Below are 448,466 nucleotides of genomic sequence, written 5' to 3'. Positions count from 1 at the left end.
GCCTGGGACCTCGCTACCGGAACCTACGCCGCCTTCGCCCTGCTGGCCGCCGAACGCAATCGCCGCATGACCGGCAAGGGCGAGGAAGTCCGGGTGCCGTTGGGCGATGTCGCCGCGACGTCGCTCGGCCATCTCGGTCAGGTTGCGGAGGTCTTCGTCTCCGGCGAGGATCGCCCGCGCATGGGCAACGACCTGTTCGGCGCGCTGGGCCGCGACTTTCGCACCAGGGACAACCGCCGCGTGATGATCGTGGCGCTGACGAAGCGGCACTGGAGCGACCTGGTCAAGGCGCTCGGCCTGCGCGAGGAAATCACGGCGATCGAGGCGGAACTCGGCGTCGATCTCGCCTCCGACGAGGGGCTGCGCTTCGAGCATCGCGACAGGCTGAACCCGCTCCTGATAGCTGCCATCGAAGCCCGCACATTGGCCGAACTCGAACGCGCGTTCGAAGGAACAGGCGTCTGCTGGGGTCCGTACAACACATTGAAGGAAGCCATCGCGGCCGGCGAGCCCTTCGGAACCGATGGCCGGCTGTTCGACATGGTCGAGCATCCGAGCCGCAACCGCTATCCGACGCCCGGCGCCGCTGCCACGCTGCCGTCGCAGACACGGCTGCCGCCCGTGCCGAGCGGCGGCCTCGGCGCCAATACGGACGAAGTGCTGGCCGTTGTGCTGGGCCTGTCCGCAGCCGAGATCGGCAAATTGCATGACGCTGGAATCGTCGCCGGTCCCGCACCGGCCGGCGCCTGATGGGAATTGAGAACACCATGACCGCACCGCTCAAGAAGACCGTTTCGCCGGAAGAGGATCTGGTCACCTCGGCCCGGCGCGCCGCCGCGGCGAGCGAAGCCTATCTGCTGGCGGTGCGCCGCGCGGTCGAGCCGCTGGTTATGAAGAATGGTAAATTCGACGGCGACCTGGGTGACGTATACCAGCGCGCCGTGCATGGCCTCGCCTGGACGGCGACGACGGTGAAGGCAATCGTCGCCACCGCCGCCTGGGCGGCGCGGCTGCAGGAGCGCGGACGCTTCAGGCGCGGCGAGCAGCTGATCGTGCAGATCGGCTTCGCGGAATATCTGGGGCAATTGATCGGCGGCGTGCCGATGAGCCAGAACGAATATATCCGGCCCTCCGAAATCGGCGTCGGCAAGGCGGCTGAGACCATGCGGCAGGCGGTTTCGGAATTCGTCGATCACACCGACCTCGCCGGCCTGCGCCGCGAACTGATCGAATATGTCCGCGCCGGCGGCGAGATCGACGAGACCTTGGAAGACGATACGCTCGACCTGATCCGCGACCAGTTCCGGCGCTTCGCCAATACGCATATCGCGCCGCACGCCCATCGCTGGCACCTCGCCGACAGCCTGATCCCGATCGAAGTGGTGGACAAGCTGGCCGAACTCGGCGTGTTCGGCATCTGCATCGATCCCGAACATGGCGGTCTCGGCATGGGCAAGCTGGCCATGTGCGTCACCACCGAGGAGTTAAGCCGGGGCTGGATTGCGGCTGGATCGCTTGGCACGCGCTCGGAGATCGCCGGCGAGCTTGTCTCCATCGGCGGAACGCAGGCGCAGAAGAAGCACTGGCTGCCGCGCATCGCGTCGGGCGAAGTGATGCCGACCGCCGTCTTCACCGAACCCGACACAGGCTCCGACCTCGGCAGCCTGCGGACGCGCGCCGACAAGGCGCCGGACGGTTCCTGGCGCATCAACGGCAACAAGACCTGGATCACCCATGGCGGCCGCTCCGACCTGATGACCGTGCTCGCCCGCACCGATGCGACCTCGCCCGGGTACAGCGGCCTCAGCCTTTTCCTCGCGCCGAAAATCCGCGGCTCGGAAGCCGATCCGTTCCCCTCTCCGGGCATGAGCGGTTCCGACATCGAAGTGCTCGGCTATCGCGGCATGCGCGAATACGAGATAGCCTTCCAGGACTTCGAGGTCCCGGCCGATGGGTTGCTCGGCGGCGTCGAAGGCCAAGGCTTCAAGCACCTCATGCAGACCTTCGAAGGCGCCCGCATCCAGACCGCCGCGCGCTCCATCGGCGTTGCCCGCAACGCCTATGAGCTCGGCCTGCGCTATGCCGAGGACCGCAAGCAGTTCGGCCGCAAGCTGGCGGAATTTCCGCGCGTTTCCGACAAGCTGGCGATGATGCTGGTCGAAATCGTCATGGCGCGCGAGCTGACCTATTTCGCGGCGCGCGAAAAGGACAAGGGCCGGCGCTGCGACATCGAAGCCGGCATGGCCAAGCTGCTTGCCGCGCGCGTCGCCTGGTCCAATGCCGATACGAGCCTGCAGATCCACGGCGGCATCGGCTATGCTCTGGAGACGGAAATCAGCCGCGTATTGTGCGACGCCCGCATCCTCAACATCTTCGAGGGCGCCGCCGAAATCCAGGCGCAGGTCATCGGCCGCGGCCTGCTCTCGCGGCAGAACTGACATGGGCGCGGGTCTCGGCAAGGAACTGGACGGCTTCACCGTCATCTCGATCGAGCAGGCGGTGGCCGCGCCCTATTGCGGCCTGCTTCTGGCCGACGCCGGCGCGCGCGTCATCAAGATCGAGCGCGCCGAGGGTGATTTCGCCCGCTCCTACGACCATGCCGCCAATGGCGAGAGCGCCTATTTCATCTGGCTCAACGCCGGCAAGGAATCGATCTGCCTCGACATTGACCAGGAGGAGGACGCGGCGCTGCTGCGGCGCATGCTGGCGAACGCCGATGTGTTCCTGCACAACCTCGCCCCCGGTTCGCTGGAAAAACGGGGCTTCGGCGGCGATACGCTGCGGCGGGAAAACCCCGGCCTCGTCACCTGCGAGATCACCGGCTATGGCCGGACAGGACCTTATTCCGACATGAAGGCCTACGACCTGCTGGTGCAGGCGGAAAGCGGACTATGCTCGATCACCGGCGACGCTTCAGCTCCGGCGCGCGTCGGCTTCTCGGTCTGCGATATCGCCACCGGCCTTACCGCATTCTCAGCGATTTTGCGGGCGCTGCTGCTGCGCTCCCGCACCGGCAAGGGCATCGACCTGTCCATCGCCATGTTCGACGTGCTGGCGGACTGGATGAACGTTCCCCTCGCCTTCCAGCGCTATCTCGGCAAGACGCCGGCGCGTATCGGCGTCGCCCATGCGACGCTGGCGCCCTACGGGGCTTATCGCGCAGCGAATGACGACCTTCTCCTGATCGCGGTGCAATCCAACCGCGAATTCGCGGTGCTGTGCGACAAGATTCTCGGCCAGCCGGAACTGGCGGGCGATCCGCGCTTCGCCACCAATATGGCGCGGGTGAACAACCGGCCCGAACTCGATGCGATCATTGGCGAAATCTTTGCACGCCATGCCCGACCCGAGCTGATCGAAAAGCTCAAGAAGGCGCGCATCGCCTGCTCGAACCTGAACTCGGTCGAAGACCTTTCGGCGCATCCGCATCTGCGCGACCGGCTGGTCGAGATGGCAGGGACCGAAGTGCGCCTCGCCGATCTGCCAGTGCCTGGGGCGGCGCATCGCAAGGTTCCGAAGCTGGACGAGGATGGGCCGGCGCTGCGCGTGGAATTCGCGTCGCCCGCCACGAGACTTGGAGAAAATGCATGAAGAGCTACGGGCTTTACATTGACGGCGGCTATGTCGAGGCGGAGGGCGGCCGCACATTCGAGACCACCAATCCTTATGACGGCCAGGTGTGGGCGCGGATCGCCCATGCCAGCGCCGACGATGTCGACCGCGCCGTAGGCGCGGCGAAGGCCGCGCGCCGGGCCAGTTGGGGCACTATGACAGCCTCGGCGCGCGGCCGCCTGATGGTGCGGCTTGCCGACCTGATCGAAGAAAACGCCGCCACGCTTGCCGAAACGGAAGTACGCGACAACGGCAAGCTCTATGCCGAGATGGCGTCGCAAACGAGATACCTCGCCGAATGGTACCGCTACTATGGCGGGCTGGCCGACAAGATCGAAGGCACGGTCATCCCGACCGACAAGAAGGCCATCTTCAATTTCACCCGGCTCGAACCGCTGGGCGTGATCGCCATGATCACTCCCTGGAATTCGCCGCTGCTGCTGCTCGCCTGGAAACTTGCGCCGGCGCTCGCCGCCGGCAACACGGTCGTCATCAAGCCGTCGGAATTCACGTCCGCCTCGACGCTGGAATTCATGGACCTGTTCAACAAGGCCGGCTTTCCCAAGGGCGTGGTCAACACCGTCACCGGCTTCGGCGCCGATGTGGGCGCGGCCCTTGTCGCGCACAAGGACATCACCAAGATCGCCTTCACCGGCTCTGACCTTTCCGGCCAGAAGATCTACGAGGCGGCGGCGCGCGACCTGAAGCACGTCTCGCTGGAACTCGGCGGCAAATCGCCGAACATCGTGTTTGAGGACGCCGATCTCGAAGCCGCCGTCATGGGCGCGATCTCCGGCATCTTCGCCGCATCCGGCCAGACCTGCATCGCCGGCTCGCGGCTTCTCTTGCAGCGCTCCATTCACGATCGTTTCATGGAACGGCTGGTCGAGGTCGCGGGGGCCGCCCGCATCGGCGACCCGATGTCGCCGGAGACGAATGTCGGGCCAGTGACGACGCCGCCGCAATACAAGAAGGTGCTCGACTACATCGACATCGCCAGGAATGAAGGGGCGACCTGCGTGCTGGGCGGCAAGCCCTACGCCGGCCCCGGCGCCAAGGGCACGCAATTCGTCGAGCCGACGATCTTCACCAATGTGTCGAATTCCATGCGCATCGCGCAGGAGGAGGTGTTCGGGCCGGTGCTCGCCGTCATCCCCTTCGAGGACGAGGAAGAAGCCTTGCAGATCGCCAACGACGTCGATTTCGGGCTCGCCGCGGGCGTGTGGACGAAGGATATCGGCCGCTGCATCCGCATGTCTGAAGCGCTCGAAGTCGGAACCGTCTGGGTCAACACCTACCGCGCCGTCAGCTACACCTCGCCTTTCGGCGGTTACAAGCGCAGCGGCATCGGCCGCGAAAGCGGCATCGACGCCGTGCGCGAATATCTCCAGCTCAAGTCGGTCTGGATCGCCACCGAGACCAGCGCCTCCAACCCCTTCGTGATCCGCTGATGCGCGCGCCTGTCTCTCCCCTCTTCGTGCCGGGCAACCGGCCCGAGCGTTTCGAAAAGGCGGCTGCCACCGGGTCAGACGCGATCATCATCGATCTTGAAGATGCCGTTGACGCCTCGCAGAAGAATGAGGCGCGCGGCAATCTCGCGAACCATGGCGTGACCGCAAAGCCGGTTTTTGTGCGCATCAACGGCGCAGGAACCGACTGGTGGGACCGCGACCTGGCCGCGCTTGGCTCGGCAGGCCTTGCCGGGATCATGGTGCCGAAGGCCGAAACCGCCAACGACCTGGCCGCTGTGGCCAAAGCTTCCAGTGGAAATGTGCCGATCATCCCGCTGATCGAAACGGTTGTCGGGCTGGAAAATCTTGGCGAGATTCTGCGCGCGCCGCAGGTTCTGTGCGTCGGTTTCGGCTCACTCGATTTCGCGCTCGACCTCGGCTGCCAGCCGACATGGGAAGCGCTGCTGTTCACGCGCTCGCGGCTGGTGCTGGAATCGCGGGGCGCCGGCAGGCTGCCGCCAATCGACGGCGTAACGCCGACGCTCGACGATGCCGAGTTGATCGGCGGCGATGCGGCCCGCGCCCGCGCCATGGGGTTCGGCGGCAAGCTCGCCATTCATCCGAAACAGGTGGCGCCGATCCTTGCCGCCTTCCGCCCGACGGAAAAGGAAATCGCCTGGGCCGGCCGCGTGCTGGCCGCGGCAACGTCCGACAGCGCCGTCAAGGTCGATGGCCAGATGGTCGACAAGCCTTTGGTGGAGCGCGCCCGGCGCATCCAGGAGGCGGCTAGCTGAGACGAATTCATCGCAAGGGTGGGCGCTGGATAGCTGCTATGCCGCCGCCCGCCCTTGAGAATGCCTGTGGGCTGCGGCCCATAATGAACCGAACATCCGCGCTACCGCGCTTCGATATTTCACTTCAGGAGGATATTCCATGGACAAGGCAACCTACGAAAAGGGTCTGGCGATCCGCAGCGCGGTGCTCGGCAAGGACTATGTCGACAACGCCATCAAGTCCGCCGACGATTTCAACCGTCCGCTGCAGGAGTTGGTGACCGAATATTGCTGGGGCGCCGTCTGGGGCCGCGACGGCCTCGACCGCAAGACGCGTTCGTTCCTGAACCTCGCCATGCTGTCGGCGCTCAATCGTCCGCACGAGATCGAAGTTCACGTCAAGGGCGCGCTGAACAACGGCCTGAGCCGCGAGGAAATCTGCGAAGTCTTCCTGCAGGTGGCGATCTATTGCGGCGTGCCGGCAGCGGTCGATTCCTTCCGCATCGCGCGGCGCGTGTTCGCCGAGATCGACGGCAAGAAATAAGCGGCTGTTGGCCGGCAACGGGTTGAGGAGAAGCTGACATGAGCAGCGAGATTGGATTTATCGGCCTCGGCAATATGGGTGCGCCCATGGCCGGCCGGCTGGTCGAGGCCGGTTACAGGCTGGTGGTGAGTGACGTCAACGACGCGGCGCTCAAACAGTTCGAGGCGCTGGGCGCCCGCGCGGTGAAGACGCCGAAAGACGTGGCGGATGCCTGCGAGACCGTATTCGCCAGCCTGCCGACGCCGGTCATCGTCGACAAGGTGGCGACCGGCGAAAACGGCGTGTCTTCCGGCAAGACGGTCAAGCGGTTCATCGACCTGTCGACCACCGGCGCAACCTCCTCGGTGCGCATCGCGGCCAAGCTGGCGGAAAAGAACATCGTCCATCTCGACGCGCCGGTTTCCGGCGGCAAGGCCGGCGCCAAGGCCGGCACGCTTGCTGTCATGATCTCCGGCCCGCGCGCCCACTACGAGATTGCAGAACCGATGCTCAAGCACATCGGCAAGCTGTTCTATGTCGGCGAGAAATCCGGTCTCGGGCAGACGATGAAACTGGTCAACAACCTCCTTTCCGCCACCGCGCTCGCGGCGACGGCCGAGGCTGTGGTCATGGCGGTCAAGGCCGGTCTGGACCCAGCCATCGTCATCGATGTCATCAACGCCGGCTCCGGCCGCAACAGCGCATCGCAGGACAAGTTCCCCAAGGCGATCCTGCCGCGCACTTTCGACTTCGGCTTCACCACCGGCCTCATGTACAAGGATTTGAAGCTGTGCATGGAAGAGGCCGAGGCGCTGGGCACGCAGATGTGGGTCGGCAATGCGGTCAAGCAACTCTGGCAACTCGTCCATTCGCAGCTCGGCCCGGACTCCGATTTCACGCAGGTCGTGCAGATTCCGGAACAATGGGCCGGCGTCGAGGTCGGCGCCAAGAAGGGTTGAGGCAAGCGGCATGAGCGACGACCGCTATGAAATCCGGATGATCCGCTACGGCCGGTCCGACCGCAACCGGCCGGCCAATTTCCATGGCGGCGATCCGCACGACACGCCCATGCCGATCGACTATTTCTTCTGGGTGATCTCCAACGACAAGCGCAGTTTCGTCGTCGATACCGGCTTCGATGCCGAGACCGCCAAGCGCCGGCAGCGCGAACTGCTGAAGCCGGTCGGGATGGGGCTGAAGGCGGTCGGCTTCGAGCCCGACCAGGTGCGTGACGTCATTGTCACCCACATGCACTACGACCATGCCGGCAATGTCGACCTGCTGCCGAACGCCCGCTACCACATCCAGGATTGCGAGATGGCCTATGTGACAGGCCGCTGCATGTGCCACCACCTTCTCAACCATCCCTTCGAGGAGGAGAACGTGGTGTCGATGGTGCGCAAGGTCTTCGCCGGGCGGGTCGATTTCTATGACGGCGAGGCGGAGATCGCTCCCGGCATCAGCGTCCACAAGGTCGGCGGCCATTCGCGCGGCCTGCAGATCGTGCGCGTCAACACCGAACGCGGCCCGGTGGTCCTGGCGTCCGATGCCTCGCATTATTACGAGCATATCGAGAACGACCGCGCCTTCGCGGTGTTCGACGATCTGGCCGAGCTTCTGGAAGGCTACAGGACCATTAGACGGCTTGCGCCGTCGATGCGCCATGTCGTGCCGGGGCACGACCCCAAAGTGTTCGAGCGCTACCCGGCTATCCCCGGCATGGAAGGCTGGGCCGTCCGCGTCGATCTCGAGCCGACACAGTAGCGAACCGCCCTCGCCTGCCGGGTGCTTGTTCGCGCCTAATGCGCCATGGTGGCCGAGCCGGTCCAACGCGCGAAGATGGCGTGCCAATCCAGCGCCATCAACTGTTCGCTGCCTTCAAAGATCATGGTGCCAGCGACATAGACGATGATTGCCAGGCCGATCCAACCTATCCAGCGGTACTTGCCCAGCAATTTGGCAACCAAGGTCGAGGCGACCGCCATCAGGACGACCGACAGCACCAGCCCGAAGATCAGGGCGTTCATGTCCTCGCTGGCTGCGCCCGCCACGGCCAGGACGTTGTCCAGCGACATCGATACGTCGGCGACGATGATCTGCATGATGGCCTGGCGAAGCTGCTTGGGCTTCGCCCCGGTCAGGACGCCTTCGCCCGCCATATCCGATTGAATATCCCCGTGCCCTTCGGCGCTCCACATTTCCTGAAACATGTTCCAGCACACCCAAAGCAGCAGCAATCCGCCCAGGAGCATGATGCCGGTGATGGCCAGAAGCTTGACCGCCACCACGGCAAACAGGATGCGGATCACAGCCGCCGCGGCGATGCCGGCGAGAATTGCCTTCTGACGAAGCTCGGAAGCCAATCCCGCCGCCGCCATGCCGATGACGATGACGTTGTCGCCGGAAAGAACCAGGTTGATGGTGATGACTTCGATATAGGCGGCAATCGTGGACTGGTCGATCTCGAAGGGCATTCGGCAGGGCTCCGGCACTCTGTTGAGCGATCGTTCCTCGAATTGCCGGAGCAGCCGGAAGTCACGCAGCACAAACTTGCGACAGGAAGTCGCGCCCGGTTAACTAGGGCCTGCAGAAAATCCTGTCAAAGCCTTAAAGTAAGTGTCCATTGGTCTAATCGTTTTGACTTGATTTGAATTGTCAAAAACCGCTGTCGAAACTCATCTCCGCACTGTCATTCAATGTAGATGGGTTTGCGGATGCACTCTGGTTGCTGAACGGAGACGGTCTTGCAAGTGCCCTTGAAGGAAACACTCGCGCCCATCGAATCGATCACTTGCGCGGACGAAGCGGCTGTTCTGGTGCTCAATAACGAGAACGTCGCCGACCTTTCCTGGCTGGATTCACCTGGGCTCTCCCATCTGCTGGCGCAGGCAGTCCTTGCGAGGCGGATCGGCGCCTTGGAGGCGTTTCTGATCGCACTCGATCAGGACGCCGACTATGACAGCCCGAACTTCCACTGGTTCAAGCAACGGTATCCGCGCTTCGCCTACGTTGACCGGATCGTTGTGGCTGGCGCCGCGCGCGGCCACGGCCACGCACGGCGGCTCTATGAAGATCTCTTCGACTTCGCGCGGAAAGCCGGCCACTCCCTGGTGACGAGCGAGGTCAACGTGAACCCGCCCAATCCGGCCTCCGATGCATTTCATGCCGCCCTTGGCTTCAGCGAAGTTGGTAGTGCGGTCATCCACGGCGGCGAGAAGACCGTACGCTACTATGTGCGGACAGTGGCCGGCTGAAGCTACGCAAGGCCAGATCGGGCGTGGACTGGAAGCCCACGCCCGATCGATTTTCCTACTGGAAGAGTTGCAGCGCGTTGAGCAGCGTCTGAAACACTCCCCAGATCAGCGGGATGCCGACAAATCCCCAGGCCAACAGAAGCTGGAGCGGGGTGGTCGGGTTCTGGTTGACTTCGTTCATCTTGTCCTCCCTACGCTCTTGCCGACCGCGCCGCCGTGGCAAGCGCCGTATCGGCTTCGGTTTCCTTTTTCATGTGGTAGCGCTTGTCCACCGCCTTGACGAAGAAATTGCAGATGAAGCCGATCACCAGCAGCCCCGCCATGATGTACATGGTGGTGTTGTAGGCCTCCGCCTTCGGCACGCCGTGATTGACGTTGTACTCACGGATGTAGTTGACGAGCACGGGGCCGAAAATGCCGGCCGCTGACCATGCGGTGAGCAGCAGGCCATGAATGGCGCCGACATAACGTGTGCCGAACATGTCGCGCAGATAGGCAGGCACCGTCGCGAAGCCGCCGCCATACATCGAGATGATGATGCAGAAGCAGAGCACGAAGCCGGCAATGCTGCCAACCGCACCCGTGTACGGCACCAGGCAATAGAGAATGAAGCCCAGCACCATGAACACGAAATAGGTGTTCTTGCGGCCGATAAAGTCGGAGGTCGACGCCCAGGCGAAGCGGCCACCCATGTTGAACAGGCTCATCAGCCCGACCAGTCCGGCAGCGGCCACCGGCGTGATCAGGCCAGGGAACATCTCCTGGCTCATGGCAGATGCCTGGCCGAGCACGCCAATGCCGGCGGTGACATTCAGACACAGCACCCACCAGATCAGCCAGAACTGCGGCGTCTTCAGCGCGTCGTAGACGAACACGTCGTTGCGGGTGATGAGCTTGGTCGACTGGACAGGCTCGACGTATCCCTCCGGCTTCCAGCCTGGCGCCGGCACCCTGACGATGATCGAGCCGACGACCATGAAGGCGAAGTATACGACGCCGAGAATGACGAAGGTTTCCATCACGCCGATATGGGTTTCGGTGGTGAATTTCTTCATCAGCCACACCGACAGCGGCGAAGCGATGAAGGCGCCGCCGCCGAAGCCCATGATGGCCATGCCGGTTGCCATGCCCGGGCGGTCAGGAAACCATTTTATCAGCGTCGAGACCGGCGAGATGTAGCCGATGCCGAGCGCGATGCCGCCAAGCACGCCATAGCCGAGATAGATCACCCAAAGGTTGTGGATATAGACGCCGAACGCCGAGATCAGGAAGCCGCCGGCCCAGCAAAGCGCCGCCGTGAACATGGCCTTGCGCGGGCCACCCTCCTCCACCCAACGGCCGAATACCGCCGAGGAGACGCCAAGGAAGAAAATGGCGAGCGAGAAAATCCAGCCGAGTTCAGTGAGTTTCCAGTCGTCCGGCGCAGATTCGGTAATGCCGATGAGTTTCGTCATCGGCAGGTTGAATACGCTGTATGCGTAAGCCTGGCCGATGCACAGATGCACGCACAATGCGGCCGGCGGCACCATCCAGCGGCTATAGCCGGGCCTCGCCACGGTGCGCGAGCGGCTGAACCAGCTGCCGCCTCCTCCTGTTTCTGTCTCCATAGTCTTCCTCCCCTGTCGTCCAAGATGGACAAGGGCAGGTTAATATCGTGATGCGATATGGCAATTCTTAATTGGCGGTATACGACGATAGTTCAACGTTTCCGGCGCTGGCAAAAGAAAACGGCCGGTGAAACCGGCCGTTGGGAAGGTTTTCGATACGTGTTTCGGGTTTAGCGGCTCGCAGCGGCAACCGCGCGCTTGGCCATGACCACGATCAGATGCGCACGGTAATCCGCCGAAGCATGAATATCGCTCATCAGGTTGTCCGCGGGCAATTTGAGTCCCTCCAGCGAGGCCGGGCTGAACCCCTTGGCAAGTGCTGATTCGATCTGCCTTGACCGGAAAACCCCGTCGTCGCCAGCTCCCGTGACAGCGACGCGAGCACCGTCCTTGCCCGATGCCACGAAGACGCCGACGATTGCGTAGCGCGACGCCGGATTGCGAAACTTCTCGTAACCGGCCTTTTCGGGAGCGGTAAACGTCACCGCCGTGACAATCTCGCCATCCTTCAGCGCTGTTTCGAACAGCCCTTTGAAGAATTTGTCGGCCGCGAGCTGGCGCTTGTTGGTGATGATGGTCGCGCCCAGAGCCAGAAGGGCCGCGGGATAGTCGGCGGCCGGGTCGTTGTTGGCGATTGAGCCGCCGATCGTACCCTTGTGGCGTACGGCCGGATCACCGATCAGAGAGGCCAGATGCGTGAGCGCCGGACAGACTTTTTTCAGTTTCTCGTCCCGCGAGACCTCAAAATGCGTCGTCGCCGCGCCGATGGTGACTGTCTTGCCCGAAACCGCGATGCCTTTCAGCTCGGGGATGCGCGCGATATCGACCAGATCGGACGGCGCGGCAAGCCGCGTCTTCATGGCGGGAATGAGCGTCATGCCGCCTGAAAGAAGTTTTGCATCGCCCGTCTTCACCAGCTTGGCGGCATCGGCGACGGAGCTCGCACGGTGATAATTGACCGAGTACATTATGTTCTCCTCAGTGCTTGGCCGAGTGGATCGCGGCCCAGACACGGGACGGCGATGCGGGCATGGTGAGTTCGTTGGTGCCGAGGGCGTCGGTCATGGCATTCATGACCGCTGGAGGCGAGCCGATGGCGCCAGCCTCGCCGCAACCCTTGATGCCGAGCGGATTGCCCGGGCATGGCGTGTTCGAGGTCGATACCTTGAACGACGGCAGGTCGCTGGCGCGCGGCATGGTGTAGTCCATGTAGCTCGCGGTCAGCAACTGGCCCGTCTGGTCGTAGTAGGCGCCTTCCAGCAGCGCCTGGCCGACGCCCTGGGCGATGCCGCCATGCACCTGGCCTTCGACGATCATCGGATTGATGATGTTGCCGAAATCGTCGGCGGCCACGAACTGGACGATTTCCGTCACGCCGGTTTCCGGGTCGATCTCGACTTCGCAGATGTAGCAACCGGCCGGGAAGGTAAAGTTCGAGGGATCGTAGAACGCCGTTTCCTTCAGGCCGGGCTCCATGCCGGACGGCAGATTGTGTGCCGTATAAGCCGCGAGCGCCATCTGGAACCACGGCACGCTCTTGTCGGTGCCGGCGACCTTGAGGGTGCCGTCCTCGATGACAATGTCGCTTTCGTCGGCCTCCAGCATGTGCGCAGCGATCTTCTTGGCTTTCGCCTCGACCTTGTCCAGCGCCTTGGCAACCGCCGACATGCCGACCGCGCCGGAGCGCGAGCCGTAGGTTCCCATGCCCATCTGCACCTTGTCGGTGTCACCATGAATGATCGATACCTGATCGATGGGCATGCCGAAGCGCTGGTTGACCAACTGCGCGAAGGTGGTTTCGTGGCCCTGACCATGGCTGTGCGAACCGGTCAGCACCTCGATGGTGCCCACGGCGTTGACGCGCACTTCGGCGGATTCCCACAGGCCGACGCCGGCTCCAAGCGAGCCGACGGCTGCCGAAGGCGCGATACCACAGGCCTCGATGTAGTTCGACATGCCGATGCCGCGCAGCTTGCCCTTCTTGGCGGCGGCGGCCTTGCGCCTGGCGAAGCCGGCATAGTCAGCCGCCTTCATCGCCGCATCCATGGAAGCGCCGTAGTCGCCGGCATCGTAGCACATGATGACCGGCGTCTGGTGCGGGAACTCGGTGATGAAGTTCTTGCGGCGCAGTTCGGCGGGCGACACCCCCAACTCCCGCGCGGCGGTCTCCATGGTGCGTTCCAGCAGATAAGTCGCTTCGGGACGCCCCGCCCCGCGATAGGCATCGACCGGCGCGGTGTTGGTGTAGACCGTGCGGACGTTCGCATGAATGGCGGGAATGTTGTACTGGCCCGACAGCAGCGTTGCGTAGAGATAGGTCGGCACGCAGGACGAGAACAGCGACATGTAGGCGCCGAGATTGGCGATGGTATCGACCTTGAGGCCGGTGACCCGGTTGTCCTTGTCGAACGCCATCTCGACCATGGAGACGTGGTCGCGGCCATGGGCGTCAGTCAGGAAGCTTTCGGTGCGGTCGGCGACCCATTTGACCGGCACGCCGGTCTTCTTGGAGGCCCACAGGCAGACGATTTCCTCGGGATAGATATAGATCTTCGAGCCGAAGCCGCCGCCGACATCCGGCGCGATGACGCGCAGCTTGTTTTCGGGCGCGACATTGTAGAATGCGCTCATCACCAATCGGGCGACATGCGGATTCTGCGAAGTGGTCCAGCAGGTGTAGTGGTCTTCCGCCTTGTCGTACTGGCCGAGGGCCGCGCGCGGCTCCATGGCGTTCGGCACCAGCCGGTTGTTGACGATCTTGATGCGCGTCACATGGGCGGCGGCCTTGATCGCGGCGTCGGTTGCCGCTGAATCGCCGATCTCCCAGTCGAAGATCAGATTCCCGTCCGCCTCGGGATGGATTTGCGGCGCGCCGGGCTTCAGGGCATCGACGGCTTCGGTCACCGCCTTCAATTCCTTGTAGCTGATCTCAACCGCCTCGGCGGCGTCGCGGGCCTGGCCCTTGGTGTCAGCGACCACGATGACCACGGCGTCACCGACGTAACGGACCTTGTCGACCGCCAGCGGGGACCAGGCGCCCATCTTCATCGGCGTGCCGTCCTTGGAGTGGATCATCCAGCCGCAGATCAGATTGCCGATGCCGTCGGCCTTGAGTTCCTTGCCGGTCAGGACGCCGATGACGCCCGGCATCGCCTTGGCGGCCTTGACGTCGATCTTCTTGATCTGCGCGTGCGCATACGGGCTGCGCACGAACGCGGCGTGCTTCATGCCGGGAACCACCATGTCGTCGACATAGCGTCCGGCTCCTGTAATGAACCGCTTGTCTTCCTTGCGCGCGACGCGGGCGCCGATGCCTTCAATTCCCATGAAAAATTCCTCCCTTTGGGAGCGGCAGTCGGCAATTGGCAGTCGGCAGTCGTTTGTACGACGCGGAATGCCTGTGCCGAAGCGCCTCCCTCAATCCGTTTGCCTACCGCCGACTGCCGTTCAAGCAGCCACTTTCGCCTTGCCCTTGCCGGCCTTCGCCATCGTCTTCGATGCGGCAAGGATAGCCTTGACGATGTTGTGATAGCCGGTGCAGCGGCAGATGTTGCCTTCCAGTTCGGCCCGCACCGTTGCCTCATCCAGCCCCTCGGGGTGACGGGCGATCATGTCGGTGGCCGTCATGATCATGCCGGGCGTGCAGAAACCGCACTGCAGGCCGTGATGTTCCTTGAAGGCCGCCTGAACGGGGTGCAGATCGGCTCCGTCGGCCAGGCCCTCGATCGTGAGTACTGTCGAGCCCGAGGCCTGTACGGCCAGCATGGTGCAGGACTTCACCGCCTTGCCGTCGACATGGACGACGCAGGCGCCGCATTGCGAGGTGTCGCAGCCGACATGGGTGCCGGTCAGTCCCTCATGTTCGCGCAGGAAATGAACCAGCAGCGTGCGGTCCTCCACCGAACCGCTGACCTTGCGTCCATTGATCGTCAATGAAACGTCTGACATGAAACCTCCCTGGGTGACTACCTTGGTATGCCGCGCCGGATTGCAGGCCGCGCCCGCTCCTCCACCGTTATCCCGCATAACCCCGCCAAAAGACAATCCCGCGAAACCGATGTGGCGAGAGAATGCTATCGGCCCGGGCGGGCGTACATAGTACTTTTGGTCATAGGCGATTTGCACTGGCCATTGCCAAAGCGCCGCGGAAAGAGAAAATGGCAGCCGCACCGCGCCCCGGACAGAAATGAACATTCAAAAACATCCCGAAGGAGAGCCGCTGGTCTGTTCGCGCACGGCCTATGCATGCGGCTTGTCGGCGCTATCCAGCGACAACGCCGACGCCGACGCCTTTGCGCACGCAGTGGCGCTGGAGGCGAAAGCCATCGGCGCGGACTTCGCGCTGCTGTTCTTTTCCCAGAGCCTGATGCAAGCGAACGACCTGACGGCTGCGCTGCAGCGTCACGCGCCGGGTCTTCGCTATGCGGGCTGTTCGACCGCGGGAGAGATTACACCGCAGGGCATGGAGGATGGGCATGTGCTAGCGATGCTGATGCCGGCAGGATCCTTCACCGCAGTCATGACGATGGTCGAGAACTTGTCCTCCTCAGGCATGGACGGGATCACCGGCGAGGTCGAGGCCCTGCGACGAAGCCTGCAGTCCAGGCTCGGCGCCGAGCGAAGCGGCAATTTATTCGCGCTGTGCTTCATCGATGGGCTTTCCTATGCCGAGGAAGCGGTAACCTCCGCCATCCATTGGGGGCTTGACGACATCCCGCTGATCGGCGGCTCGGCCGGCGACGACCTCAAATTCGAGACGACGCGGCTGATCGCCGACGGACGCTGCGCCTCCGACAGCGCCATCATCGTCCTGATCGCCACGGAAATCCCGTTTCATGTCTTCAAGACCGATAATTTCGTGCCCACGGATGAAAAGCTGGTCGTCACTGGCTCCGAACCCGACCGGCGCATCGTGCATGAATTCAACGCGGCCAGGGCCGCCGACGAATACGCTTCCGCCGTTGGCATCGTGCCGAACAGCCTGACCCCGCTTTCCTTCGCATCGCATCCGGTGGTGGTGAAAGTCGGCGGCGAATATTACTGCCGCTCGATCCGCAAGATGAATCCGGACGGCTCGCTGTCGTTCTTCTGCGCCATAGATGACGGCATCGTCTTGTCGGTCGCCCAGCCCAAGAGCATGGTCGAGGCGACGGAAGCCGCCTTTACGGAAGCCGGGCGCAAGCTTGGCGGCATCGACATGGTCCTCGGTTTCGACTGCGTCCTGCGAAGGCTGGATGCCGAAAACCGGCAGATCAGCCGCGAGATGTCCGAAGTCTACCGCTCGCACAATGTGGTCGGCTTCGGCACTTACGGCGAGCAGTACCGGTCCATGCATCTCAACCAGACATTTACCGGCATTGCTTTCGGCCATCGCCGGGCGGCAGAATAGAACCGCCATGCCGCTGAGCCAGATCGACGACGTCGAACGCCTGAAGAAAATCAACGCCGCGCTCATTTCCCGCGTCGAGCGCTCGATGGACCAGCAGGGCAACGCCTTCTCGCTGTTCCAGACCGCCATCGCGCTGGAAAACCGGGTGCGCCGGCGCACCGACGAACTGCATGCGACGCTGCGCCGGCTGGAACATTCAAACATCGAATTGAGCCAGGCAAAGGAAAACGCCGAGCAGGCGAACGTTTCCAAGACACGGTTTCTGGCAGCCGCCAGTCATGACGTGCTGCAGCCGCTGAACGCCGCTCACCTTTCGGTGTCGGCCCTGTCGGAAATCCAGACCAGCGAGGAAGGCCGCAAGCTGGTGCGCCAGGTGGAGCGCTCGCTGGAAACCATGGAAGACCTGCTGCGGACCCTGCTCGACATTTCAAAGCTCGATGCCGGCGTGGTGCAGCCCGAAATAGGCGATGTCAGCCTCGAAGCGCTTTTCTCCTCCCTGCGTTCGGATTTCCAGCCGCAGGCGGAAATGAAAGGGCTGAAGCTGAAGTTCCGGACGGTCGACGCCACAGTTCGTTCCGACCGCACGCTGCTACGGCGCATTCTCCAGAACATCATTTCCAACGCCATGCGCTACACGCGCTCGGGCGGCGTGCTGATCGGCACGCGTCATCGCGGCGGCATGGTCCGCATCGATGTCGCCGACACCGGCAGCGGCATTCCCGACGACCAGCGGGAATCGATCTTCGAGGAATTCCACCGCGGCACCTCCGCGGCGGAAGCGGAATCGACCGGCGGAGGTCTTGGACTGGGATTGGCAATCGTGCAGCGTATCGCCGGCGCCCTCGATCATCCTGTCACTTTCACCTCGCGCGTCGGGCGCGGCACGATCTTCCATGTCGACGTACCGGCAGCGGCGGGCATAACGACTGGTAACAGGATAGCGGAGCCGGAACGGCCGCGCGGGTACGGTCTTTTCGGCACCAAGGTGCTGCTCATTGAGAACGACCCTGATGTGCTGAAAGCCATGGCTTCGCTGCTCGGTCACTGGCAATGCGCCGTACGCGAAGCGGCCTCGACGCGTGAAGCTCTCGATGCGTTGGGCGATACGGAATGGGTGCCGGACATCATCATCGCCGACCAGCATCTCGACCATGGCGATCTTGGCACCAGCACGGTGCAGGAAATCCGCGACTATCTGGGCCGGCCGGTGCCGGCGCTGATCGCGACGGCGGATGGCTCGGGCCCGGTCGCCGAAGCCGCCCGCGCCGCCGGGATGGAATTGATGCAGAAGCCGCTCAAACCGGCGCAGTTGCGGGCGCTGCTGGCACATCTTCTGGCCTGAAAGCAGCGGAACTCGGGAAATTTTGAGCTAGAAACCGCCAGAATCGCGGAAAAGCTCGGCGTTGTCGAGCTTCGAAACTTCGATCACAGCCTGCGTGCGGCTGTAGACATTGAGCTTGCGCAGGATTTCCGACACATGTGCCTTGACCGTGGTTTCCCCCACCTGAAGCTCATAGGCGATCTGCTTGTTGAGCTTACCTTGCCTAAGCATCTGCAGGACACGCAACTGCTGCGGCGTCAGCTTGGAGAGCCTTTGCACCATGTCGGCGCGGTCGATGCTGTCGGCATCCGCCGGGCTGGCCTGGTAGTTTTCGGGGATATAGATTGCCCCTTCCATTACAGAGCGGATGGCGCCGGCCAGATCGCTCTTGCGTGCCGACTTCGGTATGAAGCCCGCCGCGCCATATGACAGCGCCTCGGAAACGATCTTCGAGTCCTCGTGACCGGACACGATGACGACCGGCAGTCGCGGATGATGCGTCCTGAGTTGCAACAGTCCGTCGAAGCCATGGACGTCCGGCATCGACAGGTCGAGCAGCGCGAGGTCGAACTGATCGTTTGCGGACAGAAGTTGCAACGCCTCCGTCATGGAACGTGCTTCCACTGTTTCGATGTCGGGATAGGCCATCTGCAAGGCGCTGTGCAGCGCCTCGCGAAACAAGGGGTGATCGTCGATGATCAGGAACCGGGTTAGCGCTTTCGGTGGGGACATGGCTGGATCAGCTTTCGGCCGGGCGCGGCGTCAAATGGCTGCCTGCCGCGTTTCAGCAATCAGTATAAGGCCTGGCCTGCCGCAACCGAAAGCACAAATAGCGGTTTTGGCTGGATAAATCGTCTTGCCGCGCGGCGCGAATGAAGCGAATGTGCCGGCCGCAACAGCACCAGACATTCAAGCAGGACTACCATGACCGCCTATGCCTTCGACCCCTCGCCCGCGCCGTCCGTCGCCATCACCGGATCGGACGACCGATTTCCCGTGCGCCGGATCTTCTGCGTCGGACGCAACTACGCTGCGCACGCCCGCGAATTCGGGAATGACGACCGCGATCCGCCCTTCTTCTTCGGCAAGCCGGCCGACACAGTGGTCGATTCCGGGTCCACTGTGCCCTACCCCTCGTTGACAAAGAACCTGCATTTCGAGATCGAACTCGTCGCAGCCATCGGCACCGGTGGCTTCCGCATCCCGCGCGATGCCGCGCTGTCGCATGTGTGGGGCTACGGCGTCGGCGTCGATCTGACGCGGCGCGATCTCCAGGACGAGGCGAAGAAGACCGCGCGTCCCTGGGACTGGTCGAAGGGCTTCGATGATTCCGCGCCATGCGGACCATTGGTACGCGCCGACAAAACCGGGCATCCTGAAAGCGGCCGCATCTGGCTCGCGGTCAACGGAACGGTCAAACAGGATGCCGACCTGACCGAACTGATCTGGCCGATCGCCGATATCGTTTCGATCTGCAGCGAGGGGGTCCGCCTCCAGCCCGGCGACCTGATCTTCACCGGCACGCCGGCCGGCGTCGGCGCCATCGTCCCCGGCGACAAGGTCACCGGCGGCGTAGACGGCATTGGCGAGATCGAATTCGTCGTCGGCCCGGTGGCATAGCCGGTCACGCCTACGGCTGATCCTCACCGAGACAGGAGGAGGCGGACACGGCATCCGACCTCTTCTTGCGGCGCTCGTAGAACATTGCCAGCGTCTCGGCCGTCAGCGCCGGCTTTTCCTCGCCCTCGATCTCGATCGTGTTGGCGAACTTCATGAGGTACTGGCCAGGACCCCGGTCCTCCATCGAAACCAGTCTCGCCCGCAATCTCACCCGGACACCGACCCTCACCGGCGCGACGAAACGCACCTTGTCCAGCCCGTAGTTGAAGGCGGCGCGCGTGTTTTCAGGGAAAACGTTCATTTCCTGGCTGAGGCCACCAATGAGGGAAAGCGTCAGATATCCGTGAGCGATCGTGGTTCTGAACGGGCTTTCGCGCTTCGCCCGTTCGGCATCGACATGAATCCACTGGCGATCTTCGGTGCAGTCGGCGAACTGATCGATGCGCGACTGGTCCACAACAACCCAGTCCGATACACCAAGCTCCTCTCCTATCATCTCACGGAGCTGATCGAAGGTCGGCGCTACTTTCTTCATTCCTTATCCTGGCCCTTTCGATGACCTTCCCGAAAACAGCAAGGCAGGTTTTCGATCGTGAGGCCGCCTCCTGCGGCGCGATTCCCACTATTGTCCACGCTAGGCGAAGCCAATGCAAACGCTGGGAGACAACAGTTGTTCCCCAAGATTCCCCAGCATGGGTCTCCGGTCAATTGCCGAGAAACAGAACTTCCATCGCATAAAGGACAATGCCTGCCAGGCCGCCGACGATCATGCCGTTGAAGCGGATATACTGGAGGTCCCGACCGATGTTCGTCTCGATCAGGCGGGTCAACTGCGCCAGATCCCAACGCTTGACCTGGTCGGCGATGAATTTCGAGACACCGCTCTTCTGGCTTTCCACGAACGAGGCCAGCGCCACCACGAAACCTTGATTCATGTCCGCCCTGATGCGCTCGTCACCAGCCAGATGCTTGCCGACTTCGACAAACATGCCGGTGAGATGTTGGCGGATCATGGAGTTTGGCGCGGCCGCATCCTGTTCGATAAAGGCGCGCATGCTTTCCCACACGTCGTGCGCTAGATCGCGGATTTCGGTACGGGCAAGAAAATCCCTCTTCAGTTTCTCGGCGCGGCGCGCATAGTCCTTCGAGCTTTTCAGGCGTTCTATGAAGGTCTCGACGAAGCGATCGAACTCCTCGCGCATCGGGTGGTCCGGATCGTTCCTGATCTCTTCGAGCAGAGCCCCGGAAGACGCCACGATCTTCTTCAGCAGATAGGCATCGGCCCGAAACAGGTTGAAAAGCGAAGGAAGTTCCTCGCGGATTTTCTCGCGCATGGCAGCCAGCGCCTGCTCGTCGCTCAGGAATCGGCCGACGACCCGCGTGAATTCGTCGAACAGTTTCTGGTGCCGGCGGTCCTGCGTGAATGCCGACAGCAGCTCGGCGGCCAGGGGTGCAAGCCGCACCTTGTCGACCTGCTCCAGCATCCGGTTGGCGACGAAGCCGCGCAGTTCCGATTTCTCGATCGCGGTCAGCGTCTGCGGGACCAATCGCGCGACGAAACGGGACAGGCCCGCGGCGCGTTCATGGTCCGACAGCCAATCGGCGACAAGGGCGGCGAAATCCACCTCCCTGAGTTTTTCGCGCACCGGCCCGGGCGCGAGGAAATTGGCCTCGATGAAGCTGCCGAGATTGTCGGCGATGCGGTTCTGGTTCGCCGGGATGATCGCGGTGTGGGGAATGGGCAACCCAAGCGGCCGGCGAAACAGCGCCACCACCGCATACCAGTCGGCCAACCCGCCGATCGTGGCCGCCTCGGCGAAAGCGGCGACGAAACCCAGCCAGGGGTGGCTGCTCTCCAGTGATTTCGCCACCGCGAACACGATCACGCACAGCGCCAGCGCCGCGGCGGCGAGCAGCTTGGTGCGCCGCAGGGCCGCGAGCTTGCCCTGCATGGCGCCGGAAGTGTCACCTGTGGCCGCGCCCAGTTCAGGTTGCGTCATCGTCGATCCGTCCGTTCCGTCGCGGAATACCCTAACATCGTGCAACTGGTTGCGGCGAACGCGCAAATCAATGGAAAGGCTTTTCGATTTTCGACCCGAACGCGCATCCGGAATGTTCGACTGCCGGCCGTCACGCCCCCATCATGCGCGCTTCATAAGTTCAAGTCTGGCATGTTCCGTGCCGGTTCTGTAGTTGTTTCAGCCCGTCAACAGCAGTGAGGATTCGTGATGGCGAACACGAACATCGACCACGCCTTTACCGCGCGCGGCAAGACAGGCGCTTCTTTCGAGCCGACCTATGCCGGCGCGCTTTCCTTCATGCGCCGCCGCTACACGAAGGACGTCAAGGGCGCGGACGCTGTCGTTTGGGGTATTCCGTTCGATGCCGCCGTCACCAATCGTCCGGGCGCCCGCTTCGGGCCGCAGGCCATTCGTCGCGCCTCGGCGATCCTCGACAACGATCCGCAATACCCGTTCGCGCAGGACCTGTTCGAGACGCTCGCGGTCGTCGATTACGGCGACTGCCTGCTCGACAACGGCAACCACCAGAAAACGCCCTCGACCATCGAGCGCGAAGCGGCGAAACTGCTGAAATCAGGCGCTTTCCTGCTTTCGCTCGGTGGCGACCATTTCGTTACCTATCCTATCCTCAAGGCGCACGCCGCGATCCATGGACCGCTGGCGCTGGTGCAGTTCGACGCTCATCAGGACACATGGCCGGATGACGGCAAGCGGATCGACCACGGCTCCTTCGTCGGCCGCGCCGTCAAGGAAGGCCTGATCGATCCCGACCGCTCGATCCAGATTGGCATCAGAACGCACGCGCCCGAGACCTTCGGCATCAAGATCCTCTACGGCCACGAGATCGAAGAGATGCGCGCCTCCGACATCGCCTATGCAATCGTGGACCGCACGGGTGGCAAGAAGACCTATGTCACCTTCGACATCGATTGCCTCGACCCGGCCTTCGCGCCCGGAACGGGAACGCCGGTTGCCGGCGGGCCGTCCTCGGCGAAAATCCTGTCGACGTTGCGCCAGCTCAACCAGATCGACATCGTTGGCGCCGACGTGGTGGAGGTTGCGCCGCCCTACGACCATGCCGATATTACCGCAATCGCAGGATCGACCGTGGCGATGCACTATCTCGGACTTCTGGCTGAGCGCAAAGCGAGGGCGGAAGAGATGAACCATGGACTGCATGAAGGGCATGGCATATAGGCCGCAGCCGGCAGGCAAGGCCATTCAGGAACGACAGACATGAAACCGAAAATCTTCATCGACGGCGAACACGGAACCACGGGGCTGCAGATCCGAGCTCTTCTGGCCGAGCGCGGCGATCTCGAGATCATTTCGGTGCCGGTGGAACGCCGCAAGGAGCTCGCCGCGCGGGCGGAGTTCCTCAATGCCGCCGATGTCGCCATCCTCTGCCTGCCGGACGATGCAGCGAAGGAGAGCGTCTCGCTGATCGAGAACGGAACAACGCGGGTCATCGACGCCTCGACCGCGCATCGCGTGGCGAACGGCTGGGCCTACGGTTTCGCCGAGATGGACAAGGATCAGGCGAAGGCCATTGCCAGCGCCAAGCGCGTCGCCAACCCCGGCTGCTGGCCACAAGGCCCGATCGCAACGCTGCGGCCGCTGGTTGCGGCGGGTATCCTGCCTGCGGATTATCCCGTCACCGTCAACGGCATCACCGGCTATTCGGGCGGCGGCCGTCCGATGATCGAGGATTACGTCGCCAAGGGCGAGGACGCGCCGGAATTCTTCCCCTACGGCCTAAACCTGCAGCACAAGCATGTGCCGGAAATAAAGGCCTATGCAAAGCTCTCGCACGATCCGATCATGCAGCCGGCGATCGGCAACTTCGCACAGGGCATGATCACCGTCGTGCCGCTGCAACTCGGCGGATTGGACAAGGTGCCAAGCGGTTCCGAACTCCACGCAGCCATCGCCGATCATTTCGCCGGCATCAAGGGCGGCGTGGTCGAAGTCGCACCCTATGAAGCTGTCGAGCGAGTGCCGGAAATCCAGCCGGAAGAATACAACGGCACCAACCGGATGAAGGTCTACGTTTTCGCCAACGACAAGCGGGCGCAGGCGCTGCTGGTGGCCGTCTACGACAATCTCGGCAAGGGCGCTTCGGGCGCCGCGGTGCAGAACATGGACATCATGCTCGGCCTTCACGGGTGAGCCTGATGCCATCCTTCCCGCGCCGCTGGAATGTGAGCGGCGCGGAATTGATTGCCGAAACGTTTTCAAGCCGCATCTGGAAAGTTGTCCGCGACGACGGCACGACGGCCATCATCAAGGATCTCAAGCCATTCGACGACGTCGAGGACGAATTGCGCGGCAAGCATCTGCTGCGCTGGCTGGATGGCCGTGGCGCGGTGCGCCTGCTCGGAACCGACGGCAACCGGATGCTCCTCGAATATGCCGGCGAACGGCACCTGACCGAAGTTCTCGACAAGGCAGGAGACACGGCGGCCACGGAGATCGCCGCCGATGTGATGGCGCGGCTGCATGCCCCTTCCGACCGCCCTGCCCCAACCGGTTTGCAACAGCTGCGGCAGCGTTTCGTCGCGCTGTTCCGTGTAGCCGAGGCGGAGCGTAAAGCCGGCTCTTCTGGCCTCTATGCGCAAGCCGCCGCCGTGGCGCAGGAATTGCTCGACGACGCACGCGACATCCGCCCTCTGCATGGCGATTTGCACCATGAAAACATCATCGAGAGCCGTCGCGGCTGGCTCGCCATCGACCCCAAGGGCGTCCTTGGCGACCCATGTTTCGATGCCGCCAACATGTTCTTCAATCCCCTTGACCGCGATGCGCTTTGCAAGGACCTCGAGCGCATCGCCGGGATGGCGGCGATCTTCCACAATGTGCTGATGCTCGATCCGCGCCGCGTGCTCGACCACGCCTTTGCCTATGGCTGCCTGTCGGCGGCCTGGCACGCGGAAGACGGGAACGACGCGGATGAGGAACGCGAACTGTCGGTCACAGCGGCGGTCCGGGCAGTTCGGCTCAGCTTCTGACGGCGATGTCGTTCGGCAGCGGGTAAGCCCCCTTGGTGCCGCGCCAATGCGCGGCGGCGAAGCCAAGCAGGACCAGGGCAAAGCCCTGATGCGTCAACGCCAGATGCAGGGGCGCCTGCATCAGCAGCGTCGAAATACCGATGGCCGCCTGCGCCAATACAAGAAGGAACATCAGCGTGGCGCGCCGCGCATGGGTGGTGCCCGGCAGGCGCCTGTGCGTAGCGATCATATGCCAGGCCGCGACGACAAAGACGGTGTAGGCGCCGATGCGATGCACGAACTGCACGGTCTTGGGGTTCTCGAAGAAATTGCGCCAGGCGGGATCGAGGATGAGCAGGTCGCCCGGAATGATTCGGCCATCCATCAGCGGCCAGGTGTTGTAGCTGAGGCCGGCATCCAGTCCGGCCACAAGTCCGCCGAGATAAATCTGCACCAGCGCCAGAAGCACCAACACTCCGGCCATTCGTTGCGTCGCATCGTCGGCCGGCGGTTCGGAATAGCGCGCCAGTCCGCGGGCGACGACCATGGTGGCGGTGAAGATCAGAGCCGCGATGGTGAGGTGGGTCGCCAGCCGGTACTGGCTGACATCCACCCTATCGACAAGACCGGAAGCCACCATCCACCAGCCGACCGCGCCCTGTAGCCCGCCCAGCGCCAATATCCCCACTAGCTTGGGGGTCAGACCGCGTTCGATGCGCCGTGTCGCCCAGAAGAACAGCAGCGGCAGCGCAAAGACGAAGCCAACGCCGCGCGCCAGTATGCGGTGCGCCCATTCCCACCAGAAGATCGACTTGAAGGCATGGACATCCATGCCCTTGTTGATCTCCGAATATTGCGGAATCTGCTGATAGCGGGCGAACTCCTCCTGCCATTCCGCATCGTTGAGCGGCGGAATGACGCCATGGATGGGTTTCCATTCGGTGATCGACAGGCCGGAGTTGGTCAGCCTTGTCGCGCCGCCGACCAACACCAGTGCGAACAGCACCAGAAGCACCAGATAGAGCCAGCCGCGAACCAGCGCGCGGTTGTGCAGGTCGCGGTGGCGGGCAACCAGCGGCTCTGCTGTCGAGGAAATGCTGCTCATATCCATGATCCGTTCGGTCAAGGTGGCGGATAGGTGAACCATGACACAGACGCTGGCAAGGCCGGACGGCGCGGCACGCGGTCGCGCCGTCCGTGACGGGTTGCGCCGAAAGCGCGGCGGGCCTAAGCGATATTTCCAAAAGAGAGCGTGACATGCCCATCCGCCTGAAGAAACTGATCGGAACCGTGCTGCTCGTGCTGCTGGTGATCGTCTATGCCATCGTGGCGACGATCGTGGCGGTGGCGCAGCTTTCGCAATCCGGGCCGCTGGCGCATCTGCTTTTCTTCCTGCTGAGCGGCCTTGTGTGGGTGCTGCCCGCGATGGGCATCATCAAATGGCTGATCCTCGAACCCGGCCCAAAACCCTGACGATCCGGCGATCAGGCGGCATCTTCCCGATCGTGTCGATCATTCATTCATCTTTTACGCCTAGTTTTGCCTCGCCAATGTGCCCATGCAAGCACGGGCGCACCGCGCCAAGGACGGAAAGATGATCGACGCGACAGCGTCATTCGACGGAAACGGCTCCACGGCCGCGATGGCGATGCAACGCGCCTCGTCGGGCCCTGCGGTCAGCGTCACCGTCTCCGCTGCATCCTCCGAAACCCTCGCCGCCTACGAACAATTCTGTCGCTCCGCCGTGTTCGCGCCCGCGCAAAGCGGAAGATGGGTGCGGCACTGGGTTGGAGAAGTCCATCCAGACTCGCTGATGGCCATGTTGAATGTCGATGGCCGCCCTGTTTTGGCGCTGGCGCTGGAAGTCGTTCGGTCCGGTCCTTTCCGGGTTGCCCGCTTCATGGGCGACCGTCATGCCAATGGCAATTTCGCCGCCGCCGATCCGGAATGGCTGGGTCGGGTGAGCTGTCAGGCTGTGCGCTCGCTGTTCGACGAGATTGCCCGCCTGCGGCCGGATATCGACGTGCTGGCGCTGCAGCGGCTGCTGCCGGAACTCGATGGCCGGGCAAACCCGCTCTCCGCCCTGCCGAATTTTCCGAGCCCCAACCTGTCGCTTGCCGTCGATCTTGACGGAGGTTTTGACGGATTGCTTGATCGGGCCAGCGGCAAGCGGAAGCGCAAGAAGCATCGCTCGCAGACGCGCAAATTCGAGACGGCCGGCAGCTTCCGTCGGCTGCGGGCGACGACACCGACAGAGGTCCATTCGCTGCTCGACGCATTCTTCGGGATGAAGGAATTCCGCTTTCGCCGCATGGGCATCCCCAATGCCTTCGGCAGCGCCGATGTCAGGGTGTTCTTTCATGCGCTGTTTACCGATGCGCTGCGGGAACAAGAACCTTCTTTCGTCCTGCACGGTCTGGAGGTCGGCGGCAAACTGCGCGCGGTAACCGGCTCAAGCCTCTCGGGAAAGCGGCTGATCTGCGAGTTCGGGGCCATCGCAGAAGATGAGCTCGCCTATGCCAGCCCGGGCGATTTCCTGTTCTTCGAAAACATCAAGGAAGCCTGCCAACAGGGCTTTGCCGTTTATGATTTCTCCGTCGGTGACGAGCCCTACAAGCGACTTTGGTGTGATCTGGAAACCCAGCATGTCGACGTACTGGTTCCGCTGACCGCGAAAGGCCGGGCCCTTTCCTTCGTCCTTCACCAGAACGCCCGCGCGAAGGCGTTCGTCAAGAACAGCCCGACAATATGGAAGCTGACCAAGATGCTGCGCCGCAAGGCGGCGGGCAAACAGACGCCGTCCGAGGACGATAGCTAACGAGCACTTTGTGAAAGTCTTCAGGCTGCCGAGCGGCGTCCCGGCAGCGGCGGCGGTTCGTAGCCGACCGGCGTCACCAGCGTCAAATCAGGATAGCCGCTTTCGATCAATTTTACCGCCGCGTCTGCCACGGCGTCGTCGGGCTCCAGCATCGAAACGAACACTTCTGTCGCGTCGCCGACAAGGCGGCGGATGCCTTGGGCATCGGCTGGCCCACACTCGACGACCACGAGGTCATAGGCAGTCGTCAGTGACTGCATGATGATCGGCAACCGGTCGGCCGCGCGCATGGCGCGCACCGGATCGGCGGTTCCCACCGGGATGACATGGCAATCCGAATAATGGTCGGCGTGAATGACGTCGCTGAACTGCGACTGCGAGGAAAGCAGATTGGTAATCCCCTGAAACAGGCCGCTGTCCAGCATGGGCAGCGAGGCGGCGCCCGAAGCCGTAAGATCGAGCAGCAGGACACGCAGGCCGGAATCCGCAACCTCGCGCGCTACCAAGATCGAGCTGGCAGCGGCCTCGTCCCCTTCTGGAGACACGAAGATGGCGCGGGCAGCCCCGCCAGCGATCAGTTTTTCAGCCGCCTTTTCGATGTCGATCTCGCCCAGCCGCGAAACCGTGCGCTCTAGCTTGCGTGGCGCCGGCGCGGCAGGCTCAAAACGAACCTCCCTCTCGCTCTCCCATTCGCGGGCAACAGCCTCGGGCGACAGGGATGGCTCGGGCGGCAAAGGCTCATCGCGTCGAGGACGCGCCGGTAGCACTGGCGGCAGATCTTCGCGCGCCGCATCAGGTTGGGCGACCGGCATGGCGACCTCCTCCACAGGCTCCAGACGGCGGCCTGGGGCGGGGCGCATGGCGCGGCCGGAGAAAAGCTCCTGCAGCAACGTCACGATGGCCATGATCAGCAGCGAGCCGACAAAGGCCGCCGCGACGATCGGGATCGTCTTGGGGAAATAGGCTTCGGTGGGAGCGACTGCGGGCGAGAAGACGCGTGCATCGACCGGCAGGTAATTGCGGTCGGTGCGTGAGGCGGCCTCGCGGTAGCGCGTCATGTAGGATTCGAGCAGTTGGCGCTGGGTGTTGGCCTCACGCTCCAGCGCATTGAGCTCTACCTGCTCCTCGCCAGCGCGCGCCGATTCGGCCTTCAACTTGTTCAAATCGGCGATAAGCTGATTTTCCCGCGCCTGGGCGGTCTGCGCCTCGGTGACGAGGCCCTTGAGCACTTTCTGGGCTTCGTTGCGGATCTGCTGGTCGAGATCGACAAGCTGCGAGCGCAGCGCGCGAATGCGCGGGTGATTGTCGAGCAGCGAGGTCGAGAGATCGGCGATGTCGGACTTGAGCTGGACCTGCCGTTCGCGCAGCCTCTGGATCAGTGTCGAGGACAAGACTTCCGGCAATGCGTCTAGCGAACCGCCGCCATCGAGCGCCTTGCGCACACCGGCGGCAGTCGCCTCCGCCGAAGCGCGGCTGGCGCGGACGCGCGACAGTTCGGAAGACATTTCCGAAAGCTGCTGCGTGGCGAGAATGGAATTGTTCTGGCCGATCAGAAGATCGGACTGCGCGCGGTAGGCGGCGACCTTGCCCTCGGCGTCCTTGACGCGCTTGGAAAGATCGGCGATTTCCGGCGCCAGCCAGTCCGTCGCGGCCGAATTGGATTCCTGCTTGGCGTTGCCCTGGAAGGCGATATAGGCGTTGGCGATCGCATTCGGGATTTCCGCCGCCAGTTTCGGGTCCTGTGACGAAAACTCGATGACGATGACGCGCGACGTCTCGACGCGATAGACATTGAGCTTCTCACGCATGCTTTTCAGCACGCGCTCCTCGGCCGGGATTTCACCCGGATCGCTTTTCAGTCCGGCGATGATCAGAAGGCGATCGACGGCCGATGTGTGGGCGGTGGGATCGAATTCCGGCAGACGGGCAAGATCAAGCTTCTGCGCGACTCGCTTCAGGATGTCGGAGGACGCGATGACCTCGACCTGGCTGGTGACCCCCTCCTCATCCAGGATCGGCCGGTCCGCCTCGGAGTTCCCATCGGGGCGGGTGAAAACCGATTCGCGCGTTTCGATCAGAAGGCGGGTTTCCGCCTTGTATTGCGGCGTCGCGAGCCAGGCCAGAACGAAAGCCAGCGTGGCGACCGCAACGGCGACAATGGCGATCCGCAGCCAGTTTCTGGCAAGACTGCCAAAGAGCCGCCTGAGGTCGACATCGATATCTGCGGCCGTGGATTGTACGCCTGACATGCATCCTGCTCCCATACCGGGTTGGGCTGCAGCGTAAACAACTATGGTAACTCAGCGGTTAAGAGACGAAGTCACGGCATCTGGCGATGCGATCGTCAGGATCAGAGAAATCACCGCGCGCGCGACCGCGAGGGCGCGGCAATTCCGAGACTTCTTTTACCGACCATTAACCCTAACAGGAGGATAACGGCATCGATCCTCAGAGTCGCCGCAACGTTTCCGGCGACCAGACGAAAGTGTGTTGCACGGTGATGAAAAGCCCCGCCCCGCTGTTTCGAGCACTTCTTGCCGTCTCGCTGCTCGCCGGCTGCTCCAGTTACCGCCCGGCGCCTGCCGCCTTCCATGATGTCCTCAACCAACCCTATCGCCTTGGCGCCGGCGACCGTGTCCGCATCACCGTGTTCGAACAGGAAGGGCTGACGAACACCTACAGCGTCGATCAATCGGGCTATTTGTCGCTTCCGCTGGTCGGCCTGGTTCCGGCGCGCGGACACTCGGCCCAGCAGCTTGAGGGCGAAATCGCCGCCAAATTGCGCCAGGGCTATTTGCGCGATCCGGACGTATCGGTCGAGATAGACCGCTATCGGCCGATCTTCGTCATGGGCGAAGTCGGCGCCGCCGGCCAGTACTCCTATGTTCCCGGCCTGACCGTCCAGAAGGCGGTGGCGATCGCCGGCGGTTACAGCGCCCGAGCCAATCAGGGCAGCGTCGACATTACCCGCGACATCAACGGCAAGGTGATCACCGGAACGGTCAGAACATCCGACCCGCTGTTGCCCGGCGACACCGTTTACGTCCGCGAACGGCTGTTCTGACGCCGTGGCAGGCAGGTTGAGGATCGTTCACTGCTTTCGGTCGCCTGTCGGAGGCATATTCCGGCACGTGCGCGACCTGACGGATGCGCAGATCGCGCAAGGCCATCAGGTCGGCATCGTGTGCGATTCCACCACCGGTGGCGAGTTCGAGGAACGCCTCTTCGACGACATGAAGGAAAAACTGGCGCTGGGCGTACATCGCACGCCGATGCAGCGTCATATCGGGCCCGGCGACATCGCCTCGGCCTGGAGGACATACAGGATCATCAAGGAATTGCAGCCGGACGTGCTTCATGGGCACGGCGCCAAGGGTGGAACCTATGCGCGTCTGTTCGGCTCGCTGTTGCGGGTATCAAGGTCTCGCGTAGCCCGCCTTTATTCGCCGCATGGCGGCAGCCTGCATTATGACGAGAAGACATTCGTCGGCAGGATTTTTTTCTCCATCGAGCGGCTGATGGCCCGCTTTACCGACTATCTGCTGTTCGTTTCGGACTATGAATATCAAGCCTACAGGCGCAAGGTCGGCGAACCGCCGGTGCCGAACGGCCTGGTTTACAACGGCCTGCGCGCCGAAGAATTCGAACCCGTCGTCTCGGCTCCGGGTGCGGCTGACCTGCTCTACATCGGCATGATGCGCGATCTCAAAGGACCGGATATCTTCATCGATGCGCTGGCGCAGGCCGAACTTCGACTCGGACGCGACATCAGCGCCGTCATGGTGGGCGATGGTGACGACCTTCCGCGCTACCGCGACCAGGTCAAGCGGCTCGGGCTCGACGAGCGGGTGCGCTTCATGCCGCCAATGCCGGCGCGCAAGGCGTTCGCGCTGGCCCGTCTGGTCATCGTCCCGTCGCGAGCCGAGGCGATGCCCTACATCGTCCTCGAAACGCTGGCCGCGGGCAAACCCATGATCGCCAGCGCCGTCGGCGGCATTCCGGAGATTTTCGGCGCCGGCTCCGCGGCGCTGGTGAAGCCGGATGCGGCCGAACTGGCCGACAAGATCGCCGACGCCCTTGGCGACCTCGACGCATACAGCCGCCTGATGCCCGACATTTCCGACCTGAAGAAGCGGTTCGGCGCAGACGTTATGGCGGCCGACATCGAGAAGGCTTATTTTTCCGCCCTCAGGCGCTGATCCTGAAACCAGGCCATTCCAAAGCTAAACGTTGTTTCAAGGCTTTCTTAGCTCTCTCTTGCTAGTCTGTTGGCAGAGTAGCCGAGCAATCCCATGAACGAAATCGACCCCGCGCACCGTTTCTCGATGGACGCGGTGCGCAAATTCGAGACCCCAGATTCCGCCCCGTCATCGACGGGAATTAATGACGTGGCGCGACAGGTGGCTTCGCAATACAGGCGGGACACCATGTCTCCGGTCATGGTCAGCGGCGTCCTGCGGTTGGTCGAATTTTCGCTGCTGCTCCTCTCAGGCATTGCGGTCTACTGCTATTTCGTCGGGTTCTTCACCCATCTGGCCTGGCAATACCCGCTTGTCATCGCCGCAACCTCATTGCTGGCCATCGTCCTGCTCGACGTGACCGATTTTTATCAGGTCTCCACATTGATGCGGCCCGTCACGAATTTCGGGCGTCTGCTGCTTATCTGGTCGGGAACCTTCGCGCTGATGGCGTTGACGGCCTTCTTCATGAAGATGTCGGCGGACTATTCGCGCCTTCTCTTCGGCACCTGGTTCGTGGCCGGTTTCGTGCTCCTGTTCAGCCTCAGGCTCGTCATGTCGGTCCTGCTGCGGCGCTGGGCCCGCGACGGCCGCATGGAACGGCGCGCTGTGATCGTCGGCGGCGGCAAGGCGGCCGAGGGGCTGATCCGCTCGGTCGAGAAGCAGCCTTACAACGATATCCGTATCTGCGGCATCTTCGACGACCGCGACGACCGGCGTTCGCCGCCCATCGTCGCCGGCTATCCGAAGCTCGGCAATGTTTCGGAGTTGATCGAGTTCGCGCGGATCGCGCGCATCGACATGCTGATCGTGTCGCTGCCGATCACGGCGGAAACCCGCGTGCTCCAGCTTTTGAAGAAGCTCTGGGTGCTGCCGGTCGATATCCGGCTTTCCGCCCACTCCAACGCGCTGCAGTTCCGGCCTCGCGCCTATTCCTATATCGGCGCGGTGCCGATGCTCGATATCTTCGACCGGCCGATCAACGACTGGGATTCGGTCGCCAAGCGTGCCTTCGATATTTTCTTCTCGATTATCGGCATCGTTCTTTTCTCGCCTGTCATGCTGGCCACCGCCATCGCCATCAAGCTGGACAGCCCCGGCCCGGTCCTCTTCAAGCAGAAGCGCCATGGCTTCAACAATGAGGAGATCGAGGTCTACAAGTTCCGGTCCATGTATACGAACCAGTCAGACCCGACCGCCAAGAAGACCGTGACCAAGAACGATCCTCGCGTGACGCGGGTCGGGCGCTTCATCCGCAAGACGTCGGTCGATGAGCTGCCGCAGTTCTTCAATGCACTGTTCGGCTCACTCTCATTGGTCGGACCCCGCCCCCATGCGGTGGCGGCGCAATCGCACAATTTGCTCTACAACGAAGTGGTGGACGGCTATTTCGCCCGCCACAAGGTGAAGCCCGGCGTGACCGGCTGGGCGCAGATCAACGGCTGGCGCGGCGAGATGGACACCAACGAGAAGATCCGGATGCGCACCGAGTTCGATCTCTACTACATCGAGAACTGGTCGTTGATGTTCGACCTCAAGATCCTGCTTTTGACGCCAGCGCGCCTGCTCAACACGGAAAACGCCTATTGAGCGCGGCCTCGCACGCACTGCCGCAAGAGGCCGTCAACGCCAAGCTGATCGCCCTGATCGCTTCCGGTGCGATCTTTCTCGGCGTGTTCCTGTCCGGCTTCGTCATCAACGAGCCGGCGCCCTACGACCTCTACATGACCGGCCTGCTTGTCGTCTGGGCGCTGTTCGGGCTTAGAATATCGCGAGCGATCTCGCCGCTGGTGGTGCTGATCATCCTGTTCAACATCGGCGGCTTCGTCTCGATGACGCAGATGGCCGATCTGATGGATACGCCGCTGTATCTGGCGGTGTCACTGTTCCTGGCCTTCACCGCCATCTTCTTTGCCGCCGTGACCGAGGCGCGACCCGAGACCTACCGGTTGATCTATTTCGCCTATGTCGTTGCCGCCCTGCTGACGTCGCTTGCCGGCATCATTGGCTATTTCGGACTCCTTCCGGGCACCGAGATGTTCACCAAATACGGACGCGCGGCCGGCGTCTTCCAGGATCCGAACGTTTTCGGCCCGTTCCTCGTCCTGCCCGGCATCTACCTGCTCTACCGTCTGATTACCGGGCCGGTCTCTCGCATGCCGCTTCTGGCAATTCCGCTGCTGATCATCATGGCCGGTCTTTTCCTGTCATTCTCACGTGGCGCCTGGGGTCTTTTCGGCGCTTCGGCGATCCTTTTGACGGGCATCCTGTTCCTGCAGAGCCGCAGCGGCGTTTTCAAGCTGCGCATCGTCGTCATGACCATTGTTGCTATCGCGCTGCTGGCGGTGGCGATGATCGTCATCCTGCAGATACCGGGTGTCGCCGACATGCTCTCCGAACGCGCCAAGCTGGCGCAGAACTACGATTCGGCGCGCCTCGGGCGCTTCGCCCGCTATACGATCGGCTTCCAGATGGCGTTGGAGCACCCGCTCGGCATCGGTCCGCTGGTGTTCGGGCAAATCCTTGGCGAGGACACGCACAATATCTGGCTCAAGTCGCTGATGGACTATGGCTGGCTCGGCTTCGTCTCGTATTTGACGCTGACACTATGGACGGTGGCGGCGGGCTTCCGCCTGCTGCTGCGCGACCGGCCGTGGCAGCCCTATGTGTTGTGCGCCTATGTCGTCTATATCGGCCACATCGCCCTCGGCACCTTCATCGACACCGACCACTGGCGGCATTTCTACCTGCTGCTCGGCCTGATCTGGGGCGGCATAGGGCTGGAATACCGTCACCAGTGGCAACTGCGGCACGCGTGGGCGACAGCTGGAAGCCGGCCCGTGCCTGGTCCAACCTCTTAACGCTGCACGTTCCGTCGTATGGACCGCGCGTCCAGCCGGTTGTTATAGATTTTGGTCAGGATTTCGCAGGCCGTCCTGGCGCGCATTTCGGACCGTCCTCCGATGATGCATCCGCCCAGCGTCGCGGGCCGACCCGTCTCATTGTCCCAGACCATCCAGGTGCCGGAACTTTCAGGCATGCACTGAAATCTCGGCAGGCCATTTTCCATGGCATTCCGTTCCTCCACAGGAAGGAACGGCCAAACTGTGCATTCGTTGCTGGCATGTCCGGTTATGGTAAACGAGACGTAACAGAATTTCGAGCGGGGATTTTTCGAAATGGTCGGAGTGGCGGGATTCGAACCCACGACCCCTTGACCCCCAGTCAAGTGCGCTACCGGGCTGCGCTACACTCCGGACCGTGGAAAGCCCTACATTCTCAGTGATTGCGACGCAAGGGGCCAATCGGATGAAATCCACGGCGACGGTTTCCGCGTTGTGCGAAGACCTTGCCTTACCGATCCTTTCAACGCCCCGGCCGCGCCCTTCCGATTTTTCCTAGCTGTTCCATGAACCTTTCCTTGCTTGGCCGCACCCACTGGCCATGGACGCCGCGACGGCGATCCTCCAACAAAGGAAACGTGCAAATGAATACTCTCTCGAATTTCAGGCGCCTGTCCCTCGCTGGGGCGCTGGCGCTGTCCGCGCTCGGCTCGGTTGCCGGCACGGCTTCGGCCGATGTACTTCCAGACGGCAATGGCGGCGCGCTTTGCAAGGGTTCAGGCTCCTGCGTCCTGCTGCAGGCCGAGTGCAAGGGCAAATACACGGACGGCACCCAGACCGACGGAACTGTCTATGGCAAGTGCAGCCAGACCATGAAGGTCGTGCCCGGCGTCAAGCTGAAGACTCGCACGAACTGACCCTATCCCGCATACGAAAAGGCGGTCATGGGAAGACGACCGCCTTTTCTCCGCAGTGCCGTTTTGACTGGAGGTCAGCGGCGGCGGCTGTAGATAACGGTAGCGACAAGGCCGAGCACCACCAGGCCCACCGTAGCGGCGGTCGCCGGGTGATCCCGTGCGGTGGTCTCGAGTGCCCTGGCACGCTTGCGAATCGACGGCAATGCGTCGCTGAAGCGATCGGCGACGTCTGAATACAAATCCCAGGCTGCTTCCCGCCCGCCATCGTAGTAGGCGCTGCCACGCTTCGAGACCGCACGCTTGAGCGCGGAAAGCTCACGCGAAAGCGTCTGGACCTCCTTTTCGAGGTCGATATCGTTCAAATGCGAAAAGAGTGCCATGGGGCGTTTCCCTCGTTGTCAGAGGATTGGAAACGGCCACTCGGCGGGATGGTTCCTGCATGAGACCGAAATGCCGCACCATGCTCCCGCCGTGGCATCCGGCGATAGGCTTTGCGCAATGGCCGAGCGGTGGCTTAGCGGACCTGGTCGAGCAGGCGCTTGCATTCCAGCAAGTCGAACAGCGCCTCCTGAAGCAGCGCGCGGTTGTCGCGCGACAGCTTGCCGGAGTCCGGCTGCACCGGACCATCGTCATCCGCCTTGCCAAGGCCGAAGAAACGCCGGCTGGGCTTCACCTTGGGCTGGCCGACCAGCATTTCCTCGTCGCCCGAACGCGGCTGCGCGCCGGAGGTGAGCGGTACGCTGTCGGCCTGCTTGCGCTGTGCGATGGCTTCCACCGCGGCCATATCGCCATTGCCGATGGCGACAAGGAAATGATTGCCGTTCTCGCGCAGCAGCTTCTGCACGCCCTTGATCGTGTAGCCCTGGTCGTAGAGCATATGGCGTATGCCCTTGATCAGTTCCACATCCTGTGGCCGGTAGTAACGGCGACCGCCGCCGCGCTTCATCGGCTTTATCTGGTTGAACCGCGTTTCCCAGAAACGCAGAACATGCTGCGGAAGATCGAGGTCCTCCGCCACTTCGCTGATGGTTCGGAATGCATCCGGGCTCTTGTCCATGGGGCAATTCCTCACGCTGGACGATGACACGGCATCATACGCCGAATCGAACCGTATTTCAGCGGTTTGCATGCCAACATTCAAGCCGGGCGACAGGTTATCAACCGCACAAGAATAGAAGGCTCTACCAGGAAGCGGGTGGCGGAAGCCGGGAAACTACTTGCCGCTCTTGGACTTGCTGTTCTGATGTGAGCGCAGGATGCGGCTCTTCAGGACATTGGAGGCCTTGAAGGTCATCACGCGCCTCGGCAGGATCGGCACTTCCTCGCCGGTCTTGGGATTGCGGCCGATGCGCTCGTTCTTGGAGCGGACGTGGAACGTGGCGAACGAGGACAGCTTCACCGTTTCGCCGCGCACGATCGCTTCACAAATCTCGTCCAGAACCGCTTCCACGAGTTCGGCAGACTCAGTACGCGACAGGCCGACCTTACGGTAAACGGCTTCGGCAAGATCGGCACGCGTAAGTGTCTTTCCCCCCATGCAACCGTCCCATCAAATCAAAAACATAAATCGTTACAAGCAACTGCCGAGCGTAAGTAATTGACCCGGCAAGGTCAAGGACCGAACCGTCCGGTTCGGCCTCACCATCGAATAAGCACCGCACCCCAGGTAAAGCCGCCACCCATGGCCTCGAGCAGGACGAGATCGCCCTTCTTGATGCGGCCGTCGCCGACCGCGACCGAAAGGGCCAACGGCACCGACGCCGCCGACGTATTACCGTGCAAATCGACCGTCACCACCACCTTTTGCTCGGCTATCCCGAGCTTCTTGGCGGAAGCGTCAATAATTCGTTTATTGGCCTGATGCGGCACGAACCAGTCGAGGTCATCGGCGGTTATGCCGGCCTGCGAAAAGGTTTCCTCGATGACGTCGGTGATCATACCGACCGCATGCTTGAAGACTTCGCGGCCTTCCATGCGGAGGTGGCCGACCGTGCCGGTGGTCGATGGACCGCCATCGACATAGAGCTTTTCCTTGTGCGAACCGTCTGAGCGCAGGCTCTGGGCCAACACGCCGCGATCCGCGACCGTGCCCTCGCCTTCCGCGGCTTCCAGAACCACCGCTCCGGCGCCGTCGCCGAACAGCACGCAAGTGGAACGGTCCTTCCAGTCAAGAATGCGCGAAAAGGTTTCGGAGCCGATGACGAGGACACGTTTGGCCAGTCCGCCCCGTATGTAGAGATCCGCGGTCGTGACCGCATAGACGAAACCGGAGCAGACGGCCTGCATGTCGAAGGCAAAACCGTGCCGCATCCCGAGGCGTTCCTGAATCTCGACGGCGGTGGCAGGGAATGTGTTGTTCGGCGTCGAGGTCGCCAGGACGATCAGGTCGATGTCATCGGCGGTCAGCCCGGCGCTTGCCAATGCGGCGCGCGCGGCCGCCTCTCCCAGCGATGCGGTCGTCTCGTCGTCGGCGGCGATATAGCGCTGGCGGATGCCGGTGCGCTGGATGATCCACTCGTCCGAGGTTTCGACGACGCCTTCCAGATCGGTATTCTTCATGACGCGACGGGGCAACGAAGACCCGACGCCGAGCACAACTGACCTGATCAACTATTCTTACCCTTCTTCGTCGGCTTCAGCGGCAGCTCTGCCTGCCTTCGTAGCCAGCGGATTGCGTGTGTGAAACAGATCGAGATCGGCTTCGATCCGGTCGAGGAGCCGGTTGCGGACCATGTCGTAGGCCAATTCGACCGCAGCGGCAAAGCCTTCCGAATCGGCGCCGCCATGGCTTTTGACGACGATGCCGTTCAAACCCAGAAACACGCCGCCATTCGCGCGGCTGACATCCATTTTTTCACGCAGCGTGTCAAACGCGCTCTTGGCGAGCAGATAGCCGATGCGCGCCATCAGCGTCCGGCTCATCGCCGCGCGCAGATAGCCGGCGATCTGGCGGACGGTGCCTTCGGCGGTTTTCAGCGCGATATTGCCGGAAAAACCTTCCGTCACGACCACGTCCACGGCCCCCTTGCCGATGTCGTCGCCTTCGACGAAGCCATGATAACTCATCGACGCCATGTCGGCCTCGCGCAGCAGGCGGCCGGCGTCCTTGACCTCTTCCTGACCCTTGATCTCCTCGACACCGACATTCAGCAGGCCGACCGAGGGTCGGTTCATGCCGAAGACGGAGCGGGCCATGCCGGTGCCCAATATGGCGAAGTCGACCAGCTGGTGCGAATCGGCGCCGATGGTCGCGCCGACATCCAGAACGATACTTTCGCCGCGCAGGGTCGGCCAGATCGCCGCGATGGCCGGGCGGTCGATGTTGGCCATCGTGCGCAGGCAGAATTTCGACATCGCCATCAGCGCGCCGGTGTTGCCGGCGGAAACGCAGGCTTCGGCGGTACCGCTCTTGACCGCCTCGATCGCCTTCCACATGGACGACTTCCAGCGGCCATGGCGCAGCGCCTGGCTCGGCTTGTCGTCCATCTTCACCGCGATGTCGCAGTGAATGAATTCACTCTTTGCGGCCAGTTGCGGAAATTTCGCCAGTTCTGGGCGCACCGCTTCTTCGCGGCCATAAATGATGAAGCTGATGTCGGGGCGGCGGGTCGCGACCAGCATGAGCGCGGGAATGATCACGCCAGGCCCGTGATCGCCGCCCATGGCATCAATCGAAATTTTGATCACGCGCTGCTCTTCTCACATGTTCGGGCAGGCCGCCCGCGACGTTCGGCGAAAATAGCGGTTTTGGCCGACCGCACAACCGGGTTTTCGTCATTTGCCACGGTTTCAGGATTTTCCGAGCAAGGACCTGAGCTTTTGCTGGAATTCGGTTTCGGGCTGCTCGCCTTCTCCGTCCAGCTCCAGCGAGGCGCCCTGTTTTCTCGGATAGGGATCGATGGCCAGGCCAAAGAACTGCTCCGCCAATGCGCCGACATCCACCGTATCGCCCGAGAACGTCTCCGGACTGTCCGGGCCCTCGGCATCGAGTTGTATTTCGCCGCCGCCCTCGAAGCCAAGCCGTCCAAGCTTGGAGTCCTCAGGCAGGAAAAGACCTTCCACCGCCTCCTCTATATGCGCGGTGATGGGCTCCAGCGTCACGATGCAGGCCTGGGTGATATCGGCTTCCACACGGCCCGATACCTTCACCCCATGGCGTTTCCATGGCGTGACCAGCAGTTCGGCGCGGTAGTTTTCCACTGAAAGCAGATCATGGTCGGCCGCCAGGGCCTGCCTCTGTTTCTCGTCGGCCTCTTGGGCAACGGGCAGCCCCTTCTGCGGCAGCCGCGCGACATGCGCCTCGAAGGAGACCGGGCTTCGGGTTTCGGCATTTCTCATCGTGATATCCTCATGCCGCTGCGTCGGGGAACCGCAATTCGCCGGCGCAGATGGCATCCGAAGGCTGGGCCGCCAGTTCGTGGCTGCATTGCATCGCATAGGACGCGAGTTGCGAAGCCTCCGGCCACTCCTGCACATCCGGACGTACATTGCGGCGGAGCGCGGCGGCCAGCGCCTCCGCATCGTCATTCTCCAGCGCTTCCGCGTAGGCAGCGGTGCGGCCATAGTACATCTTGGCGAGATTCTTCATGCGTTTGGGCACGCCGACATCGCTGATGCCGAGCTCACGCAGCGAATGCTCGACATCGAGGAAGAACTCGTCGATCAGCACCTGGGCGACCTCTGCCACAACGCCCTTCTCGCCGTGAAGGCGATGCTGCAGCATGAACATATGCAGCGACAGCAACTCGAACCGTCCAAGCGGCGTATCGGGCACATTCCAGTCGGAATAAAACACCGTCTGCCGCGCCGCCGCCACGATTCGTGCGTAGAGCGCCTCGGTAATCGCGCGGTTGGCGCGCCGTTCACGGCCAAACAGGCGCTGGAACATTGAGCGGTCTCCCTGGACCTGTTAGTTGGTGCGGCCTGGTTGCATCGGCTCGTAAGCTGGTTTACCGCTTTTGCCGCCTCGCGCAAGCGTGGTTGATAGGAATGGAGTTGTTGGTGGGCGCGCTCAAAATCAAGTCGGCCCTGTCGCCGAGACAGACCGCAATCGTGTCGCTGCTGGCCCTGGCCGCAGGCGTTTCCGGTTGCAACTCTTCCAAGGTGATCGGCGACCTGAACCCCGGAGAGACCCTCAACCAGGGCTACATCATCGACCAGCAGGCTCTCGACCAGGTTCCGGTCGGATCGAGCCGCGAACAGGTGCTGCTGGCGCTCGGCAGTCCCTCCACCACGGCCACCTTCGACAACGAGGTATTCTACTACATTTCCCAGACACGGAAGCGTTCGGTCGCCTTCGAAAAGCCGAAGCTGATCGACCAGCGCGTCCTCGCCGTCTATTTCGGTGAAGACGGTCGTGTCACCAACATCGCCAACTATGGCCTGAAGGACGGCAAGGTCTTCGATTTCATCACCCGCACGACGCCGACCGGCGGCAAGGACCAGAACTTCCTGCAGCAGGTCATCCGCGGCGCCGGCAAGCTTTCGCCGGGCGCTGCCGGAAGCATGATGGGCGGCGGCAACGGCTGACGTTCTTCCCAATTGATTGGCTTGAGCAGCCAACCGCCAAAACAAAAACCCGCGGAATCACTTCCGCGGGTTTTTTCATGTCAGGCCTTACCCGGCGCGACGGCCGGGCGGAACCTGTTTTCGCTTAGCTGTGCGCCAGGACGGCGAGCAGCAGCAGCGCGACGATGTTGGTGATCTTGATGGCCGGGTTAACGGCCGGACCGGCGGTATCCTTGTAGGGATCGCCAACCGTGTCGCCGGTCACCGAAGCCTTGTGCGCTTCGGAGCCCTTCAGGTGCTTGACGCCGTCCTTGTCGACGAAACCATCCTCGAAAGACTTCTTGGCGTTGTCCCACGCGCCGCCACCCGAGGTCATCGAGATGGCGACGAACAGGCCGTTGACGATGACGCCGAGCAGCGATGCACCGAGTGCGGCGAAAGCCGAGGCCTTGGAGCCCGAGATCAGCAGCACGCCGAAATAGACGACGAGCGGCGCCAACACCGGCAGCAGCGACGGGATGATCATCTCCTTGATGGCCGCACGGGTCAGGATATCGACCGCGCGGGCATAGTTTGGCTTCGACGTTCCCTGCATGATGCCCGGATCCTCGCGGAACTGCTTGCGCACTTCCTCGACGATGGAGCCTGCGGCGCGGCCGACGGCCGTCATGGCGATGCCGCCGAACAGGTAGGGGATCAGGCCGCCGAAGATCAGGCCGGCAACGACATAGGGGTTCGACAGGTCGAAGGACACGGTGCCAAGATCCGCGAAGTAGGGATATTTTGCACCGTTGGCGGCGAAGAACTGCAAGTCGTTGGAGTAGGCCGCGAACAGCACCAGCGCGCCGAGACCGGCGGAACCGATGGCGTAGCCCTTGGTGACGGCCTTGGTGGTGTTGCCGACCGCATCGAGGGCGTCGGTCGAATGACGGACCTCGCTCGGGAGGCCTGCCATTTCGGCGATGCCGCCGGCGTTGTCGGTCACCGGACCGAAGGCGTCCAGCGCCACGATCATGCCGGCAAGGCCGAGCATGGTCGTCACCGCGATGGCGGTTCCGAACAGGCCGGCCAGCTGGTAGGTGCCGATGATGCCGCCGACGATGACGATGGCGGGCAGCGCCGTCGATTCCAGCGAGACCGCGAGGCCCTGGATGACGTTGGTGCCGTGACCGGTCACCGACGCCTGGGCGATCGAGACGACAGGGCGCTTGCCGGTGCCGGTATAGTATTCGGTGATGACGACGATCAGCGCCGTCACCAGCAGGCCGACCAGGCCGCAGATGAACAGGTTGGCGCCGGTTATGGTCATACCGTTGGCGGTGCCCACGTCTCCCCAGCCGATCGTCATGGAGTTCGCGACGGCCAGGCCGCCCACCGACAGGACGCCGGTGACAATGAGGCCCTTGTAGAGAGCGCCCATGATCGAGCCGTTGGAGCCGAGCTTGACGAAGAAGGTCCCGACGATCGACGTCAGGATACAGGCGCCGCAGATCGCGAGCGGGTAAATCATGATGTCCGCCAGATTGGCGGCAGAGCCGAAGAAGATGGCGGCGAGAACCATGGTGGCGACGACCGTCACCGCATAGGTCTCGAACAGGTCGGCTGCCATGCCGGCGCAGTCGCCGACGTTGTCGCCGACATTGTCGGCGATGGTGGCCGGGTTGCGCGGATCATCCTCGGGGATGCCTGCCTCGACCTTGCCGACCAGATCGCCGCCGACGTCGGCGCCCTTGGTGAAGATGCCGCCGCCGAGACGGGCGAAGATCGAGATCAGCGAAGCGCCGAAGCCGAGCGCGACGAGCGAGTCGATGACCTCACGGTCGGCCGGGCCATGGCCGAGCGGTCCGGTGAGGACCCAGTAGTAGACGGAGACGCCCAGCAGCGCCAAGCCAGCCACAAGCATGCCGGTGATGGCGCCGGACTTGAAGGCGATGTCGAGGCCGGCGGCCAGGCTGTTGGAGGCAGCCTGCGCCGTGCGCACATTGGCGCGAACCGAAACGTGCATGCCGATGAAGCCGGCCGCGCCCGAAAGCACCGCGCCGATCAGGAAGCCGAAGGCGGCCGTGCCGGACAGCAGCCACCAGGCGAGTACGAAAACGACCACGCCAACGATGGCGATGGTGGTGTACTGCCGGGTAAGATAAGCCTGCGCGCCTTCACGTATGGCCGCGGAGATTTCCTGCATGCGCGCGTTGCCCTGGTCCGACGCAAGCACCGACTGCGTCGCCCAGATGGCATAAACAATTGAAAGCACGCCGCAGAGAATGACGACATAAAGCATGGTCATTTGCGGATTTTCCTCGCTTGATGATCCGGCGAACCCCTCCCCGGACCGTTGGAACGGAGGCAGGATTCGCCATGGCGAAATCCTGCCTATCGCAGCGGCTTATGCGAAACAGGTGTTTGAACGTCAAGTAATTGTTCGGTTTTTGCCCGGTTTTCGCCCAAAAGTAGGGTGCGATGCCACGTCCCTGTCGCCGCTCCCGATCAAGCGGACCGTAACGGCGCTCAACCCTTGCGCAAATCGCCGTCCGGCTGGATGACGAAGATCAGCACCGCAAGCATCGTCATGTAGAATTTGAACGCCGCTTCCTGGCCGTTCCAGGTCTGCGACTGCCACATGGCGAACCATTCTCCACCAACGACCATGAAACCGAAATACCAGACCAGGAACCCCATGGTGGTGGCGATGACGGCGGACTTCTTGGCCTCGTTGAATGCCTGTCCGCTGCCACCTCGCGCCTGCCAGAGATTCCAGGCCGCGATGAGAAAGAGGACGCAGGTCAGCGCCTCGCCGAGAATGATGAGCCAGTAACCGGCAGTCCACAATGACGGGTTGGTGATCGAGCGGTACATCAGCGCATTGCCCGGAAAGGTCGTGTCCATGGACAGCACATGCTGGACAAAGGCGAAATTTGAGCCGTAATCGGTGATGTTGCCGAAGGCGACGAGAAAGGCGAACACCGCCAGACACAGACACATGATGATCTTGGAAAGACGCAATGTCATGGCCAGAACTCCCGCTGAAAATTCCAGTAAACGGGCAAATGAATCGCTGAGTCTCGGCACGGACGCAACCGACCGTCCGGTGCGGATCGTTCTGACGGCGAGCGCGGAACGCCATGCCGGCAAGGAGGGGCTTGGCGCGCGGCTTGCGGCGCTTCTGCTCGACCCGGCCGTCCAGGTCGGCGATGTGGTTTCAATCCTATCCGACAGCAAACGCCATGATTTCTCGGTGCTGCGCCGCCGCTGGGTGATTGAAAGCGAGCGGACCGAGCTGGAAATGACGCTGGACCACCCTGCCCGCCCGGTTGGGCGATAGATCAGGTTGCCAGCCTGCCCATGCGCCGCGCTGCAACGCGTTCCAACGCCGACAGCGCGTCATAGATCAGCACGGCGAGCGCCGCGACGATCAGGCCGCCTTGCAGGACGAAAGCCAGATTGTTCGACAGCAAGCCGGCAATGATGACTTCGCCCAATGTCTTTGCAGCGACGGTCGAGCCGATCGTCGCAGTGGCGAGGCTGATGACGACTGAAAGGCGGATGCCTGCGAGGATCACCGGCACGGAAAGCGGCAGTTCGACCTTGACGAGCCGCTGCCAGCCGGTCATGCCGGCGCCGCGCGCCGCCTCCAGCACATTGCCGGGCAATGTGGTGAGGCCAGTCAGCGCATTCTCGAAGATCGGCAGCAGGCCGTAGAGGAACAGGGCGATGAGCGTCGGCTTTTCGCCGAAGCCGACGGCCGGCACGGCCAGTGCCAGAACCGCGACCGGCGGAAAGGTCTGGCCGATGTTGACCAGGCTGCGCGACAGCGGCAGGAACTCGGCGCCGATCGGCCGCGTCACCAGAATCGCCAGCCCGACCGCGACGATGGTGGCGGCCACGGTTGCGATCAGCACGGTGCGCAGATGCAGCAGCGTTAGCGACAGCAGGCTGCCTTGGTTGTAGATGGCCGGCGCGTTGTTTTCCGTGAGCGGCTTCAGCAACGGCTCGAACCATGCCGGATGGACGATGAAGGCCACCAGCACGATCAGCAATACAAGCCGCAGCAGGGTCGGCAACCATTTCATGCAGCGGGCCTCGCGGCGCGCTTGACCAGTCCGTCTACGGTCACCTTGCCGAGCAGCGCGCCATCCGGTCCCTTGACCGGCAGCGCCGGCCGGCCCGACCACAGCAACTCGGCAAGGGCATCGCGCTGCGTGGCCTCGGCGGGTATCGCCTCACCTTCCGCCGCACCCTTCTCGACCGCGTCGCGCACCGGCCCAAGCGATAGCAACCGGAAGGGCCGCTCGCTGGGCCCGACAAGGGTCTCGACAAAATTACTGGCGGGGTTGGCGAGGATTTCCGCCGGGGTGGCGTACTGGATGAGCTTGCCGCCATCCATGACGGCGATCTTGCGGCCGAGATGGACCGCCTCCTCCATGTCGTGGGTGACGAGGATGATGGTGGTGCCGATCTGCTTCTGGATAGCCAGCAAATCGTCCTGCGCCTTGGCGCGGATAATCGGATCGAGCGCGCCGAACGGCTCGTCCATCAGCAGCACGTTCGGCTTGGCGGCGAGCGCGCGTGCGACGCCGACGCGCTGCTGCTGGCCGCCGGAAAGCTCATGCGGATAGCGCGGACCGAACGATTGCGGATCGAGCTGGAACAATGTCAGCAGTTCATGCACCCGCTCGTCGATGCGTTGCTGATCCCAACCAAGCAGGGCCGGGACCGTTCCGATGTTCTGAGCGACTGTGCGGTGCGGGAACAGGCCGTGGCCCTGGATTGCATAGCCGATGGAACGGCGAAGCTGATAGTCCGGCACAGACTTGTTATCGACGCCATCCAGCTTGATGGCGCCCGATGTCGGTTCGACAAGCCGGTTGATCATGCGCAGCAATGTCGTCTTGCCCGAGCCGGAGGTGCCGACGATCACCGTCATGGTGCGGGGCTCGATCACCATGGAAACGTCATCGACGACCGTTGTCTGGTCATAGCGCTTGGTGATGTGCTCGATCTCGATCATGCGGCGGATTCCCTGCGTCTGACCGTTGAAGAGAGTTCGATGATGGCGTCCAGGATGATGGCGGCGGCGAAGGCCAGCGCCACGGTCGGAACGGCGCCGAGCAGCACCAGATCCATCGCGGTCTGGCCCACGCCCTGGAAGACAAACACGCCGAAGCCGCCGCCGCCGATCAGCGCGGCGATGGTGGCGAGGCCGATATTCTGCACCAGCACGATGCGTATGCCGGTGAGGATGACGGGAAAGGCGAGCGGGAACTCGACGCCGAAAAGACGCTGCCGGTCGGTCATCCCCATGCCGCGCGCCGCATCGTTGGCCGCGCGCGGCACGCCGGCCAGGCCGACCACCGTGTTGGCCACCACCGGCAGCAGCGAATAGAGGAAAAGCGCGATGAAAGCCGGCGCCGTGCCGATGCCTCGAATGCCGAGTGCGGCGGCTCCCGGCACATTCGCCGCCACCCAGCCGAGCGGCGCGATGAGGATGCCGAACAGTGCGATGGAAGGGATGGTCTGGATGATGTTGAGGGTGTTCAACACCCCTGCCCGCAACCGGTCGACACGATGGCAGAGGATGCCCAGCGGCACCCCGACCACCACCGCAGCCACCAGCGAGCCGAGCGCCAGCACGACGTGCTTGTATCCCTCGGCCCAGAAGCTGTCGGCGCGGTTGGCATATTCCTTGAGGATCGAAAGGCTGTTCCAGCTTCCCGACACGAGAATGAGCCCGATCGTCACCGCTGCGGCCAACAGAACCGCCACCCGCGCCACGGGCGAAAGGCTGAGCCGGGCCAGCACGTCCGACAAGAGCAGGAGAAAGGCGAACAGCAGCAGCCAGAAGCCGGAGGCCGGCGAGATTCGCGCGAAGGTGTTGCCTTCCGGAGTCAGGAAAGAACCGGCAACGCCGATCAGCAGAGCCAGAGCCGCCAGGACCGTTACGCTGGCGACAAGCCGCCACATGAGCGGCGTCCTGAACAAAGCGACGAGCGCGGAGATAATGACGACGGCAAGCAGCAGGTAGCCTGCCGTCGGCGGTAACGCTGCGATTATAAGATGCCCCTCGCCCGGCACGATGCGGTTGGCGCGAAAGGTGGCGAATGGCGCGAGGAATGCCGCATAGGTGGCAATCGCTGCGATCACGATGCCAAGCTTGTCGAAGCGGAGGCTCATGAGGAAGCCCGCCGAGGCAAGGCAAACGCCCATGCGTGTCTGCGCGTCACCAGCTTAAAGCCGAACCGCCTACTTCAAGAACCCGTTCTTCTTCAAAAAGTCTTCCGCGACGCCCTTCGCCGGCTCGCCACCAACCTGGACACGGCCGTTCAGCTCCTGCAGCGTGACCAGATCCAGCTTCTCGAACACCGGCTTCAGCAGCGTCTCGATTTCGGGATGCTCCTTCAGCACGGCCTCGCGGATGATGGGCGCCGGTTGGTAGACCGGCTGCACGCCCTTGTCGTCATCGAGCACAACCAGACCGGACGGCGCGATGCCGCCGTCAGTGCCATAGACCATGGCGGCGTTGGCGCCGTTGGTCTGGTTGGCGGCAGCAGCGATGGTGGCAGCGGTGTCGCCGCCCGACAGTGTGATGAGCTGTTCCGGCTTCAGCGTAAAGCCGTAGGTCGTCTGGAAGGCAGGCAGCGCCGCTTCCGAATTGACGAATTCGGCGGATGCCGCCAGGACGACATTGCCGCCGCCGGCGACGTATTTGCCGAAGTCGCTCAACGTCACCAGCTTGTTGGCGTCGGTGACATCCTTGCGCAGCGCGATGGCCCAGGTGTTGTTGGCCGGCGAAGGCGACAACCAGACGATCTTGTTGGCGTCGTAGTCGAGCTTCTTCGCCTGCTCATAGCCCTTCGCCGCGTCCTTCCAGAGTGGATCGTTGGCCTTTTCGAAGAAGAAGGCGGCATTGCCGGTGTATTCGGGGTAAATGTCGATTTCGCCGGCGATGATCGCTTTGCGCACGACCGGCGTGCCGCCGAGCTGGACGCGGTCTGCTGTCTCGATCTTGTTGGCGTTCAGCACGGCCAGGATGATGTTGCCGAGCACCCCGCCTTCCGTGTCGATCTTGGAGGACACCACCACCGGCGCGGCGTGAGCCGAAGCGGTTGCAACGACAAGAGCCAGCGCGGCGCCGGCAATAAGCCTCTTGGACAGCATTTTTGAAATTCCTCTGTAAACCTGAGTCGCCGATATGAGCATGGCTGGAACGCCCCGTCGCGGCATACGGTTTCATAGGATGAGGGAACAGCGCAATAATTTTATGCGCGGAGGCTGAAAAGACAGCCGGCGCTACCGACACCGTCTTGTCAGGTGGCGCGGCGCACGCCTGTCAGCCTGAGACCGACGAGAGCGACCAGGCACAGCGCGACCACCGGGAATATGACCCAGTTCAGCATGTCCCAGCCCCACGCATTGTAGACCGCGCCGGACATCAGCGAAGAAAAGGCGACGGAGCCGAACAGGACGAAGTCGTGGAAGCCCTGCACCTTGCTCTTTTCCGACGGGCGGTAGCTTTCGGCAACGATGGCGGTGGCGCCGATAAAGCCGAAATTCCAGCCGAGGCCGAGCAGGATGAGCGCGGTCCAGAACTGCCAGAGCTGCAGCCCCGAAAGAGCGACCACGGCGCAGCCGACGAGCAGCGCCAGGCCAATCGCGACGATCCGCTCCGCCCCGAAGCGGTGGATGAGCCGGCCAGTGAAGAAGCTCGGCCCGAACATCGCCATGACATGCCAGGAGATGCCCAGCGTCGCATCGTCGGTAGACAGCCCGCAGCCGACCATGGCCAGAGGCGCGCCGGTCATGACGAAGCTCATCAGCGTATAACTGCCGACGCCGCACAGCATCGCCACGATAAAACGCGGTCGGCTGATGATTTCGGTGAGCGGCCGCGCATCGTCGGCCGTCACCGCGATTTTCCCGCCGGCGATGGCCGGAGCGCGGAGGAACGACAGAAGGATTGCGCCGACGGCGGCGAGGCCGAGAATCGCCGCGAAGGAACCGGCGAACATCACCGGCGCCAGCAGTTCGCGGGTGAAGATAACGATCTGCGGACCGAGGATCGCGGTGATGACACCGCCCGCGAGCACGAAGGAAATGGCGCGCGCCTTGAACGCCGGCGGCGCATTGTCCGCGGCGGCAAAGCGGAACTGCTGCACGAACGAACTGCCAAGGCCAACCACCAGCAGGCCCGCGGCGAACAGCCAGAAGCTGCTTCCGAACAGAGCCAGCGTCGCCACCACCCCGCCAAGGGCGGTGAACAGCGTTCCGGTCATGAAGCCTTTTCGCTGGCCGAGCGCCCGGATGATGGCGGCAGCCGGCAAGGCGCCCAACGCCACGCCGATGTTGAAACCGGTGATCGGCACCGTCGCCAGCGACTTGTCAGGCCCGAGGAGGTAATGCCCGACGAGCCCGCCAAGGGAAATGGCTATGGGGGCCGCGGAACCGACAATCGCTTGCGCCCCCGCGAGGATCAGCGCCGTGCGCCGCGCTTCCCTTGCCGGTTCGATGGCGATGGCAGTCATGCGAATCTCCGGGTCCCAGGCCCGAAGCTAGAAGCCGAGGAGGCCTGGAGCATCATGACACCGTGAACGACCGGCTGGCACAGCGGCGGTATGCTCAGGCGTCCCTGCCCCGGCCTTCGCCGCGAACCCGGCGCGATACGCGGTCCAGCACGGCGTTGACCAGCTTCGGCTCGTCCTCCACATAGAACGCCTTGGCGATGTCGACATATTCCGAGACGATGACGGCGACAGGCACGTCGGGTCGTTTCATCAACTCATAGACGCCGGCGCGAAGGATGGCGCGCAGGGTGGAATCCAGCCGCGAAAGCGGCCAGTCCTCAGTCAGCGCCTGGCGGATTACCGGGTCGACAGACTTCTGGTTTTCCACCACACCGGCGAGAATGGCGCGGAACCATTGCGCGTCGGCTTCACGATAGAGTGCGCCGTCGACCTCCTTGCCGAGGCGGAAGGCTTCGTATTCCGCCGTGATCTCCAGCAGGCCGCTTCCCGCCACATCCATCTGGTAGAGCGCCTGGACCGCCGCAAGCCTTGCCGCGCCGCGCTTGTTGGCCTGGCGGCCGGTGTGCTCCGGAGAAGCCGGCTCGCTCACGGCTTGCCTCCCAGCCGTTCCTTCAGCGCGATCATGGTCAGGGCGGCGCGCGCGGCGAAGCCGCCCTTGTCGCCTTCGCTCTTTTTTGCACGCGCCCAGGCCTGTTCATCATTCTCGGTGGTGAGAATGCCGTTGCCGATGGCGATCGATTCCTGAATGGAAAGGTCCATCAGAGCACGGCTCGATTCATTGGCGACGATGTCGAAATGATAGGTGTCACCCCGCACGACGGTGCCGAGCGCGACGAAACCGTCATAGTCCGTTCCGCCTTCTGCCGCGCCGTCGAGCGCGAAGGTGATGACTGCGGGGATCTCAAGCGAACCGGGAACCGTCACGATGTCGTAGGTCGCACCCGCGTCCCTCAGCGCGCTGGTGGCGCCATCGAGCAGCGCATCGGCGAGATCGTCGTGGAAACGCGCCTCGACGATCAGAAGATGCGCCTTCTTCTGCGGGCGAATGAACGCCTTGCCGTGTTCGGATATGCCAGCCATCAAGGTCTCCGGAATTGCCGCTGGACTTAGGCCGAAGCGGCGCGGACCGCAAGCGCTGTCGAGAAGCGGGCCCGTGAAATCGCCTCCAGAGGCTCAAAGCCCCTGCTTCGCCGCCTCGACCAGCCTTGCCGCATAGCGGGCCATTGTATCGATCTCGAGGTTGACGCGGTCGCCGGCCCGGCGCTCGCCCCAGGTCGTCACCTGCAACGAATGATGGATCAAAAGCACGTCGAAACGGGTCCCCTCCACCCTGTTGACTGTCAGCGAGGTGCCGTCCAGCGCCACCGATCCCTTGGGCGCGATGAATTTTGCCAGTTCACGCGGCGTTTCCAGTGTAAAGCGCACGGCATCGCCCTCATCCTTGCGCTCGACGATCTCCGCCGTCCCATCGACATGCCCGGAAACGATGTGACCGCCGAGTTCGTCGCCGATCTTGAGCGCGCGTTCCAGGTTGACGCGCGTTCCGGAGCGCCATCCGGCAGCCGTCGTCAGCCGCAAGGCCTCTTCCCAGGCCTCGACCTCGAACCAGCGGGCGTTCGATCCAGCTTCCGGCAGCGCCGTGACCGTCAGGCAGACGCCACCGCAGGAGATGGACGCGCCGATGTCGATGGTCGCCGGGTCGTAGGCGGTATCGATGCGCAGCCCTACCCCCTCCTTCAGCGGCTTGACCGCTGCAACCGTGCCGACATCAGTGACAATACCGGTGAACATCAGATGTCCCTCGCCCATTCGGCGCAAACATCGTCGCCAAAGCTCATCTCGCGCAATTTGACGAAACCGGCGGGAATGCTGTTTTCGTCGAGCGGTGAAGCGATGCCGCCCTTGCCGATCTCATTGGGTCCCCGGAACAGGACGATGCGGTCGACAAGTCCGTCGTCGAGGAACCCCTTGGCCACCTTGGCCCCGCCTTCGATCAGGACACTGGCCATGCCCAGCGCAGCCAAATCTTCCAGCAGTTCGGGCAGAGCCACTTGCCCGTTATGCGTCTCGGTGCCGATGAATCGCACGCCCAGCCGCTCCAGCGTGGCGCGCCGAAGCGCATCGGCTTCCGCGCAGGCGGCGACATAGACCGGCACTCGGTCAATGCCGGCGATCAGCCTGGAGTTTTCGGGCAGCCTTATCTGGCGGTCGAGGACGATGCGGGCGGGCGAACGATTCTCAAGGCCCGGCAGGCGCACCGTCAATGCCGGATTATCTTCGATGACGGTGCCGATGCCGACAAGGACCGCGTCCGCCTCGGCGCGGAGAAGATGGACCTCGCGACGGGCGATCTCACCGGTGATGGAAACCTGCCCGGCGCCTCGTTCGCCGATCATGCCATCGCTCGAAAGCGCAAGCTTCAGAATCACTTCCGGCCGTTTCCTGAGAGATCGACTCATGTAGCCGGCCATCTGGCCGGCTGCTTCCGACACCAGCACCTTCTCGACGACCTCGATGCCGGCGGCGCGCAGGATGGCGTAGCCTTTGCCGGAAACACGAGGGTCGGGATCGCTGGCCGCGCCGACGACGCGGATGATGCCTGCCTTGACGAGCGCATTCGCGCAGGGCGGCGTACTGCCGTGGTGGGCGCACGGCTCCAGCGTCACGTAAGCGGTCGCGCCGCGCGCCAGATCGCCGGCTTCGGCCAGCGCCTCGGTCTCGGCGTGCGGCCTCCCGCCGACCGCGGTGACGCCCGTGCCGACGATCATCGGGCCTGCGCCGTCGTCGCGCACGATGATCGTGCCGACGGACGGATTGGTGGAGGTGCGGCCGGCGTTGCGGCGCGACAGGCGAAGCGCCGCCGCCATGTAGCGGCGGTCAAGCGTCTCCAGCCCTGCACGATCCTTCGCGGTCACTCCGCCGTTTCCTCGTCGCCTTTCAGTTCGCCCAGCACGTCATGGAAGTCCTTCGCCTCGCGGAAATTGCGGTACACGGAGGCAAAGCGGACATAGGCGACGTCATCGAGCGATTTCAACGCGTCCATCACCAGCCGGCCGACCTCCGCCGACGGAATTTCGGTCTCTCCGGAGCTTTCGAGCTGGCGCACGATGCCGGTGACGGCGCGGTCTATGCGCTCGGGATCGACATTGCGCTTGCGCACCGCCGTCTCGACCGAACGCAGCAGCTTGTCACGGTCGAAGGGTACCTTGCGGCCGGATTTCTTGACGACGACCAGATCGCGCAGCTGCACGCGCTCGAAGGTGGTGAAACGGCCGCCGCAATCGGGGCAGACGCGTCGGCGGCGGATGGCCGCGCCGTCCTCCGCCGGGCGCGAATCCTTCACCTGCGTGTCTTCGGACTGGCAATAGGGACAGCGCATGGGCGGCCTGGCGTTGGGACTCGGTCGGTTGAAGGCTTAGAGGCTTTTGCGGGCGGAATCAAAGTCCACAATACTCGATGGAGATGTGATGGCGGCCGTCCGGGAAATCAACTGCCCCGGAGTGGCTAGCTTTCGGCATGTTCGCGTCTGGCCGCGGTGAAAACCTCGCGAGCCGCGTCCGCGTTCAGCACGGCGATGGCAAGGCCAACGACAATATCCGGCCACGCCGATTTCCAGACGAATGCCGTAACCAAACCCGCTGCGATGATCGCGGCATTGGCCAGAACATCGTTGCGCGCGGACAGAAACGCTGCATTGGCAAGGCTGCCGCCGGCATGACGAAAACGAGCCAGCATGAGCGCGCAGGAAAAATTGACGACAATGGCGCCCAAAGCTGTGACCGCCAGTGGAACGGGCGCTGGCGGAACCGGTACGTTGAATTTCTCCCAGGCCGTCCAAAGGGTCGCCAGGGCCGGAATCAACAGTATTCCCGCCAACGCCATTCCAAGCCGCGCCCTATTCCGGATCGACCAACCCAGCGCTGCCAGGATCAGGAAATTGACGGAGGCATCTTCGAGAAAATCGATGCTGTCGGCGAAAAGCGATACCGATCCGATCCAGATGGCCGCGGCAAATTCAATCCCGAAATAGCCGAGGTTCAGGATCGCGACCAGCCGTACGGTCTTGCCAAAGGTGTCGGTCATTCTTCGATCGATCAATTGCCTATGTCTGAGCCTTTGATGGCCGGACCGACGGCCCCGAAGCGCTGGCCGCCGATCATCGACATTGACGTCCGCGCCGCTGGCGAGCGACGCGGACGCAGCGTCAACCCAGATAGGGGTAAAGCGGGAAACGATCGGTCAGCGCCACGATCTTCTGCTTCACGGCAGCTTCCACCGCGGCGTTGCCCTCGTCGGAATTGGCGACTTTAAGCCCATCCAGCACCTCGGCGATCAGCATGCCGATCTCGGTGAATTCCGCCTTGCCGAAACCGCGCGTGGTGCCGGCAGGCGTACCCAGGCGGACGCCCGACGTCACGAACGGCTTTTCAGGATCGAACGGTATGCCGTTCTTGTTGCAGGTGATGTTGGCGCGGCCGAGCGCCGCCTCGGCCCGCTTACCCGTGGCGTTTTTCGGACGGAGATCGACCAGCATCAGATGGTTGTCGGTGCCGCCGGAAACGATATCGAGACCGGTTTCCTGCAAAGTGGAGGCCAGCGTCCTGGCGTTCGCGGCGACGTTCTCCGCATAGGTCTTGAAGCTTGGCTGCAACGCCTCGCCGAAGGCGACGGCCTTGGCGGCGATGACATGCATCAGCGGGCCGCCCTGAAGGCCGGGGAACACCGCCGAATTCATCTTCTTGGCGATGTCCTCGTCATTGGTCAGGATCATGCCGCCACGCGGGCCACGCAGGCTCTTGTGCGTCGTCGTCGTCACCACATGGGCGTGCGGCAGCGGCGACGGATGCACGCCGCCGGCGACCAGTCCGGCGATATGCGCCATGTCCACCATCAGCCAGGCGCCCACGGCATCGGCGATCTCGCGGAAGCGCTTCCAGTCCCAGATGCGCGAATAAGCGGTGCCGCCGGCCAGGATCAGTTTCGGCTTCGTCTCATGCGCCTGCTTTTCGATCTCATCCATGTCGAGCAGGTGATCGTCCTTGCGCACGCCGTAGGACACGACCTTGAACCACTTGCCGCTCATGTTCACGGGCGAACCATGGGTCAGGTGGCCGCCGGAGTTGAGATCCAGGCCCATGAATGTGTCGCCAGGCTGCAGCAGGGCCAGGAACACCGCCTGGTTCATCTGGCTGCCGGAGTTCGGCTGCACGTTGGCAAACTTGCAATCGAAGAGCTTCTTTGCCCGCTCGATGGCGATTTCCTCGGCGACATCGACGAATTGGCAGCCGCCATAATAGCGCTTGCCCGGATACCCTTCCGCATATTTGTTGGTCATGATCGAGCCCTGCGCTTCCAATACGGCGCGGGAGACGATGTTCTCGGAAGCGATCAGTTCGATCTCGTGGCGCTGGCGACCGAGTTCGTTGCGAATGGCGCCAAAAATGTCGGGATCGATTTCCTCCAGTGGCGCCGAAAAGAATGATTCGGTCGAATTTCCAGCCATTGCGTGCACCTTTCAGCCAGAGCCTAGAATCTGGCAGCGCCTTAGCATGAGCCATTGGACAGTGTCATCGGCCACGCGCGAAATTAACCTGTTCGTTTGCACCACGTTCACTTTGTTGGGCCGATTTGGATTGCGGCCTCGTCCAAATCATGTCTTTTTCGTGTCGGGGATGAATCGAATGGGATGGAGAACTGCCGCACAACCGGAGGGATCATGCCGCTTCGAATCTCGCTACATCGCACCCTGCTCTGTTCGACTTCTCTCGGGGCCCTCTCGTTCTCGGCGCTTCTCCACACCGCACCGGCCCTTGCCGCATGCACGTTCGCGCCCACGGCCGGCAACGACACTTACATTTGTGACAGTGGCACCGCCCTCGGTCTGAACGATCCGGGCGGCGACAACGCCTTGCAAATGCCCACAGGAGGGACAGGCACCATCGACGGAACCGTCGTGTTCGGCGCTGGCGCAGATGCCATCGTCATCGGCGGCGGCACCATCACCGGCAACGTCCAGCAGGGCAGCGGCACCGACGATTTCGTCATGACCGGCGGCGTGGTCCAGTCGCTCAACCAGGGCGACAATCTCGATACCTTCCGCATGGAAGGCGGGCGGATCGTCGATTTCTTCGATGACGGCGACTACGCCGTGATGACCGGCGGCCGGATTGGCCGGGTCAACATGAAGCTCGACGACAACACATTCGACATGTCTGGCGGCACCATCGACAAGAACCTCGTCGCCGGCTTCGGCAACGACACGATCATCATCTCCAACGGCACGATCGGCGGCAATGTCAGCGTCAGCGGCGGCACCGACACCTTCACCATGACCGGCGGCTCGGTCGGCGGCAATGTGCTGATGAGTTTCGGCACCGATACGGTGGACTGGTCCGGCGGCGGCATCGTCTACGGCACGATCGATATGGGCGCCGGCAACGATATCGCCAATCTCACCAACCTGACCAATGCCAATCTCGGCGAGACCGACGCGATCAATGGCGGGCTGGACAACGATCGGCTGACGCTTTCCAACGTGACGCTGGACGACATTGCCCGCCTGCAGAACTGGGAAACCGTCGCGGCGACCAACGACACCGAGTTGACCCTCGACGGGCCGCTGGTGCTGGGCGACACAGGCACAGGCACCGGCGAACTGACGGTCGATTCAACCAGCACCGTGTTCGCCGGCGGCATGAATGCGACGATTTCGCCATTCATCGCGGGACAATTGGCGTCTGTCGTGAACGCCGGTCGCATCGACCTAACCAATGGCGGCCCCAGCACCTCCGATATCCTGACGATCAACGGCAACTACACCGGCAATGGCGGCGTGCTGCTGCTCGATACGGTGCTTGGAGACGATACGTCCGCCAGCGACAAGCTCGTCATCTCCGAGGGCGCAGCCACTGGAACGACCTCGATCGTCGTCCGTAATGCCGGCGGCGCGGGCGGCGCAACCGTGCTGGACGGCATTCTGGTGGTCGAGGCGATCAACGGCGCGACGACCCAGGACGGCGCTTTCGGACTTGGCGACCGGGTAGCCGCAGGCGCATACGAATATTATCTGTTCCGCGGCGGCGTCAGCGGCGGCACCGAACAGAACTACTATCTGCGTTCGACCATCGTGAACGTGCCGGCCCCGCCAACGCCGGCGCCGGCCTCCTCGCCGGTCGATCCGGTGCCGGAAGTGACGCCGGAACAGCCCGAGGCGCCGTTGCCGCCACCACCACCGGCGACCGAGCCACCACCGCCACCGCCAACCGAGGGCGACGCAACGACGCCCCCTGTCGATCCGACGCCCCCAGTGAATGAAACAGACCCCGCGCCAACGACGCCTCCGGCGCCGCCCGAGGCCGAGGCACCCGAGCCGCCACCCCCACCGCCAACCTTCCCCGTGGACCCCGCTCCGGTTCCCGGACCTGGCGCGACGCCGCCGACCGACGGTGCGACCGCGGTGGAAGGCGCCGTCGTCCCGCTCTACCGGGTCGAAGTGCCGGTCTATTCTGTGCTGCCTGCCATTTCGCAAGAGCTGGCGATGGCGACGCTCGGCACGTTCCACGAGCGGCGCGGCGAACAGAGCCTGCTGCCAGGCACAGATCCCCTGTCGGCCGGCTGGGCACGCGTGTTCGGCCAATCGGTCAAGGCATCGTGGGATGGAACGGTCGCGCCTTCATTCGACGGCAGCATCTACGGCTTCCAGGCCGGGACGGACATCTTCGGCTGGGACAATGCCGGTGGCGGACGCAACCGGGCCGGATTGTTCCTTGGGTATGCCAACGCCTCCGGCGATATCCGCGGCCAGGCCATCGGCTGGAACAATCTGCAAGTCGGCAGCCTGGACATGTCGGCGACCAGTTTTGGCGGTTATTACACCCATGTCGGCCCATCTGGCTGGTATGTCGACGCGGTGTTGATGGGCAGCTGGTTCGGCGGCAACGCCAAATCGGACGCCGGCGAAGGCATCGACATCGATGGCGCCGGTGTGACGGCGTCGCTCGAAGGCGGGTATCCGATCGTGATCGCCAATGGGTGGATGCTGGAGCCGCAGGCCCAGCTCGTCTGGCGCCATATGTCGCTGGACGACACGCATGATCGCTTCTCCGCAGTGAGCTTCGATATCGACAATGGCGTCACCGGTCGTCTAGGCGCCCGGCTGCAAGGCACCTACGATCTCGGCGGAACCGAGCTCCAGCCTTATTTGAAGGTCAATCTCTGGCACGAATTCGACGGCTCGGACACGGTGCGGTTCGATGCCGATCCGATCGTTACCGAACGCGGCGGGACGTCGCTGGAGTTCGGCGGCGGCATCGTCGCCAAGATGAACGAAAGCGTAAGCCTGTTCGCCACCGCCGACTACACGACCGAGGTCAGCGGGCCAAATCGCGAGGTGTTCGAAGGCAATCTCGGCTTGAACGTCAGATGGTAGGCATATCTTCCCGACCAGAAATGAAAAGGCCGCCCGGAGGCGGCCTTTTCATTAGAGATATCTAAGGCTTACAGCGCAGAGGTGATCTGCAGCTCGTCAACGCCGTCGCGACCGTAGATGTCGTCGCGGAACTGCACCACACCCGCACCGGTCGACCAGGCGGAGATGTAGGTGAAATAGACCGGCACCGGGTTGGTGACCTGAACCGGCGTGCTCTCGCCGGTCTTGATCGCCGCTTCGAAATGCTGACGATCCCAGCCGGGCGTGTCGCGCAGGATCCAGGTGACGAGGTCGCGCACGTTCTGCACGCGCACGCAGCCCGATGAATCGAAGCGCATCAGCTTGCCGAACAGGCTCTGCTGCGGGGTGTCGTGCATGTAGACGCCATCCGGGCTCGGGAAGTTGATCTTCACCGAAGCCATGGCGTTGTTGGCGCCAGGATCCTGACGGAAGCGATACTTGGCCGCTTCCTCCGTCGACCAGTCGATGGTCACCGGATCGACCTCGCTGCCATCGGGCGCGAGCAGGCGGATATGGCTGTCCTTGAGATAATTCGGATTCTTCCGCATCAGCGGAATGATGTCCTTGCGCACGATCGAGACCGGCGCATTCCAGTACGGATTGACGATGATCTCGTTGATCTTGGAGTTCACGATCGGCGTCTGACGGTCGATCTTGCCGACGATGGCGGCATGACGCAGCACGACGCGGCCATTTTCCACCGCCTCGACCTGCTGCGCCGCAATGTTGACCAGCACATAGCGGTCGCCGAGGAAACCGCCCATCGAGCGGAGACGGACGAGATTGGTTTCAAGCTGGCCCAGGCGAACCTGCGCCGAAACGTTCATGGCGGCATAGCTGTACTGGCCAAGCACGCCATCCGAAGGCAGGCCATGGCGCAACTGGAAGCGCTTGACCGCCGAATCCACATAGGAGTCGAAAGCATCGGAAAGGCCGGCGTTCTGCGGCAGGTCGCCCGAGACCATCAGGCGCTTGCGCAGCGGCACGACGTCTGGATCGACGACGCCGAGTTTCAGCTTCTTGGTAGCAGGGACCGGGCTCCAGCCACCCTGCGAAACGATGCCCTGATAAAGGCCGATCGCCTGTTCGGTGAAGGAGGTCGTCTGCGGGCTGAAGATCGGAAGGGTCGAAGCCACCCGGCCATTGTCGCTGACGCGGGCGTCGAACGTATCGTCCCAATTGCCCGAGGATTTCAGGATATCACCAATAACATCCTGCGCCCTGGCGCCGCCTGCAACCATGGTTGCGGCGAGTGCGCTGGCACCGGAAAGGAAAAAACGGCGGCTGGTCTTCATGGACGTTCCAGACATTCCTCGAAAAACGGACATTGTTGTCCTCACTCTAGGGCGGCCAGTCTTAACAATTAGCCAACCATACCGCGCATCACGTCGGCGTGAAACGCGCAATCATGAAACGGGTTCCGGCCGAGTTGCACATGCGACAAAGCCTACAGCACCCTCGGTTTCATTGGAATATGGCGGCAACGTGGCGTCGCCATCGGCGCGGCCCCTGTCACGCCAAAAGAAAGACGGGCCCGTGCTTTTCCCGCACTGGCCCGTGACTGAGAGATTGCGCCGCCCGCGCTGCTTCGGCGCGGTGCCGCGATGATGCCCGCATCGACTACATGCGATAGGCGATGGTGTCGTTCCAGAAGCGGTCGAGGCGCTGCAGGGCGCGGTTCATCTGCTTGAACTCGTCAGTATTGATGCCGCCGACCTGCTCGATGGAGCCGACATGGCGCTCGTAGAGCCCGGCCACCACCTCGGCAACTTCCTGGCCCTTCGGCGTCAGGCTGACACGGACCGAGCGGCGGTCGATGCGCGAACGCTGGTGGTTGATGAAGCCAAGGTCGACCAGCTTCTTGAGATTGTAGGACACGTTGGAACCGAGATAGTAGCCCCGCGAGCGCAGCTCGCCGGCGGTCAGCTCCGAATTGCCGATATTGAAGAGCAGCAGCGCCTGGATCGCGTTGATGTCGGAACGGGCGTTGCGGTCGAATTCGTCCTTGATCACGTCAAGCAGACGGCGGTGCAATCTTTCGACCAGCTGCAGCGATTCCATGTACAGCGAACGGATTGCTTCACGGCGGTCGTCGGATACGTTGGCGGTCTTTGCCACAGGGCGGGAGTTGATCATTGTCTTTGCCTCTTGTTTGTCGCCTTGGTGATTTTTTGTTTTTCTCACCTTGATCGCGACACTATCGAATACTCATAAAATTCGACTTAAACGCCAAGGCTAACAAGAGCTTACCGGTAACGGGTTTCGAAAGACGCTTAACGAAGCGTCACGCGAGGGCAAAGAATTAAGGTAAATGTTTAGCAGCCGGATTCAGAGTTCGCGCGCGCGGCGGCCCTGAAGGTGAAGCACAATCCGGAAGACTATGTAGAGCAACGCCACCAGCGCATGGGAAAGCACGATCGACGGGCGTTCGCCGAAAAGCCGCGGCAGCCCGGCATACATGACGACCTCGGTCGCAGCGCAAATGAACCATATGACCGGCCCCCACGAGGCGAGCATCCACAGGCCGGCCGCGGCAAAGGGGAAAAGCACCGCCAGCACGACAGAGGTGACCTGCCAGTGCACCGGCATCAGGTCGAAGCGCCAGAGCGTTCCCGGATAAAAGCCGATGAGGCGCACCCAATACAGCAGGCCGAACAGCAGGCAGTAAGCAGCGACGATGCGCTGGAACCAGGCGAAGATGATCTCGACCGTCGAGGGTTCGAAAAGAATGCGCCTCGACGTCGTCTCGCTCACAGTTGCAATTCCCTGTCTCCGAGCGATGCGAAATAGGCATCGATATCGGCGGCGCTGACGGCATCGAGCGTGGCCGGACGCCATTTCGGCTGCCGGTCCTTGTCGACAAGCGCCGCCCTGATGCCTTCATAGAAATCATGACCGTGGAGCATCCGGTTCAGGATGCGGAATTCCATGCGCATGCAATCGTCCATGGAAAGGCCCTGCCCGGCCGTGATCTGCCGCCAGGCGACGCGAACGCTGGTCGGAGAACGGTCCAGCATCACGGCCAGGGTTTTGGCCGCGAATGCATCGTTCGCACCCGCGTTCTCGAGGCTGGTAAGGATGTCCTCCAGCGAGGGCTGCGAGAAATGCCTGGTGATGCCTTCCAGTACGGAAGCGGCGGTTTCACGTTCCACGGAAACGGAAAGAGGAGCCAGGGCGTTTTCCGGTTCGCCCGATTGCGCCAGCCGTTCGATGAACGCGGACTGGTCCGATGCCTTGATCGCATGAGTAGCGAGGCCCGACCCCAGTGCATCGCCATAAGCAATACGGTTGCCGGTCAGCGCGAGATACATGCCAAAGCCGCCGCTCAGCCGAGGCAGGATATGGCTGCCGCCGACATCGGGGAAGAAGCCGATGCCGACCTCAGGCATGGCGAATTGCGCGTTTTCCGTCATCACGCGGTGCGATCCGTGGCAGGAAACGCCCACCCCGCCACCCATGACAATGCCGTCGATGAGCGAAACATAGGGTTTCCTGAACCGGGCGATCTGCGCGTTCAGCCGGTACTCGTCCGCGAAGAAGTCGACCGGTGGGCTGCCGGCGCGGCCGGCGTGGTAGACCTGCATGATGTCGCCGCCGGCGCAGAATGCCCTGCCTTCGGCCTTGACCAGCAGGACGGCGACGGAGGGATCCTGCTCCCACGCCGTCAGGGCGCGGGCCAGCGCCTTGACCATGCGATGCGTCAGCGCATTCAGAGCCTGGGGACGTGTCAGCGTGACGATGCCGGCCTTGCCGGTTCGCTCAAAGCGGATTTCGTCGCCGCCGTCAAAATCCATCGTCCGCGATTCCTCCAACCCAAGGGTGATTGAAGTGCTAAGCGGCAGGGACAGCGGCGTCAATTGTCGCGGCCTTTTGACAGGCCCATGCACACAGGGTGTGCGCGTTCGCGACAACCGGTTGCATCATCGTGGCGCATTGGTCTTGCGGGCGGCATCATGATAAAACCCGCGCATCTGGAGTTGAGCGATGAACAAATTTTCCCATACCAAGGCCGCCGGCTCGCGCAGCGTCGATGAGATCACCGGCTCGCGCCGCCTGCGGCGCATGCGCAAGGCCGACTGGTCGAGACGGCTGGTGCAGGAAAACCGCCTTACGGTAGACGATCTGATCTGGCCGATCTTCGTCGTTGACGGCAAGAATGTACGCGAGCCGATCGAAGCCATGCCGGGCGTCTTCCGCCTGTCCATCGATCTCGCGGTCAAGGAGGCGAAGCATGCGGCGAGCCTCGGCATCCCGGCGCTGGCGACGTTCCCGAATGTCGACATGGCGCTGAGGGACCAGACCGGCTCGCACATTCTCGACCCGGACAATGTCATCAACCGCGCGACCCGCGCCATCAAGGACGCGGTTCCGGAAATCGGCATCATCACCGACGCGGCGCTCGACCCGTTCACCAGCCACGGCCATGACGGCATCCTGCGCGACGGGCTGATCGTCAATGACGAGACGGTCGAGCAGGTCACCGCCGCCGCCGTCATCCAGGCGGCCAGCGGCGCCGACATCATCGCCCCTTCCGACATGATGGACGGCCGCATCGGCGCGATCCGCGACGCGCTCGACGCCAATGGCTTCCAGGACGTGGCGATCATGTCCTACGCGACGAAATTCCATTCCGCCTTCTACGGCCCCTACCGCGAGGCTGTCGGCACGGCGGGCCTGCTCCAGGGCGACAAGAAGACCTATTACATCGACCACGCCAATTCCGACGAAGCCGTGCGCGAGGCAGAGCAGGATCTCGCCGAAGGGGCGGACATGCTCATGGTCAAGCCGGGCCTGCCCTATCTCGACATCATCCGCCGGCTGAAGGACGAATTCGCCGTGCCGACCTTCGCCTATCAGGTGTCGGGCGAGTATTCGATGATCAAGGCGGCAAGCGCCAATGGCTGGATCGACGGCGAGAAGGCGATGCTGGAATCGCTTCTTGCCTTCAAGCGCGCCGGCTGCGATGGCATATTGACCTACTTCGCGCCGACGGTGGCGGAGATGCTAAACGGCTAGCGGAGTGTCGAATGAAGGAACTGACCGATTCGATTTATGAAGCGGCCTTCGTTCCTGATCTTTGGCCCAACGTCCTCGAACAGCTTTCCGTGGAAACCGGTTCGCACGGTTCGACCATCCTGTGCATCAGCGAAAACCAGCCGCCGCGGTTCGCCGCCTCCAAAGGCACCTACGAGCTTGTGAAGAATTTCGTCGATGACGGAACCTGGCGGGACAATCGCCGGCCGGCCCGGTTTGCCGAGGCGCAAGGGAAGTTCCTGCGCGAGGTCGACATGATGTCGCCGGAGGAAATCAGCACCGATCCCATGCGAGCCTATCTGGAGCGGTTCGGGCTGGGCTGGCAGGCCGGCACGCTGGTCCCGATGCCGACGGGGGAGGTTGTCGTCTATTCGCTCGATCGCCTGCTCCAGGACGGTGCGCACGACCGTGCCAAACTCGACCGCGTCAATGTGCTGTGCCCGCATCTATCGCGCTCCGGCCTGATTGCTGCGCGGCTGGGGCTCGAACGCGCGAGATCGACGGTATCGGCCCTGGAGATACTTGGCCTGCCTGCCGCGGTGCTCTCCAAATCCGGGAGGGTGACGGCCACCAATCCCTTGTTCGATATGCTGGCCGGGGTTTTCACGCCGACTGCCTTCGACGGCGTGGCACTCACCGATGCGGCGGCGGATAGTCTTTTCCGGCGCGCGCTGGACGCGGAAAATGCCGGAGCCGAGCCAGAGGTTCGCTCGATCGCCATTCAGCAGACGCCGCACCGCCCGCCGACCGTGCTGCATGTGCTGCCCCTGCGGCGATCCGCCTACGACATTTTTTCCGGCGCCGACATGCTGCTGGTCGCCACCATGGTGAATGCCAGCAAGCTGGTGCCGGCGCCAACGATGCTGACCGGGCTGTTCGACCTGTCGCCCACGGAGGCCCGGCTGGCAGCGGCGCTGGCGGGCGGCCAGTCGCTGAAGGAAGCCACGACGGCGGCGAAAATCACCCTGAAGACCGGCAGGACCTATCTCGAGCGCATTTTCATGAAAACCTCGACGCATAGCCAAAGCCAGCTGGTGGCGCTGCTGAAGACGATCGACGTGCCGGGTCGCGCAGCGTCCTGAATTCTGCCAGATGGGCCAGTCCGGCCGGAAACATTCCCATAGGGCGAATGCGCCTTGACCTTCATCGGCGAAGCGCATCTCTACGTCGCTGACAAAGTCACCGACGTAATCGCCTGAAAAGACATGCCTGCCCAACCCGACACAAGCGCCGAAAGCGGCTATAACGTCCACTGGCGCCGTAATCTCGTCGTCTGCCTGCTCGGCTCGTTCACGACGCTCGTGGCGATGACGCTGCTGCTGCCGTTCCTGCCGCTCTATGTCGAGGAGCTCGGGGCAAAGAGCCATGCCGAGATCGTGCAATGGTCCGGCATCGCCTATGGCGCCACCTTCTTCGCCGCAGCGCTGGTCGCGCCCCTGTGGGGCAGGCTCGGCGACCGCTACGGCCGCAAGCTGATGCTGGTGCGCGCCTCGCTCGGCATGGCCGTCTGCATGTCGCTCACCGGCATGGTGGAGACGGTCTGGCAACTGGTGCTGCTGCGCCTGCTGATCGGCTTTGCAGGGGGCTATTCCTCCGGATCGATGATTCTTGTCGCCATGCAGACGCCCAAGGACCGCTCCGGCTGGGCGCTCGGCACGCTGTCGGCCGGCATCATGGCCGGAAACCTCGTCGGACCGCTGATCGGCGGCGCGCTGCCGCCGCTGATCGGCATCCGCACCACCTTCCTGCTGGCCGGAGGTGTCATCTTCCTGTCCTTCCTCGCCACCACCTTTCTCATCAAGGAAGACACGCTCCCTGCTGCCAAAGCCGACAAGCAGGCCGGGCAAAAGCGCAAGGGCGGCTGGTCGCAGATCCCCGACAAGCGTCCGGTCGTGGCCATGCTGGTCACGGGCACGCTGCTGATGTTCGCGACAATGTCGATCGAGCCGATCATCACCGTCTATGTGGCGCAGCTGGTGGAAGACCAGAGCCGGGTCACGCTGGTGTCCGGCATTGTCATGTCGGTCGCCGCGCTGGGCAGCATCCTGTCGGCGTCACGGCTTGGCAAACTGGCGGACCGCGTCGGCCACTGGAACGTCATCATCGGCGCGCTGGTCGTGTCGTCGCTGCTGTTGATCCCACAGGCTTTCGTCACCGCCAGCTGGCAACTCATCGGCCTGCGCTTCCTGATGGGGCTGGCGCTCGGCGGCCTGCTGCCTTCCGTCACCAGCGTCATCCGCCACAACGTGCCGGACGGCGTCGGCGGCAATGTGCTCGGCCTGTCGATCTCTGCGCAATATGTCGGCCAGGTGCTGGGACCTGTTCTGGGCGGTTTTGTCGGCGGACATTTCGGCATGCGCTCGGTGTTTCTGGGCACATGCCTGCTGATGGCGGCCGGCGCCGCCTATAACTGGCTGATCCATGCGCGGCACCAGCGCAGGCTTGCCGAGGCAGCCCGGACGTGATCTCGGCATGGATGGTCAAACATTGATGCGATATGCGGAAAGGCCCGAACGATGGACATGCAAGCTGAATATCGGGAAAGCCCGCCGAGGAAATCGAGCTGCGCCCTCGTCTTCGCCGGCGGCCTCTGTGGCGCCGCTGGCGTCGGGCTTTCGGCCGCGGCCACGCATCTTGGCGGCGCCTTCACCGGCACGGTCGCCTCGTTTCTGCTGGCGCACGCGCCGGTGTTGGTCGCCGTCGGTCTGACTGGCGCTAACCGGATCGCAAAGATCGCCTGCCTCGTGCTGGCGGTCGGGCTGGTGCTGTTCTGCGGCGATCTTCTGATGCGCGACTTCGGCGGAACGCGCCTCATGGCGATGGCGGCCCCCACCGGCGGCACGCTGCTCATCGCCGGATGGCTGGTGCTTGCGGCATCAGCTTTCGCGAAGTCGAAATCCCGCTAGATTGTTCTGAAAGCCAAACTGCCGAAACGAGCCGAACGCCCGCACGCGTTTGCCGCGCGGTCTACTGGTCGCTGCCCTTGGTCAGGATGTCGTCGGCCAGGGAAATCGCCGTGCGGCGGTCTGCTTCCGGCGCCAACGCGAAAGCCTCTTCCTGCATGGAGCGTATCCACGGCTGATCCACGGGCGCGGCGCGTTCGAGCGCCGCCGTCATCATCGCCAGACCGCGCACGACACGGCCGCTCTGGAACAAGAGATTGCCGAGTGTTGCTTGCGCACCCGCATGGCCCTTTTCGGCGGCAAGCTGCAACCAGCGCCCGGCCTGCTTCACGCTGGCCTTAACGCCACCCTCGCCGTGGAGGAATATCTTGCCCATTTCATACTGGGCGTTCGGATTGCGGTAGTTGGCGGCGGCGCGCATGTAATATTCCTGCGCCTGCACTTCATTCGCTTCGACCGGGCTGCCGGGAATACCGACTTTCGAGTAATTGCCGAGCGCGACGAGCGCGTCGGACACGTAGCTTTCTTCCGGCGAGCCGGGCTCCACATCCTGATCGGCGATCTCGCTGTAGAATTTATAGGCCTCGTAGTCGTTGCGGGCGACGCCATCGCCTTCCGCATACATGCGGGCAAGCTTCCAGGTCGCACCGATCTGACCGTTCTCTGCCGCGTACTTGTAGGCTTCGACCGCCTGGTCCTTATGGCCGTTCTTGTAGGCGGAGAAGCCGAATTGGAACACGGCCCAAGGGCTGGATTCCGGTTTGACTCCGGTCTTGTCGTCAAAAATCTTTTCGTCGAAGGCCATAGCCTGGCCGGCTGCCCCCAGGGTAGCGACCGCGACAAGCGCAGATATCGCCATGGCCCTGACGCGGCTGCGCGCTGGAACGACCCACCGGCTTCGGCCCCGAAATACGGAGGAACTGGGTGCGGCGGTGGCTGGAATCGTTTCCTCAGCGGTCTGGCTGTGCCCCTTGGCAACACCGACGCTCGGAAATCCAGCCTTGGAAAAGACCCTGCCGTGCATACTCGTCCTCGCCGCGATCATGCGGCCTGCCCTTCGCTATGCCTTCATGGCACGTATCCCGGGCACCCTCTCGAAGTGCTCCGGGTTTATGGCGGGAAGTGGGCGATGTCTTCGCCGGAGTCGGCGCAAAGCGGCGAACTAAGGGAACCGTTGCAGAAATGTCACGATTTTGTGAGCGCTTGGTTACCCGGATATTGCGCTGATGGCAGCGTTTTGTGGACTGACGGACGACTCGCCCTGAACGGCAAGAAGAAACAAAAAAGCCGGGCAATGCGCCCGGCTTTTTTAAAGTTATTTCAGTTGCTTACCACTTGACGGCGTAACCCACGCTGCCAGCGATGGCGTAGCCGGAGTCAACCGACGTTCCTGCATCGGACCCTTTCGTAATGTCAGCCGAGGTTAGATAGCTGACGCCGACACCTGCCCGCAATTCGCCGCCCATGGCGTCCTTGAACGAACCACCGACCGCCAGCGTGTAGGTGTCGCTGGACAAATCATAGCCGGTCAGGACACCTTGGTCCCACGTCAAGCTGACAAGGCCTGAAACCTTGTCGTTGAACGCATGACCGACGCCTCCGGTGACGGTCCAGCCGTCTTTCCAGTTGTAGACGTCCTGGCTGCCGATGCCGGGGATGCTGGTCGTAACCAGCAGTTCCTTCTGCACACTCCAATCGGACCATTTGACCGAACCGAAAGCCAGCCAGCCCGGCGCGATGCCGCTCTGGAGTTTCAATTCGACGGTCTGCGGAAGATTGCCCGTGCCGATAGCAGGCAACGCGACGCTTGCCGCTGGTGACCCGATGAGGGCACCAGGAACCGTCAGTGAGCCGCTGGCGCCATAGGATGTGCCGGAGCGATACATCAACTGGGCGCGCAAGGCGATTTCCGGAATGGCGTAGGCAATACCCGCGCGGTAGCCGAACTCCTCGCCGTCGAGCGTCAGGCGGGCGAAGGCGCCCGGTATCGGAAGCGCGTTGAGACGATCGTAGTCAAAATTCTCCATGTAGCCGCCACCGAGCAGCCAAAGCTGGCCCTGCCCGACATTGAACTTCACGCCGCAAGTCAGCGCCTTTTCGTTGGTGGTGAATTCTTCTTCAAGCTTTCCGCTCAGCTTCGGGTAAGCGTAGGTGGCCGAGCCGCCATTGTTGTCGACCATGGTCGCGGCGCAGCGGATGTTATCTGTAAGGTTGAGCTTTATCGCCGCCGACGGGATGACGTAGTCATCGGTGTAGGACGTTCCAACGAGCGCCGGGTTCGGATTCTTGGTGAACTCGCGTTTCGGCGACACGTAGGTCACACCGGCGCGCATGTTGAAGTTGCCATCCTCGAACAGGATGTCCGTGTCGGCATTGCCGCGCGAAAAACCGCCAGCATGGGCGACGCTTGCCAGCGCCAGCGAAAAACACCCTGCCCCCAGCAGTGCTTTCATACGCAAATTGCTCATTAATCCTCTCCCCAGGAAATCAAGTTGCCTATGCTAGAACCAATTCAAGTTAAGCACGCAATAACGAATTTCCGGGCGTACAAGTACGGCAACAGGAGATATGGCAAACCGGCGGCCAGTCACCCTCGGGCAGACCTCGAAAACACAGAGATTTGGACGGCAACCATAGTGAAACGAGCTGAAAAGCCTCGCTCAAGCCGCCAAAACACTGCATTTTCGAGTGGCAGCGGCCCAATTGTTACATTACGGCAACATTGGGGCGAAAACATTCCGTTTACGTCAATGTGACGTTGCGGAATGCCTGTCTCGCAAGCAGGTACTCTTCGGTTTTGGCTGTTCCCGACGCCTTAACCGGCGTCGCGGACTCGCTTGAGGGCCGTGGCAAGACTCGACTGCGATTCGACATATTCAGCCAGCTTCTCACGTTCCGCGGCGACGACGTCCTCCGGCGCATTGGCGACGAATTTTTCGTTCGACAGCTTCTTGTGCAGGCGGGCGATTTCCTCGGTAACCTTGGCCAGTTCCTTCTGCAGGCGGGCAGCCTCGGCGGCAAGGTCGATCAGCGCGCCGAGCGGCAGGCAGACAGTTGCCTCGTTGAGGACGATCTGCGCGGCGCCCTTGGGGGTCGCCTTGGCATGGGAAATATCGCCGACGCGCGCCAGCCGCTTGATCGCGCCGTCATGCCGGGCAAGGCGCTCGCGCGTCGTGTCGTTGGCGTCGATGACGACCAGCGGCGCGATCGCCGCCGGCGGCACGTTCATCTCCGAGCGCACCGAACGAATGCCGGAAACCAGATCGATCAGCCAGTTCGTCTCGTCGGCGGCCGCCACATCCTCGAATTCCGGCGAGGGCCAGGCGGCATGGCACAGAAGCGACTCGCGCTGCTTGCCCTCGCCCGCGGTGGCGGCCCACAATTCCTCGGTCATGAACGGCATCATCGGATGCAGCAGCTTGTAGATCTCGTCTAGCACGAAGGCGACGCAGGCGCGGCTTTCAGCCTTGGCTGCCTCGTCGGTTCCCATGAACACCGGCTTCAGCAGTTCCAGATACCAGTCGCAGAACTGGTTCCATACGAAGCGGTAGGCGGCGCTTGCCGCATCGTTGAAGCGATAGGCAACGATGCTGTCAGTCACTTCGCGCGAAACACGTGTCAGTTCGGTCAGGATCCAGCGGTTCACCGTCAGCTTGGCGTCGTTCAGCCAGAAACCGTCGTCGCGCGCCACGTCGTTCATCTCGGCGAAGCGCGTGGCGTTCCACAGCTTGGTGCCGAAGTTGCGGTAGCCGGCGATGCGGGCCGGGTCGAGTTTCACGTCGCGGCCCTGCGCGGCCATGATGGCGAGCGTGAAGCGCAGCGCGTCGGCGCCGTATTCGTCGATCAATTCGAGCGGATCGACGACGTTGCCTTTCGACTTCGACATCTTCTGCCCGTTCTTGTCGCGCACCAGCGCATGCATGTAGACCGTGTGGAACGGCTCCTCGTCCATGAAATGCAGGCCCATCATCATCATGCGGGCGACCCAGAAGAAGATGAGATCGAAGCCGGTCACCAGCACGTCGGTCTGGTAGTAGGTTTTCAGCTCCGGCGTGTTGTCCGGCCAGCCAAGCGTCGAGAACGGCCACAGCGCCGAAGAGAACCAGGTATCGAGCACATCCTCGTCGCGGGTCAGGATGGCGCCGGGCTCGAAGTTCTCCAGCCTGTCCTCGACCCAGGCCTTCCACGGGCCTTCATGGGCGATGTAATGCTGGATGGCCGCCTCCAGCGCCGCTTCCTCGTCCTTCTCGACGAAGATTGCGCCGTCCGGCCCGTACCAGGCCGGGATCTGGTGGCCCCACCAGAGCTGGCGCGAGACGCACCAGGGCTGGATGTTCTCCATCCACTGGAAATAGGTCTTTTCCCAGCTGCTCGGGATGATCTTGGTGCGGCCCTCGCGCACGGACGCAATGGCGGGCTTCGCCAGTTCGGCGGCGTTGACATACCACTGGTCGGTCAGGAACGGTTCGACGGGCGTGCCGCCACGCTGGCTGTGCGGCACGGCATGATGGTGCGGATCGACCTTGGCGAGGTACCCGCCTTCCTCCATGAGTTCGACGATCCGCTTGCGCGCCTCGAAACGGTCGAGGCCGTGCAGGCTGTTCCAGATAGCCTGCCGCTCCGGGTTTGAATCAACACCTGCGAGGAAGTCTTCGTTTTCGTTGATGTTTACGGCTGCGTCGACGGTCAGGATATTGATCGCCGGCAGCTTGTGGCGCTTGCCGACTTCGAAGTCGTTGAAATCGTGCGCCGGGGTGATCTTGACCGCGCCGGTGCCCTTCTCGGGATCGGAATACTCGTCCGCGACAATCGGAATTTTGCGTCCGACGATCGGCAGGACGACGTTCTTGCCGAGGAGCTTGCGGTAGCGCTCATCTTCCGGATGAACGGCGACGCCGGTGTCTCCAAGCATGGTTTCGGGGCGCGTGGTGGCCACGGTGATGAATGTTTCCGGGTTTTCGGGGTCGAATGTCTTGCCTTCGACGGGATAGCGTAAGTGCCAGAGGTTGCCGTTCAGCTCGACCTGCTCGACCTCGAGGTCGGAGATGGCAGTGAGCAGCTTCGGGTCCCAGTTGACGAGGCGCTTGTCCTTGTAGATCAGCCCCTGCTTGTAGAGCGTGACAAAAACCTCGAGCACGGCCTTCGACAGGCCCTCGTCCATGGTGAACCGCTCGCGCGACCAGTCGCACGATGCGCCGAGGCGCTTGAGCTGGTTGAAGATGATGCCGCCGGATTCGGCCTTCCACTCCCATATCTTATCGACGAATTCGGCTCGCGTCAGGTCGCGGCGATGGATCTGCTTTTCCATCAGCTGCCGCTCGACCACCATCTGGGTGGCGATGCCGGCATGGTCCATGCCCGGCTGCCACAGCACATTCTTGCCGCGCATTCGTTCGAAACGCACCAGAATGTCCTGCAGCGTGTTGTTCAGCGCATGGCCCATGTGGAGCGAGCCGGTGACGTTGGGCGGCGGGATGACGATCGTGAAGGGCTCGGCGCCCTCTTCAGCCCCGGCGCCCGCGCGGAAGGCATCCGCCTCTTCCCAGATTTTGGCGATCTTCGGCTCGACCGCCTTGGCGTCGTAGGTCTTCTCAAGCATGGGAAAAAGCGTCCGCTTTTCGGGGAGTTGTCAGTGACGGTGTAAACCGAAAGGTTTTAGGCAAGTCAACCACGGCTATCCCGCCGAATGGCCGCTGCATGAACAGATAGGCGGCATATTTGCCCTGGACAATGCTGCACTATGCCTGTTGGCGCTCAGGAAAACGGCGTTGCGATCAACTCTTTGAGCACTGGAACCAGCGCCAGCGGCAAATCCTCCGCAATGAGGCCCGGTCCGAAGCGAATGCCGGCTTCGGCATGAAGCCAGACGGCGGCGCAGGCGGCGTCGAAGGGCGGCATCCCTTGCGCCAGCAGCCCGGCGATCACACCCGCCAGGACGTCTCCCGACCCCGCCGTGGCAAGCCAGGGTGCGCCATTGCCGTTGATGGCGGCCATGGCGTCGGGAGCGGCGATCACCGTGTCCGGCCCCTTATAGACAATGACGGCGCAGGAACGTTCCGCGGCGGCGCGGGCCTTCGCCAGCTTGGACAGGCTGGTATCGGCGGCGATATCCGGGAACAGACGCGCGAACTCGCCTTCATGGGGAGTCAGCACTAGGGCGGGCGCTTTGTCAGCGTGCGCTGCCTCGAACAAGGCATTCGGCTGCTCGCGAAAAGCGGTGATGCCGTCGGCGTCCAGCACCAGCCCCTTGACCGGTTCGCCCTTGCCTTCCTCCTTCGTCCGGTTCGCCAGAACCGCCTCCACAAACGTGCGCGCCTTTTCACCAACGCCGAAGCCCGGCCCCAGCACGAAGGCTGACGGCGCGCGTTCGGCGATAAATCCGGCCAGATCCCGGCCGTCATCGACCTTGCGCAGCATGATCGAGGTCAGGTGCATGGCGTTCACCTGCATGGCACTGGCCGGAGACAGCACCGTCACCGCCCCTGCCCCGCTGCGGGCAGCGGCCAGCGCGGACAGGCGGGCGGCGCCGGTGGATCCCGGACCGCCGGAGAAAACGCCGACATGGCCGCGCTTGTATTTATGGGCGTCGACCGCCGGTGTCGGAAACGTATCGCGCCACAGATGCGGCGTGTTCTCGAAGGTCCGCATCGCCAGCGAACGGATGATCGGATCGGCAATGCCGATCTCGGCAAGCACAAGCTCACCGCAATGGTCCCTGCCCGGCTGCAGCAGATGGCCGGGCTTCCTGCGGGCGAAGGTGACGGTCACCTCGGCGCGAAAGGCGCTGCCGAGCAGCTTGCCGCTTTCGCCGGAGACGCCGGAGGGCAGGTCGATTGCGACGACCGTCAGACCCAGCTTCGTCGCCGTCTCCACTGCGCGGGCCGCATCGCCCTCAAGCGGCTTGGACAGACCGGCACCGTAGATTGCATCGATCACGATGTCGCTTGGCGCGGCGTCGAAATCCGCGAGAGGACGGGGCGTCAAGGGACATTCGGACGCGGCGATTTCTGCATCGCTTCCCGGCTTCGGAGCAGCCGACACCCACAGCGAGATGCTGACGCCGCTTTCAGCCAGCATCCGGGCGACGACATAGCCGTCGCCGCCATTGTTGCCGGGTCCGCACAGGACATGAACGCGGGACGCCATCGGGTAGCGGGCAAGAACCAGCGACGCGACGGCGCGGCCGGCATTCCGCATCAAATCCATGCCATCGAGCGGCCCTTCTGCGATGGCCTGCCGATCGACCTCGGCCATTTCCGCCGGTGTTATAAGTTCTGTGCCGATGAGAGTGCGCATGGCGTGAACATGGCCGCTTTTCACACCGAAGCAAAGCGGCTCGCCGCCGCGATTCATCGTTCAACGTCAGGCTGCCAATCCCGCCAGTATGGGTGCCGGCTACGCGATGTAGGAGACCATCGTTCGAGACCAGGACACTGCTTGCCACTCTGCCTCCAAATTAGGCTTCATGCCCAAATCACATGCAGACCGGGTTTTCCTCAGCATGAGTGCCGGACAGTAGCTTGCCTAAAAGACCGCGACAAACGGTTGGAATTTGCAGTCCGGGCGGCTTCGCCGGTGAAATCGCGCCACCTCGCTCAACTCTATCCAACTGGCACAGTTCGTGCTTCATGTTGCCCAAGCGGAGCCGCAACCCGTTACCTGGCAGTGGAGGCCACCAATCTTATGAAAAAGATCGAAGCGATCATCAAGCCGTTCAAGCTCGACGAAGTAAAGGAAGCGCTTCAGGAGGCGGGACTGCAAGGCATCACCGTTACCGAGGCCAAGGGTTTCGGCAGGCAGAAGGGCCACACGGAGCTCTATCGCGGCGCCGAATATGTCGTCGACTTTCTGCCCAAGGTGAAGATCGAGGTCGTTCTCGGAGACGAGGCCGTCGACGCCGCCATCGAAGCGATCCGCAAGGCGGCGCAGACCGGCCGTATCGGCGACGGCAAGATCTTCGTCTCCAACATCGAGGAAGTCGTTCGCATCCGCACCGGCGAGACCGGCATCGACGCGATCTGACGGCGACGGCCGAAATTCAATTCAACGATATTCCAGGGAAACATGACATGACGACAGCCAAAGACATCATGAAGCAGATCAAGGACAACGACGTGAAATTCGTCGACCTGCGCTTCACCGACCCGAAGGGCAAGCTTCAGCACGTGACGATGGATATCGCGGAAGTCGAGGAGGACATGTTCGCCGACGGCGTCATGTTCGACGGCTCGTCGATCGCCGGATGGAAGGCCATCAACGAGTCCGACATGGTGCTGATGCCGGATGCCGACACCGTCCACATGGACCCGTTCTTCGCGCAGTCGACCATGGTCATCCTGTGCGACATCCTCGATCCGGTCTCTGGCGAGGCCTACAACCGCGATCCGCGCGGAACCGCCAAGAAGGCCGAAGCCTACATGAAGGCGGAAGGCATTGGCGACACCATCTATGTCGGTCCGGAAGCCGAGTTCTTCGTGTTCGACGACGTCAAGTACAAGGCCGATCCGTACAACACAGGCTTCAAGCTCGATTCGACGGAACTGCCGTCGAACGACGACACCGATTACGAGACCGGCAATCTCGGCCACCGGCCGCGCGTCAAGGGCGGCTATTTCCCGGTGCCGCCGATCGATTCCTGCCAGGACATGCGCTCTGAAATGCTCACCGTGCTGACCGAGATGGGCGTGCGCGTCGAGAAGCATCACCATGAGGTGGCGGCGGCCCAGCATGAGCTCGGCATCAAGTTCGACGCGCTGGTGCGCAACGCCGACAAGATGCTGATCTACAAATACGTCGTGCACCAGGTCGCCAACGCCTATGGCAAGACGGCGACCTTCATGCCGAAGCCGATCTTCGGCGACAACGGCTCGGGCATGCATGTCCACATGTCGATCTGGAAGGGCGGCAAGCCGACCTTCGCAGGCAACGAATATGCCGGCCTGTCGGAGAACTGCCTGTTCTTCATCGGCGGCGTCATCAAGCACGCCAAGGCGGTCAACGCCTTCACCAATCCGCTGACCAATTCCTACAAGCGTCTGGTGCCGGGCTATGAAGCGCCGGTTCTGCTCGCCTATTCGGCGCGCAACCGTTCCGCCTCCTGCCGCATCCCCTTCGGCTCGTCGCCGAAGTCGAAGCGCGTCGAGGTCCGCTTCCCCGATCCGGGCGCGAACCCCTACCTCGCTTTCTCGGCGCTGCTGATGGCCGGCCTGGACGGCATCAAGAACAAGATCCATCCCGGCCAGCCGATGGACAAGGACCTGTACGACCTGCCGCCGAAGGAACTGAAGAAGATCCCGACCGTGTGCGGTTCGCTGCGCGAAGCGCTGCAGAGCCTCGACAAGGACCGCGGCTTCCTCAAGGCCGGCGGCGTGTTCGACGACGACCAGATCGACTCCTATATCGAACTGAAGATGGCCGAGGTGATGCGCTTCGAGATGACGCCGCATCCTGTCGAGTACGACATGTATTATTCGGTCTAGATCGGCAGTTTCCCGAAATCAAAAACCCCGGCAGCAATGCCGGGGTTTTTTTCATTTGGCAGCATCGGCAGTCACTTCCGCGCCTTCTTGAGCTCCTTCTCGAAGGAAGCCTTTGCCTGCTCAACCATGCGGGACAATAGGGCGGTGTCGACGAAGGCCTCCTTGTCGCCGGCATCGCGTCGTTCCTTGCGCTCAAAGACATCGCCGAACTCGGGATGCGCCGGCAAAACGACATCGGCTTCCATCGCGCCCAGCCGGTCAAAGCTTTTGCGGAAGTCCTCGACGAGCCCGGGGTAGCCCTTGTTGCCGACCAGTATGTTGCCGGCGACGGTTATGCTGCAGGGGAACACGACGCGCCGCGCCATCCCATTGTTTGTGGCGGTGGTTGTCCAGGTGGTGCAGCCCTTGGTGTGTCCTGGTGTCAGAAGCGCCGTCATCTTCACGTCGCCGAGCGTGACCACGTCGCCATCGCGCAACGACCGGTCCACCTTCACCGCCGGAAAACGGGCGCCGCCGTAATTGGTGTCGCCTTCCTGCCTGCCATGTTCGAGCGCGGACCTGTCCTGCTCCATGGCCATGACCTGCGCGCCGGTGTCCCGCTTCAGCCCGGCTATGCCGGCGGCATGGTCGAAATGGGCGTGGCTGTTCAGGATGATCTTCACATCCTCGAGTTTGAAACCGAGCGCGCGGATGTTGTTCTCGATCGGCCCGACGTTCTCGGCCAACGTTCCATCGAGCAGGATCGCCTTGCCATCGGAGACGATCAGGTAGGCGGCCAAGCCCTTGGTGCCGACATAATAGATGTTGTCGAGAATCTTGAACGGCTTGGTCGGCTCGCTCCAGGCCGCGGGCTGCCCGAGTAGAGCGAACGCCGAAGTGGTCAACGCAAAGACCGTCCCGATTGCGCATGCCCATATTTTTCTCATGTCGAAACCTTCTTTCTGGATAAAGCCCGCCTGAACGCCCGGCATCGACACGTATTCGCCATGAGCTGCGGTGACAAACGATGATATCTCGCTACCGGCATTAGAAAAATTTGGACTTTCAATGGATCGACCTCGCCTCCCGCTCAACGCGCTGCGCGCCTTCGAAGCCTCGGCTCGGCATCTCAGCTTCACCCGCGCCGCGATTGAGCTGTGCGTGACGCAAGCCGCCGTCAGCCATCAGGTGCGGCATCTGGAAGAGATGCTCGGTCTGTCGCTTTTCCGGCGCCTGCCGCGTGGGCTGATGGTGACGGAGGAAGGCCAGGCGCTGCTGCCGGTGGTCCGCGATTCCTTCGACCGGATGGGTGAGGCGCTCGACCGCTTCGAGAACGGGCATATCCGTGAGGTGCTGAATGTCGGCGCGGTCGGAACCTTCGCGGTCGGCTGGCTGCTGCCGCGCCTGGCTGCTTTCAAGTCTCATGCTCCCTTCGTCGATCTCAGGCTGTCGACCAACAACAACCGGGTCGATATGGCGGCGGAAGGCCTGGATTATTCGATCCGGTTCGGGTCCGGCGCCTGGCACGGGCTGGACGCGGTCGAGTTGTTCGAGGCGCCGCTCTCCGTTCTGTGCAGTCCCTCTATGGCCGCGGAGCTTTCCGGCCCACAGGATATCACGCGCCATACCATGCTCAGATCCTACCGGAACGACGAATGGCCGCGCTGGCTGTCGGCGGCGGGGCTGGGAAACCCGCTATCGCCGGTTCGCGGCATGGTGTTCGATTCGTCTCTCGCCATGATCGAGGCCGCCGCACAGGGAGCCGGCGTCGCGCTCGCCCCGCCATTGATGTTCGAGCGGCAGCTTGCGACGGGCGAAATCGTCCAGCCCTTCGCCGTCTCGATTTCGACGGGCAGCTACTGGCTGACGAAGCTGCAAAGCAGGAGCCCGTCGCGGGCCATGGATGTTTTCAAAGGCTGGCTGCTGCGGCAGGCCGGTCTACCAGCCTGAGTGCAATCCGGCATGACTGGAAAGTCAGTCCCGCTTGCGGATGACGGCGTAGACGATGTTGCGGTTCTCGCCGAAGAACACGCTGGCGTCGACGGTGTTGCGGTCGACGCTGGCGTTGACGATGGACCACATGTCCGCCTCGGAGCGCAGCAGCAGCGTCCAGTCCATGAAGGTTTCCATGTAACCGTCGTCGGTCAGTTCCGGCGAGAAATTGGCAAACAGGAGCGTGCCGCCCGGCTTCAGCATCTTCATGCAGCGCTTGGTGAGGCGAATGGCGACGGCGTCGGTCAAATAGTCGTAGAGCCCGGCCGAATAGACGAAATCGAACGTGCCAAGCTTGTAGGCATCCGTCAGCAGGCCGCGAACCGAACCGTCGATGGCTTCGACTCGGCTGCCGGAAAAATCGCGCGCGACCGAGCCCACGCTCATCGGATCCTGATCGAGCGCCACCCAGCGCGATATCCGGCCATCCTTGAGAGCCACCGAATTGTCGGCCTCGCGCAGATGGCCGGCGGCTATGGTCAGCACCTCGGTGCCCTGCCCCCGCTCATCGGCGATCTCGTCGACCTGCCGCGTCAGCAGATCGCGGCGCTCCCGAACCGCCACGCATGACGGATAATACTTGCTGTAGGCGTAGAGCGATTGCCCGACCGGCAAGGCGTCGGCAACGTCCCCCTGCACGCTTTCATGCTGATAGATGAAGTCCAGCAACCGGGCGTCGCCGGAATAGCCGCGCGGCTTGCGGAACGACCAGCGCGTGAAGGGATCGCGGTGGAAATATTCGGCAACGGGATGCTCCTGCGCCAGCGGTATCAGCGCCCGCCAGACTCTCGGATTGACCTTGCGCCGGGTCTTGTGCAGCGCCTCGACGGTCCAGCGCATCGTCTGGACCGGATCGCGGCCGCTTTCGAACCCCTGCCGGGCCGTATGGAGCACAAGGCCGAGCTCCGCAGTCGCAATCGCGAGTTGATCACCATCGTGAGACGGATGGAGTGCGGCGATGTCGGCTTCGACGGCAGCCGGGGTGATGAGGCTTTCGCCATCCAGCACAGGTTGCAACTCATTCATAAAATTGTCCGCCTGCCGTTCACGAATTGTTAACCCTATGATAGCCGCGAGGCACCCCAACTCAAGCCTTTCATAGGCATTTGGTTAATATTGGAATTGTTTTTTTGAGAATTTGCTAACGCTCACCCTGGAATGGCTGTGCGTTTAACGGAAACTTTCATTCCTGGGGCGAGAATTTCCCGCAGTCTGAAGGCGTCCACATTATGGGTGGTTTCGAGACAGCGAAGGCGTTGTTCAACAGGCAATCCAGCCGGCCGACGTTGAGTCATCGCATTTCGACGGAACACGCATGACGCAAACGATGGCCGATTCGATCGACAGCGATCTGCATGAACGGATGGAACGTCCGTCCCCCGCGCATTTGCAGGCGCTCTACCGCAGCGATGTCGATGAAATCCGGCGCGTGGCGATCCGCCAGGGCCTGTGGGCCGCGGTGCTGGTCTATCTTGTCTTCTCGGTCACGGATGTTCTGCTTATTCCCGACGCCGCCGCGCTGACGATCGCGGCGCGCTTTGCCGTCGGCCTCGGCACGTTGATCATGGTGGAATGGCAATTTCGCCATAACGTGTCGGCGAGCCGGATGGACCTCACCTGCGCGGTGGCGCTGGTTCTCGCCTATGGCGGCTGGCTGTTCGCGGCCATAACCACCCAATACACCGAAACGATTTCGTATTATCTCGTGTTCGGCGCCATATTCATGATGAGCGCCAACCTGTTTTTCACCTTCAGGTTTCACTTCTCCCTGCTTGTTTCAGGGGTCATGCTGCTGGCGTCGCTGTTCGTTCTTTTCTATCTTTTTCCCAACAATCACATCTATCAGCTCTCTTTCGGCGTGTTCCACGTCTCCTGCTTCATCTTCACCTCCTACGTGAACTGGCGGCTGAACAAGGAGCGGTACAGTGTTTTCCTGAACGCGCTGGAAGCGAAAATACAGCATGCCGAGGCAACGGAACGCGGCAGGGCCCTGCTCCGGCTTTCCCGGACCGATCCGCTCACCGGGCTCGAGAACCGCCGGGCGATCGATGACCGGCTGCACGATTTGTGGGCGCTGTGGCAGCAGCAGGGCGAGAATTTCGCGGCGCTGTTGATCGACGTCGATTTCTTCAAACGCTTCAACGACTGCTATGGCCACCAGGACGGCGACCAATGCCTGATCCTCGTTGCCGAGGGTCTGCGCAACATGATGAGGCCGGGCGTTTCGATCGGCCGGTACGGCGGCGAGGAATTCATCGTCCTGGCGTCGGTGCAAGACCGTGGCGAGGTGATGGAACTCGCCGAAGAACTTCGCCAGGCGGTTGAGGACTTGACGATCCGGCATCAGCAGCGCCGGGACGGCATCCAGATCGTCACGGTCAGCATCGGCGCCGCCGTCACGCGGCAGCAGAGCGGGGCGAAACTCGAAAAGATCATCCATGAAGCGGACCGCGCTTTGTATCTCGCCAAGGCCAGCGGCCGCAATTGCGTCAAGCTGTTCGATCCGGAAGACCCGCAAAGCAGCGACGAGAGCGAGAACATCGCCGCGCTGCTTCGCATCGCCATCGAAAAGCAGCTCGTCTCGCTCGTCTATCAGCCGATTCACGACGTCAATTCGCACCGTCTCGAAGCGCTCGAGGCCTTGATGCGCCTGAGGATGCCGGATGGCACATCGGTGCCGCCCAGCCTTTTCATTCCCGTGGCCGAGCGCACCGGTGCGATACAGGAACTCGGCCGCTGGGCGGTGCGCACGGCCTGCACCGATGTCCTGGCGACCAACCTCGCCCCGGTGGCAAGCATCAACGTGTCGCCGATTCAGCTCAAGACGCCCGGCTTCGCGGCCTCGGTCGCCACGATACTCGGCGAGACGGGCGTCACCGGAAACCGTCTGGCGTTCGAGATCACCGAAGGGCTGGAGATGGAGATGCACTCCGACGTCCTGCGCTGCATCTCCGATCTCAAGCTGCTCGGCATAAAAATCTGGCTCGACGATTTCGGCACCGGCTTTGCCGGCCTGTCATGGCTGCGGCTGATCGAGTTCGACACGGTGAAGGTGGACCGCTCCTTCCTGCATGATTGCACGACGCCGCGCGGCATCGACATGTTCCAGGATATCGTCCGGCTGATCCGCAACCGAGGACCGAAAATCCTTGTCGAAGGCGTCGAAAGCGCCGAGCAGATGACCTTGCTCAAGCATCTCGGCATCGATCAGATCCAGGGGTTCTATATCGGCCGCCCTGCGCACATAGACAGCTTCATGAAGGATCTGCCCCGCGGGCAGCGGCGGACAGCGAAGCGCCAGCCGGCATAATCGCTCACCAAGCCCGGCGGCAATCTCGGATGCGCACGCAATCTGCGGAAGCCTCGCGCAGCAGTTGACAACGCTTGCGAAACCGACCCGATCCGATCCACCAACAAAAAGCCCGGCCACGCATGGTGACCGGGCTTTGAAGGTTTGGGCCGGCGATGCTTACGCGGCGGCCTTGGCGGCTGCACTGGTCGGCACTTCCGCGATCGTCTTCAGCACCTGCGAGGCGATCTGGTAGGGGCAGCCCTGCGAGTTCGGCCGGCGGTCTTCCAGATAACCCTTGTAGTCGTTCCTGACGAAGGAATGCGGGACGCGGATCGAGGCGCCGCGATCAGCGATGCCGTAGCTGAACTTGTTCCACGGCGCGGTCTCGTGCTTGCCGGTCAGGCGCTTGTCATTGTCAGGGCCGTAGACGGCGATGTGGTCCATCAGGTTCTTGTCGAAGGCAGCCATCAGCGCCTCGAAATAGGCCTTGCCGCCGACTTCGCGCATGTAGGCGGTCGAGAAGTTGCAGTGCATGCCCGAGCCGTTCCAGTCGGTGTCGCCGAGCGGCTTGCAGTGGAACTCGATGTCGATGCCGTACTTCTCGGTCAGGCGCAGCAGCAAATAGCGCGCGATCCACATCTGGTCGGCGGCGCTCCTCGAGCCCTTGCCGAAAATCTGGAATTCCCACTGGCCCTTGGCCACTTCGGCGTTGATGCCTTCGTGGTTGATGCCGGCGGCCAGGCACTGGTCGAGATGCTCCTCGGTCAACTGGCGGGCGATATCGCCGACATTCTTGTAGCCGACGCCGGTGTAGTACGGGCCCTGCGGCGCCGGATAGCCGCTTTCCGGGAAGCCGAGCGGGCGGCCGTCCTTGTAGAAGAAATACTCCTGCTCGAAGCCGAACCAGGCGCCGTCATCGTCAAGGATGGTGGCGCGGCTGTTCGAGGCATGCGGGGTGACGCCGTCGGGCATCATGACTTCGCACATGACCAGCACGCCGTTGGTGCGGGCCGGATCCGGATAAAGGGCCACCGGCTTCAGCACGCAATCGGACGAATGACCTTCGGCCTGCATGGTGGACGAGCCGTCGAAGCCCCACAGCGGAAGCTGGTCCAGCGTCGGAAACGCTTCGAATTCCTTGACCTGCGTCTTGCCGCGCAGACCGGGAACCGGGGTGTAGCCGTCGAGCCAAATGTACTCCAGCTTGTACTTCGTCATGTTTGACCTCTCGTCGATAGTGGGCGGAACCGCAAAGGCCCCCATGCGTTCGGTCCCAACGACCGACCTGCTGGCGCCTGCGATGCAACGAGCGTGCCAATTTCAAACCCTGCTTTGGCCGACAAAGTCCATTTTCCAGACGACCTCTAGCCACAGCGGTAAAAGCTGCATCGCGATGGCTCAAAACCGGCTATCTGCACAATTAATGTGCATTTACTGTTATTTTTCTAGGCATATTGCCTAAACAGATCGCAACCATTACGTTCAGGTCAACCCAATGAACGGTTCCGGCAGAAGCAAAAGGAGACCGGCCCATGGAAGCGACTCCTCATCGTCAGTCGGCGAAAATTCTGACCTTTCCCCTCGCATCGCGCGGTCATGCCAAAATTTTGAGCAGCTCGGCCAAGTTTGAGGCAGAGCTTGCTTCGTTGCGCGGTGAGCTGACGGATTTCGGCAGCGCCTGGTATCACGACGAAGCCATCCGGGACGCCCAGCGCAAGCGGCCCGTCTGAGAGGCTCTGGCTCGGCCAGTTGTCCGCCTGAACGTCTCTGAAGGCACAAAAAAGCCCGGCGCATGCGCCGGGCTTTTCATTCAGTGGATGCGAAGCTCTACTACTGCTTGGTTTCCAGATTGGTTCCCAATGTGTCCCGCACGAAGATCGTACCGATGATCAGCGACATCGCGGCGATCACCACCGGATACCAGAGACCGTAGTAGATATCGCCCCTGGCGGCGCTCAGCGCGAACACCGTTGCCGGGAGAAGGCCGCCGAACCAGCCATTGCCGATGTGATAGGGCAACGACATGCCGGTGTAGCGGATACGGGTCGGGAACATTTCGACCAGGATGGCTGCGATCGGGCCGTAGACCATGGTGACGTAGAGCACCAGGATGAACAGGATGCCGATAGTGAGCGGCCAGTTGATCTTGGCCGGGTCAGCCTTCATCGCGTAGGCACCGCCGCCGGCAATGCTGTAGGTGGTGATCTCGGTCGCGCCTGCCGCCTCTTCGGCGGTTACCAGCTTGTCCTTGATCGCCTGCGCAACCGGAACCGTCTTCTTTTCACCGCCACGGATCGCGGCTGCGTCCAAAGTGAGTTCCGGATTGCTTGTCACGAAGGCGTCGAGCTTCTGGTCGGCAACCGTGGCCACGCCGCGATTCAGCGGATAGCCGCCATCATGCAGCGCAAGGAACGTCGCCTTGCTGAAAGCTGCCGCCTTGGCTGCCGCGTCCGCCGCGGTGCCGTCATAGGATTCGATGTTCTTGTCGCCCACCTTCACCGAAGCCGGCGTGCCGGCGGCTCCAGTCTGCACAACGTCGTAGGGAACCGAGTTCGAGGCCAGGAAGTTGGTCGCGATATCGCAGGACGACGTGTACTTTTCGGTGCCCGTCAGCTTGAACTGGAAGCTGCAATCCCCGGGGGCCGCGGTCACGGTGGCACGGACGTTCTCGCGAGCCGCCGCCAGGTCCGGATTGGCAGCCCATGTCAGGGCCTTGAACAGGGGGAAGGTCGTGAGGATCGCCAGTGCAAGGCCGGCCATGATGATCGGCTTGCGGCCTACCTTGTCGGAAAGCCAGCCGAAGACCACGAAGAAGATCGAGCCGAGTGCGAGCGCGATCGCGATCATGATGTTGACGGTGACCGGATTGACCTTGAGCACGTTGGACAGGAAGAACAGGGCGTAGAACTGGCCATTGTACCAGACCACGGCCTGACCGGCGGTGAGGCCGAACAGCGCCAGCAGCGCGATCTTGGCATTCTTCCACTGGCCGAATGCTTCCGACAACGGCGCCTTGGAGCCCTTGCCCTCTTCCTTCATGCGCTGGAAGGTCGGCGATTCACTCAGCGTCAGACGAATCCAGACCGAAATGGCGAGCAGAACGACCGAGACGATGAACGGTATGCGCCAGCCCCAGGCCAGGAAGTCCGCCGCGCTCATCGAGTTCTGAACGATCAGGATGACGACGAGAGACAGGAACAGGCCGAGCGTCGCCGTCGTCTGGATCCATGACGTGTAGAAGCCGCGGCGTCCATCCGGCGCGTGTTCGGCAACGTAGGTCGCCGCACCGCCATATTCACCGCCGAGCGCAAGGCCCTGCAGCATGCGCAGTCCGATCAGGATGATAGGCGCGGCGATGCCCCAGCTTGCCGATCCTGGCAGGATACCGACCAGGAAGGTCGACATGCCCATGATCATGATGGTGACGAGGAAGGTGTATTTGCGGCCGACGAGGTCGCCGATACGGCCGAACACGAGCGCGCCGAACGGCCGCACGAGGAAGCCGGCTGCGAACACCAGCAGCGTGAAGATGTTGCGCGTGGCTTCCGGATACGAATTGAAGAATGTCGCGCCGATGGCTGCAGCCAACGCGCCGTAAAGATAGAAATCATACCACTCGAAAACCGTGCCGAGCGAGGATGCGAAGATGACCTTCTTCTCCTCGCGCGTCATGCTGCGGGTCGCCCCGCCAGCGGTGGATGCCATTGCCATAGGTTGTCCTCCCATAATGTCCATCTGCCCTGATGCCGGGGTATCGGCCCAAGTCCTCCGAACGGGACCCGGCTCGGGCATTGGGCGGAGATTACAGAAAGCTTGGCCCAACGGCAGAGCGCCTTTGGGATTATGACTTTGGTCTAAGAAAATGACGCCGGGTGACAGATTCCGGTCTGCCGGCGTCGCGGAACGGTGACTTCAAAGCCCGGAATATCCGCTACAGGCTGTCAGCTTCGCAATGCTTCGAGCAGACGGATCGACGCGAGGAAATCGCGCTTTCGGTGGGCGCGGCGGGCGACGGCCTCGGCGTCCTGGCCCCAATGATCGATCTGCCAGTCCTCGTCGACATGGGCTGCCAGCCAGGCGGCCTCGCCGTCCAGTTCGCCAAAATCGACGGCCAGCGCCAGCAGGGCCGATCCGGTCAGCGAAGTCATGACGTGAAGAGCCGCCAGGCGCAGCGGTTCGGCACGCTGGGCAAGGTGAGCGCCAAGGACGGCAATCGTCTCGCGCGGCTGGTCGACATGGATGACGCCTTCGGCCAGGTTGAAGCGAGCGCCAAGGCCGGCGCGCGCCCAATCGATCACCGGGTCCCAATGCTGGTTCTGGCGGTCGACGAGGCCTTGCGGGCCATCGGCGCGGTAGCAGAGCAGATCGGACGAGGCAAAGCGCAGAATGTCTTCCAGCACCGCCTGCGGATCGCTGGCGACGCCATCAATGGCGGTGTTGGCCAGCCGCAGCACCGGCATGGTCACGGGATCGATGATTTCCTGCTGTGCTTCGAACTCCGCTGCGACGAGCGCGGCAGCCTGTCCGTTCGGCATGGCGAGCAAGGCCCTGCCCGGCGTGCGGACGGGCTTGCCATCAAGATGGACGGCAAAGCCGCCCTCGACCGGAGCAACGGAAGCGACTTTGTAGAAGCGCTTCGGCTGCGGTGTCTTCATCTGGATCTGGGCGCGGCGCACCGGGTCCGGATCGGACAGATACTTGCCGGCCTCGAGGTCGTTCAGGATGTCGCGCATGGTTCTTCCAAGATAGGGAGCCGGGGCGGCGGCTGCCAGTCGGCGTCAATTGTCTTCGGCGTTCCGCTCGTCGAAGCCGAGCAGGTTCCAGCTCTGGCGCATGTGCTGCGGCATCGGCGCGCTAACATCGATGACGCCCTTGTCAGGGTGCGGGATGCGAATGCGTCGTGCGTGGAGATGCAGCCGGTTCTGCATGCCGCCGGGAAAATCCCAGTTGGTGTCGGCTTCAAAGTATTTCGGATCGCCAATGATTGGGCAGCCGATATGGGCAGCATGGACGCGAAGCTGATGCGTGCGGCCGGTGTATGGCTCCATCTCCAGCCACGACAACGTCTGCGCCGCCTGTTCCACCACGCGGTAGTAGGAGACGGAATGGTCCGCCCCCTTCTCGCCATGCTTGGCGACGCGAACGCGGTCGCCGTCCGGCGTCGGCTCCTTGACCAGCCAGGTCGAAATCTTGTCCTCGCGCTTCGGCGGCACGCCCTTGACCAGCGCCCAATAGGTCTTCTTGGTCTCGCGGGCACGAAACGCTTCGGACAGCTTCATTGCCGCGAGCCGGGTCCGGGCGATGACGAGCACCCCGGACGTGTCGCGGTCGAGGCGATGAACCAGGCGCGGCTTCTCGCCCTTCTTGCTGCGCCATGCCTCCAGCATGTCGTCGACATTGCGGGTGACGCCCGAGCCGCCCTGCACCGCAAGCCCGGCCGGCTTGTTGAAGACAAAAACCTTATCGTCCTCGTGCAAGAGCATCTTGGCCAGAACATCCGCATCGTCCTGATTGCGGATCGAGTGGCCGGTGAGATTGCCCTCGCCCTTCCTGTCGGCGTCCAGCGGCGGGATGCGGATCATCTGACCTGGCTCGACGCGCGTGTCCGTCTTGGCGCGGCCCCCGTCGACGCGCACCTGCCCCGACCGCAGCAGCTTCTGCAACTGGACGAAGCCGAGCCCCGGATAGTGGGTCTTGAACCAGCGGTCGAGCCGCATGCCCGCCTCGCCCGCCTCAACCGCGATCTGTTCTACACCTGCCATCTTGCCTTCAGCCATCCTTCGAGGGGCGGCAATAGCACTACAGAACGCTTCTGACGAGCCAAAGTCCGAGAAACAGGGCAAAGATCGCGCCGATGACGCTGGCGAGCGCATAGCCGAGGGCAGGCAGCGCGTCACCACGCTCCCACAGCACGGCGAAATCGAGCGAGAAGGCGGAAAAGGTGGTGAAGCCGCCCAGTATGCCGGTGGCGACGAACAGCTTGAGCGCGCTCGATCCACCGTAGCGGCGCGCCAATATCTCGACGAAAACGCCCATGAGAAAGGAGCCTGCGATGTTGATCGCCATGGTTCCCCACGGATAATTCGGCCCCACAAGGCGCAGGGCGCCCAGATTGGCAAGATGGCGGATGCTGGCGCCGATGGCGCCGCCGAGGGCGACGAGGAGCACATTGATCATAGGATTGATGTGACTCAGCTTGCGCAGCGGGTCAACCGCACTTCCGACGCCCCCTGCCCTCAATGAACCGGAGCCAACCCCAGTTCGTCCCAGCGTGCGCGCGGGACCGGATCGCCGACGAGAAAGGCGAAACCGGTTACGGCTTCGCCACCCGCGGCGAAATCGCATTTGAACTTCAGGCCATACCAATTGCCCTTGCTGCGAAAAGCTGCGCCATCGGCCTGGACGTGCGGGCCTGAAATCCTTTCGCGCGCGGTGGCGTAAGGCACGACCCGATCGGGCGCAAGGTCCCTCCGCCAATGACGTATCTGGTCCATCGCCTCGACCGCGCATAGCTGTAGCTGCCGCTCGTTGCCAGCCATGCTGGCCAGATCGGCGCGGACATTGCGGCTGCGCGTATCGGCCAGCGTCTTTGCCGAAAGCATTTGCGTGGCCTGGATCATGCCGGGCTGCGGTGCGGGAGCCGCCTTCTGCGGGTTGGCCCCGTCCTGCCGGTCTTCAGGTTCGACTTCTGGCGCCTGAAGCACCGGCGGGATAGGTTTCGGCATCGCCATGGCTTCAAACTGCTGCGGCGAAATCATATCGACCGAAATGCTATCCTCCCGTGGCGGCAATTGCGTGCGAGCCGAAGGCGACAGAGCGAGGAAAGCCAGCACAACACTGTGCAGCGTCAGCGAGGCGCAAACGCTCCATCGCCGCAACTGCGGCGTTGCGAAATGTCCAAATGAAAGCTGCCTTTGAGCCTTTCGTGCCGCCATGAAAGGCTCAGGCGTTCAATTGGCCGCGCGCGCCTGCCGCACCATGCGAATGCCGCAATAGATGATCAGCGCGTTGATCGCGATGCCGAGGACAAAGCGCACCGGCGCGAGCTGGAAGCTCATCGGCGCGTCGGGATTGTAGCCGAGGCTGGCCAGGCCGCTCATGTCGTTGGTGACCACGCCGGACAGCAGATACCATGCCCCAATGACGATAAATATCCAGCCAAGCACCTTGTTCTTCTGCATTTCACCCTCCCCCCTGAAGAAACGCCAGGCTAACCCTGCCGCTCTTTTCGCAGCTTAGCCCAATATTCCAGCCTTTTGCGAATATCGCGTTCGAAGCCACGTTCGGGCGGATCGTAGAATGTCTGCCGACCCATTTTCTCCGGGAAATAGTCCTGACCGGAAAATCCCTCAGCCTCGTCATGGTCGTAGCGGTAGCCAGCGCCGTAACTCTCTTCCTTCATCAGCTTGGTTGGCGCGTTGAGGATGTGCTTTGGCGGCAGCAGCGAGCCATGCTCCCTGGCAGCCCGCTTGGCGGCGCTGAAGGCCATATAGACGGCGTTGGATTTCGGCGCGGTCGCCAGATAGACGCAGGCCTCGGCAAACGCCAGTTCGCCTTCGGGCGAACCGAGAAAGTCGTAGGCGTCCTTGGCGGCGTTGGCGACGACAAGCGCCTGCGGGTCGGCAAGGCCGATGTCCTCGACCGCCATGCGCACCAGCCGCCGGCCGAGATAGAGCGGGTCCTCGCCGGCGTCGAACATGCGGGCCAGATAGTAGAGCGCCGCGTCGGGGTCCGAGCCGCGCACCGATTTGTGCAGCGCCGAAATCAGATTGTAGTGCCCGTCCTGGCCCTTGTCGTAGATCGGCGCACGACGCTGGACGATGCGCTGCAGCCCTTCCCCGTCAAACACTTCGCCCGGCTTCGCCGCCCGCCAGACTTCCTCGGCGAGGGTCAGTGAAGCACGTCCATCGCCATCGGCCATGCGCACCAGCATCGCCCTCGCATCGGCATCCAGCGGCAGCGGACCGCCCTGCATCTCTTCCGCCCGCGACAGCAGATTTTCTATGCTCTCCTCGGCCAGCGACTGAAAGACCAGCACGCGGGCGCGGGAAAGCAGAGCGGCGTTCAGTTCGAATGACGGGTTCTCGGTCGTCGCGCCGACCAGCACGACGGTGCCGTCCTCCATGACCGGCAGGAAGGAATCCTGCTGGGCGCGATTGAAGCGATGGATCTCATCGACGAACAGCAGCGTCTGGCGGCCGTTGGCGCGGCGCAGGCGCGCCGCCTCGAACACCTTTTTCAGATCGGCAACGCCGGAGAAGACGGCGGAAATCTGCTCGAAGGCAAGGCTGGTCTCGCCGGCCAGCAGGCGCGCCACCGTGGTCTTGCCGGTCCCGGGCGGACCCCAGAAAATCATCGAGCCGAGTGAGCCGGAGGCAATCAGCCGCGTCAGCGCGCCGTCCGCGCCGGTGAGATGATCCTGTCCCACCACTTCCGCGAGCGACTTCGGCCGCAGCCGATCCGCCAGCGGTTGGCCGGGCGGGGCTTTGCGGGGTGGTTCATCGACGCTGAAAAGATCGGCCATTATCTTGTCTTCGGGACACAACAAACACCAAAAATGGCACCTTATGCATCATCCTGATGCCATTCCGACTGATCTTCCACCGGTCGCGGTAGGCGCCCTTCAAGCACTTCTGCGACGGTATCCGGTGTCATGGCATCAAGAGGACATTCGATGACCCAACTCAAAAACGCTTTGGGACCACCATTTGCATGGGGTGGCGGTGAGACCGGCATGAATGCCGTTGGTAGTTTATCTTGAATAGATAGGTAATTCAGAACGAAACCCAATTCTTGGACAACGTTCCAAGCGAGTGGGTGACCAATATCGATAGAAAATTTGACCCACCAGATAGATGGCGCATACCCCATACCGAAGCCTCGCTGCGGACTGGAGTTCGTCTGGATTGACGGTACCCGCGAAAGGTAGTCAATCAACTTTGCAAAGTGCTTTTTATCGGCGTCCATCACACTAGGCTACGCGCGCCAACCGAGGTCGTCTATCCTGACGCTACCTGTTAATACCGCAGAACCTGCCGCATCATCTGCCCGTTGCGCTCGACGGTAAACCGCCACCAGCGGGTGCTTTGCTGCGAAGCCTGCCCCAGCTTGTCGGCGGTATCTATGGTTTGGCCGTTGACTTCGCGCACGATGTCGCCCGGCTGGAAACCGAAATCGGCGGCGGGGGAATCGCGGGTGACATCGACCACGGTTACGCCCTTGATGTCTGTGCGCAGGCCCAGCCGCTGCGCCAGCCGCGGCGAAAGTTCCGCCACCTTGGCGCCGGAGAACGGGCTGCGCCCGCGAAGCGTCACCTGCGAGGTTCGGACACCTTCCGGCGCGCGCTCCAGCGCCACTTCGATGGTTTCCTTCTGGCCCTTGCTCAGCACGCCGAACGTCGCCTTGCTGCCGATGGACAGCGTCGCCATGCGGTAGTCCAGCGCCTCGATACCTTCGAGCGCGGTGCCATTCAGTGTCAGCACCGCGTCGCCCGGCTTCAACCCCGCCTTACCAGCGGGACCGTTCGGCTCAACCGACGAGACAAGCGCGCCGGCGGGCGCTTCCATGCCGAGGGATTCGGCGATCTGCGGCGTCACCGGCTCGAACTCGGCGCCGACATAGGGCCGCTCGAAAAAGTCGCTGCCGGCCTTGGCCGCGTCGGCAAAGGCGCGCACCATGTTAGACGGAATGGCGAAGCCGATGCCGATGGAGCCGCCGCTGCGGCTGTAGATGGCGGTGTTGATGCCGACGAGCTGGCCGGCCATGTTGATGAGCGCGCCGCCCGAATTGCCGGGGTTGATCGCGGCGTCGGTCTGGATGAAGAAGCCGGAGTCCGACACGCCGATATGGCTGCGCGCCAGCGCCGAGACGATGCCGCTTGTGGTGGTCTGGCCAACGCCGAACGGATTGCCGATGGCGAGAACCAGATCACCGACCTGCAGGGCGTCGGAATCGCCGATGACGACGACAGGGAACGGCTTGTCAGATTCGATCTTCAGCACGGCGAGGTCGAGCGTCTCGTCCTTGAGCAGGATCTTGCTGGCGAACTCACGGCCGTCGGAGGTCGCCACCTTCACCTCGTCGGCATCCTTGATGACGTGGAAATTGGTGACGACGATGCCGGTCGGGTCGACCAGCACGCCGGAACCGAGCGAGGACTGCGCGCGCGGCTGCGCCCTGCCGAAGAACTCCTCGAAGAACGGATCGCCGTCGAAGGGCGAACGGACCTTGGCCGTTTGCGAGGCGTAAACATTCACCACTGCCGGCGCGGTCTGCCTGACCAGCGGCGCGAAGGAAAGCTGCATCTCCTCGCGTCCGAACGGAACCCGCTGATCGGGACCCGCTGTGGCGGCGTCGCCTTCGGCGCCGTGCAGGAGATCGGTCAGGACGTCCGACAGGCCGGGGCTTTCGGGGGCAGGCTTCTCCTGCGCGGCAGCCATCCCCGCGCCGAACGCCAGGGACGCCGCGACAAAGACAGAGACCAGGGCATTGGACAGCCGGTTGGCGAACATTCCGAATCCTCCGAAACGAGATCGGCGCCATTGTCGTGAGGATTGTGCAAAATGAAAGGCGAAATCAGCGATTTAAGGCTCCGGCCGCAGGCAAAAAAGAAAATCCCGGCACGACGGCCGGGATTTCCGAAAGCGAGTCGGTTGGCAGGCGAAGGCGATCAGACGGCGATCTTGCCGCCGCCCTGCTTGGTGATGGCGATGACGGACGGGCGAACCGGCATGTCCGGCTTGAAGTCGGGCCAGCGGGTCGACAGGTCTTCGTAGTAGGACGGGCGGCCAAAGCCTTCCCATTCTTCGCCGCCGTCGCCCGGATGCTGCACGGCCACGAATGCCGTCTGGTCGTCCGGCGCGAACAGCGGGCCGCACATTTCGGCGCCGACCGGCACCCGGAAGAACAGCTTGGACGTCGCACGCGCCTCGCCTTCGGTATCGACCGCCCACAGGCCGTCCGTGCGGCCGGTTTCCTTGACGTTGTTGCCGTCGGTGGAAACCCAGAGACGGCCGGCGGAATCGACCGCGCAGTTGTCAGGCATGCCGAACCAGCCATTGGCCGTCGTCGCGGTGGAGAAGGACGAGCCGACCTCGGCCACCGAAGGATCGCCGCACTTCAGCAGCACTTCCCATTTGCCCTTGGCGGCGGCGAAATCGCCGCCGTCCTCGGTGATCTCGATGATATGGCCGAAGGCGTTCGCGGCGCGCGGGTTGGCCGCGTCGACCTGGTCGTCCTTGCGCTTGGTGTTGTTCGTCAGCATGACATACACCTTGCCGTTGGTGGCGTTCGGCTGGATGTCCTCCGGACGGTCCATCTTGGTGGCGCCGAGCAGGTCGGCGGCGCGCCGCGTCTCGATCAGCACATCGGCCTGCGAGGTGAAGCCGTTTTCCGCCGTCAGCGGGCCCTGGCCGAACACCAGCGGCATCCACTCTACGGTACCATCCTCGCCGAACTTCGCCGTATGCAGCGTGCCCTCGTCGAGCAGGTTCATGTTGGCGGCGCGATCGTTCGGATTGAACGTGCCGGCGGTGACGAATTTGTAGACATAGTCGAAGCGCTCGTCGTCGCCGAGATAGAAGACGACCTTGCCGTCCTTGGCGACGATGGACTCCGCGCCTTCATGCTTGAAACGGCCGAGAGCGGTGCGCTTCTTAGGCTTCGAGGCCGGGTCCTGCACGTCCACTTCGACGATCCAGCCGAAACGGTTGGGTTCGTTCGGCTCCTTGGCGAGGTCGAAGCGGTCGTAGTGAGCGGCCCATTCATAGGCGCCTTCCGGAATGCCGAGGCGCTTGTAGTTCGCTGCTTCCTTGTGATCCGCCGGCAGTTCGCCGGAGAAGTAGCCGTGGATGTTCTCCTCGGCCATCACATAGGTGCCCCATGGCGTGACGCCGCCGGCGCAGTTGTTGACCGTGCCGAACACCTTGGTTCCAGTCGCATCGGCGTTGGTCTTGAGGCGGTCGCTGCCGGCGGCCGGGCCGGTCAGTTCCATCTCGGTCATGGAGGTGATGCGGCGGTTCAGCTTGCCGTCGCGCACCACCTGCCATTTGCCGTCCTGCTTGCGGATTTCGACGATGGTGCCGCCATGCGCGGCCATCTCGACGTCGACCTGCTCCTTGCTGAGCGGCGCGACATCGAGCTTCTTCTTGCCGTCCTTTTCCACCACCTTCACAATTCCCGGGAACATCAGGTGCGGGTTGGTGTATTCGTGGTTGACGACGAGCAGGCCATGCTCGGCCGAACCGTCGATCGGGATGTAGCCGACATAGTCGTTGTTGTAGCCGAACTGCTTCGCCTGCGCCTCCGCCGACTGCCTGGTCGGGTCGAAATCGGGCGAATCGGCGAACAGCGGATCGCCCCAGCGCAGAAGCACATCGGCGTCATAGCCGGCAGCGACGTGATGCTTGTCATCGACGCCCGCTTCGATCTCGTCGAACGAGAAGGCCGAACCGCCGGCGGCGCGCGCCTTGTCGGCGGTGAACAGCGCCACCTGGCCGACGGTGGCGGCAATAGCGGTGACGGCCAACGAACCCTTCAGCAGCCCGCGGCGCGAGAAACGCGTGGCGATGATCTCGCCCATGGTGCGGTTGTCGGTTGGATTCGTGCCGGGACCGGCATTCTCCTCGAGCATGCTGGTGCGGAATTGGGCGGTCTCGTGGTCTGACATGGCTGCCTCTGGCTTCGGGGTGGCTGGATCGCTTGCTCCCCGACGCCGTAAAGCGGGCCGATAACAGTTTGATGACGAGTCAGGGGAAATGCAGTCCGCTGCCGATTGCCTTCGGCAAGGACTACTTTTTAGGCCCTGCCTCTATCCGCTGCGCCATGGCGCGAAAACCTCTGTCGCGGGCGTGATCGAGCGGCGTCTTTCCATCGCGGTCAGGTGTGTTTTTTGCCCCGGCATCGACCAGCAGCCCGACGATTTCCTGATGCACCGGCCCGCCATCGCCAAGGATCACCGCCTCCAGCAGCGCCGTCCAGCCGAGATCGTTGACATGGTCGACGTCAATGTCGGTGCCGAGAAGAATGCGGACTGTGCTCGGATGACCGTGGTGGGCCGCCGGGATCAGCGCCGTTCCGCCATAGCGGTTGGTGTCGCGCAGGTTGGCGCGGCCCGTGGCGAGGATCGCCTCGAGTATCTCGTCGCGGCCCTCGGCCCCTGCGTACAGGAACGGCGTGTCGTTGATGGAATCCTTGGCGTTGACATCGGCGCCGGCGGCAATCAGCAGCTTCGCGGCCTCGACCGCGTTGGCCCGGGCCGCAAGCAGCAGCGCGGTCCGCCCCTGCCCGTCGCGGGTTTCGAGATCGGCACCGGAAGACACCAATCTTCCCACCTGCTCAACGTCCGCGGCCTTGACCGCACTTATGATCCCCATCTGCGTTTCCTTGATTTGACCGTCAGCCAACAGCGGACTCGCCACTGACAGAAGAAACGCCAGTGCCGTTATGAAAATCGGTTTCGCCATCACCACCATTCCGCTTTACTCGCGTGCTCCTGCATCGACATATAGGCAGCGCAAACGAAAAGTACTCCGCAGGGGCCTTTCGAACAGTTTCAAGAAAATCGAACAACGTTCGCGTCGAGCATGTGATGGAAAAGAAACTCCTTTCATTTCGCGATTTTCTGAAAACAGGCACTTTGGGACCGATCCAGCCGGGATTGAGGATGATCGACGTCGCCAGGATTCTGGGTACGCCGGATAGCTGGATCACCGAACACGTAGAGACTATTCCGGTATATTGGATATATGGACCGCTCGAGGTTTCGTTCGGCAACGATCCACCCCACGATCTTCATTGGTTTCAGATAGAACACCCGAACAGCATCCGAAAGACGACCGAGCGCGTAAACGATCAATTCGCGCTGGCAATGGAAGAGCTGGGTGGAAGCGCCAAGCTCTCGGATTTCTTGCAAGCGGCGCTGTGGAACCTGCAAGACGTGAGAATCCACTACGCCAATTTTGGCAACCACCAGTTCATGCTCGATCTTTGCGTCGGCACGGTCCAGATGTTCTTCGAAGTCGATACAAGCCTCATCGAAAACGAGGACATAGATCGATTTCTGGCACATACGCCCATTGCAAAGTTGATCTGTGAGATCGACCAGCGAACGGAAGTCAACAGCGTTTACTCTTATGCCTATCCGGCAGAAGAAGCACCCAGGATAGAGCTCCGCTGGCAGACGATCACGGGCTCGGCCTATCTTTCCTGCCTTCAGGAAAAAGAAAAAGGGGCCGCGCAGGCCCCTTGAACTGTTTCGAGAAAAGCCGACGCAGTTGCGCCTCTTCGTTCTTCATCCGTCAGCCCTTCACCCGAACGATCAGTCCGACCGAGCCTTCATAGTAGGTGCCGCGTTTGTGGTCGCCGCTGCTCTGGCGCACTTCCACTGCGAAAGCCGAGCCTCCGCCAACGCCTTCGGGAACCTTGCCGGCGAGCTTCACCTGGCGGGATTCGCGTGGACCAAGCTTCACTTGGTGCAAGTCGAGCGTGGTCCATTTCATCTTTGCAGCCAGCTTTTCAGCCGACGCACGGGGCAGCCGGCGCAGCGGTTTCCCGCCGGTCGCGAGATACAGCGACAGGCTTTCCGTTCGCCTGCCTACATCCACGAGTTTGAGCTGAAGCGTTTCGCCCAATGTCCGTAAGGCTTTTGTGTCGAGGGGTTCGGCCCTGACATCGAAGGCCATGGCGTGATCGAACGGATTAACCAGCCTGATCTTGTATTCAAAGCCGCCATCGCTGTCGCTCGTCGCCTCGACCAGATTGTGCTGGGCCCAATGCCGTTCGATGCCGGGCAGGATCGCGCCTCCCGTTGGAACATCAAAGGGGCTCGATACGCGCGCCACCAGGCAGACGTGCTGTGGTGCGCTCTGTGGTACTATGCCGGTGATGATCGGCGAGGTAAAAACCTGTCCGCCCGTCGGAACGGCAACGACCGTTTGCCCGAATAATGTCGGATCGGTGAAACCGGTGGACGGGTCGACCCACCACACAGATACCTGAACCGGAGCGGCGCCGGTTCCCGCGCCCCAGTTGGCAACGGCGACGGTCACCTCCGTGGGCTCGCCGCGCTTGAATACGCCGCCCGCCTGCCCGTTGACGACGATCGAGGGGCAAAGCCAGGAAATGGCGCCGGCGGGCAACGGCCGCTCGCTGCCCGGCCTACCCCGGTCTCCTGGAAAATAAGGGATGACGATAAAGGTGCTTACCGGTTCGGGCTTGTCAGGTTCGCCTTCCTTGCCGCCCCTCTCATTCAACGGCAAATTTCGTTTGGAGGTCTTGCCGAGCGCTTTGATCATCAATTTTCCTCTGACCTAAAGGGCGTTTTCGGGCAGTATCTTCACGGATAGGATCGGGTCGTTGATGGACGTCCCGTCGGCGATATCCCAACACTCGTGCATGAAGCCCCGGTCGGCATCGAGGTCGCGGTTGCGCCTGTCAGGCTTTCCTTTGACCAGATCGCGAAGAAATATGTAGGCGAACTGGCTGCCACTCAATTTCGAGGCGACATTGTTGTACAGCATCGTCTGACCGGAATCGACGAAAGCATCGGGTGCAAGCTCGGGCGGGAAAGGCTGGCTATGCACGCCAACCGCGGGGTTCTCGACCGCTGTCAGCGGATCGCGGTGATAGGTCTGCTCGGCCTGCGGATCGAGCCTGAGCGGCCATTCCGGACGGCCTGGCGTGCGCAGAAATTGCTGGTAGAGCGGCGACGACATCAAGAGATCGTCGGGATAGATCAATCCGGTGACGGCGAGATAGGCCAAGGCCGAATCCAGCCCCTGCCACATCACCATGCGCATATTGAATATTTCCTGGAGGAAATGCGCGGCGTTATCGGGATTCTGGAGCGCGGTCAGCGCTGCCGAGGCTTCAGGCGCCGGCGTGGTGGGATCGCGCGGATCGGGTGGATCGGGCGCGAGGAAGTCGAACACCGTGCATTTGCCCTTGTCGATAGCCTGGACGATGCAGACGACCAGCATGATCAGGAAAGCGAAGATCAACAGGATGCCCAATATGCATCCGGCGCCGGAACTCGATTTGGAATCCGACGTGTTCGGCGTCGTTGGATCGGAGTCCGGCGCCGACGAGATACTCAAATCGCTGTCTATGCCGGATGCTGCTAATATGTCACCGACATCGGTCGGCGGCACGTTCTGGACGAAACCATTGGCTGGCGGCATCGGCAGGTCGACGCGTTTGAAGCGTTCCAGCAGTTGCAGGTGCCGGATCAGCTTGCCGTAGCCGGCGTCGAAATCGGGAACAGAACGGCCGGGATAAGCGACAGCAAAAGCGGATTGTAGAAACGCGGCTATGTCGGCCGGCAGCGGCGCGCCGGGCGCTGCACCGAACAGGCCCGCGCCGGAAAGCTTCGGCGTGGCTTTGGTCTTGTGAAGATGGGCGCCGACAGCGTTGCGGGCGATGCGATCGCGGAACCGGTGAAGCCGCCGCGGGCCGGCAACGACCGTGCCAAGATAGGCCGAACCGCACAGGTTTCCGGCATAGCTGCTGATCAGGCCGGCGCAAACCGCGCGTTCACGCTTGCTGTTCGCCTTGCTGAAAGCCTCGTTGAGGAAGGAAACGGTGCGCCTGCCGAGAAAGCGGTTGCCATTGTCCCACGACGGTTCCTTGACGTCTTGCTGGCGTGGGTGTGGGCGAATGTGGGGAAGCGGTTCGATCGATGCCTTCAGCGCCTCGATGTCCGCCTGAGAGGCAAGAGCGGAATCGCGGGCCGCGACCAGCTTCTGCAGCGCCTGCGCCACAAGGTCGGCCGCATTGGCCGGAGGCGGCGAACCAAGGGCCTGCTCGATGCCGCTTTGGGCCTCGCCAAGTTGCCCGTAGATCGCAACGGCGTTCGACCAAATGCCTGCGGCCTTTTCCAGAAGATCTAATTCAAATCCATCAGAATCGGCATGGATGACCAGATGATCGATCCAGGCGCCGATAAAGGCAGCATCAGGATCGTCCTTTCCCGCCTGTAGGACAGAATTTTCTTCCGGTGTACCCCCCGTTATCTTGAGAAACTCCTGCAGGACGGCCAGATGCGAATGATAATCAATCATTTCGTCGATCACCCCTGAAAGAAAAACACGGAAGAACCTGAGATATACTACCAATTCGTGACGCTTCCGCAACGGAAGATGTGGAGGGAAGCACAAACGAAAAAAGACCGGCAGGCTTGCGCCTGCCGGTCTTTAAAACCAAATCCTCAGCAGCGATCAGATCACGCGGCTTCGGCTTCTCCGTTGCCGCCTTCGGCCTCGACGCGGGCACGGTCGCCGGCACCCTTTGCCGACGTATCGCGGTCGACGAATTCGATGACGGCCATAGCGGCGTTGTCGCCGTGGCGGAAGCCCGCCTTCATGATGCGCAGATAGCCGCCGTTGCGGGTGGCGTAGCGCGGCGCGATGGTTTCGAACAGACGCTTGACGACGCCTTCATTGCCGATCTGGGCGATGACCTGGCGGCGGGCGTGCAGGTCGCCGCGCTTGCCGAGCGTCACCAGCTTCTCGACGATCGGACGCAGGTCCTTCGCCTTCGGCAGGGTGGTGACGATCTGCTCATGCTCGAGCAACGACACCGCCAGATTGGCGAGCATCGACTTGCGGTGGCTAACACTGCGGGCGAAGCGGCGGCCTTTAAAACCGTGGCGCATGGCTCTTTTCCTTCTTCAGTTGTTCAAGAGGCCACGGCCTCTGATGGTTTTCCGCATGACCGTCGGGCCAAACGGCTCGCGCCGCCTGCCCTTGGAATTCATGCTCAATATTGGTCTTCGTAACGCTTGGCGAGGTCTTCGATGTTCTCCGGCGGCCAGTCCGGCACTTCCATGCCGAGATGCAGGCCCATCGCCGCGAGCACTTCCTTGATCTCGTTCAGCGACTTGCGGCCGAAGTTCGGGGTGCGGAGCATCTCCGCCTCGGTCTTCTGGATCAGGTCGCCGATATAGACGATATTGTCGTTCTTCAGGCAGTTGGCCGAACGGACCGAAAGCTCCAGTTCGTCGACCTTCTTGAGCAGCGCCGGATTGAAGGCGAGCTCGGTGACGGTCTCTTCGGCCACCGCCTTCTGGGGCTCGTCGAAATTGACGAACAGGCCGAGCTGGTCCTGCAGGATGCGGGCGGCGAAAGCCACCGCGTCTTCGCCCGAGATCGAACCGTCGGTCTCGATGGCCATGGTCAGCTTGTCGTAATCGAGAACCTGGCCCTCGCGGGTGTTCTCGACCTTGTAGGAGACCTTCTTGACCGGCGAGTACAGCGAGTCGACCGGGATAAGGCCGATCGGCGCATCCTCGGCGCGATTGCGGTCAGCCGGCACATAACCCTTGCCGGTATCGACGGTGAACTCCATGCGGATCTCGGCGCCCTCGTCGAGGGTGCAGATGACATGGTCGGGGTTCAGGATCTCAACGTCGCCAACCGTCTGGATGTCGCCAGCCAGCACGGCGCCCGGTCCCTGCTTGCGCACAACCATGCGCTTGGGGCCGTCGCCTTCCATCTTGATGGCGATTTCCTTGATGTTGAGCACGATGTCGGTCACGTCCTCGCGCACACCGGCGATGGACGAGAATTCATGCAGAACGCCGTCGATCTGCACGGCGGTGACGGCGGCGCCACGCAGCGAAGACAAAAGCACGCGACGCAACGCATTGCCGAGGGTGAGGCCGAACCCGCGCTCCAGCGGCTCGGCGACGAGCGTCGTCAGGGTCTTCTTCTTCGACGAGAACTCGATCTTGTTCGGCTTGATCAGTTCCTGCCAGTTTTTCTGGATCATTTTGTCTTCCTTCCGTTTCCCCACCACCATCCAATCGTAGCGGGCGACCTGGAAAACCGCGAAAGCGCCTGCATTATGCAGACGCTCCAGCGGGGTTCAGTATTCTTTAGACGCGGCGCTTCTTGCGCGGGCGGCAGCCATTGTGCGGGATTGGCGTCACGTCACGGATCGAGGTGATGGTGAAGCCGGCTGCCTGCAGGGCGCGCAGCGCCGATTCACGACCGGAGCCGGGTCCGCAGACCTCGACTTCGAGCATGCGCATGCCGTGTTCCTGCGCCTTCTTGGCGACGTCCTCGGCTGCCATCTGGGCTGCGAACGGGGTCGACTTGCGCGAACCCTTGAAGCCCTGGGCGCCCGCCGACGACCAGGCAATCGTATTGCCCTGTGCGTCGGTGACGGTGATCATCGTGTTGTTGAAGGTCGAATTGACGTGGGCGACGCCCGTCGAGATGTTCTTGCGTTCGCGACGGCGAACACGACCGGCTTCCTTGGCCATGATAGTCCTTTCAGTTGATCTCTACACCGCCGTAATACCAGCGGCTCCACCTGAGGAGGCAGTCGGGCTTCGGCAGTCGACAGTCGAATATACGACCGCCCATTGCCGATTGCCGATTGCCGCCAAATTACTTCTTCTTGCCCTGGATCGCCTTGGCCGGGCCCTTGCGGGTGCGGGCATTGGTATGCGTGCGCTGGCCACGGACCGGAAGCGAGCGGCGATGACGCAGGCCGCGATAGCAGCCGAGGTCCATCAGGCGCTTGATGTTCATCGAAACTTCGCGGCGCAGGTCGCCCTCGACCTGATAGTCGCGGTCGATCGCCTCGCGGATCGCCAGAACCTCGGCGTCGGTCAGCTGGTTGACGCGACGCTCGGCCGGGATGCCGACCTTGTCGACGATCTCCTGCGCGAACTTCTTGCCAATGCCGTGAATGTACTGAAGCGCAATGACGACGCGCTTGTTGGTCGGAATGTTGACGCCGGCTATACGAGCCATTCTTCTCTTCTCCATGTGGGTCGGGATACCTTGAAAAACAAGGCGCATCCGACGCGTTTCAAATGCCCGCGTCCGGTGGAGGCCGGCCCTTGCGGGAGTTCCTTATTCAACACGACCGCCTTGTCCTTGCGGACAAGCAAGCCTCATGCCGATAGGGAGACGGGCCGCCCTACTCCTGCAGCGCGTATCCGTCAAGGCCGATACGTTACTTTTTGCTTATCGCGCCGAGGACCCGGTCGATCTTCTGCGTCACTTCATCGATGGAAGCCATGCCGTCCAGGCTCGTCAGCATGCCCTTGGCATAGTAGTAGCCGACGAGCGGCGCGGTCTTCTTGTAGTATTCGCGCAGGCGCTCCGGAACGACCGCCGGATCGTCATCCTTGCGCACCGGCTGGCCGGCGGCGCGGGTTTCCTCGGCGCGCTTGGCGATGCGTTCGATCAGCGCCTTGTCGTCGACGACCAGCTCGATCACGGCGTCGAGCTTCTGGCCGCGCTGCTCCAGCATGGCCTGCACGGCATCGGCCTGCGCCAGCGTGCGCGGATAGCCGTCCAGAATAAAGCCCTTGGCGCAGTCCGGCGCGTCGATCCGTTCGGCGACGATGGCGTTGACGATGGCGTCGGAGACGAGTTCGCCCGCATCCATGACCGCCTTGGCGCGTTTGCCGACCTCGGTGCCGTTCTTCACCGCCGCACGCAGCATGTCTCCTGTGGAGAGCTGCGGTATGCCATGTTTCTCGACCAGTCGCTGCGCTTGCGTCCCCTTGCCCGCTCCCGGCGGGCCAAGCAATATCAACCTCATCTGCCCCTCTTGCCCCCGCGCAGCTTCGACTTCTTGATCAGACCCTCATACTGGTGCGCAATCAGGTGCCCCTGGATCTGCGCAACCGTGTCGAGCGTTACACTGACCACGATCAGAAGCGAAGTGCCACCAAGGTAGAAGGGTACGCCAGTCGCCGAAATCAGGAACTCAGGCAGCAGGCAGACGGCGACCAGATAGATAGCGCCGATTACCGTGATGCGCGTCAGCACATAATCGATGTAGTCGGCTGTGCGCTCACCCGGACGATATCCGGGAATGAAGCCGGAGTGCTTCTTGAGCTGGTCGGCGGTGTCCTTCGGATTGAAGACAATCGCGGTGTAAAAGAAAGCGAAGAACACGATCATCCCCGCATAGAAAGCCATATAGAGCGGCTGGCCATGGCCGAGCGAAGCGAGGATCGTGCTGGCCCAGGCCGGCATGTTGGTCGTGTTCGAGAAGCCCGCGACGGTCGCCGGCAGCAGAAGCAGCGACGACGCGAAGATCGGCGGAATGACGCCCGACGTGTTGAGCTTCAGCGGCAGGTGCGAGGTATCGCCCTGGAACATGCGGTTGCCGACCTGACGCTTCGGATACTGGATCAGCAGCCGGCGCTGGGCGCGCTCGAAGAAGACGATCAGCGCGATGACGACGATTGCCAGAACGATGATGGCGAGGATCAGCCCGGTCGATAGCGCGCCGGTGCGGCCCAGTTCCAGCGTGCCGGAAATGGCCGTCGGCAGGCCGGCGACAATGCCGGCGAAGATGATGAGCGAAATGCCGTTGCCGATGCCGCGGGCGGTGATCTGCTCCCCCAGCCACATCAGGAACATGGTGCCGCCGACCAGCGTGATGACGGTCGATACCTGGAAGAACACACCCGGATTGGTGACAATGCCATTGCCGCCTTCCAGCCCGACGGAAATGCCGTAAGCCTGCACCAGAGCCAGGAACACGGTGCCGTAGCGCGTGTACTGGTTGATGATCTTGCGGCCCTGCTCGCCTTCCTTCTTCAGCGCTTCCAGCGACGGAATGACCGACGTCATGAGCTGCATGATGATGGAGGCCGAGATGTAGGGCATGATGCCCAGCGCGAAGATCGCCATGCGCTGCACGGCGCCGCCGGCGAACATGTTGAACATGCCCAGCACGCCCTTCGACTGGGAATTGAAGGCCTGGGCGAACGCTTCGGGATTGATGCCCGGAAGCGGAATATAGGTGCCAAGCCGATAGACCAGCAGCGCGCCGATGGTGAACCAGATGCGCTTCTTCAGATCCTCGGCCTTGGCGAAGGCCGCGAAATTGAGATTGGAGGCTAGTTGTTCAGCAGCCGAAGCCATGCCTGAATTCTCCGCTTGGTCGCGCCTGGAGCATGATGGGTCCCGGCTGTCGGGCGGCGCGTGTCACCGAGATAGTCCCGGCCCCCCAAAGATGCAAGCGGCCGCAATGACGCGGCCGCTCGTTTGACTGGAAAAGATGCGGGGTACTGTGCCCGCACTTCTCGATGCTTACTCGGCAGCGGCCTTTTCGGGCAGCTTGATCGAACCGCCGGCCTTCTCGATCTTCTCGATGGCGGCCTTGGAGGCGCCAGCGACGTCGAACGAGACCTTGGCCTTGAGCTCGCCATCCGAAAGGATGCGAACGCCGTCCTTGACGCGACGAATCACGCCAGCCTTGGCAAGCAGTTCCGCCGTCACGGTTTCCTTGGCGTCGAGCTTCTTGGCGTCGATGGCGGTCTGGATACGGCCCAGCGACACGGTGACGAAGCTCTTGGCGAAGATGTTGTTGAAGCCGCGCTTGGGCAGACGGCGATAGAGCGGCATCTGGCCACCCTCGAAACCGTTGATCGCCACGCCCGAGCGGGAGCTCTGGCCCTTGACGCCGCGGCCGCCGGTCTTGCCGGTGCCGGAACCGATGCCCCGGCCGACGCGCTTGCGGGAGTGCGTCGCGCCTTCGTTGTCACGCAGATCGTTGAGTTTCATGGTTGTTCTCCAGCGTGCGTCTTATTTCTCGTCGACGACGCGGACGAGATGGGAGACGGCGGCGATCATGCCGCGCACGGAAGGAGTGTCCTCCAGGGTGCGCTGCTTGTGCATCTTGTTGAGGCCGAGACCGACCAGCGTTGCGCGCTGTTCCTTCGGCCGACGGATCGGCGAACCGATCTGCTCAACGGTGACTGTCTTGGTAGCTTTCTTGGCCATTGTCGTGGTCCTTCGGCTATCGACTATTCTTCAGCCGCTACGGCGGTGCCGCGGCGGGCCTGAAGGGTCGAGTACTTGATGCCGCGCGCCGCAGCCACATCCTTGGGATGCATCTGGCTCTTCAGCGCATCGAAGGTGGCGCGAACCATGTTGTAGGGGTTCGACGACCCCATCGACTTGGCGACGACGTCATGCATGCCGAGCGTCTCGAAGACGGCGCGCATCGGGCCGCCGGCGATGATGCCGGTACCCTGCTTGGCGGCGCGAAGGAGAACGCGGCCAGCACCCCAGCGTCCTTCGACGTCGTGGTGGAGCGTGCGGCCCGAGCGGAGCGGCACGAAGATCATCTCGCGCTTGGCGGATTCAGTCGCCTTGCGGATCGCCTCCGGCACTTCACGTGCCTTGCCGTGACCGAAGCCGACGCGGCCCTTCTGGTCGCCGACGACGACGAGAGCGGCGAAGCCGAAGCGACGGCCACCCTTGACCACCTTGGCGACGCGGTTGATGTGTACGAGCTTGTCGACGATGCCGTCGTCCCGCTCTTCGCGATCGCGGCCGCGGCCGCCATCCCTACGTTCCTGTGCCATATCCTGTTCCTTATTCTTTTCCGGAAGCACGGGTTGCTGAAATGCCGGCGCCTCGTTTCGAGGTCGCCGGCGGCGAAATCTGCGTCTCCTGTAGCGATCCTGGCGGAAATGTCAGCAACTTTCTGCCGACGTCTCCGCCCAGGGACGCCTTAGAAGCTCAAGCCGCCCTCGCGGGCCGCTTCGGCCAGCGCCTTGACGCGGCCGTGGTAGATGTAGGCGCCGCGGTCGAAAACGACCTCCTTGACACCGGCCTTGATGGCGCGCTCGGCGATCAGCTTGCCGACCGCCGTGGCAGCAGCCGCGTCGGCGCCGGTCTTCTTCGATCCCTTGAAATCCTTCTCCAGCGTCGAAGCAGCGGCGATCGTGTGGCCCTTCGCGTCGTCGATCACCTGCACATAGATGTTCTTCGACGTACGGTGGACCGAAAGCCGCGGGCGGCCGTTCGAAACTGCCTTGATCTGACGGCGGATGCGCGACGAGCGGCGCTGTGTGGCTTCTTTGCTTGCCATAGTCTGGTTCCTGCCTTGAAAAACGGGGTTTGCCATGTGCGGTAGGCCGGGCCTCCCGCGGCAACGCCCCGTGGCGTTGCACATTCTCCAAGCGTTGCCCTGGAAAGCCAGAGGCTTTCCGAGACGCCGCTTTACTTCTTCTTGCCTTCCTTGCGGACGATCTTCTCGCCGGCGTAGCGCACGCCCTTGCCCTTGTAGGGCTCGGGGCCGCGATACTCGCGAATTTCAGCCGCAACCTGGCCGACCTGCTGCTTGTCGATGCCCGACACCGAGATTTCGGTGGGCTTCGGCACGGTGATGGTGATGCCCTGCGGCGTCTCATAAACGACGTCGTGGCTGAAGCCGAGAGCAAGCTGCAGGTTCTTGCCCTGCAAGGCGGCGCGATAGCCGACGCCGGTGATCTCGAGCTTCTTCTCGAAGCCGTCCTTCACACCCTGCAGGATGTTCAGGATCTGCGTGCGCGACATGCCCCATTTGGAGCGGGCGTTCTTGGACTGGTCCTTTGGCTGAACAGCGATCTCGCCATTCTCCATCTTGACCAGAACCTCGTCGTTGACGACGAAATGCAGTTCGCCCTTGGGACCCTTCGCCGTCACGGTCTGGCCGTTGACCGTAGCGGTCACGCCCTGCGGCACCGAGACTGGTTTCTTTCCGATACGAGACATTTTGTTGTCCTCGTTACTTCTCTTGTTTCAAGTGGGCCCGATTAGAATATCTGGCAGAGAACTTCGCCGCCGACATTCTGTTCGCGCGCTTCGTGGTCCGCCATGACACCCTTCGGAGTCGAAAGGATGGCGATGCCGAGGCCGTTGGCGACGTGCGGTATCGAACGAGCCGAAACGTAGACGCGGCGGCCAGGCTTCGACACGCGCGAGATTTCGCGCACGACCGGGTTGCCGTCGAAATACTTCAGCTCGATCTCGATTTCGGACTTGCCGTTGTCGAAGTCGGTCTGGCTGTAGTCGCGGATGTAGCCTTCCGACTTCAGCACGTCGAGAACGCGGGCGCGCAGGCGCGAGGCCGGCGTCGAGACGCTCGACTTCTTGCGGCCGTAGGCGTTGCGGATGCGGGTCAGCATATCGCCGAGAGGATCGCTCAATGACATATCGTGTCCTCCTTACCAGCTCGACTTGACCAGGCCCGGGATCTGGCCGTTGTTGCCGAGATCACGAAGCGCGATACGCGATACTTTGAGCTTGCGATAGTAGGCGCGCGGACGCCCGGTGACTTCGCAGCGGTTGCGGATGCGGATCTTCGCCGAGTTGCGCGGCAGCGCCGCTAGCTTCAACTGGGCGCGAAAACGCTCTTCCATCGGCTTGGACTGATCCATGACGATGTCCTTGAGGGCCTTACGCTTGGCAGCATACTGGTCCACGAGCTTGCGGCGCCGGTTGTTCTTCTCGACTGAGCTGGTCTTTGCCATTCAGATTTTTCCTTTGCTCGCTGCCGTTACTGGCGGAAGGGGAAGTTGAAAGCCTTGAGCAGCGCCCTGGCTTCGTCGTCCGTCTTCGCAGTCGTACAAACGATGATGTCCATGCCCCAGATCTGATCGACCTTGTCGTAGTTGATCTCCGGGAACACGATGTGTTCCTTGATGCCCATGGCGTAGTTGCCACGGCCATCGAAGCTCTTCGGGTTCAGGCCGCGGAAGTCGCGAACGCGCGGTAGCGCGATGTTCACGAGGCGGTCGAGGAACTCGTACATTTTCTCCTTGCGAAGCGTAACCTTCGCGCCGATCGGCATATTCTCGCGAACCTTGAAGCCGGCGATCGACTTGCGCGCGCGGGTCACGACCGGCTTCTGGCCGGCGATGAGCGCGAGGTCCTCGGCGGCGACCGTGGGCTTCTTGGAGTCGGCCGTGGCTTCGCCAACGCCCATGTTCAGCACGATCTTGTCGAGACGCGGAACCTGCATCTCGTTGTCGTACTTGAACTGCTCCAGCAGCGCCTTCTTGATGGTCTCCTGATAGACCTTCTTCAGGCGTGGCGTGTTCTTGGCCTCTGCTTGGGCCGTAGCTGCCTTAGCCATTGATGGTTACTCCCGAGCGCTTGGCAAAACGCACCTTCTTGCCATCCTTCTCGAACTTGAAACCGACACGGGTCGGCTTGCCGTCCTTTGGGTCGGCCAGCGCAATGTTCGAAAGGTGGATCGGCGCTTCCTTGGTGATGATCCCGCCCTCTTGGGACTGGGATTGCTTCTGGTGACGACGGATCATGTTGACGCCGCGCACCAGCGCGGTGTCTTCCTTCGGCTGCACGGACACGACCTCGCCGGAGCGGCCCTTGTCCTTGCCGGAAAGCACGACGACCTTGTCGCCCTTACGGATCTTCTGCATGGGTCCTGCTCCTTACAGCACTTCAGGCGCGAGCGAGATGATCTTCATGTGGTTCTTGGCGCGAAGCTCGCGCGGAACCGGGCCGAAGATACGCGTGCCCACAGGCTCTTTCTTGTTGTCGACGAGAACGGCTGCGTTCTTGTCGAAACGGATCACGCTGCCGTCCGGGCGGCGGATGTCCTTGGCCGTGCGAACCACGACCGCCTTCATCACATCGCCCTTCTTCACGCGGCCGCGCGGAATGGCTTCCTTGATCGACACCACGATGATGTCGCCCACGGAAGCGTATTTCCGCTTCGAGCCGCCCAGCACCTTGATGCACATGACACGACGGGCGCCGGAATTATCCGCGACGTCGAGGTTTGTTTGCATCTGAATCATGACTGGCCGCCTTCTTCTCTTCTAGCGGGACGGGCTTTCAAGGCCCCTCCCCGGTCTGTCCAAAATTCGGTTCCTTAAAGCGCTTTGCGCTTTAACTTTCTTCCACGCATGTCTTTGTCCCGAAACAGTTCCCACTTTCGGGAGACATGCCTTTAGGCCTGTTCGGCCTGCGCCTCGGTGACGACGATCCAGCGCTTGTCCTTGGAAATCGGCTTCGATTCCTGGATGAACACGGTATCGCCGACCTTGTGGGCGTTGTTCTCGTCGTGGGCCTTGTACTTCTTCGACAAGCGCACGGTCTTCTTCATCACCGGATGGGTGAAGCGACGCTCGACCTTGACGACGACCGTCTTCTCGTTCTTGTCGCTGACGACGGTGCCCTGCAAAATGCGCTTTGGCATGGTTTTGTCCTTAAGCCTTCTTGCCAGCGGTTTTTGCCGCCGCGATGGTCTTGATGCGCGCAATGTCCCGACGGACCTGCTTGACGCGCGCAGTCTTCTCAAGCTGTCCGGTCGCCTTCTGGAAGCGCAGATTGAACTGCTCCTTCTTCAAGGCGGCGAGATCGTCAGCGAGCTGGTCCTGCGTCTTGGTGCGGATGTCTTCGGCTTTCATCTCGGCTCTTCCTTATTCTGCAATGCGCTGAACGAAGCGCGTGCGGACCGAAAGCTTGGCCGCGCCCAGGCGCAGCGCCTCGCGGGCGGTCTCTTCCGAAACGCCGTCGATCTCGAACATGACGCGGCCCGGCTTGACCCGACACGCCCAGTAATCCACCGCGCCCTTGCCCTTGCCCATGCGGACTTCGGTCGGCTTCGAGGTCACCGGAACATCCGGGAACACACGGATCCAGACACGACCGGCGCGCTTCATTTCGCGTGTGATCGCGCGGCGGGCCGCCTCGATCTCACGCGCGGTGACGCGGTTCGGTTCCAGCGCCTTCAGTCCGAAGCCACCGAAATCCAGGTTGGTGCCGCCCTTGGCAGTACCGTGGATGCGGCCCTTGAACTGCTTGCGGAACTTAGTGCGCTTTGGCTGCAGCATCTTACTTGCTCCAAATTCTCATTTTCTCAGCGTGACCCAATTTCAGGATCACGCACATTGTCTCAGGCGTTCTCGCGGCGGCGGGCGCCGGAACGCTCACCCTGCGCATCGCCTTCGGTGGCGCGGCGTTCAGACGCCATCGGATCGTGTTCGAGGATTTCGCCCTTGAACACCCAAACCTTGACGCCGCAGATGCCGTAAGCGGTATGCGCCTCGGCTGTGCCGTAATCGACGTCGGCGCGCAGGGTGTGCAGCGGCACGCGACCTTCGCGGTACCACTCCATACGAGCGATTTCAGCGCCGCCGAGACGGCCCGAGCAGTTGATGCGGATGCCTTCGGCGCCGAGGCGCATTGCCGACTGGACCGCGCGCTTCATGGCGCGGCGGAAGGCGATGCGGCGCTCAAGCTGCTGGGCAATCGACTGGGCGACCAGCGTCGCGTCGATTTCCGGCTTGCGGACTTCGACAATGTTCAGGTGCGTCTCGGACTTGGTCATCTCCATCAGCTTCTTGCGAAGCTTTTCGATGTCGGCGCCCTTCTTGCCGATGATCAGGCCCGGGCGCGCGGCATGGATGGTGACGCGGCACTTCTTGTGGGGACGCTCGATCACGACCTTCGAGATCGCGGCCTGCTTGAGTTCCTTTTCAAGGTACTCGCGGATCTTGATGTCCTCGTGCAGCAGCTTGCCGTACTCGCCGGTGTTTGCGTACCAGCGCGAGTCCCAGGTGCGGTTAATGCCGAGGCGGAAACCGATCGGATTGATTTTCTGGCCCATTATGCGGCCTCCCCTTTTTCCTCGACTTCACGAACAACGATCGTGAGGTGCGAAAACGGCTTCTCGACGCGGCTGGCGCGACCGCGGCCACGAGCGTGGAAACGCTTCATGACGATCGACTTGCCGACATAGGCTTCGGCCACGATCAGCGCATCGACATCCAGGTCGTGGTTGTTTTCCGCGTTGGCGATCGCCGATTCCAGCGTCTTCTTCACGGTCTCGGAAATCCGCTTGCGCGAGAATTCGAGATCGTTCAGCGCAGCGGCGACCTTCTTGCCGCGGATCAGCGCAGCAACGAGGTTCAGCTTCTGCGGGCTGATACGGATCGTGCGCAGGACTGCGCGCGCCTCATTATCAGCAAGCCTGCGCGGAGCTTTGGCCTTGCCCATGATTATTTCCTCTTCGCCTTCTTATCCGCGCCGTGACCGTAATAGGTCCGGGTCGGAGCGAACTCACCGAACTTGTGGCCGACCATGTCCTCGTTCACCGAGACCGGAACATGCTTCTGACCGTTGTAGACACCGAAGGTGAGGCCGACGAACTGCGGCAGGACGGTGGAGCGGCGGCTCCACATCTTGATCACCTCATTACGACCACCTTCACGAACCTTGTCTGCCTTCTGGAGAAGGTAGCCGTCGATGAAAGGGCCTTTCCAAACCGAACGAGTCACTTGGCGTTACCTCTTCTTAGCTCTTGCGCTGATGGCGCGAGCGCACGATGAACTTATCGGTCGCCTTGTTGGACCGCGTCTTCTTGCCCTTGGTCGGCTTGCCCCACGGGGTGACCGGGTGACGGCCGCCGGAAGTGCGTCCTTCACCACCGCCATGCGGGTGGTCGACCGGGTTCATGGTCACGCCGCGGTTGTGCGGGCGCTTGCCGCGCCAGACCGTGCGGCCTGCCTTGCCGTCGTTGATGTTGCCGTGGTCGGGGTTCGATACGGCGCCGACAGTGGCGAAGCATGAACCGTGGACGATGCGCTGCTCACCCGAATTGAGGCGCAGGATCGCCATGCCCTGATCGCGGCCGACCAGCTGGGCGTAAGCGCCGGCCGAACGGGCAACCTGGCCGCCCTTGCCGGGCTTCAGTTCGATGTTGTGGACAATGGTGCCAACCGGCATGGCCGACAGCGGCATCGCGTTGCCCGGCTTCACGTCGACCGATTCACCAGCCACGACCTTGTCGCCGGCAGCCAGACGCTGCGGAGCGATGATGTAGTTCAGCTCGCCGTCATCATACTTGATCAGCGCGATGAAGGCGGTGCGGTTCGGATCGTACTCGAGCCGTTCGACCGTGCCGACCACGTCGAACTTGCGACGCTTGAAGTCGATGATGCGGTACGAACGCTTGTGACCGCCGCCGATGAAGCGGGCGGTGATGCGGCCATAGTTGTTGCGGCCGCCCGACTTGGTCAGACCTTCGGTCAGGCCCTTGACGGGCTTGCCCTTGTAGAGGCCCGAACGGTCGACGATGACCAGCTGGCGGGTGCTCGGCGTTATCGGGTTGTATTTTTTCAATGCCATTGTCGTTGTCCTCGCGGCCTAGCTCAGAGACCCGTCGCGACGTCGATGGACTGGCCGTCGGCCAGCGTCACGATCGCCCTTTTGACGTCACTCTGGCGGCCGATGGTGCCGCGGAAGCGCTTTACCTTGCCCTTGCGGACGAGCGTGTTGACAGCCGTGACCTTGACGCCGAACAGCGCCTCGACTGCGGCCTTGATCTCCGGCTTCGACGCCTTCTTGGCGACGTTGAAGACCACCTGGTTCTGCTCGGAAGCCATGGTCGACTTCTCGGTGATCGCCGGCGAGACGATCACGTCATAATGACGAAGGTCGGTCATTTAAAGCGCTCCTCGAGAGCCTCGACGGCGGCCTTGGAAAGGACCAGCGTGCCGCGGCGCAGAATGTCGTAGACGTTGATGCCCTGGATGGGCAGCACGTCGATGTTCGGAATGTTGGCCGCGGCCTTCTTGAAGCCCTGGTCGAGTTCGGCGCCGCCGATGAACAGCGCGTTGGTCAGGCCGAGCGCGGCGAAGTTCGCCACCAGCGCCTTGGTCTTGGCTTCGGCCATCTTCAACTCGTCGACGACGATGATGGAAGCGGACTTGGCCTTGGCCGAGAGCGCATGCTTCAGGCCGAGCGCACGGACCTTCTTCGGCAGATCGTGCTCATGGCTGCGAGCGACCGGGCCGTGGGCCTTGCCGCCGCCGCGGAACTGCGGAGCGCGAGCCGAATGGTGACGGGCGCGGCCCGTTCCCTTCTGCTTGTACATCTTGGCGCCGGTGCGCGCGATGTCGGCGCGGCCCTTGGCCTGATGCGTGCCCTGCTGCTTCTTGGCGAGCTGCCAGCGCACGACGCGCTGCAGGATGTCCTCGCGCGGATCAAGTCCGAAGATCTCCTCGGAGAGCTTCAGCTTGCCGGCGTCCTTGCCTGCGAGCGTTGTGATCTTGAGGTCCATTATTCAGCTCCCTCTGTGGCCGGGGCCTCGTTCTGCACGGCAGCCTTCTCGGCGCCCTTCTGGGCAGCGCGGATGGCGGCAGGCTTCGGCGCATTGGCCGGCAGCGCAATCTTGGCGGCGTCGCGAACCAGGATCCAGGCGCCCTTGGTACCCGGAACCGCGCCGCGGATCAGGATCAGGCCGCGGTCGGTGTCGGTGGAAACCACCTCGACATTCTGCGTGGTCACGCGGGTATCGCCCATGTGGCCGGCCATCTTCTTGCCCTTGAACACCTTGCCGGGGTCCTGGCGTTGGCCGGTCGAGCCGTGGGTACGGTGCGAGACCGAGTTACCGTGAGTGGCACGGCCACCACGGAAATTGTGGCGCTTCATGACGCCCTGGAAACCCTTGCCGGTCGAAGTGCCCGTCACGTCGACCTTCTGGCCGGCGACGAAGTGCTCGACAGTGATCTCGGCGCCGACGTCGAGCATGTTGTCGGCGGAGACGCGGAACTCGGCGAGCTTCGTCTTCGGCTCGACGGAGGCAGCGGCGAAATGGCCGCGCATCGCCTTCGACGTGTTCTTCACCTTGGCCAGACCGACGCCGAGCTGAACGGCGGTGTAGCCATTCTTTTCCTGCGTACGCTGGGCCACGACCTGGCAGTTCTCCATGCGGAGAACGGTGACGGGAACATGTTCGCCGGCATCGTTATAGATGCGGGTCATTCCCACCTTCTGTGCAATTACACCTGAACGCATCGGTTCATCTTCCTTCAGAGGAGCCATCGGGAAACCCTCCGGCTCATGTCTTTGCTCTTCCTCGAGTGCCTGTCGGGGCCTCTCGTCAGAGCTTGATTTCGACGTCCACGCCTGCGGCGAGATCGAGCTTCATCAGCGCATCGACCGTCTGCGGGGTCGGGTCGACGATGTCGAGAAGACGCTTGTGGGTGCGCATCTCGAACTGCTCGCGGCTCTTCTTGTCGACGTGCGGCGAGCGGTTAACCGTGAACTTCTCGATCCGCGTCGGCAGCGGAATGGGCCCGCGGACATTGGCGCCGGTGCGCTTGGCCGTGGACACGATTTCCCGCGTCGAAGCATCGAGCACCCGGTGATCGAACGCTTTCAGGCGGATGCGGATATTCTGACCGTTCATCTCGTCATTCCTTGTTCTGGCGCGGCGCGGGCGTTACCCCGCCCGCGACAGATCGTTTCTTCTTGTTACTCGACGATGCTTGCGACGATGCCGGCGCCGACGGTGCGGCCACCTTCACGGATGGCGAAGCGCAGCTTCTCCTCCATGGCGATCGGCACGATCAGCTCGACATCGACGGTGATGTTGTCGCCGGGCATCACCATCTCGGTGCCCGAAGGCAGCGTCACGATGCCCGTCACGTCCGTCGTGCGGAAGTAGAACTGCGGACGGTAATTGGTGAAGAACGGCGTGTGACGGCCACCCTCCTCCTTCGTCAGGATGTAGGCTTCCGCCTTGAACTTCTTGTGCGGCTTGACCGAACCCGGCTTGGCCAGAACCTGGCCGCGCTCGACGCCTTCACGGTCGACGCCGCGAACCAGCGCGCCGATGTTGTCGCCCGCCTGGCCCTGGTCGAGCAGCTTGCGGAACATCTCGACGCCGGTCACCGTCGTCTTCGAGGTCGGGCGGATGCCGACGATCTCGACTTCCTCGCCAACCTTGACGATGCCGCGCTCGACGCGGCCGGTCACGACCGTGCCGCGGCCCGAGATCGAGAACACGTCCTCGATCGGCATCAGGAACGGACGGTCGATCGGACGCTCGGGCGTCGGGATGTAGGCGTCAACCGCCGCCATCAGCTCGCGCACCGCGTCCTCGCCGATCGTCTTGTCCTTGTCCTGCAAGGCGGCAACCGCCGAACCCTTGATCATCGGGATGTCGTCGCCCGGATATTCGTACTTCGACAGAAGCTCGCGAACCTCAAGCTCTACCAGCTCCAGCAGCTCGGCGTCGTCAACCAAGTCGACCTTGTTCAGGAACACCACCAGCGCCGGAACGCCGACCTGGCGGGCCAGAAGAATGTGCTCGCGCGTCTGCGGCATCGGGCCGTCGGCGGCCGAGACAACCAGGATCGCGCCGTCCATCTGCGCGGCACCGGTGATCATGTTTTTCACATAGTCGGCGTGGCCGGGGCAATCGACGTGGGCGTAGTGACGGTTCGGCGTCTCGTATTCCACATGCGCCGTCGAGATCGTGATGCCGCGCGCCTTCTCCTCAGGCGCCGCGTCGATCTGGTCGTACGGCTTGTACTCGCCAAAATACTTCGTGATCGCAGCCGTCAACGACGTCTTGCCGTGGTCAACGTGACCAATCGTGCCAATGTTCACATGAGGCTTATTACGCTCGAATTTACCTTTTGCCATGTGAGGCCTCCATTCTTGCTAGCCCGTTCGGGCGTTGATTCACTTTATCGATGTAACCCGTTGGGATTACGCGTATTTCTTCTGAACTTCCTGAGCGACGGCAGTCGGCACAGGCTCGTAATGGTCGAACTGCATCGTGTACTGGGCGCGGCCCTGCGACATCGAACGCAGATTGTCGACGTACTTGAACATGTTGGCCAGCGGCACCATGGCATTGACGACGACGGCCACGCCGCGCGTCTCCTGGCCCTGGATCTGGCCGCGGCGGCTGTTCAGGTCGCCGATGACGTTGCCGACGTAGTCTTCCGGCGTCACCACCTCGACCTTCATGATCGGCTCCAGCAGCTGGACGCCGAGCTTCGGAGCAGCTTCGCGGAAGGCCGCGCGCGAGGCGATTTCGAATGCCAGCACCGAGGAGTCAACATCATGGAACGCACCGTCGATCAGCGTCGCCTTGACGCCGATCATCGGGAAGCCCGCGAACGGACCCGACGACATGATGCTGCCGATGCCCTTCTCGACGCCTGGGATGTATTCCTTCGGCACCGCACCGCCGACGATCTTGGACTCGAATACGTAGTCCTCGCCCTCTGCGTTCGGCTCGAAGATCAGCTTGACGCGGGCGAACTGGCCCGTACCGCCGGTCTGCTTCTTGTGGGTGTAGTCCTGCTCGAAGGTGCGCGTGATCGTCTCGCGATAGGCCACCTGCGGCGCGCCGACATTGGCCTCGACCTTGAACTCGCGGCGCATGCGGTCGACGATGATGTCGAGGTGAAGTTCGCCCATGCCGGCGATGATGGTCTGACCCGATTCCTCGTCGGTCTTGACGCGGAAGGACGGATCCTCGGCAGCCAGACGATGCAGCGCCAGGCCCATCTTTTCCTGGTCGCCCTTGGTCTTCGGCTCGATCGCGATCTGGATGACCGGCTCGGGGAATTCCATGCGCTCGAGGATAACAGGCTTCAGCGGATCGCAGAGCGTGTCACCGGTGGTGGTTTCCTTGAGGCCAGCCAGGGCGACGATGTCGCCAGCGAAGGCTTCTTCGATGTCGGCGCGCGAATTGGCGTGCATCTGCAGCATGCGGCCGATGCGCTCCTTCTTGCCCTTGACGGTGTTGTCGAGCGAAGCGCCCTTGACCAGCTTGCCCGAATAGATGCGAGCGAAGGTGAGCGAACCGACGAACGGATCGTTCATGATCTTGAAGGCAAGCATCGACAGCGGCTCGTTGTCATCGGCGTGACGCTCGATCTCGGCGTCGGTCTTGGCGTCCACACCCTTGATGGCCGGAACTTCGGCCGGGGACGGCAGATAATCGACAACGGCGTCGAGCAGCGGCTGAACGCCCTTGTTCTTGAAGGCCGAGCCGCAGAACATCGGGAAGAACTTGACCGCGATGGTGCCCTTGCGGATCAGCGCGCGCAGTTCGTCATTGGACGGGAATTTGCCTTCGAGATAATTCTCAAGCGCGGTCTCGTCCATTTCGACGGCGGCTTCGATCATCTTCTCGCGGAATTCTTCGGCTTTCGCCTTGAGGTCAGCCGGGATCTCGACAACGTCCCAGGCAGCGCCCAGCGTCTCGTCGCGCCAGACCAGCGCGTTCATCTCGACCAGATCGACGACGCCCTTGAATTCGGTCTCCGCGCCGATCGGCAGCTGCATGACGACAGCCTGCGCGCCAAGGCGCGAGCCGATCATCTCGACCGAGCGATAGAAATCGGCGCCGATCTTGTCCATCTTGTTACAGAAGATCATGCGCGGCACGTGATACTTGTCGGCCTGGCGCCAGACCGTCTCGGTCTGCGGCTCCACGCCGGCGTTGGCGTCGAGCAGAGCGATAGCCCCGTCGAGCACGCGCAGCGAACGCTCGACTTCAATGGTGAAGTCGACGTGGCCGGGGGTGTCGATGATGTTGAAACGGCGCTTCTTGCCGTCGCGGCCTTCCCAGAAGGTGGTGGTCGCAGCCGACGTAATGGTGATGCCGCGTTCCTGCTCCTGCTCCATCCAGTCCATGGTGGCAGCGCCGTCGTGCACTTCGCCGATCTTGTGCGACTTGCCCGTGTAATAGAGGACGCGCTCGGTCGTCGTCGTCTTGCCGGCGTCGATATGCGCCATGATGCCGAAGTTGCGGTAGTCTTCGATTTTAAATTCGCGGGCCATGCTTACTGCCTCTTTATCCTACGTTCCGCGCTTACCAGCGGTAATGCGCGAAAGCGCGGTTGGCTTCCGCCATCTTGTGGGTGTCTTCACGCTTCTTCACGGCGGTGCCGCGGTTGTTGGCCGCGTCCATCAGCTCGCCGGAGAGGCGGTCGACCATGGTGGTCTCGTTACGGTTGCGGGCGGCGGTGATCAGCCAGCGGATCGCCAGAGCCTGACGGCGCTCGGGACGCACATCGACCGGAACCTGATAGGTGGCGCCGCCGACGCGGCGCGACCGCACTTCCACATGCGGCGCGACATTGTCGAGCGCCTGATGGAAGACCGTGACCGGCTCCTGCTTGGTCTTGGCCTGCACCTGGTCGAGCGCGCCATAGACGATGGTCTCGGCGACCGACTTCTTGCCGTCATACATGACGGCGTTCATGAACTTGGTAACGATCAGATCGCCGAACTTCGGGTCCGGGTTGATCTCACGCTTTTCTGCACTGTGACGACGGGACATGGCTCTTGTCTCTCAATCTCGCTAGCCCGGCGCACAAAAAAAGCGCCGAAGCCGGAAAACCCTTACTTCGGACGCTTGGCACCGTATTTCGAACGGCGCTGCTTGCGGTTTTTAACGCCTTGCGTGTCCAGCACACCTCGGATGATGTGATAGCGCACGCCCGGAAGGTCCTTCACGCGGCCGCCGCGGATCATGACCACGGAGTGTTCCTGAAGGTTGTGGCCTTCGCCGGGAATGTAACCGATCACTTCAAAGCCGTTGGTCAGACGAATCTTCGCAACCTTGCGCAGAGCCGAGTTCGGCTTCTTCGGCGTCGTCGTATAGACGCGCGTGCAGACGCCCCGCTTCTGCGGGTTCTGCTGCATGGCCGGGACCTTGTTGCGCGTCGCCGGCGCAATGCGCGGCTTGCGGATCAGCTGGTTGACGGTAGGCATTAAACCCTCTTGTCTCTCAATTCCGTGTCTCAAGCCCGTTCCGGGCAGCTTCAAGCGTCATCACCGTATGCCATCAGCTCATACGCAAATTCGGGCCGCAAACCGCGTCTTGCGGTTCTGCCCGAACAAACAGCAGAGGAAGCGGAACCCGCTTCGTGCACGCCGGCAATGTCTTTTCGCTCGTAAAACGAACCCTGTTTGAGGCAAACTCCAAGGCGCGACGCCTTGAAAAGAAAAGCCTCACATCGGCTCAGACTGGGCGGCTTCTACTCGTAACACCGCCGACCGTCAACCCCGCGCCCGCCAAATATTGCGCCATAACGGTCCTTGGCCAGCGCTTGGCAGCCATGCGGGAAACGCATGTAATTTTCTTTCTTTCCCTTGCAAGGGCGAGGAAGAAAGTGTCCCAGATTTTATCTGTCGCCTCCCGCAGCTTCATGCGAAAAGGGCGGCAACAGCAATTTTCGGCTTCGGCCGGCAGGAATCAGCCATGAAAGAGCCTGTCAACGACAATGAAGACCGCCCGGTCACCATCATCACCGGAAGGGTGTGGCGGCGCAAGGGCGGCGCGTCGGAAGGCGTCCATGTGATGCTGGTGGCGCCCGACGACGATTCGGCGGTCCGCCGCGCGCTGGAATCACTCGCCGCGGAAGGCTACGCCGAGGCCGAACTCGACCAGATTGGCGACCTGCAAGGCGAACCGGATGAAGAGCCGCACATGTCGGCCTATCAGGGCGCACTCGAAGGCGAAGTCTCCATCGTCACCTTCGACGAGCCGATTTGAGCGGCAACCCGGCATGAGCGCACATGACAGCCAGGAATGCACCGAATCGCGCGGCTGGGTCGACCGGGCCATCGCCGCAATCGAATCGGACCAGCGGCGGTCGGCCGATACGCATCTGTGGAAGCTGGACCTGCCCGCCTATCCCGGCATCGACATCTATCTGAAGGATGAGTCGACACATCCCACCGGCAGCCTGAAGCATCGGCTGGCGCGTTCGCTGTTTCTCTACGCGCTGTGCAACGGCCACATCCGCGAGGGAACGCCGGTGATCGAGGCATCGTCGGGCTCGACCGCCGTGTCGGAGGCGTATTTCGCCCGCATGATCGGCGTGCCGTTCTATGCGGTGATGCCGCGCACCACCTCGGCGGAAAAGGTCGCGGCAATCGAACATTATGGCGGCAAGCGCCACTTCATCGATGAGGGCCATCGCATCTACGAGGATTCGGCGGCGCTGGCGGCGCGGCTTGGCGGCCACTTCATGGACCAGTTCACCTATGCCGAGCGGGCGACCGACTGGCGCGGCAACAACAACATAGCCGAATCGATCTTCGAGCAGCTGCGGGGCGAACGATTCCCCTGCCCTTCCTGGGTGGTGATGAGCGCAGGCACGGGCGGCACGACGGCAACCATCGGCCGCTATATCCGCTACAAGCGCCACTCGACCCGCCTGTCGGTCGCCGATGTCGAGCGCTCCGCCTTCTTCGAAGGCTATGCCACTGGAAACCGTGATTGCCGCTGCGGACAGCCCTCACGCATCGAGGGCATTGGCAGACCGCGCGTCGAGCCGTCCTTCGTGGCGGGCGTCATCGACCATATGGTCCGGGTGCCGGATGCCGTCTCGCTCGCCGCGATGCGGGTTCTGTCGCGCAAGCTCGGCCGCCGCGTCGGCGGATCGACCGGCACCAACTTCGTGGCGGCCTGCTTCCATGCTGCGCGCATGGCGGCCGCTGGCGAAGCCGGCTCCATCGTGACGCTGATCTGCGATTCCGGCGAACGCTACGCCAACACCTACTATTCGGACGAATGGCTGCGAGCAGCGGGGCTGGACCCCTCGCCTTTCGAACCGCGGATGGAAGCGTTCCTGGCGGGTGGCGCGCTCGACATCGCTATCGAAGAGAGCAGCGGCCCGACAAGCTGAGCACCGCACGGCCCGTCCGCGACGGCCGCTTGCCGGCCCGCCGCATTCTGCTAAGACCGCTCGCAATGCAAATCCGAGGGAGCATTCCTTGCAAGGCACATCCGGCCCCATCCGCATCGGCATCGTCGGCGTCGGCAAGATCGTGCGCGACCAGCATCTGCCCGCTCTCGCCAAGGACAACGGGTTCGACCTGATCGCCGCAGCCAGCCGCCACGGCAAGGTCGACGGCATTCCAAATTTTTCCACCATCGAGGCGATGCTGGATGCCGTGCCTGAGCTCGAAGCCGTCTCGCTGTGCATGCCGCCGCAGTTCCGCTACGACGCGGCGCGCACCGCGCTGGAAGCGGGCAAGCATGTCTTCCTCGAGAAGCCGCCCGGCGCCACGGTCAGCGAGGTGGAGCATCTGAAGGCGCTGGCCGCGAAAAATGGCGTATCTCTGTTTGCCAGCTGGCATTCGCGCTATGCGCCGGCGGTTGAAGCGGCAAGAGCGTTCCTCGCATCGGCAAAGCTGCAATCGGCGGCGATCATCTGGAAAGAGGATGTGCGTCGCTGGCATCCGAACCAGGACTGGATCTGGCAGCCCGGCGGCTTCGGCGTGTTCGATCCCGGCATCAACGCCCTTTCCATCGCCACCCATATCCTGCCGCCGATGTTCATCGCCGAGGCACGGCTGGACTTTCCGCAAAACCGCGACGCGCCGATTGCAGCGCAAGTGGCTTTCCGCACATCGACCGGCCTCCCCGTGACGATGGACCTCGACTGGTTGCAGACCGGCCCGCAGAGCTGGGACATCGTCGCCGAGACTGATCGGGGACAGATGGTGCTTTCCAGCGGCGGCGCGAAACTCGCCATCGCAGGAAAAGCGATTCAGGATCAACCGGAAGCGGAATATCCGATGCTCTACGGGCGCTTTGCCGAGATCGTCCGCACAGGAACGTCCGATGTTGATCTGGCGCCGCTGCAACATGTGGCCGACGCCTTCATGCTGGGCAAGCGCAACGTCGTCGAGGCATTCGAGGACTGATCCTCAGCGGCGCGCGTGACGCTGTTCGTGATCGAGCAGCCAGCGCTTGCGTTCGATGCCGCCGCCATAGTTTGTCAGCGACCCATCGGCACCGACGAGACGATGGCAGGGAACGACGATCGACAGCGGATTGGCGCCGTTGGCATGGCCCACAGCGCGCGCCGATCGCGGTTTGCCGAGCTTTTCCGCGAAAGCGCCATAGCTGAACGTCTGGCCGGGTTCTATGCGTCGCAGTTCGGTCCATGCCCTGTTCTGGAAAGGCGTACCGTCAAGCCCGATACGGATCGTATCGAGCGTCGAGAGATCGCCAGCGAAATAGGCGGCAAATGCCATCTCGATTTCGGCAGATGCGGGCAAGACGACACGCTTTTCTCCTTGGATGCCGCGTTTTCGCAGCCAGCGCTCCATCCGATGTTCGCAGTCGGAGAATTCGGCCATGCACAGAGCGCCATCTGCATCGACAGCCAACGTCAGGCCGCCGAGCGGCGTGGCGATCGAAGCGAAAGTAAGCGGCCTTAGGGCTGAACTATCGAGCGTCATGGAAGATAATCCCTACCGTATGGCGAAGGCCGCCGCGGATACGGCTCACGCCATGGCGCAGATTGACGCGATAGTCGCCTTTCGTCCCCCGCACCGGGCGGTTATGAACCGCAAAAGCGACGGCATCGCCCTGTCTCAGCGGCACGACTTCGACACGGCTCTGCATCCGCGGGCGCTGTTCGGTCAGCACGAATTCACCGCCCGTGAAATCGCGCCCGGGCTGCGACAGCAGGATCGCCACCTGGATCGGAAAGGCGAGATCGCCGTAGAGATCCTGATGCAGGCAGTTGAAGTCGCCTTCCCTGTACCGCAGCAGCAAGGGCGTCGGCCGTGTCTGCCCGGCACGGTGGCACAGATCGAGATAGTCCTGGTGCTCAGACGGATAGGATTGGCCGAAACCCATGCGCGCATTCCAGCCGTTGGCGACTTTGGCGAGACGCGGATAAAGCGCCGAACGCAAGCTGTCCAGAAGGTTTGGCAAGGGGTAGCTGAAATAGCGGTATTCGCCCTTGCCGAAGCCGTGGCGCGCCATGACGACATGGCTGCGGAAGTGTTCTTCCTGCTCGTACAGAGCGGCCAGTTCGGCGCATTCCTCAGCGGTGAGCAGATTCGGAATGACGGCGCAGCCATGACCGTCCAGTTCGGATGCGAGCGCCGGCCAGTCATAGCCGGCGACGCGCTTCGCCCCGGATTCGGCTGCCTGCTCGACCGGGGCGATTTCGGCGATCTGGTTCATGACGTGCTCCTGTCGTGAAGCACCGACAATTCGCGCGGGCGAGACGGTGCATGTAACCGTCAGCTAAACTCTGAAGACGGGAACCGCATTCCGTTTCTTGCAAAGGTGGCGGCGCCCGGTGATACGCCGCCAAAGAAAAAGGGGCCCGTGCGGGCCCCTTTCCAGTTCGATAATCGAAACCGCTTACTGCGCCGCGGTCGTCATGTCGGTCAGCATCGGCTCGGCGACTTCCGCGCCCGAGGCCTTGCGGCGCTCGTCGAGGATGAGTTCGTCGCGCGCGGTGGCGATGCGCCGTATCGCGCTCATCTGTCCGCCGGTGCCGGCCGGGATCAGGCGGCCGACGATGACGTTTTCCTTCAAGCCCTGCAGCATGTCGGTCTTGCCGGCAACCGCGGCCTCGGTCAGCACCCTGGTCGTCTCCTGGAAGGAGGCGGCCGAGATGAAGGACGGCGTCTGCAGCGATGCCTTGGTGATGCCGAGCAGAACCGGCAGGCCTTCGGCCGGCTTCTTGCCGTCCTCGACCAACCGCTCGTTGATCTCGTCCAGCTCGATCACGTCGACATGGTCGCCCGGGATGTAGGTCGAGTCGCCCTGCACGGTGATTTCCACCTTCTGCAGCATCTGACGCACGATCACCTCGATATGCTTGTCGTTGATCGACACGCCCTGGAGACGATAGACTTCCTGGATCTCGTTGACGAGGTAGGAAGCCAAAGCCTCCACGCCCTTGATCGCCAGGATGTCGTGCGGCGCCGGGTTGCCGTCGAGGATGTAGTCGCCCTTCTCGATGACGTCGCCGTCCTGAAGATGGAACGGCTTGCCCTTCGGGATCAGGTATTCGACCGGCTCAAGCGTCGAGTCATGCGGCTCGATGATGATGCGGCGCTTGTTCTTGTAGTCGCGGCCGAAGCGGATCGTGCCATCGATCTCGGCGATGATGGCGTGATCCTTCGGACGACGAGCCTCGAACAGTTCGGCAACGCGCGGCAGACCGCCGGTGATGTCCTTGGTCTTGGCGCTTTCCATCGGGATACGCGCAAGCACGTCGCCTGGACGGACCATTGCACCCGGCTCGACCGAAAGAATGGCCTCGACCGAGAGCAGGAAGCGGGCGTCTCCACCCTTCGACAGCTTGCCCACCTTGCCCTTGGCGTCCTGCACGACCATAGCCGGCTTGAGATCGTTGCCGCGCGGCGTGGACCGCCAGTCGATGACCTCGCGCTTGGTGATGCCGGTGGATTCGTCGGCGGTTTCCTGTACGGAAATGCCGTCGACCAGATCCTCGAACTGCACCCTGCCCTCGATTTCGGTGAGGATCGGACGCGTGTAGGGATCCCACTCGGCGATACGCTGGCCGCGCTTCACCTTGTCGCCATCGTCCACGAAGATGCGCGAACCATAGGTGACGCGGTGCGTGGCGCGTTCCTTGCCGGCCTCGTCGAGGATCAGCACCGCCATGTTGCGGCCCATCACCACGAGGTTGCCGTCGGAATTGCGAACCACGTTGCGGTTGCGGATTTCGACCTTGCCCTCATAGGAGGCTTCAAGGAACGAGCTATCCACCACCTGCGCGGTGCCGCCCATGTGGAAGGTACGCATGGTGAGCTGGGTGCCCGGCTCGCCGATCGACTGCGCGGCGATAACGCCGACAGCCTCGCCCTGGTTGACCGGAGTACCACGGGCCAGATCGCGGCCGTAGCAGACCGCGCACACGCCGGTCCTGATCTCGCAGGTCAGCGCCGAGCGGATACGGACCGACTGCACGCCGGCCTTTTCGATCTGCTCGATATCGCGCTCGTCCATGAGCGTGCCCGCCTTGACCAGCACTTCGCCCGAAACCGGGTGCGTGATGTCGTCAAGCGAGGTACGGCCGAGAACGCGCTGGCCAACGGAAGCAACGACCTGACCGGCATCGACGATCGGCTGCATGGTGAGGCCCTTATCGGTGCCGCAATCGACCGAATTGACGATGCAGTCCTGCGCCACGTCGACAAGACGGCGGGTCAGGTAGCCTGAGTTCGCCGTCTTCAAGGCGGTATCGGCCAGACCCTTGCGGGCGCCGTGGGTCGAGTTGAAGTACTCGAGCACGGTGAGGCCTTCCTTGAAGTTCGAGATGATCGGGGTCTCGATGATCTCGCCGCTCGGCTTGGCCATCAGGCCGCGCATACCGGCAAGCTGGCGCATCTGCGTGGGCGAACCGCGCGCGCCGGAGTGCGACATCATGTAGATCGAGTTCATCGGCTTCTGGCGGCCATTATCGTCGAACTCGACCGCCTTGATGCGGCCCATCATCTCGTCGGCGACCTTTTCCGAGCATTTGGCCCAGGCGTCGACGACCTTGTTGTACTTTTCGCCCTGCGTGATCAGGCCGTCATTGTACTGCTGCTCGTATTCCTTGGCCAAAGCCTCGGTATCGGCGACCAGCTTTTCCTTGGCGGCCGGGATAAGCATGTCGTCCTTGCCGAACGAGATACCGGCGCGGCAGGCATGGCCGAAGCCGAGCGCCATGATGCGATCGCAGAAAATGACCGTCTCCTTCTGACCGCAATGGCGGTAGACGGTGTCGATCATCTTGGAGATGTTCTTCTTGGTCATCTCCTGGTTGGCGGTGTCGAACGGCACGTTGACGTTCTTCGGCAGCAGTTCGCCGATGATCATGCGGCCGGGGGTCGTGTCGTGAATCTTCGACACTTCGTTGCCCTCGGCATCAACCGTGCGGAAACGTCCCTTGATCTTGGCGTGCAGCGTGACGGCCTTGGTCTCGAGCGCGTGCTGGAGCTCGCCCATATCGGCAAACGCCATGCCCTCGCCCGGCTCGTTCTGATTGACGATCGAGAGGTAGTAGAGACCGAGAACCATGTCCTGCGACGGCACGATGATCGGCGCACCGGAAGCCGGGTGCAGGATGTTGTTGGTCGACATCATCAGCACGCGGGCTTCGAGCTGCGCTTCCAGCGACAGCGGCACGTGGACCGCCATCTGGTCGCCGTCGAAGTCGGCGTTGAAGGCCGTGCAGACCAGCGGGTGAAGCTGGATCGCCTTGCCTTCGATCAGGATCGGCTCGAACGCCTGGATGCCGAGACGGTGCAGCGTCGGCGCACGGTTCAGCAGAACCGGGTGCTCGCGGATCACCTCGTCCAGGATATCCCAGACTTCCGGACGCTCCTTTTCGACCAGCTTCTTGGCCTGCTTGACGGTCGAGGAATAACCCTTGGCGTCGAGACGGGCGTAGATGAAGGGCTTGAACAGCTCCAGCGCCATCTTCTTCGGCAGGCCGCACTGGTGGAGCTTCAGCTCCGGACCGGTGACGATGACCGAGCGGCCGGAATAGTCGACGCGCTTGCCGAGCAGGTTCTGGCGGAAACGGCCCTGCTTGCCCTTGAGCATGTCGGACAGCGACTTCAGCGGACGCTTGTTGGCGCCGGTGATGACGCGGCCACGGCGGCCGTTGTCGAACAGCGCGTCGACCGCTTCCTGCAGCATGCGCTTTTCGTTGCGCACGATGATGCCAGGCGCGCGAAGCTCGATCAGGCGCTTCAGGCGGTTGTTGCGGTTGATGACGCGGCGATAGAGGTCGTTCAGGTCGGACGTCGCGAAGCGGCCGCCATCCAGCGGAACCAGCGGACGCAGGTCCGGCGGGATGACCGGGACGACCTTCATGATCATCCATTCCGGGCGATTGCCGGATTCCATGAAGTTCTCGACGACCTTGAGCCGCTTGAGGAACTTCTTCTGCTTCAATTCCGACGTGGTGGTGGCCAGGTCCGAACGCAGGTCGCCCGCGATCTTCTCCAGGTCCATGCCGGCCAGCAGATCGTGGATCGCTTCGGCGCCGATCATCGCGGTGAAGCTGTCCTCGCCATATTCATCGACGGCCAGCATGTACTCTTCTTCCGAGAGCAGCTGGTTTTCCTTCAGCGCGGTCAGGCCGGGTTCGGTGACGATGTAGTTCTCGAAATACAGGACGCGTTCGATGTCCTTCAGCGTCATGTCGAGCAGCGTGCCGATGCGGCTCGGCAACGACTTCAGGAACCAGATATGGGCGACGGGCGCAGCCAGCTCAATGTGGCCCATGCGCTCACGGCGCACGCGCGACAGCGTGACTTCGACGCCGCACTTCTCGCAGATGACGCCCTTGTACTTCATGCGCTTGTACTTGCCGCACAGGCATTCGTAATCCTTGATCGGACCGAAAATGCGCGCGCAGAACAGGCCGTCACGCTCGGGCTTGAACGTGCGGTAGTTGATCGTCTCCGGCTTCTTGATCTCACCGAACGACCAGGACAGAATCTTCTCAGGGCTGGCGAGCGAAATCCGGATGGAATCGAACACCTGCGCCGGCGCCTGCGGGTTGAAGAGATTCATGACCTCTTGGTTCATGCCATTCTCCTTTGCGGGGTCCTCGAAACCCCTTTGCATTTAACTGCGGACGCGAGATCCGCTTGAATCGGCCTGAGGCCGGAATTGGGCGACCGCGGAACGCTCCGCGGTCGTAAATGCCTGCCGTTATTCGGCGGCGTCGGGCAGCCGTTGCGCCGTATCGTCGATCTTGGTGTTTTCCAGTTCGACGTTGAGGCCCAGCGAACGCATTTCCTTGACGAGAACGTTGAAGCTCTCCGGGATGCCCGCCTCGAAAGTGTCGTCGCCACGGACGATGGCTTCGTAGACCTTGGTGCGGCCGGCCACGTCGTCCGACTTCACTGTCAGCATCTCCTGCAGCGTGTAGGCGGCGCCGTAAGCCTCGAGCGCCCAGACCTCCATTTCGCCGAAGCGCTGGCCACCGAACTGCGCCTTGCCGCCCAGCGGCTGCTGGGTGACGAGCGAGTACGGACCGATCGAACGCGCGTGGATCTTGTCGTCCACGAGGTGGTGAAGCTTGAGCATGTAGATGTAGCCCATCGTCACCTTGCGATCGAAAGGCTCGCCGGTACGCCCGTCATAGAGCTGCGACTGTCCGGACGTATGAAGGCCGGCCTGTTCCAGCATCTCGTTGATGTCGGCTTCATGCGCGCCATCGAACACCGGGGTGGCGATGGAAACGCCGCGCCGCATCTGGTCGCCGAGGCGAACGATGGACTCGTCGTCATAGTCGCGAACCGGCTCGTTGCGGTCGTTGGCAGGGATGATGTCCTCGATGGTCTTGCGCAGCGGCTTGACGTCGCCGCCAGCCTTGTAGGCATCGACCAGCTCGCCGATCTTCCTGCCCATGCCGGCGCAAGCCCAGCCCAGATGCGTTTCCAGGATCTGGCCGACATTCATGCGCGACGGCACGCCCAAAGGATTGAGCACGATATCGGCATGGGTGCCGTCCTCGAGGAACGGCATGTCCTCGACCGGAACGATGCGCGACACGACACCCTTGTTGCCGTGACGGCCGGCCATCTTGTCGCCGGGCTGCATCTTGCGCTTCACCGCGACGAAGACCTTGACCATCTTCATGACGCCGGGAGGCATTTCGTCGCCGCGCTGCACCTTCTCGACCTTGTCCATGAAGCGCTGCTCGAGCGCCTTCTTGGAATCGTCGTACTGGCCGCGCAGCGCTTCCAGTTCGCCCTGGAGCTTTTCGTTGTCGAGCGCGAACTGCCACCACTGCGAACGCGGATATTCGTCAAGGATTTCCTTGGACAGCTTGGTGCCCTTCTTGAAGCCCTTCGGCCCCGCGATGGCTTCCTTGCCGGCCAGCATGTCGTTCAGGCGCGAATAGACGTTGCGGTCCAGAATGGCCTGCTCGTCATCACGGTCCTTGGCGAGACGCTCGATTTCCTCGCGCTCGATGGCCATGGCGCGCTCGTCCTTCTCAACGCCGTGGCGATTGAAGACGCGCACTTCCACAACCGTGCCGAAGGTGCCCGGAGGCATCCGCATGGAGGTGTCACGGACATCGGAGGCCTTTTCGCCGAAGATGGCGCGCAGAAGCTTCTCTTCCGGCGTCATCGGGCTCTCGCCCTTCGGCGTGATCTTGCCGACCAGGATATCGCCCGGCTGCACTTCCGCGCCGATATAGACGATGCCGGCTTCGTCGAGGTTCTTCAGCGCTTCTTCCGAAACGTTCGGAATGTCGCGCGTGATTTCCTCCGGACCCAGCTTGGTGTCGCGGGCCATGACCTCGAACTCCTCGATGTGGATCGAGGTGAAGACGTCGTCGGCGACGATGCGCTCGGAAAGAAGGATCGAATCCTCGTAGTTGTAGCCGTTCCACGGCATGAACGCGACGAGCACGTTGCGGCCGAGCGCCAGATCGCCAAGCTCGGTCGATGGACCGTCGGCGATGATGTCGCCCTTGTTGACCCGGTCACCCATGCGAACCAGCGGGCGCTGGTTGATGCAGGTGTTCTGGTTCGAACGCTGGAACTTCATCAGCCGGTAGATATCGACGCCGGACTTGCCGGGATCGAGGTCTTCCGTGGCGCGGATGACGATACGGGTGGCGTCCACCTGATCGACGATGCCACCGCGGCGGGCGCCGATGGCGGCACCGGAGTCACGGGCGACGATCGGCTCCATGCCGGTGCCGACGAACGGAGCCTCGGCGCGCACCAGCGGCACGGCCTGACGCTGCATGTTCGAGCCCATCAGGGCGCGGTTGGCGTCGTCGTTCTCGAGGAACGGGATCAGCGCGGCTGCGACCGACACCATCTGCTTGGGCGAAACGTCCATCAGATCGACGTTTTCGCGCGGCGCCATCATCACCTCGCCGGCGTTACGGCAGATGACGAATTCGTCGACGAAGCCGCCATTCTTGTCGAGCTCGGCGTTGGCCTGGGCGACGTGGTGCTTGGCCTCTTCCATGGCGGAGAGGTAGACAACCTCGTCGGTCAGCTTGCCATCGACGATCTTGCGGTACGGGCTCTCGATGAAACCGTACTTGTTGACGCGCGCGAAGGTCGCCAGCGAGTTGATCAGGCCGATATTCGGGCCTTCCGGCGTCTCGATCGGGCAGATGCGGCCGTAGTGGGTGGGATGCACGTCGCGCACTTCGAAGCCGGCGCGCTCGCGGGTCAGACCGCCCGGTCCAAGCGCCGACAGGCGGCGCTTGTGGGTGATCTCCGACAGCGGGTTGGTCTGGTCCATGAACTGCGACAGCTGCGAGGAACCGAAGAACTCGCGCACGGCGGCCGCCGCCGGCTTGGCGTTGATCAGATCCTGCGGCATGACGGTGTCGATCTCGATCGACGACATACGCTCCTTGATGGCGCGCTCCATGCGCAGCAGGCCAACGCGATACTGGTTCTCCATCAGCTCGCCGACCGACCGCACGCGGCGGTTGCCGAGATTGTCGATGTCGTCGATCTCGCCCTTGCCGTCGCGCAGTTCGACCAGCGTCTTGACCACGGCAAGGATGTCTTCCTTGCGCAGCACGCGGACCGTGTCCTCGGCCTTGAGTTCCAGACGCATGTTCATCTTGACGCGGCCGACAGCCGACAGGTCATAGCGCTCACTGTCGAAGAACAGCGACTTGAACATGGCTTCCGCCGTTTCCAGCGTCGGCGGCTCACCCGGGCGCATGACGCGGTAGATGTCGAACAGCGCGTCCTGACGGCTTTCGTTCTTGTCCACGGCAAGCGTGTTGCGGATATAGGCGCCGACATTGACGTGGTCGATGTCGAGGATCTGGATTTCCTTGTCGCCCGCTGCAAGCAGCACCTTCAGCGTCTTTTCGTCGATTTCGTCGCCGGCCTCGAGGAAAATCTCGCCGGTGGCGAAGTTGACGATGTCTTCGGCGAGATAATTGCCGAGCAGATCCTCGTCGGTTGCCTTGATCGCCTTCAGACCCTTTTCGCCGAGCTGCTTGGCCTGGCGGGCGGTGATCTTCTTGCCTGCCTCGACAACAACTTCGCCGGTATCGGCGTCGACCAGGTCGCCAACGGCCTTCAGGCCGCGGAAACGATCGACGTTGAAGGGAATGCGCCAATGATCGCCGGCGCGCTTGTAGGTGATCTTGTTGTAGAAGGTCGAGAGGATTTCCTCGCCGTCCATGCCCAGCGCCATCAGCAGCGACGTCGCCGGAATCTTGCGGCGACGGTCGATGCGGGCGTGCACGACGTCCTTGGAATCGAACTCGATGTCGAGCCACGAACCACGATAGGGAATGACGCGCGCGGCAAACAGAAGCTTGCCGGAAGAGTGCGACTTGCCCTTGTCGTGGTCGAAGAAGACGCCCGGCGAACGGTGCATCTGCGAGACGATGACGCGCTCGGTGCCGTTGACGATGAAGGTGCCGTTCAGCGTCATGAGCGGCATATCGCCCATGTATACGTCCTGCTCCTTGATGTCCTTGATGGACTTGGCGCCGGTATCCTCATCGATATCGAACACGATCAGGCGCAGCGTCACCTTGAGCGGCGCGGCATAGGTCAGGTCGCGCTGACGGCATTCGTCAACGTCAAACTTCGGCGCCTCGAACTCATACTTGACGAACTCCAGCATCGAAGAGCCGGAAAAATCCTGGATCGGGAAGACCGACTTGAAAACGGCCTGCAGTCCTTCGTCCGGACGCCCGCCCTTGGGCTCGTCCACCATCAGGAACTGGTCATAAGACGCCTTCTGAACCTCGATGAGGTTCGGCATCTCCGCAACTTCAGGAATCTTTCCGAAGAACTTGCGTACGCGTCTGCGGCCATTGAAAGTCTGGGTCTGGGCCATCGTCGCTCCTTCACTGCCTCTCGGGCATTGCCCTCTGGGGGCTCGTTCACGTGACGGACCTCGCCGCGGTCCGCCTCTGTCTGCCGGCCGCATCACTGCAGCCCCTGTCCAATGCCCGCAGCGGTGACGGCGGGCAAAAACGGTAAAAACCCGTTTCCTGAAAGCCGTATCCGGCCCTCAGGAAAGAGGTTCTCCCAACTTCCCCTCAACGCGGGGACCGGCGGACGGACGAACCGTCCGCCGGAAACCACACCGCTTACTTCAGGTCGACCTTGGCGCCGGCTGCTTCCAGCTGGGCCTTGATCTTGTCGGCGTCGGCCTTGGAAACAGCTTCCTTGACCGGCTTCGGAGCGGCCTCGACCAGGTCCTTGGCTTCCTTGAGGCCCAGGCCGGTGATGGCGCGCACTTCCTTGATGACGTTGATCTTCTGTGCGCCGGCGTCGGTGAGAATGACGTCGAATTCCGTCTTCTCCTCAGCCGGAGCGGCGGCAGCGCCACCGCCAGCAGCGGCGGCAGCCGCCACCGGAGCAGCAGCGGAAACGCCCCACTTTTCTTCCAGAAGCTTCGACAGCTCAGCCGCCTCGAGGACGGTCAGGCTGGAAAGGTCGTCAACGATCTTTGCGAGATCAGCCATTTTAATTTTCCTTTAGTTGGTTCGAACGTGTTGTTTGATAGTGAGGAACGGCCTACGCCGCCTCGTCCTTCCGGGCATAAGCGCCGATGACGCGCGCGACCGAAGACGCAGGCGCATTGACGATCTGGGCGATCCGGGTTGCCGGCGTGACGATCATGCCAACCAGCTTGGCGCGCAGCTCATCGAGCGACGGCAGCGAGGCGAGCGCCTTCACACCGTCGGCGTTGAGCGAGGTGGTGCCCATCGCGCCGCCGAGAATGACAAGCTTGTCATTTCCCTTGGCGAAATCGGACGCAACCTTCGGCGCCGCAATCGGATCCTCCGAATAGGCGATCAGCGTCTGTCCCTTGAACAGGTCGATGATGCTTTCGGATTCCGTACCCTGAAGAGCGATTTTGGCGAGACGGTTCTTCGCGACTTTGACGGTGCCGCCGGCTGAGCGCATCTTCGTACGAAGATCGTTCATCTGCGCGACGGTGATACCGGCGTAGTGGGCCACGACCACTGATCCGGCGCCCTTGAAGGCGTCGTTCAGGCCCGTGACGAGTTCGCGTTTTTCCGCTCTGTCCACTGCCTATCTCCAGTTGACCCCTGCCCCATGCATTCGGGACAGGCGTCGGTTGCCTTTTGCCGGGCGGGCTCTTCCATTTCTGGATCACCCGAACGGCGGTTCAGAGGATCCTGCCCCCTTTCCCGACGGTCCGGTCACCCGGAGCCGCGCAAAAAGGCAAACACGGTTCGAACCTTTCATCGGAGCATCCGCTCCTTTGTCCGGTCGTCACCCGTCTCATGCAGGCCATGCGATTAAGGCCGTGGCTGAAAAGCTTCGGGCCGCCTGCAATCTCGGACAGGATTTGCCGGACATCTTTCGACTTCCGGCATCCGGGCCCGATATTCTGGGCCCGGAATTCTACAACAGATCAGCCTCTTACGGGGCGATCCAAATCAAACGAATCAGGACGCTGCGAGCGTCGAGACGTCCAGCTTCAGGCCCGGGCCCATCGTCGAGGTGACCGACACCTTCTTGACGTAAACGCCCTTGGCGCCAGCCGGCTTGGCCTTGTTCACAGCGTCGGTGAAAGCGCGGATGTTTTCCTCCAGCGCCTTGACCTCGAACGACACCTTGCCGATGCCGGCCTGAACGATGCCGGCCTTCTCGACGCGAAACTCGACTGCGCCGCCCTTGGAAGCCTTGACGGCCGCGGCGACGTCCGGGGTCACGGTGCCGACCTTCGGGTTCGGCATCATGCCGCGCGGGCCGAGAACCTTGCCCAGACGGCCAACCAGCGGCATCATGTCCGGCGTGGCGATGCAGCGATCGAAATCGATCGTGCCCTTCATGACGATGTCGACGAGCTCTTCAGCGCCGACGATGTCGGCGCCCGCAGCCTTTGCCTCATCAGCCTTGTCGCCACGGGCGAACACGGCGACGCGCACGGTGCGGCCGGTGCCGTTCGGCAGATTGACGACGCCGCGGACCATCTGGTCGGCGTGGCGCGGATCAACGCCGAGATTCATGGCGATCTCGACGGTTTCGTCGAACTTCACCTTCGAACGGTCCTTCAACAGGGTCAGGGCCTCGCCGAGCGCGTAGGCCTTGTTGGGATCGACGCCCTCGCGGGACTGGGCAATACGCTTTGCAATCTTGGTCATGATCTCAGCCCACCACTTCCAGGCCCATCGAACGGGCGGAACCCTCGACCATACGCATGGCCGCTTCGATGTCGTTGGCGTTCAGGTCCTTCATCTTCTGCTCGGCGATAGCGCGAACCTTGTCGCGGCTGATCTTGCCGGCGCCGACCTTGCCCGGCTCCTTGGAACCCGACTTGAGGTTGGCGGCCTTCTTCAGGAAGTAGCTCACCGGCGGCGTCTTCATGACGAAGGTGAACGACTTATCCTGGTAATAGGTGATCACGACGGGGATGGGCGAACCCTTCTCCATCTCCTGGCTCTGCGCGTTGAACGCCTTGCAGAACTCCATGATGTTGATGCCACGCTGACCAAGCGCCGGGCCGATCGGGGGCGACGGCGTCGCCGATCCCGCGGAAACCTGGAGCTTGAGCTGGCCTGCAATTTTCTTAGCCATCTCTAATTCCTGCCTTCTTTCATGCCGGCTCCCTCTTTGAGGACAATGCCGGCGGTTGCAGTCCGGTGGTGCGGTCCGGGCAACCGGCTAAGCCGCCCTCGCCTCCCACCTGTTTTTCCAAGCGCCAGACCTTCGAACCCGCTTGGGCTTGCGTCCAGACACTTGCACGGCGCCCGAAGACGCCACCATCCATCCGCCTTGCGGCGAACGGAACCAGTCAGCCCTTTTCGACCTGACCGAACTCCAGATCGACGGGCACCGCACGCCCGAAGATCGAAACTTCCACCTTGAGGCGGGCGCGCTCCTCGTCCACTTCCTGGACGAAGCCGTTGAACGAGGCGAACGGACCGTCTGACACGCGAACGGACTCGCCGATCTCGAACGTGACCGAAGGCTTCGGCCGCTCCACGCCTTCCTGCACCTGATGCAGGATGCGCTCAGCCTCCTTGTCGGTGATGTGCATCGGCTTGGCCGTATGCTTGTCCTCACCCAGGAAACCCGTCACGCGCGGGGTATTCTTCACCAGGCTGATAACCGCGTCGGTGAGCTCGGCCTTCAACAGCACGTAACCCGGAAAGAACTTGCGCTCCGCATCGACCTTCTTGCCGCGGCGTACTTCCACCACCTTCTCGGTGGGCACGACGATCTGTTCGATCTTGTCGCTCAGGCCCTTCTGCTTGGCCTTGTTTTCAATGTCTTCGGCGACCTTCTTCTCGAAGTTCGAATAGGCGTGAACGATATACCACCGCGCAGTCATATGTAATTCCCCGTAGTGGCAGTCTTACTGGCCGATGCCGACGCCGAGACCGAGCAACTTCTCGATCGCGAAACCCATGATCATGTCAGCGCTGAAGAAGAACACCATCGCGATCAACGCGAAAACCAGAACCATGACCGTCGAAATCATGGTTTCACGCCGCGAAGGCCAGGTAACCTTTGCGGTTTCCGTCCTCACCTGCTGGAGGAAGACGAAAGGGTTCAGTGTCTTCGAAGCCATTAGCCGCTCTGCTTTCAAGGTCCGTTGGCCGGACCTCCTGGATGATCCCGCGGGCCGGGACGTGCCGCCTGGACAATCGTTGCCGCAGATGTTGCAGCCGCTTTATCCATGCAAATCGGACGCGTAAAGCCGATCTCTCAGCTCCACGCGTCGCGTGTCTGTCGTGCCTACATAAAACCGATTCTTGATCCACGCAAGTGGCAACAACCCGCTTTATGCCCAAACGCCGCATCGGAACCATCCAGTCGTTCCGTCCCGGCTATGGACGCTTCTATGCCCTAGAAAGGCAGATATGGCAAGCTTTTCGCTATGTTCAAGTGCAAGCCATGAGAAATGGCAGGGGCAGTAAGGCTCGAACTTACGACCTGCGGTTTTGGAGACCGCCGCTCTACCAACTGAGCTATACCCCTATTCGGCTGCTTCATTTCACAAAGATGTTCGCGTTTCAAGAACCGAGAGTGGTTTTCGAACGCCTCAATTCGTGGAAGGCGGTTGATAAGGCCCGCCGGGAACGCCCCAGCCCCATTTCGGCATGGGCTCGTTGAGCTCTGGATCCGCGCCATCCTGCGAATTCAGCCTTGCGAGCCGCGTGCCCCATTCAAGATAGGCGACAAGCGCCGAGCGGAATTCGGGGTCGTCGGGCAATCCGACCTCGTCGGCCGCATCGAGAAGCAACGCGATCCATTGCCGGCGCTGATCTTCGGTCAGGTGGCGCCCAAGGTGATGCCTGATCATCGCAGCATGGCCACCGAGCTTGTCGCTGTAGATTGCCGGTCCGCCGAAAACCTCGCCGATGAAGGCTGCGACATGCGCGGGATGATCGCCCGACATATGACGAAAGACCGGCTCCAGGAGCGGATCGGCCAGAACCTTGTCGTAAAAAATGCCGGTCAGGCGATTGAGCGCTTCGGCTCCCCCTACCCAGTCGTAAAGCGTCGGCACGTCCGTGGTCATCGCAATCTCCTCGCTCGCGGAGCAGCATATGGGAATAGAAAGAGCGCCTTGAAATAGAAAGGGCGACCCGAAGGCCGCCCTTTCCGATAGTGCCTGTCGTTTTCTTTGTTACTCGACGATGCTTGCGACGATGCCGGCGCCGACGGTGCGGCCACCTTCACGGATGGCGAAGCGCAGCTTCTCCTCCATGGCGATCGGCACGATCAGCTCGACATCGACGGTGATGTTGTCGCCGGGCATCACCATCTCGGTGCCCGAAGGCAGCGTCACGATGCCCGTCACGTCCGTCGTGCGGAAGTAGAACTGCGGACGGTAATTGGTGAAGAACGGCGTGTGACGGCCACCCTCCTCCTTCGTCAGGATGTAGGCTTCCGCCTTGAACTTCTTGTGCGGCTTGACCGAACCCGGCTTGGCCAGAACCTGGCCGCGCTCGACGCCTTCACGGTCGACGCCGCGAACCAGCGCGCCGATGTTGTCGCCCGCCTGGCCCTGGTCGAGCAGCTTGCGGAACATCTCGACGCCGGTCACCGTCGTCTTCGAGGTCGGGCGGATGCCGACGATCTCGACTTCCTCGCCAACCTTGACGATGCCGCGCTCGACGCGGCCGGTCACGACCGTGCCGCGGCCCGAGATCGAGAACACGTCCTCGATCGGCATCAGGAACGGACGGTCGATCGGACGCTCGGGCGTCGGGATGTAGGCGTCAACCGCCGCCATCAGCTCGCGCACCGCGTCCTCGCCGATCGTCTTGTCCTTGTCCTGCAAGGCGGCAACCGCCGAACCCTTGATCATCGGGATGTCGTCGCCCGGATATTCGTACTTCGACAGAAGCTCGCGAACCTCAAGCTCTACCAGCTCCAGCAGCTCGGCGTCGTCAACCAAGTCGACCTTGTTCAGGAACACCACCAGCGCCGGAACGCCGACCTGGCGGGCCAGAAGAATGTGCTCGCGCGTCTGCGGCATCGGGCCGTCGGCGGCCGAGACAACCAGGATCGCGCCGTCCATCTGCGCGGCACCGGTGATCATGTTTTTCACATAGTCGGCGTGGCCGGGGCAATCGACGTGGGCGTAGTGACGGTTCGGCGTCTCGTATTCCACATGCGCCGTCGAGATCGTGATGCCGCGCGCCTTCTCCTCAGGCGCCGCGTCGATCTGGTCGTACGGCTTGTACTCGCCAAAATACTTCGTGATCGCAGCCGTCAACGACGTCTTGCCGTGGTCAACGTGACCAATCGTGCCAATGTTCACATGAGGCTTATTACGCTCGAATTTACCTTTTGCCATAGTCTCTTTCCTTGAGGCTTCCCGGGGGCGGCTAGACCTACGTTCAGTCGAATGCGGGGCGATTACCGACAAAGGCCGGAAAACACAAGTGCCTTATGGCCGGGCGGCACTCCGCTCGGCCTGAACCTGCCGTCCGGTTGTGGGGATGTGGATAGGCATATAGGGACCCGCCCCGACGATTGAAATAGCCGACGCGCGTGGCAGCAAGCGTCAGAAACGCTCAACCAAACCGCCATTTCTTTTTCGCAACCAATATCGCTCGGTTATACTGATGGCATCATCGCAATCCACTGCGGGGGATTTCTGTGGCACTGCCGGCGGACTGGTTGCCCAACGTCCCGATGCGCCGCGTCATCTGTCACTGGACAGCGGGAGCATATGTCGCCGGCGAGACCGACATCGAAGCCTACCACATACTGATCGAGGGCAGCGGCGCGCTGGTTCGGGGCCGGCCGTCGATCGCACTCAACTCAGGCCGGGTGAAATCCGGCTATGCCGCCCATACGCTGAACTGCAACTCCGGTTCGATCGGGGTTTCGCTGTGCTGCATGGCCGACGCCCGCGAAAGGCCCTTCCGCGCCGGACGCTACCCCATGACGAGGACCCAGTGGGACGCGCTGGTCGTCGTCGTCGCCGAGCTGTGCCGGTACTACAAGATCAAGGTGACGCCCCGCACCGTGCTTTCGCATGCCGAGGTTGAGGACACGCTCGGCATCAAGCAGCGTGGCAAATGGGACTATGCCCGCCTCCCTTTCGAACCGGGCGTGGTGGGGCCGAGAGCCTGCGGTGACAAGCTGCGCCGGGAGGTATCGGCGGCGATGGGGACGGTCCCGAACCTGCCGGTGCGTACCGGTCGCGATCCGCCGCTGAAGGTCCTGCTCGACGTCTTCTTGCCGATCCTCGTGCGCGGGCTTGTGGCTGGCCTCGAAACTTTGGTTCGAGAAATATTGAAGCGGATGAAGTAGGAGCCGTGGCCGGCTTCGGTGCTCAACGGAGAACTGGAGCGGGTACCGGGAATCGAACCCGGGTATTCAGCTTGGAAGGCTGCTGCTCTACCATTGAGCTACACCCGCGCCGTACTGTCTTGGCATGAACCCTGCGGAAAAGCGAGGTTGCTTTTCGAGGCTATGCCGGGCTCCGGTGCGACAGTGGTGGAGGGGGCTGGATTCGAACCAGCGTACGCATAGCGAACGGATTTACAGTCCGTCTCCTTTAACCACTCGGACACCCCTCCGCGCTGTCGCCGGAGCCATGCAACGAGGCATTTCGCGTCTCCCCGGCAGCGGTGGCCGATGCCTTGGAAACAGCGAAGCGCCTTATGGCGACTGGGCAATACACTGTCAACCGCACGGCGAGGATTTCGCCGACTTATTCGGCCAACGCCATATCCAAAATGAGGATGCGGCTTTATAGAGGCGCAATGAACGACAGGAAAAAGCCCGGACCGCCTCAAGGAACCCCTGCGCCGGCGCCCGCTGGGACGCCCCCTGCAGGCACCCCGAAGGACACGCATTACGCCAAGCTGAGGCGCGCGCATCGCGACCAGAAGGCAGGCGGCGCACCCGCGTTCCGCCCACGCCAGAGCACGCCACCCGGCGACCATGCGCCCGAAGGATTGGTGCGGCTTTATGGCCTGCACACGGTGCGGGCCGCGCTCGACAATTCCGACCGCCGCATTCGCCGCATGATGGTCACGCGCAACGCGCTGGAGCGGCTGGAAATCACCGACCTCGCCGCCCTGCCCTTCACGGCGGCCATGGTCGAGCCGCGCGAGATCGACAAGCTTCTGGGTTCGGACGCCGTCCATCAGGGCGTCATGATCGAGGCCGAGCCGTTGAAGCCGAAGCGGCTGGACGCGCTGGGCGAAACGAACCTCGTTCTGGTGCTCGACCAGGTCACCGATCCGCACAATGTCGGGGCGATCCTGCGCTCCGCCGTGGCATTCGGAGCCGGTGCGCTGATCACCACCGCCCGCCACAGCCCGCAGGAATCGGGCGTGCTGGCGAAATCGGCGTCGGGCGCGCTGGAGCATATCGACCATATCGAGGTGCGCAATCTCGCCGATGCGCTCGGCGAACTGCACGAAGCCGGCTTCCAGACCATCGGGCTCGATTCCGAAGGCCCGGCGGAACTGGAAAAGACTTTTTCAGGTGACAAGATCGCGCTGGTGCTGGGCGCCGAGGGCAAGGGCCTGCGGCAAAAGACGCGCGAGACGGTCAACGTGCTGGCGCGGCTGGACATGCCCGGCGCGATCCGCTCGCTCAATGTGAGCAATGCTGCGGCGGTGAGCCTGTATGCGGCGAGGACGTTTGTCAGGCGGCAGTAGGCAATCGGCAGGTCGGCAGGTCGGCAGTCGAAAAGAGGCCCTGACGCAGCGCCTCAAGCCATTCGTTCGTTCATTCCGATTGCCGATTGCCTATTGCCGACTGCCCCACTTCGTGTCCCGCCATCCGCTCCAGCGCTTTCACCAACCCTGAATGATCGTCCTTCGCGCCGCCATTGGCGGCGCAGGCGTTGAAAAGCTGCTGCGTGGTCGAGGTGTTGGGCAGCGCCACGCCGAGCGACTTCGCGCCTTCGAGAGCCAGGTTCAAATCCTTCTGGTGCAGCTCGATGCGGAAGCCGGGCGCGAAGGTGCGCTTGACCATGCGCTCACCATGCACTTCGAGGATGCGCGAATTGGCCAGTCCGCCCATCAGCGCCTGCCGCACCTTGGCCGGATCGGCCCCGGCCTTCGAAGCGAACACCAGCGCCTCGGCAACCGCCTCGATGGTCAGCGCCACGACGATCTGATTGGCCACCTTGGTGGTCTGGCCGACACCGTTGCCACCGACCAGCGTGATGTTCTTGCCCATCTTTTCGAAGACAGGTCGGGCGCGCGCGAAGGCGTTTTCCTCGCCGCCAACCATGATGGTCAGCGAAGCCGCCTTGGCGCCCACCTCACCACCGGAAACCGGCGCGTCGAGGTAGTCGCAGCCGAGTTCGTTGATCTTCACCGCGAATTTCTTGGTCTCGATCGGCGAGATGGACGACATGTCGATGACCAGCTTGCCGTTTGACAGGCCGGACGCCACGCCCTTGTCGGCGAACAGAACCTCCTCGACCTGCGGCGTGTCCGGCACCATCAGGATGACGATGTCCGCCGCGCGAGCGACGGCATCGTTGCCGGTAACCGTTCTCAGGCCCTTGGCGACGAGATCGGCAGGCGGGCTCGAACGATGGTCGGTGGTGACGACCGGATAGCCGGCGTCGAGCAGGTGCCCTGCCATCGGCGCGCCCATGATGCCGAGGCCGATGAAGCCGATGGTTTGCATGGTTGGTCCTTTCTGTGTCTTGTCAGTACCCCTCATCCGTCCTCGCTCCGCTCGGCCACCTTCTCCCACAAGGGGAGAAGGTTCAGATGGGCCTTAGCGTCGCGGCAAATCTCCAGCGCCAGTAGCTGGCGGAAAGATCAACGCAGGCATTCCCTTCTCCCCTTGTGGGAGAAGGTGGCCGAGCGGAGCGAGGACGAATGAGGGGTGAATTTCGCTAGGCCGCGGCAGTTCCCTTTGCCGCCAGGTCCCGAAACCACCCCAGTCCCTGCTCCGTGCCGGCCTTGGGCTTGTATTCCGCCCCGATCCAGCCGGCGTAGCCGATGCGGTCGATGAAATCGTAGAGGAAAGGATAGTTGATCTCGCCCGTCCCCGGCTCGTGACGGCCGGGATTGTCCGCAAGCTGGATATGCGCGATGCGGCCGAGGTTTGCCTCGATTGTCCGGGCGAGATCCCCCTCCATGATCTGCATGTGGTAGATGTCGTATTGCAGGTAGAGATTGCTCGAGCCGACGCGGTCGAGAATGCCCAGCGCCTGCCTTGTGTTGGTCAGGAAGAACCCCGGAATGTCGACCTTGTCGTTGATCATCTCGATCAGCAGCCGGACCCCTGCCCGCTCCAGCTTTTCGGCCGCGTATTTCAGATTCTCGACGAAGACATTTTCGAGCGTGGCGCGGTCGACGCCCTGCGGGGCAATGCCGGCGAGGCAGTTGACCTGCGGACAACCGAGCGCCTGCGCATAGTCTATCGCCCTGGCGACGCTTGCCCTGAATTCCTCGACGCGGTCGGGCAGCACGGCTATGCCGCGCTCACCGGCAGCCCAATTGCCGGGCGGCAGGTTGAACAGCGCCTGGGACAGCCCGTTCTTCTTCAGCCGCGCCGCGACGACATCCGGGGCATGCTCATACAGACCGACATACTCCACCGCCCTGAAGCCCGCGCGAGCCGCCGCATCGAAGCGGTCGAGGAAATCGTGCTCGGTGAAGAGCATGGAAAGATTGGCTGAAAACCGGGGCATGGCGTCGTTCCGTGAGAAAATGATTCAAGGCGTTGAGAAGGCGATTCAATCCAGCATCACGACAGCGGTCGGGGCATCCTCGTCGCGCTCGGCAAGGTCCTCGAACTCGACGATATTGTCGATCTCCGTACCCATCGAAATGTTGGTGACGCGTTCGAGGATGAACTCGATGACCACCGGCACCTGGTGTTCCGCCATCAGGCGCCGCGCCTCGGCGAACGCCTTCTGGCAGTCCTGCGGACGGCGCACGCGAACCGCCTTGCAGCCCATCGCCTCGGCGACGGCCACATGGTCGACGCCGTAGCCGACCTCGGCATGGCCGACCGTGTTGATGTTGTCGAAAGCGAGGCTGACCTCGTAGTCCATCGAGAAGCCCCGTTGCGCCTGCCGGATCAGGCCGAGATAGGCGTTGTTCACGACAACATGGATGTAAGGCAGCCTGTGCTGCGCGCCGGCCGCCAGTTCCTCGATCATGAACTGGAAATCGTAGTCGCCCGACAGCGCCACGATCTCGGCGTCGGGCCGCGCCGCCCTGACGCCCAGCGCCGCCGGCAGTGTCCAGCCGAGCGGGCCGGCCTGGCCGCAATTGATCCAGTTGCGCGGCTTGTAGACATGCAGGAATTGCGCGCCGGCGATCTGGCTGAGCCCAATGGTGGTGACATAGGTGGTGTCGCGCGGGAACGCCTTGTTCATCTCCTCGTAGACACGCTGCGGCTTCATCGGCACTTCAGTGAAATGCGTCTTGCGCTTCATCGTCTTCTTGCGCGCCTGGCATTCCCTTGCCCAGCCGGACCAGTCGCGCAGCTTGCCCGCGGTCCGCCACTCGGTGGCGACGTCGAGCAGCGTCTTCAGCGCAGCGCCCGCGTCCGAAACAAGGCCGAGGTCGGGAGCGAAGACACGGCCGATCTGCGTCGGCTCGATGTCGATGTGAACGAATTTTTTCCCTCTGGTGTAGGTGTCGACCGAGCCGGTGTGCCGGTTGGCCCAACGGTTGCCGATGCCGAGGACGAAATCGGCCGCCAGCATGGTGGCGTTGCCATAACGGTGTGACGTTTGCAGCCCGCACATGCCGGCCATCAGACGGTGGTCGTCGGGGATAGCGCCCCAGCCCATCAGCGTCGGAATGACCGGAACGCCGGTGATCTCGGCGAATTCAGTCAAAAGGTCGGACGCATCGGCATTGATGATGCCGCCGCCGGCGACGATCAGCGGCTTTTCGGACGCGTTGAGCATTGTCAGCGCCTTTTCGGCCTGGGCCCGGTTGATGACGGGCCTGAACGGCTCCAGAGGCTCATAAGCGTCGATATCGAACTCGATCTCGGCCAGTTGAACGTCGACCGGCAGGTCGATGAGCACCGGCCCCGGGCGGCCCGAGCGCATCAGATGGAATGCCTTCTGCAACGTCATCGGGACCAGATACGGCTCCATCACCGTCACCGCCCATTTGGTGACGGGCGCGGCGATCGCGGCGATATCGACAGCCTGGAAATCCTCCTTGTTCAACCGGGCGCGCGGCGCCTGTCCGGTGATGCACAGGATCGGAATGGAATCGGCCGATGCCGAGTAAAGCCCGGTTATCATGTCGGTGCCGGCGGGGCCGGACGTGCCGATGCACAGGCCGATATTGCCGGCGGCGGCGCGTGTGTAGCCTTCGGCCATATGAGACGCCGCCTCGACATGACGGGCCAGTACATGGCGGATCGTACCCCTCGCCTTCAGGGCCGAATAGAGCGGGTTGATCGCTGCGCCCGGCACGCCGAAAGCGCAGGCCGTGCCTTCCTTTTCAAGAACGAGAACGGCTGCATCGACTGCGCGCATCCTGGCCATGATCGCCTCCTGGCATTGAACCTTGTGATGCCTTGACCCTGACAGGACAGCTCACATTTTTCAATTTTTTCAAAATATTTTTTCATTTTTTGAAACGAGATGTTTCTGACTGATTTTGCTTGGCTTTTCATTTTTCGCCATTTCGGTTATTTCTCTCGGTGAAAAACTTTTTCATATTTCACCTCGACTGGAGCGGCCGATGGAACAGATTGAAAAGCGCCAGCGCGGCAGGCCACGCGCTTTCAACGGGCCTTCCGAGAACGCATCGGTCCAGTCCCTCGACCGCGCGCTGCGCATCCTGGCCATCGTCGCACAGGGTGACGGGCTGTCGCTGAGCGAACTGGCCAACGCATCGGGGGTCCCCGCCCCCACCGCTTACCGTATGCTGACCACGCTTGAGGGCCACGGCATGGTGGAGTTCGACAAGACCAGCCAGCTCTGGTCGATCGGCGTCGAAACCTACCGCATGGGCTCCGCCTTTCTGCGCAGCCGCAAGCTGGTCGACCGGGCGCGTGGCGTCATGCAGGAGCTTATGGAAAAGACCGGCGAAACCGCCAATCTCGGCGTCGCGGAGGACGATTGCGTCGTCTTCATCAGCCAGGTCGAGACGCATCAGGCGATCCGCGCCTTCTTCCGGCCCGGCACACGCAGTCCTTTCCATGCTTCCGGCATCGGCAAGGCGGTGCTGGCGCATCTCGACGGCGACCGGGTGGCGGCGATCGCACGCAAGGCGGGGTTGGAGACATTCACGGCAAAGACACTCTCCTCCCTGCCCGCGCTCTCCCTCGATCTGGCGACAACAAAGGAACGAGGCTGGTCGGTCGACGACGAGGAACGCAACGAGGGGATGCGCTGTGTGGCGGCTGCCATCTTCAACGAATACGGTGAACCCGTCGGTGGTGTTTCGGTCTCGGGACCGACGGTCCGGGTGACATCGCAGAGACTGGCAGAGATCGGCCCCATGGTGCGCGACGCGGCCGTCGCCGTCACCGCCATGATCGGCGGCAAGGCGCCCGTCGATTGATTCGACACGGTCGAGCAGCTAATGCGCCCCTGGTTCAACGGGTTTGTTTCATGATTTTGAGCGAGCATGAGAAAGCGGCTATCCTTGCGGAATTGGCGCCGACAGGAAAACTCCGTTTTGCGCTTAATCACGGCAATGCGGTGCTGGTGAATCCAGGCTCGACGGCCCATGCCCCAAGCGGCGTTTCGGTCGACCTTGCAGAAGCGTTCGCCGCCGCGCTCGGCGTTGCAGGGGAGTTCGTCCATTACAGCAAGGCCGGCGACGTTTCCGATTCTGTCGCCGCCAATGACTGGGATATCTGCTTCCTGGCCATTGACCCGCTTCGGGCGCAGGACATCGCCTTCACCGAGCCCTACGTGGCCATCGACGGCAATTTCCTGGTGCCGGCCGCCTCGCCTGTTCGGGAAGCGCCGGATATCGAGCGGCTTGGGCTGACCGTGGGGGTGACGCGCGGCAGCGCGTATTCGCTTTGCCTTCTGCGTGAGTCCAGAAGAGCGACCATCAAGCAATATGACAGCGCCGCGCAGGTGACAGCCGCTCTTGTCGCCAGAGATATCGACGCGATGGGCGGTGTCCGGCAGGCGATGCAGGCTGTTGCCGCGGCGAACACCGGTTACAGGATCGTCGAGCCACCCTTTATGTCGATCCTGCAAGCCGTCGGCACCAGGACCGGACGCCCTCTCGCTCAAAGCTTCGCCGCCTCGTTCGTGCGGGAAATGAAAGCGAGCGGGTTCGTCAAGGAAGCCCTTGAACGCCACGGGTCGGGCAATCTGAGGGTCCCCGCCAGCGCGGACGTCTAGTCGAGAGCCATCTCCGCAGCGGCTTTGTGAATTTCACCCAGGAAGGCGCCCTGCAGCCGGCTTGGCAGCCAGTTCTCGCGCATGGTCAGCCCGATCATGCGCGTGTTCAGGCGCTGGGCGACAGGCGCCGAGACCGGAACGCAGCGAAGGATACCCTCGCGGTCCTCGATGGCGATCTGCCGGCGCGACAACATGGCGAGCCGGTCGCTCTCGATGACGATGGCGCGCGTCAGCACCAGGGAGCTGGTCTCGATGCTGGGTTTCGGCGGATTGGCAAAGCCTGAAAAAAGCTTGTCGTGGGCGGCGCGGATCGGCGTTCCGGGCCGCTGCGCGACCCAATCCATCGCCGCAAGGTCCTCCAGTTCGGCGCCCTTTCCGGCAGTGAAAAGCGGATGGCCGGGCCGGGCGACGATCGCATAGGGGTCCTCGAACAGCTGTTGCGTCCGCAAACCCTGCAGATCGCTGCCGCTGCGCAGTGCGCCGATCAGGATGTCGCAGAGGCCGGCGCGCAAATGCTGCGACAGCGTCTCATAGGATCCATCGGTGATCTCTACCCTCGCCTTCGGATGCCGTTCGAGCAGACTGTTGATCGCCCGGCCGAGAAGCAGCGTGCGGGCGAGCGGCAGGCTGGCAATTTTCAGGCGGCCCTCCATCCGTCCTTCGAGTTCGCGCAGTTCGTCGCGCGCCTGGTCGAGTTCGGCGAGCGCAATCTGCCAACGCAGCGCCAGCCGCCTGCCGACGGCGTTGGGCGTTATGCCGCTGGCGCCGCGGCTGAAGATCGCCCTGCCCAAGGTCTCCTGCAGCCCATGCGCAAGCCGGTGCAGAGCGCCCGGTGAAACCTCGTTGCGGCGGGCCGCCTCGGTGATCGACCCGGCATTGGCGAGCGCGATCAATGCCTTGATCTGCCTCAAGGTGATCCTTTCCAGGCATCGGGCGACCAGCGAGGCATCCCGCTGCGACGCGGCGCCGAGCGCCTGCGCCAGGGCTGCGGAGAACTGGCTCTCCATGCGTTCCAGCCGATGCCGCAGCACCTCGCCGGCCGGCGTCGGCTGGCTGCCCGCCGCATGGCGCGTCAGCAGCGCCGCGCCGAATTGCTCCTCGATGCCGGCGACGGCCACGGAAATGGCCGGCTGCGAAATGTTCGCCTGCGCCGCCACGCGGTTGAGGCTGCCGATCTCGCAGATACGCGCGAACAGCCGCAAATGGCGAAGGTTAAGACCTGTCTCCTCGATCATCGGCGAAACCTGATTCACAAAAAACTATAACTTGGCGTGGCTTTCGTATTAGCACGACGCCTCCGATCCATGCCACTTCGCTCTTCGACAAATCGAGAGAGGAGCGATAATGCCCGGTAAAACGGCGCTGGTTGTCAGCGCGCATTCAGCAGACTTCGTATGGCGCGCCGGCGGCGCGATCGCGGCCCACACAGAACAAGGCTACGCGGTCACCGTCGTATGCCTGTCCTTCGGCGAGCGCGGCGAGTCCGCCAAGCTGTGGCGCAAGCCCGGCATGACGCTGGATACGGTGAAGGCCGACCGTCAGCGGGAAGCCGAAAACGCGGCAAAAGCGCTCGGCGCCGAGGATATCCGATTTTTCGACCTCGGCGACTACCCCATGCAGATCACGCCGGAAGCTTTCGACAGGCTGGTGGACGTCTACCGGGAGATCCGCCCAGAGTTCATGCTGACCCATTCGCGGCAGGATCCGTACAATTTCGATCACCCCATGGCGACGGACTTCGCCCAGCACGCCAGGGTGATCGCCCAGGCGCATGGCCACAAGCCGGAAACGAAGATCATCGGCGCGCCGCCGGTCTATCTGTTCGAGCCGCACCAGCCCGAGCAGTGCAACTGGAAGCCGAACTTCATGCTCGACATCACCGCGGTGTGGGAGAAGAAACTGGCGGCCATCAAATGCATGGAAGGCCAGGAGCATCTCTGGGAATATTATACCCGCGTCGCCCAGCAGCGCGGGGCGCAGGCCTCCCGCAACTCCGACTACAAGATCACCTACGGTGAAGCCTACGAAGCCGTCTTCCCGCATGTTACCGGCACGCTCGGTCATGGGGCGCTGGCCAACGGAGCATCGGCATGAGCGTCGTCCGTCGCAACATCGCACGCACCGACCTCGCCATTGTCGACGCCCTCGCCAGCTGTGGAACCGCCACCGTCCATGAGGCGATGGGCCGGACCGGCCTGATGCAGTCTTACATGCGGCCGATCTGGCGCGGCGCCCGCGTGGCGGGAAACGCCGTCACCGTCTCGGTGGCGCCGGCCGACAACTGGATGATCCATGTCGCAGTCGAACAGTGCCGCGAAGGCGACATTCTCGTCGTCGCGCCGACCTCGCCCTGCGACGCAGGCTATTTCGGCGAGCTTCTGGCGACTTCGCTCAAGGCGCGCGGCGTGCGCGGCCTGATCATCGAAGCCGGCGTCCGCGATGTGATGGAACTTGAGGAAATGGGCTTCCCCGTCTGGTCGAAGCACATATCGGCGCAGGGAACCGTCAAGGGCACGCTCGGCTCGGTGAACGTTCCGATCGTCTGCGCCGGAGCACTGGTCAATCCGGGCGACGTCATCGTCGCCGACCAGGACGGCGTCATGGTCGTGCCTCGCGAACAGGCCGGCAAGGCGCTGGAGCTTTCGCAGACGCGTCTCGACAAGGAAGCCAAGACGCGGGCGCGGCTGGCGGCCGGCGAGCTTGGCCTCGACATTTACGGCATGCGCGACGCCTTGGCCGCCAAGGGTTTGCGCTACCTGGACTGACAAGAACGAACGCTGCCTGCGGCATTGTCCGACGAGCAGCGTCATCGGGAGGAAAGATGACGAAGATTGCCATGATCGGCTTCGGTGAAGCCGCGCAATCCATTGCCGCGGGCCTCAAAGGCCGGCCGGGGCTGGAGCTATCCGCCTTCGACCTGCGCTTCGCCGATCCGGCAGCCGCGCCGGCGCTTGCCAAGGCAGCGGCCGAGCGCGCTGTGACAGCACTGGACGACATTTCCGGCATCGCGCCCGCCGACATCGTGCTGTCGCTGGTCGTCGGCTCGGCCACCCGCGCGGCGGCAGCGTCGGCGGCTGAGCATATGCGAGACGGCGCGGTCTATATCGACCTGAACTCCGTCGGTTCGGAAACCAAGCAGATCGCGGCAAGCGAGATCACCCGCGGCAAAGGCAGCTTCATCGACGGCGCCGTCATGGCTCCGGTGCCCCGCCATGCCGAGAAAGTGCCCATCGTGATGGCCGGAGAGCGTGCCGGCGAGATGGCCGAACAACTCAACGCACTCGGCATGAATGTCGAGGCGGTCGGCGACACGCCCGGCCAGGCCTCCGCGCTCAAGATGATCCGGTCGGTGATGATCAAGGGCATCGAAGCCCTGCTGATCGAGGCCCTGACTTCGGCTGAAAAGGTGGGCGTTACCGAGCGCATCCTGGATTCGGTCCAGGAGTCCTTCCCCGGGCTGAACTGGCGCGAAATCGCCGACTACTATTTGTCGCGCACGTTCGAGCATGGCGCACGGCGGGTGACCGAAATGACGGAAGCCGCCAACACGATCGAGTCGCTCGGCCTTGACGCGCATATGTCGCGCGCCGCCTGCAAGACGATCGGCTCGGCCCATCTGGCGCTGAAGGACAAGGGGCTGGCCTTCACCGACGGCTATCGCGGCTTCGTGCCGGCATTGGCGGCAACTTTGGTCAGGGAGGTCTGACATGGACGGGATCATTCAATCCCTTGAGGTCATCTTCAGCCTGTGGGGCCTGGCGATGCTCGTCATCGGGGCGCTGCTCGGCATCGTCATTGGCGCCCTGCCCGGCCTCGGCCCGTCGATCGGACTCAGCCTGCTCATCCCCTTCACCTACAATCTCGGGCCGGAACTCAGCATGCTGCTGATGATCTCGCTCTACACATCCGCCGAATATGGCGGTTCGATCAGCGCCATTCTGTTGTCGACGCCCGGCACCGCGGCGGCGGCGGCCACCGTCATCGACGGTTATGCGATGGCGCGGAAAGGCAAGGCGAACGAAGCGATTTCGATTTCGCTCACCGCCTCGACGGTCGGCGGCGTGCTGGGCGGGCTTGCCCTTCTGCTGCTCGCCATGCCGCTGGCGAAACTGGCATTGCAGTTCGGTCCCGCCGGATATTTCGCGGTCGGGCTGTTCGGCCTCTGCTCCGTCGCGGCGCTGTCCGGCGGCTCGCTGATGAAGGGGCTGATCTGCGCCGCCTTCGGCCTGGCGCTCGCCACGGTCGGCATCGATCCGATCGCCGGCACGCCGCGCTTCACGCTGGGCATGTACCAGCTTTACGAGGGCGTGCCCTTCCTCGCCGCGCTGATCGGCCTTTTCGCCGTGTCGGAGGCGATGGTGATGCTGGAAAACCGGGCAACTGCCGCCCCCATCATCAAGGACAAGGTCGGCCACGTCTTCATGTCGATGGCGCTGTGGAAGAAAACCTGGCGCACCATGCTGTCGGGGTCCGTCATCGGTACCCTGCTCGGCATCCTGCCCGGCGTCGGCGGCAACATCGCCTGCTGGGTGGCGCGCGACTATGCCCGCGCCCGCGATCCGCATCCGGAAGAATACGGCCACGGCTCGGCCAACGGCATCGCCGCGCCGGAAGCCGCCAACAACGCGACCGTCGGCGGCGCGCTGGTGCCCTTGCTGGCGCTTGGCGTGCCCGGTTCGCCGACCACCGCCATCATGGTCGGCGCGCTGATCATGCACGGCCTGCATCCGGGTCCGCAACTGTTCACCGATGCGCCGACGCTCGTCTACGCGATTCTGTTCGGCGTCATCATCGCCTCGCTCGTCCAGTACATTGCCGGGTCGCTGTTCCTGCCGATTATGGCCAAGACGGTGTTGCTGCCCGACGCGGTCATCGCGGTCGGCATCATGGCCTTCGCGGTGCTGGGCGCCTTCGCCATCCGCAATCTGATGTTCGACGTCTATCTGATGCTCGGCTTCGGCGTGATCGGCTACCTGATGAAGAAATTGGATTTCCCGGTGCCGCCTGTGATCCTGGCCATGGTGCTCGGCTACCTGATCGAATCCAACTACCGGACGGCGCTGGTGTCGTCGCAGGGCGATCACATGATCTTCGTGACCGACCCGATCAGCCTGCTGTTCCTGGTTCTGAGCGTGGTCAGCCTGGCGGTACCGCTGTGGCGCGGGTTCCGCAAGCGCAGCCTCGGCCGCGCCATTCAAAAGACGGAGGCGGCCGCGGGAGGCGCGCCTTCCCTGAAATCAATGGAGGAGTAGACGATGAAAATGACAAGACGATCGCTTGGTTCGCGGCTGATCACCGCAGCGCTCTGCGCAACGCTCGGCCTTTCCACGGCCATGATGCCGGTGGCCGCGACCGCCGCTGGCTTTCCTGAAAAATCGGTGACGCTGGTCGTATGGTCCGGCGCTGGAGGAGCGCTGGACACTTACGGCCGCAAGCTGGCTGAGCTGCTCGAGAAGCAGGTCGGCTGGAGCGTCAAGGTTGACAACCGCCCGGGCGGCAGCGGCGCGGTCGGCGTCTCGCAGATCATGAACCAGCCGGCGGACGGCTATAACATCCTGGTGCTGACCGGCACACTGACCTTCGGCATCGCGCAAGGCCTGATTCCGTTCAAGATCGACGATCTGCGTCTGCTGCGCGCCATGCAATCGGAGCCGTCTTCACTCGCGGTTCTGGCTGACAGCCCGCTCAAGTCGGTCGATGACTTCGTCAAATACATGAAGGAAAATCCCAACGGCCTGAAGGTCGGCGGCCATGCGCCGGGCGGCTTCCACCAGTACATGCTCTACCAGCTGATGAAGCAGGGTGGCTTCGAGAGCGGCTGGATCCCGCATGACGCCTCCGGCAAGGTGACGCTCGGCCTGCTTGGCAAGCATCTCGACGCCGCCATGATGACCCCTTCCACGGGTCTGTCGCAGGTCAAGAGCGGCGAAATCCGCCTGCTCGGCGTTTCCACGCCCGAGCGCACGGAATTCCTGCCCGATACGCCGACCTTCAAGGAACAAGGCTACAACCTCGAAGATTCGATCTGGCGCGGCATCGCGGTCAAGGCCGGCACCCCGGACGATACCGTCAATGCCATTCAGGCCGCCATCGACAAGGTCACGGCCTCGGAAGACTGGAAGAAATTCCAGACCGAGCAGCTGCAGGACAGCCCCGACTGGAAGGAAGAGGAATTCACCAAGCGCGCCAAGGGCGAGCTTGAAAGCCAGACGGAATTCCTGAAGGCCAGCGGATACATAAAATGACCGGCGAAACGTCGACAGCTTCGACGGCGGAGCCCTTCCCCACCGGGGGAAGGGCAAAGCCCGGCACCCATTTCTGGCAGAACGCCATCGCGGCCTGCGTCAGCCTGGCCTGGAACGCGGCCGTTCTCGTCCTCAGCCTCGAACTGCCGGAAGGGCATTCGCGTGGCGATCTCGGCCCCGGCGCACTGCCGATGCAGATCGCGATACTCGGACTGCTGGCCTCGGCGGTCTATCTGGTCCAGGTCCTGCGCGGCATGGATTTCGGCGGCGCCGACGGCAAGGTCGATGTGCCGCGCGTCGCCGGCCTGATCGGCCTGTTCATAGCCGCTTCGGTGAGTTCGGCATGGATCGGCCTCGCCGTGTCGCTCGGTCTCGCCACGGGGCTGGCGACGCTGCTTTTCACCGGCGAAAAACTCTTGCTGCGGGCCGTATTGACCGGCGTCGGCTTCTGGGCGATCGCCTATGTCATCTTCGGCATGTTGCTGGACCTGCCCCTGCCCTGACGGTGCGATCAAGGAAGACAAGACAATGGTATCTGACGGAATTGCCTGCATCATGATGCGCGGCGGCACGTCCAAAGGCGGGTATTTCCTTGCCGAGGACCTGCCGCGGGACAAGGCGGAGCGCGACAGGCTTTTGCTGCGCATCATGGGCTCGCCCGATCCGCGCCAGATCGACGGCATCGGCGGCGCCGACCCGCTGACCAGCAAGGTGGCGGTGGTGCGCAAGTCCGAGCGGCCTGGCATCGATGTCGACTATCTGTTCCTGCAGGTCTTCGTCGACCAGCCGCTGGTTTCCGACAGCCAGAACTGCGGCAATATCCTGGCCGGGATCGGCCCTTTCGCCATCGAGCGCGGGCTGGTTGCTCCAGTCGAGGGCGAGACGCCGGTGACCATCTTCATGGAAAACACCGGCCAGACGACCGTTGCGCGGGTTCGCACCAAGGACGGCAAGCCGGTCTACGAGGGCGACGCATATATCGACGGCGTGCCGACGCCCGCCTCGCCGATCTATCTGAGTTTCTCCGATGCCGCCGGCTCAAGCTGCGGCGCGCTGCTGCCGACCGGCTCGGCCCTGACGGAGATCGACGGCGTCGAATGCACGCTGATCGACAACGGCATGCCGGTCGTGGTGATGCGTGCGGCGGATTTCGGGCTGACCGGCTACGAGACCCGCGCCGAGCTGGAAGCGGCTGCCGAGGTCAAGGCGCGGGTGGAAAAAATCCGCCTTCAGGCCGGCCCGCTGATGAACCTTGGCGACGTGTCGGAAAAGTCGGTCCCGAAGATGACCCTGGTGGCCGCGCCCAAGAATGGCGGCGCCATCATGACGCGGAGCTTCATCCCGCATCGCGTGCACGCCTCGATCGGCGTGTTCGGCGGCTTGAGCGTGGCGACCGCCTGCCTGTTGCCGGAAAGCCCGGCCTACAGCCTGGCATCCCTGCCTGAAGGCCGCGAGAAGATGGTTGCCGTGGAGCACGCCAGCGGCCAGATGGAGATCGTGATGCGGACCGATGACAGCCAGCCCTACGGACTGGGCGAATCCTCGATCGTCAGCACATCGCGCAAACTGTTCGAGGGGCGGGTGTTCGGCTGAGAGCCAAGGCCGGGACGGCCGCCCGGCCTCTGCCCAAGGGCCTTCGCCCGAAAGCCGCGCTTCCGCACCAGAGCCCTTGATGATTATACGGAAGCATTCGACAGTCGCATCATCGCCAACCGAATGTTTCCGTCAAAACCCGGCGCGCTAAGCCTGCCGTGGCCGCGCCATATCGTTGGTGCCCTCGGCGTCGGGCGCCAGGCCATAGCTCATCCGGCGCATCTGTTCGATGACGCGCGCCATTTCCTCGTCGGACAGCACCGGCGGTTCGCCGAGCGTCAGCGCCTGGACATACATGCGCGACAGCGTCTCGACCTCGATTGCCAGCCAGAGCGCTGCCTCGAGGTTCTTTCCCAGCGATATCTGGCCATGCTGACCGAGCAGGCAGGCGAGCCGGTCCTTCAGCGCGACGAGCGCGTTGTCGGAAAGCGCCTGGGTGCCGAAAGTCGCGTATTCGGCGCAGCGGATGGTCGTGCCGCCGGCGACGCCGGTCATGTAATGGAAGCTCGGTATCGTCTTGTGGTGGCAGGCGAGCGTCGTCGCATAGACCGAATGGCAGTGCAGCACGACATCGATGTCGTCCCGCGCTTTCAAGATATCGCGATGGAAGCGCCATTCGGAAGAGGGCCGGCGGCCGAGATAGGTGCCGTCGAAATCCATCTCGACAATGTCTTCCGGCGTCATCGTATCGTAGGGCAGGCCGGACGGGGTGATGAGGAAGCCCTTGCCGACGCGCAGCGAAAGATTGCCGGCAGTGCCCTGGTTGATTCCGCTGGAGTTCATCTTGCGGCAGATGGCCACCATCTCTTCGCGCTGCGCTCTGTCACTCATCGTCAAAATCCTTCGCTTGCACTTGCAATCATGGTTATCCGCCCTGCCCGCGCGTTGCGCGGCATGAGCTGTCCTAGTCCATCCTGAAGACGTTTTGCAGCGGCACCACGACCGGCTCGGCGCGGTCGTCGTACTGCATCACATCCGCCATGAATTTCCACCAGCGGCGGTTGATGTCCGTCTGCGGCAGGCTGTCCATCGCATGGTTGTCGGCGCGGACCAATGTCGCGAACAGATGGTTGGTCTCCGGGTCGAGCCAGATCGTGTAGTCGGAAATGCCGGCCTCGCGCAGCGCGGCGGTCATTTCCGGCCAGATCTCGTCATGCCGCTTCTTGTATTCGTGCGCCTGGCCCGGATTGAGGACCATGCGGAAGGCAATGCGTTCGGGCATCAGATGATGCCCCCGCCGCCGCCCGAGACGGCAGGCCTTTCCGCAGCGACCCTGGCCCGGTAGCCCGAGGCGCGATAGGTCGCGACGGGGTCGATAGCGCCGCCGGACTTCAACCGCGACATGGCCAAGATTGGCTCGACATCGGTGCGGTAGGCGGCCTTCAGCGTCTGCGTCGCCATCAGCGCGTCGTTGTCGTCCTGATGCGCCTCGAGCGCCTTCCGGTCGACCAGCAGCGCCTGCGCATAGGCGCGCTGCACCTCGACGGCCGACAGCATCAGGCTTTCGATGGGGTCGGTGACATTGTGGCTCTGGTCCAGCATGTGGGCGGGGTTGAAACCCTCCGCGCCCGCCAGCTCGGCATCGACCAGCTCGTTGAAGACGAGGAACAGCCGGTACGGGTCGATAGACCCGGCGTCGAGGTCGTCGTCGCCATATTTGCTGTCATTGAAATGGAAGCCGCCCAGCTTGCCGAACTGGATCAGCCGCGACACGATCATCTCGATGTTGACGTTCGGCGCATGGTGGCCGAGATCGACCAGGCAGAAGGCCTTCGGCCCCAGCTCCTTGGCGATCAGGTAGTTGGTGCCCCAATCCTGCACAACGGTGGAATAAAAGGCCGGCTCGTACATCTTGTGTTCGGTGAACAGCCGCCAGTCGTCCGGCAGCGCCGCATAGATCTCATGCATCGAATCCAGATACCGGCGGAAGGCCTTGGCGAAATTGACTTGTCCGGGAAAATTCGAGCCGTCGCCGATCCAGACGGTCAGCGCTTTCGACCCAAGTTCCCTGCCAATCCCGACGCATTCGACGTTGTGCTCGACCGCCTGGCGGCGCACCGCCGCGTCGGCATGGCTGAGCGAGCCGTATTTGTAGGAGTGCTTCTGGTCCGCCGCGTCGGAGAAGGTGTTGGAGTTCATCGCGTCGAAGCCGAGGCCGAAGCGCGACGCCGCCTGCTTGATGCGTTTCGGATCGGCCTTGTCCCACGGGATATGCAGCGAAACCGTCGGGGTCGCGCGGGTGAGCTGGGCGATGACGGCGCAGTCCTCGATCTTGTCGAAGACGTCGCGCGGTTCGCCCCCACCCGGAAAGCGGGCAAAGCGCGTGCCGCCGGTGCCGACACCCCAGGACGGGATGGCGACGCCGAAAGCGCCGACTTTTTCCAAAATGGCATCTATGGCGATGCCGCGCCGGTCGAGCTGTTCGCCAAGCGCGGCATAGTCGGCCCGCAAATTGTTCTCGCGCTCCGCGTTGCTCTGCTCGACGGCGTCGGCTGCGATCATCGTTTCCATGTCATTCCTCCGGCGTGGTTCACCACGCAAATGTCCTCAAGAGAAAATTGGGCGTAGCGCCATGCTCCGCGTAGAGCCCCGCCTTTTCGGCCTGCGAACTCTCCGCCAGTATTCCCGTGGTCACCAGGGTCGTCGCCATGCCGGCGCCCTGCCCGCCGGCAATGTCGTGTTCGATGCTGTCACCGACACAGACGACGCGCGCCGGGTCCGGATTGCCGAGCAAGTCGAGCGCGGCGGCATAGATTTCGGGAAACGGCTTGCCGATCCACGTCACCGGGCCGCCAAGCTCGGCATAAAGTTCAGCGATGCGCCCGGAACCGAAGCGGCGTCCGCCATGGGTCAGGATGACCTTGTCGGGGTTGGTGCACAGGCATTGCGCGCCCCGCGCCGCCGCCGGTTCGAGCAGGCGGCGGTAATGGTCGAGATCGTAGCGGTCGCTCTCGCTGCCGGAAATCAGCACCATGTCGGCATCCGCGCCGTGTGTAGTGGCGGTCAGCGGCAGCCCTTCAATGGCGGAGTGGTCGCTGTCGCGCGCAATCAGCAGGCAACGCATGCCGGGCTTTCCGGCCAAGGAGGCTTGCAGCGATCGCCACGCCACCTCGCCCGAGGAGAGGAAATGATCCCAGCTTCCCGCCTCAAACCCGAGCCTCAGCAGGCGCGCTTCGTTGGGCGTCGCGCGCTTGCCCGAATTGGATAGCAGCAGGATGCGCTTGCCCTCGCCCTTGAGCCTGCTCAGCGTTTCCACCGCACCGGCATATGGCCCGACGCCGTCCAGCAACACACCGAACTGGTCGAGCACGAAGATGTCGAATTTCTCGGCGAGCTCACGGACACCGGAAAGCATCGGAACTGACAGCGTCTGCATCACAACTCTCCCACCGCGCCAAGCCCGGCCAAAGCCAGGCGCGCCGCGCCGGCTGCCGCCTCCTCCGACTGCGCCGGGATAAAGGGAACGCCGGTATTCCGTTGACGGATCGCCGTCCAGGTTGGGTTGGTGGCACCACCGCCGACTGTCCGGACCGAGCGAAGCCGCGGCGCGCGCAGTTCGGTCAATCGTGCATAGCCCTGCTTTTCGATGCTGGCGATGCCTTCAAGCATGGCTTTCAGGAATTCCGCATCGTCGGCGGGACGTGGCGTCAGGCGCGGTGGACAGGCCGGGTCCATGACCGGAAAGCGCTCTCCGGCCTCCAGCAGAGGATAGAAATCGAGAGCGGTGACTGTCGCCGGGTCGATCATGGCGGAGAGGCGCGCGATCTCCTCGGCCGGGAAAAAATGCGCCAGCACCTTGCCGCCGGTGTTCGACGCGCCGCCGGCCAGCCACATGCCATTGATGCGGTGGCTGTAGATGCCGTATTCGGCGGCGAAGACGGGCCTGTCGCTGAGCAACTTCAGCGTCAGCGTCGAGCCAAGGGAGGTGACGCCGTCGCCCGGCCTGTCCGCACCCGTGGCCAGGAAGGCCGCGCAGCCGTCGGTAGTGCCCGCCACGATAACGACGTCGGGCGAAAGACCAAACGCGCGAGCCATCGCTGGATCGATGGTCTCGATCGGCGCGCCGGGGGTCACGACGCGCGGCAGCAAATCCATGCGCAAGCCCGTCGCCGCCATCCAGTCCGGCCAACAGCGCTCGATTGGGTCATAGCCGGTCTTCAGCGCGTTGTTCTCGTCGGTCGTGCCGAAATGGCCGGCAAGGCGGCCGGCGATCCAGTCGGCCTGATGCAGGATTCTTGCAACGCCCGGCACGGACTGGAAGACCAGCGCCTTGGCGAGACCCGAGGTTGGACCGTGTGCGGCGCTGTCGGGCGGGATCAACGGGGCGATGCGGGCGAGCAAGGCGTCGTCGGCCACCCGCGCGTCATACATGAGAGGCGCGGCCAGCGGCGTGCCGGCCTCATCCACGGGCAGAAGCGTGCCGGAGGTTGCATCGATTGCGATCGCACCGACCGTCGGACGGTCCACATCAGCCAGCACATTCTGAAGCGCCATCTCGACGGCCCGCCACCATTCGCGCGGGTCACTCGCGCCATCTTGAACTGATGGCAGTTTCGCCGCTCCCTGCGCGACGATCTCGAACGCGGCATTCATCGCCACGGCGCGGGCGCCGGACGTACCAAGGTCGATGCCGATGGCGAGCCGCGCGGTCATTGTTCAGGCAATCTTTTGCGCAGCGCCGGCAGAACTAGCTTTGCGCGCAAGCTGCTGCCGGTATTTCTCGGCGTCCCAATCGGTCAGTTGCAGATATTCATCCGGCGTCAGCACCCTTACCCGCGCATCGGCGGGCAGCCGCGCGGCGACGTCGGCGAGGCAGCGGACCATGGCGTCGGCGCCGGGCGGCGCGTCGTTCCGCATCAGGACCCCCATGCCGGGAAAGACAATCGAGACGGGCGGCGCGCCGAAACGCTCGGCAACCGCCTTGGCGTTTTCTCCCGGCCGGGCGATCGCAGGACCGTCGCCCAGGAAAATGATATGGTCCGGGTACATCGCCCTGCCCGCGGCGCGCGCGGCGCTGACCGGGTCGGTCGCCACAGCATGGGCGGCCTGCGACGCCGGCAGGCGGTAGTCCGCTCCGGCCAGTTCGGGCAGTCGCTCCAAATCGGCAGGCGGGGTCAAGCGTGGTTCGATGCGAAGCCGGTTCTTCACCTCCGCCAGCAGCGCTTCAGCTCTCGCGACCGTATCCGCCGCGACAACCAGCCCGTGATTGGCGAGAATGAGAACGTCCGGGCCTGACGTGCTGTTTTCCGCGATGGCGAGCGCCAGCGGCAGGCCTGGCCGCGCATAGGGCACATAAGCCCAGTTGAGGCCTTCCAGCCGGGGCGTGACCTGTTCGATGCAATCCTTGCGCACGGCGTGGGCGATGGTATCGACGCAGTGGACGTGCAGCACGACGCGCTGCGGCATCAGCGCATGGACAGTCGTCTCGATGGACGGCCGCAGGCCCGACGGGTTCAGCGATGCGATGGTGAAGCGATGCGCCTGCTCGGCTGCCGGATCGACGGAATGCACGGCGTCGAGCAGAGGCTCGATCTCGACCGGCACCATGATCCTGCGCTCCAGCGCATGCGCCAGCCATGTGCCGGACGCCTTGATCCAAAGCGTGCCGTCGATCTTCAGCGAGGTGTTGCCGCCGGCGCCCTGGGTGAGCAATGGATCGGCGCCGATACGCGCCGACAGCGCTTCAAGTTCGGCCAGTTCGGCTTGCCAGTCGGCCGCATCCGGCATGGCTGGAATTCCTTTCGGGTCATTCAGTTTCGGCCAGCCGCCTTCGGGCGGATAAAAAAGGGGACGCGCGGACGCGTCCCCTCTCCAACATCAGAAGTCGAAGTTGTTGATGTTTTCCTTGGTGAAGACGGTCGGCGCGCCGAGCAGGATCTCCGAGCCGTTGATGACGGAGAGATCGCCGAGCTTGCCGGCTTTCACAGTCGTGCCACCGGGCGCCAGGGTGCCGTCGGCGACGGCGCGCAGCACATAGGCGGCCGCATAGCCGAGATCGACCGGGTTCCACAGCACCACCGACTTCACGCAATCGGCCGACACGTATGGCTTCATCGCGTTGGGCGTGGCGAGGCCGACAACGGCGATCTTGCCGCATTTGCCAGCCTGGGTCACGGCGTCGGCCGCCGCCGGCGTCGCCACGCTGGTCATGCCGAGGATGCCCTTGAGCTCATCGCCATACTTGTTGATCAGCGTGTTCGACTGGTTGAAGGACAGGATGTTGTCTTCCTGCGCTTCGACCGTTTCCAGCCACTTCATCTTCGGATGGCACTTGGCCTGATAGGCTTCCATCTCGGAGATCCAGCGCGCCTGGTTCGGCGTGGTGAAGGTCGAGGTGACAATGGCGAACGCGCCGTCCTCGCCGATCTCGGCCGCGGCGGAATCGATCATCGCCTTGGCGATGCCGTTGAACTCGGCCTGGTTGACGAACCACTGGCGGGCGTCCGGCGTCGAGTTGGCGTCGTAGCCGACCACATTGATGCCGGCCGCGAGCGCCTTCTTCAGCACCGGGGCGATGGCGACCGGATCGTTGGCGGCGAACAGGATGCCGTCAACGCCGCTGGTGATGTAGTTGTCGATCAGCGTGATCTGGTCGTCGATGTTGGCCTTCGAGGGACCGTCGGTCTTGGCGTTCATGTTGCCCATCTCCTTGGCGGCATCGGCGATGCCCTTGGAGGTGGCGTTGAAGTAGCCGATGCCGACGAGCTTCGGCACATCGACGACGGTCAGCGTCTTGCCCTTGCGGTCGGGCGCATTGGTCGGCTGGCCGCCATCGTACGGCTTGGCGGCGGCGGTTGCCGGCGTCGCGTCGCAGGCGAGCGGATTGGTCGGCAGGTCGTCACCGCCGGTCCAGGTCGATTGGGCGTAGCTGATGCTTGTCGAGACGGACAAAGCCAGCAGCGTCGAAAGAACGATGTTACGCATGTTTCCTCCTCCATGAATTCGTCCGGACACTTGAGAGCGGCAGTGATGGACGGTTACTTCCAGATTATCGAGTGCCGCTCCTCTCGAAGAGATTGCTGGCGAGGATCGCCAGGATGAGAACCGCGCCTATCAGCATGATCGTGCCATCGCCTTTGACGCCGGCAAGCGACAGCCCATTCTTCAGCGCCTGAATGAGGCAAAGGCCGATGACGGTGCCGAGGATGGTCCCTCGCCCGCCGAAGATCGACGTGCCGCCGAGCACCACGGCCGTGATGGCGTCCAGTTCGATGCCGGTGCCCATGTCGGAGCGCGTGGTCGAAACGCGCGACACGAAGATGACGCCGGCAAGTGCCGCCGCGAAGCCTGACGCCGTATAGAGCGCCAGCTTGGTGTGCTCGACAGACAGGCCGGAGAAGCGGCTGGCGACTTCGTTGGAGCCGATGGCGTAGACCGTGCGGCCCCAGCGCGTATACGCCAGGATGATTGATGCCAGGACCGCCGCCAGCAGAAGAATCCAGAGTTGCGTCGGCACGCCCAGCACCTCGCCCTGCCCCAGCACGTAGAACCATTCCGGATAGCCGCGCACCGAGCGCGCCTGGCTGATGCCTTCGGCAAGGCCGCGATAAAGCGCCAGCGTCGCCAGGGTCGCGATCAGCGGCGGCACGTTGAAGCGAGTGATGATCAGCCCGTTGCAGAAACCGGCGAAGCTGCCGACCGCAATGGCGGCACATGCGGCAACTGCGAGCGGCATGCCGACATTCTGCCAGAACACGCCGGTCAGGATCGCGGTCAGGCCGAGGATCGAGCCGACCGAAAGGTCGATGCCGCCGGTGGCGATGACGAAGGTCATGGCGATGGCGATCAGCCCAATCTCGGTCATCAGGCGGCCCTGGTTCAGCAGGTTGCTGACTGTGAAGAACCGGTCGGACTGGAACGACAGCACGATCAGCACGGCGACCAGCAGCAGCGCCAGTAGTGTTTCGTGCCGGAAGATGGATTTGACGGTCATCGATGCGCCCCTCATGCCCGGCCGCGCCGGCGCAGCATGTCGGCCAGCACCGTCGCAAGGATCAGCAGGCCGATGACGGCGCGCAGCCAGTAGGCCGAGACATTGACGAAGATGAGCGCCGAACCGATGGTGGCGAACAGGATCGTCGCCAGGGTCGAGCCGATCACCGTGCCGGTTCCTCCCAGGATCGAAACGCCGCCGATGACGGATGCGGTGATCACCGTCAGTTCCAGATTGGGCGGCACCGTCGACTGGATGACCTGCAGCTGCGTCGCGAACAGGATCGTCGCCAGCCCGGCGAATGCGCCGTGAATGGCGAAGACCGCCACGGTGCGTCGCTCGGTCGGGATGCCCGTGGCGAGTGCGGCTTCCGGATTGCCGCCGATGGCATAGAGCGAGCGGCCGAATGCCGAATAGCGCATCCACAGCGCCGCCAGGATCGTCAGGACCACCATGGCGATGATCGGCACCGGCAGGCCGAGCAGCCTTTTCTGCGCGATCAGGAATTCCGGCGGCAGGCCGCTGATCCAGGTGCCGCCGGTGACACTGATCAGACCGCCGCGCAGGATGGACAGCGCGCCCAGCGTGACCACGATGGAGGGTATGCGCGCATAGGCGACCAGCACGCCGATGACGCTGTTGATGGCCATGCCGACCAGCACCGGCGCGAACCACGCCACCCAGACCGGATAGCCGGCGACCGCCAGCGTGCCGGAGATGGTCGCCAGCACGCCGATCAGCGCGCCGACCGATACGTCGATATGGCCGGTGATGATGACCATGGACATGCCGATGGCGGCGACGGCGATATAGGCATTGCCGGCGAAGATGGAGGTCAGATTGTTGGTGCTGATGAAGCGCGGGTTCACCATTGTCACGACGATGAACAGCGCGACGATAGCCGTCAGAACCACCAGTTCCTGGCCATAGTCGGAAACCAGCCGCCGAAGCGCACCTGGCCGCTGCAAGCCTGTCCGCGGCCGCACTGGAGGCAAATCAATCCCGGTCATCGCCATTACGCCGCCTCTCCCGTCTCGAGCCTGGTCATGGCGGCGCCGACACGCTCGGGCGTCGCCTCGGCGCGGTCCAGCACTCCCGTCACCCGGCCGCCATTCATCACCAGCAGCCGGTCGCTCATGCCGAGCACTTCCGGCAGTTCGCTGGAGATCATCAGGATAGCGACGCCCTGCTTGACCAACTCGCCCATGATGGTGTGGATCTCGGCCTTGGCCCCGACATCGACGCCCCGCGTCGGTTCATCGAGGATCAGGACCTTCGGATTGGTCTGCAGCCATTTGGCGATGACCACCTTCTGCTGGTTGCCGCCGGACAGCTCGCCGACCGGCTGTGCGATGCTGCGGCAGCGGACGCCAAGCCGCTTGACCGCATCCAGCGCGCGCTGCGCCTCGGCGCCAGCCTTGATGAAGATGCCGGACGACACGTCCTCGATGGAGGCCATCGAGACATTCTTGCGGATTGCCATCGACTTGACGAGACCTTGCAGGCCGCGGTCCTCCGGCACATAGGCGATGCCGAGATCGCGCGCCTGCCGCGGCGAGGCGATGCGGACGGGCTTGCCGTCGAGCAGGATTTCTCCAGAGGTCGCGGGCGTCATGCCGAACAGGGTCAATGCCAGTTCGGTGCGGCCGCTGCCGACCAGTCCGGCAATGCCGAGGATTTCGCCCTTGCGCAGCGCGAAGGAGATATCGCGCACATGGCGGCCGTGATTGAGGTTCTTCACCTCCAGCACGGTTTCGCCGATCGCGGCTTCGGCCTTGGGAAACAGGCTGTCGATCGGCCGTCCGACCATCATCGAGACAAGTTCCCGCTCGTCGACCTCGCCGATGTCCCGGGTGCCGACATGCGCGCCGTCGCGCAGCACGGTGACGCGGTCGGCCAGCGCGAAGATTTCCGACATGCGGTGGCTGACATAGACAATGGCGACGCCGCGCTCGCGCAACTGCCGCACGACCGCCATAAGGCGCTGGACATCGGCCTCGACCAGCGAGGCCGTCGGTTCGTCCATGATGAGCACGCGAGCGTTCTTGCTCAGCGCCTTGGCGATCTCCACCCGCTGGCGCTGCGCGACCGAAAGGCTGAGCACCTTGGTATCGACGTCGAGATCGAACGTGTCGAGCTGGTCGAGAAGCTGGCGGGTGCGGGCGCGCACCTCGGGCCAATCGATGATGCCGAGCGCGGTGCGCGGGTAATGGCCGAGGAAGACATTTTCCGCCACCGTCATTTCCGGAAACAGCAGCAGTTCCTGATAGACGGTGGCGATGCCGGCGGCGGTCGCGTCGCGGGTCGAGGCGAATTTCATCTCCTTGCCATCGACCACGATGGTCCCGGCATCGGGCGTATAAAGCCCCGCCATCATCTTGATCAGCGTGGACTTGCCGGCGCCGTTTTCGCCGAGCAGCGCATGGACCTCGCCCGGACGCACGTCGAAGCTGACATCCTTCAAGACCTTCACGCCGACGAAGGATTTCGACATGCCGGTGAGGCTGACATAGGGGGCGGTCATGGATGCCTCCCCGCGTTGACATGCATGATCGAACCGGGAATGCCGATATCGAGATGAGCAAGAAGGGGGAAGTGCATCATGCGCGACGTCCCTCATTTACATTTGCCGAAGCACCTGTCTTCGCCGCCGCGCGGCCGCGCTCCGCCATGTCACGCCAGCGGTCACGATAAGCTTCCAGCCCCTCCAGCCGGCTCGCCTCAACCGCGATCGTCTCGTCCCTGAACGGCGCCAGGCCCAGCGCCTTGAAAGCGAGCGCCGCTGCTCCCGTGGCGGAGCCTTCGCTCATGGTCGAACGCACCACCGTCTGCGCCGGGCGCAACTGCGCCATCATGGCGGTGAACAGGTCGAGTTTCGCCAGCCCGCCATCGACGACGAGCAGATTATCCGAGCGGATCAGATCGAGCGACAGATCGGTCATCATGACAACGTACAGCGCCGCAACCGCCGCCCGCTCCTCGCCCTCGACATCGCCGCCGACGATATGGCCCTGCGTTTCCGGGAACGGGCCGCCCGCCGCCCATGACGGCATGGCGAAGACGCCGCGCCGCATGACCGCTTCCACCGTACCCCGCGAAATCGGCTTGCCCCAGCCGTCACTGATCAGATCGTATTCGCGCCCGCCCATGAAGCGGAGCGACGGCGCCGGCTCGCAATTCACCGTGACGTTGGAGATCATATCGCGCTCCGGGTCGAGCGCCTCCAGCGGACAGTCGAGATTGATGATGATGACCCAGGTGCCGGTGGACACCAGCGTAAAGCCGGTCAGGCCGGTCATGCGGTAATAGGCGAGCGCGGCGTTGGAATCGTGAACGCCATTGTGGACCGCGAGTTGGCGCGTGCTGCCATCGGCCAGCATGACCGTCGTCTCGCCGACGATGGCGCCGGCGGGCGCGATTTCGGGAAATTTCGCGCGCCAGCCCATACGGTCGACCAGCGAGGAGAAATCGCGCTTGAGCGGCGCCCAGAGCTGATTGTGCGCGCCGAGATAGGACCATTCCGCCAGCGGCCGACCGGTGAAATGCCAGACCCAGTATTGCGGGTAGCAGAGAATGGACTCGGTCGCCGAAAAGGCTGCCGGCTCTTCCGTTTCCAGCCAGTAGATGTGGCGGGCGATGGAGAAGCCGAGCGGCAGCCATGGCGTATAGGTCTCGGAGAAATCCGGCAGCAGCGGATCGATGACGGCGGCGATCGAAGGCGGGATCTCCTGCTCGTAATCGAGGATCGGATGCAGGAGATCCGGCCCGCGCACCAGCGCAAAGGCGCAGCCATGCGCCGATATCATCAGGCCGGTGACGCCATGCGCCTCCACGACATCGGCAAGCTCGCCTTTCATCCAGGCGAACAGGCGTTCGTCGTCGAGCACGCTGCGGCCGCGAAAATCATGCCAGACGGGCTTGGTCCGCCGCTCGTCCAGCAGCGATCCATCGGCTGCGAAAACGAACAGCTTGGAGTTCGTCTTGCCGAAATCGAAAACCGCCAGCGGACCCGTCATCCCCTGCCCCCATTCGAGGCTATGCGGAAAGTGACGCCGGCATTCTCCAGCATCTTGGCGTGTTGATCGGACAGGCCGTCATCGGTAATGAGCGTGCCGACGCGCGACAGCGGCAGCGCCACGTTGCGGGCGTGGATGGAGAACTTGCGGCTGTCGGCCAGCACGACGATCTGGTCGACATTGCGGCTGAGTTCCTGGATCGAACGCACCATCAGCGGGTGCGATTCCAGCAACCCCTCGGGGCTGATGCCCTGCGCGCCGAGGAAATACTTGGAGGCATAGAACGAGACCGGCTCCGCGTTCGAATAGATGACGCGCGGCTCGCGATACAATTCGCCCCCGGCGATGGTCAGGCTGCATTTGCCATGGTCGCCGAGATAGCCGGCGAGCGGCATGGAATTGGTGAACAGGCGAATGTTGCGGTCGGCCAGCTTGACGCCGAGATGGAAACAGGTCGATCCGCCATTGACGATCACCGCGTCGCCATCGGCCACCATGGTGGCTGCCAGTTCGGCGATCAGGCGCTTTGCATCGACGGCCAGGTCGCGATTTTCGTCATAGGGACGGGCGAAGGCGGTTCCCAGTGCGGCGCCGTCGAGAGCCGAGACACCGCCATAGACTTTGCGCGCCTCGCCGGACTCGTCGATCTTGTCGATATCGCGCCGCACCGTCGCGGCCGAGACGCCGAGATGTTCCTGCAGCTCGCGCACCGACGCAAAGGGCCGGTCACGCAAAAGCTCTATGATCTGCCGCTGGCGGACCAAATCGTTCAAGAACTCCTCCCAAGGCGCTCAATCGGCTACCTGTGAGCTAGGTTACGCAAATTGGATAGGCACGCAAGCGATTTTTGAAAAACTTCGCTCATATTGCATCGCAACTGGTTCATATTGCGTCGCACAATGATTAAGCTTCCTCTTTTTCGATTGACAATCGGAGCGCATTTGCCTGATTTAGCAGCCGAGAGAGACGGCATGAAAACGCCGCTCGGGAGGATTTCGATATGAGCGATGAAAAGTCCACGCGGCTGACCAATCTGTGGAGCGACGCCAAGGCGGCGGCGATGAGCGAGGCAGAACGGCTCGTCTACCGCTCGAACATCCTCGGCTCGGACAAGCGGGTGACCAATTACGGCGGCGGCAACACCTCGTCCAAGATCCGGCAGAAGGATCCGTTGACCGGCGAGCAGGTCGAAGTGCTGTGGGTGAAAGGCTCGGGCGGCGACAGCGCCTCGATCAAGCTCGACGGCTTCGCCACGCTCTACATGGACAGGCTGCGGGCACTGAAGGGGCTTTATCGCGGCCTTGAACACGAAGACGAGATGGTCGGCTACCTGCCGCACTGCACCTTCAACCTGAACCCGCGCGCGGCATCCATCGACACGCCGCTGCACGCCTTCGTGCCGAGGCCGTTCGTCGACCACATGCATCCGGACGCCATCATCGCCATTGCGGCGGCGAAGGATTCCAGGACGCTGACCAAGGAGATTTTCGGCGATGCCATAGGCTGGCTGCCGTGGAAGCGTCCTGGCTTCGAACTCGGCCTGTGGCTGGGCAAATTCTGCGAGGAGAACCCCGACGCCAAGGGCGTGATCCTCGAAAGCCATGGATTGTTCACGTGGGGCGACACGCCAAAGGAATGCTACACAACGACAATCGACACCATCAATCAGGCGATCGAGTGGTTCGAGCAGCAGATCAAGGGCAAGCCGGCCTTCGGCGGCGCGGCGGCGAAGTCGCTGCCGGCAGCGGAGCGCCGCGCCATCGCGGCGCGACTGATGCCGCGCATACGCGGCGGCATTTCCCAATCCGGCAAGCTCAAGATCGGCCATTTCGACGATTCCGACGCGGTGCTGGAGTTCGTCAATTCAAAGGACCTGCAGGCGCTGGCGGCGCTCGGCACCTCCTGCCCCGACCATTTCCTGCGCACCAAGATCAGGCCGCTGGTGCTCGATTTCGATCCGGCCAAGCCCGATCTGGACGCCGTCATCGCCGGCCTGCCGCAAGCGTTGGACGACTACCGCGCCAGCTATGCGGCCTATTACGAACGCTGCAAGCACCCCGGTTCGCCGGCGGTGCGGGACGCCAATGCCGTCGTCTACCTGATGCCTGGCGTCGGCATGTTCACCTTCGCCGCTGACAAGGCAACGGCGCGCATTTCGGGCGAATTCTACGTCAACGCCATCAATGTCATGCGCGGCGCTTCCGCCGTCTCGACCTATGTCGGGCTGCCTGAGCAGGAAGCCTTCGACATCGAATACTGGCTGCTGGAAGAGGCAAAGCTGCAACGCATGCCCAAGCCGAAGTCGCTGGCCGGGCAGATCGCCTTCGTCACCGGCGGCGCAGGCGGCATCGGCAAGGCGACGGCGACGCGGTTGCTGCGCGAAGGCGCCTGCGTGGTGCTGGCTGACATCGACGATGCGGCGCTCGCCAAGGCCAATGATGAACTCGGCGCGGCTTTCGGCGAGGATTTCGTCAGACCATTCAAACTCGATGTCACCGACGAGGCCGGCGTCGCAGCCGCCTTCTCGCAAAGCGCGGTGGAATTCGGCGGCGTCGACATCCTCGTTTCCAATGCCGGCATCTCGTCGTCGGCACCGATCGAAGACACCGAACTGTCCATGTGGAACCGCAACATGGATATCCTCGCCAAAGGCTACTTCCTCGTGTCGCGCGAAGCTTTCCGAACTTTCAAGCAGCAGCAGCTTGGCGGCAATATCGTCTTCATCGCCTCCAAGAACGGCCTGGCCGCATCGCCCAACGCCGCCGCCTACTGCACGGCCAAGGCGGCGGAAATCCACCTCGCCCGCTGCCTGGCGCTGGAGGGCGCGGAGCACCAGATCCGCGTCAACACCGTCAACCCGGACGCCGTGCTGCGCGGCTCGAAAATCTGGACCGGCGAATGGCGCGAGCAGCGCGCCGCCGCCTACGCGATGCAGCCGGACGAACTGGAGGAGCACTACCGCAAGCGTTCGATGCTGAAGCGCTCGGTGTTCCCGGAAGACATCGCCGAGGCGGTGTATTTCCTGGCGTCCGACATGTCGGCCAAATCGACCGGCAACATCATCAATGTCGATGCCGGCAACGCGCAGAGCTTTACCCGCTGAGCGACAAGCCCGGCTATGCCGCGGGGAACAGATGCGCTGATTTCGGGTCGAAGGAGAATTCGATGCCGCTTCCGGCCTCGAACGCTTCGTCCCGGGGAATGACCGCCAGCGCCCGTTCGTTCGACGGCGTCTCGAAGCTGACGATGGTTTCGGTGCCCAGCCGCTCGACCAGGGAGATGCTGCCTTTCATGGCGCCTGCCGCGCCAACGGCTTGCTCCTGCCTGAGATATTGCGGACGGATGCCCAGCAGCGCCTTGTCGCCGACCGCGAATCCCTTCGCCTCGATGGCCACCGGCTCGATTGCCGAAGAGGCAACCGTCACCCGGCCGGCCGAGACGCTGTCGACCGTGACGTCCATGAAATTCATCTTCGGCGAGCCGATGAAGCCGGCGACGAACTTGTTGGCCGGGTTCTTGTAGATATCTATCGGCGCGCCGATCTGCTGGACGACGCCGCCCTCCAGCACGACGATCTTGTCAGCCAGCGTCATCGCCTCGACCTGATCGTGGGTGACATAGACCATCGTCGCGCCGAGGTCCTTGTGCAGCTTGGCGATCTCCATGCGCATGTCCATGCGCAGCGCGGCATCGAGGTTGGACAGCGGCTCGTCGAACAGGAACACCGTCGGTTTGCGGATGATGGCACGGCCGATGGCGACGCGCTGGCGCTGGCCGCCGGACAGTTGGCTCGGCTTGCGGTCGAGCAGCGGTTCGAGCTTGAGGATGCGCGCGGCTTCATTCACCCGCCGCTCCATCTCATCCCTGGGCGTCTTGTTCAGCGAAAGGCCGAAACCCATGTTTTCGCGCACCGTCAGGTGCGGATAGAGCGCATAGGACTGGAACACCATGGCAATGCCGCGTTCGCGCGGCTCCATCTCGTTGCACAGCTTGCCGTCGATATAGAGCTCGCCGCCCGAGATTTCCTCCAGCCCGGCGATCATGCGCAAAAGGGTGGACTTGCCGCAGCCGGAAGGCCCGACGAAGACGACGAACTCACCGTCGGCGATGTCGAGATCGACATTCCTGATGACCTCGACATTGCCGTAGCGCTTCTTGATGCCGTTGAGCTTCAGACCAGCCATGTCGATCCTCCTATCGTTCTTCCGCCCGGATCGACCGGGCCGTGTTTTGCAGTGCTTCGAAAGCGGCGAAGCGCCGTTCGTGCAGACTTGCGATGTCGCCGCTTGCTGGCGTGAACATCTCGCCGACGCCGGACATGGCGCTCATGGCATCCTGCAGGGATGGAAAAGCTCCGCTCGCCGCCGCACCCAGCATGGCGGCGCCCAGCAGCACAGGCTCAGCTTGCGCCGGCACGAGAACCGGCAGACCGGTGCAATCGGCCAGCAACTGGCGCACCAGCGGATGGCTTCCGGCCCCGCCGCTGATGGCAATCGTCTCGATTTCAGCACCTTCGCTGCGGCTCGCCGCAATGATCTGGCGCAGGCCGTAGCCGATGCCGAGGATGCCGGCGACATAGAGCGACACGAGGCTGTCGATGCCGCGATCCATGCCCAGGCCGGCAATGACCGCCCTCGCCTGCGGGTCGGCGAAGGGCGAACGATTGCCAAGAAAATCAGGCACGACGTGCAGATTGCCGGCGAGCTCGACGGCGGCGGAGCGCATCGGGGCCGACTTGGACGCCTCATCCGCCAGCCATGCGGCGACGGATTTGCCCTGCCGATCGGCATTTGCCCGCGCCTCCGGCCAGGCCGGATGCAATGAAACGAGTTGGTCAACGGCGGCGCCAGCCGCCGACTGGCCGCCTTCGTTCAGCCACAGGCCGGGCACCATGGCAGAATAGTACGGACCCCAGACGCCGGGCACGAAGATCGGCTCGCGGCTGCTCGCCATCGTGCAGGCCGAGGTGCCGAACACATACGCCATTGTCGTCGTCGCATCACCAGTTCCGACGGAACCGACGCCGCCGGCATGGGCATCGATCAGTCCGGCGCCAACCGGCGTTCCGGGGCGCAGGCCGAGCTCGGATGCGGCCTGCTCGGTCAACCCGCTGCCCAGCGGTTCGCCAGCGGGAACGATGTCCGTGCCGATACGGGCAAACTGCTGATCCGCCAAATCGCCGAGGCCCATCTGGCGGAAATAGCTTTCGTCCCAGCGCTGCTCGTGCGCCAGATAGGTCCATTTGCAGGTGACGGTGCAGACCGAACGGGCAAGGCTGCCGGTTGCGCGCCAAGTGAGGAAATCCGCGAGGTCGAAGAACTGCCAGGCGGCGTCATAGGTCGCCGGCAAATTCTCCTTCAGCCACAGAAGCTTCGGCGTCTCCATTTCCGGCGAGATGGTGCCGCCGACATACTTCAGCACAGGATGGCCGGTGGCGTTTATGCGGCGCGTCTGGTCGAGTGCACGGTGGTCCATCCAGACGATGATGTCACGGTTGCCGTCGCCGTGCGGCCCGACGGGCAACGGCGTGCCGCCCTGCCCCAGCGCCACCAGCGAGCATGTCGCATCAAAGCCGATGCCGGCGATGTCCGCCGCGGCAAGCCCGGCGCTTTTGACCGCCTCCTTCACGCTGGCGCAGACCGCCTGCCAGATGTCATGGCTGGACTGCTCGGCGATGTCCGGAGCATCCTGGAAAAGCAGGATGTCACGCTTGGCGCTCGACACCATCGTGCCTGCGCCGTCGAATATGCCGGCACGGGCGCTGCCCGTCCCGACATCTATGCCGAGAAAATAACTGGCCATCTTCTTTCAGTCCGATAAGCGCCCGGCCGCCGTGCGGCCGGGCAAAAGTTCAGGCGGCCTGCTTTGCGGGCCGGCCGTTTGGCGTGGCGCGGGTGCCGTCAGGATTGCGAAGGTACACGCCGCGTTCGAGCTGCTGGCGGCGCAATTCCTCGACGTCGATGTCGGCCGGCGCGCGATTGCCGCGAATCGATATCTTGGCGGCGCGCCCGGCCGCCTCGCCCATCGCCATGCAGGTGGCCATGACGCGGATGGCGCCCATCGCCTCGTGCGTGGCCGAGATGCTGCGGCCCGCAACCAGAAGATTGCTGACCTTCTGCGGCACCAGCGAGCGGTAAGGGATATCGTAGCAGTCGCCGCACCAGATCAGCGTGCAGCCGTCGTCGGCGGGACGATGGATGTCGATCGGATAGCTCGCCACGGCAATGGCATCGTCGAAATGCGTGCAGGCGAGCACGTCTTCCTGCGTCATCACATACTGGCCGACGATACGCCGGGTTTCGCGGATGCCGATGAACGGCGCCGTCTTGGTGAAATAGGAGGCTTCGAAACCTGGAACGTAGTTGATGAGGTAGGTGACGATGTCGTCGATCTGCTGCCGGCCCTCGATCTCGCCATTGGTCAGGCTGCGCGCATCGGTGCCATCGGTGCCCTTGACGCGCGTCATGTTGATCCAGACCTCGCCCTTCTTCAGCCCGGTGATGATGATGGTGCGCTCGTTGGGGATCTTGAGGCCGCGTTCTTCCTGGGCCTTGATGACGAGTTCGCGCAGGCCGACGACGATGAACTGGTGGTTCTGGCCGAAATATTCGGCGGGGATGAAATCCGTCAGGTAGGTGCGGGCCGCAGGCGGTGAATTGGCGATGCTGAGGCGCAGCTTGTCGGTGTCGACGCCGGCCATGCAGAACATCAGCGTCGGCGGCTGCATGCCGCCATTGGCGTTGCCCTTTTCTGTCGGCACCCCTGCCTGGTAGGCGACATCGGCGTCGCCGGTGCAGTCGATCACGACCTTGGCAAGGGTCGCCGTACGACCGCTCTTGCTCTCGGTGATGACGCCGCGAATGGTGTCGCCATCCATGACGACGCCGGCGAAGAAGGTGTAGAAGACCACGTCGACGCCGGCTTCCGTCAGCATCTCCAGCGCCACGGTCTTGACCGCCTCCGGCTCGACCAGGGTGATGCCCATATGCAGCGGACACGGCCGGTGTTCGCTGGCGCCGTCGCGCTCCTTGCGCAGGCGCTGGATGAACTTCTCCGGCAGCCCGTCGATGATCTGGTTGCCCTTCTGGCCGAGGAAGCCGAGGACCGGCAGACCGATGGTCATGTTGCCGCCGACGAAGCTGCGGCTTTCAATCAGCCCGACCCGCAAGCCGTCTTCCGAAGCCGCGAGGGCTGCGGTCAGGCCGGACGGGCCGCCGCCGACGACGAGCACGTCGTACTCGGCCGAGACGGGGATGGAACGGGCGGGCTCTTCAATGGAGCGGACGGGGCTTTTCGACATGGGTCTTGTCCTGGTTGTGACGGCCGCCGGTGCGGCACTGCATTGTTTCTTAGATATGTCCGCCGCCCGCGAACCGAAGCCCGCGGGCGGCGGTATTTTCATCAGGCCGGCAGCAGCGGCGTAATGCGCTTGACCATGCTTTCGACCGCTTCGGCGGGCGTCTTGCGCCCCAGCACGGCGAGCTGCACGTCCTCGAGGAAGAGTTGCTGCGCGCGCGCCGCCTCCGCGAAGGGCGGGAACGCGCCGCGCGCGGTCGCCAGCGCCTTGGCTTCGGCCGCCGCCACGGGGCTTGCCGCGGCGAAGTCGGCATCCGCGTAGGTTGAGACGCGCACCGGCCCGTTGCCGTTCTTCGCCATGCCCAGGGTCACGCGCGGCGAGGAGACCTCACGGATATAAGACCACGCCAGCTCCTTGTCGGCAAAATTGGCCGGGATCGACATGCCCCAGGATTCGGTGACGGCCGACATTTCGCCATCATAGCTCTGCGACTTCGGGAACTGGACGGCCTTGATCTTGCCCGGAAACTTGCTCTGGGCCGGATCGTTGAACTGCTTGTAGCGCGCGAAGGTGATCATGGTGAAGGCGGCGCGGCCCTGCTGCATCCATGTCACCTGGTCGTCGTTTTTGGTGGTGGCGTAGCTGCGCGGCAATGCGCCTGCCTTGAACATGTCGGCCATGACCGTCAGCGCCTTTTCCATCGCTTCGGGCTTCGGCAGCAGCTTGAAGTCCTTGGTGATGTAGTCGCCGCCATAGGCGCGGGCGAAACTGACCGGGAAGACCGCCAGGTCGCTGGCCATGATCATGCCGGTCACGGGCGTGCCGTCCTTCGCGGTGAAGGTGAGCTTGCCGGCCTGCTCGATCAGTTCTTCCAGCGTGGTGGGCGGCGCAGAAATGCCGGCCTCTTCCAGCAGGGCCTCGTTGTAGAACAGGCCGCCGGTAGCATGGCGGACCGGAATGCCGATGGTCTTGCCGCCGACCGTCATAGCCTCGCGCAGGCCGGGAGCGATGTCTTCGTAGTTCTCGATCGGCGCGCTTTTCAGAAAATCGTCGAGCGGCGCGAACAGCTTGGCGACGTCGGGCGTCGGGCGGTTGTCGATGATGTAGCCGACGCCGTAGTCGGTGGAAGGCAGGCTCGCCTCGCGGAAAAGCCGGTCCTGCAGCGGGTTGGAATCGAAGGTTGTGAAGGCGAGTTCGGCGTCGTTGGCCTTCTTCCAGTCCGCGAGCAGATCGCCATCGCCGGTGCCGAGCACGGTCTGGTGGACCTTGTGGCTGAGAATGTTGAGCGTCTTGCCCGCGGCGAAGGACGGGCGTGTCGCCAGCAGCGCGGCGCCGCCGAGAGCGGTGCCGAGAAGTCCACGACGTGTAATCTTTGCGAAGTTATCTGACATTGTTACCTCCCTGACAGATGTTGGACTATCCCTTCGTTGCACCGGCGGTGAGGCCGGCGACGAGATAGCGGTTCATGAAAATGACGAAGAGCAGCACCGGCGCCAGCTGGACAGTCGAGGCTGCGAAAAGGATGCCCCAGTCGACGCCGTCGATGGAGCCGATCATCTCGGAGATGACGAGTGGCGCGGTCTTGGCGCGGGTGGCGGTGAAGATGAAGGCGAACAGATATTCATTCCAGGCGAAGACGACGACGAACACCGCCACGGCGAGAATGCCAGGAGCCGCCAGCGGCACGATGACCCGACGCAGGATGGTCAGCCGGCCGGCGCCGTCGATCTGCGCGGCTTCATCCAGTTCGCGCGGGATCTGGTCGATGAAGGTGCGCATCAGCACGGTGCCGAGCGACACAAAGAAGGTGGCGTAAAGCACCATCAGCACGATGTGCGTGTCGTTCAAATTCATCGCATTGATGATCGGGAAAAGCGGCAGCGTCACCACGATCGGCGGGATCAGCCGCACGATGATCAGGAACATCACGCTGGCGTTGAGGAACCGGCTCGAGTTGCGCGAATAGACATAGCCGGCGCAGGTGCTGACGGTGACTGCGAGGACTGTCGCGCCAGCGGTAATGACGGTGCTGTTGAACAGCCCGTTGAAGAACACGCCCCACTCGCTCCACAGCGATGCATAGTGCTGGAACGTCGGTGTGAAGATGTATTTCGGCGGCACCGCGAAGATGTCCCGCCCCGGCTTCAGCGACGACATGACGATGAAGGCGATGGGGAACAGCGACCACAGCAGGATCGCGGCGACCGCGAACGCCTTGCCGATGCTGATGGGCAGGCTCCTAGTGCGCATTGGCTGCCCCCTGCTTGCGGAGGATGAAAACGTAGCCGGCAGCCAGCAGCAGCGAGACGATGACCATGATCCAGGCGGTCGCCGCCGCCGTGCCGAAGGCGTTGAAGGAGAATGCCTCCTGGTAGAGATAGACGGCCACGACCTCGGTCGAGCGCGCCGGGCCGCCCTGGGTCAGCAGCCAGACTTCGGAAAAGATGCGGAAGGCGAAGATGTAGCGGAACAGCAGCGCCACGATGATCGCCGGCCCGAGCAGCGGCATGGTCACGCGGCGGAACGACTGGAACGGCGTCGCGCCGTCGATGCGCGCCGCCTCATAGAGATCAGCGGGAATGGCAAGCCGCGCCGCGTAGAGGATGATGAAGGTGAACGGCAGGTGCAGCCAGATCGTCAGCAGCGCGATCAGGATCATGGCGTGCGTCGGCTCGAACGACCAGTCGAGGATCGGCAGGCCCAGCGCCTTGAGCACCAGCGTCACCGGGCCGGCGTCCGGATCGAACAGGAAGCGCCACATGACGACCGCTATCACCTCGCTGACCGCATAGGGCGCCAGCACGGCCACCAGCAGGAAGCGACGGAACGGCAGGCCGCTCGCAAAGAGGAGCGCCATGCCGAGGCCGATGGCCAGTTCCACATGGACGGCGACGACGACGAGGATAACCGTGTTCCACAGCGCGCTGCGGAAGGCGGGATCGGTGAGCACGTTGTAGTAGTTCTGCAGGCCGACAAACGTCTGCGCCTGTCCGAAGCTCGACTGGCCGAGGCTGAGCCAGATGACATACAGCGACGGGACGACGATCACGCTCAGGATCAGGATATGAACCGGCGCGATGAGCGGCATCAGCTGCGATAGACTTCTGGTACGCAAAACTCCGGTCTCCTCCCGACCCGTTAGATCTTGTTCAGTCGCCGCGATTCGCCTGCGCGCCATCGGGCGCGGCGAGGACGGAAACGGACGGCTTCGCGGCGGCTTCGCGGCCTGCCAGCAGGTTCGGCCCGCGCGAGGCGACCGAGCCGCGAATCTGCAGGCTGGTCTCCAGGATCGTCGGGTGCGGCTGCGCCGCCTCGCCCGCCATGCGCTGCCGCAGCCGCTCCCAGATCACGCCGGCCATCTCGTCGATGGGCTGGCGGATGGCCGTCAGCGGCGTCCTGCGCGCGCTCATCCATGTGTAATCATCGAAACCGACCAGCGAGATCTGCTCGGGCACATCGAGCCGATGCCTCGCCAGAGCCGACAGCGCGCTCAACGTCGTCACATTGGTCAGCCCGAAGACAGCGGTCGGATGCGCATTGGTTTCCAGCCAGTTGGCGAGCACTTCGGCGCCGCGTTCGGCGTTCGAGCCGAGCTCCAGCACCCTCGGCTCGACGCCGGCGGCCCGGGCCATGTTGCGCACGCCCTGCACACGCTCGCGGATCGGCGCGATGCCGAGATTGGACGCGGCGACGAGAATGTCGCCATGGCCCATCTCGAGCAGATGGCGGGCGACGGATTCGCCGGCCTTCACATTGTCGATCGTGACGGTGTCGGCAAAGCAGCCGTTGAGCATGACGCGGTCGGCGAAGACCATCGGCAGGTGCCCGACCTCGTCGCGCAGCAGCGACGGGATGACGTCCGAGCACGGCACGGCCACGAGACCCGACGGCCGCCAGCCGAGCAGCGCGCGCAGCCGCGACTGTTCGAGATCGATGTCATCGCGCGAACTGGCGACGATGACGTCGTAGCCATCCTTCCGCGCCATGACCTCGAGCCGCGACACCAGCGAGGTGAAGAAGACGTCGTCGAGGTCCGGCACCAGCACGCCGACGACGCGGGCCTGGCCGGAACGCAGCTGTGACGCCGCGCGATCCATCTGGAAGGACAGCTTGCGGGCGGCACGCTCGACGCGCTCCCGCAGATCGGCGTTCACCGGCTTGCGGCCGCTGAAGACGTTCGAGACGGTGGCGATCGAGACCGCCGCTTCCGCCGCCACATCCTTGATGGTCGCTCGTTTCCGGTTCATTTGCGCGATCTTGTTAAACGTTTATCTGTAAAACGTTTAACGCCTTCCTTTTCTCAGTTCAACAGCTATTTTTAAAGTGTTCAGAGGTCGTTGCTCTGCGGCAGGATGACGAGGTCGCGGATGGTGACGTTCCTCGGACGGGTCAGCATGAAGATGATCGCCTCCGCGACCTCGACCGGCTCGATCAGCCCGCCGGCCGCCAGTTCGGCCTCCAGCTTCTCCTTCGGCCAGTCGCTGACCAGCGCGGTGACGACAGGCCCCGGCTGGATGGCGCCAACGCGCAGGCCATGTTTGGCGACCTGCCGCCGGACCGTATGGACGAAGGCCTGAACCGCATGCTTGGAGGCTGTGTAGATCGGCTCCCACACCACCGGCACCAGGCCGGCGATGGAGCCGGTGACGATGATGTCGCCGGTCTTGCGCTCCACCATATGCGGCAGGACAGCGTGAACGCTGCGGAAGACCGCATTGATGTTCAGGTTCAACATACGATCCCAGGCATCCGGATCGCCGTCGAGGACCTCGCCGCCGATATAGGAGCCGGCATTGGCGTGGAAGATGTCGAGATGCCCTGCCCGCTCGATGATCTGCGGCATCATGCGGGCCACGTTTTGCGGATCCGTCACGTCGATGACGAGCGGGATGGCTTTCGGGCCGAGTTGTCTGCATGCGTCGCGCAGCGGGCCTTCAGCCCTGTCGACGAGAACGACCGTGGCCCCGGCGGCAAGCAAGGCGCGGCTGCATTCCAGACCGATGCCGGAAGCCGCTCCGGTGACCGCGGCCACCTTTTCCGAAAGATTCTGTCCCATCACTTCCCCTTCGGATTCTCGCCGAAAGCGGGATCCGCAGTCATCCGCGTCCGAGCAAGCTCAAGCGGCAGTTAAACGATTTACAATGAAACGTTTAACTGGTGGGTTCGTGAAGGGCAACGACTTTTTTGACGTGGCGGCGGGAAAGATGAATCTCGGCTTGGGCCGGTTGCGATGACTCCGGCGCCGGGCAGGAGTCATCGCATGGAGCGTGGCAAGTGCTGTTTACCGCAGGACGATGACGACCCCGCCGCCATGGCCGTAGTAGGACCCGTAGTACTTGTGATGTTTGTAGTGCTTGTAGTGCTTGAAATATTTCGGAAATTTGTGGTGCTTGTGCTTGTAGTGATGATGATGCTTGTGCATCGGATGCGCCGAGGCGGTCTGCGCCGTTCCGGCCAGCGCGCCGGTGGCGAGGATGACGGCCGCGAGGCCGGAAGCGAATGTGCGCTTGAACATGACGATCTCCTGATCTGTGAGCGAGGCGAACCATTCGCCCCATGATCATGTGTCGCCGCACGCGGGCGAAAGGTTCATCCGGCAAGGAGATTTTCGGCCGAATTAATTGCGCGATGCCCCGGCCCTGCCCTGTATGGTCCGACCGGACCCGTCTTCCGCAACCAACAGCAAAAGGGCGGCCGAAGCCGCCCTTTCCGGATGAGATTTTATCGCCTCAGAGATTGCAGTAGCGACGAAGGCCGTCATAGCCGACATAGGTGTCGGAGCCCGGATCATAGCTGCGGTAGCGGGAGAGGCAGCGGCGCACATGCCAGGAACCGCCGTCGTCCGGCTCGACATAGACCGTGCGCGGCTGCGCCAGCGTGCTGCCCAGGATAAACCCGCCCAACCCTGCGATGCCGGCTATGGCGGCGTCGCGGCGGTGATGATGATGCCAGGACCCGGCCGCCGAGGGCTGCACGGTCGAGGCGAGCGTGACGGCGCTGAGACCGGCGGCTACGAGAACGGAAACAAAAGAGCGCTTGGACATGTCATTCTCCTTGATCTGTTGACCGAGGCGACCACCCGCCTCTTGATCGTCAGTTGCGCGAGCAAGGAGAAGTGTTCATGCGGCTCTTCATTTTTTTAGCCGATGATTTTTCGGAATATCGAGGACCTCGCAGCCGCGGGTGCCGAAGGCCGGCGTTGCCCATTGCGAAAGCCGTGAACGCTCACGGCGTCAGCCCATGCCGGCAACGTGCCGCAGCCAGAACGCCAGCGCGATGAATGCCGCAATGACGCCAATGCCTTTCCAATCGATATCGCCGCGCTTCATCTGGCGGATTATCCAGACGAGCAGCGCCCAGACCACGACCGCGGCCAGAACAACGATGACAATGCGGATCATGAACCGCCTCCAACCGAATTCCCTTCGAATATGGTGAGGAAATCGGTGGTTTTAACGGCTGCGCGCACGATTTTGCGCGGATCGACCTGGAGGGGGCGGGACATTTGGCTTTACTGGCGCGGCAAATATGCTAACCGAAGCGCCATGCCCTTGTAGCTCAGCCGGTAGAGCAGCGGTTTTGTAAACCGAAGGTCGCGGGTTCGATTCCTGCCGGGGGCACCATTTCCCTACACCGCATCGCTCGATCCGACGGCACGGCTGAGCAGCCCGGAGACGCTCACCCATAGAGGTGTGGGGATCGGAGCGGGCAAAAAGTGCCCGCTACTCCACCCTTCCCCGTGGCGGCTGGCATGGGACCGATGTGGCTTCCCCACAGGCGATGGCTGTTCCCTCGTCCCTGGAACTCAGCGCATCGGATTTGCGCACGAGTTCGGCAAAGGCGAGCGCGAAGCTACCCATCATCAGGAAGACGATAAACATACGAAGAAAAGGCAATGTGCCATCCCGGTTGGCTTGGCCCCCGCCACCCGTTCCTGTCGATAAAAATGACACTAGCAGATTTACGGGACCTTAAGCAGCAGATTAACCATCAAATTTGCCATTCGCGGGAAACGTCGCTCGACGCCACGCGCCGACGCCGCGTCTTTGCAGACGTTCGCGCCCATGCTACGCCCTCGCCGATGCAGCCGGTGAAACGGCGCCACGGTTGGAGCCCATGAGCAAAACGAGCAGTCGCCTTGCCTTCGTCTCGTCCGGCACCGCCGACGCCAAGGCCGCGCTTGAAAAGCTTTCGAAGCGCTATGGGCAGGCTTCGCTCGACGAAGCCGATATCGTCGTCGCGCTCGGCGGCGACGGCTTCCTGTTGCAGACGCTGCGCGAAACCATGGCCACCGGCAAGCGCATCTACGGCATGAACCGGGGCACCATCGGCTTCCTGATGAACGAGTATCGCGTCGAGGGCCTGCTCGACCGCATTGCGGCCGCGGTTCCCGAAACCATCCGGCCACTGGAGATGCAGGCGACGACACCGGAGGGGGAAATCGTCTCGGCTCTCGCCATCAACGAGGTGGCGCTATGGCGGCAATCCTACCAGACGGCCAAGATCCGGATTTCCGTCGACGATCAGGTGCGACTTGAGGAATTGAGCTGCGACGGGGTCATGGTGGCGACGCCAGCCGGCTCGACCGCCTACAATTTGTCGGCGCACGGCCCCATCCTGCCGCTCGACGCGCCGCTGCTGGCGCTGACGCCGGTAAGCCCGTTCAGGCCGCGCGCCTGGCGCGGAGCACTGCTGTCCAACAAATCGGCCGTTCGCTTCGACATCTTGGAGGCCGAAAAAAGACCGGTGAACGCCGCCGCCGATCATACCGAGGTCAAGGCCGTCACGTCGGTGACGGTGCGCGAGTCGCGCGACGCTACCGCAACGCTGCTGTTCGATCCCAGCCACTCCTGGAACGAGCGGATATTGTCCGAGCAGTTCAGGTATTGAGATTGACCCCGGACATTAAGCCTTACGATTAAGGTTAGCCTCTCACAATCGCGGGAAACAGGCCCGTTTCTGTTGACAAATCGCGGACTTGCGCCTATCGCGATGCAACATATCGCAAGCGCCGGGCGCTTGCCGCGACGCAGTCCGCCGCGCCTCAAACCAGCCAAAGACATCAAATCTTGTCATCAGACACTGAAACCGCTCAAGAAGCGCTGACATTTTCCAGCCTCGGTCTTTCGCCGAAGGTCCTCTCCGCGGTCACCGACGCAGGCTACACGGTGCCGACGCCGATCCAGGCCGGCGCCATTCCGCACGCACTTCAGGGCAAGGATGTTCTTGGCATCGCCCAGACCGGCACCGGCAAGACCGCCGCCTTCGTCCTGCCGATGATTACCCGCCTTGAAAAAGGCCGCGCGCGGGCACGCATGCCGCGCACCCTCATTCTCGAGCCGACGCGCGAACTCGCCGCCCAGGTCGAGGAGAACTTCGTCAAATACGGCAAGAACAACAAGCTCAACATCGCGCTTCTGATCGGCGGCGTTTCCTTCGACGAACAGGACAGGAAGCTCGAGCGCGGGGCCGATGTGCTCATCGCCACGCCCGGCCGTCTGCTGGACCATCGCGAGCGCGGCAAGCTGCTGCTCAACGGCGTTGAAATCCTCGTCATCGACGAAGCCGACCGCATGCTGGACATGGGTTTCATCCCTGACATCGAGCGCATCTGCGAGATGATCCCCTTCACCCGCCAGACCCTGTTCTTCTCGGCGACCATGCCGCCGGAAATCACCAAGCTGACGGAAAAGTTTTTGCATGCGCCGGTGCGCATCGAGGTTTCGAAGGCTGCATCGGCCGCGACCAACATCACCCAGCGGCTGGTCAAGTCAGGTTCCAAATCGTGGGACAAGCGCGAAGTGCTGCGCAACCTGATCAAGGAAGAAGAAGACGGCCTGAAGAACGCCATCATCTTCTGCAATCGCAAGGTCGACGTATCCGAGCTTTTCCGCTCGCTGCTGAAACACGACTTCAATGTCGGCGCGCTGCATGGCGACATGGACCAGCGTGCGCGCATGGCGATGCTGGCCAATTTCCGCGACGGCAAGCTGAAGCTTCTCGTCGCCTCCGACGTGGCAGCGCGCGGCCTTGACATCCCCGACGTCAGCCACGTCTTCAACTATGACGTGCCCATCCATTCCGAGGATTATGTCCACCGCATCGGCCGCACCGGCCGCGCCGGACGTTCGGGCAAGTCGTTCACCATCGCGACCAGGACAGACGGGAAGTACATCGACGCCATCGAGAAGCTGATCGGCACCAAGATCGAGTGGCATGACGGCGATCTGTCGACCGTGGTTGCCAGCGAGAGCGAAGACGACGCGCCACGGCGCGGACGCGGCGCGCCGAAGCGGGCCGGCCGCAAGGACAGTGACGAGCGCAGGCCGCGCCGCGAGCGGTCCGGCAAAGGCCGGGACAAGGGCGACGAGCAGGAAGCCGTCGCGGCTTCCCCTGCCCCTGAAACCGCTGCGCCGGCTGAACGCGCCGAGGCATCGGATTCCGGCGAGCGGCGCGTGCGCAAGGACGCCATCCGCAACGAGAATACCGAGCGCCGGGATCAGCCGCCGCGCCGTGACCAGCGCCCGTCCCGTTCGCGCAATAAGGACGACGACAATGACGGCACGGTGGGTTTCGGGGACGACATGCCGGCCTTCATGAACATCGTCGCCAAGGTCTGATCGCGCACCCGACCGAAAGCCTCATCCTGACGTTGCAAAAGAAACGGCCCCGAACGGGGCCGTTTCTTTTTTCCGGAATACCGTTCCGATCAGGTCAGCGGCGAAAGCTGGATTTCGACGCGGCGGTTCTGCGCCCGTCCTTCCGCGGTGTTGTTCGACGCAACCGGCCGGGACTCGCCGAAGCCGGTGACGGCGAAGCGGCGGGAATCGACGCCCTGCGCCGAAAGATAATTGGCGACGGCCAGCGCGCGGCGCTGCGACAGGTCGAAATTGTGCTGGTCGCTGCCGGTGGAATCGGTGTGGCCGTACACGTCGACGATCGTCTGCTTGTACTTCTTCAGCACCAGGCCGACCGAATTCAGGACCGAATAGAAGCTCGGCTTCACGGCGTCCTGATCGACGGCGAAGGTGATGTCGGAAGGCATGTTGAGGATGATCTGGTCGCCGGCGCGGGTGACGCTGACGCCGGTGCCCTGAAGCTGTGCCCGCAATTCGTTTTCGTTCTGGTCCATGACCGAACCGATGGCGCCACCCGCCAGCGCGCCGATGCCCGCGCCGATCAACGCGTTGCGGCGGTCGTTGCCGCCGGCCAGCGTGCCGAGGGCCGCGCCCGCCAGGCCGCCCAGAACGGCGCCGCCCGCGGTGTTCGAAACCTTCTGCTCGCCGGTATAAGGATCGGTGGTGCACGCACTAACAAGCACTGCCGTCGCCACAATGGCGAGAACGGTTTTCTTCATCGATTGTCCCTCCAAAATCGGCTGCGCGATGGCGCGCCGTGTCACCCGTCATGAGCACGTTGTAGCATCAAATACGGCAAAAAGCGGAACGGGAAAACCGACATATCCTGCTTTTCCGGTATGAAATCAGGCGTGCTGCATTGGCGGACCCGACCTACCAGAGGTTCTTGCCGTCGATCACGGTCACCTCGACCTTGTCGAGGTCGAAGTCGTCCAACAGGCGCGCGTTGACGGCGATGCGCATCTTGTCGAAATTCGCTTCGCCGGTGCTCCAGTCGGGCGTTTCGGTGAAGGTGGTGCAGCCGCATGCCGGGCAGAAGCCATGCTTCACGATCATGGTTTGCCAGCGATAGGCGGCGGTCGAACGCTGCGGCTCGATCTTCACCTGCGATGGCTCGTAATAAGCCCAGAGCGCGCCGCGCTTGGAGCAGAAGGAGCATGTGCAGCGCGTTACAGTTTGCGGCGCTTCCGAGACTTCGAAAGTGGTCGATTTGCAGTGACAGCTTCCCTTGACGGCCATGGCGATCCCTCGTTCCTGGTCAGGGATCGAAGGCAGCACAAACGGCCCGCGCTGGCAAGCTGGTGCGGCGAGCACTCCTGTCAGTCGATATCGGCAACCGCTTCGCCCGCGCCGCCTTCGATGCGCTGTGACAGCGACGCTTCCATGAAGTCGTCGAGGTCGCCGTCGAGCACGGCCGAGGGATTGGAACTTTCGACGCCGGTGCGCAGGTCCTTGACCATCTGGTATGGCTGGAGAACGTAAGAGCGGATCTGATGGCCCCAGCCGATGTCGCTCTTCGACGCTTCCGTGGCGTTGGCCACCGCCTCGCGCTTCTTCAGCTCTTCCTCGTAGAGGCGCGAGCGAAGCATTTCCCAGGCCTTGGCCTTGTTCTTGTGCTGCGACCGCTCCGCCTGGCAGGCCACCGCTATGCCGGTCGCCAGATGGGTGATGCGCACGGCGGAATCGGTGGTGTTGACATGCTGGCCGCCGGAACCGGACGAGCGGTAGGTGTCGATGCGGACGTCGGACTCCGAAACGTCGATCTGGATCGAGTCGTCGATGACCGGATAGACCCAGGCGCTCGAAAACGATGTATGGCGGCGCGCATTGCTGTCGTAGGGCGAGATGCGCACCAGGCGATGCACACCGGATTCGGTCTTCAGCCAGCCATAGGCGTTGTGGCCTTTGATCAGCAGCGTGGCGGACTTGATGCCGGCCTCTTCGCCGTCATGGACTTCCAGAACCTCGACCTTGAAGCGGCGGCGCTCGGCCCAGCGCGTGTACATGCGCAGCAGCATCGAGGCCCAGTCCTGGCTTTCGGTGCCTCCGGCGCCGGCGTGGATTTCCAGATAGGTGTCGTTGGAATCGGCTTCGCCCGACAGAAGCGTCTCGACCTGACGCGCCTTCACCTCGCCGCGCATGGAGCGCAGCGCGCTCTCGGCCTCGGAGATGACGCTCTCGTCGCCCTCTTCCTCGCCAAGCTCGATCAGGCCGATATTGTCGTCCAGCGCCTGAGTGAGCCCTTTGACCGCGGCGATGCCTTCCTCGAGGCTCTGGCGTTCGCGCATCATCTTCTGCGCCTCGATCGGATCGTTCCAGAGGCTGGCGTCCTCGGCGCGGACGTTCAGGTATTCAAGCCGCTTGATGGCCTGATCCCAGTCAAAGATGCCTCCTCAGCAGGGTTATGGCCTGCCTGATCTCGTCGACAATGTTCTGCGTTTCCGCGCGCATGGCTGATAATTCTGTCCGTTATGGAAATTGGATCGCTGAGCCGGATACATAGGCAGGCGGCCGATGCCTGTAAAGCCAGATGGGCCGGACTTTCGCCCGGCCCATTCACGTTCATGTCCTAATCAGTAGAGCCCGCCGCCGCCGGACTGGATATCGCCCGCCGCCTTCGGCGACAGCGCCGTGCCGCTGCCATTGGAGCCGTCATCGCCCATGCCGATGACCCAATAGCTGTCGGCAGGCCCGGTGCCGGGCTTGAAGGCTTCGATGATCGTGCCCGCCTCGCCTTCCTGGGCTCGCATGCCGGTCTTGTGGTTGATGGCGATGAGCTTCATGCCATCCGGCACCTTGAAGTCGATCTTCGGCTGGCCGACCAGCGCATCCTTCATGAACGCCTTGAAGACAGGCGCCGAGAGGCCACCGCCGGTCACGCCCGAGCCAAGCTGGCGCGGCTGGTCGTACCCCATATAGAGGCCGACCACGAGATTGGGCGTATAGCCGATGAACCAGGCGTCCTTCTCGTCGTTGGTGGTGCCGGTCTTGCCGGCGATCGGATAGCCGAGTTCGGAGATGGTGACGGCGGTGCCGCGCTGGACGACACCCTGCATCATCGAGGTGATCTGGTAGGCCGTCATCGGGTCGAGGACCTGCTCGGAATTGTCGACGAGTTCGGGCTCCGGCTGGTTCTGCCATTCCTGCGCGTTGCAGTTTTCGCAGCCGCGCTCGTCCTGCTTGAACACGGTCTTGCCGTAGCGGTCCTGGATGCGGTCGATCACCGACGGTTTGATCGACTTGCCGCCATTGGCCATGATCGAATAGGCCGAGACCATGCGCATGACGGTGGTCTCACCCGAGCCCAGCGCCATCGGCAGATAGGGCGCGAGGTGGTCGTAGACGCCGAAGCGCTCGGCATATTCGGCGACCAGCTTCATGCCCATGTCGTTGGCGAGGCGCACCGTCATCAAATTGCGCGAGCGCTCGATGCCCGAGCGAAGCGTGGCGGGGCCGGCTGTGCGGCCGTCATAGTTCTTCGGCGTCCAGGTCGTGTTGCCGGACTGGATGGTGATCGGTCCGTCCATGATGACGGAAGCCGGCGTATAGCCATTGTCGAGCGCGGCCGCATAGACGATCGGCTTGAAGGACGAGCCCGGCTGGCGCATCGCCTGCGTCGCGCGGTTGAACTCGGACTGCGCGTAGGAGAAGCCGCCGACCATGGCCAGCACGCGGCCGGTGTGCGGGTCCATCGCGACCAGACCACCCTCGACCTCCGGCACCTGCCGTAACTGGTAACCGTCGGCGTCGTCCTTCTTCTGGACGAAGATGACGTCGCCGGGGCTGAGCACGTCAGCCGGCGACTTCGCCTTCAGCGTCTTGCCGTCCTTCTTGTAGCGCATGGCCCAGCTCATATCCTCCTTGGACACGGTGGACTCGACGCGCTCCTTGACCAGCGCACCGGAAATCTCGCGCTCCGGCTGGAGGCCGATGGAGAGACCGGAGGCCGAGCTGTCGAGAACGACGGCCAGCGACCATTCCGGCACGTCTTCCAGGCCCTTGACCTCGGCCAGCGACTTGCCCCAGTCGCCGGAGATGTCGATCGTCTTGACCGGACCGCGATAGCCGCGCAGCGTGTCGAACTTCATCAGGCCGGTCTGCATCGCCTTGCGGGCGAAAAGCTGCAGCTTGGGATCGAGCGTCGTGCGCACAGACAGGCCGCCCTCGTAGAGCGCGTTCTCACCATAGCGGGCGATGATGACGCGGCGGACTTCCTCGGTGAAGTATTCGCCGGCGAACAGATAGGTGCCGTTACGGCGCGGCGTGACGCCCAGCGGCTCGGCCTTGGCCTTCTCGCCCTCCTCATGGGTGACGTAGCCATTGTCGACCATCTGGTCGATGACCCAGTTGCGGCGCTCGATGGCGCGATCCGTGTGCTTGAAAGGATGGTAGTTCGACGGGCCCTTCGGCAGCGATGCGAGATAGGCCGCTTCCGAAACCGTCAGCTCGTTGACCGACTTGTCGTAGTAGGTGAGCGCGGCGCCAGCGACGCCATAGGCGCCGAGGCCGAAGAATATCTCGTTCAGGTAGAGTTCGAGGATGCGGTCCTTCGGATAGGCCTGCTCGATGCGGAAGGCCAGGACCATTTCCCTGATCTTGCGCTCATAGGTCTGGTCCGAGGTCAGCAGGAAGTTCTTGGCGACCTGCTGGGTGATCGTCGACGCGCCGACCTGGCGGCGGCCCGAGCCGAAATTCTGGAAATTGGTGAGGACGGCGCGGCCGAGGCCGGTGATGTCGATGCCGGGATGGTTGTAGAAGTTCTTGTCTTCTGCCGACAGGAACGCTGCCTTGACGCGATCCGGTACAGCCTGGATCGGCAGGTAAAGCCGCCGCTCGCGCGCATATTCCGCCATTAGCGAACCGTCCGACGCGTGGATGCGCGTCGTTACCGGCGGCTCATACTTGGCCAGCACCTCGTAGTCGGGCAAATCCTTGGTCAGGTGGCCGATATAGACAGCAACCCCTGCCGCCACCAAAAGGGCGAGCATCGTGCCGATGCCGAAAAAATAGCCGATAAGACGAATCATGCCCGCTCCAGTCCAACGTCCGGGATTCTCCTAAACCAAGCAGCACCGCGCGCAAGCACAGGCGTGGCTCCCGATCCGTATTCGAAACCCAATGTCGCGGCGATGTGGGCAAAATACGGCGAGATGAAGTTTAGCGCCCAAGCGGACGAAATAAAACCACCCGGTGTTGTTGCCGCGCAACGCGTGTGAAGAGGCAGCGTGCGCGCCGGCATCGCTAGCCGCCAGCGCCCTGTCTGCCGGCCGCGAAAACCGCGACCGCGCCGGCGATGCTGTCCGCCGCCTTGCCGCGCCAGTCCGGGTCGATCAGCTGAGCCTCGTCCTTGGCGTTGGACAAATATCCGAGTTCGACCAGGACGGACGGCACGTCGGGCGCCTTCAGCACGCGGAAGCCGGCCGAGCGATGCGGGTTGTTGATGAGGCCGACCGTGGTCGAAAGCTTTCCGACGAGCGTGTGCGCGAAGCTCATGGAAAAGGAATGCGTCTCGCGCCGGATCAGGTCGATCAATATGTCGGTGACCTGTGGATCGTCCGCCTTGATTTCCATGCCGGCGAACTGGTCGGACAGGTTTTCGCGATCGGCCAGGGCCTGCGCCTCCGGATCGGAGGCCTTGTCCGAGACCGTGTAGACGGTGGCGCCGCGAATGCCTTTCAGGTTGATGGTATCGGCGTGGATCGAAATGAACAGATCCGCCTCATGCTGGCGCGCGATGCGGACGCGGTCGTCCAGCCGCAGGAATTCGTCTTTGTCGCGGGTCATGAAGACCTCGTACTTGCCAACCGAAAGGAGCTTGTCGCGAAGCTCCTTCGCGAAGGCGAGCGTCACGTCCTTCTCGACGGTGCCGCTCGATCCCTCGGCGCCGCCGTCAATACCGCCATGGCCGGCATCGACCACTATTGTGAAGCGATGACCGGGGTTGGATGTCGGGCCGTTGCCGACCCTTTCCCCCTTCGCGACGGCCGCAGTCGAGCCGGTGGTGAGGGATTGGTCGGCCAGCGCAGCCTCGAATTCCCGAGCCGAAGCGGCCGAAATCTCCACCGCGAGGCGGTAGCCCTTGCCATCGTCATTCTTCAGGACATCGAGGCTATCGACCAGAAAAGGCCCCTTCCCCGTCAGGACCAGCCGGCCCGTGGTCTCGCCGACATTGCCGTAGCGGACGTTCTTGACCAGGCCGCTAGCCTTCACATCCTTGGGGTCGAGCGCGAGCACGGTCCCCGGCAGATCGATGACCAACCGGTTCGGGGCTCGCAGGAGGAACCATTTCGGCTGCGGTTCGCGTTCGAAATCGACGACGATGCGCATTTTGGTGGCGTCGCCGGCCATCCGGTAGTCGAAGGCCTTGATCGGCGCTTCGGAGGCTTGGGCCAAAGCCGGAACGGCGAGACAGCAGACCAGGAACAACAGCAACGAGGCGAGCCAGCCGAAGAGACCGCCAGACTTCAAAACCTTGCCGTTTTGCGCTGCAAACCCCATCTCAAGTCCAGTGGCTCCCCTTGGCGCACTCTCGGCCGCGAATCAGGCGCGACCGTCCGGCTCCAAAACGCCTAACGCTTCGTATCCAGAGAAGGTTAACCAAGCCTTTTCACGACGGACATGCGGTGTGGAAGCGAGCATATTCCCGCGCCCGGGCTTCCGCTGCGGAAGTGCTTTTGCCGGCGTCGGAATCGGGGTTGCCTTCCACTGTGCCAAATCATAAAAGCGATGGTGGATCACCGCAATCCTGGGACGCCCCGTTCCGCAGCTTTCGGTTGCAGGCCAAACATGGGGCAAGTTCCAGTCGCGACGAGCAATCGAGCGAAGGTTTCAGGTGGTTGCGACGAATTTCGCAGGCGTGCTCCCGTGGCGGGGGAATCGTCTGCGTGAAGAAAACGGCTAGGGACGAGGTCCCGCGCCGGCTCGACAGAGCAAACAAGCTGGTCCGGTTCATTCCGGGCTTTGGTTCAAAAAAAGGGTTCGCCAGGCGACGATGTCTTCAAGCGCACTGATGGAAAGGTCCGCATTCAACCGCGCCATTTTGGCAGCGGGCGGCACCGCAGTGGCGTTGGAGCATCGCACGGCGAACATGCAAACATCCGGCACCCTGACTGATACAGACCCACAGCGACGGGCATTGTCCCTCCCGCTGAGGCTGGCGGCTGCCGGGGGGAAACGAAATAATGCCCAACAAAATGCTAATCGACGCCTCCCACCCGGAGGAAACACGCGTCGTCGTCGTACGCGGTAACCGTATCGAAGAATTCGATTTTGAATCCCAGGACAAAAAGCAACTCAAAGGAAATATCTATCTCGCCCGCGTAACCCGCGTCGAACCTTCCCTTCAGGCAGCCTTTGTCGAATATGGCGGGAACCGTCACGGGTTCCTCGCCTTCAGCGAAATCCATCCCGACTACTATCAAATCCCGGTCGCCGACCGTCAGGCCCTGCTGCACGCTGAAGCGCAGGAAGCCGACGACGAGGACGACGAGGACGGCGATGGCGAAGACCGGCATCGCGGGCGGCGCAATCGCAGACGCGGCGGCAAGCATCGCGGCCGCTCCAGCCACGAAAGCCGCGCCGACGCCTCCGAAGACGGCGCAGATGCGGCCGCGAACGCCGACGACAACGGCGATGGCGACGAGACGGCGAGTGACGATGCAGTTTCGTCAGCCGTGGAGTCGGCGCCGGAAGCGGCGCCCGACGACGAAACCAATATCACCATGAAGGCGGAGGCCGATGCCGACGTCATTTCGGAAGAGATTCCTGAAGGCGCCGGCGAGCAGCCGGAAGACCGCGGCATGCTCGAAGAGGTGCAGCACGCGCACCACGACGACCACGATGTGGAGTCGGTCGGCGCGGAAGACGCGCTTGAAGAGGTTCGCAACCGCCGCAAGCCGCCGCGCCGGCAATACAAGATCCAGGAAGTCATCAAGCGCCGGCAGATCCTGCTGGTGCAGGTCGTCAAGGAAGAGCGCGGCAACAAGGGCGCGGCGCTGACCACCTATCTGTCGCTCGCCGGCCGTTATTCGGTGCTGATGCCGAACACGGCGCGCGGCGGCGGTATTTCCCGCAAGATCACCAACGCGCAGGATCGCAAGAGGCTGAAGGAGGTCGTCTCCGACCTCGAGGTGCCGCAGGGCATGGGCGTCATCCTGCGCACCGCGGGCGAAAGCCGCACCAAGGCCGAGATCAAGCGCGACTACGAATATCTGATGCGGCTGTGGGAGAACGTCCGCGGCCTGACCTTGCAGTCCAGCGCCCCTGCCCTCGTCTATGAGGAAGGCTCGCTGATCAAGCGCTCGGTGCGCGACCTCTACAACAAGGATATCGACGAAATCCTGGTTGCGGGCGACGACGGCTACCGCGAGGCCAAGGACTTCATGCGCATGCTGATGCCCAGCCACGCGAAGGTCGTGCAGCCTTATCGCGACACGACGCCCATCTTCGTGCGCTCCGGTATCGAGGCGCAGCTCGACAAGATGCTGCAGCCGCAGGTGACGCTGAAATCCGGCGGCTACATCATCATCAACCAGACGGAAGCGCTGGTCGCCATCGACGTCAATTCGGGCCGTTCCACCAAGGAGCACTCGATCGAGGACACGGCGCTTCACACCAATCTGGAAGCAGCCGAGGAAGTGGCGCGCCAGCTCAGGTTGCGCGACCTTGCCGGTCTGATCGTCATCGACTTCATCGACATGGAGGAGAACCGCAACAACCGCTCCGTCGAGAAGCGGTTGAAGGATCACCTCAAGAACGACAGGGCGCGTATCCAGCTCGGCCGCATCTCGCATTTCGGCCTGATGGAGATGAGCCGCCAGCGCATCCGCGCCTCGGTGCTCGAATCGACCATGAAGCCCTGCCCGCATTGCGGCGGCACCGGCCATGTGCGTTCTGATTCTTCCGTGGCGCTGCTGGTGGTGCGGGCGATCGAGGAATTCCTACTCAAGGATTCGCGCAGCCACATCACCGTCCGCACGCCGGCTGCGACCGCCCTCTACGTGCTCAATCACAAGCGCAGCACGCTGGTCGAACTGGAAACACGCTTCGGCCTGACGATCACCGTCGAAGCCGACGACACGGTTGGAGCGCAGCACTATGCGATCTTCCGCGGTGCGTTGGCGGAAAAGCCGGAAGGCTTCGTCGAAGCCCGGACACAGTTTCCCGCCATCGAGGAAGAACCCGAAGACGATATCGTCATCGAGGAAGACGAGACGGAGGCGGAAGAGCAGCCCCGCCAGCAGGGCCAGCAGGGCCGGCAGGAGCGTTCCGGCGAGAACGACGACGGCCAGCGCGGCGACAAGAAGCGCAGGCGCAGGCGCAGGCGTCGTGGCGGCAAGGACCGCGAACAGGGCGTCGAACACCAGGGCGGAGAGTCCGTCACGGCCGCGCCATCCGCATCGATGTCCGATGACGAAACCGACGATGGCGATTCGGGCGATGAAGCCGGGGCGTCCGTTGTAGCGGTCGCCCAGGACGGCCAGCCAAAGAAGCGTCGGCGTGGCAAGCGTGGCGGCAAGCGCAACCGCCCCGAAGGCGAGGATGGGATCGGCGATGCTGGCGAAAGCATCGAGGATTCGGAGAAGGCTGAAGCCGCCGCCGAAAAGCCCGCGGCCGAGGAGCCAAAATCCGAAACGCAGCCGGAAGCGGCGACGGCCGATGCCCCGGCAGCGGCCAACGACGATGAAAAGCCGAAGAAGCCGAAGCGGGCCTCGCGCTCGAAGAAAGCTGTAGCCGAGGCGACCGAAGAAAAGACAGTTGCAGCCGAACCGGCCAAAGCTGCGGAACCGAAGGCGGAGCCCCCCGCGGCAGAGGAGCCGGTCAAGAAGCGGGCTTCGCGGCGCAAGGCGGCAACCGCCGAGACCGTGGCTCCGGTCGTCTCGTCGACCGTCGCCAACGAGCCCGGCGAACCCGCCGAGCAGAAGCCGAAAAAAGGCGGATGGTGGCAGCGGAAAGGCTTTTTCTGAGCCGTTTCAGTCCCTTGACCTGATTTTCTGACAAAGTGAATCCCGCGCTGGCCTTCCGGCGCGGGATTTTTGTTGGGTGTTCTGCTTCCGCGTTCGTTGCGATCGCACGCGGCTGGTGAAAACCCGCGGCAGAGTTACGACAGAACGTTACGGCGCGAACACCGACCAGTTCATCATCTTCGCCAGCTTCTCCAGCGCGATGGAACCCAGCTTCGAATTGCCGTTGGCGTTCAGGCCGGGCGACCAGACGGCGAGCGAGGCGACGCCCGGCACGATCGCCAGTATGCCGCCGCCAACGCCGCTTTTGCCCGGAATGCCGACGCGGAAGGCGAAATCGCCCGAGCCGTCATAGTGGCCGCAGGTGAGCATCAGCGCGCTAATGCGCCTTGCTCGCTCCGCCGAGATCACCGAATGCCCGGTCGAGGGCTGCCTGCCGCCATTGGCCAGGAAGCGCCCTGCCAGCGCCAGTTGCCGGCAACTCATCGCAATGGCGCAATGGTGGAAATAGACGCCCAGCGCCATCTCCGGCGCATGATGCAGATTGCCGAACGACTTCATGTAATTGGCCAGCGCGAAGTTGCGGTAGCCGGTTGCCCGTTCCGAAGCCGCCACGGCGCTGTCAATGGTGATCGTCTCGTCGTCGGCGAGAAACTGCACGAAGCGCAGGATCTCGCCGATCGTTTCGCGCGGCTGGTGGCCGGCCAGCAGCACGTCGGAAATGACAATGGCGCCCGCATTGATGAACGGATTGCGCGGGATGCCGTTCTCATGCTCGAGCTGGACGATGGAGTTGAACGGGTTGCCGGACGGCTCGCGCCCGACCCGCTTCCACAGCGCATCGCCCTTTTCGCCCAGCGCAAGGGTGAGCGTGAACACCTTGGAAATGCTCTGGATCGAGAAGGCTTCGCCGGCATCGCCCGCGACCAGCACCCGGCCGTCATTTGTGGCCGCCGCGATGCCGAACTTGCCGGCATCGACACGGCCAAGCTGCGGGATGTAGCTGGCGACCTCGCCACGGTCGCCGCGCGCCGCCATCTCCGCCGCGACTTCGGCAAGCGCCTGTTCCAGATCGGCCATTGCCCCTACCTCAACCAGCGTTCGATGCGGGCGAGCGCCTCGACCATCTCGTCATGGCTGCCGGCGTAGGAGAACCGCATGGTGCGATGGCCCTGCAGCGGGTCGAAGTCTCGGCCAGGCGTCGCTGCGACATGCGCCTCGGCCAGCATACGGCGGGCGAAAGCCATTGAGTCGTTGGTCAGCCGCGAGACGTCGCAGAAGGCGTAGAAGGCGCCGTCCATCGGCGCCGCCAGCCGAAAGCCAAGCTCCGGCAGGCGCTTGGCCAGAAGTTCGCGGTTCCAGGCATAGCGCGCCTTGATTTCCTCCAGCTCTGCCGTCGCCTTGAACGCTTCGATGGCCGCGACCTGGGAAAGCTCCGGCGCGGAAATGTAGAGGCTCTGGGCGATGCGTTCGATCGGCCGCACCAGTTCGGGCGGCAGCACCATCCAGCCGATGCGCCAGCCGGTCATGCAGTAATATTTTGAGAATGAATTGATGACCGTGACTGACGAGCCGAAGGCGAGCGCCGTCGTGTCCGGTCCGGCATAGGAAAGGCGATGGTAAATCTCGTCGGAAATCAAGGAAATGCCGAGGTTTTCCGCGGTTTCGACCAGCAGCTTCATCTCGGCAGCGGGAATGACCGCGCCGGTCGGATTGGCCGGACTGGCGAACAGCGCGCCTTTCAGCGGCTTCTGGCGATGCGCCTTCTCCAGATGCGCGGCGCGGAGATAGGGTTCGCCGTCGAGCTCGATCTCGACGACATCGATGCCGAGCGCCGCCATGATGTTGCGGTAGGCGGGATAGCCCGGGGCGGCGATGGCGACGCGGTCCCCGGCGTCGAACATGGCGAGAAAGGCGAGGTTGAAGGCCGCCGAGGAACCGGTGGTCACAGCGACCCTTTCAGGCGCAACATCTATGCCGTAGTGCTCGCCATAATGCGCCGCGATGGCGCGGCGCAGGGCGGCAAGTCCCAGCGCGTCCGTGTAGCCGATGCGTCCCGCTTTCAGGGCGGCGGCGGCGGCCTGCCGAACCGCTTCCGGCGCAGGATCGGACGGTTGCCCGACCGCCATCGACACGACGGAAACGCCATTCGCGGCCAACCGGTTGGCTTCGGCCAGAATGTCCATGGCGTGGAACGGCTCGACCTCGCCGCGCCGCGAAAGCGAAATGCTCATATGTGCTCGTATCCTGACAATCCGTGGCCGGACAGCGGTCCAGCGCCGCACAAATGCCCGATTGGTGTGGGGATCACAAGTTCATGAAGTTTTCAGCATCGACTTTCCATCATTGGCCGCCTCGTCTACCAGTGGATGCAACATGCTGAGCCTGTTCCGCCCCAAAACGCTGCTTGCCCGCACCGCACGGTCGTTGACGGCGCTGTCGCTCGGCGCGCTGATGGCCGCCGCCAGTTCGATAAGCGCCTTCGCGCAGGGCGTTCCGGTGGTGCGCGACGCCGAGATCGAGGCGCTGGTTCGCGATTATGCGCGGCCGATCTTCAAGGCGGCAGGCCTTTCCAATGCCGGCATCCAGATCATCCTCGTCAACGACAACAGCTTCAACGCCTTCGTCGCCGGCAGGCGTTTGTTCATCAACACGGGCGCGCTGGTGCAGGCCGAGACGCCGAACGAAATCATCGGCGTCATCGCCCATGAATGCGGACATCTGGCCGGCGGGCATCAGGAAAAACTGCGGGAGCAGCTTGAGCGGGCAAAGACGATGGCGATTGTCGCAGGGCTGCTGGGCGCCGGCGCGCTGGTCGCTGGCGGTGCAACCAACAACAGGGCGCTCGCGGGCGCCGGCATCGGCCTCGCCACCGGGGGCGGCGAGGTGGCGACGCGTTCCCTGCTCAGCTATCAGCGCGGCGAAGAGATCACTGCCGACCGCTCCGCCATCACCTATCTCGACGCCACCGGGCAATCCGGCAGGGGAATGCTGAAGACCTTCCAGCGTTTCCAGAGCGCGCTTTCGCTGTCCGGCGCGCAGATCGACCAGTACCGGATCAGCCACCCGATGCCGCGGGAGCGTATTTCCAATCTCCAGGAGCTTGTCGAGAAAAGCCAATACAAAGACAAAACCGATTCGGCGGCGCTGCGGCAGCGCCACGACATGATGCGGGTCAAGATCGCTGCCTACACGCAGGGCCAGGCGGAAGTGTCCCGGCTGAACCGCAAGCTGTCGGACGGCCTGGCGGTGAAATATGGCGATGCGCAGGTCGCCTTCCTGTTCGGCAATCCCGCTTCGGCGCTCAGCAAGACGGACGGTCTAATCAAGGCGCAGCCGAAAAATCCCTATTTCCAGGAGCTGCGCGGCGATATCCTGATGAAATCGAACCGGTCGAAGGACGCGGCGACGGCCTATGCCAAGGCGATTTCCCTTGATCCCGCCAAATCCGGCCTGCTTTCGGTGTCCTACGCACAGGCGCTGATCGCCACCGGGTCGCCCGAGACGCTGAAAAAAGCCGTCGCGCAGATCAACAACAGCCTGCAGCGCGATCGGGAGAACAGCAGCGCCTACCGCTATCTGGCGCAGGCCTATGGCGAATTGGGGGACGTCGCCAATGCCGAGCTGGCAACAGCTGAAGGCTACTATTACAGCGGTTCGTTGAAGGACGCGAAAATATTCGCCATGCGGGCGCAGAAGAATTTCAAGCGCGGCGAGCCGGCATGGCTTCGGGCGCAGGACATCATCAATTCCGGACCGGCCAAGAAGAAATGAACATGCGGATCGCAACTCCATGTTCCCGGTTCAGGCAGAAGGACGAGACACCATGATCAGGGCAATATTGTTGGGCACCACCGGACTGGCGGTTGCGCTGGTCATGCTGGGGGCCGGTTTCGCCGCCGGGAACGCACCCGTCGCTCAGGCGCAGGCGGCGGGCGCCGAAGAGACACCCGCCGTCGTGCAGATGGCGGCCGCTGAAACCCCGACGACGGTCGACCGCAAGGAGGTCGAGGGCATCGTTCGCGACTACCTGCTCAAGAATCCTGAAATCATGCTCGAAGTGCAGGGCGCGCTGGAAGCCAAGCAGCAGGAAGAGCAGCGGCTCGCCCATCTCGGCGTCATCGACGACAACAAGGACGAAATCTTCAATTCCGCCTTCGACGGCATCGTCGGCAACCGTGACGGCAAGGTGACGATCGTCGAGTTCTACGATTACAATTGCGGCTTCTGCAAACGCGCCATCGAGGACATGCAGGCGCTGACCAAGGCCGATCCGGAATTGCGCTTCGTGCTCAAGGAATTTCCGATCCTCGGCCCGGATTCGCAAAAGGCGAGCATCGTTTCCATGGCCTTCCACAAGCTCATGCCGGAGAAATATGGCGAGTTCCACAATGCGCTGCTTGGCGGACAGGGCCGCGCCACGGAGGAAGCGGCCGTCAAGATCGCGCTCTCGCTGGGCGCCGACGAGGCAAAGCTGCGCGAGCACATGCAGGACCCGGACATTCCGGCAGCTTTTGCCAAGACATACGAACTCGCCAACAAGCTCGCCATCACCGGCACGCCCTCCTATGTCGTCGGCAACGAGGTCATCTTCGGCGCCCTCGGCAAGGAGGTTCTGGCGGAAAAGATCGAGGCGGCAAAGTCAGCTCTCTGAACGAAATCGGGTCAACAACCCCGCAGCCATACATTGTTGACGGGGAAAGAACGCACTTGCGCTCTTTTCCCAGTGGAATATGCCCATTATAGAGGGTCCGGCGCGGCGGCTCGAGCCGCACGCAGGAAAGGTCGGTGCTTTTGAAAACGGTATTCGTTTTGAACGGTCCAAATCTGAATATGCTCGGCAAGCGGGAACCGTCTATCTACGGGTCGCAGACGCTGGGCGATATCGAGGCGGACTGTCGCAAAGCTGCCGAGCCTCTTGGGATCACGGTCGACTTCCGCCAGTCCAACCACGAAGGCGATCTCGTCACCTGGATTCAGGAAGCAAGCCAGTCGGCCGCGGGCGTCGTGCTGAACGCCGGCGCCTACACCCATACCTCCATCGCCATCCATGACGCCATCCGGGCCGCTTCGGACGTGCCTGTCATCGAAGTTCATCTTTCCAATATCCACGCGCGGGAACCGTTCCGCCATGTTTCCAAAGTCGCGCCGCATGCCGTTGGCATGATCTGCGGGTTCGGCCCGCTGGGCTACACGCTGGCGCTGCAGGCGCTGGCGGCAAGAATTTAGCGTGCCGACACAAGAAGGGTCGATCATGACGACGAAAAAGACCGGTGTTGACCAGCAGCTTATCCGCGATCTCGCGGGCATCCTGAACGACACCAATCTGACTGAGATCGAGGTGGAGCTTGGCGACCTGAAGGTTCGCGTTTCGCGCCACGCGCCGGCGGTTCACGCTGTGGCGGCGCCGCAGCCTGCCTACGCGGCAGCAGCAGCCCCGGCAGCCATTGCAGCCCCCGCGGCGGCGCCTGCGGCGTCCGACAGCTCGAAGAACGCGGTGCCCTCGCCCATGGTCGGCACGGCCTATCTCTCGCCTTCGCCGGACGCCCGTCCGTTCGTCGAAATCGGTCAGAAGGTGAAAGAAGGCCAGACGCTGCTGATCATCGAGGCGATGAAGACCATGAACCAGATCCCCGCGCCCCGCGCCGGAACCGTGACTGCGATCCTGATCGAGGATACCCAGCCGGTGGAATACGGCATGCCGCTCGTCGTGATCGAGTAAGGCCGGGAAAACGGCGATGTTCCAGAAAATCCTCATCGCCAATCGCGGCGAAATCGCGCTTCGGGTGCTGCGCGCCTGCAAGGAGCTTGGCATCCAGACCGTCGTGGTTCACTCGACCGCCGATGCCGACGCCATGCATGTGCGCCTTGCCGACGAAAGCGTCTGCATCGGGCCGCCGCCCTCGCGCGACAGCTACCTCAACATCCATCAGATCGTCGCCGCCTGCGAGATCACCGGGGCGGATGCCGTGCATCCAGGCTACGGCTTCCTGTCCGAGAACGCCAAGTTCGCCGACATCCTCGCCGCGCACAACATCACCTTCATCGGCCCGTCCGGCGACCATATCCGCATCATGGGCGACAAGATCGAGGCCAAGCGCACCGCCAAGCGGCTGGGCATCCCCGTGGTGCCTGGCTCGGACGGCGCGGTTACCGAAGAGGCCGACGCCAAGCGTATCGCCAACGAGATCGGTTATCCGGTCATCATCAAGGCAACCGCCGGCGGTGGCGGGCGCGGCATGAAGGTGGCGCGCACCGAAGAGGATCTGATCGAGGCCTTGCAGACGGCGAGCACCGAAGCGGGCGCCGCCTTCGGCAACAGCTCGGTCTACATCGAGAAATACCTCGAAAAGCCGCGCCATATCGAACTGCAGGTGTTCGGCGACGGCGCCGGCAGGGGCGTCCACTTCGGCGAGCGCGACTGTTCATTGCAGCGCCGCCACCAGAAGGTGTGGGAGGAGGCCAACTCCCCTGCCCTCAACGCCGAGGAGCGCGCCAAGATTGGCGGCGTCTGCGCCAAGGCGATCGCCGATCTCGGCTATTCCGGCGCCGGAACCATCGAATTTCTCTACGAAAACGGCGAATTCTATTTCATCGAAATGAACACCCGTCTCCAGGTCGAGCATCCGGTGACGGAAATGATTACTGGCATCGACCTCGTCCACGAGCAGATCCGGGTTGCATCGGGCGGCGGCCTGTCGGTGACGCAAGACGAGATCAAATTCAACGGTCACGCCATTGAATGCCGCATCAACGCGGAGGACCCGCGCACCTTCACGCCCTCGCCTGGCACGATCACGCATTTCCACACGCCCGGGGGTCTCGGCATCCGCGTCGATTCCGGCGTTTATTCGGGCTACCGCATTCCGCCCTATTACGACAGTTTGATCGGCAAGCTGATCGTCCACGGCCGCAACCGGGTCGAATGCATGATGCGGTTGCGCCGCGCGCTGGACGAGTTCGTGGTCGATGGCATCAAGACGACGCTGCCGCTGTTTCGCGACCTCGTCGGCAATTCCGACATCGCCAATGGCGACTACGATATCCACTGGCTGGAGAAATATCTGGCCAAGGAAGCCCCCGAAGCCTGAAGATAAGGCGTCATGACCAGGCCCTACGCGCCCGGCTACCGCATCCCGACGGACCTGTTGCTGAAGGCCTATGCGTCGGGCGTGTTTCCGATGGCCGAAAGCGCTGCCGACGCCGAAGTGTTCTGGGTGCGGCCGGAATCACGCGGCATCATTCCGCTGGACGGATTCCACATCCCCAAAAGCCTGGCCAAGACGGTCCGCAAGGGCCTGTTCGAGGTCCGCTTCGACCATGACTTCGAATCGACCATCGATGCCTGCGCCGAGCAGCGCGAGGAGCGCCAGTCCACCTGGATCAATGCGCCGATCCGGGAAGCCTATGTGCGGCTTCACGAGATCGGCAACTGCCATTCCGTCGAGGCCTGGCGCGAGGGGCGGCTGGTGGGCGGGCTTTACGGCGTTTCGCTGGGGCGGGTGTTCTTCGGCGAAAGCATGTTTTCCAAGGAAACCGACGCCTCGAAGGTTTGTCTCGTCCGCCTTGTCGAAAGGCTGAACGAACGCGGCTTCGTGCTTCTCGACACCCAATTCACCACCGAGCATCTGAAGCGCTTCGGCGCGGTCGATGTGCCGCGCGGCAGATACGAAAAGATGCTTGCCGCCGCGCTGAAGGGCGAAGCCAGGTTCTAACGCTCAAATCCCACAAGAGTGACCTTTTAGTCCGCTTTTTTGGAGCTGCCTTCGCCCAGCCCACTTTTCCTGGCCTTGCCGGTGGGCAGCGGCGCCTGCGAATGGAACATCATCTTCCAGCCGTCGGCGCGCCGCACGTAGCCGGTGCTGACGAGCGCGGCATAGGGTTCGCCGGTGGACCGCGTAGCCCGCGCCTCATAAGTCAGCATGACGATATCGCTGCCGGGCTCCACGAAACCCTTGGGCTCGATCTGGAGGTTCTTCCAGCGGTGCGGTTTCTTCGCGGTGGCGGCAAGATCCGCGTTGCTCATGGTCTGCGCCATTTCAGGAAAGGCCACGAGACATTCCTTGTCCGCATTGGCCTTGTAAAAGGCTTCGTCGCCCGTCCAGAAGCCCTTTTCGAGCGCGATCAATTCGTCCTTGCTAGCAAGCATGGTCACCATCCTTCACGCGCCCCGCGAGCCAACGTTTCAGCAGGCACGCGGTTCCCGGAAGGAGTGTCGTTGGATCAGTTGGTTCCGGAGGTGGTGCCGGGGTCGGCCGGAGCCGCGCCGCCCTTGCCGCCGCCACCATCGGGCGCCTTGGCCGCGCCAGGTGCGGGAACGTCCGACTTCTGCTTGCAGGCCTTGAGCCAGACATCATAGACGGCGTGCTCGACGGCATTGAGGCCGGGACTCTCGGCAAACATCCAGCCGGTGAAGATGCGCCTTATCTTGCGGTCCAGGGTGATCTCGTCGACTTCGACGAAGGAATCGGTCTTCGGAGCCTCGGCCTCGGGCCGCGAATAGCAGACGCGCGGCGTCACCTGCAGGGCGCCGAACTGCACCGTTTCGTCGATATAGACGTCGAAGGTGATGATACGTCCGGTAATCTTGTCGATGCCGGCGAATTCGGCAACCGGATTGGCGACGCGGCCTGCATCACCGGCCGCAGGCGGAGCTGCGAAGGCGAGGCTACCCGCCAACATGGTGGCGGCGACCACTGCGCCCGTCCAGACCCGGCCGCCCATCGTATTTCGGCTCAATATGCGCATACAGGACTACCAGTGGTTATGGTCGGTGATTCTCGACCGACAGGCTAATAGCCGCTCTCGGATCATCAAGCTGCTAAACGCCAATTGTGGCGAGAAAAGACCAGAAGCAGACGACAAACGGCGTGCGTCCGGCTCAGTTGCCCGGCGTCCAGGCATCATAGTCGCCCGTCACCTGTGGCCGATGGCCGGTGCCGAGCACGGAGCCTTTCGGACGATAGGCGCTTGGGGTGCCCGTGAGATTCGGCTGGTAGGGCTTTTGCCAGTCGCGCGGCTTATAGTCCTCGCTGGGCGGGGCGACATCGACGCGGTGATGCATCCAGCCATGCCAGCCCGGCGGGATCGCCGAAGCTTCCGACCGGCCGTTGTAGATGACCCAGCGACGCGTCTGACCGTCGGAATTGACACCGCCCTCGTAATAGACGTTGCCGAATTCGTCCTGCCCGACCTTTGTGCCGTAGCGCCACGTATGGAGCCGCGTGCCGATCGTCTGGCCGTTCCACCATGTGAAAAACTGCAGGAGGAAATTCTTCATCGTCACTTTCCGGGCCGCTTGCCTGCGTTGCTTATGGCGTCAGGCGGACGCGAAGGCAAGGATTTTGCGTTGCACCAAGCGGTCTGTTCGGCAACCCCTGCCAACTTGCCAAGCATGGCTGATGTTCCTATGACTGCCGCCGCGTCAAGTAAGGCGCAGCAGCTGGGCACCTTACCGGGGGACAGACTTGGCCGAAGCCGAGATCCGCAAAACCACCGAGGCGATTCGCCGAGCCAAGGGTGGCGTCCCGATCGTCTGCCTCACCGCCTATACCTTTCCCATCGCAAGACTGCTCGATCCCCATGTCGACCTGCTGCTGGTCGGCGACAGCGTCGCCATGGTCCTGCACGGCCACGAAACGACGCTGGGCGCAACGATGGACATGATGATCGCCCATGGCCAGGCGGTGATGCGCGGCGCGCAAGAGGCCTGCGTCGTCGTCGACATGCCGGCGGGGAGCTATGAGGAATCGGCTGAACTGGCCGTCGCCTCCGCCCGCCGCATCGTCAGGGAGACCGGTTGCCATGCGGTCAAGCTCGAAGGCGGGGTGGACATGGCTCCCCAGATCGCCGCCATCGTCGCCGATGGCATTCCGGTGATGGGCCATATCGGGCTGCAGCCGCAATCGGTCGAGAAGGACGGCGGCTACAAGATCAAGGGCAAGACCCATGATGCGGTCGCGGCGCTGTTCAAAGACGCCGAGGCGGTCGAAAAGGCCGGCGCGTTTTCCGTCGTCATCGAAGGCACTGTGGAGCGCGTGGCGGCGGACCTGACCCGCGCCGTCTCCATCCCGACCATCGGCATCGGCGCCAGCGCCGACTGCGACGGCCAGATTCTGGTGATCGACGACATGGTCGGCCTGACGGTGGGCCGGGTGCCCAAATTCGTCAAGGAATACGCGCATCTGCGCGATGTCGTCGCCGGCGCGGCCGAAGCCTTTGCGCGGGATGTACGCAGCCGCGCTTTTCCAGCCGCCGAGCATATTTTTTCCGCCTCACCGGAAGCCAGGAAGGATCGTGCATGAGCCTGCCGGAAATCGTCGAGACCGTCGCGGCATTGCGCGCGCGGGTGCGCGGCTGGCGGCGCGACGGGCTGAAAGTCGCCATGGTGCCGACGATGGGCGCGCTGCATGACGGCCATATCTCGCTGGTGCGGATGGCTCTGGAGAAGGCCGACCGCTGCGTGGTGTCGATCTTCGTCAACCCGGCCCAGTTCGCACCGACGGAAGACCTCGATAAATATCCGCGCCAGCTCGCGCGCGACCTCGAGCGCCTGGCCGAAATCCGGGCGCATCTCGCCTTCACGCCGCCGGTCAGCGAAATGTATCCTTCCGGCTTCGCGACGAAGATCTCGGTGGGCGGGCCTTCCGCCGGTCTGGAAACCGATTTCCGGCCAAGCTTCTTCGAAGGCGTGGCCACCGTGGTCGGCAAGCTGTTCATCCAGGCGGAGCCGGATTTCGCCATCTTCGGCGAGAAGGACTATCAGCAGCTCTGTGTCGTCCGAAAGCTGTGCCGCGACCTCGACCTGCCGGTCGAGATCGTCGGCGCGGAAACGGTAAGGGACAAGCACGGCCTCGCCCTGTCGTCGCGCAACGCCTATCTCAGCGACGGTGAACGCGCCGTCGCACGGCAGCTCAACCGCATCCTGCGCGAAACCGCCGAAGCGCTGGCCGCAGGCGCGGACGAGAGCGCGACGGTCGAAGCGGCCAACAACGCGATCCTGCAGGCGGGTTTCCGCAGCGTCGACTATGTGGCGGCGCGCGAGGCGCTGACTTTGCACCCATGGCAACGCGGCAAAGACGGCCGCCTGCTGGCCGCCGCATGGCTGGGCAAGACACGGCTCATCGACAATCTCGCAATTCCAGCAGGATAGTCACCCTGCGATGGCGACGATCAGGCGAGCTGCTTTTCCAGCGTCAGGATCGTAGCGTCGACCCATTGTGTCGCTTTCCTGCTGCCTGTGCGGACGAACCCGCCCGCTTCGTAGAAAGCGATGGCGCCATTGTTCTTCTCCTCGACCTCAAGCCGCATCATCCGGCAATCGAAGAACGAACCCTGTATTTCCTCCAGCAGCAGTCCACCGACACCCCTGCCCTGCATCGCAGGCAACACATCAAGCTCATGCAGTTCGACGATTTCGGGCCGCTTGTCATTGATGACCGCGTAAGCCATGCCGGCAAGGCCGGAGCCGGTATCGGCAACAATGAACTCCGATTTCGGGCGCCTCAGCATCTGGCGCAGCCAATCCACCGAATGCCATCGGTCCGATAATTGGGAAACGCCGGCCTCGCCATAAATCGGGTCGTAGGTCGCGTGCCAGGTTGCGGCGAGAAGCCGGCTGACGGCGGCAAGATCGTTCTCGCCCGCGGTGCGGATGAACACGGTCAAGGTCCTCGCCCTCGACGCGCGCTATTCAATGCCGAGCTTGGCCTTGACCAGGTCGTTGACGGCCTGCGGGTTGGCCTTGCCCCCCGTCGCCTTCATCACCTGGCCGACGAACCAGCCGGCCATGGTCGGCTTGGCCTTCGCCTGCTCGACCTTGTCGGGGTTGGCGGCGATCACCTCGTCCACCGCCTTTTCGATGGTGCCGGTGTCGGTGACCTGCTTCATGCCGCGGCTTTCGACCAGTTCGCGCGGGTCGCCGCCCTCGTTCCAGACGATCTCGAACAGATCCTTGGCGATCTTGCCGGAAATCGTGCCTTCCTTGATCAGGTCGATGACGCCGCCGAGCTGATCCGGGGAAACCGGAGTCTCTTCAATGGTTTTGCCGGATTTGTTCAGCTGCCCCAGCAGGTCGTTGATGACCCAGTTGGCGGCCAGCTTGCCGTCGCGATCCACCGCCACTTTCTCGAAATAATCGGCAATGGCTTTTTCCGACACCAGGATCGACGCGTCATAGGGCGAAAGGCCGAGCTTCTCGACCAGCCGCGCCTTCTTTTCGTCCGGCAGTTCCGGCAGGCCGACAGCCAACGCATCCACATAGGCCTGGTCGAATTCCAGCGGCAAAAGGTCAGGGTCGGGGAAATAGCGGTAGTCATGCGCCTCTTCCTTCGAACGCATCGAACGGGTCTCGCCCTTCACCGCATCGTAGAGGCGGGTTTCCTGGTCGATCGATCCGCCGTCCTCCAGAATGGCGATCTGGCGGCGCGCCTCGTATTCGATCGCCTGGCCGATGAAGCGGATCGAGTTCATGTTCTTGATCTCGCAGCGCGTGCCAAACGGCTCGCCGGGACGCCGGACCGAAACGTTGACGTCGGCGCGAAGCGATCCCTCGTCCATGTTGCCGTCGCAAGTGCCGAGATAGCGCAGGATCGAGCGCAGCTTGGTAACGTACGCCTTCGCCTCTTCCGACGAGCGGATATCAGGCTTGGAGACGATCTCCATCAGTGCCACGCCCGACCGGTTCAGGTCGACATAGGACATGGTCGGATGCTGGTCGTGCATCGACTTGCCGGCGTCCTGCTCCAGATGCAGGCGCTCGACGCCGACCTCGATGTCTTCGAACTGGCCCTTGTTGTCGGGACCGACCGAAACCGTGACCGTGCCCTCGCCGACGATGGGCTGCTTGAACTGCGAAATCTGGTAGCCCTGGGGCAGATCGGGGTAGAAGTAGTTCTTCCGGTCGAAGACCGATTTTTGGTTGATCTGCGCCTTCAGCCCGAGCCCGGTGCGGATCGCCTGCCGCACGCATTCCTCGTTGATGACGGGCAGCATGCCGGGCATCGCCGCGTCGACCAGGCTGACATTGGCGTTGGGCGCCGCGCCGAACGCAGTCGATGCGCCGGAGAACAGCTTCGCCTCCGAGGTCACCTGGGCATGGACTTCCATGCCGATGACGATCTCCCAGTCGCCGGTGGCGCCGGGGATCAAGCGTTTCGCGTCGGGTGTGCGGGTGTCGATGAGGGTCATGGAAGCCTGCGGAAAACGGAAAGTCGCGGTCAATTCGTGTGCCATCTCGCTAGTGCAAACTGGCTGCCGAAGCAAGCATCCGGCTATCGGGCGCCCCGTGAGCCGAGACTGGAATTCTTCTTCAGGTCGATTTATAAGACGCCATCCCAATGGAGAGTGGATGTCCACTTACGCTCAGTCCCGGTGAAGCCCTGACCTCGCAGGAGGCAGGGCAGAAACCTGAACCGCCGTGCCGCGACGTCTCGCGGCTGCGGCTTTTCGTTTTGGCGTCTCGCCAGGTTTTCCGGGAATTCACATGGACATCTCGCGCACAGAACAGCGCATCCTGCATATGCTGGCCCAGGGCGGCCGCATCGAAATCGAAAAGAACGACAAGAAGATCGAGGCGGTCAGATGCCTGACGCGCGACGGCTGGCACTATGCGGGCCTGGACCTCGGTCTGTTCAGAAAGCTCAAGCGGAAGAAGGCCGTGGCCTCTTCCGCAGGCGGGCCGTATCGCATCACCCGCCGCGGGCTGGAACTCGTCCGTTCCGAACTCGACAACAGATAGGACATGGGTCGCGGTTTCGGCCGCGACCCCACCCACCTATCTAGGCGGTGGCGATATAGGCCTTGATCTCCTCGGCTTCGCGTTCGACATCCTCGATGCGGCGCTTGACCACGTCGCCAATGGAGACGATGCCGTCGAGCAGTCCGTTCTTTTCCACCGGCAAATGGCGGAAACGGGCTGCCGTCATGATCTCCATGACCTCGTTGACCGTATGGTTCTCGTTGCAGATCTTGACCTTCGGCGTCATCGCCGAGCGCACCGGCATGTTCAGCGCGGCGGCCCCTTCCCGCGCCAGGACACGCACGATGTCGCGTTCCGACAGGATGCCCACGATCTTGCGGTCGCCATTGGTGACCACCAGGGCGCCTATGCGCTTTTCAGCCAGGATGTTGATCGCTTCGGCAAGGCCGTCATTCGGCCCGAGCGTAAACACGTCATGGCCTTTTGCTTCCAGAATCGCCTTAACAGTCATCGGGGTCCTCCTCAGCCTACAGTGGGTTCGCCGCGTTCACATTCAGGTGAACATGGTGCGCTCCGATTGGTTGCATTTCAAGAGTTGGAGCGGGCCGGCGATCCTAACTGAGATAACCGCCATCTTGGCGAGGTGGCATCCGGTCGAAGAACCCGAGCCCGAGAAAGCCCGCGAGAAAGCCGCCGATATGCGCCTCCCAGGCAATTTGGTCGTCGGCGCCCGGCACCACCCCGATCAGTCCGGTCACCAGATTGATGACCATCCAGACGGCCAGGAAGGTCAGCACGCCACGTGAGCGGAACACAGCGGAAAACGGCAGCGGCGGGCCGCCAAAGGCCGACTTTCCTGAAGACCGGTCGATGCGGAAGGCAAACCGGGCGGCGGCCCCCATCATGCCGGATATCGCCCCGGAAGCGCCGACCAGCGGCGCCTGCGTCAGCGGATGGATGGCCCAGAAAAAGAAAGCCGCCGCCAGGCCGGTGGCGGCGAAGAACAGGGCAAAGCGCAAGGCCCCGATCCGGTTCGCCAGCGGTGAACCGAACGCCGCCAGCCACACCATGTTGACGGCCAGATGCATGAAGCCGCCATGCAGGAAGGTATAGGTAAACGGGCTCGACAATGCATAGAACTCAAAATCGTACCGCCCCGAGTAGCGGATCGGGATGAAGGCGGCGCGAACCAGCAGTTCGAAGTCCTGCTCGTCCGTCAGGACATAGGTCCGCAGCACATGCACCCCCGCGCACAGGGCAATGATCGCCTGCACGATCCTCGGCAGGTTGAAGACCGGTTCACGGCGGGGCTCCGCTTCCGGCTCGATCGGCCCGTTTTCCGCCGGAGTTTCCGTGTCGCTCATGTCGATCCTTGCCAGCATTCGATGGCGAGCATGTAGGCCAGCCGGGCCGGAATCACAAACCAATCACAAACCGCGAATCGGATGGCCGAATCGCGGCCAAAAAAGAAGCCGTCCAAGGTTTCCCTTGAACGGCTGGTCGAGCCCCTTGCTCCCCTGGAAGCTCTTGACTGAAGTCACCGTACCGGGCGGAACGGCGAAAAACTGGAGTGATTTCAACGTCCCATAAGCGTGAGTCCAATGCAACGTAAACCATCTGTTAACCTTAACGGCCCCGAGCCGTGAACAAGAGTTAACGGTGCTGGCATGCATCCTGCTCCGCATCGCATGTAGTTCCACGGAGGGCGTCCTTCTGTTCACCGATGGGACATCAGACAGCAGGATCGCGCGGAGCGGACACAGAATGAACCTGAACGGATCGATCGCACTGTTCCATTATTGGAATCAGCTGCGTGACGGGCGGCGAGCCCCGAAACGGACCGAGATCGAGCCGGCAGACATCAAGAATCTGCTGGCCGACACCTTCATCCTGGAAAAGGACACGCGCGGAGAAGCCGTGTTCCGGCTTGCCGGCACGCGTCTTTGCGCGATCTACGGGCGCGAGTTGAAGGGCTTCTCCTTCCCTTCCCTGTGGCGGGAAAAAGACCAGCGGCTGGTGTCGCGGCTGATGGACGGCGCCTTCCAGTCCTCGGTTGTGCTCATCACTTATGAAGGCTTCAGCCGTTCGGGCCGCTCCAACAGGTTCGAGCTGCTCGCTCTGCCGCTGGACGGTGGAGCCCAGCATCCACGCGGCCTTGGCGTGATAACCCCGGAAGACAAGCCTTTCTGGCTGGGTTCGGACCCAATCACCGACGCGCTGATCGAATCCGTGCGCATCATCGACCCGGACAAGGAGCCTCTCTACCTCAAGAACCGGCCAGCCATTCCGGTGCCCTCGCTGGCGCCAAACGAACTCGGTGAAAATCACATAGCGCCCGAGTACGGGCAAGCTCGCCGGATCCGCCATCTCGTCGTCTTCGACGGTGGCCGCGACACGCAGGATTGACGCGCAATCCGACGCTCCGTTTTCTCTGTTTGTTAACCTGTTTGGCGATAGTTTGGTCGGAATCCTCGCAGCGGCGCAGGATGGCAAACGGGGTGTGAAGCAATCATGAGGTCAGCGGCGGTCGAATATTCGCCGTCCGGGGCTGAAAGGCGTAGCTTTCAGCGTGTTCGCGTCAAGATTTATGGACGCTTCATGCTGGAGGACCGTAGCGAGCACCCGTGCCAGGTGATCGACATGTCGCCCGGCAACGTTGCTTTCCGCACCGACCGCATCGGCCAGCCCGGCGAACGGGTCATCGCCTATATCGATCACATCGGCCGCATCGAGGGCGTCGTCACGCGCACGCTCGAAGACGGCTTCGCCATGACGGTCATCGCCTCCGAGCGCAAGAAGGACAAGCTCGCCGCGCAGCTGACCTGGCTTGCCAACAAGCACGAACTCGACCTGCCGGAAGACCGCCGCCACGAGCGCGTCGCGCCGCGCAACCCGATGAGCGTCCTGCACCTCACCGATGGTCGCCAGTATCAGTGCCGCATCATCGACCTGTCTCTTTCGGGCGCGGCCATCGAGATCGACGTCAAGCCGGCGATCGGCGTGCAGGTCGTGCTCGGCACGATGCGCGGCCAGGTGGTGCGCCACTTCGAAGACGGCATCGCCATCGAATTCGCCGTCATCCAGCACGCCGAAACGCTCGACACCGAATTCAGCGGCTCGGCAGACTGACGCGCACGGGCCGGCGTCAACAGGCCCCGCGACCTCAGATGCCTCCCTACCCTTGCCTGTCGACGTTGCGGGCGCGAGATCGCGCTCAGGCCGTTTCAACCCTATAGAAACCGGTGCCCGCGCAAGGAACGCAGCGCACGCTTTGACCCGGACACTTCGGCTGGGTCGTTCCGGAAGGGCAGCATTTGCCCTCCGTCGCCTCCCATTCGCGGCACTTGAAGACGATGCCCACGCCATTGCAATGCGGACATTCGCTCTTGCGTATTTCCCCCATATCGCCCCGTTCCCGGTGCGGCCGTCTGCCGACAGCGTACCGAACAAACCCCGGCATGGCCCGATGCCATGCATTTCCCCAGGTCACTTTTGACCAGGCAGGCAGGCATTGCAACGGTTATGGGCGGATCGATAAAATTTTAGGAAAATTCTATTCTTATTTTATTATTGTTTGTCTTGATATTTATATTAAATCTCTTGTGTTTTTACTCAATATCTACTGCGCGCTTTTGCGTCAAATAAATTCAGCCGTGTCATTGTCTCTCTCAAACGGGGAGACAAGAAAATGCGGAAGTCGAGGGGCGCGCTGTTGCTGCTTGCAATGGCACTACAGTTTTGCGGGTGGGGATCCGCGAATGCCGGGGCAAACTTCATGCACACCGCCGGCCGCACCACGCAGCCGGTCGGTCATTACGAATTCTGCCAGAAGCAGCCGCAGGAATGCCGGCAGATCACGGCGCGGCGGCAGCCGATCGAGCTGACCCGCACACTCTGGGCCACCATCATCAACGTCAACAACGCCGTGAACGCCAGGGTCCAGCCGCGTACCGACATGGAGATGTGGGGCAAGGAAGAAGTCTGGTCCTATCCTGACGGCGGCGTCGGCGACTGTGAAGACTACGCCTTGGAAAAGCGGCGCGAGCTGATGCAGGCGGGCATTCCGGCCGGCGACCTGCTGATGACGGTGGCGCGCCAGCCGAATGGCGACGGCCATGCCGTACTGACGGTCCGCACCAGCCTCGGCGAGTTCATCCTCGACAATCTTGAATCCCGCGTCCTCGCCTGGACCGATACCGATTACACCTATCTCAAGCGCCAGTCGGAACGGAATTCCGGCGCCTGGATCAGCATCAATGACGGCCGCGCCGACGCGGTCGCCAGCGTCCGCTAGGACGCAACGGAAAACCCGGTCGAGTCCCCACCCTCCCCGTCCCCAACGACCGGGTCAAGGAGCCGGCCCCTGTCCCCGGGCCGGCTCCGCCTTTTCTGGCGGAAGCCAGCGTCTCGCGGCAGCGTTCAGGCTGCGGTCATGCCGGCCTTGAAGCGCCGGCCGTTCTCGACATAGTTCGCTGCGGATCTGCGCATCCGCTCCGCCGCGGCATCATCGAGCGTGCGCGTCACGCGCGCCGGCGAACCGACGATCAGCGAATTGTCCGGGAATTCCTTGCCTTCGGTGATGAGCGCGCCGGCGCCGACCAGGCAGTTTTTGCCGATCTTCGCGCCGTTGAGCACGATGGCGCCCATGCCGATCAGCGTGTTGTCGCCTATCGTGCAGCCGTGCAGCATGGCCCGGTGGCCAATGGTGCAGCCTTTGCCGATCGTCAACGGGAAACCCATGTCGGTGTGCATGATGGTGTGCTCCTGGACATTGCTGTCATCGCCGATGACGATCGGCTCGTTGTCGCCGCGAAGCACCACGCCAAACCAGAGGCCGACATTGCGCCCGATCTCAACGCTGCCGATCACGGTGGCGTCCGGCGCTATCCAGTTGGTGTCGCGGTCCGAAAAACGGGGAGCCTTCCCGTCAAGCGCATAAATCGGCATTTTTTCTCCCAAAAACGTCTAGAAATCGAGGATCGGCATGGCGGCCGTATGCTCGGCCAAACCGGACACGGCGCCAATCAGCGTCACTCCGAGCGCAAGCGCCCACAAGCAAGCCGAGCCGGCACAGGAAGCCAAGGCCATACCAGTTATATGCCGCTGCCGGTAGGCCGCCAGGGCCTCGTTGAAGAGCATGAACGGCCCGGCAAACGCCGCCAGGGCAAGCGAGCGGACGACATGCGAACCGGACATGAACGGCTCCGCGAAAGCCAGGCGCCGGCCGAATACGAGTTCCAAGGCTGAGCAGAGCAGGCCGCTCGCGGTCAAACCGACCAGAAATGCGAAAAGCCCAGGCACAAATCCATCCATTTTTACCAACTGTTTACCATGAAACCGCACTGTCCGTTTCAGCAAACGTGCAAGCAACATGCCGGCATTTTGTGCCAGAGCGGGACATTTGGGAACGAAGGCCATGGGCAGCACGGTCACGGCAGAAACCCCGGACCTCAAGGTCGTCAACTCGTCGCTGATGATGAAGGTCTTCTACTGCTTCGCGGCGTTGGCGGCACTGTCGATAGCGATCAGCATGGCGGGCAAATGGTTCGGCCATGCCATCGCCATGGCGGGTTATACGGACGACACCACGGTGCGCGAAATCGTCATCGGTAACAATGTTATCGCCGTCCCGTCCAACTACATCCGGTTCGAACAGGCGCGCCGCGACGGTGTCGCCCAGCGTCTCGACCTCTATCTGCGCTATCCGCAGATGGACGGTTACAGCGCCGCCGCGCGCAACGATTTCAACAATGTAGGGGCAAAGAAGCGTATCGTCTTCCTGTCGTTCGAGGAACGGGCCATGTCACGCGACATGAGCGGCCGGTTCGCGCCGATCTACAGTTCGCTGATTGTAAAGCCGGGCAAGCCCGGCCCTGGCGGGACGACGCTCTACAGTTTCAACGACAAGTCAGGCTATATGAATGAAATGCTGGCGGTCGCTGAGCGCGCAGGCAAGGATCCGTTCGTGGCGCGGTGCTTCACGGGGCCGAGCGCCGAAGAATCGCTGGCGCCATGCGAGCGTGACATTCAGGTCGGCGACAATCTCAGCCTCAGCTATCGCTTTCCGGCCGAATTCCTCGGCGACTGGCAGGCACTTGAAACCGCGATGAGCGCCGAGGCGGCGCGCATACTCAAAACCGGAAACGGCGCGAAAAAGTAGCGCGGCAGTGGTACGGAACCGGCCGCACGGATCGTCTCAATCCAGATCGATGTCGAGAATCGCCATCGAGAAGTTGTAGTCGCCGTCGTCTTCGTCCTTGAAGACGAGGCCTAGAAATTCGTCGCCCAGGTAAACCTCGGCCGAATCGTCCTTGCGCGGCCGCGCCTTGACCTGCAGGCTGGGATTCTGGAAGGCGCGCTTGAAATAGGCGTCGAGCTTGCGGATTTCTTCAGGCTTCAACAGTTCTCTCCGGTCGTTTGGCTTGCCGGCGCTGAGGCGCCTGCTTGCGTGGAGGCGCTTCTGGCACGCGAAGGATGGCCATGTAAAGGCAAGCCACGCGGTTCCCGCCGGAATGCCAGTCGTCACCGTGACGTGACGTGCTCGAAACAGAACACTTTACGCTACGCGTCTTGCCCGGCGCGACGCCCCGTCCCAGCGAAGCCCGAAACCCGCGCGGGCAAGCACTCAGATATCGAACGAGACGACGTGATCCATCGTCTGCGACGGCAGAAGCTGGTCCATCTGCCGGGCCGGCTGCTCGCAACCGCTTTCCCCCACAACCCTTGCCGGCACGCCCGCCACGGTCTTGTTGCTGGGGACTGCCGACAGCACCACCGAACCGGCGGCGATTTTCGAGCAATGCCCGATCTCGATATTGCCGAGGATTTTGGCGCCGGCGCCGATCAGTACACCGTAGCGAATCTTCGGATGCCGGTCGCCGCCGGCCTTGCCGGTGCCGCCCAGGGTCACCCCGTGCAGGATGGAGACATTGTCCTCGATGACCGCCGTCTGGCCAACGACAAGGCCGGTGGCGTGATCGAGGAAGATGCCCTTGCCGACGCGCGCCGCCGGGTTGATGTCCGTCTGGAAGATCGAGGAGGAACGGCTCTGCAGATAAAGCGCGAAATCCTGCCGGCCGTGGTTCCACAGCCAATGCGCCAGACGATGCGTCTGGATGGCATGGAACCCCTTGAAATAGAGGACCGGCATGATGAAACGGTCGCAAGCAGGATCACGGTCATAATAGGCCTGGATATCGACGCGCAGCACGCTCGACCATTCTGGCCAGTCGGCCAGCATGGCCTTGAACGTCTGGCGAATGAGGTCGGCGCCAACATCCTGATGCGCAAGCCGCTCGGCCAACCGGTGGATGACGGCTTCTTCAAGATTTTCCTGATTGAGGATGGTCGAATAAAGAAACGCCGCCAGCAACGGATCGCGATCCACTGCCTCCATTGCCTCGTCGCGGATCGACCGCCAGATCGGGTCTACCGGTTTCAAAACACTGTTGCGAGCAATACTTATGCTGTTCATCGCCTGCTCCGCCGGACGGCTTGCCTTGGGTGAGTGTTCATATAAGCCAGATTGTCGCATGGGGGAATTCAATTTTCCTTAGCGTCCCCTCAAATGGACCCAGCACCCGATGTTTCAATCCGGCATGGAAAACGAAATCTTGAACGTGACATAAGGCGACGCTGTGACGACGATGATGCTCGGCCTGCCGGGACGCCTCATGGCTGAACCGGAATCGCGATTGGGGAATTGAGATGCCGCTTGTCGACGAGGGAATGCGCCGGGAGCTCGCCGCCCGCTACAGCGGCGGGGACAGGCACTATCACGGTCTCCGACATGTCGAAGCGCTGCTCGATCTGGCGCAGGAATACCGGGCGCTGCTCGCCGACCCGGAAGCTGTGGAAACCGCTATCTGGTTCCATGACGCAGTTTATGACAGCAAGGCGAAGGACAACGAGGCCCAAAGTGCTGCGCTTGCCAGGGAAAAGCTGGCCGGCAGGGTCGAAGGCGGGCGGCTCGAGCGCATCGTGGCGATGATCGAGGCGACCGCCACGCACGCCCTGCCCGACCTGACAGATGAAACGGCGCAGCGCGACGCGGCGCTTTTTCTCGACATGGACCTGTCGATCCTTGGGGCCTCACCGGAAGCATTCGAAACCTACGAACAAGGCGTCCGGAAGGAATATGCCTGGGTTCCGGAACCGGCATGGATCGCAGGCCGCGGCGCCGTGCTTCAAAACTTCCTGGCGCGGCCCGCCCTTTTCCATACGCAGGAATTCCGCGACCGGTTCGAAGCGCAGGCGCGGGAGAATATGGCCCGGTCGCTCGCACGGCTCATGCCTGCCCCTCCCCTTTGAGGGGCGGCAAACATAGCTAGAGGGGATTATCGGCGTAAAACTGCAGCACGCGCTGCTTGAACGTCTTGTCGCCGACGGACAGCATATGGTCGCGGCCTTCAATGTCGAAGGCGACGCCCTTCGGCATCAGCGCCGCCAGTTCAGCCGGGGAGCCGGCGATGTCGTCCTTTGTGCCGACGGCAATCAGCGTCGGCTGCGCGATGCGGGACATCTCGTCTTCGCTGAGCAGGTCGCGCGAGCCGATGATGCAGGCGGCGAGAGCGCGCCGGTCGCTCCTGGTCTGGTCGGCGAAGGCGCGGAAGGTACGCCCCCGCTCATGCGTGATCTGGGCAGCGTCCGGCGCCAGCAGGGCGTCGGCGATCGGGTCCCAGTCGCCAACGCCGTCGACCATGCCGATGCCCAGGCCGCCAAACACCAGCGTCGCCACCTTGTCGGGGTTCGCCAGCGCCAGGAAGGCCGAGATGCGCGCGCCCATCGAATAACCCATGACATGCGCCCTGCCGATGCCCAGATGATCGAGCAGCGCGGCGGCGTCGGAGGCCATTTTCGCCGGCGTATAATCGTTGGCCTCATAGCTCTTTGACGAGGAACCGTGGCCGCGATTGTCGATCGCAATGACGCGGCAGCCTGCATCGTTCAGTGTCTTGAACCAGCCGGGCGACACCCAGTTGACATAGTGGCTGGAGGCAAAACCGTGAATCAGCAGCACCGGATCGCCGCTGCCCGAGGCCGGTTCGCGGTCGAGAAACGCCAGGTCGAAACCGTCATGGGAGAAGAACTGCATGGCCGGTCTCTAAACCCGCTTTTTCCAGCGTTCAACCACCCTTGCCAGACTTCCCGGAGGAAAGGCCGTCCAGGGCCGGCTTTTCCGACGGCCTCGGCATGGAACCCGCCGCGGCGCCAATGGCCGGATGCCGGACGAGATCGCCATCCTCTATGCCCTGGCGGGCGGCGGTGCCCGCCTTGAGTTCAAGCACGAAGCGCACCGGCTCGTCCGGTGCGATGACCGCTTCGGATTGCGGCTCGCCTTTTTTGATGGCGCGTATCCTGCCGTCCTCGGCAATGAAGACCAGATCGAGCGGCATCGGCGTGTTCTTCATCCAGAAACTGACCGCCTGCGTGTGATCGTACACGAACAGCATGCCGTGATCGTCCGCCATGGTCTCGCGATACATCAGCCCGGCGGAGCGTTCGGCCACGTCGTCGGCGATCTCGATGGTGAATTTGCGTTCGCCGCCATCCGTCACGGCGACGAGCGGCGCGGGATCGACCGGGAGCAGCATCGCCATGCCGTCGGCCGCGCTCGGGCGATCCGAATAAAGGTAGGCTCCAACGGCAAGGCCAACGACAGCAAAGGCCGCACACAGCGTGCCGGCAGCGAACCAACTCTTCTGAGCCATGACGGTACCTCGCGCGGTCAGTGAGCGACCGGCAAGGTCCCCATATCGGGGTGAATTTCGGCGGCCATAAGGCCTTTGTCACCGCGCCCGAAGCGCACCAGCACGACCTGGCCGGGGCGCAGTTCGGTTACGCCATAGCGGCGCAGCGTTTCCATATGGACGAAAATGTCCTCCGTGCCCTCGCCGCGCGACAGGAAACCGAAGCCCTTGGTGCGGTTGAACCACTTGACCAGCGCCCGTTCCAGACCGCTTTCCGGCGTTACGCTGACATGGGTGCGCTGCTCCTGCATCTCGGCGGGATGGACAGCCGTGGAGATATCCATCGACAGGACGCGGAAGGCCTGAAGACCGCGATCGCCCTGCTTCACCAGGCACACGACCCTGGCGCCCTCGAGCGCGGTCTGGAAACCGTCGCGCCGCAGGCAGGTCACATGCAGGAGTATGTCGCCGGAAACACCGTCATCGGGAAGAATGAAGCCGTAGCCCTTGGCCACGTCGAACCACTTTATCGCCCCGGAAACCTCGACCAGATCGGCAGAGTCGCCGGCTTCGTCGCGATTCACGCCTTCGCCAGCGGGCGAATTCCGCCCCACGAAAGAGGCCTTTTCCCCCATAAGAATGCCTCCTTCCCCAAAAACGCCGCAGGTGATTCTTTACATGAGATTAACACTGCGGCTTCCGGGGTGTGCAAGACCTGACGTGCCTTTTTTCGCAACTGATCCCAGGAATAGTCGAAATGTTATTCGCCGGCCCGGATCGCGGTTTGCGCCGGTTGCCGCGCCGGCCGCGTCACCCTATGTTTTGCCGCAACCGGAGATTCAAATGCGCTATCTGCACACCATGGTCCGCGTCGCGGACATTGACCAGTCGCTCGATTTCTACTGCACCAAGCTCGGCCTCAAGGAAGTGCGCCGGTTCGAAAACGAACAGGGCCGCTTTACCTTGATCTTTCTTGCCGCTCCCGAAGACGAGCACGCCGGCATCACCGAAAAGGCGCCGCTGGTGGAGCTCACCTACAATTGGGATCCGGAAGACTACAAGGGCGGCCGCAATTTCGGCCACCTCGCCTATGAGGTCGACGACATCTACGCCACCTGCCAGCGGCTGATGGACAATGGCGTGACCATCAACCGGCCGCCGCGCGACGGCAACATGGCCTTCGTACGGTCGCCCGACGGCATTTCCATCGAACTGCTGCAGAAAGGCCCGGCCAAGGAAAAGGCCGAACCGTGGGCTTCGATGGCGAATACCGGGAACTGGTGAGGCCACCTTTTGCCTTCTCCCCTTGTGGGAGAAGGTGGCCGAGCCAAGCGGAGCGCAGGCGAGGTCGGATGAGGGGTGATCCGGCTTAGAACCGTCTGCATTCCGTCCAACACCCCCTCATCCGTCTCGGCGCTGCGCACCGATCCACCTTCTCCCACAAGGGGAGAAGGCAAAGGAGTGCTACTCCATCATACCCTTCAGCGTCAGCACCGTGCGCCAGTTGCGGGCGGTCACCGGCACCTTGAGGACCCTCGGAATCAGATTGGCGAACACGGATTTGCCGACTCCGTCCGGCGCGTGGAGATAGAGCACGTCGCCCCTCACCTCGAAGCGTTCAGGACCGGCGCACTTTTCAGCAAGCGGTTCGATTTCCGAGGCGGTCGGTTCACGCTCCAGCACATAGGCGTGCAGCTTCTTGTGATCCCCGGCTTCCTCGGGGTACGGATTTTGCCGCACCAGATCCGCCAGCCATTGTGCATCGCGCACCATGATGCGCGAATGAAAACCCCAGCGCTTCGCGAGCGCCGCTTCCAGTTGCTTGGCCAACGCCGCGGCGTCCTTGCCGGCGGCGCGGAACACGACATTGCCACTCTGGATGTAGGTTGCGACGTGGGTGAAGCCCAGCTCTTCGAAGAAGGCGCGCAGGTCGGCCATCTTCACGATGCGGTTGCCGCCGACATTGATGCCGGAAAACAGGGCGACGAAGACGGTTTCCCTGCTCATCCTGCCGTCACACAATCAGGCCGGAAAGCGTCTCGTTCTCGGTGATGTCCTGGTACTGCACGCCGTTGGCGGCGAAATTGGCAGTCAGGAGATCGAAATTGCGGCGTTGCTTGGTTTCGATACCGATCAGCACCGAGCCGAAATTGCGCGCCGATTTCTTCAGATACTCGAAGCGGGCGATGTCGTCCTCGGGGCCGAGCATTTCGAGGAAGTCGCGCAGCGCGCCGGGACGTTGCGGAAAGCGGATGACGAAATACTTCTTCAATCCCTCGAAGCGCAGCGCCCGCTCCTTCACATCCGGCAGCCGTTCGAAGTCGAAATTGCCGCCCGAGACCAGCGCGACGATGGTCTTGCCTTTCAGCTCCTTGCGCGAAAAATCCTTGAGCGCGTCGATAGCCAGTGCGCCGGCGGGCTCCAGCACCACGCCTTCGACGTTGAGCATCTCGATGATCGTGGCGCAGATCCGGTTTTCCGGCACCAGCCGCACCGTCTCGGCGTCGAAATCCTTGAGATAGCGGAACGGCTCGCGGCCGATCTCGGCGACGGCGGCGCCATCGACGAAATTGTCGACCTTCGGCAGCTTCATGCGCTTGCCGGCGATCAGGCTCTGCTTCAGGCTCGGCGCGCCGGATGGTTCGCAGAAGACGAAACGGGTCGTCCGGCCCTCCTCGGCGAAATAGCGGGTGACGCCGGCCGCCAGACCGCCGCCGCCGATCGGCAGGACAACCATGTCCGGGCCGCGCTCGCCCGCCATCTGTCCGGCGATTTCCATGGCGATGGTCGCCTGCCCCTCGATGATGTCCTTGTGATCGAAGGGCGGCACCATATGGGCGCCGCTATCGCGGGTGAAATCGAGAGCGGCCCGGTAGCAGTCGTCGAAAAAGTCGCCCACCAGCCTGATTTCGACGAACTCGCCGCCGAACAGCGTCGTCTTGTCGATCTTCTGCTGCGGCGTCGTCACCGGCATGAAGACCACGCCCTTCTTGCCGAAATGGCGGCAGACATAGGCGAAGCCCTGCGCGTGGTTGCCGGCCGAGGCACAGACGAAAAGCTCGGCCTTGTTGCCCGCCGCCAGTGTCTTGCGGAAGAAATTGAAGGCACCGCGCAGCTTGTAGGAACGCACCGGGGTCAGGTCTTCGCGCTTCAGCAGGATGCGCGCGCCGAACTTGCGCGACAGATACGCATTCTCCTGCAACGGCGTTTCCGGAAAAATCTCGCGCATGGCCGCCGCAGCGCTGGAAACCCTGTCGGCAAAGCTGGTCATGGCGTTCGAATCCCGATGCGGACGCTTTGGCGTCCTGAAAATCTGTTCCTGCCGCCATTTTGGCTTTCGCGCAACAGTGACGTGGCTGCGGCAGTCCCGGAACCGGCTTAGAAGCGCCGGCGACTTACTTCCGCCGCACTTCGCCTGTCCGGAGACCTCATGGGAAAATCGAGGGCGGGTTGCCGACCGACGTCGGCTGGAGTGGATTGAGCGTGTTTTCGAGAATTTTGATTTCCGTCGGCCTCGCCTTGCTCGTGGCAGGCTGCGGCGGCCGCAAGACCGAAGAACTTCTGGGCAGCGCCATGGTCACCGCGTCGGTCGCGGAGATTTCCGGCAACCACAGCATCTTCATCGCGACGACGCGCCAGCGCTCCAGCGACCCGACCAAGGTGTTCGACGGCGAACGCTCCGCCACGCTCAATTATGCCCGCGTCAACGTCACCGTGCCCAAGTCGCATGAAGTCGGCAAGATCGAACGCAAGCGGCGCGGCGCCTCCGACGATCCGTCGAAATATTTCATGGCTTCGCAGGCTGTCGGTTTCGACACGGCGCCGAAATTCCAGGAAGCGCTGAACACCGACGTGGCGGCGCGCGGCGGCCGCGTCGTCGTCTTCGTGCATGGCTACAACACATCCTTCGACAGCGCCGTCTATCGGCTGACGCAGATCACGCACGACGCAAATTATCCCGGCACGCCGGTGCTGTTCTCCTGGGCCTCTGGCGGCAAGACGACCGACTATGTCTACGACAAGGAAAGCGCCAGCGCGGCGCGCGACCAGCTCGAAGTGACCTTGCGCCTGCTGGCGCAGTCGGGCGCGCGGCGGATCGACATCGTCGCCCATTCGATGGGCACGTGGGTGACGATGGAGACGCTGCGCCAGCTCGCCATCACCGGCGACCGCGACCTCGGTGGCAAGCTGGGCGACGTGGTGCTGGCCTCGCCTGACATCGATGTCGATGTGTTCAAGAGCCAGATGCGCCGCTACGGCAAGCCGACGACGCCCTTCATTCTGCTGCTTTCCGGCGACGACCGCGCCTTGCAGCTCTCCGGCTGGCTGGCCGGTTCGCGGCCGCGCGTCGGCGACTACAAGAATGCCGCCGATCTGGCTGAGTATGGCGTCAACGTGATCGATCTCTCGGATGCCAAGGGAGCCGACAGGCTCAACCACACCAAATTCGCCAACAATCCGCAGTTGATCGGTCTTCTCGGTCAGCGGCTGCGCGAGGATGACGGCTTCGCCAGCGACCGCGACATCACCGATCGCATCCGGCAGGCGACGGGCGGTATCATGTAGAACTGCCGCGCAGCGGCGGTTCCGGCTGGACCTCGAACGGTTCTGGCTTTATTCGACATAAACCCGGATGCCGAGCGAGGCGTCCCTTTCAGGAGCGATACAGTGCGCTGGAAGGCTTTGGCCATAGCCGCCGCCATGGCGCTTCTGACCGCTTGCGCCGGACAGAACACGCACGACCTGCTCAACAGGACCGCGATAGACGTGCCTGCTTCAGAGATAGCGGGCTCCCATGAGATCTTCGTCGCCACCACCCGCAAGCAGGCACAGGCCGATCCGCGCCAGGTGTTCAGCGGCGATCGCTCGCTGACCACGACCTTCGCCAAGGTCGACATGACCGTGCCGAAAGTCCATCAGGTCGGCAATATCGAACGCGCCAAGAGTTCGGCGCCCAGCGATCCGGCCAAGAATTTCGCGGCGTCGCGCGTGTCCTTCTACGAAAGCGGACCGCAATTCACCAAGGCGGTCGATGCCGACGTGGCGGAACGTGGCGACCGCATCCTGGTCTTCGTCCACGGTTTCAACAACGGCTTCGACGACGGCATCTACCGCGTGACGCAGATCGCGCACGACACGGGCTATTCCGGAACGCCGGTGCTGTTCTCCTGGGCTTCGGCCGGCAAGACCACCGGCTATATCTATGACAAGGAAAGCGCCAACGCGGCGCGCGACGATCTCGAAGCGACGCTCAAGATGCTGGCGAAGACGCGCGCCAAGAGCATCGACATCATCGCCCACTCGATGGGCACATGGGTGACGATGGAGGCGCTGCGGCAACTGGCCATCGAAGGCAACCGCGATCTTGACGACAAGCTCGGCTACGTCATCCTCGCCTCGCCCGACATCGACGTCGATGTCTTCAAGAAGCAGATGATGCGCTACGGAAAGCCGGACAAGCCTTTCGCCATCCTGCTTTCAGGCGACGACAGGGCCTTGCGGCTTTCCAGTTTCATTTCCGGTTCAAAGCCGCGCGTCGGCGACTATGGCGACGCCGCCGATCTCGCCAGCTATGGCGTCGTGGTGGCCGACCTCACCAAAACCAAGGGCAATGACCGGCTGAACCACGCCAAGTTCGCCGACAACCCTGTTCTGGTGGAATTGCTCGGAAAACAACTCCGCACGCCCGCCGCGCTTGCGGATCCCGCGGCCGATCCGGGACAACCCATCAACGACCTCGGTCAGGGCGTCGGGCAGGCTGTCGGCTCGGTGGCTGAAATCATCATCACGACGCCGTTCAAGGTGCTGAGCATCGCGACTGGTGGGCGGTAGGAAGACCGGCAGTCGGCAATGGGCAGTCGGCAGTCGGGGACTGAAGAGACACGGCTTCGGCGTGCCGCTCTTACCGACTGCCGACTGCCGCTACACAAACAGTTCCACCCTCTCGAACGTCCGCACGTCCACAAGCCCGATATCCGAAATCCGCAGTTCCGGGATCACCACCAGCGCCAGCAGCGAGTGCTGCATGTAGGCGTTGTTGAGCGTGCAGCCCATCTGCTGCATGGCCTCGACCAGCCTCTCCGCTTTTTCCGCGACGATCTCCGCCCGCTCGTCTGACATCAGCCCGGCGATCGGCATCTCGACCAGCGCCAGTTCCCTGCCCTTCGAATAAAGCACCACCCCGCCGCCGACCTCGGCCAGCCGGTTGGCGGCCAATGCCATGTCGTTCTTATTTGTGCCGACGACGATGATGTGGTGGCTGTCATGCGCCACGGACGACGCGATGGCGCAGTCCTCCGTGTAGCCGAAACCCGAGACGAAGGCGTTGGTGACGCCGCCGGTGCCGCGATGCCGCTCGACCAGCGCGATCTGGCAGACGTCGCCCTCCCGGTCCATGGCGACCAGGCCGTCGGCGACGCCGAGATCGGCCTCCAGCGCACGGGTCGGCGCCTGGTTCTCGATGACGCCGATGACGCGGGCGCGCACGGAATTGGCGCCGGCAGGCGCGGCTATGTCGAAATCGGTTGCCGCCAGCCGCTTGCCGAGCCTGACGGTGTTCTTCGCCTCTAGCGGGTAGTCGTAGGCGGGGATATCGATTTCCAGCCGCCCGTCCTTCGCCACCAGTTGGCCGCGCGCATAGACCGCGTCAATCTTCATCGCCGCGAGGTCGGAGACGACGAGGAAATCCGCCAGCCTGCCCGGAGCGATGGAGCCCAGTTCACGCTCCAGCCTGAAGTGCTGCGCCGTGTTGAGCGTCGCCATCTGGATCGCCGTCACCGGCTTCAACCCCTGCGCGATGGCGTGGCGCACGACGCGGTCCATATGGCCTTCATTGACCAGCGTGCCGGAATGACTGTCGTCGGTGCAGAGGATGAAGTTGCGCGGATCGATGCCCTGCTCGGTCACCGCCTTGACCTGCTCGGCCACGTCGTACCAGGCCGAGCCCAGCCGCAGCATCGCCTTTAGCCCCAAGCGCACGCGGGCAATGGCGTCGTCGGCGCGGGTGCCTTCGTGGTCGTCCTCCGGTCCGCCGGCGACATAGCCGTGGAACGGCAGGCCTAGGTCCGGCGAGGCATAGTGGCCGCCGACCGTCTTGCCGGCGCGGACGGTCTCGGCGATTTCGCCCGACATGACCGGATCGTTGGCGGCAACGCCGGGAAAGTTCATCACCTCGCCGAGGCCGATGATGTTCGGCCAGGTCATCGCCTCGCGCACGTCATCGACCGTCAGTTGCGCGCCGGCATTTTCCAGTCCGGGAGCCGACGGCACGCAGGACGGCATCTGCACATGCACGTTCACCGGCATGGCCATCGCCTCGTCGTGCATCAGCCGCACGCCCGGCAGGCCGAGCACATTGGCGATCTCGTGCGGGTCGATGAACATCGAGGTGGTGCCGTGCGGGATGACGGCGCGGCAGAACTCCGTCACCGTCACCATGCCGCTTTCGACATGCATGTGCGCGTCACACAAGCCCGGCGCCAGATAGCGGCCGGCGGCATCGACGACGATGGTGTCGTCGCCGATGGCGTGGCTGGCATCCGGCCCGCAATAGGCGAAGCGGCCGCCCGAAACGGCGATGTCGGTGCCGGGAATGATCTCGCCCGAATGGACATTGACCCAGCGCCCGTTGCGCACCACCAGATCGGCCGGCTTCCGGCCCATGGCGACATCGACCAGTTCGGTCGCCATATCGGCCCATGGCCTCGGTTTTCCGGCGGCGCGGTCTTTGCTCATGCGAATTCTCCTGTTGGCGGCAAGACTGCCAAGCCGCGGAGGTTTTGAACAGCGCCACAGCGCAGGTTTTTGGTGCATCGGCATGACAATGCAAGCCAGTTGCGGGCCGATCTCGATGCAGCCGCTTGATTCAGCCGGGCACCTGTCGCTCTATGGCCGCCATGGCGATCACGACGTTCGACAGCAAGCCGACGGGCTTTGCAAAGCGCATCTGGCTGGGAGCCGCCGTGCTGGTGGCGCTGGCCGCCGCCATCGTGTTCTATGGCGGGGCTTTCGCCACGCGCGCCTTCCTCGACCAGGCAGCGGCGCGCGGCCAGACGACGCTGCGCCTCGCGGTCTCCGCGCTTTCCGGCCAGATGAACCGTTTCGAGCCGCTGCCGGCGCTGATTGCCGATCATGCCGACATCAAGGCGCTGCTGGCCGATCCGGGCAATCCCGAGCGCATCGCCCGGGGCAACGCCTACCTGAAGGAGATCAACCGGCTGCTGCGATCTTCGGACATCTATGTGATGAAGACCGACGGCGACACCATCGTCGCCAGCAATTACGACCAGCCGCTGAGCTTCGTCGGCGAGAATTTTTCGTATCGGCCCTACTACCAGGAAGCGATGGCGGGCCAGCAGGGCCGCTTCTTCGCGCTAGGCACCACCTCGCTGAAGCGCGGCTATTATTTCTCCGCGCCTGTGCGGGTGGATGGACGGATCGCCGGAGTCGTCGTCTTCAAGGTCGACATCGACGCGATCGAGGCGACATGGCGCGGCGGCGACAACGAGATCATCGTCACCGACCCGGAAGGCATCATCTTCATGACCGGCCGGCAGGATTGGCTCTATGCCAGCCTTCTGCCATTGACGCCGGAAAGGCTGGCGCGCACGGCGGAATCCCGGCGCTACGCCGACGCGGAACTGCGTGAACTGCCGATCAAGACCAGCCGGTTCGACGACGCCAGTCTGATGTCGGTGCTGAACAAGGCGAAAAGCACCGAATATCTCGTCCTCGCCGAGCCGATGGAGGAGGCCGGATGGACCGTGCGGGTGTTGATGGACACGGCCTCCGTCCACACGCAGGTCTACACCACCCTCGCCTCGGCGCTGCTGGTGCTCGGCCTTGCCGGGCTGATCGCGGCGGTGATCCTGCAGCGGCGCGCCCGCCTTGCCGAACGCATGGAGATGCAACGCGCCGCCCAGGAGGAGCTCGAGCGGCGGGTGGACGAGCGCACCGCCGACCTTGCTCTCGTCAACCGGCGGCTCGAGACGGAAGTCGCCGAACGGCGGGTGACGGAGCGCCAGTTGCGCCAGACCCAGGCCGACCTGATCCAGGCCGGCAAGCTCGCCGCGCTGGGACAAATGTCGGCGGCGCTGTCGCATGAGTTCAACCAGCCGCTGGCGGCGGTGAAGAACTACGCAGACAATGCCGCCATCCTGATCGAGCGGGACCGCATCGGCGAGGTTCGCGACAATCTTTCGCGGATTTCCAGCCTGACAGACCGCATGGCGTCGCTCAGCCGCCATCTGCGCAACTTCGCCCGCAAGCCGAACGAGAAGCTTGGCGCGGTGTCGCTGACCGAAGTGTTGCGGGATACGCTGGAAATCGTCGACGGCCGGCTCAAGGCCGGCGGCGCGACGGTCATTACCGATCTCGGCAAGACGCCGCCATGGGTGCGCGCCGGCTCGGTGCGGCTGCAGCAGGTGCTGGTCAATCTGATTACCAATGCCGCCGACGCCGTCGAAGGCCTGCCCGACCGGCGCATCGAAATTTCGGCATCGCGGCAGGCGGGGAAGGTGACGGTCGAGGTTCGCGATCATGGACCTGGCGTGCCGGCATCCATCGCAGAACGCATCTTCGATCCGTTCTTCACCACCAAGGGAGTCGGCAAGGGTCTCGGCCTTGGACTGTCGATTTGCTACAACATCGTCAAGGACTTCGGCGGCGATCTTGCAATAAGGAATCATCCCGATGGCGGCGCTGTCTTCACGCTTTCGCTCGATGCGGCGCGGGCGCCGATGCGCGAGGCGGCGGAATGAAGCCGCCGCTGGTGCTCCTGGTGGAAGACGAGGAGGAACTGCGCCATTCCACCGCGCAGTCGCTGGATCTGGCCGGCTTCACGGTCCGTGAATTCGGCTCCGCCGAGCGCGCGCTCGACTTCGTCACCCAGGGCCTCAACGGCGTCATCATCACCGACATCCGCATGCCCGGCATGGACGGCATGACGCTGATGGGAAAGGTGCGCGACATCGATCCCGACATTCCGGTGATCCTGGCGACCGGCCATGGCGACGTGCAGCTTGCGGTGCGGGCCATGCGCGAGGGCGCCTATGATTTCATCGAAAAGCCCTTCGCCACCCAGCATCTCGCCGATATGGCCGGCCGGGCGCTGGACCGGCGCGGTCTGGTGCTGGAGAACCGCGAGCTGCGCGCCGCCGCCGGCAAGCGCGACGACATCGAGGCGCGGCTGCCGGGGCGCACGCAGGTCATGGTCGATCTGCGCTATCAGTTGCGCGCCGTCGCCGCGACCGATGCGGACATCCTCATCATCGGCGATACCGGCGCCGGCAAGGAGGTCGCGGCGCTGGCGATCCACGACCTCAGCGGCCGCAGCGGCAAGCCGTTCATCGCCATCAACTGCGCCGCCCTGCCGGGCAACCTCATCGAAAGCGAATTGTTCGGCCACGAGGCCGGCGCCTTTCCCGGCGCCATCCGGCCGCGTTTCGGCAAGTTCGAACATGCGAGGGGCGGCACGGTCCTGCTGGACGAGATCGGTTCGATGCCGCTCGACCTGCAGGCAAAGCTCCTGCGCGTCATCCAGGACCGGGTGATCACCCGGCTCGGCTCGAACGAGCCGATTCCGCTGGATGTCCGCTTCATCGCCACCAGCAAGGCGGACCTCACCGCCGAGGCGGAGACCGGACAATTCCGGCCCGACCTGCTCTATCGGCTGAACGTGGTGACGCTGCGCATGCCCGCCCTGTCGCAGCGCCGGGAAGACGTGCCGCTGCTCTTCCTGCAGCTTGTTCGTGAAGCCGCGGCCCGTTACCGCCGCGATGTCATTGACGTGCCGCCGCACATGCTGGCCGAGATCGGCCAGCGGCAATGGCCGGGCAATGTGCGCGAACTGCGCAATGCCGCCGACCGCTATGTGCTGGGGCTGCGCCCGTCGGACGACGGGGACAGCGGCCCCGAGGACACGCGGCTGGCCGAACGCGTGGCGGAATTCGAGAAAAGCCTGATCGCCGGCGCGCTGGCCGCACACCGGGGAAGCTTGAAGAACGTCTACGAATCGCTCGGCATCTCGCGCAAGACGCTCTACGAGAAGATGCAGAAATACGGGCTGGACAGGCAATCCTCCGGCGAGGCGGGCGACATGTCCGTCAGGTAAATGTCGATTGCGAGCAACCATGTGTGGGATCGCACACATGGTTTGGGGCCAATGTTACCGAATCCACCCATTGCTGGCCCGCAAGGCCGATAGTTTCGGGGAATCGTGCATTCAGCCGTTGCGCCGGTTCCGTGGCCGCCGCTTGATTGGAGCATTCGCTGGCAGTGCGGGAGGAAACGCGCGCCGCCAGGGTTGTCCATTCCTGGGAGGTTTTCGTCATGAAGAAACTGTTTGCCGCGCTTGCGACCACCGCAGCGCTCGCCTTCACCGCAGCCAGCGCCCATGCCGCCGGCTATCCAGAGCGCACCATCACCGTTGTCGTGCCCTTCGCGGCCGGCGGCCCGACCGACACCGTCACCCGGCTTGTCGCCGAAGCGATGTCGAAGGATCTCGGCCAGCAGGTCATCGTCGAGAACGTCGGCGGCGCCGGCGGCACGCTGGGCGCCTCGCAGGTCGCCAAGGCCGATCCCGACGGCTACACGCTGCTGCTGCACCACATCGGCATGGCCACCAGCGCCACGCTCTACCGCAAGCTGCCCTACGATACGCTCAATGCCTTCGAATATGTCGGCCTCGTCACCGAAGTTCCAATGACGCTCGTCGCGCGCAAGGACATGGAAGCCACCGACCTGAAAGGCCTGGTCGAATATGCCAAGGCCAACAAGGACAAGGTGACGGTCGCCAATGCCGGCATCGGCGCCGCCTCGCATCTGTGCGGCATGCTGTTTATGAGCGCCATCGAGACGCCGCTTGTCACGGTCCCCTACAAGGGCACCGGCCCGGCCATGACCGACCTGCTCGGCGGCCAGGTCGACATCATGTGCGATCAGACGACCAACACCACCAAGCAGATCCAGGGCAAGACCATCAAGGCCTACGCGGTGACCTCGTCGAAGCGCCTCGATGTGCTGCCCGATGTCCCGACAGTCGCCGAAGGCGGCCTGCCCAAGATGGAAGTCGGCATCTGGCACGGCCTCTACGCGCCGAAGGGCACGCCTGCGGAGATCACCGAGCGCCTGTCCAAGTCGCTCCAGATCGCGCTGAAAGACAAGAACGTCGTCGATCGCTTCGCCGAACTCGGCACCACGCCGTCCTCGGAGGCCGACGCCACCCCGGCCGCGTTGAAGGCCAAGCTCGAAAGCGAGATCGCCCGCTGGAAGCCGGTGATCGACGCCGCCGGCCAATACGCGGATTGACACAGCACTCTATATCGCAAGTTATAAACTTGCGGAAAAATAGCACCCCCACTCCGCCTCGTTACACTCGCTACCTCTCCCCCTGCCCGGGGGAGAGGAAAGCGCCAAGATCGCCTGCGGCTTTCCTCTACCCCGTCGATCGGGGGAGAGATGGCCCGAAGGGCCGGAGTGGGGGTCGATTTCGTTCTGGGGAGGACACATGAACAAGCTATCCGTTGACCCGACAAATGCTGCCTGCGGCGCGATCTTCGCAGCGACGGGCCTGTTCTTCGCCTGGCAGGCATTCGGGCTGGATCTCGGCACCGCCTTCCGCATGGGGCCTGGCTATTTCCCGCTGGTGCTGGCGCTCATCCTTGTTCTTCTGGGCATCGTCATCATCGTGCAGGCGACGCGCGTCCAGGGCGAACCGCTGGGGCCGATCGCATGGCGCGGCATGTTGCTGATCCTGCCGGCGCCGATCTTCTTCGGGCTGACCGTGCGCGGACTTGGCTTTGCGCCCTCATTGTTCTTCACGGCGCTGATCGCCGCCTTCGCCAGTTCCCGGATGAAGCCGCTTTACGCGCTCGCCGTGGCGCTCGGCATCACCATTTTCTCGATCATCGTCTTCAGCTACAGCCTTGGCCTCCCTTACGAGCGCTTTGGCCCCTGGACCCGGTTCTGAGGCACGACGATGGATCTGTTCTCCAATCTCGCTCTCGGCTTCGCCGAAGCCACGACGCTTTCAAATCTGGGCTTCTGCCTCATCGGCGTGCTGCTCGGCACCCTGATCGGCGTGTTGCCCGGCATCGGCGCGACGGCGACAATCGCCATGCTTTTGCCCATCACCTTCCAGATCGGCGATCCGGCCTCGTCGCTGATCATGCTGGCCGGCATTTATTACGGCGCGCAGTATGGCGGTTCCACCACCGCCATCCTCATCAACATGCCCGGAGAGTCCTCCTCGGCGGTGACCGCCATCGACGGCTACCAGATGGCCCGCCAGGGCCGCGCGGGCGCCGCGCTCGCCATCGCGGCGATCGGTTCGTTCTTCGCCGGCTCGGTCTCGACCTTCCTGGTCGCCATCTTTGCGCCGCCGCTGACGGTGATCGCCCTGAAGTTCGGTTCGGCCGAATATTTCTCGCTGATGATCGTCGGCCTCGTGTCGTCCATCGCGCTCGCGCACGGCTCCATCGTCAAGGCGCTGGCCATGGTCGTGCTCGGCCTGCTGCTCGGCCTTGTCGGCACCGATATCTACACGGGCACGCCGCGCTTCACGCTGGGCATCCGCCAGTATTCGGACGGACTGAACTTCGTCGCGGTCGCCGTGGGTGTGTTCGGCGTCGCCGAAATCCTGCGCAACCTTGAAAGCGAGAAGACCCGCGAGGTGCTGATGGCCAAGGTGACGGGCCTGATGCCGACGCGCCAGGATTTTCGCGAAATGGTCGCGCCGATCCTGCGCGGCACCGTAATCGGCTCGGCGCTCGGCATCCTTCCGGGCGGCGGCGCCATCCTCGCCTCCTTCGCTTCCTACACGGTGGAAAAGCGCGTCTCCAAGAAGCCGGAGGAGTTCGGCCGGGGCGCCGTCGCCGGCGTGGCCGGGCCTGAATCGGCCAACAATGCCGGCGCGCAGACCTCCTTCATCCCGATGCTGACGCTGGGCATCCCGGCCAATCCGGTGATGGCGCTGATGATCGGCGCCATGATCATCCAGGGCATCGTGCCGGGGCCGAACGTGGCCACCGAGCAGCCGGCGCTGTTCTGGGGCATCATCGCTTCGATGTGGATCGGCAATCTGATGCTGATCGTGCTCAACCTGCCGCTGATCGGCCTGTGGGTGAAACTGCTGACGATCCCCTACTATGTGCTGTTCCCGATCATCATGGCGTTCTGCTCGATCGGCGTCTATTCGGTGAACTCGAACGTCTATGACCTCTATGCCGTCGCCTTCTTCGGCCTGATCGGCTACATGCTGGTGAAGCTGCGCTGCGAGCCGGCCCCTCTCCTGCTCGGCTTCGTGCTCGGGCCGCTGCTGGAGGAAAATCTGCGGCGCGCCATGATCCTGTCGCGCGGCGATCCGACGACCTTCTTCACCCGGCCTATCAGCGCCTCGCTGCTCGGCATCGCCCTGCTCGTGCTGATCGTGGTGTTCCTGCCCAGCGTGCGCAAGAAACGCGACGAGGTGTTCGTCGAAGAGGATTGAGCCGGCAAGATCCGGCGCCGGACAATTCCGGTCGGCAGAAAGTTTTGCCGACCGGGCATTGACGAAGCACTCCGCGCATTTGAAAAGCAAGCCACGCGGACGTGGCGGAACTGGTAGACGCAAGGGACTTAAAATCCCTCAGCCTCGGCTATGCGGGTTCGATCCCCGCCGTCCGCACCAAGGTTGGCCAGAGCGCGGCTGTGAGCCTGACGAACACATCAGTGTCCTGATTTTTCCTCACGCTTGCGGCGCAGATGTTCCTCGACGCCCACCAGCTTTTTGCCGCCGCCGGAAATCGTGCTGGATACCACTGCCGGCGGATCGCTCGCCGGGAAACTGTCTTCCAATCCGGATTCCAGCTGTTCTTCGAGCACTTCCGGTTGCTTCCGCTTGCCCGCCTTTGCCACTTTCGGTTTCGCAAGGCCTTGTCGCAGGCTGTCCGCATCGGTCATGGCCGTTCTCCAATTGATCGTCATTTCTGAAAATTGATCGTCATTTCTGAACAACTGGCAAGCGCGAGAACGGTTCCTGCGGAGTCGCGTGGCGTACTCACCGTTCCGTGTCTGGCGGGAAGCAACTTGTTTGCGTACATAGCGATCTTCCCGCCTCCGGAGTGCCCCCATGACCGCACCGCTTTTCCAGCCGATCACGCTTGACGGCCTGACCTTCCCCAACCGCATCGCGATCGCGCCGATGTGCCAGTATTCGGCCGATGACGGGTCTGCCACCGACTGGCACCTGCAGCAGTGGATGAGCTACGCCATGTCGGGCGCCGGAATGGTCACCGTGGAAATGACCGACGTGGAGCGTCGCGGACGCATCAGCCATGGCTGCCTCGGACTTTACTCCGACCATAACGAGCAGGCGGCGAAGCGGGCGCTGGATGCCGCGAAGGCGGTCGCCTGCCCGGGAACGAAGTTCGGCACGCAGCTGGCCCATGCCGGCCGCAAGGCCTCCAACCAGAAGCCATGGGAGGGCGGCGGTCCGCTCAAGCCGGACCAGGACCCGTGGCCGGTCGTGTCGGCTTCGGCAATCGCCTACGATACCGGCTGGCAGGTCCCGCATGCGCTGACGGACGAGGACATCGTGCGGCTGGTCGAAAAGTTCGGCGATTCGGCAAGGCGCGCCGAGCGCGTGGGCTTCGACTTCATCGAGCTGCACGCGGCCCACGGCTATCTGATCTTCCAGTTCCTGTCGCCGCTTTCCAACCAGCGCACAGACCGCTGGGGCGGGCCGCTGGAAAACCGTATGCGTTTCGCCGTCGAGATCGCCAGGGCGGTGAAGAAGGCCGCCCCCGGCCTGATGCTGGGCGCCCGGCTGTCGGTCAAGGAATGGGTCGATGGCGGGTTCGACGTCGACGAAGCCATCGAGGTGGCCAAGGCGCTCAAGGCGGAAGGGGTCGCCTACATCTGCGCTTCCAGCGGCGGCAACCAGCCGCACCAGAAACTGCCGTCCGGCCCGGGCTATCAGGTGCATCTGGCCGAAGCGATCCGGAAGGGCGCGGATATCCCGACGCGGGCGGTCGGCCTGATCACCACGCCCGAACAGGCGAATGCGGTGGTCGCCGATGGCCGCGCCGACATGGTGGCGCTGGCCCGCGCCTTCTTGGCCGATCCGCGCTGGGGCTGGCGCGCCGCGGCGGTCTTCGGCGAAAAGATCGAGGCGACGCCGCAACTCTTGCGGTCGGTCACGACCATGCAGCACTGGATGAAGCCGGCGGCTGGGTAGCGTCTAAGCAGCGGCGCTTGAAAGGTTGTGTGTGAAAAGCGCAACCATTCGCCCGGCGCCGCGTTGGCGGGCATGATGGACACGAAACCTTTCGAGAAGCCGGTGGTGGTCGAACTCGGTCACGTCGGCAAATACCGCAAGATCCGCAGCGCCCAGGAGGCCGCCGATTGCCTGATGACGGGATGGCCGCTGAACCGCGGCCCCCGCCACCGCGACGCCGTCGAGACCTGCTTGAAGGTGCTGGAAGGCTATCGCTCGACCGCCGATGCGCGCCGCGCGCTGGTGGAGGCGGCGAAGGAATCCGACGTTCTTGTTCCTGACGAAAAGCTCAACTAGGCCCTGCCGGCCCATGCCTGCCAGTGATGGCCTAGACCCCACTATCCCGGCCATATAAACTTCGGAAAACCTCTCAAGGGAGTATGTTCATGAGCAAGCTCACATACAAGATCGTGGAACATGACGGCGGCTGGGCCTACCAGGTCGGAACAACATATTCCGAAACCTTCCCGACCCATGACGATGCGCTGGCGGCGGCCAAGCAGGCATCGGCCGAGCAGCAGGTCGCCGGCACCACTGACGGCATCCAGTATGAAGATTCGGAAGGCAAGTGGCACGAGGAGCTGGCCGACGGCCGCGACCGGCCGCAGACCGAGGTTTCCGACTGATTTCCATGGTGCGTCGCGCGATCGAGGCGCCTCGCCTGTATTGACTACGCAGCTCAAAGCGCCGGGCTCGACGCCCGGCGCTTTCGTTTATCCGTGGAGCTTGATGGTTATCTCGGCAACCCGCTTGCCCTGGAACTTCGCGCCGTCCAGTTCCTGCGCCGAGGGCTGACGCGAGCCGTCGCCGTTGGTGGTGGTGGTCATGCCATAGGGCGAACCGCCGCGCACCACGTCATTGCCCATCTGGTCCTGATAGGCATAGGAGAGCGGGACGATGATCATCCCGTGATGCTGGAGCGAGGCCTGCGCGCTGATGATGGCAAGCTCGGCGCCGCCATGCTGGGTCGCCGTGGACGACATGACCGAAGCCACCTTGTTGACCAGGGCGCCCTTGGCCCATAGCGGGCCTGTCTGATCCCAGAAATTCTTAAGCTGCGAGGCCATGGCGCCGAAGCGGGTCGAGGCGCCGAGGATGATGGCGTCGTAATTTTCCAACTCGAGCGGGTCGGCGATGGCTGCTTCCTGGTCGAGCTTGTAGTGGGCGGCCTTGGCGACGGCCTCGGGAACCAGTTCCGGAACACGCTTGACCGTCACGTCGGCACCCGCCTCGCGCGCGCCTTCGGCCGCGGCAAGCGCCATTTTTTCCATGTGGCCCCAGCTCGAATAATAAAGAACCAGTACTTTCGCCATGCTTCGTCTCCTTTCGAGGACCTGATAAGGTGCGCATCGTGCGCAACGCCCTCATGCATCTAGGGCAATGATCGTTCATCGCCTACCGCTGGTTGGAGCACGGATTGTTCACAATTCGAGCGGCATTGCCGGAGCGGACCTGCCGCGCTAGTGAATTCACGACCTTGTCCGGAGCGCTTCCATGACCGAAATCGTCACCGCCGCCATGCTCGTCATCGGCGATGAAATCCTTTCCGGACGCACCAAGGACAAGAACATCGGCCATCTGGCCGACATCATGACCGCCGTGGGCATCGACCTGAAGGAAGTGCGCATCGTCCCCGACGAGGAAGACGAGATCGTCGCCGCGGTGAACGCGGTGCGCGCCCGCTATACCTATGTCTTCACCACCGGCGGCATCGGGCCGACCCATGACGACATCACCGCCGATTCCATCGCCAAGGCGTTCGGCGTTCCCTGTGAATATGACGCCAGGGCCTACGCCATGATGGAAGCGAACTACGCCGGGCGCGGCCTCGAATTCACCGAGGCCCGCAAGCGCATGGCGCGGATGCCGCGCGGCGCCGAGCACATCGACAATCCGGTGTCGCTGGCGCCGGGGTTCCGCGTCGAGAACGTGCATGTCATGGCCGGCGTGCCGTCGATCTTCCAGGCCATGCTCGACAATGTCGTGCCGACGCTGAAGACCGGCGCGAAAATGCTTTCAGCGACCGTGCATTGCCCGTTCGGCGAAGGCGCGATCGGCGGGCCGCTCGGCGAAATCCAGAAGGCGCACCCCGACACGGTCATCGGTTCCTATCCCAAATATGCCGACGGCAAGTTCTGGACCGAGCTCGTCGTGCGCGCCCGCACGCAGGCAGCCCTGGATTCGGCGCGCGCGGCGGTCGAGGCCATGGTGGCAGCGCAAGGCCGGTAAGGGCCGGCCCGGAACCGCGAAGGACCGGCGGCGTTTTCTTTCAGCGGGGGATTGTCCCGCGAATTGAGGGAACAGCCATGTTCAAGACCATTGTTGCAATCCTGCAAAGCGAGCACGACGCCGGGCGCGTGCTCGAATGCGCCATTCCGCTCGCCAAGCAATTCGGCAGCCATCTGGTCGGCATCCATGCCGAAGCCATGCCGGTCCCCTATACATCGGCGACCGGTTTTCCGGACGCCGAATTCCTCCAGGTCTCGTCCGAGATCAACAAGGAACAATCGGCGAAGCTGAAGGCGCTGTTTTTGGGCAAGATCGAGTCATCCGGCCTTTCCTTCGAGTGGCGCAGCCTCGAAACCTTCACCGGCGACAGCGCCATTTCCGGCATCCCGTCGGTGCGCACCGCCGACCTCGTCATCGCCGCGCAGCGTGACGTGGATGGCGATGCGAGCGCGGATGTCGATACGCTGGTCTATGACGCCGGACGGCCGGTGCTTGTGGTGCCAAAGGACGGTCCGGTCATCACCAGTTTCAAGCGCATCCTGCTCGCCTGGAACGGGTCCAGGGAAGCGGCGCGCGCAGCCTTCGATGCCCTGCCCTTCATTGTCGACGCGGAGCATACGGAAATCCTGGTCATCGATCCGCCGGAGTCGGTCGACGACATGCAGGCCGCCGGAGCTGAAATCGCCGCGTCGCTGTCGCGCCATGGCGCCGCCGTCACGGTCGTCGTGCAGGAAACCGATGGCGACAGCGTCGAGGAGACCATCCAGAAGCGGCTCACCGAAAGCGGAGCCGATCTGGTGGTTCTGGGGGCGTACAGCCATTCCTGGCTGCGACAGCTTCTGTTCGGCGGCGTGACGCGCTCGGTGCTGCGCTCGGTTCCAGTCGCGGCGTTCCTGTCGCGCTGACAGATGGCGGGCAAGCTGCCACCGGCTTGCCCACTCCCTCATTTCTGCCTATCTTCGCGCCGTTCTCAGGGCGGGGTGAAAGTCCCCACCGGCGGTATGCGGCTTGGCCGCGAGCCCGCGAGCGCCTTCCCCGGAAGGGTCAGCAGACCAGGTGCGATGCCTGGGCCGACGGTCACAGTCCGGATGAGAGAGAACGTGCATCGCCGGCGCGCCAAGCGCGCCGGTGTGCCCGTGATCGCCTTGGGTGACGTGTCGTCGTTACGAGAAAGGTGATCACCATGACACACACCCGCTATGCCTTCATCAAAGCCAACTGGCATGCCGATATCGTCGGGCGCGCGCTCGACGGCTTCCTCCAGCTGATTCCGCCTGAACAGGTGGACGTATTCGATGTTCCAGGCGCGTTCGAAATGCCGCTGGTGGCGCGCGACCTTGCCGCTTCGGGGCGTTATGCCGCCGTCGCGGCCGCCGCCTTCGTCGTCGATGGCGGCATCTACAGGCATGAATTCGTCGCCCAGGCGGTGGTCGACGGGCTGATGCGCGCGGCCATGGATACCGGCGTGCCGGTTCTGTCGGTCTCTTTGACGCCGCACCACTATCAGGAGACGGAACACCACACCCGCATCTATCGCGAGCATTTCGTCCAGAAGGGGCGCGAGGCGGCGCAGGCGGCGCTGATGATCGGGACGACGCGGGCCGCGCTGGCGGCTTGACACTTGCCCTTGCCAAGGCGGCCGGTTTCCGGCTAATTCCGCGCGCATTCCATCCATGTTCGCGCGCGGACCGCCGTGCTGCCGGAGTGCCTACCATGTCGCTTCCCGAAAAGGCCTTTCCCGTTTCCTGGGACCAGTTCCACCGCGATGCGCGCGCGCTGGCATGGCGGCTGGCCGGTATCGGGCAATGGAAAGCGATCGTCTGCATCACCCGGGGCGGGCTGGTGCCCGCGGCGATCATCTCGCGCGAACTCGGCATCCGCGTCATCGAAACGGTGAGCGTCGCCTCCTACCACGACTACACGTCGCAAGGCCAATTGACGGTGCTGAAGGAGATCACCCCTTCCCTTTTGTCCGATGACGGCGCCAGCGTGCTGATCGTCGATGACCTGACCGACACCGGCAAGACCGCGGGCATCGTCCGCGCCATGATGCCGAAGGCGCATTTCGCCACCGTCTACGCCAAGCCGAAGGGGCGGCCGCTGGTCGATACCTTCGTGACGGAAGTCAGCCAGGACACGTGGATCTACTTCCCGTGGGATATGGGCTTCACCTACCAGAAGCCGATCGCCGACGATCACGCCGGCTGATTCGAACCCAACCGCGCCTCCTTCGAACCTCCCGCGAATGCCGCCTCCTGCCGTTTTGCGCGGCAGGAAAAGCTGGTTTGCGCAATTTTTACTTTTATTACGCATAATTAACTGTACGATTCGTGAGACGGCAAACGATTCAGCGTTTCGAGGCACGACTTTCCATGCTGACAGGCCCCCTGTCACACAACCTTATGGCCGAACGGGTCCGCAAGCTCTTCGGCACCGAGCCCTGCCGGCTGCAGGTGGCCGCGCTGCCATGGCGACTCGGCGTGGAAGGCCAACTGGAAATCATGCTCATCACCAGCCGAGACACCGGCCGCTGGGTCCTGCCCAAGGGCTGGCCGGAGGCACGCGAGCCTCTCTGCCGGGCAGCCGCCCGCGAAGCCGGTGAGGAAGCCGGCCTGCAAGGCCGGGTGTGCCACTTCGAAGCCGGCCGCTACTTCTACGCCAAGGCGCTCGCCTCGGGCCAGCAAGTGCCCTGCGAGGTTCTGGTTTTCCCCCTGAAGGTGGAAGAGATCGCCGACAAGTGGAAGGAAAAGCACGAGCGCCAGCGCCGTTGGGTTACCCCGGAAGAGGCCGCCGACATGGTCCAGGAGCAGGATTTGCGCCGGATCATCGTCTATTTCAGCCACAATGCGGAACAGTTCGCCGCCTGAGCGGCCTGCCGCAGGGGACCCGCGGTCCTATTGCCGCCTTCAGTTCGCGTCCGCCCCGGACATGGCGGCAAGCCTGTGCCTGATCGATTCCTATGGTAGCAAGATCAACACGGCGGCCTCCAACCCCACGGCGATCCCGCGACGCTGCTCGTATATGAGGCCACTTCTCGCCGCTGCGGGCCATCAAGCGCAAATATAATCCGCTCGACTGGTTCAGGAGTGCGCAGGGCATCCCGCTTTCGTAAGCCAGCGCGGTTTGGCAGGCGCCTGGCCAGCGCCTGCTTTCTCCCCGTTATCCACATTTGTGACGCACAAGATATTGGGGTCACAAAAACTACAAGAACGAGACCTTGACGGGCCGGGGCGAGTCGCCTTTTATAGGCCATGCGTTCCTGTTGTGAACGCGACCGGAAAGTTCTGAGGCCGGTCTTTTTCCCGCATTATGTGCGTTTTGCTCGTCTTTCCGCCCGTTCACGAGGCAGGCGGAGGCGTGGGGATTTTTGGGCGTCGGGGTGGCGATAGGGAGACTTTTTGGACTGGAATAAATTGTCTGTTAACACTATATTTAGTGTTTGCGGCTAGGTTCTGGTCTAGATAATGTAAAAGCGCCTCACATGATGTCGAGGACAAGTTTTCGGTTTTTGAGGGGCCGCTCACACTGACCTGCTTGAAAAATGGCCTCATCCGAGGCGTTTTCGAAGCGAAGCGGTGAACGAAGCGGACAGGAGAGCCGGCAGCCATGAGGCGGCCGGATGCGGTGGAATTGCGTCTTTCGAAACGGGTGGGGAAATACCCGGCGGAAAGCGCTATATATAGATGAAAAGGGACTGATCCGATGCGCATCGAGCGGCGTTTCACCAAGGCAGGAAAAGAGCGGGCCGCCTATGCGGAGATCGAATTCCGCAAGGCGCTTTCCGAGATCAAGAATCCGGACGGTTCCATCGTGTTCCGTCTCGACGACATCGATGTGCCCGCCCAATTCAGCCAGGTCGCGGCCGATATCCTGGCGCAGAAATATTTCCGCAAGGCCGGCGTGCCCGCGCGCCTGAAGAAGATCGAAGAGAACGACGTCCCCTCCTTCCTGTGGCGTTCGGTCCCCGACGAGGCGGAACTGGCGAAGCTGCCGGAAAACGAACGCTACGGTTCGGAAACGGACGCCCGCCAGGTTTTTGACCGCCTGGCCGGCACCTGGACCTACTGGGGCTGGAAGGGCGGCTATTTCGCGTCAGAAGATGACGCCCGCGCCTTCATGGACGAGCTTTGCTACATGCTGGCCACCCAGCGCGTGGCGCCGAACTCGCCGCAATGGTTCAACACCGGCCTGCACTGGGCCTATGGCATCGATGGCCCCGGCCAGGGCCACTTCTATGTCGATCCCTTCACCGGCAAGCTGACCAAGTCGAAATCCTCCTACGAGCATCCGCAGCCGCATGCCTGCTTCATCCAGGGCGTGCAGGACGACCTCGTCAACGAGGGCGGCATCATGGATTTGTGGGTGCGCGAGGCGCGCCTGTTCAAATACGGTTCGGGCACCGGCTCGAACTTCTCCATGCTGCGCGGCGAAGGCGAGAAGCTTTCCGGCGGCGGACGTTCGTCCGGGCTGATGAGCTTCCTCAAGATCGGCGACCGCGCCGCCGGCGCCATCAAGTCGGGCGGCACGACGCGCCGCGCCGCCAAGATGGTGATCGTCGATGCCGACCATCCCGACATCGAATCCTTCATCGACTGGAAGGTGAAGGAGGAGCAGAAGGTCGCTTCGCTGGTCACCGGCTCCAAGATCGTCAAGAAGCATCTCGACGCCATCATGAAGGCCTGCATCAACTGCGAGGGCCAGGATGACGACTGCTTCGACCCGGCCATCAACACGGCGCTGAAGCGCGAAATCAAGGCGGCCAAGAAGAACGCCGTGCCGGAAAACTACATCCAGCGCGTCATCCAGTTCGCGCGCCAGGGCTACACCGCGCTCGACTTCAAGACCTACGACATGGACTGGGATTCGGAAGCCTACCTCACCGTTTCCGGCCAGAACTCGAACAACTCCGTCTCGCTGAAGGACGACTTCCTGCGCGCCGTCGAGCAGGACGGCGACTGGCACCTGACCGCCCGCAAGGACGGCAAGGTGATGAAGACGCTGAAGGCGCGCGAACTGTGGGAGAAGATCGGCTATGCCGCATGGGCGTCCGCCGATCCCGGCCTGCACTTCAACACGACGATGAACGACTGGCACACGTCGCCGGCCGGCGGCCCGATCCGCGGCTCCAATCCGTGCTCGGAATACATGTTCCTCGACGACACGGCCTGCAACCTCGCCTCGATCAACCTCCTGCCCTACCGCAACGCCGACGGCACGATCGACATCGCCGCCTACGAACACACGGTTCGGCTGTGGACGATGGTGCTGGAAATCTCCGTCATGATGGCGCAGTTCCCGTCGAAGGAGATCGCCAAGCTTTCCTACGATTACCGCACGCTCGGCCTCGGCTACGCCAATATCGGCGGCCTGCTGATGACCTCCGGCATTCCCTATGATTCCGATGAGGGCCGCGCCATCTGCGCCGCCCTCACGGCGATCATGACCGGCGTCGCCTATGCCACCTCGGCGGAGATGGCCTCCGAACTCGGCGCCTTCGCCGACTACGACCGCAACGCCGTCAACATGCTGCGGGTGATGCGCAACCACCGCCGCGCCGCCTATGGCGAGAAGGACGGCTACGAGAAGCTGGCCGTCAACCCAGTGCCGCTGGTCCATGCCGACCTGAAGCAGGCGGAACTTGGCGAGCACGCCAAGGCCGCCTGGGACCGCGCCATCGAACTCGGCGAGGAGCACGGCTACCGCAACGCGCAGGCCACCGTCATCGCGCCGACCGGCACGATCGGCCTCGTCATGGATTGCGACACCACCGGCATCGAGCCGGACTTCGCGCTGGTGAAGTTCAAGAAGCTGGCCGGCGGCGGCTATTTCAAGATCATCAACGCCGCGGTGCCGGAGGCCCTGCGCACGCTGGGCTATTCCGAAAGCCAGATCGCCGAGATCGACGCCTATGCGGTGGGCCATGGCAATCTGAATCAAGCGCCGGGCGTAAACCCTTCAACGCTTAAGGCAAAAGGCTTCACCGACGAGAAGATCGCGGCGGTGAACGCGGCGCTGAAATCGGCCTTCGACATCAAGTTCGTGTTCAACCAGTGGACGCTGGGCGCCGACTGGGTGAAGGAGACGTTCGGCTTCACCGACGAGCAGCTGGCCGATTTCTCGTTCGAGATCCTGCCGGCGATCGGCTTCTCCCGCAAGGAGATCGAGGCGGCGAACATCCATGTCTGCGGTGCGATGACGCTGGAGGGCGCGCCCTTCCTCAAGCTCGAGCACTATCCGGTGTTCGATTGCGCCAACCCCTGCGGCAAGATCGGCAAGCGCTACCTGTCGGTGGAATCGCACATCCGCATGATGGCGGCGGCGCAGCCCTTCATCTCGGGCGCCATTTCCAAGACCATCAACATGCCGAACGAAGCGACGGTGGAGGACGCCAAGAGCGCCTACATGCTGTCGTGGAAGCTGGCGCTGAAGGCCAACGCGCTCTACCGCGACGGTTCGAAGCTGTCGCAGCCGCTCAACGCCTCGCTCATCGCCGATGAGGACGACGAGGAGGACGAGGCCGTCGAGGCGCTGATCGCAGCACCCGCCGCCGCCAAGGCGGTGCAGGTGACGGAGAAGATCGTCGAGCGCATCGTCGAGCGGCTCTACCGCGACCGCGAGAAGCTGCCGAACCGCCGCAAGGGCTACACCCAGAAGGCGATCGTCGGCGGCCACAAGGTCTATTTGCGCACCGGCGAGTTCGACGACGGGCGGCTGGGCGAGATCTTCATCGACATGCACAAGGAGGGCGCCGCCTTCCGCGCCATGATGAACAATTTCGCCATCGCCATCTCGCTGGGCCTCCAGTACGGCGTACCGCTGGAGGAATATGTCGAGGCCTTCACCTTCACCAAGTTCGAGCCGGCCGGCATGGTGCAGGGCAACGACGCGATCAAGAACGCCACATCGATCCTCGATTACGTGTTCCGCGAACTCGCCGTTTCCTACGCCGGCCGCAATGACCTTGCCCATGTCGACACGTCCGACTTCGGCAACACGGCGCTCGGCCGCGGCATCAACGAAGGCAAGACGTCGCCCTTCTCCAAGGGCCTCTACCGCGGCGCCTCGCCGGTGAAGCTGGTGTCCGGCACCACGGAGCCGAAAGGCCTCGGCGGCCAGGGTGCGGGCAGCGCCCCCGCCCGCGCAGCGCCCACGGCCTTCGCCGGCTCCAACGTGCTGGCGCTGAAGCCGGCCGCCGACGAGGCCGTCGCCTACAAGCGCGACTATGAGGAGCGGGCGAAGGAACTGGTGGAGGACATCGTCCAGGACGAGGCCGATGAAGCGACCTCTCCCGCCTCGGCGCTGTTCACCGACGCCGCCGCCAGGGAAGCCGCCGACGCCAAGGCGCTCGCCGCCACCCGCCGCCAGCAGAGCCTGATGCAGGGCTACACCGGCAACGAATGCTCCGAGTGCCACAACTTCACCATGGTGCGGAACGGGACGTGCGAGAAGTGCGACACGTGTGGGTCAACGAGCGGGTGTAGCTGAGACAACTCACGCCCGACTAATTTTAATGTCATGCCTTTGACGGCTTTCCATGAATAGCGATTTGGCTAATCTAGAATTCTGGTTGAACCGCTACCAAACTTTGTCGACTGGGTTGGTCGCAATTCTATTTGCTTGGCTTACTATCCGAGCAATGCATAGGCAAAGCGCAAAGGCTGCAGAGGTTCAAACGCGCTTCGAAACTGAGGCAAGCAAGCGAGTTCGCGAGATACTGACCAAACGAAGCGAAATTATCAACGAGTTCTGGAAAGCCCTTGATTGGCTACGAGATCAAGAAGCAGCGGACGAAGAACTGGCAGCATCGATAAATGCTACGTGGTGGGAGACAAGCGAAGAGAGAATAGAATTGGACCGCCTCCAAATAATAAAATCCAGTCTACTTCCGCGTGACCGCATCGAGATAGAAAATGTTATTTCGGCACTTTCCCATCTTTACGATTATATGGATGCTGAAATGTCCAGACGGGAATCAAAGAACTTCTCATATCGGAGTAAACTCGAAAAACAGACTGTCAAACTGACATTCTTGGCGAACGCCCTGGAGCAGTTTGACGAACGAATCGGCGTGATATTCATCGGTCGACAAGCCCCACTGGTCAATCGCGGTCGAACACCAGAACGCATAGCATCAAGCTTCGATTTTCATAAAAAAGAATGGGCAAACCGAAAAGGCCCTAAGCAAAACCCGTGACTGCTATTCCGGCCTATCTGAAGAGTTCATTCTTGACATGCGGACCAACTAAAATCTGATTTAGCGCAGACTCGGAAATCGCGAGCGACTACAATGCAATATCGTCTCGCGCTGCGTAAAGGCTCGCACTTCCCCTTCTCCCCTTGTGGGAGAAGGTGGCTGAGCGAAGCGAAGTCGGATGAGGGGTGTTCCAGCTTGGCGCCCTACCCCTCATCCGTCACCTGCGGCGACACCTTCTCCCACAAGGGGAGAAGGGAAGGCTGCACGACCCTTGCCGCCAATCGCCAATGTTTGAGATCTGCCGGAACGCCGGCGCGAAACTCTCCTTCTCTCCTTGTGGGAGAAGGCAGGGCGGCGCTTCACCGCCACGGCTGCAGGCTGGTATCCCGCACATAGGCGATGATGGTGTCGCAGACGCCGTTGAGGTCGCGCAGCACATCGTCGTTCCAGAAGCGCAGGACGCGGAAGCCGCGCGATTTCAGGTCGGCGTCGCGCAAAAAATCATGCGCCGAGTCCGCGTGCTGGCTGCCGTCAATCTCGACGATCAATCTCGCTTCCAGGCAAACGAAGTCGGCGACATATTTTCCGATTGGCACCTGACGCCGGAACTTGATCCGATCCAGCCGGCGGCTGCGGAGTTCGTGCCAGAGCCTGTCCTCAGCTTCGGTCATCTCGCGCCGCAGCGAGCGGGCAAACTGGCGTTTTGGCGGCGGCACGGACTGGTGCGGCATCGCAGCAGTCTATCCCTCGTCCCCTCGTCCCCTCGTGGGAGAAGATAGCATCGACCTCCTGCCCGTTGCCAACGTTGAAGATTTGCGGAGGCGTGAAGGCAATCTCCCTTCTCCCCTTGTGGGAGAAGGTGGCCGAGCGAAGCGAAGTCGGATGAGGGGTGTTCCAGCTTGGCGCCCTACCCCTCATCCGTCACCTTTCTCCCGCGCACTGCGTTCGCGGAAGGGCGACACTGGCCCTCCGCTATGGCTCCGGGCGTTCGTTCGCTCGAAAAGCCCATTCAGGGCTTTTCGTTTGCTTCGCAAACCGCTCCTCACCCCACAAGGGGAGAAGGGAAGAGCCCCATCGCCTTTCCCCCGTCCCCATGCATACTGCGCCGACAGTCCAACCCCGAGGCACCCCATTGCGCAATTTCGATTTCAGTTCCTGGCAGAGCATCCTGACGACACTGGTGGGGCTGGCGCTGTTTACGCTTATCAGCATCGGCATCCGGCTCCTGATGATGTTCACCATCCAGCAGCGGCGCGAGCGGATGAACCGGCAGATCAACGAGCGCCTGCGCACGCTGATCGCCGCCTACAAGGTGCTGGGCGGGTCGTTCACCGGCAATCTGGCCGTCAATCCGACGCATCTGCGCGATGTGCGCCTGCGCCGGTCCGCCGCCGGGACGGTTGAAGCGCCGGGTGGCGTCGACGCGACCGCGAGCGGCATCCATGACGAGACAGGCGCGACCGATGCCGCGCCGGGAGCGGAAGGCACAGCCGGCGCCCCGGCCAGCGATTCTGGCGAGGACGGCTCGGAGCGCCAGCGCCGCATCCGCGATGCGGTGGAGGCGGCGCTGTCCGACATCATCCTGCTCGGCACCGAGGAGCAGGTGCGGCTGGCCCAGCGGGCGGTCGGCGAACTGGTGGCCGGACGGCGGGTCGAAACGCATGACCTCGTCGTCTCGCTGCGCGATTTCATCCGCGTCGCACTCGACCTCGCCCCAGTGCCCGCCGGCCTGCCTATGCCGCGCCAAGGCCCGGCGCGGCCCTCGTCCGGCTCGGGCCGAGGAGGCGGCCGGGGCGAAGGCGGCAATGCCGGCGGAGGCCGAGGTGGCGGAGCCGGCGGCGGCATGGGTGGTGGCATGGGCGGTGGCGGAATGGGTGGTGGTGGAATGGGTATGAGCGGCATGGACAATCCCGGCGACTCGCCACCGACGGGACATCGCCTTTAATCTCGAACGGGCGATCTTGCCACCTCTCCGTCCCCTCGCGGCGCAGCCTGCAGGGTCAAGCCTCTTACCGTGTCCGGCAGTCAGCCAGGCCATCGCGGCAATCTCCCCTTCTCCCCTTGTGGGGTGAGGAGCGGTTTGCGAAGCAAACGAAAAGCCCTGAATGGGCTTTTCGAGCGAACGAACGCCCGGAGCCGTAGCGGAGGGCCGGTGTCGCCCTTCCGCGAACGCAGTGAGCGGGAGATAAGGCGACGGATGAGTGGTGATGGAAGAAATGAGGCGCCGGTGGCGGTCGCACCGACCCCTCATCCGTCTCGGCGCTGCGCGCCAATCCACCTGCTCCCACAAGGGGAGAAGGGAAGGCTGCACCCCCTTCATCGCCTATCGCCAACCTCACCGCCCAAGACGGATGGAGGTTCGAAGCCTCACATTCTCCCAAAAATCTATCCACCTCCCCTCCACCGTCCGCACAATGCCCGCGCCAGCACGGAAAGGAGGCGCGACGGTGGGGTGGAATACGGAGACGGGCGGGACCTGGCTGTTGCGCATCGCAGCGCTGCTGGTTTCGCTCGCCGATCTGGCCGATCAGGCCTCGCGCCGCTCCCGGTTCATGCGCCGCCGCGTGCTCGCGGCCATAAGTCCCGCTGAGGAAGCCGCGTATCGCTGCGTTGCCGACGCGGCGCGCGCATTCGGCGCGCCCGTCCCCGCCAACGCCATCGTCGCCGCCGGCGACTGGATGGCCGCCTCCAGTGATGGCGATGATCCCGACGACGCCATGCGCCTTGCGCTGCGATTGCGGGCGCTGGCGGCCGCGCTTGTCTGTCTGCTTATGCAAGGCTGCAACCGTCTCGAGCCCGGCGCAAACGCTGCGCGCGCCATCGCCGGGCGGGCGCAAGCGCGGCACGCCCCGGTTGCTTCAACCGGCAGGCGGAGCCTGCGGATATTGAAGCCGCCCAATCCGCCGCGATGTCTGCGGTTTTTCCCTTAATGCTCTGACAACTTCACCCTCCGGGACTGCCCCGGCGGGATCGCATCCGCGCGTCATGCAGCCACCAGCCGGCCCTCAGCCTTGGGGAACGGCCTGAACATGATGGCGATGAGGAAGGCGGCGAGGCCGATGCCCCAGGAGCCGATGTACAGCCATGCGTAGCCGTCGAGATTGTCGTAGATCAGCCCGCCCACCAGCGGCCCGGTCGACATGCCGAGGCTGCCGGCCATGGCGGTGCCGCCGATGACGGTGCCCATCATGCGCATCGGGAAGTTTTCGCGCAGGATGACCGCGTAGAGCGGCATGACGCCGGCATAGATGAAGCCGACAAGGGCTGCCACCGCATAGAAGCCGCCGAGCTGGCTGACGAAGACATAGGCCAGCACGCCGAACGCCTGCGCGAACAGCCCGGCCACCAGCACGCGCTGGGCGCCGAAGCGGTCGCCCATGACGCCGAAGCCGATACGGCCGAACATGCCGGCAAGGCCCTCGACGCTGTAGATGGAGACCGCCGCGATCATCGGGATGCCGCAGGTCACCGCATAGCTGACCGTGTGGAAGATCGGGCCGGAATGGGTGGCGCAGCAGAAGAAGTTCGCGACCAGAAGGGTGATGAACTGCGGCGAGCGGATTGCCTGCCTGACCGTCATGGCCGATCCCGGGCCGGCCTGCGGACCGGCCTCGCCGGTCATCTCGGGCTCGTCGGCGGCGGGTGGGCGGCGCACCAGCAATGCCGTTGGGATCATGACGATGGCGGCGATGCAGGCGATGATCAGCATGGAGGTTCGCCAGTCGTAGACGGACACCAGCCAGGCGGCGAGCGGCGCCATGGTCATCGGCGCCATGCCCATGCCGGCCGAGACCAGCGAGACGGCGAGGCTGCGCCGGGTATCGAACCAGCCGGTGACGCAGGCCATCATCGGCGCGAAGACGGCGGCGGTGGCGGCCCCGACCAACAGGCCGAAGAGGAGTTGGAACTGGATCAGCGAGCTGGCCTGGCTGGCCAGCGCCAGGCTGCCGGAAAGGATGACCGATCCGGCCAGCACCACCGGGCGAGCGCCAAAGCGGTCGGACAGATTGCCCCACACCATGCTGGCGCCGGCCATGGCCAGGAAGCCGATGGTCATGGCGGTGGAGATGCCGGTCACCGACCAGCCGGTCTCGCGCGACATGGGCAACAGGAAAACGGGCAGCGAGAACATCGCGCCGATGGCGACGCATCCCAGCACGCCACCCGCCGCGACGATCACCCAACGATAGGAATGGTTCATGATGGTCTCCGGAGTTCGAACCTGTCGGCAGGGCACCCCTTTCAGGCGTCACCATACCGCTTGCGCCCAGAGGACGCGCGGGCTTCGACGGAACCGACAATCCGGTTTGGTTTTTTATTGGCTCTTTGACGAAGTGTCTTCCTGCCTTCTCCCCCTGTGGGAGAAGGTGGCCGATCCCGGACTTGATCCGGGGGAGGTCGGATGAGGGGTGCTGGAAGGAAACCAACTTACCCCTCACCAAGTTCGCCGACCACTCGGCTTCACCTCGTGGGGCGAACTATCCTCTCCCACAAGGGGAGAGGAAGGAATCACATCTACTCCGCCGCGACCTTGTCCTGCGTCTTCGTCTCGAAATCGCCGGCGTCGTGGCGTTCGCGCAGCTGCGTCGACGGCTCGCCCTGGACCCGGTTGACCATGCGGCCGCGCTTCACAGCCGGACGCTCGGCAAGCTGGTCGGCCCAGCGGATGACGTTCTTGTACTCGTGCACCGAGAGGAACTCGCCGGCGCCGTATTGCAGGCCCTTGGCCATGCCGCCATACCAGGGCCAGATCGCCATGTCGGCGATGGTGTATTGCGAGCCGGAGACGAACTCGTTATCGGCCAGGCGGCGGTCCAGCACGTCGAGCTGGCGCTTAGTCTCCATCGCGTAACGGTTGATGGCGTATTCGATCTTCTCCGGCGCATAGGCGTAAAAATGGCCGAAGCCGCCGCCGACGAACGGCGCCGAACCCATCTGCCAGAACAGCCAGGACAGCGTCTCGGCGCGCGCCGGCTGCTCCGTCGGCAGGAAGGCCGCGAACTTTTCAGCCAGATGCATCAGGATGGCGCCGGATTCGAAGACGCGGATCGGCGTCGGGCCGCTGCGGTCCATCAACGCCGGGATTTTGGAGTTCGGGTTGATTTCGACGAAGCCGGAGCCGAACTGGTCGCCCTCGTTGATCCGGATCAGCCAGGCGTCGTATTCGGCCCCCTTGTGGCCGGCCGCCAGCAGCTCCTCCAGCATGATCGTGACCTTCTGCCCGTTCGGCGTGCCGAGCGAATAGAGCTGGAACGGATGCTTGCCGATCGGCAGTTCCTTGTCGTGGGTCGGCCCGGCAATAGGCCGATTGATGTTGGCGAACTGGCCACCGGAAGCCTTTTCCCAGGTCCAGACTTTCGGCGGCGTATAGGCATCGGTCATCTTGTGCTCTCCGGATGATGGCTCAGGTCTTGCAGATAGGTGACGCATGGCCCAAGCGCCACCGCCGTTCGGACCCAACCAATGGTCCAGACGATGGCTTCCCTGCCGGCCGCGCTCTCTCTTTTCGTATCAATTGATGAGACGCGTCTCAACCACTGGTACATTGGCCAAGCCCGTGTAGACTGTTACCAAGACTCGGTGAGGACCTGCTTCGGCAGGGTGAAGTTGGTTTTCGTGACGGATCAGCCAATGCGGAATGCATGGAGGCCCGCGCCGTCGGGCCTTTCTGTTTCAAGCCGGCAGCGGCGGCGGATACGGATTGCTGGGCGGTTTGCCCGGAATTTCCCAACGGCAATTCCAACCTTGCCGCGCATGAGTTCTGGAATTTCGTTTCCTCCGGCTGCTTCCTCGATGCCCATATCTGGGTGCCTTGCGTGACGACATCGGAGACTGCTGGAAACGGTGTGTTCGACGCGAACCTCAAAACGCACGCGCTTGCCAACCTCTATGGCTGCGACGCATCCGTGTTCCCCCACGCGGCGGCGGCGAACCCGACGCTCACGATCGGCGCGCTGGCGCTGCGGCTTGCCGACCATCTGGCAGCACAGCCCTAAGGGCCTCAGTTGGCGTCGGCCACGATCTCGCCGCCGCTCAGCCAGCCGCGCCATTCGCGCTCGTCGCCGTTGAAGACGTTCAGGTCGATGCGGCCCCTGACGCCATGTGACAACCCCGATCCGGAATACTGCCAGAATACCCATCTGCGGCCGGGATAAACCTTGGCCGGGTGGCGGGCGACCGACCGCAGCCAGAACGGATAGTCCAGGAATGCGCCCTTGAGGTTGTCGGCATAGAAATCGGGCGCGGTGTAGATGATCGGGCGCTGGCCGTAGTGGCGTTCCAGCCTGTCCATGAAGACCTGCATCTTCTCGATCACCGTGGCGCGGGAGGGGCGGCGCTTGCAGCTCGACTGATGGTTCCATTCCACGTCGATGACCGGCGGCAGAGCGCCGTCAACCTTGGGCACGTTGCGAATGAACCAGTCGGCCTGCGAACTGGCGGTGCGGCACCAGTAGAAGAAGTGGTAAGCGCCGCGGCGAAGGCCCGCGGCAGCGGCGCCCCGCCAGTTCTCGCGGAACATCGGGTCGATGTGGTCGCCGCCGTCGGTGGCTTTGATATAGGCGAAGTTGGCGCCCTGGCTGCGCAGCTTCCGCCAGTCGATGTCGCCCTGCCAGCGCGACACGTCGACACCGTGAACCGCCAGGTATTTCGGCGAAGCTTTGCCGAAATTGATCGGCTTGGCGTCCCGGAAGCGGCGCTCGTTGACGATGATGTCGTCGATCAGCGCCCTGGACGCGACCGCCGGCTTTGCGCGCGGGACAAGCGCGGCCATCTGAACCGGCTCGGCTTCCGACACGATATCATCCGGTTCCGGTCCAGCGAGGGCGGCCATCGGCAGATCGGGCCTGGAGACGACTGGCATTGGCGAAGAGGCCGTCTCGACGGGCGCATCGGGGCGGACCGGGCGGGTGATGGAACTGGTCACCTCATGGGAGGGACGCGGCATCATGTCTTCGAGACCGGAGCTCGACGTGCAGCCGGCGCCGGTCAGGCCAAGACAAACGAGAAGGATGGCGGTAACGCCTGACGAACGCATCTGAACCCTGTACGCACTACAAAACAGGCCGGCGACAGACTGCGCCGGAGACGAACGTCATTTATGAACGGGAAATTACCAACAAAGTTTGAATCAAATGCGATTCATGACGCCGGCTTGGTGAATGCCGGGTTAACGGGCAATTATTGCGTTGTTATCGCAAAACAATTTTCTGAAAATCCGACAAGAAAAGATCACCGAGCCCAAAAGACCGGCGATCCGTTTACAAACCAAGGACCGGAGAGACGCCCCGACCCGCTGGCAAAGAACGCCCGGCAATCAAAGCCCCTTGCAGCGCCCGCGGCAGGTTTCGGCGAGCATATAGGCGGGCGGAAGCGAGGGATCCTGCTCGCGGTCGCGCACACGCTTGAGCAGCCAGCGCACCTCTTCCGGCCGGACACTGTCGCGCGCCATGACCATCTGGATCATCGGATCGCTCAACAACTCGTCCAGGGTCTGTGTGCCCTCGTTCATGTTCGCCTCCTCGATGGCTTGCCCGCCGCCCCTTTAGATAGGGTTGCAATCATGGCTCGCCAATGATCGTTCGGCGGCTATCGTGTGGCATTTGCAGGAAAAATTATGCTGCGTCGCAGCAATATTTGACCGAAACGCAAGGCACTCTGCCAGCACCCAAACGGGATTTCGCGGCGCGGTGGCCGCGAACAATTCGCGGCGCCCTCCAGGGCGAACCGGAGAAGAACGCAGGCAGCGTAACGATCAGGCCGGCCATTGCCGGACGGCGAAGCCGGCATCCAGGAGATCGGCGTAGTGACGGCGCGCCACGTCGGGATGCGAGCGCAGGCGGCTTTTCAGCACGTTCAGACCGACGTCGTTAAAGAGAGGGTTGGCAGGATCGCTCGCGGGGCCTCGCGCCTCGGCCGCCAGTTCGAACGGCAGGTCGAGAAGCGGAACGGTGGCGTCGAGACCCGCACCGAAGAAGAACGGTATGGAAAGCCGCTCACCGCCGACAGGCGGACTGACGACCCGATGCACCGTCGCCCGCAGATAGCCGTTCGACGCCAGTTCGAGCAGTTCGCCGATGTTGACCACCAATGTGCCAGGCATCGGATCGACGGGAACCCAGGAGCCGTCATATTCGACCTGCAGCCCACGTTCCGCATCCTGCAGCAGAAGGGTCAGAAAGCCACCGTCCTTGTGCGCGCCCACGCCCTGCTCGCCATCGGCATGGTCGTGGCCCGGATAGCGCACGATTTTCATCCGGTGATTGGGCTGATCCGCATGAAGGGCGTCGAAAATATCCTCGGGCTGCTGCAATGCCAGCGCGAAAGCCCTGAGCAGACGAATCGCGACTTCTGTAACAGTGGCCTGCCATGAAAGCAGGGTTGGTTTCAGGCTCGGAAGCGAGGACGGCCATTGATTTGGGCCTGGCAGCCTTGTCCATGCCTGCGCTCCCGGCTGCGGCGGGATAGGCTGCCTCTCGATGCCGATATCGAGTTGCTCGCGCCAGTCCGCCCTGCCCTTCGTCAGCTCGCCTCCGGCCCGGGTATAGCCGCGGAAATGCGGCGAGTTTGCCATTTCGATGGCAAGTTTTTCCGGCTCCGGCAGGTCGAAAAACCTCTGCGCCGCCGACAAGACGTCGTCGACTTGCGTATCGGGGATGCCGTGACCGGAAAGATAGAAGAAGCCGACATCGCGTGCCGCCGATCTCAGGTCGGCGAGGAAGGTTCGGCGCTCGGAACTGCCCTGTTCGAACCGAGCCAGATCGAGCATCGGGATCAACCTGTCCATGCGTATGCGTCCTCCTTCGCTGCCGACGAACCGTATCCTCCTTCAAGACGATTCCTCCCTTCTGGAACCGTCCGAAATCCAACGATGGCATGGGCGAACCGTCCATCAAAGAAACGGACCGGCCAATCGACGCATCGCTGAGAAACGGCAACGCTCCAACAACCTGAAGGTGTGAAAGAAAATACTAAGCGGGCGCAAAGTTCGGGCGGGCGCAAAATCAGGCGGGCGGCGCGCCTTCATATTGCGGCAGGCCGTCGTCGATCGTCACCCAGGGCTGCTTGAAGGCGGTGTAGATGTGCATCTGCGGCTTGAAGACGCCCGGGTCGTCGAGAGAGCCGGTGGTGATGCCGATGATGCCGGCGCTGTCGCGGCGGGAGAACATCGTCGTTCCGCATTTAGGACAAAAGCCGCGCTTGAGGTCGGGCGAGGAATTCACCATCGCGACCTCGCCTTGAACGGCCACATCCTTGATCGCAAACAGGACGCGGGCGTTGAACGCAGCGCCGATGGCCTTCTGGCACAGTTGGCAGTGGCAGACGCGCTGGTTGATCGGCTCGCCCTCCGCCTTGTAGCGCACCGCGCCGCACAGGCATCCGCCTTGATATCGTCCAGTCATGTCGTCACACCCTGCTATTGGTTGCGCCAAAACTAGCTGGGGCGAGATAAGCGTCAATTCAAATGCGCTGGCGTCGAGATCAGGCAAAGCGATGGATCACAAGAAGCGGCCGCGCGCTTTCAGCCCGGCCGTTTCAGCAAGGTGAAGAGCTCAGAGGCTTTTGGCCAGTTCCTCGAGCTGGTCGGTACATTGGCCCCAGCCTTCATGGAAGCCCATCTTCTCGTGTTGCTCGCGGCCTTCCGCCGTCCAGTGCTTGACGCGGGCGATGTAGCGGGTCTTGCCGCTGCCTTCATCTTCCATCGTCAGGACGACGGTCATGAAGGGCCGCTCGGAAGGCTCCCATGCCTTGGTGAACGCGTCGGTGAAGACGAGCTTCTCGCCGGGAACGACTTCCAGGTAGAGGCCGGGATTCTCGAACTCGGCGCCGTCCGGTCCGGCCATGACGACCATGCTCGAACCGCCCGCGCGAACGTCCATCTCGGCGCGCGGCGTCGTCCACGGCTTGGGCGCAAACCACTGGGTCACGAGCTTCGGCTCGGTCCAGCAGCGATAGACGTTCTGCCGCGGCGCGTCGATGATGCGGGCCAGAACCAGTTCGCGGTCGGAACTGGGGGCGATGTCGAGCTTGGTGGTCATTTGCGTCTCCTCGGGTTGAATTTGCCTTCGCGCCTAGGACGCTGGGGCTCTGGCCAGCCCGACAACCCACTGCAAATTTTCTGCACCGCCCGGCAAGCTGTTACTGCAAAGGAGCGGTTAGTGCCGCTTCGCCTGGACCAGATAGGCGTCAATCGCGGTCTCGCCGAGCCACTTTGCCGCCTCCAGCCGGTGCAAGCCCTCGACAAGTACGTAGCGCTTGCCGTCATGGCGCACCTGGATCGGCGTTTTCATGCCGTTCTCGAGGATATCCTCGGCGAGATGCCGGACGGTTTCCGGATGCAGCGTCTTGCGCCGCGCGGTCGGCACATAGATGTCGTCGACGTTGATCCTGTTCACACGCAGCATGGCTCGACCTTGTCCCTTTTTTCCGCATCGCGGCGCTGATCGCGCATAATTCATGATGGACGGACCGAGGCGCAAGCCCCGACATCCTGTCAGGGGCAAGGATTGCCGACGCGTTGGTGAATAGCATCCACCGCGGTCTGCATCTCTTCGGTCCACGTTACATCGACAGCGGACAGCGCCAGTTGGAGCTGCGAAAGGTTGGTAGCGCCAACGATAGAAGCCGTGACGAACGGCCGGCTCGCGACATAGGCGCCGGCGAAAAGCGCCGGTTCCATGCCGAAGGAGCGCGCCAGCGTGCTGTATTCGAGCTGTACCTCGGCTGCGTTCGGCGTCTCGTAGCGCTGGCCACGGTTGAACAACCGCGTCCGCGATCCCTCCGGCCGCGCACCGTTGTCGTATTTGCCGGTCAGATAGCCCTGCGCCACCGGGGAATAGGCGAGCAACGAAATCCCCTCCCTGTCGCAGACTTCGGCCAGATTGACCTCGAACGTGCGGTTGAGAAGATTGTAGGCGTTCTGAAGCGACACCGGACGCGGGCCAATGCCTTTGTCCGCCTCGGCGACGAAACGCATCACGCCCCAACTGCTGTCATTCGACAGGCCGTAGTGGCGAATCTTGCCGATTTTCACCAGCTCGTCGAAAACCGCCAGCGTCTCGGCAATCGGCACTTCGTCGTCGGGGCCTCCGAAAGCGTCGGCGCGAGGCTTGGTCGAGCCGATGCGGGTCGGGTTGGCGCCCCACGGCACCGGCCGGTCGGGCCAGTGGATCTGGTAAATGTCGAGGTAGTCGGTCTGCAACTTGGCCAAGGATTTGTCGACGGCGTCGAAAATGTCGGCGCGGTTGAGCGTCGAAGGCCTGCCGCCGCGAAAATACTCGTTCGCAGTGCGGCCGACGACCTTGGAGGCCAGAACCACCTTGTCGCGGTTGCCCCTGGCCTTCATCCAGCTGCCGATGATGCGTTCCGTTTGCCCTTGCGTGTCGGCTTTGGGCGGGATCGGGTAAAGCTCGGCCGTATCGATGAAATTGACGCCGCGCGAGAAGGCGAGGTCCATCTGCGCGTGGCCTTCTTGTTCGGTGTTCTGCTGGCCCCACGTCATCGAACCGAGGCAGATGCGCGAGACAAGAAGGTCGGTCCGGCCGAGGCGGCTCATTTTCATGGTTGTGGCTCCGAGGGAAATGTGCGTGGAAGCGCGGGAGGGAGCCGCATCCTAGCCCAGACGCCGGCCAATCTCCAAGCCGACAAGCCACGCATAGCGGATAGTTTTACCGGCCCTTGGCCGATTCGGCGCGCCGGCGGGCATCATCGATCAGCATGTTGGCGATCTGCATGCGGATGGCGGCGCGCTGGCGCAGGTGCGGCGCGACGCGGTCGGGATGATTGTCGAAAGCGAAGCCGCGACGCAGCCGGTTGAAATCCATATCCGCGACATCGCGGTCCAGGCCGAGCTCCGCGGCGATGGAATCAGGATCGACCGGCGGCAGCCTGTCCTCGGCCGATGCCGGGGCCTCCTCCGCCAGAGCGACCTTCACCTGGTCGAGCAAAGCGGCAAATTCGGCGGAAAGATCCGCGCCGGCCTCGCGGTACTCGGCCGCAGCGGCTTCGCCTGAAACCTTGATGCGGCCCGAATGCAGTTCATCGACGACGGAAAGGTAGTCGAACGGGATGGACGGCGCGGCGGCGGTATCCTCGGCCTCCTGCGGGGCAACGAAGAGATCATCAAGGAGGGAGGCAAAATCCCGTTTGGCTTTCGCGCTGATGTCTCTCTCCCCGCAAGGCGCGTCCGTTCAAGCTGAAACATAGGAAAGGCTCGTTAAAAATACATGCGCAGGTTCGGAAAGAGTTTATCGGAACTCCGCACCTGCGAGGCTTGGGCAGATGGCTCACGCATGGCTGCCATGCGAATGGTGCACTGCACAATTGTCATGAATCACCTATATTGACAGTTCGGGAGGAACAACCGGGAGCCTGACTATGGGTTTCTTTACTGAGATGTTCGCCCGCCCGCGTCCGCAGGAGCATGTGCGCTACCGCGCGGCTCTGGCGCTGCTTCATTCAATGAGCAATTCCGACCGGGCAGATATCGGCGTCAAGCCGGCAGATTTTCCCCGCATTGCCCGGGAAATGGCGGTTCGCTAGCCTTTACCAAGGCGTTCGGCTTCGGCTGAGCGCCCGAGGCGGCCTGTCATCGACCGGCCGTATTCCGTGCTAACATCCTCCGGCCGACCGGAGATTCGCGATGAAATGCATGGCTTTCGCCTCAGTTGTGGCAATAACCTTCACCATCGCGCCCGCGGTGTTCGCCGCTGAAACGCCTTATGTCGACAACCGCTCGGATCCCGAGGCGGTTATCCAGTCGTTCTACAATGCCATCAACCGCCGGGAATATGCGCGCGCCTGGGATTATTTCGGCGAGACCAAGCCGGCCAAGGACTTCGACGCCTTCGCAAAAGGCTATGAGGGCACCGCGAGTGTCGAGGTCCAGACCGGCGGGATTGGGGAAGAAGGCGCTGCCGGCAGCATCTATTTCAACGTGCCCGTCGCGATCCGCGCCACCGACAAGGATGGCGGCGAGAAGATATTTGCCGGTTGCTATACGCTGCGCCAGGTCAACGCGACCATCCAGGCGCCGCCGTTCAACCCCATCCATATCGAGAAGGGCGGGCTGAAACCTTCCACCGCCACCACGCTCGACGACGCCCTGCCGGAAAGCTGCGGCGACGGTCCGCAGCCGGTGAAGAAGGATTCGGAGCTCGAACAAGCCAAGAAAGCCTTCGCCGCGAGCTATGGCGAAGGCTGCAATCCCGACGGACCCGGTGGCGAGCCTAGAGGCAACCCGGACCAGTATTCGATCCGCTACAAGGATCCGAATGCATCCGAATCCGATCCGGAGCGCGAAGTGCGCCTGTTCCGCTTCTTCTGCTTCATGGCGGCCTACAATGAGAGCGCTGTCTATTACATGGCCAACGACGTCGAAGGCGTCCGGCAGTTGCAATTCGCCGAGCCGGAACTCGACATCCGCTACGAGAACGGCGACAGCGAAGGCAAGGTCGAGGCCGTGAATGTCACCGGTTTCAAGACCGAGGACGAACTGCTCAATTCCGATTACGACGAGAAGACGCGAACGATCATGTCCTACGCCAAATGGCGCGGCGTCGGCGACGCGTCATCTTCGGCCAGCTACCTGTTTCGCAATGGCGACTTCTCGCTGGTCCAGTACGATGTCGACGCCTCCTACGACGGCGAGATCAACCCGCAGACGGTTGTCGACTACAACACGCCCCCATGAGGATTGCGGCCTAACCTGAAACGGACAGCATCCAGTTCAGCGTCTCACGCCAGTCGACCATGCGGATCGGCGTGCCGTGCGTTCCGGTCTCGAAGCGGACGAATCGCGCGGGGTAGCTGGAAGACTTTGCGAGGATGGAGCGGAAGAACGCTTCCTGGTTCTGAACCGGAAAGACCGGATCCTTGCTGCCCTGGCCGAAGAACACCGGAATGCGCCGCTTGAAGGCAGGGCTGGTGAGGAAGCTTTCGTCCCATAGCGAACCCAATAACAATAACCCGTCCACACGCGCGCCGGTGTCCTGCCGGCCTGCCAGCTTCCAGCACAGCGCGCCGCCCATCGAGCCGCAGGCAACGAAGATTTTCGCTCCAGGCGACGCTTCGGCATAATGGCCGATCAGCGAGGCGATCTGGGCCGCGCCCTTGTCGCCGAAGTCGGAAAAGTCCGGCGATAGATAAAGCCCGCCATTGGCGGCCATCAAATTCTTGATGCGGTTGAAGTTGCCGCCGAAGGTGAAGTCGTCGGCGCCCTGCTTGCGGCTACCGCCCTGCCCGTGCAGGTAGAGCACGATGATGCCCGCTCCGGCTGTGCTCCCCACCGCGACATGGCGGATGTCGCCAGCGTCCGTCTTCAGCATGAGATCCTGCTGCACCTTGCGCACAGCCGTCGAGACGTACTCGCCCTTCACACGGCGCTCGGGCACCTGATCGCGCTCGTTGATGTCACGCAGTTCGCGATAATCGACGACCCGGTAGCGGTCACCCTTTTCGGAAGACAGAACCGCCGGATATGCAAACAGTTCGTCCTTGAACGGCTTCAGCGCATCCGTTGCTTCGGCTGGTGGCGCCAAAGCGACTGTGACGAAAATCGACAAAAAACCGGCCAAGAGGGAACGGGATGCGCGCACGCGGAACCTCGACGTTTCGAGCCTCTGTGCTTGGCTTCCCAAAACCTGCCCGTCAAGGGCGGCGTTCAATCCTGCAGCACGCCGCCGGCTTCTTCGAGGACCTCGCGCGTGTCAACATCAAGCCATGCGCCAGCGCCGATCTCGACGTCAATGACGTCGATGCCGGCGTTCTCCACGAGATAGCGCGCGCCGGTGTCGCCCTCGAGATGCGCCACAGCCGAAAACAGGCTTCTTGGCAAAAGCACCGGATTGCCGCGCTTGCCGTTGTGCGAAGCACGGACAATGGCAGAACCGCCCGATTTGCGGAACGCTTCGATCAGCCGGTCAAGGTCTCGGGCGGAAATGCCCGGCATGTCGCCCAACACGACAAGCGCGCCGCCCGCATCGGGTGGCAAGGCCGCTATTCCCACCCTGAGCGACGATGAGAGGCCGTCGGCAAAGTCGGGATTTTCCACGATTTTCAGGTTCAGGCCGCTCAACGCCGAACCGACACGCTCGTGCTGATGACCGACAACTGCCACGGCGCCGGCCACGCCCGTGTCCAACACGCGCTCGGCCGTGCGCGTCACCAGCGGCTTGCCATCGAACAAGGCAAGAAGCTTGTTCGGACCACCCATGCGGCTGGACCGTCCCGCGGCCAGCAGCACGGCGTGAACCTTGCGGCCCGCCTGGGTGGGCCGCGGCTCGCGCGGCTGCGGCCGGGTCGGTATCTCCATCAGCAGGCCGCCGACGCCCATGCCGGCGATATCCTTCGACGTGACGTCCAGCCCGGCCACAAGCCGGTCAAGCACCCAGTCGAAACCGTTCTCCTTCGGGCTGCGGGCGCAGCCCGGCGCGCCGATGACATGTTTGCCGCCAAGCGCCCCAACGACAAGAAGATTGCCGGGATCGACCGGCATACCCGCATGAACGACTGTGCCTCCGGCGCGGTCGATGGCTGCCGGCACGACGTCCTCGAAATCGCTCATGGCCGACGCGCCGAAAATGACGATCATGTCGGTGTCGCGCGCGAGTTCGGTAATCGCTTCGGCCAGGGGAACGGCTTCGTGCGGCGTGCGGCGTTCAGCGGCCACACTGCCGCCCGAACGCGCCAGCCGCGCCTCGGTCACGCGGATTGTCTTGTCCAAAACACTTGCCTTCACGCTGGGCAGCACTGTCTGGACGACGCCGATGCGCATGGGACGATATGCGTTGACCCCGAATATCTCGCCGCCGATACACAGCGCGCGCACCTTGTCGACAAGAGCCAATGGGACAGCGAACGGAATGATCTTGACAGTCGCCACCATCTGCCCGGCGATCACCGGCGCATAGCGCGGCAAGGTGGCGATGGTGATGGCGGGATCGACGGCGTTGATCGCATCGATCTTGGCCGCATCGACGGTGAAGATGCCGGCTTCAAGCGCATGAAGGTTGACCCGGCCTGTCGCTGCGGGCCTGGCGACCACATTGCGGAACGACATGGCGGCGGCAATGGCCGTCGCGGCAGCATCTTCGTCGAGGTCGCCGGGATCGAGTACAGCGACCACGATCTCGGCTATGCCCGCTGCCTTGAGATCAGCAATATCGACGTCGCTCAGCCGATGCGCCTTGCGCAAGCGTCTCTCGCCCGCCGTGGTCGCGTGCGCCAGAATGGCGCCGGCGGCCTGGTCGATCGGGACAGGCCCGAACTTCACGCCGCCGCGCCCTTCGCTTCAAGACCGCGCGAGCGGAAAGCATGGATGATCTGCGCCAGCACCGCGACGGCGATCTCGGACGGGCTGGCGGCGCCGATATCCAGTCCGATCGGGGCATGGATGCGGGCAACCTGTTCGGCGCTCGCGCCAAGAACCAGCAGCCGTTCAACCCGTTTGGCGTGCGTCTTTCTGCTGCCCAGCGCACCGATGTAGAAACAACCGGCATCCAGTGCCGACTTCAGCGCGAAATCGTCGATCTTAGGATCGTGGGTGACAGCGGCAATGGCGGTGTAACTGTCGAGCGGCTTGCGGGCGAGCACGTCCTGCGGCCATTCGGCTTCCAGCGAGACATCGGGAAAGCGTTCCGGCGTGGCGAAGGCGGTGCGCGGGTCGATGATCTCGACCGGATAGCCCGCGACCTTGGCCATGGGCGCCAGCGCCTGGCTGATATGGACCGCGCCGATCACCACAAGGCGCGGCTGCGGCAGATGTACGTTGAGGAAGAAGGTTTGTCCGTCTGCCTCGACCGTACCGGAATTGCCGGTGCGGAAGGCCCTTGAAACTGCGGTGCCGAGATCTCCCGTCACAGGCTCTCCCTCGCCGACGAGCCGGCCCGCTCCGCTTGCCAGATCGGTCACGAGCATTGCCGCGCGCCGCTCACGGCGGGCAGCGTTCAAACGTTCGAGCAGGTGTCGGTCCATTTCAATGCACTCGCTGAAAACGCGTCATGTCTCAGCCCAGCGGCTCGACATAAACCTTGATGCGGCCGCCGCAGGACAGCCCGACCTGCCAGGCCGTTTCATCGGCGACACCGAATTCCAGCATCCGAGGCTTGCCGGTTCCGATCACGTCGGCGGCTTCGGTCACCACAGCGCCTTCGACGCAGCCGCCGGAAACGGAGCCGTGGAAATTACCCTCGGCGTCGATGACGAGATGGCTGCCGACCGGGCGCGGGGCCGAGCCCCAGGTCTCGACTACGGTGGCCAGGGCGACCTCGCGGCCGTCCTTCAGCCAGTTTTCAGCGATGGTCAGCGGATCGCGGGCTTCGTCCAGGGGGGCGGGGTTGTCCATGTCGGAACCTCCAATTCAAACCGAATATATGGTCATGCGGCGCGCCTGCCGCCAGCCTCGAGCCAGCGGCGCGGATCGATTGTCGCCGGCGCCTTGCTGCCGAGGGAAGCGCACAGATCGCCAAGCGCCTCCAGATTGTGAACCGAGCGGAACTCGTCGACATAGGGCAGCATGGCCCGCACGCCACGGGCGCGGGCCTCGAAACCGTCGAAGCGCAGCAGCGGGTTGAGCCAGATCAGCCGCCGGCAGGATTTCTGCAGCCGTTCCATCTCCTGCGAGAGGCCAGCGGTGTCGTCCCGCTCCAGTCCGTCAGTGATCAAAAGCACAATGGCGCCCTGCCCCAGCACGCGGCGCGACCACAGGCGGTTGAACTCGGCCAGCGTGTCGCCGATGCGGGTGCCGCCGGACCAATCCTTCACCGCGGCAGCGGAATCCGCCAGCGCCTGATCCGGATCGCGATGACGAAGCTGCCGGCTGAGATTGGTCAGACGCGTGCCGAAAACGAAGGCGTGAACACGCCGGCGCTTCTCACTCAAAGCGTGGAGAAAATGCAGGAAGATGCGGGAATACTGGCTCATCGAACCGGAAATATCCGCCAACACCACCAGCGGCGGGTGAATTTCGCGCTGCGAGCGAAATTTTGGCAGTATCAGTTCGCCGCCGCTGCGCGCGGCCGCCTGCATCATGGCGCGGGGGTCGATACGACGGCCCTGTCTGTCCGGACGGAAGCGGCGCGTCAGCACCGTGTCGAACGGCAGGCGCAGTTCGGCAATGGCCTTGCGCGCCTGGACGAGTTCGGCCGCGTTCATCTGGGCGAAATCCTTTTCGCGAAGGACTTCGTTGCCCGACACGGTGAGGCGTGCATCGACCTCGACCTCGGGCGTTTCCTGGACTTGCTGATGCTTCTGGTGGCCCTCGAACATCGCCTGGCTGACGCGGTTTTCGGCAGCGCGGAGCTTCTGCTTCTCGCGGTTGTCGGGCGCGACGGGCGAGAACATGGCCAGCATCTTCTCGATCAACTCGCGCGAGCGCCAGAACAGCCGGAACGCCTCATCGAAAGTTGCGTGGTCCTCGTGGCGGGTAATCAGCACGGCATGCAGGGTCCAGTAGAAATCGTCGCGCGAGCCGATGCCGGCGGCAAGCACGGCCTCGATGGCGTCCTTCACCGCAGCCGGGCCGACACGCACGCCGGCCTTGCGCAGCGCGCGGGCGAAATAGACGATGTTGTCGGCGATGCGGCCGTCTGCTTTAGCGTCAGGAACCGTTGCGACGCTACCCATCGGGCTACTCCGCCGCCGCCGACAGCTCGGCCTTCACCTCGTTGAGGATGCGCCGGCCCTCGCCCTCGCCGATGCGGGCGATGTCGTCCTGGTACTTCAGCAGCACGCCGATCGTGTCGGACACGGTTTCGGGATCGAGCGCGACCTTGTCGAGCTCGGTCAGGGCGCCGGCCCAGTCGATGGTCTCAGCCACGCCGGGCGCCTTGAACAGCTCGATCTGGCGCAGCTTCTGGATGAAGGACACCACTTCAGCCGAGAGCCGGCGGTTGGCTTGCGGCACCCTGCGCCGCACGATCTCCAGCTCACGCGCCGCATCGGGATAATCGACCCAGTGGTAGAGACACCGGCGCTTCAGCGCGTCGTGGATCTCCCGCGTGCGGTTGGTGGTGATGATGACGATGGGCGGCTCCTCCGCCTTGATCGTCCCCAGTTCCGGCACAGTCACCTGGAAATCGGAGAGGATTTCCAACAGGAACGCCTCGAAAGCCTCGTCGGTACGGTCAAGTTCATCGATGAGGAACACCGGCGCTGCGCCCGCCGTTCCCGTCAGCGCATCCAGCACAGGGCGGCGGATCAAATATTTCTCGGAAAAAACATTGCGCTCCATATCGGTGCGGTCGACCTTGCCAGCCGCCTCCTCCATCCGGATCTCGATCATCTGTGCGGCATAGTTCCACTCATAGACCGCCGACGAGACGTCGAGCCCCTCATAGCACTGCAATCGGATCAGCCGGCGGCCAAGCGCCGAGGCGAGCACCTTGGCGATCTCGGTCTTGCCGACGCCGGCCTCGCCTTCCAGGAAAAGCGGACGGCGCATCCGCAGGCTGAGGAACAGGACCGTCGCCAGCGACCTGTCCGCGACATAGTCCGCGCCAGTGAGCAGATCGAGCGTTTCATCAATCGTCTGCGGCACGGCGCGCGGTTTCAATCCGGTCATACCTTCTCCGTGAAAGCTGCCGTCCGTTTCACAGAACGTGGTAGCCGCGGTCGTGATAGATAAGGGGTTTCAAATTAGACCCGATGCGCAGGCCTGTCACCTTGCCAAAAAGCACACGATGCGTGGCGAGGTCCTTGGTATCGACCAGTTCGCAATCGAACACAGCGAGCGCATCGGTGAGCGTTGGCGACCCGGTCGAGATCGTGTCCCATTGGGCGAGAGCAAAGCGCTCTTCAGCCGGAAGTCCGGTCAGCCCGGAAAACCCGACCGCCAGGGGTTCGTGATGGGAGGAAAGCGTATTCAGCGCGAAACTGCCGTTCTGGAGGAAAGGCTCGTTCTTCAGATTCTGGCGATTGAGGCACACAAGAATCATCGGCGGCGTGTCGGACACCGAGCAGGCGGCGATGACGGTGGCGCCGCGCCGGCCTGCCGAGCCATCGGTGGTCACCACATGCACATGGCCGGCAAAATGGCTCATCGCATCGCGATAGGCCTGGGGCTCGACATCGTTCTTCTTCAGCACTGCTTCGCCCATTTGTTTGAAACTGCTCGTTATATAAGACCTCATGGTGGACCGGTACAAGTTAACGGTTGGGCGTATCGCAACGAAAATGGCGAGTTGCGCGCGCGCAGACCAGCCTTTAGGTCTGGAAAGCCGGACCACCTTCCGGCATGGAGAGTTTTCCTGTATGCGGCCCCGCACCATCCTTTCTGCAGCATTGACATGGCTGGCGCTTGCCGGCCAGGCGCAGGCGTTGACGGTCGGCGTGGCGGCGCCGCTGTCCGGCCCCTCGGCCCAGCTCGGCACGCAGGTTAAGGATGGCGCGGCGCTTTCGGCCAAATCCGCCGGGGTAGAAATCTGGACGGTTGACGATAGCTGCACGGCGGCGGGCGGCGAGAAGGCCGCGAGGGACCTCATTGGGGCCAAGGTCGATATCGTTATCGGCTTTCTCTGCACGGACGCCATTGAGGCGGCGCTGCCCCTATTCAAGGACGCGCGCATCCCAGTCCTCACGGTTGGCGTGCGCGCCGACAGCCTGACCGACCGCCGCGCCAAGACAGGCTGGCCGGTTTTCCGTCTTGGACCGCGCGGCGACGACGAACGAACCGCCGCCGCGTCGATCCTGACCCGTCAATGGCGGGAGAGGCTGTTCGCCATTGTTGACGACGGCACGATCTATGGCCGCGAGATGGCGGAAAGTTTCAGGGCGGCGGCCGAGCAGGCGGCGCTCAAGCCGGTTTTCGTCGATACGTTCCGTCCGGGAATGGACAACCAGGTCGGGCTGGTCGGCAGGCTCAAGAAAGCGGGGGCGACCCATGTCTTCGTTGGTGGCGACCGCGACGATTTGGCGATCATGGGCCGCGATGCCAAAAAACTGGAAGCCGGCATGACTTTCGCGGGAGGTGAAACGCTGCGCGCGCCCGAAGGCGAGGTGTCACTCACCACCGGCACGCTGATGGTCGCCGAGCCGGAATGGGCCGATAGTGCCGACAAGACCGCGCTCGACGCCTTTTCCGCCGCGCAGATCATTCCGGAAGGCTATGCGCTGCCTGCCTATGCCGCGGTTGAAATCGCCCGGCAGGCCAACGAAGCCGCCAAGGCGTCCGGCAGGCCGCTCGCGGAAGAGCTGGCGTTGCAGGCCTTCCGCACGGCCATCGGACCGGTGAAATTCGATGAAAAAGGCGATCTCGCGAAAAGCCCTTATCGGCTGTTCCGGTTCGACGGGACGCGGTTCGCGCCGGTGGAGGACGAGTGATGCTCCGTACCGGCCCGCGAAACCTCATTACCGACGTGGCTGGCCTTCGGGTGGGCAACGCCGCGGACGCGGCGATCAAATCGGGCGTCACCGCGATCCTTTGCGACGAACCGGCGGTCGCCAGTTTCCAGGTGCTGGGCGGCGCGCCCGGCACGCGCGAGACCGACCTTCTGGAACCGCACAATTCGGTCGAGGCAATAAACGCGGTGGTGCTTTCCGGCGGTTCGGCATTTGGCCTCGACGCCGCTTCCGGGGTACAGGCATTCCTGCGCGAGCAAGGCGTCGGTTTCGAGGTCGGTGGCTTTCGGGTGCCGATCGTGCCGGCAGCGATCCTGTTCGACCTGAAGAATGGTGGCGACAAGAACTGGGGACGTTATCCGCCCTATCGCGAGCTGGGCTATTCGGCAGTGCAATCGGCGGCGTTGGATTTTGAAATCGGCACGGCGGGCGCTGGAACCGGCGCGCTCAGCGCCGGCCTGAAAGGCGGGCTTGGCTCGGCCTCGACCGCGCTGGAAAGCGGCGTCACCATCGGCGCCCTGGCCGCAGTGAACCCGGTGGGCTCGGTGACCGTCGGGCGCAGCCGCCATTTCTGGGCGGCGCCGTTCGAGATCGGCGATGAGTTCGGCGGCCTTGATTATCCCTCGCCGATGCCGCGGGACGCGAGCGACATCCGGTTGAAATTCCGCGACGCAGGGACCGGCGGCAACACGACCATCGCCGTGATCGCCACAGACGCCGTTCTCACCAAGGCGGCGGCGAAGCGGCTGGCGATTGCAGCGCATGACGGCTTTGCCCGCGCCATCTGGCCCAGCCATACGCCGGCGGACGGCGATCTGGTGTTCGCGCTGGCAACGGGGAAAAGCGGCATCGCGCTTTCGCCTAATGACGCCATCGACCTCTATGCAGCAGCCGGCGCGACCATGGCCCGCGCCATTAGCCGGGGCGTGTTCGCGGCCTCACCGGCTGACGGTGACCTGTTTCCGGCCTGGTCTACCCGCAAGGACTAGCCGGAGCTTCAAATCATTCAGGTGGGATCGGATTCTTCTTCGATGAATTCATCGACGACGACGTCTGAATTCGCCGAAAGCCGCACCGTATCACCCTCGATTCCGGCGATGAGGCTGGCCGGGATGAAATGGTGGTGCCCCTCATGTGAGCCCTCGCCACTATCCTTTTTCATCAGCTTGATGCGGTCGCCGACGACCCGGTCGACAGTGCCGACATGGACGCCATCGGCGCCGATCAATTCCATATGTTCGCGAATGCCCGCGGTGTTGCTCATGACGGTTCTCCTTTTGCCAGTCAGAAACGGACGATTCGCCAAATGGATGCATGGCGCAGACAATTCTCGTGCAGTGCCGCGCAGGCTTTGCCATGATATGTGGGTGTCTGCACGCCCGGGGGAAACCATGCGATTCCTATGTCAGTTTGTCGTGACGCTATTCGTGCTGGCCGTGGCCCCAGCGGCGCAAGCAGGCGACGCGGCCAATCTCGAAATCCTCGGCTTCGGCAAGGACGGCAAGGTTTTCGCTTTCGAGGAATACGGCCTGCAGGACGGGCCCGGTTTTCCCTACGCCAACCGCTATTACATTGATGTGGACAGCGATGCGTTCCTCCCCGGAACTCCTGTGCGGGTACGGCTGGACCAGGACGGCGTTTCAGTCGATGGCGCGCGCCAGAGAGCGCGTGAACAGGGCGAGAAAATCGTTCCGGCCAGTGAGCTCGCGGCCAACCGTGGCTTTACCGCTGGCTTGAACCCTGTCACCGAGCTTTCCGCCGATCCGTTTCGGATGTCGGTGAACCCGAGCCCGGTGTTTCCGGCCATCGACCCTCCGCTGGAATTCCGGCTTGAGGAAATCCCGATGGCGGGTGCGGAGGTCTGCAACAGTCTCGGTGACACGAAGGGTTTCCGGCTGCTGCGGGTGGACGACAAGGACGGTGGCAAGACCACGGTGTTGCACGAGGACAAATCGATTCCGAAAAGCCGCGGATGCCCGATGGGCTATGCCCTTGGCGGCGTGCAGACATTGTCGGCCGACTCGCTGACTGCCTATGCGGTGCTGATTTCGGTACGCCAATACGGCTTCGAAGGACCGGACCACCGCTGGATCGCCGTGACCGGGCGACCGTGACAGCAGAATCCCCGTCGCGACGGCTCAAAAAGATGCCCCCATCGGGTATCATTTCTCATGTGAAGCGGGCGCTGCCGTCGCTGCGGACCGCAGTTTCTGGCGCCATCGTCTGGGCTCTGACGATGGGCGCCAGTGCGCTGGCGCATCTCATCACAGGTGAGTGGGAAACGGTCGAAAGGATACGCTATCTCGCGCTGCTCTACGCCGCCGGCGGGGCCATCGCCTTTCCCATCGCCCTGTTCGCGGCGCGGCTGCTTTCGCTCGGAAGGCGCGACGAGGTCGCCTTCGCCGCCGCCTTCGTCTGTCTCAGCCTGGGGACGATCGCTACGACCAGCGCGCTCTTTGCCTTGCAGTACCGGGTCTATTACGCCGAATGGCACGCGCCTGCTTTCTCCGTCATCTGGATTTATCAGCTCGTTTTCACGACGTTGGCGGCGCTTTATCAATTCGCCGTGCTCGGCCTGCGGTTCTTTTTTCCTGTGGCTTTCATCGCGCTGTTCCTGGCCAGCGCCTGGTTTGTCCGCCAGCCGCGTTGAGCATCTTGCCAGCGTCTGGTACGAGGTTTTTTTGAATTTCCCCAAGACGATCAGGACCGACACATGATCCCTCGCTATTCCCGGCCGGAAATGGCCGCCCTCTGGTCTCCGGAAGCTCGTTTCCGCATCTGGTTCGAGATCGAGGCGCATGCCTGCGACGCGCTTGCCGAACTTGGCGTCATTCCAAAGGAAGCTGCCAGGACAATCTGGGAAAAAGGCGGCGCTGCGACCTTCTCCGTCGATCGCATCGACGAAATCGAAAAGGTGACGAAGCACGACGTCATCGCGTTCCTGACGCACCTTGCCGAGATCGTCGGCCCGGACGCGCGGTTCGTGCATCAGGGCATGACGTCATCCGACGTCGTCGATACCTGCTTTTCCGTGCAGCTCACCCGCGCCAGCGACATTCTGCTCGCCGACCTGGACGGGCTGCTGGCCGCGCTCAAGCGCCGCGCCTTCGAGCACAAGGACACCATCACCATCGGCCGCAGCCACGGCATCCATGGCGAGCCGACGACGTTCGGCGTCAAGCTGGCTGAGGCCTATGCCGAGTTCTCCCGTGCCCGCCAACGGCTGGTGCATGCGCGCGAGGACATCGCCACCTGCGCCATTTCCGGCGCGGTCGGTACCTTCGCCAACATCGACCCTTATGTGGAAGAGCATGTCGCCGAGAAACTCGGCCTGAAGCCGGAGCCGGTTTCCACGCAGGTCATCCCGCGCGACCGCCATGCCATGTTCTTTGCGACGCTGGGCGTCATTGCCTCGTCCATCGAGCGCGTGTCGGTGGAAATCCGGCACCTGCAACGCACGGAAGTGCTGGAAGCGGAGGAGTATTTCTCGCCGGGCCAGAAGGGCTCGTCAGCGATGCCGCACAAGCGCAACCCGATCCTGACCGAGAACATGACCGGCCTCGCCCGCATGGTGCGCGCCTACGCCCTGCCCGCGATGGAGAACGTGGCGCTCTGGCATGAGCGCGACATCTCGCACTCATCGGTTGAGCGCATGATCGGCCCCGACGCGACCGTGACGCTCGATTTCGCGCTGGTACGGCTGACCGGCGTCATCGACAAGCTTCTGGTCTATCCCGACAACATGATGGCGAATCTGAACAAGTTCCGCGGGCTGGTGCATTCGCAGCGCGTGCTGCTCGGCCTCACCCAGGCCGGCGTCAGCCGCGAGGACGCCTACCGGCTGGTGCAGCGCAACGCCATGAAGGTCTGGGAGCAAGGCGCCGATTTCCTTGAGGAATTGCTCGCCGACAAGGAAGTCACGGCAGCGCTGCCCGAGGCTGAAATTCGCGAGAAATTCGATCTCGGCTATCATACCAAGCATGTCGATACGATCTTCAAGCGGGTGTTCGGAGAAGCCTGATGGTTCCAGAAGCCGGAGATTTCGACTTCCTCGCCCTGCCCGGGCGCGGAAACTCCGGACCGGACCATTGGATGTCGCACTGGTGCCGGGCCTTCCCGAATTCCAGCCGCGTGCTGCAGGCGGAATGGGACAGGCCCGACCCGCGCGACTGGATCGCCAGGGTCGACGCGGCGATTGCCGCCGCACCGCGCCGCGTGGTCATCCTGGCGCATTCGCTGTCCGTCGCAACGACGGTGAAGTGGGCGGCAGAAGCGGATGAGGACCGCGTCGACAAGGTGGCGGCCGCCTTCCTGGTCGCGCCGACCAATGTCGAAGACCCCGACCCTTCCTTCGACCTGGTGCGGCCATTCGCGCCGCTGCCGCTGGCGCCGCTGCCGTTTCCGGCGCTCGTCGTCGCCAGCCGAACCGATCCGCGCGTGACCTTTTCCAAGGCGCATGAATTTGCTTCGGCCTGGGAATGCGCCGTCGCCGACGCAGGCGAACTCGGCCATATGGGCAATGAAGCGAAGCTGGGCGTATGGCCGGAAGGCCTGCTCATGCTTGGCCGGCTGCTGGAACAGGCCAGGCTTTAGGCCGCCCGGTCCGGTACCAGCCGTATCACGGTGCCCCACGGGTCCTGCTTTTCCACTGCCGCCCCGGCCTTATCCGACCGCATCTCCACCCACGACAACCCCGTCCGTGCCGGGTCGCGCCGGCCGGCTCCGACGCTCTGCCAGGTGTTGGCGCCGATGTGGTGATGATATCCGCCCGAGGACAAAAAGACCGCCTGCGCGCCATATTTCGCAACCGTGTCGAAGCCGAATTCCTTGTGCCAGAAATCCTCCGCCTCGCGCGGATCGCCGACGCGCAGATGGACATGGCCGACGACGGTATTTTCCGGCGCACCGTTCCATGTCGTGCCGGCCGCCTCGGCGATGACGCCCCGCACATCCATGCGCTCGGTCGACATGGCGACCTGCGCGCCGTTCCACAGCCAGCTTTCACGCGGCCGGTCGGCGTAAATCTCGATGCCGTTGCCTTCCGGGTCGGTGAGGTAGAAGGCCTCACTGACGCGGTGGTCCGACGCGCCTTCTATCGCCAGCTTGTTCGCCATGGCATGGCTCGCCCAGCGGCCGAGATCGGAGCGGCCCGGCAGAAGAAAAGCCGTGTGAAACAGGCCGGCGCCGCGCGGATCGTCGGGCGTTGCGGCGCGGTCCTGCTCCAGCACCAGCAAGGGCCTGCCGGCGGCGCCCAGCGTGATGGTCTCTCCATCGCGGCCAAGTTCCTGCAACCCGACAACGTCGCGGTAGTAGGCTGCCAGCGCGTCGGCATCGCGCGCCTTCAGCCCGACGCGTGACACGCTGACCGGGGTGGTCGCGGCAAAGGGCAGTTCGGTCATGGCTATCTCCATCGGTCGGCAAGTGCGCGAACATGGTCCGTTCGCGGAAACATTTCCGCTTTGACCACATCCCTTCATAAATCGTCGATCGCGATCGTTCACACAAGTCGGGCAAAAGCGAACATCGTGTTCACCGAATGCGACACACGCATCGTTCCCGCGATGTTGCATCGAGCCTTTTGGCTCGCTACATGCGCGCCATGAAAGTCAAGGACACGGATATTCTCATCGTTCCCGGATACACCAATTCCGGCCCCGACCACTGGCAGACGCGCTGGCAGTCGAGGCTGTCGACCGCCCGCAGGGTCGAGCAGGCCGAGTGGTCGAAGCCGGTGCGTGAAGACTGGACGCAGAATGTCGTCAGGGCGGTCAACGAGGCCGAGCGGCCGGTGGTGTTCATCGCGCATTCTCTCGGCATTCCGTCCGTGGTGCAGGCGATCCCACAATTCACCAAGCCTATCGCCGGCGCGTTTTTCGTGGCGCCGCCAGATGTCGCCAACCTGGACATCCGGCCACGGCACCTGATGACATTCGGGCCGTATCCGCGCGAGCCGCTGCCGTTTCCGTCGATCACCGTCGCCAGCCGCAATGATCCATACTGCTCGTTCGACGTCGCGGAAGATATCGCCTCAGCCTGGGGTTCGTTGTTTATCGACGCCGGCGAGGCCGGGCATCTCAACGCCGAATCCGGCCATGGACCCTGGCCCGAAGGCTCGATGACCTTCGCGCAGTTCATGACGCGGCTTTAGTATAGCCGCGACGTCATCCCGGAAGTTGGCCGCAGCGTAGCGGAGACCTATCCGGGATCCATTCCGTGACCTACCAATGTTCCGGCATGAATCCCGGCTCTTGCCTCGCGACCCTTGGTCGCTTGGCTGCGGCCGGATGACGAAGAGGTATTAAGCGCCTACTGCCTACTGCCTACTGCCTACTGCCTACTGCCTACTGCCTACTGCCTACTGCCTACTGCCTACTGCCTATCGACTTCTTCACATTCGCCAGCAACGTCTTCGCGCCTAGTGCCATCAGCGTGTGTTCTGAACCCATGGCAAGCAGCCGGTAGCCCATTTCAACCACGCGGCCAGCGACGGCCGGGTCGACGACATATATTCCGGCATGTTTGTCCGCGGCTCGGGCGCGGGCGGCGACCGAAGCGATGGTCTCCATCATGTCTTCGAGCGTCGAATTGATCGTCCCGCCATTCGTCCAGGCGATGGAAAAATCCGACGGCCCGAGGAAGATGCCGTCGATACCGGCCGTCGCCATGATGCCGTCGAGGACGTCCAGCGCGGCGTGCGTTTCGACCATGGCGAAGGCCAGCGTGCGCTGGTTGCTTTCATGCAGCCATTCGACAGACGTGCCCTTGCCGTGCCTCGGCATGGCGTATGTAGGCCCCCAGGAGCGTTCGCCAAGCGGCGGATACTTCATCGCCGCGGCAAAGCGCTCGGCGTCGGCCACCGAGTTCACCATCGGCGCGATGACCGCCTCGGCGCCGAAATCGAGAGCCCGGCTGGCCATGTCGAAGCGCCCGACGGGAATGCGCACCAGGGCCGGCTTGCCTGCCGCCTGGATGGCGGGGATGGAACGCAGAACGCTGTCCTCGTGATGTCCGCCATGCTGCATGTCCAGCGTCACCGCATCGAACCCCTGCGCGGCGACGATTTCGACGGTCAGCGCGTCGGGAACACCGGACCATGCGGTGCAAAGCGTTTCTCCGGCCGCGAGGCGGGATTTCAGGGACATGCGATCCTCCGGTTTTGATTCCAGTTTCAGACGGAAATACCGGAAACGCAAAGAAAAACCGCCCGGCAAGCCGGGCGGTCTGCTGGTCCAGAGAAATGGATCAGGTGTTCTTGATCTGCTCGATGGCCTGCGCCATCAATTCGTCCATGGTGCGGCGAATCTGATGGTCGGACTGGTCGATGCCAGCCGCATCAAAATCCTTGCGGACCTTGCGGAAAACGTCGTGATCGCCGGCTTCCTCGATGTCGGCCACGACCACTTCCCTGGCATAGGCGTCGGCATCGGCGCCGGACTTGCCGAGCTTTTCGGCCGCCCACAGGCCGAGCGCCTTGTTGCGGCGCGCCGTCGCCTTGAAGCGCAGTTCCTCGTCGAAGGCGAATTTGCGTTCGAAACCTTCTTCGCGGTCCTTCATGCTGCTCATGGCATTCCTCCGGATGGATGGCGATTCGTTGGTGGTGAATATGTGGTCGGGAAGCACAAATCAAAAGGCCGCATCGCGGTCAATATCACACATGGCCCGCGGTGCTGCGGCATTTCGGTCCGCAACCGGCCGCCGAAACTGTGATTGGACCGATTTGCCAATTGAGCAAACGGCACGATTGCGCTAGAGACCGCGTGAGACCCACAGCCGCCGCTCAGGCGAGAGAAAGGGACCGGGTGCCGCCACCTGCCCTTCCAACCAGAGAACAAATCCGATGAAGTCACGCCGCCGCATCTACGAAGGCAAGGCCAAAATCCTCTATGAAGGACCAGAGCCGGGAACGCTGATCCAGTTCTTCAAGGACGATGCCACCGCGTTCAACAAGAAAAAGCATGAAGTGGTGGACGGCAAGGGCGTGCTCAACAACCGCATTTCCGAGCACATCTTCAACCATCTCAACCGCATGGGCATTCCGACGCACTTCATCAAGCGGCTCAACATGCGCGAGCAGCTGATCAAGGAAGTCGAGATCATCCCGCTGGAAGTGGTCGTGCGCAATGTCGCGGCCGGTTCGCTGGCCAAGCGCCTCGGCATCGAGGAAGGCACGGTGCTGCCGCGCTCCATCATCGAATTCTACTACAAAGCCGATGCGCTGGACGATCCGATGGTCTCGGAAGAGCACATCACCGCCTTTGGCTGGGCCAGTCCCCAGGAAATCGACGACGTCATGGCGCTGGCCATCCGCGTCAACGACTTCCTCTCCGGCCTGTTCATGGGCGTCGGCATCCAGCTCGTCGATTTCAAGATCGAATGCGGCCGCCTGTTCGAGGGCGACATGATGCGCATCGTCGTCGCCGACGAGATTTCGCCGGATTCCTGCAGGCTGTGGGATGTCGCCACCCAGGACAAGCTCGACAAGGACCGCTTCCGCCGTGACATGGGCGGGCTGGTCGAGGCCTATCAGGAAGTGGCGCGCCGCCTCGGCATCATGAATGAGAACGAGCCGCCTCGCCCGACCGGGCCGGTGCTGGTTGCCACCAGCGAGCCGCCGAAGGGCACAAAGCCGCATTGACCCATGTGCCGGCGTCCACAGCGCCGGCCCTCCACACTCCAAGGATCGCATCGTGATAAAAGCCCGCGTCACCGTAACCCTCAAGAACGGCGTGCTCGACCCGCAGGGCAAGGCGATCGAACATGCGCTGTCCGGCCTGGGTTTCGGCGGCGTCGGCGCCGTACGCCAGGGCAAGGTGTTCGACATCGAAATCGACAGCGCCGACAAGGCGCAAGCCGAGACCGACCTCAAGGCCATGTGCGACAAGCTCCTGGCGAATACCGTGATCGAGAATTACGCGGTGGAGGTGGGTTAAGTGAAATCCGCAGTCGTTCTCCTCCCCGGCCTCAACCGCGACCGCGACATGATCGCGGCGCTGACCAAGATTTCGGGCCAAGCGCCTGCCACCGTATGGCAGACAGACACGGAAATCCCGGATGTCGACCTGATCGCCATTCCCGGCGGCTTTTCCTTCGGCGATTACCTGCGCTGCGGCGCCATCGCCGCCCGCTCGCCGGTGATGCGCGCCGTTGCTGAAAAGGCAGCGCAGGGCGTCATGGTGGTCGGAGTCTGCAACGGCTTCCAGATCCTGGTCGAAGCGGGCCTTTTGCCCGGTGCGCTGATGCGCAACGCCTCGCTCAAATTCGTCTGCCGCGAGGTGAAGCTCTCGGTGGCGAACGCCAACACCGCCTTTACCCGCGGTTACCAGCCGAACCAGGTTATCCGCTGCCCGGTTGCGCATCACGACGGCAACTATTTCGCCGACGACGAGACGTTGAAACGCATGGAAGGCGAAGGCCAGGTGGTGTTCCGCTACGCCGAAGGCACCAATCCGAACGGCTCGATCAACGACATTGCCGGCATCGTTTCGGCCAAGGGCAACGTGCTTGGCCTGATGCCGCATCCGGAAAACCTGATCGAGGCCGCGCATGGCGGCATTGACGGCCGCGCGCTGTTCGAGGGCGCGCTCAGGATCGCCGCTTGACCTTTTCGCCGGCAACCGCGAAGACTCGGCGATGAAGCTCTATTCGCGCCCCCTCTCCACATACTCCTCCATCATCCGCGGCATCGCCTATTTGAAAGACGTGCCGCTGAAGATCATTGCGCCGCCGCCGGGCATACCGATTCCGGAGGAATTCCGCGCCATCTCGCCGCTCAACCGCATTCCGGTGCTGATCACCGGCTCGGGCGAGACGATCGTGGAATCGGTGGTGATCGCCGAATATCTCGAAGAGCGATTCCCGGAGCCGGTGCTTCTGCCGCAGGACCCGCGCGAACGGGCGCTGGTGCGCATGTTCTGCCGCATTGCCGACCTCGACGTGCTGACGCCGACCATACGCCTGTTCGAGCTGATCAGCGCCGCAGCACGCGACGAGGCGGCGATCACCTATTATTCCAAACGCCAGCAAAACGGTCTCGCGGCGGTCGAGGCGCGGCTGGCGCGAGGCCCCTATGCGCTGGGCGAGCAATTGACCTTCGCCGATGCCTGGTTGACGCCGATCCGCTTCATCTTCAACAATTACCGCGTCATGTCGGGCGAGACCGATCTGCTCGACCCCTATCCGAAATTCGAGGCCTACGAGCAGATTGCGCGGCAGCAGCCGGCGCTGTCGCTCGTCTGGAACGAGATGGATGACGGGCTGACGGTGTTCATGAAGGACTTCAAGGCGGACGCATGACACGCATCTCGTTCGTTGCACCGGCCATCGCTCTTCTGACCGTCGCCGGGCTTTCCCTGGCCGGCTGCCAGTCCGGGGCCAAGAGCACACCGTCCGTTCCCAGCGGCAAGAGCGCCTCGCTGCGAGCGATGGAACAGGTGGCGATCGCTGCCCACAAATGCTGGATCGCCAGCAAGGACCCTGCCTTCCGGCAGTACCAGATGGCGAACGAGCTGAACAATTTCGGCGGCACGCCGCGGTTCCTTCTGGTTCCGGCCAAGCATTACGGCGGCAAACCGCTGCTCGTGGTGCAGGCGCGCGGCAGCTCCAGCAGCGTCGAAGTGTTCGGGCCGCTGACCACCGAATCCATTGGGCCGCGAATCAGCGCCGACGTCGCGCGCTGGCAGACCGGCGACAGCGACTGCGGCGCGAAGGCATAGCCAATGGGGCGGGCGCTGCAGATTGCGGGCCTTGCCGTTGGACTGGTCGGGCTCATCCTGCAATTCTGCCTGACCATTCCGGCAGCGCTGGCGGCCGGGCGCGGCGTGGCCGGTTCGCTTGTCTTCTACTTTTCCTTCTTCACCATCCTGACCAACATTGCCGCCGTTTTCGTCCATGCCTCATTGCTCTCGCCGGGCGGCTACGCATGGTTTCCGGCCTTTGCCGGCCGGCGGATGCGCGCCTGCGTCGCCGTGTCGATCACACTTGTCTCGATCGTCTATGCCACCGTGCTGGCGCAGCTATGGCAACCCCAGGGCCTCTTTCTCGTGGCCGACGTGCTCCTGCACTACGTCGCGCCCATCCTGTTCGTTCTGTGGTGGCTGGGCGCCGGCGCAGACGGCTCGACGCGCTGGAGCGATATTCCGATCTGGATGATCTACCCCGTCGCCTACCTCGTCTACGCGCTGGCCCGAGCGCCGCTCGCCGGTGAAGTGCCCTACCCTTTCCTCGATGTCGCGAAAAATGGCGTGGGGGGCGTTGCACTGTCGGCGGCAGGCGTCGCCGGGCTTTTTCTTGTGCTGAGCGTGGTGGCCGTGCTTGCGGACCACGCCGTTTCAAGGTTTAGGAAGCCCTGATCTTTCAACAAGGCCGGACCGACCGGAAGATTTGATGACCATTTCGAACAGCGTGCCGATCACACCGGACCTCATCGCCGCGCACGGACTGAAGCCGGACGAATACCAGCGCATCCTCGACCTCGTCGGACGCGAGCCGAGCTTCACCGAACTCGGCATCTTTTCCGCCATGTGGAACGAGCACTGCTCGTACAAATCCTCCAAGAAATGGCTGCGGACGCTGCCGACCAAAGGCGATGTCGTCATCCAGGGTCCGGGCGAGAATGCCGGCGTCGTCGATATCGGCGACGGCGACTGCGTGGTCTTCAAGATGGAGAGCCACAACCACCCCTCCTATATCGAGCCCTACCAGGGCGCGGCGACCGGCGTCGGCGGCATCTTGCGCGATGTCTTCACCATGGGCGCGCGGCCGGTCGCGGCGATGAATGCGCTGCGCTTCGGCGCGCCGGACCATCCCAAGACCAAGCATCTGGTCGCCGGCGTGGTGTCCGGCGTCGGCGGCTACGGCAATTCCTTCGGCGTGCCGACGGTGGGCGGCGAAGTGAATTTCGACGCACGCTACAACGGCAACATCCTGGTCAATGCCTTCGCGGCCGGGCTGGCGAAAACCGATGCCATCTTCCTCTCCGAGGCGAAGGGCGTCGGCCTGCCCGTCGTCTATCTCGGCGCCAAGACCGGACGCGACGGCGTCGGCGGCGCGACGATGGCCTCGGCGGAATTCGACGACAAGATCGACGAAAAGCGTCCCACCGTGCAGGTCGGCGATCCCTTCACCGAGAAGTGCCTGCTGGAAGCCTGCCTGGAGCTGATGGCGTCGGGCGCGGTCATCGCCATCCAGGACATGGGCGCCGCCGGCCTCACCTGTTCGGCGGTGGAAATGGGCGCCAAGGGCGACCTCGGCATCGAACTCGACCTCGACAAAGTGCCGGTGCGCGAGGAGCGCATGAGCGCCTACGAGATGATGCTTTCCGAAAGCCAGGAACGCATGCTGATGGTGCTGCGGCCCGAGAAAGAGAAGGAAGCCGAAGCGATCTTCCACAAATGGGGGCTGGATTTCGCCATCGTCGGCAAGACCACCGACGATCTGCGTTTCCGCATCCTCCATCAGGGCGACGAGGTGGCGAACCTGCCGATCAAGGAACTGGGCGACCAGGCACCGGAATATGACCGCCCGTGGGTGGAACCGGCCAAGCCTGCGGCGCTCGCGGCTAGCGATGTACCGCAGGCTGATGTGGCGGACGCGCTGCTCAAGCTGATGGGCGGCCCGGACCTGTCGTCGCGCCGCTGGGTGTGGGAGCAGTATGACACGCTGATCCAGGGCAACTCGCTGCAACTGCCGGGCGGTGACGCCGGCGTGGTGCGCGTCGAAGGCCACGCGACCAAGGCGCTCGCCTTTTCCTCAGACGTCACCCCGCGTTACTGCGAGGCCGACCCGTTCGAGGGCGGCAAGCAGGCCGTGGCGGAGTGCTGGCGCAACCTAACCGCGACAGGCGCGCTGCCGCTCGCGGCCACCGACAATCTGAATTTCGGCAATCCCGAGCGCCCGGAAATCATGGGCCAGCTCGTCGGCGCCATCAAGGGCATCGGCGAGGCCTGCCGTACGCTCGGCTTTCCCATCGTTTCCGGCAACGTCTCGCTCTACAACGAGACCAACGGCCGGGGCATCCTGCCGACGCCGACCATCGGCGGTGTCGGGTTGCTGTCCGACTGGTCGAAAATGGCCCGCATCGGCTTCGCGCGCGAGAACGAGGTGATCCTGCTCGTCGGCGGTCCGGAGCGCTGGGGCACGCATCTTGGCCAGTCCGTCTACCTGCGCGATCTGCATGACCGGACGGACGGCCCACCTCCGCCGGTCGATCTGGGGCATGAGAAAAAGGTCGGCGACTTCGTCCGCAAGCTGATCGCGTCAGGCGTCGTGACCGCCTGCCATGACGTGTCGGACGGCGGCCTTGCCGTGGCGCTGGCCGAAATGGCGATGGCGTCAGGCATCGGCGCGACCGTGCCCGGCTTGGCCGACATCGATCCGGTTCCCGTCTGGTTCGGCGAGGACCAGGGCCGCTATGTGCTGACCGTCAATCTGGACCCGCAGCAGGACGGCCTTCTCGAGCTTTGGAACCAGGCCAAGGCGCAGGGCATTTTCGCGCCGTGGATCGGCACGACCGGCGGCAGCGATTTGAAACTGGGCAGCGCGCGTGCGATAGCTGTCAGCGAACTCAAGGCCGCGCACGAGGCCTGGTTCCCCCGCTTCATGGAAAACTGAGCAGGACTTTCCAATGGCAATGGACGCGCATGACATCGAACGGTTGATCAAGGAGGGCATTCCGGATGCCACCGTGACGATCCGCGACCTTGCCGGAGATGGCGACCACTACGCGGCTGAGGTCGTGGCCGAAAGCTTTCGCGGCAAGAGCAGGGTGCAGCAGCACCAGATGGTCTACAACGCGCTCAAGGGCAATATGGGCGGCGTGCTGCACGCGCTGGCCCTGCAGACCAGCGCGCCGGACTGATTGGAACAAGCCTAGGGGCTACTCTTTCTCGCTGATGGCCAGGATCGGCCCGACCGGGCGCTTGCCGCCGACGATCATGCGGCGGCCATCCGAGAGCGCGGAAATATCGCCATCGAGGAACAGGGCGTTGGGACAGGCCAGCGTATCCTTGAACAACCGCCCGAAGCTACCGAGACTGACCGGCCCGCGCGAGATCGCCAGCACGACCATGCCGTCACCGCGCACGCCGACGCCGTTGCGGGTGTAGCGCGACAGGCCGTCGGCTTCGAACCTTGGATGCAGTTGCCCGTCGATGACAAGCATCGGGCCGGACTGGGTTGCAAATGCGACATCGAGCTTCGCGGTGGCGTAGGCGCTGGTTTCCAGAACGCCTGCGCGGCCATCCTTGCCGACTAAAAAGACACCGTTGGGTTTCAGGAAGAAATTCCCCTTCGCGTCGGCCGTGTTAAGCGGCGCCTCCTCCTGGGCGTTGTCGACGAACAGGCCGACAGGACCCAGGCCTTCATGATACATGCCGGCGTTCATGGCGAGCAGAACGGGCTTTCCAGTCGCCGCCATCGCCTTTCCGAACGCTTCCAGCGATCCGTAGGGTTTTCCATCTGCATCGGTTCTGGCAACGGTAATCCGGTGCGTGCGAGGGTCTATTTCGCACACGACATAGGCGACGCCTTCGAAGCTCTTGTCCCGGCAAAGCGCCGGCAGTTCCCCGGCCACCAGCGATGGTTTCGCCGGCGGGCGCTTCCCCAGAAACGCGGCTGCCGCCACCGCCACAAGGCCAAGGCCTATCGCGGCCAGATATCGCTTTTTCAGCATTGAGATGAATTCGTCCTCGAATCTTGGTTCAAATCCACGCCTTTCAATGCCCCATGCGTACAGTCGGGCGGCAAATGTCTTGTTTCGGGTCGCGTGCGGGTTTATCTGGTGTCAATGCCTGACTCCCAACAGGCGGAAGGATGATCCATGAGCGGAATCAACGACTATATCGACAGCGAAGTGAAGAGCCAGGACGTGGTTCTTTTCATGAAGGGAACGCCGGGTTTCCCGCAGTGCGGGTTCTCGGGCCAGGTCACGCAGATTCTCGATTATCTGGGCGTCGACTACAAGGGCGTCAACGTTCTCACCTCCAATGAACTGCGCCAGGGCATCAAGGACTTTTCGAACTGGCCGACCATCCCGCAGCTTTACGTCAAAGGCGAATTCGTCGGCGGCTGCGACATCATCCGGGAAATGTTCCAGGCAGGCGAACTGCAGACATTCCTGGAAGAAAAAGGCGTCAGCGTCAAAGGCGCGGCCTGACCGATTTCCGCCGGGGTTTCTGCCGGCTGCATTCGATCCCGGCCCGCCCCGGCAACGAGACGAGCAAATGCGCCGAAACCCGGCGCATTTGCTTTTGAACGGAATTTGCAATGGATACTCCCAGCCAAGTGACCGAGCCGCAGGGCGCGCTGTCCATTCCGCGCTGGGAGTTCATCACGCTGTGCGCGGCGCTGATGGCGCTCAATGCACTTGCCATCGACATCCTGCTGCCGGCGTTGCAGCACATTGGCGAAAGCCTCGGCGTCGAGAACGAGAATCACCGTCAATACGTCATCCCAGCCTATATCTTCGGCTTCAGCATTGCCCAGATCGTCTTCGGTCCGCTGTCCGACAGGTTCGGAAGGCGCGGACCGCTGCTGATCGGCCTCGCCATCTACATTCTGGCGGCAGCCGCCGCCACCGTCGCGCCGACATTCGAGACGCTGCTGATCTGCCGGGTCATTCAGGGCGTGGGAGCTGCCGGCACCCGCGTCATCTCGGTTTCGATCGTGCGCGACGTGTTTGCCGGACGTCGCATGGCCGAAGTCATGTCGCTGATCTTCATGGTCTTCATGGCCGTTCCCGTCATTGCGCCCAGCATCGGCCAGGTCATCATGCTGTTCGCCTCCTGGCACTTCATCTTCCTGGTGATGGCGGCGGGAGCGCTAGCCAGCGCTCTGTGGGTTATGTTTCGTTTGCCTGAAACTCTCCATGCCGAATATAAGCGCCCATTGACCGCCAAATCTGTCCTCGGCGGCTTCCGCATCGTCATCACCAACCGGGTGACGTTTTGCTACACGATTGCCAGCACGCTGGCCTTCGGCGCCATGTTCGGCTTCATCACCAGCGTTCAGCAGATCTATGTCGGGCTCTATGGCCTCGGCCAGCTGTTTCCGGTGGTGTTCGCAGTGATGGCCGGCATGCTCTCGCTCACCAACCTGGCCAACTCACAGCTGGTCGGCCGCTACGGCATGCGCCTCCTTTCGCAAGGCGCATTGTGCGTCATGCTCGTCATCAGCCTGATCTGGGTGCTGCTTTCGCTCTGGGGACCTATCCCCCTGCCGATATTCCTCACCATCGTCGGCGGGATCATGGTTCCGTTCGCGCTGCTCGGCACGAACTTCAACGCGCTGGCGATGGAGCCGCTGGGACGGCTGGCAGGCACCGCTTCATCCTTCCTCGGTTCGATGCAGACCTTCGGCGGCGGTCTTTTCGGAACGATTGTCGGGCAGTCCTACAACGGCACGGTAACGCCGCTGGCGCTGGGTTTCCTGGTGATGGCGATCGGCGGGCTGGCAATGGTCGCCATCGCTGAAAAGGGGCGGATGTTCACGCCGCATAATCACCCGGTCTGATCGTCCACGGGCAAGCCGAGCGCGGCGAAATCGAACAGTTTGCGGTCGAGCAGATGTGACGGTCTGATATTCGCCAGCGCCCGGATCATCGTCTCCTTGCGGCCAGGCATCCGCTTTTCCATCTCGTCGAGCATGGCCTTCGTGGCATTGCGCTGCAATCCATCCTGACTGCCGCATAAATCGCAGGGGATGATGGGAAAGCGCATGGCGCCGGCGAATTTCTCGAGATCCATTTCGGCGCAATAGGATAGCGGCCGCAGCACCATGACATCGCCGTCGTCGTTGAGCAGCTTGGCCGGCATGGCCGCCAGCCTGCCGCCGTGGAACAGGTTCATGAAGAAGGTTTCGAGGATGTCCTCGCGGTGGTGGCCGAGCACCAGCGCCGAGCAGCCTTCCTCGCGCGCGATACGGTAGAGATGGCCACGCCTCAGCCGGGAACAAAGCGAGCAGTAGGTGCTGCCCTCCGGCAGCTTGTCTGTCACCACCGAATAGGTGTCCCGGTATTCGATGCGGTGCGCAATGCCATGTGCGGAGAGATAGTCCGGCAGGATGTGCTTGGGAAAATTCGGCTGCCCCTGATCCAGATTGCAGGCCAACAGGTCGACCGGCAGCAGGCCGCGCCATTTGAGGTCAAGAAGCAGAGCGAGCAGGCCGTAGGAATCCTTGCCGCCGGAAAGCGCGACCAGCCAGCGCTCGCCCGGCTTCACCATGGCGAAATCTTCCAGCGCCTGCCGGGTCTGGCGCAGCAGGCGCTTGCGCAGCTTGTTGAATTCAACTGACGACGGTGCATTCGCGAACAGCGGATGACAGCCGCCTTCGGTTTCGCCGGGATCGGCTATGGCGTCGGCGTGGATGTTCATGATCTTGATTCCTGCTGGATCGGTCTTGCCTTCCAGTGACCCCAGTGACGCACCATAGACGCACCCGCTTCAACGAAAAAGGCCGCCCTTGTGGGGCGGCCTTTGAAGCGAATGTGCGCCAGGATCAGCGCGAATAGAATTCGACGACCAGGTTCGGCTCCATCTGGACGGCGAAGGGCACGTCCGACAGGCCCGGGATGCGGGCGAAGGTGGCGGTCATCTTGTTGTGATCGGCTTCGATGTAGTCCGGCACGTCACGTTCTGCCAGGCCGACGGCCTCGAGCACGATGACGAGCTGCTTCGACTTCTCGCGGACTTCGATCACGTCGCCCGGCTTGCAGCGATAGGAGCTGATGTTGGTGCGCCGGCCGTTGACGTTCACGTGGCCGTGGTTGACGAACTGGCGCGCCGCGAAAATGGTCGGCACGAACTTGGCGCGGTAGACGACAGCGTCCAGGCGCGACTCGAGCAGGCCGATCAGGTTCTCGGAGGTATCGCCCTTGCGGCGGTTCGCCTCTTCGTAGGTCTTGCGGAACTGCTTTTCCGAAACGTCGCCGTAGTGGCCCTTCAGCTTCTGCTTGGCGCGCAGCTGCAGACCGAAGTCGGACAGCTTGCCCTTGCGGCGCTGGCCGTGCTGGCCGGGACCGTATTCACGCTTGTTGACCGGGGACTTCGGACGGCCCCAGATGTTTTCGCCAAGACGGCGGTCGAGCTTGTATTTTGCGGATTCGCGTTTGCTCATCGCATTCCCTTTCGAACAAAACGCCCACGGCCTCGCGGCCGGGGCAAAGGAAACGCGCCCTCCTCTGGCCTCCGTTTTCGAAGCCTGACAGGACTTTCCGCACGCTGCGGACGATCCACGGGACACGTCAAATGAAACACCGGCCCTTTTCGGACCGGCGTTGGCGGCTCAATAGGCGGAAACATCAGGGAAGTCAACGCCGCACCGGCAAGGCAGCTCGATGCTTCAGGCGGCCTGCCGCTGGAATTCGCCGCGTGCGGTACGGATCGCCGCGTGGTGCGTTTCGGCCCAGCGGATCAGATGCGACAGCGGCTCCAGCAGCGACTGGCCGAGCGGCGTCAGCCTGTATTCGACCGAAGGGGGCACGGTCGGATACACATGCCGGCTCACCAGCCCGTCGCGCTGCAGGTCGCGCAACGTCTGTGTCAGCATCCGCTGGGAAATGTCGGGCACGGCGCGCCTCAACTCGCCGAAGCGGTGCGGCTTCTCGCCAAGCAGCGAGATGAACAACGTGCTCCACTTGTCACCGATCTGATCGAGCACATTGCGGACCGGGCAGTTGGCCAGCCCCTGGGGCACCGCCGCGCTGGCCTTGAACCTCGATGCGATGCGTGACTGCTCGGTCATGGTGGTTCCCTCGAAGTAACCTGGTTCTGGAAAACTGCCTTCTTTCGGCAGCGCCTTTGCATCCATATAGTTACCCTGCTCTCATTTTGAGACCATAGTCAACAGGATCACCATATGACCGACTTTCTCGTCACCGGCGCCTCCGGCAAGTTTGGACAGAGCGTCCTGCGCCACCTGCTCGATACTTTGAAGATCGCGCCGGGGCGTATCGGGGCCGCCAGCCGCAATCCGGACGCGCTTTCCCAATGGGCCGCGCGCGGCATCGCAACGCGCGCTGTCGATTTCGACGACGCTGCGTCGATGGCCACTGCGTTTGCCGGCGCCGGGCGCGTGCTGATCATCAGCACCAATGCGCTCGACGCGGAAGGCACCCGGCTGCGCCAGCATAGCGCCGCGATAGCCGCCGCCGCCAAGGCCGGCGTCGAGCATATCGTCTATACGTCGCTCCCGTATGCCGACACGTCGCCGGTGACCTTTGCGCCCGACCATGCCGGCACCGAAGCGGCCATCGCCGCAAGCGGCGTCGCCGGCTGGAGCATTTTGCGCAATCACTGGTATTTCGAGAATTTGTACCTGTCGATGCCGTCCGCGCTTGCCTCGGGACAATGGTACAGCGCTTCGGGCGACAGCAGGCTGGCGCACATTGCGCGCGACGACCTCGCGCTTGCAGCCGCCGTCGCCCTCACCGACGGTTTCGATGGCCAGCGCACGCTGACGCTCGGCGGCGGCAAGGCCCGCTCCACCGAGGAAATCGCAGCAATGGTCAGCAACGCCACCGGCAAGCCGCTCACAGTGGTCCACGTACCGCTCGACGGACTTGTTCAAGGTATGATCGGCGCCGGCCTGCCCGCGGGCGTCGCCACGGTGCTCGGATCCTTCGACGCCGCACAGAAGGGCGGTTTCCTCGATGGCAATTCGAACGAGTTCGAGACGCTCACCGGCCGCAAGCCACGTCCGTTCGAGGATTGGCTGGCGGAAAATGCCGGAGCGCTTGCAACGCCCGCCGCGCATTGACGTCACAGCTTGTCCCGCCGGCTTTGCTGGCGGCGGGACATGCGCAGGACGGGCTCAGTCACCCTTTTTCTCGGGCAGGCCCTTGCGCTTCGTTTCGGCGAACTCCTCGAGCTGCTTTTCGCTCATCGAACTGTACATGCTCTTGGAAGCGCCCTTGAGTTCGCTTTTCCTCGTTTCGCCGCGCTTGGCCGAAAGGGCTGCGCCTGCGGCTTTCTGCTGCGCTTTGGATGTGGCGGGCATGGCCGTATCTCCTGTCAAAGCAGGAGAACGCATCGTTCCCGCCGATGTTCCTGCATTCAGGGAACCGTGAGGCCGATACCCTGCATGAGGCGCGTGACGGCGAAATCAGGCTTGCCGGAGGTGAACACGGCGATGTCCCTGATTTCGTCGGACGGCCTGCCTTGGTCCGCACCGGCCACGGCCAAGGAAAGCGCCCGCCGGGCGATAGCCTCGGCCGGATCGAGCCAGTCCACCGGCCATGGCGCGGTCTTGCGCATACGGTTGACGAGGAAGGGATAGTGCGTGCAGGCCAGCACGACGATGTCGGTGCGGGCGCCATCCTGCTCGATGAAGCACGGTGCGATCTCGGCGCGCACCGCTTCCTCGTCGACGAAGCCGTCGCGCATATAGGTTTCCGCCAGACCCGCCAGCCTGTCGCTGCCGACGAGGCGGACATGGCATTTCGAAGCCCATTGGCGGATGAGGTCGCGGGTATATTGCCGCTTCACGGTTCCCGGCGTCGCCAGCACCGAGACGAGGCCCGACCGCGTCCGCTCGGCCGCGGGCTTGATCGCCGGCACGGTCCCGACGAAGAGATGGCCGGGGAACGCCTCGCGCAAAGAGTCGATCGCCAGCGTCGAGGCAGTGTTGCAGGCGATGACAGAAAGCGCCGGGCGGTAGCGCTCCAGCAGACTCGCGAAGAGGGTGAGCAGATGCGCCCGCAGCGCTTCCTCTTCCCATGCGCCATAGGGGAAAGCGGCGTCATCGGCGATGTAGATGAAACGGCGATCCGGCATCAACACGCGTGCTTCGCGCAGGACCGTCAAGCCGCCGACGCCGGAATCGAACATCAGGATCGGACAGCTGGCGTTGCTGGCGACGGCCATCACTCGAGGTCCTTCGCTCCGGCGGGCCGACGCCGGGGATCGTCGCCGGGCGACCCCTCACCCTTGCGCAGCAGGGGCGAAAACCTGTCCAGCGAGGAAATCACGCCCTGCAGCACCCTAAGCTCAGGTCCGGTGAAGGAAGCGCGCGTCAGCACGGCGCGGAGGTTGTCGATCATTTTCGGCTTCTTCGGCAAGGGCCGGAAATAGCCGCGCGCATCGAGCGCCTGCTCCAGATTGGAGAACAGGCTGTGCAACTGCTCCTTGGTCGCCGGCGCCATTTCACGCCCCGAAAAATTCGTCTGGGTTTCCTCCTCGAGGCCGGACTTCATCCACTCGTAGGACATCAACAGCACGGCCTGCGCGATGTTGAGCGAGGCAAACGCCGGATCGACCGGAAAGGTGACGATCTCGTCCGCCAGGCCGACTTCGTCATTGTAGAGGCCGAAGCGTTCGCGGCCGAACAATATGCCGGTCTGCTGGTCGGCCAGCGTGCGTCCGCGCAGCACCCTGCCCGCCTCGACCGGGCCGCGCACCGGCTTGAAGCCGTCGCGTTCGCGCGCCGTGGTGGCGAAGATGAAATTCAGGTCGGCGATCGCCGATGGAAGATCGTCAAACACACGCGTCGCGTCGATGACGTGATCGGCATTGCTGGCGGCCGCCCGGGCCTTCTCGCTCGGCCAGCCGTCGCGCGGATTGACCAGCCGCAGTTCCGACAGACCGAAATTGGCCATCGCGCGCGCCACCATGCCGATGTTTTCGCCGAGCTGCGGCTCGACGAGGATGATGGCGGGGCCGCTGCCGGGATTTCGATCGCTTGAAGACATGAATAGTATTGAACCGTGTTTGCAGCATCCCCTGCCATATCCCTGCAGGAAAATGAAGCATCGGCATGGCGGATATGAGAGACTCGACCGCCATTGTCGCCGTTTGCACCCCAACGCGCGCTTTGATATAGGGGCCGCATCTTACTTGGCCGCGCCTTTGCGCGCGGCTTTTCCGACATCAGCAGCGAGGCTTTCATTCCATGGCGAAGATCAAGGTGGCGAACCCGGTTGTCGAACTCGACGGCGACGAGATGACCCGCATCATCTGGCAGTTCATCAAGGACAAGCTGATCCACCCTTATCTCGACATCGACCTGGAATATTACGACCTCAGCGTCGAAAACCGTGACGCCACCAACGACCAGGTGACGATCGATTCCGCCAATGCCATCAAGAAGCACGGCGTCGGCGTGAAATGCGCCACCATCACTCCCGACGAGCAGCGCGTCGAGGAGTTCAAGCTCAAGAAGATGTGGAAGTCGCCGAATGGCACGATCCGCAACATCCTCGGCGGCACCATCTTCCGCGAGCCGATCATCATGAAGAACGTGCCGCGGCTGGTGCCGGGCTGGACCAAGCCGATCATCGTCGGCCGCCATGCCTTCGGCGACCAGTACCGCGCCACCGATTTCAGGTTCCCCGGCAAGGGCAAGCTGACGATCAAGTTCGTCGGCGAGGACGGGAAGGTCATCGAGCACGAGGTGTTCGACGCGCCCGGCTCCGGCGTCGCCATGGCCATGTACAACCTCGACGAGTCGATCCGCGAATTCGCCCGCGCCTCGCTGAACTACGGCCTGCTGCGCAACTATCCGGTCTATCTGTCGACCAAGAACACCATCCTCAAGGCCTATGACGGCCGCTTCAAGGACATCTTCCAGGAAGTCTACGAGGCCGAGTTCGAGACCGAGTTCAAGGCACGCAAGCTGACCTACGAGCACCGGCTGATCGACGACATGGTCGCATCCAGCCTGAAATGGTCGGGCGGCTATGTCTGGGCCTGCAAGAACTACGACGGCGACGTGCAGTCCGATACAGTCGCGCAGGGCTTCGGTTCGCTCGGCCTGATGACCTCGGTGCTGATGACGCCGGACGGCAAGACCGTCGAGGCGGAGGCCGCGCACGGCACGGTGACGCGCCACTACCGCCAGCACCAGAAGGGCGAGGAAACCTCGACCAATTCCATCGCCTCCATCTTCGCCTGGACGCGCGGGCTTTCGCACCGCGCCAAGCTGGACGACAATGCCGCCCTGGCGCGCTTTGCCGAGACGCTGGAGAAGGTCTGCATCCAGACCGTGGAAGCCGGCTTCATGACCAAGGACCTGTCGCTGCTGATCGGGCCTGACCAGCCCTGGCTTTCCACCACCGGCTTCCTCGACAAGATCGACGAGAATTTGCAGAAGGCGATGGGCTGATCGAAACCGACCGCTGACAATCAAAGCCCCGGTCTTCGGGGCTTTTTTTGTGCCCGGCCCGCTCGCACATCTTTTCGATGCGGCTCGACCTGCCTGTTCCCCTCCATTGACCAGGGGGCTGCATGAGCGCGGTGGAAAGCTCAGCGCTCGCATGGCGGGAGGATATGCATCCTGCAAGGCTTCAGATATCGATTGTTTGCCGACAGATAAGCGGAAGGCCGCATGAAAGCGTTGTTCGCCAAGCTGGTCTCGATCATCGTCCTTCTTTTCGCCCGCGCCGTCACGGCCGTAAGGCCGATCTGGGACGAGAGCGGATTGCCGTCGCAACAATGCGTCTATTTCGCCAATCACAGCAGCCATGGCGACTTCATCCTGATCTGGACCGTTTTGCCTCCTCGGGTCCGGGAAAATGTGCGACCTGTCGCCGGAGCGGATTACTGGCTCAAGTCCAAAATCAACGCTTTCATCGGACGGGATGTCTTCAACGCCGTGCTGATCCAGCGCGTCCGGGAAGAGCGCGATGCCGACCCGGTCACCGTCATGGCCAACGCGCTCGACGAGGGCTCCTCGCTCATCTTCTTTCCCGAAGGAACGCGCAACCTCACCGACACGCCGCTGCAGCCCTTCAAGAGCGGCCTGTTCCACCTCGCTTCCGCCCGCCCCCGGATCGATCTCATTCCCGTTTGGATCGCCAATCTCAACCGGGTGATGCCGAAAGGCGAGTTCGTACCGATCCCGCTGATTTGCACGGTCACGTTCGGTGCGCCGCTGCGCATCGGCGAGGGCGAGACCAAGGACGCCTTCATCGAGCGGGCAAGGAACGCGCTGCTGGCCCTGGCCCCGATCAACGGGGAGAAAGGGCGATGACCGATGCGCGCGCAGACATGCTTCTCCTCATCTCCGGGATTGGCGGGATCCTGATTCTCGCATCGCTCGTTGGGTATTTTCTGCAGCGCTGGCTGTCGCCAAATGGCTCCAACGCAGCAATCGAGAACCTGAACGCCCGCATCAACGCGTGGTGGATCATGGCGATCCTCATCGCCATTGCCTTCGTCGCCGGCCGTATCGGCGTGATCGTGCTTTTCGCCTTCTGCTCATTTGCGGCGCTGCGCGAATTCGTAACCCTCATCAACACGCGGCGCGCCGACCACTGGGCGCTGGCGACCGCGTTCTTCGTCGTCCTGCCGCTGCAATATTTCCTTTTGTGGAGTGAGGACTACGGCATCTTCGCCGTCTTCATCCCTGTCTATACCTTCCTTTTGATGCCCATCATCACCGTTCTGCGCGGCGACACGCAACGCTTCCTGATCCGGGTTGCTGAAGTCCAATGGGCGCTGATGATCTGCGTCTACTGCGCCTCGCACGTTCCCGCCCTGCTGACGCTGCGCATACCCGGCTATGAAGGCCGCAACGTCCTGCTGATCGCCTTCCTCATCATCGTCGTCCAACTGAGCGACGTGCTGCAATATGTCTGGGGCAAGCTGTTCGGGCGGACCAAGATCGCGCCGAATCTTTCACCCTCCAAGACCGTGGAAGGCTTTGTCGGCGGCGTCGCCAGCGCAACGCTGATCGGCGCCAGCTTGTGGTGGATCACCCCCTTCACGCCTCTCCAGGCCGGCGCGATGGCGCTGATCATCACGCTGATGGGCTTTTTCGGCGGCCTCGTCATGTCTGCGATCAAGCGCGATCGCGGCGTCAAGGACTGGGGTCACCTGATCGAAGGTCATGGCGGACTGATCGACAGGCTTGATTCCGTCGTGTTCTCAGCGCCGGTCTTCTTCCACCTCACCCGTTATTGGTGGACGCTCTGATGCCAGCCTGGCTGCGCAGCTTTGCCGGAAGCGGTATCGTCCATGTCGCCTTCGCCTTCCTGGCGATGGGCGGATGGGCCGTCTTCGCCAACCGCGCCCATGCCATGCCCCGCCCGGTGCTGGCCGGGCTGGTGCAAGGCACGATGTCCGCCATTCTGACGCTTTGCCTCAAGACGACGATCGATGCCCTGTCGCACCGGTTTTCAGGCGTCAGCAGTTTCTGGGCGCCGCCCGCAATTGCCTGCATCCTGTCGACTGCCCTGCTCGTCGCGGTTCACACTATCAGCGGCACGCCCGAGATCCTGCGCACGATCCTGGTGCCGGTAATTGTTTCTGCGACCTACAGCGCGCTCTACAGCTATTCGATCTACCGCCGGGGGAAGCCATGACCACAGACAGCCGCCGCCCGCTCGCCAGCCGCGATACGAGGCTGGCGCAGACAATTGCCGGCCGCCTGGCGACGATGTCGGTGACGCCGAACATGATCTCGCAGGCGAGCATGGCGATGGCGGCGCTCGCAGGAACTTGCTTCTGGTTGGCAGGAGACAGCGAACCTCTCGTGAAAGGCATGCTGCTTGTCGCGGCGGCTGTCTTTTGCCAGTTGCGCCTCCTGTGCAATCTGTTCGACGGCATGGTCGCGGTCGAAGGCGGCAAGGCAGCCGCGGACGGTCCATTCTGGAACGAGTTTCCCGACCGCATCGCCGATATGCTGATCTTCGTCGGCATCGGATACGCCGTCGCCTCCCCCGGCCTTGGCTGGGCAGCGGCCGCCATGGCTGTCATGACCGCCTATGTGCGTGAACTCGGCCGGGCGAACGGCGCCGGAAGCGATTTTTCCGGCCCGATGGCGAAGCAGCACCGCATGGCCGTCGTCACTCTTGCCGCGCTCGTCTCGGTGCTGGAATTCCTCTGGGACGGCGACAACGAAATCCTGAGATTTGCCCTTTGGGTGGTGGCCGTGGGGGCCGCCTTCACGGCGCTCCGGCGCGGTCTTGCGCAAATCCGCCGGCTGAATGGATCATCGTAGGCAGAGGCTATCTGCCACCCGGCATCCATCCGAGGCGGGATTCGATGCGCCGGGCGCTCTCTTTCACCAGCGCGACGAGGTCGGGGTCCTTCTGCTTCAGCTTGACATCCGGAACGACGATCGAAATCGTGGCACGGCAGGCGCCATGGCTGTCGCAGACGGGCGCGGCGATGCAGGCGACCGAGAAATCTGACTCTCCCGCCTGGATCGACAGTCCGGCGGCCAGCGCCGAGGCAGCCGATTGCGACAGCGCCTCCTCGTCGGTTTCCGCACGGCCGGTCGGCGACGGCCTCGCCGAGCGCGCGAACAAGGCCCGCCGCTCGTCGTCGGGCAGATGCCCGACCAGCAGCCGGCCGGACGCCGTCCAGTTCAACGGGCTGCGGGTGCCGATGCGCGAGGTGACCTGGAAATGATCCTTGCCCTCCTCCATGGCGAGCACGACCATATGGTCGCCATCCCGGCCGCAGACCTGGATGGTCTCGCGTGAACTTTCCGCCAGTTCGTGCATCACCTGCGTGGCAACCGTGAGCAGGTCGAGCGAACGCGCATAGGTCAGCCCGTAATGATAGAGCCGCGGACCGAGCCACAGCAGCCCGCCATCCTGACGGTCGAGCATTTCCTTTTCCACGAGATCGTCGACGATGACGTAAATGGTCGACAGCGGCGCGCCGATGTCGCGGGCGATCTCATAGGCGGTCGCAGGACGCTCGTGCCTTTGCAGAGAGTCGAGGATTTGCAGCGCCCGATCGATACCGCTGGTCCGCGACCGGCGCGATGCCGACGCGCTGGCCGCCGGGGCGTCGGGTTCGGTTGCGATGATCGGCATTACGGTACCCGATTGTTGTTCGTGCGTCATTGTAGCGGCGCCACCAATTCGCGACAGTCTCAATCCGGCCAATGAAGGATTGCCGCTTCGCGCGCAAGCAGCCGTTCGTCGAAAGCGGTGGCGATTGTTTCGTTCGAGGCACGGGCGCGGTCGAGTTCCTCGGCGAGCCTTTCGGCGACTATGAATTCCTCATCCGGATGCAGATTGCAGGGATCGAGGAAGAAATGGCCGTGCTCGACTTCATGGTCACGCACGATCACTGGCCGTTCGCCGCTTGCCAGCCGATCGGCCAGATCCCAGGCGGTGATCCGCGCTGCTTCCGGATCGATGCTGACCTTCATCCGGTCCAGCGGATTGTCGGTCGGGTCCGGCACGATCTCGGCGCGGATGCCGGGCCTGCCATCGAGCGCCTGCGCCCAGCACTCCAGCGCGCTGCGTTCGCGCGCGCGGATGCCGTCATGGTCGCGTGTCTTCCAAGCCTGCAAGGCGGCGAGAGCCCCGACGATGCTCTCCTTGCCCACCTTCATGCCGCGGCCTATGCCACGGTTCTGCAGGTAGACGTCTCGCACGAGCGCCTTTTGGCCTGCGACGATGCCTGAAGTCGGACCGCCAAGGAACTTGTGGCCGGAGTAAAGCACGATGTCGGCGCCATCGGCCAGGAACCCCTGGAGATCGTATTCGGACGCCGCATCGACGATCACCGGCACGCCACGCGCGTGTACGACATCAGCGAATATCTTCAGCGGGATCTGGGCATAATCGACGACGTGATGCGACACCACGTAAAGCGCCGCAGCGGTGCGCTCGGTGATGGCGCCGGCCAACTGATAGGCGTAAGCGCTGGTTGCCTGGCCGACCGGCACGACCCTGGCGCCGGCAAGCCGGATCGCCTGCTCGACCGGCGCGCCGTAGCTGACCATGTGGCCGGACTGGATCAGCACTTCGTTCTTCAGCCCGGTCGTGTCGGGCAGCCGCTCGATGGCGGCGAGGTCCGGGCCTGTCATGGCGGCGGCAATCGCCAGTGTGATGCCGGCGGAACAGGAGGCGGTGATGAACCCGGCTTCGGCGCCGGTCAGCTCCGCGATCATGGCGCTGGCGCGGCGGTGCAGATCACTCATCTCGACGAATTCGGTGAGGATGGCCGAGACCGCCGCCACCGCCTCCGGCACGACGATCGAGGCGCCGAGTGATGTCATCGTGCCCGACACATTGATGACCGGTCTCAGATTCAACTGCTTTCGGATGTCGGCGGGCTTCGTTGCGCCCTGGTCTTTCATTGTCATGTCGGTCCTCAGTCTATGGCGACGATCGCTTCGATCTCGACGGTGATGCGGTTCGGCAGCGAGCCGTGGCCCACCGCCGAGCGGGCATGGATGCCGGCGTCGCCGAATACCTCGATGAACAGGTCCGAGCAGCCGTTGATGACGGTAGGATGATCGCCGAAATCGGCTGTCGCGTTGACCATGCCGAGCAGTTTCACGATGCGCCGCACTCGACCGAGATCGCCGAGCGCATCATGCATGACGGCGATCAGGTTGATACCGGTCAAGCGGGCGTGGGCATAGGCCTGCTCGATGCTTATGTCATCGCCGACCTTGCCCTGGTGTGCGGTTCCGTCGATCTCCGTCGGCCCCTGCCCCGAGAGGAAGAGCAGCTTGCCCTCCTGCACATGGGTGACGAAATTGGCAACCGGCGGTGGCGCAGCCGGCAAGGTGATGCCAAGCGCCGCCAATCGGTCGTAAGGTGTGGTTTCCGGACGCCGGTTGGGCTCGGAAAGGGTCATGCAAAACTCCAGTCAGGCAAATGGTTGATTGTGGCGGATGCAGGCCACGTGATGCCCGCCGCCGACAGGGTCGACCGTGGGGATGATTTTGGCGCAGTCTTCTATCGCCTCCGGGCAGCGCGTACGGAAGACGCATCCTGAAGGCGGATTGATCGGGCTGGGAATATCGCCCTGCAAGGGCACATGGGTGCGAACTCGGGTCGGGTCCGGAATCGGGGCCGTCGCCAGCAAGGCCTTGGTGTAAGGGTGGCGCGGCGCGGCGTAGACCAGACGGCTGGGTCCGCGCTCCATCACGCGGCCGAGATACATGACGACGACCTCGTCGCACAGATATTCCACGACCGAGAGATCGTGCGCGATGAACAGCAGCGTCAGGCCGAGCCGTTTCTGAAGGTCTCCCAGCAGGTTGAGGATTTGCGCCTGGACGGAAACATCCAGCGCCGAGACCGGCTCGTCGGCGACGATGAACTGCGGTTCGACAGCGAGCGCGCGGGCGATGCCGATACGCTGGCGCTGGCCGCCGGAAAACTCGTGCGGATAGCGCGAGGCGTGGTCCGGCGAAAGCCCCACGAGCGTCAGTAGTTCGGCGACCCGGTCGCGGCGCGCCTGCCCGCGCGGAAAGCCGCGCGCATCGAGCGCCTCGTTGAGGATGGCAGCGACGCGCATGCGCGGGTTGAGGCTGGAGAACGGATCCTGGAAGACGATCTGCAGCTGCCGCCGATAGGCGCGCATGTCACTCGCGGACAGCGAAAACAGATCGACGCCGTCAAAGATGGCCTTGCCGCCGGTCGGTTCGATCAGCCGCAGGATGGCGCGGCCGGCAGTCGTCTTGCCGGAACCGGATTCGCCGACGAGGCCGACGGTCGATCCGCGCTTCACATCGAAGCTGACATCTTCGACGGCATGGACGATGCGGCCGTTGCGGGCCGGAAAATGCTTGGTCAGCCCCTGGATACTGAGCAGCGGCGCGACGGCGTTGGCGGCCTCGACCGGCAGGGGCGCGGCGGCTGTGGAAAGGACGCTCATAGCTCGGCGCTCCGGATGCAGCGCGAGAAACCGGCGACGCCGGCCGGCATGAGCGGCGGCGGCGCGGCGCGGCAGGGCGGGATGGCGAAGTCGCAGCGCGGTTCGAAGGCGCAGCCAGGCGGTAGCGCGGTGATGGGCGGCACGCTGCCGGGAATGGAATAGAGCGAATGCCGCTCACCGTCGCCGCCGATGTCGCGCTCGGCGTTCGGCGTGCAGGCCAAAAGGCCACGCGTATAGGGATGACGCTGATGCGCGAACAGATCGTTCACCGGCGCCTGCTCGGCGACGCGGCCCGCATACATGACGACGACGTCATGCGCGATCTCGGCGACCACGCCGAGATTGTGGGTGATGAACAGGATCGACATGCCGAACTCGGCCTGCAGCCTGCGCAAAAGATCGAGAATCTGCGCCTGGATCGTAACGTCGAGCGCTGTCGTCGGCTCGTCCGCGATCAGCAGCGACGGGTTGCAGGCCAGCGCCATGGCGATCATGACGCGCTGTCGCATGCCGCCCGACATCTGGTGCGGGTAGTCGTCGAGGCGCGAGGCCGCGTCGGGAATTTCGACATGCTTCAGCATGGCAAGCGCGCGCTTGCGAATAGCGTCTCGCCCGAGCGGTTCATGCAGGGCGATCATCTCGCCGATCTGGTCGCCCACGGTGTAGAGCGGATTGAGCGACGTCATCGGCTCCTGGAAGATCATCGCCATTTCGCGGCCGCGGATCTTGCGGAAATCCCGCGGCGCGAACTTCGCCAGATCATGCACCGTGCCGGCGCGGTCGCGAAACAGGATCGAGCCGCCCGCTATTTTACCGGGGCGTGACAGCAGCCCCATGATGGAGAGGCTGGTAACCGATTTGCCGGAACCGGATTCACCGACGACCGCCAGTGTCCTGCCGCGCTTCAGGTCAAAGGTGACGCCATCGACGGCCTTGGCCGTCACCCGGCGTCCGGCGAACCAGGTCCGCAGGTCTTGGACAGAGAGGATTGTGTCGGACGCCAGCGTATCGCTCATGTTTTCCATCCGCAATGCGGGCAGACATGGCCGTCACTTGCAGCCCCTTCGGCTGGAACGTGGCGGTGTGCCTTCACCGCTTCAGCGCCGAGGATCGCATGGCGCGGCTCGAAGATGCGATGCAGCGTGCTGGTCGCGCCTTGCGAATCCCGCACGGTTATGTCGGCATCGACCAGATCGAACAGTGTGAACTCCGCCGGCTTGCCCTTCTCCAGCAAGCCGTTGGCAGCCAGTCCGATGGCGCGACGCGGCGCGGTCGTGGATGCAGCCACCACATCCTCGAACTTCATGCCGAGAGACAATAGTTTCGACATCGTCGTGGCCATGTCCCAGACCGAACCATCCAGCGAGCGGTTGTGCAGGTCCGTCGAGATGGTCTTCGGCGGCAGGCCGCGTTCCAGCGCGGCCTTCGCCACGTCGAACGAGAACGACGCGCCGCCGTGTCCGACATCGAGCACGATGCCGCGCGCGGCTGCATCCTCGGCCAGCCTGTAGAGATCCTCGTCCTCCAGGATCGACCCGCCAGCCTTGCCGTTGAAGCAATGGGTGACGATGTCGCCTTCGGAAAGCAGCGGCAGGATGTCGTCATAGAGCGGCGGCGGCTCGCCGACATGCACCATGATCGGCAGCTTGAGGATACGGCTGAACTTTTTCGCCAGCCGCACCGGGGTCAGGTCCCAGCCGCCGGTGATGACGTGGCTGGCGCGCACCTTCAGCCCGACGATGACGTCGCGGTTGGCCTCGACTGCGGCGATGGTGCGGTCGATGTCGATCGAACGCATGTCGATCAGTTCGCTGACGCGATTGCAGGCGACGAGCCCGATCGAGCCGATGTTCAGGAAAGCATAGATGTTTTCCTGTGCGGGTTCGATGATGAACTCGCGGAAGCCGTGAAAATTGGCTTCGCCCGCCGAACCGGCATCGACCATGGTGGTGACCCCACGCGCCGCGCCGCATTGCTGCGGCCGCAGGGAAATATCGGTGCCTCCGTACCAGACATGCACATGCAGGTCGGTCCAGCCGGGCGACAGGAAGGCGCCCTTCGCCTCGACGATCTGCGTGTCTTCGCCAGCAGCGATCATCGAGCCGATCTCGGCGATGCGGCCGTGTTTCTCCACCATCACGTCCAGCGCATCGCCATTGCCGGCGCCGAAGCCGACAGGCCTGGCGCCGCGGATCAGCAGCGGGCGTTTAGCGGCAGGAAAACGGTTTGCAAACATCAGATATCTTTCGCCAGTCTGGGGTCGAGAAGGTCGCGTAGCCCATCGCCGACGAGTTGCAGCGCGAGCACGGTGATGACGATGGCGGCGCCCGGAAACATCATCATCCAGCCGGCTTGGTCCATGTACTGGCGTCCGACGGCGATCATCGTGCCCCAGGTCGGAATGGAAGGTGAGATGCCGACACCGAGGAAGGACAGCCCCGCCTCCGCCAGGATCGCATTGGCGAAGATGAAGGTGCCTTGCACAAGGATGGGCGATGTGACGTTGCGCAGGACATGGCGCACGAGAATGATCGGCGTCGGAATTCCCAAAGCCCGCGCGGCCTCGACATAGGGCAGTTCCCTTATGACCAGCGTCGATGCCCTGACCACGCGCGCCAGCCGGGGCGCATAGACGATGCCGAGCGCGATGATGACGTTTACCGCCGTGGCGCCCAATGCCGCGACAAGCGCGATAGCAAGCAGAATGTCGGGAAACGCCATCATGGCGTCGATCAGCCGTGAAACCGGCGCGTCGAGCTTGCGGAAGAAGCCTGCCATCAGCCCAAGTACGATGCCGATGATCGAGGCGAACACGACAACGGCGAGACCTACGGCCAGCGAAGTCCGCGCCGCGTAGAGCATACGGGTGAAGACGTCGCGGCCAAGATCGTCGGTGCCGAACAGATGCGCCATGCTCGGCGGATCGAGTCGGCTGGCAATGGAAAGCTTGGCCGGCGCATAAGGCGCGATCACCGGCGCGAGGATGGCCGCCAGCGCGATCAGAACGAGGATCGCCAGGCCTATGGCCGAGGTTGGACGCCCGAGCAGCCGGGAGAGGATGTTCGGTTCCTGGTGGACGGGGACGGAGATCGCAGCCATCAGTAGCGGACCCTCGGATCGACGGCGAGATAAAGCATGTCGATGGCGAAATTCACCAGCACGTAGAGCCCGGCGATGACGAGCAGCGCACCCTGGATGACCGGATAATCGCGCCGCAGCACCGCCGAGACGACGAGACTGCCGACCCCGGGCAGGCCGAACACGGTTTCCGTGACCACAGCGCCGGAAATCAGCAAAGCTGCGGTCAGGCCGATGACGGTGAGGATGGGGATCAGCGCATTCTTGAACGCGTGCTTCATGACGACCCGCCGCTCGCTCATGCCTTTGGAGCGCGCGGTGCGCACGTAGTCATCGTTGAGTACATCGAGCATCGAGGCGCGGGTAAAGCGCGTAATCAGCGCCGACGAAACCAGCCCCAGAGCCAGCGCCGGAAGCACAAGATGGTTCAGCCGTTCCGCGAACGATGCACCGGGACCGCCATATCCCGAGGTGTCGAACCAGCCCAGTCTGACGGCGAAGAACTGGATGAAAAGCAGCCCGAGCCAGAAGCTCGGGACGCTTGCCGCGAACATGGCGAGCGTGGTGGCCGCCTGATCGAACAGCGAGCCGCGCCAATAGGCGGAGAGAATGCCGACCGGCAGCGCAATGACGGTTGCGATGAGCAGCGAGAAGACGGTCAGGAAGAAGGTCGGTTCGGCGCGCTGGGCGAGCGCGGTGGTGACCGGCTGATTCAGAAAGATGGACTGGCCGAAATCGCCCTGCACGACGCCGAGTATGTAGCGGCCGAATTGCACCGGCATCGGCGCGTCGAGGCCGAGCCGCGTCCGCAGCGAGGCGATGTCGGCCGCCGTGGCGTCGGGGCCGAGCATGACCGCCGCCGGATCGCCCGGCGTCACGCGCACGATGACGAAGACGATGGTGACGACCAGCGCCATCACGACGATCATGCCGAGCAGTCTGTTCAGGATCGAGCGCAGCATCGGTCCTCACGGTCCCCTTGCATCGTCGACAGGCGGATGCCTTTGTCGACCTGGACGGCGCGTCCGCCGCCCTTCCCATCCGAGGACGGAAAGGGCGAAACGAGCGAAAGGCTTACTTCTCCAGATAGGCGTTCCAGAAGTATGGCCACGGCGCGGGTGTCACGCCCTTCAGCTCCGGCGACTGTGCGGCGAGTGCATTGAAATCGCCGATCTTGAAGATCGGGGCCTCGTCATAGATCGCCTGCTGCACCGCTTCATAGAGCTTGGCACGCTTGGCGGGATCGGACTCCTTGTTGAAGGCCTCGACCGCCTTGTGCTTGGCATCGGTCGCCCACCAGCCCGGCGTCGTGTCCGACATGAAGCCGTTGAGCGAGGGCTCGGGCAGGAACGGGCTGTGGGTGATGTAGATGTCCCACAGTTTCGGATCGGTGCGATTCTTCGTCAGCGTCGCCCATTCGACCACGTCGAGCTGGACCTTGAAGCCGGCCTGCTCGAGGTAGGCTTGGGCCACCTGCGCCATCTTGTAGTGGAACTCGTACTGGCGGCTGGTGAGGATGCGCAGCGGCTTCGAGCCGTCATAGCCAGCCTCCTTCAACAGCGCCGCCGCTGCCTCGGTGTCGCCATCCGGCTTGTAGACGTCGGTGCCGGCGGCATTATGCCAGGCGAAGCCCTCCGGATACATGGAAGCGTCCACCGCGAAGAAGTCCTGCGAGCCGAAGGCGGCGGTCAGCATGTCGCTTGGCGCCAGAGCCGCCTGGATGGCCTTGCGGATGCGGATATCAGAATTCAGGCCTTCCTTGGTATTCATGACGAACACCGGCCAGCCGAACGGCTTCAGGATGACCGGCTTTGTCTTGCCGCCGGAAATCTTGTCGTAAGATTCGACCGGCAGCGCATCGGCATAGGCGAACTGGCCGGCGACCGCGCCTTCGACGCGGGTGTTGGGATCCGGCACAGGCACGAAGCGGATCTCGTCGAGATACTGCTTCCGTGCGCCGCCGTAGAAGTTCGTTTCGCCTTCAAGCGGCTTGTAGCCGTCGAAGCGGACGAGCTGGATGAACTGGTCCGGCTTGCGATCCTTCAGCATATACGGGCCGGTGCCGATGAACTTGGTCATCGGGTCCTCGCCGGCGTTCTCCGAAGGGATGATGATGGCGGCCGCGTTGTTGAACGCCAGCAGCGATTGCAGCGGCGCATAGGGCGTCTTCAGTGTGATCTTGACGGAGTTGGCGTCCGGCGCCTCGATGCTGGCGACTACCTCGGCGGCCTGCTTGCCGCGCGTCGCCACCTTCATCCAGCGCTGCAGCGAAGCGACGACGTCGGCGGAATCCATATCGGAACCATCGTGGAACTTGATGCCGGTCCGGAGCGGGATCGTGTAGGTCAACCCGTCGTCCGAAATCTGCGGCAGGTCGGCGGCGAGAAGCGGCGTGATCGCCCAGTCCTTGCCGAACGTATAGAGCGTCTCGAATATGTGCTGGGTGACGATGCCGACCAGATCGGCGGTGGAGGCCATCGGATCGAGTGTCGGCGGTTCGCCCACCGTGGCCACGTCGATCACGCCACCCTTCTGCGGTTCAGCGGATGCAAAAGCCGGCAGCAGCGCCGCAACCACAGCGGCCATTTGAAGTAAACGCCTCATTCCGGTTCCCTCCCGTTTAATACATAATTATGTAACTTATATTCTAGTTACGGATTAGACTTGCACCAAGATGACGGAGCGTCAAGCCGCTATTTCATTCCCCGTCCCAAGCTAATCGTCGACAAGCACGGATATGGTCGCAGATGCGTCGCGATAGCGCCGTTCGCGGCTGCGGAAGACAGCGACGACGTGTGAAGGGAACTCGAGCTGCAAGGGTTCCAATCGCGCGCATTTGGCCCGTTGCGATCAGCCGATTTCCGGCGGTCTGAGCTGCTTTCTGAACGCACCGACTCGGCGTAAGTTGCGTGCGTAACTTTTCGGTACGGAGGGACCCATGTATAGAAAGCTTGCAGCAGAATTCTTCGGAACATTCTGGCTGGTGTTTTGCGGCTGCGGCAGCGCGGTGCTCGCGGCTGCCTTCCCCGATGTAGGCATCGGCCTGCTCGGCGTTTCCCTGGCCTTCGGCCTGACCGTGGTCACCATGGCCTATGCGGTCGGCGGAATTTCCGGCGGCCATTTCAACCCTGCTGTCTCGGTAGGCATGGTTGTCGGTGGGCGCATGCCAGCCAGCGACCTGGCCGGCTACGTCATCGCCCAGATCATCGGCGGCGTCGTCGCGGCCGCGGTTTTGTATCTGATCGCATCCGGCAAGCCGGATTTCGTCGCCGGCGGCTTCGCCAGCAACGGCTATGGCGAGCTTTCGCCCGGGAAGTACTCGCTGCTCGCCGGCCTGCTGATCGAAGTCGTGCTGACAGGCTTCTTCATCTTCATCATCCTGGCGACCACCAGTCCGCGCGCTGCTCCCGGCTTCGCACCGCTGGCCATAGGGCTGACGCTGACGCTGATCCACCTCGTGTCGATCCCCGTCACCAACACTTCGGTGAACCCGGCACGCTCCACCGGCGCAGCGCTGTTCGCGGAAACCGGGGCAATCGGCCAGCTCTGGCTGTTCTGGCTGGCGCCGATCGTCGGCGCCATCGTCGGCGCGGTGATATGGAAAGCGCTGTTCGAGGACAGGATCCAGACTGCCGGCACAGTACCGGCGGAATAGTTCCAGTTCCAAACAAAAGGGGCGGCCCGAGCCGCCCCTTTCTCACATGGCTTTATAAAGATCAGGCTGCTTCCAGCGCCGCCTTCACAGCGGCGATGGCGTCATCTGCCTTCGAGGCGTCCGGGCCACCGGCCTGCGCCATGTCGGGCCGGCCGCCGCCGCCCTGCCCGCCGAGCGCGGCCGAGGCCACCCGCACAAGATCCACGGCACTGAAGCGGCCGGTCAGGTCGTCGGTTACCGCGACGACGACGCTTGCCTTGTTGTCCTCGCCGGCGCCGACGAACACGACGACACCGGAGCCCAGCGACTTCTTGCCTTCGTCGGCGAGCGGCTTCAAATCCTTGGGCGATACGCCGGAGACTGCCTTGCCGAGGAAGCCAACGCCGGCGATCGTTTCATTGCCGCCTGGCGTGCCTGCGGCCGAACCACCGCCGAGAGCGAGTTTCTTGCGTGCGTCCGCCAGTTCCTTTTCGAGTTTCTTGCGCTCGTCCAGCAAGGCTTCGACGCGCGACGGAACATCGGCCGGTGAAATCTTCAGGACCGCCGCCGCTGCCTTCAGCCGACGCTCCTGCTCGTCGAGATGCTTTCTCGCCGCTTCGCCCGTCAGGGCCTCAATGCGGCGCACGCCGGCGGCGACCGCGCTGTCGGAAAGGATACGCACCAGCCCGATGTCCCCGGTTGCGGCGACATGGGTGCCGCCGCAAAGTTCGACCGAGTATGGCCGGTTCGCCTTGGCACCGTGAAGCCCGGTTCCCATCGAAACCACGCGCACCTCATCGCCGTATTTTTCGCCGAACAGCGCCATCGCACCCTCGGCAATGGCGTCGTCCACGCTCATCAGCCGCGTGGTGACGGGGCTGTTCTGGACCACGATTTCATTGGCCATCGCCTCGGCCGTCTCCAGTTCGTCGGCCGAAATCGGCTTCGGATGGGAGATGTCGAAACGCAGCCGTTCGGGCGCGACCAGCGAGCCTTTCTGCGCGACATGCGTGCCCAGCACCTCGCGCAACGCCTCGTGGATGAGGTGGGTCGCCGAGTGGTTGGAGCGCAGCCGCGTGCGGCGCGCATGATCGACCTTGAGTTCGACCGCCGCCCCGGTTTTCACCTTGCCGCTGGCGACCTTGCCGAGATGCACGAACAGGCCGTCGCCCTTTTTCTGCGTATCGGTGACGTCGATGGAAAACCCTTCTCCCGAAATGACTCCGGCATCGCCCATCTGGCCGCCGGACTCGCCATAGAACGGCGTCTGGTTGACGACCACGGCGACGGCTTCACCGGCGGAAGCGCTGTCCACTGCCTGCCCGTCCCGGACGAGAGCCTGGACGATGCCTTCCGCCTGTTCGGTTTCGTAGCCGAGAAATTCGGTGGCGCCGGACTTTTCGCGCACGCCGAACCAGACAGCCTCGGTCGCCGCCTCGCCGGAACCGGACCAGTTCGCCCGCGCCTCGGCCTTCTGGCGCGCCATCGCGGCGTCGAAGGATTCGAGATCGACGCCGATACCGCGCTGGCGCAAGGCATCCTGCGTCAGGTCGAGCGGAAATCCGTAAGTGTCGTAAAGCTTGAAGGCGGTCTCGCCGTCGAGGCGATCGCCGCTGGCGAGGTTTTCCGTCGCGTCGTTGAGCAGGCCAAGGCCGCGCGCCAGCGTCTTGCGGAAGCGCGTCTCCTCCAGCTTAAGCGTCTCGGCAATCAATGCCTGCCCGCGCACCAGTTCCGGATAGGCCTGGCCCATCTCGCGCACCAGCGCCGGCACCAGCCGCCACATCAGGGGATCGGCGGCGCCCAGAAGCTGGGCATGGCGCATGGCGCGGCGCATGATGCGGCGCAGGACATAGCCGCGGCCTTCGTTGGACGGCAGAACGCCATCCGCGATCAGGAAGGACGAGGCGCGCAGATGGTCGGCGATGACCCGGTGGCTCGCCCTGTTCTTGCCTTCCGCCTTGACGCCTGTCGCCTCTTCCGAAGCGCGGATAAGAGCGCGGAACAGGTCGATGTCGTAATTGTCATGCACGCCCTGCATGACCGCGGCGACACGCTCCAGCCCCATGCCGGTGTCGATGGACGGACGCGGCAGGTCGACGCGCTCCTCCTTTGTCAACTGCTCGAACTGCATGAAGACGAGGTTCCATATCTCGATGAAACGGTCGCCATCCTCATCCGGGCTGCCGGGAGGACCACCGGGAATGCTCTCGCCATGGTCGTAGAAGATTTCGGAACACGGGCCACATGGACCGGTATCGCCCATCGCCCAGAAATTGTCGCTGGTGGCGATGCGGATGATGCGGTCCTCGGACAGGCCGGCGATCTTCTTCCAGAAGCCGGCGGCGGCGTCGTCCGTGTGGTAGACCGTGACCAGAAGGCGGTCCTTCGACAGCCCGAACTCCTTGGTGATCAGGTTCCAGGCGAGCTCGATGGCGCGCTCCTTGAAATAGTCGCCGAAGGAGAAGTTGCCGAGCATCTCGAAGAAGGTGTGATGGCGGGCGGTGTAGCCGACATTGTCGAGATCGTTGTGCTTGCCGCCGGCGCGCACGCATTTCTGTGATGTCGTGGCGCGCGAATAGGGCCGTGTCTCCAAACCGGTGAAGACATTCTTGAACTGAACCATGCCGGCATTGGTGAACATCAATGTCGGATCGTTGCGCGGCACGAGCGGGCTAGAGGCTACGACCTCGTGCCCCTCCTTGCGGAAATAGCCGAGAAATGCCGACCGTATCTCGTTGACGCCACTCATAATCATGCCTTTTCGCGGAAACCGCCAGCAGCCGGCGGAAATGAACATGGCCTTTTAGCGGGCGTCCGGTGGCCTGTCCAGAAACACGGAAACGGCATCGCCGATCATGGTGGCCGCATGCCCTCAAAGCGGTCAAAACAAAACCGCCGGCGCGAGGCCGGCGGCTTGAAAAACGCATGAACGCGTACTCGCCCGGCAAACGGCCGGGAATGACGATCACATCGCGCCGGCTTCGTCTTCGGCGTCGTCGCCGTTCTCACTGCCGCCGTTCTCAAGAAATTTTTCGGCGATCAGACCGGCATTCTGTCGCAGCAACTGCTCGACTTCGCGCGCGGTGTCAGGATTGTCGCGCAGGAACAGCTTGGCGTTCTCGCGCCCCTGGCCCAATCGCTGCGAATTGTAGGAGAACCAGGCGCCGGACTTCTCGATGACGCCGGCCTTGACGCCGAGATCGACCAGTTCGCCAGTCTTCGACACGCCCTCGCCATACATGATGTCGAACTCGACGACCTTGAAGGGCGGCGCCAACTTGTTCTTGACCACCTTGACGCGCGTCTGGTTGCCGACGACCTCGTCGCGGTCCTTGACCGAGCCGATGCGGCGGATGTCCAACCGAACCGACGCATAGAACTTCAGCGCGTTGCCACCGGTGGTGGTTTCGGGCGAACCGAACATGACGCCGATCTTCATGCGGATCTGGTTGATGAAGATGACCATGGTGTTGGAGCGCGAGATCGAGGCGGTCAGCTTGCGCAGCGCCTGGCTCATCAGGCGGGCCTGCAGGCCGGGCAGAGAATCGCCCATCTCGCCTTCGATTTCGGCGCGCGGCGTCAGCGCCGCGACCGAATCCACCACCAGCACGTCGATGGCGCCGGACCGAACCAGCGTGTCGCAGATCTCCAGCGCCTGCTCGCCGGTGTCCGGCTGCGAGATCAGGAGATTCTCCAGATCGACGCCGAGCTTGCGGGCATAGACGGGATCGAGCGCGTGCTCGGCATCGACGAAGGCGCAGATGCCGCCCTTCTTCTGCGCCTCGGCAACCGTGTGCAGCGCCAGCGTCGTCTTGCCCGAGCTTTCCGGCCCGTAGATCTCGACGATGCGGCCGCGCGGCAGGCCGCCGACGCCAAGCGCGATATCCAGACCGAGCGAACCGGTCGGCACCGTTTCGATCTCGACGACCTGCTCATTGGCGCCCAGCCGCATGATGGAGCCCTTGCCGAAAGCGCGCTCAATCTGCGAAAGCGCGGCGTCGAGAGCCTTTGTTTTGTCCACGGATTTATCCTCTACAAGCCGCAAGCTATTCTGAGCCATGATACATCACCCCTTGGTCGTCAATGAAGGCCGGATAATCCGGTGATCCCTGTGAATATGTACCGCTTTTGTTCCATTTTGGCAAGAGTACTCAACTCCATGAAAAACAAGGAATATTCCAGTTTGTTCTTTTTTTGTCCGCCGATTTTGGCCTGGAGCCTGTCCGCGTGCTTCGGCAGGGATGGAGGACGGGAACGAACGGTCCGATTCGGATCGAGGGTAAGCATAAGCCTCCTGGGCCTGTTCGCGACAACAGAATCGCGGAGTTGATGAGGCGATGAGCAGCCCTGTCATCCTCGGCGTCGGCGGCGCGCATATCGACCGGCGCGGCCACGTCACCGGCGACTATGTCCCGGCGGCATCGAACCCCGGCATGATGCGCGAGGAAGTGGGCGGCGGCGCTTTCAACGCACTAAGGATCGCCCAGTTGCGCGGCGCATCGGTTTCACTCCTTTCGCTGCGCGGCGGCGACGCGGCTGCGGAAGCGGTATCGCGGGCCATCAGCGAAGCAGGAATGGAGGATCATTCGGCCGTTTTCCTCGACCGCGCCAGCCCAAGCTATCTGGCGCTGCTCGACCGTCATGGCGACCTGATCGTCGGTTTCGCCGACATGACGCTCTACGATCTGGCCTTCACCAAGCAGTTGCGGCGTTCGAAGGCGCGCGAGATCGTGGCGATGGCCGACGCGGTAATCTGCGACGCCAACCTGCCCGCTACAGGCCTGGAAAAGCTGGCGGCCCTTGTCGGCGGAAAGCCGTTTTTCGCCATCGGCATTTCGCCGGCCAAGGCGCAGCGCCTGCGCGGCATATTCGGCGCGCTCACCCTCGCCTTCCTCAATCATAATGAAGCGAAGGCGCTGACCGGGTTGGGAAATGATGCGCCGCCCCGGGAGCTTGTCGCTGGCTTGCGAACGCTGGGACTCCAGGGCGCTGTCATGACCTCGGGACCCAACCCGGCCATCGGTTTCGACGCCGAAGGCGCTTTCACCATCGCACCGCCCGCTCCGGATCGTGTCTCCGACGTCACCGGGGCCGGCGACGCGCTGGCGGGCGCGACGGTGACGGCGTTGCTTGGCGGCGTCGAATTGCGGCAGGCGGTGCGCCATGGCGTGGCGGCCGCGAAGCTGGCGGTGGAAAGCCCGCATGTCTTTCCCGGCTTCACCACCGAATCCTTCGCGGCTGCGCTGGCCCTTGTGCCGGAACCGGAGGAAGTGGCATGACAGCCCTCGACAGCCGCGATCGTCCATGCGCGGACCGGAGATGCCCGTGACATTCGAAACCGCCCGCCCGTTCATCGACCTGCACGAGCCTGTGGCGGAGGCCCTGGCGGCTCATCGGCCGGTGGTGGCTTTGGAAAGCACCATCATCACCCACGGCATGCCCTACCCCGACAACACCGCCATGGCGGCCAATGTCGAAAAGGTCGTCGCCGAGGAAGGCGCGGTGCCGGCGACGATCGCCGTGATCGATGGCCGCATCAAGATCGGCCTCTCCGACGGCGAGCGCGAATCGCTCGCCCTGCGCGACGACGCCATGAAGCTGTCGCGCGCCGATCTCGGCTTCGCGGTGGCGCAAGGGCGCACGGGCGGCACGACGGTCGCCGCCACGATGATCGCGGCGCAACTCGCCGGCATCAAGGTTTTCGCCACCGGCGGCATCGGCGGCGTACACAAGGGCGCGGAAAAAAGCTTCGACATCTCGGCCGATCTCGACGAATTGTCGCGGACCTCCGTAATCGTCGTCTCGGCAGGCGCCAAGGCTATACTCGACATCGAAAAGACGCTGGAAGTGCTGGAAACGCGCGGCGTGCCGGTGATCGGCCTCGGCTGCGCGGTGATGCCGGCCTTCTGGTCGCGGCAGTCGCCGTTCCAGGCGCCGCTGACGCTGCCGGATCCCGCTTCGGTCGCGCACCTTTACAAGACGCGGCAGGCTCTGGGGCTGATCGGTGGTGTGCTGGTGGCGAACCCGGTTCCCGAGGACCATGAAATCCCGGCAGCCGAAATGGCCGGCTATATCGCGGCGGCGCAAAAGGCGGCAGAAGCGCAGAAAGTGACCGGCAAGGCGGTGACGCCGTTCCTGCTGTCGAAGATCCTCGAACTGACCGACGGCCGCAGCCTCAAGACCAACATCGCGCTGGTCGAGAACAATGCGCGGGTCGCAGCGCGGATTGCCAGGGCGCTTTGACGTTCGGCGCCTTACCCTCCCCCTTGTGGGGAGGGTCGCGGAGAAAACCGAGCCCACGAGGTTTTTGACGCGGGGTGGGGGTGACCGGGGCGGTGCATTACGGGAAATACCCCCACCCCGTCTCGCACTTTCCGCTTTGCTTCAGTACTCGCCGACCCTCCCCACAAGGGGGAGGGTAAAGTTTGGCGTCACTTCCCGCTTCGCAGCCCCGCCTCATAGGCCTTGCGCGCCCATCCCGCCATCTCGTCGGGGTCGTCAAGCGCGCTTTCAGGCGCGGTCCAGTAAGGCATGGCGACCTCCTTGCCGTGGCGGGAGCCGATATAGACCCAGCGTTTCGCACCGGCTTCCTCATATTCCGCGGCGATTTCGGCATCGCCCTTCAGCATCAGTTCGTCGCGCAGGATCACCGCAATGATGACGCCGTTGTGGTAGATGCCCTTGCCGCCGAACATGCGGCGGATCGAGACCGAACCGAGGCCTTCGAACAGTTCACGGATGCGTTCATCGTCCATGCCGCGATGATGTCATGGCCGGGCGATGCTGTCATGACGGGAGACGCTGAAACCGAACGCCTGCTGACATGTTTAAACAGGACCGGGTGCTAAGTTCGTTGCTTACCAAGGAGATGACCATGCCGCTTCTGCTCAAGGGTTCCTGCCGATGTGGCGTCGTCCGCTTCGAAGTCGAAAGCCACACGCCGGCGCCCTACCAACTCTGCTACTGCTCGATCTGCCGCAAGCAGCAGGGCGGCGGCGGATATGCCATTAATCTCGCAGCCGAGATGGCGACGCTCAAGATCGAAGGCAAAAGCCATATCGGCATCTACCGGGCCAAGATCGAGGACGACGAGCATCCGACCTGCGAGGTCTCGACCGGAGAACGCAATTTCTGCACGAAATGCGGCTCGGCGCTGTGGCTTTACGATCCGAACTGGCCGGACCTGGTGCATCCCTTCGCCTCAGCCATAGACAGCGACCTGCCGACGCCGAAGGAGCGGACGCATCTGATGCTGAAATACAAGGCGAACTGGGTGGAGCCGGAGATTGCCGAAGACGACAAGGTGTTCGAGGTGTATCCGGAGGAGTCGATTGCCGAGTGGCACAAGCGGACGGGAATGTGGATAGATTGAATTATCGCGGAGACGCCGGCAAATGGGGAGCCGTTTGATGAATCAGATCGACCACACAGCAATTCATCGACGTATCGAGGAGATAGAGACACTCGATGATTACACCGGCTGGATCAGAGACTTGTCTGAATTCGCCGGAAAGGACGTAACGATCGAGAACCCATCGACGGCAGATTATCTGGAAAGCCTGTCGGCGCTTATAGCTGACACGAAACACATGACTCCAACGGAAGTCAGCGATCCATCCATATCCTTCAAATCCATGGCAAAGGCGCTCTACAGCGCACTCTATTACGAGTAAACCTAAGCCGCGCTGGCCCGCGCCTCGGCCAGCGCCTTCAAATCGGCGGGCTTCAACTCAACCGACTCGCCGCAGCCGCAAGCCGAAGACTGGTTCGGATTGCTGAAAGTGAAACCGGTGCGCAGCGTCGTCTGCTCGAAATCCATCTGGGTGCCGAGCAGGAAAAGGGCGGCTTCCGGTGCGACCCAGACATTTGCGCCATCGCGCTCGATGTGGTCGTCGCCCGCCTTCGGCTCGGTTACCAGATCGACCGTGTACTCCATGCCGGCGCAGCCGCCCTTCTTGATGCCGAGGCGGACGCCCTGGGCATTGTCGCGGGTGGCGACGATCTCACGGACGCGCTCGGCGGCCCGTTCGGTCATGGTGATGACGGCAAAGCGTCCCATTGTCATGCTCCATTCCGCGCAGGTTCAAGGCCTGCAGGATGATTCATACCTAAAATGGTGAAGTTTTCAGCCCGACGCAAGGCTATAGGCCGAATTCAATACCACCCCACTGCGACCTGCGCCTCTTCCGACATGCGGTCGGGCGTCCAGGGCGGATCGAACACCATCTTGACGTCGACGCCGGAAACGCCTTCCACCGCGCCCACGGCATTCTCGACCCAGCCTGGCATCTCGCCGGCCACCGGGCAACCCGGCGCCGTCAGCGTCATGTCGATCTTGACCTGGCGGTCGTCCTCGACGTCGATCTTGTAGATGAGGCCAAGCTCGTAGATATCGGCTGGAATTTCCGGGTCGTAGACCGTCTTCAGCGCCGAGACGATATCGTCGGTCAGCCGCGCCAGTTCTTCCTGCGGAATGGCCGAAGCCGACACCACCGGATTGCCCGCGGGCGTGCTCCCGGCAGCAGTGCCAACGGCATCGCTTCCGGTCGCGTCGCTGGCGGGACCGGCCGCTGCTTCGTTTTCTGTAGCCTTGGTTTCTTCCATCATCGTCATCCGAAGAACTTTCGCGCCTTTTCCAGCGCATCTGCAAGCGCATCGACCTCTGCGTGGGTATTATACATGCCGAACGATGCCCTGCATGTGGAGGTGACGCCGAAGCGTTTCAACAGCGGCTGGGCGCAATGGGTGCCGGCGCGGACCGCGACACCCTGGCGGTCGATCACCATCGACACGTCATGGGCGTGGATGCCCTGAAGCTCGAACGAAACGATGGCGCCCTTGCCCGGTGCATCGCCGAAAATGCGAAGCGAGTTGATCGACCGCAGCCGCTCATGCGCATAGTTCTTCAGATCGGCCTCATGCGCGGCAATGCGGTCGCGGCCGATCTTTTCCATGTACTCCAGTGCCGCGCCGAGGCCGATCGCCTGGACGATGGGCGGCGTGCCGGCCTCGAAGCGGTGCGGCGGTTCATTGTAGGTGACGATGTCCTCGGTCACCTCCTCGATCATCTCGCCGCCTCCCATGAACGGCCGCATGGCTTCCAGCCGCTCCTTCTTGCCGTAGAGCACGCCGATGCCGGACGGCCCGTAGACTTTATGGCCGGTGAAGACGAACCAGTCGCAGTCGAGGTCCTGCACGTCGATGGGCATATGGACGGCGCTCTGGCTGCCATCGACCAGAACAGGAATGCCGCGCGCATGGGCGATCCGGCAGATTTCCTTGATCGGCGTGACGGTGCCCAGCGCATTCGACATCTGCGTGATGGCGACCAGCCTGGTGCGGTCGGTCAGGCACTTCTCGAATTCCTCGATGTGGAACACGCCCTGATCGTCCACCGGCGCCCAGACAAGCCTGGCGCCCTGCCGCTCGCGGATGAAATGCCACGGCACGATGTTGGAATGGTGCTCCATGATCGACAGCACGATCTCGTCGCCCTCGCCGATGTTGGGCATACCCCAGCCATAGGCGACCGTGTTGATGGCGGCGGTGGTGTTGGAGGTGAAGACGACGGTATCGATGCTTGGTGCGTTCAGGAAACGCCGCACCGTCTCGCGCGCCTTCTCATAGGCGTCGGTCGCGGCATTCGAGAGGAAATGCAGGCCGCGATGGACGTTGGCGTATTCCTGGCTGTAGGCGTGCTGGATGGCGTCCAGCACCGCCTGCGGCTTCTGCGCCGACGCGCCATTGTCGAGATAGACCAGCGGCTTGCCGTGGACCTGCCGCGACAGGATCGGGAAATCGCGGCGGATCGCCTCGACGTCATAGGGAGTGGTGTGTGCGGATCGATCCATCTATGCAATGCGGCAGTTGGCAGTCGGCAGTTGGCAATCGATAGACCCGACTGCCGACTGCCGATTGACGATTGCCGTCCTCTTACCCATGTTCCGCGAACCACGCGTCGAGCTTGGCTTCCAGCGCCTCGACAATGGCCTCGTCCTGCAATTCTTCGATCACCTCGGCGACGAAAGCCTTGACTAGCAAGCCACGCGCGGTTTTCTCATCGATGCCGCGCGCCATCAGGTAGAACAGATGGCCATGGTCGATTTCGGTGACGGTGGCGCCGTGGCCGCACTGCACGTCGTCGGCGAAGATTTCCAGCTCCGGCTTGGTCGAAAACTCGCCGTCATCCGACAGAAGCAGCGTGTTGCAGGCCATCTTGGCGTCGGTTTTCTGGGCATACTGGTGCACGTTGATACGGCCCTGGAAGACGCCATGCGCCTTGCCGGTCACGACATTGCGGATCACTTCAGTCGAAGTCGTATGCGGCACCGCATGGTCCAGCACCATGGTTACATCGGTGTGCGTGTCGCCGGCCAGCAGGTTGACGCCGCGCAGGGTGAAATCCGCGCCCTCGCCCTTGGCGGCGACGACGATCTCCTGGCGCACCAGCTTGCCGCCGGCGTTCATGAAGAACAGGGTCAGCCTGGAATCCTTGCCGAGATGCGCCTTGAACTGGGCAAGGTGCGTCGCCGTTTCCGGCTGCTCCTGGACAATCAGCCAAGTGACCTCGGCGCCGTCGCCCAGCAGAAGCTGGCTGACGGAACTCGCAAGCACCGCGCCTTCGCCGGTCTGGCGCTCGACGATGACCGCCTTGGCATTGTTGCCGACACGAACCGGCAGGCGCACATGCGTCTGGCCGCCGGCATGCAGGTTCTGCAGTTCCAGCGGCTTTTCCAGCGCGACGCCATCGGCAATGTCCACGAACCAGCCGTCGGCGACAAAGGCGGTGTTGAGCGCGCCGATGGCATCATCGCTGCCGTAGCGCTCCAGTCCGGGCGCGAAGCTGCCGTCGGTGAGCTTGTCCGACAGGCGCTGGATGGTCACGCCCTCGATCGTCGGGGCCTTGGCGTTTGCGACGCCGTTGAGCAGCGGCAATACGGCCGAACCCTCGATGATCGGCGCAATGGCCTTGGCATCGGCGCTCGGATCGAAGGCGGGCACTGTTGCAAGCAGCCGGCGCAGATCGGTGTAATGCCAGGATTCGATGCGCCGCGTCGGCAAGCCGGCCTTCAGAACCTCGATGGCGTCGTCGCGCCGGATCATGACGTCGCCGTCGCCCGGCAGCAGCGAAAGCCGTTCGCCGAAAGCGTCGATCAAGGTCGCTTCGGCCGGCGTATGCTGGAATGTCGTCTGCATATTCATGACCTGCCTCAGGCTGCCTCGCCGATCACGCCGGCATAGCCGTTCGCCTCAAGGTCGAGCGCCAGCGACTTGTCGCCGGACTTGATGACCTGGCCCTTGTAGAGCACATGCACCGAATCCGGCACGATATGCTCGAGCAGCCGCTGGTAGTGAGTAATGACGACGATGGAGCGGTCGGGCGAACGCAGCGCGTTGACGCCATCGGACACGATCTTCAGCGCGTCGATATCGAGGCCGGAGTCGGTCTCGTCCAGCACGCAGAGCTTCGGCTCCAGCAGCTTCATCTGCAGGATTTCGGCCCGCTTCTTCTCACCCCCCGAGAAGCCGACATTGAGCGGACGCTTCAGCATCGCCATGTCCATGTTGAGCAGGCCCGCCGCTTCCTTCACCTTCTTCAGGAAGTCGGGGATTTTCAGCGGTTCTTCGCCGCGCGCCTTGCGCTGCGCGTTCATCGCGACTTTCAGGAACTCCATCGTCGCCACGCCCGGTATCTCCATCGGATACTGGAAGGCGAGGAAGATGCCGGCGGCGGCTCGCTCGGCCGGGTCCATCTCGAGGATGGACTCACCGTTGTAAAGAATCTCCCCTTCGGTGACCTCGTAGTCCTCACGGCCGGCGAGGATGTAGGAGAGCGTAGACTTGCCGGAACCGTTCGGCCCCATGATTGCGGCGACCTCGCCGTCCTGCACTGTCAGGTTGAGCCCACGAATGATTTCGGTGCCGTCTTCGACGATGCGGGCGTGGAGGTTTCTGATCTCAAGCATTTTTATTCTTTCACGTAGTCGATGGAGCGTTCGCGGTCAGCGGGACAATTCCATTCAGGCCAGCAGGCTGCGGATGTAAGGCAGGATCACCGAGGCGATAACGCCGGTTACGGCTCCGGCGACGATGCGCCCGATCCGCGATTGGATAGTCGGCACCGAAGCGGCGACACCACCACAGACCAGCGCGTAGAAAACAGCGGCAACCGTATCCATCAGCCTACACTCCCCTCAAGCGATATGCCGATCAGCTTCTGTGCCTCGACGGCGAATTCCATCGGCAGTTCCTGGATGACGTCCTTGACGAAGCCGTTGACGATCAGCGCGATGGCTTCCTCCTCGGGAATGCCGCGCTGCATGACGTAGAACTTCTGGTCCTCGGAAATCTTCGAGGTGGTCGCCTCGTGCTCGAACTTGGCGGTCGAATTCTTGGCTTCCATGTAGGGCACGGTGTGCGCGCCGCACTGGTCGCCAATCAGCAGCGAGTCGCAATTGGTGAAGTTGCGCGCGCCCGTCGCCTTGCGGTGCGCCGAGACCTGACCGCGATAGGTGTTCTGCGAATAGCCGGCGGCGATACCCTTGGAAATGATCCGGCTGCGCGTGTTCTTGCCGAGATGGATCATCTTGGTGCCAGAGTCGACCTGCTGATAGCCGTTAGACACGGCGATCGAATAGAACTCACCCTGGCTGTCGTCGCCGCGCAGGATGCAGGACGGGTATTTCCAGGTGATCGCCGAGCCGGTCTCGACCTGCGTCCACGAAATTTTCGAGCGGTCGCCACGGCAGTCGCCGCGCTTGGTGACGAAATTGTAGATGCCGCCCTTGCCGTTGGCATCGCCGGGATACCAGTTCTGCACCGTAGAATATTTGATCTCGGCGTCGTCCAGCGCCACCAGTTCGACCACGGCGGCGTGAAGCTGGTTTTCATCGCGCTGGGGGGCGGTGCAGCCTTCGAGATAGGAGACGTAGGCCCCCTCTTCCGCGATGATCAGCGTGCGCTCGAACTGGCCGGTGTTCTTCTCGTTGATGCGGAAATAGGTCGAAAGCTCCATCGGGCAGCGCACGCCCTTCGGCACGAACACGAAGGAGCCGTCGGTGAAGACGGCCGAGTTCAGCGTGGCGTAATAGTTGTCGGTGGTTGGAACGACGGAGCCGAGATATTTCTTCACCAGTTCCGGATGCTCGCGGATGGCCTCCGAGATCGAGCAGAAGATGACGCCAGCCTGCGCCAACTCCTTCTTGAAGGTGGTGACCACGGAAACCGAATCGAAGACAGCATCGACGGCGACCCGGCCGGATTTGTAGACGTTGTCGTTGGCCTCCTCGAGACCTTCCGAATCCTCGGCAACAGGTTTCTGCACGCCGGCCAGGATTTCCTGCTCCTTCAGGGGAATGCCGAGCTTCTCGTAAACCTTGAGCAATTCCGGATCGACATCGGCCAGCGAGGTTGGACCCGAGGTGCTCTTCGGCGCCGAATAGTAATAAATATCCTGGAAATCGATCTTCGGATAATTGACGCGCGCCCAGGTCGGCTCGTCCAGCGTCAGCCAGCGCCGATAGGCTTCCAGACGCCATTCAAGCATCCAGGCAGGCTCATCCTTCTTGGCCGAGATGAAACGGATGATATCCTCAGACAGGCCTTTTGGAGCCTTGTCGACGGCAATCTCGGTCTCGAATCCGTATTTATATTGATCGACATCGATCTTTTTGACCCGATCGATCGTCTCCTGCACAGCAGGCATGTCGCGTTCTCCATCCATGCCGGGTTCAAGGCCCGGCCGTTTTCAAACTATGGCACCGCCAGGCGGCCCGGAGGCGCTGAACGGCGTAAGTTCAATATAGTGCGCCACCACCGGAAATTCACCGGCCAACGATGACGCACGGCTCAAGCAGGCCGAAACCCTGTTGCCGCTAGGCGGCCTTTTCCCGATCCGACCGGCGTGCGGCAATCGCCGCAAGAGCCTTTCGGAACAATTCCAAATCTTTCGCGGTCGTCGCGTGGCCGACGGACACACGCAACGCACCCAGCGCCTCTCCCCGACCCATTGCCTTCAGCACATGGCTCGGACCCACCTTGCGAGAGGAACATGCCGATCCGGCCGAGAGCGCGACACCGGCAAGATCGAAGGCGATCTGCGCCGTTTCGGCCTTGAGGCCCGGAATAGCGAAGAATGTCGTATTGGCAAGACGCTCGGCGCCCGCTCCAAAGATTTCTGCATCCGGAACGATCGCCTTCACCGTCGCCTCGACTTCGTCGCGCAATGCGCGGATGCGGGCCATGTCTTCGATAGCCAAACGCGCTTCCCGCGCGGCCGCGCCAAAACCTGCAATGGCCGCCAGATTCTCGGTGCCGGCACGATGGCCTTTCTCCTGCCCGCCGCCGGTAACAAGTGGCTTCGGCATCATCAAGTCAGATGCCGCGATCATCGCGCCGGCGCCCTTCGGGCCGCCCATCTTGTGTGACGAGAGAATCAGGTAATCGGCGTAACCTGCTGACAAATCGAGCTGAATACGCCCCGCAGCCTGAACGGCATCGAGCGCCAGCACGCCACCGGCCGCCTTGACCACCTGGCCAAGCCGTTCCAGCGGCTGGATGACGCCGGTTTCGTTGTTGGCGGCGTGGATAGCGACCAGAGGCAGGCCCTCGGCCTTGTCGTGTGCCGCCAGCGCCTTTTCCAGTTCAGCGAGATCGACAATACCTTCGCGGTCGACGCCGATGCGCGTCACGCGGTCGGCGGCAAAACGGCCACCATTCAACAGGCAGGGATGATCGGCCTGGCAGACATACAACCTGCCCATGCGCAGGGGGCCGCGTCCCATCTGCCAGTCAGGCGTCAGCAGCATCGCGGCCGCTTCCGTCGCCCCGGACGTGAAGACCACATGGTCCGGCTTGGCATTCACCAGCGCCGCGACGGCGCGGCGCGCGTCCTCGATCAGGCGGCGCGCGGCGCGTCCCTCCGAATGCACGGAGGACGGATTGGCCGCGATTTCGAATGCCGCCAACATCGCTTCGCGCGCGGCCGCGGTCAGCGGCGCACTTGCGTTATAGTCGAGATAGGCGCGCTCTGGGGCCATCGCCCGGGCATTCCTTCCAAAAACCATTCCGTCAGGACGACGCGTTATTTCCTTGAAATTCCAACGCAAGCCGTCCTATTTACGCGGCTTGCGGCTCGGGTGGCCAAAACCACCAGTTTTGAACAATTCTAAACTAGCTTCTATGAAGACGGCTGCCCTGCGTCAAGGCCAGAGCCGGAACTTGTTCAGGCCGAGGCTGCGTGTGGTACCGAAGTGGAGTCATTGATGCCAGAGGTCATTTTCACCGGTCCTGCCGGACGTCTCGAGGGGCGATATCAGCCGTCCAAGGAAAAGAGCGCGCCGATCGCCATCGTGCTGCATCCGCATCCGCAATTCGGCGGCACGATGAACAACAAGATCGTCTATGACCTCTTCTACATGTTCCAGAAGCGGAACTTCACCACGCTGCGCTTCAATTTCCGCGGCATCGGCCGCAGCCAGGGCGAATTCGACCACGGCACCGGCGAGCTTTCCGACGCCGCGGCGGCCCTCGACTGGGTGCAGTCGCTGCATCCGGATTCGAAGAGCTGCTGGGTTGCCGGCTATTCGTTCGGATCGTGGATTGGCATGCAGCTTCTGATGCGCAGGCCGGAAATCGAAGGCTTCATCTCGATCTCGCCGCAGCCCAACACCTATGATTTCTCATTCCTGGCGCCCTGCCCGTCGTCCGGCCTCATCATTCATGGCGATGCCGACAAGGTGGCGCCCGCCAAGGATGTGCAGGGTCTTGTGGACAAGCTTCACACCCAGAAGGGCATCACCATCACGCAGAAGACGATTCCCGGCGCAAACCACTTCTTCGCCAACGACGCCGAGCTGTTGCTCGAGGAATGCGCCGACTATCTCGACCGCCGTCTGGCCGGCGAATTGTCCGATCCACGCCCCAAGCGGCTGCGGTAACCCGGCGGCGCCGCCGCGCTACGGCGTTGCGCGGTAGAGGCTCAGGGAAAGCGTGTCGCCCGACGAGAAGTTGTAGCCGTCGATGGTTGCGATGCGCGTGACGCCCACGCCGCGCCGGATCATTTGACCGGCGAACTCGTCGCCTTGCGGGGCCGGAACCAACGCCAGGGCGCAGGCCGGATCGGCAGCCATATGATCTGCGGCACCTCGCAGATTGGTCAGCAGCGTCCTTGTACCCAGAAGGAAGACAAGACTGGGCTCGTGATATTCCGACGATGCCAGCACCGTACCCGTGCACGGCTTTGCCGCACGAACCGCGTCCACGATCCGCGGCGTCATCCAGATCGGCGTCAGCGATGGGATGACGATGCCGAAAAGGAGCGCTGCGGCAATACCGGCGGAAACGGTGGTTATCGCAATACGGCGTAGCGAGATCTGGTCATTGCGTGCAAAGGCGAAATAGCCGGCGGCGAGTACGGCAAGGGCCGCGATAATACCCCATGGCGACAGGCGCCCGTCGAGATAGATCGGCGCGCCAACGGCGACGACGGCAATGGCCAGCGTCACGACGCCGAGCCCGAACGCTCCTGCCCGCCAGCACCATGCCTGCCAGGCTTTCATCGGTGTGGCGCGTTCTTCCGGGGACAAGGTCAAAAGCCAGCCGATCAGCAGGATCAGCCCGGGATATGCCGGCATTACGTAGTGCGGCAGCTTGGTCGGAATGAGCTCGAACAGCAGCCAGAAGGGAACGTACCAGGCGAGGCAGAACCGAAGCCGGTAGTCTTGCCTTGCTCGGCCGATCGCGAGCAATTCGGCGCCCAGCGCAATCAGGCCGAACGGCCACATGAACAGCGAATAGGTGAGCGCATAATAACCCGGCGGGCCCCAATGCGGAGCGCCACCGGGGACGGCCTTCTCCAGAAGATCGTTCGTGACCGAACCATGCCAAAAGGAGGCGCCCGATTTGAGCGTGATCAGCACCAGCCAGGGCGCGACAATGAGAACGAGAAGAGCCAAGCCACGCAGAGGCTTGAGCCGCGCCAGCCATCGCGCCTCACGCTCGAAAGCGAGTAGGGAAAGGATCGTCAGTACGGACAGCAAAAGAGCTATCGGTCCTTTGATCAGAATGCCGAAACCCTGTGCGATCCAGAAAATCCAAGGCAAATGCGCCGGAACCGCCTGATTTCGCCGTGACGCCAGATAAATCTGGGCCAAAGCGCCCTGTGCGGCGACGCAACAGGCCAGCAGCGCAGCATCGGTCTTCGCATCCCGCCCTTCGAAGGCGGTGGCGAAGATGGCCGCCAGGACCAGCCCCGCTGCGATGCCCGCATTGGCGCCGAACAGGTTCGTTCCGGTCCAGGCTATGGCGACGACGGCAATCGCGACCGCCAGCGCCGAGACCAGCCGGTAGATCCAGATCGGCGCTTCTTGTCCCTGCCCGCTCAGCGTGACAGCGGCTGCCTGCAGCCAATAAATGCCAATCGGTTTTTGATAGCGCGGCGTTTCCTGGAAACGGATATCGACATAATCGCCGCTTTCGACCATTTGCTTGGTCGCCTGGGTGAAGCGCGGTTCGTCACGGTCCAGCGGCGGCAACGTTGCAAGGCCCGATGCCGTCATCAGCAGACTGAACAGGAAAAGCAACGCGTAGCGGAGCTTCATTGCCGGGGTTCAACTTTCAAGCGCGGCATGGACGGTGGCTTAGTCCACCTTGGTCATGGACGATTTCCGCTCATTGGCGATCAGCCACAGATTGCGGATATAGATGACGAGGCCGAGGCCCTGCCCTGCGATGAAGACGGGATCCTCGCGCTGGATGGCGTAAACAAAGAGCAGGCCGCCGCCGAAAAGCGAGAAGAACCAGAAGGCGATCGGCACGACGCTGCGCTTGGCCCTTTCCGATGCGATCCACTGAACAAGGAAACGCATGGTGAAGAAGGCCTGCGCAATAAAGCCGAGCAGGATCCAGCCGTCGAACTGAAGCACGAACACCTGGTGGAACCAGGTGGAAAGTTCCTGAAACACATTAGCCATGGCTGATTTCCCTTGCCTTCGGCATCCGTCGGCGGCGACGCCGCAGCCACCAGACGCCGGCCAGGTCGAGCGCGCCCTGCAAGCCCCGGTCGAAGATGCCGTAGTTCGACTTTCCATGCCGTCGTGAACGATCGACCACGTCGCAATGCACGACGCCGAAGCCTTCCTGGATGACCAGCGCCGGCACGAAGCGGTGCGTGCCGTCGAAGAAGGGCAGCTTGCGCAATATGTCGGTGTGGACGGCCTTGAGGCCGCAGCCGGTGTCGCGCGTCTCGTCGTGCAGGATCGCATTGCGCAACCAGTTGGCGAAACGCGACGCGAGTTGCTTCACCCTGCTGTCGCGGCGCTTCAGGCGCTGGCCTTGCGCGGCGCCTGCCTGCGGGCCGGCGGCGAGCAGGGCATCGATCAGGACCGGAATATAATGCGGGTCGTTCTGGCCGTCGCCGTCGACGGTGGCGACGACGCTGCCACGCGCCGCCCAAGCGCCGGTGCGCACGGCAAGGCTCTGGCCGGACGATTTCTCATGCCTCAGATGGCGCACCGCAAAAGGCCGCAGCGCCGCCTGTGCCGCCAGCGTCTGTGGCGTCTCGTCGGTCGATCCGTCATCGACGACGATCACCTCGAAGTCGCGGCCGGCCATGGCGGCCTGAATCTCGTCCAGCAGAAGCGGCAGGTTCTGCGCCTCGTTCCGGCACGGGATAACGATCGATATCAACTTGTCAGCCATACAGGGCCAGGCTCGTTTTCTCGCGGCATCCGTATTGCAATCAGGCGGGCATGGAACCGCGGTGCCGGGTGGCGCGCTCCTTACGCCAGCCGCAACCGCTAGGCAAGGGCCACGCCTGCGCGGCGCATCACGGCTGCGCGATCACGCCGCCGCCGACCGCCTTGCGGCAGCCGGTGGTGGTCGGGAAGGTCAGCGGCAATCCTTTTTGCGCGCGGACGGCGAGATAGGCCCACGCCTCGGCCTCGGTGGCGTCGCCATCCAGCCCGGCATCCTCCGCGAGGATCACCTCGGCGTCCTGCGCCTGAGCGCCGCGGCGTAGATCGCCAACGATATGCGGGTTCTTCCTGCCCCCGCCGCACACGATCCACAGCTTCGGCGGCTCGGGGAGATGCGGCACGCATGCAAGGATCGCCTCTGCCGAAACCGCGGCGAGCGTGCGGGCGCCGTCCGCCAATTCGAGCCCTTCCGCCTCTGCGAGGGTGAAATCGTTGCGGTCCAGCGACTTCGGGCCGGGCTTGGCGAAGAACGACTTGTCCAGATAGGCCTCAACCACGGCGCGGACCGCGCCGCCTTCGCTGGCAACCGCACCGCCGGCATCGAACGGGATGCCGCCTTCCCGCGCCACCCACTGGTCGATCAGCGCATTGCCGGGGCCGGTATCGAACGCCACCGGATCGCCCGCTCCCGGCACATAAGTGATGTTGGAAATTCCGCCTATATTGACGAAGACGACGGGAAATGCCGACGCGAACGGCTGCGACAACGAGCGGGCCAGCGCCGCGTGGTAGATGGGCACCAGTGGAGCGCCCTGCCCGCCATGGATCATGTCGTTGGCGCGCATGTCGTAAACGACTGGCAACCCAATCCGCTCGGCAAGCAATTCGCCATCGCCCAGCTGGATGGTCAATCCGATATCGGGCTTGTGCAGGACGGTCTGGCCGTGAAATCCGATCATTTCGGGCCGGCCCCATCGACTGGCGTCCGTCTTCAGGAATTTCTCGATTGCTTCGGCATGGCGCAGGGTGATGTCGCGCTCCAAAGCTGCCAGGTCGCCGGGCCTGTCCTCGCGGCGGACGATCTGTTTGGCCGTATCCAGCGACGCCTCGATGCGGCGCCGGAATTCGGCGTCGTAGGCGACGAAGAACGCCGGTCCCCGCTCGACGCCGTTTTCGCCATCGGTGCGCAGCATGGCGAGGTCGATGCCGTCCATCGACGTGCCGCTCATCAGTCCGATCGCGCAGATTGCAGTCATTTGCCAGCCGTTCTTGTGATTCCCACGGGGAGGATGCTAAACGCGCGCCATGACAGACGCCACGGTCGCCTTGCGATCAGGCGGTTTCCGGAAAGAGAAAAAATGTCCGCCTTCAAATCCGATTTCCTGCGCACCATGAGCGAGCGCGGCTTCATTCACCAGACCTCGGACGATGCCGCCCTCGACCAGCTCTTCGCCAAGGAGACGGTGACCGCCTATATCGGCTTCGACGCCACGGCGAAAAGCCTTCACGCCGGCTCGCTGATCCAGATCATGATGCTGCACTGGCTGCAGCAGACCGGGCATCGCCCGATCGCGCTGATGGGCGGCGGCACGTCGATGATCGGCGACCCGTCCTTCAAGGACGAGGCGCGCAAGCTGCTGACGCCGCAGGACATCGAGGCGAACCTCGTCGGCATCAGGCGCAATTTCGCGCCCTATCTCAATTTCGGCGACGGCGCCGGCGACGCGCTGATGGTCAACAATGCCGACTGGCTGATGGGCATCAACTACGTCAACTTCCTGCGCGATGTCGGCCGGCACTTTTCCGTCAACCGGATGCTGGCATTCGATTCGGTGAAATTGAGGCTCGACCGCGAGCAGTCGCTGTCCTTCCTCGAGTTCAACTACATGATCCTGCAGGCATACGACTTCGTCGAGCTTTACAAGCGTTTCGGCTGCCGCCTGCAGATGGGCGGCTCCGACCAATGGGGCAACATCGTCAACGGCATCGATCTCGGCCACCGGATGGAGAATGCGCAACTCTATGCGCTGACGACGCCGCTGCTGACCACCTCGTCGGGCGCCAAGATGGGCAAGACGGCCTCCGGGGCGGTGTGGCTCGATCCGGAGCTGCTGTCGCCTTACGATTTCTGGCAATACTGGCGCAACACCGAGGACGCCGATGTCGGCCGCTTCCTGAAGCTCTACACGACGCTGCCGATGGCGGAGATCGCACGGCTGGAAGCGCTCGGCGGCGCCGAGATCAACGACGCCAAGAAGGTCCTGGCGACCGAGATCACCGCCCTGCTGCATGGCCGGCAAGCGGCTGACCAGGCCGGCGAGACTGCGCGCAAAACCTTCGAGGAAGGCGTGACGGCGGAGACCCTGCCCTCGATCGAGGTGCCCCGGGCGCAGCTCGAGTCAGGCATCGGCATTCTGGCGCTGTTCGTGTCGGCCGGCCTGGCGGCATCGAACGGCGAAGCTCGCCGGCACGTTCAGGGTGGCGCGGCGCGTCTCAACGACCAGCCGGTCAGCGACGACAAGCGGGTCGTCACGCTTCAGGATCTGAGTCCGGAACAGGCGGTAAAGCTTTCACTCGGCAAGAAAAAACACATTCTGGTGCGGCCGGTTTAAACGTCTTCCCTTCTCCCTTGTGGGAGAAGGTGGCCGAGCCGTAGGCGCGGTCGGATGAGGGGTATTGGCAAGATCGCCAACCTCTCATTTCTTCCAGCACCCCTCATCCATCTTGTCGCTTCGCGACAATCCACCTTCTCCCACAAGGGGGGAAGGGAGGGTCAGGCTACCGAAACTCGAATATCGAGCGGAAGATGCCCGGCGCGATCACCGAGAGCGGGTTGATCGTCAGTTCCGGCTTGCTGACCTTGCCTCTCAGCCTGAAGGTGACGCCGATCAGGCCGCCGTCGCGCCCATTGCCGAGCAGCATCCCAACGATCGGAATTTCGCCGAAGATGCGGTTGAGGCCATAGGCGGGCATGAAGGTGCCCGTCATGTCCATATTGTTATCCTGATCGTAGAAAAGACCCTGATACGTGGCGCCGATGGATGTTCCGCGCAGGATGCCGTTCGCAAGTTTCAGATAGCCATTGCCTTTCTCGATTTCGGCATAGCCACGGTCGAATGCCACCCTGGACGTATCGATGTCGGCTTTGACGGCCTGATTGAGGCTTCTGTTGTCGCCCGGAGGCGTCGTGGACACGATGGATGCCAGCTTCGGCTCGTTGACGATGAGGAAATCGCGCGCGTCGATCGTACCGCGCAAGGGTCCTCCCGCCGCTCCTGAAAGCGACAGTGCGATAGCCCCGCCCTGCATATGATCGTAGGTGTCGAGAAATCGCAGGATGGCGCCTGCATCGCCGGATTTCAGCACGAGATTACGGTTGCCGCCCCCGCCGCCGCCGTCGCTGATCGTTATGGCGGCGCCGGAGGTCGTCTGCGCGCTCGCCTTGAGCGTATTCACGCTCGAACCTGTAGCGCCGTAGTCGAGCTTGAAGCCGGACAGTTTCTCGTCATTGAAACCGGACAGGGAGTTGATATCGGCCTGCACCGAAACCGATTGTGATCCCGTGCCCTTGGTCGCCGTGCCGGCATCGGCGGTGAGCTGCTTGATGAGAGAGCGCGCATCCAGCGCATCGCCGCGCACGCTGATCGAATAGCCTTTCGAAGTCCGCTTCAGGGAAAGCGAAACGTCGTCGCCGCGGTTCAGCCTGACACGATTGAAATCGGCTGCGGAAAGGCTGCCACCGGCAAGGACCAGCGAGCCTTGGACGGCGAAGGTCGTTCCGCTGAGGTCGAAATCCGACAGCCTGGTCGAACCGCCGGACGACTGCATGGTGAACTTCACCTTGGCCGGCACCCCGGCGCCCTTGCTCCATCCGGCCCAGGGCAAATTCAGCTTCACCGCCGCCAGATCGGCGGAGACCGCCTGGCTGCCGTCGCCATTCTTGTCGAGCGCCACCCTCACCGTTCCGGAAAGGATGGACGACAGGCCGGGCATGAACGCCGCGCGCGTCTTCTCATCGAGAACCATCGTCACATTGCGGCTGCGTGGCGGCCCCTCCTGCCGCAAAGGCTCGACGATGTCGATTTCCGCCGGAATGCCACTGAGCAGCGCCTTGGCGCCGATCACGGCCTTGTTTGGATCGACGACTATGGTGCCCTCCGCCTCGGTGACCATCTGGCCATCGACGGGCTTCGCCAGAGCCAGGTTCTTGTAGTCGAGGGCCACCAGCCAGTTGAGCTTGCTTGCATCAATGCCGGCCTGGAGGGGAATGTCCGCCTTGACGTTGCCGGTCACGGTCCCGGAGAGTTCTGCAGGCAGGATGCCGACATGGCGCATGGCGTTGATGGGTTCGTACGAGGCGAGTTCAACGATCGCGGGAGCTTCGCCTGCAACATCGATGTCGAGTGCGCCGATGACGGGTGGATGGTTGGCGTTCTTGACCTTCAGCGTGCCGCCGCTCGCCGCCACGGTCCGCCCGCTCGGAAGATAGACCGTGCCGGACGATAGCGAGATGTCCACATCGTTACCCCGGAAGGCCACCTCGCCAACCGCATCGCGAATGGGAGGAATGCGTCCCGCCGTATCGAAGCGCGATCCTTCGATGCGGAAGCGGCCGAAGACCTCGTTGCCGTTCAAAGGCACGCCATCGCCGATGCGGCCGGGAGGCACCTGATATTGCAGGTTAGCATCGACGATGCGGCCGCCAAAGAGATTTCGCAGTACCCACCGGCGCGCGCCGCTTGCCGAGAACCATGGCCACAACTGTTTGGCATGGGATACCGGCATATCGTGCACGTTGAGGCCAAGCGACATTCCCGGCGTCTTGCCCCGCGCGAACTGCATCGATGCCGTTCCCAGCACCTCGCCCTCCGCATCCGACTTGAGCGCGATCGTGTCGGCGATGAGCGTGGCGCTGCGGACACGGTAGACGCCAGCGGCGCGGGCAATGAACCGCAGCACCGGCTCGGGTGACTCCAGCGGTCCGAGACTGGAGCCGTCGCTTACCAGGTCATAGCGGTAGGACGGCTCTTCATTCGGGACGGCTTTCGGCTTCGGCCCGAACGAACCCTGAAAACTGAGCAGCGAACGCCCGGTTGAGATTTGCAGCCTGCCGAGGTCCAGCTTGTTGCTTCCCCGCAGCAAGGTGGCATCGGCATTGATGTTTGCCACCAGCCGGCCCTTACGGTCGAGGTCCATGGCAGCGCCTGTCAACGACAGCTGCGCTTTCAGCACAGGCGCGGTTTCCGCCGAGCCTTCGCTGCCTGTCAGCCGTAGACCGATAGCCCCCAATGTGCTGCCCTCACCATCTTCGGCCGGCGGTCCTTCCTCGCTCGCTGCGACGGCGATGTCGGCTTCCAGCGAAGTTATGAAGTGTGAGGTGAGATCACGGACCGCGGAACCGGCGACGGTCATCGCCTTGCCATCTATCTCGTTGGTGGAGGAAAACTGCATCTGACCGGGTCCGGTCTGGCGCACAGTGGCTTCCGCAACCTTGACGAGCCTGACGGTTCCCTGCTGGGGAAGGACAATCTCCACATTGTCCAGTTCGATTTCACGCACGGAATTCAGCCGCACGGCGTCGAGCGTCTTATTGGCCAGGCCGAACACCGCATCACTGACCTTGTCCGGGTTGAGAAGACCGTCCGGGCTTCGCAGGGCGGCCGTCCAGTCATTGCCGCCTGAGGGTAGCGCGGAGGCGATCAGCCGGGCATTCGACACGCTGGCGCTGGTCAGCCTCACTTCGCCCGACAGCAGCGGCATCAGCCGCAGCCCGAAGCGCATACGGCCGACCGTTGCCATCGGCTGGCCGGTAGCCGTCCTGAGGCTTACATCGCGCACTTGGAGCGCAAGGAACGCCGAACCGTCCAGGGTGATGCTTGCCGGGCCCGTCGTGACCTCGACATCGACGCTTGCCATGTTTTCGATGGCCTTCTCAGCCGCCTCGCGCAGTCGCGACGCGCCGATGCCCGAGGCGTCGATGAGCTGGAGCGCGACCGCCGCCACGGCGACCAGGGCCACGACAGTCAGAAAGGTACGGGCGAGGATACGGGCGCTACGGCCAATGGCCGCCTGCCCCAGCGGAGGTTCGCCGCATGCCGACGGCATCTTGCCCAGGTCGGTGATTTCCTCCCGCCTGAACTTGATCTTTTCGTGCCGCGGCAGCTCCTGATCCACGTAATCTTCCGTATCGCCAATTGCGCATGGACGAATCCTCGCAAGACCTTATATGCCTGCGGCGGCGCGCGTAACCTCAAACAAGGGCAACGATATGGCTGATCTCGAGGTGGGAGACCCGGCACCGCTTTTCGACCTTCCCCGCGACGGCGGCAGATCGTTGCGGCTTGCAGACTTTGCGGGCCGCCCGGTCGTCCTCTACTTCTATCCGCAGGACGACACGTCGAGCTGCACCAACGAGGCCATCAGCTTTTCGCAGCTCAAGCCGGACTTCGAGAAGGCCGGAGCTACGGTCATCGGCCTGTCGCCGGACAGTGCAAAAAAGCACGACAAGTTCAAGGCCAAGCACGGACTGACCGTCGCTCTCGCCGCCGACGAGGACCGCAAGGTCGTCGAGGCGTATCGCCTGTGGGTCGAGAAGCAGATGTACGGCCGCAAATATATGGGTGTGGAGCGCGCGACCTTCCTCATCGGCGCCGATGGCCGGATCGTTCAGATATGGCGCAAGGTGCGGGTCAAGGGGCACGCCGAGGCCGTGCTGGAAGCCGTCCGCGCACTTTCCTAGCCAAGTATCGTGCCTGAACCGGAAATCGCGCGTCTATCGTTAACGGGACGGCCGATCCGCAAAGCTTTGTTAACCCTAACGATGTGTAATCGAACATGTCTTGGGTGTGGCAACGAAAGCTTGGTGCTGTGAACGTAACCGGTCAGTCCGCTGTTTTCGGCAAACGCAGGGAACCTCATACCGTCATCATCGCCCGCGGCGACGAGATCCGGCATTTCACCGTCAGGCCATGGCTTGCGGCATTTGCCGGCTCCGCGCTGGCGGCGGTCGCAGTGGGCTACTTGCTGGCGACCTCCTATCTGGTTTTGCGCGATGACCTGATTGGCGCCAGCACGGCGCGCCAGGCACGCATACAACAAGCCTACGAGGACAGGATTTCGGCGCTGCGCGCCCAGGTGGACCGTATCACCAGCCGGCAGTTGCTCGACCAGCAGTTGATGGAAACAAAGGTCGGCGAGCTTCTTGACCGACAGACGCTGCTCAGCCAACGGCACGGCCGCCTCGGACTTATGGAAAGCGCCGGAAACGATGTTGGCGCGCCGCTTCCCGCCAACGGCCCGGTGCCCGCGCAAAAGCCCGACAACCGTGCGGATGCCGGCGACGCTCAACCTGTAGCCGCCAAGACCGTTGCGCTTGCGAGCGCGGACAGCCAGAAATCATTGCCCTTCTCATTTTGGGCGACCCGCAAGGGCGAGCAGAACGAATCCTCCGCAGACCGCGCCGACAAGCTTTTCGTGGCCATCAACCAGTCGCTTCGCAACATAGAAAGCGAGCAGCTGTCGCGTATCACCAATCTTGCCGATACGGCCTATCAAAATGCCGATGGCATTTCCGAAGCGCTGCGCGCGGCGGGCCTGCCCGTGGACAGCGACTTCGGCAAGGACGAAACCGATGTCGGCGGCCCGCTTGTACCACTCGACAGCACCACCATGTTCGAAACCAAGGTCAAGGAACTGGACGAGGCGCTGAATACGCTTGACCAGCTCAAGACCGAGGCGCGCCGGCTGCCGCTCTCCAACCCGGCACCCGGTCACGCCGTCACCAGTCCGTTCGGCGTGCGGACCGACCCATTGCTCGGCTCGGCGGCCCTGCATTCCGGCATGGATTTCCGCGCACCGCTGGGCATGCCGGCGAAAGTCACCGCGGCCGGCGTCGTCGTTCGCGCCGGTTGGGCCGGCGGCTATGGACGTATGATCGAGGTCGACCACGGCCAGGGCTTTTCGACCCGCTACGGTCACCTCAGCAAGATATCTGTCGTTGTGGGACAGAAGCTGAAGGCCGGCGACATCATCGGCCAGACCGGCAGCAGTGGCCGCTCGACCGGGCCGCATCTGCACTATGAAGTCCGCCACAATGGCGAAGCGCTGGATCCGCTGCGGTTCATCGCGGTGGGAAAAAAGGTCGCGCAGTACCTCTGACGGCTTATCCCACACCGCTTGCGGGGCTCACCCAGCCGGCAGCGGATTTCCGTCCACCGGCGATTTGTAACGCCACAGCCTGGTCGGCACCAAGGCGGCGAAGACGAGAACGTTCAACAGCGCCGCAAACAGCAGGCAATAGACCACGCCATATCGGGTGGAGACGAACCCTCCTAGGATGATGAGCGGCGGCATGCCAATCTTGAAGATCGCCCCTGAAATCCCCGCCACGCGACCGATATAGCGTCGCTCGACAGTCTCCTGCCGGAACGTCCATAGGGACACCACGAAGACCGTGGAGATGAGACCTTCGAGAAAACCCAGGGCCGCGACCACGGCGACGTTCGGCGAGAATGCCGTGCCGACATAGACGCCGGCGACGAGGACGATGGGCATGGCGAACGTCTTGGCCACGCCAAAGGCTCGTCGTCCGTAGGGAGTCAGCCAGGCGCCGCAAACCGCGCCGACGCCCGTCAGACCGAGGACGACGCCCACTTCGAAGTCGCCGACGCCGAGGTTCGACTTGAGCAGCACGATGAGCATCGTCGCATAGATGCCTTCGGCACCGTTCACGATCATCACGACAAGCGACATGACGACCAGTTCACGGTTGCTGGCAAATGCCTTCAAACCGTCCGTTATGTCCTGAAGAAAATTGCCTTTCGGCTTTGGCGAATCTTCCAGCCGGATCAGGGCGGAAAAAAGCATCGCGGCAAAAAGCGCGATGGCGCAGGCGACGATAGTGCCCGAGCCACCGATGAGAACCAACAAGGCGCCCGCCGCCATGGGCGCGAACACCGAAATTGTGGAGTTGAACCCGCTCAACAGCGCGTTGGCAGTGACCAGGTCAGAAACCGGCACCGCCTGCTGAACCAATCCGGTCTGCACATTGCCCGAGGCGTAGAAGAACGCCATCAGGAAGAAGACCAGCGTCAGCACCAGCCCGAGGCCGCCAGCCACATCCTTCAGCGCCCAGGCCGTACACAGAAGGATTGCTGCCTGCGCGGCCAGATAGAAACGAAGCGCGAAAACTCTTCTGACCCGATCGTTGATCGTCCCGATGAAGATCGCCAGGACAATGTTGGGCAGGAAGACGACGCCTCGCAGCACCGACAATTCCATCTCGGAGCGCTGAATTTCATAGACGATCAGCGGCAACGCCAGCCGCGCCATCTCGACGCCCAGCACGCTGAGCATCGAAACCATGAACACCAGGGAAAACTGACGGTTTTGAAGAAGAATTCGCATAGCAACCCGTGACAGATCGGATGGACAGCATCGCGTCGGCGTGCGGTCAGCCAGTCAGTTTCAGCAATTCCCCGACGCCGCTTTGCGCCTCGTACATTTTCTGCTTCCAAGCCATATCCGGCACAAGCGGCAATTGTCGCTGACGACACGCCTCGGCAAATTCCGGGCTGATCTCTGCAAATCCATCCAGGACCGCGTAGACTTCCCGCTCCAATCCACTTTTCTCGGCAAGACGCAGCAGCAGGTCCGTTCGGAAGCCGGATTGCCCCGGACCCAAGACGTGCGCCATTTCCAGCAACGAGCGCATCCGCTGCTCCCCGTTCCATGTGGCCTTGTAGAAGCGCACGGTGGCAAAGAGGATGTAGACCTCATCGTTCGACGTCGGAAGGCCGTCCAGAAGTATCCGGTTTGTCTTGTCCAGCAGGATTTCCAAATCATGCGGGCCGCCGAAGGACAGGGTCCGCTCGAAAATCACCAGCAGAGAGAAATCCTCTCCCATTTTCCGCAACGGGCCGAGGGCGTCGCCTATTTCCAAACTCCCCATATGCGGCAGTTGAAAGGGCAGATCGACGCTGTAGGGAATGTTCTTCGGATAGGCATAGCCGGACGAACTCTCGATATCGGCGATCTCGTCATCGTCGAGTGTAACCAGTTCGCCATCGACGAAGAAAGTCTGCCTCAATCCCAGCCCGCTGAAAATACGGAGGAGCTCGATATTCTCCTTGTCGGAGATCACGTAGTCGATGTCGCTTCGCTGGCTGGCTGGAAGCGCAGGACCAAAGCGCCTGTTCCGCGGAAATCCTTGAATGAACCTAAGCGTATCGAGGTGGCTGAACCGGCTGTAATTGCTTTTGAGCCAATTCGTCTGGTCACGATATATGTGATCGTGGAGCGTTATGACGGGAGCGAGCTCCGGAACCACCGGGGCCAGCGCAGTTTCCAGCTTGTGTTCCAGGGCCAGCACTACCAGCCCCACGAGATCGGGCTCCGGCGGCGGCTCGAAATCGATTTTTTGCCCCAGCACGGCAGCCTTGGCGCCAGATTGCAGGAACTGCCGCCAGATGCTCATTCCCGGCCGCGCCTTCGGGATATCACCCGGTACGAACCGGCTTTTTCCGAATTGCGCCGGTTGGCTGTTTCCTTGAGGCCATCCCAGAAGTCCGACGGAAAATCGGACAGGTCTTCCACGATGTCGAGTTGCGGGCGGGGCCCGGCGCCATGGAGGGCGCGCGGTACTTCAAACACCTGGAACCATGGACGGGACTTCGAAAACTGGATGGGTTCGTCCGTCCGCACCAATTGGATGTTCGTGAACAGAAGCCCTGTCCACCAATCCGTCTCGATTATGCCTTCCAAGACCTTGTAGGCGGTGCTGTCCTGGCGATTGACCGGCGCACGCACCCAAGTGCTGACATTCTCGTCAGTCTTGACGAAAAAGCCGGTCCAGACCTGGAGGACGCCCCGTTCCGGAAACAACTCCAGAAACGGCGGCATCGCATCGACGAGGTCCTGATCCGTATTGTCGATCCAGAAATCGGCGAACCCCGGCAAAAATACACGGTCCAGCTTGACGACCTCTTCGATGGCGTCGAACTGGACGAACACGTCCACCCCGTTCCACTGAATGCTGAAATCAACCGGAGGATAGAGCAGCCACCCGACGCGATTGGCAGCCAGGAAAGGCTCACAATGCTGGTAGGCTCGTAACGGAATCTCTCCTGACAGGCGATCTTCGCCCGGCTGAGGATCGGGAACACCAGGGTATCCCTTAAAGAATCTCATTCGTTACGTATACCGCCGCCGAACCCATGTATAAAAAAGTGGCGCGCATGCCAGAAGCATGCGCGCCTGTCTTTATGAACCGGTATTACTTAGCGCCGCCGCCGCCGTGATTCTTCACGACAACGCCTTTGCTCGACACTTCGCGAAGCTTGCTTGCAAGAACGATTTTCATTTTCATTCTCCTCATTATAGCAACTGCCAGTGCGCAATATGCTTACTCAATCAGCGTAACACAAAGCCGGCTTCGGTCAACGGATCAAAAACTACAGCGCCGTCTCAATTTTTATTCCTTGGGATTTGCCGATTTAAAAACACCTCTCGGCAGAAAACCCGCCTACTTTTCTCCGCTCTTTCGACCGAAAAGCTTGAACGGACTAGATGACCGTTCACATCGAAACATGAGACGCAGACACCGCTGTTGCAACGACTGTAGAGGCTTCTCGGGACATGGGAAAAGTTTGAACCGCCGTTCCGGCGTTCAGACGTCATCATCTTTCAAGACGACCAAGTCTTTGAAAGATGGCGCGAGTGACGGGGCTCGAACCCGCGACCTCCGGCGTGACAGGCCGGCACTCTAACCAACTGAGCTACACCCGCGCATAGACGAACACGTGTAGGCGCGTACGTCGATGGGCGGTGGATTACGGGGTTCACCGCTGGGTGTCAAGCTTCTCCAGCCAGTATAAAACAAACCTTTGGCGGTTTTTCCGGGATAGCGATGAAGGGCCGCGAGTATGCCCTTCCTTGTCATCCGGCTGCGGCGCATTTGGCCTTGCGAAGCAAGGGCGAACTGCTTAAAGGTCCGCGCCTGAAGGGCGATTAGCTCAGTTGGTAGAGCGCTTCGTTTACACCGAAGATGTCGGCGGTTCGAGCCCGTCATCGCCCACCACGCCTTCCCGCATTGGCCTGAAGATCAAGCCGACAAAAGAAAAGCCGGGCTGAAAGCCCGGCTTTTCTATTTAGGTAGCAGGTGAAATCAGTTCACAGCGTCCTTGAGGCCCTTGCCGGCCGAGAACTTCGGCACGGTGCGGGCGGGGATCTTCACTTCCGCGCCAGTCTGCGGATTGCGGCCGGTCGAGGCCGCACGCTTCGAAACGGAGAAGTTGCCAAACCCGACAAGCCGAACGTCGCCGCCCTTCTTCAACTCGCTGGAAATGACAGAAAAAACGGCTTCAACGGCCGACTGCGCGTCGCCCTTCGAAATCTTCGCGGCGTCGGCTACAGCGGACACCAGTTCGTTCTTGTTCATGAAAATTCCCTTCCATAAGAAAACCGGAACACCGACTCATCCGGCAGGGATTGGACAATAGGGAGAAGCTTGGCCGCAACCAAGGCCAAAATCGCAGCCAAGCACAAAAAAAGCCCGGAATTCCGGGCTTTTTCAGAGAAAAGTCGGGCCAGAACCCCGGCTTTTCGATTGTGCAGTGCACGCTCGGCGCGACTCAGTGCGCGAGGGAGGCTCCAGCTTCGTCCGCGGCATCCGCCGGGGCCGGCGTCGAGACGGGCTCGACCCATTCGATGGGCTCCGGCATGCGCACCAGCGCATGACGCAGCACTTCGCCAATGCGCGCGACCGGGATGATCTCCATGCCGTTCTTCACATTGTCCGGAATCTCCGCCAGGTCCTTGGCGTTGTCTTCCGGGATCAGCACCTTCTTGATGCCGCCGCGAAGCGCGGCAAGCAGCTTTTCCTTCAGGCCGCCGATCGGCAGAACGCGTCCGCGCAGGGTTATCTCGCCGGTCATCGCCACATCCGCCTTGACCGGAATACCGGTCAGGATCGAAACGATGGCGGTGGCCATCCCCACGCCGGCCGAAGGACCGTCCTTCGGGGTTGCCCCTTCCGGCACGTGGACGTGGATGTCGCGCTTGTCGAAGAGCGGCGGCTCGACGCCGAAATCGAGAGCCCGCGAGCGGACATAGGACGCCGCCGCCGAGATCGATTCCTTCATCACGTCGCGCAGATTGCCCGTGACGGTCATGCGGCCCTTGCCGGGCATCATGACGCCCTCGATCGTCAGCAGTTCGCCACCGACCTCGGTCCATGCCAGTCCAGTGACGACACCGACCTGATCGTCCGCCTCGACCTGACCGAAGCGGAATCGCTGTACGCCCAGATAATCGGACAGGTTCTCGGCGGTGATCTTCACCGACTTCTTCTTCGTCTTCAGTATCTCGGTCACCGCCTTGCGGCCGAGCTTCATCAGCTCGCGCTCAAGGCTACGCACACCGGCTTCCCGCGTGTAGGTCTGGATGATCTCGCGGATCGCGTCGTCGCCGACCGAAAACTCCTTCGGCTGCAACGCATGGTCGCGGACGACCTTCGGCATCAGGTGCTTCTTGGCAATCTCGACCTTCTCGTCCTCGGTGTAGCCGGCGATGCGGATGATCTCCATGCGGTCCATCAGCGGCGCCGGGATGTTCAACGTGTTCGCCGTGGTCACGAACATCACGCTCGAGAGGTCGTACTCGACCTCAAGATAGTGGTCCATGAACGTCGAGTTCTGTTCCGGATCGAGCACCTCGAGCAGGGCCGACGACGGATCACCACGGAAGTCCTGGCCCATCTTGTCGATCTCGTCGAGCAGGAACAGGGGATTGGACTTCTTCGCCTTCTTCATCGACTGGATGACCTTGCCGGGCATCGAGCCGATGTAGGTGCGCCGGTGACCGCGGATTTCAGCCTCGTCGCGCACGCCGCCAAGCGCCATGCGGATGAACTCGCGGCCGGTCGCCTTGGCGATCGACTTGCCGAGCGAGGTCTTGCCGACGCCGGGAGGGCCTACGAGGCACAGGATCGGGCCTTTCAGCTTCTTTTGACGGCTCTGCACGGCCAGGTACTCGACAATGCGGTCCTTGACCTTGTCGAGGCCGTAGTGATCGGAATCAAGCACGTCCTGCGCAAAGTTCAGATCCTGCTTGACCTTTGAGTTCCTGCCCCACGGTATCGACAGCAGCCAGTCGAGATAGTTGCGCACGACCGTGGATTCGGCCGACATGGGCGACATCGTCCGCAGCTTCTTCAATTCGGCTTCCGCCTTCTCGCGGGCCTCCTTGGAGAGCTTGGTCTTCTTGATGCGCGCTTCCAGTTCGGCGGCCTCGTCGCGGCCGTCCTCGCCCTCGCCGAGCTCCTTCTGGATCGCCTTCATCTGCTCGTTGAGGTAGTATTCGCGCTGGGTCTTCTCCATCTGGCGCTTGACGCGCGAGCGGATGCGCTTCTCCACCTGCAGGACGGAGATTTCGGCTTCCATGAAGCCCATCGCCTTCTCAAGACGTTCCTTGACGGAAAGCGTACCAAGCATCTCCTGCTTCTCGGGAATCTTGATGGCGAGATGCGAGGCAACCGTATCGGCAAGTTTCGAGTAGTCGTCTATCTGGCTGGCGGCGCCAACCACCTCGGGCGAGATCTTCTTGTTCAGCTTGACGTAATTTTCGAAGTCGGCGTTGACCGAGCGCGCCAAAGCCTCGACCTCGACCTCTTCCTCGTCGGGCTCGACCAGAATGGCGGCGCGGGCTTCGTGGAAGTCGGCTCGCTCCGTGAACGAGCCGATTTTGGCGCGCGCCGAACCTTCGACGAGAACCTTGACGGTGCCGTCGGGCAGCTTGAGCAGTTGCAGAACATTGGCGAGCGTGCCGATGTCATAAATGGCATCCGGCTCCGGATCGTCGTCGGCGGCATTCATTTGGGTCGCGAGCAGGATCTGCTTTTCCTGACCCATCACCTCTTCCAGCGCCTTGATCGATTTCTCACGCCCAACAAAGAGCGGCACGATCATGTGCGGGAACACGACGATGTCGCGCAGCGGGAGGACCGCGAAAACACCGTCAGAGGGCGACCTTGCTATTTTGGCCATTGTCCAACCTTTCCTTCGCGGCCGCGTCTCAGCCAACCGCGATTCTCATATTAACGACCGGAAGTCGTTCCGCCTACAACCGATTATGACGGGAGTTTTACAGCACGGAATTCAGCCCACGGCCTTCCGGTCTTAGGTGGAGTTACGAGGCGCAAAGATCAAGTAGCAATGTGCCGGCAAAGCGGTGCCATTGAGCAAAGCGGCCCCGCTTTTCCCGAGCGATTTGAATGGTGGAGCGGCCCAACAAGAACTGCAATACTTGACCACCGTGCTCGCATGCGAGGTTTGAACCGCTCGTCGAGGAGATGCCATATGAGACACACCCGTCATGGCTGGATGGTCTGCTTCTTGCTGCTCCTTTCCGGAGTATCGCCGGCTTCAGCGCAATCCGTTACCGATAGGCTTGGCGTACCCGGCCCGGTGAGCTTTCAGGGCACCGAATTCGCGCTTGCCTGGACTTCCAATCCGTCTCCAAGCTATTTCAAGCAGGAATACGTGCCGGCCGGAGAACAAGTCGAGCACTTCAATCAGATGTTCATGATCGAAGCAGAGACTTCGGCCAGCCCGGAAACCGCGGCGGCAGCGCAAGTCGACATGCTGAACAAGCGCAAGGGATCCGATCCGGTGGTCAACTACGACCTGATCCGCAACGACGCTACGGACGAGATCATTCTCGACTTCGTGCTCAGCGATTCCAGCACCGGAACGACGATCGTCGAATGGAACGCCTACCGGTACGCGCCTTTGAACAAGTCGGGCGGCGTGGCGCTCCACGCCATCAGCCGTCGTGGCTATGGCGACCAGGCACGAGATTTCCTTATCGGTCTCAAGGAGAAGAGGTCGCCGGCCATCAATGCCCTGGCGTCGTTCAAAACGCCCAAGCTTCAGCCAAATCCCTGACCCAGCAGACGTAAACGACAAACGGCGCCCGAAGGCGCCGTCCAACCTGGAAGGGTAACGCGCTATGCGCTGACGTTGCCCTTCTTTTCCTTCTGGTCGGAGTAGATGTAGAGCGGCCGGGCATTGCCGGACACCACTTCCTCCGAGATTACGACCTCGCGAACGCCTTCCAGAGCCGGCAGTTCGAACATCGTGTCGAGCAGGATCGCTTCCATAATGGAGCGAAGGCCGCGCGCGCCGGTCTTGCGTTCGATAGCGCGCTTGGCGATAGCCGACAGGGCGTTCTCGTGGAACGTCAGGTCGACGTTCTCCATCTCGAACAGCCGCTGATATTGCTTGACCAGGGCGTTCTTCGGCTCGGTCAGGATCTGGATCAGCGCCGGCTCGTCGAGGTCTTCCAGCGTTGCAAGAACCGGCAAACGGCCGACGAATTCGGGAATGAGGCCGAACTTCAGCAAATCCTCTGGCTCAACCAGCCGAAAAACCTCACCGCTGCGCCGATCCTCGGGCGACGCAACCGTCGCAGAAAAGCCGATCGACGTCTTGCGGCCGCGATCCGAGATAATCTTGTCGAGGCCGGCGAAAGCGCCGCCGCAGATGAACAATATGTTGGCGGTGTCGACCTGCAGGAATTCCTGCTGCGGATGCTTGCGGCCACCCTGTGGCGGCACGGACGCGACAGTCCCTTCCATGATCTTCAGAAGCGCCTGCTGCACGCCCTCGCCCGAAACGTCGCGGGTGATCGAAGGATTGTCGGACTTGCGCGAAATCTTGTCGATCTCGTCGATGTAGACAATGCCGCGCTGCGCCCGCTCGACATTGTAGTCGGCCGCCTGCAGCAGCTTGAGGATGATGTTTTCGACATCCTCGCCGACATAGCCGGCCTCGGTCAGCGTCGTGGCGTCGGCCATTGTGAAGGGCACGTCGATGATGCGGGCCAGCGTCTGGGCGAGCAGGGTCTTGCCGCAGCCGGTCGGGCCGATCAGCAGGATGTTCGACTTCGCCAGTTCAACGTCGTTGCTTTTGCCGGCGTGAGCGAGGCGCTTGTAGTGATTGTGCACGGCCACAGACAGCACGCGCTTGGCGTAAGGCTGGCCGATCACGTAATCGTCGAGAACCTTGAGGATTTCCTGCGGTGTCGGCACGCCTTCGCGCGACTTCACCATCGAGGTCTTGTTCTCCTCGCGGATGATGTCCATGCAGAGTTCGACGCATTCGTCGCAGATGAAAACTGTCGGGCCAGCGATCAGCTTGCGCACTTCATGCTGGCTCTTGCCGCAAAACGAGCAATAAAGCGTATTCTTGGAATCACCGCCGCCGCTGCTGCCGACCTTGCTCATCTTCCAGTCCTTTCATGGGCGCCTGCCATATGGCTGGCCGGATGCGCCTACAAATCTATCGCGGGAATCCGCCGCCGCCAGTGCCCTGGCTCCCGCAACGTATTCCGTACGAAACACAATTCAGAAAACGTGGCAATGATTCGCGGCGCCCCACGAAAAGCTAAGCCGCCGAAAATCAACATAGCCTTAACGTAGGCGGTCCAACCACCGGATGGAACAGCCAAATGTGGCCGAAATGCCGCAAATCCCCGCAAAAGTGCGGCGAGACCGCGTTCCCGCTGACAAATTCCGTCAGTTTATCCGGACGACTAGGCAGTGGCAGCCTCGATCGCCTCGCGGGATGAGATGACCTTGTCGATGAGGCCGAAGTCCTTGGCCTCGTCTGCAGTCATGAAGTGATCGCGGTCGAGCGTGCGCTCGATCTCCTCATAGGATTTTCCGGTATGGGTCACATAGACCTCGTTGAGGCGCCGCTTCAGCTTGATGATGTCCTGAGCGTGACGCTCGATATCCGAGGCCTGCCCCTGGAACCCGCCCGAGGGCTGATGCACCATGATACGGGCGTTCGGCGTCGCGAAGCGCATGTCCTTGTGGCCGGCTGTCAGGAGCAGCGAACCCATCGATGCGGCCTGGCCGATGCAAAGGGTCGAAACCGCCGGCTTGATGAACTGCATGGTGTCGTAGATCGCCATGCCGGAAGTGACCACGCCGCCGGGTGAATTGATGTAGAGATTGATTTCCTTCTTCGGATTTTCGGCTTCCAGGAACAGAAGCTGCGCGCACACCAGGGTCGCCATGCCGTCCTCGACCGGGCCGGTTATGAAGATGATGCGCTCCTTGAGCAGGCGCGAGAAAATGTCATAGGCCCGCTCGCCACGGTTCGTCTGCTCGACAACCATCGGCACGAGGTTCATGTAGGTTTCGACGGGGTTCTTCATCGACTATCCCTTTGTTCGGCTGGGATTCCGGCCCCGTTCGGTGCGAGTCGGGCAGAATCGTGCTGGATCGTTGCACCGTAAATAGGATGCCGCCTCACCCCAGCGCAAGGGTTCGTCGCCGAGAGCTTTGTTCGCCATTCAGTTAAGGTTGCCGGTTAACCGAGACCACATCTTAACGAAACCTGACGAAACCACTTTTTCGCCCTCCGATGTCCGCTAAAGTTGCGCCAGGCGACATTTTTCGCGTGAAAGGGGTGCAGCATGTTCAGGAAACATCTGGCCATGGCGGTCTCGGCGCTGGCGATGCTGGCAACGGCTTCGCAAAGCGTGGCGGGCGGCAGAGCCGTCGAGTGCTACGAACGGTATCACACCGCGCCGGTCTATGACCGCATCGACGGTATTGCTCAAGTCAATCCGGGTTACAGCCGGGTCGAGACCATTCCACCGATCATCGGCACGCGCACACGCGATGTTCTGGTTCGGCCCGGCCGGATCAAGCATCGCACCGTACCCGCCGTTTACAGCTACGAGACGGAACGCGTGCTGGTCGAGCCTGCACGCACGGTGAAGCGCCTTGTGTCCGGTCGCGGAGAGATCCGCTACAAGACCGTCAAGGTATCGGATGGCGGCTATAGCTGGGAATGGCGCTGGATCGACGGCCGCAAGGTGCTGTGCAAAGTGAAGAACAAGGCGCGCTACGAACGCATCGCCTACACCGTGCAGGGTCCGTCGCACTATGTGCACGAAAGGGTTCCCGCCCAATATGAGTATCGCAAGCGCAAGGTGCTGGTCCAGGCAGAGAGCACGGAAAGCTATGTGCTGGCCCCCGAATACGAAACCATACGCGACCAGGTGGTCATCCAGCCAAAGCAGCATCGGGTCATCGACATACCGCCATCCTACCAGTGGGTTACGCGAAAGGTGCTGGTGAGCGAAGGTGCCGAAGGCTGGCAACGCGTACGCATCCCACGGCATTGCGCCTACTGACTGGTTTAGAACCGGGCCTCATCGCGCTCTGGCAGGGCGGCGGCAAACCGGGCTAGGAAAAGGCATGAACGCTGTCATGCCGTCCTATCTCGAATTCGATGCCGCCGCGCACCGGCTGCGGCTCGACCCGCATGAGCCGGCCTTCGTGCAGAACCCCTATGAGGCATATGCCTGGCTGCACGCAGCCGGCGGTGCCTTGTTCTGGGAGGATTTCGGCTTCTGGTGCGTGGGCGGCTTCGACGCCGTCAACCGGCTGCTGCGCGACCGGCGCTTCGGCCGGCAGAACCCGGCGGGCATTCCCGACAGCCGCGGCTTCGACCGGGACAGGACGCATCTTGCCGCATTCGACGCGGTTGAGGCGAATTCGCTGCTGGAACTGGAGCCGCCGGTGCATACGCGGCTGCGGACGCTGGTGAACCGCGCCTTCGTCTCGCGCCAGGTGGAGAGGCTGCGGCCGCGGGTCGAAATTCTGGCCAACGACCTGATCGACCGGTTCGAGCCGGATCGGCACGCAGACCTGTTGCCCGCCTATGCCGCGCCGCTGCCGATCACCATCATTGCCGAGATGCTCGGCGTTCCGGTCGAGATGGGGCCGCAACTGCTCGACTGGTCGCACCAGATGGTGGCCATGTACATGCACGGCCGCACACGCGAGACGGAAGAGACGGCGAACCGCGCAGCCAAAGATTTTTCCGATTTCCTGCGCGGCTACATCAAGAAACGCCGCAAGCAGCCGGGTGACGACCTTCTGTCTCTACTCATCGCAGCTCAGGAAGGCGACCGGAAGCTTTCCGAGGACGAATTGGTGTCGTCGGTCATTCTGCTGCTGAATGCCGGCCACGAAGCGACGGTGCATCAGACCGGCAACGCAGTCCGTACTATCCTCGACCAGGGCGGCGATCCACGCCGGTTTTTCACCACGCCGGAGGTGACGGCATCGACGGTCGAGGAATGCCTGCGCTTCGACGCACCGCTGCATATGTTCACCCGCTATGCCTATGAGCAGATCGAAATCGCACCGAGGGTCACGGTCACTCCCGGCGAGACGGTCGGTCTGTTGCTCGGGATGGCCAACCGTGATCCCACGGCGTTTGCGCGACCGGACGGATTCCAGCCTCAACGGTCGGACCAGAAGAATGTGTCGTTCGGCGCCGGCATTCATTTCTGCATCGGCGCGCCGCTGGCGCGGCTCGAACTGCAGGTATCGCTGAAGGTGCTGTTCGAGCGCTTGCCGGCGCTTCGACCAGCCGACACGGCGCAGTTCCGCGACACCTACCATTTCCATGGCCTGGAGCGGCTTGCCGTCAACTTCTGACCGATTGTCGGACCCTGAGCTCAGAGCTTGATGACGTATTCCTTGCGAGTCGTTTCAAGCACTTCCCAGCTTCCCTTGAAGCCGGGCCGCAAGACAAAGCTGTCCCCTGCCCTGACGGTGCGGCTCTCGCCACCGTCTTCGGCGATGATCGAGATGCCGGACAGGATATGGCAGAATTCCCACTCGTCATATTCGATGCGCCATTTGCCGGGCGTCGCTTCCCAGATGCCGGCGTAAAGGCAGTCGCGCTCTTCGGCATTCCAGGTGCGGAAGCGGGGATCGCCGGCAAGGACACGTTCGGGCGCCGGGGCGCCCTCTTCCGGCTCGATGCCGTCGGTATCAATGGGGACGAACAGGGCCAAAGTCATGATTTTCGGATCATCGTTCTAATGCCGGTCACTTTGGCAGCGATATGTTGCCGTCCGCATCTATAGGAAAGTCGGGATTGTGCGCTACTTCCCAGAGACTGCCTTCCGGATCGGCGAAATAACCATACCAGCCGCCCCAGAAGGCCTTGCCTGCGGGCTTGACGATGCTGCCACCGGCCTTCTCCGCCTGTGCCAGCACCTGATCGACTTCGGCGTCGGAACGGACATTGTAGGCAAGATAGACCCGCGATGGCTGCGCGCCGAATGAAATCCCGGAATCTTCCTCGGCGCTGCTTCGTGGAAACAGGCCAAGGATCGCACCGCCCATCTGGAAGAAGGCGACTCCGTCCTTGATACGGTGACGTTGCAAGCCCATCGCCTCGTAGAAGGCGGAGGTTCCATACAGATCATCGACGGCGATGGTGATGATGGAAATGCGGGGTTCCAGCTTCATTCCGCCTTCCACTCCGGCTTGCGTTTGCCGAAGAACGCCGCGACGCCCTCCCGAGCATCGGCGTTGAGCATGTTCTCGACCATAATTTGCGAGGCATGATCGTAAGCTTCCGCCAGATTCATTCCCGCCTGCTCGTAGAAGGTCTTCTTGCCGAGCCTGACGGCCGAAGGCGATTTGGCGGCAATGACTTGCGCGTATTTCGTCACGATCTGATTCAGATACTCGCGCGGGACCACGCGATTGATGAGGCCGAACTCCCGGGCGCTGGAGGCATCGATCATCTCGCCGGTCAGCAGCATCTCCATCGCATGCTTGGGCTTCAGGCCTCTGGCCAGCGCGACGCCCGGCGTCGAGCAAAACAGCCCGACATCGATGCCGTTGACGCCGAATGTCGATTGATCCGATGCGATGGCCAGATCGCAGGATGCGACGACCTGGCAACCGGCCGCCGTGGCGATGCCATCGATCTCGGCGATCACCGGCTTGGGATGCCGCACAATCGACTGCATCAGCCGCGAACAGGCACCGAACGTTTCCTCGAAGAAGGCCTTGCCGCCGTCAGCATCGGTGCGACGGGCAGTCATCTCCTTGAGATCGTGGCCGGCGCAGAACACCTTGCCCGGTGCGGCCGCCAGGACGATGACGCGCACGGACGGATCGTGAAGGACACCGTCGAGTTGCGCCTGCAGCGCGGCCATCACAGACAGCGAGAGCGCGTTGGCCGGCGGGTTCGAAAGTGTCAGCCGCAGGATGCCGCCCTCCACCTCGACCTTTACGGGCGATTGCGGGGCAATCGTCTTGATGGCAAGGATTTCACCCATTGTCGTCTCCCGGAGCGTCGGCATCGCGTCTCGATGGCACTTGGAACCAAAGAACTAGCGTCCTGCCAGTTGAAGAACAGCTTCGTGCATGTTTTCTCGCAGAAGGCCGGTTTGAGCAACCCACGCCAGACACGGACATCTGCCAGGAAGGGCCGCGCCATGCCGCTGCAAAGCAATCTCACCCCGGTCCTCGACGCCGTCGACGTCAATGCGCTGATGCGCCAAGTCTATCCGCAACTCAACGGCGCTGACAGCGTCTACGAAACGCTCGATGTGTTTCCCGGTGGCTGCATTGTGCGGTTGAATGCCGATGAAAGGCACATCCGCCCCGGTGGCACGGTCTCCGGTCCGTCGCTGTTCACGCTTGCCGACATTGGCGGCTATGCCTGCGTGCTCTCCCACGCCGGGCCTGATGCGCTTTCGGTGACGACGAACCTTAACATCAATTTCGTGCGCAAGGCAGAAGCCGGCCCCATCGACGGGCATTGCCGTATCCTGAAGCTGGGCAAAAGCCTGATGGTGTTCGACGTCGACATCGTTGCCGGGCCGGAAGGACAGACAATTGCCCACGCCACCGGCACCTATTCGATCCCGCCCAAACGATGACAAATGAGGTAAAATAATACCTCATTATCAAGCTATTGATTTCAAACAATTTTCTTCGCCGATGCCTGTTTTAATTCGATTGACGGGCGGTTTGCCGCCTCGTATAAGCGCTCTCGAAACAGCGGCCAGCAATGGTCGCCGTTTTGTTATTGGCGCTGGGCTTCGGCCTCTCGTCAATTCAAGCAACAAGAAACGCCTTTGTCCGTAGGTTTTGCCATCGGACAGGGTCCGAAACGAAAGCAAACTCCATGACAACCTTTTCGCAGAAGCCTGCGGATGTGGTGAAGAAGTGGGTGCTGATCGACGCCGAAGGTCTCGTCGTCGGCCGTCTCGCCACCATCGTCGCCAACATCCTCCGCGGCAAGCACAAGCCGACCTTCACGCCCCATGTCGACGACGGTGACAATGTCGTCATCATCAATGCCGAGAAAGTCGTCTTCACCGGCAAGAAGTACACCGACAAGATCTACTACTGGCACACCGGTCACCCCGGCGGCATCAAGGAGCGCACCGCGCGCCAGCTGATCGAGGGCCGTTTCCCCGAGCGCGTCCTGGAAAAGGCCGTTGAGCGCATGGTTCCGCGCGGTCCGCTCGGTCGTCGCCAGATGAAGAACCTCCGCGTCTATGCAGGCGCCGAGCATCCCCACACGGCCCAGCAGCCCGAGACGCTCGACGTCGGCGCGCTGAACGCCAAGAACAAGAGGGCCTGATATGGCTGAGCTTTCCTCGCTCGCAGAACTCGGCACGGTCGCCCAGACCGCACAGCCGGCCGCGCCTGTCTACGTCCAGAAGCTCGACAAGTCGGGCCGCGCCTATGCCACCGGCAAGCGCAAGGACGCCATCGCCCGCGTCTGGGTGAAGCCTGGCTCCGGCAAGATCACTGTCAACAACAAGGAATTCGGCGCTTACTTCGCGCGTCCGGTCCTGCAGATGATCCTCAACCAGCCGATCGTCGCGGCCAACCGCGTCGGCCAGTACGACATCATCGCCACCGTCATCGGCGGCGGCCTGTCGGGCCAGGCGGGCGCCGTGCGTCACGGCATCTCCAAGGCGCTGACCTACTACGAGCCGACACTGCGCGGCGTGCTCAAGAAGGGCGGCTTCCTGACCCGCGACAGCCGTACCGTCGAGCGCAAGAAGTACGGCAAGGCGAAGGCCCGCCGGTCCTTCCAGTTTTCCAAGCGCTAAGGCGCGCTTGGGGCCAAGTTCTCGAAGCGCTACCGCTTCATGCATACGAAAAGGCCGCCTCCGGGCGGCCTTTTTTATCGCGGGAGCGATTCTCCCTACGACGATCAAGTATCCGAGTGCCGAGCCGGCCGCATGAAAAGCGTCGCAGCGCCCGCGCCCAGCAGCATCAGCACCGCCGATGCGGTGAACGCTATCCGCATACCCGGCACGATGCCAAACGTCATCAGTGCGCCGAAAAGCGCCACGCCGATGGCTCCCGATGTCTGGCGGATGGAATTGAGGACACCGGATGCCACGCCCTCCATACCAGGCGGCGCCGAGGCAAGCACGGCGGTCGTCATGGCAGGCACAGCCAGGCCTGACCCAACCGTCATCACGAAAAGCCTCCACATCAGCGAAGCGTAGCTGGTATCCGCATCAACAGAAAACAGCAGCGCGTAGCCGAGAGCGCCGATGCACAGACCGACGATCAACGGCAATTTCACACCTTTTCTTGCCACCACCGGACCGGTGGCCATGTTGGAAAGAATGACCATTGCGAGAAACGGCGTAAATGCGGCTCCGGCAACCGCCGGCGAATAACCCTTCGTTTGCTGGAAATAGAAGCTCAACACGAAAATCATGCCGTAGGTCGTCAGATTGATTGCCAAGCCAACGAAATTGGCGACCGCAAAGGCGGGATCGGCAAACAGACCGAGAGGCAGGAGCGGCGCGGTACTGCGGCGCTCCACGGCAATAAAGGCTGCCCCGGTGACAGCGGCGACAAGAAACGCAGCCATTACCAGCGGCGACGCGAAGCCGCGAACACCGCCTTCGATGAAGGCGACGGTCAAGGCCAGCGGAGCCAGAATGGCTAACACCTGACCGGGAAGATCAAGCGGCGCCCCCTCGGGCTTGCGCGGTGTCTCCTGCAGGAACCGCAGTCCCAAAAGGATGGCAAACACGCCTATCGGCAGATTGATCAGGAAGATGCTGCGCCAGCCCAAGCTGTCGATCATGAAGCCGCCCAACGCCGGTCCGGCGGCAAGCGCGGCGCCTCCGGCTGCGGTCCATATGGAAACGCCGGTTGCTCGCAACGATGCGTTGCCACCGCTCGCGTGATTGAGCAGGACAAGCGAGCATGGCATCAGCATCGCCGCGCCGACGCCCTGGCCGACACGGGCTGCGATGAGCGTTGCCATTCCCTGCGCCAACCCGCAAGCCAGCGAGGCAAGCGTGAAGAGCGCCATGCCGACAGCGAAAATGCGGCGTGCACCGATCCGGTCGCCAAGCGCCCCCGCGGACATCAGCAATGAGGCAAAGGCCAAAGCATAGCCATCGACCACCCATTGGAGGCCGGCAACACCCGCACCAAACGACAAGCCGATGCGCATCAAGGCGATGTTGACGACCGAAATGTCGAGCTGGACGACGACAAAGCCGAGGCTGGTTATTGCCACAGCGAGGGCAAAGGACCGGGATTTTAAGGGGATGTCCATGACAGTGACTGGACCAGACCATGCGAAGCACCGCCGCACAAGGTCTGGTGGCCGGACTGCTGACATCACCCTTGTCCGAACGGCGCCACGTTTGCGCGACGCCAAATATCAGGCGTCACGGTCCAGCATGACAACGCTCAATTGATGCTGGCCGTGCTCGCGGGTTCCTGCGGGCGTTCGCCGTAGGGAACACGATAACCGTTTGCGTTCAGCCATTGAATGGCCGCATCGGGCTCGTCGGTCTGGATGATGGTGGCGCCGCGCTCGGCCCAGAACCCCCAGCTTTCGGCGGGCAGACTGGCGGAGACGGCCAGTTCGTCGCCCCGACCGCCAGCCAGGAATCCGCCGGGCTTGTTCACGATGGCGTAGGTGTCGGCCCAGATGTGCCAATTGCCGCGCACGGCGGCGGCGCGCATGCGAGTGGAAAACAGCGGGCCGCCGGTTTCGGTCAGGTTTGCAGCGCCATTGCGCCAGTTGATCATCTCGATGGCACTTGGCGCGAAGGTCCGGCTCACCTCCTCGACAAAGACATGATCGCGCACGGCATCGTCGGCGATGATGGGCATGAACAGGAAACCCCTGCCCGCCGCGCCCAGCGCTTTATCGACCTCATCGATCCGCCGCTTGTTCCAGAGGTTTTCCTTGACCACGGTCTGATCAGCCACCCCCAAGGAACGCGCCACCTCGATCATGCCCGGCAGGCTCGCGACATCGAGCTTGTTGTCGATGTTGACGAGAATTCTGTCCCTGGCAGCTTCGAGAAATTCGCGCAGCGTGGACACAGGCTCTTGCGTCGCCGTGCCCGTCCCCTCGACTACAAGCCGGCACGTTCGAAGTTCCGCGAGCGTGCGTTCGATCACCTCACCGCGGCATGTCGTAGTCCGGTCGAGCCAGCTGTCATGCATCACGACGAACTCGCCATCGGCGGAGCGGCGGACATCGACCTCGACCATTTCCGCCCCGGCGGCGATGGCGGCGTGCAGCGCGGCCAGCGAATTTTCCGCGTAACGCGTCTTGCCGGCCTGCAACCCGCCGGAGCGATGGGCAACGACCATGACATGGTCGCGCCATTGGTTGGCATTGCTGAACCGTTCGAGGATTTGCCCGGCACGCGTTTCGGCAGCATAGGCCGGAGAAAGAAAGCTCAGAAGGGCGCCCGCAACAGCACCCAGTCGCCTGCATCGCATGGGAATCGCTCCGCACCGAAACCTGTCGGCGCGGGAATAGGCGACGGCTGTGACGTGTGCGTGAACGAAGCCGGCTATGTGCGACCGGTACGGGCAAGGCTAGACACGGGCGAAAAAGAAAAAGGCTCCGGTTCAACCGGAGCCTTCGTTCTACAGAGGGATTTCAGGGGACGTCAGTTGGCCGCCTTCGCCTTGTCCTGCTCTTCCTTGAGCTTCTTGGCGAAGTCCTCGTTGTTCTTGGTGACGAAATCCTGAAGCTTCTTCTGGCGGTCCTCGATGTCGGACTGCTTCAGCGGCGGACCATCAAATGCGCCGGAAAAGCCCTGCAGGGAAACCTTGATCGGGTTCGGCTGGTTCTGGAAATTGATCGAAGTGAGGGTCAGATCCGAACCCTTCTTGAAGGAGGCGACGAGCTGGTCGGTCATTGGAACCTCAGCCACGCAGCGATCCGGGAAGCAGATGACATAGTCAAGCTTCTGAGCCTTGCCGCCGTCGATCTGGAGACCGATGCCGGGAGGAACCAGGCGGCCGGTCGGCACCGTAACCTGGAACACCTTGCGGTTCACCTTGCCGCGCAGGTCGATCAGGCTGATGCCGGTGACGAGCTGGCCATTGCCGGCGGTGGTGATGTTCTGGACGTTGCAGATGTCCACGTCTTCCTGCTTGCTGCAGGCCTTGAACCACCCTTGTGGCAATTGCTGCTGCTGTTGCTGGGCATTTGCCGCAGGCAGCGCCGCGCCGAGGAAGCCGATAACGCTCGCGGTCATGACCGACAGGCGATAAGCGTTTGTTCTCAGGCTCGTCATGTGGTGCATTTCCTCTCGATTGATGCCCAGGCAAGGTCAGGCCGTGTCACGAGCTAACTCTTGCCCAAATGAGGCAACAGAATGACTTTGGCGGGCGTGTTACACTGCCGGGCGTTTCGAATCCAGCCTTTCGCCTGCATTTCTTCACTGGGAAGGCGGTGGCGGGCACTCTAGTCTGGCATCCGAATCACTTGTCCATGAACGGAGGACGGTCGTGGACCGCGTTCTTTTTCTGCTGGCTGCAGCAGCCGCGCTTTTGCCGATGTCGGCGCAACCTGCCGCGGCTGACCCGAAACATGCGATCGCCATGCAGGGCGAGCCGGCCCTACCGGCCGGCTACACGCATTTCGACTATGCCAATCCGGATGCACCGAAAGGCGGTGCGATCACCTATTGCGTCGTCGGCACTTTCGACAATCTCAATCCGTTCATCATCAAGAGCCTGCGCACCACGGCGCGCGGCGTGATCGATACGCTGCTCGGCAATTTCGTCTTCGAGCCGCTGATGCAGCGCAATTACAACGAGCCGTTCAGCCTCTACGGGTTGCTGGCGAAATCGGCCGACATGAGCGAGGACCGCCGCTCGATTGAATTCCAGCTCGATCCCGAGGCAAAATGGTCGGACGGCGAGCCGGTCACGCCCGAGGACGTGCTGTTCACCTACGACGTCTACACCGAAAAGGGACGCCCACCCTACTCTGACCGGATGAAGAAAGTCGCCAAGCTGGAAAAGACCGGCGAGCACAGCGTGCGCTTCACCTTCAACGATCAGGCCGACCGGGAATTCCCGCTGATCATCGCCCAGACGCCGATCGTGCCGAAACACGCTTTCAGCATGGACACTTTTGACCAGACGACGCTGAAGCCGGTGATCGGCAGCGGCCCCTATGTCATCGACAAGGTGGCGCCAGGCGACCGGATCGTGTTCAAGCGCAACCCGGATTACTGGGGCAAGGACATCCCGTCCAAGCGCGGCTTCGACAATTACGACGAAATCACCATCCAGTATTTCCTCAACGCCAACTCCCAGTTCGAGGCGTTCAAGAAAGGTCTCTGCTCGGCCTATGCGGGCGCCGCCTATGCCGGCATGGGGCCGCTGCAGGCGGCGCGCGATTTCGACTTCCCGGCCGCCAGGAACGGCGACGTGATCGTCAAGGCCTTTCCGCTCGGCGTGCCGCCGGTGGCGACCGGCTTCCTGTTCAACACGCGGCTGAAGAAATTCTCCGATCCGGCCGTGCGGCGGGCGCTCGGCATGCTTTACGACTTCGAATGGGCGAACAAGAACCTGTTCGGCGGCAAGTTCACGCGAACCATGAGCTACTGGCAGGATTCGGAACTCTCGGCTCTTGGCCATCCCGCCAGCGAGAAAGAAAAGGCCCTGCTGGCGCCGTTCCCCGGCCGCGTGCCGGCGGATGTCATGGATGGAAGCTGGCATCCGCCGGAAACCGATGGTTCGGGCCAGGACCGCAAGGCGCTGAAGGCGGCCTTCGATATGCTGAAGGGCGCCGGCTACACGATCCGGGACGGCGTCATGCAGGACAAGGATGGCGAACCTTTCGCATTCGAAATCCTGACCGCCAGCCAGGAGGAGGAGCGGCTGGCCAGCCTCTACCAGCGCACGCTGGCCAAGCTCGGCATTGGCGTCACCATCCGCGCACTCGATGGCGACCAGATCCAGTCGCGCAAGCAGCGCTTCGATTTCGACGTGCTGATCGGCGCAACCGGCTTCACCAATTCGCTGTCCCCAGGCATCGAGCAGATCGGCCGCTGGGGCTCTTCCTCGGCGAAGGTCGAAGGGTCGTTCAACCTGGCCGCTGTCGCCGATCCGGCCATCGACGCGGCGATCCAGGCCATGCTGAATGCGCGCGGCAAGGAAGACTATGTCGCGGCCGTGCGGGTTCTGGACCGGCTGCTCATCTCCGGCGCCTATATGGTGCCCATGCAGCACAGCCCCGACCGATGGATGGCTTACTGGAACTACCTGGAACATCCGCAGAAGACGCCCATATTCAGCTATCAGCTGTCGGCGTGGTGGCGAAAGCCCAAGTAAGGAAAAGCCATGAGCGAAACGTCCTCCATCACCATTGATGTCGTCTCCGATGTCGTCTGCCCCTGGTGCTTCGTCGGCCACAAGCGGCTGGAGCGCGCGCTGAAACTGGCGCCCGATGTCGAGGCCGAAATCCGTTGGCGGCCTTTCCAGCTCGACCCGACAATCCCGCCAGAAGGAAAGGAACGGAAGGCCTATATGGCAGCAAAATTTCCGAACCAGGAACAGTTGCGGCAGTCGCACGCACAGCTCAGGTCGCTCGGCGAAGCGGAGGGAATATCCTTCGATTTCGATGCAATAGCAGTGTCGCCCAACACGCTCGACGCACACCGTGTCATCCGCTGGGCAGGCACGGCCGGCGAAGCGGTGCAGAGCCGGGTCGCCGATGAACTGTTCAGCCGCTACTTCGAGCGTGGTGAAAACACCGGCGACCGCGCCGTGCTGATCGACGCGGCGAAGGCCGCCGGAATGGACGCAGCCGTGGTCGAGACACTGTTGCCGACCGACACCGACGTGGAGGCGGTAAAGGCCGAGATCACCACGGCCTCGCGCATGGGCATTACCGGCGTGCCCTGTTTCGTCATCGAGAGCCGCTATGCGCTGATGGGCGCGCAGGATGCGGAGACGCTCGCCGACGCGATCCGGCAGATCGCCGGCGCGAAGGCGAGAGGGGAACTCGACGACGAGCCCGAGGCCGCGAAGCACTGACCTTCGGGGCTTTGGGACGCTGCGGGCTAACCCGCCAGCTTCGCGAGTTGCGTCATCACAACGGCAGAACCGGTCAACCGCTTTTCCGCGGTCGGCCAGTCGCGGGCGAACACGACGCTCTGGTCCGGCCTGATTTTGGCCAATGATCCCTGCTCGGCAATGAATTTGACCAGCGCCGCCGGATTGGCGAATTCCTTCTTGCGGAACTGGATGACGACGCCCTTCGGCCCGGCGTCCAGTTTCTCGACATTCACCTTGCGGCAAAGAATCTTGATAAAGACGATCTTGAGCAGATGCTTCACCTCGTCCGGCAGCGGGCCGAAGCGGTCGATCATCTCGGCGCCGAAGGCGTCGATCTCCTCCGTCGATTCCAGATCGCCGAGGCGGCGGTACAGCGCCAGCCTCAGTTGCAGGTCGGCTACGTAGCTTTCGGGGATCATGACGGCGGTGCCGATGGCGATCTGCGGCGACCAGCCTGAATCGGCAGACTCGCCGGTATCGCGCACTTCGGCAACCGCCTCTTCCAGCATCTGCTGGTAAAGCTCGAAGCCGACTTCCTTGATGTGGCCCGACTGCTCTTCGCCGAGAAGGTTGCCGGCGCCGCGTATGTCGAGGTCATGGCTGGCAAGCTGGAAACCGGCGCCCAGCGTATCCAGCGACTGCAAGACCTTCAGCCTGCGATCAGCGGTGTCGGTGAGCTTCTTGTTGGCCGGCAGCGTGAACAGGGCGTAGGCGCGCACCTTGGAGCGGCCGACGCGACCGCGGAGCTGATAGAGCTGCGCCAGGCCGAACATGTCGGCGCGATGTACGATAAGCGTATTCGCGGTCGGGATATCGAGCCCGGATTCGACGATGGTCGTCGACAGCAGTACATCGTACTGGCCGTCATAGAAGGCGTTCATGATGTCGTCGAGCTCGCCGGGGGGCATCTGGCCATGCGCCACGGCGACTTTCAGCTCCGGCACGGATTCCTTCAGGAATTCATGGATATCCGCCAGATCGCTGATACGCGGCACGACATAGAACGAGTGGCCGCCGCGATAGCGCTCGCGCAGCAGCGTCTCGCGGATCACCAGCGGATCGAAGGGCGAGATGAAGGTGCGCACCGCCATGCGGTCCACCGGCGGCCTGGCGATCAGCGACAGCTCCCGCACGCCGGTCAGCGCCAGCTGCAGCGTGCGTGGGATTGGCGTGGCTGAAAGGGTCAGCACATGGACGTCGCTCTTGAGTTCCTTCAGCCGCTCCTTGTGCTTGACGCCGAAATGCTGCTCCTCGTCGATGATCAACAGGCCAAGATTCTTGAAAGAGATCGAAGCGCCCAGAAGCGCGTGGGTGCCGACGACGATATCGACCGTGCCGTCGGCGATGCCCTTTTTGGTTTCCGCCAACTCCTTGGCGCCGACCAATCGCGAGGCTTGGCGCACCCGCACCGGCAGGCCGGAAAAGCGCTGCGAGAATGTCTTGAAATGCTGCCGCGACAGCAGAGTGGTCGGCACGACGACGGCGACCTGAAATCCTTCCATGGCAGCAATGAAGGCGGCGCGCAGCGCAACTTCGGTCTTGCCGAATCCGACATCGCCGCAGATCAAACGATCCATCGGGCGGCCTGCCGAAAGATCCTCGGCCACGGCATCGATGGCGCTTTGCTGGTCGTCTGTTTCCTCATAGGGGAACCGCGCGGAAAATTCCCCATACAGGCCGTCCTGCGGCACCAGTGTCGGCGCGGCGCGCATCTGCCGTTCGGCGGCGATGCGGATCAGTTGCCCAGCCATTTCGAGCAAGCGCTTTTTCAGCCGCGCCTTGCGTGACTGCCAGGCGCCGCCGCCCAGCTTGTCGAGCGTGGCCTCGGCCGAATCCGAGCCGTAACGCGACAGAAGCTCGATGTTCTCGACCGGCAGGAAGAGCCGGCCATCGTTGGCGTAGTGAATTTCAAGGCAGTCATGCGGCGCACCCGCCGCCTCGATCGTCTTCAGCCCGATGAAACGGCCGATGCCATGATCGGCATGAACGACGATATCGCCGGCCGACAGCGACGACGCCTCGGCGATGAAATCGGCGGCGCGCTTCTTGCGCTTGGAACGCCGCACCAGGCGGTCGCCCAAAATATCCTGCTCGGCGACGACGACCAATTCGTCGGTCTCGAAGCCGGATTCCAGCGGCAGCACGGCCAGCGCCGCCTGACCGGCATCGAGCTTGCCGGCTTCGGCCAAAGTGCCGATCTGCTTGAAATTGCCGAGATTGTGCTCGGCCAGAATCTGGCTCAGCCGATCCAGCGAGCCCTCGGTCCAGCCGGCGACCATGACGCGCCTGCGGGCCGCGCGCTGATCGACGATATGCTTGACCGCCACGTCGAAGACGTTGGCCTTCGGATCGGCCCGCTCCTCAACGAACGTCCTGCCGGCCCTTGAACCGGCGTGGAGCACCTTGCGGCCGCCGGCATCAGGCGCGGCGAACGGGGTGAACTCGACCGCGAGGCCGTCGGCAGCGGCCGCTTTCACCTCGTCCGGCGAAAGGTAGAGAAGCTGCGGCGGCACCGGCTTGTAGGGCACCGCTTCCTTCAGCGTACCCTCGGTCATCTTCCGGCGCGCATCGTAGTGATCGAGGATCAGCGTGTGGCGCTCGTCGAGCGCTTCGTGCGCGAGATGGTCGAACACCAGAGGCACGCCGGGCAGGTAGTCGAACACGGTTTCGAGCCGCTCGTAAAAGAAGGGCAGCCAGTGCTCCATGCCGGCGAAGCGGCGGCCTTCGCTGACCGCCGCGTACAGACCATCATCGCGCGACGGCGCGCCAAACGCTTCGATATAGGCGCGACGGAAGCGGCTGATCGTCTCCGGCGTCAGCGCAACCTCGCTCATGGCTTGCAAGATCATGGCGTTGCGCTGGCCGGTGGTGCGCTGGCTGGCGACATCGAAGGCGCGGATCGTTTCCAGCGTGTCGCCGAAGAAATCGAGCCGAAGCGCCTCTTCAGCGCCGGGCGCGTAGAGATCGAGGATGCCGCCGCGCACCGCGAATTCGCCGACTCCGCGCACTGTCGGCACCCGCTCGAAGCCGGACATCTCCAGCCTCGCGACCAACTGGTTCATGTCGATCTGGTTGCCTGGTTTGGCGCGAAACGTGTGCGCCTCGATCAGGTCGGCCGGCGGAATACGCTGCAGCAGCGCGTTGACGGTTGTCAGCACCACGGCGCGGTGCGGCTTCTTCGCCAGCGCGATGATGCCTGCCAGCGCATCGAGACGGCGCGACGCCGCGTCCGATCCGGGCGAAACCCGATCGTAAGGCAAGCAATCCCAGGCGGGCAGTTCAAGCACCGGCAGGTCGGGCGCGGCAAACGCGAGAGCCTCGACAATCGCCGGCAGACGCTGGCCATCGCGCGCAATGAAGATCAGCGGTGCGTTCGGCGCCATCTCCGCCGCGGCCCGCGCAAGCGCGAACGCCTCATAGCCGTCGGCCACGCCATCGACGATGAAGGAACCGGTGCCGCCTTTCGGCAGGCCGATGTCTGGAATGAGGCTCATGCGGGCTTTTCAGAACTTCATCGAATGGCGCGAGGCCAGTATCTTTCGCAGGACCGGACAATCCATATCCGCCGGCGCCTGCTTTTCACCGGTGACGATGGGAAGGAACTCGGTGTCGGGAATGTCGAGAAGACTTTCATATTGGTCGATCTCGTCATCGGTCAAGGATGCCATTTCCCGGTCCGCGAACTGGCCGAGAACGAGGTCCATCTCGCGCATGCCGCGATGCCAGGAGCGAAACAGAAGTTTCTTGCGGCGAGCGTCCATCTTTTCGTCAGCCAGGTCCGCATCAGATCGCATCGTCTCGGTCATCGCCGCGTTCCTTTTTTCAAGGTCGCGCATATAGCGTGGATAGAGTGTGGTGTCAGCCTGACAAGGTGAGTCTTAACCCTTAATCTAGAGCGATGCTTATCTGTTCTGTGGCCCCCCTCACCCGGCCTGCGCTTCGCTCGGCCACCCTCTCCCTGTCGGGGAGAGGAAATTCGACGGCGCCGCGCTTCACCCTCACCCTCCCCGACACTATGCAACGACCCTCTCCACAAGAGAGAGGGTGAAGCCATGCGCCCCTCCCTGCTCGATCCGCTGTTCGCGCCGATCACCTCATTGGCCGGGGTCGGCCCCAAGGTCGCGACGCTGATCGAGCGCGTGCTGCCGGCAGACCTCGGCGACCGAGATGCGCGCGCGGGCGACCTGCTTTTCGTGTTGCCCCATTCCGTCATCGACCGCCGCAACCGGCCCGGCATCGCCGGCGCGGCGGAGGGCGCCATCGTCACGCTGGAGGTGCGCATCGACCGGCATCAGCCGCCGCCGCGCGGCAACCGGTCGGTGCCCTACCGGGTCTATGCGCATGATGACACCGGCGAGATCGCGCTGACCTTCTTCCACGCCCATGCCGCCTATCTCGAAAAGGCGATGCCGGAGGGCGAGCACGTCTTGGTTTCCGGCCGCATGGAATGGTTCAACGGCCGGCCAAGCATGGTGCATCCCGACCATATCGTGCTCGCCAGTGAGGCCGACACCCTGCCGCCCGTCGAGCCGGTCTATCCGATGACGGCAGGGCTCTCGGCCAAGGTGCTGCGCCGCGCCATTGGCCAGGCCCTGGAGCGCGTACCGCCCCTGCCCGAATGGCTCGACACCGCTTTTCTGCGCCGCAACACATTCCCCACCTTTGGGGACGCGCTCGGACGCCTGCACAATCCTGAAAATCCAACCGACACGATGCCGGAGAATTCTGCGTGGCGCAGGCTCGCCTATGACGAGTTTCTTGCCAGCCAATTGTCGCTGGCGCTGGTCCGCGCGCGCGTGCGGCGGCTGGCAGGCCGCCCGCTGGTCGGCGACGACCGGATCGTTGCCCGGCTGCGCGCTGCCCTGCCCTATTCGCTGACCGGTTCGCAGGAAACGGCATTGGCCGAAATCCTTGCCGATCTCACGGAACCGGACCGGATGCTCAGGCTGTTGCAGGGCGACGTCGGTTCGGGAAAAACCGTCGTGGCCCTGCTTGCCATGGGCCGAGCGGTCGAAGCGGGCGGACAGGCCGCACTCATGGCGCCGACGGAAATCCTCGCCCGCCAGCACTTCGCGACCATTGCGCCGCTGGCCGAGCATGCCGGGCTGCGCATCGCCATCCTCACCGGCCGCGAAAAGGGACGCGAGCGCAGTGAAACGCTGGCACGCCTCGCTGACGGCACGATCGACATCGTCATCGGCACGCACGCATTGTTCCAGGAGGCCGTGACCTTCAAGCGGCTCGTCTTCGCCGTGGTCGATGAGCAGCATCGCTTCGGCGTGCATCAGCGGCTCGCCATCACCGCCAAGGGCGACGCGCCGGACATGCTGGTGATGACGGCGACGCCGATTCCGCGCACGCTGGTGCTGACGGCTTTCGGCGACATGGACGTTTCCAAGCTGACCGAGAAGCCGGCCGGGCGGCAGCCCATCCGCACCGTCACCCTGCCATTGGAACGGCTGGACGAATTGATCCGGCGGATGAAGGACGCTGTCGCCGACGGGCAGAAGATCTACTGGATCTGTCCGCTGGTCGAGGAATCGGAAGAGGTCAAGCTGATGTCGGCCGAGGACCGCTTCGCTTCGCTGAAGCCGGTGTTCGGGCAGCGGATGGGGCTTGTCCACGGGCGCATGAAGGGCGCCGAGAAGGACGAGGCGATGCGCGCCTTCAAGGACGGCGAAACAAGCGTGCTGATCGCCACGACCGTCATCGAAGTGGGCGTCGACGTGCCTGACGCCACCATTATCGTCATCGAACATGCGGAGCGGTTCGGCCTCGCGCAGCTTCACCAGTTGCGCGGGCGCGTCGGGCGCGGCTCGAAGCCGTCATCCTGCGTGCTGCTCTACAAGGATCCGCTGGGTGAAACCGCCAAGCGCCGGCTGTCCGTGTTGCGCGAGACCGAGGACGGCTTTCTTATCGCCGAGGAGGATCTGAAGCTTCGCGGCGAAGGCGAGTTGCTGGGCACCCGCCAGTCCGGCACACCTGGCTTCCAGGTGGCGCGCATCGAATTCCACGCTGATCTTCTGGAAACCGCGCGCGACGATGCAAGGCTCATCCTGTCGCGCGATCCGGACCTGCAGTCCGAACGCGGACAGGCGCTGCGGCTGCTGCTCTATTTGTTCGGCAAGGACGACGCGGTGCGCCTTTTGCGCGCTGGCTGAGATTTCGGTTTGGCCGCCGATTGGGGCAACGTTCCCATCGGCGGATTGCCGATTTCGACGGCGATACCGCTCGGCACGACGATCTTCTTCTTGATCTCGGGGGCGACCAGACCCGCCGACACGATGAGCCGGGCCGCCTCCTCGATCGACATGTCCAACGCGATGATTTCCGATTTGCGCACATACATCAGGAAGCCGGTCGTCGGATTGGGCGCGCAGGGCATGAACACGGCAATCAGCGGATCGCCTTGCTTGTCGAGCTTCTGGCCGATCTCGGTGTCCTTTTCGCCGGTCACGAAGACCAGCGACCAGACATCCTTGCGCGGATACTCGACCATGCCGACCTGGCGAAACATGTCGCCCTTGTTCGACAGCACGGTCTGAAATATCTGCTTCAGCGAGCCGTATATGCCGCGCACCAGCGGCATGCGGCCCAGAAGCCGCTCACCGAAGGCGACCACGGCGCGGCCGGCGATGTTGGCGGTGAGGAAGCCGATCAGCGTGATCAGCACCAGCGCCACGATCAGGCCGAACCCCGGCAACTGGAACGAAAGGTAGGTTTCAGGGCTGTATCGCGCTGGAATGTATGGCTTCACCCAGGAATCCACCCAGCGGATGAACGACCAGGCGATATAGAGCGTGATGGCCAGCGGCGCGCAGACGATGAAGCCTGTCAGGAAATAGTTCCTGAGCCGGGTCATGCCGGAAATCCTGATCGTGTCTGACATGGCCCGCCGTCATTCATTGCAGCGCAGCATAGGCGAGCGCCTGACGGTTTGGAACCGGGAAGTTGCCACAGGTGACGCAGATGTGAGATGCGCGGCGGTGACGCGCTCCAAAATCCGACCGGTGTGTTCCGATGTGACGGCCCTACTCGACCGTCACCGATTTCGCCAGATTGCGGGGCTGGTCAACGTCCGTGCCCATGAACACGGCGGTGAAGTAGGCCAGCATCTGGATCGGCAGCGCATAGATGATCGGCGCGATGATTTCCGGCACGTCGGGCAGCACGATGGTCTCCATCGTGTCGATGCTGGCGGCGGCCGCGCCCTTGCGGTCGGTGATCAGGATGATCTTGCCCCCGCGCGCCGCCACTTCCTGCATGTTGGAGACGGTCTTTTCGAAAATGCGGTCATGCGGCGCGATGACAATCACCGGCATATTTTCGTCGATAAGGGCGATCGGGCCATGCTTGAGTTCGCCGGCGGCATAGCCTTCGGCGTGGATATAGGAGATTTCCTTAAGCTTCAGCGCACCTTCCATGGCCAGCGGGTAATTGGTGTCGCGGCCAAGATAGAGAACATGCTTGTAGTGTGCGAGCTCGCGCGCGACCTTCTCGATCTGCTGGTCGAGCTTCAGCACCTGGGTGGCAAAGCGCGGCGCTTCGGCAAGCTGGCGGACCAGCAGCTTTTCCTCTTCCGCCGAAATGGTGCCGCGAGCCTCCGCCGCGCGAATGGCGAGCGCCGCCAGCACAGAAAGCTGGCAGGTGAAGGCTTTTGTCGAGGCGACGCCGATCTCGGGACCGGCAAGCGTCGGGAGCGTGACGTCGGATTCCCGCGCGATGGTCGATTCGCGCACGTTGACGATTGCGCCGATCGGCAAGCCTTCCTTGCGGCAGTACCGCAGCGAGGCGAGCGTGTCGGCCGTTTCGCCGGATTGCGAAATGAAGATCGCGGCGCTGTCCTTTGACAGCGGCATTTCGCGGTAGCGGAATTCGGAGGCGATATCGATGTCCACCGGCAGACGGGCGAAGCGCTCGAACCAGTATTTGCCGACAAGGCCGCTCAGATAGGCGGTGCCACAGGCGGAAATCGCCAGGCGGTCGAGCTTGGCGAAGTCGAAAGGCAGGTCGAGCGGCTTGGAACGCCCATTGGCGAAGTCGAGATAATGCGCCAGTGTATGGGAGATCACTTCCGGCTGCTCATGGATTTCCTTTTCCATGAAGTGCCTGTGGTTGCCCTTGTCGACCATGAAGCTGGTGCCGAGCGATTGCTGGCGCTTGCGGTCGACCGTGTTGCCATCCATGTCGAAGATGGAAATCTCGTTGCGGCGGATCACCGCCCAGTCGCCGTCTTCCAGATAGGTGATGGAATTGGTGAACGGCGCCAGCGCTATGGCGTCGGAGCCAAGGAACATTTCGCCTTCTCCATGGCCGACCGCAAGTGGCGGTCCGTTGCGGGCGCCGACAATCAAGTCCTCGTCGCTCTTGAACATGATGGCGAGCGCGAAGGCGCCTTGCAGCCGCTTCAGCGCACTATGCGCCGCCGCCACCGGCTCGGCTCCAGCGGCCAGTTCCCGGGCGATGAGATGGGCGACGACTTCGGTGTCTGTCTGCGAGGAGAAGGTGTAGCCGTCGGCGATCAGTTCCTGGCGCAGTTCAGCGAAGTTCTCGATAATGCCGTTGTGGACAATGGCGACGCCGTTGGAGAAATGCGGATGCGCGTTGGTTTCGTTCGGCACGCCGTGGGTAGCCCAGCGGGTGTGACCGATGCCGATCAGGCCGTCGAGCGGCTCGTCCTTCAACCGGCGCTCGAGATTGACCAGCTTGCCCTCGGCGCGGCGGCGCGCCAGTTCGCCATGTTCGATGGTCGCGACCCCGGCGGAATCGTAGCCGCGGTACTCCAGCCGCTTGAGCGCATCGACGATGAGAGGCGCCACCGGCGTGTGCCCGACAATTCCAACTATGCCGCACATGATCGCTTGTCCGTTTCGTTCCCTGATGCCGGCTATGTAGAAAATAGCCGGCCACCGTAAAAATCACTTTGCGTTTCGCCTCATATCAGCGGGCGTCGGCGTGGCCGCACTATGGCAGGCGGCTCGCGAAGTCCAGCCTGACGCATTATTTCTTCGCCGCAGCGGCGCGGCGCTCGCGCAATTCCCTCGCCTTTCCCGGCAACGTCTTCTGCCGCGCACGGCCGAAGGCCAGCGCATCGTCGGGGACGTTCTCGGTGATGACGCTACCGGAGGCGACATAGCCGCCGTCACCGATAGAAACCGGTGCGACCAGCGAGGAATTGGAGCCGATGAACGCGCCCTTGCCAATGTCGGTGACGAATTTCGAATAGCCGTCATAGTTGCAGGTGATGGTGCCGGCGCCGATGTTGGCCCCCGCGCCGATGCGGGCGTCGCCGATATAGGTGAGATGGTTGACCTTGGCGCCTTCCTCGATTTTCGCGTTCTTGACTTCACAGAAATTCCCGACCTTGGCTTTGGTCGATAAATCGGCGCCCGGGCGCAGCCGGGCGAAAGGTCCGATGTCGCAGCCGCGGGCAACGGTCGCACCCTCCAGATGGCTGAAGGCATGGATTTTTGCTCCTTCCGCTATCGTGACGCCGGGTCCAAACCAGACATTCGGTTCGACCAGCGTATCGGCGCCGATCTGCGTATCGTGCGAGAAATACACGGTCTCCGGCGCGATCAGGGTAACGCCGTCCAGCATCGCCTGGCGGCGCCGGCGCGCCTGCCATATCGCTTCCGCTTCGGCGAGTTCCGCCCGGTTGTTAATACCGAGCGCACTTTCGAAGGAGGTTTCGGTCGCCACGACCGACATGCCCTGCCCGCCGGCGATCTCGACGATATCGGTCAGGTAGTATTCGCCCTTGGCGTTCTTGTTGCCGACAGCATCCAGCAAGGCCAGCGCCTCCCGGCCGGCGACGGCCATCATGCCGCTGTTACAGAAGGTGATCTTCTTCTCCTCGTCGCTGCAATCCTTGTCCTCGCGGATGGCCAGAAGCTTGCCGTCCTTTTCGATGAGGCGGCCATAGCCGGCAGGATTGTCGGTGCGGAAGCCGATGACCACGACTGCGGCGCCTTCGGCGAGCTTTAACCTTGCCACTGTCAACGCGGCGGGATCGATCAGCGGCGTGTCGCCGAAGATAACCAGAACGTCGTCATAGCCTTGGGAAATGGCATCGCGGGCAGCAAGCACGGCGTTGGCGGTGCCGAGGCGCTTTTCCTGCATGAAGATATTCGCGCCGGGCGCGAATTTTTCCGCTGCCTTGCGCATCTCTTCCGCGCCATGGCCGACCACCAGCGCCAGATCGCCGGCGCCCGCGGTTTCGGTGGCCTTCACGACATGACCGACAAGGGGCAACCCTGCCAGTTTGTGAAGCACTTTCGGCAGCGCGCTCTTCATGCGCGTGCCTTCACCGGCGGCGAGGATGATGGAAAGGCAGGTGCGTTGGCTCATGGAAACAGACACCACAACAAATGAGGAATCGCGGACTTCAAGAACGGCCGCGTTCTAGCATTGCTTCGCAACGGCTCCAATGTTTCCATTCCGATGCGCGCAAAGTGTGGCTGACAGTCGCGCCTGGCGGAACTAGCCCAGCCGGCCCAGCACCGGAAAGGTCTCGAGCAGCCAGTAGGAGACGGTCTGCACGCCACCGGTAAGGAAAAAAACGCCGGCGACCACGAGCAGCGCGCCGATCGCCTTTTCGACGCGGCCAAGATGGACGCGGAATTTTCCGAGGAAGCGCATGAACGCTCCGGAGAAGAGAGCGGCGATCAGGAACGGAATGCCAAGGCCAAGTGAGTAGGCGGCCAACAGCAGCGCCCCCTCGCCCACGGTTTCGCGGCCGCCGGCAAGGGTCAGGATCGGCCCCAGCACCGGTCCGATACAGGGTGTCCATCCAAAGGCGAAGGCAAGGCCCATGACATAAGCGGCGACCGTGCTGGCCGGCTTGCCCTCGGCCTGGAACCGCGCCTCCCGCGACAGAAGCGGGATACGCAGGATGCCGAGGAAATTCAGGCCCATGAGGATGATGAGCACGCCGGCGGCCATCGCCAGCGGTTCTTGCCACATGCGCAGCAGACGTCCGATCGTGGAAGCACCGGCGCCCAGCGCCACGAAGACGGTGGAGAAGCCGAGCACGAAAGCGAGCGAAGAATAAAGCAGCGCCCGGCGCGCGCCGGATTTGGCGGCAATCCCGGCGTCGCCGCGGAAGTCATCCACGGAAACGCCAGCCATGTAGCACAGATAGGGCGGGACAAGCGGCAGCACACAGGGCGACAGGAACGAAAGCGCCCCGGCCCCGATGGCGCTGATGTAACCGACGTCCAATGCCATGCCTCAGAATGCCCCCGTCATCATGCGGCGTCGATATAGCCGCGGCATGGGGCGTTCTCCAATCACCATTTCGTGGCGACCTCATACAAGGGCATTGCGAAGAGGCAGTGTCCGGGAAGAAATCCGTTCACCCCGTCGTTAATGCATAGAAGCGGCGCGTTGCCAGCCGCTTTTCATTCGAAAGGGAGAGTTTCCATGAAATCGATCGTTTTCGCCATCGCCGGACTGATGCTCGGCACCACGGCTTCGTTTGCTGCCGACGCCTGGAAAGAAGCCGAGGTGAACGGAGCAAAAATCTATACCGATGCCAGCGGCATGACACTTTATACATTCGACAACGACAAGGATGGCGTGTCGAACTGCTACGACAAATGCGCCACCAACTGGCCACCGCTCAAGGCTGAAGCCGACGCCAAGGCGGAAGGCGGATGGACCGTCGTCGAGCGCAAGGACGGCACCAGGATGTGGGCTTATGACGGCAAGCCGCTCTACACATTCATCAAGGACAAGAAGGCAGGCGACGTGACCGGAGACGGTGTCAACGGCGTCTGGCATATCGCCAAGCCGGAATAATACGGCCAGGCCAAAAATAACAAGCATTGACCCTGTGCCGGCGGCCGGCGACGCATCCAGCCGCCGGTCAACTGTTGCGTCGTACGGCCTTGATCTCGCTCCCCGGCGAAGAATTCTCCCGGATACGGGTCGGTCGTTCGCCACGGATAATGTCGCTGGCTTCGACGTAAGCCATCTCGATCAGGTAGGCGAGCATATCGCAGCGTTCGGCTTCCGCCATGGTGCGAAGCTGGCCAAGCATGGACTGCATATAGTCGAGGGTTTCCGTCCGTTTTTTTGTATAGACCTGCCTCATCTGAACACTTTCCCGCCTTTCCGGAACGCGTCAGCGCTGCCGGACCTTGCCGATATTTCCTCGAATCGACCTGCATTGTTTGGGTAGCTCGATGACAATAGCTACTATATCTTAAATTGCAAGTTTTTTACATATACACCCTATGGTTGCATGGCTGGACGCTGACAGATTTGGGCCTGCCTCTTGACCGGATCGAAAAGCACGGCCATTTGACGGACCACTTGAACGTGATTTCGTTGCGGGCAGCGCAAGTTCTTCTGCGAATCACCAGCCAGATACGAGCAATCATGGAAGTCGTCGTCGTCGAATCGCCGGCAAAAGCGAAGACAATCAACAAATATCTCGGTCGGAACTATAAGGTTCTGGCTTCCTTCGGCCATGTAAGAGATCTGCCGGCCAAGGACGGCTCGGTGCGGCCGGACGACGATTTCTCCATGTCCTGGGCGGTCGACACTGCGTCGAGCAAGCGCCTGGCCGACATCGCCAAAGCGGTGAAGGACGCCGACGGGCTCATTCTCGCCACCGATCCGGACCGCGAGGGTGAAGCCATTTCCTGGCACGTGCTCGAGGTTTTGAAGCAGAAGCGCGTGCTCAAGGACAAACCGGTCAGCCGCGTTGTCTTCAACGCCATCACCAAGCAGTCGGTGCTGGACGCGATGGCCAATCCGCGCGAAATCGACGCGCCGCTGGTCGATGCCTATCTGGCGCGCCGGGCCCTCGACTACCTGGTCGGCTTCACTCTTTCACCGGTGCTTTGGCGCAAGCTGCCGGGTGCCCGGTCCGCCGGGCGCGTTCAATCGGTGGCGCTGCGGCTGGTCTGCGATCGGGAAGCGGAGATCGAACGCTTCATCCGCGAGGAATACTGGAACATCGCCGCCATTCTCGACACGCCGCGCAAGGACAATTTCGAGGCCCGGCTGACTGCCTATGAAGGCAAGAAGCTGCAGAAGCTCGACATCAAGAACAAGGCGCAGGCCGACGACATCAAGGCGATGCTGGAAGGCGCAAGTTTCCGCGCGCTTTCGGTCGAGGCCAAGCCGACCAAACGCAATCCCGGCCCTCCCTTCACCACCTCCACCCTGCAGCAGGCCGCATCCTCGCGAATGGGCTTCTCGGCCAGCCGCACCATGCAGGTGGCGCAGAGACTGTATGAAGGCCTCGATATCGGCGGCGAGACTGCCGGCCTCATCACCTACATGCGTACCGACGGCGTGCAGATGGCGCCCGAGGCCATTTCGGCGGCCCGTGACGCGATCAAGAAGGAATTCGGCCCAAATTATTTGCCGGAAAAGCCCCGCTATTATACCGCCAAGGCCAAGAACGCACAGGAAGCGCACGAGGCGATCCGCCCAACGGACTTCTTCCGCACCCCGGCATCGGTCAGGCAATATCTGGATGCCGACCAGGCGCGGCTCTACGAGCTGGTCTGGAAGCGCGCCATCGCCAGCCAGATGAACGCGGCTGAGATCGAGCGCACCACCGTCGAGATCGAAGCCGTCAATGGCGGGCGTTCGGCCGCGCTGAGGGCGGTTGGCTCCGTGACGCGGTTCGACGGCTTCATCGCCGCCTACACCGACCAGCGCGAGGACGATAGCGAAGACGAGGAGAACCGCCGCCTGCCGGAAATCCGTTCGGGCGAAACGCTGGCGCGCGAAGCGATCAACGCCACGCAGCATACGACCGAGCCGCCGCCGCGCTATTCCGAGGCCTCGCTCATCAAGAAACTGGAAGAGCTCGGCATCGGCCGGCCTTCGACCTATGCGGCGACACTGAAGACGCTGGAAGACCGCGAATATGTCGTGATCGACAAACGCCGGCTGGTGCCCGAGGCCAAGGGCCGGCTTGTGATCGCCTTCCTCGAGAGCTTCTTCGAAAAATATGTCGAGTACGACTTCACCGCCTCGCTGGAAGAAAAGCTGGACGAGATTTCCGACGGCAAGCTCGCCTGGAAGGATGTGCTGCGCGACTTCTGGAAGGATTTTTCGGCTTCGGTCGACGACATCAAGGAACTGCGCGTTACCGATGTGCTCGACGCGCTGAACGAAGAACTGGCGCCACTGGTATTCCCGACACGGGAAGACGGTTCGGACCCGCGCATCTGCCCCAAATGCGGCACCGGCAATTTGTCGCTGAAACTCGGAAAGTATGGCGCGTTCGTCGGCTGCTCGAACTATCCCGAATGCGGCTACACACGCCAGCTCGGCGGCGATGCCAACGGCAATGGTGAAAACGCCGGCGCCGAGGACGGCACGAAGGTTCTGGGCAAGGACCCGTACACGAGCGAGGAGATCACCCTGCGCTCCGGCCGGTTCGGTCCCTACGTCCAGCGTGGCGATGGCAAGGAAGCCAAGAGGTCGAGCCTGCCGAAGGGGTGGACGCCGGCCAGCATAGACCACGAGAAAGCGCTGGCTCTGCTGGCCCTGCCCCGCGATGTCGGCAAACACCCGGAGTCGGCCAAGATGATCTCCGCCGGACTCGGGCGCTATGGGCCGTTCGTGCTGCATGATGGCACCTACGCCAATCTGGAATCCATCGAGGACGTGTTCTCGATCGGCCTCAATCGCGCCGTCTCGGTGATCGCCGAGAAGCAGGCCAAGGGTCGGGGTGGACGCAATGGCGGAACGCCGGCGGCCCTGAAGGATCTCGGCGAGCATCCGGATGGCGGCGGCAAGATTACCGTGCGGGATGGCAAATACGGCCCCTATGTCAACTGGGGCAAGGTCAACGCCACGCTGCCCAAGGGCAAGGAACCACAGTCGGTGTCGCTCGATGAGGCCATAGCCCTCATTGCCGAGCGGGAAGCCAAGGGTGGCGGCAAGAAGCCGGCTCGCAAAGCCTCCGCTGCCAAGAAGCCAGCCGCGAAGAAGCCTGCGGCCAAGAAGGCCGCTGCAAAGAAAAAGGGCTAGGTCCTTGGCGCGCAGGATTTCCGGAAAAAGCAACCGCGATCCGCGCGCCGCCGATACCCGCCGCGGCGCTCAGGACACTTACCGCCCGTCGCGTGACGAAATCCTCCGCTACATTGCCGAGAACCCCGACAGGTCCGGCAAGCGCGACATCGCCAAGGCGTTTTCCCTGCGCGGCGACGACCGCATCTGGCTCAAGGACCTGTTGCGCGACCTTGCTGACGAAGGCCTGCTGGAGAAAAGCCGTAAACGGCATGTCCGCGCCGGCGCCCTGCCCCATGTCACTGTGCTGGACGTTTTCGGCCGCGATCCGGACGGCGGACTGCTGGCACGGCCGGCAGAATACAAGGGCGACAATCCACCGATCGTGGCGATCCGCGTTTCGCGCAGCGGTCCCGCCCCCGGCATCGGCGCCCGCGTGCTGGCGAAGACCTTTCCCACTGATGATCCGGACGGCCCCGCCTATACCGCCCGGATCATGAAAATATTCGAGAAGCGCGACGAGGCGGTTCTCGGTGTTTTCCGCGTGCTTCAGGACGGCAGCTTTCGCATCGAGCCGGTCGAGCGGCGACAGCCCGAACTGATCGTCGACAAGGAATTCCAGAACGGCGCGAAAAACGGCGACCTCGTCGAGGTCGAGCCGGCACGCGCCGGCAAATATGGCCTGCCACGCGCCAGGGTCCTGTCGGTTCTGGGATCGCTGACCAGCGAGAAGGCGGTCTCCATGATCGCCATTCATGCGCACGACATCCCTCACATCTTTCCGCCCGAGGTGCTGGCCGAGTCGGAAGCGCTGAAACCCGTCACACTGGACGGCCGCGAGGACTGGCGCGAGCTGCCGCTCGTCACCATTGATCCCGCCGACGCCAAGGACCATGACGACGCCGTCTTCGCCCTGCCCGACGCGGACGAGAAGAACCGCGGCGGTGTCATTGTCACCGTCGCGATCGCCGATGTTTCCGCCTATGTGCGGCCAAACTCCGCGCTGGACCGCGAAGCGCTCAAGCGCGGCAATTCGGTCTATTTCCCCGATCGCGTCGTGCCGATGCTGCCGGAGCGCATCTCGAACAACCTCTGCTCGCTGCGCGAGGGTGAGGACCGGCCGGCCATGGCCGTGCGCATGACGTTCTCTGCGGAGGGCCGCAAGCTGCGCCACACATTCCACCGGGTGATGATGAAGTCCGCCGCCCGGCTGGCCTATCCGCAGGCGCAGGCGGCGATTGAAGGCGCGCCCGACGACAAGACCGGACCGATCCTCGACACGGTTCTCCGGCCTCTCTGGGATGCGTACGCCATCCTCAAGCGCGGCCGCGATGCGCGCCAGCCGCTGGAGCTCGACCTGCCGGAGCGGAAGATCCTGCTCAAGGAGGATGGCACGGTCGACCGCGTCATCGTGCCGGAACGACTCGACGCGCACAAGCTGATCGAAGAGTTCATGATCCAAGCCAATGTCGCCGCCGCGGAGACACTGGAAAACAAAAAGCAGGCGCTGGTCTACCGCATCCATGATGCGCCTTCGCTGGCCAAGCAGGAATCGCTGCGCGAATTCCTGCAGACGCTGTCCCTGTCGCTGGCGCGCGGGGCGCAGATGCGTCCGTCGCAGTTCAACGGCATACTGGAGCGGGTGCGCGGCGCCGACAATGAGCAGCTGGTCAACGAGGTCGTGCTGCGTTCGCAGAGCCAGGCCGAGTATTCGCCAGCGAATATCGGCCATTTCGGCCTGAACCTTCTCCGCTACGCGCATTTCACCTCGCCGATCCGCCGTTATGCCGACCTGATCGTGCATCGGGCGCTGGTCGCCGCGCTGGGGCTTGGGCCGGGAGGGCTGACGCGCGACGAGGAAGCACGACTGGAAGAAACCGCGGTGCTGATCTCGGCTTCGGAACGAAGGGCCATGGCGGCCGAGCGCGATACCATCGACCGGCTGATCGCAGCCTATTTGGCCGAACGCATCGATGAGCGTTTCGACGCCCGGATTTCCGGGGTCACCAAGGCCGGCCTGTTTGTCAAATTGCCGCAGTACGGCGCCGACGGCTTCATACCGGTGTCAACGCTCGGAGATGACTACTATATCTATGACGAAGCGGCGCGGTCGCTTTTCGGAGAACGCAGCGGCAAGGGTTATCAGCTCGCGGATCATGTCGAGGTTCGCCTGGTCGAAGTGGCGCCAATGGCTGGCGCGATGCGCTTCGAGATGCTGAGCGACCCGAAGCCTCTGCCCGGATCGAAGCGTTCGTTCCACAAGGCGAAGGGCCGGGCCCGCGCCTCGCAGCCGCGCTCACGCGGCAGGAGACGATGATGGAGACACAGGTTTTCGGTGGCGAGCACCATTCCGGCCGTCCGGCACGGGCGCTGTGGACGGCGATGAAGCGCGGATTTCTCGGCCGCTGCCCACATTGCGGCGAAGGCAAGCTGTTTCGCGCCTACGTGAAGACCGTGGAAAAATGCGCAGTCTGCGGCGAGGAAATCCACCATCACCGCGCCGACGACCTGCCCGCCTATCTGGTGGTGGTGATCGTCGGCCACGTCGTGTTGGGCGCCTTCATGGGCGTCGAGGCGACCTCAAACTGGTCGATGTGGCTGCATATGGCTGTGTGGGCGCCGCTCACCATCGTCATGTCGCTGGCGCTGCTGCAACCGGTCAAGGGCGCTGTCATCGGACTGCAATGGACGTACTACATGCATGGCTTCGGCGGCGAAACCGAGCAGGTGGAAAGCCATCCTGAATTGTAAGCTGTTCGAGCCCGGGGGATTTCCATTCTCTCTTTCGCAAGACAGAACTTTCGGCTAGGTCGAACGTATGCATGGGATGACCAAGGCTGAAATCGACAAGGCCGAGAGCAAGGATATCGCGCTGGGAAGCGGCCCGAAGCGGACGCGTGATGCGGCGACCCTAATCCTGCTGGAACGCAAGGGCGACAATCATTTCGTCCTGATGGGCCGCCGGCATTCGAGCCACGCCTTCATGCCGGGCAAATTTGTCTTTCCCGGCGGACGCACCGACCCTGCCGACAGCCGTATCCCGGTCACCACCGGTCTCCATCCGGAAGAAGAACGAAAATTGACAGCAGGGGCCGGACGCACCAGCGCCGCGCGGGCCCGCGCCATCGCGCTTTCGGCGATCCGGGAGACCTATGAGGAAGCAGGTCTGCTGATCGGGCGGAAAGGGCCTTTCGCCACTGGCAAACGCGACTGGCAAGGCTTTGTCCAGTATGGCGTCCAGCCGTCGCTCGACTGCGTGCGCTACATCGCACGCGCCATCACCCCGCCCGGACGGGTGCGCCGCTTCGATACCCGTTTTCTGGCGGCCTGGCGCAGCGACGTGGCCGTGGAATTGCCCGGCGGCGGTCCCACCAACGAGTTGGAAGAACTGGTCTGGCTCCCGCTGACTGATGCCAAGCAGGCGGACGTCCCCGGGATCACGCGCACGATCCTGGAAGAACTTGAAAAGCGTCTCTCCTACGACCCACTGCTCGCTCCCGGCGGCGAAGTCCCCTTCTATCGGCTGCTGCGGAACCAGTTCACCCGTGTTCTTCTGTAGATCCCTCAACCAGCCAGGCATTGCATGACGGTCGAAACCCAGACGCAAGACGAGGAGCGCGTGCACTGGCTGCCGATGATCGCAGCCATCTCCTCGATCAGCGTCGTCGGCATCGCTATCGGGCTCGGCATGCCCTTACTCAGCGTCATCCTGGAATCGCGGGGCCATTCGGCTTCGATGATCGGCCTCAATACCGCCGTGGCGGGTCTCGCTTCCATCGCCGGCGCACCGCTGGCGACACCTCTGGCATCAAGGCTGGGGGTCGCCCATGCGATGCTCTTGATGATCGCGGCCGGTGCGCTGGCCTTCGTCGGCTTTCATTTCGCGCCCGCCTTCTGGATGTGGTTTCCGCTTCGCGTCGTGCTGCATATCGCGCTCACGGTCCTGTTCATCCTGTCGGAATTCTGGATCAGCACCTCGGCGCCACCGCACAGGCGCGGCCTGGTGCTCGGCATCTATGCGACCGTTCTGTCGCTCGGCTTCGCGGCCGGGCCATGGCTGTTCGCGCATCTTGGCAGCACCGGCTTCCTGCCCTTCGGGGTCGCTGTCGGCCTGGTGATGATTGCCGCCATACCAGTCTTTGCCGCGCGCAAGGAAAGCCCGCCCATCCGGCCGGAAGGCGAGGAAACGAGCGGCTTCCTGCGCTATATCTGGCTGGTTCCAACCGCCACGGCGGCCGTCCTGGTGTTCGGCGCGGTGGAAACCGGCGGCTTCGCGCTGTTTCCGGTCTATGGCGGCCGCATCGGCTACTCCGAATCGGATGCCGCGCTGCTCCTGACCATGATCGGCCTCGGCAATGTTCTGCTGCAGATACCCATCGGCATGATCAGCGACCGGGTCAGCGACCGCCGCTACATCCTGCTCGTTTGCGCCACCGTTGGCCTTGTCGGCACGATCGTCATGCCGATGTTCGCGCAGAACTGGCACTTGATGGCGGGGCTGCTGTTCGTGTGGGGCGGCGTGGTCGCGGCGCTTTACACGGTCGGGCTGGCGCATCTCGGCTCGCAGCTTTCCGGCCATGAGCTGGCATCCGCCAACGCCGCCTTCGTTCTCTGCTATGGCGTGGGCATGGTGCTCGGCCCGCAGGCCATCGGCATCGGCATGGATATTTTCGGCCCCTCCGGCTTCGGCTGGTCCCTCGCCCTGTTCTTCGCAGCCTATATGCTGGTGGCCTTCTGGCGTCTGGCGTTCCGAAACAAGGGACTCTAACGCTGCAAAAGACCGCAAACCGCGTCGGGCCGGACTTGCATTCGACGGGCATTGCTGTATACGCACCCGCAATCTGCCGGTCCTAGCTGGGGGCTGTACGGAGGGCCGAAGGTCGTTTTCCCTGAAAACAAAGCTTTCGTTGTGGAGCCATAGGGCTTCCGCCTCCCGTGTCTCCGCTCTCGACCGTCTCGTCAGTGCTCCTTTCTTCTCCGGAGATGGCCTCAGGCCTTCGAAGGATCAGAGAAGTTGCAGAGGCTTTAGCCGCCGGGACCGGGAGAGAAACGAAGAAAGGCAAAAGAACTATGGCTCTTTACGAACATGTGTTCCTTGCCCGGCAGGATCTGTCGCAGCAGCAGGTCGATGAGCTCGTTGAACGTTTCAAGGGTGTCATCTCCGCTGGCGGCGGCTCGGTTGGCCGGGTCGAGAACTGGGGACTGAAGTCCCTCACCTACCGGGTCAAGAAGAACCGGAAGGCCTACTATACGCTTATGGACCTCACCTGCCCGCCGGCCGCCCTCAACGAGATGGAGCGCCAGATGGGTCTGTCGGAAGACGTCCTGCGCTTCCTGACCATCAAGGTCGACAAGCATGAGGAAGGCGTTTCGGCCATGATGCAGAAGCGCGAAGAGCGCTCCGATCGCGGCGGCTTCGGCGACCGTGACCGCGGCCCGCGCTCGTTCGGCGACCGTGATCGCGGCGATCGCGGCGACCGGCCGGCCCGCTCGTTCGGCGACCGCGATGGCGGTGGCGACCGTGGTCCGCGCGCGCCGCGCAGCTTTGAAGGGGGTACAGAATAATGGTCGACATCAATCAGATCCCGACCCGGCGTCCGTTCCATCGCCGCCGCAAGACCTGCCCGTTCTCCGGCGCCAATGCGCCGCGGATCGACTACAAGGATGTGCGTCTTCTGCAGCGCTACATTTCCGAGCGCGGCAAGATCGTGCCCTCGCGCATCACCGCCGTCAGCCAGAAGAAGCAGCGCGAGCTCGCCCAGGCGATCAAGCGCGCCCGTTTCCTCGGCCTGCTGCCCTACGTGGTTCGCTGACAAGATTAGAGCGGGCGGTTTTGCCGCCCGCTTCTTCCCTTCCGCGATCGGCGCGGTCGGGTGACACCCAAAACCGAGTTGGAGCCGGCAATGGCTCCTAACTGCCCATGGCAGGACAGCGACCCCGGCGATACCGCCGCTTTGCTTCCTGTCCTGACAATCTGATTCAACCGCTTGCGGTTCTGAAAGGACGAAACAATGGAAGTCATTCTTCTCGAACGCGTTTCCCGGCTCGGCCAGATGGGCGAGACCGTCAAGGTCAAGGACGGATTCGCCCGCAATTTCCTGCTGCCGCAGGGCAAGGCGCTGCGCGCCAACGAAGCCAACAAGAAGAAGTTCGAAGGCCAGCGCTCGCAGCTCGAAGCCCGCAACCTCGAGCGCAAGTCGGAAGCACAGAGCATCGCCGACAACCTTGATGGCAAGAGCTTCATGGTCGTCCGCTCAGCCGGCGAAACCGGCCAGCTCTACGGTTCGGTTTCCACCCGTGACATCGCCGACATCCTGACCGCGGAAGGCTTCACTGTCGGCCGCAACCAGGTTGAGCTGAACCATCCGATCAAGACCATCGGTCTCACCAATGTGGCGATCGCGCTGCATCCGGAAGTCGAGGTCACGGTGACGCTGAACATCGCGCGTTCCACCGAAGAGGCCGAGCGTCAGGCCCAGGGCGAGACGCTCACCACCGCCGAGGCAATCTACGGCGACGACATCAACGACAACGCCCGCCCCGACAATTTCTTCGATCCGAACGCCGAATTCGAAGGCGGCGAAGAAGAAGGGCAATAACAGCAACCGGCATCAGGCATCTGCCGACTGCCGACTGCCGTCCTTCACTGGACCAAGAACCCGGGCCTCGCGCCCGGGTTTTTTGTGCCACAGGGAACTTTTCAAGCCCCTCTCTTTTTAGCAAGATTAGGCAATATTCTGTGCTTTCGAGGGCATCGCCATGAATTTGTTTCTGCAACGCATTGTCGAGCGGGTCATTCATACAGGCAATTTCGCGATCACCGGTCCGAACGGACGGACAAGCACTTTTGGCGACGGCAGCGGTCCGCGCGTCCACATGGTGATCCACACCCGGCACGCCGAACGGGCAATCACCGTTCATCCGTCGCTCGCCATCCCTGAAATGTTCATGGAACAGGAACTCGACTTCGTCGAAGGCGACGTGCTGGGCTTTCTGGAACTGGTCTACCGCAATATCGGCCTGACCTGGACCGATTCGACATGGGGCAAGCTGGTCAATTCGGTGCGGCTGACCGCCCGGCCGTTCCAGCAGTTCAACAATGCCCGCCGTTCGCGCAAGAACGTCGCGCATCACTACGACCTGTCAGGCGAGCTCTACAAGCTCTTCCTGGACGAGGACATGCAGTATTCCTGCGCCTATTTCGAGCGTCCGGACATGACGCTGGAGGAGGCGCAGCTCGCCAAAAAGCGGCATATCGCGTCCAAGCTCAAGATAAAGCCCGGCCAGACCGTGCTGGACATCGGTTCCGGCTGGGGCGGGCTCGGCCTCTACATCGCCCGAACCTTCGAGGCCGATGTGCTCGGCGTGACGCTTTCGACCGAGCAGCACCAGGTTTCGACCGACCGGGCGCATGCCGAAGGTCTCGACCGCCATGTGCATTTCGAGCTGCAGGATTACCGCAACCTTTCCGAACGCTTCGACCGCATCGTTTCGGTCGGCATGTTCGAGCATGTCGGCGTCAACCACTATCGAACCTTCTTCGATAAATGCGCGACGCTGCTGAAGCCGGACGGCGTGATGGTGCTGCACACGATCGGTCGCGTTACCCCGCCAACGACCACCAACGCTTTCATTCGCAAGCATATTTTCCCGGGCGGCTATATTCCGGCGCTGTCGGAAATCATGCCGCATGTGGAGCGCTCGGGACTGATGATTGCCGATGTCGAGGTATTGCGCTTGCATTATGCCGATACGCTGAAAGCCTGGCGGGAACGGTTCCTCGCCAACCGCGACAAGATCAAGGAAATCTACGACGAGCGTTTCTGCCGCATGTGGGAGTTCTATCTCTCAGGCTCGGAAGCCTCGTTCCGCTGGCAGGACCTTGTCGTCTTCCAGCTCCAGCTGACCCGCCAGAACGATGTGCTGCCGATGACGCGCGATTATATCGGCAAGTGCGAAAAGGCGCTGGAAATGCATGAGATGGGCCACAGCAAGAACGAACCCGTCGCCAAGGCCGTGGAAAAAACGATCGCCAGGCCCGCGGCCAGAACGACCCGGCGCAGGAGAGTTACCGGAAAGGACTAGGTCAGGACCCCAGGCTTTCCTTTCCGGCTGCACACTGTCTGATCTGCCCGTGTCGATCCCAGGTGTTGTCGTCTTGCTATAACCCTCCGGGCGGATCAAAAGAGCCCGATGATCCGGCGGGACGCGTGATGACCTATCTTCTCTATATCGCCGCGGCGATTGCCGAAATCGCCGGCTGCTTCTCCTTCTGGGCTTGGTGGCGGCTGGAGAAATCGCCGCTGTGGCTCGCGCCCGGCATTCTTTCGCTCATTCTGTTCGCGTGGCTGCTGGCGCTGACGCCAGCCGATGCAGCGGGGCGGGCCTACGCTGCTTATGGCGGGATCTACATTGCCGCCTCGCTCGGCTGGCTGTGGCTGGCCGAAGGCATCCGTCCCGACCGCTGGGATTTCGTCGGCGCGCTGGTCTGCGTAGCCGGCGCGTCGATCATCCTGTTTGCTCCGCGCGGCGCCTAGGACATGGAACTGCCCGCCGCCCTGCGCGCCCAGGTCGACGCCCTCCTGGCGGACGTGCCGATTGCCAGCCTGAAGGCCGCGGGAAAGACCCTATCCGACCGCTACCGGGCCGAAGTGCGCGACGGGCGGCTGCATATGGGCGGCGATATCGCCGTGAAGGCCTATCTGGCGACGCGCCTGCCCGCCACCTACGCGGCCGTCCGCACCAGCCTGGAAGAAACGGCGGCTTCCCTCCCCGGTTTCTCGCCTGCCAGTCTTCTCGATATCGGCGCTGGTCCTGGTACAGTCCTTTGGGCCACGAAGGATTGCTGGCCGGCGCTCCGACACGCAACCATGCTGGAGGCGAGTAGTCCGGCGCGCGCAGTCGGTGAGCGGCTGGCCGCCGCAACCGGCGTCGATACCGATTGGCGGGCGGGCGACGCCACGATCGATTTGGGCGACCTGAAACCTGCCGATCTCGTCACCGCTGCCTATGTTCTGGACGAGGTTGCCCCCGCCTCGCTGGCCAGGCTGATCGACAGGCTGTGGCGTCTGACAACTGGCGTGCTGCTGATCGTCGAGCCGGGCACCCCGGCCGGCTGGCGGCGCATTCTCGACGCACGGGCGCAACTGCTCGCCGCCGGCGCACAAGTGGCAGCGCCCTGCCCGCATGAAGCGCCCTGTCCGCTCATCGCGCCGGACTGGTGCCACTTCGCGCGCCGGGTCGCGCGCTCGCGGCTGCACCGGCTGGCCAAGGATGCCGAAGTGCCATGGGAGGATGAGAAATTCATCTACGTGGCATCCTCGTGCTTGCCTTTGACGCAGCGCAGCCCGCGTGTGCTTGCGCCGCCGAGGGCGGGTTCCGGCAAGGTCGCGCTAAAACTGTGCCAGCCGAACGGCAGCGCCGCGGAACGGCTTTTCACCAAGCGCGATGGCGAGATATTCAAGGCGGCGCGGCGGGCGGACTGGGGTGATACCCTGCCTGACAATTGACTTTAAATCCATATTCCTGCTTTGTTCTCTTTTGAGAGATTCGGGATACCGACGGGAGGATGGAGTCAATTGGGATTCTTTCCACGGGAATTTTTGGCCTGTGAACAGCGGTAAAGCCCACCGAATCTTCACCCATGATTGACCGAGTCTGATACGGCAGGGTCGGGATTATCGACGGGGACGAAATGGCAGAAGCAGCACGCAAATTCGCTACGGCGGAAACACCGCTCTATCGCGAAGCCCCAAACAACATTGAGGCCGAGCAGGCGCTGCTGGGTGCGATGCTGGTCAACAACGACGCCTTCTACCGGGTGTCGGACTTCCTCAAATCCTCGCATTTCTACGAGCCGCTGCATCGCAAGATCTTCGAGGTTTCGGCCGAACTGATCCGCATGGGCAAGATGGCCAATCCGGTGACGATCAAGACTTTTCTGCCGGCTGACGACAAGGTCGGCGAGATGACGGTTTCGCAGTATCTGGCGCGGCTTGCGGCGGAAGCCGTCACCATCATCAACGCCGCCGATTACGGCCGCGCCATCTACGATCTGGCGACGCGCAGGGCGCTGATCACCGTCGGCGAGGACATGGTCAACATCGCCTACGATGCGCCGGTCGACATGTCGCCGTCGGAGCAGATCGAGGATGCCGAGCGGCGGCTGTTCGAGCTGGCCGAGACGGGCCGCTACGACGGCGGCTTCGAAAGTTTCACCGATGCGGTCAAGACCGCGGTCGATATGGCCAACGCCGCCTATATGCGTGACGGCCATCTGTCCGGCGTCGCCACCGGCCTGCGCGACCTCGACCGCCGCATGGGCGGCCTGCAGTCATCCGATCTTGTCGTGCTTGCCGGACGCCCGGGCATGGGCAAGACGTCGCTTGCCACCAACATCGCCTTCAACATCGCCGAATCCTACGTGCCGGCGCAGCAGGCGGACGGGTCCTTCAAGGCGGCCAATGGCGGCGTCGTCGGCTTCTTCTCGCTCGAAATGTCGTCCGAGCAGCTCGCCACCCGTATCATTTCCGAGCAGACGGAAATCCCCTCCTCGAAAATCCGCCGAGGCGAAATCTCCGAGATGGATTTCGAGAAGCTGGTCGCCTGCTCGCAGACCATGCAGAAGCTGCCGCTGTTCATCGACCAGACCGGCGGCATCTCCATCGCGCAGCTTGCGGCGCGGGCGCGGCGGCTGAAGCGCCAGCGCGGCCTCGACGTCATCGTCATCGACTATATCCAGCTCATGACGGGGTCCTCCAAGGCTTCCAGCCAGAACCGCGTGCAGGAGATCACCGAGATCACCACCGGCTTGAAAGCGCTGGCCAAGGAACTCAGCGTGCCGATCATCGCGCTGTCGCAGCTGTCACGCCAGGTCGAAAGCCGCGACGACAAGCGCCCCCAGCTTTCGGACTTGCGCGAATCGGGCTCCATCGAGCAGGACGCCGACGTGGTGCTGTTTGTGTTCCGCGAGGAATATTACCTCAAGAACAGGGAGCCCAAGCCCGGCACTGACGAATACATCAAGTGGGAAACCGAGATGAACGAGATGCGCGGCAAAGCCGAGGTCATCGTCGCCAAGCAGCGCCACGGGCCAACCGGGACCGTCAGCCTCGCCTTCCAGGGCGAGTTCACCCGGTTCTCCGATCTGGCGGAAGACCAGCATCTGCCGGAGAGGTTCGAGTAGGCGCTTGGCCAAGTCCCGTGTCCAGTTCATCTGCCAGAGTTGCGGCGCCGTTCACCAGCGCTGGGCCGGCAAATGCGATGCGTGCGGCGAGTGGAACACGCTTGTCGAGGAAGGAACGGCGGGCGGCATCGGCTCGGGGCCGGCCTCGACGCGCAATGCCCGCAAAGGTCGCGCCGTGGCGCTCACCACGCTTTCCGGCGACATCGAGGATGCGCCGCGCATTGTGTCGGGCATCGGCGAACTCGACCGGGCGACGGGCGGCGGCTTCGTGCGCGGGTCGGCGCTGCTCGTCGGCGGCGATCCCGGCATCGGCAAGTCGACGCTTCTGACACAAGCGGCCGCCGCCCTGGCGATGAAGGGCCACCGTGTCGTCTATGTTTCCGGCGAGGAAGCCGTGGCGCAGATCCGGCTGCGGGCGCAGAGACTTGGCGCTGCCGCATCTCCAGTCGAACTGGCTGCCGAAACCAATGTCGAGGACATACTGGCGACGATCGCCGACGGTCGGCGCCCGGACCTCGTCATCCTCGATTCGATCCAGACGCTATGGACGGACATGGCCGATTCGGCGCCCGGTACGGTCACGCAGGTGCGCGCCGCCGCGCAGGCGATGATCCGCTACGCCAAATCGACGGGTGCTGCGATCGTGCTCGTGGGCCATGTGACCAAGGAAGGCCAGATCGCGGGGCCGCGCGTGGTCGAGCATATGGTCGATGCCGTGCTCTATTTCGAGGGCGAAGGCGGACACCACTACCGTATCCTGCGCACGGTCAAGAACCGCTTTGGCCCGACCGACGAGATCGGCGTCTTCGAGATGTCGGACAAGGGCCTGCGCGAGGTGGCGAATCCCTCCGAGCTCTTCCTCGGCGAACGCCACGCCAAGGCGCCCGGCGCCGCCGTGTTCGCCGGCATGGAAGGCACGCGGCCGGTGCTGGTGGAAATCCAGGCCCTGGTCGCGCCCTCCTCGCTCGGCACGCCGCGCCGCGCGGTCGTCGGCTGGGATGGGGCACGCCTGTCGATGATCCTCGCCGTTCTCGAATCGCATTGCGGCGTTCGATTTGGCCAGCACGACGTCTATCTCAATGTCGCGGGTGGTTATCGGATTACCGAGCCGGCTGCCGACCTGGCGGTGGCGGCTGCCCTTGTTTCCTCGCTTACCGGACTTGCCCTTCCCGCCGATTGCGTCTATTTCGGCGAAATCAGCCTGTCGGGCGCCGTGAGGCCGGTTGCGCATGCGCAGCAGCGTCTCAAGGAGGCCGAAAAACTTGGTTTCGGAAGCGCGGTCCTGCCTTTGGGCAATCCAAAAGGCGGCGAGGAAAATGCCGGGGGTATCGGGGCCGGCGCTTTTCAACCCACCGAGCTGTCCGATCTCGTGGCGCGCATTGCCGGCTCCCGCCGCAGCCGCGCCGTTGAGGAAAATTGATTCGGCTCATCATGGAGTGGGGACATGCCGATTACGCTGCTTGACGGAATTCTGGTCGGCTTCACCCTGGTGTCGGCAATGCTGGCCATGGTGCGCGGCTTCTCCCGCGAAGTGCTTTCCATCGCCTCGTGGGCGGCGGCGGCGGTGGCGGCCTTCTTCTTCTACAAGCCGGTGCTGCCGTTCGTGCAGCCCTATATCGACAACGAAAAGCTCGCCATGGCGGCGGCGGCCGCGATCGTCTTCGTCATCGCGCTGATCGTCGTCACCGTCATCACCATGAAGATTGCCGACTGGATCATCGACAGCCGCGTCGGCGCGCTCGACCGGACGCTGGGCTTCCTCTACGGCGCCGCGCGCGGCATTCTGGTCGTGGCTGTCGGCCTGCTGTTCTTCAACTGGCTTGCCGGCGAACGGGCTCCTGGCTGGGTGGCGAACGCCAAGTCCAAGCCGTTGCTCGAATCGGTCGGCACCTGGCTGGAAAGCATCCTGCCGGAAGACCCGGAAAACGCTATCCTGAACAGGCTCAATCCGGAACAGCCCGCGACCGGGACAGACACCACGCCGCCGGCTGCTGACGAAGGTACGGCCCCCGATCCGGGAACCGCGCCGGCCGGACAGCCCCCGGCAGGCACAGCCCCGGCCGAAACGCCGCCGGCAAATAACTGACGATCATGTGAACTGACCGTCGTCGCGCGTTGCTTTCGGCAAGCTCTCGCCTTATATGGCCTTTTTAGCGGACGAGAGGCTTCAGGCCATGGCAGACGCAGGCGACGTGCTTTCCGCGGAAGCAGACGACCATTTCCATGACGAGTGCGGTGTGTTCGGCATCTTCGGACGCCAGGACGCGGCGGCTATCGTCACACTCGGGCTGCACGCGCTGCAGCATCGCGGCCAGGAGGCGGCGGGTATCGTCTCCTATGACGGGACCCAGTTCCATGTCGAGCGGCATGTCGGGCTGATCGGCGATACCTTTACCAAGCAGGCGGTGCTGGACCGCCTGCCGGGCACACGCTCCATCGGCCATACACGCTACGCCACCACCGGCGGCGCAGGCTTGCGCAACATCCAGCCCTTCTTCGCCGAACTGGCGGATGGCGGCTTTGCCGTCGCCCACAACGGCAATCTCACCAACGCCATGACGGTGCAGCGCACCCTGCAGAAGCAGGGCGCGATCTTCTCGTCCACTTCGGACACGGAAACGCTTCTTCACCTCGTCGCCACCAGCAAGGAACGCGACCTCAACGCGCGTTTCATCGACGCCGTGCGCCAGGTGGAAGGTGCGTTCTCGCTGGTGGCGCTGTCGTCGAAGAAAATGATCGGCTGCCGCGATCCGCTCGGCATCCGGCCATTGGTGCTGGGCGATCTCGACGGCGCCTGGATCCTCGCATCCGAGACCTGCGCGCTCGACATCATCGGCGCGCGCTTCGTGCGCGACGTGAAGCCCGGCGAAATGGTCGTCGTCACGGCCAAGGGCATCGAAAGCTATTTTCCTTTCGAGCCCCAGAAAACCCGATTCTGCATTTTCGAATATGTCTATTTCGCCCGGCCCGATTCTTCGGTCGAAGGACGCAATGTCTATGACGTGCGCAAGCGCATCGGCGCTGAACTTTCCCGCGAGAGCCCCTGCGACGCCGACATTGTCGTGCCCGTGCCCGATTCCGGCACCCCGGCGGCAATCGGCTTTTCGCAGGAAGCCGGCATTCCTTTCGAGCTTGGCATCATCCGCAACCACTATGTCGGCCGCACCTTCATCCAGCCCGGCGATTCGATCCGCCACATGGGCGTCAAGCTGAAGCACAACGCCAACCGCCGGATGATCGAAGGCAAGCGCGTCGTGCTGGTGGACGACAGCATCGTGCGCGGCACCACCAGCCAGAAGATCGTGCAGATGGTGCGCGACGCCGGCGCCAGGGAAGTGCACATGCGCATCGCCTCGCCGCCGACGCGCGCCTCGTGCTTCTACGGCGTCGATACTCCGGAAAAATCGAAGCTGCTCGCCTCGCGCATGTCGATCGAGGAGATGGCGGAATTCATCCGGGTCGATTCGCTCGGTTTCCTGTCGATCGAAGGCCTTTATCGCGCCGTCGGGGAAGAAACCCGCGACGATCAGCAGCCGCAGTTCTGCGATGCCTGCTTTACCGGCCAGTATCCCACCCGGCTTGCCGATTTCGACGGCGCCGACAATGTCCGCACCCTGTCCCTGTTGGCGGCCGGCGGATCGTAATTCAATTGACTTCATCAAGGCTCCGGGCTGCATGCCACCCGGAGTGACTTCCCGAGACGAGAAACCAATGACCGCTGCTCCCGATCTTACCGGCCGCATCGCCATCGTGACCGGTGCGTCACGCGGCATCGGCTATTTCATCGCCAAGCAGATGGCGGCGGCGGGCGCGCATGTGGTGGCGGTGGCCCGCACGGTCGGCGGGCTCGAGGAACTGGACGACGAGATCAAGGCCGAGCGTGCAAGGACCGGCAAGGGCGACGCCACGCTGGTGCCGCTCGACCTCACGGACATGGGCGGCGTCGACCGGCTGGGCGGCGCCATCCATGAGCGCTGGGGCCGGCTCGACATTCTTGTCGCCAATGCCGGCGTACTCGGCACCATCTCGCCCATCGGGCACGTCGAAGCCAAGGTATTTGACAAGGTGATGGCCGTGAACGTCACCTCGACATGGCGGCTGATCCGTTCGGTCGATCCGCTGCTGCGCCTGTCGGACGCCGGCCGCGCCATCATCATTTCATCCGGCGCCGCTCATTCGGCGCGCGCCTTCTGGGGGCCTTACGCAGCCTCGAAGGCGGCAGTGGAGGCCTTGATGCGTTCCTGGGCGCACGAAACGGAGAGCCTGCCGCTGCGGGTGAACGCGGTCGACCCCGGTGCCACGCGCACCGCCATGCGGGCGCAGGCGATGCCCGGGGAAAACCCGGAAACGCTGCCGCATCCTACCGAGGTCGCCGAGCGCATCCTGCCGCTGGCAAGCTCCGGGCTGACGCAGACCGGCATGATCTTCCAGGCCAAGCACAATCGTTGGGTTTCCTACCAGCAACCGGCATGACCGGTCCGCGACAATGTGAATGTGGCATGGCGATCGCACCAGCAGTGCCGCTTCCGTACAGCGGCAAGGCTTGGTAGTTTCATCCGATTCTCCCCTCTTTCATATGCGAGGAATTTTCCATGTCATCGACCATCACACTGGTCTGGTATCTGATCGTCGCCAGCCCGCAGGGCGGCATGGTGGTGCTGCCCAGCACCTTCGACACGCGCGAGCAGTGCGATTCGGCAATCGTGGAATATCAGAAGAAGCCAGCACCCTCCGGCTGGCAGGTTCAGTGCGTTCCCAGCGCATCGCCCTATGTGGACGATCTCGGCGCCGAGGACCAACCTGAACAGCCGGCCCAGTAAAACCGATCTGGCTGGGTGGCCGAAAAAAGATTTGATAAAATTCGGTCTGTCACGGAACCTTCGCGGGGCCGGCGCATTATGGCAGCGACGGGCTATCCCCAAGTCCCCCCAAACCCCTCAGCCCGTCCCCCTCCAAGCCGACCGTAAGGTCGGCTTTTTCTTTGCCGCCAGGAAACTTCCGGCAACGGCCACCCGTGGCAGGAGGGGTGGCAAACATCACCGACGTCCGCATTGACCTTGACCGAACATCGTCTAGGTTCTTGCGGACCGGCATCGGGAGCCGAGAGCAGCTGGGAGGAAGCCGCATTGATCCTGACACTGGCACTGCTTGCGGGTCTCGCCGGCGCCTGGATAGCCATCGGTCTGTTCGAGAAATTCCGCCTCGGGCTCGGCCTCGCCCAGGCAATGCTCTACGTGCCGTTCAAGCTCGCCTACCGGATTTCAGACAGCCGCATGAAGGTGGCGCGATCGGCCGACGCGCCGGTCATCTACGTCATCACGCATCGTTCCCGGCTCGACCCGGCGCTGATGCTGTCGCTGCTGCCCGAGGATACGCTGCACATACTCGACGAGCGTTCCGCCCGCTCCATGATGCTGGAGCCGTGGCGCGAACTGGCGCGGACCATAGCCTTCAATGCCGAGCACGTCTTCGTCAGCCGCCGGCTGGTGCGCACGCTGAGGGGCAAGGGCCGGCTTGCCGTCTACATTCCGGAAGCGGTGGAGCCGGATGTGAAATCCTTCCGTCTCTACCGTGCCGTGGCCCGCATCGCCCTGCAGGCGGAAGCGCGGGTCGTTCCGATCTTCATCGGTGGCGCGGACGCCCTGCCCCGTGCGCTTGCCCCTGCCGGCCGGATGCCAAGCCGATGGTTTCCGCAGCTTACGATCAGCGTGCTGGAGCCGATGACGGTTCCTGAACTGCTTGCCCTCGGCGGCGAACAGGCAAGCACCCGCAGCAACGCGCTGTTCGACCGCATGGCTGAGGTTCGTCTCGCCGCGACCAGTTCGAAGCTAAGCCTCTTCGAGGCAGTGCTCGCAGCCTCCGACCGGGTCGGCGCATCGCATCCGATCGTCGAGGATGTGGTGACCGGGTCGCTGAGCTACCGCAAGCTCTTCATCGGCGCCCGCATCTTCGGCAAGCGGTTCGAAAAACTGACAGCGCCCGGCGAGGCCGTCGGCGTGCTTTTGCCGAACACCAACGGCGCGGTGGTTTCGCTGCTTGGCCTGAGCTCCGCCGGCCGCGTGGCCGCGATGATCAACTACACCGCCGGTCCCGGCAGCGTGACGTCGGCCATACGGACGGCGCTTATCCGCACGGTGGTTTCGTCGCGGGCGTTCATCGAGAAGGCCGATCTCGCCGACATCGTCCAGGCGGTGGAGGCCGCCGGCGCCAAGTTCCTGTGGCTGGAGGATCTGCGTCCCTCGGTGACAGCCGTCGAGAAGCTGGCGGCCGCGGTCTTGTGGCGCTGGCCGCTGGCCGGGCAGGACGCCGCGAAGCCTGCTGTCATCCTGTTCACGTCGGGCTCCGAAGGCACGCCCAAGGCCGTGGTGCTGTCGCACCGCAACCTCGTCGCCAACGCCATGCAGGCGGAAGCACGCATCACCATATCGCCGGCGGACACGCTGCTGAACGTGCTGCCGATGTTCCACTCCTTCGGCCTGACCGGCGGCACCATCCTGCCGCTGGTAACGGGCGTCAAGTTGTTCCTCTATCCCTCGCCGCTGCACTACAAGATCATCCCCGAGATCGCGCGGAAGATCGGGCCCACGATCATGTTCGGCACCGATACGTTCCTTGCCAACTACGCACGCACGGCCAAGGATGGCGACTTTTCCAGCCTGCGCTTCGTGGTGGCCGGCGCGGAAGCCGTAAAGCCCGAAACGCGGCGGGTCTGGCGGGACCGCTTCCAGGCCGAGATCATTGAGGGTTTCGGCCTCACCGAGGCCGCGCCGGTGGTTTCCGTCAACACCGCCATCCACAACAGGGACGGCACGGTCGGGCGGCCGCTGCCCGGCATCCGCACCAGGCTGGAACCGGTCGAAGGCATAGAAGGCGCCGGACAGCTCTGGCTTTCAGGTCCCAACATGATGATCGGCTACATGACCGCGGACCGGCCCGGCGAACTGCAGCCCCTGGCCGAGAAATGGCATGACACGGGCGACATCGTCGCCATCGACAAGGACGGTTTCATCACCATCCGCGGCCGCGCCAAGCGCTTCGCCAAGATCGCCGGCGAAATGGTGTCGCTCGGCGCCGTCGAAATGCTGGTGCAGTCGCTGTGGCCCGAGCAACATCATGCCGCCGTCGCCGTTCCCGACAAGCGGCGCGGCGAACGCATCGTGCTCGTTACCACGGCGGACGAAGCGAACCCGGAACAGTTGCGCAAGTTCGGCAAGACGCACGGCGCTGCCGAACTCATGGTGCCGAACGACATCGTCAAGGTGAAGCAGATTCCGCTGCTGGGATCGGGCAAGACCGACTATGTGTCGGCCCGCAAACTGGCGCTCGATCATCTGGGGCTGGGCGCAGCCGCCTGACGTCAGAGCCTAAGCCGCGCTGTCGACATCCGGCGGTAAAGCCGCCTCGCCTTCCTTCTTGGCCCGCTTCGAGTAGGCCCTGACGCTGAACGGCAGGAACACCAGATAGGCCGCCACGGATGCCGTCAGCGTGTGCCAGGGATAGCTGACCAGCAGCAGGAAATAGAGCACGACGGCCAGGATGACGAGCAGGACGCGATCGCCCGGAATCTTGAGGCTCTTGCCCGAGTATACAGGCAGCCGGCTGACCAGCAGGAATGCCACCAGAATGGTGAAGGCGACGGCGATAAACGCCAGCGGCCGGGAAGGCTCGACGCCGAGGAACGCCAGATAGAGCGGCAGCATGACCAGCACCGCGCCTGCGGGAGCCGGCACGCCGACAAAATAATCGACCTGCCAGGCGGGCCTGTCGACCTGTTCGTCCAGGACGTTGAAGCGGGCGAGCCGCATACCGCACGCGATGGCGAAGAGGAGCGCTGCGATCCAGCCCGGCGACCCGGCGCGATCGAGCAGGTAGGCATAGAGGACGAGCGCCGGCGCGACACCGAAATTGACGATATCGGCCAGCGAATCCATCTGCGCCCCGAATTTCGAGGTCGCCTTGAGCAACCGCGCAAGACGTCCGTCGATGCCATCGAGGAATGCGGCAAGCAGAACCATGACGACGGCAGTCTCGAACCTGCCTTCAAAGCCGAAGCGGATGCCGGACAGGCCGGCGCAGATCGCCAGCACTGTGATCAGGTTCGGGAACATCATGCGCAGCGGGATTTCACGAATGCGTGGCCCGCCTTGGCCATGAGGTTCGAACTTCTTGAACGGGGCGCCTGCCATCGGCTTACGACACGCGCACCAGCGGCGCTGTCGCGACACCGCCGAATTCGGCGATCACCGTTTCGCCCGCTATCGCCGTCTGGCCGATTGCGACACGCGGCACGGCGCCTGTCGGCAGGTAGACATCGACGCGCGAACCGAAACGGATCAGCCCGAAGCGTTCGCCGATGGAGAGCGTGCCGCCCATGTCGGCCCAGCAAACGATGCGGCGGGCGACCAGACCGGCGATCTGCACGGCGGCGACGGTTCCGTTCGGGCTGTCGATGACGATGCCGTTGCGTTCGTTCTCGGCGCTGGCCTTGTCCAGTTCCGCGTTGAGGAACTTGCCGGGACGATGCTCGATGCGGCTGACGCGGCCACGCACCGGCGCGCGGTTCACATGGCAGGCGAAGACGTTCATGAACACCGAGATGCGCGTCATCTCCGCGGCACCCAGCCCGAGTTCGCGCGGCGGCACCGCCGGCCCGACCGCCGAGACAACGCCATCGGCGGGGCTCACGACCAGCCGGTCGTCAACAGGCGTCACGCGTTCCGGATCGCGAAAGAAATAGACGCACCAGACCGTCAGGATCAGGCCGATCCAGAACAGCGTCGATGAAAAATAACCGAGCACAAGCGTCACCGCCGCGAACGCGGCAATGAACGGATACCCCTCGCGGTGGATCGGAACGAACGTATTCTTGACCGTATCGACGAGGTTCATAGGGCTGATTTGCAGCTCCGTTTCGGCTCGGGCCTCTCTATCGGAAAGTCGGGCCAGCCGCAACGCACCATTGTGCCAGCTGGCGGCCTCTTTGCCGCACTAGCGAGCGCCTCAGCTTGGCGAAAGCGGCGCTCCCGGAAGATAGAGCGTGACCGGGCGGATTTCATAGACCGCCGTCGGGTTGACGCGGCGCAGGTCGCGGGCGATCTGAACCGCTTCCTCGGGCGATGCGCAATCGACCACGTAAAAGCCGAGAAGCTGTTCCTTGGTTTCTGCAAACGGGCCGTCGGTGACCGTGCCGGCACCCGGTCCGCGCAAGGTCAAGGCGTGGCCGGTCAAATCCAGTCGGCCGGCCGGGCCCAGACGGCCCTCCTCGGTCAGGCGGTTGTTGATTTCGAGCAGGTCGGCCATGACCTCGGCATCTTCCTGCGAAGACCAGGAGGCGACCGCATCTTCTTCATGATAGGCGAGAATAGCAAAATACATGCGGCAGGTCCCTCCGGATTGCGCACCCCCAGCCTGACGATCATGCCAGCCAAGGCATGGCGGCTGCCTCTGCATGGCAGCCGGTCCGGCAACTTACAGCAAGTTTGGCATAAATCGAGACCAGGCCGGTTTAGTCCACCTCCGCCGTGCGCCGGCGCACCACGACGCCAAGCTCGTCGGATTCGCGCGCGATGCGCAGGCGCTCTTCCGCCTCCGTCGCTTCGCGCTGGCGATCCCACATGGATGCGTAGAGCCCGCGCTTTTTCATCAGCGCGGCGTGCGTGCCGCGTTCGGCGATCTGGCCGTCCTGCAGCACGATGATCTCGTCGGCGGAAATGACCGTCGATAGCCGGTGGGCGATGACGATGGTGGTGCGGCCCTTGCTGACGAGATCGAGCGCCGCCTGGATTTCCTGCTCGGTGTGGCTGTCGAGCGCCGAAGTCGCCTCATCGAGGATCAGGATCGGGGGCGCCTTCAGAATGGTGCGGGCAATCGCCACGCGCTGCTTTTCGCCGCCCGACAGCTTCAACCCGCGCTCGCCGACCATGGTCTTGTAGCCATCCGGCAGGCGCTCGATGAAGGTGCCGATCTGGGCGAGCTCGGCCGCCTTCTGCACCTCGTCCTCGCCCGCGCCGGTGCGGCCGTAGCTTATGTTGTAGCGGATCGTGTCGTTGAACAGCACGGTGTCCTGCGGCACCATGCCGATGGCCGCGCGCAGGCTTTCCTGCGTTACATCGCGGATATCCTGCCCGTCGATCAGCACCTCGCCGCTCTGGATGTCGTAGAAGCGGAACAGCAGCCGCGAGATGGTAGATTTTCCGGCGCCGGAAGGGCCGACGATGGCGACCGTCTTGCCGGCCGGAACCTCGAAGGAAATGCCTTTCAGGATCTGCCGGTTCGGGTCGTAGGCGAAATGCACGTCGCGGAACTCGACCTTGCCCGAGGCGACGGCGAGCGGCCTGGCGTCCGGCTTGTCCAGAACTTCCTGCTGGACATCCAGCAGGTCGAACATCTGTTCGATATCGGTCAGGCCCTGGCGGATTTCCCGGTAAACGAAGCCGATGAAGTTCAGCGGCACCGAAAGCTGCACCATCAACGCATTGACGAAGACGAAGTCGCCGACGGTCTGCGTTCCGGCCTGCACTTCCAGCGCCGACATGACCATGATGATGGTGGTGCCGAGGCCGAAAATGACGCCCTGGCCGAAGTTCAGCCAGCCGAGCGAGGTCCAGATGCGGGTGGCGGCGGTCTCGTAGCGGGCCATGGAGCGGTCGAAGCGCGCGGCTTCCATTGCCTCGTTGCCGAAATATTTCACAGTTTCGTAGTTGAGCAGCGAATCGATCGCCTTGGTGTTGGCGTCGGTATCGCTGTCGTTCATGTCGCGGCGGATGGTAATGCGCCAGTCGCTGGCCCGAATGGTGAACCAGATGTAGAGCCAGACGGTGATCGCCACCACCGCCACGTATTTCCAGCCATAGGTGAAAGCGAAGATGCCCGCCGTCAGCGCGAACTCGAGCACCGTCGGCAATGTATTGAGTACGGTGAAACGGACGATCGTCTCGATGCCCTTGGTGCCGCGCTCGATGACGCGCGACAGGCCCCCGGTGCGACGTTCCAGATGAAAGCGCAGCGAAAGCTGGTGCATATGCACGAAGCTGCGGTGCGCCAGCTGGCGAACGGCATATTGGCCGACGCGGGCGAACAGGGCATCGCGAAGCTGGTTGAAGCCGAGTTGCACAAGGCGCACGACATTGTAGGCCACGACCAGCATGACCGGCGCCAAAAGAATCGCCGGCAGCGGTGGCGTGTATTTGGCGTCACCCGCCAGCGCATCGGTCGACCATTTGAAGAAGTATGGCGCGATGACCAGCGTCAGCTTGGCGACGACCAGCAGGACCGTCGCCCAGATGACGCGGGCGCGCAGATCGGCGCGGTCCGCCGGCCACATGTAGGGCCAGAGGTTGCGCAGGGTTTGCAGGGTCGAGCCGGATTCGGCGGAAACGGTCTTGTCAGCCAATTTGAAATGCCTTGCGAAGTGTCAGCAGCAGGATCGGCAGGACGCCGCGAGGTCGGCAACGGCGCGGGAAACGTTATCGAGCGCTTCATGGTCCACGGAATAGAGCGAGCGCTGGCCGTCCGCCGAATACCGCACCAGCCCGGCCGCGACCAGCATCTTCAGATGCTGCGAGACGGTGGACTGCGCCAGATCGAGATGCGCCACCACATCGCGGCAGCAGCAGGAATTGCTGGCGGCAAGCCGTTTGAGGATTTCCAGACGTGCCGGGTGCGCCAGCGCAGCCAGCTTCGAGGCCATCGCCTGGTCGGCCCGGCGCGGCGACGAAACCTCGTTGAGTAGAGCAATATTCATCGTTTATCGGCGATAAACGATGAAGGCGCCTTTTGCAAGCGGCGACGGCAATATTGCCGCGATCGGCTTACCGGATCGTCGCCTGCTCGCCCATCGCCTTCATGTCGGCCGCCTCGCCCTCGCTCGACTTTTCCGGAACCTTGAAAATCTGGCCCGGCCAAATGCGGTCGGGATCGCTGATCTGCTCCTGATTGGCGAGGTAGATGGTCGAGTAGCGAATGCCATGGCCGTAGATCCGCCGCGAAATGCGCCACAGATTGTCGCCGCGCCGGATGATGACGGCGCCGTCGGCATGCTGGAGCTTTGGCGCGGTGGTCTCCGCCGGTTGCGTTGGCGTTGCTGACGCAATGTCCGCAGGTTTTTCAGCTGCCGTCCCGGCCGATTGACCAGTTGGCGCAGTTGCCGGCTGGTTCGCGGCGGGTGGGCTCGCCGCGGCCACATCGCCGGCCGGCTGCGCCGGCTTGGCTTCGGCACCGGCAGCGTTCCCGGACTGGCTCGTTCCGGCGTCGGCGGCTTGCGGTTCGGTCGCCTGTTGGCCCGGCTGCGGCTGAGCAGGCGCGACAGCGGCGATGGATTCGCCCGGCTCGCGCTCGAACGGAACCGCCGCGCGGGCAATGACCTTGCCGCTGCCGTCCAGCGCATCGACGCGGACCGTGTAGTTGCCGACCGGCAGGTCACGCAAAGCTTCGACGAGGAAATGCCCATCCGGCGAAGTCAGCGCATCGCCCAGAAGAATGTCGCTGGCATAGGCGCGCACCTTGCTGCCCGGCGCGGCGGTGCCGGCGACGAACACCTTGCCGCCGTCGATTTCAACGGCTTCGACTGCAATCTTCGCCGCATCGGCAACGGGCTTGGCGGGATCGGCGCTTGCCATGGCAGGCGCGGCGGTCTGTGCGGAGGGAGCGGACGGCGTTGCGGGCGCGGCTGCGGTGCCTGCGGGCTGCGCGGGCTTTTCCGAGTCCGGCTTGGCAGCCTCCGGCACAGTGAGCAGCTCGGAAGGCTTGCCGGCTTCCTCGACCATGGCCAGAACCTGGCCGTCGGCCTTGTCCGGGATGGAAACAACCGCAGTCTGCGCGGAGTTCGCCGTCTCATTGGCCGCGCTGGTCGACCGCAGCGTCAGTTGATAGTCGCCAGGCTTGAGCGGGTCATCGAGCACCACCGTGAAGGCGCCCTCGGGGCCGGCGGTGGCCGTGCCGATGACAGCCGAGCCGTTCAGGATTTCCACCTTGGCATTGGGCGCTGCCTTGCCGGCAACGACCAGCGAGCCGTCGCCTTCCGCGCGCACCACATCGAAGCTCGGCGCGGCTGAAGCGGCGGCGGCCGGTGGGGCTGCCGGGGTTTCAGGTGTTACCGGAGCCTTGGCATCCGCTGCGGGTGCTTGCCCCTCAGGCAGGTTTGGCGGCGGCGTAGGCGTTGCGGTAGAGCCCGGCGACGGAAGCGCGGCGACCTGCGCGGGCGGCGCAGGTTTCAGCAGCGGATCGAGCGCGCCGGAAACATACGCCACACCGGCGACGGCGACCACGCCTGCGCCAGCAAACAACAATGTCTGTACTGGTTTGATTGCCATTTTTATCGTTCCCCTTGCCCCAATGCGGGTCTAGCTTGTTTTGCCGAAAGCGACAAGAAAAAGCCCTTTCAGGCTTGACCGCCGCCGCCTGCCCCATCACCAATCATGCCCATGAACACGATTCGATCCGTCTGCGTTTACTGCGGCTCGTCTCCCGGCCACGACGACGTCTATATCGAAGCCGCTCACATACTGGGCCGATCGCTTGCCCGTAATGGTCTTCGTCTGGTCTACGGCGCCGGCACCAAGGGCATCATGGGCGCGGTTGCCGATGGCGCGTTGCGGGCGGGCGGCAAGGTCATGGGCATCATTCCCGGCTTCCTGATCAACCGCGAAGCCAGCGGCTCGGCGCTCGACCGGCTCGACGAACTCGTCATCACCAAGAACATGCACGAGCGCAAACACAGGATGTTCGAAGAATCCGACGCCTTTGTGGCGCTGCCGGGCGGCATCGGCACCGTGGAAGAGGTCATAGAGATCCTGACCTGGGCGCAACTGGGCCATCACCGCAAGCCGGTGGTGTTCGGCAATGTCCGTGGATTCTGGAATCCGATGATCGCGCTGATGGATCATATGGCGGCGGAAGGGTTCATCCACACCGCCAATCGCGTCAAGCCGCTGGTCGTCGACAATCCGGAGGCGATCGTCGCCGCCATACTGACGGCAGGCGCCGCCGCCGATGCGCCGACGGAAGGCGAAGCCTCGGTTATCGAGAAACTGTAGCCGCCGCGCTGCGGCCGCCCGACAGCATCGACCACGAATAGACCGCCAGCGCTGCCCAGATTAGCGCAAAGGCGATGCCCTTCTCGGTCGAGAACGGCTCGTGGAAGACGAACACCGCGACCAGGAAGATCATCGTCGGCGCCAGGTACTGCATGATAGCGATGGTCGACAGCCTGAGCAGCTTCGCGCCGTTGGCATAGAGGATGAGCGGGATGGCGGTGACCAGGCCGGAACTCATCAGCAGCCAGATGTCCGACACGCTCTGATCGCCGAAATGACCGGCGCCGGTTGCCTCGAGCCAAACGATGTAACCCAGCGCCGGAACGGCGAGGATCAGCACTTCAAGGAAAAAACCCTGCGACGGCCCAACCGGCACGGTCTTCTTGAGCAGGGCGTAGAAGCCCCAGGTAAAGGTCAGCGCCACCGCCACCCAAGGCAGCCCGCCGTTCTCCCAGGTGAGGACCGCTACGGCCAGCGCCGCGAGCGCAATGGCCACAAGCTGCGCCCGGGTCGGGCGCTCACCGAGCAGAACCGCGCCGAGAAAAACACTGAACAGCGGGTTGATGTAGTAGCCGAGCGCGGTTTCCAGCGCGCGGTCGGCCGCGATAGCCCACACATAGACACACCAGTTCGCGGTGATCATGGCCGCCGTCAGCGCGACCATGGCCAAGGTGCGAGGCGTACGCAGCGCCACCTTGATGTCGCCGGTGCGCCCCAGCCACAGGAGCACGACCCCGGCGACCGGAAGCGACCAGATGACCCGGTGCGCCACCACTTCGAGCGACGGGATATGCGCGACAGCTTTCATGTAGAAGGGCAGGAATCCCCACAAGAAATAGGCCGACACCGCAAACACGAAGCCGCGCCGGGCAGATTTGTCGTTTTCTGGAGCTGGTTCGGCGGACATCGCAGCGGTATGAGCCGTTCGAAGGCCTAAAGCCACGTCAAACATCGCATGGTTCAACGGAGTTTTGCCAATGGCCCAAGCCGACATGCCGGCGCAGCCGGCTATTCGGCCGCTACCAATCCGGCCATTTCGCGGTTCTTCATCAGCTTGTAGACGATGGAGTCCATCAAGGCCTGGAAAGAGGCGTCGATGATGTTGTCGGAGACGCCGACCGTCCACCAGCGCGCGCCGGTCGCATCGTGCGATTCGATCAGCACCCGTGTTATCGCCTCGGTGCCGCCATTGAGGATACGCACCTTGTAGTCGGCCAGTTCGAGATCCGCGATCTCGCTTTGGTATTTGCCCAGATCCTTGCGCAGCGCGATGTCGAGCGCGTTCACCGGGCCATGGCCCTCGGCGACCGACATTTTCTCCTCGCCATCGACCAGCACCTTGACGATCGCCTCGGATACGGTCCGCAACTGGCCGTTGGCGTCGAAGCGACGCTCAATCATGCAGCGGAACGAGGTGACGCTGAAGAATTCCGGAACGCCTGTCAGCATCCGGCGCGCCAGCAGTTCGAAGCTCGCGTCGGCGCCTTCATAGGCATAGCCCTCCGCCTCGCGCTCCTTGACCACGGAAATCAGCGCATCCAGCCGGTGATCGTCACGCGGTACGTCGATGCCGCGTCGCTTCAACTCGGCGACGAAATTGGCCTTGCCGCCCTGATCCGAGACCATGACGCGGCGGCGGTTGCCCACCGATTCCGGCGGCACATGCTCATAGGTGGCCGGGTCCTTGGCCAGAGCGGAGGCATGGATGCCGGCCTTCGTAGCGAAGGCGGATGCGCCGACATAGGGCGACTGGATTTCCGGCGCCCGGTTGAGAAGCTCGTCGAAGGCACGCGACAGGCGCGAGATACCGGCAAGTTGTTCCGCTGAAATGCCGGTTTCGAAGCGATCGGCGAAAGCAGGCTTCAGCATCAGGGTGGGAATGAGCGTGATCAGGTTTGCATTGCCGCAGCGCTCGCCGATGCCGTTCAGCGTGCCCTGGATCTGCCGCACGCCAGCCTCCACCGCGGCCAGCGAATTGGCGACGGCCTGCCCGGTATCGTCATGGGCGTGAATGCCCAAACGGTCGCCGGGAATGCCGCTGGCAACGACCTTGGCGACGATGGCGCGCACTTCCGAGGGCTGGGTGCCGCCATTGGTGTCGCACAGGACGACCCAGCGGGCGCCGGCTTCATAGGCAGCCCTGGCGCAGGCAAGCGCATAGTCGGGATTGGCCTTGAACCCGTCGAAGAAATGCTCGCAGTCGACCATCGCCTCCTTGGAAGCGCCCCGCGCCGCCTCCACCGAAGCCTGGATCGCCTCGAGGTTTTCCTCATTGGTGCAGCCCAGCGCGACGCGGACATGGTAGTCCCAGCTTTTGGCGACGTAGCAGATCGCATCCGATGCCGACCGCAGCAGCGCCGCGAGGCCGGGATCGTTGGAAGCCGAAACGCCAGCACGCTTGGTCATGCCGAAGGCGACAAACTTCGAGCGCTGCGTGCGCTTTTCGGCGAAGAAAGCAGTGTCCGTCGGATTCGCACCCGGATACCCGCCCTCGACATAGTCGATGCCGGATTCATCGAGCATCTTGGCGATAGCGATCTTGTCCTCGACGGAAAAATCGATGCCCGGCGTCTGCTGGCCGTCCCGCAGAGTGGTGTCGAAAAGATAGAGGCGTTCCCGGACCATCATGATTTGCCTGCAAACTTGTCCGTCGCGCGGATCAGCCGGTCGAGTATGCCCGGTTCCGAATAAGCATGGCCGGCGCCTTCGATGAGGTGGAACTCGGCCCTCGGCCAGGCTTTGTGCAGCGCCCACGCATATCTGGCCGGACACGGCATGTCGTAACGGCCGTGGACGATGACGCCGGGAATGTCCTTCAGCTTGCCGGCATCGCACAGCAACTGCCCCTCTTCCAGCCAGCCGGCATGGACGAAAAAGTGGTTCTCGATGCGAGCGAAGGCGAGCGCGTAGTCTTCCTCTTCAAACGCATCGCTGGTGGCCGGATCGGGCAGCAGCGTGATGGTCTCGCCTTCCCAGCGGCTCCATGCGCGCGCCGCCTCGATCTGCGCCTTGCGGTCGTCGCCGACGAGGCGCTTGCGATAGGCGGCCATCATGTCGCCCCGCTCGCCTTCCGGGATCGGCGCGATGAAACGCTCCCATTTGTCGGGAAACATCTCGGACACGCCGAACTGATAGTACCATTCGAGCTCGGCGCGGGTCAGCGTGTAGATGCCGCGCACCACGAGTTCGCTGACGCGATCAGGGTGGGTTTCCGAATAGGCGAGCGCCAGCGTCGATCCCCAGGAGCCGCCGAAAACAAGCCATCTGTCGAAACCGGCCATCTCCCGCAGCTTTTCCATGTCGGCGACGAGGTGCCAGGTGGTGTTGGCGTCGAGCGAGGCATTGGGCGTGGACTTGCCGCAGCCGCGCTGGTCGAAGAGGATGACATCGTAGAGCTTCGGATCGAAGAGCCGCCGGTGCTTCGGCGAGATCGTGCCGCCCGGACCGCCATGCAGGAACACCGCCGGCTTGGCGCCTTTGGTGCCGCAGCGCTCCCAATAGATGCTGTGTCCGTCGCCGACATCCAGCATGCCGCTGTCGAACGGTTCGGTTTCTGGATAGAGGGTTCGTAACTGATCTGTCATTTCGATCTGGCCTTGTGCGAACGGTCCGCTGGCGGCCATTCGTCCGTGTCGTGGTCGGGGTGCTGATAGGAGACGAGATCAGCCAGGAACGGCGCGGTTTCGATGTCTGCCATCGTTTCTTCAGCAGGGAGCGATGGTACACCGTCCACATAGGGAAGTTTCGCCTCGACGCCCCACTGGATGACGGGAGCGATTTCTTCCGGCTTGTCGAAGCTGGCGATGGTCAGCGCCATGCCATCCGGCGCCTCATAGGTCAGCGGCGTACCGCAATCGCCGCAGAATCCGCGATCGACATGGTTCGAGGAGTGGAAGCGCCGGCGTTCGCCGCGCGTCCATTCCACCTTGGCCTCGCGCACGGAAACCAGCGGCATGTAAAAACTGCCGGACGCCTTCTGGCACATGCGGCAATGACAGACTGAGCCCTCGCCAAGCGTGCCTTCGACGCGGAAGCGCACGGCACCGCACTGGCACCCCCCTGTATAAACCGGCCTGTTGTCGAGGCTCATCGTGCTTTCCGTCCGTCCTATTCGGGCTTGTGGCAAACGGCTTCGATGTTGTTGCCGTCAGGGTCGAGGACGAATGCTCCATAGTAATCGGGATGGTAGTGCGCGCGGATGCCGGGCTTGGCGTTGTCACGGCCTCCGGCAGCGATCGCCGCGGCGTGAAAGGCATCGACATCGGCCCGCCTGTTGGCGGTGAACGCGTAGTGGCGTCCGCTTTCCCCGGCCTGGCCCGTTTCGCGCAGCCAGAACACCGGCCGCTCACGGCCATAGCCGCCGACCTTCATGCCGCCTGTATGTTCCGGCGGAACCATAAAAAGGAGCGAACCCCCGAGCGGCGCCGTGGCACGGTCGTAGAACGCCTTTGCCCTGTCGAAATCCGCGACTGGTATGCCTGTGTGGTCAATCATGGACATCGCTCCATCTGGTTGAGCCGCTTCTCACCGCTTTACTTCCCAAGTGGTGACACGCTCGCCGGTGGCTGGGTCTTTCCCGTCCTTCAACTGGATTCCCTGCGCCAATAATTCGTCGCGGATCCTGTCGGCTTCGCCCCAGTTCTTGGCGGCGATCAATTCCAGCCGGCGGGCTATGGCGCGATCGACCTCGTTTTGGTTCACCTGCGCGGAGGAGACGTCGAAACCGAGGAATTCGAGCGCCCTTTTCAGCGATGCCGCCGCTCCGCTGCCTTCACCCGCCTCGCCGGCAAGCTGGGTCAGCACCTGAAATGCGGCATGCGTGGAGAAATCGTCCGAAAGTGCATCGACGATCGCTTGCGGAAGGTCAGGCGCGGACGCGGCGGCTGTGTCGGCGGCGCGCTTCCACTTTCGCAGCGTGTTTTCCGCCTCCTCCAGCTTGCGCACGCTGAAGTCGATCGGCTCGCGGTAGTGCGTCATCAGCATGGCGAGGCGCAGCACTTCGCCGGGCCACTTGCGGCCGCCGAAAGTCTCCGTCTCGAGCAGTTCGTGGATAGAGTAGAAATTGCCGAGGCTCTTGGACATCTTCTGGCCTTCCACCTGCAGGAAGCCATTGTGCATCCAGACATTGGCCATGGCGTGCGAGCCGTGGGCACAGCGCGACTGAGCGATCTCGTTTTCGTGGTGCGGGAAGATCAGATCGAGCCCGCCGCCATGGATGTCGAAGGTCTCGCCGAGGTAGGCCGCGGACATGGCCGAGCACTCGATGTGCCAGCCGGGCCGGCCCCTGCCCCACGGCGACTCCCATCCCGGCTCCTCCGGCGACGACAGCTTCCACAGGACGAAATCGTGCGGGTTCTTCTTGTGCTCGTCCACGGCGATGCGCGCGCCGGCCTGCTGCTCGTCCAGATGCCGTTTCGACAACTGGCCGTATTCCGGCATCGAGCCGGTATCGAAGAGAACTTCGCCCGCGGCTTCATAGGCATGGCCGCGTTCGATGAGGGTTTGAATCATGCCGATCATATCGGCCTTGCCGTCGGCGCGCGGCTGCACGAATTCGGTGGCGCGCGGCTCTACTGTCGGCGGCAGGCAGCCGAGTTCGGCCACATCGCTGCGGAACTGCTGCGCGGTCTTTTCCGTCACGCGGCGGATCGCCTCGTTCAGCGACAATTGCCCGCCAGAAATCTCAGCACCGAAATCGCGAAGCGCACGGGCGTTGATCTTGTCGTCCACGTCGGTGATGTTGCGGACATAGGTGACATGGTCTTCGCCGTAGAGGTGCCGCAGCAGCCGGAACAGGACATCGAAAACGATGACCGGACGCGCATTGCCGATATGGGCGAAGTCATAGACCGTCGGGCCGCACACATACATCCTGACATTGTCCGGATCGATCGGAGAAAACGTCTCCTTCGTCCGCGTCAGCGTGTTGTAGAGACGCAACCCATTGGTGCTTTCAGACATGCGTGCCTTCCCGGTCCGTTCCTGCTGTCGGGAGCACGCCGCGCCAAGACGCGAGACAGCTCCAGCCTGCTGGCCGGGGCGTTTGTCCTGCTGAAAAAATGAGGCGAAAACGTCCGGACCAGCGCGAGCGCTAGTCAATAATCCAAATGGAGCAAATGGCGAAAGACGTTCTCATGGGGCGGCTTTATCGCCCTGCCCAGTGTTGCCGTCAAGACGCAACTTTCGGCAAAAGCCTGCTACGCGTGGCCGAGGGAACGATCAGTAAGATTCTATTAAACATGTCGGCACAGTGATGAACGTTCGCCGGCTTCTTGCCGACACCGTCACGATTTGGTCCGAATCGGCGAGACAATGAAGCACTTCGAAACGGAATGTCTTGGGGAAGACGAACATGGCCCGCAGCAAGGTTAAGACCAGCCCCGCCCAACCGGCGGCTCTCGACAGTCAATACAGGGCAATTGGCCCGGCAGCTATCGCCGCGGCTCTGCTTCATACGGCCAAGAAGAAAAAGCCTGTCCAGAAGTTCATCGCGCCACGCGCCGCCTGAACCCGGCTTGGGCACCCGGCGTTTGATTTACAAACGTCGCGGCGTTCTAAAATAGCGTCAACTGCGTATCGTCAGCGTCGCCATTGGTGCGGCGCTTTGCTTTTTCGGGCTCACGAACGGCTGCGATTTCGGCCCGTTCCTGTATTTCGGGGCCGGTATTCGCCACCTTGTTGACGAGGTCGGAGACCGGCAGGGCCTCGAAAAACCCCGGCTCGACAGGTTTCATGAGATCGACGACATCGCGGGGTTCCTGGCTGCGGCAGTCGAGCCAGCGAGCGAAATGCTGTGGCTGCACGACGACAGGCATACGTTCATGGATATGGCCGATGTCGTCATTGGCGCTCGTGGTGACGATGGCGCCGGTGTCCATCTCCGAGCCTCCCGGCTCGGCGTAAGTCTCAAGGACGGCGGCGAACGCAATCAATCCGCCCTGCTTCGGGCGCACCCAATAGGCCTGTCCCTTGCCGCTACCGCCGGACTGCTTGTGCCATTCATAGAAGCCGGAGGCAGGGATCAGCGCCCGGCGGTGACGCATGGCGGCGCGGAACGACGCCTTTTCGGCAATGCCTTCCGAACGTGCGTTGAACAGCAGCGGGAAATCGCGGGTATCCTTCACCCAGGCAGGGATCAGTCCCCAGCGCACCAGCATGGCCAAGCGGTCGGGGCGGTTGGAAAACGGCTCGCGCGGGCCGGCGGACACCACCGCGAGCACCGGCTGCTTCGGCGCGATGTTGTAGCGCGCCGGAAACTCCTCCAGTTCGGCGAACCCCAGGAAGGCCGCCGTCTGGTCGGTCGTGGCGGTGAGGGCGAAACGTCCGCACATGGCGAGTTCAATCTTTCGATATATCCAGGCAGAAAGTGGCGGTGGCAGCGGAAGGCCGCAACCTTTAAAGCTGCAGAGAGCCTATCGATCCACAGAAGGCACATCCAAGGCAGCCTCATGGCCAAGAGAAAAGAAATGCCGGCCGTCTCGGTTGCCGTGGTGCGCGGCGACACGGTTTTGCTGGTCAAGCGCGCGCTGCCGCCATCGCAAGGGCTGTATGCCTTTCCCGGCGGCAAGGTAGAGTCGGAAGAAACGCTCGAGCAGGCGGCGCGGCGGGAACTGATGGAAGAAACCGGGCTGGAGGCCAACGATTTCCGACCGGTCGAGACCATTTTCATCGAAGGTTCCAGTGAAGGCCATCCGGTCGACTATCGCCTCACCGTGTTCGGCGCGCGGTATGTGAGCGGCGAGGCGATGGCCGCGGACGATGCCGAAAGCGCGGCCTTCTACACGCTGGCCGAAATGTCGGATCTGCCTCTGGCCGGCTCGGTCTTTACCATCGCGAGCGAATTGCTGGGCAAGGACTGAAAACGCAGCCCCTGTCAGCATGGCGGTCTTGCGGCTGACAAATTGTTTCGTCACAAGGGTTTATGCGCCGCGCTTCGCATTTGCTTTCGACCTGCCTTGCCACCGGCATCGCCGCCGGAATCGCCTTGTCGCCTGCCCGCGCCGTGGAAGCGCCATTCGAATCCGGGCTGATGCGCCTCGCCGAAATACTCGGCTCCCTCCACTTCCTGCGCAGCCTGTGCGGAGAGACCGGTGGAAACTGGCGGACGGAGATGGAGAAACTGCTCGAATCGGAAAGTCCGGATCCGGAGCGCAAGGCGCGTTTCATCGCCTCCTTCAATCGTGGCTATCGCTCGTTCGGGACCGCGTACAGCCAGTGTACACCATCGGCGACCGAGGCAATCAGCCGCTATGTCAAGGAAGGGGAAGCCCTTTCGCGCGACATCGCTTCGCGCTACGGCAATTAACAGGCCGTTAACTTTTCCGGCAAAGGCGAGCGTACAGCGGCGGAAGCCTGTGCTAGAGTCTTAACGGGACATTAAAGGGACAAGTCGAGTTTGATCCGTATTTGAAGGATCGACACTTGAAAGGGTGGAAGTCGCCTATGGAACATAGCTTCAGCGATATCGATGCGCTGGTCCGGGAAGAAAAACGCCTGACCGCTGTCGAAAGCCACAACGAAGCCTGGGCCGAAGGGCTTTCGGCAGGTATCGAGCCGGAAATCATCGCAGAGGCGGCGCTTGAAACGGCGTTCGCGGAAATGCTGCGCGCCAACGGCGAAACGGCGGCTCTTGCCCTGCTGGACAGGATGCGTGAAAAGGTGATCGCTGGCGCTTTCGACCCCGACCAATTACGGCACTGAGTCGGCGCCCGGCCAGGTGGCGTTCCGCCTTGGGCTTACTTTTCGGGCGCGGCGTCCGACATGGAGAAGCGGGTGTTCAGACAAGAAAAATCCGGCGTTCGGCGGCATGTATCGGCTCTGAGCCTCTGGCTCGCCCTCCTGTCGGCAAGCCTTACGCCGCTCCTGGTACTATATGCCCAGCCGGCTCATGCCCTTAGCGAAATCAAGCGTGAGGATTTGGCGAAGCCGGCCGAACAGCCTGACGCCGGCGAAGACAGCGGGCCGGATACCGGCGTTCCCCTGCCGGACCCGATCCAGCCTTCCCCGCCTGCCGACGACAAGCCGACCGCGCCCGATCAGGACGAACCTGAACAGGTGGAGCCGGCCACCCCTCCGCAAAGCGGCGGCCCATCCAGCCCGCATGTCGATCCCGCGGCGCCGCTGCCCGAAGTCGTCTACGATCTGTCGAAACTGCCTGAACCGGTACGGCGCATGCACGACCTGATCGTCGAAGCAGCCAAGAGCGGCGACATTGAAAAGCTGCGGCCGCTGATCGGCACAGGGGATTCGATGACCCAGCTTTCCCTCACCGATATCGATGGCGACCCGATCGACTTCCTCAAGGGCCTCTCCGGCGACACCGAGGGGCAGGAAATACTGGCGATCATGGAAGAGGTGATGAACGCCGGTTATTCCCATATCGACGTCGGCACCGACCAGGAGCTTTATGTCTGGCCTTATTTCTTCGCACTGCCGCTGGACAAGCTCGATGCCCGGCAGCGGGTGGAACTGTTCAAGATCGTCACCGCCGGCGACTACGAGGACATGAAGCAGTTCGGCGCTTACATCTTCTACCGTGTCGGAATCACGCCCGAGGGCCGTTGGAAGTTCTTCGTCGCGGGCGACTGAGCCGATTGAGGTTCACGCTTCCGGCTCTCTTGCGGGGAAAGTTGCGGAGGCTTACCTAAGCCTGACCGTTTTGCAGAATTCAGGCCGCCCGACACATGCCATCCGCCCTGCTCAAAGACCGTGCGCTCGTTTCCGTATCCGGGGCCGAGGCCGAGCACTTCCTGCAGAACATCGTCACAACCGATCTGGACCAGCTTGGCGCGGATGAGGCAAAGCCCGGAGCGCTGCTGGCGCCGCAGGGCAAAATCCTGTTCGATTTCCTGATTTCGCGCGCCGGCGAGGATGGCTTCCTGCTGGAGTGCCGCGCCGACATTGCCGACGATTTCATGCGCAGGCTAATGCTTTACCGGCTGCGGGCCAAGGTGGACATTTCCAAACAGGAACAGTCGCTTGTCTCCGTGGAATGGCAGATCGATTCAATTGCCTCAGACTTTGATTCAGGCAAGGCCGAGCCGGCAGTATCCGACCGACGCTTTGCGGACCGCGATGTCGTGCGCGTCTATGGCGTGCGATCCGATGAGGGAGACTCGGCCGCCTGGCATGCCTTCCGCATCGCGCATGGGGTGGCCGAGAGCGGGGTCGACTATCAACTCGGCGATGCCTTCCCGCACGACGTTCTCCTCGACCAGAACGGCGGTGTCGGCTTCAAGAAGGGATGCTATGTCGGCCAGGAAGTGGTGTCGCGGATGCAGCATCGCGGCACGGCGCGGCGGCGGGTGCTGATCGTGTCCGCGGATGCGCCCTTGCCTGCCGCCGGAACCGAACTGACCGTGGATGGCCGGCCGGTTGGCGCGTTGGGCTCGACGTCCGGCAGCGCCGGTCTGGCGGTTGCGCGCATCGACCGTGTGAAGGCCGCGGTTGATGACGGCAAGGCGATCCTGGCGGGTGTCGTACCTGTTCATCTCTCTATTCCGGACTGGGCGAGATTCACCTTTCCGGAAAACACGGAGGAAGCCTGATGGCAGCCGACCGCGCCGGCGCGCCGGTCCGCGCCTGGCAGCGCATGCTTTCGGGACGGCGGCTGGACCTGCTCGACCCCTCGCCTTTCGACATCGAGATTTCCGACATCGCTCACGGCCTTGCCCGCGTGGCGCGCTGGAACGGCCAGACCCGGGGCGACCATGCCTTTTCCGTCGCCCAGCATTCGCTTCTGGTCGAAACGATCTTCGCCCGGATCGCACCGGTTGCGTCGTCGGCCCAGCGGCTGGCCGCCCTGCTCCACGACGCCCCGGAATATGTCATCGGCGACATGATCTCACCGTTCAAATCGGTCATGGGCGGCGGCTACAAGGATTGCGAGCTGCGGCTGCAGCGCGCCATCCATCTCCGTTTTTCGCTGCCGGCCGAGCCCGGCGTCGGGTTGGCCAAGGACATCAAGCGCGCCGACCAGATCGCCGCCTATTTCGAGGCGACGGAGCTTGCCGGCTTCGCTGTGGCCGAGGCAACGGAATTCTTCGGGCGTCCGCGCGGCTTTTCCGCCGACCGGTTGGACCTTGCGCCGCGCTCGACCATCTGGGCGCAGAAAGCATTCCTTGCGCGGTTCGCGGAACTCGACGCGATGCGGCAAGGAGGAGATTGATCGTGGACCTTGGCCTGAAGGGAAAGATCGTCGTCGTGACCGGCGGCAGCAAGGGCATTGGGCTGGCCTGTGCGCAGGCTTTCGCCGGCGAAGGCGCGCGGGTCTCGATCGTTTCGCGCTCGAAGGAGAACGTCGAAAATGCCTGCGCGCGATTGCCGGGTTCGTACGGGCTGGCGGCGGACCTGTCCGATGAGGCAGAGGCGGCGCGCGTCGTCGAAACGATCGAACGCGAACTGGGGCCAGTCGATGTCCTGGTCAACAGCGCCGGCGCCGCCCAGCGCACGCCGCCGGATCAGCTGTCGCCGGTCGCCTACCGCAAGGCGTTCGACGCCAAGTTCTTCTCCTATGTGAATATCATCGACCCGGTGGTGAAGCTGATGGCGGCGCGTGGCAGCGGCGTGATCGTCAATGTCATCGGCAATGGCGGCAAGATCGCCTCGCCCACCCACATTGCCGGCGGCGCGGCCAATGCCGGCCTGATGCTGGTCACGGCGGGACTGGCGACCGCCTATGCCGGACGCGGCATCCGCGTGGTTGCCGTCAATCCGGGACTGACCGAAACGGGCCGTGTCACCGAGGGCCTTCGCGCGGAAGCCTCCCTGCACGGGATATCCGAAGACGAGGCGCGGCAACGTGCCTTGTCGCGCATTCCGATGGGCCGGGCGGCGACGCCGCAGGAGATCGCCGACACCGTCCTGTTCCTGGCGTCCGACAGAGCGAGCTATATCACCGGCGTATCGGTGAGCATGGACGGAGCGGCGGCGCCCATCATCGTCTGACTGCGAACGGCTACCGGCCCTGCCGTTCCAGCCGGTCGAGAAACCACTGGGTGAGCCGGGTCCACACTTCGTCCTTCTCGCCCGTATCCTCGCAACCATGGTCCAGGTTGGGGTTGTCGTTCACCTCGATGACGAAAATCCCGTCCTTGGTTTCCTTCAGATCGACGCCGTAGAGCCCGTCGCCGATGCAGCGGGCAGCCTTGACCGCCGTCTCGACGACATGCGCCGGCGCCTGTTTCAGCGTGAAGGTCCTGATGCCGCCCTGATCCGGCTTGCCGTTGGCCTTGTGGTTGACGATCTGCCAGTGCTTCTTGGCCATCAGATAGTGGACGGCGAAAAGCGGTTGACCGCCGAGTACGCCGACGCGCCAGTCATATTCGGTCGGGATGAATTTCTGCGCGATCAGAAGATCGGAATCCTCCAGCCATTCGGTCGCCAGCGCCTTCAGCTCGGCAAAGTTCGACGCCTTCTTGACGCCGCGTGAAAAGGCGCTGTCCGGGATCTTGAGCACAAGCGGGAAGCCGAGCGTCTGGGCTGCCGTTTCAAGATCGGACAGCCCGGCGATCATAACCGTCGGCGGCACCGGCACCTTGTTGTAGGTCATCAGTTCGTTGAGATAGACCTTGTTGGTGCACCGGATCATCGACAGAGGATCGTCGATCACCGGCATGCCTTCCTGCTGGGCCCGGCGGGCAAAGCGATAGGTATGGTTGGAGATCGACGTCGTCTCGCGGATGAACAGGGCGTCGTAGTTGGCCAGCTTGGCCAGGTCGCGCCTGGTGATCGGCTCCACTTCAACGCCCATCTTTTCGGCGATCCGCGCCCAATGACGCAGCGAGGAGATTTCCGACGGCGGCAATTCCTCCTGCGGATCGATCAGCGTTGCGAATGTATAGCGCGCCGGGGTCCGCGCCTTGGTGTCGCGCCATTCGCGGCCCGTATAGGTGTCCATGCAGGTCAGGAAGCGCTCTTCCTCGTCGTCGTCCATGCGCGCCAGCGGATGAAAGCCGATCTTGCGGATCGAAGCCCATTCGGCAGCGTCCTTGATGGTGACTTCGAGAGCCGGGGCGCGAAACCAGTCGAAAAGAAGCCGGGCGAAGCGATCCCATGCCTTCGACGGGCCTATGCCGAAGAAGATGTGTACCTTTGCCGGATATGAGCCGCCGAGATCCTTGCGGCACTTGTTGAGCGCCAGCTCGAGCTCCGGCAGTGAATTCTCGTAGAGCTTGCGCTCCGACAAGTCGATCATCGTCTCCACCGTCGGGATCACCTTGTGGCCCCGCGACGAGGCGAGAAGCGAGGCATAGTAACCACGGCTCTGGTAGGCATAATTGTTCGACAGGTTGATAACCTTGGGCCGCTGGCCACGGAACAGCGCAGGGTGGGCGAGATAGTCGCGGCTGGTGATGATCTTGTGCGGCGTCGCCACCGGATCGATATCGTTCTGCCTTCCCGTCAAAATCACCCAGGTCATGCTTCACGCACCTTTGGCTGGTCGGGATGAGTGGGGGCCGCACCGGACGGGACTTTTCCGCCAGATAAGAGCTTCTCGAAACGCAGCGCCGTCATGCCGTCAGCGTAGTAGCCTTCGACCCGGCCGGTGCGGCGGTAACCGGCGGCTTCGTAGAGCGCGATGGCGCGTGCATTGTCCTGCCGCACCTCCAGCCGCAGGGATTTGCACCCCCGTCCGGCAGCTGTTTCCTCGGCGGCCTCGAGCAGCAGCCGGCCGACGCCACTGACTCCGGGTGCCGCCGCAATTGAATAGAGGCGAGCGCGAGGGCTGTCAGCCCGGAAAAGAACGGCGCAGTAGCCGGCCAGCATCCGGTCTTGCAACGAGACCAGAATGGCGGCGGTGTCTTTGCCGACAAGCCGGCGGAACGAGCGGCGGGAAATGCGATCGGCCTGAAAAGCAGAGGCCTCGATGGCGGCGAGGTCATCGACATCAGACGCGCGGGCCATGCGGATTTCAGCAGGCATGCAGGCTGAAAAACCTCGGTCGAGGGACGGGGAAATAACGGTCCGGATGTCTCGCACAACCAGCCGGATCGACGGCGCACAAATAGCGCTATCGCGCTTCGATTTAGGCTGAATTGTGACGGATTCCATGGCTGGCGCAAAGCCTCGCCGCAGGAGGCATCAGCTGTATCGAAAGCCCAGTCGGCGGACCGCACGAGCCGTGTCGATTGGGAGATTCTCAGGTCGTCATGCCGGCCAGCAACTGCCTGTAGGCGCTTTTTGCCACCTCGTTCAAGCGCTCGCGCGGCAGCGAGCCGACGATGGCGCAGCCATAGCCCTCATCCAGCCAGTAAACCGCGCGCGGCCCGTCATCGGATTGCGCATAGCTGCCCCTGCTTTTCTTGACGGCCTCGGCCGTGACGAAAACGGAGATGCGATTGCCCTTCTGATCCTCATAAAGAAGCATGGCGGCGCTGTTGGCGCCTGCCGGAAGGAGGCGGCCGCCGACGAGTTCGAAGCCATCGGTTGCAAGGTCTGGCGCCACCAGCTTGATGCCGACCCGCTTCGACAGCCAGCTCTGCATATGATCCTTGTCGCTGGCCGGCACCTCGACCGCATGACGCTGCTCGGCAGCATAGATGACATGCGCGGCGATGGCTTCCTCCGCCAGTTGATCCTCCGGACCTTCGAAGCCGGTGCCGCGCGCACCAGCCAGATAGCCGCCGGCACCGCCAACCATAAACAGCACCGCCGCCGCGGCTGCCAACCACCAGCGCGAGCGCAAACCTGCCTGCCGCTTCGGCATTTCGCCGAGTACCATCCTTGTCAGGCGCGCCGGCACCGGCTCATCCGGAACATGCGCGACGGCTTGGCGGAGCGCGTCGCGGTCGGCGGCGTAGCGCTGGCTGCGCGCCTTCATCTCCGGATTGAGTTCCAGCCATGCCTCATAGGCGGCGCGTTCCTCGGCCGGCAATTCGCCATCGAGGGCCATGTGGATATCGTGTTCGGAAAAATCGCGTCCGGTCATTTCTCGACGATCCTTATCGCCCTGCGGCGCGCGCTACCCTCCAGAAGCACACGCAAATCCTCACGGCCCCGGGCGATGCGCGACATCAGCGTGCCGGCCGGGACGCCAAGAATTGTCGCCGCCTCGGCATAGGAAAACCCTTCGATGGCGACCATCACCAGCGCCGCGCGGCGATCTGGTCCGATCGCCTGCAATGCATCGATGATCGCGCGCGAAGCCATGTTCTCCGCCTGCTCGGCGGGCACAGACGACACTTCGCCGGCGTCGAGCGGCAGCATCGCCGCCTCGCCGCGCCGGCTCGTCCTGCGTAGCCCGTCGATGAACAGATGATGCATGATCGTAAACAGCCATTTCCTTGGCGTTTCGCCCGTCTGCCAATTGTCCAGGCGCAGCAGCGCGCGCTCAAGACAGTCCTGCACGAGGTCGTCGGCCGCGTCGCGATCGCGCAGCAGCGAGCGTGCGTAGCGGCGCAAACGCGGTATTTCGTTGAGGATCGCTGCCTTCTTCGCTTCCATTGCCCGCCGGTTCGATGCCGTGCCTGGCCGAATGTCGATTGAACCCGGCCTGCCCCTCTTGCGCAAGCAAGATCGCGGAATCGACCCAGCCGAAAAGACAACGATGCGCGCGGCGCTTTTATTCCCGCCAGCTCACATTATCCGGGCTGCGGGCGTTCCCTTGCACTGCGGGTCAGCAGCCGCTGGTAGAACAGGCCGATGCCGATCAGCACGACGCCGAGGCCGATGAACGACAGCGCGCGCAGAACACCTTCCAGCTCCGACATGTCGAAAAGGAAGACCTTCAGCACCGCGATCGAAATCAGCGCCGCGGAAGCGATGCGCAGCACCTGCGAACCCAGCCACACGCCAAGCGTCAGCAGCGCGACGCCGAGCACCAGCCACAACGCCGAATAGGAATAGGTTTCCAGCGGTTCCATGCCGCTCCACAAGCCGATGAACTCGCCTTTGAAGACACGGCGCACGGACAGTGTCGCATAGGCAAAGGCCAGCAGCGACGCGACCAGCGCCAGCATGGCCGAGTACCATTTGGGCCGCTTGCCGCGCGCATAGAACGCCAATCCGCCCGCAGCGACCGCCGGCAGCAGATAGGCCAGGAACAGGAGATTGAACGCCGGGATACTGCCCGTCGCTTCATCTGTGAACAGCGGGTTGAGCCAGAAGAAATGCTGGATCACGATGCTGGCAGCGGACATCACGCCTACTGCCAATGAACCGTAGCGCATCACGGAACTCGGCGACCGCATGTCGATGGCGATGAGGATGCCGCCCGCACCCAGAGCAATCAGCGTATAGATTGCCTGTTCGGCCAACGTCAGCGCGCCATCGTCGATAACGCCGCCATGCATGGCATGGCGCACCAGCATGGCCACGGTGAGCAACGCAAACAGCGCAGCGCCCGCCTCCATGGCCAAGCGGGGCCGGCCGCCGGTCGTCCGGACAAGCTGCCAGGCCGAGAAACCGAAGGCCAGCGCGGGAATGCCGTAGCCGGCGAGCAGCCAGTTGAACACCGGCGTCGTCGACAGGAATGCCGCGCCGACGATGGTCGGATCGAACGCGACACGGCAGATCGTCGCGATGAGGGAGCCGACCGACAGCCATCCAAGCACCGGATAGGAGCGCCAGCGCGTCGCCAGCGCAGGGACGACGGCAAGCAATCCGGAAAAGACAGTCGTCAGTCCGGACCCGAATGCCATGTGGATGAACAGGACACCGGCCAGGCCCGCTCCCGCCAACGCAGCGGAAACGGCAAAGCCGCCAGAGAGCGGCGGCTGTTCGGCACGGGCGATCCATTCGGCTCCCGCTACAAAGACCGCCGTCAGCAGCAAGGCGATGGCAGCATAAAAGAAATCCCGGTCGATATTGCCGAACGCGATCCAGAGCGTTGTCAGGATGACCAGTGGAACCGCCACGCCCCAGCCGGTCCAGGAGACGGAAGCGAGAGGCCGGGCTATGTCGCGGCGAGCCGTCCAGAAGCCGGCGGCGACAAAGACCAGGCCGAGAACCAAGCCTGCATACTTCATCGCCGGGTCGGAACCGACGGTCGCCACGCCGCCCATTTCAAGATATCCGCCGGAAAGTCCCAGCGACACCGAAACGACTGGAAGAATGTGCAGGAACGCCAGCGTCGCAGCAATACCGGCGCCATAGAGGAGTGGCATCGCCATCGGCCGGTAGAACGCCACGGCAAGCATCGCCACGATCAGAACCGCGCCCGATAGAACGCCACCGGTAGCGGCGAAAGGCGGGTAGATGAAAAGCGCCAACGCCGACAGAGCAATGAAGACCGCGACCGCCACGGAGGGGACATCGAAGGCGCGGACCGGCTGCGAGCCAAAATCATGCCGTCCGAGCCAGACGAACGCCAGCACCACCAACGTCACGGCGGCGATGAACACGATCACCGTGAAGTCCGGCAGCGGCGCCTGCATCAGGTAAGCAAGCATCCACAGACCGCTGCCGACGAATGCCGCCGCCATCAGGAAATTCCAGGACCGGATGCGCGCGACTGCGCCCGTCGCCGCGAGGACGATGGCGATGTAGCCGAACAGCGCCCAGGCATTGGGCGATTGCGACGAAACCAGCATAGGTGTCGCCAGCGAGCCGAGCAGGCCAATGCCGGCGAGCGCCTGTCCATGCACAAGCGCCGCGGCCAGCGTTGCGATGCCGATCAGGCCCAGCAGCGCAAAGGCCGCCGTCGGGCCTACAAAACCGTAGACGCCGTGCGCGGCATAGACCGCCCCGAACAGGGTGAACGCGCCGGCGGCGGTCAGGATCGCGGGAATGTACGCGCCAGCAACGCCCTGAACCGGAACCTTGAAGCCGGTGCGGCGGATGAACTCGCCGACCCCGGCGAGCAGCAGGCCGAACAGGCCCGCCAGCGTGAGCCGGACGCCCGGGCCGAAAATGCCGGCCTCGATGGTGTATTTGACGAGGAACAGGCCGCCGAGGGCCAGCGCGATGCCGCCAACCCAGACCGCCCAGCGGGTGCCGAGCGCGGTCTCGATGTCAGGCCGGCCCGTGGGGCGAGCGGGCTGGGCGGGCGGCGTTTCATCCGGCTCTGTCTTATCGGATCCGGCAGCCACCGCCCAGGGTCCGGATACCGTTTCCTCGTCCACGGAGGTCGCGGCAGGCTGCGATACCTCCGCATCTGGTAGTTCGGCCTCCGGCGAAGGTGTCTCCGCTTGCCGCGTCATCTGGTTCTCAGCCGCCATGGCTTTTGGCAGCGCGACGCCCGCAAGCACCATGTTGCGGAGCGCGCCGAGTTCTCGCTCGACCAGATTGAGCCGCTTCTGCTGGCGTACCGCCATAAAAAGCAGCGCGACGATGACGGCCAGGCCGATCAGACTTTCAAACATGGCGGCTCCCTCAAACCAGACCAGTCTTCATTGGACTGTTCTTCCGCTCATGCGGCAGTGTCCCCGGCCAGCAGCCGTTGGGCGGCATGGTGCTTACGCAACGCGGCAAGAAAGCCGTTCCGCGCATCCGGTTCATTGATACCGCGCGGCTCGTAGACATGGCGAGCAAAGAAAAAACCAGTCAGCCTGAACGCGTCGTCTATCCCCACCAAGTCGGCGCGCAAGCCCGAACCCCGCTGTAAAAATGCCGGCAAGACCAGCATCTTGTCATGCCAGGGCTGGCCCGCCGCGCGCGATACCGCCCTGCCCGACTTCGGCGAGACATAGGCAAGATCACTGCGAGCGCCAGTCGCGGCGCAGTGGGAAAGATCGAGCCCGAACCCCAGTTCGTCCAGAATGAGCAGTTCGAAACGGGCCACGAGTTCGCCCGCGGCATCGCCGTCATCGAGATGCGGCATCATGATCGTCAGCGTTTCGTAGAGCGCCGCGTGGGAATCGCGCTCCGGCAGCAGGCGCAGATGCGCTGCCAGCACCTGCAGGCCGTAGACCGCGACGGCGCTGTCCATCAAACGCGCGGCATTCATCTCCAGCGCCTCGGCCTGGAACACGCCAAGATGCTCATCGAGCCGCGCGCGCCACAGAAGGTCGACGCGGTTTCCGGGCTGAAGCACGGGCTGCAATTTGCGCGACCGGCCGCCGCGCACAAGGCCGAGATGGCGGCCGTGGGCACGCGTCATCACCTCCAGAATGGCGCTCGTCTCGCCATGCTTTCGGGTGCCCAGGATGATTCCCTCGTCACGCCATTCCATGCGTGAAAGCTTTGACGGGTTCGGTGGCGAAATCAAGGAGTTCGCAAACGCTCCCGCCACGATTTGCCGGACCGTACAGACGGCCTTGAAACCGGCGGGTCGGGGTGCTCGGCGCGGTGGACGCCGTCCGTTCCATCCTTCTCGCCATCGGCTTCGGCAGGCTGGCGGTCCTCCTGACCACGGGCCGGTTCTACTGGTGGTTCGAGGCGCCGTGGCTGGGCTGGCTCGCCGCTTCATGCAGGCGGACCCAGGGCGAAAACTGTGAGCCGCTAAAACAGCGCTCCAGCCAGGGCCCAATCTAGCCTACGGGCGGTTTGCGGCCGTCGCGACAGTCACCGGAAAGCCTCTGGCCAGTGAATTGGACACCGTACTGTCGGCTTTGGCTCTTTCGATCAGCATTTGCGGATTAGAGCCGTCCAGCGTTTCGCACGAGACCGTTATTGTCGCCGATGTCGCCAGCAGCGGCTCGCCGTCGAGTTCCAGCGTGACGCTGACGGCAATGCGGCCGAGCGCTACACCCATACCGTGTGCGACGTAACGCAGATCGTTGCAGAAGCAGCCGCCGATCGCCAGCGCCAGCATCTGGCCGCCGTTGAAGCCCAAGCCTTTGCCGCCGGCCTTCCCTACGGGCCGATCAATGAAGACCGTGTGGGCACCAGCCCAGCCGACGGCAGCCTCGGTTCCTTCAAGGTTTCGAAGCTCGACCGTCATGGAAACCATGGTGCCTCTCCAGCAGGAGCGTCAGTGAGGAAATTCCAGCCCCATCTCGCGATAGCGCTCGGGATCGTCGCCCCAGTTCTCGCGCACCTTCACGAACAGGAAGAGATGCACCTTCTGTTCGAGAATGGCGCCGATCTCCTTGCGCGAGGACTCGCCGATGGCGCGAATGGTCTCGCCCTTGTGGCCAAGCACGATTTTCTTCTGGCTGTCGCGCTCGACATAGATGACCTGTTCGATGCGGACCGAACCGTCCTTCTTCTCCTCCCACTTTTCTGTTTCGACATGGGAGGAATAAGGCAGTTCCTGATGCAGCCTGAGATAGAGCTTTTCGCGTGTGATCTCGGCTGCGAGTTGGCGCATCGGCAGATCGGAAATCTGGTCCTCTGGATAATACCAGGGCCCTGCCGGCAGGCTTTCTGCCAGATAATCAAGCAAATCCTTGCAGCCGGAACCGGTCAGCGCGGAGACCATGAAGGTGCGTTTGAATGGCACACGCTCGTTGGCCGTCGCCGTCAGCGCCAGGAGCGCCTCGGGCTTGACCCTGTCGACCTTGTTGAGGATCAGCACCATCGGCTGGCGGACATCCTTCAAACGCTCAAGGATGGCGTCCGCGTCACCCTTGATGCCACGCTCGGCGTCGATCAGCACCAGCACGATGTCGGCATCCTTCGCCCCGCCCCAGGCGGTGGTGACCATGGCGGTGTCGAGCCGACGCTTCGGCTTGAAGATACCGGGTGTGTCGACAAAGACGATCTGGGCATTCTCATGCGTTGCGATACCGCGCACCAGCGCACGCGTCGTCTGCACCTTGTGAGTGACGATCGAAACCTTGGAGCCGACAAGCCGGTTCACCAATGTCGATTTGCCGGCGTTTGGAGCGCCGATCAGGGCGACGAAGCCCGAATGTGTCGCGGGCGTCTCGGCCATGGTCATGGGGTGGCTCCTTCGCTGGTCCATATGCCTTCGCGCACCAGCAAGGCTGCCGCCGCGGCCTGCTCGGCCTCGCGCTTCGAACGGCCGCTGCCAACCGCAGGCTCAAACACGCCGACCTTCACGCGGACGGTGAACAGGGGATCGTGATCCGGTCCCTCCCTCGCCTCGACCAGGTAGTCGGGAACAGCGCCGGCTGCCTGATGCGCCCATTCCTGCAACTCGGTCTTGGGGTCGCGCCGCGCCACGCCCATGGCCTGCGAACGCGGCTGCCAGTAACGGTGGATGAAGGATTGGGCCGCTTCCAGCCCGCCGTCGAGATAAAGCACCGCGATCAGCGATTCCAGCGCATCGGCGCGCAGGTTGGTCCGCTTGCGTTCGGCCAGATTGCGCACGTCGCTGCCGGCGCGAACCAATTCCGGCAAGCCGATCTCCTCGGCGATGCGCGACAGTGTCTCGGCATTGACCAATGCGTTGAGACGCAGCGACAGCTCGCCTTCCAGCGCCTCAGGAAATGCCGCCAGCAGCATATCGGCGACGACGAGGCCGAGTACCCGGTCGCCGAGGAACTCGAAACGCTCGTAATCGACGCCGGCATGAGCGCTGCGCGCGCTGGCGTGGGTCAGTGCCCGCTGCAGGCGCTGTGGGTCGCGAAAGCTGTGACCTGTACGTTCGCGAAGCGCTTCGGCAAGCTCGTCCGCTGTCAGCCGCTTCGTCGCCATACTTAATTGACGAAATGGAACAGGCGCGAGGCGCGCATGTAGGACGGCCAGTTCCATATCTCGAGCGGGCTCGAGCCGCCGCCAATGGAGAAGAAGATCATGTTGGCGCGGCCGACGAGGTTCTCAGCCGGCACATAACCGACGCTGAAGCGGCTGTCGCTGGAGTTGTCGCGGTTGTCGCCCATCATGAAGTAATGGCCTTCCGGCACGACGAACTCCTTGGTGTCGTCGCCGATGGTATTCGGCGACAGGTCGAGGGTGTTGTAGCTGACGCCGTTGGGAAGCGTTTCCTTGTAGACATCGACCGGCCCGTTGACCTCGGTGATGTCGCGATCATCGATCTGGCCGACCTTCTCGCGCGGCACGCCCGTGCCGTTGATGAAGAGCTGGCCCTGCTTCATCTGGATATGATCGCCCGGCAGTCCGACCACGCGTTTGATGTAATCCAGCGAAGGATTCGGCGGGAACTTGAATACCGCGACATCGCCGCGCTTGGGATCGGAACCCCAGATGCGGCCGGAAAATAGATTGGGGCCGAACGGCAGCGAATAGCGCGAGTAGCCATAAGCCCATTTGGTGACGAACAAATAGTCGCCCTCAAGCAGGGTCGGACGCATAGAACCCGACGGGATGGAGAACGGCTGGAAGAAAAGCGTGCGGATGACCAGCGCAAGAAGCAGCGCCTGAACGATGACGCTGACGGTTTCGCCAAGCCCGCCGGACTTCTTGTCGGATTTGTCAGCCACGCTCATGTCGTCCTCGTTTATCGATGGTTCTATAAGGTTTCAGCGCCAAGGGGGCAACGCCAATAAGACGTGCAAAGGCCCATTACTATGGCGCTTGTGAGACCGGCAGCGCCTCGATGATCACGAACGCCTGAGCGAGCGGGAAATCGTCGGTGATGGTCAGATGGATGACAGGTCGGTGGCCATGCGGGATCATACCGGCCAGCCGCGCAGCCGCGCCGCCAGTCAATTCCATGGTGGGTTTGCCGTCCGGCAAATTGACCACGCCCATGTCGCGCCAGTAGACCCCATAGGCGATGCCGGAACCCAGGGCCTTGGAACACGCTTCTTTGGCAGCGAAGCGCTTGGCGTATGAGGCCGCACTGCCACGGCGGCTTTCGGAACGCTGGCGTTCGATATCGGTGTAGATGCGCCGGATAAAGCGCTCGCCATGGGCTTCCAGTGACTTTTCGATGCGACGGATATCGATCAGGTCGCTGCCGATGCCGATGATCATCGAGCAGTGGAGCCAATGCTGCCGTGGGGAGGGGCGGACGCATGGTTGCGTGCCGCCTTGGCGGCCAGACGCTTGCGGCGCTGCTCGCGGAAAACGCCCATGCCCCAACGGGTGAGTCCGTAGAAGAGCAGGCCGAACACCAGACCCAGCGGCAAAGCGCCGATGGTGATCGGCTTCAGCACCGGCCCCCACAATTGCGCAAAGGAGAGATGGTGCATCAGGTCGCCGAGATCGGCGGGCGGGCCATGCGGCGGCATGTGATGATGCAGGATCAGCTTGCCGGTCTCATAGGACGCGCCCCACAGGATAGGAAAGGTGAGCGGATTGCCGAGCGCCGTGCCGATAGCCGCCGCGACCAGATTGCCGGCGAAAAGCCAGGCGACCACGACGGCGATGATGAAATGAAAGCCGAGCGGGAAGAATGAGGCGAAGACGCCTGCCGCGACGCCCGCTGCAACCGCGTGCGGCGTGGCGTTGAGCCTCAGCACACGCTTGGAGAAATAGCGCAGTGAGCGCGAGAACGACCGGCGCGGCCAAAGCCACACGCGCAATCGTTCACCAAGCGTTTCTGTTTTCCGGCGTTTGAACAGCATTTCAATCAGCAGTGCCTTAAGACCGACCTCATATGGACCCGCCAGCGCTCAAGCGCAATCAGGTTCAAGCAGCAACAGCATTCACAAAGTCCAATCAGCCATTGACGCGGCGGGCGTCGCTGACGCTGGAATTCTCCTTGAGCTGCGACAGCAGCCGATTGAGGTGCTTCAAATCCCAGACTTCGAGATCAAGCAGCATCTCGGTGAAATCGGGTGCGGTGCGGACCATCGAAAGCGTATGAATGTTGGCGTCGTTCGAAGCGACAACCTGCGTGATCTCCGCAAGTGAGCCCGGTGCGTTAATGGCGGTGACCGAAACGCGGGCGGGGAACCGCTCCTTGTTGTTTTCGTCGATGTCCCAGCGCACGTCGATCCAGCGTTCGGGCTGGTCGTCGAAGGCGGTCAGGGACGGCGACTGGATCGGGTAGATGGTGATGCCGGAGCCAGGCTGGACGATGCCGACGATGCGGTCCCCCGGCACGGCGCCCTCGGGCGCAAACCGCACCGGCAGGTCGCCGCGAACGCCACGGATCGGCACCGCATCGTCCTTCGGCTGGCTTTCCCGGCGCGCCGCGCGTCCTGGCATCTTGAACAGCATGCCGGCTGCGTTGCGGATGCGCGACCAGCCTTCCTCGCGCGGCTTGACCTGCTGCGTGGTGACCCGCTCGTCCTTGTAGTCGGGGAACACCGCCTTGAGGACGTCGGAGGAAGCAAGCTCACCCCGACCGACCGACGCCAGCACATCCTCGATGTCCTTGCGGGCCAGACGATGAAGGACGGGCTTCAGGCTTTCCTTGGCGAAGGACTTGCCATTGCGCTCGAAGGCGCGCTCCAGAATGCGAATACCGAGCCCGGAATACTGCTTGCGTATGGCGTTCTTGGTGGCCCGGCGGATCGCCGACCGCGCCTTGCCGGTGACGACGACCGACTCCCACGCCGCTGGCGGAATTTGCGCCTTGGAGCGGATGATCTCGACCTCGTCGCCATTCTTCAGTTCCGTCATCAGCGGCATTATGCGGCCATTGACCTTGGCGCCCACGCAGGTGTCGCCGACATCGGTGTGAACCGCATAAGCGAAATCGATCGGCGTCGCCCCGCGCGGCAAGGCGATCAGCATGCCCTTCGGCGTGAAGCAGAAGACCTGGTCCTGGAACAGTTCCAACTTGGTGTTTTCGAGGAAGTCCTCCGGATTGTCACCCTCGGCAAGCTGCTCGATGGTGCGGCGCAGCCAGGCATAGGCGTTCGTATCCTTGGAGATGGTGTTGGCGGCGCCATTGGCCTTGCCGCCCGTATCCTTGTAGATCGAATGCGCGGCGACGCCGTACTCGGCGATCTTGTTCATTTCCAGCGTGCGTATCTGCAGTTCGACGCGCTGGCGCGAAGGGCCGACAATGGTGGTGTGGATGGAACGGTAGTCGTTCTGCTTGGGCGTGGAGATGTAGTCCTTGAACCGGCCGGGGACCATCGACCAGCTGGTGTGGATGGCGCCCAGCGCCCGGTAACAATCCTCGACCGTATCGACGACGACGCGGAAGCCGAAAATATCCGACAACTGCTCGAACGACAGCGCCTTGGTTTCCATCTTGCGGAAGACCGACCATGGCTTCTTCTGCCGGCTCTTCACGCTCGCCTTGATCTGATATTTTTCGAACAGGGCTGACAGCGCCTTCTCGATCTCCTGCAGCACACCCTTGTTGCGCTCGAAAATCTCCGCCAGCCTAGCCGTCACCGCGCGATAGGCTTCCGGATTGATGTACCGGAAGGCGATTTCCTCCAGCTCCTCGCGCATGCCCTGCATGCCCATGCGCCCGGCCAGCGGCGCGTAGATCTCCATCGTCTCCTCGGCGATGCGCAGGCGCTTGGCCTCCGGCATATGGTCGAGCGTGCGCATGTTGTGCAGCCGGTCGGCAAGCTTGACGAGCAGGACCCGCACATCCTCGGAAATGGCCAGCAGCAGCTTGCGCAGGTTCTCCGCCTGCTCGGCCTTCTTGGAGACGAGATCGAGCTTCTTGAGCTTGGTAAGTCCCTCGACGAGCTTGCCCATCTCGGGACCGAACAATTCATCGATCTCGGCCCGGGTGGCGGTCGTGTCCTCGATCGTATCGTGCAGAAGTGCGACGGCGATCGTTGCCTCATCCATATGCATATCGGTGAGGATGGCTGCGACTTCGAGCGGATGCGAGAAATAGGGATCGCCGGAGGCCCGCTTCTGATGACCGTGCTTCTGCATGGCATAGACGTAGGCCTTGTTGAGCAATGCCTCGTTTACGTCTGGCTTGTAGCGCTGGACGCGCTCGACAAGCTCATACTGCCGCATCATGTGCCGGTTCTCGCGGGACAGAAATAAATCATGCGCCGGACGCTACATCCGGCGCATGACATAGATAACCATGAAAACGCCGCCACGAAAGTGCGGCAGGCTTTAAGGCTTAGTAATCGTCGCTTTTTTCCGGCGCCACCAGGCCTTCGATGCCAGCCAGCAGATCCTCTTCCGTCATCCGGTCGAAAGTGATGCTATCTTCCGGCTCGTCGGCGTCGGACGCGACGGCAGCAGTGCTCTGGTCGGTGATAGAATCGCCATCGGCTTCCGGCTCGTCTACCTCGACATGCTTCTGCAGCGAATGGATCAGATCCTCCTTGAGATCGCCTGGCGAAAGCGTCTCGTCGGCGATCTCGCGCAGGGCGACGACCGGGTTCTTGTCGTTGTCGCGCGGAATGGTGATCTGGGCACCCTGGCTGATGAGGCGGGCGCGGTGACCGGCCAACAGCACCAGCTCGAAGCGGTTGTCGACCTTGTCGATGCAATCTTCAACGGTTACGCGGGCCATTCAATGCCCCTTTCGTGCTCTGGATTTGCGGAAATCTGGCGCGGTGCATAACCCGAACGACAAAAAAACACAAGCGTGGCGGGGTGGCGCCAGTCCACCTGGCATAAGCACCGAACCCGATCACAATTCCTTGCAATGGGGACCCGCCACTTTCCACGCGCGGGGTCCGGCGCTATCTCCATAAGCATAAAGTTCTGCCGGTATCCGAAACCAACAAGCGTGACCTGCGTTTTTGATTATTGCCTATTTCACGACGGGATATTGTCCATGTTTGATCCACGCGAAAAGATCGCTCTTTTTATCGACGGCGCCAATCTCTACGCCACATCCCGATCTTTGGGCTTTGATATCGACTACCGCAAGCTGCTGTCCAGCTTCCAGAAAAAGGGCTATCTGCTGCGCGCCTATTATTACACCGCGCTGGTCGAGGATCAGGAATATTCCTCGATCCGGCCGCTGATTGACTGGCTGGACTATAACGGCTTCAAGGTGGTGACCAAGCCGGCCAAGGAATTCACCGACTCGACCGGCCGCCGCAAGATCAAGGGCAATATGGACATCGAATTGACGGTGGACGCCCTCGAACTGGCCGATTCCGTCGATCACTACGTCATTTTCTCGGGCGACGGTGACTTCCGCACGCTGGTTGAAGCCTTGCAGAGGCGCGGCCGCAAAGTATCGGTCGTTTCGACGATGGCGTCGCAGCCGCCGATGATCTCCGATGATTTGCGCCGGCAGGCGGACCATTTCATCGATCTCATGACCTTGAAGAACGAGGTCGGCCGCGATCCTTCGGAAAGGCCAATCCGCCGGCCTGAACCCGCCTCCGCCAGCGACGAGGATGACGACTACTGACGGCGACCGACATGGCCATCCTCTCCGAACCCGGTCGCGACTGTCCGCTATGCCCTCGCCTTGTGTCCTTCCGGGAGACGTGGCGGGTAAACGAGCCCGGCTGGTTCAACGCGCCGGTGCCAACATTCCTGCCACCCGAAGGCGAGGACAGCGTGCGCCTGCTCATTGTGGGACTGGCTCCGGGACTGCGCGGCGCAAACCGCACCGGCCGACCTTTCACCGGGGACTATGCCGGGAACCTGCTCTACTCGACGCTTACCGCCCTTGGGTTCGCCCGAGGACAATTCGAAGCGCGGCCGGATGACAGCCTTGAATTGATCGGCACTGCGATCACCAACGGCGTGCGTTGCGTGCCGCCGGAGAACAAGCCGACCGGGCCGGAAATCGCCACCTGCCGGACGTTTCTGACACCCACCATTGCCCGGTTTTCTAACCTCAGGGCGATCCTTGCACTCGGCTCTATCGCGCACCAATCGACCGTTCGGGCGCTCGGCGCGCGTGTGGCGGCGCATCCCTTCAGGCATGGCGGGCGGCACGAGATCGGCCCGACCACCCTGTTCTCCAGCTATCACTGCTCCCGCTACAACACCAACACCGGCGTTCTGACCGAAGCGATGTTTGTTAGCGTTTTCAAAGATATACGGGCTTTCCTGGAAACATAGATTCAAGCTGTCGCCCGATCGGCAACTCAGCCCGCGTTCTTCAGCAGGCGTCCCTTCTCGCGGTTCCAGTCGCGTTCCTTTTCGGTCGCCCGCTTGTCGTGCAGTTTCTTGCCACGCGCCACGGCGAGCAGAAGCTTCGCCCTGCCCCGGTCGTTGAAGTAGATTTTCAACGGCACCAACGTCATGCCTTCGCGCTCGACGCTCTGCGCCAGCCGTGCCATCTCCCGCTTCGAGACGAGCAGCTTGCGGCGGCGGCGCGGCTCATGATTGAACCTATTCGCCTGCAGATATTCGGGCAGATAGGAGTTGATCAGCCAGACCTCCCCGCCTTCAAAAGACGCGTAGGACTCCTGGATGTTGGCATGGCCGCCACGCAGCGACTTGACCTCCGTGCCCGACAGGACAAGGCCGGTCTCGAGCGTATCCAGCACCTCATAGTTGAAGCGCGCCCTGCGGTTTTCCGCGGCGATCTTGCTGTTCGGATCGGCTTTTCTGACCTGGTTCATGGCATCGAGTTCATGGAAAAATATATGCCCCGCTGCAAGCGCAGCGCGGACGCGTCAAAGGAACCCACACATGGAGACAGCCGCCCCGCTTGGCAAGGGCGGCCCGGCTTCAGTTGATCAGTCCCGCGAACTTCATGGCGGCATCGATCTTGCCCGCCGTCTGCTCCTCGACCGTCACCAGCGGCGAACGCGTGACGTTTTCAATCTTACCCAGCCGCCAGAGGGCGTATTTGGCGCCTGAAACGCCGGGCTCGATGAAAATGGCCTTGTGCAGCGGCAGCAGCCGATCCTGCAGATCCAGCGCACGCTCCTTGTCATTGGCCAATGTGGCTTCCTGGAACTCCGCGCAAAGCCTGGGCGCGACATTGGATGTCACGGAGATGCATCCGACACCGCCATGGGCGTTGAACCCCAGGGCCGAAGCATCCTCGCCGGAAAGCTGGATGAAATCCTTGCCGCACGTAGCGCGCTGCTCGGAAACGCGTTCGACCTTGCCGGTGGCGTCCTTGACGCCGACGATATTCTTGAAGTCATGCGCCAGCCGGCCCATCGTTTCCGGGCTCATGTCGATCACCGAGCGGGGCGGTATATTGTAGATGATGATCGGCAGGCTGGTAGCCCTGGCCACCGCGGCGAAATGCTCGTAGAGGCCGCGCTGGGTCGGCTTGTTGTAATACGGCGTAACCACGAGAGCAGCGTCGGCGCCTGCCTGTTCGGCATACCGGATAAGCCCGACCGCCTCTTCGGTGTTGTTCGAACCGGCGCCGGCGACCACCGGCACGCGCCCCTTCGACATCTCCACGCAGACCTTGACCACCTGACGATGCTCATCATGCGTAAGCGTAGGCGATTCACCCGTGGTTCCGACAGGCACAAGTCCGGTGGTGCCTTCGGATATCTGCCAGTCGACAAATGCCCGGAACGCTTTCTCGTCGAAACGCCCGCTCTGTTCGAACGGCGTTACGAGCGCGGTAAGCGATCCTCTCAGCATTTGTTCAACTCCATGGAATCCCAGAGATTCCGACCTATGTTTATTCCCGGTGTTTACTCCCGGCTTCTAGCCGAGAGCGAGGCCGGGCACCATAGTCTGGACACCGTTGCGGAACAAGAACAGTGATGATGCCAGAGGAAGCAAATCCGAACGACCACGACAATTTTTCGTTTACGCACCTTTCATGCGGCGTCGCTAGGTTTGCTAGCACCTGCCCCAGCGGATAGCGTCAAGACAGGAATGACCGACACAATTTTCGCCCGGCTAGTACATCGGACGGTGCTTGTGACGGCAGCCATGGCGCTGCTGCCCGGCCTTGCGGCTGGCGCGAGTGTGGATTCCCAGGCAACCGCGACCATTCCGCTCCCGATGATGGGAACTGTACAACCGTCCCTCGCAGTCGATAGGCTGAAGAGTGGCCTCGATGCCCTTTCCTCTGGTGACATCGACGATGCGCGCAGGGTGCGCGACAGTCTGGCCGATGCTTCGCTCGACCGCCATGTCCTGGCCTGGGCGATCGCGCTTTACGGAGGCAATGCGGTCCCCAGCGGAGAAATTGCCGCTGCGGCCAGAACGCTGGCCGGCTGGCCCGGCATGACGACACTGCGACGGAACAGCGAACGCGCCCTCTACCGTGAGAACCCGGCGCCGAAGCTCGTGCTTCAGGCATTCGGCGGCAGCCAGCCGCAGACAACCGAAGGCGTGATCCTGCTCACCCGGGCCTATGTCGCGACGGACAATATAAAAGCCGCCCGCAGCGTCCTCTCGCCTTTCTGGCGCACCGAAAAGCTGGAGGCGGCGGACGAAGCCGCGATCCTCAACGAATTTGGCGCGATCCTGTCCGCTGCGGATCAGCGGGCCCGCATGGAGCGCATGTTCTACGCCGATCGCGTGACCTCCGCCCTGCGGGTCGCCGAGCTGACGGACGTGAAAGAACTTGCCACGGCGTGGGCGGCGGTGATTCGCGGCAATAAGGATGCCGAAGCGCTTCTCGCCGCCGTACCGGCAACGCAGCGGGCAGCCGGCTATGCCTTCGCCCAGGCCGAATTTCTGCGCAAGCAGAAGAAGTATGCCGAAGCGGCCGCAGTCGTGCTCAAGGCGCCGACCGACAAGGCGGCGCTTGTCGATCCGGATGCATGGTGGGTGGAACGGCGGGTTCTGTCGCGCGAGCTTGTCGATGAGGGCGACGTCAAATCCGCTTACCGGATCGTTTCCGCCCATGCAGCGGAAAGCACAGCCAATGCCGCCGACGCGGAATTCCATGCCGGCTGGTATGCTTTGCGCGGCCTGAACGACCCGGCAATCGCAGCCAAACATTTCAGCCGCATTGCCGATCTCGGACAGGGACCGGTTACCCTGTCACGCGCTTATTACTGGCTTGGCCGCGCCGCCGAAGCCGGCGGCCCGGGGAATGCCAAGGACTATTTTGGCAAGGCCGCGGCCTTTGGGACCGCTTTTTACGGGCAGCTTGCCGGCGAACGCATCGGACGCCAGACGCTGAACGTCGTCTATCCTGACGCAACCGCGGCCGACCGGAAGACTTTCGAAGGCCGGGAAGCTGTCACCGCCATCAGGCGTCTCGAAGCGGCCGGGTATAATCGCTATGCCGACGCACTCTATCTCGACCTGGCCGGTCAACTGACGAGCCCGGGAGAACTGGCGCTGCTTAGCGCAATGGCCGAAAAGCGGGGCAATCATTTTCTCGCTTTGAAGGTTGGCAAGATCGCCAGCGCCAACGGCATCGATGTCGGTGCGCTCTCCCATCCGATCGGAGTCATCCCGGCCTCCGCCGATATATCGGGCTCCGGCAAGGCGCTGGCCTACGCCATCGCGCGGCAGGAGAGCGAGTTCAATATCGGAGCGGTGTCGAAAGCCGGCGCGCGCGGCTTGCTGCAGCTGATGCCCGGCACGGCGCAACAATTGGCGAAGAAAGCGGGGATGACGTTCTCGCAGGCGAAGCTGACCACCGATGCCGGCTACAACGCCACGCTGGGCGCCGCCTTCCTGGGCGAACAGCTCGACCGTTTCAATGGCTCCTACGTGCTGACATTCGCAGGCTACAATGCCGGACCGCGCCGCGCCTCCGAATGGGTCGAAAAATATGGCGACCCGCGCGGCAGGGATCTCGATGCCGTAATCGACTGGATCGAACGGATTCCGTACACGGAAACAAGAAGTTACGTGCAGCGGGTGATGGAAAACTACGAGGTCTACAAGATGCGGCTGTCGGGAAGATTCGACATTGCAGGCGATCTGGTGAATGGCCGAAAGTGAGCCGGCAGCACAGCGTGGGAGCCGAAGCCCGGCCTGTAGTCCTCCCGCAACCCCATAGTCGCCGATTGGCCGCTCGTCCGTAGGCACGGTGGCATCCGCCAGGAGAACTTCCATGCCCGACAATCAGGGTTTTTCCGATTTCTTCTACGACGCACCGGATGGGTTGCGGCTGCACGCACGGGTCTACGGCGAATCGAATGCGGACCACTGGCCCGTGGTCTGCTTGCCCGGCCTGACCCGCAACGCGCGCGATTTCCATGAACTGGCGCTGTATCTGTTCGGACAGGCAAAGACGCGCCGGCGCGTGATCGCATTCGACTACAGGGGGCGCGGTGAGTCGGCCTACGACCCCGACGTCGCCAATTATAATGTCGGCACCGAGGCCAACGACATCCTCTGCGGTCTTTCGGCGCTTGGCATCGACCAGGCAGCGTTTATTGGCACATCGCGCGGCGGGCTGATCATCCATGTCCTTGGCGTGACCAAGCCGTCGGTGCTGAAAGCGATCGTCTTCAACGATATCGGCCCGGAGATCGAAGCCGGAGGGCTGGCTCATATCCGCGACTATCTGCAGAAGTCGCCGCGCGTCAAAACCGTCGACGAAGCGGTGGCAGCGCAACGCGCCGCGCATGGTCAGGACTTTCCGGCGCTGCAGATGGGCGACTGGGAGCGAATGGTTTCGGCTATATATAAGGAACGGGACAGACGTCTGGTGCCGGATTTCGACCCGAGATTGCCCGAGACACTGAAGGACATGGATCTGTCCCAGCCGCTGCCGACGCTATGGCCGCAGTTCAAAATGCTCAAGGAAATTCCGATGATGACGATTCGCGGGGAAAACTCCCGGCTCTTGTTCATCGCGACGGTCGAGGAAATGACACGGCTGCATCCGGGCATGAAAAGCGTGAGCGTCGAAGGGCAAGGCCACGCACCCTTCCTCGAAACCGGCGCCCTGCCTGGCCAAATGGCGGAGTTTTTCGATTCGGCTGAATCGCAGCGCTAGGCGGCAGACGACGCTTCCGAACGGCCGCATTTTGTACATTGACCCCTGGAAGAGGCCTGGTCTCGTCCTGACGTGACCGGGCCATCACGTACCAGGCTCAATCCACCGAGAACCCAACAAAGAACCCGGCGGTCGCCCGCCGGGTTCTTTTGATCGTGAAGTCAGCTTGACTTAGAAGTCGCGCTGGAAGCGAACGAGACCGCTGAAGAAGCCGTCGTTGAAGTTATCGTTGCCGACCGCGAAGTCAGCATCGTCACCAGTGAACTTGTTGTAGTTCAGGCTGGTCTTGATCAGGAAGCCGGGAACCGGCTTGTAGTCGATCGTGGTGCCAACGCGCCAGAAGTTGAAATCGGCGTCAGCGACGATGTCGTCAGCAAAGCCGACGTTGTTGATGTAGACAACGCCGAGCGAAGCAGCCAGCTTCTCGTTGAAGGTGTGCTTGTATTCACCCTGCAACGACCAGCTGCCCTGCAGCGCAAGGCTGCTACGGAAGCCCGTGTAGCCGGAGAAGTCGGTGCGGCTCATGACGTAAGTCGCGCCCGAAGCCCAGTAACCGCCGAGCGACAGCTTGTCGGCATCGGAGAAGGCATAGCTGCCCAGAACCTTGATGATGCCTTCTTCGGTGTCGTTGTCATAAGCGCCGTAAACGCCGAGAGCGATCGGGCCAGAGGCGTACTGGACGTTGGCCGAAACGTTCGGAATGAAATCAGCGCCGGAGATGGCGTTGTCGATGCCGTCGTCATAAGCGCCAGCGCCAGAGATCACGTCGCCATCGTCGTCGAGCGAGATGGTGGCGGAGAAGCCGTTGCCACCCTTGAAGGTGTACTGCACAACGTTCTGCGTGCCGTTGATCTTCAGGACGTCCTGCTCGCCGCCGAAGTCATAATCGAAAGCGGTGGAAGCGCGACCGATGGTCAGGCCGCCGAGCGACAGATAGGCCTTGTCGAGGCTGACCAGCGAGCCATGAACCAGACGGGCGTCGAGGAAGGCGCGCAGGGTGCCGAGTTCGGTTTCGGTGCGGGCATCGAGCTGAACCGAGAACATGGCCGTCTTCTGCCATCCGTAATCGGACGCACCAAGCGGAACAAAGGTCTCGAACTCGTTGCCGATGTTGATGTCGTAACGCATGAAGCCGCCGACGCGCAGGCAGGTCTCGGTGCCGGGGATGTAGTAGAAGCCGGCGCCGTAGACGTCGCAGACGCGGACGTATTCAGCGGGTTCCGGCTCGGCGACGACGACAGCGTCGGCGGCGCGCGCACCGGAAACTGCGACGAGAGCCGCAGCGGAGCCGATGAGAAGGCTCTTGATGTTCATTTTCTGACCTCCAGTCAAAAGTTTAAAAAAGGGTCTGGGTTGTTTGTAACTGGAAGGACAGCTCCCTGCCCCCATCCCCACTCCGGAAAGAGACCCAACGACCCTTTCCGGCGCCCACATTACGCAACGGGACTTTCATCACAAGAAACAAATCGCTTTTTTGCGACGGGCCTTGTCTCGCCACCGCCGCCTGTTGCAGAAAAGCCACGTTTTTTGCGCAGGCTTTACCCGTTGTTAGTAATCCGCACGCTCCAGGGCCCTCGAAGCGCGCATTTTCAAAGCATTGAACCGACTCGCAATGCAGTTCGGGCACCCCTTGTAACTGTGCCCGACTTGCGAGGAGCGCGCTTCCGAACATTCAAATCGAGGGAATTGAGACAAGTCTGAGCGAATGGCGGAGAGGATGGGATTCGAACCCACGAGACCCTTTTGAGGTCTACTCCCTTAGCAGGGGAGCGCCTTCGACCACTCGGCCACCTCTCCGGCGCGACCCGCTGGATAAAGAAAAGCCCGCATACAATCAACAAGCGACTTTCAAGCGACGAAAAAAACACGAGATTCGTTGAGCAGCTTTTTTGGACGGCTGGTGAAACTGGAAATCGGCATGATTCTTTGCCGGCATCGTCGCTCACTCGCATTTACGAGTTGCTGGAAGGCTGTCAGTGGTTAACGAATCCCTGTCCCGAAGGTGAAATCGTGGCTTTTGGGCAACAACGCCCAGGCGAAGCGTGCTGAGCCGCGTCCCGAATGTTCGTTCCTTGTTGAAGCCCGCAAAACCGTAGGTCTATGGTCGGCCATGAAGAAGCGGCGTGAGCTCTTTTTCGCTGTGGGGATGGGCAGAGAAATTTGTCCTTAGCAAGAATACCCAGCCCTTAGAACATTTGAGAAATTTTGACTGGAGGTCAGAAAATGAACATCAAGAGCCTTCTCATCGGCTCCGCTGCGGCTCTCGTCGCAGTTTCCGGTGCGCGCGCCGCCGACGCTGTCGTCGTCGCCGAGCCGGAACCCGCTGAATACGTCCGCGTCTGCGACGTCTATGGCGCGGGCTTCTACTACATCCCCGGCACCGAGACCTGCCTGCGCGTCGGCGGCTTCATGCGTTATCAGGTCAACATGGGCAACGAGTTTGAAATCGATACCCTTGCCGGTGTCGCCCGCGGCGAGTCCGACTACGGCTGGCAGAAGCAGGCCATCTTCTCGGTGCAGCTCGACGCCCGCACCGAAACCGAGCTCGGCACCCTGCGCGCCTTCCTCGACGCCCGTCTGTCGCACGGCTCGACGGTTCAGCTCGACAAGGCCTATCTGTCGCTCGGCGGCCTGACCATCGGTCGCGCCTCCAATGCCTTCGACTTCGACTTCGGCGGCGAGCAGGACCTTCTGGGCGACGGCACCTTCAACGTCGTGCAGTACACCTTCAACGGCGGCAACGGCTTCTCGGCCACCATCTCGCTCGATGACGATGGCGACGTGATCTCCGGCGCTGGCGCCTTTGACACTCCCGGCCTCGATAATGGCGCGGACTTCGTTCCGAACGTCTCGGCCAACATCCAGTATGCCGCTGGCCCGCTGGCCCTCGGCCTCTACGGCGCTTACGACAACGACACCGAAGAAGGCGTGATCAAGGTTCTGGCCGCTTATTCCTTCTCCGATGCCGACAAGCTGTCGGTTGGCGGCTATTGGGCTTCCGGCGGAACATACGTTCTTGGTGGCGACTTTGGTGGCTACCTGGCAGCAGCCACTGCTGCCGGCGCAGCTTACCGCAACAGCATCCCGGCCTCGGGTGAGTGGTCGTTGCAGGCTGAGTACAAGCACACCTTCAACGAGAAGCTGGCTGCTTCGCTCGGCGTCGTCTACATCAACAATGTCGCGTTCCTCGAAGACTTTGCTCCTGGTGCGGACCTGAACTTCTGGCGCGTCGGTACCACGATCGACTACACCGTCGTTCCCGGCTTCCTGGTCAAGACCAGCCTGAACTATAACAAGTTCGATGGTGACGGTGCTGACTTCCTCAGCGCCTTCAACGGCCCCGGCGACAACTTCGGCGACGGCTTCTTCAGCGGCTTCGTTCGCTTCCAGCGCGACTTCTAAGTCAAGCTGACTTCACGATTAAAAGAACCCGGCGGGCAACCGCCGGGTTTTTTGTTGCCCTGAGAATTCGACGGCAAGCGCGGCAATCTTGCCGTAGGCACGCGGGAAGGATAGCTAGGACGCTTCTTCTCGAGAGCCCGCCATGCCGAATCGCCCCTCGCTGACGCCCTTGATCGCCGCCCTGCCGTCCACAGTCCCCTTTGTCGGCCCTGAGGCGCAGGAGCGGACACGGAGCAAGCCATTCCGGGCCCGCATCGGGGCGAATGAGAGCAGTTTCGGGCCATCGCCCCGCGTGATTGCGCGCATGGCCGACGTGGCGCGCGACATGTGGATGTATTGCGACCCGGACAATCACGATCTCAAGGCGGCCGCAGCCATCCATCTCGGCGTCAGGCCTGACAACATCGTGGTCGGCGAAGGGATAGACGGCCTGCTCGGCCTTCTGGTGCGCATGTATGTGTCGCCGGGCGATGCGGTCGTCACCTCGCTGGGGGCATATCCGACCTTCAATTTCCACGTCGCGGGCGCGGGCGGGCGTTTAGTGGCGGTTCCCTACGACAACGACCGCGAGAACCTGAGCGGTCTTCTAGACGCGGTGCGGCGGGAAAACGCCCGGCTGGTCTATCTCTCGAACCCTGACAATCCGATGGGAAGCTGGTGGGAGGCGGACGAGATCGAGCACTTCATCGCTGCGCTGCCGGAAACCACGATGCTGGTGCTGGATGAGGCGTATGGGGAACTCGGCCCGGCTTCGGCTTTGCCGGCAATCGACGCCAACCGCGCCAATGTTGTGCACATGCGTACCTTTTCAAAGGCTTACGGACTTGCGGGCCTTCGGTGTGGCTTTGCCGTCGGCGAAGCCGAAGTGATCCGCAGTTTCGAAAAGATCCGCAATCATTATGGCGTTAGCCGCATGGCGCAGATCGCGGGCCTTGAGGCTCTGGCAGATCAGGCCTATCTCGGACAGGTCGTGGCCAAGGTTGACGCCGGGCGGCAGCGCATAGCGTCGATCGCCATGGCGAATGGACTGAAACCCCTCCCCTCGGCCACCAATTTCGTCGCCATGGATTGTGGTGCGGACGGCGCCTTCGCGCTGAAAGTGCTGCAGGGCCTGCTCGCGCGCGATGTCTTCATTCGCAAGCCGATGGCACCGGGCCTCGACCGCTGCATACGCATCAGCGTCGGCCTGGATCATGAACTCGACACCTTTGCCGAGGAACTGCCGGGCGCGCTTGCGGCCGCGCGTGACGGATAGGTTTTCCGCCTTAAGCGGAAGTGGCTGAACATTCTGCGGCGGCGTTGATCCCGTCGCGAATCAACCGTTATCGCCAACAGGCCACTGTTTCGGAACGGTGATGCCGCAACCGCGCAACATCCAACGTTGGCCATCGCTGCGGAAGTCGGCCATGCTGAGCGGTTCGACGTCGATGCTGGAAAAGACCGATAGCGGCGCGCCGAGCACATGAACGATGGCCGCACGGACAATGGCGGCATGCGTGACGGCAACCGTATGGCCGCGCAGGGCAATCAACTCGTCCATCAAAGGGGAAATGCGGCGATTGACATCGGCGAATGATTCGCCGCCCGGCAGCGCCATATGCGGGTCGGAACGCCATGCAGTCATGAGCTCGGGCTGTGCCTTCTGAATCACAGCGGCACTTTGGCCCGACCATTCGCCAAAATCCTGATCCCGTAGTTCTTCCTTTATAATGGCATCGGCGGCAAGCGCATGAGCCGTCTGGCGGGCGCGCAACGAAGGGCCGACCCACAATCGATCGATTCGATCCACCGTATGTGCCAGCCCGGCGGTTCTGGCGATCGCCGCTGCTTCCAGCGGTTCGTCAATCGGAAAGCGTGTGCGCCTAGTCGCTTCGGTCGCGCCGCTGCAGATCATCGTCAACCGCACGATCATGGAATCAGCTCTCGTAAACTGGGTGGCCATCATGCCGATGAGCAAACAGCGGCGTTGGACAACAGTGCCTGATCCCAGATTTCTACACCAGAAAACCGAAACCGACATCGTCCGTATTTCTTTCCTTGAATTAATTGAACGTTCGTTTTATTAAATCTCGAGGAGGCGACATGGCACGAACGACAGGCTCCGATGGCGGAAAGACCGAGGCGGCAATCCGCGATGCCGCGACCGGCCTGATCGCGCGCTTCGGCTATGAGGCGATGTCGATGCGCCAGCTGGCGGCTGAGGTCGGCGTTCAGGCGGCGGCGTTGTACCGCTATTTTCCCACCAAGGAAGATTTGTTGTTTGCGCTGATGCGCGGACATATGGAGGCGCTGGCCGACGCATGGCAGAAGGCGCGGCCGTCATCTCGCGACCCCGCCATCAGACTCGCAGCCTATGTCGAGAACCACATCGCATTTCATGTCCGCCGCCGCCATTCCACCCATGTCTCCAACATGGAACTGCGCAGCCTGTCGCCCGAGCGGCTGACACATATTCTCAAGATGCGCGCAGCTTACGAGAAGGAGCTGCGCGCCATTCTGCGCGACGGCGCCGAGCAAGGTCTCTTTGCTATAGAGGACATTGGACTGACCGCCATGGCGCTGATCCAGATGATCACAGGCGTCATTGTCTGGTTTCGGCCGGGAGACCGCCTCTCGATCGCGGGCGTGAGCGCGACATATCTGAAGATGACGATGCGCCTTGTCGGCGCGAAAACTGCGACGGAGGAGCGACATGTACACGCGCACGCTTAACTTCGGTCTGGGCGAAGAGATAGAAGCGCTTCGCGACACCGTCCGGCGCTTTTCGCAGGAGAGGATTGCCCCGCAGGCCGCCGATATCGACAAATCCAACGAATTTCCGCTCTCGCTTTGGCGCGAGATGGGAGACCTCGGGCTGCTGGGCATCACGGCCGATCCGGATTTCGGTGGTTCCGGCATGGGCTATCTCGCGCATGTGGTCGCGATGGAGGAGATTTCGCGGGCATCCGCCTCGGTCGGCCTTTCCTACGGAGCGCATTCGAACCTGTGCGTGAACCAGATCAACCGATGGGGAACGCCGGCGCAGAAGGAAAAATACCTGCCAGCGCTATGTTCGGGCGAACATGTGGGGGCGCTTGCCATGTCGGAGCCGGGCGCGGGTTCGGACGTGGTCTCGATGCGGCTGAGAGCCGAAAAGCACAATGACCGCTATGTGCTGAACGGCACAAAGATGTGGATTACCAACGGGCCGGACGCGCAGACGCTGGTGGTCTATGCCAAGTCCGACGTGACCATGGGTTCGCGCGGCATCACCGCCTTCATCGTCGAGAAATCGATGCCGGGTTTTTCAGTGGCGCAGAAACTCGACAAGCTCGGCATGCGCGGCTCGAACACCGGGGAACTGGTGTTCGAGAATGTCGAAGTCCCGTTCGAAAACGTGCTGTTCGAGGAAAGCCGCGGCGTCGAAGTGCTGATGTCCGGCCTGGACTACGAACGCACCGTGCTTGCCGGCGGGCCGCTCGGCATTATGGCCGCCTGCCTCGACGTTGCGGTGCCCTATGTTGGCGAGCGCCGACAGTTCGGCCGGCCGATCGGCGAATTCCAGCTTGTGCAGGGCAAGCTCGCCGACATGTACACGACGATGAACGCCGCCTGCGCCTATGTCTATGCGGTGGCCGCGGCCTGCGACCGGGGCGACACCACGCGCAAGGACGCCGCCGGCTGCATCCTGTTCGCCGCCGAGAAAGCGACGCTGATGGCGCTCGACGCCATCCAGCTGCTGGGCGGCAACGGCTATATCAACGACTATCCCACCGGCAGGCTGCTGCGCGACGCCAAGCTCTACGAAATCGGCGCTGGGACCAGCGAGATCCGGCGCTGGCTGATCGGCCGCGAGATCATGGCGGAAGGTTGAGGCTACCCGTTTGTGACGTTACATTCGACGGTGGTTCAAGCTTGGTTTTCTACCGTTACGATACCTTCTGCGAACTCAACTGCATCGAGGACCGCATGCCCGCCCTCACCTCCCAGATTTCCCCCGCCTCCGATGCCTTCCGCGCCAATGCGGAGCGGATGCGCGACCTCGTTGCCGACATAACCGAGAAGGCGACGGTCGCGCAGCAGGGGGGCTCGGACGAGGCGCGGGAGCGGCATGTGTCGCGCGGCAAGCTGCTGCCGCGTGAGCGGCTGGCGCAACTGCTCGACCCCGGCTCGCCTTTTCTTGAAATCGGCCAGTTCGCCGCGCACGGCATGTATGGCGAGGATATCGCCTCCGCCGGCATGATCGCCGGCGTCGGGCGCGTCGAGGGTCGTGAAGTCATGGTCGTCGTCAACGATGCGACGGTAAAGGGCGGCACCTACTATCCGATCACGGTGAAGAAGCATCTGCGGGCGCAGGAGATCGCCGCGCAGAACAATCTGCCCTGCGTCTATCTGGTCGATTCCGGCGGCGCCAACCTGCCCAACCAGGACGAGGTTTTTCCGGACCGGGATCATTTCGGCCGCATTTTCTACAATCAGGCCAACATGAGCGCCGCCGGCATTCCGCAGATCGCCTGCGTCATGGGCTCCTGCACGGCGGGCGGCGCCTATGTGCCGGCGATGGCCGATGAATCCATCATGGTGCGCAAGCAGGCGACGATCTTTCTCGGCGGTCCGCCGCTGGTGAAAGCGGCAACCGGCGAGGACGTGACCGCGGAAGAGCTTGGCGGGGCTGATCTGCACACGCGCGAGTCCGGCGTGGCTGACCACTACGCTCTGGACGATATGCACGCACTGGAGATCTGCCGCCGCATCGTCAGAAACCTGAATCGAAAGAAGGAGATCGGGCTCGATCTCCGCGACCCTAAGCCGCCGCTTTACGATCCAAGCGAACTCTACGGCATCGTGCCGACCGATCTGCGCCAGCCCTACGATGTGCGTGAACTGATCGCTCGTGTGGTCGATGGCTCCGAGTTCGATGAGTTCAAGCAGAATTACGGCACCACGCTGGTAACCGGATTTGCGCATCTGATGGGCATGCCGGTCGGCATCATCGCCAACAATGGCGTGCTGTTTTCAGAAAGCGCCCAGAAGGGCGCGCATTTCATCGAGCTGTGTTGCCAGCGCAAGATCCCGCTCGTGTTCCTGCAGAACATCACCGGTTTCATGGTCGGCAAGAAATACGAGGCAGGCGGTATCGCCAAGGATGGCGCCAAGCTGGTGACGGCGGTGGCGACGGCGCAGGTGCCGAAGGTCACGATGATCGTCGGCGGATCGTTCGGCGCCGGCAATTACGGCATGTGCGGCCGCGCCTATTCACCCCGATTCCTGTGGATGTGGCCGAATGCGCGCATCTCGGTCATGGGCGGCGAACAGGCGGCGATGGTGCTCGCCATGGTCCGGCGCGAGAACATCGAGCGCAAAGGCGGCGAGTGGAGCGCCGAGGACGAGGCGAAATTCAAGAAGCCGATCCTGATGAAGTACGAGCACGAGGGTCATCCGCTCTATTCCTCGGCGCGGCTCTGGGACGACGGCATCATCGACCCGGCGAGGACGCGCGAAGTACTGGCTTTATCGTTGAGCGCAGCATTAAATGCGCCGGTGACCGAGACGAAGTTCGGCGTGTTCCGGATGTAGACCGGGCACACCCCGTCACCCAACCAAATCGATCGACCATCCAACTTTGAACGGATCAGGAGTAAAATGTCTCTTTCTCTCTACGACATCACCATTCCCGTCTTCATCCATGGCCTGAAGACCCTTTCGGTCAATCTGGAAAAGGGCCGTTCGTTCGCCATCGCCAATGGCATGGCGCACGGGGAAATCATTTCGGCGCGGCTTTTCCCGGACATGGCGCCGCTTTCCGCGCAAATCCAACGCGCGTCCGACACGGTGCGCTTCGTTGCGGTGCGGGTGGCGCAGGCCGAACCGAAGAAAATGCCAGACTATGAAGAGACGTTCGACGAGCTCAAGGGCCGCATCAAGGCGACGATCGACTATCTGAACCTGGTGAAACCTGACAGCATGAACGGCAAGGAGAACGAGCCGGTGGTGCTGAAATTCGGCGACCGTCAGCTGGACCTGACCGCGGCCAGCTACATCCAGAAATTCGCTCTCCCCAATTTCTATTTTCATCTCACCACCGCCTACGGGATCATGCGCCACAAGGGCGTTCCGCTTGGGAAGTTGGATTTCATCGGCGCTATCGCATAGCGACCGTTACCCCACGGCACGTTGCCGTGGCTCGAAACGACAGGAAGCCGATGTTCGAGAAAATCCTCATCGCCAATCGCGGCGAGATCGCGTGCCGGGTCATTCGGACCGCGCAGCGCATGGGCGTCAGGACGGTCGCCGTCTATTCGGACGCCGACCGCAACGCGCTGCATGTCGAGATGGCGGACGAGGCCGTGCATATCGGCCCGTCACCGGTCGGCGAGAGCTACCTGGTCGGGGAAAGGATCATCGAAGCGGCGCGGACACGCGGTGCGGAAGCCATCCATCCGGGCTACGGCTTCCTGTCCGAGAACCCGAAATTCGTGGATCAGGTCGTCGCGGCCGGGCTGACCTTCATCGGTCCGTCCGCTGCGTCGATCCGGGCGATGGGGCTGAAGGACGCCGCCAAGCGGCTGATGGAAAAGGCCGGGGTGCCGGTGGTGCCCGGCTATCATGGCGAAGCGCAGGAAATCGTGCTGCTCGCCACCAAGGCGCGCGAAATCGGCTATCCGGTGTTGATCAAGGCGCGCGCCGGCGGCGGCGGCAAGGGCATGCGCCGCGTCGATGATCCCGACGACTTCGCCGAGGCGCTGTCGGGCGCCCGGCGCGAGGCCAAGGCGGCGTTCGGCGACGACAGCGTGCTGGTCGAGAAATATGTCGACAAGCCGCGCCACATCGAAGTGCAGGTGTTCGGCGATAATTTCGGTAATGCCGTACATCTGTTCGAACGGGACTGCTCGGCGCAGCGCCGCCACCAGAAGGTGATCGAGGAAGCCCCCGCCCCAGGCATGAACGCCGAGATGCGGGCTGCCATGACCAACGCGGCGGTGAAGGCTGCCAAGGCGATCGCCTATTCCGGCGCCGGCACGATCGAGTTCATCGTCGATGCCTCGGAGGAGCTGCGGCCCGACCGCTTCTGGTTCATGGAAATGAACACACGCCTGCAGGTGGAACATCCGGTGACGGAAATGATCACCGGCATCGATCTGGTCGAATGGCAGTTGCGGGTTGCCGCCGGCGAGAGGCTGCCGAAAAGCCAGGATGAAATCGAATTGGAAGGCCACGCTTTCGAAGCGCGGCTTTACGCCGAGGATGCCGGCCGTGGCTTCCTGCCGGCAACGGGCACGCTGCATCACCTTAAATTTCCCGCCAACGCTCCGTCCGGGTGCGGCCTGCGCGTCGAAACTGGCGTCCGCCAGGGCGACGCCATCTCGCCCTTCTACGATCCGATGATCGCCAAGCTGGTCGTTCATGGCCCGGATCGCGCGGCGGCGCTTGCAGGACTGCAAAGGGCGCTGGCGCAAACGGAAGTTGCGGGTTCGACTGTCAACACGGCCTTTCTCGCAGCGCTTGCTTCCGATCCTGAATTTGCGACGGGCGATGTCGATACCGGCCTGATCGGCCGCAAGCAGGATACGCTGACGGCGGCCCCGTCACCCGGCGAAAGCATTGTCGCGACCGCAGCGCTGGCCGCGTCCGGCTTCGAACCGCAGACTGCTTCGAACGATCCGTGGTCGTCGCTTGCCGGCTACGCGCATTTCCACGCCACGCCGCGGCGTATCGCGCTGAAATTCGGCGAGCAGGAGATCGCAGCCTCACTGTCCTTCGAAAATGGCCTCAGTTCCGTCGATATCGGCGATGGCACGACGCACCGTCTGTCGCAGAATGCCCGCCTCACCCGCTGGCCGGGACACGTCACCGTATTCGCAGGCGCGACCAGCTATACGTTCACCGTGCCAGATCCGCTGGCAAAGGCCGACGAAGCTGGCGGAGCCGGCGATTTCCTACGGGCGCCGATGCCCGGCCTCGTCAAGATCGTGCGGGCCGCCAGCGGCGACGACGTTATCAAGGGCCAGCCGCTTCTCATCCTCGAGGCGATGAAGATGGAACACACGATCACCGCGCCGCATGACGGCATCATTGCCGAGATCGTCACAGAGGGCGCCCAGGTGATGGACGGGACCGTTCTGGTGCGCATGGCCGAACAGCCGTGACCGCGACGAAGCCCTCGAACATCGAAAAGCACAGCTGGCTCGAGGACGCGCTGGCGATCTTCTGGGGCACGGTGTTCGTTTCTCTCGGCCTCGTGCTCTACCAACACGCCATGCTTCTGACCGGCAGTTCGGCAGGCATCGCGCTGCTCATCCAGTATGCGACCGGCTACGCCTTCGGGCCGATCTTCTTCATCATAAACCTGCCGTTCTGGTATCTGGCAGTGAAGCGCATGGGCTGGCCCTTCACCATCCGAACCTTCCTCGCCGTCGCCTTCTTTTCGCTGCTGTCGCGGATCGTGCCGGGCCTGGTTGATTTCTCCAGTCTCAATCCTGTCTATGCCGCCATTGTCGGCGGCGGGCTGATGGGCACCGGCCTGCTGATCCTTTTCCGGCACCGGGCCGGTCTCGGCGGCTTCAACGTGCTGGCGCTCTACCTGCAGGACAATCACGGCATCCGCGCCGGCTATTTCTCGCTCGCGGTGGATCTGACCATACTGGCGGTGTCGTTTTTCGTCGTGGACTGGCGGCAGGTGCTGCTTTCGGTGATCGGCGCCGCCGCGCTCAACATGACGGTGGCGATCAACCATCGGCCGGGCCGCTATGTCGGCATGAGCTGATTATCCGGCCCGAGCCGCGCTTCGAATGGCAGTCGCCGCCAAACGCGGAAGCCGCGCCGGTCTTGTCTCGACCGGTCGCGGCTTTCACTGCAAGGTCACTCCGGGCGCCCCCGTGCCCAGTCTGCCCGCTTCCCTGTTCTATGCGCGGCTAGCCCGCCAGCGGGCCGCCGCGTTCTGGTTCTTGGGGCGGGCCTTACAAAGCCCTGCCCTGATTGCGCCTGAGACGCGCAACTGGTGTCAGTGCATGGTCATCCATTCGCGGGCTTCGCGCAGCGCCTGCGCCACTTCCGCCTTGGACATTGTCGCCGAAAGCTCCGAGCGCAGCTCGGCGGCGCGCGTCGAGCCCTTGATGGCGGCAATGTTGAACCATTTGTGGGCGGCGACGAGATCGGTATCGCAGTCGCGGCCGGTGGCGTACATCATGCCGAGTTCGAAGAGAATGTCTGCCTGGGCGTTCGCACCGATAACGCCGACGCCGGCTTCGAGCATTTCAAAACGTGCCATTTTCTTATCCCCTGTCTGGCTCCCGAGAGCCGCCTTCCCGTGTCCCGTGGGGCTGCTCTTTCGATGCTTCCGAGAATGCCGGCGAGGCTTGAATCCGTCGTTAAATGGCTTGCTTAATTGGAAGAAAACAAAGCTAAAACAAGAAGTAAACGTGAGAAACCGTTAAGGATAGAAAGCCCGGCGAACCGGGGATTTGCAAAAAAATCGATGAAAATGCGCGCCTGCGAATTCAAGACTTCGCTAACCACGGAAACGCTTGGCAAAATGACGAGCGCTTTAAAACCTGTCTCGCGAGAGGCGGAAACCCGATGCGGAGCGACCGCAAAATTGCGCATCTTCCCTAGCGGCACCGCTTTCGTTTCCCGGAAACCTGAATTAGCTTACGTTTGCGTAAGGGGTGAGGCTGGCTGAAGCAGCCAAACCGGCATCCCGCAGGGAGGACCTAGATGTTTCGTAAAGTGAGCATGGCCCTGGCGGCCACCCTAATCATGGCGGGATCGGCCATGGCTGACCCGATCGACGGTAATTGGAAGACCCAGTCCGGCGAGACGGCTGCGATTACCGGCGGCGGCTCGATCACGCTGAAGACCGGCAAGCACGCAGGCAAGAACATCGGCAGGCTGAAAGCGGCCGGCGGCAACAAATACACCGGCAGCATCACCGATCCGGCAACCGACAAAACCTATTCGGGCAAGGCGACGCTGACCGGCAGCACGCTCAAGATGAGCGGCTGCGTGCTCGGCGGCCTGATCTGCAAGAGCCAGACCTGGAACAAGCTCTGAGGCCAGGCGGATAGATAAAACAAGGGACGGGGCCGCGAGGCCCCGTTTTTTTGTGCCTGCCGGCACGAACCGCCCGGCGTCAAGACGGCGTCAATCATCTTGAACCGCAGATGAACGGCGACCTCAGAGAGGGTTCAGCCGCATCCGGGCATACTCGCCAGCATCGAGGGAGAGACCCCAATGCTTGCGCGCCGCTTTACCATCGTTTGCCTGCTGACAACGCTGTTCGGCATGGGATTCGCCATCATTGTGGCTGAAGCGAGCCGCCCGACCCGCGACTGGGAAACGGCAAGCCCGCGAAACTGCACCTTCTGCATGAACCAAAACCAACGCTGAGCGACAAAGATAAAAGAGAAAGCACCAAAGCCATGAACCGCCTCGCCGCCAATCTCCGGATTATCCTGCGCCTGCTGCCGCGCACGGCCCTGATCCTCATGGTGCTGGCGGCGCCGGTGCTTGCCGTGCCGATGATGCGGGCCGACACAGGTGCGACGATCGACGCTCCGGCCATGAAGAAGAAGGGCGCCGGCTTCGTGCTGCTGGTCAGCCTGCAGAGGGATTGACCGCCCTTTCCGCCGGCTGACAGGTTTCGACGCCGCCCCCCTCCCAAGCGTCGCTGCCGCAGCCTATATTGAGCCATGGAAAAACGAATCTACCCGCAGGCTATCGAGACCGTCGCAATGCCGGAGCCGTTCAAGCGGCAAAGCTTCGACGATGCCGCCGAGGCGGTCGCCGCGTTGCAGACGCTCTACGAACGCAATACCGGATTCCTGCGCGACTCCTTCGATGGACTGGCCTCCGGCGGCGACATCAACCGGCGCTATCGGGCGTTTTATCCGGCGCTCGGCGTGACAACCAATTCGTTCACGCAGATCGATTCACGCCAGGCCTATGGCCACATGCCAACGCCAGGTCATTTCTCCACCACCATCACGCGTCCGGATCTGTTCGAGAACTACCTGCTTGAGCAGTTGCGGCTGATCATGCGCAACCATGGCGTCCCGGTTACCGTGTCGGAATCCGAAACGCCGATCCCGCTGCATTTCGCTTTTCTCGAAGGCACGCATGTCGACGGCGCGGCGGCCGAGCGCATCCAGCGGCCGATCCGCGACCTGTTCGACGTGCCGGACCTCGACGGCACCGACGACCAGATCGCCAACGGCACGTTCGAGGTGGCGTTGGGCGAGGCCCGCCCGCTGGCGCCTTTCACCGCGCAGCGCATCGACTATTCCCTCCACCGCCTGTCGCACTACACGGCAACCAGCCCGCGGCATTTTCAGAACTTCGTCCTGTTCACCAACTACCAGTTCTATATCGACGAGTTCTGCGCGCTGGCGCGCGAGCAGATGGCCAATGGCGGCGAAGGCTATATGGAGTTCGTCGAACCGGGCAATGTCGTCACCAGGGCGGGCGAGCGGCATCCCAGCGAGGGGGCGACGCCGCCGCGCCTGCCACAGATGCCCGCCTATCATTTGAAGAAGCCGGACAATGGCGGCATCACCATGGTCAATATCGGCGTCGGGCCCTCCAACGCCAAGACGATCACCGATCACGTCGCGGTGTTGCGCCCCCATGCCTGGCTGATGCTCGGGCACTGCGCCGGGCTGCGCAACACGCAGGCACTGGGCGACTATGTGCTGGCGCACGCCTATGTGCGTGAGGACCATGTCCTGGACGACGATCTGCCGGTGTGGGTGCCGATTCCGCCGCTGGCCGAAATCCAGGTGGCGTTGCAGGAAGCGGTCGCGGAAGTCACCGGACTATCCGGCTATGATCTCAAGCGCATCATGCGCACCGGCACGGTCGCCACCATCGACAACCGCAACTGGGAACTGCGCGACCAGCGCGGGCCGGTGCAGCGGCTGTCGCAATCGCGCGCCATCGCGCTTGACATGGAATCGGCCACTATCGCAGCAAACGGTTTCCGCTTCCGCGTCCCCTACGGCACGCTGCTCTGCGTCTCCGACAAGCCGCTGCATGGCGAGCTGAAACTGCCGGGCATGGCCAGCGAGTTCTACAAGCGGCAGGTGGCGCAGCATCTGACCATCGGCATCCGGACGATGGAGAAGCTGGCGGAAATGCCGATGGAGCGGCTGCATTCGCGCAAGCTGCGCAGTTTTTCGGAAACGGCATTCCAGTAAGCGAGCGAAGCAACCGGTCGCCCGTTCGTCTTCCTTGCTCGCCCAACGGCGCGGCTACCCGCCGTTCACAAGGCCCAGGATCAGGCGTTGCATGTTGCCGCCTTCGGCGAACTCGTCGCGATCGAAATCGCGGCCCTGCTTGCGTTGCGCCTGTGAGATAGCGGAGAGGCGCTCAGTCAGCTGCTGGCGGAACTTGCTGCATTTCGGATCGTCCGCCACCCGCATTTCGAGCGAAAACCTCTCGATCTCCGCCACCATGTCCTTGATCGTCTGGCCATGAACCTTTTCGTGACGAAGCACGCCGGCGGCAAAGGTCTTCCATCGATCCTGTACCGAGGCAGGCAAATTCTCCGCCTTCGGCACCGTATAGGTGATGACAAGATGCGGGCGTTGGACGGCGAGACGGCAGGCGCCGCCGCTGCCATCGTAGTGGCGCGTCCATTTCAGGTCGAAGGTGGTGTGGGCGATGGCGCGGGTCGTTCCGAGCTTGGGTCCGCGCTCGCCGATCGACCGGTAGAGCTCGATGCCGGTGGCTCCCGAAACTGCGTAGGTCGCAACCTTCTCCACCGTCTCGGCCCACGCACCGTGAAACGGGAAAACGATTGCCGCAATCAAGGTACCCAGTCGGATCATTCGCATCATCCATTTTCCGCAGGCTGGAGCAGTTTCGCGTGAACCATAGGTCTGGCAAGGTCCACCATCAATGAGCCGCATTTTTCCGGCGAAAGGGGCCGATGAAGCGATCTCTCTTTCTTTTGCAGATATTGGGCATGATCGGCCTCGCCATTGCATCCGTGCTGCTGATGATCGGCTTGTTCGGCGATGTCCACCCGGCGTTCGATTCCTTTGCGCATTTCCGCGCCCATCTGGCGGTGGCGAGCGCGGTTCTGGCCGTGTTGCTCCTGTTCGGACGCTTTCGCCTTTATGCCCTGGCCGGCGTCGTCTTCGCTATCGCCTGCTTCACAACGACATCGACCATGCTGGCCGATCTCGGTCTGGGACCAGTGCAGGCCCGCTTCGAGGTTCGGTCCGACGAACAACCCGTCTACCGCCTGCTGCAGATGAATTTGCGCTTCAACAACCCGACACCGGTGAAGGTCCTGTCGCTTGTCGGCCGCATACAGCCGGACGTCATCACGCTCGACGAAGTCTCGGACATGTGGAAGGGCAAACTGCAACTGCTTTCGCACGCTTACCCGTATCAGCTCATCTGCCCCTATCCGAACCTGGTGTTCGGCGTCGCCATCCTGTCGCGGCGTCCGTTCAAGGAAGGCACGGAGCCCGCATGTTTCGCACGCGGTGCGCTTGCCGTCGCAGCAGTCGATCTCGGCGGCACGACGGCGGACGTGGCCGCAATCCATCTGAGCTGGCCATGGCCGTTCGAACAACCCTGGCAACTGAGCCATCTTGCCGAACCACTGTCGCGGCTTGGCGAAACGGCGATCATGGCGGGAGATTGCAACGCCACGCCGTGGAGCGCCGCGGTCCGGCGCGTCGCCCGGGCCGGCGGGCTCAAAATCATGGCCTCGGCCGGCCCGACATGGCAATATATGAAGCTGCCGGAAATGCTGCGTTTCGCCGGCCTGCCGATCGATCAGGTCTTCTCCAAAGGCGACATCTTCGTGAATTCCATCCGGACCCTGGCCAGCACTGGGTCCGATCACCTGCCGGTGCTGGTGGAATTTTCGATCAAGCAACAGGCGCCGAAGCCTGACGAACCGGAGACGGCAACCGCCGATGCAAACGCAGTTCGGCGAGGCGCCGCCGGTTAGGGCGAGCTTCCAAGGATTTAGCAGGCGCGGTTCTATATGCCGCTGCTGACCAGCCGCACCACCAGAGCCTCGACATGCCCGCCCTTGCGGTGTTCCCGCAGGTCGAAGGCGATCTGCCTGGCTTCATAGGCGGCATAGATCGCGTCGATGCGCCGTTTGGCTTCGCGCTTGACCCTGGTGCAGAGCGGATCGTTGGCAATTTTGACCGCCGATGCGGCGCGCGCCGCCTTGTTCACCATTTCCTTGGCCATGCGCCCATGATCCTGCTCATGGGCGCGCACGCCGGCGAAAAACCGGCTCCATCTCTTGCGAAGAGCCGGGGCCAAAGGCGAAACGACGCGCGGATAGGTGTAGGTGAGGTTGAGCTTGCCGGAGACGCCCTTCATGCGGCAGCCGCCGTCATTCTGCGCGGTGGTGAACTGCCAGTCGACCGTATAGCTGGTCTGGGCGATGGCGCGCGCGGTGAAGCCGTGCTTGGGACCCTTGCGGTCCATCGCCTCCAGCAAGGCGCGGCCAGTCTCGCCGGAAATGTCGTAGCTTTGAGTCCGTACTTCGACCCGCGTGCCCGCCGCTGCCGGATTTGTCAGCGTCGCGCTTGTACAGAATGCAGAGATACAGGCCAGAACGGTTCGGCGCATCCAATGTCTCCACAAGGACAGAGCCTAAGGAACCACAGGCGCGCGCCGGTTTCAACAGTTACGTTAACAAATGCTTGCGGGCCGTGCCGGGCCGACCCGCTACATGTTCTGGTAGACGGGGCCCTCGCCGCCCTGCGGCGGCACCCAGTTGATGTTCTGGTTCGGATCCTTGATGTCGCAGGTTTTGCAGTGGACGCAGTTCTGCGCGTTGATGACGAAGCGAACATCCCTGGCCTGCGGGTCGGCGGCGGCGTTGCCGTCCTTGTCGACCCATTCATAGACGCCAGCCGGGCAATAGCGTGTGGACGGCCCGGCAAAGACGTCATGCTCCGATCGCTTCTGCAGGTCCATGTCCTTGACCTGGAGATGGACCGGCTGGTCCTCCTCGTGATTGGTGCCCGAGATGAAGACGGAGGACAGCCGGTCGAAAGTCAGCACGCCGTCCGGCTTCGGATAGGCGATCTTCTGGTGCTGCGACGCCGGCTCCAGCGACTGCGCGTCGGTCTTGCCATGCTTGAGCGTGCCGAGGGGCGAGAAGCCCAGCAATGTGTTCAGCCACATGTCGAGGCCGCCGATGGCAACGCCGGCGATGGTGCCGAAGCGCGACCACAGGGGTTTGACGTTGCGGACGCGTTTCAAGTCCTTGCCGATCTCGGTCGAGCGCCAGTTTTCCTCATAGCCCGTCAGTTCGTCATTGGCGCGGCCGGCCGCGACCGCCTCGGCGACGTGCTCGGCAGCCTGCATGCCGGACAGCACCGCATTGTGCGACCCCTTGATGCGCGGCACGTTTACGAAGCCGGCGGCGCAGCCCATCAGGACACCACCCGGGAAGGACAGCTTCGGCACCGACTGCCAACCGCCTTCGGTGATTGCGCGCGCGCCGTAGCCGATGCGCTTGGCGCCAGCGAAGGTGCCGGCGATCGCCGGATGCGTCTTGAAGCGCTGGAATTCCTCAAAGGGCGAAAGATACGGGTTCTTGTAGTTCAGATGGACAACGAAGCCGACAGCCACCTGATTGTTCTCGAGGTGGTAAAGGAAGGAACCGCCACCGGTCTTCATGTCGAGCGGCCAGCCGAACGAATGCTGGACCAGGCCCGGCTTGTGGTTCTCCGGCTTGACCTCCCAAAGCTCCTTCAGGCCGATGCCGTATTTGCCCGGCTCGCGGCCGTCGGACAGGTTGAACCTGGCGATGAGTTGCTTGGCGAGGGAGCCCCGCGCGCCCTCCCCGATCAGCACATACTTGCCCATCAGCGCCATGCCCGGCGCGAAGTTCGGCCCGTGGCTGCCGTCCTTTTCGACGCCCATATCACCGGTCACGACGCCGGTGACGGCGCCCGCCTCATTGTAGAGAAGCTCCACAGCGGCGAAGCCCGGATAAATCTCGACGCCCAGCGCCTCGGCCTTGCCAGCCAGCCATTTGCAGACATTGCCGAGCGAGACGATGTAGTTGCCGTGATTGTTCATCAGCGGCGGCATCATGAAATTGGGCAGCCGCACCGAACCCGCAGGGCCAAGAACCAGGAAATGATCGGCCGTAACCGGTGTTTTGAAGGGATGATCGCTTTCCTCGCGCCAGCCGGGCAAAAGACGGTCGATGCCGACCGGATCGACCACCGCGCCGGAAAGGATATGCGCGCCGACTTCGCCGCCCTTTTCCAGCACCACGACGGAAAGATCTGGATTCAGCTGTTTCAAACGGATGGAAGCTGCCAGGCCCGCCGGGCCGGCGCCGACGATCACAACGTCGAATTCCATGCTCTCGCGTTCGATCTCGCTCATGTTTCCTCCCGTAGCTGGCCGTCCGCTGGCTGCCGCGCTCATAGCGCATCCAAGCGCTATGGCAATCTCGATCCCTTGCCAACGGAAAATTCCTTAAGCCGTATGACAAGCAGGTATGCATGAAATCTAGTTTACGCTAACGTAAACGTCAATTTCAGAAAGCGGCCGCGAAGCCAATTTCAAGTTTTCGATGTTCGAACGCGAAACGATCCGCCATAGTCGGCCAATGCGCAACGCTGTGCCTGCCGGTTCCGCACTGACGCGCCTTTTCCGCACGCTCGGTCTGACGATCCGGGTACTGCCCTTCGTTTCAATAGCAAATCCTGCCGCCGAGAGTAGGGCTGAGCCAATCGTATGGAAGGCAGGCGCATACTCGATTTCAGACGAACTCGGCGGCTTTCGCATCACCGGGGTCTCGGGGACCGGCACATCGGCTGATCCGATCGTCATCGAGGAGGAGCTGAATTCGGCATCCCCCGTGACGCTGACTTTCCGCACGATCAGACCTATCCAGCCATTTGCCGACGCGGGGTATTATGCCAACGGCATCCTTCATATGCGGATCGAAACGCTGAACAACAGCGGCCAGCCATGGGTCGAATTCGAGTTCGAATTGCAGGAAATCCTCAACCAGCCGAGCGTCTTCGGTGACGGCTTGTCTTTCGACCAGCGCAACAAGAACCCCACTGAAATCGTCTCCAGCGCCTTTGCGGAATTCAGTCGCGATTTCGAACCTTATGACCGGCTGCTTTTCGAGAACGGCAAGGTCGATCCTCTGGCGACGGTGACGTTCGCGTTCCTGATAACGGATTACACGCCGCGCTGGACGTTCTACCTGGTGCAAGACCCACGGATTCCCTCGAGCTAAGCTTGCAAATGACGCCGGGGCGAAAGATGGTGGCGTCATGACTGCCATCGCTAAAGAACCGCCGGCCGGGTTGCGCGAGCTGCTTGCCTTCTATGCAGATGCCGGCGTGGACGAGGCCCTGAACGAGGCGCCTGTGAACCGGTTCGCCGAGGCGCCTCCCCCTGCCCTGCCGAAGGGCGGCGATCGTGTGCCTGCGACGGCGAGAGAGCCGGAACGGACCGCCGCCCCTGCGTCAGACCGTGCCAGGCCGGCCCAGCCGCGCCAGCCTTCGATAGACAATGCAGCCGCCCGGCCGACGACGGTTCCTGACGAGGCGCAGGCGACGCTGGCGCGCGACCTGGCGCGGCAGGCGCAGACGCTGGACGAGCTGCGTGAGGCGATGGCCGGTTTCGATGGCTGCAATCTGAAGTTCACAGCCAAGAATCTGGTTTTCTCCGACGGCAACCCGGAAGCCGACGTCATGCTTGTCGGCGAAGCCCCGGGACGTGACGAGGACCTTGAAGGCCTGCCTTTCGTCGGCCGTTCCGGCCAGTTGCTGAACCGGATGCTGGCCGCCATCGGGCTCGACCGGACCAGTGTCTACATCGCCAATGTCATTCCATGGCGGCCGCCGGGCAACCGCACGCCGACGCCGCACGAAACGGAAATATGCCGGCCTTTCATCGAGCGGCAGATCGAGCTCATCGGGCCGAAACTGCTGGTCACGCTGGGCGGCCCCTCGGCCAAGACGCTGCTCGCCACGACCGAGGGGATTTTGCGGCTGCGCGGGAACTGGCGCTCCCACACAACCGCATCCGGCGCCGTCATTCCAGCGATGCCGACCCTGCATCCCGCCTATCTGCTGCGCACGCCGGCACACAAGAAGCTGGTCTGGCGCGACTTCCTCGAGGTCAAGATGAAGCTGCGGGAATTTTAGTTCCCGAAGCCTGAACCTGCATTCCGCGCCATTGCAGGCAGCCGAGCAACGCGACCGTAATGGCCTGCGCGACCACGAAAGCAATTCCTAGCGCGTTCGGGGCGATCCAGCCGCCGATCAGCAGGCCGAAACAGATAGCTGCCCAAAGAAAATTGATGCCGATAATGTCAACCATGACGGTTTTCGAGACCTGTTCGCGGCGGGCGACCACCGCAAGGCCAATCACCCACGGAACCAAGGCGGCACCGGCGCCGAGAAGCAGGCCGGCAGGCAGATCGAGCAGCGGCGACAGGAAGGGCGAGCCCGCCGTCATCAGAACCGCTCCGACACTGCTGAAGAGAATGTCGGCGTAGAGAACGTTGCGCAGGAACTTGGTGATCGTGACGGACATCGTCGTCTCCTATCTGGTTTCGTGGTCCCGATTTCGCCGGAGCGGTCGGGATGTCGTGACAATGAAGCCATGGAGGAGAGATGGCGATTACGTGTGAGGTAATAGAAAAGCCGAATTCGATATCCTAGTTTTCGGCATCTCGATCAGACAGGATTGGCAATGTCCGAAACCGAAAACGCCGTGGGCGGCATCATACGCGAATGGCGGTCGCGCCGCCGCATGAGCCAACTGGATCTCGCCGGCGAGGCGGACATCTCGCAGCGCCACCTCAGCTTTCTCGAAAGCGGCCGCGCGGCGCCGTCGCGGGAGGTGGTGATCCGGCTGGCCGACAGCCTCGACGTGCCGCTTCGCCACCGCAACCGCATGCTTCTGGCCGCCGGGTTCGCGCCGCAATACGGTGAGCGGACACTGGCAGACCCCTCTCTTTCTCAGGCCCTGTCGGCGGTCAAGCTGGTGCTCAAGGGGCATGAGCCCTGCCCTGCCTTCGCGGTGGATTCGCGCTGGAACATGGTGGCGGCGAACGACACGGTGGCACCCTTCCTCGCCGCGGTCGAGGACAGCGCCTTGCTGGAACCGCCGGTCAACGTGCTGCGGCTGTGCCTTCATCCCAGGGGCCTCGCTTCGAAGATCGTCAATCTGGCGGAATGGCGGGCGCATATCCTGGCGCGGCTCAAGCGGCAGAACGAGACCTATGCCGACCCGCTGCTGGAACAACTGGAGGAGGAGCTGCGCGGCTATCCGAGCGGCGTTTCTCAAGGCAGGGTCATTCACAATGAAAGTTCGGCCATCGCCCATATGCTGAAGCTTCGGATGGGCGGCTCGATCCTATCGTTCATCAGCACGATCACCGTTTTCGGCACGGCGCTCGATGTCACGCTCTCCGAGCTCGCGATCGAATCGTTCTTTCCAGCCGATGACGCGACAAGGGCGGTGCTTACCCGGCTGGCGGCCGAGCGTCCGGCTCAACCCAATTATTCCTGATGTTGAGCTGCTAGCCCGGTGGAGAGCCAGCCTTGCGGGCCGCCGTAAGTTCCAGCCCAAGCCGGCGCTCGCGCCAGATGATGAAAAGTCCGGCGCCAATGACGATGAAACCGCCGATCAGCGTGTTGAGCGAGGGAATGTCGGCGAAGAGCAGGTAACCGAGACCGAGACCGAAAATCATCGAGGTGTATTCGAACGGCGCCACGACCGAGGCCTCTGCATGGCGATAGGCCTGCGTCATCAGGATTTGCGCGATGCCGCCGCTCAGGCCGGCCGCCACCAGCAGGACCGTCTGCAGTGGACTCAGCCAGTTCCAGCCGAACGGGATCGAAACGAATGAGGCAATGGTGGCCGTCAGCGAGAACCACAGCACGATCGTCGATGTCCGCTCGGTATGGACGAGCTTGCGCACCAGAAGCGCCGCTACCGCCGAAATCACGGCCGAAATCAGCATCGCGACCACGCCGGCCGCCTGCTGGTTATCGATCCCTTCGGCGCCTGTCAGCAGGGTGAGGTTGGGCCATGAAATGACCATGACGCCGAACAGACCGACCGCGACCGCCGTCCAGCGATAGGCGCGCACAATCTCACCAAGAAAGATCGCACTGAACATGACGATGAGCAGCGGCTGCGCATAGTTCAACGTGATGGTTTCCGGAAGCGGCAGCCGGGTCAGGGCGAAAAAGCTGAACCCCATGGCGGCGACGCCGACGAGACCCCGGACGACATGGCTCACCGGCCGGCTGGTGGCGAAGGCGAATCTCAGCTCACCCCTCCATGCGAGGAAAGCCAGGACGGGCACAATTGCGAAAAAGGACCGGAAGAACACGATCTGGCCTGGCGGCACGTCATCCGCCGCCTTGATGCAGGCCTGCATGCCGACGAAGATCGCCACCGAAGCGATCTTCATGCCGATGCCGGTTAGCGTGTTCTGCGCTGCGTCCCCCTCGCCGTCCGACAATTCAGGCCGTCGCCTCCTGAATGGCGGCCCAGACGCGCGACGGCGTCGCCGGCATTTCGATGTGGCCGATGCCGTAGCCCCGGTAGAGCGCGTCGACCACGGCGTTCAGCGCCGCGGGGGTCGAGCCGATCGTGCCGGCCTCGCCCGCGCCCTTGATGCCGAGCGCATTGGTGGTGGACGGTACGTTGCGGGTCTCGAAGTGGAACGACGGAACATCATCGGCGCGCGGCATGGCGTAGTCCATGAAGCTCGCCGTCAGGAGTTGTCCGTCTTCGCCATAGACGGTGTCCTCCGTGAGCGCCTGACCGATGCCCTGGACGACGCCGCCATGGACCTGCCCGGCAAGCAGGATCGGGTTCACCGTGACGCCGAAATCGTCGACGATGGTGTAGCGCACGATGTCGGTGTGGCCGGTGTCAGGATCGATCTCGACTTCGCAGATATGCGTCCCGTTGGGATAGGTCGCCTCGTGCTGCACGAATTCGCCGAAACCCTGCAGGTCTTCCTTCTTCTTGGCAGCCTTGGCGATGGTGGAGAAATCGAGCGAACGGTCGGTGCCGACGATGCGCGCTGTGCCATCGACCAGTTCGATGTCGCCCGCCGAGGCTTCCAATTCATCGGCTGCGACGCGCTTGATCTTTTCGGCCAAATCCTCGCCGGCGCGCGACGCGGAGACGCCGCCGAGCGGGATGGAGCGCGAGCCGCCGGTGCCGCCACCGGATTTCAGCTCATCCGTATCGCCCTGGCGGACATGAATTTTCTCGATATCAAGATTGAGCTTTTCGGCAACGAACTGCGCATAAGCCGTCGCATGGCCCTGTCCATTCGTCTGCGTGCCGATCTTCAGCGTGACGGTGCCGTCGCCGTTCAGTTCGACATGGGCCGGTTCGGATCCTGGAAAGGCACAGGCCTCGATATAGGTCGCCATGCCGATGCCGCGGACTTTTCCGCGCGTTCTGGCTTCCTCGAAACGGCTGGAAAACTGATTCCATTCAGCCCTTTCCAGCGCCACGCTCATGTGGCCGTCGAATTCGCCGGTATCGTAAAGACGGCCGGTCTGTGTCCGGTACGGCATCTGATCGGGCCGGATGAAATTGCGGCGGCGGATTTCTTCCGCTCCCAGCCCCAGGTCGCGGGCGCAGGCATCGACCAGCTTTTCCAGCAGGAAGGCTGCTTCCGGCCGCCCTGCCCCACGATAGGCGTCGATGGGGCAGGTGTTGGTGTAGATGCCGGTCGTGGTCACATCCAGCGCCTGGATGTCATAGACGCCGGTCGACATGGTCACGCCGATATAGGGAATAAAACCGCCATATTGCGAGAGATAGGCGCCCATATTGGCGCGCAGATCGACCCGCAGGGCAAGGAACCGGCCGTTCTCGTCCATCGCCATCTCGGCGGTCACGACGTTGTCGCGCCCCTGCGCGTCGGTGAGGAAATGCTCGGTCCGGTCTCCGGTCCATTTGACCGGCCGGCCGACGCGTTTCGCGGCTTCCAGCACCAGCGCATATTCACGGTAGACGAAAGATTTCGGGCCGAAGCCGCCGCCGACATCGGGCGTGATGACCCGCAGCTTCTCCTTGCCGATGCCGAAGACACCGGAGAGAATCGTCTGCATGGAATGCACGCCCTGCGAACCGGTGGTGAGCTGGAACCGGTCTTCGTCGGTGCGCCATTCGCCGATGGCGGCGCGGGCTTCCATGTAGTTGCAGACCAGCCGGTTGTTGATGAAATCGATGCGCGTCACCTTCGCGGCCTTGGCGAAGGCTGCATCGGCTTTCTTCTTGTCGCCGGCATGGTAGGTGAACGCCCTGTTCGAGCCGAGTTCCGGCCAGACCAGCGGCGCTTCCGGGTCGAGCGCGGCGATCGTGCCGGAAACGGCCTCCTCGTCCTGATAGTCGACCTCGATGAGTTCGGCGGCGTCCTGCGCCAGCGCGCGGCTGTCGGCCACCACGAAGGCGACCGCATCGCCGACATACTGGACGCGGTCCTTGCACAGGATCGGAATGTCGCGGGTGGGCGCGCGGGTGCCGTCCGGCTGCTTTTGCATGGAACCAGACTGCAGGTCGCCAAGATGACCGAGATCAGCCCCGGTCAGGACAAGATGCACGCCGGGCGCGGCCCTTGCCGCCTCGACCGACGAGATGGAGAATTTTCCTTTTGCAACGGGCGAGCGCAGGACATAGCCATGCAGCGTGGCGGCTGGCTGGATGTCGTCCGTATAGCGACCCTTGCCGGTGATGAAAGCCTGGTCTTCCAGGCGCAGCACGGATGCGCCCATCCCGAATTTCGGTGTTGCGACCGTCATGTCGTCCTCGCAGTATGGCTGGGGAATTCAGGCCCTGACATAAGCCTCGCCCCAGTTTTGTCGAGGGGTGCTTTCGTGTAAAGAGCCGTCAGCCTATTTTCATTTGAACCAGCCGGCGGTCGCGGGCCGGCGGCAATCAGGAATCCAACGGATGCGTACAGACGACGGCCAGGTCTTCAAACTCGAAGACTACCGACCGAGCGACTACCTCATCCCCGATATCAGCCTGACCTTCAACCTGTCGCCGAGCGCCACGCGGGTCTCGGCGCTGATGACCGTTGTGCGCAGCGAGGGCGCGCCGCTGGACAGCCCGCTGGTGCTCGACGGCGACGGACTCACCCTTTTGCTGCAGGTCGAGATCGACGGCAGGATGCTAGCGCTTTCCGATTACCAGACAACGCCCGACAATCTCATCATCACCAGACTGCCGACCGCAAAGAGCTTCCAGCTTCTGGTCGAAACGGAAATCGCGCCGGCCGCCAACCAGGCGCTGATGGGCCTGTACCGCACCAACGACGTCTATTGTACGCAATGCGAGGCCGAGGGTTTCCGGCGCATCGTCTATTTCCTCGACCGGCCTGACATCCTTTCGGTCTACACGGTGCGGATAGAGGCCGAGCGCAAGGAAGCACCGCTGCTGCTTTCCAACGGCAATCCGGTGGAGGGCGGCGATCTCGGCAATGGGCGGCACTATGCGGTGTGGCACGATCCGTTTCCGAAACCGTCCTACCTGTTCGCGCTCGTCGCCGGCGATCTCGGCAAGGTTTCCGGCAGCTTCACCACCATGTCGGGTCGCAAGGTCGACCTCGGCATCTATGTCGAACACGGCAAGGAGCTGCTCGCCGACTACGCGATGGATGCGCTGAAGCGGTGCATGCGCTGGGACGAGGAGAAATTCGGCCGCGAATACGACCTTGATGTCTTCAACATCGTCGCCGTCTCGGAATTCAACATGGGGGCCATGGAGAACAAGGGTCTCAACATCTTCAACGACCGCTATGTCCTGGCTGACCGGGAGACCGCGACGGACGCCGATTTCGCCAATATAGAGGCGATCATCGCGCATGAATATTTCCACAATTGGACAGGCAACAGAATCACTTGCCGCGACTGGTTCCAGCTCTGTCTCAAGGAAGGGCTGACTGTTTTCCGCGACCATGAGTTCTCCGCCGACCAGCGGTCGCGTCCGGTCAAACGCATCACAGAGGTGCGCACGCTGCGCTCGCACCAGTTCCCGGAGGACCAGGGCCCGCTGGCGCATCCGGTGCGGCCACGCCGCTATCGCGAGATCAACAATTTCTACACGGCCACCGTCTACGAGAAGGGTTCCGAGGTTGTGCGGATGATCCGCACCATCGTCGGCGCCGAGGCGTTCCGGCGCGGCATGGACCTCTATTTCGAGCGCCATGACGGCCAGGCCGTGACGATCGAGGCGTTCATCAAGGCGTTCGAGGACGCCTCCGGACGCGACCTGTCGCAGTTCTCGTTGTGGTATCACCAAGCCGGTACGCCCAACCTCACCGTCAGCTCGCGCTATGACGCGCCGGCCCGCGAACTGACGCTCGACATCGAGCAGTCGGTGCCGCCGACCCCGTCTGAAAGCCGCAAGCGGCTGATGCACATACCGCTGGCCTTCGGACTGGTTGGCGAGGATGGCAGGGACATGGCTTACGACGCTGCGGAGGGAGCCAGCGTGGAGGACGGCGTCATCCATGTCCGCAAGCGACGCCACAGCGTCCGCTTCAGCGGGGTTGGCCAAAAGCCCGCCATTTCGCTGAACCGCGGCTTCTCGGCGCCGGTGACGCTGTCGCTGCAGCAGAAGCCGGACGAGCAGCTTTTCCTCGCCAGTCACGACAGCGATGCCTTTTCGCGATGGCAGGCGTCGAACACCCTTTTCACGGAAGCGCTGATTGCCGCCTTCCGGGCGACGCTTGGCGGCAAGCCCCTGGCCTTCGACAAACGTCTGGCGGACATGGTTGACGCCATCGCCGGCGATGATGCGCTGGAGCACGCTTTCCGGGCGTTGGTGCTGACGCTGCCGGGCGAAGCCGACATTGCGCGCGACATTGGCAAGAACATCGATCCCGACGCCATCCATGCGGCCCGGACCGGGCTTGCGGGATTTATCGCCGCCGCCAATGAAACCGCGTTCCGCAATCTCCACGGCCGTTTGCGCGACAATGGCGATTTCAGCCCCGACGCCGCCAGCGCCGGCCGACGCGCGCTGCGCAACGTGCTGCTCGACTACCTCGCGTTTCTGCCGGGCGGCGCAGAGCTCGCAGCAGAGCACTTCGAAACAGCGACCAACATGACCGACCGGTCGGCGGCGCTGGCCGTTCTGGCGCATCGCCATGCCGGCTCGCCGCGGACGATGGATGCGCTGGCCGCATTCGAAGCCAAATACGGCTCCGATCCGCTGGTGATGGACAAATGGTTCGCCATCCAGGCCAGCACGCCGGGCGACAAGGCGGTGGAGACAGTGCGGACCCTGATGAGCCACTCCGCCTTCTCGCTGTCGAACCCGAACCGTGTGCGCGCGCTCATCGGCACGTTCTCGAGCGCCAACCAGACCGGTTTCCATCGCGCCGATGGACTAGGCTACCAATTCTTCGCCGATGTCGTGCTGCAGGTCGAACGGCTGAACCCGCAGGTTTCGGCCCGGCTGGCGACGGCGCTGCGCTCATGGCGCTCGCTGGAGCCGGGCAGGCAGAAGAAGGCGCGGGAGGCGCTGCTGTCCCTTGCCGCCGCCGACAATCTCTCCGCCG

448 protein-coding genes, 9 tRNA genes and 1 riboswitch (2 of these 458 only partly in view) are annotated in these 448,466 nt (G+C 62.9%); of the genes, 186 read left to right on the top strand and 271 right to left on the bottom strand.

Features of this window, described 5'->3' with window-relative positions; genetic code table 11:
* The 8 genes from J2X35_RS04400 to J2X35_RS04365 form a co-directional block, all read left to right on the top strand.
* On the top strand, positions 1 to 750 hold the 3' portion of the coding sequence (locus J2X35_RS04400; protein ID WP_310181764.1) for a CoA transferase. It extends 486 nt beyond the left edge of the window; the window shows 750 of its 1,236 coding nt (coding positions 487–1,236); its start codon lies off the left edge, out of view; the stop codon is at positions 748 to 750.
* A gap of 17 nt (positions 751 to 767) precedes the next feature.
* Positions 768 to 2,438, top strand: coding sequence for an acyl-CoA dehydrogenase family protein (locus tag J2X35_RS04395; protein ID WP_310181760.1), 1,671 nt, complete (start codon positions 768 to 770; stop codon positions 2,436 to 2,438).
* A gap of 1 nt (position 2,439) precedes the next feature.
* Positions 2,440 to 3,591, top strand: coding sequence for a CaiB/BaiF CoA-transferase family protein (locus J2X35_RS04390; RefSeq protein ID WP_310181758.1), 1,152 nt, complete (start codon positions 2,440 to 2,442; stop codon positions 3,589 to 3,591).
* Complete coding sequence (locus J2X35_RS04385; RefSeq protein WP_310181757.1) at positions 3,588 to 5,063, top strand: aldehyde dehydrogenase; 1,476 nt, start codon at positions 3,588 to 3,590, stop codon at positions 5,061 to 5,063. The genes J2X35_RS04390 and J2X35_RS04385 overlap by 4 nt, the downstream gene beginning before the upstream one ends.
* Complete coding sequence (locus tag J2X35_RS04380; RefSeq protein ID WP_310181755.1) at positions 5,063 to 5,857, top strand: CoA ester lyase; 795 nt, start codon at positions 5,063 to 5,065, stop codon at positions 5,855 to 5,857. The genes J2X35_RS04385 and J2X35_RS04380 overlap by 1 nt, the downstream gene beginning before the upstream one ends.
* Positions 5,858 to 5,996: 139 nt before the next feature.
* A complete protein-coding gene (locus tag J2X35_RS04375; protein ID WP_056109138.1) occupies positions 5,997 to 6,380 on the top strand; it encodes a carboxymuconolactone decarboxylase family protein in 384 nt (127 codons plus the stop codon).
* Positions 6,381 to 6,418: 38 nt separating this feature from the next.
* Positions 6,419 to 7,318: an NAD(P)-dependent oxidoreductase gene (locus tag J2X35_RS04370; RefSeq protein ID WP_310181752.1), complete on the top strand. Its 900-nt coding sequence runs from the start codon at positions 6,419 to 6,421 to the stop codon at positions 7,316 to 7,318.
* Positions 7,319 to 7,328: 10 nt separating this feature from the next.
* Positions 7,329 to 8,123 carry an N-acyl homoserine lactonase family protein gene (locus J2X35_RS04365; protein ID WP_310181749.1) on the top strand — a complete coding sequence of 265 codons (795 nt, stop codon included), beginning with the start codon at positions 7,329 to 7,331 and terminating at the stop codon, positions 8,121 to 8,123.
* A gap of 35 nt (positions 8,124 to 8,158) precedes the next feature.
* Here the strand turns inward: J2X35_RS04365 and J2X35_RS04360 are convergent, their stop codons facing one another.
* Complete coding sequence (locus J2X35_RS04360) at positions 8,159 to 8,833, bottom strand: YjbE family putative metal transport protein (protein WP_056109130.1); 675 nt, start codon at positions 8,831 to 8,833, stop codon at positions 8,159 to 8,161.
* A 282-nt stretch (positions 8,834 to 9,115) separates the two neighbouring features.
* Between J2X35_RS04360 and J2X35_RS04355 the strand changes: the two genes are divergently transcribed.
* Entirely contained in the window at positions 9,116 to 9,613 is a 498-nt protein-coding gene (locus J2X35_RS04355; protein WP_310181747.1) for a GNAT family N-acetyltransferase, read from the top strand.
* A 55-nt stretch (positions 9,614 to 9,668) separates the two neighbouring features.
* On the opposite strand, the gene J2X35_RS04350 is transcribed toward J2X35_RS04355, so the two are convergent.
* The 5 genes from J2X35_RS04350 to J2X35_RS04330 form a co-directional block, all read right to left on the bottom strand.
* The gene (locus J2X35_RS04350; RefSeq protein WP_274533089.1) at positions 9,669 to 9,794 is read right to left on the bottom strand and encodes a hypothetical protein; all 126 of its coding nucleotides are present in this window, start codon (positions 9,792 to 9,794) and stop codon (positions 9,669 to 9,671) included.
* A 10-nt stretch (positions 9,795 to 9,804) separates the two neighbouring features.
* Complete coding sequence (locus tag J2X35_RS04345) at positions 9,805 to 11,220, bottom strand: OFA family MFS transporter (protein ID WP_056109127.1); 1,416 nt, start codon at positions 11,218 to 11,220, stop codon at positions 9,805 to 9,807.
* A 170-nt stretch (positions 11,221 to 11,390) separates the two neighbouring features.
* Entirely contained in the window at positions 11,391 to 12,188 is a 798-nt protein-coding gene (locus tag J2X35_RS04340) for a xanthine dehydrogenase family protein subunit M (RefSeq protein WP_310181741.1), read from the bottom strand.
* Positions 12,189 to 12,198: 10 nt separating this feature from the next.
* Entirely contained in the window at positions 12,199 to 14,547 is a 2,349-nt protein-coding gene (locus tag J2X35_RS04335) for a xanthine dehydrogenase family protein molybdopterin-binding subunit (RefSeq protein WP_310181739.1), read from the bottom strand.
* A gap of 120 nt (positions 14,548 to 14,667) precedes the next feature.
* Positions 14,668 to 15,168 carry a 2Fe-2S iron-sulfur cluster-binding protein gene (locus J2X35_RS04330; RefSeq protein WP_310181738.1) on the bottom strand — a complete coding sequence of 167 codons (501 nt, stop codon included), beginning with the start codon at positions 15,166 to 15,168 and terminating at the stop codon, positions 14,668 to 14,670.
* A gap of 238 nt (positions 15,169 to 15,406) precedes the next feature.
* Here J2X35_RS04330 and J2X35_RS04325 point away from each other — a divergent pair, with 238 nt between their 5' ends.
* Together J2X35_RS04325 and J2X35_RS04320 are read left to right on the top strand one after the other, a co-directional pair.
* Positions 15,407 to 16,609 carry an FIST signal transduction protein gene (locus J2X35_RS04325; RefSeq protein ID WP_310181737.1) on the top strand — a complete coding sequence of 401 codons (1,203 nt, stop codon included), beginning with the start codon at positions 15,407 to 15,409 and terminating at the stop codon, positions 16,607 to 16,609.
* Between the two features lie 7 nt (positions 16,610 to 16,616).
* On the top strand, positions 16,617 to 17,951 hold the full coding sequence (locus tag J2X35_RS04320) for a hybrid sensor histidine kinase/response regulator (protein ID WP_310181734.1): 1,335 nt from the start codon (positions 16,617 to 16,619) through the stop codon (positions 17,949 to 17,951).
* 27 nt (positions 17,952 to 17,978) lie between these two features.
* Here J2X35_RS04320 and J2X35_RS04315 read toward each other — a convergent pair whose 3' ends face one another.
* Positions 17,979 to 18,662 (bottom strand): response regulator transcription factor, encoded by a 684-nt coding sequence (locus tag J2X35_RS04315; RefSeq protein WP_310181733.1) that lies wholly within the window; start codon positions 18,660 to 18,662, stop codon positions 17,979 to 17,981.
* Between the two features lie 192 nt (positions 18,663 to 18,854).
* Between J2X35_RS04315 and J2X35_RS04310 the strand changes: the two genes are divergently transcribed.
* Entirely contained in the window at positions 18,855 to 19,550 is a 696-nt protein-coding gene (locus tag J2X35_RS04310) for a fumarylacetoacetate hydrolase family protein (RefSeq protein WP_310181731.1), read from the top strand.
* A 10-nt stretch (positions 19,551 to 19,560) separates the two neighbouring features.
* Here the strand turns inward: J2X35_RS04310 and J2X35_RS04305 are convergent, their stop codons facing one another.
* Together J2X35_RS04305 and J2X35_RS04300 are read right to left on the bottom strand one after the other, a co-directional pair.
* The gene (locus J2X35_RS04305) at positions 19,561 to 20,085 is read right to left on the bottom strand and encodes a MaoC family dehydratase (protein ID WP_310181729.1); all 525 of its coding nucleotides are present in this window, start codon (positions 20,083 to 20,085) and stop codon (positions 19,561 to 19,563) included.
* Positions 20,086 to 20,254: 169 nt separating this feature from the next.
* Positions 20,255 to 21,550 (bottom strand): DUF445 domain-containing protein, encoded by a 1,296-nt coding sequence (locus tag J2X35_RS04300; RefSeq protein ID WP_310181727.1) that lies wholly within the window; start codon positions 21,548 to 21,550, stop codon positions 20,255 to 20,257.
* A 228-nt stretch (positions 21,551 to 21,778) separates the two neighbouring features.
* Between J2X35_RS04300 and speB the strand changes: the two genes are divergently transcribed.
* Genes speB through J2X35_RS04285 form a run of 3 tightly spaced genes read left to right on the top strand, consistent with a single transcriptional unit; the run spans position 21,779 to position 24,579 of the window.
* A complete protein-coding gene (gene speB / locus J2X35_RS04295) occupies positions 21,779 to 22,768 on the top strand; it encodes an agmatinase (RefSeq protein WP_310181723.1) in 990 nt (329 codons plus the stop codon).
* Positions 22,769 to 22,807: 39 nt separating this feature from the next.
* Positions 22,808 to 23,740 (top strand): N-acetyl-gamma-glutamyl-phosphate reductase, encoded by a 933-nt coding sequence (gene argC / locus J2X35_RS04290; RefSeq protein ID WP_310181721.1) that lies wholly within the window; start codon positions 22,808 to 22,810, stop codon positions 23,738 to 23,740.
* Entirely contained in the window at positions 23,737 to 24,579 is an 843-nt protein-coding gene (locus J2X35_RS04285; RefSeq protein ID WP_310181719.1) for an aminoglycoside phosphotransferase family protein, read from the top strand. The genes argC and J2X35_RS04285 overlap by 4 nt, the downstream gene beginning before the upstream one ends.
* On the opposite strand, the gene J2X35_RS04280 is transcribed toward J2X35_RS04285, so the two are convergent.
* Positions 24,569 to 25,663: a COX15/CtaA family protein gene (locus J2X35_RS04280; RefSeq protein ID WP_310181718.1), complete on the bottom strand. Its 1,095-nt coding sequence runs from the start codon at positions 25,661 to 25,663 to the stop codon at positions 24,569 to 24,571. The two genes, J2X35_RS04285 and J2X35_RS04280, sit on opposite strands and share 11 nt — an antisense overlap.
* Positions 25,664 to 25,815: 152 nt before the next feature.
* Here J2X35_RS04280 and J2X35_RS04275 point away from each other — a divergent pair, with 152 nt between their 5' ends.
* Together J2X35_RS04275 and J2X35_RS04270 are read left to right on the top strand one after the other, a co-directional pair.
* Positions 25,816 to 26,031, top strand: coding sequence for a DUF2842 domain-containing protein (locus tag J2X35_RS04275; protein ID WP_056109089.1), 216 nt, complete (start codon positions 25,816 to 25,818; stop codon positions 26,029 to 26,031).
* 121 nt (positions 26,032 to 26,152) lie between these two features.
* Positions 26,153 to 27,376, top strand: coding sequence for a GNAT family N-acetyltransferase (locus J2X35_RS04270; RefSeq protein ID WP_310181714.1), 1,224 nt, complete (start codon positions 26,153 to 26,155; stop codon positions 27,374 to 27,376).
* Positions 27,377 to 27,396: 20 nt separating this feature from the next.
* Here J2X35_RS04270 and J2X35_RS04265 read toward each other — a convergent pair whose 3' ends face one another.
* Positions 27,397 to 29,625, bottom strand: coding sequence for an exopolysaccharide transport family protein (locus J2X35_RS04265; RefSeq protein ID WP_310181712.1), 2,229 nt, complete (start codon positions 29,623 to 29,625; stop codon positions 27,397 to 27,399).
* Between the two features lie 251 nt (positions 29,626 to 29,876).
* Between J2X35_RS04265 and J2X35_RS04260 the strand changes: the two genes are divergently transcribed.
* The 4 genes from J2X35_RS04260 (at position 29,877) to J2X35_RS04245 (ending at position 34,475) form a co-directional block, all read left to right on the top strand.
* The gene (locus J2X35_RS04260) at positions 29,877 to 30,440 is read left to right on the top strand and encodes a polysaccharide biosynthesis/export family protein (protein ID WP_056109085.1); all 564 of its coding nucleotides are present in this window, start codon (positions 29,877 to 29,879) and stop codon (positions 30,438 to 30,440) included.
* Between the two features lie 4 nt (positions 30,441 to 30,444).
* The gene (locus J2X35_RS04255; protein WP_310181709.1) at positions 30,445 to 31,575 is read left to right on the top strand and encodes a glycosyltransferase; all 1,131 of its coding nucleotides are present in this window, start codon (positions 30,445 to 30,447) and stop codon (positions 31,573 to 31,575) included.
* 93 nt (positions 31,576 to 31,668) lie between these two features.
* On the top strand, positions 31,669 to 33,204 hold the full coding sequence (locus tag J2X35_RS04250) for an undecaprenyl-phosphate glucose phosphotransferase (protein ID WP_310181707.1): 1,536 nt from the start codon (positions 31,669 to 31,671) through the stop codon (positions 33,202 to 33,204).
* Entirely contained in the window at positions 33,201 to 34,475 is a 1,275-nt protein-coding gene (locus J2X35_RS04245; protein ID WP_310181705.1) for an O-antigen ligase family protein, read from the top strand. The genes J2X35_RS04250 and J2X35_RS04245 overlap by 4 nt, the downstream gene beginning before the upstream one ends.
* Before the next feature lie 319 nt (positions 34,476 to 34,794).
* Here J2X35_RS04245 and J2X35_RS04240 read toward each other — a convergent pair.
* Positions 34,795 to 34,871, bottom strand: a tRNA-Pro gene (locus J2X35_RS04240).
* 230 nt (positions 34,872 to 35,101) lie between these two features.
* Between J2X35_RS04240 and J2X35_RS04235 the strand changes: the two genes are divergently transcribed.
* Positions 35,102 to 35,374 (top strand): hypothetical protein, encoded by a 273-nt coding sequence (locus J2X35_RS04235; protein ID WP_056109068.1) that lies wholly within the window; start codon positions 35,102 to 35,104, stop codon positions 35,372 to 35,374.
* A gap of 74 nt (positions 35,375 to 35,448) precedes the next feature.
* Here the strand turns inward: J2X35_RS04235 and J2X35_RS04230 are convergent, their stop codons facing one another.
* The 7 genes from J2X35_RS04230 to J2X35_RS04200 form a co-directional block, all read right to left on the bottom strand.
* On the bottom strand, positions 35,449 to 35,754 hold the full coding sequence (locus J2X35_RS04230) for a hypothetical protein (protein WP_056109065.1): 306 nt from the start codon (positions 35,752 to 35,754) through the stop codon (positions 35,449 to 35,451).
* A 134-nt stretch (positions 35,755 to 35,888) separates the two neighbouring features.
* Complete coding sequence (locus J2X35_RS04225; RefSeq protein WP_056109062.1) at positions 35,889 to 36,431, bottom strand: MerR family transcriptional regulator; 543 nt, start codon at positions 36,429 to 36,431, stop codon at positions 35,889 to 35,891.
* A 156-nt stretch (positions 36,432 to 36,587) separates the two neighbouring features.
* The gene (locus tag J2X35_RS04220; protein ID WP_056109059.1) at positions 36,588 to 36,911 is read right to left on the bottom strand and encodes an integration host factor subunit alpha; all 324 of its coding nucleotides are present in this window, start codon (positions 36,909 to 36,911) and stop codon (positions 36,588 to 36,590) included.
* A 101-nt stretch (positions 36,912 to 37,012) separates the two neighbouring features.
* Positions 37,013 to 37,984 (bottom strand): beta-ketoacyl-ACP synthase III, encoded by a 972-nt coding sequence (locus J2X35_RS04215; protein ID WP_310181702.1) that lies wholly within the window; start codon positions 37,982 to 37,984, stop codon positions 37,013 to 37,015.
* A gap of 6 nt (positions 37,985 to 37,990) precedes the next feature.
* Positions 37,991 to 39,061, bottom strand: a complete 1,071-nt coding sequence (gene plsX / locus J2X35_RS04210; protein ID WP_310181700.1) for a phosphate acyltransferase PlsX — start codon at positions 39,059 to 39,061, stop codon at positions 37,991 to 37,993.
* A 102-nt stretch (positions 39,062 to 39,163) separates the two neighbouring features.
* Positions 39,164 to 39,712, bottom strand: coding sequence for a DUF177 domain-containing protein (locus tag J2X35_RS04205; protein WP_310181697.1), 549 nt, complete (start codon positions 39,710 to 39,712; stop codon positions 39,164 to 39,166).
* A gap of 10 nt (positions 39,713 to 39,722) precedes the next feature.
* Positions 39,723 to 40,262 carry a ubiquinol-cytochrome C chaperone family protein gene (locus J2X35_RS04200; RefSeq protein ID WP_310181696.1) on the bottom strand — a complete coding sequence of 180 codons (540 nt, stop codon included), beginning with the start codon at positions 40,260 to 40,262 and terminating at the stop codon, positions 39,723 to 39,725.
* 113 nt (positions 40,263 to 40,375) lie between these two features.
* Here J2X35_RS04200 and J2X35_RS04195 point away from each other — a divergent pair, with 113 nt between their 5' ends.
* On the top strand, positions 40,376 to 40,903 hold the full coding sequence (locus J2X35_RS04195; RefSeq protein WP_056115415.1) for an outer membrane protein assembly factor BamE: 528 nt from the start codon (positions 40,376 to 40,378) through the stop codon (positions 40,901 to 40,903).
* Positions 40,904 to 41,027: 124 nt separating this feature from the next.
* Here the strand turns inward: J2X35_RS04195 and J2X35_RS04190 are convergent, their stop codons facing one another.
* On the bottom strand, positions 41,028 to 43,169 hold the full coding sequence (locus J2X35_RS04190; RefSeq protein ID WP_056109044.1) for a sodium-translocating pyrophosphatase: 2,142 nt from the start codon (positions 43,167 to 43,169) through the stop codon (positions 41,028 to 41,030).
* Positions 43,170 to 43,390: 221 nt separating this feature from the next.
* Complete coding sequence (locus J2X35_RS04185) at positions 43,391 to 43,891, bottom strand: DUF2165 domain-containing protein (RefSeq protein WP_310181694.1); 501 nt, start codon at positions 43,889 to 43,891, stop codon at positions 43,391 to 43,393.
* Here J2X35_RS04185 and J2X35_RS04180 point away from each other — a divergent pair.
* Entirely contained in the window at positions 43,890 to 44,204 is a 315-nt protein-coding gene (locus tag J2X35_RS04180; RefSeq protein ID WP_310181691.1) for a hypothetical protein, read from the top strand. The genes J2X35_RS04185 and J2X35_RS04180 overlap by 2 nt on opposite strands.
* Position 44,205: 1 nt before the next feature.
* Here J2X35_RS04180 and J2X35_RS04175 read toward each other — a convergent pair whose 3' ends face one another.
* The 12 genes from J2X35_RS04175 to glyA all read right to left on the bottom strand — a co-directional run bounded on the left by J2X35_RS04175 (position 44,206) and on the right by glyA (position 54,904).
* The gene (locus tag J2X35_RS04175) at positions 44,206 to 44,952 is read right to left on the bottom strand and encodes an ABC transporter permease (RefSeq protein WP_310181688.1); all 747 of its coding nucleotides are present in this window, start codon (positions 44,950 to 44,952) and stop codon (positions 44,206 to 44,208) included.
* The gene (locus tag J2X35_RS04170) at positions 44,949 to 45,890 is read right to left on the bottom strand and encodes an ABC transporter ATP-binding protein (RefSeq protein ID WP_310181686.1); all 942 of its coding nucleotides are present in this window, start codon (positions 45,888 to 45,890) and stop codon (positions 44,949 to 44,951) included. Before J2X35_RS04170 ends, J2X35_RS04175 begins: the two co-directional genes overlap by 4 nt.
* Positions 45,887 to 47,053: an ABC transporter permease gene (locus J2X35_RS04165; protein ID WP_310181684.1), complete on the bottom strand. Its 1,167-nt coding sequence runs from the start codon at positions 47,051 to 47,053 to the stop codon at positions 45,887 to 45,889. Before J2X35_RS04165 ends, J2X35_RS04170 begins: the two co-directional genes overlap by 4 nt.
* A gap of 69 nt (positions 47,054 to 47,122) precedes the next feature.
* A complete protein-coding gene (locus J2X35_RS04160; protein ID WP_056109030.1) occupies positions 47,123 to 48,037 on the bottom strand; it encodes an ABC transporter substrate-binding protein in 915 nt (304 codons plus the stop codon).
* 149 nt (positions 48,038 to 48,186) lie between these two features.
* Entirely contained in the window at positions 48,187 to 49,401 is a 1,215-nt protein-coding gene (locus tag J2X35_RS04155; protein ID WP_310181682.1) for an MFS transporter, read from the bottom strand.
* Between the two features lie 94 nt (positions 49,402 to 49,495).
* Positions 49,496 to 49,990: a transcription antitermination factor NusB gene (nusB, locus tag J2X35_RS04150; protein WP_310181681.1), complete on the bottom strand. Its 495-nt coding sequence runs from the start codon at positions 49,988 to 49,990 to the stop codon at positions 49,496 to 49,498.
* Positions 49,987 to 50,481, bottom strand: a complete 495-nt coding sequence (ribH, locus tag J2X35_RS04145; RefSeq protein WP_310181679.1) for a 6,7-dimethyl-8-ribityllumazine synthase — start codon at positions 50,479 to 50,481, stop codon at positions 49,987 to 49,989. The genes nusB and ribH overlap by 4 nt, the downstream gene beginning before the upstream one ends.
* Before the next feature lie 93 nt (positions 50,482 to 50,574).
* Positions 50,575 to 51,192 (bottom strand): riboflavin synthase, encoded by a 618-nt coding sequence (locus tag J2X35_RS04140; RefSeq protein ID WP_310181676.1) that lies wholly within the window; start codon positions 51,190 to 51,192, stop codon positions 50,575 to 50,577.
* Entirely contained in the window at positions 51,192 to 52,268 is a 1,077-nt protein-coding gene (gene ribD, locus J2X35_RS04135) for a bifunctional diaminohydroxyphosphoribosylaminopyrimidine deaminase/5-amino-6-(5-phosphoribosylamino)uracil reductase RibD (RefSeq protein ID WP_405023194.1), read from the bottom strand. The genes J2X35_RS04140 and ribD overlap by 1 nt, the downstream gene beginning before the upstream one ends.
* A 44-nt stretch (positions 52,269 to 52,312) precedes the next feature.
* Positions 52,313 to 52,780, bottom strand: a complete 468-nt coding sequence (gene nrdR / locus J2X35_RS04130; RefSeq protein WP_056109018.1) for a transcriptional regulator NrdR — start codon at positions 52,778 to 52,780, stop codon at positions 52,313 to 52,315.
* A 125-nt stretch (positions 52,781 to 52,905) separates the two neighbouring features.
* Positions 52,906 to 53,484 carry a cation transporter gene (locus J2X35_RS04125; protein WP_310181670.1) on the bottom strand — a complete coding sequence of 193 codons (579 nt, stop codon included), beginning with the start codon at positions 53,482 to 53,484 and terminating at the stop codon, positions 52,906 to 52,908.
* 121 nt (positions 53,485 to 53,605) lie between these two features.
* A complete protein-coding gene (gene glyA, locus J2X35_RS04120; protein WP_056109012.1) occupies positions 53,606 to 54,904 on the bottom strand; it encodes a serine hydroxymethyltransferase in 1,299 nt (432 codons plus the stop codon).
* A 213-nt stretch (positions 54,905 to 55,117) separates the two neighbouring features.
* Here glyA and J2X35_RS04115 point away from each other — a divergent pair, with 213 nt between their 5' ends.
* Complete coding sequence (locus tag J2X35_RS04115) at positions 55,118 to 57,829, top strand: autotransporter outer membrane beta-barrel domain-containing protein (protein WP_310181665.1); 2,712 nt, start codon at positions 55,118 to 55,120, stop codon at positions 57,827 to 57,829.
* A 68-nt stretch (positions 57,830 to 57,897) separates the two neighbouring features.
* On the opposite strand, the gene J2X35_RS04110 is transcribed toward J2X35_RS04115, so the two are convergent.
* From J2X35_RS04110 to J2X35_RS04095, 4 genes are all read right to left on the bottom strand, one after another.
* Positions 57,898 to 59,145 (bottom strand): L,D-transpeptidase family protein, encoded by a 1,248-nt coding sequence (locus J2X35_RS04110; RefSeq protein WP_310181663.1) that lies wholly within the window; start codon positions 59,143 to 59,145, stop codon positions 57,898 to 57,900.
* Between the two features lie 325 nt (positions 59,146 to 59,470).
* The gene (ldtR, locus tag J2X35_RS04105) at positions 59,471 to 59,986 is read right to left on the bottom strand and encodes a transcriptional regulator LdtR (RefSeq protein ID WP_056109005.1); all 516 of its coding nucleotides are present in this window, start codon (positions 59,984 to 59,986) and stop codon (positions 59,471 to 59,473) included.
* A 192-nt stretch (positions 59,987 to 60,178) separates the two neighbouring features.
* Positions 60,179 to 60,604 carry a DUF6163 family protein gene (locus J2X35_RS04100; RefSeq protein ID WP_310181661.1) on the bottom strand — a complete coding sequence of 142 codons (426 nt, stop codon included), beginning with the start codon at positions 60,602 to 60,604 and terminating at the stop codon, positions 60,179 to 60,181.
* A complete protein-coding gene (locus J2X35_RS04095; RefSeq protein WP_310181660.1) occupies positions 60,601 to 61,644 on the bottom strand; it encodes an enoyl-CoA hydratase/isomerase family protein in 1,044 nt (347 codons plus the stop codon). Before J2X35_RS04095 ends, J2X35_RS04100 begins: the two co-directional genes overlap by 4 nt.
* 190 nt (positions 61,645 to 61,834) lie before the next feature.
* On the opposite strand from J2X35_RS04095, the gene hemB reads away from it, so the two are divergent.
* The 4 genes from hemB (at position 61,835) to J2X35_RS04075 (ending at position 65,790) form a co-directional block, all read left to right on the top strand.
* The gene (gene hemB, locus J2X35_RS04090) at positions 61,835 to 62,866 is read left to right on the top strand and encodes a porphobilinogen synthase (RefSeq protein ID WP_310181657.1); all 1,032 of its coding nucleotides are present in this window, start codon (positions 61,835 to 61,837) and stop codon (positions 62,864 to 62,866) included.
* A gap of 11 nt (positions 62,867 to 62,877) precedes the next feature.
* Positions 62,878 to 63,966, top strand: a complete 1,089-nt coding sequence (locus J2X35_RS04085) for a helix-turn-helix transcriptional regulator (RefSeq protein WP_310181655.1) — start codon at positions 62,878 to 62,880, stop codon at positions 63,964 to 63,966.
* 123 nt (positions 63,967 to 64,089) lie between these two features.
* Entirely contained in the window at positions 64,090 to 65,349 is a 1,260-nt protein-coding gene (locus tag J2X35_RS04080; RefSeq protein WP_310181652.1) for a multidrug efflux MFS transporter, read from the top strand.
* A 51-nt stretch (positions 65,350 to 65,400) separates the two neighbouring features.
* Positions 65,401 to 65,790: a DUF423 domain-containing protein gene (locus J2X35_RS04075; RefSeq protein ID WP_310181650.1), complete on the top strand. Its 390-nt coding sequence runs from the start codon at positions 65,401 to 65,403 to the stop codon at positions 65,788 to 65,790.
* A gap of 61 nt (positions 65,791 to 65,851) precedes the next feature.
* Here J2X35_RS04075 and J2X35_RS04070 read toward each other — a convergent pair whose 3' ends face one another.
* Complete coding sequence (locus tag J2X35_RS04070; protein ID WP_056108989.1) at positions 65,852 to 66,646, bottom strand: tetratricopeptide repeat protein; 795 nt, start codon at positions 66,644 to 66,646, stop codon at positions 65,852 to 65,854.
* A gap of 270 nt (positions 66,647 to 66,916) precedes the next feature.
* On the opposite strand from J2X35_RS04070, the gene J2X35_RS04065 reads away from it, so the two are divergent.
* Positions 66,917 to 67,126, top strand: coding sequence for a hypothetical protein (locus J2X35_RS04065; protein WP_310181646.1), 210 nt, complete (start codon positions 66,917 to 66,919; stop codon positions 67,124 to 67,126).
* Here J2X35_RS04065 and J2X35_RS04060 read toward each other — a convergent pair.
* The 3 genes from J2X35_RS04060 to J2X35_RS04050 all read right to left on the bottom strand — a co-directional run bounded on the left by J2X35_RS04060 (position 67,116) and on the right by J2X35_RS04050 (position 73,083).
* Complete coding sequence (locus tag J2X35_RS04060) at positions 67,116 to 68,255, bottom strand: outer membrane protein transport protein (RefSeq protein ID WP_310181644.1); 1,140 nt, start codon at positions 68,253 to 68,255, stop codon at positions 67,116 to 67,118. The two genes, J2X35_RS04065 and J2X35_RS04060, sit on opposite strands and share 11 nt — an antisense overlap.
* Positions 68,256 to 68,602: 347 nt before the next feature.
* The gene (locus J2X35_RS04055; protein ID WP_310181642.1) at positions 68,603 to 71,386 is read right to left on the bottom strand and encodes a valine--tRNA ligase; all 2,784 of its coding nucleotides are present in this window, start codon (positions 71,384 to 71,386) and stop codon (positions 68,603 to 68,605) included.
* Between the two features lie 155 nt (positions 71,387 to 71,541).
* Positions 71,542 to 73,083 (bottom strand): NAD(P)H-hydrate dehydratase, encoded by a 1,542-nt coding sequence (locus tag J2X35_RS04050; protein ID WP_405023175.1) that lies wholly within the window; start codon positions 73,081 to 73,083, stop codon positions 71,542 to 71,544.
* 387 nt (positions 73,084 to 73,470) lie between these two features.
* Here J2X35_RS04050 and J2X35_RS04045 point away from each other — a divergent pair, with 387 nt between their 5' ends.
* Both J2X35_RS04045 and glnA read left to right on the top strand, forming a co-directional pair.
* Positions 73,471 to 73,809: a P-II family nitrogen regulator gene (locus J2X35_RS04045; RefSeq protein WP_056108980.1), complete on the top strand. Its 339-nt coding sequence runs from the start codon at positions 73,471 to 73,473 to the stop codon at positions 73,807 to 73,809.
* 47 nt (positions 73,810 to 73,856) lie between these two features.
* The gene (glnA, locus tag J2X35_RS04040; RefSeq protein ID WP_056108978.1) at positions 73,857 to 75,266 is read left to right on the top strand and encodes a type I glutamate--ammonia ligase; all 1,410 of its coding nucleotides are present in this window, start codon (positions 73,857 to 73,859) and stop codon (positions 75,264 to 75,266) included.
* A gap of 71 nt (positions 75,267 to 75,337) precedes the next feature.
* Here the strand turns inward: glnA and bla are convergent, their stop codons facing one another.
* Complete coding sequence (gene bla / locus J2X35_RS04035; RefSeq protein WP_310181640.1) at positions 75,338 to 76,150, bottom strand: subclass B3 metallo-beta-lactamase; 813 nt, start codon at positions 76,148 to 76,150, stop codon at positions 75,338 to 75,340.
* 163 nt (positions 76,151 to 76,313) lie between these two features.
* Here bla and J2X35_RS04030 point away from each other — a divergent pair, with 163 nt between their 5' ends.
* Positions 76,314 to 77,195, top strand: a complete 882-nt coding sequence (locus J2X35_RS04030; protein ID WP_310181638.1) for a LysR family transcriptional regulator — start codon at positions 76,314 to 76,316, stop codon at positions 77,193 to 77,195.
* A 24-nt stretch (positions 77,196 to 77,219) separates the two neighbouring features.
* Here J2X35_RS04030 and J2X35_RS04025 read toward each other — a convergent pair whose 3' ends face one another.
* On the bottom strand, positions 77,220 to 78,263 hold the full coding sequence (locus tag J2X35_RS04025; protein WP_310181636.1) for a class I SAM-dependent methyltransferase: 1,044 nt from the start codon (positions 78,261 to 78,263) through the stop codon (positions 77,220 to 77,222).
* 289 nt (positions 78,264 to 78,552) lie between these two features.
* On the opposite strand from J2X35_RS04025, the gene J2X35_RS04020 reads away from it, so the two are divergent.
* On the top strand, positions 78,553 to 80,547 hold the full coding sequence (locus J2X35_RS04020; protein WP_310181634.1) for a GGDEF and EAL domain-containing protein: 1,995 nt from the start codon (positions 78,553 to 78,555) through the stop codon (positions 80,545 to 80,547).
* A 159-nt stretch (positions 80,548 to 80,706) separates the two neighbouring features.
* Here the strand turns inward: J2X35_RS04020 and J2X35_RS04015 are convergent, their stop codons facing one another.
* On the bottom strand, positions 80,707 to 81,747 hold the full coding sequence (locus J2X35_RS04015; protein WP_056108966.1) for a glutamine synthetase beta-grasp domain-containing protein: 1,041 nt from the start codon (positions 81,745 to 81,747) through the stop codon (positions 80,707 to 80,709).
* Positions 81,748 to 82,061: 314 nt separating this feature from the next.
* On the opposite strand from J2X35_RS04015, the gene J2X35_RS04010 reads away from it, so the two are divergent.
* Positions 82,062 to 82,259, top strand: coding sequence for a DUF2735 domain-containing protein (locus J2X35_RS04010; protein WP_310181629.1), 198 nt, complete (start codon positions 82,062 to 82,064; stop codon positions 82,257 to 82,259).
* A 100-nt stretch (positions 82,260 to 82,359) separates the two neighbouring features.
* On the opposite strand, the gene J2X35_RS04005 is transcribed toward J2X35_RS04010, so the two are convergent.
* From J2X35_RS04005 to J2X35_RS03955, 11 genes are all read right to left on the bottom strand, one after another.
* Complete coding sequence (locus tag J2X35_RS04005; RefSeq protein ID WP_310181627.1) at positions 82,360 to 84,240, bottom strand: MFS transporter; 1,881 nt, start codon at positions 84,238 to 84,240, stop codon at positions 82,360 to 82,362.
* 230 nt (positions 84,241 to 84,470) lie between these two features.
* A complete protein-coding gene (locus J2X35_RS04000) occupies positions 84,471 to 85,262 on the bottom strand; it encodes an ATP12 family chaperone protein (protein ID WP_310181625.1) in 792 nt (263 codons plus the stop codon).
* Positions 85,263 to 85,307: 45 nt separating this feature from the next.
* A complete protein-coding gene (locus tag J2X35_RS03995; RefSeq protein ID WP_056115398.1) occupies positions 85,308 to 86,291 on the bottom strand; it encodes an RluA family pseudouridine synthase in 984 nt (327 codons plus the stop codon).
* 37 nt (positions 86,292 to 86,328) lie between these two features.
* Positions 86,329 to 86,706 (bottom strand): fluoride efflux transporter CrcB, encoded by a 378-nt coding sequence (gene crcB, locus J2X35_RS03990; RefSeq protein ID WP_056108952.1) that lies wholly within the window; start codon positions 86,704 to 86,706, stop codon positions 86,329 to 86,331.
* 59 nt (positions 86,707 to 86,765) lie between these two features.
* Positions 86,766 to 87,464, bottom strand: coding sequence for a DUF930 domain-containing protein (locus J2X35_RS03985; protein WP_310181622.1), 699 nt, complete (start codon positions 87,462 to 87,464; stop codon positions 86,766 to 86,768).
* Between the two features lie 15 nt (positions 87,465 to 87,479).
* A complete protein-coding gene (locus J2X35_RS03980) occupies positions 87,480 to 87,710 on the bottom strand; it encodes a hypothetical protein (RefSeq protein ID WP_310181620.1) in 231 nt (76 codons plus the stop codon).
* Positions 87,711 to 87,739: 29 nt separating this feature from the next.
* A complete protein-coding gene (locus J2X35_RS03975; protein ID WP_310181619.1) occupies positions 87,740 to 89,053 on the bottom strand; it encodes a replication-associated recombination protein A in 1,314 nt (437 codons plus the stop codon).
* A gap of 41 nt (positions 89,054 to 89,094) precedes the next feature.
* The gene (locus tag J2X35_RS03970; protein ID WP_310181618.1) at positions 89,095 to 89,496 is read right to left on the bottom strand and encodes a hypothetical protein; all 402 of its coding nucleotides are present in this window, start codon (positions 89,494 to 89,496) and stop codon (positions 89,095 to 89,097) included.
* A 50-nt stretch (positions 89,497 to 89,546) separates the two neighbouring features.
* Positions 89,547 to 90,968 carry a DegQ family serine endoprotease gene (locus tag J2X35_RS03965; protein ID WP_405023193.1) on the bottom strand — a complete coding sequence of 474 codons (1,422 nt, stop codon included), beginning with the start codon at positions 90,966 to 90,968 and terminating at the stop codon, positions 89,547 to 89,549.
* Positions 90,969 to 91,198: 230 nt separating this feature from the next.
* Positions 91,199 to 93,196, bottom strand: a complete 1,998-nt coding sequence (locus J2X35_RS03960) for a PhoX family phosphatase (RefSeq protein WP_310181616.1) — start codon at positions 93,194 to 93,196, stop codon at positions 91,199 to 91,201.
* Between the two features lie 121 nt (positions 93,197 to 93,317).
* A complete protein-coding gene (locus J2X35_RS03955) occupies positions 93,318 to 93,902 on the bottom strand; it encodes an ankyrin repeat domain-containing protein (RefSeq protein WP_310181614.1) in 585 nt (194 codons plus the stop codon).
* A 215-nt stretch (positions 93,903 to 94,117) separates the two neighbouring features.
* Between J2X35_RS03955 and J2X35_RS03950 the strand changes: the two genes are divergently transcribed.
* A complete protein-coding gene (locus tag J2X35_RS03950) occupies positions 94,118 to 94,777 on the top strand; it encodes a hypothetical protein (protein WP_310181613.1) in 660 nt (219 codons plus the stop codon).
* A gap of 49 nt (positions 94,778 to 94,826) precedes the next feature.
* On the opposite strand, the gene J2X35_RS03945 is transcribed toward J2X35_RS03950, so the two are convergent.
* The 33 genes from J2X35_RS03945 to rpsL form a co-directional block, all read right to left on the bottom strand.
* Positions 94,827 to 95,822 carry a hypothetical protein gene (locus J2X35_RS03945; RefSeq protein ID WP_310181612.1) on the bottom strand — a complete coding sequence of 332 codons (996 nt, stop codon included), beginning with the start codon at positions 95,820 to 95,822 and terminating at the stop codon, positions 94,827 to 94,829.
* 15 nt (positions 95,823 to 95,837) lie between these two features.
* Complete coding sequence (locus J2X35_RS03940) at positions 95,838 to 97,586, bottom strand: hypothetical protein (RefSeq protein ID WP_156459763.1); 1,749 nt, start codon at positions 97,584 to 97,586, stop codon at positions 95,838 to 95,840.
* Between the two features lie 161 nt (positions 97,587 to 97,747).
* Complete coding sequence (gene rplQ, locus J2X35_RS03935; protein WP_310181609.1) at positions 97,748 to 98,179, bottom strand: 50S ribosomal protein L17; 432 nt, start codon at positions 98,177 to 98,179, stop codon at positions 97,748 to 97,750.
* 104 nt (positions 98,180 to 98,283) lie between these two features.
* Positions 98,284 to 99,294 (bottom strand): DNA-directed RNA polymerase subunit alpha, encoded by a 1,011-nt coding sequence (locus J2X35_RS03930; RefSeq protein ID WP_056115389.1) that lies wholly within the window; start codon positions 99,292 to 99,294, stop codon positions 98,284 to 98,286.
* A gap of 106 nt (positions 99,295 to 99,400) precedes the next feature.
* Complete coding sequence (gene rpsK / locus J2X35_RS03925; protein WP_056108931.1) at positions 99,401 to 99,790, bottom strand: 30S ribosomal protein S11; 390 nt, start codon at positions 99,788 to 99,790, stop codon at positions 99,401 to 99,403.
* A 127-nt stretch (positions 99,791 to 99,917) separates the two neighbouring features.
* Positions 99,918 to 100,286 (bottom strand): 30S ribosomal protein S13, encoded by a 369-nt coding sequence (rpsM, locus tag J2X35_RS03920; protein ID WP_056108929.1) that lies wholly within the window; start codon positions 100,284 to 100,286, stop codon positions 99,918 to 99,920.
* 205 nt (positions 100,287 to 100,491) lie between these two features.
* On the bottom strand, positions 100,492 to 101,085 hold the full coding sequence (locus J2X35_RS03915) for an adenylate kinase (protein ID WP_310181606.1): 594 nt from the start codon (positions 101,083 to 101,085) through the stop codon (positions 100,492 to 100,494).
* Positions 101,082 to 102,422 (bottom strand): preprotein translocase subunit SecY, encoded by a 1,341-nt coding sequence (gene secY / locus J2X35_RS03910; RefSeq protein WP_056108923.1) that lies wholly within the window; start codon positions 102,420 to 102,422, stop codon positions 101,082 to 101,084. The genes J2X35_RS03915 and secY overlap by 4 nt, the downstream gene beginning before the upstream one ends.
* 168 nt (positions 102,423 to 102,590) lie before the next feature.
* Positions 102,591 to 103,064, bottom strand: a complete 474-nt coding sequence (rplO, locus tag J2X35_RS03905) for a 50S ribosomal protein L15 (protein WP_056108920.1) — start codon at positions 103,062 to 103,064, stop codon at positions 102,591 to 102,593.
* A gap of 21 nt (positions 103,065 to 103,085) precedes the next feature.
* On the bottom strand, positions 103,086 to 103,283 hold the full coding sequence (gene rpmD / locus J2X35_RS03900; RefSeq protein WP_056108917.1) for a 50S ribosomal protein L30: 198 nt from the start codon (positions 103,281 to 103,283) through the stop codon (positions 103,086 to 103,088).
* Positions 103,284 to 103,306: 23 nt separating this feature from the next.
* Positions 103,307 to 103,870, bottom strand: coding sequence for a 30S ribosomal protein S5 (gene rpsE / locus J2X35_RS03895; protein WP_056115384.1), 564 nt, complete (start codon positions 103,868 to 103,870; stop codon positions 103,307 to 103,309).
* Positions 103,871 to 104,019: 149 nt separating this feature from the next.
* Positions 104,020 to 104,379 carry a 50S ribosomal protein L18 gene (rplR, locus tag J2X35_RS03890; RefSeq protein WP_056108914.1) on the bottom strand — a complete coding sequence of 120 codons (360 nt, stop codon included), beginning with the start codon at positions 104,377 to 104,379 and terminating at the stop codon, positions 104,020 to 104,022.
* Positions 104,380 to 104,510: 131 nt separating this feature from the next.
* Positions 104,511 to 105,044, bottom strand: a complete 534-nt coding sequence (rplF, locus tag J2X35_RS03885) for a 50S ribosomal protein L6 (protein ID WP_310181604.1) — start codon at positions 105,042 to 105,044, stop codon at positions 104,511 to 104,513.
* Positions 105,045 to 105,085: 41 nt separating this feature from the next.
* Positions 105,086 to 105,484 carry a 30S ribosomal protein S8 gene (gene rpsH, locus J2X35_RS03880; protein ID WP_056108908.1) on the bottom strand — a complete coding sequence of 133 codons (399 nt, stop codon included), beginning with the start codon at positions 105,482 to 105,484 and terminating at the stop codon, positions 105,086 to 105,088.
* Positions 105,485 to 105,496: 12 nt separating this feature from the next.
* On the bottom strand, positions 105,497 to 105,802 hold the full coding sequence (gene rpsN / locus J2X35_RS03875) for a 30S ribosomal protein S14 (RefSeq protein ID WP_056108906.1): 306 nt from the start codon (positions 105,800 to 105,802) through the stop codon (positions 105,497 to 105,499).
* Between the two features lie 26 nt (positions 105,803 to 105,828).
* Positions 105,829 to 106,407 (bottom strand): 50S ribosomal protein L5, encoded by a 579-nt coding sequence (gene rplE / locus J2X35_RS03870; RefSeq protein WP_056108904.1) that lies wholly within the window; start codon positions 106,405 to 106,407, stop codon positions 105,829 to 105,831.
* Positions 106,400 to 106,714: a 50S ribosomal protein L24 gene (gene rplX, locus J2X35_RS03865; RefSeq protein ID WP_056108900.1), complete on the bottom strand. Its 315-nt coding sequence runs from the start codon at positions 106,712 to 106,714 to the stop codon at positions 106,400 to 106,402. Before rplX ends, rplE begins: the two co-directional genes overlap by 8 nt.
* 12 nt (positions 106,715 to 106,726) lie before the next feature.
* Complete coding sequence (rplN, locus tag J2X35_RS03860) at positions 106,727 to 107,095, bottom strand: 50S ribosomal protein L14 (protein WP_024924768.1); 369 nt, start codon at positions 107,093 to 107,095, stop codon at positions 106,727 to 106,729.
* 152 nt (positions 107,096 to 107,247) lie between these two features.
* Positions 107,248 to 107,496 (bottom strand): 30S ribosomal protein S17, encoded by a 249-nt coding sequence (gene rpsQ, locus J2X35_RS03855; protein WP_056108897.1) that lies wholly within the window; start codon positions 107,494 to 107,496, stop codon positions 107,248 to 107,250.
* A 10-nt stretch (positions 107,497 to 107,506) separates the two neighbouring features.
* Complete coding sequence (gene rpmC, locus J2X35_RS03850) at positions 107,507 to 107,707, bottom strand: 50S ribosomal protein L29 (protein WP_310181596.1); 201 nt, start codon at positions 107,705 to 107,707, stop codon at positions 107,507 to 107,509.
* A gap of 12 nt (positions 107,708 to 107,719) precedes the next feature.
* Complete coding sequence (gene rplP, locus J2X35_RS03845; protein WP_056108892.1) at positions 107,720 to 108,133, bottom strand: 50S ribosomal protein L16; 414 nt, start codon at positions 108,131 to 108,133, stop codon at positions 107,720 to 107,722.
* A 62-nt stretch (positions 108,134 to 108,195) separates the two neighbouring features.
* Positions 108,196 to 108,909: a 30S ribosomal protein S3 gene (rpsC, locus tag J2X35_RS03840; protein WP_056108888.1), complete on the bottom strand. Its 714-nt coding sequence runs from the start codon at positions 108,907 to 108,909 to the stop codon at positions 108,196 to 108,198.
* The gene (gene rplV / locus J2X35_RS03835; RefSeq protein WP_056108885.1) at positions 108,909 to 109,298 is read right to left on the bottom strand and encodes a 50S ribosomal protein L22; all 390 of its coding nucleotides are present in this window, start codon (positions 109,296 to 109,298) and stop codon (positions 108,909 to 108,911) included. Before rplV ends, rpsC begins: the two co-directional genes overlap by 1 nt.
* A 2-nt stretch (positions 109,299 to 109,300) precedes the next feature.
* The gene (rpsS, locus tag J2X35_RS03830) at positions 109,301 to 109,579 is read right to left on the bottom strand and encodes a 30S ribosomal protein S19 (RefSeq protein ID WP_056108883.1); all 279 of its coding nucleotides are present in this window, start codon (positions 109,577 to 109,579) and stop codon (positions 109,301 to 109,303) included.
* A gap of 16 nt (positions 109,580 to 109,595) precedes the next feature.
* Positions 109,596 to 110,429, bottom strand: a complete 834-nt coding sequence (rplB, locus tag J2X35_RS03825; protein ID WP_056108879.1) for a 50S ribosomal protein L2 — start codon at positions 110,427 to 110,429, stop codon at positions 109,596 to 109,598.
* A 23-nt stretch (positions 110,430 to 110,452) separates the two neighbouring features.
* Positions 110,453 to 110,746, bottom strand: a complete 294-nt coding sequence (locus tag J2X35_RS03820; RefSeq protein WP_056108876.1) for a 50S ribosomal protein L23 — start codon at positions 110,744 to 110,746, stop codon at positions 110,453 to 110,455.
* Entirely contained in the window at positions 110,743 to 111,363 is a 621-nt protein-coding gene (rplD, locus tag J2X35_RS03815; RefSeq protein ID WP_310181589.1) for a 50S ribosomal protein L4, read from the bottom strand. Before rplD ends, J2X35_RS03820 begins: the two co-directional genes overlap by 4 nt.
* Positions 111,363 to 112,100 (bottom strand): 50S ribosomal protein L3, encoded by a 738-nt coding sequence (gene rplC, locus J2X35_RS03810; protein WP_056115380.1) that lies wholly within the window; start codon positions 112,098 to 112,100, stop codon positions 111,363 to 111,365. The genes rplD and rplC overlap by 1 nt, the downstream gene beginning before the upstream one ends.
* Before the next feature lie 85 nt (positions 112,101 to 112,185).
* Positions 112,186 to 112,494, bottom strand: a complete 309-nt coding sequence (rpsJ, locus tag J2X35_RS03805; protein ID WP_006205468.1) for a 30S ribosomal protein S10 — start codon at positions 112,492 to 112,494, stop codon at positions 112,186 to 112,188.
* Positions 112,495 to 112,559: 65 nt separating this feature from the next.
* A complete protein-coding gene (gene tuf / locus J2X35_RS03800) occupies positions 112,560 to 113,735 on the bottom strand; it encodes an elongation factor Tu (protein ID WP_310181030.1) in 1,176 nt (391 codons plus the stop codon).
* A 66-nt stretch (positions 113,736 to 113,801) separates the two neighbouring features.
* Positions 113,802 to 115,892, bottom strand: a complete 2,091-nt coding sequence (gene fusA / locus J2X35_RS03795; protein ID WP_056116534.1) for an elongation factor G — start codon at positions 115,890 to 115,892, stop codon at positions 113,802 to 113,804.
* A gap of 31 nt (positions 115,893 to 115,923) precedes the next feature.
* On the bottom strand, positions 115,924 to 116,394 hold the full coding sequence (gene rpsG / locus J2X35_RS03790; protein WP_056116530.1) for a 30S ribosomal protein S7: 471 nt from the start codon (positions 116,392 to 116,394) through the stop codon (positions 115,924 to 115,926).
* Positions 116,395 to 116,456: 62 nt separating this feature from the next.
* Positions 116,457 to 116,828, bottom strand: a complete 372-nt coding sequence (gene rpsL / locus J2X35_RS03785; protein ID WP_056105400.1) for a 30S ribosomal protein S12 — start codon at positions 116,826 to 116,828, stop codon at positions 116,457 to 116,459.
* 490 nt (positions 116,829 to 117,318) lie between these two features.
* Here rpsL and J2X35_RS03780 point away from each other — a divergent pair, with 490 nt between their 5' ends.
* The 3 genes from J2X35_RS03780 (at position 117,319) to J2X35_RS03770 (ending at position 119,774) form a co-directional block, all read left to right on the top strand.
* A complete protein-coding gene (locus J2X35_RS03780; protein WP_056116527.1) occupies positions 117,319 to 117,612 on the top strand; it encodes a hypothetical protein in 294 nt (97 codons plus the stop codon).
* 13 nt (positions 117,613 to 117,625) lie between these two features.
* Positions 117,626 to 118,750, top strand: coding sequence for a PLP-dependent cysteine synthase family protein (locus J2X35_RS03775; protein WP_310181050.1), 1,125 nt, complete (start codon positions 117,626 to 117,628; stop codon positions 118,748 to 118,750).
* Between the two features lie 88 nt (positions 118,751 to 118,838).
* Positions 118,839 to 119,774, top strand: a complete 936-nt coding sequence (locus J2X35_RS03770; RefSeq protein WP_310181049.1) for a Gfo/Idh/MocA family oxidoreductase — start codon at positions 118,839 to 118,841, stop codon at positions 119,772 to 119,774.
* A 3-nt stretch (positions 119,775 to 119,777) separates the two neighbouring features.
* Here J2X35_RS03770 and J2X35_RS03765 read toward each other — a convergent pair whose 3' ends face one another.
* The 13 genes from J2X35_RS03765 to tuf (J2X35_RS03705) form a co-directional block, all read right to left on the bottom strand.
* Complete coding sequence (locus tag J2X35_RS03765) at positions 119,778 to 120,314, bottom strand: methylated-DNA--[protein]-cysteine S-methyltransferase (protein WP_310181047.1); 537 nt, start codon at positions 120,312 to 120,314, stop codon at positions 119,778 to 119,780.
* Positions 120,301 to 121,050: a 2OG-Fe(II) oxygenase gene (locus tag J2X35_RS03760; RefSeq protein WP_310181046.1), complete on the bottom strand. Its 750-nt coding sequence runs from the start codon at positions 121,048 to 121,050 to the stop codon at positions 120,301 to 120,303. The genes J2X35_RS03765 and J2X35_RS03760 overlap by 14 nt, the downstream gene beginning before the upstream one ends.
* A gap of 183 nt (positions 121,051 to 121,233) precedes the next feature.
* Positions 121,234 to 125,430, bottom strand: a complete 4,197-nt coding sequence (rpoC, locus tag J2X35_RS03755; protein WP_056116537.1) for a DNA-directed RNA polymerase subunit beta' — start codon at positions 125,428 to 125,430, stop codon at positions 121,234 to 121,236.
* Positions 125,431 to 125,556: 126 nt separating this feature from the next.
* On the bottom strand, positions 125,557 to 129,693 hold the full coding sequence (gene rpoB / locus J2X35_RS03750; RefSeq protein ID WP_056116514.1) for a DNA-directed RNA polymerase subunit beta: 4,137 nt from the start codon (positions 129,691 to 129,693) through the stop codon (positions 125,557 to 125,559).
* Between the two features lie 256 nt (positions 129,694 to 129,949).
* Positions 129,950 to 130,327, bottom strand: a complete 378-nt coding sequence (gene rplL, locus J2X35_RS03745; protein WP_056116511.1) for a 50S ribosomal protein L7/L12 — start codon at positions 130,325 to 130,327, stop codon at positions 129,950 to 129,952.
* Between the two features lie 52 nt (positions 130,328 to 130,379).
* Complete coding sequence (rplJ, locus tag J2X35_RS03740; protein WP_056116508.1) at positions 130,380 to 130,898, bottom strand: 50S ribosomal protein L10; 519 nt, start codon at positions 130,896 to 130,898, stop codon at positions 130,380 to 130,382.
* Positions 130,899 to 131,281: 383 nt separating this feature from the next.
* Positions 131,282 to 131,980, bottom strand: coding sequence for a 50S ribosomal protein L1 (rplA, locus tag J2X35_RS03735; RefSeq protein ID WP_056116505.1), 699 nt, complete (start codon positions 131,978 to 131,980; stop codon positions 131,282 to 131,284).
* Positions 131,981 to 131,984: 4 nt separating this feature from the next.
* A complete protein-coding gene (gene rplK / locus J2X35_RS03730; protein WP_056116503.1) occupies positions 131,985 to 132,413 on the bottom strand; it encodes a 50S ribosomal protein L11 in 429 nt (142 codons plus the stop codon).
* 217 nt (positions 132,414 to 132,630) lie between these two features.
* Entirely contained in the window at positions 132,631 to 133,170 is a 540-nt protein-coding gene (gene nusG, locus J2X35_RS03725; RefSeq protein WP_056116500.1) for a transcription termination/antitermination protein NusG, read from the bottom strand.
* A gap of 24 nt (positions 133,171 to 133,194) precedes the next feature.
* Entirely contained in the window at positions 133,195 to 133,410 is a 216-nt protein-coding gene (gene secE / locus J2X35_RS03720; RefSeq protein ID WP_056116499.1) for a preprotein translocase subunit SecE, read from the bottom strand.
* A gap of 334 nt (positions 133,411 to 133,744) precedes the next feature.
* Positions 133,745 to 133,820: transfer RNA gene (locus J2X35_RS03715), tRNA-Trp, on the bottom strand.
* Between the two features lie 64 nt (positions 133,821 to 133,884).
* A complete protein-coding gene (locus J2X35_RS03710; RefSeq protein WP_310181033.1) occupies positions 133,885 to 134,364 on the bottom strand; it encodes a group II truncated hemoglobin in 480 nt (159 codons plus the stop codon).
* A gap of 108 nt (positions 134,365 to 134,472) precedes the next feature.
* On the bottom strand, positions 134,473 to 135,648 hold the full coding sequence (gene tuf, locus J2X35_RS03705; RefSeq protein ID WP_310181030.1) for an elongation factor Tu: 1,176 nt from the start codon (positions 135,646 to 135,648) through the stop codon (positions 134,473 to 134,475).
* A gap of 305 nt (positions 135,649 to 135,953) precedes the next feature.
* On the opposite strand from tuf (J2X35_RS03705), the gene J2X35_RS03700 reads away from it, so the two are divergent.
* Complete coding sequence (locus J2X35_RS03700) at positions 135,954 to 136,613, top strand: peptidoglycan recognition family protein (RefSeq protein WP_310181027.1); 660 nt, start codon at positions 135,954 to 135,956, stop codon at positions 136,611 to 136,613.
* A 34-nt stretch (positions 136,614 to 136,647) separates the two neighbouring features.
* Here J2X35_RS03700 and J2X35_RS03695 read toward each other — a convergent pair.
* A tRNA-Gly gene (locus tag J2X35_RS03695) sits at positions 136,648 to 136,721 on the bottom strand.
* Positions 136,722 to 136,797: 76 nt separating this feature from the next.
* A tRNA-Tyr gene (locus J2X35_RS03690) sits at positions 136,798 to 136,882 on the bottom strand.
* A gap of 186 nt (positions 136,883 to 137,068) precedes the next feature.
* Between J2X35_RS03690 and J2X35_RS03685 the strand changes: the two genes are divergently transcribed.
* Complete coding sequence (locus J2X35_RS03685; RefSeq protein ID WP_310181026.1) at positions 137,069 to 137,974, top strand: RNA methyltransferase; 906 nt, start codon at positions 137,069 to 137,071, stop codon at positions 137,972 to 137,974.
* 70 nt (positions 137,975 to 138,044) lie between these two features.
* Here the strand turns inward: J2X35_RS03685 and J2X35_RS03680 are convergent, their stop codons facing one another.
* The 3 genes from J2X35_RS03680 to gcl all read right to left on the bottom strand — a co-directional run bounded on the left by J2X35_RS03680 (position 138,045) and on the right by gcl (position 141,801).
* A complete protein-coding gene (locus J2X35_RS03680) occupies positions 138,045 to 138,995 on the bottom strand; it encodes a 2-hydroxy-3-oxopropionate reductase (RefSeq protein ID WP_310181024.1) in 951 nt (316 codons plus the stop codon).
* A gap of 178 nt (positions 138,996 to 139,173) precedes the next feature.
* Complete coding sequence (gene hyi, locus J2X35_RS03675) at positions 139,174 to 139,974, bottom strand: hydroxypyruvate isomerase (RefSeq protein ID WP_310181021.1); 801 nt, start codon at positions 139,972 to 139,974, stop codon at positions 139,174 to 139,176.
* Between the two features lie 45 nt (positions 139,975 to 140,019).
* Positions 140,020 to 141,801 carry a glyoxylate carboligase gene (gene gcl / locus J2X35_RS03670; protein ID WP_310181019.1) on the bottom strand — a complete coding sequence of 594 codons (1,782 nt, stop codon included), beginning with the start codon at positions 141,799 to 141,801 and terminating at the stop codon, positions 140,020 to 140,022.
* Between the two features lie 199 nt (positions 141,802 to 142,000).
* Here gcl and bhcR point away from each other — a divergent pair, with 199 nt between their 5' ends.
* The gene (gene bhcR, locus J2X35_RS03665) at positions 142,001 to 142,825 is read left to right on the top strand and encodes an HTH-type transcriptional regulator BhcR (protein ID WP_056108859.1); all 825 of its coding nucleotides are present in this window, start codon (positions 142,001 to 142,003) and stop codon (positions 142,823 to 142,825) included.
* 50 nt (positions 142,826 to 142,875) lie between these two features.
* On the top strand, positions 142,876 to 143,625 hold the full coding sequence (locus J2X35_RS03660; protein ID WP_310181015.1) for a transporter substrate-binding domain-containing protein: 750 nt from the start codon (positions 142,876 to 142,878) through the stop codon (positions 143,623 to 143,625).
* Here J2X35_RS03660 and J2X35_RS03655 read toward each other — a convergent pair.
* Complete coding sequence (locus J2X35_RS03655) at positions 143,622 to 144,860, bottom strand: LysR family transcriptional regulator (protein ID WP_310181014.1); 1,239 nt, start codon at positions 144,858 to 144,860, stop codon at positions 143,622 to 143,624. The genes J2X35_RS03660 and J2X35_RS03655 overlap by 4 nt on opposite strands.
* A 109-nt stretch (positions 144,861 to 144,969) precedes the next feature.
* On the opposite strand from J2X35_RS03655, the gene J2X35_RS03650 reads away from it, so the two are divergent.
* Genes J2X35_RS03650 through J2X35_RS03620 form a run of 7 tightly spaced genes read left to right on the top strand, consistent with a single transcriptional unit; the run spans position 144,970 to position 151,463 of the window.
* Positions 144,970 to 145,719 (top strand): PIG-L deacetylase family protein, encoded by a 750-nt coding sequence (locus J2X35_RS03650; RefSeq protein ID WP_310181012.1) that lies wholly within the window; start codon positions 144,970 to 144,972, stop codon positions 145,717 to 145,719.
* The gene (locus J2X35_RS03645) at positions 145,716 to 146,390 is read left to right on the top strand and encodes a 4-carboxy-4-hydroxy-2-oxoadipate aldolase/oxaloacetate decarboxylase (protein WP_056108847.1); all 675 of its coding nucleotides are present in this window, start codon (positions 145,716 to 145,718) and stop codon (positions 146,388 to 146,390) included. The genes J2X35_RS03650 and J2X35_RS03645 overlap by 4 nt, the downstream gene beginning before the upstream one ends.
* Before the next feature lie 56 nt (positions 146,391 to 146,446).
* Positions 146,447 to 147,331 (top strand): DUF1932 domain-containing protein, encoded by an 885-nt coding sequence (locus J2X35_RS03640; protein ID WP_310181009.1) that lies wholly within the window; start codon positions 146,447 to 146,449, stop codon positions 147,329 to 147,331.
* A 1-nt stretch (position 147,332) separates the two neighbouring features.
* Entirely contained in the window at positions 147,333 to 148,877 is a 1,545-nt protein-coding gene (locus tag J2X35_RS03635; protein WP_056108842.1) for a tripartite tricarboxylate transporter permease, read from the top strand.
* Positions 148,878 to 148,880: 3 nt separating this feature from the next.
* On the top strand, positions 148,881 to 149,870 hold the full coding sequence (locus J2X35_RS03630) for a tripartite tricarboxylate transporter substrate binding protein (RefSeq protein ID WP_056108839.1): 990 nt from the start codon (positions 148,881 to 148,883) through the stop codon (positions 149,868 to 149,870).
* Positions 149,867 to 150,373, top strand: coding sequence for a tripartite tricarboxylate transporter TctB family protein (locus J2X35_RS03625; RefSeq protein ID WP_056108836.1), 507 nt, complete (start codon positions 149,867 to 149,869; stop codon positions 150,371 to 150,373). Before J2X35_RS03630 ends, J2X35_RS03625 begins: the two co-directional genes overlap by 4 nt.
* A gap of 25 nt (positions 150,374 to 150,398) precedes the next feature.
* Complete coding sequence (locus J2X35_RS03620) at positions 150,399 to 151,463, top strand: 4-oxalomesaconate tautomerase (RefSeq protein WP_310181006.1); 1,065 nt, start codon at positions 150,399 to 150,401, stop codon at positions 151,461 to 151,463.
* Between the two features lie 147 nt (positions 151,464 to 151,610).
* On the opposite strand, the gene J2X35_RS03615 is transcribed toward J2X35_RS03620, so the two are convergent.
* The 12 genes from J2X35_RS03615 to J2X35_RS03560 all read right to left on the bottom strand — a co-directional run bounded on the left by J2X35_RS03615 (position 151,611) and on the right by J2X35_RS03560 (position 164,185).
* Positions 151,611 to 152,294 (bottom strand): class II aldolase/adducin family protein, encoded by a 684-nt coding sequence (locus tag J2X35_RS03615; RefSeq protein WP_310181003.1) that lies wholly within the window; start codon positions 152,292 to 152,294, stop codon positions 151,611 to 151,613.
* 73 nt (positions 152,295 to 152,367) lie between these two features.
* Positions 152,368 to 152,685 (bottom strand): L-rhamnose mutarotase, encoded by a 318-nt coding sequence (gene rhaM, locus J2X35_RS03610; protein ID WP_310181001.1) that lies wholly within the window; start codon positions 152,683 to 152,685, stop codon positions 152,368 to 152,370.
* A complete protein-coding gene (rhaI, locus tag J2X35_RS03605; protein WP_310180999.1) occupies positions 152,685 to 153,974 on the bottom strand; it encodes an L-rhamnose catabolism isomerase in 1,290 nt (429 codons plus the stop codon). Before rhaI ends, rhaM begins: the two co-directional genes overlap by 1 nt.
* 19 nt (positions 153,975 to 153,993) lie before the next feature.
* Positions 153,994 to 154,839 carry a TIGR01459 family HAD-type hydrolase gene (locus J2X35_RS03600; protein ID WP_310180998.1) on the bottom strand — a complete coding sequence of 282 codons (846 nt, stop codon included), beginning with the start codon at positions 154,837 to 154,839 and terminating at the stop codon, positions 153,994 to 153,996.
* A complete protein-coding gene (locus J2X35_RS03595) occupies positions 154,839 to 156,116 on the bottom strand; it encodes an FGGY-family carbohydrate kinase (protein WP_310180996.1) in 1,278 nt (425 codons plus the stop codon). The genes J2X35_RS03600 and J2X35_RS03595 overlap by 1 nt, the downstream gene beginning before the upstream one ends.
* 3 nt (positions 156,117 to 156,119) lie before the next feature.
* Complete coding sequence (locus J2X35_RS03590) at positions 156,120 to 157,190, bottom strand: class II aldolase/adducin family protein (protein ID WP_310180994.1); 1,071 nt, start codon at positions 157,188 to 157,190, stop codon at positions 156,120 to 156,122.
* Positions 157,191 to 157,280: 90 nt separating this feature from the next.
* Positions 157,281 to 158,387 carry a substrate-binding domain-containing protein gene (locus J2X35_RS03585; RefSeq protein ID WP_056108814.1) on the bottom strand — a complete coding sequence of 369 codons (1,107 nt, stop codon included), beginning with the start codon at positions 158,385 to 158,387 and terminating at the stop codon, positions 157,281 to 157,283.
* A gap of 64 nt (positions 158,388 to 158,451) precedes the next feature.
* The gene (locus J2X35_RS03580) at positions 158,452 to 159,396 is read right to left on the bottom strand and encodes an ABC transporter permease (RefSeq protein ID WP_056108811.1); all 945 of its coding nucleotides are present in this window, start codon (positions 159,394 to 159,396) and stop codon (positions 158,452 to 158,454) included.
* 11 nt (positions 159,397 to 159,407) lie between these two features.
* Positions 159,408 to 160,406, bottom strand: coding sequence for an ABC transporter permease (locus J2X35_RS03575; protein WP_056115374.1), 999 nt, complete (start codon positions 160,404 to 160,406; stop codon positions 159,408 to 159,410).
* A gap of 5 nt (positions 160,407 to 160,411) precedes the next feature.
* The gene (locus J2X35_RS03570) at positions 160,412 to 161,920 is read right to left on the bottom strand and encodes a sugar ABC transporter ATP-binding protein (RefSeq protein ID WP_310180990.1); all 1,509 of its coding nucleotides are present in this window, start codon (positions 161,918 to 161,920) and stop codon (positions 160,412 to 160,414) included.
* Between the two features lie 76 nt (positions 161,921 to 161,996).
* Complete coding sequence (locus J2X35_RS03565) at positions 161,997 to 163,412, bottom strand: carbohydrate kinase (RefSeq protein ID WP_310180989.1); 1,416 nt, start codon at positions 163,410 to 163,412, stop codon at positions 161,997 to 161,999.
* The gene (locus J2X35_RS03560) at positions 163,409 to 164,185 is read right to left on the bottom strand and encodes a DeoR/GlpR family DNA-binding transcription regulator (RefSeq protein WP_056108802.1); all 777 of its coding nucleotides are present in this window, start codon (positions 164,183 to 164,185) and stop codon (positions 163,409 to 163,411) included. The genes J2X35_RS03565 and J2X35_RS03560 overlap by 4 nt, the downstream gene beginning before the upstream one ends.
* A gap of 227 nt (positions 164,186 to 164,412) precedes the next feature.
* Here J2X35_RS03560 and J2X35_RS03555 point away from each other — a divergent pair, with 227 nt between their 5' ends.
* The gene (locus tag J2X35_RS03555; protein ID WP_310180987.1) at positions 164,413 to 166,515 is read left to right on the top strand and encodes a bifunctional rhamnulose-1-phosphate aldolase/short-chain dehydrogenase; all 2,103 of its coding nucleotides are present in this window, start codon (positions 164,413 to 164,415) and stop codon (positions 166,513 to 166,515) included.
* Between the two features lie 13 nt (positions 166,516 to 166,528).
* On the opposite strand, the gene J2X35_RS03550 is transcribed toward J2X35_RS03555, so the two are convergent.
* The 11 genes from J2X35_RS03550 to J2X35_RS03500 all read right to left on the bottom strand — a co-directional run bounded on the left by J2X35_RS03550 (position 166,529) and on the right by J2X35_RS03500 (position 177,110).
* Positions 166,529 to 167,596, bottom strand: a complete 1,068-nt coding sequence (locus tag J2X35_RS03550; RefSeq protein ID WP_310180985.1) for a sn-glycerol-3-phosphate ABC transporter ATP-binding protein UgpC — start codon at positions 167,594 to 167,596, stop codon at positions 166,529 to 166,531.
* 10 nt (positions 167,597 to 167,606) lie between these two features.
* On the bottom strand, positions 167,607 to 169,214 hold the full coding sequence (locus J2X35_RS03545; protein ID WP_310180983.1) for an FGGY-family carbohydrate kinase: 1,608 nt from the start codon (positions 169,212 to 169,214) through the stop codon (positions 167,607 to 167,609).
* 49 nt (positions 169,215 to 169,263) lie between these two features.
* Positions 169,264 to 170,712: an FAD-dependent oxidoreductase gene (locus J2X35_RS03540; RefSeq protein WP_056108793.1), complete on the bottom strand. Its 1,449-nt coding sequence runs from the start codon at positions 170,710 to 170,712 to the stop codon at positions 169,264 to 169,266.
* 101 nt (positions 170,713 to 170,813) lie between these two features.
* Complete coding sequence (locus J2X35_RS03535; protein ID WP_310180980.1) at positions 170,814 to 172,100, bottom strand: extracellular solute-binding protein; 1,287 nt, start codon at positions 172,098 to 172,100, stop codon at positions 170,814 to 170,816.
* A 25-nt stretch (positions 172,101 to 172,125) separates the two neighbouring features.
* A complete protein-coding gene (locus tag J2X35_RS03530) occupies positions 172,126 to 172,959 on the bottom strand; it encodes a carbohydrate ABC transporter permease (RefSeq protein WP_056108788.1) in 834 nt (277 codons plus the stop codon).
* Positions 172,949 to 173,824, bottom strand: a complete 876-nt coding sequence (locus J2X35_RS03525) for a sugar ABC transporter permease (RefSeq protein WP_310180977.1) — start codon at positions 173,822 to 173,824, stop codon at positions 172,949 to 172,951. Before J2X35_RS03525 ends, J2X35_RS03530 begins: the two co-directional genes overlap by 11 nt.
* Before the next feature lie 34 nt (positions 173,825 to 173,858).
* The gene (locus J2X35_RS03520; RefSeq protein WP_310180976.1) at positions 173,859 to 174,956 is read right to left on the bottom strand and encodes a LacI family DNA-binding transcriptional regulator; all 1,098 of its coding nucleotides are present in this window, start codon (positions 174,954 to 174,956) and stop codon (positions 173,859 to 173,861) included.
* A gap of 80 nt (positions 174,957 to 175,036) precedes the next feature.
* The gene (locus J2X35_RS03515; protein WP_056108781.1) at positions 175,037 to 175,765 is read right to left on the bottom strand and encodes an SDR family oxidoreductase; all 729 of its coding nucleotides are present in this window, start codon (positions 175,763 to 175,765) and stop codon (positions 175,037 to 175,039) included.
* 225 nt (positions 175,766 to 175,990) lie between these two features.
* A complete protein-coding gene (locus J2X35_RS03510) occupies positions 175,991 to 176,224 on the bottom strand; it encodes a hypothetical protein (RefSeq protein ID WP_310180972.1) in 234 nt (77 codons plus the stop codon).
* Positions 176,225 to 176,438: 214 nt separating this feature from the next.
* Positions 176,439 to 176,753: a BA14K family protein gene (locus tag J2X35_RS03505; RefSeq protein ID WP_056108776.1), complete on the bottom strand. Its 315-nt coding sequence runs from the start codon at positions 176,751 to 176,753 to the stop codon at positions 176,439 to 176,441.
* Positions 176,754 to 176,942: 189 nt separating this feature from the next.
* Entirely contained in the window at positions 176,943 to 177,110 is a 168-nt protein-coding gene (locus tag J2X35_RS03500; RefSeq protein ID WP_310180970.1) for a hypothetical protein, read from the bottom strand.
* A gap of 146 nt (positions 177,111 to 177,256) precedes the next feature.
* On the opposite strand from J2X35_RS03500, the gene J2X35_RS03495 reads away from it, so the two are divergent.
* The 3 genes from J2X35_RS03495 to J2X35_RS03485 all read left to right on the top strand — a co-directional run bounded on the left by J2X35_RS03495 (position 177,257) and on the right by J2X35_RS03485 (position 180,329).
* Positions 177,257 to 177,332, top strand: a tRNA-Thr gene (locus J2X35_RS03495).
* 493 nt (positions 177,333 to 177,825) lie between these two features.
* A complete protein-coding gene (locus J2X35_RS03490) occupies positions 177,826 to 178,599 on the top strand; it encodes an NAD kinase (protein WP_056108772.1) in 774 nt (257 codons plus the stop codon).
* Positions 178,600 to 178,778: 179 nt separating this feature from the next.
* On the top strand, positions 178,779 to 180,329 hold the full coding sequence (locus J2X35_RS03485; protein ID WP_310180967.1) for a DEAD/DEAH box helicase: 1,551 nt from the start codon (positions 178,779 to 178,781) through the stop codon (positions 180,327 to 180,329).
* An 89-nt stretch (positions 180,330 to 180,418) separates the two neighbouring features.
* Here the strand turns inward: J2X35_RS03485 and J2X35_RS03480 are convergent, their stop codons facing one another.
* From J2X35_RS03480 to J2X35_RS03455, 6 genes are all read right to left on the bottom strand, one after another.
* Positions 180,419 to 181,066, bottom strand: coding sequence for an OmpA family protein (locus J2X35_RS03480; RefSeq protein WP_056108764.1), 648 nt, complete (start codon positions 181,064 to 181,066; stop codon positions 180,419 to 180,421).
* A 154-nt stretch (positions 181,067 to 181,220) separates the two neighbouring features.
* Positions 181,221 to 181,586, bottom strand: a complete 366-nt coding sequence (locus J2X35_RS03475; RefSeq protein ID WP_310180965.1) for a GFA family protein — start codon at positions 181,584 to 181,586, stop codon at positions 181,221 to 181,223.
* Between the two features lie 80 nt (positions 181,587 to 181,666).
* Positions 181,667 to 182,798 (bottom strand): peptide chain release factor 2 gene (gene prfB / locus J2X35_RS03470; RefSeq protein WP_156459762.1). Its coding sequence is split into 2 segments (ribosomal slippage): positions 181,667 to 182,731 and positions 182,733 to 182,798, totalling 1,131 coding nucleotides; the frame shifts between segments, so codons are not numbered across the junction.
* 122 nt (positions 182,799 to 182,920) lie between these two features.
* Entirely contained in the window at positions 182,921 to 185,374 is a 2,454-nt protein-coding gene (locus tag J2X35_RS03465; protein WP_310180961.1) for a penicillin-binding protein 1A, read from the bottom strand.
* A 214-nt stretch (positions 185,375 to 185,588) separates the two neighbouring features.
* On the bottom strand, positions 185,589 to 186,845 hold the full coding sequence (locus tag J2X35_RS03460) for an N-acetylmuramoyl-L-alanine amidase (protein WP_310180960.1): 1,257 nt from the start codon (positions 186,843 to 186,845) through the stop codon (positions 185,589 to 185,591).
* 450 nt (positions 186,846 to 187,295) lie between these two features.
* Positions 187,296 to 187,436: a hypothetical protein gene (locus tag J2X35_RS03455; RefSeq protein ID WP_310180959.1), complete on the bottom strand. Its 141-nt coding sequence runs from the start codon at positions 187,434 to 187,436 to the stop codon at positions 187,296 to 187,298.
* 92 nt (positions 187,437 to 187,528) lie between these two features.
* Between J2X35_RS03455 and J2X35_RS03450 the strand changes: the two genes are divergently transcribed.
* Complete coding sequence (locus tag J2X35_RS03450) at positions 187,529 to 190,312, top strand: ribonuclease E/G (protein WP_310180958.1); 2,784 nt, start codon at positions 187,529 to 187,531, stop codon at positions 190,310 to 190,312.
* Positions 190,313 to 190,459: 147 nt separating this feature from the next.
* Here J2X35_RS03450 and J2X35_RS03445 read toward each other — a convergent pair whose 3' ends face one another.
* Positions 190,460 to 191,389 carry a glutaminase gene (locus tag J2X35_RS03445; RefSeq protein ID WP_310180957.1) on the bottom strand — a complete coding sequence of 310 codons (930 nt, stop codon included), beginning with the start codon at positions 191,387 to 191,389 and terminating at the stop codon, positions 190,460 to 190,462.
* Positions 191,390 to 191,394: 5 nt separating this feature from the next.
* Positions 191,395 to 192,543 carry an aminotransferase class I/II-fold pyridoxal phosphate-dependent enzyme gene (locus tag J2X35_RS03440; RefSeq protein ID WP_310180954.1) on the bottom strand — a complete coding sequence of 383 codons (1,149 nt, stop codon included), beginning with the start codon at positions 192,541 to 192,543 and terminating at the stop codon, positions 191,395 to 191,397.
* Positions 192,544 to 192,685: 142 nt separating this feature from the next.
* Here J2X35_RS03440 and J2X35_RS03435 point away from each other — a divergent pair, with 142 nt between their 5' ends.
* From J2X35_RS03435 to aat, 6 genes are all read left to right on the top strand, one after another.
* Positions 192,686 to 194,083, top strand: coding sequence for a M48 family metalloprotease (locus J2X35_RS03435; RefSeq protein WP_310180953.1), 1,398 nt, complete (start codon positions 192,686 to 192,688; stop codon positions 194,081 to 194,083).
* 52 nt (positions 194,084 to 194,135) lie between these two features.
* Complete coding sequence (locus tag J2X35_RS03430; protein ID WP_310180951.1) at positions 194,136 to 194,963, top strand: DsbA family protein; 828 nt, start codon at positions 194,136 to 194,138, stop codon at positions 194,961 to 194,963.
* Positions 194,964 to 195,103: 140 nt separating this feature from the next.
* The gene (gene aroQ, locus J2X35_RS03425) at positions 195,104 to 195,538 is read left to right on the top strand and encodes a type II 3-dehydroquinate dehydratase (RefSeq protein ID WP_056115359.1); all 435 of its coding nucleotides are present in this window, start codon (positions 195,104 to 195,106) and stop codon (positions 195,536 to 195,538) included.
* 25 nt (positions 195,539 to 195,563) lie between these two features.
* Entirely contained in the window at positions 195,564 to 196,031 is a 468-nt protein-coding gene (gene accB / locus J2X35_RS03420; RefSeq protein WP_056108744.1) for an acetyl-CoA carboxylase biotin carboxyl carrier protein, read from the top strand.
* A 16-nt stretch (positions 196,032 to 196,047) separates the two neighbouring features.
* Complete coding sequence (gene accC, locus J2X35_RS03415) at positions 196,048 to 197,400, top strand: acetyl-CoA carboxylase biotin carboxylase subunit (protein ID WP_056108741.1); 1,353 nt, start codon at positions 196,048 to 196,050, stop codon at positions 197,398 to 197,400.
* Between the two features lie 12 nt (positions 197,401 to 197,412).
* A complete protein-coding gene (gene aat, locus J2X35_RS03410; protein WP_056108738.1) occupies positions 197,413 to 198,024 on the top strand; it encodes a leucyl/phenylalanyl-tRNA--protein transferase in 612 nt (203 codons plus the stop codon).
* Between the two features lie 26 nt (positions 198,025 to 198,050).
* Here the strand turns inward: aat and J2X35_RS03405 are convergent, their stop codons facing one another.
* The 3 genes from J2X35_RS03405 to J2X35_RS03395 form a co-directional block, all read right to left on the bottom strand.
* Positions 198,051 to 198,458, bottom strand: a complete 408-nt coding sequence (locus J2X35_RS03405; protein ID WP_310180948.1) for a hypothetical protein — start codon at positions 198,456 to 198,458, stop codon at positions 198,051 to 198,053.
* A 74-nt stretch (positions 198,459 to 198,532) separates the two neighbouring features.
* A complete protein-coding gene (locus tag J2X35_RS03400) occupies positions 198,533 to 199,033 on the bottom strand; it encodes a DUF2155 domain-containing protein (RefSeq protein ID WP_405023174.1) in 501 nt (166 codons plus the stop codon).
* Positions 199,034 to 199,190: 157 nt separating this feature from the next.
* Complete coding sequence (locus tag J2X35_RS03395) at positions 199,191 to 199,589, bottom strand: NADH:ubiquinone oxidoreductase subunit NDUFA12 (protein WP_056108733.1); 399 nt, start codon at positions 199,587 to 199,589, stop codon at positions 199,191 to 199,193.
* Between the two features lie 187 nt (positions 199,590 to 199,776).
* Here J2X35_RS03395 and panB point away from each other — a divergent pair, with 187 nt between their 5' ends.
* Positions 199,777 to 200,613, top strand: a complete 837-nt coding sequence (gene panB / locus J2X35_RS03390; protein ID WP_310180947.1) for a 3-methyl-2-oxobutanoate hydroxymethyltransferase — start codon at positions 199,777 to 199,779, stop codon at positions 200,611 to 200,613.
* Complete coding sequence (gene panC, locus J2X35_RS03385; RefSeq protein WP_310180944.1) at positions 200,610 to 201,461, top strand: pantoate--beta-alanine ligase; 852 nt, start codon at positions 200,610 to 200,612, stop codon at positions 201,459 to 201,461. The genes panB and panC overlap by 4 nt, the downstream gene beginning before the upstream one ends.
* 20 nt (positions 201,462 to 201,481) lie before the next feature.
* On the opposite strand, the gene J2X35_RS03380 is transcribed toward panC, so the two are convergent.
* On the bottom strand, positions 201,482 to 201,970 hold the full coding sequence (locus tag J2X35_RS03380; RefSeq protein WP_310183728.1) for a GNAT family N-acetyltransferase: 489 nt from the start codon (positions 201,968 to 201,970) through the stop codon (positions 201,482 to 201,484).
* 27 nt (positions 201,971 to 201,997) lie between these two features.
* Complete coding sequence (gene gatB / locus J2X35_RS03375) at positions 201,998 to 203,497, bottom strand: Asp-tRNA(Asn)/Glu-tRNA(Gln) amidotransferase subunit GatB (RefSeq protein WP_310180943.1); 1,500 nt, start codon at positions 203,495 to 203,497, stop codon at positions 201,998 to 202,000.
* A gap of 295 nt (positions 203,498 to 203,792) precedes the next feature.
* Between gatB and J2X35_RS03370 the strand changes: the two genes are divergently transcribed.
* Positions 203,793 to 204,047, top strand: a complete 255-nt coding sequence (locus J2X35_RS03370; protein ID WP_056108725.1) for a YjhX family toxin — start codon at positions 203,793 to 203,795, stop codon at positions 204,045 to 204,047.
* A 40-nt stretch (positions 204,048 to 204,087) separates the two neighbouring features.
* Here J2X35_RS03370 and J2X35_RS03365 read toward each other — a convergent pair whose 3' ends face one another.
* Together J2X35_RS03365 and J2X35_RS03360 are read right to left on the bottom strand one after the other, a co-directional pair.
* The gene (locus J2X35_RS03365) at positions 204,088 to 204,519 is read right to left on the bottom strand and encodes a CBS domain-containing protein (RefSeq protein ID WP_056108723.1); all 432 of its coding nucleotides are present in this window, start codon (positions 204,517 to 204,519) and stop codon (positions 204,088 to 204,090) included.
* A gap of 103 nt (positions 204,520 to 204,622) precedes the next feature.
* Positions 204,623 to 205,372 (bottom strand): rhomboid family intramembrane serine protease, encoded by a 750-nt coding sequence (locus J2X35_RS03360; RefSeq protein ID WP_310180940.1) that lies wholly within the window; start codon positions 205,370 to 205,372, stop codon positions 204,623 to 204,625.
* A gap of 400 nt (positions 205,373 to 205,772) precedes the next feature.
* Here J2X35_RS03360 and J2X35_RS03355 point away from each other — a divergent pair, with 400 nt between their 5' ends.
* The 3 genes from J2X35_RS03355 to J2X35_RS03345 all read left to right on the top strand — a co-directional run bounded on the left by J2X35_RS03355 (position 205,773) and on the right by J2X35_RS03345 (position 208,302).
* Positions 205,773 to 206,414 carry a PAS domain-containing protein gene (locus J2X35_RS03355; protein ID WP_310180938.1) on the top strand — a complete coding sequence of 214 codons (642 nt, stop codon included), beginning with the start codon at positions 205,773 to 205,775 and terminating at the stop codon, positions 206,412 to 206,414.
* Positions 206,415 to 206,519: 105 nt separating this feature from the next.
* A complete protein-coding gene (locus J2X35_RS03350; RefSeq protein ID WP_056108718.1) occupies positions 206,520 to 207,137 on the top strand; it encodes a PilZ domain-containing protein in 618 nt (205 codons plus the stop codon).
* Positions 207,138 to 207,696: 559 nt separating this feature from the next.
* Entirely contained in the window at positions 207,697 to 208,302 is a 606-nt protein-coding gene (locus J2X35_RS03345) for a transglutaminase-like cysteine peptidase (RefSeq protein ID WP_310180936.1), read from the top strand.
* A 125-nt stretch (positions 208,303 to 208,427) separates the two neighbouring features.
* Here J2X35_RS03345 and J2X35_RS03340 read toward each other — a convergent pair whose 3' ends face one another.
* Positions 208,428 to 208,955 carry a gamma carbonic anhydrase family protein gene (locus J2X35_RS03340; protein WP_310180935.1) on the bottom strand — a complete coding sequence of 176 codons (528 nt, stop codon included), beginning with the start codon at positions 208,953 to 208,955 and terminating at the stop codon, positions 208,428 to 208,430.
* Positions 208,956 to 208,973: 18 nt separating this feature from the next.
* Positions 208,974 to 209,441 carry a DUF6949 family protein gene (locus tag J2X35_RS03335; RefSeq protein WP_310180934.1) on the bottom strand — a complete coding sequence of 156 codons (468 nt, stop codon included), beginning with the start codon at positions 209,439 to 209,441 and terminating at the stop codon, positions 208,974 to 208,976.
* On the opposite strand from J2X35_RS03335, the gene J2X35_RS03330 reads away from it, so the two are divergent.
* On the top strand, positions 209,425 to 210,168 hold the full coding sequence (locus J2X35_RS03330; RefSeq protein ID WP_310180933.1) for a hypothetical protein: 744 nt from the start codon (positions 209,425 to 209,427) through the stop codon (positions 210,166 to 210,168). The two genes, J2X35_RS03335 and J2X35_RS03330, sit on opposite strands and share 17 nt — an antisense overlap.
* 36 nt (positions 210,169 to 210,204) lie before the next feature.
* On the opposite strand, the gene J2X35_RS03325 is transcribed toward J2X35_RS03330, so the two are convergent.
* Both J2X35_RS03325 and cysE read right to left on the bottom strand, forming a co-directional pair.
* The gene (locus J2X35_RS03325) at positions 210,205 to 210,408 is read right to left on the bottom strand and encodes a DUF3126 family protein (protein ID WP_056108691.1); all 204 of its coding nucleotides are present in this window, start codon (positions 210,406 to 210,408) and stop codon (positions 210,205 to 210,207) included.
* Positions 210,409 to 210,633: 225 nt separating this feature from the next.
* The gene (gene cysE / locus J2X35_RS03320) at positions 210,634 to 211,482 is read right to left on the bottom strand and encodes a serine O-acetyltransferase (RefSeq protein WP_056108687.1); all 849 of its coding nucleotides are present in this window, start codon (positions 211,480 to 211,482) and stop codon (positions 210,634 to 210,636) included.
* Between the two features lie 233 nt (positions 211,483 to 211,715).
* Between cysE and J2X35_RS03315 the strand changes: the two genes are divergently transcribed.
* Positions 211,716 to 212,318, top strand: coding sequence for a hypothetical protein (locus J2X35_RS03315; RefSeq protein ID WP_405023173.1), 603 nt, complete (start codon positions 211,716 to 211,718; stop codon positions 212,316 to 212,318).
* A 16-nt stretch (positions 212,319 to 212,334) separates the two neighbouring features.
* Here J2X35_RS03315 and J2X35_RS03310 read toward each other — a convergent pair whose 3' ends face one another.
* From J2X35_RS03310 to J2X35_RS03300, 3 genes are read right to left on the bottom strand one after another with little or no spacing between them, the layout of a single operon-like run.
* Positions 212,335 to 213,102 (bottom strand): alpha/beta fold hydrolase, encoded by a 768-nt coding sequence (locus tag J2X35_RS03310; RefSeq protein ID WP_056108681.1) that lies wholly within the window; start codon positions 213,100 to 213,102, stop codon positions 212,335 to 212,337.
* A 31-nt stretch (positions 213,103 to 213,133) separates the two neighbouring features.
* Positions 213,134 to 213,718, bottom strand: a complete 585-nt coding sequence (locus J2X35_RS03305; protein ID WP_310180931.1) for a DUF192 domain-containing protein — start codon at positions 213,716 to 213,718, stop codon at positions 213,134 to 213,136.
* Positions 213,719 to 213,735: 17 nt separating this feature from the next.
* Positions 213,736 to 214,332 carry a cold-shock protein gene (locus J2X35_RS03300; RefSeq protein ID WP_056108675.1) on the bottom strand — a complete coding sequence of 199 codons (597 nt, stop codon included), beginning with the start codon at positions 214,330 to 214,332 and terminating at the stop codon, positions 213,736 to 213,738.
* 208 nt (positions 214,333 to 214,540) lie between these two features.
* Between J2X35_RS03300 and gloA the strand changes: the two genes are divergently transcribed.
* Positions 214,541 to 214,981 (top strand): lactoylglutathione lyase, encoded by a 441-nt coding sequence (gene gloA / locus J2X35_RS03295; RefSeq protein WP_056108672.1) that lies wholly within the window; start codon positions 214,541 to 214,543, stop codon positions 214,979 to 214,981.
* Positions 214,982 to 215,161: 180 nt separating this feature from the next.
* Here the strand turns inward: gloA and J2X35_RS03290 are convergent, their stop codons facing one another.
* Both J2X35_RS03290 and ilvA read right to left on the bottom strand, forming a co-directional pair.
* The gene (locus tag J2X35_RS03290; RefSeq protein WP_310180928.1) at positions 215,162 to 215,704 is read right to left on the bottom strand and encodes a DUF1697 domain-containing protein; all 543 of its coding nucleotides are present in this window, start codon (positions 215,702 to 215,704) and stop codon (positions 215,162 to 215,164) included.
* A gap of 7 nt (positions 215,705 to 215,711) precedes the next feature.
* Positions 215,712 to 216,968 (bottom strand): threonine ammonia-lyase IlvA, encoded by a 1,257-nt coding sequence (gene ilvA / locus J2X35_RS03285; RefSeq protein WP_310180927.1) that lies wholly within the window; start codon positions 216,966 to 216,968, stop codon positions 215,712 to 215,714.
* Between the two features lie 206 nt (positions 216,969 to 217,174).
* On the opposite strand from ilvA, the gene J2X35_RS03280 reads away from it, so the two are divergent.
* Together J2X35_RS03280 and J2X35_RS03275 are read left to right on the top strand one after the other, a co-directional pair.
* Complete coding sequence (locus J2X35_RS03280) at positions 217,175 to 218,263, top strand: alpha/beta hydrolase (protein ID WP_405023172.1); 1,089 nt, start codon at positions 217,175 to 217,177, stop codon at positions 218,261 to 218,263.
* A gap of 135 nt (positions 218,264 to 218,398) precedes the next feature.
* Positions 218,399 to 219,529, top strand: coding sequence for an alpha/beta hydrolase (locus J2X35_RS03275; protein WP_310183726.1), 1,131 nt, complete (start codon positions 218,399 to 218,401; stop codon positions 219,527 to 219,529).
* A gap of 90 nt (positions 219,530 to 219,619) precedes the next feature.
* On the opposite strand, the gene ade is transcribed toward J2X35_RS03275, so the two are convergent.
* Positions 219,620 to 221,431, bottom strand: a complete 1,812-nt coding sequence (ade, locus tag J2X35_RS03270; protein WP_310180925.1) for an adenine deaminase — start codon at positions 221,429 to 221,431, stop codon at positions 219,620 to 219,622.
* 161 nt (positions 221,432 to 221,592) lie between these two features.
* Between ade and J2X35_RS03265 the strand changes: the two genes are divergently transcribed.
* From J2X35_RS03265 to J2X35_RS03240, 6 genes are all read left to right on the top strand, one after another.
* A complete protein-coding gene (locus J2X35_RS03265; RefSeq protein ID WP_310180924.1) occupies positions 221,593 to 223,455 on the top strand; it encodes a sensor histidine kinase in 1,863 nt (620 codons plus the stop codon).
* Positions 223,452 to 224,807 carry a sigma-54 dependent transcriptional regulator gene (locus J2X35_RS03260; protein ID WP_056108657.1) on the top strand — a complete coding sequence of 452 codons (1,356 nt, stop codon included), beginning with the start codon at positions 223,452 to 223,454 and terminating at the stop codon, positions 224,805 to 224,807. The genes J2X35_RS03265 and J2X35_RS03260 overlap by 4 nt, the downstream gene beginning before the upstream one ends.
* 218 nt (positions 224,808 to 225,025) lie before the next feature.
* Positions 225,026 to 226,003, top strand: a complete 978-nt coding sequence (locus tag J2X35_RS03255; RefSeq protein ID WP_056115340.1) for a tripartite tricarboxylate transporter substrate binding protein BugD — start codon at positions 225,026 to 225,028, stop codon at positions 226,001 to 226,003.
* Positions 226,004 to 226,202: 199 nt separating this feature from the next.
* A complete protein-coding gene (locus tag J2X35_RS03250) occupies positions 226,203 to 226,664 on the top strand; it encodes a tripartite tricarboxylate transporter TctB family protein (RefSeq protein ID WP_056108654.1) in 462 nt (153 codons plus the stop codon).
* 9 nt (positions 226,665 to 226,673) lie between these two features.
* On the top strand, positions 226,674 to 228,182 hold the full coding sequence (locus J2X35_RS03245; protein WP_056108652.1) for a tripartite tricarboxylate transporter permease: 1,509 nt from the start codon (positions 226,674 to 226,676) through the stop codon (positions 228,180 to 228,182).
* 95 nt (positions 228,183 to 228,277) lie between these two features.
* Positions 228,278 to 228,362 (top strand) — tRNA-Leu (locus J2X35_RS03240).
* Positions 228,363 to 228,400: 38 nt separating this feature from the next.
* Here J2X35_RS03240 and J2X35_RS03235 read toward each other — a convergent pair.
* Positions 228,401 to 228,634, bottom strand: a complete 234-nt coding sequence (locus J2X35_RS03235; protein WP_056206712.1) for a hypothetical protein — start codon at positions 228,632 to 228,634, stop codon at positions 228,401 to 228,403.
* 169 nt (positions 228,635 to 228,803) lie between these two features.
* Here J2X35_RS03235 and J2X35_RS03230 point away from each other — a divergent pair, with 169 nt between their 5' ends.
* The 3 genes from J2X35_RS03230 (at position 228,804) to J2X35_RS03220 (ending at position 230,575) form a co-directional block, all read left to right on the top strand.
* On the top strand, positions 228,804 to 229,910 hold the full coding sequence (locus J2X35_RS03230) for an NADH:flavin oxidoreductase/NADH oxidase (protein WP_056108645.1): 1,107 nt from the start codon (positions 228,804 to 228,806) through the stop codon (positions 229,908 to 229,910).
* Between the two features lie 72 nt (positions 229,911 to 229,982).
* A complete protein-coding gene (locus tag J2X35_RS03225) occupies positions 229,983 to 230,246 on the top strand; it encodes a DUF982 domain-containing protein (RefSeq protein ID WP_056108643.1) in 264 nt (87 codons plus the stop codon).
* A gap of 89 nt (positions 230,247 to 230,335) precedes the next feature.
* On the top strand, positions 230,336 to 230,575 hold the full coding sequence (locus J2X35_RS03220) for a DUF2188 domain-containing protein (RefSeq protein WP_056115337.1): 240 nt from the start codon (positions 230,336 to 230,338) through the stop codon (positions 230,573 to 230,575).
* An 87-nt stretch (positions 230,576 to 230,662) separates the two neighbouring features.
* Here J2X35_RS03220 and wrbA read toward each other — a convergent pair whose 3' ends face one another.
* Entirely contained in the window at positions 230,663 to 231,262 is a 600-nt protein-coding gene (gene wrbA / locus J2X35_RS03215) for an NAD(P)H:quinone oxidoreductase type IV (RefSeq protein ID WP_056108640.1), read from the bottom strand.
* 181 nt (positions 231,263 to 231,443) lie between these two features.
* On the opposite strand from wrbA, the gene J2X35_RS03210 reads away from it, so the two are divergent.
* The 8 genes from J2X35_RS03210 (at position 231,444) to J2X35_RS03180 (ending at position 240,372) form a co-directional block, all read left to right on the top strand.
* Positions 231,444 to 232,178 carry a competence/damage-inducible protein A gene (locus J2X35_RS03210; protein WP_310180917.1) on the top strand — a complete coding sequence of 245 codons (735 nt, stop codon included), beginning with the start codon at positions 231,444 to 231,446 and terminating at the stop codon, positions 232,176 to 232,178.
* A 77-nt stretch (positions 232,179 to 232,255) separates the two neighbouring features.
* Positions 232,256 to 233,083: a universal stress protein gene (locus tag J2X35_RS03205; protein ID WP_056108635.1), complete on the top strand. Its 828-nt coding sequence runs from the start codon at positions 232,256 to 232,258 to the stop codon at positions 233,081 to 233,083.
* 57 nt (positions 233,084 to 233,140) lie between these two features.
* A riboswitch (FMN riboswitch) is annotated at positions 233,141 to 233,282 on the top strand.
* Between the two features lie 79 nt (positions 233,283 to 233,361).
* Positions 233,362 to 233,796 carry a 6,7-dimethyl-8-ribityllumazine synthase gene (locus tag J2X35_RS03200; RefSeq protein WP_056115334.1) on the top strand — a complete coding sequence of 145 codons (435 nt, stop codon included), beginning with the start codon at positions 233,362 to 233,364 and terminating at the stop codon, positions 233,794 to 233,796.
* Between the two features lie 95 nt (positions 233,797 to 233,891).
* On the top strand, positions 233,892 to 234,386 hold the full coding sequence (gene gpt / locus J2X35_RS03195) for a xanthine phosphoribosyltransferase (protein ID WP_056108633.1): 495 nt from the start codon (positions 233,892 to 233,894) through the stop codon (positions 234,384 to 234,386).
* 164 nt (positions 234,387 to 234,550) lie between these two features.
* Positions 234,551 to 235,045: an NUDIX hydrolase gene (locus J2X35_RS03190; RefSeq protein ID WP_310180915.1), complete on the top strand. Its 495-nt coding sequence runs from the start codon at positions 234,551 to 234,553 to the stop codon at positions 235,043 to 235,045.
* 173 nt (positions 235,046 to 235,218) lie between these two features.
* Positions 235,219 to 235,290 carry a hypothetical protein gene (locus J2X35_RS19800; protein WP_405023192.1) on the top strand — a complete coding sequence of 24 codons (72 nt, stop codon included), beginning with the start codon at positions 235,219 to 235,221 and terminating at the stop codon, positions 235,288 to 235,290.
* Between the two features lie 590 nt (positions 235,291 to 235,880).
* Entirely contained in the window at positions 235,881 to 239,663 is a 3,783-nt protein-coding gene (locus tag J2X35_RS03185) for a vitamin B12-dependent ribonucleotide reductase (RefSeq protein WP_310180914.1), read from the top strand.
* 49 nt (positions 239,664 to 239,712) lie between these two features.
* On the top strand, positions 239,713 to 240,372 hold the full coding sequence (locus tag J2X35_RS03180) for a hypothetical protein (RefSeq protein ID WP_310180913.1): 660 nt from the start codon (positions 239,713 to 239,715) through the stop codon (positions 240,370 to 240,372).
* A 359-nt stretch (positions 240,373 to 240,731) separates the two neighbouring features.
* On the opposite strand, the gene J2X35_RS03175 is transcribed toward J2X35_RS03180, so the two are convergent.
* Complete coding sequence (locus J2X35_RS03175; RefSeq protein ID WP_310180912.1) at positions 240,732 to 241,103, bottom strand: DUF559 domain-containing protein; 372 nt, start codon at positions 241,101 to 241,103, stop codon at positions 240,732 to 240,734.
* 401 nt (positions 241,104 to 241,504) lie between these two features.
* Between J2X35_RS03175 and J2X35_RS03170 the strand changes: the two genes are divergently transcribed.
* On the top strand, positions 241,505 to 242,317 hold the full coding sequence (locus tag J2X35_RS03170) for a hypothetical protein (RefSeq protein WP_310180911.1): 813 nt from the start codon (positions 241,505 to 241,507) through the stop codon (positions 242,315 to 242,317).
* Positions 242,318 to 242,855: 538 nt separating this feature from the next.
* Positions 242,856 to 243,302, top strand: coding sequence for a hypothetical protein (locus J2X35_RS03165; RefSeq protein ID WP_310180910.1), 447 nt, complete (start codon positions 242,856 to 242,858; stop codon positions 243,300 to 243,302).
* Positions 243,303 to 243,355: 53 nt separating this feature from the next.
* Here J2X35_RS03165 and J2X35_RS03160 read toward each other — a convergent pair whose 3' ends face one another.
* Both J2X35_RS03160 and yghU read right to left on the bottom strand, forming a co-directional pair.
* The gene (locus tag J2X35_RS03160) at positions 243,356 to 244,573 is read right to left on the bottom strand and encodes an MFS transporter (protein WP_056108617.1); all 1,218 of its coding nucleotides are present in this window, start codon (positions 244,571 to 244,573) and stop codon (positions 243,356 to 243,358) included.
* A gap of 314 nt (positions 244,574 to 244,887) precedes the next feature.
* Positions 244,888 to 245,754, bottom strand: coding sequence for a glutathione-dependent disulfide-bond oxidoreductase (gene yghU, locus J2X35_RS03155; RefSeq protein ID WP_310180909.1), 867 nt, complete (start codon positions 245,752 to 245,754; stop codon positions 244,888 to 244,890).
* A 260-nt stretch (positions 245,755 to 246,014) separates the two neighbouring features.
* On the opposite strand from yghU, the gene J2X35_RS03150 reads away from it, so the two are divergent.
* The gene (locus tag J2X35_RS03150; protein ID WP_310180908.1) at positions 246,015 to 246,368 is read left to right on the top strand and encodes a GMC oxidoreductase; all 354 of its coding nucleotides are present in this window, start codon (positions 246,015 to 246,017) and stop codon (positions 246,366 to 246,368) included.
* Between the two features lie 5 nt (positions 246,369 to 246,373).
* Here J2X35_RS03150 and J2X35_RS03145 read toward each other — a convergent pair whose 3' ends face one another.
* The 8 genes from J2X35_RS03145 to J2X35_RS03110 form a co-directional block, all read right to left on the bottom strand.
* Entirely contained in the window at positions 246,374 to 247,408 is a 1,035-nt protein-coding gene (locus tag J2X35_RS03145) for a GH25 family lysozyme (RefSeq protein WP_310180907.1), read from the bottom strand.
* 279 nt (positions 247,409 to 247,687) lie between these two features.
* Entirely contained in the window at positions 247,688 to 247,882 is a 195-nt protein-coding gene (locus J2X35_RS03140; RefSeq protein WP_056108601.1) for a hypothetical protein, read from the bottom strand.
* 243 nt (positions 247,883 to 248,125) lie between these two features.
* Entirely contained in the window at positions 248,126 to 249,157 is a 1,032-nt protein-coding gene (locus tag J2X35_RS03135) for an isopenicillin N synthase family oxygenase (protein WP_310180906.1), read from the bottom strand.
* 217 nt (positions 249,158 to 249,374) lie between these two features.
* Positions 249,375 to 249,773, bottom strand: coding sequence for a GFA family protein (locus J2X35_RS03130; RefSeq protein ID WP_310180905.1), 399 nt, complete (start codon positions 249,771 to 249,773; stop codon positions 249,375 to 249,377).
* 150 nt (positions 249,774 to 249,923) lie between these two features.
* Complete coding sequence (locus J2X35_RS03125; RefSeq protein WP_310180904.1) at positions 249,924 to 250,409, bottom strand: SRPBCC family protein; 486 nt, start codon at positions 250,407 to 250,409, stop codon at positions 249,924 to 249,926.
* 117 nt (positions 250,410 to 250,526) lie between these two features.
* A complete protein-coding gene (locus J2X35_RS03120; RefSeq protein WP_310180903.1) occupies positions 250,527 to 250,775 on the bottom strand; it encodes a ParB N-terminal domain-containing protein in 249 nt (82 codons plus the stop codon).
* An 89-nt stretch (positions 250,776 to 250,864) separates the two neighbouring features.
* A complete protein-coding gene (locus J2X35_RS03115; RefSeq protein WP_056108587.1) occupies positions 250,865 to 251,932 on the bottom strand; it encodes an aldo/keto reductase in 1,068 nt (355 codons plus the stop codon).
* 106 nt (positions 251,933 to 252,038) lie between these two features.
* Positions 252,039 to 252,317: a hypothetical protein gene (locus tag J2X35_RS03110; protein ID WP_310180901.1), complete on the bottom strand. Its 279-nt coding sequence runs from the start codon at positions 252,315 to 252,317 to the stop codon at positions 252,039 to 252,041.
* Between the two features lie 84 nt (positions 252,318 to 252,401).
* On the opposite strand from J2X35_RS03110, the gene J2X35_RS03105 reads away from it, so the two are divergent.
* From J2X35_RS03105 to J2X35_RS03095, 3 genes are all read left to right on the top strand, one after another.
* Positions 252,402 to 252,569, top strand: coding sequence for a hypothetical protein (locus J2X35_RS03105; RefSeq protein WP_244478713.1), 168 nt, complete (start codon positions 252,402 to 252,404; stop codon positions 252,567 to 252,569).
* A 178-nt stretch (positions 252,570 to 252,747) separates the two neighbouring features.
* On the top strand, positions 252,748 to 252,912 hold the full coding sequence (locus tag J2X35_RS03100; protein WP_156459752.1) for a hypothetical protein: 165 nt from the start codon (positions 252,748 to 252,750) through the stop codon (positions 252,910 to 252,912).
* 100 nt (positions 252,913 to 253,012) lie between these two features.
* Positions 253,013 to 254,062 carry a DUF1176 domain-containing protein gene (locus tag J2X35_RS03095; protein WP_056108581.1) on the top strand — a complete coding sequence of 350 codons (1,050 nt, stop codon included), beginning with the start codon at positions 253,013 to 253,015 and terminating at the stop codon, positions 254,060 to 254,062.
* 10 nt (positions 254,063 to 254,072) lie between these two features.
* Here J2X35_RS03095 and J2X35_RS03090 read toward each other — a convergent pair whose 3' ends face one another.
* The 7 genes from J2X35_RS03090 to J2X35_RS03060 form a co-directional block, all read right to left on the bottom strand.
* A complete protein-coding gene (locus J2X35_RS03090) occupies positions 254,073 to 254,933 on the bottom strand; it encodes an alpha/beta hydrolase (protein WP_310180895.1) in 861 nt (286 codons plus the stop codon).
* A gap of 98 nt (positions 254,934 to 255,031) precedes the next feature.
* A complete protein-coding gene (locus tag J2X35_RS03085) occupies positions 255,032 to 256,642 on the bottom strand; it encodes a molybdopterin-binding/glycosyltransferase family 2 protein (RefSeq protein ID WP_310180893.1) in 1,611 nt (536 codons plus the stop codon).
* On the bottom strand, positions 256,639 to 257,343 hold the full coding sequence (locus J2X35_RS03080; protein WP_310180891.1) for an XdhC family protein: 705 nt from the start codon (positions 257,341 to 257,343) through the stop codon (positions 256,639 to 256,641). The genes J2X35_RS03085 and J2X35_RS03080 overlap by 4 nt, the downstream gene beginning before the upstream one ends.
* Before the next feature lie 31 nt (positions 257,344 to 257,374).
* Positions 257,375 to 257,713, bottom strand: a complete 339-nt coding sequence (locus J2X35_RS03075) for an XdhC family protein (protein WP_310180889.1) — start codon at positions 257,711 to 257,713, stop codon at positions 257,375 to 257,377.
* 32 nt (positions 257,714 to 257,745) lie between these two features.
* A complete protein-coding gene (locus J2X35_RS03070) occupies positions 257,746 to 258,993 on the bottom strand; it encodes a VWA domain-containing protein (protein WP_310180888.1) in 1,248 nt (415 codons plus the stop codon).
* Positions 258,994 to 258,997: 4 nt separating this feature from the next.
* The gene (locus J2X35_RS03065; RefSeq protein ID WP_056108569.1) at positions 258,998 to 259,930 is read right to left on the bottom strand and encodes a MoxR family ATPase; all 933 of its coding nucleotides are present in this window, start codon (positions 259,928 to 259,930) and stop codon (positions 258,998 to 259,000) included.
* 28 nt (positions 259,931 to 259,958) lie between these two features.
* Positions 259,959 to 260,453: a flavin reductase gene (locus J2X35_RS03060; protein WP_056115329.1), complete on the bottom strand. Its 495-nt coding sequence runs from the start codon at positions 260,451 to 260,453 to the stop codon at positions 259,959 to 259,961.
* A gap of 166 nt (positions 260,454 to 260,619) precedes the next feature.
* Here J2X35_RS03060 and J2X35_RS03055 point away from each other — a divergent pair, with 166 nt between their 5' ends.
* Both J2X35_RS03055 and J2X35_RS03050 read left to right on the top strand, forming a co-directional pair.
* Complete coding sequence (locus J2X35_RS03055) at positions 260,620 to 261,687, top strand: branched-chain amino acid ABC transporter substrate-binding protein (protein ID WP_310180886.1); 1,068 nt, start codon at positions 260,620 to 260,622, stop codon at positions 261,685 to 261,687.
* On the top strand, positions 261,687 to 262,694 hold the full coding sequence (locus J2X35_RS03050; RefSeq protein WP_310180884.1) for a P1 family peptidase: 1,008 nt from the start codon (positions 261,687 to 261,689) through the stop codon (positions 262,692 to 262,694). The genes J2X35_RS03055 and J2X35_RS03050 overlap by 1 nt, the downstream gene beginning before the upstream one ends.
* 17 nt (positions 262,695 to 262,711) lie before the next feature.
* On the opposite strand, the gene J2X35_RS03045 is transcribed toward J2X35_RS03050, so the two are convergent.
* Complete coding sequence (locus J2X35_RS03045; protein WP_310180883.1) at positions 262,712 to 262,969, bottom strand: DUF2171 domain-containing protein; 258 nt, start codon at positions 262,967 to 262,969, stop codon at positions 262,712 to 262,714.
* 127 nt (positions 262,970 to 263,096) lie between these two features.
* On the opposite strand from J2X35_RS03045, the gene J2X35_RS03040 reads away from it, so the two are divergent.
* The 4 genes from J2X35_RS03040 (at position 263,097) to J2X35_RS03025 (ending at position 266,298) form a co-directional block, all read left to right on the top strand.
* Positions 263,097 to 263,819 (top strand): DUF2259 domain-containing protein, encoded by a 723-nt coding sequence (locus J2X35_RS03040; RefSeq protein ID WP_310180881.1) that lies wholly within the window; start codon positions 263,097 to 263,099, stop codon positions 263,817 to 263,819.
* A 32-nt stretch (positions 263,820 to 263,851) separates the two neighbouring features.
* The gene (locus J2X35_RS03035) at positions 263,852 to 264,355 is read left to right on the top strand and encodes a hypothetical protein (protein WP_310180880.1); all 504 of its coding nucleotides are present in this window, start codon (positions 263,852 to 263,854) and stop codon (positions 264,353 to 264,355) included.
* 63 nt (positions 264,356 to 264,418) lie between these two features.
* Positions 264,419 to 265,726 carry an adenylosuccinate lyase gene (purB, locus tag J2X35_RS03030; protein ID WP_310180878.1) on the top strand — a complete coding sequence of 436 codons (1,308 nt, stop codon included), beginning with the start codon at positions 264,419 to 264,421 and terminating at the stop codon, positions 265,724 to 265,726.
* On the top strand, positions 265,726 to 266,298 hold the full coding sequence (locus tag J2X35_RS03025; protein WP_310180876.1) for an alpha/beta hydrolase: 573 nt from the start codon (positions 265,726 to 265,728) through the stop codon (positions 266,296 to 266,298). Before purB ends, J2X35_RS03025 begins: the two co-directional genes overlap by 1 nt.
* On the opposite strand, the gene J2X35_RS03020 is transcribed toward J2X35_RS03025, so the two are convergent.
* The gene (locus tag J2X35_RS03020; RefSeq protein ID WP_310180874.1) at positions 266,295 to 267,104 is read right to left on the bottom strand and encodes a VOC family protein; all 810 of its coding nucleotides are present in this window, start codon (positions 267,102 to 267,104) and stop codon (positions 266,295 to 266,297) included. The genes J2X35_RS03025 and J2X35_RS03020 overlap by 4 nt on opposite strands.
* 200 nt (positions 267,105 to 267,304) lie before the next feature.
* Between J2X35_RS03020 and J2X35_RS03015 the strand changes: the two genes are divergently transcribed.
* Positions 267,305 to 267,853 carry an alpha/beta hydrolase gene (locus J2X35_RS03015; RefSeq protein ID WP_310183723.1) on the top strand — a complete coding sequence of 183 codons (549 nt, stop codon included), beginning with the start codon at positions 267,305 to 267,307 and terminating at the stop codon, positions 267,851 to 267,853.
* Positions 267,854 to 268,067: 214 nt separating this feature from the next.
* On the opposite strand, the gene J2X35_RS03010 is transcribed toward J2X35_RS03015, so the two are convergent.
* Both J2X35_RS03010 and J2X35_RS03005 read right to left on the bottom strand, forming a co-directional pair.
* Positions 268,068 to 268,847, bottom strand: a complete 780-nt coding sequence (locus J2X35_RS03010; RefSeq protein ID WP_310180873.1) for an HpcH/HpaI aldolase/citrate lyase family protein — start codon at positions 268,845 to 268,847, stop codon at positions 268,068 to 268,070.
* Positions 268,848 to 268,947: 100 nt separating this feature from the next.
* Positions 268,948 to 269,268, bottom strand: coding sequence for a DUF1476 domain-containing protein (locus J2X35_RS03005; protein ID WP_056115317.1), 321 nt, complete (start codon positions 269,266 to 269,268; stop codon positions 268,948 to 268,950).
* 274 nt (positions 269,269 to 269,542) lie between these two features.
* Here J2X35_RS03005 and purC point away from each other — a divergent pair, with 274 nt between their 5' ends.
* The 8 genes from purC to J2X35_RS02965 are packed head-to-tail and all read left to right on the top strand — an operon-like array spanning position 269,543 to position 275,560.
* The gene (gene purC, locus J2X35_RS03000; RefSeq protein WP_056108545.1) at positions 269,543 to 270,340 is read left to right on the top strand and encodes a phosphoribosylaminoimidazolesuccinocarboxamide synthase; all 798 of its coding nucleotides are present in this window, start codon (positions 269,543 to 269,545) and stop codon (positions 270,338 to 270,340) included.
* A gap of 52 nt (positions 270,341 to 270,392) precedes the next feature.
* Entirely contained in the window at positions 270,393 to 270,635 is a 243-nt protein-coding gene (gene purS / locus J2X35_RS02995; protein WP_056108542.1) for a phosphoribosylformylglycinamidine synthase subunit PurS, read from the top strand.
* A complete protein-coding gene (gene purQ / locus J2X35_RS02990; RefSeq protein WP_056108539.1) occupies positions 270,636 to 271,304 on the top strand; it encodes a phosphoribosylformylglycinamidine synthase subunit PurQ in 669 nt (222 codons plus the stop codon).
* A gap of 31 nt (positions 271,305 to 271,335) precedes the next feature.
* Entirely contained in the window at positions 271,336 to 271,998 is a 663-nt protein-coding gene (locus J2X35_RS02985) for a glutathione S-transferase family protein (protein WP_310180869.1), read from the top strand.
* Positions 271,995 to 272,417, top strand: coding sequence for a hypothetical protein (locus tag J2X35_RS02980; RefSeq protein WP_056108537.1), 423 nt, complete (start codon positions 271,995 to 271,997; stop codon positions 272,415 to 272,417). The genes J2X35_RS02985 and J2X35_RS02980 overlap by 4 nt, the downstream gene beginning before the upstream one ends.
* Positions 272,418 to 272,420: 3 nt before the next feature.
* Entirely contained in the window at positions 272,421 to 273,053 is a 633-nt protein-coding gene (locus J2X35_RS02975) for a Pr6Pr family membrane protein (RefSeq protein WP_310180868.1), read from the top strand.
* 34 nt (positions 273,054 to 273,087) lie between these two features.
* Positions 273,088 to 275,313 carry a phosphoribosylformylglycinamidine synthase subunit PurL gene (purL, locus tag J2X35_RS02970; RefSeq protein WP_310180867.1) on the top strand — a complete coding sequence of 742 codons (2,226 nt, stop codon included), beginning with the start codon at positions 273,088 to 273,090 and terminating at the stop codon, positions 275,311 to 275,313.
* Between the two features lie 13 nt (positions 275,314 to 275,326).
* Positions 275,327 to 275,560, top strand: a complete 234-nt coding sequence (locus J2X35_RS02965) for a BolA/IbaG family iron-sulfur metabolism protein (protein ID WP_056108528.1) — start codon at positions 275,327 to 275,329, stop codon at positions 275,558 to 275,560.
* Between the two features lie 18 nt (positions 275,561 to 275,578).
* Here the strand turns inward: J2X35_RS02965 and J2X35_RS02960 are convergent, their stop codons facing one another.
* On the bottom strand, positions 275,579 to 276,373 hold the full coding sequence (locus J2X35_RS02960) for a phosphodiester glycosidase family protein (protein WP_310180865.1): 795 nt from the start codon (positions 276,371 to 276,373) through the stop codon (positions 275,579 to 275,581).
* Positions 276,374 to 276,520: 147 nt separating this feature from the next.
* Between J2X35_RS02960 and grxD the strand changes: the two genes are divergently transcribed.
* Both grxD and J2X35_RS02950 read left to right on the top strand, forming a co-directional pair.
* The gene (gene grxD / locus J2X35_RS02955; RefSeq protein WP_056108522.1) at positions 276,521 to 276,856 is read left to right on the top strand and encodes a Grx4 family monothiol glutaredoxin; all 336 of its coding nucleotides are present in this window, start codon (positions 276,521 to 276,523) and stop codon (positions 276,854 to 276,856) included.
* A 110-nt stretch (positions 276,857 to 276,966) separates the two neighbouring features.
* Positions 276,967 to 278,211 carry a multidrug effflux MFS transporter gene (locus J2X35_RS02950; protein WP_056108519.1) on the top strand — a complete coding sequence of 415 codons (1,245 nt, stop codon included), beginning with the start codon at positions 276,967 to 276,969 and terminating at the stop codon, positions 278,209 to 278,211.
* On the opposite strand, the gene ttcA is transcribed toward J2X35_RS02950, so the two are convergent.
* The 3 genes from ttcA to J2X35_RS02935 all read right to left on the bottom strand — a co-directional run bounded on the left by ttcA (position 278,199) and on the right by J2X35_RS02935 (position 280,440).
* Complete coding sequence (ttcA, locus tag J2X35_RS02945) at positions 278,199 to 279,071, bottom strand: tRNA 2-thiocytidine(32) synthetase TtcA (RefSeq protein ID WP_056108517.1); 873 nt, start codon at positions 279,069 to 279,071, stop codon at positions 278,199 to 278,201. The two genes, J2X35_RS02950 and ttcA, sit on opposite strands and share 13 nt — an antisense overlap.
* A gap of 124 nt (positions 279,072 to 279,195) precedes the next feature.
* Positions 279,196 to 279,813: a 30S ribosomal protein S4 gene (gene rpsD, locus J2X35_RS02940; RefSeq protein WP_056108514.1), complete on the bottom strand. Its 618-nt coding sequence runs from the start codon at positions 279,811 to 279,813 to the stop codon at positions 279,196 to 279,198.
* A 225-nt stretch (positions 279,814 to 280,038) separates the two neighbouring features.
* Entirely contained in the window at positions 280,039 to 280,440 is a 402-nt protein-coding gene (locus tag J2X35_RS02935; RefSeq protein ID WP_056115313.1) for a helix-turn-helix domain-containing protein, read from the bottom strand.
* Positions 280,441 to 280,554: 114 nt separating this feature from the next.
* On the opposite strand from J2X35_RS02935, the gene J2X35_RS02930 reads away from it, so the two are divergent.
* A complete protein-coding gene (locus tag J2X35_RS02930) occupies positions 280,555 to 281,454 on the top strand; it encodes an NmrA family NAD(P)-binding protein (RefSeq protein WP_310180852.1) in 900 nt (299 codons plus the stop codon).
* A 54-nt stretch (positions 281,455 to 281,508) separates the two neighbouring features.
* Here the strand turns inward: J2X35_RS02930 and J2X35_RS02925 are convergent, their stop codons facing one another.
* Genes J2X35_RS02925 through J2X35_RS02915 form a run of 3 tightly spaced genes read right to left on the bottom strand, consistent with a single transcriptional unit; the run spans position 281,509 to position 283,384 of the window.
* Positions 281,509 to 281,694: a DUF3008 family protein gene (locus J2X35_RS02925; protein WP_056108508.1), complete on the bottom strand. Its 186-nt coding sequence runs from the start codon at positions 281,692 to 281,694 to the stop codon at positions 281,509 to 281,511.
* Between the two features lie 56 nt (positions 281,695 to 281,750).
* The gene (gene murI, locus J2X35_RS02920; protein ID WP_310180849.1) at positions 281,751 to 282,560 is read right to left on the bottom strand and encodes a glutamate racemase; all 810 of its coding nucleotides are present in this window, start codon (positions 282,558 to 282,560) and stop codon (positions 281,751 to 281,753) included.
* Positions 282,560 to 283,384 (bottom strand): RNA methyltransferase, encoded by an 825-nt coding sequence (locus tag J2X35_RS02915; RefSeq protein ID WP_310180847.1) that lies wholly within the window; start codon positions 283,382 to 283,384, stop codon positions 282,560 to 282,562. Before J2X35_RS02915 ends, murI begins: the two co-directional genes overlap by 1 nt.
* Positions 283,385 to 283,584: 200 nt before the next feature.
* Here J2X35_RS02915 and J2X35_RS02910 point away from each other — a divergent pair, with 200 nt between their 5' ends.
* The 5 genes from J2X35_RS02910 to J2X35_RS02890 all read left to right on the top strand — a co-directional run bounded on the left by J2X35_RS02910 (position 283,585) and on the right by J2X35_RS02890 (position 287,634).
* The gene (locus J2X35_RS02910; protein ID WP_056108500.1) at positions 283,585 to 284,796 is read left to right on the top strand and encodes an NADP-dependent isocitrate dehydrogenase; all 1,212 of its coding nucleotides are present in this window, start codon (positions 283,585 to 283,587) and stop codon (positions 284,794 to 284,796) included.
* A 222-nt stretch (positions 284,797 to 285,018) separates the two neighbouring features.
* Positions 285,019 to 285,663 (top strand): lysophospholipid acyltransferase family protein, encoded by a 645-nt coding sequence (locus J2X35_RS02905; RefSeq protein WP_310180846.1) that lies wholly within the window; start codon positions 285,019 to 285,021, stop codon positions 285,661 to 285,663.
* Positions 285,660 to 286,607, top strand: a complete 948-nt coding sequence (locus J2X35_RS02900; protein WP_056108495.1) for a phosphatidate cytidylyltransferase — start codon at positions 285,660 to 285,662, stop codon at positions 286,605 to 286,607. The genes J2X35_RS02905 and J2X35_RS02900 overlap by 4 nt, the downstream gene beginning before the upstream one ends.
* Complete coding sequence (locus tag J2X35_RS02895; protein WP_310180845.1) at positions 286,607 to 286,996, top strand: hypothetical protein; 390 nt, start codon at positions 286,607 to 286,609, stop codon at positions 286,994 to 286,996. The genes J2X35_RS02900 and J2X35_RS02895 overlap by 1 nt, the downstream gene beginning before the upstream one ends.
* On the top strand, positions 286,993 to 287,634 hold the full coding sequence (locus tag J2X35_RS02890; protein ID WP_310180843.1) for a CDP-alcohol phosphatidyltransferase family protein: 642 nt from the start codon (positions 286,993 to 286,995) through the stop codon (positions 287,632 to 287,634). Before J2X35_RS02895 ends, J2X35_RS02890 begins: the two co-directional genes overlap by 4 nt.
* Before the next feature lie 7 nt (positions 287,635 to 287,641).
* On the opposite strand, the gene J2X35_RS02885 is transcribed toward J2X35_RS02890, so the two are convergent.
* The 9 genes from J2X35_RS02885 to J2X35_RS02845 form a co-directional block, all read right to left on the bottom strand.
* Positions 287,642 to 288,460 carry an IclR family transcriptional regulator gene (locus tag J2X35_RS02885; protein ID WP_056108487.1) on the bottom strand — a complete coding sequence of 273 codons (819 nt, stop codon included), beginning with the start codon at positions 288,458 to 288,460 and terminating at the stop codon, positions 287,642 to 287,644.
* A gap of 59 nt (positions 288,461 to 288,519) precedes the next feature.
* Entirely contained in the window at positions 288,520 to 289,743 is a 1,224-nt protein-coding gene (locus J2X35_RS02880) for an aminotransferase class V-fold PLP-dependent enzyme (protein ID WP_310180841.1), read from the bottom strand.
* 8 nt (positions 289,744 to 289,751) lie between these two features.
* A complete protein-coding gene (locus tag J2X35_RS02875) occupies positions 289,752 to 290,243 on the bottom strand; it encodes a RidA family protein (RefSeq protein ID WP_310180839.1) in 492 nt (163 codons plus the stop codon).
* 12 nt (positions 290,244 to 290,255) lie between these two features.
* Positions 290,256 to 291,269 carry an ABC transporter ATP-binding protein gene (locus J2X35_RS02870; RefSeq protein WP_310180838.1) on the bottom strand — a complete coding sequence of 338 codons (1,014 nt, stop codon included), beginning with the start codon at positions 291,267 to 291,269 and terminating at the stop codon, positions 290,256 to 290,258.
* Positions 291,266 to 292,294 carry an ABC transporter ATP-binding protein gene (locus tag J2X35_RS02865; protein WP_310180835.1) on the bottom strand — a complete coding sequence of 343 codons (1,029 nt, stop codon included), beginning with the start codon at positions 292,292 to 292,294 and terminating at the stop codon, positions 291,266 to 291,268. Before J2X35_RS02865 ends, J2X35_RS02870 begins: the two co-directional genes overlap by 4 nt.
* On the bottom strand, positions 292,282 to 293,505 hold the full coding sequence (locus J2X35_RS02860) for an amidohydrolase/deacetylase family metallohydrolase (protein ID WP_310180832.1): 1,224 nt from the start codon (positions 293,503 to 293,505) through the stop codon (positions 292,282 to 292,284). Before J2X35_RS02860 ends, J2X35_RS02865 begins: the two co-directional genes overlap by 13 nt.
* The gene (locus tag J2X35_RS02855; protein ID WP_056108474.1) at positions 293,505 to 294,368 is read right to left on the bottom strand and encodes an ABC transporter permease; all 864 of its coding nucleotides are present in this window, start codon (positions 294,366 to 294,368) and stop codon (positions 293,505 to 293,507) included. The genes J2X35_RS02860 and J2X35_RS02855 overlap by 1 nt, the downstream gene beginning before the upstream one ends.
* A complete protein-coding gene (locus J2X35_RS02850; RefSeq protein WP_310180829.1) occupies positions 294,368 to 295,309 on the bottom strand; it encodes an ABC transporter permease in 942 nt (313 codons plus the stop codon). Before J2X35_RS02850 ends, J2X35_RS02855 begins: the two co-directional genes overlap by 1 nt.
* Positions 295,310 to 295,421: 112 nt before the next feature.
* Positions 295,422 to 296,933, bottom strand: coding sequence for an ABC transporter substrate-binding protein (locus J2X35_RS02845; protein WP_310180826.1), 1,512 nt, complete (start codon positions 296,931 to 296,933; stop codon positions 295,422 to 295,424).
* Positions 296,934 to 297,285: 352 nt separating this feature from the next.
* Here J2X35_RS02845 and aqpZ point away from each other — a divergent pair, with 352 nt between their 5' ends.
* Positions 297,286 to 298,002, top strand: coding sequence for an aquaporin Z (gene aqpZ / locus J2X35_RS02840; RefSeq protein WP_056108466.1), 717 nt, complete (start codon positions 297,286 to 297,288; stop codon positions 298,000 to 298,002).
* Between the two features lie 61 nt (positions 298,003 to 298,063).
* Here the strand turns inward: aqpZ and alaS are convergent, their stop codons facing one another.
* The gene (gene alaS, locus J2X35_RS02835) at positions 298,064 to 300,730 is read right to left on the bottom strand and encodes an alanine--tRNA ligase (protein WP_310183721.1); all 2,667 of its coding nucleotides are present in this window, start codon (positions 300,728 to 300,730) and stop codon (positions 298,064 to 298,066) included.
* A 216-nt stretch (positions 300,731 to 300,946) separates the two neighbouring features.
* Positions 300,947 to 302,041 (bottom strand): recombinase RecA, encoded by a 1,095-nt coding sequence (gene recA / locus J2X35_RS02830; RefSeq protein ID WP_056108464.1) that lies wholly within the window; start codon positions 302,039 to 302,041, stop codon positions 300,947 to 300,949.
* Between the two features lie 277 nt (positions 302,042 to 302,318).
* On the opposite strand from recA, the gene J2X35_RS02825 reads away from it, so the two are divergent.
* A complete protein-coding gene (locus J2X35_RS02825; RefSeq protein WP_310180824.1) occupies positions 302,319 to 303,260 on the top strand; it encodes a carbohydrate kinase family protein in 942 nt (313 codons plus the stop codon).
* A gap of 46 nt (positions 303,261 to 303,306) precedes the next feature.
* A complete protein-coding gene (locus tag J2X35_RS02820) occupies positions 303,307 to 304,224 on the top strand; it encodes a pseudouridine-5'-phosphate glycosidase (protein ID WP_310180823.1) in 918 nt (305 codons plus the stop codon).
* Positions 304,225 to 304,412: 188 nt separating this feature from the next.
* Here the strand turns inward: J2X35_RS02820 and J2X35_RS02815 are convergent, their stop codons facing one another.
* Positions 304,413 to 304,736 (bottom strand): TfoX/Sxy family protein, encoded by a 324-nt coding sequence (locus tag J2X35_RS02815; protein WP_056108458.1) that lies wholly within the window; start codon positions 304,734 to 304,736, stop codon positions 304,413 to 304,415.
* A 119-nt stretch (positions 304,737 to 304,855) separates the two neighbouring features.
* On the opposite strand from J2X35_RS02815, the gene J2X35_RS02810 reads away from it, so the two are divergent.
* Positions 304,856 to 305,353, top strand: coding sequence for a GFA family protein (locus J2X35_RS02810; protein WP_310180820.1), 498 nt, complete (start codon positions 304,856 to 304,858; stop codon positions 305,351 to 305,353).
* Between the two features lie 37 nt (positions 305,354 to 305,390).
* The gene (locus tag J2X35_RS02805) at positions 305,391 to 305,654 is read left to right on the top strand and encodes a hypothetical protein (protein ID WP_310180818.1); all 264 of its coding nucleotides are present in this window, start codon (positions 305,391 to 305,393) and stop codon (positions 305,652 to 305,654) included.
* 2 nt (positions 305,655 to 305,656) lie between these two features.
* Here the strand turns inward: J2X35_RS02805 and sufA are convergent, their stop codons facing one another.
* The 8 genes from sufA to J2X35_RS02765 form a co-directional block, all read right to left on the bottom strand.
* The gene (sufA, locus tag J2X35_RS02800; protein ID WP_310183719.1) at positions 305,657 to 306,040 is read right to left on the bottom strand and encodes a Fe-S cluster assembly scaffold SufA; all 384 of its coding nucleotides are present in this window, start codon (positions 306,038 to 306,040) and stop codon (positions 305,657 to 305,659) included.
* 95 nt (positions 306,041 to 306,135) lie between these two features.
* The gene (locus J2X35_RS02795; RefSeq protein ID WP_056108448.1) at positions 306,136 to 306,594 is read right to left on the bottom strand and encodes an SUF system Fe-S cluster assembly protein; all 459 of its coding nucleotides are present in this window, start codon (positions 306,592 to 306,594) and stop codon (positions 306,136 to 306,138) included.
* Complete coding sequence (locus J2X35_RS02790; protein WP_310180815.1) at positions 306,591 to 307,832, bottom strand: cysteine desulfurase; 1,242 nt, start codon at positions 307,830 to 307,832, stop codon at positions 306,591 to 306,593. Before J2X35_RS02790 ends, J2X35_RS02795 begins: the two co-directional genes overlap by 4 nt.
* Positions 307,833 to 307,914: 82 nt before the next feature.
* The gene (gene sufD / locus J2X35_RS02785; RefSeq protein WP_056108440.1) at positions 307,915 to 309,183 is read right to left on the bottom strand and encodes a Fe-S cluster assembly protein SufD; all 1,269 of its coding nucleotides are present in this window, start codon (positions 309,181 to 309,183) and stop codon (positions 307,915 to 307,917) included.
* A gap of 8 nt (positions 309,184 to 309,191) precedes the next feature.
* The gene (gene sufC, locus J2X35_RS02780) at positions 309,192 to 309,947 is read right to left on the bottom strand and encodes a Fe-S cluster assembly ATPase SufC (RefSeq protein WP_056108438.1); all 756 of its coding nucleotides are present in this window, start codon (positions 309,945 to 309,947) and stop codon (positions 309,192 to 309,194) included.
* Between the two features lie 54 nt (positions 309,948 to 310,001).
* On the bottom strand, positions 310,002 to 310,160 hold the full coding sequence (locus tag J2X35_RS02775; RefSeq protein ID WP_156459750.1) for a hypothetical protein: 159 nt from the start codon (positions 310,158 to 310,160) through the stop codon (positions 310,002 to 310,004).
* Entirely contained in the window at positions 310,160 to 311,686 is a 1,527-nt protein-coding gene (sufB, locus tag J2X35_RS02770) for a Fe-S cluster assembly protein SufB (protein WP_056115297.1), read from the bottom strand. The genes J2X35_RS02775 and sufB overlap by 1 nt, the downstream gene beginning before the upstream one ends.
* Before the next feature lie 169 nt (positions 311,687 to 311,855).
* On the bottom strand, positions 311,856 to 313,019 hold the full coding sequence (locus J2X35_RS02765; protein ID WP_310180810.1) for a cysteine desulfurase family protein: 1,164 nt from the start codon (positions 313,017 to 313,019) through the stop codon (positions 311,856 to 311,858).
* Positions 313,020 to 313,244: 225 nt separating this feature from the next.
* On the opposite strand from J2X35_RS02765, the gene J2X35_RS02760 reads away from it, so the two are divergent.
* Positions 313,245 to 313,919 carry an alpha/beta hydrolase gene (locus J2X35_RS02760; RefSeq protein WP_310180808.1) on the top strand — a complete coding sequence of 225 codons (675 nt, stop codon included), beginning with the start codon at positions 313,245 to 313,247 and terminating at the stop codon, positions 313,917 to 313,919.
* 18 nt (positions 313,920 to 313,937) lie between these two features.
* Here the strand turns inward: J2X35_RS02760 and J2X35_RS02755 are convergent, their stop codons facing one another.
* From J2X35_RS02755 to J2X35_RS02740, 4 genes are all read right to left on the bottom strand, one after another.
* Positions 313,938 to 315,581, bottom strand: coding sequence for a glycosyltransferase family 39 protein (locus tag J2X35_RS02755; protein WP_310180806.1), 1,644 nt, complete (start codon positions 315,579 to 315,581; stop codon positions 313,938 to 313,940).
* Positions 315,582 to 315,620: 39 nt separating this feature from the next.
* Entirely contained in the window at positions 315,621 to 315,953 is a 333-nt protein-coding gene (locus J2X35_RS02750; protein ID WP_056108430.1) for a lipid-A-disaccharide synthase N-terminal domain-containing protein, read from the bottom strand.
* Positions 315,946 to 316,680 carry a glycosyltransferase family 2 protein gene (locus J2X35_RS02745; protein WP_310180803.1) on the bottom strand — a complete coding sequence of 245 codons (735 nt, stop codon included), beginning with the start codon at positions 316,678 to 316,680 and terminating at the stop codon, positions 315,946 to 315,948. The genes J2X35_RS02750 and J2X35_RS02745 overlap by 8 nt, the downstream gene beginning before the upstream one ends.
* A 127-nt stretch (positions 316,681 to 316,807) precedes the next feature.
* Positions 316,808 to 317,932, bottom strand: a complete 1,125-nt coding sequence (locus tag J2X35_RS02740) for an anhydro-N-acetylmuramic acid kinase (RefSeq protein ID WP_310180801.1) — start codon at positions 317,930 to 317,932, stop codon at positions 316,808 to 316,810.
* 102 nt (positions 317,933 to 318,034) lie between these two features.
* Here J2X35_RS02740 and tyrS point away from each other — a divergent pair, with 102 nt between their 5' ends.
* Positions 318,035 to 319,288 (top strand): tyrosine--tRNA ligase, encoded by a 1,254-nt coding sequence (gene tyrS / locus J2X35_RS02735; RefSeq protein ID WP_310180800.1) that lies wholly within the window; start codon positions 318,035 to 318,037, stop codon positions 319,286 to 319,288.
* Between the two features lie 166 nt (positions 319,289 to 319,454).
* Here tyrS and J2X35_RS02730 read toward each other — a convergent pair whose 3' ends face one another.
* Entirely contained in the window at positions 319,455 to 322,850 is a 3,396-nt protein-coding gene (locus J2X35_RS02730) for a DUF3971 domain-containing protein (RefSeq protein WP_310180798.1), read from the bottom strand.
* A gap of 94 nt (positions 322,851 to 322,944) precedes the next feature.
* Between J2X35_RS02730 and J2X35_RS02725 the strand changes: the two genes are divergently transcribed.
* Both J2X35_RS02725 and J2X35_RS02720 read left to right on the top strand, forming a co-directional pair.
* On the top strand, positions 322,945 to 323,415 hold the full coding sequence (locus J2X35_RS02725; protein ID WP_310180797.1) for a peroxiredoxin: 471 nt from the start codon (positions 322,945 to 322,947) through the stop codon (positions 323,413 to 323,415).
* Positions 323,416 to 323,543: 128 nt separating this feature from the next.
* Entirely contained in the window at positions 323,544 to 324,833 is a 1,290-nt protein-coding gene (locus tag J2X35_RS02720; RefSeq protein WP_056108414.1) for a M23 family metallopeptidase, read from the top strand.
* 27 nt (positions 324,834 to 324,860) lie between these two features.
* On the opposite strand, the gene J2X35_RS02715 is transcribed toward J2X35_RS02720, so the two are convergent.
* The 4 genes from J2X35_RS02715 to J2X35_RS02700 all read right to left on the bottom strand — a co-directional run bounded on the left by J2X35_RS02715 (position 324,861) and on the right by J2X35_RS02700 (position 328,460).
* The gene (locus J2X35_RS02715) at positions 324,861 to 326,081 is read right to left on the bottom strand and encodes an MFS transporter (RefSeq protein WP_310180795.1); all 1,221 of its coding nucleotides are present in this window, start codon (positions 326,079 to 326,081) and stop codon (positions 324,861 to 324,863) included.
* Between the two features lie 46 nt (positions 326,082 to 326,127).
* Positions 326,128 to 327,150 (bottom strand): hypothetical protein, encoded by a 1,023-nt coding sequence (locus J2X35_RS02710; RefSeq protein ID WP_310180794.1) that lies wholly within the window; start codon positions 327,148 to 327,150, stop codon positions 326,128 to 326,130.
* The gene (locus tag J2X35_RS02705; RefSeq protein ID WP_310180792.1) at positions 327,147 to 327,863 is read right to left on the bottom strand and encodes a DUF6065 family protein; all 717 of its coding nucleotides are present in this window, start codon (positions 327,861 to 327,863) and stop codon (positions 327,147 to 327,149) included. Before J2X35_RS02705 ends, J2X35_RS02710 begins: the two co-directional genes overlap by 4 nt.
* 520 nt (positions 327,864 to 328,383) lie before the next feature.
* A tRNA-Asp gene (locus tag J2X35_RS02700) sits at positions 328,384 to 328,460 on the bottom strand.
* Positions 328,461 to 328,676: 216 nt separating this feature from the next.
* Between J2X35_RS02700 and J2X35_RS02695 the strand changes: the two genes are divergently transcribed.
* A tRNA-Val gene (locus J2X35_RS02695) sits at positions 328,677 to 328,752 on the top strand.
* An 87-nt stretch (positions 328,753 to 328,839) separates the two neighbouring features.
* Here the strand turns inward: J2X35_RS02695 and J2X35_RS02690 are convergent.
* Both J2X35_RS02690 and lon read right to left on the bottom strand, forming a co-directional pair.
* Positions 328,840 to 329,112 carry an HU family DNA-binding protein gene (locus J2X35_RS02690; protein ID WP_056108404.1) on the bottom strand — a complete coding sequence of 91 codons (273 nt, stop codon included), beginning with the start codon at positions 329,110 to 329,112 and terminating at the stop codon, positions 328,840 to 328,842.
* Between the two features lie 193 nt (positions 329,113 to 329,305).
* On the bottom strand, positions 329,306 to 331,717 hold the full coding sequence (lon, locus tag J2X35_RS02685) for an endopeptidase La (RefSeq protein WP_056108401.1): 2,412 nt from the start codon (positions 331,715 to 331,717) through the stop codon (positions 329,306 to 329,308).
* A gap of 312 nt (positions 331,718 to 332,029) precedes the next feature.
* Here lon and J2X35_RS02680 point away from each other — a divergent pair, with 312 nt between their 5' ends.
* Complete coding sequence (locus J2X35_RS02680; protein ID WP_310180788.1) at positions 332,030 to 332,617, top strand: hypothetical protein; 588 nt, start codon at positions 332,030 to 332,032, stop codon at positions 332,615 to 332,617.
* Positions 332,618 to 332,679: 62 nt separating this feature from the next.
* On the opposite strand, the gene clpX is transcribed toward J2X35_RS02680, so the two are convergent.
* Complete coding sequence (gene clpX / locus J2X35_RS02675) at positions 332,680 to 333,957, bottom strand: ATP-dependent Clp protease ATP-binding subunit ClpX (protein WP_056108394.1); 1,278 nt, start codon at positions 333,955 to 333,957, stop codon at positions 332,680 to 332,682.
* A gap of 308 nt (positions 333,958 to 334,265) precedes the next feature.
* Positions 334,266 to 334,895 carry an ATP-dependent Clp endopeptidase proteolytic subunit ClpP gene (gene clpP / locus J2X35_RS02670; RefSeq protein ID WP_056108391.1) on the bottom strand — a complete coding sequence of 210 codons (630 nt, stop codon included), beginning with the start codon at positions 334,893 to 334,895 and terminating at the stop codon, positions 334,266 to 334,268.
* 261 nt (positions 334,896 to 335,156) lie between these two features.
* On the opposite strand from clpP, the gene J2X35_RS02665 reads away from it, so the two are divergent.
* Positions 335,157 to 335,882 (top strand): hypothetical protein, encoded by a 726-nt coding sequence (locus J2X35_RS02665; protein WP_310180782.1) that lies wholly within the window; start codon positions 335,157 to 335,159, stop codon positions 335,880 to 335,882.
* Positions 335,883 to 335,946: 64 nt separating this feature from the next.
* The gene (locus tag J2X35_RS02660; RefSeq protein WP_310180781.1) at positions 335,947 to 337,197 is read left to right on the top strand and encodes a cytochrome P450; all 1,251 of its coding nucleotides are present in this window, start codon (positions 335,947 to 335,949) and stop codon (positions 337,195 to 337,197) included.
* A gap of 20 nt (positions 337,198 to 337,217) precedes the next feature.
* Here J2X35_RS02660 and J2X35_RS02655 read toward each other — a convergent pair whose 3' ends face one another.
* From J2X35_RS02655 to J2X35_RS02645, 3 genes are read right to left on the bottom strand one after another with little or no spacing between them, the layout of a single operon-like run.
* Positions 337,218 to 337,565 (bottom strand): cupin domain-containing protein, encoded by a 348-nt coding sequence (locus J2X35_RS02655; protein ID WP_310180780.1) that lies wholly within the window; start codon positions 337,563 to 337,565, stop codon positions 337,218 to 337,220.
* A 28-nt stretch (positions 337,566 to 337,593) separates the two neighbouring features.
* A complete protein-coding gene (locus J2X35_RS02650) occupies positions 337,594 to 338,013 on the bottom strand; it encodes a VOC family protein (RefSeq protein WP_310183717.1) in 420 nt (139 codons plus the stop codon).
* Between the two features lie 2 nt (positions 338,014 to 338,015).
* Positions 338,016 to 338,840, bottom strand: coding sequence for an enoyl-CoA hydratase (locus tag J2X35_RS02645; protein WP_310180779.1), 825 nt, complete (start codon positions 338,838 to 338,840; stop codon positions 338,016 to 338,018).
* Positions 338,841 to 338,999: 159 nt separating this feature from the next.
* Here J2X35_RS02645 and J2X35_RS02640 point away from each other — a divergent pair, with 159 nt between their 5' ends.
* The 3 genes from J2X35_RS02640 (at position 339,000) to rpsI (ending at position 340,634) form a co-directional block, all read left to right on the top strand.
* Positions 339,000 to 339,446: a PaaI family thioesterase gene (locus tag J2X35_RS02640; protein ID WP_056115285.1), complete on the top strand. Its 447-nt coding sequence runs from the start codon at positions 339,000 to 339,002 to the stop codon at positions 339,444 to 339,446.
* Between the two features lie 248 nt (positions 339,447 to 339,694).
* Entirely contained in the window at positions 339,695 to 340,156 is a 462-nt protein-coding gene (gene rplM, locus J2X35_RS02635) for a 50S ribosomal protein L13 (RefSeq protein ID WP_056108376.1), read from the top strand.
* Position 340,157: 1 nt separating this feature from the next.
* Positions 340,158 to 340,634 (top strand): 30S ribosomal protein S9, encoded by a 477-nt coding sequence (rpsI, locus tag J2X35_RS02630; protein ID WP_056108374.1) that lies wholly within the window; start codon positions 340,158 to 340,160, stop codon positions 340,632 to 340,634.
* 104 nt (positions 340,635 to 340,738) lie between these two features.
* Here rpsI and J2X35_RS02625 read toward each other — a convergent pair whose 3' ends face one another.
* The 3 genes from J2X35_RS02625 to J2X35_RS02615 all read right to left on the bottom strand — a co-directional run bounded on the left by J2X35_RS02625 (position 340,739) and on the right by J2X35_RS02615 (position 344,105).
* On the bottom strand, positions 340,739 to 342,112 hold the full coding sequence (locus tag J2X35_RS02625) for an MFS transporter (protein ID WP_310180776.1): 1,374 nt from the start codon (positions 342,110 to 342,112) through the stop codon (positions 340,739 to 340,741).
* 137 nt (positions 342,113 to 342,249) lie between these two features.
* Entirely contained in the window at positions 342,250 to 343,299 is a 1,050-nt protein-coding gene (locus J2X35_RS02620; RefSeq protein WP_310180774.1) for a glycerophosphodiester phosphodiesterase family protein, read from the bottom strand.
* A 173-nt stretch (positions 343,300 to 343,472) separates the two neighbouring features.
* Positions 343,473 to 344,105, bottom strand: a complete 633-nt coding sequence (locus tag J2X35_RS02615; protein WP_056108364.1) for an invasion associated locus B family protein — start codon at positions 344,103 to 344,105, stop codon at positions 343,473 to 343,475.
* 262 nt (positions 344,106 to 344,367) lie between these two features.
* On the opposite strand from J2X35_RS02615, the gene J2X35_RS02610 reads away from it, so the two are divergent.
* Both J2X35_RS02610 and J2X35_RS02605 read left to right on the top strand, forming a co-directional pair.
* Positions 344,368 to 346,155 carry an extracellular solute-binding protein gene (locus tag J2X35_RS02610; RefSeq protein ID WP_310183714.1) on the top strand — a complete coding sequence of 596 codons (1,788 nt, stop codon included), beginning with the start codon at positions 344,368 to 344,370 and terminating at the stop codon, positions 346,153 to 346,155.
* Between the two features lie 9 nt (positions 346,156 to 346,164).
* Positions 346,165 to 346,860 (top strand): DsbA family oxidoreductase, encoded by a 696-nt coding sequence (locus J2X35_RS02605; RefSeq protein WP_310180770.1) that lies wholly within the window; start codon positions 346,165 to 346,167, stop codon positions 346,858 to 346,860.
* 26 nt (positions 346,861 to 346,886) lie between these two features.
* Here J2X35_RS02605 and mfd read toward each other — a convergent pair whose 3' ends face one another.
* Both mfd and J2X35_RS02595 read right to left on the bottom strand, forming a co-directional pair.
* Entirely contained in the window at positions 346,887 to 350,375 is a 3,489-nt protein-coding gene (mfd, locus tag J2X35_RS02600) for a transcription-repair coupling factor (RefSeq protein ID WP_310180767.1), read from the bottom strand.
* 9 nt (positions 350,376 to 350,384) lie between these two features.
* A complete protein-coding gene (locus J2X35_RS02595; protein WP_310180765.1) occupies positions 350,385 to 350,687 on the bottom strand; it encodes a succinate dehydrogenase assembly factor 2 in 303 nt (100 codons plus the stop codon).
* Between the two features lie 246 nt (positions 350,688 to 350,933).
* On the opposite strand from J2X35_RS02595, the gene recG reads away from it, so the two are divergent.
* Positions 350,934 to 353,042, top strand: coding sequence for an ATP-dependent DNA helicase RecG (gene recG, locus J2X35_RS02590; protein WP_310180764.1), 2,109 nt, complete (start codon positions 350,934 to 350,936; stop codon positions 353,040 to 353,042).
* Here the strand turns inward: recG and J2X35_RS02585 are convergent.
* The 4 genes from J2X35_RS02585 to J2X35_RS02570 form a co-directional block, all read right to left on the bottom strand.
* The gene (locus tag J2X35_RS02585; RefSeq protein WP_310180762.1) at positions 352,994 to 353,770 is read right to left on the bottom strand and encodes a DUF502 domain-containing protein; all 777 of its coding nucleotides are present in this window, start codon (positions 353,768 to 353,770) and stop codon (positions 352,994 to 352,996) included. The genes recG and J2X35_RS02585 overlap by 49 nt on opposite strands.
* Positions 353,771 to 353,912: 142 nt before the next feature.
* Positions 353,913 to 355,736: a glutamine--fructose-6-phosphate transaminase (isomerizing) gene (gene glmS, locus J2X35_RS02580; RefSeq protein WP_310180761.1), complete on the bottom strand. Its 1,824-nt coding sequence runs from the start codon at positions 355,734 to 355,736 to the stop codon at positions 353,913 to 353,915.
* A 145-nt stretch (positions 355,737 to 355,881) separates the two neighbouring features.
* Positions 355,882 to 357,231 (bottom strand): bifunctional UDP-N-acetylglucosamine diphosphorylase/glucosamine-1-phosphate N-acetyltransferase GlmU, encoded by a 1,350-nt coding sequence (gene glmU, locus J2X35_RS02575; protein ID WP_310180759.1) that lies wholly within the window; start codon positions 357,229 to 357,231, stop codon positions 355,882 to 355,884.
* Positions 357,232 to 357,363: 132 nt separating this feature from the next.
* The gene (locus J2X35_RS02570; protein ID WP_310180758.1) at positions 357,364 to 358,110 is read right to left on the bottom strand and encodes a cytochrome c biogenesis CcdA family protein; all 747 of its coding nucleotides are present in this window, start codon (positions 358,108 to 358,110) and stop codon (positions 357,364 to 357,366) included.
* A 195-nt stretch (positions 358,111 to 358,305) separates the two neighbouring features.
* On the opposite strand from J2X35_RS02570, the gene J2X35_RS02565 reads away from it, so the two are divergent.
* The gene (locus J2X35_RS02565) at positions 358,306 to 358,683 is read left to right on the top strand and encodes a hypothetical protein (RefSeq protein ID WP_310180757.1); all 378 of its coding nucleotides are present in this window, start codon (positions 358,306 to 358,308) and stop codon (positions 358,681 to 358,683) included.
* 67 nt (positions 358,684 to 358,750) lie between these two features.
* On the opposite strand, the gene J2X35_RS02560 is transcribed toward J2X35_RS02565, so the two are convergent.
* The gene (locus tag J2X35_RS02560) at positions 358,751 to 358,978 is read right to left on the bottom strand and encodes a hypothetical protein (RefSeq protein WP_056108333.1); all 228 of its coding nucleotides are present in this window, start codon (positions 358,976 to 358,978) and stop codon (positions 358,751 to 358,753) included.
* 287 nt (positions 358,979 to 359,265) lie between these two features.
* Between J2X35_RS02560 and topA the strand changes: the two genes are divergently transcribed.
* The 18 genes from topA to J2X35_RS02470 all read left to right on the top strand — a co-directional run bounded on the left by topA (position 359,266) and on the right by J2X35_RS02470 (position 380,403).
* Entirely contained in the window at positions 359,266 to 361,884 is a 2,619-nt protein-coding gene (gene topA, locus J2X35_RS02555) for a type I DNA topoisomerase (protein WP_310180755.1), read from the top strand.
* Positions 361,885 to 361,888: 4 nt separating this feature from the next.
* The gene (gene rnr, locus J2X35_RS02550) at positions 361,889 to 364,180 is read left to right on the top strand and encodes a ribonuclease R (protein ID WP_310180753.1); all 2,292 of its coding nucleotides are present in this window, start codon (positions 361,889 to 361,891) and stop codon (positions 364,178 to 364,180) included.
* Positions 364,180 to 364,614 carry a DUF983 domain-containing protein gene (locus J2X35_RS02545; protein ID WP_310180752.1) on the top strand — a complete coding sequence of 145 codons (435 nt, stop codon included), beginning with the start codon at positions 364,180 to 364,182 and terminating at the stop codon, positions 364,612 to 364,614. Before rnr ends, J2X35_RS02545 begins: the two co-directional genes overlap by 1 nt.
* A 67-nt stretch (positions 364,615 to 364,681) precedes the next feature.
* Positions 364,682 to 365,422, top strand: a complete 741-nt coding sequence (locus J2X35_RS02540) for an NUDIX hydrolase (protein ID WP_310180751.1) — start codon at positions 364,682 to 364,684, stop codon at positions 365,420 to 365,422.
* 24 nt (positions 365,423 to 365,446) lie between these two features.
* Complete coding sequence (locus J2X35_RS02535; protein WP_310180750.1) at positions 365,447 to 366,631, top strand: MFS transporter; 1,185 nt, start codon at positions 365,447 to 365,449, stop codon at positions 366,629 to 366,631.
* Positions 366,632 to 366,933: 302 nt separating this feature from the next.
* Positions 366,934 to 367,428 (top strand): 30S ribosomal protein S6, encoded by a 495-nt coding sequence (rpsF, locus tag J2X35_RS02530; protein WP_310180749.1) that lies wholly within the window; start codon positions 366,934 to 366,936, stop codon positions 367,426 to 367,428.
* A complete protein-coding gene (gene rpsR, locus J2X35_RS02525; protein ID WP_056108312.1) occupies positions 367,428 to 367,676 on the top strand; it encodes a 30S ribosomal protein S18 in 249 nt (82 codons plus the stop codon). The genes rpsF and rpsR overlap by 1 nt, the downstream gene beginning before the upstream one ends.
* 198 nt (positions 367,677 to 367,874) lie before the next feature.
* A complete protein-coding gene (rplI, locus tag J2X35_RS02520; RefSeq protein ID WP_056108309.1) occupies positions 367,875 to 368,462 on the top strand; it encodes a 50S ribosomal protein L9 in 588 nt (195 codons plus the stop codon).
* A gap of 160 nt (positions 368,463 to 368,622) precedes the next feature.
* Positions 368,623 to 369,948 carry a cyclopropane-fatty-acyl-phospholipid synthase family protein gene (locus J2X35_RS02515; RefSeq protein ID WP_310180745.1) on the top strand — a complete coding sequence of 442 codons (1,326 nt, stop codon included), beginning with the start codon at positions 368,623 to 368,625 and terminating at the stop codon, positions 369,946 to 369,948.
* Between the two features lie 128 nt (positions 369,949 to 370,076).
* Positions 370,077 to 370,400 (top strand): YnfA family protein, encoded by a 324-nt coding sequence (locus J2X35_RS02510; RefSeq protein WP_056115274.1) that lies wholly within the window; start codon positions 370,077 to 370,079, stop codon positions 370,398 to 370,400.
* Between the two features lie 3 nt (positions 370,401 to 370,403).
* Complete coding sequence (locus J2X35_RS02505) at positions 370,404 to 371,372, top strand: small ribosomal subunit Rsm22 family protein (RefSeq protein ID WP_310180742.1); 969 nt, start codon at positions 370,404 to 370,406, stop codon at positions 371,370 to 371,372.
* A gap of 185 nt (positions 371,373 to 371,557) precedes the next feature.
* Positions 371,558 to 373,048, top strand: a complete 1,491-nt coding sequence (locus J2X35_RS02500) for a replicative DNA helicase (protein WP_056108300.1) — start codon at positions 371,558 to 371,560, stop codon at positions 373,046 to 373,048.
* A 4-nt stretch (positions 373,049 to 373,052) separates the two neighbouring features.
* Complete coding sequence (radA, locus tag J2X35_RS02495) at positions 373,053 to 374,468, top strand: DNA repair protein RadA (RefSeq protein WP_056108298.1); 1,416 nt, start codon at positions 373,053 to 373,055, stop codon at positions 374,466 to 374,468.
* A 24-nt stretch (positions 374,469 to 374,492) separates the two neighbouring features.
* Complete coding sequence (locus J2X35_RS02490) at positions 374,493 to 375,134, top strand: CvpA family protein (RefSeq protein ID WP_310180738.1); 642 nt, start codon at positions 374,493 to 374,495, stop codon at positions 375,132 to 375,134.
* An 88-nt stretch (positions 375,135 to 375,222) separates the two neighbouring features.
* The gene (purF, locus tag J2X35_RS02485; RefSeq protein ID WP_056115271.1) at positions 375,223 to 376,692 is read left to right on the top strand and encodes an amidophosphoribosyltransferase; all 1,470 of its coding nucleotides are present in this window, start codon (positions 375,223 to 375,225) and stop codon (positions 376,690 to 376,692) included.
* Between the two features lie 67 nt (positions 376,693 to 376,759).
* Positions 376,760 to 377,521, top strand: coding sequence for an SDR family NAD(P)-dependent oxidoreductase (locus J2X35_RS02480; protein ID WP_310180736.1), 762 nt, complete (start codon positions 376,760 to 376,762; stop codon positions 377,519 to 377,521).
* 119 nt (positions 377,522 to 377,640) lie between these two features.
* A complete protein-coding gene (locus tag J2X35_RS02475) occupies positions 377,641 to 377,868 on the top strand; it encodes a hypothetical protein (RefSeq protein ID WP_056108290.1) in 228 nt (75 codons plus the stop codon).
* Between the two features lie 306 nt (positions 377,869 to 378,174).
* The gene (locus J2X35_RS02470) at positions 378,175 to 380,403 is read left to right on the top strand and encodes an AMP-binding protein (protein WP_310180733.1); all 2,229 of its coding nucleotides are present in this window, start codon (positions 378,175 to 378,177) and stop codon (positions 380,401 to 380,403) included.
* A 9-nt stretch (positions 380,404 to 380,412) separates the two neighbouring features.
* Here the strand turns inward: J2X35_RS02470 and pssA are convergent, their stop codons facing one another.
* From pssA to J2X35_RS02440, 6 genes are all read right to left on the bottom strand, one after another.
* Entirely contained in the window at positions 380,413 to 381,234 is an 822-nt protein-coding gene (pssA, locus tag J2X35_RS02465) for a CDP-diacylglycerol--serine O-phosphatidyltransferase (RefSeq protein ID WP_310180732.1), read from the bottom strand.
* 4 nt (positions 381,235 to 381,238) lie between these two features.
* Positions 381,239 to 381,952 carry a phosphatidylserine decarboxylase gene (locus tag J2X35_RS02460; RefSeq protein WP_310183713.1) on the bottom strand — a complete coding sequence of 238 codons (714 nt, stop codon included), beginning with the start codon at positions 381,950 to 381,952 and terminating at the stop codon, positions 381,239 to 381,241.
* Between the two features lie 96 nt (positions 381,953 to 382,048).
* Positions 382,049 to 382,423, bottom strand: coding sequence for a YciI family protein (locus J2X35_RS02455; RefSeq protein WP_310180731.1), 375 nt, complete (start codon positions 382,421 to 382,423; stop codon positions 382,049 to 382,051).
* A gap of 130 nt (positions 382,424 to 382,553) precedes the next feature.
* A complete protein-coding gene (locus tag J2X35_RS02450) occupies positions 382,554 to 384,440 on the bottom strand; it encodes an ABC transporter ATP-binding protein/permease (RefSeq protein ID WP_310180730.1) in 1,887 nt (628 codons plus the stop codon).
* 21 nt (positions 384,441 to 384,461) lie between these two features.
* Entirely contained in the window at positions 384,462 to 384,791 is a 330-nt protein-coding gene (locus tag J2X35_RS02445; protein ID WP_056108274.1) for a helix-turn-helix transcriptional regulator, read from the bottom strand.
* A 67-nt stretch (positions 384,792 to 384,858) separates the two neighbouring features.
* Positions 384,859 to 386,358, bottom strand: a complete 1,500-nt coding sequence (locus J2X35_RS02440; protein ID WP_310180727.1) for a LysM peptidoglycan-binding domain-containing protein — start codon at positions 386,356 to 386,358, stop codon at positions 384,859 to 384,861.
* A 111-nt stretch (positions 386,359 to 386,469) separates the two neighbouring features.
* Here J2X35_RS02440 and J2X35_RS02435 point away from each other — a divergent pair, with 111 nt between their 5' ends.
* The gene (locus J2X35_RS02435; protein ID WP_310180724.1) at positions 386,470 to 387,081 is read left to right on the top strand and encodes a TIGR00730 family Rossman fold protein; all 612 of its coding nucleotides are present in this window, start codon (positions 386,470 to 386,472) and stop codon (positions 387,079 to 387,081) included.
* Here the strand turns inward: J2X35_RS02435 and rarD are convergent.
* From rarD to cysS, 6 genes are all read right to left on the bottom strand, one after another.
* Entirely contained in the window at positions 387,065 to 387,988 is a 924-nt protein-coding gene (gene rarD / locus J2X35_RS02430; RefSeq protein WP_056115267.1) for an EamA family transporter RarD, read from the bottom strand. The two genes, J2X35_RS02435 and rarD, sit on opposite strands and share 17 nt — an antisense overlap.
* A gap of 101 nt (positions 387,989 to 388,089) precedes the next feature.
* Positions 388,090 to 389,706 carry a citramalate synthase gene (gene cimA / locus J2X35_RS02425; RefSeq protein WP_310180721.1) on the bottom strand — a complete coding sequence of 539 codons (1,617 nt, stop codon included), beginning with the start codon at positions 389,704 to 389,706 and terminating at the stop codon, positions 388,090 to 388,092.
* The gene (pip, locus tag J2X35_RS02420; protein ID WP_310180719.1) at positions 389,706 to 390,665 is read right to left on the bottom strand and encodes a prolyl aminopeptidase; all 960 of its coding nucleotides are present in this window, start codon (positions 390,663 to 390,665) and stop codon (positions 389,706 to 389,708) included. Before pip ends, cimA begins: the two co-directional genes overlap by 1 nt.
* On the bottom strand, positions 390,662 to 391,171 hold the full coding sequence (locus tag J2X35_RS02415; RefSeq protein WP_056108266.1) for a GFA family protein: 510 nt from the start codon (positions 391,169 to 391,171) through the stop codon (positions 390,662 to 390,664). Before J2X35_RS02415 ends, pip begins: the two co-directional genes overlap by 4 nt.
* A gap of 17 nt (positions 391,172 to 391,188) precedes the next feature.
* Positions 391,189 to 391,575 (bottom strand): VOC family protein, encoded by a 387-nt coding sequence (locus J2X35_RS02410; protein ID WP_310180715.1) that lies wholly within the window; start codon positions 391,573 to 391,575, stop codon positions 391,189 to 391,191.
* Between the two features lie 30 nt (positions 391,576 to 391,605).
* Positions 391,606 to 393,042 (bottom strand): cysteine--tRNA ligase, encoded by a 1,437-nt coding sequence (gene cysS, locus J2X35_RS02405; protein WP_310180713.1) that lies wholly within the window; start codon positions 393,040 to 393,042, stop codon positions 391,606 to 391,608.
* 391 nt (positions 393,043 to 393,433) lie between these two features.
* On the opposite strand from cysS, the gene J2X35_RS02400 reads away from it, so the two are divergent.
* Positions 393,434 to 393,589 (top strand): hypothetical protein, encoded by a 156-nt coding sequence (locus tag J2X35_RS02400; RefSeq protein ID WP_200946395.1) that lies wholly within the window; start codon positions 393,434 to 393,436, stop codon positions 393,587 to 393,589.
* Between the two features lie 46 nt (positions 393,590 to 393,635).
* Here the strand turns inward: J2X35_RS02400 and J2X35_RS02395 are convergent, their stop codons facing one another.
* A complete protein-coding gene (locus J2X35_RS02395; RefSeq protein WP_310180711.1) occupies positions 393,636 to 394,412 on the bottom strand; it encodes an SOS response-associated peptidase in 777 nt (258 codons plus the stop codon).
* A 117-nt stretch (positions 394,413 to 394,529) separates the two neighbouring features.
* Here J2X35_RS02395 and J2X35_RS02390 point away from each other — a divergent pair, with 117 nt between their 5' ends.
* The 7 genes from J2X35_RS02390 to J2X35_RS02360 all read left to right on the top strand — a co-directional run bounded on the left by J2X35_RS02390 (position 394,530) and on the right by J2X35_RS02360 (position 399,027).
* On the top strand, positions 394,530 to 394,940 hold the full coding sequence (locus J2X35_RS02390; RefSeq protein ID WP_310180709.1) for an NUDIX hydrolase: 411 nt from the start codon (positions 394,530 to 394,532) through the stop codon (positions 394,938 to 394,940).
* A 62-nt stretch (positions 394,941 to 395,002) separates the two neighbouring features.
* Complete coding sequence (locus tag J2X35_RS02385) at positions 395,003 to 395,386, top strand: TIGR02301 family protein (RefSeq protein WP_310180707.1); 384 nt, start codon at positions 395,003 to 395,005, stop codon at positions 395,384 to 395,386.
* A 137-nt stretch (positions 395,387 to 395,523) separates the two neighbouring features.
* Positions 395,524 to 395,781, top strand: coding sequence for a hypothetical protein (locus tag J2X35_RS02380; protein ID WP_056108252.1), 258 nt, complete (start codon positions 395,524 to 395,526; stop codon positions 395,779 to 395,781).
* Between the two features lie 72 nt (positions 395,782 to 395,853).
* Positions 395,854 to 396,669, top strand: coding sequence for a hypothetical protein (locus J2X35_RS02375; RefSeq protein WP_405023171.1), 816 nt, complete (start codon positions 395,854 to 395,856; stop codon positions 396,667 to 396,669).
* A 95-nt stretch (positions 396,670 to 396,764) separates the two neighbouring features.
* The gene (locus tag J2X35_RS02370) at positions 396,765 to 397,628 is read left to right on the top strand and encodes a folate-binding protein YgfZ (protein ID WP_310180705.1); all 864 of its coding nucleotides are present in this window, start codon (positions 396,765 to 396,767) and stop codon (positions 397,626 to 397,628) included.
* On the top strand, positions 397,628 to 398,248 hold the full coding sequence (locus J2X35_RS02365; protein WP_310180703.1) for an HD family hydrolase: 621 nt from the start codon (positions 397,628 to 397,630) through the stop codon (positions 398,246 to 398,248). Before J2X35_RS02370 ends, J2X35_RS02365 begins: the two co-directional genes overlap by 1 nt.
* 2 nt (positions 398,249 to 398,250) lie before the next feature.
* The gene (locus J2X35_RS02360) at positions 398,251 to 399,027 is read left to right on the top strand and encodes an SDR family oxidoreductase (RefSeq protein WP_310180702.1); all 777 of its coding nucleotides are present in this window, start codon (positions 398,251 to 398,253) and stop codon (positions 399,025 to 399,027) included.
* A gap of 10 nt (positions 399,028 to 399,037) precedes the next feature.
* On the opposite strand, the gene J2X35_RS02355 is transcribed toward J2X35_RS02360, so the two are convergent.
* The 14 genes from J2X35_RS02355 to rpoZ form a co-directional block, all read right to left on the bottom strand.
* Entirely contained in the window at positions 399,038 to 400,501 is a 1,464-nt protein-coding gene (locus J2X35_RS02355; RefSeq protein WP_310180700.1) for a RimK family protein, read from the bottom strand.
* Positions 400,498 to 401,004 (bottom strand): GNAT family N-acetyltransferase, encoded by a 507-nt coding sequence (locus tag J2X35_RS02350; RefSeq protein ID WP_310180699.1) that lies wholly within the window; start codon positions 401,002 to 401,004, stop codon positions 400,498 to 400,500. The genes J2X35_RS02355 and J2X35_RS02350 overlap by 4 nt, the downstream gene beginning before the upstream one ends.
* A gap of 217 nt (positions 401,005 to 401,221) precedes the next feature.
* Complete coding sequence (locus J2X35_RS02345; RefSeq protein WP_310180697.1) at positions 401,222 to 402,010, bottom strand: anti-sigma factor; 789 nt, start codon at positions 402,008 to 402,010, stop codon at positions 401,222 to 401,224.
* The gene (locus J2X35_RS02340; RefSeq protein ID WP_310180696.1) at positions 402,007 to 402,525 is read right to left on the bottom strand and encodes a sigma-70 family RNA polymerase sigma factor; all 519 of its coding nucleotides are present in this window, start codon (positions 402,523 to 402,525) and stop codon (positions 402,007 to 402,009) included. Before J2X35_RS02340 ends, J2X35_RS02345 begins: the two co-directional genes overlap by 4 nt.
* A gap of 137 nt (positions 402,526 to 402,662) precedes the next feature.
* Positions 402,663 to 405,383, bottom strand: a complete 2,721-nt coding sequence (locus J2X35_RS02335) for a DUF2339 domain-containing protein (protein ID WP_310180695.1) — start codon at positions 405,381 to 405,383, stop codon at positions 402,663 to 402,665.
* Between the two features lie 47 nt (positions 405,384 to 405,430).
* Positions 405,431 to 406,192 carry a DNA repair protein RecO gene (gene recO, locus J2X35_RS02330; RefSeq protein WP_310180693.1) on the bottom strand — a complete coding sequence of 254 codons (762 nt, stop codon included), beginning with the start codon at positions 406,190 to 406,192 and terminating at the stop codon, positions 405,431 to 405,433.
* Positions 406,193 to 406,495: 303 nt separating this feature from the next.
* The gene (locus tag J2X35_RS02325; RefSeq protein WP_310180691.1) at positions 406,496 to 406,912 is read right to left on the bottom strand and encodes an OsmC family protein; all 417 of its coding nucleotides are present in this window, start codon (positions 406,910 to 406,912) and stop codon (positions 406,496 to 406,498) included.
* Between the two features lie 21 nt (positions 406,913 to 406,933).
* Positions 406,934 to 407,845 carry a GTPase Era gene (era, locus tag J2X35_RS02320; RefSeq protein WP_056108216.1) on the bottom strand — a complete coding sequence of 304 codons (912 nt, stop codon included), beginning with the start codon at positions 407,843 to 407,845 and terminating at the stop codon, positions 406,934 to 406,936.
* Entirely contained in the window at positions 407,842 to 408,564 is a 723-nt protein-coding gene (gene rnc / locus J2X35_RS02315) for a ribonuclease III (protein ID WP_310180689.1), read from the bottom strand. Before rnc ends, era begins: the two co-directional genes overlap by 4 nt.
* A gap of 2 nt (positions 408,565 to 408,566) precedes the next feature.
* Positions 408,567 to 409,316 (bottom strand): signal peptidase I, encoded by a 750-nt coding sequence (gene lepB / locus J2X35_RS02310; protein WP_056108210.1) that lies wholly within the window; start codon positions 409,314 to 409,316, stop codon positions 408,567 to 408,569.
* A 79-nt stretch (positions 409,317 to 409,395) separates the two neighbouring features.
* Positions 409,396 to 409,806 carry a holo-ACP synthase gene (gene acpS, locus J2X35_RS02305; RefSeq protein WP_310180687.1) on the bottom strand — a complete coding sequence of 137 codons (411 nt, stop codon included), beginning with the start codon at positions 409,804 to 409,806 and terminating at the stop codon, positions 409,396 to 409,398.
* Positions 409,803 to 410,399, bottom strand: coding sequence for a DUF2062 domain-containing protein (locus J2X35_RS02300; RefSeq protein WP_310180686.1), 597 nt, complete (start codon positions 410,397 to 410,399; stop codon positions 409,803 to 409,805). The genes acpS and J2X35_RS02300 overlap by 4 nt, the downstream gene beginning before the upstream one ends.
* A gap of 94 nt (positions 410,400 to 410,493) precedes the next feature.
* The gene (locus J2X35_RS02295; RefSeq protein WP_056108201.1) at positions 410,494 to 412,719 is read right to left on the bottom strand and encodes a bifunctional (p)ppGpp synthetase/guanosine-3',5'-bis(diphosphate) 3'-pyrophosphohydrolase; all 2,226 of its coding nucleotides are present in this window, start codon (positions 412,717 to 412,719) and stop codon (positions 410,494 to 410,496) included.
* A gap of 109 nt (positions 412,720 to 412,828) precedes the next feature.
* Positions 412,829 to 413,227, bottom strand: a complete 399-nt coding sequence (rpoZ, locus tag J2X35_RS02290) for a DNA-directed RNA polymerase subunit omega (RefSeq protein WP_056108199.1) — start codon at positions 413,225 to 413,227, stop codon at positions 412,829 to 412,831.
* Positions 413,228 to 413,494: 267 nt separating this feature from the next.
* Here rpoZ and J2X35_RS02285 point away from each other — a divergent pair, with 267 nt between their 5' ends.
* Positions 413,495 to 414,082 carry an NYN domain-containing protein gene (locus J2X35_RS02285; RefSeq protein WP_056108196.1) on the top strand — a complete coding sequence of 196 codons (588 nt, stop codon included), beginning with the start codon at positions 413,495 to 413,497 and terminating at the stop codon, positions 414,080 to 414,082.
* Between the two features lie 11 nt (positions 414,083 to 414,093).
* Entirely contained in the window at positions 414,094 to 414,744 is a 651-nt protein-coding gene (locus J2X35_RS02280) for a uracil-DNA glycosylase (protein WP_310180679.1), read from the top strand.
* Positions 414,745 to 414,770: 26 nt separating this feature from the next.
* On the opposite strand, the gene smpB is transcribed toward J2X35_RS02280, so the two are convergent.
* Together smpB and dapA are read right to left on the bottom strand one after the other, a co-directional pair.
* Positions 414,771 to 415,250 (bottom strand): SsrA-binding protein SmpB, encoded by a 480-nt coding sequence (gene smpB / locus J2X35_RS02275; protein ID WP_310180677.1) that lies wholly within the window; start codon positions 415,248 to 415,250, stop codon positions 414,771 to 414,773.
* Positions 415,251 to 415,359: 109 nt separating this feature from the next.
* Positions 415,360 to 416,241 (bottom strand): 4-hydroxy-tetrahydrodipicolinate synthase, encoded by an 882-nt coding sequence (dapA, locus tag J2X35_RS02270; protein ID WP_056108187.1) that lies wholly within the window; start codon positions 416,239 to 416,241, stop codon positions 415,360 to 415,362.
* 240 nt (positions 416,242 to 416,481) lie between these two features.
* On the opposite strand from dapA, the gene J2X35_RS02265 reads away from it, so the two are divergent.
* A complete protein-coding gene (locus tag J2X35_RS02265; protein WP_310180675.1) occupies positions 416,482 to 418,515 on the top strand; it encodes a lytic transglycosylase domain-containing protein in 2,034 nt (677 codons plus the stop codon).
* Between the two features lie 112 nt (positions 418,516 to 418,627).
* Positions 418,628 to 419,518: an alpha/beta hydrolase gene (locus J2X35_RS02260; RefSeq protein WP_310180674.1), complete on the top strand. Its 891-nt coding sequence runs from the start codon at positions 418,628 to 418,630 to the stop codon at positions 419,516 to 419,518.
* A gap of 171 nt (positions 419,519 to 419,689) precedes the next feature.
* Here J2X35_RS02260 and J2X35_RS02255 read toward each other — a convergent pair whose 3' ends face one another.
* Positions 419,690 to 420,832 carry a porin gene (locus J2X35_RS02255; RefSeq protein ID WP_310180672.1) on the bottom strand — a complete coding sequence of 381 codons (1,143 nt, stop codon included), beginning with the start codon at positions 420,830 to 420,832 and terminating at the stop codon, positions 419,690 to 419,692.
* A 392-nt stretch (positions 420,833 to 421,224) separates the two neighbouring features.
* Positions 421,225 to 421,315, bottom strand: a tRNA-Ser gene (locus J2X35_RS02250).
* A gap of 426 nt (positions 421,316 to 421,741) precedes the next feature.
* Between J2X35_RS02250 and J2X35_RS02245 the strand changes: the two genes are divergently transcribed.
* Together J2X35_RS02245 and J2X35_RS02240 are read left to right on the top strand one after the other, a co-directional pair.
* Complete coding sequence (locus J2X35_RS02245) at positions 421,742 to 422,920, top strand: porin (protein ID WP_310180670.1); 1,179 nt, start codon at positions 421,742 to 421,744, stop codon at positions 422,918 to 422,920.
* 142 nt (positions 422,921 to 423,062) lie between these two features.
* Positions 423,063 to 424,175: a pyridoxal phosphate-dependent aminotransferase gene (locus J2X35_RS02240; RefSeq protein WP_310180668.1), complete on the top strand. Its 1,113-nt coding sequence runs from the start codon at positions 423,063 to 423,065 to the stop codon at positions 424,173 to 424,175.
* A 60-nt stretch (positions 424,176 to 424,235) separates the two neighbouring features.
* Here the strand turns inward: J2X35_RS02240 and J2X35_RS02235 are convergent, their stop codons facing one another.
* Entirely contained in the window at positions 424,236 to 424,940 is a 705-nt protein-coding gene (locus J2X35_RS02235) for a histidine phosphatase family protein (protein ID WP_310180666.1), read from the bottom strand.
* Positions 424,941 to 425,002: 62 nt separating this feature from the next.
* Between J2X35_RS02235 and J2X35_RS02230 the strand changes: the two genes are divergently transcribed.
* The 6 genes from J2X35_RS02230 (at position 425,003) to J2X35_RS02205 (ending at position 431,663) form a co-directional block, all read left to right on the top strand.
* On the top strand, positions 425,003 to 425,632 hold the full coding sequence (locus tag J2X35_RS02230) for a TetR/AcrR family transcriptional regulator (protein ID WP_310180664.1): 630 nt from the start codon (positions 425,003 to 425,005) through the stop codon (positions 425,630 to 425,632).
* Positions 425,613 to 426,773, top strand: coding sequence for an isovaleryl-CoA dehydrogenase (locus J2X35_RS02225; RefSeq protein ID WP_310180663.1), 1,161 nt, complete (start codon positions 425,613 to 425,615; stop codon positions 426,771 to 426,773). Before J2X35_RS02230 ends, J2X35_RS02225 begins: the two co-directional genes overlap by 20 nt.
* Before the next feature lie 95 nt (positions 426,774 to 426,868).
* On the top strand, positions 426,869 to 428,476 hold the full coding sequence (locus J2X35_RS02220; RefSeq protein ID WP_310183709.1) for a carboxyl transferase domain-containing protein: 1,608 nt from the start codon (positions 426,869 to 426,871) through the stop codon (positions 428,474 to 428,476).
* Between the two features lie 66 nt (positions 428,477 to 428,542).
* Positions 428,543 to 429,052, top strand: a complete 510-nt coding sequence (locus J2X35_RS02215) for a DUF1993 family protein (RefSeq protein ID WP_056108165.1) — start codon at positions 428,543 to 428,545, stop codon at positions 429,050 to 429,052.
* Between the two features lie 50 nt (positions 429,053 to 429,102).
* Positions 429,103 to 431,046 carry an acetyl/propionyl/methylcrotonyl-CoA carboxylase subunit alpha gene (locus J2X35_RS02210; protein WP_310180661.1) on the top strand — a complete coding sequence of 648 codons (1,944 nt, stop codon included), beginning with the start codon at positions 429,103 to 429,105 and terminating at the stop codon, positions 431,044 to 431,046.
* Positions 431,043 to 431,663 (top strand): YitT family protein, encoded by a 621-nt coding sequence (locus J2X35_RS02205; RefSeq protein ID WP_310180659.1) that lies wholly within the window; start codon positions 431,043 to 431,045, stop codon positions 431,661 to 431,663. The genes J2X35_RS02210 and J2X35_RS02205 overlap by 4 nt, the downstream gene beginning before the upstream one ends.
* 237 nt (positions 431,664 to 431,900) lie before the next feature.
* Here J2X35_RS02205 and J2X35_RS02200 read toward each other — a convergent pair whose 3' ends face one another.
* Entirely contained in the window at positions 431,901 to 432,167 is a 267-nt protein-coding gene (locus J2X35_RS02200) for a sel1 repeat family protein (RefSeq protein ID WP_056108156.1), read from the bottom strand.
* Between the two features lie 446 nt (positions 432,168 to 432,613).
* On the opposite strand from J2X35_RS02200, the gene J2X35_RS02195 reads away from it, so the two are divergent.
* The 4 genes from J2X35_RS02195 to J2X35_RS02180 all read left to right on the top strand — a co-directional run bounded on the left by J2X35_RS02195 (position 432,614) and on the right by J2X35_RS02180 (position 435,090).
* Positions 432,614 to 432,949 carry a DUF2147 domain-containing protein gene (locus J2X35_RS02195; RefSeq protein WP_056108153.1) on the top strand — a complete coding sequence of 112 codons (336 nt, stop codon included), beginning with the start codon at positions 432,614 to 432,616 and terminating at the stop codon, positions 432,947 to 432,949.
* 180 nt (positions 432,950 to 433,129) lie between these two features.
* Positions 433,130 to 433,285, top strand: a complete 156-nt coding sequence (locus tag J2X35_RS02190) for a hypothetical protein (protein WP_200946394.1) — start codon at positions 433,130 to 433,132, stop codon at positions 433,283 to 433,285.
* A gap of 32 nt (positions 433,286 to 433,317) precedes the next feature.
* Positions 433,318 to 433,512 (top strand): hypothetical protein, encoded by a 195-nt coding sequence (locus J2X35_RS02185; RefSeq protein ID WP_056108150.1) that lies wholly within the window; start codon positions 433,318 to 433,320, stop codon positions 433,510 to 433,512.
* Between the two features lie 75 nt (positions 433,513 to 433,587).
* Positions 433,588 to 435,090, top strand: coding sequence for an AMP nucleosidase (locus J2X35_RS02180; RefSeq protein WP_310180655.1), 1,503 nt, complete (start codon positions 433,588 to 433,590; stop codon positions 435,088 to 435,090).
* Between the two features lie 54 nt (positions 435,091 to 435,144).
* Here the strand turns inward: J2X35_RS02180 and J2X35_RS02175 are convergent, their stop codons facing one another.
* The gene (locus J2X35_RS02175) at positions 435,145 to 435,723 is read right to left on the bottom strand and encodes a DUF922 domain-containing protein (RefSeq protein WP_310180653.1); all 579 of its coding nucleotides are present in this window, start codon (positions 435,721 to 435,723) and stop codon (positions 435,145 to 435,147) included.
* A gap of 101 nt (positions 435,724 to 435,824) precedes the next feature.
* Between J2X35_RS02175 and J2X35_RS02170 the strand changes: the two genes are divergently transcribed.
* A complete protein-coding gene (locus J2X35_RS02170; RefSeq protein ID WP_310180651.1) occupies positions 435,825 to 436,862 on the top strand; it encodes an endonuclease/exonuclease/phosphatase family protein in 1,038 nt (345 codons plus the stop codon).
* A gap of 32 nt (positions 436,863 to 436,894) precedes the next feature.
* On the opposite strand, the gene J2X35_RS02165 is transcribed toward J2X35_RS02170, so the two are convergent.
* Together J2X35_RS02165 and J2X35_RS02160 are read right to left on the bottom strand one after the other, a co-directional pair.
* The gene (locus J2X35_RS02165; RefSeq protein ID WP_310180649.1) at positions 436,895 to 437,500 is read right to left on the bottom strand and encodes a DUF922 domain-containing protein; all 606 of its coding nucleotides are present in this window, start codon (positions 437,498 to 437,500) and stop codon (positions 436,895 to 436,897) included.
* 99 nt (positions 437,501 to 437,599) lie between these two features.
* Positions 437,600 to 439,279 carry an electron transfer flavoprotein-ubiquinone oxidoreductase gene (locus J2X35_RS02160; protein WP_310180648.1) on the bottom strand — a complete coding sequence of 560 codons (1,680 nt, stop codon included), beginning with the start codon at positions 439,277 to 439,279 and terminating at the stop codon, positions 437,600 to 437,602.
* Between the two features lie 190 nt (positions 439,280 to 439,469).
* Here J2X35_RS02160 and J2X35_RS02155 point away from each other — a divergent pair, with 190 nt between their 5' ends.
* Positions 439,470 to 440,147, top strand: coding sequence for a hypothetical protein (locus J2X35_RS02155; protein ID WP_405023170.1), 678 nt, complete (start codon positions 439,470 to 439,472; stop codon positions 440,145 to 440,147).
* A 37-nt stretch (positions 440,148 to 440,184) separates the two neighbouring features.
* Complete coding sequence (locus J2X35_RS02150) at positions 440,185 to 441,063, top strand: uracil-DNA glycosylase family protein (protein ID WP_310180646.1); 879 nt, start codon at positions 440,185 to 440,187, stop codon at positions 441,061 to 441,063.
* Here the strand turns inward: J2X35_RS02150 and J2X35_RS02145 are convergent.
* Positions 441,038 to 441,454, bottom strand: coding sequence for a hypothetical protein (locus J2X35_RS02145; RefSeq protein WP_056108134.1), 417 nt, complete (start codon positions 441,452 to 441,454; stop codon positions 441,038 to 441,040). The genes J2X35_RS02150 and J2X35_RS02145 overlap by 26 nt on opposite strands.
* A 159-nt stretch (positions 441,455 to 441,613) precedes the next feature.
* On the opposite strand from J2X35_RS02145, the gene J2X35_RS02140 reads away from it, so the two are divergent.
* Positions 441,614 to 442,435, top strand: coding sequence for a helix-turn-helix transcriptional regulator (locus J2X35_RS02140; protein WP_310180642.1), 822 nt, complete (start codon positions 441,614 to 441,616; stop codon positions 442,433 to 442,435).
* A gap of 10 nt (positions 442,436 to 442,445) precedes the next feature.
* Here J2X35_RS02140 and J2X35_RS02135 read toward each other — a convergent pair whose 3' ends face one another.
* Both J2X35_RS02135 and J2X35_RS02130 read right to left on the bottom strand, forming a co-directional pair.
* Positions 442,446 to 443,345: a DMT family transporter gene (locus tag J2X35_RS02135; RefSeq protein WP_310183705.1), complete on the bottom strand. Its 900-nt coding sequence runs from the start codon at positions 443,343 to 443,345 to the stop codon at positions 442,446 to 442,448.
* A gap of 52 nt (positions 443,346 to 443,397) precedes the next feature.
* On the bottom strand, positions 443,398 to 445,701 hold the full coding sequence (locus J2X35_RS02130; RefSeq protein WP_310180641.1) for a xanthine dehydrogenase family protein molybdopterin-binding subunit: 2,304 nt from the start codon (positions 445,699 to 445,701) through the stop codon (positions 443,398 to 443,400).
* Between the two features lie 151 nt (positions 445,702 to 445,852).
* On the opposite strand from J2X35_RS02130, the gene pepN reads away from it, so the two are divergent.
* Positions 445,853 to 448,466 carry the 5' portion of an aminopeptidase N gene (gene pepN / locus J2X35_RS02125; RefSeq protein WP_310180639.1) on the top strand. The gene runs 35 nt beyond the window's last position, so only the first 2,614 of its 2,649 coding nucleotides appear in the window; it begins with the start codon at positions 445,853 to 445,855; its stop codon lies beyond the right edge, outside the window.

This window comes from Mesorhizobium sp. BE184 (assembly GCF_031457045.1).
GTDB lineage: Bacteria > Pseudomonadota > Alphaproteobacteria > Rhizobiales > Rhizobiaceae > Mesorhizobium.
Note: the sequence above shows the minus strand (reverse complement) of the source record. Positions and strands in the feature narration are given on the sequence as shown.

Coding starts and splice junctions, on each gene's coding strand:
- J2X35_RS03075 (WP_310180889.1), bottom strand. CDS start 257,713: ATGGACAACCCCGCCCCCCTGGACGAAGCCCGCGATCCGCTGACCATC.
- J2X35_RS04265 (WP_310181712.1), bottom strand. CDS start 29,625: ATGTCAGGCGTACAATCCACGGCCGCAGATATCGATGTCGACCTCAGG.
- accC (WP_056108741.1), top strand. CDS start 196,048: ATGTTCCAGAAAATCCTCATCGCCAATCGCGGCGAAATCGCGCTTCGG.
- rplM (WP_056108376.1), top strand. CDS start 339,695: ATGACAACCTTTTCGCAGAAGCCTGCGGATGTGGTGAAGAAGTGGGTG.
- J2X35_RS02210 (WP_310180661.1), top strand. CDS start 429,103: ATGTTCGAGAAAATCCTCATCGCCAATCGCGGCGAGATCGCGTGCCGG.
- J2X35_RS03520 (WP_310180976.1), bottom strand. CDS start 174,956: ATGAACCGGAAACGAGCGACCATCAAGGATGTGGCGGCGGAAGCGGCG.
- rplB (WP_056108879.1), bottom strand. CDS start 110,429: ATGGCATTGAAAAAATACAACCCGATAACGCCGAGCACCCGCCAGCTG.
- J2X35_RS02340 (WP_310180696.1), bottom strand. CDS start 402,525: ATGGAAGCGAAGAAGGCAGCGATCCTCAACGAAATACCGCGTTTGCGC.
- rpsQ (WP_056108897.1), bottom strand. CDS start 107,496: ATGCCAAAGCGCATTTTGCAGGGCACCGTCGTCAGCGACAAGAACGAG.
- J2X35_RS03055 (WP_310180886.1), top strand. CDS start 260,620: ATGCGGCCCCGCACCATCCTTTCTGCAGCATTGACATGGCTGGCGCTT.
- acpS (WP_310180687.1), bottom strand. CDS start 409,806: ATGATCATCGGCATCGGCAGCGACCTGATCGATATCCGTCGCATCGAA.
- J2X35_RS02930 (WP_310180852.1), top strand. CDS start 280,555: ATGACCGACTTTCTCGTCACCGGCGCCTCCGGCAAGTTTGGACAGAGC.
- J2X35_RS02845 (WP_310180826.1), bottom strand. CDS start 296,933: ATGGCCGCTGTGGTTGCGGCGCTGCTGCCGGCTTTTGCATCCGCTGAA.
- J2X35_RS03465 (WP_310180961.1), bottom strand. CDS start 185,374: ATGATTCGTCTTATCGGCTATTTTTTCGGCATCGGCACGATGCTCGCC.
- J2X35_RS03660 (WP_310181015.1), top strand. CDS start 142,876: ATGATTTTGAGCGAGCATGAGAAAGCGGCTATCCTTGCGGAATTGGCG.
- panC (WP_310180944.1), top strand. CDS start 200,610: ATGAGCCTGCCGGAAATCGTCGAGACCGTCGCGGCATTGCGCGCGCGG.
- rpsD (WP_056108514.1), bottom strand. CDS start 279,813: ATGAGCAAACGCGAATCCGCAAAATACAAGCTCGACCGCCGTCTTGGC.
- J2X35_RS03710 (WP_310181033.1), bottom strand. CDS start 134,364: ATGACCACGGACGTGCCGACGCTTTACGACTGGGTAGGGGGAGCCGAA.
- ade (WP_310180925.1), bottom strand. CDS start 221,431: ATGAGCAAAGACCGCGCCGCCGGAAAACCGAGGCCATGGGCCGATATG.
- J2X35_RS02150 (WP_310180646.1), top strand. CDS start 440,185: ATGACTGCCATCGCTAAAGAACCGCCGGCCGGGTTGCGCGAGCTGCTT.
- J2X35_RS03220 (WP_056115337.1), top strand. CDS start 230,336: ATGAGCAAGCTCACATACAAGATCGTGGAACATGACGGCGGCTGGGCC.
- cysS (WP_310180713.1), bottom strand. CDS start 393,042: ATGTCTGAAAGCACCAATGGGTTGCGTCTCTACAACACGCTGACGCGG.
- J2X35_RS02660 (WP_310180781.1), top strand. CDS start 335,947: ATGAACGCTGTCATGCCGTCCTATCTCGAATTCGATGCCGCCGCGCAC.
- J2X35_RS04390 (WP_310181758.1), top strand. CDS start 2,440: ATGGGCGCGGGTCTCGGCAAGGAACTGGACGGCTTCACCGTCATCTCG.
- J2X35_RS03230 (WP_056108645.1), top strand. CDS start 228,804: ATGACCGCACCGCTTTTCCAGCCGATCACGCTTGACGGCCTGACCTTC.
- J2X35_RS03685 (WP_310181026.1), top strand. CDS start 137,069: ATGAACGACAGGAAAAAGCCCGGACCGCCTCAAGGAACCCCTGCGCCG.
- J2X35_RS04055 (WP_310181642.1), bottom strand. CDS start 71,386: ATGCTTGAGAAGACCTACGACGCCAAGGCGGTCGAGCCGAAGATCGCC.
- J2X35_RS02935 (WP_056115313.1), bottom strand. CDS start 280,440: ATGACCGAGCAGTCACGCATCGCATCGAGGTTCAAGGCCAGCGCGGCG.
- J2X35_RS04045 (WP_056108980.1), top strand. CDS start 73,471: ATGAAAAAGATCGAAGCGATCATCAAGCCGTTCAAGCTCGACGAAGTA.
- J2X35_RS03820 (WP_056108876.1), bottom strand. CDS start 110,746: ATGACCGACCTTCGTCATTATGACGTGATCGTCTCGCCGGCGATCACC.
- cimA (WP_310180721.1), bottom strand. CDS start 389,706: ATGGTCCGGGAACGCCTCTATCTTTTCGACACCACTCTGCGGGACGGC.
- rplK (WP_056116503.1), bottom strand. CDS start 132,413: ATGGCTAAGAAAATTGCAGGCCAGCTCAAGCTCCAGGTTTCCGCGGGA.
- J2X35_RS03345 (WP_310180936.1), top strand. CDS start 207,697: ATGCGGAAGTCGAGGGGCGCGCTGTTGCTGCTTGCAATGGCACTACAG.
- J2X35_RS03005 (WP_056115317.1), bottom strand. CDS start 269,268: ATGAGCAGCATGAAGGACCGCGAAGAAGGTTTCGAACGCAAATTCGCC.
- speB (WP_310181723.1), top strand. CDS start 21,779: ATGGCGAACACGAACATCGACCACGCCTTTACCGCGCGCGGCAAGACA.
- J2X35_RS03630 (WP_056108839.1), top strand. CDS start 148,881: ATGAAAATGACAAGACGATCGCTTGGTTCGCGGCTGATCACCGCAGCG.
- J2X35_RS03580 (WP_056108811.1), bottom strand. CDS start 159,396: ATGACCGTCAAATCCATCTTCCGGCACGAAACACTACTGGCGCTGCTG.
- J2X35_RS04075 (WP_310181650.1), top strand. CDS start 65,401: ATGGACATGCAAGCTGAATATCGGGAAAGCCCGCCGAGGAAATCGAGC.
- J2X35_RS03370 (WP_056108725.1), top strand. CDS start 203,793: ATGGACATCTCGCGCACAGAACAGCGCATCCTGCATATGCTGGCCCAG.
- rplA (WP_056116505.1), bottom strand. CDS start 131,980: ATGACCAAGATTGCAAAGCGTATTGCCCAGTCCCGCGAGGGCGTCGAT.
- J2X35_RS02760 (WP_310180808.1), top strand. CDS start 313,245: ATGCCAGAGGTCATTTTCACCGGTCCTGCCGGACGTCTCGAGGGGCGA.
- clpP (WP_056108391.1), bottom strand. CDS start 334,895: ATGAAGAACCCCGTCGAAACCTACATGAACCTCGTGCCGATGGTTGTC.
- J2X35_RS03995 (WP_056115398.1), bottom strand. CDS start 86,291: ATGGCAGGTGTAGAACAGATCGCGGTTGAGGCGGGCGAGGCGGGCATG.
- lon (WP_056108401.1), bottom strand. CDS start 331,717: ATGGCCAAAATAGCAAGGTCGCCCTCTGACGGTGTTTTCGCGGTCCTC.
- sufC (WP_056108438.1), bottom strand. CDS start 309,947: ATGCTTGAGATCAGAAACCTCCACGCCCGCATCGTCGAAGACGGCACC.
- J2X35_RS04060 (WP_310181644.1), bottom strand. CDS start 68,255: ATGAGCAATTTGCGTATGAAAGCACTGCTGGGGGCAGGGTGTTTTTCG.
- J2X35_RS04230 (WP_056109065.1), bottom strand. CDS start 35,754: ATGGCACTCTTTTCGCATTTGAACGATATCGACCTCGAAAAGGAGGTC.
- J2X35_RS03570 (WP_310180990.1), bottom strand. CDS start 161,920: ATGACCGCCCCCTATGTCAGCCTCACCGGCATGTCGAAATCCTTCGTC.
- J2X35_RS02890 (WP_310180843.1), top strand. CDS start 286,993: ATGACCACAGACAGCCGCCGCCCGCTCGCCAGCCGCGATACGAGGCTG.
- purF (WP_056115271.1), top strand. CDS start 375,223: ATGGCAGACGCAGGCGACGTGCTTTCCGCGGAAGCAGACGACCATTTC.
- J2X35_RS04300 (WP_310181727.1), bottom strand. CDS start 21,550: ATGACGCAACCTGAACTGGGCGCGGCCACAGGTGACACTTCCGGCGCC.
- J2X35_RS03065 (WP_056108569.1), bottom strand. CDS start 259,930: ATGACCGGATTGAAACCGCGCGCCGTGCCGCAGACGATTGATGAAACG.
- J2X35_RS02415 (WP_056108266.1), bottom strand. CDS start 391,171: ATGAGCCTCGACAACAGGCCGGTTTATACAGGGGGGTGCCAGTGCGGT.
- grxD (WP_056108522.1), top strand. CDS start 276,521: ATGAGCGGAATCAACGACTATATCGACAGCGAAGTGAAGAGCCAGGAC.
- J2X35_RS02605 (WP_310180770.1), top strand. CDS start 346,165: ATGAGCGAAACGTCCTCCATCACCATTGATGTCGTCTCCGATGTCGTC.
- sufA (WP_310183719.1), bottom strand. CDS start 306,040: ATGGGACGCTTTGCCGTCATCACCATGACCGAACGGGCCGCCGAGCGC.
- J2X35_RS02475 (WP_056108290.1), top strand. CDS start 377,641: ATGTCATCGACCATCACACTGGTCTGGTATCTGATCGTCGCCAGCCCG.
- purL (WP_310180867.1), top strand. CDS start 273,088: ATGACCATTTCGAACAGCGTGCCGATCACACCGGACCTCATCGCCGCG.
- J2X35_RS04205 (WP_310181697.1), bottom strand. CDS start 39,712: ATGAGAAATGCCGAAACCCGAAGCCCGGTCTCCTTCGAGGCGCATGTC.
- J2X35_RS04330 (WP_310181738.1), bottom strand. CDS start 15,168: ATGTCAGACGTTTCATTGACGATCAATGGACGCAAGGTCAGCGGTTCG.
- J2X35_RS04110 (WP_310181663.1), bottom strand. CDS start 59,145: ATGAAGACCAGCCGCCGTTTTTTCCTTTCCGGTGCCAGCGCACTCGCC.
- J2X35_RS02240 (WP_310180668.1), top strand. CDS start 423,063: ATGCCGAATCGCCCCTCGCTGACGCCCTTGATCGCCGCCCTGCCGTCC.
- J2X35_RS03555 (WP_310180987.1), top strand. CDS start 164,413: ATGAGCGATGAAAAGTCCACGCGGCTGACCAATCTGTGGAGCGACGCC.
- J2X35_RS03435 (WP_310180953.1), top strand. CDS start 192,686: ATGCTGAGCCTGTTCCGCCCCAAAACGCTGCTTGCCCGCACCGCACGG.
- glyA (WP_056109012.1), bottom strand. CDS start 54,904: ATGGCTGGAAATTCGACCGAATCATTCTTTTCGGCGCCACTGGAGGAA.
- J2X35_RS03655 (WP_310181014.1), bottom strand. CDS start 144,860: ATGATCGAGGAGACAGGTCTTAACCTTCGCCATTTGCGGCTGTTCGCG.
- J2X35_RS03275 (WP_310183726.1), top strand. CDS start 218,399: ATGGCGCTTCTGACCGCTTGCGCCGGACAGAACACGCACGACCTGCTC.
- J2X35_RS02825 (WP_310180824.1), top strand. CDS start 302,319: ATGAGCAGCCCTGTCATCCTCGGCGTCGGCGGCGCGCATATCGACCGG.
- rpsE (WP_056115384.1), bottom strand. CDS start 103,870: ATGGCACAGGAACGTAGGGATGGCGGCCGCGGCCGCGATCGCGAAGAG.
- J2X35_RS03625 (WP_056108836.1), top strand. CDS start 149,867: ATGACCGGCGAAACGTCGACAGCTTCGACGGCGGAGCCCTTCCCCACC.
- J2X35_RS04320 (WP_310181734.1), top strand. CDS start 16,617: ATGCCGCTGAGCCAGATCGACGACGTCGAACGCCTGAAGAAAATCAAC.
- rplD (WP_310181589.1), bottom strand. CDS start 111,363: ATGGACCTCAAGATCACAACGCTCGCAGGCAAGGACGCCGGCAAGCTG.
- J2X35_RS02875 (WP_310180839.1), bottom strand. CDS start 290,243: ATGACCCTTTCCGAGCCCAACCGGCGTCCGGAAACCACACCTTACGAC.
- J2X35_RS02220 (WP_310183709.1), top strand. CDS start 426,869: ATGCCCGCCCTCACCTCCCAGATTTCCCCCGCCTCCGATGCCTTCCGC.
- pssA (WP_310180732.1), bottom strand. CDS start 381,234: ATGGCAGGCGCCCCGTTCAAGAAGTTCGAACCTCATGGCCAAGGCGGG.
- J2X35_RS03450 (WP_310180958.1), top strand. CDS start 187,529: ATGCCCAACAAAATGCTAATCGACGCCTCCCACCCGGAGGAAACACGC.
- J2X35_RS04125 (WP_310181670.1), bottom strand. CDS start 53,484: ATGACCGACACCTTTGGCAAGACCGTACGGCTGGTCGCGATCCTGAAC.
- J2X35_RS03130 (WP_310180905.1), bottom strand. CDS start 249,773: ATGACTGGACGATATCAAGGCGGATGCCTGTGCGGCGCGGTGCGCTAC.
- sufD (WP_056108440.1), bottom strand. CDS start 309,183: ATGAATATGCAGACGACATTCCAGCATACGCCGGCCGAAGCGACCTTG.
- J2X35_RS02645 (WP_310180779.1), bottom strand. CDS start 338,840: ATGGGTGAAATCCTTGCCATCAAGACGATTGCCCCGCAATCGCCCGTA.
- J2X35_RS03265 (WP_310180924.1), top strand. CDS start 221,593: ATGGCGATCACGACGTTCGACAGCAAGCCGACGGGCTTTGCAAAGCGC.
- J2X35_RS02765 (WP_310180810.1), bottom strand. CDS start 313,019: ATGGCCCCAGAGCGCGCCTATCTCGACTATAACGCAAGTGCGCCGCTG.
- J2X35_RS02865 (WP_310180835.1), bottom strand. CDS start 292,294: ATGGAAAACATGAGCGATACGCTGGCGTCCGACACAATCCTCTCTGTC.
- J2X35_RS02910 (WP_056108500.1), top strand. CDS start 283,585: ATGGCGAAGATCAAGGTGGCGAACCCGGTTGTCGAACTCGACGGCGAC.
- J2X35_RS03640 (WP_310181009.1), top strand. CDS start 146,447: ATGACGAAGATTGCCATGATCGGCTTCGGTGAAGCCGCGCAATCCATT.
- J2X35_RS02160 (WP_310180648.1), bottom strand. CDS start 439,279: ATGAGCGAGATCGAACGCGAGAGCATGGAATTCGACGTTGTGATCGTC.
- wrbA (WP_056108640.1), bottom strand. CDS start 231,262: ATGGCGAAAGTACTGGTTCTTTATTATTCGAGCTGGGGCCACATGGAA.
- J2X35_RS02400 (WP_200946395.1), top strand. CDS start 393,434: ATGGCCCGCAGCAAGGTTAAGACCAGCCCCGCCCAACCGGCGGCTCTC.
- smpB (WP_310180677.1), bottom strand. CDS start 415,250: ATGAACCAGGTCAGAAAAGCCGATCCGAACAGCAAGATCGCCGCGGAA.
- J2X35_RS02790 (WP_310180815.1), bottom strand. CDS start 307,832: ATGGATCGATCCGCACACACCACTCCCTATGACGTCGAGGCGATCCGC.
- J2X35_RS03225 (WP_056108643.1), top strand. CDS start 229,983: ATGATGGACACGAAACCTTTCGAGAAGCCGGTGGTGGTCGAACTCGGT.
- J2X35_RS02625 (WP_310180776.1), bottom strand. CDS start 342,112: ATGGACATCCCCTTAAAATCCCGGTCCTTTGCCCTCGCTGTGGCAATA.
- J2X35_RS03620 (WP_310181006.1), top strand. CDS start 150,399: ATGGTATCTGACGGAATTGCCTGCATCATGATGCGCGGCGGCACGTCC.
- J2X35_RS04315 (WP_310181733.1), bottom strand. CDS start 18,662: ATGTCCCCACCGAAAGCGCTAACCCGGTTCCTGATCATCGACGATCAC.
- J2X35_RS03775 (WP_310181050.1), top strand. CDS start 117,626: ATGAGCGCACATGACAGCCAGGAATGCACCGAATCGCGCGGCTGGGTC.
- hyi (WP_310181021.1), bottom strand. CDS start 139,974: ATGCCCCGGTTTTCAGCCAATCTTTCCATGCTCTTCACCGAGCACGAT.
- rnc (WP_310180689.1), bottom strand. CDS start 408,564: ATGGCGACGAAGCGGCTGACAGCGGACGAGCTTGCCGAAGCGCTTCGC.
- J2X35_RS04155 (WP_310181682.1), bottom strand. CDS start 49,401: ATGACTGCCATCGCCATCGAACCGGCAAGGGAAGCGCGGCGCACGGCG.
- J2X35_RS02585 (WP_310180762.1), bottom strand. CDS start 353,770: ATGTCAGACACGATCAGGATTTCCGGCATGACCCGGCTCAGGAACTAT.
- J2X35_RS02170 (WP_310180651.1), top strand. CDS start 435,825: ATGAAGCGATCTCTCTTTCTTTTGCAGATATTGGGCATGATCGGCCTC.
- J2X35_RS03040 (WP_310180881.1), top strand. CDS start 263,097: ATGCGATTCCTATGTCAGTTTGTCGTGACGCTATTCGTGCTGGCCGTG.
- J2X35_RS04170 (WP_310181686.1), bottom strand. CDS start 45,890: ATGATCGAGATCGAGCACATCACCAAGCGCTATGACCAGACAACGGTC.
- mfd (WP_310180767.1), bottom strand. CDS start 350,375: ATGAGCCTCATTCCAGACATCGGCCTGCCGAAAGGCGGCACCGGTTCC.
- sufB (WP_056115297.1), bottom strand. CDS start 311,686: ATGCCTGCTGTGCAGGAGACGATCGATCGGGTCAAAAAGATCGATGTC.
- J2X35_RS03080 (WP_310180891.1), bottom strand. CDS start 257,343: ATGGACCGACACCTGCTCGAACGTTTGAACGCTGCCCGCCGTGAGCGG.
- J2X35_RS02775 (WP_156459750.1), bottom strand. CDS start 310,160: ATGGATACGGTTGCCGCTGTTTTCTACGCGCTGGTCTGTGGTGGTGTC.
- J2X35_RS03985 (WP_310181622.1), bottom strand. CDS start 87,464: ATGGCGGCACGAAAGGCTCAAAGGCAGCTTTCATTTGGACATTTCGCA.
- rpoC (WP_056116537.1), bottom strand. CDS start 125,430: ATGAACCAAGAGGTCATGAATCTCTTCAACCCGCAGGCGCCGGCGCAG.
- J2X35_RS03095 (WP_056108581.1), top strand. CDS start 253,013: ATGAAATGCATGGCTTTCGCCTCAGTTGTGGCAATAACCTTCACCATC.
- J2X35_RS03300 (WP_056108675.1), bottom strand. CDS start 214,332: ATGGGGGAAAAGGCCTCTTTCGTGGGGCGGAATTCGCCCGCTGGCGAA.
- J2X35_RS02490 (WP_310180738.1), top strand. CDS start 374,493: ATGCCGATTACGCTGCTTGACGGAATTCTGGTCGGCTTCACCCTGGTG.
- J2X35_RS03405 (WP_310180948.1), bottom strand. CDS start 198,458: ATGCTTGCTAGCAAGGACGAATTGATCGCGCTCGAAAAGGGCTTCTGG.
- era (WP_056108216.1), bottom strand. CDS start 407,845: ATGACCATGGCCGAGACGCCCGCGACACATTCGGGCTTCGTCGCCCTG.
- J2X35_RS02740 (WP_310180801.1), bottom strand. CDS start 317,932: ATGACTGCAATCTGCGCGATCGGACTGATGAGCGGCACGTCGATGGAC.
- J2X35_RS03915 (WP_310181606.1), bottom strand. CDS start 101,085: ATGAGGTTGATATTGCTTGGCCCGCCGGGAGCGGGCAAGGGGACGCAA.
- J2X35_RS03360 (WP_310180940.1), bottom strand. CDS start 205,372: ATGAGCGACACGGAAACTCCGGCGGAAAACGGGCCGATCGAGCCGGAA.
- rpsM (WP_056108929.1), bottom strand. CDS start 100,286: ATGGCTCGTATAGCCGGCGTCAACATTCCGACCAACAAGCGCGTCGTC.
- J2X35_RS02925 (WP_056108508.1), bottom strand. CDS start 281,694: ATGCCCGCCACATCCAAAGCGCAGCAGAAAGCCGCAGGCGCAGCCCTT.
- J2X35_RS03585 (WP_056108814.1), bottom strand. CDS start 158,387: ATGCGTAACATCGTTCTTTCGACGCTGCTGGCTTTGTCCGTCTCGACA.
- aat (WP_056108738.1), top strand. CDS start 197,413: ATGACCAGGCCCTACGCGCCCGGCTACCGCATCCCGACGGACCTGTTG.
- gcl (WP_310181019.1), bottom strand. CDS start 141,801: ATGGCCAGGATGCGCGCAGTCGATGCAGCCGTTCTCGTTCTTGAAAAG.
- J2X35_RS02130 (WP_310180641.1), bottom strand. CDS start 445,701: ATGACGGTCGCAACACCGAAATTCGGGATGGGCGCATCCGTGCTGCGC.
- J2X35_RS03190 (WP_310180915.1), top strand. CDS start 234,551: ATGCTGACAGGCCCCCTGTCACACAACCTTATGGCCGAACGGGTCCGC.
- J2X35_RS04190 (WP_056109044.1), bottom strand. CDS start 43,169: ATGACCATGCTTTATGTCGTCATTCTCTGCGGCGTGCTTTCAATTGTT.
- J2X35_RS03490 (WP_056108772.1), top strand. CDS start 177,826: ATGAGCAAAACGAGCAGTCGCCTTGCCTTCGTCTCGTCCGGCACCGCC.
- nusG (WP_056116500.1), bottom strand. CDS start 133,170: ATGACTGCGCGGTGGTATATCGTTCACGCCTATTCGAACTTCGAGAAG.
- rhaI (WP_310180999.1), bottom strand. CDS start 153,974: ATGGAAACGATGATCGCAGCCGACGCCGTCGAGCAGAGCAACGCGGAG.
- J2X35_RS04345 (WP_056109127.1), bottom strand. CDS start 11,220: ATGGAGACAGAAACAGGAGGAGGCGGCAGCTGGTTCAGCCGCTCGCGC.
- J2X35_RS02145 (WP_056108134.1), bottom strand. CDS start 441,454: ATGTCCGTCACGATCACCAAGTTCCTGCGCAACGTTCTCTACGCCGAC.
- pip (WP_310180719.1), bottom strand. CDS start 390,665: ATGACAGATCAGTTACGAACCCTCTATCCAGAAACCGAACCGTTCGAC.
- J2X35_RS03210 (WP_310180917.1), top strand. CDS start 231,444: ATGACCGAAATCGTCACCGCCGCCATGCTCGTCATCGGCGATGAAATC.
- J2X35_RS02665 (WP_310180782.1), top strand. CDS start 335,157: ATGTTCAGGAAACATCTGGCCATGGCGGTCTCGGCGCTGGCGATGCTG.
- ilvA (WP_310180927.1), bottom strand. CDS start 216,968: ATGACCAGCTTTGCCGACAGGGTTTCCAGCGCTGCGGCGGCCATGCGC.
- J2X35_RS02135 (WP_310183705.1), bottom strand. CDS start 443,345: ATGAAGATCGCTTCGGTGGCGATCTTCGTCGGCATGCAGGCCTGCATC.
- J2X35_RS04050 (WP_405023175.1), bottom strand. CDS start 73,083: ATGCGCACTCTCATCGGCACAGAACTTATAACACCGGCGGAAATGGCC.
- J2X35_RS04140 (WP_310181676.1), bottom strand. CDS start 51,192: ATGTTCACCGGTATTGTCACTGATGTCGGCACGGTTGCAGCGGTCAAG.
- J2X35_RS03590 (WP_310180994.1), bottom strand. CDS start 157,190: ATGCCGGATGCGGCCGACTGGCAAGCCGAACTGGCCGAACTTGAAGCG.
- J2X35_RS02870 (WP_310180838.1), bottom strand. CDS start 291,269: ATGAGCGTCCTTTCCACAGCCGCCGCGCCCCTGCCGGTCGAGGCCGCC.
- J2X35_RS03540 (WP_056108793.1), bottom strand. CDS start 170,712: ATGTCGAAAAGCCCCGTCCGCTCCATTGAAGAGCCCGCCCGTTCCATC.
- ribD (WP_405023194.1), bottom strand. CDS start 52,268: ATGGCGGCGGCGCTTCGCCTGTCGCGCCGCAACGCCGGCCGCACCTCC.
- J2X35_RS03010 (WP_310180873.1), bottom strand. CDS start 268,847: ATGTCCCTGAAATCCCGCCTCGCGGCCGGAGAAACGCTTTGCACCGCA.
- rpsN (WP_056108906.1), bottom strand. CDS start 105,802: ATGGCAAAGACCAGCTCAGTCGAGAAGAACAACCGGCGCCGCAAGCTC.
- J2X35_RS04365 (WP_310181749.1), top strand. CDS start 7,329: ATGAGCGACGACCGCTATGAAATCCGGATGATCCGCTACGGCCGGTCC.
- J2X35_RS03480 (WP_056108764.1), bottom strand. CDS start 181,066: ATGAAGAAAACCGTTCTCGCCATTGTGGCGACGGCAGTGCTTGTTAGT.
- J2X35_RS02455 (WP_310180731.1), bottom strand. CDS start 382,423: ATGTATTTTGCTATTCTCGCCTATCATGAAGAAGATGCGGTCGCCTCC.
- cysE (WP_056108687.1), bottom strand. CDS start 211,482: ATGAACAGCATAAGTATTGCTCGCAACAGTGTTTTGAAACCGGTAGAC.
- J2X35_RS03545 (WP_310180983.1), bottom strand. CDS start 169,214: ATGGCCAGTTATTTTCTCGGCATAGATGTCGGGACGGGCAGCGCCCGT.
- J2X35_RS03645 (WP_056108847.1), top strand. CDS start 145,716: ATGAGCGTCGTCCGTCGCAACATCGCACGCACCGACCTCGCCATTGTC.
- gloA (WP_056108672.1), top strand. CDS start 214,541: ATGCGCTATCTGCACACCATGGTCCGCGTCGCGGACATTGACCAGTCG.
- yghU (WP_310180909.1), bottom strand. CDS start 245,754: ATGACCGATGCCTATACGCCGCCGAAAGTCTGGACCTGGGAAAAGGCT.
- J2X35_RS02245 (WP_310180670.1), top strand. CDS start 421,742: ATGAACATCAAGAGCCTTCTCATCGGCTCCGCTGCGGCTCTCGTCGCA.
- J2X35_RS03015 (WP_310183723.1), top strand. CDS start 267,305: ATGAAAGTCAAGGACACGGATATTCTCATCGTTCCCGGATACACCAAT.
- J2X35_RS02565 (WP_310180757.1), top strand. CDS start 358,306: ATGAAATCGATCGTTTTCGCCATCGCCGGACTGATGCTCGGCACCACG.
- J2X35_RS03510 (WP_310180972.1), bottom strand. CDS start 176,224: ATGTTCAAGCGCACATTCGCTTCCGGCCTCGCGGCCGTCATCCTCGCC.
- J2X35_RS02855 (WP_056108474.1), bottom strand. CDS start 294,368: ATGGCTGCGATCTCCGTCCCCGTCCACCAGGAACCGAACATCCTCTCC.
- J2X35_RS02380 (WP_056108252.1), top strand. CDS start 395,524: ATGGAACATAGCTTCAGCGATATCGATGCGCTGGTCCGGGAAGAAAAA.
- J2X35_RS04175 (WP_310181688.1), bottom strand. CDS start 44,952: ATGAAATGGTTGCCGACCCTGCTGCGGCTTGTATTGCTGATCGTGCTG.
- J2X35_RS03635 (WP_056108842.1), top strand. CDS start 147,333: ATGGACGGGATCATTCAATCCCTTGAGGTCATCTTCAGCCTGTGGGGC.
- J2X35_RS03160 (WP_056108617.1), bottom strand. CDS start 244,573: ATGAACCATTCCTATCGTTGGGTGATCGTCGCGGCGGGTGGCGTGCTG.
- J2X35_RS02295 (WP_056108201.1), bottom strand. CDS start 412,719: ATGATGCGGCAGTATGAGCTTGTCGAGCGCGTCCAGCGCTACAAGCCA.
- J2X35_RS03680 (WP_310181024.1), bottom strand. CDS start 138,995: ATGAGGGGTACTGACAAGACACAGAAAGGACCAACCATGCAAACCATC.
- J2X35_RS04380 (WP_310181755.1), top strand. CDS start 5,063: ATGCGCGCGCCTGTCTCTCCCCTCTTCGTGCCGGGCAACCGGCCCGAG.
- J2X35_RS04005 (WP_310181627.1), bottom strand. CDS start 84,240: ATGGCAATGGCATCCACCGCTGGCGGGGCGACCCGCAGCATGACGCGC.
- secE (WP_056116499.1), bottom strand. CDS start 133,410: ATGGCTTCGAAGACACTGAACCCTTTCGTCTTCCTCCAGCAGGTGAGG.
- gatB (WP_310180943.1), bottom strand. CDS start 203,497: ATGACCCTCATCGACACCCGCACACCCGACGCGAAACGCTTGATCCCC.
- J2X35_RS03400 (WP_405023174.1), bottom strand. CDS start 199,033: ATGGGCGGCCGGGTCTGGACGGGCGCAGTGGTCGCCGCCACCATGTTG.
- J2X35_RS03615 (WP_310181003.1), bottom strand. CDS start 152,294: ATGAGTGACAGAGCGCAGCGCGAAGAGATGGTGGCCATCTGCCGCAAG.
- J2X35_RS02515 (WP_310180745.1), top strand. CDS start 368,623: ATGAATTTGTTTCTGCAACGCATTGTCGAGCGGGTCATTCATACAGGC.
- J2X35_RS03365 (WP_056108723.1), bottom strand. CDS start 204,519: ATGACTGTTAAGGCGATTCTGGAAGCAAAAGGCCATGACGTGTTTACG.
- J2X35_RS03395 (WP_056108733.1), bottom strand. CDS start 199,589: ATGAAGAATTTCCTCCTGCAGTTTTTCACATGGTGGAACGGCCAGACG.
- J2X35_RS04270 (WP_310181714.1), top strand. CDS start 26,153: ATGATCGACGCGACAGCGTCATTCGACGGAAACGGCTCCACGGCCGCG.
- J2X35_RS04160 (WP_056109030.1), bottom strand. CDS start 48,037: ATGCTGTCCAAGAGGCTTATTGCCGGCGCCGCGCTGGCTCTTGTCGTT.
- purB (WP_310180878.1), top strand. CDS start 264,419: ATGATCCCTCGCTATTCCCGGCCGGAAATGGCCGCCCTCTGGTCTCCG.
- J2X35_RS03650 (WP_310181012.1), top strand. CDS start 144,970: ATGCCCGGTAAAACGGCGCTGGTTGTCAGCGCGCATTCAGCAGACTTC.
- J2X35_RS04235 (WP_056109068.1), top strand. CDS start 35,102: ATGAATACTCTCTCGAATTTCAGGCGCCTGTCCCTCGCTGGGGCGCTG.
- J2X35_RS02860 (WP_310180832.1), bottom strand. CDS start 293,505: ATGTTTGCAAACCGTTTTCCTGCCGCTAAACGCCCGCTGCTGATCCGC.
- J2X35_RS02560 (WP_056108333.1), bottom strand. CDS start 358,978: ATGAGGCAGGTCTATACAAAAAAACGGACGGAAACCCTCGACTATATG.
- J2X35_RS02185 (WP_056108150.1), top strand. CDS start 433,318: ATGAACCGCCTCGCCGCCAATCTCCGGATTATCCTGCGCCTGCTGCCG.
- J2X35_RS02815 (WP_056108458.1), bottom strand. CDS start 304,736: ATGGACGATGAACGCATCCGTGAACTGTTCGAAGGCCTCGGTTCGGTC.
- rplF (WP_310181604.1), bottom strand. CDS start 105,044: ATGTCTCGTATCGGAAAGAAACCAGTCTCGGTGCCGCAGGGCGTGACC.
- J2X35_RS02200 (WP_056108156.1), bottom strand. CDS start 432,167: ATGGCACGTTTTGAAATGCTCGAAGCCGGCGTCGGCGTTATCGGTGCG.
- aqpZ (WP_056108466.1), top strand. CDS start 297,286: ATGTATAGAAAGCTTGCAGCAGAATTCTTCGGAACATTCTGGCTGGTG.
- J2X35_RS04200 (WP_310181696.1), bottom strand. CDS start 40,262: ATGTTCCAGCGCCTGTTTGGCCGTGAACGGCGCGCCAACCGCGCGATT.
- J2X35_RS03765 (WP_310181047.1), bottom strand. CDS start 120,314: ATGACGCTCGATAGTTCAGCCCTAAGGCCGCTTACTTTCGCTTCGATC.
- J2X35_RS02620 (WP_310180774.1), bottom strand. CDS start 343,299: ATGCGATGCAGGCGACTGGGTGCTGTTGCGGGCGCCCTTCTGAGCTTT.
- J2X35_RS04340 (WP_310181741.1), bottom strand. CDS start 12,188: ATGTACTCGGTCAATTATCACCGTGCGAGCTCCGTCGCCGATGCCGCC.
- J2X35_RS04185 (WP_310181694.1), bottom strand. CDS start 43,891: ATGACATTGCGTCTTTCCAAGATCATCATGTGTCTGTGTCTGGCGGTG.
- J2X35_RS02140 (WP_310180642.1), top strand. CDS start 441,614: ATGTCCGAAACCGAAAACGCCGTGGGCGGCATCATACGCGAATGGCGG.
- J2X35_RS03575 (WP_056115374.1), bottom strand. CDS start 160,406: ATGACCGGGATTGATTTGCCTCCAGTGCGGCCGCGGACAGGCTTGCAG.
- J2X35_RS04250 (WP_310181707.1), top strand. CDS start 31,669: ATGAACGAAATCGACCCCGCGCACCGTTTCTCGATGGACGCGGTGCGC.
- tuf (WP_310181030.1), bottom strand. CDS start 113,735: ATGGCAAAAGGTAAATTCGAGCGTAATAAGCCTCATGTGAACATTGGC.
- J2X35_RS02510 (WP_056115274.1), top strand. CDS start 370,077: ATGACCTATCTTCTCTATATCGCCGCGGCGATTGCCGAAATCGCCGGC.
- J2X35_RS02410 (WP_310180715.1), bottom strand. CDS start 391,575: ATGATTGACCACACAGGCATACCAGTCGCGGATTTCGACAGGGCAAAG.
- J2X35_RS03500 (WP_310180970.1), bottom strand. CDS start 177,110: ATGATCCGCATTGTCATCGTTGTTCTGGCCGCGGTCGTGGTCTGGGCG.
- J2X35_RS03350 (WP_056108718.1), top strand. CDS start 206,520: ATGAGGTCAGCGGCGGTCGAATATTCGCCGTCCGGGGCTGAAAGGCGT.
- J2X35_RS04375 (WP_056109138.1), top strand. CDS start 5,997: ATGGACAAGGCAACCTACGAAAAGGGTCTGGCGATCCGCAGCGCGGTG.
- J2X35_RS02365 (WP_310180703.1), top strand. CDS start 397,628: ATGGCAGCCGACCGCGCCGGCGCGCCGGTCCGCGCCTGGCAGCGCATG.
- J2X35_RS02175 (WP_310180653.1), bottom strand. CDS start 435,723: ATGATCCGACTGGGTACCTTGATTGCGGCAATCGTTTTCCCGTTTCAC.
- J2X35_RS03150 (WP_310180908.1), top strand. CDS start 246,015: ATGGAGGCCCGCGCCGTCGGGCCTTTCTGTTTCAAGCCGGCAGCGGCG.
- rpsH (WP_056108908.1), bottom strand. CDS start 105,484: ATGTCATTGAGCGATCCTCTCGGCGATATGCTGACCCGCATCCGCAAC.
- J2X35_RS02900 (WP_056108495.1), top strand. CDS start 285,660: ATGACCGATGCGCGCGCAGACATGCTTCTCCTCATCTCCGGGATTGGC.
- J2X35_RS03980 (WP_310181620.1), bottom strand. CDS start 87,710: ATGCAGAAGAACAAGGTGCTTGGCTGGATATTTATCGTCATTGGGGCA.
- J2X35_RS03780 (WP_056116527.1), top strand. CDS start 117,319: ATGAAAGAGCCTGTCAACGACAATGAAGACCGCCCGGTCACCATCATC.
- J2X35_RS02680 (WP_310180788.1), top strand. CDS start 332,030: ATGAGACACACCCGTCATGGCTGGATGGTCTGCTTCTTGCTGCTCCTT.
- J2X35_RS04350 (WP_274533089.1), bottom strand. CDS start 9,794: ATGAACGAAGTCAACCAGAACCCGACCACCCCGCTCCAGCTTCTGTTG.
- J2X35_RS04335 (WP_310181739.1), bottom strand. CDS start 14,547: ATGGGAATTGAAGGCATCGGCGCCCGCGTCGCGCGCAAGGAAGACAAG.
- J2X35_RS03125 (WP_310180904.1), bottom strand. CDS start 250,409: ATGACCACCAAGCTCGACATCGCCCCCAGTTCCGACCGCGAACTGGTT.
- J2X35_RS04305 (WP_310181729.1), bottom strand. CDS start 20,085: ATGAAGAAAGTAGCGCCGACCTTCGATCAGCTCCGTGAGATGATAGGA.
- J2X35_RS03305 (WP_310180931.1), bottom strand. CDS start 213,718: ATGGCTCAGAAGAGTTGGTTCGCTGCCGGCACGCTGTGTGCGGCCTTT.
- J2X35_RS03600 (WP_310180998.1), bottom strand. CDS start 154,839: ATGCAGACGCTGTCAGTTCCGATGCTTTCCGGTGTCCGTGAGCTCGCC.
- clpX (WP_056108394.1), bottom strand. CDS start 333,957: ATGAGCAAGGTCGGCAGCAGCGGCGGCGGTGATTCCAAGAATACGCTT.
- J2X35_RS03595 (WP_310180996.1), bottom strand. CDS start 156,116: ATGACCGCGCGGCTCGCCATCGGCATCGACCTTGGTACGTCCGGCGCC.
- J2X35_RS02260 (WP_310180674.1), top strand. CDS start 418,628: ATGCCCGACAATCAGGGTTTTTCCGATTTCTTCTACGACGCACCGGAT.
- J2X35_RS03205 (WP_056108635.1), top strand. CDS start 232,256: ATGTTCAAGACCATTGTTGCAATCCTGCAAAGCGAGCACGACGCCGGG.
- fusA (WP_056116534.1), bottom strand. CDS start 115,892: ATGGCCCGCGAATTTAAAATCGAAGACTACCGCAACTTCGGCATCATG.
- J2X35_RS02985 (WP_310180869.1), top strand. CDS start 271,336: ATGAAGCTCTATTCGCGCCCCCTCTCCACATACTCCTCCATCATCCGC.
- J2X35_RS02795 (WP_056108448.1), bottom strand. CDS start 306,594: ATGACGATGATGGAAGAAACCAAGGCTACAGAAAACGAAGCAGCGGCC.
- recA (WP_056108464.1), bottom strand. CDS start 302,041: ATGGCTCAGAATAGCTTGCGGCTTGTAGAGGATAAATCCGTGGACAAA.
- glmU (WP_310180759.1), bottom strand. CDS start 357,231: ATGAGCCAACGCACCTGCCTTTCCATCATCCTCGCCGCCGGTGAAGGC.
- nrdR (WP_056109018.1), bottom strand. CDS start 52,780: ATGCGCTGTCCCTATTGCCAGTCCGAAGACACGCAGGTGAAGGATTCG.
- J2X35_RS04310 (WP_310181731.1), top strand. CDS start 18,855: ATGACCGCCTATGCCTTCGACCCCTCGCCCGCGCCGTCCGTCGCCATC.
- J2X35_RS02725 (WP_310180797.1), top strand. CDS start 322,945: ATGGCTGATCTCGAGGTGGGAGACCCGGCACCGCTTTTCGACCTTCCC.
- J2X35_RS02595 (WP_310180765.1), bottom strand. CDS start 350,687: ATGACCGAGACGATGCGATCTGATGCGGACCTGGCTGACGAAAAGATG.
- accB (WP_056108744.1), top strand. CDS start 195,564: ATGACGACGAAAAAGACCGGTGTTGACCAGCAGCTTATCCGCGATCTC.
- J2X35_RS04025 (WP_310181636.1), bottom strand. CDS start 78,263: ATGAATGAGTTGCAACCTGTGCTGGATGGCGAAAGCCTCATCACCCCG.
- J2X35_RS02480 (WP_310180736.1), top strand. CDS start 376,760: ATGACCGCTGCTCCCGATCTTACCGGCCGCATCGCCATCGTGACCGGT.
- rplR (WP_056108914.1), bottom strand. CDS start 104,379: ATGGCAAGCAAAGAAGCCACACAGCGCCGCTCGTCGCGCATCCGCCGT.
- purC (WP_056108545.1), top strand. CDS start 269,543: ATGAAGTCACGCCGCCGCATCTACGAAGGCAAGGCCAAAATCCTCTAT.
- J2X35_RS02950 (WP_056108519.1), top strand. CDS start 276,967: ATGGATACTCCCAGCCAAGTGACCGAGCCGCAGGGCGCGCTGTCCATT.
- J2X35_RS02325 (WP_310180691.1), bottom strand. CDS start 406,912: ATGGTTTCCATGACGGTCGAGCTTCGAAACCTTGAAGGAACCGAGGCT.
- J2X35_RS04275 (WP_056109089.1), top strand. CDS start 25,816: ATGCCCATCCGCCTGAAGAAACTGATCGGAACCGTGCTGCTCGTGCTG.
- J2X35_RS03505 (WP_056108776.1), bottom strand. CDS start 176,753: ATGTCCAAGCGCTCTTTTGTTTCCGTTCTCGTAGCCGCCGGTCTCAGC.
- J2X35_RS04260 (WP_056109085.1), top strand. CDS start 29,877: ATGAAAAGCCCCGCCCCGCTGTTTCGAGCACTTCTTGCCGTCTCGCTG.
- J2X35_RS02265 (WP_310180675.1), top strand. CDS start 416,482: ATGACCGACACAATTTTCGCCCGGCTAGTACATCGGACGGTGCTTGTG.
- J2X35_RS02980 (WP_056108537.1), top strand. CDS start 271,995: ATGACACGCATCTCGTTCGTTGCACCGGCCATCGCTCTTCTGACCGTC.
- J2X35_RS02435 (WP_310180724.1), top strand. CDS start 386,470: ATGAACACGATTCGATCCGTCTGCGTTTACTGCGGCTCGTCTCCCGGC.
- J2X35_RS03135 (WP_310180906.1), bottom strand. CDS start 249,157: ATGGACAGGTTGATCCCGATGCTCGATCTGGCTCGGTTCGAACAGGGC.
- J2X35_RS02190 (WP_200946394.1), top strand. CDS start 433,130: ATGCTTGCGCGCCGCTTTACCATCGTTTGCCTGCTGACAACGCTGTTC.
- J2X35_RS04015 (WP_056108966.1), bottom strand. CDS start 81,747: ATGACGAAGTACAAGCTGGAGTACATTTGGCTCGACGGCTACACCCCG.
- J2X35_RS03145 (WP_310180907.1), bottom strand. CDS start 247,408: ATGCGTTCGTCAGGCGTTACCGCCATCCTTCTCGTTTGTCTTGGCCTG.
- J2X35_RS03315 (WP_405023173.1), top strand. CDS start 211,716: ATGCCGCTTGTCGACGAGGGAATGCGCCGGGAGCTCGCCGCCCGCTAC.
- rpmC (WP_310181596.1), bottom strand. CDS start 107,707: ATGAAAGCCGAAGACATCCGCACCAAGACGCAGGACCAGCTCGCTGAC.
- J2X35_RS02385 (WP_310180707.1), top strand. CDS start 395,003: ATGCGCCGCGCTTCGCATTTGCTTTCGACCTGCCTTGCCACCGGCATC.
- J2X35_RS02505 (WP_310180742.1), top strand. CDS start 370,404: ATGGAACTGCCCGCCGCCCTGCGCGCCCAGGTCGACGCCCTCCTGGCG.
- rplL (WP_056116511.1), bottom strand. CDS start 130,327: ATGGCTGATCTCGCAAAGATCGTTGACGACCTTTCCAGCCTGACCGTC.
- rpsC (WP_056108888.1), bottom strand. CDS start 108,909: ATGGGCCAGAAAATCAATCCGATCGGTTTCCGCCTCGGCATTAACCGC.
- J2X35_RS02965 (WP_056108528.1), top strand. CDS start 275,327: ATGGCAATGGACGCGCATGACATCGAACGGTTGATCAAGGAGGGCATT.
- J2X35_RS04065 (WP_310181646.1), top strand. CDS start 66,917: ATGTCTTCGCCGGAGTCGGCGCAAAGCGGCGAACTAAGGGAACCGTTG.
- J2X35_RS04070 (WP_056108989.1), bottom strand. CDS start 66,646: ATGGCGATATCTGCGCTTGTCGCGGTCGCTACCCTGGGGGCAGCCGGC.
- rplI (WP_056108309.1), top strand. CDS start 367,875: ATGGAAGTCATTCTTCTCGAACGCGTTTCCCGGCTCGGCCAGATGGGC.
- J2X35_RS02255 (WP_310180672.1), bottom strand. CDS start 420,832: ATGAACATCAAGAGCCTTCTCATCGGCTCCGCTGCGGCTCTCGTCGCA.
- J2X35_RS02545 (WP_310180752.1), top strand. CDS start 364,180: ATGGAGACACAGGTTTTCGGTGGCGAGCACCATTCCGGCCGTCCGGCA.
- rarD (WP_056115267.1), bottom strand. CDS start 387,988: ATGTCCGCCGAACCAGCTCCAGAAAACGACAAATCTGCCCGGCGCGGC.
- J2X35_RS02355 (WP_310180700.1), bottom strand. CDS start 400,501: ATGACCTGGGTGATTTTGACGGGAAGGCAGAACGATATCGATCCGGTG.
- J2X35_RS04385 (WP_310181757.1), top strand. CDS start 3,588: ATGAAGAGCTACGGGCTTTACATTGACGGCGGCTATGTCGAGGCGGAG.
- J2X35_RS02805 (WP_310180818.1), top strand. CDS start 305,391: ATGAATCAGATCGACCACACAGCAATTCATCGACGTATCGAGGAGATA.
- J2X35_RS03440 (WP_310180954.1), bottom strand. CDS start 192,543: ATGAGCATTTCGCTTTCGCGGCGCGGCGAGGTCGAGCCGTTCCACGCC.
- rplP (WP_056108892.1), bottom strand. CDS start 108,133: ATGCTGCAGCCAAAGCGCACTAAGTTCCGCAAGCAGTTCAAGGGCCGC.
- J2X35_RS04325 (WP_310181737.1), top strand. CDS start 15,407: ATGAACATTCAAAAACATCCCGAAGGAGAGCCGCTGGTCTGTTCGCGC.
- rpsI (WP_056108374.1), top strand. CDS start 340,158: ATGGCTGAGCTTTCCTCGCTCGCAGAACTCGGCACGGTCGCCCAGACC.
- J2X35_RS03140 (WP_056108601.1), bottom strand. CDS start 247,882: ATGAACGAGGGCACACAGACCCTGGACGAGTTGTTGAGCGATCCGATG.
- J2X35_RS03960 (WP_310181616.1), bottom strand. CDS start 93,196: ATGTCAGACCACGAGACCGCCCAATTCCGCACCAGCATGCTCGAGGAG.
- argC (WP_310181721.1), top strand. CDS start 22,808: ATGAAACCGAAAATCTTCATCGACGGCGAACACGGAACCACGGGGCTG.
- J2X35_RS03950 (WP_310181613.1), top strand. CDS start 94,118: ATGGAAAAGAAACTCCTTTCATTTCGCGATTTTCTGAAAACAGGCACT.
- J2X35_RS04165 (WP_310181684.1), bottom strand. CDS start 47,053: ATGAGCCTCCGCTTCGACAAGCTTGGCATCGTGATCGCAGCGATTGCC.
- ldtR (WP_056109005.1), bottom strand. CDS start 59,986: ATGATCAACTCCCGCCCTGTGGCAAAGACCGCCAACGTATCCGACGAC.
- J2X35_RS03050 (WP_310180884.1), top strand. CDS start 261,687: ATGCTCCGTACCGGCCCGCGAAACCTCATTACCGACGTGGCTGGCCTT.
- J2X35_RS04180 (WP_310181691.1), top strand. CDS start 43,890: ATGGCCAGAACTCCCGCTGAAAATTCCAGTAAACGGGCAAATGAATCG.
- J2X35_RS02705 (WP_310180792.1), bottom strand. CDS start 327,863: ATGAGATTCTTTAAGGGATACCCTGGTGTTCCCGATCCTCAGCCGGGC.
- J2X35_RS02615 (WP_056108364.1), bottom strand. CDS start 344,105: ATGACGAGCCTGAGAACAAACGCTTATCGCCTGTCGGTCATGACCGCG.
- J2X35_RS03515 (WP_056108781.1), bottom strand. CDS start 175,765: ATGGGACAGAATCTTTCGGAAAAGGTGGCCGCGGTCACCGGAGCGGCT.
- secY (WP_056108923.1), bottom strand. CDS start 102,422: ATGGCTTCGGCTGCTGAACAACTAGCCTCCAATCTCAATTTCGCGGCC.
- tuf (WP_310181030.1), bottom strand. CDS start 135,648: ATGGCAAAAGGTAAATTCGAGCGTAATAAGCCTCATGTGAACATTGGC.
- J2X35_RS03355 (WP_310180938.1), top strand. CDS start 205,773: ATGAACCTGAACGGATCGATCGCACTGTTCCATTATTGGAATCAGCTG.
- J2X35_RS03290 (WP_310180928.1), bottom strand. CDS start 215,704: ATGAGCAGGGAAACCGTCTTCGTCGCCCTGTTTTCCGGCATCAATGTC.
- rpoZ (WP_056108199.1), bottom strand. CDS start 413,227: ATGGCCCGCGTAACCGTTGAAGATTGCATCGACAAGGTCGACAACCGC.
- J2X35_RS02745 (WP_310180803.1), bottom strand. CDS start 316,680: ATGGCTGACAAGTTGATATCGATCGTTATCCCGTGCCGGAACGAGGCG.
- J2X35_RS03330 (WP_310180933.1), top strand. CDS start 209,425: ATGGGCAGCACGGTCACGGCAGAAACCCCGGACCTCAAGGTCGTCAAC.
- J2X35_RS02535 (WP_310180750.1), top strand. CDS start 365,447: ATGACGGTCGAAACCCAGACGCAAGACGAGGAGCGCGTGCACTGGCTG.
- J2X35_RS02445 (WP_056108274.1), bottom strand. CDS start 384,791: ATGAATATTGCTCTACTCAACGAGGTTTCGTCGCCGCGCCGGGCCGAC.
- glnA (WP_056108978.1), top strand. CDS start 73,857: ATGACGACAGCCAAAGACATCATGAAGCAGATCAAGGACAACGACGTG.
- J2X35_RS02975 (WP_310180868.1), top strand. CDS start 272,421: ATGGGGCGGGCGCTGCAGATTGCGGGCCTTGCCGTTGGACTGGTCGGG.
- murI (WP_310180849.1), bottom strand. CDS start 282,560: ATGGCCGTCGCCAGCAACGCCAGCTGTCCGATCCTGATGTTCGATTCC.
- J2X35_RS04095 (WP_310181660.1), bottom strand. CDS start 61,644: ATGGATTTTGACGGCGGCGACGAAATCCGCTTTGAGCGAACCGGCAAG.
- rplO (WP_056108920.1), bottom strand. CDS start 103,064: ATGAAACTCAACGATCTGCGTGACAACGAAGGCGCGACGCACTCCCGC.
- J2X35_RS03255 (WP_056115340.1), top strand. CDS start 225,026: ATGAAGAAACTGTTTGCCGCGCTTGCGACCACCGCAGCGCTCGCCTTC.
- rpsR (WP_056108312.1), top strand. CDS start 367,428: ATGGTCGACATCAATCAGATCCCGACCCGGCGTCCGTTCCATCGCCGC.
- J2X35_RS03245 (WP_056108652.1), top strand. CDS start 226,674: ATGGATCTGTTCTCCAATCTCGCTCTCGGCTTCGCCGAAGCCACGACG.
- J2X35_RS03180 (WP_310180913.1), top strand. CDS start 239,713: ATGAATAGCGATTTGGCTAATCTAGAATTCTGGTTGAACCGCTACCAA.
- rpsK (WP_056108931.1), bottom strand. CDS start 99,790: ATGGCCAAGGAAGCCGGTCGTGTTCGCCGTCGCGAACGCAAGAACATC.
- rpsG (WP_056116530.1), bottom strand. CDS start 116,394: ATGTCCCGTCGTCACAGTGCAGAAAAGCGTGAGATCAACCCGGACCCG.
- J2X35_RS03550 (WP_310180985.1), bottom strand. CDS start 167,596: ATGGCTGGTCTGAAGCTCAACGGCATCAAGAAGCGCTACGGCAATGTC.
- J2X35_RS02235 (WP_310180666.1), bottom strand. CDS start 424,940: ATGTCGGTTTCGGTTTTCTGGTGTAGAAATCTGGGATCAGGCACTGTT.
- J2X35_RS03020 (WP_310180874.1), bottom strand. CDS start 267,104: ATGACCGAACTGCCCTTTGCCGCGACCACCCCGGTCAGCGTGTCACGC.
- J2X35_RS03070 (WP_310180888.1), bottom strand. CDS start 258,993: ATGGGTAGCGTCGCAACGGTTCCTGACGCTAAAGCAGACGGCCGCATC.
- rplQ (WP_310181609.1), bottom strand. CDS start 98,179: ATGCGCCACGGTTTTAAAGGCCGCCGCTTCGCCCGCAGTGTTAGCCAC.
- J2X35_RS03530 (WP_056108788.1), bottom strand. CDS start 172,959: ATGCGCACTAGGAGCCTGCCCATCAGCATCGGCAAGGCGTTCGCGGTC.
- topA (WP_310180755.1), top strand. CDS start 359,266: ATGGAAGTCGTCGTCGTCGAATCGCCGGCAAAAGCGAAGACAATCAAC.
- J2X35_RS03975 (WP_310181619.1), bottom strand. CDS start 89,053: ATGGCCGATCTTTTCAGCGTCGATGAACCACCCCGCAAAGCCCCGCCC.
- J2X35_RS04280 (WP_310181718.1), bottom strand. CDS start 25,663: ATGAGCAGCATTTCCTCGACAGCAGAGCCGCTGGTTGCCCGCCACCGC.
- J2X35_RS02810 (WP_310180820.1), top strand. CDS start 304,856: ATGCCGCTTCTGCTCAAGGGTTCCTGCCGATGTGGCGTCGTCCGCTTC.
- gpt (WP_056108633.1), top strand. CDS start 233,892: ATGTCGCTTCCCGAAAAGGCCTTTCCCGTTTCCTGGGACCAGTTCCAC.
- J2X35_RS02345 (WP_310180697.1), bottom strand. CDS start 402,010: ATGACCGGACGCGATTTTTCCGAACACGATATCCACATGGCCCTCGAT.
- J2X35_RS02895 (WP_310180845.1), top strand. CDS start 286,607: ATGCCAGCCTGGCTGCGCAGCTTTGCCGGAAGCGGTATCGTCCATGTC.
- J2X35_RS02195 (WP_056108153.1), top strand. CDS start 432,614: ATGTTTCGTAAAGTGAGCATGGCCCTGGCGGCCACCCTAATCATGGCG.
- J2X35_RS02230 (WP_310180664.1), top strand. CDS start 425,003: ATGGCACGAACGACAGGCTCCGATGGCGGAAAGACCGAGGCGGCAATC.
- J2X35_RS02710 (WP_310180794.1), bottom strand. CDS start 327,150: ATGAGCATCTGGCGGCAGTTCCTGCAATCTGGCGCCAAGGCTGCCGTG.
- J2X35_RS02165 (WP_310180649.1), bottom strand. CDS start 437,500: ATGCGCCGAACCGTTCTGGCCTGTATCTCTGCATTCTGTACAAGCGCG.
- J2X35_RS03115 (WP_056108587.1), bottom strand. CDS start 251,932: ATGAAAATGAGCCGCCTCGGCCGGACCGACCTTCTTGTCTCGCGCATC.
- J2X35_RS03970 (WP_310181618.1), bottom strand. CDS start 89,496: ATGGACGCCGATAAAAAGCACTTTGCAAAGTTGATTGACTACCTTTCG.
- rplC (WP_056115380.1), bottom strand. CDS start 112,100: ATGCGTTCAGGTGTAATTGCACAGAAGGTGGGAATGACCCGCATCTAT.
- J2X35_RS03035 (WP_310180880.1), top strand. CDS start 263,852: ATGCCCCCATCGGGTATCATTTCTCATGTGAAGCGGGCGCTGCCGTCG.
- J2X35_RS04395 (WP_310181760.1), top strand. CDS start 768: ATGACCGCACCGCTCAAGAAGACCGTTTCGCCGGAAGAGGATCTGGTC.
- J2X35_RS03945 (WP_310181612.1), bottom strand. CDS start 95,822: ATGATCAAAGCGCTCGGCAAGACCTCCAAACGAAATTTGCCGTTGAAT.
- J2X35_RS04080 (WP_310181652.1), top strand. CDS start 64,090: ATGCCTGCCCAACCCGACACAAGCGCCGAAAGCGGCTATAACGTCCAC.
- J2X35_RS02180 (WP_310180655.1), top strand. CDS start 433,588: ATGGAAAAACGAATCTACCCGCAGGCTATCGAGACCGTCGCAATGCCG.
- tyrS (WP_310180800.1), top strand. CDS start 318,035: ATGTCCGCCTTCAAATCCGATTTCCTGCGCACCATGAGCGAGCGCGGC.
- J2X35_RS04085 (WP_310181655.1), top strand. CDS start 62,878: ATGAAGGAACTGACCGATTCGATTTATGAAGCGGCCTTCGTTCCTGAT.
- J2X35_RS02280 (WP_310180679.1), top strand. CDS start 414,094: ATGGCCATCCTCTCCGAACCCGGTCGCGACTGTCCGCTATGCCCTCGC.
- J2X35_RS02215 (WP_056108165.1), top strand. CDS start 428,543: ATGTCTCTTTCTCTCTACGACATCACCATTCCCGTCTTCATCCATGGC.
- rplV (WP_056108885.1), bottom strand. CDS start 109,298: ATGGGCAAGGCCAAAGCTCCGCGCAGGCTTGCTGATAATGAGGCGCGC.
- J2X35_RS03940 (WP_156459763.1), bottom strand. CDS start 97,586: ATGATTGATTATCATTCGCATCTGGCCGTCCTGCAGGAGTTTCTCAAG.
- J2X35_RS03235 (WP_056206712.1), bottom strand. CDS start 228,634: ATGACCGATGCGGACAGCCTGCGACAAGGCCTTGCGAAACCGAAAGTG.
- J2X35_RS02915 (WP_310180847.1), bottom strand. CDS start 283,384: ATGTCTTCAAGCGATCGAAATCCCGGCAGCGGCCCCGCCATCATCCTC.
- J2X35_RS03250 (WP_056108654.1), top strand. CDS start 226,203: ATGAACAAGCTATCCGTTGACCCGACAAATGCTGCCTGCGGCGCGATC.
- J2X35_RS02715 (WP_310180795.1), bottom strand. CDS start 326,081: ATGCGAATTCTTCTTCAAAACCGTCAGTTTTCCCTGGTGTTCATGGTT.
- J2X35_RS02395 (WP_310180711.1), bottom strand. CDS start 394,412: ATGTGCGGACGTTTCGCCCTCACCGCCACGACCGACCAGACGGCGGCC.
- J2X35_RS02350 (WP_310180699.1), bottom strand. CDS start 401,004: ATGCCTGCTGAAATCCGCATGGCCCGCGCGTCTGATGTCGATGACCTC.
- J2X35_RS02285 (WP_056108196.1), top strand. CDS start 413,495: ATGTTTGATCCACGCGAAAAGATCGCTCTTTTTATCGACGGCGCCAAT.
- rpoB (WP_056116514.1), bottom strand. CDS start 129,693: ATGGCCCAGACCCAGACTTTCAATGGCCGCAGACGCGTACGCAAGTTC.
- rhaM (WP_310181001.1), bottom strand. CDS start 152,685: ATGCCCGAACGCATTGCCTTCCGCATGGTCCTCAATCCGGGCCAGGCG.
- J2X35_RS04010 (WP_310181629.1), top strand. CDS start 82,062: ATGGAAGCGACTCCTCATCGTCAGTCGGCGAAAATTCTGACCTTTCCC.
- J2X35_RS03455 (WP_310180959.1), bottom strand. CDS start 187,436: ATGTTCGCCGTGCGATGCTCCAACGCCACTGCGGTGCCGCCCGCTGCC.
- J2X35_RS04115 (WP_310181665.1), top strand. CDS start 55,118: ATGCCGCTTCGAATCTCGCTACATCGCACCCTGCTCTGTTCGACTTCT.
- rpsL (WP_056105400.1), bottom strand. CDS start 116,828: ATGCCTACCGTCAACCAGCTGATCCGCAAGCCGCGCATTGCGCCGGCG.
- J2X35_RS03535 (WP_310180980.1), bottom strand. CDS start 172,100: ATGTCAGATAACTTCGCAAAGATTACACGTCGTGGACTTCTCGGCACC.
- J2X35_RS04000 (WP_310181625.1), bottom strand. CDS start 85,262: ATGCGCGACATCCTGAACGACCTCGAGGCCGGCAAGTATCTGTCCGAT.
- glmS (WP_310180761.1), bottom strand. CDS start 355,736: ATGTGCGGCATAGTTGGAATTGTCGGGCACACGCCGGTGGCGCCTCTC.
- J2X35_RS02390 (WP_310180709.1), top strand. CDS start 394,530: ATGGCCAAGAGAAAAGAAATGCCGGCCGTCTCGGTTGCCGTGGTGCGC.
- J2X35_RS03105 (WP_244478713.1), top strand. CDS start 252,402: ATGCAGTTCATCGACGACGGAAAGGTAGTCGAACGGGATGGACGGCGC.
- J2X35_RS04020 (WP_310181634.1), top strand. CDS start 78,553: ATGACGCAAACGATGGCCGATTCGATCGACAGCGATCTGCATGAACGG.
- J2X35_RS02440 (WP_310180727.1), bottom strand. CDS start 386,358: ATGGCAATCAAACCAGTACAGACATTGTTGTTTGCTGGCGCAGGCGTG.
- J2X35_RS03460 (WP_310180960.1), bottom strand. CDS start 186,845: ATGGGGTTTGCAGCGCAAAACGGCAAGGTTTTGAAGTCTGGCGGTCTC.
- rpmD (WP_056108917.1), bottom strand. CDS start 103,283: ATGGCCAAGAAAGCTACCAAGACAGTCACCGTTGAGCAGATCGGTTCG.
- J2X35_RS03430 (WP_310180951.1), top strand. CDS start 194,136: ATGATCAGGGCAATATTGTTGGGCACCACCGGACTGGCGGTTGCGCTG.
- recG (WP_310180764.1), top strand. CDS start 350,934: ATGCGCCCCTCCCTGCTCGATCCGCTGTTCGCGCCGATCACCTCATTG.
- J2X35_RS02885 (WP_056108487.1), bottom strand. CDS start 288,460: ATGCCGATCATCGCAACCGAACCCGACGCCCCGGCGGCCAGCGCGTCG.
- J2X35_RS02750 (WP_056108430.1), bottom strand. CDS start 315,953: ATGGCTAATGTGTTTCAGGAACTTTCCACCTGGTTCCACCAGGTGTTC.
- dapA (WP_056108187.1), bottom strand. CDS start 416,241: ATGCTGAGAGGATCGCTTACCGCGCTCGTAACGCCGTTCGAACAGAGC.
- J2X35_RS04030 (WP_310181638.1), top strand. CDS start 76,314: ATGGATCGACCTCGCCTCCCGCTCAACGCGCTGCGCGCCTTCGAAGCC.
- J2X35_RS02640 (WP_056115285.1), top strand. CDS start 339,000: ATGCCGCTGCAAAGCAATCTCACCCCGGTCCTCGACGCCGTCGACGTC.
- hemB (WP_310181657.1), top strand. CDS start 61,835: ATGAACAAATTTTCCCATACCAAGGCCGCCGGCTCGCGCAGCGTCGAT.
- J2X35_RS04225 (WP_056109062.1), bottom strand. CDS start 36,431: ATGGACAAGAGCCCGGATGCATTCCGAACCATCAGCGAAGTGGCGGAG.
- J2X35_RS03475 (WP_310180965.1), bottom strand. CDS start 181,586: ATGGCCGTCAAGGGAAGCTGTCACTGCAAATCGACCACTTTCGAAGTC.
- J2X35_RS04220 (WP_056109059.1), bottom strand. CDS start 36,911: ATGGGGGGAAAGACACTTACGCGTGCCGATCTTGCCGAAGCCGTTTAC.
- rplE (WP_056108904.1), bottom strand. CDS start 106,407: ATGGCTAAGGCAGCTACGGCCCAAGCAGAGGCCAAGAACACGCCACGC.
- J2X35_RS02540 (WP_310180751.1), top strand. CDS start 364,682: ATGCATGGGATGACCAAGGCTGAAATCGACAAGGCCGAGAGCAAGGAT.
- J2X35_RS03100 (WP_156459752.1), top strand. CDS start 252,748: ATGGGTTTCTTTACTGAGATGTTCGCCCGCCCGCGTCCGCAGGAGCAT.
- J2X35_RS02880 (WP_310180841.1), bottom strand. CDS start 289,743: ATGACAATGAAAGACCAGGGCGCAACGAAGCCCGCCGACATCCGAAAG.
- J2X35_RS02960 (WP_310180865.1), bottom strand. CDS start 276,373: ATGCTGAAAAAGCGATATCTGGCCGCGATAGGCCTTGGCCTTGTGGCG.
- rplN (WP_024924768.1), bottom strand. CDS start 107,095: ATGATTCAGATGCAAACAAACCTCGACGTCGCGGATAATTCCGGCGCC.
- rpsJ (WP_006205468.1), bottom strand. CDS start 112,494: ATGAACGGTCAGAATATCCGCATCCGCCTGAAAGCGTTCGATCACCGG.
- J2X35_RS02850 (WP_310180829.1), bottom strand. CDS start 295,309: ATGCTGCGCTCGATCCTGAACAGACTGCTCGGCATGATCGTCGTGATG.
- J2X35_RS02370 (WP_310180705.1), top strand. CDS start 396,765: ATGCCATCCGCCCTGCTCAAAGACCGTGCGCTCGTTTCCGTATCCGGG.
- J2X35_RS02155 (WP_405023170.1), top strand. CDS start 439,470: ATGTTCGAACGCGAAACGATCCGCCATAGTCGGCCAATGCGCAACGCT.
- lepB (WP_056108210.1), bottom strand. CDS start 409,316: ATGAGCGTGGCTGACAAATCCGACAAGAAGTCCGGCGGGCTTGGCGAA.
- rpsF (WP_310180749.1), top strand. CDS start 366,934: ATGGCTCTTTACGAACATGTGTTCCTTGCCCGGCAGGATCTGTCGCAG.
- J2X35_RS02225 (WP_310180663.1), top strand. CDS start 425,613: ATGTACACGCGCACGCTTAACTTCGGTCTGGGCGAAGAGATAGAAGCG.
- J2X35_RS04370 (WP_310181752.1), top strand. CDS start 6,419: ATGAGCAGCGAGATTGGATTTATCGGCCTCGGCAATATGGGTGCGCCC.
- J2X35_RS02300 (WP_310180686.1), bottom strand. CDS start 410,399: ATGCTGTTCAAACGCCGGAAAACAGAAACGCTTGGTGAACGATTGCGC.
- J2X35_RS03340 (WP_310180935.1), bottom strand. CDS start 208,955: ATGCCGATTTATGCGCTTGACGGGAAGGCTCCCCGTTTTTCGGACCGC.
- bhcR (WP_056108859.1), top strand. CDS start 142,001: ATGGAACAGATTGAAAAGCGCCAGCGCGGCAGGCCACGCGCTTTCAAC.
- crcB (WP_056108952.1), bottom strand. CDS start 86,706: ATGATCAATGTGCTCCTCGTCGCCCTCGGCGGCGCCATCGGCGCCAGC.
- J2X35_RS02335 (WP_310180695.1), bottom strand. CDS start 405,383: ATGTTTGAAAGTCTGATCGGCCTGGCCGTCATCGTCGCGCTGCTTTTT.
- J2X35_RS02905 (WP_310180846.1), top strand. CDS start 285,019: ATGAAAGCGTTGTTCGCCAAGCTGGTCTCGATCATCGTCCTTCTTTTC.
- J2X35_RS03930 (WP_056115389.1), bottom strand. CDS start 99,294: ATGATCCAGAAAAACTGGCAGGAACTGATCAAGCCGAACAAGATCGAG.
- J2X35_RS02755 (WP_310180806.1), bottom strand. CDS start 315,581: ATGAAGCTCCGCTACGCGTTGCTTTTCCTGTTCAGTCTGCTGATGACG.
- ribH (WP_310181679.1), bottom strand. CDS start 50,481: ATGGCTGGCATATCCGAACACGGCAAGGCGTTCATTCGCCCGCAGAAG.
- J2X35_RS03120 (WP_310180903.1), bottom strand. CDS start 250,775: ATGCTGCGTGTGAACAGGATCAACGTCGACGACATCTATGTGCCGACC.
- J2X35_RS02610 (WP_310183714.1), top strand. CDS start 344,368: ATGTCGGCGCAACCTGCCGCGGCTGACCCGAAACATGCGATCGCCATG.
- J2X35_RS02570 (WP_310180758.1), bottom strand. CDS start 358,110: ATGGCATTGGACGTCGGTTACATCAGCGCCATCGGGGCCGGGGCGCTT.
- J2X35_RS03260 (WP_056108657.1), top strand. CDS start 223,452: ATGAAGCCGCCGCTGGTGCTCCTGGTGGAAGACGAGGAGGAACTGCGC.
- J2X35_RS04360 (WP_056109130.1), bottom strand. CDS start 8,833: ATGCCCTTCGAGATCGACCAGTCCACGATTGCCGCCTATATCGAAGTC.
- J2X35_RS02500 (WP_056108300.1), top strand. CDS start 371,558: ATGGCAGAAGCAGCACGCAAATTCGCTACGGCGGAAACACCGCTCTAT.
- J2X35_RS03565 (WP_310180989.1), bottom strand. CDS start 163,412: ATGACGGGTCCGCTGGCGGTTTTCGATTTCGGCAAGACGAACTCCAAG.
- ttcA (WP_056108517.1), bottom strand. CDS start 279,071: ATGAACATCCACGCCGACGCCATAGCCGATCCCGGCGAAACCGAAGGC.
- J2X35_RS03045 (WP_310180883.1), bottom strand. CDS start 262,969: ATGAGCAACACCGCGGGCATTCGCGAACATATGGAATTGATCGGCGCC.
- J2X35_RS03200 (WP_056115334.1), top strand. CDS start 233,362: ATGACACACACCCGCTATGCCTTCATCAAAGCCAACTGGCATGCCGAT.
- J2X35_RS03965 (WP_405023193.1), bottom strand. CDS start 90,968: ATGGCTGCCGCGCAGGAGAAGCCTGCCCCCGAAAGCCCCGGCCTGTCG.
- J2X35_RS03955 (WP_310181614.1), bottom strand. CDS start 93,902: ATGGGGATCATAAGTGCGGTCAAGGCCGCGGACGTTGAGCAGGTGGGA.
- rplX (WP_056108900.1), bottom strand. CDS start 106,714: ATGCAGAAGATCCGTAAGGGCGACAAGGTCGTCGTGCTTTCCGGCAAG.
- J2X35_RS02655 (WP_310180780.1), bottom strand. CDS start 337,565: ATGACTTTGGCCCTGTTCGTCCCCATTGATACCGACGGCATCGAGCCG.
- alaS (WP_310183721.1), bottom strand. CDS start 300,730: ATGAGTGGCGTCAACGAGATACGGTCGGCATTTCTCGGCTATTTCCGC.
- J2X35_RS03760 (WP_310181046.1), bottom strand. CDS start 121,050: ATGAACCAGATCGCCGAAATCGCCCCGGTCGAGCAGGCAGCCGAATCC.
- J2X35_RS03185 (WP_310180914.1), top strand. CDS start 235,881: ATGCGCATCGAGCGGCGTTTCACCAAGGCAGGAAAAGAGCGGGCCGCC.
- J2X35_RS02690 (WP_056108404.1), bottom strand. CDS start 329,112: ATGAACAAGAACGAACTGGTGTCCGCTGTAGCCGACGCCGCGAAGATT.
- recO (WP_310180693.1), bottom strand. CDS start 406,192: ATGGAATGGCGTGACGAGGGAATCATCCTGGGCACCCGAAAGCATGGC.
- J2X35_RS03310 (WP_056108681.1), bottom strand. CDS start 213,102: ATGCAGTTCTTCTCCCATGACGGTTTCGACCTGGCGTTTCTCGACCGC.
- J2X35_RS03025 (WP_310180876.1), top strand. CDS start 265,726: ATGGTTCCAGAAGCCGGAGATTTCGACTTCCTCGCCCTGCCCGGGCGC.
- J2X35_RS03445 (WP_310180957.1), bottom strand. CDS start 191,389: ATGGCCGATCTGGAACAGGCGCTTGCCGAAGTCGCGGCGGAGATGGCG.
- J2X35_RS03175 (WP_310180912.1), bottom strand. CDS start 241,103: ATGCCGCACCAGTCCGTGCCGCCGCCAAAACGCCAGTTTGCCCGCTCG.